Below are 461,373 nucleotides of genomic sequence, written 5' to 3' on the forward strand. Positions count from 1 at the left end.
CGCGATGAAACGTATCGCGGGGCGATTGTGGATCATAACGCTCCGTCCCCGGAGGAAATGCTAACCGACCAGGCCTCCCTGCACGAGCTCGGGGAAGCAATAGCAAATCTGCCGGAAAAGGAGCAGAAGGTCGTGTCCCTTTTTTACCTGGAGGAAATGACGTTGACCGAAATCGGCCATATTTTATCGCTGTCCACATCGAGAATTTCACAAATTCATTCCAAAGCACTTTTCCGTCTGCGCCAGTATTTGAAACAGACGGAAGAAAAAACGTGAGAAGGGAGAAGGCCCATGTCTCTGATATTCAGTCTGCTTGCCCTGATGGCTGCCGGTGCTTTATGGATAAAGCATCAATTCACAGTGCGTGAACTGCAGGCGTTAAAAAATGATAAAAAAGAAATCGAGCAGCTGTTAATCTACTATACCGAAGAAATGAAACGCGACAATGAACGTCTCCGCAGCGTGTGGGAGTGGCGGGAGAGTCCAGTGGAAGAAACGGAAATGGCTGAGCCGGCACAGGACGTGGACGAACCTTCGCCGAAGGAATCGATGATGAACCGTGTTATAATGTTATATAAAGAAGGATGGAAGGAAAAGGATATTGCAAAGACCCTGTCTATCGGCCAGCGGGAGGTGCATCTGTTTTTGCAGATGCAGGAAAAATAAGCTTTAGCATTGCGTCCTAAAGACTCGTGTGGTATATTACGAGTTGGTGTTAAAAACACACGCAACAGCTGATCTGTATAGAGGTGCTTTCCGCATGGAAAGTTTTGTACAGACATGACGCTTGCGGTGGAAAAAACCTAAGGAGGAATTATTTTATGGCTGTTATTTCTATGAAACAGTTGCTTGAAGCAGGGGTGCACTTCGGTCACCAGACTCGTCGCTGGAACCCTAAAATGAGCCGTTATATTTTCACGGAGCGTAATGGTATTTATATCATTGACCTTCAAAAAACGGTACGTAAAGTAGAAGAAGCGTACAAATACGTGCGCAGCATTGCAGAAGACGGAGGTAAAATCCTTTTCGTCGGAACGAAAAAACAGGCGCAGGACTCTGTTCGCGATGAAGCGATCCGTTCAAACATGTACTACATTAACCAACGTTGGTTAGGCGGTACACTGACGAACTTCGCAACAATCCGTAAACGGATTGCCCGCTTGAAGGACCTCGAACAAATGGAAGAAGACGGTACCTTTGATATTCTTCCGAAAAAAGAAGTTATGCTGTTAAACAAAGAAAAAGACCGTCTCGAAAAAGTACTTGGCGGCATTAAAGATATGAACAAGCTTCCGGATGCCCTGTTTATTATCGATCCGCGCAAAGAGCGCATCGCAGTGGCAGAAGCACACAAATTAAACATCCCGATCATCTCGATCGTGGACACTAACTGTGATCCTGACGAGATCGACAAGCTCATCCCGGGTAACGACGACGCTATCCGTGCCGTTCGTCTTCTTACAGGAAAAATGGCTGATGCCGTTATCGAAGCAACCCAGGGTGCAGAAGAAAAAGCCCGTGAGCAGGCAGCTGCCCAGGAAAAAGAACAGGAAGCAGCCGCAGCGGAAGAAGAAGGAAACACAGAAGAAGAGAGCGTTTCAAACCAGTAAGCTCTCATAAATATAACGGGCCCAGGCCTGACGCGAAGGGTGGTAAAAGGGAAAAACCCTTTATCACCCTTTTTCTTGAAAAATAGCGCTCAAGCGCTTGTGCATGGAAAAATCGAAGGAGGAATTTAAATGGCTGTAACAGCAAGCATGGTAAAAGAACTGCGTGAAAAAACAGGTGCAGGTATGATGGACTGCAAAAAAGCACTCAACGAAACAGATGGTAACATGGAAGAAGCGGTTAACTACCTGCGCGAAAAAGGTATCTCCAAAGCAGCGAAAAAATCTGATCGTGTAGCAGCAGAGGGTCTTACGTACGCAACGTATGAAGGAAACCAGGCAGTGATCGTGGAAGTAAACGCTGAAACAGACTTCGTCGCGAAAAACGAATTGTTTAAGCAGCTCGTCGCGGACGTTTCCACGTACCTGCTGAAGGAACAGCCGGCTGACGTTGACGCGGCACTTGCCGGGGAAATCGAAAGCGGAGTGACGCTTGAGCGTTACATTAACGACCAGATCGCACGTATCGGGGAGAAAATTTCCCTGCGCCGTTTTCTGCTTGCAGAGAAAAACGACGGTGATGCATTCGGCGCCTATCTTCACATGGGCGGGCGCATCGGCGTGCTGACGGTTCTTGAAAACACGGAAGACGGCGATCTTGCCAAGGACGTGGCGATGCACGTAGCGGCGATCAGCCCGAAATACATTTCCCGTGAAGATGTTCCGAAGGAAGAAGCGGACAGCGAGCGTGAACTGCTGAAGCAGCAGGCGCTGAACGAAGGCAAGCCGGAAAACATCGTTGAAAAAATGGTGGAAGGCCGTATTGGCAAGTACTTTGAACAAATCTGCCTGCTTGATCAGGAATTTGTAAAGGATACAGACCAAAAAGTAGGCGACTACCTGAAAAGCAAGGGCGCTACCGTGCGCACATTTGCCCGCTATGAAGTAGGCGAAGGCATGGAAAAACGCGACGAAAACTTTGCAGATGAAGTAATGAACCAGGTAAAGAAATAAATCGGCAGTATGGGAGAGTCCATATCGAATCCTCTAGGGTCCGTAGGCTCTCCTTTTTTCTGAAAGCAAAACCAGGGCAGAGGCCGCAGCGCTTCTGCGATACATAATAAAAAGGCGGGGTTCATGACGATGGAGAAATACAATCGCGTTGTGTTGAAGTTGAGCGGAGAGGCATTAGCAGGACAGCAGGGCTACGGTATTGATCCGGAAGTCATTCAGTCTATTGCTTCTCAAATCGGTGAGATAGTAGAATTGGGGACAGAGGTAGTGATTGTTGTCGGCGGAGGGAACATATGGAGAGGCATGGCCGGAAGTTCAAAAGGGATGGACCGGGCTACCGCTGACTATATGGGCATGCTTGCGACAGTCATGAATTCGCTTGCGCTCCAGGACAGCCTTGAAGACATTGAGATTCCTACACGGGTGCAGACGTCCATAGAAATGAGACAGGTAGCCGAACCATACATCCGCCGCAAAGCCATCCGGCATTTAGAGAAAAAGCGGGTAGTCATTTTTGCGGCCGGGACGGGGAATCCGTACTTTTCGACCGATACCACTGCGGCGCTGCGGGCGGCAGAAATCGAAGCGGACATTATTTTGATGGCTAAAAACAAAGTGGACGGGGTATATGACTCAGACCCATCTGCGAATGCGGACGCGAAAAAGTACCAGTCGCTCACTTACCTGGATATTTTAAATCATGATCTGAAGGTGATGGATTCGACGGCGTCCACGCTTTGTATGGACAACAACATCCCGCTTCTCGTATTTTCGATTATGGAAGAAGGAAACATCAAGAAGGCCGTAATGGGAGAAGACATTGGAACAATCATAAGGAGGAACAACGATGGCTCATGATATAAAAGCAACAGAAGAGAAAATGAAAAAGTCAGTGGATTCTTTAAGCCGCGAGCTTGCCACGCTGCGGACAGGGAGGGCGAACGCTTCCATGCTCGACCGGGTGGTAGTTGACTACTACGGTGCCGAGGTGCCGCTTCAACAGCTTGCGACGATTACCGTGCCGGAGGGGCGCCTGCTTGTTGTGGCGCCGTTTGATAAAAGCTCCATCAAGGACGTGGAAAAAGGGATCCAAAAGGCGGAGCTCGGCCTGAATCCCAGTAACGACGGCGAAGTAATCCGCATTCCGATTCCGGCAATGACAGAAGACCGCCGCAAGGAAATGACCAAACTCATTAACAAGTACGCGGAAGAAGCACGGGTGGCCATCCGCAATATCCGGCGCGACGCTAATGACACGCTGAAAAAAGATGAAAAAAGCAATGAAATCACCGAGGATGATTTGAAGCGTGAGCAGGAGCAGGTGCAAAAAGCAACCGACAAATACATCGGTCAGGTGGATCAGGCAGCCGAACAAAAAGAAAAAGAAGTTATGGAAGTTTGATGCGAATCGAGTTACAATAGGAACAGACTGGAACCCTCTGCACTCAAGAGGGTTTTTTTGTAAGTACAAAACCGGCAGATTTATTTGCGCTGCCGGAAAGAACACATAAACAGATATACTGCTTTCCGTTCTTCAACAATGCTGAGGCAGGAACGGTTTTTATATGGAATTGATTTCACACGCGCCATATAAATCAGACAAAGGGGAAAAGGCTGGTGCCCTCGTTATGAACGATCGACTATTTAATCAAATAAATCCATGGGCGGAGGCGAACGCCACGGCAGTGAAAGTGAATACGCCTGCCCATGTGGCTATTATTATGGATGGCAACGGCCGTTGGGCAAAAAAAAGAGGCCTGCCCCGTGTAGCCGGCCACCGCGAAGGTATGAAGGCGATCACGAAGGTGGTGGAAAAAGCGCACGAGCTCGGTATAAAGTACTTAACGCTCTACGCTTTTTCCACGGAAAACTGGAAGCGGCCGAAATCAGAAGTGAATTTTCTAATGCAGCTGCCGGAGCGATTTTTGGCTAAAGAGCTGCCAAAGCTAATGAAAAACAACGTACAGGTGCGGATGATGGGTGATGCGGACAAGCTGCCGGACCATACGCTGCAGGCTGTGCAGGAGGCTGTGGATGCCACAGCCGAAAACACCGGCATCGTTTTAAACTTTGCCCTTAACTACGGCGGGAGGCATGAGCTTGTCCATGTGGTGCAGGAGCTTGCCCGGGACGTGGAAGAGGGGCGGATGAAGGCAGAGGCTATCGATGAAGAGTTAATCACCAACCGGCTGTACACGAACCAGATCCCGGACCCTGACCTGCTTATTCGTACGAGCGGCGAAATCCGGCTGAGCAATTTTATGCTGTGGCAGTTAGCTTATGCGGAATTTTGGTTTACCGAAACGCTCTGGCCGGACTTTAATGAAGAGGGCTTAGCGGAAGCTGTCATAGAATATCAGCAGAGAAAACGCAGGTACGGGGGCGTTTAACGACTGAAGGGGAGGTCTTGTATGGGATTGCGGGCGATTACCGGTCTTATCGGAGCAGTACTCGTCTTGGCGATTGTATTTGTAGGCCGCGAATGGTTTACTCTTTTGATCGCTTTGCTTGCTTCTGTCGCCATGTTTGAAATAATGCGCATGAAACGGATCCCGCTGCTGTCCTTCCGGGGTGTAATCAGTATGGGCTTTATGTGGATACTGCTCGTGCCCACAGAATGGCTGGATTTTCCGTTTTTGCAGCATATAACGAAAACAGAGATTTTTTTGACGATGATTCTGGGCCTGCTTGCATTAACAGTAGTCACGAAAAACTCCTTCACCTTTGATGAAGCAGGGTTCGTCATTTTATCCTCTGTGTACATAGGGTACGGGTTTCACAGCTTGATTATGATCCGCCAGCTGCCGGACATCGGCCTTGCTGTTGTCATTCTGATTTTATTTTTAATCTGGGCAACCGATTCCGGAGCCTATTTTATTGGAAAGAATTTTGGGCGCCACCGGCCCTGGCCGGAGATCAGTCCGAAAAAAACCATCGAAGGATTTGTCGGGGGGCTTGTCGCGGCATTTATTGTCGGCTTCATCTTTGAGGCGGTGTACCCGGTATTTGAGTCCTACCTGATAATGAGTGCTTTTATTGTGGTGACATCCATCTTTGGCCAGCTCGGGGATCTGGTGGAATCAGCGCTGAAACGGCACTACGCGGTTAAGGATTCCGGGAATATTCTTCCTGGTCACGGCGGCATCCTGGACCGGTTCGACAGCCTGATTTTCGTTATGCCCCTGCTTCATTTTTTCTATTTTTTTGGTTAATACCTCAGACGCAGGTTGCCAACCTAAAGGAGTTTAAGCCATGAAACGAATAGCATTGCTTGGGTCCACCGGATCCATCGGTACACAGACGCTTGACGTTGTTCGACTGCATCCGGAACGGTTCCGGATAACAGCGATTGCTGCCGGGAAAAACGTTGACCTGGTGCGAAAGCAGATTGAAGAATTTTCCCCTGAAATTGCGGCTGTCCATACAAAGGAAGACGCCGAAACGCTTCAGGCGGAATACGGCGGACGCATGCGCATCGTCTGGGGCCACGACGGTCTGATGGAAATTGCGGGAAGCTCCTGTGACTTTCTGATGAACGCGGTCAGCGGCAGCATGGGGCTTGAGCCGACGCTCCGGGCGATTGAAAACCGGGTGGATATCGGGATTGCCAATAAAGAAACGCTCGTCACCGCAGGCCACCTTGTAATGGAGAAAGCAAAGGAGCACGGCGTACGCCTGCTCCCGGTTGACAGCGAGCATTCGGCGATCGCCCAGTGCCTCGAAGGAAATGAGTTAAAGGAAGTGAGCCGCCTGATTTTGACAGCTTCGGGAGGAAGCTTCCGTGACTATTCACGCAGTGATCTTGACGGAGTTACGGTGGAGGATGCCCTAAACCACCCGAACTGGAGCATGGGGGCCAAAATCACGATCGACTCGGCTACGATGATGAATAAAGGCTTTGAAGTCATCGAAGCCCACTGGCTGTTTGGTATTCCTTACGACCGTATTGATGTGCTGCTGCATAAAGAAAGCATTATTCATTCACTCGTGGAGTATCAGGACACCAGTGTGATTGCCCAGCTCGGACTGCCGGACATGCGCGTGCCGATCCAGTACGCGATGACCTATCCGGAACGGCTTGACTATCCGGCCAAGGAATCGCTGAACCTGTGGGAAATAGGCACGCTGCATTTTCAGCCGCCGGATTTTGAACGCTACCGAAGCCTCCGGCTGGCCTATGATGCCGGAAGAGCCGGTGGCTCCATGGGCACGGTGCTGAACGCTGCCAATGAACAGGCAGTTGCGATGTTTTTAAACAGCCAGTGTGCCTTTCTTGAAATTGAAACCGCTGTGGAAGAAGCGCTTGTACGCCACGAGCGGATTGAGCATCCGGATCTCGACACGATTTTACGAGTGGACCGGGAAACCAGAGAACACGTGCAGACGCTTTTAACGTGACGTTCTTTCACAAACACTCTATAATGGGAAGAAAGAGCAAAAGAAGAAGGTGAATAAGCTTTGGATACGCTGATAGCGGTAATTGTCATGTTCGGCTTATTGGTGGCCATACACGAGTGGGGCCATTTGTATTTTGCCAAAAAAGTCGGCATTTTGTGCCGGGAGTTTGCGATTGGCTTCGGACCGAAGATATTTTCGACGAAGCGCAATGAAACGGTTTATACCATCCGGCTGCTGCCGCTTGGCGGTTATGTGCGAATGGCCGGGGACGATCCGGACCCGGTCAATATTAAACCAGGCTATGAAATCGGCCTGACGTTTAACGATGCAGGAAAAGTAAAAGAAATCATCGTAAACAATAAATCCAAGCACCCGGAAGCAAAGGTTGTATCCGTGGAATCCATCGATATGGAGCACGAGCTGTATATTGAAGCGGTGGAGGATGAAGAAGAATCCGGGCTGAAGCGGTACGAGATCGACCGGACGTGCGATCTGATTGTCGATGAAAAGCGCGAGCAGATTGCGCCGTGGGACCGGCAGTTTGGCTCCAAACGGCCATGGAAAAAAGCAGTGGCCATTTTTGCCGGCCCGTTCATGAACTTTGTGCTCGCGTTCGTGCTGTTTGTTATTTACGCTCTCGCGCACGGTGTTCCGCAGGACACTCCGGCCATCGGCGGTATTGCCGGTGGTTCGCCGCTGGAAGAATCTGTGTTTGAAGAAGGCGATGTGATCACTTCCGTGGACGGCGAGTCCGTAAACTCCTGGGATGAAATGACCGGTATTGTCCAGGAGCGCCCGGGAGAAGAAGTCCCGGTCACCGCTGAACGCGGCGGAGAAACAATAGAAGACACTGTTACCATCGACGGCATCCCGGTGCAGGAGGGATCAAATGAGGAAGTCGGCCAGATCGGCGTTTATGCCGAACTGGAACGTTCCTTCACGGAATCGCTGCAGTACGGCGGTACTCAGCTGTATGAAGTGTCCACGCTGATTTTCCAGACGCTGGGCACGATAGTGACCGGGGAATTTTCCCTCGATGATCTGGCCGGTCCGGTAGGGATTTATGACGCGACGGATCAGGTAATTGCGACCGGGCTGCTGACCCTGATTGCATGGTCTGCTATGATCAGCGTCAATCTCGGGATCGTCAACCTCCTGCCGCTCCCGGCGCTTGATGGAGGACGGCTTTTGTTTATCATTGCCGAAGCGATCCGCGGCAAGCCGATCGAACCGCAGAAGGAAGGCATGATTCACCTTCTCGGCTTCGCGCTGCTGCTGCTGCTCATGATTGCAGTGACGTGGAACGATATTAACCGCTTATTCACGTAATAAAAAAACGGTGACGGAGCCAAAGCCCCGTCACCGTTCTTATGTTAAAATAACCAAAGAGCTTACAGACGCAGATGTATAAGAGAAAGAGGTTGATATAGTATGCGACAACAATTTTTATTCAGTCCCACTCTCCGGGATGTGCCGCAGGGAGCGGATATTGCGAGCCACCAGCTGATGCTCCGGGCTGGTCTGATCCGCCAGAGTGCAGCCGGGGTCTATTCCTACCTGCCGCTCGGCCACAGGGTGCTCCGTAAAATCGAAGGCATTGTCCGCGAGGAAATGGATGCAGCAAGCGGCCAGGAAGTACTGCTACCTGCCATGCAGCCGGCAGAGGTATGGCAGGCCTCGGGCCGCTATGACAATTACGGACCGGCGCTGATGCGCTTTAAAGACCGCCATCAGCGGGATTTTGTCCTCGGCCCGACGCACGAGGAAAATATTGCTGCCCTCGTAAAGGATGAGATGAATACATACAAACGCATGCCTGCGATTTTGTACCAGATTCAGACCAAATACCGCGATGAAGCGCGTCCGCGCTTTGGGGTGCTTCGCGCGCGCGAATTTATTATGAAGGACGCGTACTCGTTTGATACGTCCTACGAGGCGCAGAATGAAAGCTACTGGGCGATGTATCGTGCCTATGAGCGGATTTTCACCCGTCTGGGACTGGACTACCGGGCGGTGCAGGCAGATGCCGGAGCGATGGGCGGCCAGGGTGAAACCCATGAATTCACCGTGCTTTCCGACGTCGGGGAGGATACTATTGTGTATTCCGACGAAAGCGATTTTGCGGCCAATATCGAAATAGCCGCTATACCGGATAACGTCTCAAAACCGGAGCCGGTCGCAGAAGAAATGACCCTGGTCGATACGCCGGAGGAGCGCACGATTGAAGAAGTGGCTGCAAAGCTCGGGATCAAGCGTGAAGATTGTCTGAAAACCGTCGCATTTGACGCAGACGGCCGTCTCGTGGCTGTGCTTATGCGCGGCGATCATGATGTCAACGAAGTGAAGGTAGCAAACGCAGTGGGCGCTGAAGTGCTTGAACCCGCGTCCGCCGAGCGGATTGAAGAGGTGTTTGGAGCAGAGCCCGGCTTTATCGGTCCTTTCGGTCTGACTGAAGACGTGGAGGTGCTTGCCGATTACGCGGTCCGCGGCATGGCGGGCGCCGTATGCGGAGCCAACGAAAACGGCCGGCACTACCAGCACGCAGTGCCGGAAAGGGACTTCCCGGTGGGTCAGTACGCAGATCTGCGTTTCATCCAGGAAGGCGAACCATCCCCGGACGGCAAGGGCACGGTCCGTTTCGCCAAGGGTATTGAGGTCGGGCACGTGTTTAAGCTTGGCACGAAATACAGCGAAGCGCTCGGGGCAACGTTTTTGGATGAAAACGGTAAAGCCCGCCCAATCATTATGGGCAGCTACGGCGTCGGTGTGAGCCGGACGATTGCGGCCGTTATAGAGCAGAACCATGATGAGAGCGGTATCTGCTGGCCGAAGGCAGCCACCCCGTTTGATCTGCATCTGCTGGTGCTCAATCCGAAGCAGGACGAGCAGCAGCAGCTTGGCAATGAGCTGTACGAGACCCTGCAGAAGAGCGGATGGTCCTTGCTGCTCGATGACCGGAAAGAGCGGCCGGGAGTGAAGTTTAAGGACGCGGACCTCTACGGTCTGCCTGTGCGTATCGCCTGCGGGAAAAAAGCAGGAGAGCAGATTGTGGAAGTGAAATCCCGCACAGCCGAGGAAAACGTGGAGGTCGCTGTCAGTGAGCTTCCGCAGTATTTAGAGAAGCTGTGGGCTGAAATCCATTAACCCTTTCTGGTGTCTCCAGGAGGGGTTTCCCTCTTCCCGGTCCCTGCCGAAAGTGAATTTTTTTGATAAAATGAATGATAAAAGAACGAAGAAGTGAGGCGAGAAACGTGCAGACCGACCGTCACATCCAGCAGGAACGTTTTGAGTTGCTACTTGAGCAGATTGGCATGCCGGAGGAAGAAACCAACCGTTATTTTACCGAAGGCCGCCTCGAAAAGCTTGTTATTCATAAAGAACAAAAGCAGTGGCATTTCCACCTGACGCTTGCAGCGCCGCTGCCATTTACGGTATACGCGATGCTGAAGGAAAAACTGCAGTCCGCATTTGAAAGCATTGCTGACATTGATTTTACGCTTCATTACGAAGAAGGCACGACCGTGCCGGTGGACGCGGTCCCGGACTACTGGCCGCTGATTATGCAGAAGCTTGAAAGCTATGATTCCCACCTGCGCATGAGGCTGAACGGGGGAGCGCCGTTTTTGCGGGAGGGCGAGCTGATTTTCCCGTGTAAAAGCGATATTGAAATGAATTCGCTTGGGCCGAAGCTGCAGCAGACAATGGACGATGTTCTGCCGCTGTTCGGGCTGCCGGCCGCCACATTTACGATGGAAGCCAAAACGAGCGATGAAGAAAAGGAACAGTTTGAAGAAAAGAAAAAGCAGGAAGAGCACTCGAAAGTGATTGAAGCGATGATGGAGCGCAAGAAAAAGGAATCCGAAGCCGATTCCAAACGCGCCTCCCAGTCGATTCAGATCGGCTATCCGATCAAGGACGAAGCTGTACCGCTGAAGGATATCCGCGAGGAAGAGCGCCGCATTACGGTGGAGGGCTACATTTTCGAAGCGGAAACGAAGGAGCTCCGCAGCGGCCGGACGCTGTTAACGTTTAAAATTACCGACTACACCGATTCGATTATGATCAAAATGTTCTCCAAGGATAAAGAACAGGTGCCGCTGCTTGAAGCCGTGAAGAAAGGCATCTGGGTAAAGGCCCGTGGCGGTGTCCAGGATGATACGTTCGTCCGGGATCTGGTCATGATCGCAAATGACGTCATCCAGGTGCAGGGAGCGTCCAAAACCGATGATGCCGAAGAGAAGCGCGTCGAGCTGCATGCGCACACGAATATGAGTCAGATGGACGCGACCGTATCTGCTGGGGAATACGTGGCCCGGGCAGCCGAATGGGGCCACCCGGCGGTTACCATCACGGACCACGGCGTTGTCCAGTCGTTTCCGGAGGCTTACAATGCCGGCAAAAAGCACGACATTAAAGTGCTGTACGGCATGGAGGCGAACCTCGTCGATGACGGCGTCCCGATCGCCTACAACGAAGCGGACGTGGATCTTGAAACAGGAACCTACGTCGTTTTTGACGTGGAGACAACCGGTCTGTCGGTCGTGTACGACTCCATCATCGAGCTCGCAGCGGTAAAGGTAAAAGACGGCGAAATTATTGACCGGTTTGAACGCTTTTCAAACCCGCATGAAAAACTGACCGACACCATTATTAACCTGACAGGCATCACGGATGACATGCTCGTCGATGCGCCGGAAATTGAGCCGGTGCTCGAAGACTTTTACGCCTTTTCCAAGGACTCGGTGCTTGTCGCCCACAACGCAAGCTTTGACATGGGCTTTCTCCGGGAGGGCTACAAAAAAATCGGTAAAACGGCAGATATGCCGGTAATTGATACACTCGAATTCGGCCGCTTTTTGTATCCCAATTTAAAAAACCACCGGCTGAATACGCTCTGTAAAACGTTTGATATTGAACTCGTGAGCCATCACCGGGCGATTTACGATGCCGAAGCGACCGGGTATCTGCTGTGGAAAATGATGAAGGATGCGCTCGCCCAGGACATCACCAACCATAAACAGCTCAATGACAACATGGGCCAGTCCGGCTTTCACCGCCTGCGCCCGTCGCACTGCACGCTGATCGCCCAGACGCAGGAAGGACTGAAAAACCTGTACCACCTCGTCACGCTTTCTCATCTGGAATATTTTTTCCGGACACCGAGAATTCCACGTTCGAAGCTGCAGAAATACCGAGAAGGTATACTCGTCGGCTCAGCGTGTGACAAAGGCGAAGTGTTTGAAACGATGATGCAGAAATCAGAGGACGAAGCGAAAAAAGCCGCTGAATTTTACGACTACCTCGAGGTGCAGCCGCCGGAAAACTATGCGCACCTGGTGGAAAAAGAGCTTCTGAAAAGCTACGACGACGTCAAGGACGTGATTCAGAAAATCATCCGTACCGGGGACGAACTGAACCTGCCGGTCGTTGCTACCGGTAACGCCCACTATATGGATGAGCACGACTACAGCTACCGGCAGATCCTGATTGCGTCGCAGGGCGGGGCGAACCCGCTGAACAACCAGACGCTTCCGCAGGTGCACTTTCGCACCACCGGGGAAATGCTTTCCTGCTTTGATTTTCTGGACGACCGCACTGCAGAAAAGATTGTGGTGGAAAACACCCAGGCGATCGCAGATCAGGTGGAAACGATTCATCCGGTGCCGAGCGACCTGTATACACCAAACATCGAAGGCTCGGATAAAGAAATACGGGAAATGTGCTACCGCCGGGCGGAGAGCATTTACGGCTCGCCTATACCGGAACTAGTAAAAACCAGGCTTGATAAAGAGCTCGACAGTATCATCGGCAACGGCTTTGACGTCATCTATCTGATTTCGCAGAAGCTCGTAAAAAAATCCCTCGAAGACGGCTATCTTGTCGGCTCCCGGGGCTCGGTCGGCTCTTCGTTTGTTGCCACGATGACAGAAATTACTGAAGTGAACCCGCTGCCGCCGCATTACGTTTGCCCGGAATGCAAGCAGTCGACGTTTTTTGACGACGGCTCGGTCGGCTCCGGCTTCGACCTCGCGGACAAGCTGTGCGACAGCTGCGGCGTGGACATGATTAAAGACGGCCACGATATCCCGTTTGAAACGTTTCTCGGGTTTAAAGGCGATAAAGTACCCGATATTGACCTGAACTTCTCCGGCGACTACCAGCCGCGGGCCCATAATTATACGAAAGAACTGTTCGGCGAGGAAAAAGTGTACCGCGCAGGAACGATCGGTACCGTGGCGGACAAAACAGCGTATGGATTTGTGAAGGGCTATCAGAGCGACCACGAGCTGCATCTGCGCGGAGCGGAGATTGACCGGCTCGTGAGCGGATGCACAGGCGTCAAGCGGACAACCGGTCAGCACCCGGGCGGAATTATCGTTGTTCCGGATGAGTATGACATTCACGACTTCTCTCCGATTCAGTTTCCGGCAGACGACAAAACGTCGGAATGGAAAACGACGCACTTTGACTTTCACTCCATCCACGACAACCTGCTGAAGCTTGATATTCTCGGCCACGATGATCCGACCGTCATACGCATGCTGCAGGATTTAAGCGGTATTGATCCGCAGACGATTCCGACCGATGACGCAGAAGTCATGAAAATCTTTGGCGGACCGGAAGTGCTTGGTGTGACGCCGGAGCAGATTAACTGCAAAACGGGCACGTACGGCATTCCGGAATTTGGCACCCGGTTTGTGCGCCAGATGCTTGAAGATACGAAGCCGTCGACGTTTTCCGAGCTCGTTCAGATTTCCGGGCTCTCCCACGGCGCGGACGTCTGGGTCGGAAACGCCCAGGAGCTGATCCAGAACGGGACCTGTGAACTGAAGGACGTGATCGGCTGCCGGGACGACATTATGGTGTATCTGATCTACAAAGGCATTGAGCATTCGCTCGCCTTTAAAATCATGGAGTTCGTCCGTAAGGGACGCGGGCTCGACCCGGAATGGATTGAGGAAATGAAAAACCACGGCGTGCCGGAGTGGTACATTCAGTCGTGCCTGAAAATTAAATACATGTTCCCGAAAGCGCACGCCACCGCCTACGTGCTGATGGCAGTCCGGATTGCCTACTTTAAAGTGCACCATCCGATCCTGTTTTATGCAGCGTACTTTACGGTCCGGGCGGATGACTTTGACCTGCCGACCATGATTAACGGCAGCACCTCGATCCGCGCGAAGCTGGATGAAATTCAGGCGAAGGGCTTTGACGCCTCTCCGAAGGAAAAAAGCCTTGTGACCGTGCTTGAGCTTGCGCTTGAAATGACCGAGCGCGGCTACCGTTTCCAGAAGGTGGACCTGTACCGTTCGGAGGCGAGCGAATTTGTCGTCGACGGCGACCAGCTGATTCCGCCGTTCAACGCTTTGGAAGGCGTAGGAACGAACGCAGCGGTTAACATTGTAAAGGCTCGCGCCGACGGGGAGTTTTTATCCAAGGAAGACCTGCAGCAGCGGAGCAAGGCAACCAAAACAGTGATCGAGCACCTCGACCTGCACGGATGCCTTGATGGGCTGCCGGATACCAACCAGCTTTCTCTGTTCTAAACACTAGCCAGACTTGCGAAAATGCACAAATCGTGCTATGATAATGGGCAGTGAGAGGTATATCGAGACGGCGAAAGAGTGGGTGGATACCCACTCTTTCATTTATGGTTGAAGCTTTCTGCATAAAATAAACTATATACTATCATTGGAAGAAATGAAGATGATGACAAAGCAGCAGGGAGGTACGTAATGAAAGAAAGTATTAAAGACATCGCAGCACGTCTGGCGCGGCCGATTGCTGAAGAACTGGACCTGGAACTTGTGGATACGGAATATAAAAAAGAAGGAAAAAACTGGTACCTTCGGGTATTTGTGGACAGCCCCTCCGGTGTGCATCTTGAAGACTGTGGACGGGTGAGCGAACGGCTGAGCGAACAGCTCGACGAGATGGACCCTGTCCAGGAGGCTTATTATCTGGAGGTTTCTTCGCCGGGCGCGGAACGGCCGCTGAATAACGAAGCGGATATCCGCCGTTCAGTCGGAAAAAACGTGTACGTGACCACGTATGAACCCGTTGAAGGAGAAAAAGCGTTCGAAGGAAAGCTGAGTGACTTCAAAGACGGTGAGCTTTTGATTACCACCAAACAGAAGCAGAGGGAACGCACGGTGCATATACCGTACAGCAAAGTAGCTAAAGCAAGGCTCGCCATCATTTTTTAACGGTGCGGCGGGCATCGAGAAAAAGGAGGATCTGAATTCCATGAATGCAGACTTTATGGAAGCATTGGACGTACTGGAAAATGACAAGGGAATCGATAAGGAAATAGTGCTCGAAGCCATCGAAGCCGCGTTGATTTCCGCCTACAAGCGAAACTTCAACCAGGCGCAGAATGTCCGGGTGGACGTCAACCGTGATACCGGATCGATTCACGTATTTGCCCGCAAAGAAGTGGTCGAAGAGGTATTCGATCCGCGGCTTGAAATCTCTCAGGAGGAAGCGCAGGCGATCAGCCCGTCGTACGAGCTGGACGACGTCGTGGAAATGGAAGTGACCCCGAAAAACTTCGGGCGCATCGCTGCCCAGACGGCGAAGCAGGTTGTGACCCAGCGCGTGCGCGAAGCCGAGCGCGGCATCATCTATTCCGATTTTATCGACCGCGAAGAGGATATTATGACCGGCATCGTGCAGCGTCAGGACCACCGCTTTATCTACGTGGACCTCGGGAAAGTAGAAGCGCTGCTGCCGCAGAGCGAGCAGATGCAAAATGAAACGTACAACCATAATGACCGCCTGAAAGCGTACATCACCAAAGTGGAAAAAACGACCAAGGGACCGCAGATTGTTATTTCCCGTACGCACCCGGGTCTTTTGAAGCGGCTGTTTGAGCTTGAGGTGCCGGAGATTTATGACGGCACGGTGGAAATTATTTCAGTGGCACGGGAAGCGGGCGACCGCTCGAAAATCTCAGTGTTTGCGGACGATCCGGAAGTGGACCCGGTCGGCTCCTGCGTCGGTCCGAACGGCCAGCGCGTGCAGACGATCGTGAAAGAGCTGAAGGGCGAAAAAATCGACATCGTGCAGTGGTCGGATAATCCGGTGGAGTACGTCGCCAACTCATTGAGCCCGGCAAAAGCCCTCGATGTTCAGGTGAACGAAGAGGAAAAAAGCACGCTTGTCGTGGTACCGGACTACCAGCTTTCCCTTGCTATCGGCAAGCGCGGACAGAACGCCCGCCTGGCCGCCAAGCTCACCGGCTGGAAGATCGACATTAAAAGTGAAACTGAAGCTGAAGAGCTCGGAATCTTTTCGCCGGAGGATGCAGAAGAAATTCCGGTGACAAGCACAAGCATTGATTTAGATACAGAAGATTTGTAAAAATGAGGGTGAACGGCTATGGTTAAAAAAATTCCCATGAGAAAATGCATTATTACTGGAGAAGAAAAGCCCAAGAAAGAATTGGTGCGAGTCGTTCGGGACCCGGATAACACCGTGTTTGTCGACCGCTCCGGTAAGAAGAACGGCCGGGGTGCGTATTTAACAGACAGTGATGATGTGTTTTTACAGGCGAAAGCCAAGGATTCGCTGAGCCGCCATTTAAAAGTAAAAGTAGCGGCCGAAGACTATGACCGTCTCCTCGAAGAGCGCAGAGGCGCGAGTCATGAACGATAAAGCATTATCCTTTCTCGGCCTTGCCGCGCGGGCAGGAGAGCTGAAAAGCGGCGATGATACCGTTCTTAAAACCGTGCAGACCAAAAAAGCACAGCTGGTCATCGTTGCTGGGGATGCCTCTGCCAATACGATTAAAAAGTTCAAGGATAAAACAAGTTTTTATTCATGTCCTTTTCGGGTTGCCGGCACGAAAGCAGGTCTCGGTGAGGCGATCGGAAAAGAATCAAGAACCATTTTATCCGTCACAGAACGCGGCTTTGCCAAAAAGCTGACAAAATTGATAGATGAAGAAATAAATTAAGAAGGACGTGTAGATGGACGAAAAACGAACAATATTCAGGAACGATATCTTTGGAAGGAATGTGATGTCACTATGAGTAAAGTGAGAAGCAATAAAACAAGAAACACCCAGGGAAACAGAGGCCCAAGCAAGAAAAAGACCACCCAGAAACGCCCGGGAGGCGGCCGCAAAGAACAGCAGGCCACACCGGAAAAGATCACATTTGCCGGCAGTCTTTCCGTCGGGGAACTGGCAGAAAAGCTGAATAAGGAAAGCTCTGAAATCATTAAAAAATTAATGAATCTCGGAGTGATGGCGACCATCAACGAAACGCTCGAGGCAGAAACCATTGAACTGATCGCGACGGATTACGGCGTAGCGGTGGAGCAGGAAGAAGTGGTGGATGAACTCGATATTGATAACTATGTCGAGCAGGACGATCCTGCAAAGCTGCAGGAACGCCCGCCGGTAGTAACAATTATGGGCCACGTCGACCACGGGAAAACGACGCTTCTAGACTCCATCCGCCATACAAAGGTGACCTCCGGGGAAGCCGGCGGCATTACCCAGCATATCGGCGCCTATCAGGTGGAAGAAAACAACAAGCTGATTACCTTCCTTGATACGCCTGGACACGCAGCGTTTACGACGATGCGTGCGCGCGGTGCTGAAGTCACCGATATTACGGTTCTGGTTGTGGCGGCTGACGACGGTGTCATGCCGCAGACAAGAGAAGCCATCAACCACGCCAAGGCGGCCGAGGTGCCAATCATTGTCGCGGTAAACAAAATGGACAAGGAAGGCGCGAACCCGGACCGGGTCATGCAGGAGCTGATGGAATTTCAGTTAGTGCCGGAAGCATACGGCGGGGAAACGATCTTTGTAAACCTTTCTGCGATTCACGGGGAAGGCATTGATGAACTGCTCGAAATGATTCTGCTTGTCGCTGAAGTAGAAGACTTTAAAGCGAACCCGGACAAACGGGCACGCGGCAGCGTCGTAGAAGCGGAGCTTGATAAAGGACGCGGCCCGGTTGCCACTCTGCTCGTTCAAAACGGCACGCTGCATGTCGGTGAGCCGATTGTAGTTGGCAACGCCTTTGGCCGGATCCGGGCAATGGTCGATGATCTTGGCCGCCAGGTGAAAAGCGCGGGACCATCCAAGCCGGTGGAAATTATCGGCCTGAACGATGTGCCGCAGGCAGGCGATCCGTTTGTTGTCTTTGAAGAAGAGAAAAAAGCACGCCAGATTGCCGATGCGCGTAAGAGCCGGGCAAAGGACGCCGAGCGCGCCCAAACCTCGAAAATCAACCTTGATGATCTGTTCAGCCAGATCCAGGAAAACGACATGAAAGAAATCAACGTGATTGTGAAAGCGGACGTTCAGGGCTCGGTCGAAGCGCTTCGCGGATCGCTTGAAAAAATAGAAGTAGAAGGCTGCAAAATCAATATTGTACACGCCGGTGCCGGCGCAATTGCAGAATCAGACGTCATCCTCGCTTCGGCCTCCAACGCGATCATTATCGGCTTTAATGTCCGTCCGGACGTAAACGCCAAGCGTACGGCCGATGCGGAAAATGTGGATCTTCGTCTCCACCAGGTTATCTACAATGCGATTGAAGAAATTGAAACAGCCATGAAAGGCATGCTCGACCCAATCTATGAAGAGCGCGTGCTCGGACAGGTTGAAGTGCGTCAGCTGTTTAAAGTCTCCCGCGTTGGTACGATTGCCGGAAGCTATGTGCTCGAAGGCAAAATCACCCGGGACTCCAAAGTCCGTGTCGTACGTGACGGCGTGGTAATTTTCGACGGCGGCATCAAGGATCTGAAGCGTTATAAAGACGATGCCAAGGAAGTTGCCTCCGGCTACGAGTGCGGTGTAACCCTTGAGAACTTTAACGACCTTAAAGAAGGCGACATTATGGAGCCGTATATCATGGAGGAAGTTAAACGCACATGATCGGCGTCGTCCATGTAGAGTGCATGCTTTATGAAGCGAGTCACTTAAAGCAGAAGCGGGCGGTGCTTCAGAGCGTAAAAACAAAGCTGAAGCACCGCAACCTCTCCGTGGCGGAAACGGATTATCAGGAGCTTTGGCAGCGGGCAGCTCTGTCGATTGTCACTGTGCATAATGAAAAGGCCGGGGCAGAAAAAGAGCTGCAGCGTGCCATTCATATGATTGAAAGTTATACGGAATGGGAAATAACCTCCGTACACTATGAATGGTTATAGGAGGAACAGTGATGGCTAATATACGTGCTCAGCGTGTAGGAGAGCAGATTAAAAAAGAAGTATCGGATATTTTTGCGCGCGGAATCAAAGATCCGCGGGTGCAGTTTGTAACGGTAACCGACGTAGAGGTGACCGGAGATCTGCAGCAGGCAACGATTTTTATAACGGTTCTCGGAGAAGAAAAAGACAAAGAGGAAGCGTTTCAGGGCCTCGAAAAAGCCCGGGGATTCATCCGCAGTGAAATCGGAAAACGAATCCAGCTTCGCAAAACACCGGAAATCTTCTTTTCCTTCGATGAATCGATCGAATACGGCAACCGCATTGAATCGCTTCTGCGCGATTTAAATGAGCGGGAGAAGTAGAAGAAGGAAGCTGTTTTAAAGTTGGAAAAGCTGTTGCTGACTTTGAAACAGCTTTTCCTATGTACATTGAATTCTGAAACGGAAGTGAGCGAAACAGCCCTATGATTGATGGAATCATTCCTTTGTGGAAAGAAGCAGGGGTTACCTCCCATGATTGTGTAGTGCGTGCACGCCGGCTGCTCAAAACAAAAAAAATCGGTCATTCCGGTACGCTTGATCCGTCAGTGACCGGTGTGCTCCCGCTTTGTGTCGGAAAAGCCACCAAGGCGGTGGATTACCTGCACGAAGCCCCAAAAGCGTATGAAGGAATCATCACTCTTGGGAAAACGACAACGACTGAAGACGCTGACGGGGAAACGGTGGCGACCCTTCAGGTAAAAAAGGCTCCGGCAAGGCACAGCATCGAAGCAGCGCTTGAAGCGCTGACCGGAACGGTAACCCAGGTGCCGCCCATGTATTCAGCCGTCAAAGTACGGGGGCGCAAGCTGTACGAATATGCCCGGGAGGGCATAGAGGTCGAGCGTCCTGTGCGGGAAGCCCGTATTTATGATTTCCGGCTGCTTGAGATGGACGTGGCTCCGCAGGACGGAGAATTTTCCTTTAAGGTGCATGTGAGCTGCAGCAAAGGAACCTACGTGCGCACCCTGGCCGTCGACGCCGGGGAAAAGCTCGGTTATCCGGCGCACCTGCAGCAGCTCGTCCGGACGGCGTCCGGCGGGTTTGGGCCGGAGCACAGCTCCACGTGGAAGGAACTCGAAGCCCTGCTTGCCAAAGACCGTCTCGCAGACGCCGCGTACCCGGTAGACTGGGCCGTGGCTCACCTTCCGGCCATCACAGTGTCGGAGAAAACAGCAGAGCAGATCAGTCACGGGCGCGTGCTGCCGGCAGAATGGTTCCGGGAGCAGACGATGGCAGTAAAGGCAGAGAGCGGAAAGCCGCTGGCCGTATATACGGCGCATCCGGATAAGCCCGGCATTTTCAAACCAAAAACAATGCTTCTTTGATAGCGTGAATGAAAGAATATCGGCAGGTGAAAATAATGGAAGTTCATCATTTTGTACATCCACATACGTTAACGGCCTCGCTCTCAGAACCGAAAGTGATGGCGCTGGGGTACTTCGACGGGGTGCATCGCGGCCACGCCGAAGTGATTGAAAAGGCCCGGCAGACAGCAGAAGACAGGGGGCTGCCGCTCGCTGTTATGACCTTCCATCCGCACCCGAAGGTGGTACTCTCAAAACAGACGGAAGAGGATATGTTCTATTTGACCCCGTTGGAGGAAAAACAGCGTATTCTCGAATCACTCGGAGTGGAAAAGCTGTACATTGTGCGGTTTGACCAGGATTTTGCGTCCCTCGACCCTCAGGCTTTTGTGGATGCTTATATCATTGATCTCGGCGTAAAGCACGCGGTGGCCGGATTTGATTTTTCGTACGGGAAATTCGGGCGCGGTACGATGGAGACGCTCCCGTATCATTCAAGGGACGCCTTTACATTTTCCACGGTATCCCCGTATACCGAAGACGGAGAGAAGGTGAGTTCCACCTGGATCCGCCGGATGGTGGAGGAGGGGGAAATGGTCAAAGCCGCCCGTCTGCTCGGACGCTGGTATACATTCGAAGGTACTGTCGTCGAAGGGGAGAAACGCGGACGGACGATCGGTTTTCCAACGGCCAACATCCAGTCCGAAGAGCCGTACCTGCTTCCAAACGACGGCGTGTACGCCGTGCGCGCACTGATCGATGGCCGCTGGTACCGCGGGATGTGCAATATTGGCTACAAGCCGACATTTCACGACGAACGGGACGGCCCGCCGGAAATTGAAGTTCATCTGTTTGAGTTCAATGGAGATATTTACGGTAAAACGGTCCGGATTGAGTGGCGGGACCGACTGCGCGGGGAAGTGAAATTTCCTTCTCTCGATGCACTTGTTTCCCAGCTGCATGAGGACAAACGCTCCGCCGAGCAGGTGCTCCAGCAGGAAATCAGGGATTAAAACCTGTTTTTCCTTGCGTTTTTCCTCTTCAAAAGGTAAGATGGTTGATGTATGGAAACTACTTCTTGGCTTGCACGCGCCTCCTGCGGCTTGCGAGGAAATAGTTGAAACAAAATAACAAAAGGAGGTCGACTGAATGGCTTTAACACCAGAGCGTAAATCAGAGTTGATCGAAGAGTACAAAACACATGAAGGCGACACCGGTTCCCCGGAAGTACAGATCGCTATTTTAACGGAGCAGATCGTTTCGTTGAACGGACACCTGCGTGAGCATAAAAAGGACCACCATTCCCGCCGCGGGCTTTTGAAAATGGTTGGTAAGCGCCGTAACCTGTTAACGTACGTTCGTAATCAGGATATCACGCGTTACCGCGACATCATTAATAAACTCGGCTTGCGCCGTTAAGAAGTACTGGGAAGCGGGAGGTATCTCCCGCTTTTTCTCTTACCTAAAAACAATTATGTGCATAACGTATGCGGCTGTGCGGTATGAATTGACCCCTTACGCACATCTCACAAGCTTAGCGCGTAAGCAGCGGGACTTCCGCGCTAAGCTTGTGCGCACGAAAGGGTTTCCAGCCAGCAGGAAGTACCGGCGGGATGGAGCATTTATACCCGGATAGGCAGGCGTATACGTGAAAAAACGTATAGGAGGTCCTGAAATTTGGAACAAGAAAAGAAAACCTACTCAATTGAATGGGCGGGGCAGACGCTGACCGTCGAAACAGGCCACATAGCAAAACAGGCCAACGGAGCGGTCATGATCCGCTACGGAGACACCGTCGTGCTTTCCACCGTGACGGCTTCAAAGGAACCAAAGGATCTTCCGTTCTTCCCGCTTACGGTAAATTACGAAGAGCGGCTGTATGCGGCAGGGAAAATTCCCGGCGGCTTTATTAAGCGCGAAGGACGCCCGAGCGAAACGGCGGTTTTAACGAGTCGTCTGATTGACCGGCCGATCCGCCCGCTTTTCCCGGACGGCTTCCGTAACGATGTGCAGGTAATCAACATGGTGATGAGCGTGGACCAGTCCGCTTCTCCGGAAATTGCGGCCATGGTCGGCTCCTCGCTTGCTCTCTCCCTGTCGGATATTCCGTTTTACGGCCCGGTTTCAGGTGCCGTTATTGGACGGGTCGACGGCGAATTTGTCGTCAATCCGTCGGAATCCGAAGCGGCGAGAAGCGACATTGAACTGACGGTTGCCGGCACGAAAGACGCCATCAACATGGTGGAAGCCGGAGCGGACGAAGTGCCGGAGGAAACAATGCTTGAAGGCATTATGTTCGGCCACGAAGAAATCAAGCGCCTGGTGGAATTCCAGGAAGGTATTATCAGTGAGCTTGGCCGGGAGAAAATGGAAGTACAGCTGTCCCAGACGGACAAAGACCTCGAGGAAACGATCAGAAGCGAGTTCCAGGACTCCGTAAAAGAAGCGGTAATGGTCAACGATAAAAAAGAGCGCGACGTGGCTATTCAGGAGCTGAAAACGCAGATCTCCGAGCCATATGAAGAAGAAGAGCAGCATAGCGAGGTAAAGGACATCTTTGAAAAACTTGTCAAGGCAGAGTTCCGCCGCCTGATCACCGAGGAGCATATCCGTCCGGACGGACGCGGGCCGGACGACATCCGCCAGCTGACATCCGAGGTGGACATTCTGCCGCGCACGCACGGCTCCGGTTTGTTTACCCGCGGCCAGACGCAGGCGCTCAGCATCTGTACGCTCGGCGCTCTTGGAGAGGTTCAGATCATCGACGGCCTCGGCACCGAAACGTCGAAGCGGTTTTTGCATCACTATAACTTCCCGAACTTCAGTGTCGGGGAAACCGGTCCGATCCGCGGGCCGGGCCGGCGCGAAATCGGGCACGGCGCTCTCGGCGAACGCGCCCTGGAAAAGGTCGTTCCATCCGAAGAGGAGTTCCCGTATACGATCCGCCTGGTATCTGAAGTGCTTGAATCCAACGGCTCCACCTCCCAGGCAAGCATCTGCGCGAGCACGCTTGCCATGATGGACGCCGGTGTGCCGATCAAGTCACCGGTGGCCGGCATTGCGATGGGGCTTGTAAAAGAAGGCGATGACCTGGCTGTATTAACCGACATTCAGGGCATGGAAGACGCCCTTGGCGACATGGACTTTAAAGTAGCCGGAACGGCAGACGGCGTAACGGCGCTGCAAATGGACATTAAGCTGGCGGGTATTGACCGCGAAGTGCTCGAATTTGCTCTCAAACGGGCAAAGGTGGCACGCATGAAGGTACTCGAAAACATGCTCGCTACGATCAGCGAGACACGCGGCGAGCTTTCCCCGTACGCCCCGAAAATCATGTCCATGCATATCAAGCCGGATAAAATCCGTGATGTGATCGGCCCGAGCGGGAAAACGATCAATCAGATTATTGAAGATACCGGTGTGAAAATTGATATCGAGCAGGACGGCACTGTCTTTATTTCCTCGACCGAACAGGATAAGAACGAGGAAGCGAAAAAAATTATTGAAGATTTAATTCGTGAAGTGGAGCCGGGCGAGACGTATTTAGGAAAGGTCAAACGCGTCGAGAAATTTGGCGCCTTCGTGGAGCTGTTTAAAGGAAAAGAAGGCCTTGTCCATATTTCCCAGCTGAACCACGAGCGCGTAAACAAAGTGGAAGACGTGGTCTCCATCGGGGACGAAATCATGGTCAAGGTAACAGAAATAGACAATCAGGGACGGATTAACCTGTCGAGAAAAGCGTTGCTTGCCAAAGAAAGCTCCGACACTTCTTCTCAGTAATCCAGCTATAGATCAGCAGGGACTTGGATTTCCAGGTCCTTTTTTTTATAAATAGAGATAGAATAAACAAAGGAGGTCCAGGCATATGGTGGAAACGAAATATCTTTCAAACGGAGTAAGGCTGGTCTCAGAGCAGATTCCGCACGTGCGCTCGGTCTCGCTCGGCCTGTGGATAGATGCAGGCTCGAGACAGGAGAAGGCAGATGAAAACGGAATGGCTCATTTTATTGAACATATGCTGTTTAAAGGCACCTTCAAACGAAGCGCGGCAGACATTGCCGGCTATTTTGACCGTATTGGCGGAGAAATGGAAGCATTTACGGCGAAGGATACCACCTGCCTCCAGGCGACCGTGCTCGATGAACACGCACAACAGACGGCCGAAGTGTTTGCCGATATGTTCTTTCATTCCCGCTTTGACCGGGAGGACGTGGAAAAAGAACGTAATGTGATTCTGGAGGAAATCAGCATGGTGGAGGATACGCCGGACGACATCATTCACGATATGCTCTGGCAGGCCTCCTACGGCAGCCATCCGCTGGCCCGTCCGATTCTCGGCACGAGGGGGGTGCTCCGCGAAATAACCCGGGAGCGTCTGCTCGATTTTTTTCATGACCATTATACGCCGGAGCGAATTGTTATTTCGGCTGCCGGTCATGTGAGCGAAGAGCTGCTTGCCTGCCTTGAGCGTTTATTTGCCGGCTGGGGCCACGGGCGCCGGGCGGAAAACCGGGAGGAGCGGGCCGTGTTCGTTCCGGGAAGAGAAGTGAAGCACAGGGAAACCGAACAGGCCCACCTGTGCCTGGGCTTCCCGGGTGTGTCCCGCTTTCATGACCATTATTTTGCGGAAGTGCTCTGGAATAACCTGCTCGGCGGTTCCATGAGCAGCCGCCTGTTTCAGGAAGTCCGGGAGGATCGGGGCCTGGCTTATTCTATTTTTTCTTCATTTGAAGCCTTTGAACGTACTGGCTTTCATACGATTTACAGCGCAGCGGCGCCGGAGCGGGTCGAGGAGCTGCTTGAGACCATCGATGGGCTGTTTGAACGTTTATCTGCTGGAAATATCAAAGAAGTGGAGATCGAAAATCACCGGTCACAGCTGAAATCGGCTTTTGTGCTCGGACTGGAATCGTCAGCGGCCCGCATGGCCCGGAACGCAAGAAACGAAATGCTGTTCGGCCGGCACCCCGGCATTGATGAAACCCTGGACAGGCTCGGCAGTGTACAGCTCGACCACGTCGTGGAACGGGGGCTTGTGATGATGCAGACGCCGCCGAGTGCATCGCTCATCCAGCCAAACGGCCATGTGCCGGAGCTATTAAAGAAAAACAGCTCCAATTTCAGCGTGAGCATTGAAGAATAAGCCAGAATTGTCCTTTTCAGCGCTGACAAGTGTGGTAAAATAAAGCAAAGTTTGTTTTAATAAATGTGAAATGGATGAACCAGAAAGGGAGAATAAACATGTCCAACGAAACATATAAAGTAGCGGTCGTCGGCGCAACCGGCGCCGTCGGCCAGCAGATGCTGAAAACCCTGGAAGATAAAAATTTTCCCGTCGGAGAGCTGAAATTATTATCTTCAAGCCGCTCCGCCGGTAAAAAAATGACGTTCAAGGGCCAGGAATACACGCTGGAGGAAGCAAAGCCGGAATCGTTTGAAGGTGTTCAGATTGCCTTGTTTTCCGCCGGGGGCTCCATATCCAAAGCGCTGGCTCCGGAAGCGGTTAAACGGGGGGCGATTGTCGTGGACAATACAAGCGCCTACCGTATGGATCCCGACACCCCGCTTGTCGTGCCGGAAGTAAATGAAGAAGATCTGCACAAACACAACGGCATTATCGCCAATCCGAACTGCTCGACAATTCAGATGGCGGTGGCCCTCGAGCCGATCCGGCAGAAATACGGACTGAAAAAAGTAATTGTTTCCACGTATCAGGCAGTATCTGGTGCCGGACTTGAAGCGGTGGATGAAATGAACACCCAGTCGACGGCAGTACTGAACGGTGAAGAAGCAGAAGCTAATCTTATGCCGGTAAGCGGCGACAAAAAGCACTACCAGATCGCCTTCAATGCAATCCCGCAGATCGATAAATTCCAGGATAACGGCTATACGTTCGAAGAAATGAAAATGATCAATGAAACGAAAAAAATTCTCCATATGGACGATCTCCCGGTAGCGGCAACGTGCGTGCGTCTCCCGGTTGCCACAGGCCATTCGGAGTCAGTGTATATTGAAACAGAGACCGGCAATCCCGATGTCAAAGAGCTGCAGCAGACGCTGTCCGAGGGCGACGGCATCACCCTTCAGGACGACCCGTCCAACCAGGTGTATCCGATGGCTGTTAACAGCGTCGGCCTGCCGGATGTATTTGTCGGCCGTATCCGCCGCGATCTTGACCGCGAAAATGCGTATCATTTCTGGGTCGTATCGGATAATCTTCTAAAAGGTGCTGCATATAACTCGGTACAGATTGCCGAAAGCCTGATCCGCCTTAATCTGATCAAATAACCTGTGAGGGAGCCAAACCGATGAATATAATCGTTCAAAAATTTGGCGGCACGTCTGTAAAAACGAAGGAACTGCGTGAGCAGGCCGCCGGCCATATCGAAGACGCGGTGCGTGAGGGCTATAAGGTGGTGGTCGTCGTTTCCGCCATGGGCCGGAGCGGGGACCCCTACGCCACCGACACCCTTCTCAGCCTCATTGATGAAAGCGCTCCGGGAGAGGGCGGAGCCGAACGCGACCTGCTGGTATCGTGCGGCGAAACCATATCCGCTGTGGTGTTTACGGAGCTTCTGCGCTCGAAGCAGCTGAAGGCGGCTGCCTTAAACGGAGCACAGGCCGGGTTTATTACCGACAGCAATCACGGCAACGCCAAAATCATTGATATGCGCACGGAAAAAGTGGAAGAACTGCTTGCCACCCACGACGCTGTTGTCGTTACAGGTTTTCAGGGCGTCAGTGAGGACGGGATGATTACAACGCTCGGGCGCGGCGGCAGCGACACGTCGGCAACTGCGCTCGGCACGGCCCTGAAGGCGGAGTGGGTGGATATTTTCACCGACGTCGAAGGCATGATGACGGCAGATCCCCGCGTGGTGGAAGATGCGCGACTGCTTTCCACCGTCACCTATCAGGAAATCTGCAATATGGCGTACCAGGGGGCGAAGGTTATCCACCCCCGGGCGGTTGAAATTGCGATGCAGGGCAAGGTGCCGATCCGTATCCGTTCGACGTCGACTAAAGAGCCGGGCACGCTGATTACGTCCATGCTCGGAGGGGCTCCGGGCCGCGAGGTGGCCGAACGCCTGATCACGGGCATCGCCCACATTCCGTCGCTTACTCAGATCAGCGTCTTGGCGGATGCAAAGCAGGCCGGGGATATGCATGCCCGCGTGTTTCAGCGGATGGAAAATCTCGGATTGAGTGTGGACTTTATTAACATCGGGCTTGAAAGCGCCGTATTCACCGTCCCGGACCCGCATGCAAAAATAGCGGTCGACGCCCTTGAAGAAGACGGCTGGAGCATTTCGGCGGTGCCTCACTGCGCCAAAGTCAGCGTTGTTGGCGCCGGTATGACCGGTGTCCCGGGTGTTGCTTCTAAAATTGTTACCGCGCTGTCAGAAGCCGGGGTGCCGATTTTACAATCGGCGGATTCGCATACGACCATCTGGGCACTTGTTCGTGAACAGGATACAGACAAAGCTGTCTCCGCCCTTCACCGCGTATTTGATCTCGGACGTGCCGGTGTACGTCCCCCATCTGTTTCCTAGTAAGCTGCAGAGGCTCATCACGATTCGCACCGATTCCCTGCAGATGAGAGAAAGGAGCCGACCTATGGCTTTTGGACAGTTACTTACAGCAATGGTTACACCTTTTCATGAAAATGGCGACATTCACTGGGAGCAAGTCGAGCAGCTGACGGAGCATTTGATTGCGACAAAAAGCGACGGCGTCGTTGTAGCCGGCACCACCGGAGAATCTCCGACGCTCAGCAGTGAAGAGAAGCTGCAGCTGTTCCGCCTGGTGAAGGACATCGCCGGCAGCCGGATGGATGTGATCGGCGGCGTCGGTACGAACAACACAGCGTACTCCGCCGATCTGGCGAACGAAGCGACAAAGATCGGGATTGACGGCCTGATGGCGGTCACTCCGTATTACAATAAGCCGAACCAGGAAGGCATGTATCAGCATTTTCAGCGAATTGCAGCCGCCACGACACTGCCCCTGATGATTTATAATATTCCGGGGCGCTGCATCGTTAACCTGCTGCCGGAAACGCTGCTTAGGCTTGCGGAGGTTTCCAATATCACCTCGGTGAAAGAGGCGTGCGGAAACCTTGATCAGATCTCGCACTTTCTGTCTTCAGCGCCGAAGGATTTCCAGCTGTTCAGCGGCGATGATTCGCTGACGCTCCCGACGCTTTCGGTCGGCGGCGACGGCGTGGTCTCTGTGGCGGCGCACATTGCCGGGGAGGATCTGAAGCAGATGATGACGGATTTCTTTTCCGGACGCGTGCAGCGGGCGGCAGAAGCGCACCGGACGCTTCTGCCGAAGATGCGGGCCTGCTTTATGGCTCCGAACCCGTCACCGGTAAAGGCGATGCTTGAACAGATGGGAATAACCGGCCGTTACACCCGCCTGCCGCTCGTGCCGCTGACGGATGCCGAAATCCGCCAGCTTGAGCAGTGGTTTACCGCTGCTTCCTAAGGATTATTTTTATCAGGACACCGTCAGCCCCGCTGACGGTGTCCCGTTTTATATACATAGATTCAGAAAAAAGAAATTGCCGGTGCGGGGCCGCGCAAAATGCCTGGTCTCAATAGTTTCTCTTGTATTTCAAAAACCGCCTGGGTTATACTGAGTATAAGTGATTTGTGCGGAAACCATTCACTCAAAGGGAAAAATGTTTCTTTTTGGGGCCGTAAATCGACGTCAGCAATAATTCATTTTTAAATTAGGAGGAAATATACTTTGGCCACACAAGCGAATGGTAACGTTCGTGTTTTTTCCCTTGGCGGTATCGGGGAAATCGGAAAAAATATGTACGTTATAGAATCGGAACAGGACATGATTGTTATAGACGCAGGACTAATGTTTCCAGAAGATGACATGCTCGGAATTGATATCGTTATTCCGGATATTTCATACTTAACCCAGAACAAGGAAAAGCTCCGCGGGATCTTTTTGACCCACGGACACGAAGACCATATCGGAGCATTAACCTATATTCTCCGCCAGGTGCACGTGCCGATCTACGGCACCAAGCTTACGCTTGGCATCGTGGAGTCGTACGTAAAAGAAAAAGGGCTCCGCAAGAAACCGGATTTCCGGGTGGTACACGACAACAGTGTGATCCAGACCGGTCAGCTGAAGACAAGCTTCTTCCGGACCAACCACAGCATTCCGGATTCGGTCGGCATGGTCGTCCAGACACCGGAAGGCATTATTGTACACACCGGCGACTTTAAATTTGACCAGACGCCGGTCGACGGGCAGTATACGAGCCTTGATAAATTGACCGAAATCGGTAAAAAGGGTGTACTCTGCCTGCTTTCCGACAGCATTAATGCGGAAGTGCCGGGCGTAAGTCCGTCAGAAGCGATTGCCGGCAACGGCATCATGGATATCTTTCTGGAAACCGAAGGACGCATTGTGATTACCACCTTTGCGACAAATATCCACCGCATTCAGCAGGTGATCCATGCAGCGGAAGAGAGCGGCCGCAGGATTGCCGTGAATGGACAGGCAATGGAAAAAACGATTGAGATTTCGCGCCGGCTCGGGTATCTGGATGCCGAGGACGACATTTTCATTACGACCGACCAGGTCGAGGACATGGATCCAAGAAAAGTGGCGATTTTATGCACAGGCAGCCAGGGCGAGCCGGTCTCTGCGCTGATGAATATGGCGAAGGGCGAAGACGACAACTTAACCATTGAAGAAGGCGACATGGTTATTATTGCCGCCAACCCGGTAGCCGGAAACGAAAAAACGGTATCGCAGACAATCGATTTTCTCTACCAGATCGGTGCAGAGGTCGTTATGGGCGAAAACGTACACTCCTCCGGCCACGCCCGTCAGGAAGAGCTCAAAATGATGCTGAACCTGGTGAAGCCGCAGTACTTTATTCCAGTGCACGGCGAGTACCGGATGCAGTTTGTGCACGGGGAGCTCGCGGAAGAAACCGGTATGGATCCAAACAACGTCTTCCTGCTTGATAAAGGGGAGGTTGTGGAATTCAGCAAAGGCAAAGCCGTAAAAACCGGTAAAGTACCGGCCGGCAACGTCTTAATTGACGGCCTCGGCATCGGTGATGTGGGCAACATTGTCCTTCGGGACCGCCGCCTGCTGTCCGAAGACGGAATCCTCGTGGTCGTGGTGACGCTCAGCAAAAAATCCGGCACCATCGTCAGCGGCCCGGATATTATTTCCCGCGGCTTCGTTTACGTGCGTGAATCCGAAGAGCTGATGGAAAAAGCGCATAAAAAAGTGTCCGAAACACTGGAGAAATCGATCAGTGAAAATGTGAGCGAATGGTCGACGCTAAAAAGCAGCATCCGGGACTCCATGAGCCGTTTTCTGTTTGAAAAAACCAAACGGCGCCCGATGATTCTGCCGATTATTATGGAAATTTAAAAGCACGCGAAAAGCTTGCCATGACACACCCCTGCATTAGCCAGTTTGGCGGGCAGGGGGTGTTTTATTGAATAGAGTTTTTTTCGGGAGAAAGGAGCCAAACCATGGCAAAAACGGCGAAGCGGAAGAAAAAACGAACCTCGTCGAACAGAAACAGGCAGCCGGCGTTTTCATGGCCGGCGCTTGCGGCTGCGCTGCTTGCCCTCATATCGCTCGGCGGCTGGGGGTGGGCCGGACAGCTGCTCCGCTCCGGGTCCCAGTGGCTTACCGGGGACCTTTGGTGGATGTTAAACCTGCTTATACTTGCTTTTTCCATTGTATGGATGATCAACCGAAACCTCGTGAAGCAGTTTCCGCTGCGATGGACAGGCGGCGCTCTTCTTTTCCTTGGAGTGCTTCTTTTTACAGAGGTGCGCTGGGCTTCGGGCATGAGCGATCCGGCGATTTCTGTTTTTATGGAAACGTTCGGGCGTGACGGCTGGCTTGACCGCTCCGGAGCAGCCTCTACTGGAGGCGGATCGATCGGCGCACTAGTCTACGATGCTGTTCATTTTCTGATCGGGACAGCCGGGGCGTACATTGTGTCCGTGCTTCTTATGATCGCGGGACTGTTTTTACTTATGCAGTGGTCTTTTCAACATACCATGCAGACAGGCGGAGCCTGGGTGGCCAAGACCTCCAAACAGGGAGCAGCGCAGGCGGTCGAAAAAGGCAAGCAGCGCCGCGCGGAGCGGATGAAGCAAAAGGAAGCCCGGGAAAAAGAAGAGCCCGCCAAGGCCGCGCCAAAGCAGAAGGAAGCGCCGGAGACGCCTGCGGAAAAAACGAAGGAAGGCGCAGAAAAGCCGAAAATCTTCTCGTTTACCGAGCAGGCGTACCAGGAGTCGCCGGCGGCCAAAGAAACGCCGAAGCCGGAGGGGCCTGCACGCAAAAAAGAAGCATCTGCACCAGAAGCAGTGGAGACTCCGGCTGAATCCGGGCCCGACGTGGAGCGCCCGGATATGCTGAGCGTCACCGAGGGGGAGACGGAAAACAAAAATTATCAGCTGCCCGCACTTACGATGCTTTCGGCGCCGAAAAATCAGAACCAGCAGCAGGAGCGTTCGCAGATTTCAGCTAACGCCAAAAAGCTTGAGGAAACGCTGCAGAGCTTCGGGGTGAAAGCAAACGTCTCGGAGGTGCATTTAGGGCCTGCGGTAACTAAATACGAAATCCAGCCGGCCGTCGGGGTGAAGGTGAGCAAAATTGTGAACCTCTCCGATGATATTGCGCTCGCGCTCGCGGCACGGGACATCCGGATTGAGGCGCCAATTCCGGGCAAATCCGCCGTCGGCATTGAAGTGCCGAACCAAGAGGTGGCGATGGTAACGCTCCGGGAGGTGCTCGAGTCGCTTGAGAAAAAAGACGACCACGTGCTTGATGTCGCGCTCGGCCGGGACATTTCCGGTGAACCGATTCTTGCCTCCCTGCATAAAATGCCGCACCTGCTTGTCGCCGGGGCGACGGGAAGCGGAAAAAGTGTCTGCATCAACGGCATCATTACGAGTATTTTGATGCGGGCGCGTCCGCATGAAGTGAAGCTGCTGATGATTGACCCGAAAATGGTGGAGCTGAACGTGTATAACGGTATCCCCCATCTGATGGCTCCGGTCGTTACTGAACCGAAGAAGGCGGCCCAGGCGCTGAAAAAGGTGGTGGCCGAAATGGAACGCCGCTACGATCTGTTTTCGCACACCGGCACGAGAAACCTTGAAGGCTACAACGAATGGATCCGGAAGCAGAACGATAAAGGCGGGGCCAAGCAGCCCGAGCTTCCGTACATTGTCGTCATTGTTGACGAGCTCGCCGACCTGATGATGGTGGCCTCGAGTGAGGTGGAGGATGCGATTACGCGTCTCGCCCAGATGGCACGTGCGGCCGGCATTCATATGATTATCGCGACCCAGCGTCCGTCCGTGGACGTCATTACCGGGGTCATCAAAGCAAATATTCCGTCGCGGATTGCGTTCGGAGTATCGAGCCAGACGGACTCCCGGACGATTCTTGACAGCGGCGGAGCGGAAAAGCTGGTCGGCAAAGGCGATATGCTGTTTTCCCCGATCGGCTCCAACAAGTCGACCCGTGTGCAGGGGGCGTTTGTGTCCGACCATGAAGTGGAACAGGTGGTCGAGGCCGTCGTTGCCCAGCAGAAAGCCAAGTACCAGGAGGAAATGATCCCCGACGAACAGCCGGCGCAGGCCGAACGGCCGAGTGACGAGCTGTTTGACGAAGCGGTGGATATGATTCTTCAGATGCAGAGTGCATCGGTATCGATGCTGCAGCGCCGGTTCCGCATCGGCTACACGCGGGCAGCCCGCCTGATCGATGAAATGGAAGACCGTGGCATTGTCGGGCCATACGGCGGCAGCAAGCCGCGTGAAGTGCTCGGCGATACCCGCGGCGGAAGCGGCGAACCGGCCGAAGAAAAGGAAGATACGCACCATAGTTGAGGAGGATTTTGATGCAGCCAGTGACAACGAACACGAATATTCCGGTGCATTTATTTCAAACGAAGCAGTTTAAAACAACGGCTGTCATTATGCAGTGCCGTGCCCCGCTGTCCGAACATACCGCAGCGGGACGGGCGCTGTTGGCCAGAGTGCTGAAAAAAGGGAGCCTGCGCTACCCGTCGCAGTCCCATATAAAAGAAAAGCTCGACGACCTGTACGGCGCCACGTTCAGTGTGGACGTCGGCAAACGCGGCAATTACCATGTGATGAGCTTTCGCATGGAATTTGTCAATGAACAGTATCTGCCGGCGCAGGAGGACCTGTTTGCCGAAGCGACCGCATTTTTAGCGGAGATGGTACACGCACCGCTCGCAGAGAACCGCGCGTTCAACCCGAAAATTGTCGAGGAGGAAAAGCGGACGCTGCTGCAGAAAATCAATACGATTTATGATGAAAAGGACCGCTACGCCAACATGCGTCTCGTGCAGGAAATGTGCAGCGCCGAAGCGTATTCGGTGCATCCGCTCGGCGATGCCCACCGGATGGAGGCGCTCGATGAGCAGAAGCTCTACGACGTGTATGAGCAGTTTCTGGTGGAAGACGCCATTGACGTCTACGTGGTCGGCGACGTGGAGTCTTACGACGTCGAGGCGGTCACAGGCCAGTTTCCTGAACGGAGCAGCCTCCCGCCGGTCGAAGACGGAGCAGAACGTCCGCCGCGTGTACGCTACGTGGAGGAGTCCGATGACATTCATCAGGGCAAGCTGCAGCTCGGCTACCGGACGACGGTTACCCAGGACGATCCGCAGTTTGCCGCGATGCAGGTAACGAACGGCCTGTTCGGCGGCTTTCCGCACTCGAAGCTGTTTCAGGAGGTGCGTGAAAAACGGAGCCTCGCCTATTACGCTGCTTCCCGCTACGAAAGCCAGAAGGGGCTGGTCATGGTGATGACCGGCATTGAAAAGGAGCAGTACGAACAGGTGAAAGCAGTGATCGGCGAACAGCTGCAGGCGCTGCAACAGGAGCCCGTTTCAGAGGAACTGCTGGCCCAGACGAAGGGTATGCTTATCAACCAGATCCGTGAGACCACCGACGCCCCGGGCGGGCTGGCAGCTCTGCATTTTCAGGGAAAAATGGCCGGCCGCGTCCGCCCGATTGAAACATGGATCGAAGAAATTGAGCAGGTGAGCGCGGACGACGTGCTTGCATGCGCGAATTCAATCGTACTTGATACCGTATTTTTCCTACACGGAAAGGAAGATGAAGATGCAGAAACAACAGTATGATCAGCTGCAGGAAACCGTCTACTCGGAGATCATGCCAAACGGCCTCCGGGTGTACGTGCTTCCGAAGCAGGGATTCAGTAAAACGTTTGCCACCTTTACGACCGACTACGGCTCCATCGACAACGCTTTCGTGCCGATCGGACAGAAGCAGAGCGTGCAGGTGCCGGACGGCATCGCTCATTTTCTGGAGCATAAAATGTTTGAAGACGAAGAAGGCGACGTATTCGACACGTTCGGCAAACAGGGCGCTTCAGCCAATGCGTTCACGTCCTTCACGCGCACGGCATATTTGTTTTCAAGCACCGATGACACCGCGGTGAACCTGCATACGCTGCTCGACTTTGTGCAGCATCCGTATTTCACCGAGGAAAGCGTGGAAAAAGAAAAGGGTATTATTGGCCAGGAGATCAGCATGTACGACGATGATGCCGACTGGCGCCTGTTTTTCCAGCTGCTCGGTAATCTGTACCACCGTCACCCGGCCCGGATTGATATTGCCGGCACCGCCGAGTCCATCAGCCGAATCACCAAGGATGACCTGTACACGTGCTATCATACGTTTTACCATCCGGCGAACATGATTTTGTACGTGGCCGGCGCGGTGGAGCCGCAGGAGATTTTTGAGCTCGTGCGGAGCAACCAGGCGCATAAGGAATTTACCCCGATGGATCACGTGGAGCGTATTGAAGTGGATGAGCCGGCGACGGCGCTTCATTCCAAAGCGGTCGAAAGGATGAGCATCCGCCTGCCGAAGGTGCTTCTCGGCTACAAGCTGTCGCTGCACAGCGAAACGGACAACCTGCTGTATCAGGAAGCACGGCTCGAGCTGCTGCTTGAAACGCTGTTCGGGGAAGGATCGGAGGCGTATGAAACACTGTACTCCGAAGGGCTGATCGATGACAGCTTCTCGAGCGAGGCAATGATTGAGCGTTCGTTTTCACTTGCGGCGTTTGGCGGCAACACGCCGAAGCCGGAAGAAACTGAGGCCCGGATTCTGGACATTATCGAACACGCCCAGACCGAAGGCATGGACGAACGGCGCTTTGAGCGGATGCGCAAAAAACTGCTCGGCCAGCTCGTCAAACAGCTGAATTCCACCGAATTTCTTGCTACTGAAGGCACGCGCTACGCGTTTCACGGCGCTTCGGTCATGGACGCGGTGGAGATTATGCAGCAGGTGACGTTTGACGATATTTCCAACCTGCTGCAGAGCGAATTTCGTATCGACAACCGGACGACATCCATTATCGACCAGAAGGCTGAAGCAGATGCCTGACTGGACGCTGGTGACCGGAGCAAGCGGAGCGATTGGAGGAGCAGCAGCCGAACGGCTCGCTGCTTCCGGCCGCCCGCTTCTGCTTCATTACTGCAGGGGAAATGAAAAAGCGGAACAGACCGCAGAGCGCTGCCGCCAGCACGGGCAGCAGGCAGAAACAGTCTACGGCGATCTTGCCACTGAGGCAGGCCAGGAGGCGTTTGTGTCCCGCCTGCCAAAAAATATTGATACATATATTCATGCTGCGGGCATGGAGGAATACATACTGTTTCAGGAAACCACCTACGCGCACCGAAATGCCATTATTCAGACAAATGCGATGAGTGCCCTTGCCATCAGCCGCGCGCTCCTAGTGGACATGCTCGCCGCCCGGCGCGGGACAATCGTTTTTGTAAGCTCCGTCTGGGCCCGGGAGGGGGCGGCGATGGAATCGACCTATGCAGCGGCCAAGGGCATGATTGAAGCCTTTACCCGGTCGCTCGCCAAAGAAACCGGCCCGTCCGGCGTGCGCGTAAACGCCGTGGCCCCGGGGGCGGTTGCCTCTCCAATGCTCGGCCATCTGTCGGAGGAGGAACGGCAGGACGTTGCCGGGCAGGTATCGCTCGGACGGATCGGTACGCCCGAGGAAGTAGCCGGCGCAGTTGCATTTTTATGCTCGCCGGATGCCGCTTATGTGCACGGGGAAGTGCTCCGCGTTGACGGTTTATTTCCGTCGTGAAACCCGGTGTGTCTTCTGTTCAAATGGGGAAAAATGACGTACAATAAAAGCAGTAGAGACAAAGAGGGGGACGTCTGATGGCTGGCAACGAATGGTACGTGGAGTACGAAATTCATCAAAACCGCCCCGGCCTGCTCGGGGACATTTCTTCGCTGCTCGGCATGCTTGCAATCAATATTGTGACCATCAACGGGGTGGAGGGCAACCGACGGGGGCTGCTTCTGCGCTGTGACAGCTATGACCGCATCCAGCGGCTGCGTGCCATCCTTGATACGATACAGATCATTTCCGTGCGGAAGGTCAAACAGCCGGGCCTTCGCGAGAGGCTCGCTGTCCGTCACGGCCGCTACATTGAGCGCGATGCCGATGACCGGAAAACGTTCCGCTTTGTGCGTCCGGACCTCGGGCTTCTGGTTGATTTTATGGCCGAGCTGTTTAAAAAGGACCGTCACTACCTTGTCGGTATCCGGGGAATGCCGCGGGTCGGGAAGACTGAATCCCTGGTGGCCGCAAGCGTATGCGCCAATAAGCGCTGGACGTTTGTATCATCGACGCTTCTGCGCCAGACGATGCGCACCCAGCTTGGCGACGATGAGCGGACGAACAGCCATGTGTTCATTATCGACGGCATTGTCACGACAATGCGCGCGGCACGGAAGCATCGCGACCTGGTGGAGGAGATCATGCGGCTGCCCGCGGTCAAGGTTGTGGAGCATCCGGATATTTTCATACGCGAAACGTCATATACGGCGGAAGATTTTGACTGCATGATTGAGCTCAGAAATGATGAAAGCCAGGTGATCTCGTACGATACGGTGGATTCCGGGTTTTCATCCTTTGATATTAGTTAACGTGAAAGAGGCAGGTGAGCCGTTATGGCAGAATTAGGACCGTACCTTCGCGGTGAACGTGAGCGCCAGGGAGCAAGCCTCGAGCTGATGCAGCAGCGCACAAAAATTCAACGAAGGTATTTGCAGGCAATTGAAAGCGGTGATTACGGGGCGCTGCCGGGGGCGTTTTATGCCCGGGCGTTCATCCGCAGCTACGCTGAAGCGCTCGGCCTTGACGCTGAGGACGTGTTCCGGCAGTATGGCCATGAATTGCCGGAACCCAGGCAGCAGCCGGCAGAGATGCCGTCGCGGGCGTCCAGAAAGCAGACGCGAAGCAGAAGCCAGCAGGGGCGGCCGCAGCAGAAAAAGAAAAAAACATCCTTCCTGCCCTTTATTTTTGCGCTTATTTTTCTTCTTATCATTGGGGCAGGCATCTGGCTGTTGTTTCAAAATGTAAGCAGCGATACACAGACCGAGCAGCAGAGCGATGAAGGCACCGGCGTCCAGTTTGAATCCGGGTCGCCGGAGGAAGAAGGCGGCGGAGCTTCGGAGGAGAGCGCCGAAAACTCCCCGGATAATAACACGGGATCTGGCGGGGGAGAAGACGAAAGCACTGAAGAAGAGGACCCCGCAGACGCCGATATCCAGCTGGAGGAAACCTCATCGGAAGGAGACAATGCGTCCTATGATGTCATCGGGGCGGAAACGTTTGAGCTTGTGATGAGCTTCAGCGGTAACTCCTACGTGGATGTAACGGATGCGGGCGGCGAGATGCTCGATATGTTTCCAAGTCAGTCCGACGGCGACGAGCTCGAAGAAACGTATGAGGAGGAAGAAATCACCGTCAACGTCGGCAACACGAACAACATGGAGCTGACCGTCAACGGGCGGGAATTCACCTATCCTTCAGATGGCACCCACCAGGTTATTACATTTACGGCGGTGCCAGAAGAATAAACCCGGCCTTCGCTTCTGAATTTTTTCAGAACGAAGGCTTTGCTTTGCCATAAACAAATTGTGCGTTTTGTTCCATGAGAAAAAAAGATATGTGATACAATATGAAAGACTGGAATGTGGACGGAATGGCACGATTTGCAAGTAGGAGGACGCAGATGAACTTACCCAATAAAATTACAATTGCCCGTGTGTTGATGATTCCGTTATTCGTGATCGCCGTATTGGTGCCTTTTCCGTTTGGCACCTGGCCGGTGGGAGACGCTGAGCTGCCAGTGCATCATTTCATCGGGGCGGTCATCTTTGCGATCGCGGCCGTCTCCGACTGGCTCGATGGCTATATTGCAAGAAAGTACAGCCTGGTGACCACGTTTGGCAAGTTTCTGGATCCGCTCGCAGACAAGCTGCTCGTCACGGCGGCGCTGCTTGTGCTGATTGACATTTCCATGCTTGCGTCCTGGATGGCAATTATTATTTTAAGCCGCGAATTTGCGGTCACCGGTATCCGGCTGGTCGCTGCCGGGGAAGGGAACGTTATCGCGGCAAGCGGACTCGGGAAATGGAAAACCACATTCCAAATGGTTGCTATCGTGGTGCTCTTGCTTCATCACTTTCCATTTTCCTACGCCGGCTTTCCGGCAGGTGACGTGCTCATGTGGATCGCTGTTATTTTAACGATCATATCCGGCGTCGATTATTTCTGGAAAAACCGCGCCGTGATTATGAAGACGATGTAAGCTGTATCGGAGGAACGTGTAATGAATGCAGAAATTATTGCAGTAGGAACAGAGCTTCTGTTGGGCCAGATTGCCAACACGAACGGCCAGTATTTATCGAAGGAATTAGCTTCCCTCGGGGTGAATGTCTTCCGTCATACCGTGGTGGGGGATAATGAAGCGCGGATGCACGAAGCTGTCGGGGAAGCCTCCGAGCGGGCGGATATCGTTATCCTGACCGGCGGCCTCGGACCGACGCAGGACGATATTACCAAGGACGTGGTGGCTGATTTTACCGGCCGCAGACTGCTCGTGCACGAAGCGTCAGCGCAGAAAATCAGGGACTACTACGGCCGGACGGGCCGTGCGATGCCGGCGTCCAATATGCGCCAGGCGCACTACGCTGAGAGCAGCACGGTGTTTGTTAACCAGAACGGCATGGCCTGCGGGATGGCCGTTGAAGAAAACGGCACGCATTACGTTTTAATTCCGGGGCCGCCCCGGGAAATGAAATCCATGTACAAGTATGACGTCGAGCCATACGTGGCGGCGCTTGCCGGAAGCGGCAGGCTCGTTTCGTCCCGGGTGCTCCGTTTTTACGGCATCGGGGAATCCTCGCTTGAAGAGGAGCTGCAGGATTTGATTGAAGCCCAGACGAATCCGACCATCGCCCCTCTGGCAGGCGATGGCGAAGTCACGCTCCGGCTGACGGCAGCTGCCGCAACTGAGGATGAAGCGGTGCAGATGATTGCCGGCGTCGAGGATCAGGTGCTCGGCCGAGTCGGGGAGCATTTTTACGGCTACGATGATGATTCGGTCTTTAATCATACGGTGAATGTGCTGAAAGAGCGCTCGCAGACGATCGCTTCGGCAGAAAGCCTGACCGGCGGCTGGTTCGCAAAATCCATCGTGGACATCCCGGGCGCATCAAGCGTATTTCAGGGGTCGGTCACGACGTATTCCAAAGCAGCCAAAGAGCACATTCTCGGCATTGACCGGCCGCTGCTTGACGAGGAGGGCGCTGTGAGCGCAGCCTGCGCAGAAGCGATGGCCGAAAAGGTAAAAGAGAAATTCAGCACCGACGTCGGTATTTCCTTTACCGGTGTCGCCGGGCCGGACCGCGATGAGGGTAAAGAGCCCGGACTCGTCTGGATCGGAGTTTCCGGACCGCACGGAACGATCTCAAAACAAATTCACATCGCCGGCACCAGGGATCGTGTCCGCTTTATGGCTTTATATGAAGGGTGCCGATTGTTATGGAAAGAAAAGGTGGTAGAAAATGACAACATTCAATGATTTTCAAATGAAGGACGAATTAAAGCAGGCTGTACGGGAGATGGGCTTTGAAGAGCCGTCCCCGGTACAGGAAAAAGCGATTCCAGACGCCCTCGAGCAGAAGGATCTGATCGGACAGGCACAGACCGGTACCGGCAAAACGGCAGCGTTTGGCATTCCGATTTTAAATAAAGTAACCGAGGAGCCGCACGTGCAGTCGATTATCATTACTCCGACCCGCGAGCTTGCCATTCAGGTTTCCTCGGAAATCCAGAAGCTCTCCAAGCATTTAAACATCCGTTCGCTGCCGATTTACGGCGGCCAGTCGATTGGCCATCAGATTAAAGCACTCAAGCAGGGCGTACAGATTGTCATCGGTACGCCGGGCCGGGTGCAGGATCATCTCCGCCGCAAAACTCTGCACCTCGACAAGGTAAATACCGTGGTGCTTGACGAAGCGGACGAAATGCTTGACATGGGCTTTGTGGAGGACATTGAAGCAATTTTAAAGCAGGTGAACGTCGACCGGCAGACGCTGTTGTTCTCGGCGACGATGCCGCCGGCAATCCGCAAGCTGTCGAAAAAATACATGGTGGATCCGGTCACAGTATCGATCAACAAAAGTGAAGTGACGGCGCCAAATATCGAGCAGTCCTACTTTAAGGTGCTCGAGCGCAACAAGCAGGATTCGCTCTGCCGGATTCTGGACGCGCGCGATCCGGACCTTGGCATTATTTTCTGCCGGACGAAAAAAGGTGTGGCAGATCTGACCGAAATTCTGCAGGCCCGCGGCTACCTCGCAGACGGGCTGCACGGGGACCTGACCCAGCAGCACCGCGACGCCGTTATGAACAAATTCCGCACCGGTGCGATCGAATTTCTCGTCGCCACAGACGTGGCTGCGCGCGGTATTGACGTGCAGAACGTCACACACGTGATCAACTACGACATTCCGCAGGATCCGGAAAGCTACGTGCACCGCATCGGCCGCACAGGCAGAGCCGGACGCAAGGGCGAAGCACTGACGCTTGTCACGCCTCGCGAAATGAAGCATCTGCGTTCGATCGAGTCCGAAATCAAAATGTACATTCCGTCGCACCGGGTGCCGACCATCGAAGAAGTGGTGGAAAAGCAGCAGGAGGCGTGGAAACGTCAGATTGCCTCGCAGATGGAGGAGGAGTCGGAGCTCAGCCTCTTTAATGAAATTACGGACGAGCTTCTCAACGAGTATGATCCGAAGGATGTGGTCCGCTCGCTGATGAAGCTGAACTTTGCCGCCACGGTGAGCGAATCCGACGAAAGCAGCGGCTTCGGTGAAACCGGCGGCGCCCGCGGCATGACAAGATTCTTTATCAATGTCGGCCGCAATGTGAACATGACGCCGAAAATACTGATCGAGGAAATTTCGAACGCTGTCGGCATTCCCGGCAAGTCGATCGGCAAGATTGATATTTTTGATAAATTTACCTTTGTGGAAGTACCGCAGGACAGCGCGCCGTTTGTGTACGAAGCCCTCCGGCACGCTCGCATCAACGGCACGCGCGTGAACCTCGAGCCGGCGAAGCCCCGCCCGGCCCGTCCGAACCGGAACACGCAGCGCCAGTCTCAGTAATCCGTTCGCTCTTCAGCGGCAGCCGCCGCTGAAGAGTTTTTTTACCGTCAGCCTGTCAGCGGCAGGAGGTTTCGGGGGTATGGAAAAAACACGAATAAATGTTCGCATATCTGTTGGCAAATCGAACAAAAAAAGATATAATGTAGAAAGCAGGAAAACAGCGGGAACGCTTCCTGAATAACAGCAGGCATGTATGGATACGCTCTTCGTGGGGAAGAGAGTATCTGTTTAATAGTATATATCCTTGAAGGAGAGATAAGATGAACGAAAGAAAAGCCGCATTGGATCAAGCACTGAGCCGCATCGAAAAACAGTTTGGCAAAGGATCGATCATGAAGCTAGGCGACCAGACTGACCGCCGCATTTCCACCATTTCCACCGGCGCCCTGGCCGTAGATATTGCCCTTGGGGTCGGCGGCTATCCGCGCGGACGTGTTGTGGAAATTTACGGTCCGGAATCCTCCGGTAAAACGACTGTGGCCCTGCACGCCATTGCCGCGGCCCAGCGCGACGGGGGCACGGCAGCCTTTATCGACGCGGAGCACGCTCTTGATCCAAGCTATGCCCGGGCGCTTGGCGTCAACATTGATGACCTGATTCTTTCCCAGCCGGACACGGGCGAACAGGCGCTTGAAATCGCCGAAGCACTTGTACGAAGCGGCGCGATCGATATTCTTGTCATTGACTCCGTGGCAGCCCTCGTGCCGAAGGCGGAGATTGAAGGCGAAATGGGCGACAGCCACGTCGGCCTGCAGGCACGCCTGATGTCCCAGGCCCTGCGGAAGCTGTCCGGGGCGATCAGCAAATCGAACTCGATCGCCATGTTCATCAACCAGATCCGTGAGAAGGTCGGCGTCATGTTTGGCAGCCCGGAAACGACTCCCGGCGGCCGTGCGCTGAAATTCTACTCCTCGGTGCGTCTTGAAGTGCGCCGGGCGGAAACGCTCAAACAGGGCAACGAAATGGTCGGTAACAAAACGAGAATCAAAGTAGTGAAAAACAAAGTAGCACCGCCGTTCCGTCAGGCGGAAGTGGATATCATGTACGGGGAAGGCATTTCGCGCGAGGGCTCCATTCTTGATATCGGTGCCGAGCTCGACATCGTGCTTAAAAGCGGCGCATGGTACTCCTACGAAGGCGAACGTCTTGGACAGGGACGGGAAAACTCGAAGCAGTTCCTGAAGGAAAATGAAGCAACGGCCGCGGCGATTGAACGGAAAATTCGCGACCACTACAAGCTCGACGACATCCAGTCCGAACCGGAAGAGCCAGAGGAAGAGCCGGAAGCTCCGGCAGAATCCGGGCTGCTTGCCGAAGAGGAAGAAACAGCAGATACGAATCGTTAAAGCATTGCCGAGGCGCCGGAATTCCGGCGCCTTTTTTCGTGCAGAAATAGGTCTGGGGAAAGCAGCAGGGCACGGAACGCCTGCCGGGCGGGCAGAGAACGCCGGGGCCCGGGAGAAAAGAAAACGGTGTCAATCCCCATAAAAACAGGGATTCCTGCCGGTGAGCTTTCTTGACAGCGCCCGGCGGTAAAGATACAATAAAGAAGTGGAACGTTTGTTTTGTTCCGCACTTCGATGAGCGTATTAATTCGCAAGCAGAACAATGCGGACACGAAAAAGAATCATCAATGCAACTTTCGCAACAACCGAAAGTGAACAATCAGATAGCAAGAGGAGGTGACATGTATGAACACTGCAATCATCTCCATTTTGCTTGTTATCGGTGCATTGATAGTTGGTTTGATTGGATATTTTGTCCGAAAAGCGATTGCCGAAGCGAAATTCAAAAGCGCCGAGCACGAAGCCGGCCAGATTGTGAAAGAAGCTGAGCGGCAGGCAGAGACAATCTTAAAAGAATCGCGGTTGGAAGCTAAAGACGAAGCACATCAAATTCGGGCAGAAGCAGAGAGTACTCTGAATGAACGAAGAAATGAAGTTCAAAAACAAGAAAACCGCTTGATGCAGAAGGAAGAGAGCCTTGACCGTAAAAGTGAGACGTTGGACAAAAAGGAAGAATCCTTGGAGCGCAGAGAGGAGTCTCTCTACGAAAAACAACAACAGGTTGAGGAAAATAACAGCAAAGTGGAGGAGATTCTCGCCAGACAACAGGAGGAACTTGAACGTGTTTCCGGCATGTCGCGGGAGGATGCAAGAGAGCTGATCCGCCGCGAAACCGAACAGGAAATGGAACACGAAACGGCGCTTCTGATCAAGGAACGCACAGAAGAGGCCAAACAAGAAGCCAACAAAAAAGCGAAGAATATTTTATCCCTGGCCCTGCAGCGCTGCGCTGCCGACCATGTCGCCGAAACGACGGTGTCTGTGGTGAACCTGCCAAACGATGAAATGAAAGGGCGGATCATCGGCCGTGAAGGACGCAACATTCGGGCGCTTGAAACGTTAACCGGTATTGATCTTATCATCGATGATACCCCGGAAGCCGTCATTCTCTCCGGCTTCGATCCGATCCGCCGCGAGGTGGCGCGCATTGCGCTTGAACGCCTCGTGCAGGACGGCCGCATTCATCCGGCACGTATCGAGGAAATGGTCGAAAAAGCACGCCGGGAAGTGGATGAGTTCATCCGCGAATACGGCGAAGAAGCAACGTTTGAAATGGGCATCCACGGGCTGCATCCGGATCTCATGAAGATTCTCGGACGCCTTCACTTCCGGACAAGCTACGGCCAAAACGTGCTGAAGCACTCGATGGAAGTGGCGCATTTGACCGCGCTGATGGCTGCCGAACTCGGGGAAGACGAACAGTTGGCCCGCCGCGCCGGACTGCTTCATGACCTCGGGAAGGCCATCGACCATGAAGTCGAAGGAAGCCACGTGGAAATCGGCGTCGAGCTTGGCAGGAAATACAAAGAGCACGAGGTCGTCGTCAACAGTATTGCTTCCCACCACGGGGATACCGAAGCAACCTCCGTGATTGCTTCCCTCGTCGCTGCCGCAGACGCGCTGTCCGCGGCACGGCCGGGAGCACGCAGGGAAACGCTTGAAACGTACATCCGCCGCCTGGAACGGCTCGAAGAAATTTCGGAATCCTTCAAAGGGGTCGAAAAAACCTTCGCCATTCAGGCCGGACGCGAGGTGCGGATTATGGTGAAGCCGGATGTGGTGGACGATCAGCTGGCACCGCAGCTGGCAAGGGACATCACAAAACGGATTGAAAGTGAATTGGATTATCCGGGCCATATCCGTGTAACGGTGATACGGGAGACCCGGGCAGTAGATTATGCGAAATAAAGCGGTGAACGCCACCGCTTTATTTTTTTATGCGCCCACACGCGAAGAAAGGAAGTCACAGACATGAAATTTTTATTTATCGGCGACATCGTCGGATCCCCGGGACGGAACATGGTGGAGGAGTACCTGCCGCGCCTGAAGCGCAGGTACCAGCCGACGGTCACGATCATGAACGGCGAAAACGCCGCCCACGGTAAAGGCATCACCGAAAAGATTTACAAGCAGCTGCTCCAGGCAGGAGCTCAGGTGATTACGATGGGCAACCATACGTGGGATAACAAAAATATTTTCGAATTCATTGACGAGGCCAAAATGATGATCCGGCCGGCCAACTATCCGGCGGGCGTGCCCGGGGAAGGGATCAAATACCTGCGCATCAACGACCAGGAGGTGGCAGTCATTAACCTGATCGGGCGGACGTTTATGGGCAATCCGAACGACGATCCGTTCCAGAAGGCCGATGAGCTTGTCACGGAGGCCTCGGCACGTACGAACTTTATTTTCGTGGACTTTCACGCGGAAACGACAAGCGAAAAACAGGCGATGGGCTGGTTTTTAAGCGGCCGGGTGAGCGCCGTTGTCGGTACCCACACCCACGTGCAGACCGCCGACGACCGGATCCTCGACGGTGGGACCGCCTTTTTATGCGACGCGGGCATGACCGGCCCGAGCGACGGTATTCTCGGCATGGAGCGCGAAGCGATCATACGAAAGTTTCAGACGAATCTGCCCACCAAGTTTGAAGTGGCCGAGGGGCGGGAACAGTTAAATGGAGTCGTTGTGAAAGCGGATCCGAAAACCGGAAAAGCGACAACGATTGAACGTATCCGCATTGACGAAGCCCACCCATTCTTCGAATAAAAAAGAATATTGAGCAAAAAGCAGGAATATGTCCCTTCTTTCATGAATTATGCCTAATACAATGGCGTTACCATTGATCCTACGCAGGGAGGTACTAGAAATGGAAGTATTAAAAGTATCCGCTAAATCTACTCCAAATTCTGTCGCAGGTGCCTTAGCCGGAGTTATTCGTGAAAAAGGAGCCGCAGAAATCCAGGCGATCGGGGCCGGCGCGATCAATCAGTCCATCAAGGCAATAGCCATTGCCAGGGGATTTGTGGCGCCGAGCGGCATCGATCTGGTCTGCATTCCCGCTTTTACCGATATTGAAATTGACGGCGAAGAACGAACGGCGATAAAATTGATTATTGAGCCGAGGTAAACGTCTTCCGCCGCATCCGGCGGCGCCCAGGCGCTGCCGGCAATTCTATACATATCACCGGCCGGTGGTACAGCAAGGCGTCCATGCGGCGTCTTTTTGTATGCCGGCAGACAATTGAAAGGAGCATACCAATGAAACAACTGATTCAAACGCTAAAACGCATCGACCGAAAAGGCTACAAAGCCTACAACGATATTAAAGGCACGCACGAGTTTTCGGATTTTCAGCTGCACATGGACCACGTGCAGGCCGACCCGTTCGCAAGTCCGTCCCGTGCGCGGGTGACGCTTTCGAGAAAGGCGCTTGAGCTTGGCCCGGAGGTCGAGGAAAGCGACGCGCGCCGGGTGGCGGCCATCGATTTTTTCGCGCTTGCCGTGCAGCAGGAGCTGAATAAGCAGAAGGGAAAGCCCGGCATTATTATCGACGGACCCGGCCAGGAAATGATCGACCGGACCGCGGTGAAGCTGTCGAAGGATCATCTCGAGGTCCGGCTGTCGATTCACCTGCCGGCCCGTGGGCGTACGATCCAGGGCCAGGAGGCGATTGAGCGGCTCACCAAACAGCTGCCGGAGGCGATTCAGCACGCCGTGCAGCAGTACTCCAGGCAGAAGCTGACCGACCAGCTCGAGCTTGCCGACCAGCAGCAGGCCGTGCGCCGCTACCTGCAGGACCACGGCTGCATCGCGTTTGTGGCCAACGGCTCGGTGCTCCCGCGCGCAAGCGGCGTCAGCAACCGCCCGATGAGCGGCAAGGAGGTCATTTCGTTTCAGTCGCCGAAGGAGCGCGAAGTGACTATTGAGCTTCCGCACGGCGGACCGGTTACCGGCATGGCGGTGCCAAAGGGCGTGACGATCATTGTCGGCGGCGGCTACCACGGCAAAAGCACGCTGCTCGAAGCCATTGAGCGCGGCGTATACAACCACCGCGCCGGCGACGGCCGTGAATTCGTGATTGCCGATCCGAGCGCCGTGAAGGTCCGTGCCGAGGACGGCCGCTCGGTCACCGGGGTCAACATCAGCCCGTTTATCGCGAACCTGCCGGCCGACAAGGACACCTCCTTTTTTACGACCGAAAACGCGAGCGGCAGCACGTCGCAGGCGGCGAACATTATGGAGGGTCTCGAGGCGGGCGCCGGAACGCTGTTGATCGATGAAGACACGAGTGCGACCAACTTTATGATCCGTGACGCCCGCATGCAGGCGCTTGTGGCCAAGCGCAAGGAGCCGATCACGCCGTTTATTGATAAAGTGCGCGCCCTCTATGATGACGAAGGCATTTCCACGATTCTCGTCGTCGGTGGAGCAGGAGATTATTTTGACGTGGCGGATTATGTTATCATGCTTGAAGAGTACGTTCCGTATGACGTGACCGGAGAAGCACGCCGTATTGCCGGCGAGCATCCAACGAACCGGACAAAGGAAGCCGGGGAAGCGTTCGGGGCCTTAACGGGCCGGAGCATTGCGGTCCACCGCTTTGACGCCCGTAAAGGCAAAAAGGAAAAAGTGAGCGGCAAGGGCCGAGATACGGTGATGTACGGAACGGAAACCATCGACCTGAGCGCGGTCGAGCAGCTGATTACCGGCAGCCAGACGAACGCGATTGCCGAAGCGATCCGGCACGCGAGCAGGCAGTTTCAAAAGCCGGCGCCGCTTCCGGAGGTGCTTGATTATATCGAGCAGACGATCGACAAGCAGTCGCTCGACGGCCTGTCGCCGTTTAAAAACCAGCACCCGGGGGATTTTGCGCGTCCGCGCCGGTTTGAAATCGCGGCCGCCATCAACCGCTACCGTCCGCTCCGCGTCGAACGGTGATTTGAGTTTTGCCGGTTTTCGGCTTATAATATGAAGCGACGATAAAAATCACGGGCGGCACGTCCGCCCGTACCTATAGAGAAGGGAGAGACCACCGTGACTGATAAAAAGCAAACGGATACGTCTGAACAAACGACTCCGGCGGTCGATCCGGCATACGAAAAATACTTTGATTTTTCCAAAGCCGAAGTAGAAAGCAACGAGGACGGCAAACAATACATGAAAATTGGGGGCCGGTCGATCGTCATCAACGACCAGCCCGACCATAAAGCAGGGCGCAAGCGGACGAAGCAGGACGCGTCGGTGCACTATGACTTTGACATACCCGAGGACATGCGCGGCATCGGCTACGGCAAAAAGTACCTGATCCGCACGTACGGCTGCCAGATGAACTACCACGATACCGAAAATATGGCCGGCATCCTCGAGGAGATGGGCTTTGCCGAAACGAAGGACACCGAAGAGGCGGACCTCATCTTTTTGAACACGTGTGCGATCCGCGAAAACGCGGAAAACAAAGTGTTCGGTGAGATCGGCCACCTGAAGGCGCTCAAGCGCGAAAAGCCGGAGCTGATGCTCGGCGTATGCGGCTGTATGTCGCAGGAGGAAAACGTCGTGAACCGCATCATGCAAAAGCATCACCACATCGACATGATTTTCGGCACGCACAACATCCACCGCCTGCCGGAGCTTCTTCGCGATGCCATCCAGGGCAAGGAAATGGTGATCGAGGTCTGGTCGAAGGAAGGCGACGTGATCGAAAACATGCCGAAAAAACGCGCCGGCGGAACGCAGGCGTGGGTCAACATCATGTACGGCTGCGACAAGTTCTGCACGTACTGCATCGTGCCGTACACGCGCGGCAAGGAACGGAGCCGCCTGCCGGAGGACATTATCGCCGAGGTACGCGACATTGCGCGCCAGGGCTATAAGGAAATCACGCTGCTCGGGCAGAACGTGAACGCCTACGGCAAGGATCTCGGGCTCGACTACGGGCTCGGCGAGCTCATGAACGAGCTGCATAAAATCGACATTCCGCGCATCCGCTTTACCACAAGCCACCCGCGCGACTTTGACGACTACCTGATTGAGGTGCTCGCGCAGGGCGGCAACCTCGTTGAGCATATCCACCTGCCGGTCCAGTCCGGCAACAGCGACATGCTCAAGCTGATGGGGCGCAAATACACGCGCGAGGAATACGTCGAGCTCGCCCGCAAAATCAAAACGGCGATTCCGCACGCGTCGTTTACGACCGATATCATCGTCGGCTTCCCGAACGAAACGGAGGAGCAGTTTGAAGACACGATGTCACTCATGCGCGAGATGGACTACGACAGCGCGTTCACCTACATCTATTCCCCGCGCGAGCATACGCCGGCGGCGAAGATGGAGGACAACGTGCCGATGGATGTGAAAAAAGAGCGGCTCGCCCGCCTGAACGCACTCATGGGCGACATTTCGAACCGCCGCAACAAAGAGCTCGAAGGCAGAGTGCTTGAGGTGCTCGTCGAAGGCGAAAGCCGCAAAAACGCCGACGTGCTCTCCGGACGGACGCGCACAAACAAGCTCGTGAACTTCCGGGCGCCGAAGGACGTTATCGGCGAAGTTATCTACGTCCAAATTGACGAAGCCAAAACGTGGTCGCTCGACGGCCATGTTGTGGAATTCGCGGAGGTGTAAGCAGATGGCCTACACGAAGGACGAAGTGATGCAGGAAGCCGGGCGGCTCGCCGAACGGCTGAAGGAAACCGAGGAAGTGGACTTTTTCATCCGCGCGGAGACGCAGATTAACGACAACGTGCGGATCCAGAACCTCATCCAGGAAATCAAGGACAAGCAGAAGCAGGCGGTCAACTTCCAGCACTACGAAAAAACGGAAGCCAAACGCCAGGTGGAAGCGCAGATTAACGACCTGCACGAAGAGATTGAAAACATTCCGATCGTCGGGCAGTTCCGCCAGAGCCAGACCGAGGTCAACTACATTCTGCAGCTGATCAGCGACCAGATCACGGCCTCAATCTGGGAGACGGAAAACGACGACAACAGCAGCTCATAAAAAGAACCGCTTTCCGTATAACGGGAGGCGGTTTTCTGCTTTTTGGGATATTATAAATTTCACATACTGTAATTTAGTTTCTCTTTAAACAGTGATATAATATGAGGGACTACCGCAGAACGCTTCCCGTTGGAGAAGCAGACGGAACGATGTACAATAATAACGCAGTGAAACAAACATAACGGAGGCTTTTTGATGCCAGAGACAGATACACCGATGATGAAGCAGTATAAGGACATTAAAGCGGCCTACACGGACGCCTTTTTGTTTTACCGGCTCGGCGACTTTTACGAAATGTTCTTTGACGATGCGGAGCTTGCCGCCCGCGAGCTCGAAATTACGCTCACCAAACGCGGCCAGAAAAACGAAAACGATATCCCGATGTGCGGAGTGCCGTATCACTCCGCCGAAGGGTATATTGCAACATTGATCGAAAAAGGGTACAAAATTGCAATCTGCGAGCAGGTGGAGGACCCGGCCAAGGCGAAGGGGGTCGTAAAGCGCGAGGTGGTGCGCATGATCACCCCGGGGACGATCATGGAAGGGCGTGCCCTGGATGAGACGGAAAACAACTTCCTTGTGGCAATGATGCCAAACGGAACGGAAACGGCGTTTGTCAAAGCGGATCTCACCACCGGGGAGACGGCCGCGGCGCTTCTGTCCGATGACGTCGGCGAATGGCAGCGCGAAATGACGACCGCGCACCCGAAGGAAATCGTCGTGCCCGAGGAGCAGGAGGGGGTCATGGCCGATATCTACCGCGGCATGATTTCGACCGGATCGGTGCCGGAGCTGAAGCCGGAATGGGAGGAGCTCACCGGCGCCCTTGAGAACGGCACGCTCCGGGAAGGGGCGGCGCTTCTTTTGAGCTACGTGGAGCGCACCCAGCAGCGCTCGCTCGGTCACCTGCAGCCGTTTACGGTGTATGAGCCGAACCGGACGATGCAGCTGGACATGCATTCACGGCGCAACCTGGAGCTGACCGAGACGATGATGGGCAAAACGAAGGACGGCTCGCTTCTCGGCGTGCTCGACCGTACCGTGACCGCGATGGGCTGCCGCAAGCTGCGACGCTGGATCGAGGAGCCGCTTCTTTCCCGCCCGGCCATCGAAGAACGCTACGGCATGGTGGCTTCGTTTGCGGAAAACTTCTTTGCCCGTGAGGACCTGCGCGAGCATCTGCGCGACGTGTACGACATTGAACGGCTCGCCGGCAAAGCCGTCTACGGCAACATTAACGCCCGTGAGCTCGTGCAGCTGCGGCGGACGCTGCAGGCGGTGCCGGCGATTGCCGACCTGCTCGGGGGCATGAACAACCCGGCCATCAACGAGCGCCTTGTGGACGTGTCCGCCTTTCAGGAGCTTGAGGAGCTGCTCGACCGGAGCCTGGTGGACGACCCGCCGTTTGGCGTCCAGGAGGGCGGCATGTTCCGCTCCGGCTTTCATGAGGAGCTCGACCAGTACCGCGAAGCGGGCCAGAACGGCAAGCAGTGGATCGCGGAGCTTGAACAGAAGGAACGGGCCGAAACCGGCATCAAGTCGCTCAAGGTCGGCTACAACCGGGTGTTTGGCTACTACATTGAAATTACACGGGCCAACACGCATCTGATTCCGGACGGCCGCTACGAGCGCAAGCAGACGCTCACGAACGCCGAGCGCTACATTACGCCGGAGCTGAAGGAAAAGGAGGACCTGATTCTCGGCTCGGCGGACCGCGCTGTCCATCTCGAGTACGAGCTGTTTCTTGACCTGCGTGAACGTGTCGCGGGCTACGTGCGTCCGCTCCAGGAGCTCGCGGATCTTTTGAGTGAAATGGATGTGCTGCAGAACTTTGCCCATGTGAGCGAGCGGCTCGGCTACGTGCGCCCGGCCTTCAGCACGGACAAGACTTTGGCCGTCCGCGGCGGCCGTCACCCGGTCGTGGAGACGATGCTGACTGCCGGCGAATTTGTGGCAAACGACACCCATATGGATGAGCACGGCATGCTGTTGATTACGGGCCCGAACATGGCCGGGAAAAGCACGGTGATGCGCCAGGTGGCGCTGATTGCGATCATGGCGCAGATCGGGTGCTTTGTGCCGGCCGAGGAGGCGGAGCTGCCGCTGTTTGACCGGATTTTTACCCGCATCGGGGCGGCCGACGACTTAACAAGCGGCCAGAGCACGTTCATGGTGGAAATGAAGGAAACCCAGCAGGCGCTGTTGAATGCGAGTGCCGACAGCCTGATTCTGCTCGACGAAATCGGGCGCGGCACGTCCACGTACGACGGCATGGCGCTTGCGCAGGCGATCATGGAATACATTCATGCCAATATCGGGGCCAAAACGCTTTTCTCCACGCACTACCACGAGCTGACCGTGATGGAGGATCACCTGCCGGCGCTTCGGAACGTGCACGTGCGGGCGGTGGAGGAGGACGGGGAAATCATCTTCCTGCACAGGGTGGAGCCGGGCAAGGCCGACCGCAGCTACGGCATTTACGTGGCCAAGCTCGCCGGGCTGCCGCCGCAGGTGATTGAGCGCTCCGAGACGATTCTGAAAAGCTTTGAGCAGCAGAAAACCGCCGCCTACGCTGTGCCTGAGGAGCCCGCACCGGAAACGACGGTCCGGGAGACGGAGGAGCCCGAACAGCTCGCGCTCTTTTCGATCGATGACGGCAGCGCCCGGGCCAAGGAAATCATGAGCGAGCTGAAGCGGACCGACGTGCTCCGCATGAGCCCGATGGACGCGATTGAAAAGCTGTACCAGCTGCAGCAGTACGCGAACCAGGAGGAGGAATAAGCGGTGACGTATGTAAAAAAACTCCCGGACGGCCTCGCCAACAAAATCGCGGCCGGGGAAGTGGTCGAACGCCCCGCCTCGGTCGTAAAGGAACTGGTGGAAAACGCGATTGACGCCGGCGCCACGACCATTCAGGTGGACGTGGAGGAGGGCGGACTGTCGCTCATCCGGGTGACCGACAACGGCCGCGGCATGGACCAGGAGGACGCGGAGCTTGCCTTTGAGCGCCACGCCACCAGCAAGCTGTCCCGGGAAAAGGACCTGTTCCAGATTGAGACACTCGGCTTCCGGGGCGAGGCGCTCCCGAGCATTGCGGCCGTCTCGAACGTCACGATGGAAACCGGGGACGGACGCGAAGCCGGAGTGCTCATCCGCTACCAGGGCGGCAAACGCATCGCCTGCACGCCGTCCAAAAGCCGGCAGGGCACCCAGGTGGAGGTGCGTGACCTGTTTTTTAACACGCCCGCACGGCTTAAATACGTGCGCACGATGAACACCGAGGTGGCAAACGTCGCGGACGTGATGAACCGGCAGGCACTCGCGCACCCGGACGTCAGCTTCCGGCTGTATCACCAAGGCAAGCAGCTGCTGCTCACGAACGGAAACGGGAGCCTGCAGCCGGTGCTCGCGGCTATTTACGGCCGGCAGACGGCGCGCGACATGCTGTATATCGAGGCGGAGACCGATGACTACCGGGTGAGTGGCTGGATCGCAAAGCCTGAGACGTACCGCGCCTCGCGCCAGTACATGTCGACGTTTGTGAACCACCGCTACATCCGGCACTACCCGCTCACAAAAGCGATTGAAGCGGGCTACCATACGCTGCTTCCGATCGGCAAGCACCCGATCGCGGCGCTCCATATTGAAATGAACGTCGGGCTGATTGACGTGAACGTGCACCCGTCCAAGCTCGACGTGCGTGTAAGCAAGGAGCAGGAGCTGCTGCAGCTCGTCGAACAGGCGGTGCGGGAGCGGCTCCAGCATGAGCGCCTCATTCCGGCCGGCGACCAGAAGCGGGCCAAATCGGCGCCCGCGTCCGAGCAGATGAACCTCACCTTTGCCGAGCCTGCACCCAAGCCGGCGGCAGAGCCCCGGCGGGAGGAATCGCCTGCCCCGAGTGAGCCGGAACCGTCCCCAACCTCGCACGCCTCTGCCCACGAGGCGTCGTTCAGCGACGACGCCCCGGCCAGGGAGCCGGAAGCAGAAACGGTGTTTGAGCGTACGGATGCGTGGCCCGAGGAGCAGGAGGCGCCGCAGCCGGAGCCCGAAGCCCCGGCACCGGAAAGCAGCGGCCCGGAGCTTCCGGAGCTGCGCCCGATCGGCCAGTTTCACGGCACGTATATTCTGGCGGAAAATGAGGACGCGCTCTACATGATCGACCAGCACGCCGCGCAGGAGCGTATTTTTTACGAATACTTCCGCGTGAAAATCGGCGACGTGGACAAGGACGTGCAGCAGCTGCTCGTGCCGATTCTGCTGGAAGTGACCAAAGAGGAAGAAATCCTCATCAACGACCGCCAGAGCGATTTTGAAAACATCGGGATTTTTCTCGAGCCGTTCGGCGGCCAGACGTTCCGGGTGCACGCGCATCCGACCTGGTTTCCGGCCGGCGACGAAGAAAGCGTCATCCGCGAATGCATCGAAGAAGTGAAAAACAACAAACGGATCAGCGTGCATGAGCTCCGCGAGGAAGCGGCCATTCTGATGTCGTGCAAGGCGGCAATCAAGGCGAACCGCTACCTGACGAAGGTCGAAATCCAGGCGCTCGTCGACCGGCTGAGGACGTGCGAGAGCCCGTATACGTGTCCGCACGGCCGCCCGATCATCATTCACTTTTCCGACTACGACATGGAAAAAATGTTTAAGCGCATCATGTAGCTGCAGAGAAGGGGAGAGCGTCGTGATTATTACTACCGCCAAAAAGCCGGACCCGGATGTGCGCGCGGAAGCCGAGTTAAAAGCGCGGGCGTGGAATGCGCCATGTGTGCCGCGGGAGAAGCGCTCAATCCAGCGCTGGCAGCGGGAAACGCAGGAGGACATCTACATTGTGGCCGCAGGCGGCGACACGTACCATCCGGCGACGGAAGCCGCCGAGCCGCTCGCGTTTCACCCGTCGATGGCGTGGCTGCGCGGCCTGCAGGTTCACCGCGGGGGAAGTGATCCGCTGCTGGAGGCGGCCGATGTACGCGAAGGCGACTCGGTGCTCGACGCGACGCTCGGCTTCGGTGCCGACAGCATCATGCTTGCCCACGGCGTGGGAGAGACCGGTACGGTGCTTGGTATCGAAAAACAGCCGGTCGTGGCGTCGCTCGTCCGCAAAGGGCTCCGGCTTCCGGGGGACTATCCCGGCTGGTTTACGGACGCGATGCAGCGGATCACGGTCGTCCAGGGCGACAGCTTTCGCCTTCTGCGGCTGCTTCCCGACAGCTGCATGGATGTCGTGTACCTGGATCCGATGTTTGCCGAAGCGGTGGACACAAGCCCGGCGATTGACCGGCTGCGCCCGGTGGCGGCGACCGACCCGCTGACAGACGATTGGATCGAAGAAGCGATGCGGGTAGCCAGGCGCCGGATTGTCGTCAAAGACTATGCGGAGAGCCCGCATTTTAAGCAGTATCAGTTAACCCCGGCCGGGCGGCGGAACGCCGTGGTCCGGTACGGATGGAAGGAGGCATACACGTGAAGCAACCGGTACTCGCTGTTGTCGGCCCGACGGCGGTCGGCAAAACGCGGCTCGGCATTGAGCTGGCCCGTAAATACAACGGCGAAATCATCAGCGGCGACTCGATGCAGGTGTACGAAGGGCTCACAATCGGGACGGCCAAGCCGACGCTCGAAGAACGCCGCGAGGCCCCGCACCATCTCGTGGACATGCTGTCGCCGGACACACCGTATTCGGCGGCCGACTTTAAAGCAAAGGCCGAGCCGATCATCGAGCGGCTGCACGGGGAAGGCAAGCTTCCGATTATCGTCGGCGGCACCGGCATGTACATCCGGGCACTCCTGCACGACTATTCGTTTTATGATGCGAAGAAGCAGGAGGGGGTGCGCGAGAAGTGGGAGCTGTACGCGCACCAGTACGGAAGCGACGCGCTTCACGCGAACCTTGCGCGCCGCGACCCGGAGCGCGCGGCCGCGATGCACCCGAATAACGTGCGCAAGGTCGTGCGGGCACTCGAAATTCTTGAAACAGCGGAAGAAGGTCCAACTTTATCCAAAAAAATGCAAAAAAAGCATTCGCCCTACGCCTCATTCATGATAGGATTAACAATGAACCGTCCGTATTTGTATGAGCGGATCGAGCGCCGGGTCGACCGCATGATGGCCGACGGCCTCGAACACGAAGCGCGCTGGCTGTACGAACGCTTCGGCGAGGAAGTACAGGCCGCCCAGGCGATCGGCTACAAGGAATGGTTCCCGTATTTCCGCGGGGACGAAAGCGCCGACTGGGTCGCCGAGCGGATGAAGCGCAATTCCAGGAGATACGCCAAGCGGCAGCTCACCTGGTTCCGCAACAAAGAGGACGCACACTGGTATGATATTACCGATCGCTCCCGGCCGTTTGCCGACGAAGCATTTGCTTCAATTCTGCGGCAGTTCGAGCGTGAGCATCGCTAATACATAAATCACTTACTAAGCCCGCAGTGGAAGGAGATTCAATCATGAAACAATCAGTCAATATCCAGGATCAGTTTTTGAATGTCGTACGCAAGGAAAAAATTCAGGTGACCGTCTTTCTGACGAACGGCTTTCAGCTGCGCGGCCTGATCAAAGCCTTTGACAACTTCACCGTCGTCCTCGACAGCGACGGCAAGCAGCAGCTCGTCTACAAGCACGCCATCAGCACCTTCGTCCCGCAGCGGACCGTCTCCCTGCAGACCGAAAGCGAGAGCGAAGAATAAAAAGAAGCTTCCCGAAAAGGAAGCTCACGAGACCGCCCGTTCCTGTGGAAGCAGGGGCGGGGGTTTTTATATTAATTAACAAAAAAAGAAGTGAACGCCGATTGTAAAATTAAGCTAGACAACGAAAAAGATCACTCGTGATACACTCAAGATGAATTTCCGACCAAAGAAATCATAGGAGTGATCACGAATGACCTACACCCATCTTAGCACGAATGAAGTTGTCCTCATAGAAGCATATAACCAGAATGAGTTCCCGGTTTTCCGGATTGCCAGGCAGCTCGGGCGTGCCCGTCAAACGATCCACAACGTCGTGAGCTACTTACGGGAAGGGCATCGGGCCCTTGATTATGTTCAGCGGTATCAAGCCAATAAACAGCGGTGTGGTCGAAGACCGACGGTCTTAACGCCCGCCGACCAGGTCTATGTCACCGAGAAAATCAAGGAAGGATGGACCCCTGATGTCATCGCCGGACGCCGGGAGCGTCCGCTTCCCTGTTCCGGACGCCCCCTGTACCGGATGTTTGAGCGATGGATGCTGGATCGAAGCACCCTGCCAATGAAAGGGAAGCGGAAACCAAACGGGCATCAGGAACGCCGGGGAAAGCAGGCGTTTCGGCGGACTCTTGCGGACAGGGACCGGGAGTACCCGGCCTTTCGGCAGGAATTCGGGCACCTGGAAGGAGACACCATTGTTGGTCGTCACCATCAAAGTGCTGTGATCACTCTGGTTGAGCGTTTATCGAAAGTGATCGTTACCCTTCAACCAGCCGGCCGTAAGGCCAGAGATATTGAAACCACGCTGCACCGGTGGTGCAGCCGTTTCCCGAAACACTTATTCAAATCCATCACCTTTGACTGCGGCAAGGAGTTTTCCAACTGGCAGTCGATCAGCAACAGGCACGACCTTGCCATTTATTTTGCGGATCCAGGAACGCCTTCCCAACGCGGATTAAATGAACATTCAAATGGCCTCCTCCGAAAGGATGGCCTGCCTAAGCACATGGATTTTCAGGATGTGGACCAGTCGTATGTTTCCGCTGTGGCCTCCGGAAGAAATCACATCCCAAGAAAGTCGTTAGACTATTGCACCCCGTTGGAAGTATTCATGAGGTATATGGAGAATGATATGGTGTCTAACTTAATTTGACGATTTAAAATGATTAAAAGAGTTATTAATATAATACTTTGAAATTGTTAATCGATTTAAAGCAACTCGCTCTTAATTAAAGAGCAGGGTTGCTTTTTTATTTGATCTATTGAATGTTATACATATGCATGAACTGATTCAATAAATATATTTAATTTTGAATTACTCAATTATATAAGAAATTAAAATTTTGCAGTGAAAATATAAGTACCATCTTGCAAATTCCTATTCTACAAATTTGAAACATGGAAAGCCCTTACATAGTTGCGGTGGTTGTATTATAGTAACGGTATTCACTAGTGATGAGCAAATACATTTTGCAATTTGAAACAAAGAGGCGGGAGGTGAATCATCATCGTCCTGGATCAGCGCCGGACGGCGATCTTAAATTATGTACTGCAGGCGGACACGGTCGTGGAAGTGGATCGGTTAACGAAGCAGTTCGGCATCTCACAGCGCACCATCTATTACGACCTTCAGCAGATTGACGACTGGCTCGAGGAAAATAAGCTGACGCGCACCCAGCGGATCTACGGCAAGGGCATCTACCTGGACTCGGAGACGAGGCGGAAGCTGCAGGATGTTACCCACATCGACAACGACTGGGATTACCGGTTCGACCAGTGGGAGCGTATCTACCTGATTGTGCTGCATCTCTTGGTGGCGAAAGCAAACGTTCAGACGAACACGCTGCTTGACTGAGTTAAAATAGCTGTGAAATGAATAAAGTCTAAATAAATACCAACTCAAATAGCAGCCCGCTCTTAATTACAGAGTGGGCTGCTATTTTTTTATTTTAGTAACCTATTATATATTTACTGCTTTTCTTCAATTAATATATTAAGTATTAACGTAGATACTCAAAGTTGCACTTCTCCGGCCAACCGCTGAAATTCGCCCGCAAGCCGGGTGACTTCCTCATAATCACCGATTTTGGCCGGCCCGGTGATCGCCCCGCCGGCACCGAGCATCACGGCACCAGCCTGCAGCCATTCCTGCACGTTATTCAGGTCCACACCGCCGGTTGGCATCAACTGCAGGTGCGGCAGCGGGCCGCGAAGCGTTTTGATAAAGGAAGGGGCGTACATCTCCCCGGGGAACAGTTTGACCACCTGGGCGCCGTAGGCGAGCGCTTCGGTCGCTTCCCGGACGGTCATGATACCCGGAAGATACGGCACCGCATAGCGGTTGCACAGCTTCGCGACCTCCGGGTCAAAGGACGGGCTCACAATAAAGGATGCGCCCCGGACAATCGCCAGCCGGGCCGTTTCGCTGTCGAGCACGGTACCGGCCCCGATAACGGCATCCGGATACTTTTGTACCAGCGTGCGCAGCACATCGTCGGCATCCGGCACGGTAAAAGTGACTTCGAGTGTTTTAGAGCCGCCTTTCACGCAGGCATCTGCCGTCTTTATAGCCTGGTCCGGGCTGTCGCCCCGGATCACAACCGCCACCTTGTTTTCCATCATTTGATTCAGAATATGAAATACTCTCATCACGCATCTCCTTTAATATTATTAGCAGTACCAATGTTTTCGCTGTAATTCCTGCCATCCGTAGAAAGAAACTTTATCAGCAGTAATAAAATAATACGTAAAACCTGAACCTCTTTGCAAGTTTATCTGCGAAACAATTCTTTTCACGAAACTATTGAAAGCATTTGGTCTTAAGCTTTATGAAGAAAAAAGCTAAGATTATTATTAACAACCAACTGAAATGTCGCGACGAAAGGAAGGTTGTCTTATGGCGTTGGATCAAAGGAGTTTGGAAATTTTAAGCAATTTGCTGGAAACGGAGGAGCCATTATCCGTTTCTTACCTGGCAGGGACTTTTCAGGTCTCGGAACGAAGCATTTATCTGGACCTGGATAAAATCAGTCACTGGATGAAGGAAAACCATTTTTCCGGCCTGGGCCATCAAAGATCCAGGGGATACTTTATCGAGCCGTTCATGAAAAGGGCTATTGCAGAGAGCGGGATACTGTATCAGCAGGAATACATTTATTCACGCGAGGAAAGAAAATCGGTTATTTACCTTATTTTAATCAGCAGCGTAAAGGATAAATGGATGGTAGCTGATTTTCAGGAGCTGTTCCGTGTGAGCCGCAACACGGTTTTAGATGATGTCCGCCTGCTTCGGGAAGAGCTGAAAGCGTGGTCGTTGTCGATATCCTTTGATTTGACGGAGGGCTATCGCATCAAGGGATTGGAAAAGGATAAACGCCGTAAGATCAGTCATTTGCTGCATTATCATTTTACAGAGGAAGGACGTTTTTCCTTTTCTTTTTTCTCCAGGCTCGGGGAATCGATGAATTTTTTGCAATATTCTGCTGTAAAGCATATTGAAACAGTTATTCATCAGATTGAAGAGGCTGCAGGGATAGAATACACTGATGACATTATTGAACAGCTGAGTGTACGTTTTGCTTTCTTCCTGCGTCGTTCTAAGCATGGAAAGCATATACAGCTTGACCCGGCAGAACGGGAAGTTATTGTGAATACGCATCTCTACGAAATATCAAAACAGCATTTACATGTGCTTCCTTTATCAGAAGGAATATCGGCTGCTGAAGAGATCATCTACTTTACGGCGCATCTTCTGAGTGCACGTACGAACCGTATTTCTGAATCGATGTGGGGAGAGCTTGGAAGATCAGAGCTGTTGGCAGCGATTTATTCTTTCATTCGAGAATTCGAAAAATTCGCACTCGTGGAAATCGAGGATAAAAGAGGCCTGGCCAACAATCTTTCGATTCACCTGCAGCCGGCCATCTTCCGGATGCGCTACGGAATACAAATGAAGGATAAATCCCTGGAAAAAGTTAGAGAAAATTTAAATGATGTATATATTTTAACGAAACAATCCAAGCACGTTTTAGAAACCTTCCTCGGCCAGGTGATCCCGGACGAGGAGACAGCTTATCTGGCCATGCATTTTGGAAGCTGGCTGCAGCAGGAAGGTCTCGCACCGGTAAAGAAATGGAAAATGCTGATTGTCTGCCATAGCGGTATCGGCACTTCCAGGCTGCTCGAGAGTCAGCTGCGTGATCTGCTTTCGGATATCGAAATTATAGATACGGTATCACTGCGTCAGTACCATGATATGGATATCAGCGACGTCGACTACATTGTTTCCACAATATCGATTCCGGAGCGGGAAATTCCAGTCATTCACGTACCTATAGTTTTTAGCGAAACGGATAAAGAAATACTGCTCAATCAAATTAACGGACGCTGGAAGCAGAAAAGCTTCAGCCGGGAGCAGCAGATGAAGCAGCTGATGAAAATCATTGGCAGGTATGCAAAGATTCAGGATGCCAAAGGGTTGTCGGGTGAATTACAGGGATGGATGCAGCCTGAATTACTGCGGGCAGCAAACACAAACAAACAGACCTCTTCATTAGAGCATGTTTTGCCGGCGGAACATATACGTATGCTTCCTTCAGCAGGTTCATGGCAGGAGGCTGTCGAAGAAGCGTCCGTTCCGCTTATAGAAAATAATGTTATCAGCAGAGAGTACGTCACAGCCATGCGCCAGAATTTACTGGAGCAGGGGCCCTATGTAGTCATCGCACCCGAAATTGCCATGCCGCATGCAAGTTCAGATGCAGGTGTCCATCAGCTGGGCTTCAGCCTCTTATTGCTTGAAAATCCGGTAGACATGATTGGCAAATCAGTAAAACTTCTTATTGTGGTAGCTTCTCCGGATGACCATAGCCATTTAAGAGCACTGGCAGAGCTGAATCAATTACTCTATGATGCCGGGAAACGCGAAGCGTTACTCCATGTCAGGGACCAGGAATCGTTAGTCAGTATAATTCATCCTGTAGAGCAGGACTCAGCCTCTTCCATATATTAATAAATTAGGTGATAGAATGAAATTTTTACCAGAAGAAATGATAAATGTACAGCATCCTGTGTCTTCACCAGAAGAGGCCATTAGGGCAGCTGGGGATTTGTTGGAAAAGGAAAAAACAATAAGTTCTTCATATATTCAGGCAATGGTGGAGGCCTATATTTCCCAGGGGGCATATTTTGTATTGGCGCCTGGCGTTGCTGTCCCTCATGCAAGGCCGCAGGACGGGGCTTTAGAGTCCGCTATCTCCTTTGTACAGCTGGAAGAGCCTGTTGTATTTGGTCATTCGACAAATGATCCTGTCACATTGGTATTTGGGCTAAGTGCAGCATCGAATGACGAACATCTTCACATTTTGCAGAAACTAACGATGCTGTTAAACGATCCATCAACGATAGAACATATGAAGAAAGCGCAGAACGTAGAAGATATTAAAAAAATTATTCAAAGGAGCGGGATGAAGAAATGAAAATTTTAACGGTATGTGGTTTGGGACAAGGAACGAGCCTGATTTTGAAAATGAATGTTGAAACCGCCCTGGAACAGAAAAATATCGAAGCGGATGTTGAGCATATGGACGTTTCGTCCGCATCCGGCGTGCAGGCAGATTATATTATTACCAACCAGGAATTAGCCCCCAACCTAGAAGGACATAAAGCAAAGCTGATAATTGTGCAGAACTATTTTGATCCTAACGAAATCAGCCAGGCGATTGATGAGCAGATGCAAGACTAATTAAGAGTGCACACATAGGGGGATTAAGCATGGAATTTGTGTTTTGGCTAGCAGATAATTTCTTTGGTACACCAGCTATACTTATTGGGTTAATTGTATTAATCGGACTGCTTCTGCAAAAAAAGAGAGCCAATCAGGTTATCACCGGGACGTTCAAAGCGATCATCGGCTTTCTGATCATCACAGCCGGTGCGGGTATTATTACAGGCTCACTCGAAGTTTTCGAGCCGTTATGGGCAGAAGTGTTTGGTTTGGATTACGCTTCCATCTCCAACTATATGGGGCAGGAAACGTTTAATGCAGAGTTTGGCAGCGTAGTTACACTTTCGATGACGTTCGGCTTTTTGATCAACGTATTGCTCGCACGATTTACACCGTTAAAATATATTTATTTAACCGGACATATGATGTTTTGGACCTCGACGATATTTGCCGGAATCATTGTTCATGCATCTGGCGGAAATGCGAATATGCTCGGCATGGTGGCATTTTTATCTATCGTTCTTGGGATTTATTGGACAGTGCAGCCGGCTATTGTTCAGCCTTTCATGAGAAAGATTATGGGTAATAATGAAGTAGCTCTTGGGCATACAAGCGCTTCTGTTGGGCTATTATCTGCCCTTGCTGGAAAGCTGGTCGGTAAGAATTCACAAAATACGGAAGACGTTAAATTGCCGAAAGGGCTTGAGTTTTTAAGGGATTCCAACGTTATTACAGCGCTTACCATGGCCCTTCTGTTTGTATCTGGTGCTATTATCATTACTCTCCGGAACAGCCCGGGTTCGGAAGAGCTGGAGGCGATGGCTGGAAGTCAGAGCTTTATCGTTTACGCCCTTATTCAGTCATTTACGTTCGCAGCCGGTATTGCCGTCGTTCTGACGGGTGTGAGAATGTTTATCGGGGAAATCGTACCCGCGTTCCGTGGTATAGCGACTAAAATCGTACCTGGAGCAAAGCCGGCCCTGGACAACCCGATTGTCTTTCCTTCCGCACCAAACGCAGTGATCGTAGGATTTATTGGAGCCTTTTTGGGAGCCCTCGTCTGGCTGGCGGTTCTCGGTAACACCGTGAGTTATATATTTGTTCCAACAATGATCGTTTTATTTTTCCACGGCGCGACAGCAGGGGTATTTGGCAACATTACCGGAGGCATCAGAGGAGCATTTATGGGCGGACTTATAACGGCTACGGTTGTGGCCTGGGGCCAGTTCGTTATGGTGCGTATGCTGCTGCCGACTACCGTTCCGGATACAGCAATGTGGGCTGCAGATTCTGATATGTTCATCCTTGGACCGATCGTGTACTGGCTTGCCCATTTATTCTTTGGATAATAATGCTGGTATAGTCTACTAAACAGGAAGGTGAAAGAATAATGCCGTTCGTTCGAACGCTCCACGGAGATATATCTCCAGAGGAAATGAAAATTACTTATGCACACGAGCATATTGTCTGCCGGCCGCCCTATTGGGTGGAGAAAAAGGAATCAGATTTGTTGTTGGATGATAAAGAAAAATCACTGTTGGATGTACAGGATTTCGTAGACCTTGGCGGCAAAACCATTGTTGATGCTACTGCTGTGGACTATGGCAGAGACGTTGCGGCTGTTGCAGACATTGCTGAACGTCTTTCCATGCATATCATAGGCACCGCCGGGTTTAATAAAAGCTTTCTATGGGATGCGGCTATTCCCGTCCATCTTCAGAAGAAGCTGGGCGAATTTAGAAGCTACGGTGATTGGATCGAGCATACCTCTGTCCAGGGGCTCACAAACCATGTAACAGCAGAGGTGGAACAGGGGCTGGAAGATACCAGCCACCGGGCAGGGCAGGTGAAATTCGGTACCGGCTACAACCGTATTACGCCGCTGGAGGAGAAAACGATCCGTGCAGTAGCGAGGGCTCATCATGAAACGGGGGCGCCTGTACATTCCCATACTGAAGTAGGCACGATGGCTTTAGAGCAAATTGAGCTGCTGAAAAAAGAAGACGTTCCTTTGGACAGAGTGAGCTTTGGCCATATGGATCGGAACCCTGATCCTTATTACCATGAGCAGGTAGCGAAGACAGGCGCTTTCCTGAGCTTTGATGGCATTGGGAAAATCAAATATGCGCCAGAGAGCACGCGGCTGCATTGTATTTTTAAGCTGGTGGAAAAAGGATATGCTTCTCAAATTCTGATTAGCGGGGATACAGCGAGGAAGTCCTATTACAGACACTACGATTACGGCCCGGGCCTGGCCTATATTTTAGAAAGCTGGGTGCCCCGTTTTATCGATGAGGCAGACCAGCTCGGTCTGGATGGCAAAAATTTAATTCATCAGTTTTTCGTCGAAAATCCAGCCAGATGCATGACTTTTCACCGGTAAATAGGAGGAAATCAACTATGGAAATTGCATTTGCACGGTCTACAGAAATAAAGGAAAAGATTGAAGAACGCCCGGCAGCTGTATTACCGGTAGGGGCAGTAGAAGCCCACGGGGCCCATCTGCCGCTTGGCACAGATAATATATTGGCGGAACGGCTGGCCAAACGGCTCGCTGAGGAAACACAAAGCTTTCAGCTGCCGCTTTTACCGTACGGCCAGGTGTGGAGCCTGAAGCAGTTCCCCGGATCCATTAGTATCACAAATGATGTGCTGATAAATACGATTGTCTCGATTGGTGAAAGTCTTTACCAGCAAGGGTTCTGTATTTTTGCCATCGTAAACGGGCACCTGGGAAATCAGACAGCTTTAAAAGAAGCGGCGAGAGTGTTATATGAACGTTTTCCGGATCTTCGGGTTTTTTACTTCTTTTATCCAGGACTCAATCAGAAGCGAAAGGAAGTAGAAGAATCGGCGGTGCATCACTCCTATTTTCACGCCTGTGAAATTGAAACATCCATGATGCGGTACGTGGCGCCTGGGCACGTTGATATGAGCCGGGCCATTGACGATCCTCCCCATATTCCGATCGAAGCAGATTTTACACCGACCCCCTGGGAGGTATTCACCGAAACGGCAGTTCTGGGTGAAGCGACAAAAGCAACGGCTGAAAAAGGAGAAATCATTATTGAACACGCTTTGCAGCAAATGAAGATGATGATGGACCGTGCCTATGAGGAATGCAAAAAAACAAGAAAGGAGAATAAAAAATGATTGAAACGTATTTTAATCGTATCCATCAACAGCTCGAGCAGGTACAAAAGTCGCAAACCGAGCCGATGACTCAGGCAGCTGCCCATATGGCTAAATCACTCCAGCAAGGGGGGATTATTCAATTATTTGGATGCGGACACTCCCATTTACTGACGCTCGATGTGTATTACCGTGCAGGAGGAATGGTGCCTGTTCAGCCTATTCTCCATGAACCATTAATGCTTCATGAAGGTGCTCTGCGTTCATCCGAACTGGAAAGAAAAAATCACTATGCAGAAACGTTTTTGAAGGAACAAACGATCAAACCGGAAGATACAGTGATTGTCATTTCTACTTCTGGAAGAAATCCTGTGCCAGTGGACGTTGCTTTGGAAGCAAAAAAAGCTGAAGCCACAGTAGTCGTAATTACATCAATCGCCTATTCAAGCAGTCAACCATCCCGGCATGAACAGGGATATAGGCTGGCTGATGTGGCAGATGTTGTGATCGACAACGCCGCTCCCCCGGGAGACGCTCTGCTGGAACTGGAGGAGGTGGAGGTGCCGTTTGGTCCCAGCTCCACTGCGGTAGGAGCTACTATTCTCCAAGCTGTGATGGCTCAGACGGTCCAGGAGCTTACCAGCTTAGGCATTGATCCACCTGTATTTCTTAGTGGGAATATTGACGGGGCAGATGAGCGAAACAAACGGTTGATTGAATCCTATAAGGATCGTATAAAATTATAAGCTCGTATGAAAAACAAGATTTTTATACGGGAGCCCTGATGCGAAACAGCATCAGGGCTTTTCAATGTAGAGATTAATAAAATACTGACTTTAATGCCTTCAAAATATCACGACCGAGTTGCTGGGTTGTTTTCTTTTTCCCAGAAGATCTGTACAGATCGACGTTCAGGTTAAACTCTTGATTTATCTGGCGCAGCACAGGTTTCGCGATTTCCTTTTCCTGCAGATCGGAATTGTATACGATAATTGTTCCACTGTCGTACTGTTGGATAAGGTATTTGGTGCTTCCTGAAGTGACCGTTACCTCCTGTCGCAGACTTCCAGGTTCAGCGGGATTTCTGGAGCGTTTGGCTGCAGCCTTCTGGCTGTCCAGGATATGACGGATAAACGCTTTTAACGTATGGCGGACGTATTCTGAAATAGGTTCGATTTCGCCCCGCGCCTCTTTTTCCAGCATTAACCGGATGAGGGAAACAATCGAGAAACCGTCGTTTCCCGTCCAGGTGCACCAGGCTTTGCGGTGGGGAGCGATGTCTTCTTCCCGTAATTCCGCGTAAGCTTCCTGGAGCGGACCTCGAGAAGCTTCCGGAGTTAAATAGATCATTGTCACCGCTGTTTCGTTTTGATCTTCAAGATCTTCGCGAACCGCAAAGTATTCGCGCCGGAACTGATCCTTCGTCGCTGCCTGCGGCCGGATTTTATTTTCGATTAATACCCGGTGTATTTCTGTTGATTCGGACTGATAACCTGCAGCGGAATTAGCTAAATAAAATCGCAGATCCAAATCGATGAATAATTTTCGTTCGTCCAGCTGATAGGGACTTTCAAAAATAACTTCTGTTTCAGATAGAGAATGCTGCTGCAGTATATATGTAAACCGTCCGTTTAAAGCCTCTGTCTCGTTTAAAGCTTCGAGGAAGCTCTGAAGAAAAACATTACCTAAACCGTGGGGCTCTTTTGTTGACAATAAGTATCCAAGCATAGCACTCATGTTCTCTTCATTTAATTTTCCGTTGCCCATGCTCAGGGCTTGAAAGATATTCATAATGACACCTCTTTTCGTAACTATTCAAATATATATAAATATGAAAAATACTCCCTTCCAAGCAAAACAGATGAAGTATTACATCAGCTTGCTTAAAAGGAAGTATATCAGCATGCGTGTATTTTTTTGAAGTTAGATTCCCGGTTGTTCACGACCGCCTGCGAATCATCGGCACCCATTTCATGTGCGTCCCGATGCGCCAAATCCACTCCAGCGGGCCGTAGTAAAAGTATTTCAACCACAGCGGGCTGGCGAGCAGCTGTGCGGCAAACACCACCAGACCGATAAATAGCGCGAACACGTAGCCCGGGGGATCCCAGATGCCCATGCCGTTAAAAAACGTCCGTCCGCTTTCCTGAAACAAGCTCACGAAAATGACCGACTGTAGCAGGTAATGGGTAAAGGTCAATTTCCCGACGGCGGTAAATGAGGTGAGAAAGAGGCTGATGCTTTTGCGGCTCGTACCAGCCAAAAGCAGCCCGAGGCCTAGCCCTAAGCTCACCAGAAATGCATACACGTCGTCGAGATGAGCGACCAGCGGGCTGGCGGCTCCGGTATACAGAGCGGCTTTTCCAAGAAGTCCGACAAGGAGAAAAAGGACGGCGAGCCGCCATTTGCGGTCGCGATCGTCCAGGGCTCTTGAAAAGATGCCGCTGCGATAGGCGTACATCCCAAAAAAGAAATAACCAAAATGATCGATCATCGTCGACCATTCAATCAGCAGGTATTCCACGCCGGTCGGATATGTTTGATTTGTCGGCAGAGCATCCTTCATCCACCGCTCCGGGTTCATCTGAAAAGAGGTATAGCCATCCAGCAGGTCGATACCGGTGGAATAGCCGAGCCAGAACAGGAAGGCAAGCCCGAGCAGCCAGTTGGCTGGAAGCCGTAGGCACGTGAGCAGCACGAGTCCCGCGGAGGCATACATAAGTAAAATGTCGCCCGCCCATACAAAGAAGCCGTGAAGGCCCCCGACGAAAAACAGGATCACAAGCCGCCGGATGAGGGTCGGATAGGGATTTGTGCCCTTTGTATGCAGCCGGCTGTAAATAAGCACGAGACTGATGCCAAACATCATCGCAAACAGCGGCCGGGCGCTGTCCTCGAATACGATGGCGACGGTTGTTTCAATAGCGGTGCCGAGCCAGGTTGGATTGGCCGGGTTCACTAACGCGAGGCCGAAGATATTAACGATAAATATCGCAAACAAGGCGAAGCCGCGTATTTGATCAAGTATGTCGATGCGCGGGCCCTGAGCGCCGCCCTGGGGAATTGCCATACGAAAACCTACTTTCTGCAAGGGAACTTGTTCTGGGGTGTTGATCTAGGATGGGGCAAAGAACCCTCATAGAGGATATACGAAACTCAGGCAGAAAATAAAGGGCCGGAAGTCGGGCAGGCTTTATTCACTCCAGGCGGCCTTGGACTATCTCATCCGCAGAACCGGGCCCTTTGCTTAACCGAAAAGGCTGTTTTTCTCCTTCACGTTAATGGCTGCTTCTCCGTTTGGAATCTCGCATTGGAGCAGTACGGATTTAGGCGCCTGCTTTTCTTCGATGCTGTCCACCGCGCAGGCTGTCCAGACTGCCTTGGATTTTGAGAGATCCAAAAGGGCGTAGCCGTGCGAGGTGCTGTCAAATAGCTCAATCCAGGGATTTTCAATTTTGATGGCATTCTGCAGTTCTTTAAACAAAAACTCTGTGGGAATGATGCGTTCACTTAACGCGTCCGGCAGAAAGGTGCGAAAGATTTCGAGCGTCGCGTTTTGAGGCAGGGGGCTCGTGTGATCGAACAGGTTATTCAGGTTTTTCTGCACCATTTCATTCAGATTGCTCGACGTCACAGACCCCACCATCAGCTCCACTCCGTATTTATGACCATCCCGGCTGTAATCCTCTTGAAGATAAGAGGCTTCAAAGCTATGAAAATCGCCCGTTAGCGCAAGGAAATTCTGGATGTCTTCGTTTATGACTGTCTGGGCGATGGCCTGCCGTTCATGTGCAAACCCGTCCCAGGCATCAAGATTAATGTACCTGCCCAAAAATTTCAGCTGGGTGATTTGCACCTGGTTGGCCCAAATGTTCCATAAGCTGCTGGAATTTTTCAATTCACCGAGAAACCAATCCTTCTGATCCCTGCCGAGCATGGACCGGTCGGGGCTGTGGATGTTTTCGCAGCCATCGGTGAAATAACGCTCCAGCTCCTGTTCGCCGCAGGGATGAGCATCCCGGTAGGCACGTTCATCTGTAATGTACAGCGTGGCAAGGTCGCCAATAGTCATCGACCGGTACAGCTTCAGGGCGTTACTGGATGACGATGGGGAAGGGACATACACCCTCGAGGGCATGTATTCCAGCCAGGCGCTGTTTGCCGAATGGCGCCGCTCAGGATTGGGCTCCAGGCTGTCGTCCGGAGCGACCGCCGGCGCGTAGGAGTCGTTAGCAAATTCATGGTCGTCCCAGGTGGCCACCATGGCATGATTTTCGTGCAGCTTTTGCAGATCGGGGTCTGTGCGGTACACACTGTACAGATGGCGGTAATCCTTCAGGGTAAAGGCTTTGTCTTCACCGCTTGGAAGGGTAATCTGTCTTGCTTCCATGCCGGTTTGGTACGAAGCGTCCCCGGCGGCTTCATACACGTAATCTCCGAGATGCAAAAAGAAATCCAGCTGCTCGTCCGCCAGGTGGGAGAGCGCATTGAAATAGCCACTCGTGTAATCCTGGCAGGACACGTAGCCGATGGTGGCGGTGGAGCAATCACTTCCCTCCGGCGGAAGTGTGCGGCATCTGCCGGCTCTGCTCACCAGACCGCTCCTTGTGATGAAACGGTAATAGTACGTTTCATTAGGGTGCAGCAGTCCATCCAGGTCCAGGCGGACCACGTTGTCATGGTCCTTCCATAGCGGACAAAAACCGCTCAATTCCACGAAAGAAAAATCTGGACTAGTGCTCACCTGAAACATAACAGTCTGGGGCTGGTTTTCTCCAACGATTTCGGCATCAGAGGCACCCACCTCTAACGAAGGATCCACTCTGGTCCAAAGCATCATTCCTGACGACGTGGGGTCGCCGGAAGCGACCGATTGGGGAAATCCTTTTCCCGCCGGCTGAGTCGCAGAATACTCTTCGGTATCCATATCGGTTGAACCATCAACCAACTTAAAGGCCGAGCCGGTAAGAAAGCACTCGGGGAAAGAAGCCCTGTTTTCATCGCCCATGACTGAATCATTAAAATACACTATCGTGCCTCCTTGATTAGTTTGTTTCTGCTGGTGGCTTTGGATTGATGAAAATCTTCTGCTTTTGAACAAATACACATCTCTTTTTATCATTAACAGAAATCAGTGTGGTAAAACCTGAGGAGGCGGTGAAATCTGGCATAAATGAAAGAGCCGGAAGCCAGGCAGGCCTTATTTACTCTGAAGCACTGCTCTGCCAATCTGCTTCCCGCCTCGGGTCTCGGGCCCCGGACAGCTCCCCGGTCTCCTGGTCCAGGGCTAATGCCTGAATCGACCCAAAGTAGAGCGGCGTCGGCTGTTCACTTATATCCTCGTACCCAATCGCAAGCAGCTCCTCGCGCTGCTGCGCCTCAGGCATTTCTTCCATCACCAGCTCGTCCCCATCCAGGTGAAAGCGCGGGGTTTCGACGGCTTCCTCGAGACTGGCATCATTTACCGTCCAGTCGGAAATCACCTGCGTGAGCATAATCGGGATCCGTTCGCCGCCCGGGCTGCCGATGCCAAGCACCGGTCCGTCGTCATTGGCCACAAGCATCGGAGACGACCAGGTCACCGAACGCCGTCCCGGCTCCGGTTCATTGACGCTGCCTTCGCCAATATCAAACCGATCCATCTGGTTGTTCAGAAAATAGCCCTCGGCATATTCTCCGGAGCCCCAGAAGTTGGTGAGCGTATTGGTCATCGACACAAACGTCCCGTCCTCGTCAACGACCGTAATGTGGGTCGTATTGGGATCTCCCGTGTAGGAGGAGGCTTCCTCCTCGGAAATAAGGCTGGCGTCGGGTATTTCCGCAGCCAGCTCCGCGTTACGTTCCGGATCCGTCAGCCGGTCTACTGGCACATCGACAAAATTCGGATCGCCGTAGTCCGTTTCAATAAACTGGGAGGCGAGTCTCCAGGACATGGCGGTGTCGTGGATAAAGTCCGTGCTGTCCCTTCCTGCTTCCATGCTGTCACGCTCCTCCAGCATCTGCAGCATTTGAATAACGCTGATGCCAGGAAGAGGGGGAGCGGCACCGATAATGTCATATCCTTCATATGTTCCGACGGACGGGTCGTTCTGGCTCACTTCAAAGGCTTCAAGCGAAGCGGTGTCTATCCCTTCGATTTGAGACGCAAGCGACTGCCCGGCCTCTCCTTCATACAAAGTATCGCTTCCGTTGTCACGGATGTCGCGCAGGGTATCGGCGAGCTCGTCCTGTTCCACGGTAGAGCCCGCTTCGAGTGGCTCGCCGTCGGGATAGAAATGGCTCAGTTCACTGACGGGAAGCCTGTCTTCTCCCGATTCGAGCTGATCTGCAAACAGTCCGGAGACCTCCGAGCTGTCGGCGAGCGTGACCGCAGGATCAAGCAGCTCCTCCCACTCCGCCGTACCATGGTCGGCGTGGAATTTGTTCATTCCGGCGGTAAAGCCGGGCACGCCGATGTCAGAGGAGGGGATGCCGCCCTCGGGCACGACTTCGCGGTAATCATACGCCTGCGGGGCTTCGCCTTGCTTTTGGATCAACACGGATCCGCCTCCGCCGATACCGGAAGCAAATGGCTCAACAACCGAGACTGCGTAAGCAGCAGCGACAGCGGCATCGGCTGCGTTTCCTCCATTATCAAGCACCTCCATGCCGGCTGCGACCGCATCCGGGTGCCCGGCGCTCACTCCGTAATCGGTCGCAGGTTCACTGGACGGCGCGGATTCTTGTTCCGATGCTTCCTCGTTTTCATTGGTCTCGGTTTCCTCCTCCGTGGTCACGCTTTCATTTTCACTTTCATCTTCTGACGAGCATCCGCCGATCAGTATTACGGACAGAACGGCTGCGGCCGGGACGAAGCGGCGGACGTGATCGAACGAGGGGGAGGGAGCTTTTTTCCGGACTGGTATCACCTTTTTGTTAGCCATGCTTCATTCTCCTTTCCCGGTTCTTACTTGCTTCTGCTTTGGTTCGGCAACCTCCTGCTGGGCAGGAACGAAATAAGTAAAAATAAACCTTGAGTCTGGACAATTGCTGTCGATGGTTATAAGGAGTGAAAGAGAGCAGGTTCAGAGGGGAGATGAAATATGTATATAGCCAGCCAAGGGTTAAAAATAGTTCTCCCCCTATAATAACATGCTTATTCTTCGAAAGTGCCTGCGTAAGAAGCTTGCGAATCCAGTTTAATGAAGCCTCACAGCATAACAATACTAGCGTTGGTTTAAGAAAAGTGGAAAGATTATTACTTAATGCTGTGATAAGATTCAGGAAAGTTTAAAAAGCATTGTAGAGTTTTGAATAAAAGATGAAGACCATTATTATATTAAGAATAAAGGGAGAGAATGAGATGCTGACAGAAATATTTCATGTCGCTGTGCCTACCGCTTTTCATGAAGATGAATCCTTAAATATTCAAGGCACAATAAACCACATAAAAGACTTACATGAACAAGGAGTGAAATCTGTTCTCGTCTCGGGGACTACTGGAGAGCAGCATAGTTTGAGCCTCCAGGAAAAATTTGAACTGGTCCATGCTTTAGCGCTGGAAGAAGAACTGATTAGAACTATGGAGATTATCTTCGGTGTGGCCTCGATCAGACAAAAAGAAGCAGAAATGCTGGCGGAGAAGATCAGTCATACAGAGTTATCAGGCATTATGCTTGGGTACCCGCCTTACGTTGTACCCACGCAGGAAGAAGCAATCATTTACACAAAAAGGATCGTCCATCTTAGTAATAAACCTGCGATCCTATATAATAATCCAAATAGAACGGGATTTGATTTATCAGAAAATAGTATTATTCAATTAAGTGAGATTGGTTTAATAGCAGGTATAAAGGAAGCCGGGAATAAAGAAAAGGTCGGGCGATTAAAAAAAGATATAAACCGAAAGGGTTTTTACTTTTATGCAGGAGGAGAAGTGGATTTAGAAGATAAATTGCTATTGGGATACGATCGTCTTTCTTCCATTGCCGGGAATGTCAGCCCTGTAGAAATTAAGCGATGGTTCGAAAAAATGCTTATAAAACAAACAGTAAGTAAACAAGAAAACGACTCAATAGAAAAAATCATGAACCAGGTTTATCAAGGCCATGCCGTAGTGAACCTGAAGAAGATCATAAACGACAAGGGCACTCCTGTGGGCATTTGTAGAAGTCCAATTGGAAATGTCTAAGCAAGAACAAAAGATGTGCATAAAATATAAGAGCATACATGCATTAAAGGGCATGCATTATTTATGAAAAAACAGAAGCTAGACGCTTAACCGCCTTGCGTATGTGATCATCCTCTAAGTTAGCGAATCCGATAATGATTTTTTTCTGGTTATTAAGAAGCAGTCCATCCTCCGAAAGGATAAAACGGCGAAGCGTATATAGTTCTATCTTTTTTTCTTTTGCCCGCTCCTCGATCTCCTGATAGGAGAGGCTGGTCTCAATGTCCATAAGAAAATGAAGGCCGGCTGGAATATCATAAATGGCTATTTTTCCGTTAAAAGTGTGCTGCAGCTCGCGAACGAGGAGTGACCGTTTTGTTTTATAATAAGTATTCATCCGCTTGACATGTCTCCCGTATTCACCCTCATCGATAAAATACTTTAGAGTCCACAGGTTGAGCCCCGAAGGACCGTCGATCCAATCGCTGTACGCTTGGCGGTAATCCTTCAGTAATGCCGGGGGAAGCACCATATAACTGATCCGCAGGCTTGGCAGCAGGGTTTTGGAAAACGTTCCGGTATAAACGACCTGGCGGTTCCGGTCCAGACTCTGAAGGGAAGGGATGTGATCTGTCCCGTATTTGAATTCACTATCATAATCATCTTCTACAATATAACGACCCGGGGAGGCGGCTGCCCAGTTCAGCAGTTCGATTCTGCGGTTGATGGGCATAATCGTTCCGGTGGGAAATTGATGGGAGGGGGTGACGAAAGCCCACTGGGCGCCGCTTTTTTGGAGACCGTGAATGGAAAGACCGTGTTCATCAACGTTTACGGGTGATACTGGAAATCCCATGTAATTTAACAAATGATAAAAACGCTGATAGCCGGGGTTTTCTACTGCGATAGGCGTATCTGCTGGCTGCAGAGACATAAGCTTGTGAATCAGCGGCTGCGTGCCGGAGCCAATAATGATTTGCTCCGGGCGGCAGCGCACCCCGCGTGTCAGAGCGATCAGGGTGGCAATTGATTCGCGAACCTCATACGGACCCTGGAAGTCCGGAAGTAGCGAGAGCTGCTCCCGGCGGTCTTCCACGACTTTTTGCTGATATTTTCTCCATTTCTTGAACGGAAAATGGTTCGCGTCTGTTGTAATGTGCGAAAAAGTAATTTCCGATGTGAAGCTTTCCTGATTATTTTTTTCTTTAAGCTCTTCCGGGAATGGATCCGTTTCTTCTCCTTTTTTGATATAACGTCCGATATCCTCTACGATATATCCCTTTCTTTCTACACTGTATATGTAACCTTCCGCTAACAACTGTTCGTAGGCATGCGCCACCGAATTTACGCTTACTTCCAGATCCTGCGCGAGCTTTCGTTTAGAAGGCAATTTCTCGTGCTTCGAAAGCGTATCTTCAAGAATAAGGTGTTTAAGACGTGTGTAAATTTGTTTGTAGACAGCAGAATAACCGCTCCCTTTATTGATTTGAAAAAACAAATACAACTCCTCCTGAAATTTATCTGGTCCCATACTTTTTTAAAAACTGGTTCTTTTAATTGTATCAGAAAATTATCATAATTATCTATAAATTCGAAGGAGGGTGTTTTAATGAATGGTAGAGCGGTTACAAAAGATGATTTACAGGAAAAAAGAAAAAAATATGTACCTAAAGGAATTGGAAATGGAAATACCAATATAGCCGATTACGCAAAAGGGGCAGAGCTCGTAGATAGCGAAGGCCGGAAATGGATTGATTTTGCTGGAGCTATTGGGACGTTAAATGTCGGTCACAGCCATCCTAAGGTGACAGAAGCCGTTAAAAATCAGGTTGATCGTTATATACACCCCGGATTTAATGTCATTATGTATGACAGCTACATCAACCTGGCGGAAAAATTATGTAAGATAACGCCTGGTTCTTTCGATAAAATGGCCATGCTTTTTAACTCCGGAGCAGAAGCCGTGGAGAACGCGGTGAAGGTAGCAAGGAAATATACAAAGCGTCAGGCTGTCGTTTCCTTCGAACGCGGCTTCCATGGACGGACGAATTTGACTATGGGGATGACGAGCAAGGTGAAGCCTTATAAATTTAACTTTGGCCCATTCACTCCGGAAGTGTACCAGGCCCCTATGCCGTACATGTCGAATAAGCCGCCACAAATGACGGATGAGGAGTACATCGATTTCAGCATTACCCGCTTTAAAGAATTTTTCGTCACTACGATTGATCCGGAAATGGTGGCATGCATAATTATGGAACCAGTACAGGGTGAAGGCGGATTTTTAATTCCACCCAAACGCTTTGTCTCAGAAGTGCGTCAATTCTGTAATGCTCATGGGATTGTCTTCATTGCTGATGAAATTCAAACCGGTTTCTGCCGGACAGGAAAACTTTTTGCGAGCGAACATTTCGATATTGAACCAGACGTTATGACCTTGTCGAAATCTTTGGCTGCAGGATTTCCACTTAGTGCGGTGGTAGGGAAAGCCGGAATTATGGATGTTTCGTCTCCGGGAGAGCTTGGGGGCACGTTTGCAGGCAATCCGGTGGCATGTGAAGCAGCCCTGGCAGTAATTGATATTTTAGAAGAAGAAAACCTGAATGAAAAAGCTGAATATATCGGGGCCTTGCTGGAGGATAAATTAAAAGATCTAAAAGACCGTCACAGCTTCCTCGGAGATATCCGCCGGCTTGGGGCGATGGTCGCTGTAGAAATTGTTGATGCAGAGAACCAACCAGATAAAGCAAGGACAGGAGCCATCACCTCCTACGCAAATAACAATGGATTGCTGCTGCTTTCTGCAGGTATAAAAGGAAATGTGGTCCGTTTTCTCACCCCGCTTGTTATTACAGATGAAGAATTGAAGGAAGGCTTGGCCATTCTCGAGCAGGCGTTTGAGGCAGCGGCAGAATAATTCAGAGGGGAGCGGAGCACATGAAAGAGACTATTAAAGTAAAAAATCCGGCTACTGGAGAAATGGTGGAGGAAATCGCCGTGACCCCAGAGGCTGACGTAGAAAAAATACTCAGTCAGGGAAACGAAGCATTTAAAACCTGGGCGGGAGTGAATGCCCATGAACGTGCTGCTCTATTAAAAGAGTGGGCCGAAAAGGTGAAAAACGAGACGGAAAACCTGGCGGAAATAATGACGCTCGAAAGCGGCAAACCTTTAAAAGAATCACTCGGGGAGGTGGCTTACGCGGTAAGCTATATCGAGTGGTATGCAGAGGAAGCAAAGCGGGTGTATGGACGCATTGTTCCTTCTCATACAGAAACGAAAAGGCTTGTGGTCACAAAAGAACCTATCGGTCTTGTAGCAGCGATCACTCCGTGGAATTTTCCGGCGGCGATGATGACCAGAAAAGCTGGCCCGGCTCTTGCAGCAGGCTGCACATTTGTAGTGAAGCCGTCTGAAGAAACGCCGCTTACTACAATGAGGCTCGTGGAGCTCGCGCATGAAGCGGGAATTCCAAAAGAAGCAGTGCAATACGTGAACGGCTACGGTGAAGACATCGGCCCCGTTTTCACCAGAAGCGGACTCGTTCGCAAAATCACTTTTACAGGTTCGACGCCAGTAGGTAAGAGCTTGATGAAAGATAGTGCTGACACCATGAAACATATTTCCATGGAGCTCGGCGGTCATGCTCCGCTAATCGTGGCAGAAGATGCCGACATTGAATTTGCTGTAGAACAAACCCTTGCTTCAAAGTTCCGGAACGCTGGACAAACGTGTATCTGCGCGAACCGGGTGATCGTTCATGAAGCAGTTGTCGATAAATTTTCTGAACAACTGGTCTCCCGGGTAAAGCAATTGAAGGTCGGGAATGGGCTTGATAAAACTGTAGACATTGGCCCCGTCATCAACGTGGATGGGTATACAAAGATCCAGAACCAGATCGAAGATGCCTTAAAAAAAGGCGCCCGTCTGCTCTCTGGTCATCAGTATGACAAAAACGACGAAAAGGGTTATTATTTTGTACAACCAACCGTCCTCGATAACGTAGAAGAAAAAATGAATATTATGCAGGAAGAAACGTTCGGCCCGATTATTCCAATTACCACCTTCCGCGAGAACAAAGAAGCAGTGGAAATGGCTAACAATACTCCATTCGGTTTAGCCGCTTACTTTTTCACCAATGATTATCGTACGGGTATCTATTTTCAGGAACATCTGAAGTTTGGCATACTCGGATGGAACGATGGAGCGCCGTCTGCGGCTCACGTGCCGTTTGGGGGAATGAAAGAGAGCGGAATGGGACGCGAAGGCGGCTTAGAAGGTATAGAGCCTTACGTGGAAACGAAATACATGTCTATTGGAGGAATTCAATAGACATGGAAGTCCTTTATAAGGAGGTGGAACAATGAATGTTGAGGTTTTAATATTATTTATAAACGCTACACTAGTAACTGTTGTTTCTTCGATTGTGGTAATCGCTATTTTAAGAAAGCAGTATCTTCCTGTGATCAAAGAAATGGAAAAGAAAGAAGAAGAAAAAAGCATGGATTCTGAAAAGAAAGAAAATAATTACAAATATTAGCAGGGGGATTACATATGGCAGTAACTATATTTGTATTGGTGTTATTACTTTACGTGGTTGTTGGAGCACTGATTTCCCGTCGCGTTAAAAACAGCGATGATTTTTACACGATGGGGGGAAGAGGATCAACGGTATTAATTGTTGGCACTCTGGCCGCCACGTATCTTAGTGCTGCGACCCTGTTGGGCATAGCTGGGCAATCGTATGCAGAAGGGCCACTGGTTATTGCGGCACTCGGATCTTTTGGCGCATGGATTGGTACCTTGCTGGCAGTGGTTTATGTTGGAAGGAAGATGAAAGCGTTAAAATGTAAGACAATGCCAGATTTTTTTGATAAACGGTTCAACAGTAAGTGGGTTAGTGTTATTGCTATTATTATTATGATCGTTGGTCTAATTGGGTACGGAGTAATCCAGTTCATTGGGGCAGGCCTGGTGCTCAGTGAGATTACCGGCATCAACTTTCAGGTGCTTATCATGCTTTTTACAGTAGCATTGATTGCTTTCACCGCTTTTGGAGGCATGTACGGAGTGGTAGTGACTGATACGCTCATGTTTTTCACGATGCTTGCCATTTCTGTCATTATTGCACCATTAATTATCGGTCAGGCCGGGTTTGAGCAGATGAGAGGCCTAGCAGAAACCTTGCCGAACTACTGGACGATCGGTGGTACAGAAGAACGGTCTATAGGGTGGTCTATTTCCCAGTTCCTTGTCTGGATTCTGTTTTTTACATGCATGCCAGCGCTGGTGTCCCGGGTATTTCCGGCTAAAAATGATTTTGTCATTTTGAAAGCTGCCATTATCGGCGTATTTTTTGCTCCTTTCATGCAGCTGACAGTCTTCATTGCTGCAGGCGGTATGCAAGTGCTTGAACCAAACATTACTCCTACAGACAACGCGATGATCGTCGGGTTCATGGAGTATACTCCGCCAGCAATTGCTGGAATAGGGCTCGCGGCTCTCATGGCTTCCATTATGTCCACGGCGTCCACACTGTTTGTACTGGTGGGTTTTGCTTTATCCAGAGATTTGTATGAAAGACTTTTTGAGAAAAAACTTAATGAAAAGCAGAGTCTTAATGCGGCGAGAATCGGCCAGCTCATTGTAGCAGTAGTTATTTGTGCCATTGCTATTGCCCAGCCATCTGCTATTTACTGGATTTCTATCTACGCTGGTTCCATCTTTGCGGTTGGTTGGCTGCCAACTATAGTAGCTTCCTTCGAATGGAAAAAAATGAACAGTAAGGCTGCTTCTATTAGTATGGTCTCGGGGACAGCATCGTTTATTGTATTTGGGGAACTTATAAGAGCGGGGGTAATGACCCTGCCGACCGGAATAGATGAACTGATGTTGGCACTTGTAGTCTCGGTGGTTTCCCTTATTATTACAGCTCTGTTAACGAAACCGAATACGCATGAATTGAATTATTATACGGAAATGAAAAATACAAGCATGGCCAAGCAAACAATCCAGGAGCTGTTGGCACAGCCAGGTGGGCTTCAAAAAATAAAAAAACAGTATAAACAGGTGATTCAAATTTCAGTCCTGTTTACTGTGATATCTATTGTCGTGTGGGGATATTTCTTCATTAAACTTGGTCTGTAGAATCTAAGAGGTGATATAGGAGATGGAGACGCTGAATAAAATTAATGAAGCAAGATTGTTTCGAATGCTGGCCAAAAGTTCAGAAACGGGAGCGATACCCGGACAAGGACTGCGAAGATTAGCTCTTTCTGCTGAAGATAAAGAGATGAGAAATATATTCAAAGCTTGGTGTGAAGATGCCGGGCTAAAAGTAAGAATTGACGACTTTGGGAATATGTATGGACGTAGAGAAGGAAAGAAAGAGCTCCCTCCAGTCGTACTCGGCTCTCACTTGGATTCCCAGCCGGAAGGAGGGCGGTTTGACGGTGTTCTTGGTGTACTGCTTGCTCTAGAAGTTATCCATACCTTAAATGACAATGGCATAGAGACGGAAAGACCTGTCGAAATAGTCAATTTCACTAACGAAGAAGGGGCCAGGTTTGAACCTCCCATGCTTGGGTCCGGCGGAATAGCAGGTGTATTTGATCAGGATTATGTCCACAGCAGGCAGGATCATGACGGCTTCAGCTTTTTGGATGAACTAAAGAAGATCGGCTATCACGGCACAAAGGAGAACAGGATAAAGGAATTTTACTCTTTTGTGGAACTTCATATTGAACAGGGACCGATTCTTGAAGATGAAAACAAACAGATTGGAATCGTAGAAGGCGTACAGGGAATTAGTTGGCTCGAAGCCGCTCTTTCCGGAGAAGCGGACCACGCAGGGCCTACGCCAATGCATTTACGAAAAGATGCGTTAATGGCCGCTGCCGAAATTATGACCCAGTTGGAGTCGAAAGCCATTCAAGCAGGGGTAACAGTTACTGTGGGGAAAATTTCTGTCTCCCCGGACACGGTCAATTGTATTCCGGGTAAAGCTGTTTTCACAATTGATCTCCGGAGTGCTGACGATCAAAAGCGAAGCGAAGCAGTAAAGGAAGCAAAAAGCTCCATCCATGAAGTTTGCCAACAAAGAGGCGTGGAAGTAGATATAAAGGAACTGTGGGACACGGGCAAAACTGATTTTGATAAACACATTACCAACATCATTGAAAAAAACGCAGAAAATCTCCATTATTCTTCAAAAAGACTGCTGAGTGGCGCCGGTCATGATGCCAAATATGTAAACAATCTCGGGCCGACAGCTATGATCTTTCTTCCGAGTGTTAATGGTAAGAGCCACGTACCATCGGAATTGACAGAGGATGACGATATTGTAAAGGGCGCCAATGTGTTATATCAAACGGCCCTTGAATTAGCTAATGAGTAGTGGGGTGAACAAGAAATGAGTATTAATAGAGAACTGATTGAAGAGAAACTAGAAGAATTATGGGACGAAGAAAAACTATTTTTGCAGACTATTGGAAGCTTCCCCAGTACCTTGGGAAATGAAAAAGAAGTACAGGCCTTCATCTATAATTATTTGCAGGAGATGGGTCTTGAAACAGAAGCAGTGAAAGTCGAGCCAGAGCGGCTGAAAAAATATGAAAACTTTGGCGAGCCCGAATGGTCATACGAAAACAGGCCAGTAGTCGCGGGAGTATGGAAAAGTCCAGGGCCGAAAAAAGGAAAAAGTCTGATACTGCAAAGCCATTTGGATGTGGTCAGTGCCGGGCCGGAAGACCAGTGGGCCAACGATCCTTATTCTCCTGTTATAAAAGGGAACAGTATGTATGGTAGAGGTCTGCTTGATATGAAAGGCGGCTTTGCAGCGATCGTATTTGCGGTTAAAGCCCTGAGGAAGGCAGGAGTGGAGCTTGGAGCAGATCTGCAGATTCATAGCGTCATCGAAGAGGAATGCACTGGGAACGGAGCGCTCGCATTATTGGATAGAGGCTATACGGCGGACGGGGCCTTGATACCCGAACCTACCCATTTACGGCTTATTAATTCCCAACTGGGTGTCTTGTGGCTGCGAGTAACAGTAAAAGGCGCCGGAGCTCACGTAGAGCGTGCAGAAAGTGCGCAAAATGCGATCATGAAGGCGTCCAGGCTCATGGAATCACTTATGGAATACCGCGAGCACATTAATAGTCGTCCCAAGCACCCAGACTTTGAAAATCACCCTCACCCGCTTAACGTAAATGTCGGTGCAGTCAAGGGCGGAGATTGGGCTTCCAGCGTACCAACGGAATGCACGTTTGAAGCGAGAGTAGGATTTTATCCAGGTACTGCGCCGGAAACGGTACAAAAAGAGGTGGAGCAGTGGCTGTTAGAGGCAGCCAATGAAGATGAATGGCTAAAAACAACACCTCCGGAAATTACGTTTTTCGGTTTTGCTGCTCCAGGCTATTCTATTTCAAAAGACGAAGAGATTATGCAGGAAATGGCTGCTTCACATGCTTCTGTTACTAACGAAAAAGTAGAGCATCTTCCTTTTACGGCTACGACGGATTTGCGGGCATTTGGGGAGTTTAATATTCCCGCTACTTGCTATGGACCGGTTGGCGGCGATATGCACGCCCCGAATGAATACATTGATCTTGCGAGTTTAAAGACCGTGACACACACGATAGCTGAATTCATCACTAGATGGTGTGAAGAAAATAAGTAGGTATGAAATGCTTACTGTTTTCCAACCTGAAAATAGGACAGAATAAAAAACAGAAGCCCCGGCATAAATGTAATATGCTTAGGGGCTTCTGTTTTTTATAGTATAGTAGGGTTACAATCGCTTGTTTTTGCATTTACTTTAAAAACGATAAATTTCCCCGTCGTCCGGTACCCAAAGGTTTGCCGAAATGCCTTTTTCGTCAGCGAAGGTCTTTAATTCATTTTTCGATATCGTCCAGTGGTTCACTGCTTCCATGTGCACGGCAATAATCTTTGCGTTGGGGGCGGCCTGCCGCAATTCGTACACGTCCTCCTTGCCCATGACGAGCGAACCGCCCTCGGCGAACTGGTTGTCGCCGGCATTGACTACGATGATATCCGGCTGGTGAAGGTTTACCGCCTCCTGGACGCCCTCGTACCAGACGGTGTCACCGGCCACATACAGCGTCTGCTCCGATTCGTGGCTGAACACAACGCCGCATACCGGGCCGGTCATTTCAATGATGTCGCCGCGGCCGTGCTCGCCCTTCGTTTTGCTTAAGCTGATCCCTTCGAAGACGGTGTCTTCATGCAGCACCTCGACGTTTTGAAAGCCCTCGTTCCGGATATTCTCCGCCTCGTCGGCATTCTGGGTAAACAAAGGAAGATCCTTGGCCAAAGCTTCTTTTGCGGCCTCGTCCCAGTGATCCTGGTGGGTATGCGTGACGATCACCGCATCAATGCCTGCGGTAATTTCCTGCAGTGCAACCGGCAGCTCGGCGACGGGGTTGTTCTGATCCCCGTCCGGGGCGTGGGGAGCCGGGTTCGGCAGCGGTGGGTAGGCGCCTTTTTCACCTAAATACGGATCGATCAAGAACTTTTTGCCGGCGTATTCGACAATGAGCGTAGCGTTTCGGATCTGATGGATATTCATCTGACAAAACTCCCTTTACGTGAAAAATTTAATCGCCTCCTGTTTATTGTAACCGAAACATGCCGGGGAAACACATACTACGATGTTTCGAATACCACTGTCTGGGAATGGGAATTACGTCAATGGATAGTTAATGGTTATGGGAAAACGAAACAGCAGGCTGCCCGCCGGGTAGTATAGGAGGAATAAAGATGAAGATTTTGATAACAGGAGCGACAGACGGCATCGGCATGGAAACGGCGAGGATGCTGACCAAAGAGGGCCATGAGGTGCTGCTGCACGGACGCAGCGAAGAAAAGCTTGCGGATGTGGCCAAAGAAACGGGAAACGAAAACGCCGAGCAGTATGTGGCGGATTTGTCCCAGATGGCGAACGTGAGAAGCTTCGCCCGGGCGGTCAGGGAGAAGCACAGTCACCTGGACGTGCTCATCAATAACGCGGGCGTATATACGGCCCCGGGGGAGAAGACCGAAGACGGACTCGACATCCGGTTTGCGGTGAATACGGTGGCGCCGTACATTTTAACGAATGAGCTGCTTCCGCTGATGGACGACTCGGGGCGCATTGTGAACCTGTCCTCTGCGGCGCAGAAGCCGGTGGATGCGAAGGCGCTTGCGGGTAACGTGGACCTGCAGGACGGAGAGGCGTATGCGCAAAGCAAGCTCGCGCTCACGATGTGGACGGTAGAGCTGGCAAATAGTGCCGATCCGGTCATCGTGGCCGTGAATCCGGGGTCCCTGCTCGGAAGTAAAATGGTAAAGACCGCGTTCGGCGTCGAAGGCAGCGATATTACCATCGGGGCGAATATTCTGTATCAGGCGGCTCTGTCGGATACGTTTGCCGATGCGTCCGGGAAGTATTTTGACAACGACAGCGGCGACTTCGGCGATCCGCATCCGGATGCCATGGACCAGGATAAGCGTACCGCGCTCATCGAGCAGATAGAGGGCATTATCGGTAACTAAAGCCATAACAATACGGATATAGAAAAAAGCTGAGCCTCTGCCGGACATTACTGGCAGAGGCTCAAGCTTCGTATGAAGAATTTTTTATGACTGTTCGTTGTATTGACGCCGTAAGGCCTGCAGTTCAGCTTTAAGCTCCTCGATGACAGAGGCATAGAGAGGGTTGTCGTATTCGTTTTTCATCTCCTTAGGATCCCGTTCGAGATCAAAAAGCTCCCATTCAGGCTCCATCGGCTTGTTGACGGCCCCAATCACATCAAGCGGTTCGCCGTAATAGTAAATCAGCTTGTACCGTCCGGTTCGTACGCCGTAGTGGGCGGCCACGTTATGAATCGTCAGGTGCTCCCAGTACCGGTAATAAAACGAGCTCCGCCAGCTGTCGGGGGTACGGCCTTCGGCGACCGGACGGAAGCTTTCCCCCTGCATCGGAGTACGCGGCTGGACGCCGGCATAGTCAAGCAGGGTGGGGGCAAAGTCATTGTTGATAATGATGCTGCTGGAGGTGCTCCGGGCGGGGATGCTTTTTGGATAGCGCATCAAAAATGGCATCTGCAGCGACTCTTCGTACATAAAGCGTTTGTCGTACCAGCCGTGCTCGCCGAGAAAAAATCCCTGATCCGAGGTATAAATGACAATAGTGTTCTCTGCCAGCTGCTCCTCATCCAGATAGCGGAGCAGGCGGCCAATGTTTTCATCAATGGACAGTACGCAGCGCAGATAATCCTTTATGTAGCGCTGGTATTTCCATTCCTTCACCTCCTGGTGCGTCAAGCCTTCAGGAGGCGTGCCCTTCACATCCTCCTCCGTTAAATCCTCTATCCGCATTTCCGCGATGCGCGCGGCTGTTGCCCGGTTTTCGTACGTATCGTTAAAGGTGGTGGGCAGCTGAAACTCCATGTCGTTAAAGGCGTCTTTATGCTTTTCCGCTGGCAGCCACGGCCGGTGCGGGGCTTTATGGTTTACCATCAGCATGAACGGTTCGTCGGTCCGGCGTGCCTGCATCCAGTCGAGCGCGTAATCGGTAACCACGTCCGTGGCATAGCCGGGCACCTGCTTCCGGCCGCCGGCTTCAATCATCGTGGGAGTGTAATATTCCCCCTGGTCGTTAAAAATGCTCCAGTAGTCAAACCCGGCCGGATGATGAGCCTCCCCGTGGCCGAGATGCCATTTACCCACCAGGCCGGTTTGATAGCCATTTTCCTGAAGCAGCCCTGGAAAGGTCTGCTGGGTGTTGTCAAAATGCTCGGACAGGCCGCGCACCCCGTTTTCGTGGCTGTACTGGCCGGTAAGAATCGTCGCGCGGCTCGGGGCACAAAGCGAGTTGGTACAGTAGACATTATCCATGCGAATGCCTTCGTCGGCAAGACGGTCAATGTGCGGGGTGTGGATGAGCTGGTCATTGTAGGCGCTGATGGACTGGGCGCCGTGGTCGTCACTCATGATAAACAGAATATTCGGGCGGGATGAATGCATAGGAGCCTCCTGAATCATATTATTATAGTCAAACCCGGCTGGTGCGCACCGACTTTCTTTCGACAATATCGGTCATCAGTTTATAGTGATGGTCCACCTGTTCGCCGTCGAGCAGGCGAAAGATCAGATGGGAAGCGAGGGAGCCTGCTTCGTATTTTGGCTGGCGGACGGTGGTCAGCGGTGGTGACAGGTATTCGGACAGCTGGATGTCATCAAACCCGATAATTGAAATGTCTTCGGGCACCTGAATCTGATTTTCACGGAATGCCTGCAGGCCGCCGATAGCCATCTCGTCGTTGGCGAAAAAGACGGCCTGCGGAAGATCACGCTGGGCGATCAGCAGCTTGACGGCACGGTAGCCGCCTTCCCGGGTAAAATCGCTGGCGATTTCCCACTTCGGGTAGGGGGAAAGGTGGTAGTCCTCGAGTGCCTGCCGAAAGCCCTGATAGCGGAGCTTATTGTCGCGGGCATTTGGTGGCCCGCTGATATAGGCAATCTGGCGATGGCCCCTGGTAATTAAAAATTCGGTCGCCTGTTTCGCTCCTGCGGTGTTGTCGACCTCCACCTGGAAAATATATTCGTGGTCGATCCTCCGGTCGAGAACGACGAGCGGAAAGGACTGCTTTGCGGCTTCGAGAGCGATCGCGTCGCTGATGTTATGGGCGAGGATGATCGCGCCGTCCACACGTTTTTCTGTGAGAAACTTAACCGCCGTTGACTGCGGACCGCCGACAGAGCTGCAGGCAATCAGATCAAAGCCGTGCGCGGATGTTACATCCTGCACGCCCTTGATCAGCTCGGAATAATAAGGACCGGAGAGGTCGCTCAGCAGCAGAGCGATCGTATTCGTTTTTGTTTTTTTCAGGTCGGAGGCGAAGCCGTTTTTCTGATAGTTGAGCGACCTTGCCGCCTCTTCGACTCTTCTTTTGGTGGCCGGGCTTATTTTCGGGCTGTCGTTTAACGCATAGGATGCGGTCGACAGCGCGACCCCGGCTAGTTTAGCAACATCTTTAATATTTGCCATGGTTTCCCCCTGATTTTTACTGTTGATAAAGTTATGTCTCCCGGGAATTATCTGCTTCTATCGGAAGCCAGTGCAGAACCCGCTGGATGGCTTCGTCCCAAAAATTCCACGTGTGGCCGCCGGGACGGAAATCTCCGTCCACAGGGATGCTCAGCTTGGCACATTTTTGGTGAAACCGCCGGTTGTGTTCGTATAAAAAATCCTCCGTGCCGCACGTCTGATACAGGCGGGGCATCTGCCCGCCCGCGTGCTGAAGGGTGTCAAGCAGGCCTAAAATATCATTGGGCGTGGAGGCAATGTCTGCGTCCCCAAAAATCAATTTAAACTGCCGCCGTTTGTCGTCGGCCATTTGAGCATTGTGCTGTACATGGTAAACCATATCCGTCACACCGGAAAGGCTCGCGACTGCGGCGAACTGTCCGGGATGGTTCAATCCCCATTTTAATGCCCCGAATCCTCCCATTGAATGGCCGGCGACAAATCGCCTGGAGGGGGAGGAGGCGATCGGCAGGAGCCGTTCGGCCACCGCCGGCAGTTCGTCGGTTAAAAATGTCCAGTACCTGCCGCCAAATGCCATATCGGTGTAGAAGCTGTTGTCTGCGGAGGGCATCACGACGGCCAGACCCGCTTCCGACGCATAGCGGACGATGGAGGTGTTATGAAGCCAGGCGGTATGGTTGTCGCTGAAGCCGTGCAGAAGGTATAACACGGGCGCAGGCACGCGGCTGTCCTGATACACGGACGGGGGAATAATAACGGAGGCCGCAACCGTTTTGGACAGCACCCGGGACGGAAAATCGATATGCATTACAGCCATGCTGTTTCACTCCTTAGCGTTTTATTTAATGCCGGAAACGTTAAAGCCTTCCACGATGTATTTCTGGAACACCACGAAAACAATAATGATCGGAAGCACCATAAAGGTGGACCCGGCCATCTGAAGCCCGTAGTTGGTCACGTTCTGATCCTGCAAAAGAGCAAGTCCGACCGACAGGGTATAGAGCGATTCATCGTTTGCGACAATCAGCGGCCAGAGGAAGCTGTTCCAGGAGCCGATGAAGGTCAAAATAACCTGTACTGCAAGAATCGGCTTGGCCAGCGGAATGATCAGCTTAAAAAAGATATAGAATTCACCCGCGCCGTCCAGCCGGGCGGCCTCGATCAAATCGTCAGGGATGGTGACCATAAACTGCCGGATCAAAAATATGTTGAACGCGGCAATCAGTCCCGGGAGCACAATGCCGGCCATTGTGTTGGTCAGCCCGGCCTGATTTAAAATCAGGTAGGTCGGAATCATCGTTACCTGCCCGGGAATCATCATCGTGACGAGCACGACAGCAAACCACATTTCCTTGCGCTTGAATTCAAATTTCCCGAAGCCATAGCCGGCCATCGTGTTAAACAGCAGGCCGATCATGGAAAAGGCGACAATAATCAGTGTATTAATTAAGTACACATCAAAGTTCAGGTTCGTAAACAGCTCGATGTAGTTGGTGAAGGTCGGTTCGAGTGGAAAGAGCGTTGGCGGAATGCTCAGCACTTCGTTTTCATTTTTAAACGAGCTGAGCACCATCCAAAAAAACGGCAGTGCGACAAGGAAGCCGCCGACAACGAGCACCGTGTTGATCAGCGCTCTCTCCCATCTGTTATTTAGTTCCATGCGGAGTCCTCCTTATTGATCGGCTTTTCGGAATTTAAACTGGACCAGGGTAGCAACGATAATGATCGCAAACAGCACAAAGGAAGCCGAGGCGCCGTAGCCGAATTCGCTGGACTGAAACCCTTCCTGGTAAATAAACAGCGCAATGGAATTTGTGCCGTTCAGCGGGCCGCCGTCGGTCATGACAAACGGCTCCTCGAAAAACTGCAGCCAGGCGATCAGCGTTGTCACAGTCACAAAGAAGGTGGCAAACCGCATCGAGGGAAGCGTAATGTTCCACAGCTTCTGCCAGCGGTTGGCGCCGTCTATGTCGGCAGCTTCATAATAGATTCGCGGGATGGACTGCAGGGCGGCTAAAAAGATCAGCATGCTGACCCCGTTGCTTTTCCAGACCGCCATAATAATTAAGGATATTTTCGCCACGAAGGGATGCTCGAGCCACGGAACCGCCTGCAGATCGACCATCGACAGCAGGTAATTGAACAGCCCGTACTGCTGGTTGTACAAAAAGCCCCATACAACGGCGATTGCGACAATATTTGTAATCGAGGGCATATAATAAATCACCCGGAAGGTCGAAGACATCCGGTCGGTGACGAGCTTCAAGAACAATGCGATGACAAACGAACTGATAATCGCAAGCGGCACCCCGATCACGACGTACAGCAGCGTGTTCCACATGGACTGAAGAAACACCGGGTCCTGGAACAGGCGGATAAAATTGCTGATACCGACAAAGCTGATCTGGGACCAGTTTGCAAGCCCGCCGATGTTCATATCAGTAAAGCTGATCACAAGGGCGATAATAATGGGCAGAAACGAAAACGCCACCAGAAGAAGGAGCGCCGGCCCGATAAATAAATAAGGGGTCATGGATGCTTTTACACGATTCACTACATTCACCTCTCCACATGCTGCAAAAATGAAATTAGGTGCAGACAAGGTGCACCTAATTTGTTTTTATCTATTCACCAAGAATTCGTGAAACCTCCTGCTGATACTCGTCGAGAGACTTGTCAATATCGGCGTCGTTGCGGTTGATCTGCTCAAGGGTGCTGAGAAGCTCCTGTCCCATCTGCTCATATTCCGGCACGAGCGGCAGCGGCTTGGTGTGCTCGAGCTGCTCGCCGAAGGTGCTGATTTTGTCATCGTCCTTTAGCACTGGATCTTCCCAGGCTTCCAGATTCGCCGGCAGTTCACTGTGGTCCTCATACCATTTCACCTGGGTTTCCGGGGCGGACATCCAGTTAATGAAATCAAGCGCTTCTTCAGTTTTTTCACTATTGTTGAAAACGGTCCAGTGCGCACCGCCCATCATGGAATCGTTGGTTTCTGCTTCCGGCATCAGGGTGACGTCCCAGTCGCCTTCAATTTCCGGGGCGCGCTCCTCAATTGTTTGTATATCCCACGGGCCGCTGATAAACATTGGCTTGGAGCCATCCGCAAATGCCTGGAAAAACTCCTTGCCTTCCCCTAATTGGGAATATCCTTCGCCATAAAACGTATGGTGAAGCTCGATAGCCTCCTGGAAGGCCGGATCGTCAAAGTTTTCAGCGCCTTTATCCAGGTCGTAATCCCATCCCTGCTCCCAGGCCATCACGAAGGGAAACTGGGGATCATCAGCCAAAAGGTCGATAGCATACTGATCATCACCGCGGGCGGTAAGCTGCTCGGAGGCATCGACCATGTCATCCCATGTTTTTGGACCATCCGGATAGCCTGCGTCCTCCAATATGTCGGTACGGTAAAAAAGAGCTCGTGTATCCACGTACCAGGGGACGCCGATGGTCTGATCCTCGTATTTGGTCGTTTCCACGGCTGTATCATAGAAATTATCACTGCTGAGGTTGTCGTATTCATCTGTGTAGTCGGAAAGGTCTTGAAACGTCCCTGCATCGGCGAATTCTGCCACCCAGGTGGTGCCGACCTGCAGAACATCCGGGCCGTCCCCGGAGGCAACGGCAGTGACAATTTTGTCATGGGCATTTTCCCACGGAATAGCCTGGACCTCTACTGTCGTTCCGGACTCATCCTCGTATTCCTGGACAAATTCATCGAGGCCGTCGGTCATGGTCCAGACAGTAATGGTATCATCGCTGCTTTCGTTTCCCCCGGAGCCTCCACCGGAGGAGCAGGCAGCCAATACGAAGGACGAAGCAGCCAGCACAGAAACAGTTTTAAACACTTGATGTTTTTTCACTCTAAAAACTCCCTTATGATTTTTAGTGAAACGTTTCTATAAAAAACAAATAAAAATTGAAGCGGTGAAAAGCTGATTAATAAGTAATTTAACGATTATACTCGTGAAATACATAAAGCTAAATAAAGAAATAATCGATAATCTATTGAAACGTTTCTATAAATCGATTATAGTATCAACTGAAAGCGATTTCAATATATTTTTTCAAAAATTGTATATTGAGAATTTATCACCTACAGGAGGATACTTATGCAAACACAGGATGTGCGTACATTAATAGAACAAATGTCTATCGAAGAAAAGGCAGCCCAGCTTCAGCAGCTGGCTACCCCGTTTTTCAAAGGAGCCTCCGACCGGGGCGCCGTTACAGGACCTCTTATAGGAATGGATGTTTCAGACGATGCTATTGCAAATACCGGCTCGGTGCTCGGCGCCTGTGGAGCGGCCGAAACCAACCGTATTCAGCAGAAGCATCTTGAAGAGAACCGCCTGGGCATTCCGCTGCTGTTTATGGCAGATATTGTGCACGGCTATCAGACCATTTTTCCGGTGCCGCTTGCGATGGGGTGCACGTGGGATCTGGAGCTTGCTGGGCAAAGCGCTGCGGTAGCCGCTAAAGAGGCTTCTGTTTCAGGTGTTCACGTTACATTTGCGCCGATGGTCGATCTGGTGAGGGACCCAAGGTGGGGCAGGGTGATGGAATCCACGGGAGAGGATACTTATTTAAACGGAGTCTTCGCTGCTGCCCAGGTGAAAGGCTTTCAGGGAGATTCGGGAGGGACGGAAGTGGGCAAGCTCATCTCCTGCGTGAAGCATTTTGCGGCATACGGTGCACCGGAGGGAGGACGGGATTACAATACGGTGGATGTGTCCGAATTAACTCTGCGGGAGCAGTATCTGCCGGCGTACCGGGCCGCGCTGGATGCAGGGAGTGAAATGATGATGACGGCATTTAATACCGTCTTTGGGGTTCCGGCAACTGGCAACGCATGGCTGATGCGCGATCTTCTGCGCAAGGAATGGGGGTTCCAGGGCCCGGTCATCTCCGACTGGGGCGCCGTTAAAGAACTGATTCCGCACGGAGTGGCTGAGGACAGCGCAGAAGCTGCGGAGAAATCATTGAAGGCTGGAGTGGATATCGAAATGATGACCACCACCTATATCGAATCCATACCCGAGCTTGTGCGCAACGGAATTCTGGAGGAAGAGGTAATCGATGAAGCTGTGGAGCGCATTTTACGGCTGAAGCAGAAGCTCAACCTGTTTGAACGCCCGTACCGTCATGCCGATGAAGCGTTGGAGCAGGAGGTTATCCGGTCTCAGGAGCATCTGGAGGCCGCCAGGAAGACAGCCGCGGATTCATGCGTGCTGCTGAAAAATGAAAACGAAGTGCTGCCGCTGCAAAAAGAGCAGACGGTCGCCGTTATCGGGCCGTTTGCTGATCACACCGATATTTTAGGGCAGTGGTCGTGGCGGGGCAAACCGGAGGAAACGGTCACACTCGTCCAGGGGCTGAAAACAACCGCCGGGGCGGGCAATATTCTGTCTGCCGAGGGCAGCCGCGTGGAAGAGACCGATGAAACGCTGCTTAAAGAAGCGCTGCAGGCGGCGGAAAAAGCCGACGTCATTATAGCGGCGCTTGGAGAGCCTTCAGAGTGGAGCGGGGAAGCCGGGTCCCGGACGGATATTACCATTCCCCGGGCGCAGCGGGAGCTGCTGGCCCGTTTACGAAAAACTAATAAACCACTCGTATCGGTGCTGTTTAACGGAAGGCCGCTCGATCTGCAGGAGATTACAGAGCATACCGATGCCCTGGTGGAAGCATGGTTCCCGGGATCTGAAGGCGGATCGGCGCTGGCGGATCTTCTGCTTGGCAGTGTTAATCCATCAGCGAAGCTTACGATGTCGTTTCCACAGTCAGTCGGGCAGGTACCAGTGTACTACAATCATTTTAATACCGGCCGTCCGAAAAGTGAGGGAAGGGACGGGGACCGCTATCTGTCGAAATATCTGGACAGCCCGAATGAGCCGCTGTTCCCCTTTGGCTACGGGATGAGCTATACAACGTTCCAGTACAGCGGCTTTCACCTGGACAAAACAGAAATAACCCGAAAGGATACGTTAAACGCGAAGGTAACCATTACCAACACCGGCACAAGAGACGGCAAAGAGGTGGTGCAGCTGTATGTCAGGGATCATGCCGGTGAAGCTGTACGACCACTGAAGGAGCTGAAGGGATTCCAAAAAATACATTTAGCGGCCGGCGAATCTAGAGAAGTGGCATTCAGCATTAAGGAAGAGGATCTGCGGTACTGGCATCCGGATATGACGTATCGAAGCGACAGAGGCACATTCTCAGTTATGGCCGGTCCGAACAGCCGGGATTTAGAGACAGGTGTTTTTAAACTCTCTGATAACTAAAAAAGGATATCGTATTTGAAAAGCTCCCGCTTAAGCAAAGCACTTAAGCGGGAGCTTTTTTAGGTCTTTTCAGCAGGAAGCGTTCGTATTTTACGGTGGGCGACAGAAGAGAAGTATGGTGAATTCAGCAGTCACCGGCTGCGGCTGGAGGAATTAACTTATTCATAAAGAAAATAAGTCCTGGCCCCAAGCGTCAGGGTGCTTTGACTACCGGGAATATAAAAACGATTGTGAAGGTAAGAATGTGATGCGCGCTGCCAGTGCCACACGGATACAATAGTGCCGGCTGTGGTTTTCTGGGCTAAACAATGAATAGTGGTCCCTTCTGTTTCTGCAAAAGTCTGAATGCTCCGGGACTGTCTATTAATATAAACGACCTTCATAGCAATACTCCTTTTTGCACAAAAGCTCGTGCAAATAAGTTTTGAAAGTTAATTGGAGAAATGCAGGGTACGTTTTTTAACTGGTATGAAAGGAAGGAATTGGAGAAGTTTCATTGATTTTGACTAACCAACCGTCTGGCTGCCCGTTACTTCGATACGGTGGTCGACACACGGGCCCGTTCGCAAATCTGATGATATTTTCGGAACAAATAATAGGTCCAGTTCGCCACAGACATCGCTGTCTGATAGTCTCCGGGAATAGAAGTAATGGAAGCCGCCCTGTAGAAATATCGTTTGATTTGTTTGCCGGCATGAAGAGTGGGAGCATCGAGGGCGATATGGGCAGCATGATTCAGGGTGGAAGGGAGAGGGTCGTCGGTAAAAAGCGTGTATTCCTTCCACTCATTGGGGTGAAAATAATACATATAAAAAGGAAGAACTACAGCCAATTCCCAGCTTTGATGGGCAAGTCTGGTAAACGCTTCCGGGTCTTGCGGAATGCGCCCGCCGGCTGCTTGAAACATCTCTTCAAAAACAACATGCTTCATTTCGTCATTCATTATTAGTCTCCTTTGCTCGTCCGAGTATTAGCATTAAGGGGAAATCTCCATTTTGGCTAAACGTCGATACAGGCAGAAGCACAAGAAAAAATTATTTTTTGTGTGTGAATCATGATAATGGGAGCGGGTCTTATATCCCTTATATCTCCAATTATACGTATAAAGTAAGTTATTACATGAATACAAAGTCTCTGTATAAAAATTCACGACTAATTATGCACAGCAAAGAAATATTAAAATTTTACTCCTTTAAAGTATTCAGGTGAATAAAGGGGAACCAAGAAGGATGAAGGAAAAAGATGGTAGTTAAAAAATTAGGCTGGCTAAAGGTGATTTAATTTCGTGTAATAATCCTTCGCTTACATAAAACAGTATTCTATTTTCTAAATATGCAGCCTGGTTATTTACGTATTTCCAGGGTAATAAAATACGGGTCTCTGAAAAACCAAACACAGCACCACTACCACTATATGGGTTATTTTAGGTATACTGAACAAAAAGAGGGGGCGGAAACCTTCGAAAGGAGAACGTGAATTGGCTACACTATCACTTCATCAATGGGAAAAACAAAACGAAGGGATCACGCTGTTTCCCGCTTTTACAATGGAGGTGACTGAGCCCTCGGTGCTTGCGGTCTATACACATACCCATATCCGGGAGGTGCTGCTTCAGGCATTTCTTGGCAGATCAGTGCTTTCAGACGGAGCGACGATCGTAAACGGCGATCCGCTGAAAAAGCGCCGGTCGTTTACCCGGGAGGTCGGGGTGTGCCGGCTGGAGGACGGATTGTACGAGCGTATCCGGGTCCGGGACCAGGTGCGTTTGTTTCAGCAGCTGTATGCCTCCTCCTGGTCGGTCACTGAACTGCTTTCGGCAGTGAAGATGCAGGAGCGGGCACACCTGGCGGTAAAGCAGCTGACGTATTCGGAAAAGCAGCGGTTAAAGCTAGTGCGCCTGTGCGCCCAGCTTGCACCGCTCTGTGTGTTCGAAGAGCCGGACCAGAACGTGGACCTGGAAACGAGGCGCATTATCGCCCGTCTGTTTCAACGCCTGCAGGAGGAAGGCTGCACGGTGCTTGTGCTGACGGGAAATATGGAAAGTGCGGTTCTTTTGGCAGAGAATGTGTACCGCCTGGAATCCTCCGGGCTGCATTTGGTGCCGACGCAGACGGAAAACGAGGAGGAGGAAGAACCTGCTGTCGTGGAGGAAAAAGAGCCGGGGCTGCCGTTTGATAAAATTCCAAGCCGCGTGAATGAGAAATTAATTTTGTTTCATCCCACCGAGATCGAATTTATTGAAAGCGTGCAGGGCGAGGTGCATCTGCACGTCCAGGGAGAAACCTTCCCGGCGGTGTTCACGCTCACCGAGCTGGAGGAGCGGCTGCAGCCGTTCGGCTTTTTTCGCTGCCACCGGTCGTATATCGTAAATCTGCAGAATGTGCGTGAAATTATGACCTGGACCCGCAACAGCTATACGCTTGTGTTAAATGATGCTTCCCAGGCGGAAATTCCGCTGTCCAAAACGAAAATGGCCGCACTGAAGGCGATGATCGGCATCAAATAAGTGTTCCATTGAGGGCGAAATACGCATCATTGGGGAGCGGATATGCTCCGTTGACCCGGAATATAATGCGCCTAACCGCGTTTCTTCGTATGCTGAGAGCAATCACATAGGAGGAGGCACAACAATGGAACCGACTCTTCATCTTCAAGGAGTATCCAAGATGTACGGCAATCAGGTAGCCGTCGCCGACCTGGATATCGACGTGCAGCCGGGCGAAATTTTCGGCTTTTTAGGCCCGAGCGGCTCCGGAAAAACAACCACTATTAAAATGATCACCAATCAGCTCGAGGCAACCGACGGCGAGGTGCGCGTCTTCGGACGGTCTCTGCCGGTGCGGGCGACGAGCGAATTTTACCGGCGGTTTGGGGTGCTGACGGATAACAGCGGCCTGTACCAGCGGCTGAGCATCGAGGAAAATCTCGCGCTTTATGCCAAGCTGTATGACGTGCCCAGGCAGCGCATCCAGGACGTGCTGGAGCTTGTGAACCTGCAGGACGCACGCCGCAGGTCTGTGGCCAAGCTGTCCAAGGGCATGAGGCAGCGGACGGTTCTCGCCCGGACGCTGCTCCATGAACCGGAGCTTCTCGTGCTCGACGAACCGACGTCGGCGCTTGATCCGGGCAACGTGCAGCATATTCACCAGGGGCTGCGGGCATTAAACGAACACGGAACAACGATTTTTCTTTCGACCCACGACATGCAGGAGGCGGAAACGCTCTGCGACCGGGTGGCCTTTATCTATGACGGGCGTCTGCAGCAGGTAGATACCCCGAAAAACCTGCGGCGCCGGTATTCGGAGGGCATGATCCAGGTAGAGCTGACGAATGGGGATGTGCATACGCTTGCGAACACCCCGGCGTATGCCAAACAGCTGTACGAATATATGGCTGACGAACGGGTGGCCGCGATCCATTCCCAGGAACCGACCCTGGGTGACATTTTCGTCCGTTTAACGGGAAGGGAGCTGGTGTAACGATGATGGCCGTGCAGCGCATGTATGCAATTTTTATGAAGGATGTTAAAGATTTATCGAAAAACCTGTTTGTGACGACCACTGTAATAACGCCGGTCCTCCTGGCTCTGTTTTACGGACAGCAGGACCAGCTGCCGATAGAAATTCATTACTTAACGTTCAACATTGCGCTGGTGCTTGTGGCGACATTTGTCCAGGCCGCACTAATTGCCGAGGAAAAGGAAAAGCATACCCTGCGGGGGCTGATGCTCTCTCCGGCATCCCCGTGGGAAATTCTGGCCGGCAAAAATGTGTTAACCTTTCTGTTCACGGCATTGACGCTGCTTGTATGTATTCTCCTCGCCGGGTACGAGCCGGCTCACGCAGGCATTGTCGGAGCGGGGATGGTGCTGTCGATCGGTTTCTACCTGGCGCTCGGTACGTTACTGGGTCTCCTGGCGACGTCGGTCGTTCAGGCATCTGTCGCTCTGCTGCCGATCATGTTTGTTTTCGGGTTTTCGCAGATTATCGAAGAGATGGCCAACCGATACCAGGCAGCAGGCGTACTGGAATACCTGCCGAACGTCCAGCTGGTGGAGATTGCCCGCCAGGTGGAGCAGGGAGCGGCATGGGGCGACGTGACAGCTCCGCTCCTATGGATTGTCGGATGGACAGCGGTCATGTGGGGCGTCGTTTTCATCACCTATCAGCGTCGTCAACTGGAGGACTGAGAAGAAGTTCTTCGCATAAATAAGGGAAGCATCAAGCGCCGTCGGGCGCACTGATGCTTCCTTTCTGTCTTGATTCTATTGATGGTCTTCTTTAAGCTTTAAGTGCCGTTAACTTAAGGGTGCGCGAGGTGGAGTCGTGTACCATGTCAAGCAGCTCAGGGTTATCCTCCAGGGATTTGCCGTAGGATGGAATGATTTCCTTCAGCTTCGGCTCCCACGCCTCCAGGTGCTCGGGGAAGCATTTATTCAGGACTTCAAGCATAATCGACACAGACACGGAAGCGCCCGGTGATTCACCGAGAAGCGCCGCCATCGTGCGGTCTTCGGCATGAATCAGCTTGGTCCCAAACTGCAGGGCCCCGCGGCCGCCCTCCTCGGTATCCTCAATCAGCTGGACGCGCTGGCCGGCGACTAGAAGCTCCCAGTCCTCACTGGACGCATCCGGGACGAAATTGCGCAGCTCCTCCATCCGGTTCTCCTTGGTCATGCTCAGCTGCTGGGCGAGGTACTTGAGCAGCGACGTATTCTTTGCGCCGGCTGCAAGCATCGTCAGCACGTTTGTCGGCTTGACCGAGCCAAACAGGTCCATCGGCGAGCCCTGCTTCAAAAACTTGGGCGTAAATCCGGCGAACGGGCCGTACAATAGTGTGTCCCTGCCTTCGATATGACGCCGGTCCAGGTGCGGCACCGTCATCGGTGGAGTGCCCTCCGGTTCTTTGCCGTACACCTTGGAATGATGCTTTTGGACGACCTCGGGATTATCACAGACAAGGAATTCACCGCTGATCGGAAAACCGCCGATATGCCTGCTTTCGGGAATGCCGGTTTTTTGCAGCAGCGGCAGGGCGCCGCCGCCGGCACCGATAAAAGCGAAGGAGGTCGTATGCTCTTCGAGCGTTTCCTGTTGGTGGTTTCGGACCTTTACTTCCCACGTGCCGTCTGGTCGCTGGGCAATATCGTCGACGGAGTGATTGTAGCGGATCTCGACGTTATTTTGTTTCTCCAGGCTGGCAAGCATCTGGCGCGTGAGTTCCCCGAAATTGATATCGGTGCCGTGGTCGACCTTCGTGGCCGCGATCGGCTCGTCGGAATCACGCCCCTCCATCATCAACGGAATCCACTGCCTGATTTGCTCGGGATCGTCGGAAAACTCCATGCCCTGAAACTGGGGATGGCCGTCGAGGGCCTCGAACCGTTTCTTCAGAAAGTTTACGTGATCCTGTCCGTACACAAAGCTGATGTGGGGCAGGGGACGGATAAACTCCTCCGGGTTTTTAAGGTGGCCCTGGTCCACCAGATGCGCCCAGAGCTGTCTTGAAATCTGAAACTGTTCATTAATTTCGACCGCCCGGCTGGTCTTAAGAGAGCCGTCCGGCTGCTCGGGAGTATAGTTCAGTTCGCAGAGAGCCGCATGCCCGGTACCGGCGTTGTTCCATTCATTCGAGCTCTCCTGTCCCGCAGAATCGAGCTTTTCAAAAATGGTGATGCGCCATTCCGGCTCCAGTTTTTTTAGAAGCGTGGCGAGCGTCGCACTGACGATGCCGGCGCCAATCAAAATTACATCGCTCGTGGTATTATTGTGTTGCATCGTGTCTTCCTCCTTTGAAATATAGAGTGGAGTCACCATTGAAAGCGGTTACGTTAAGTGATATGGTCATCTGATGACTATATATTTATTATAACATAATCAGCTGTTAAATAGAAAAATAAATAAAGGGAGCCTTTCCTCATTTCGTGAAAGGCTCCCATGTACTATTTATCCTGATTTTTGCGGTGGCTCAGTTTTTCCCCTTCCACGTCGATATCCGGAAGCAGGCGGTCGAGCCAGCGGGGCATGTACCAGGCGGCTCTGCCCATCAGCTTCATAACTGCCGGCACAATCGTCAGACGGACAACAAATGCATCGAATAATACCCCGAAGGTTAAGGAGAGACCGATGGATTTGACCATTGCGTCCGGCGTTGCGATAAAGCCGATGAACACAGCCATCATAATGAGCCCGGCGGCGACAACGACTTTGCCGTTATCACGCATGCCGGCGAGAATGGCTTCCTGGGGATCGCCGGTCTGAGTGTACACTTCGCGCATGCGGCTGACCAGAAATACCTCATAGTCCATGGCGAGACCGAATAAAATGCCAATGGAAATGATAGGAAGAAATGCCAGAACGGCGCTTTCCCCGGGGAAGCCGAATAAATCAAGCAGATGGCCATCCTGAATAACAAAAACCACAAAGCCGAGCGTGGCTGCAAGCGACAGTAAAAAGCCCAGCACAGCCTTTAACGGCAGCAGAACCGAACGGAAGACCAGCACAAGTAATACATAAGCAAATCCGACAACAAACAGGGCAAAAATCGGCAGGGCATCCTGCAGCTTATCCGAAATGTCAATGTTAACCGCGGTCGTTCCTGTTACAAACAGCTCTGTATTCTCATAGGAAAAGGAGCGGATGTTCTCCACCAGGTTTTTCGTCTGCGGGTCATTCGGCCCGGAGGTCGGGGTGACGCTGACAATATATGTGTCCCCCGCTTCATTTGGAATCGGCTGGGCCACCCGGTCGACGGCATCGAGCTCCTCGAGGTCGGTGCTCATTTCCTGCAGCGTCTGCTGAACAGTCTGCTGATTCATTGAGTCATCCACCTGGAGCGCTGTGGTTAACGTCGCATGAACTCCTTCCCCGTAGGCTTCCGTTTGAAGATCGTAGGCCTTGTGCTCCGTAGTGTCTTCCTGCTTCGCCGTGCCGTCGGTTGGCAGTCCCAGATTCACATGCGTAAAAGGAAGGGCAATGGTAACAAGAAGGGCCGTGCTTATAATTGTCACGAGCCACGGGCGTTTGGTGACAAAGCCGCCCCATTTGTTTTGGGGCCGGTCGCCTTTGGAGGTCCGGGTAAACGCGTTTAAAAACCGGTTGCTTTTAAACGGGGTAATGCGGTGGCCCAGAGCTCCAAGAAGCGCCGGCAGGACAATAATCGCAACGAACACAGCCATCAGGATGCTGATGGAGGCGCCGATGCCCATCATGGTAAGAAACGGAATGCCGGTAATGGAGAGGCCGAGTAGCCCGATCATCACTGTGATCCCAGCGAACACGACGGCTGAGCCGGCGGTCCCGTTTGCAATGGCCGCGGCTTCCCGCACGGAGTGTCCTTCCGCCAGCTGTTTACGAAAGCGTGTCATGATGAACAGGGAGTAATCGATTCCTACAGCAATGCCGAGCATGGCTGCCAGACTCAGCGATACGCCCTGAATATTTACGAAATTTGATCCGATGACAATCAGTAATAGGCTGATGCCGAGGCCAAGCATCGCTGAAAAAATTGGCATACCGGCTGCCAAAAACGAAGCAAACGTCACCGCTAGCACGAGAAACGCAACAACAATGCCGAGGATTTCCCCGGAGCCGATGCCGTGACCGGAAAACTCAATATCGCCGGTCAGCTCAGTCTGGATCCCCTGGTCGCGCGTTTGGTCGACAGAGTCCTCCAGGTTTTCGATGGAGGAGGCCGGCACCTCCTCGGCCGGTTCATCAAACGTTACCGTCGCATACCCAACGGTTTCGGAGTCATTAAAATTCTGGAGCTGAGACGGGGGAGCGATTGTTTCCACATGGTCATCGCTGTCCTGAATGGTGGTCAGCAAATCGTTAATCGCCTGCTGGTTATCAGCATCGGTCAGGGCTTCGCCTTCCGGTGCCTGGAATACGATGTCAGCCTGAGCGCCGGTAGCGGCCCCGGAAAAGGCGTCTTCGAGCACGTCATTGGCTTCTTCGGCCGGTGTTCCCGGAATGGTTAATGCATCGTCAAACGAAGGCCCCCATTTAACGGTGCCAAGAGCCAGCACGAGCAGAATCAGAAAAGCCCCGCTGATCACTGATTTCTTGTGGCGCACGGCCCAATCTCCTAATTTGTATAAAAGCGTTGCGATAGTTATTCCCTCCAGTAAATGTGATTGGCGGCTATGTACAAACAATGAAAAAGCACGGGCATCCGCCGTTGAAATTGACAGGCTGACGATCATTCACTAGCCTGAAAAAAAAGGAAACATTTGTACTAACAAATGTTAGTATAAAGACGGGAATGTTCATAATGCAATTTATTTTGACGGGTTAGAGGATAAAACAAACACTCAGGGAGGATGTGTTCGTGATGAGAAAAGCACGGCAGGACAGCATCAATTCAAAGCAGTACATTATGGAGGCAGTCACGCTCCTGATTGAAAAACAGGATATTGAAGATATTACTGTCACCGATATCTGCAAAAAAGCCGGAGTGGCCCGGGTCACGTTTTACAAGTACTATACGTCGATTTATGACGTCATGAATGCCTCGGTGGAAAAAGAATTGAACTCCTTCATCCGCCACCTGTCCGGCAAGGATCAGCGCGAGCATCTTACCCTTGAATTGTTTACGCAGCTAATGACCTATAAATTGAGCGAGCGCCGTCTTCCGCTGGAACGGCTGGTGAACTCGAATGCCCTTTCCATTCTGTTGGATTATTTTACGTACGCGGTGCAATCGTTATCCGCCTCCAACATGCTGTTTCATAACCAGCTGGACCGGGGGTCGGTGCTGTTTGCCTCCGGCGGCATGTTTAATATGGTGGTCGAATGGATCCGAGACGGCTTTCAGGAGCCGGTAGAAACGTTGGCTGAACGGATGGCCCGGGTCATCCCGAAGGATATGCTCCGTGCCGATGAAGAGACGTAAATAGCTTGTTTATCCAGTGGTCCAGTTAAAAATCATTTATTCTTAATAGTAATAAAACTATGAATTATATGTATTTTTATTATGAAAGCGCTTTTAATATACTTAGACAAAGATACTATAAGAAGGGGAGAGATACTATTCTTGCTATAGACGGGTTTTTAATTATCGGAATATTATTATTTTTAGTCCTCACCAAGAAAACATCCATTCACTTTGCGCTCGTTGTTGTCCCTATTGCTGTAGCCCTGCTTACAGGCTTTGGCCCGGGAGAATTAAGCGGCTTTATGGAAACAGGCTTAAGTAATATTGCCCAAACGGGTATTATGATTACTTTTGCTATTCTTTTTTTCGGTATCATGTTTGATGCTGGTTTGTTTGATCCCATCATTAAAGGCGTCATAAAAATTGCGGGTGGCGATCCGGTGAAAATTACTATCGGAACGGCCATTATCGCCATGGTTTCGCATTTAGATGGTTCGGGGTCGAGTACTTTTCTGATTACAGTTTCATCGATGCTTCCGATTTACAAATCGCTTGGCATGAGTCCATTAACACTAGCTGTCACCGCTGCTTTGAGCGCAGGAACAATGAATATGGTTCCATGGGGCGGATCGACCCTCCGGGCTGCATCAGTATTAAATGTTAACGTGATGGATTTATTTACTCCTATGCTTCCGGTGCTTGCTGTAGGCCTGTTATGGGTTCTGGCATGCAGCTATTGGCTTGGGAAACAAGAGCGTAAAAAGCTTGGTATTATTCATGAGCTTCCGGAAGAAGTACGGGAAAGAGAAATGAAGCAGCCGGAGGGCAGTGATCTTAAACGTCCAAATTTATTTTATGTAAATATTCTGCTGACACTTCTGGTATTAACCTGTTTGATCACAGAATTCTTCCCACTGGCTGTTACCTTTATCATCGCTGTTCCTCTTGCACTGCTGATTAATTATCGTGATCTGGATATTCAGCAAAGGCTTATCGAAAATCATGCGAAGGGAGCAATCTACACGGCTTCCATTATTTTTTCAGCAGGGATTTTCACAGGAATTTTGCAGGAGACGGGCATGATCGAAGCTATGGCTGATTCCATGGTAGGGCTCGTCCCTAACAGCTGGGGTGGAGCGCTGCCTGTAATTCTTGCTTTTATCGCGATGCCGCTAAGTTTATTATTTGACCCGGATTCCTTTTATTTTGGCGTATTACCAGTGCTTTCAGAAGTAGGAGAAAATTTTGGAATTGAGCCTGTGACTATGGGCCGGGCAGCCATTATCGGCCAGATGACTACAGGTTTCCCGGTTAGTCCATTAACGGGTTCCACTTGGCTGCTTGTGGGATTGGCAGGGGTTCATATTGGGGACCTTCAAAAAAAAGCAATTCCGCTGGCGTTCGGAACAAGCGTAGTGATGGCTATTATGGCTTTGATGATCGGTGTTATTTAATCTAACCAGGAACGGGGTTTTTGCATTGCGTGCTATTAGAATTGGAACCGGAGCCGGTTATGCCGGGGACCGTATTGATTCCGCAAAAGAATTAGTAGAAAAATCATCTCTGGATTATCTTGTACTAGAGGGACTGGCGGAGCGAACTACAGCCATAGCTCAAATTGAAAAGAGCGAGGATCCAACTAAAGGTTATGGGGCTTTTTTGGAGGAGCGCATGGAGGAATTGCTGCCCGTATGCCTTCAAAACGGAACTACCCTTATTACGAATTTAGGAGCTGCAAATCCTTCCGCGGCGCTGGAATGTGTGAAAACCATCAAGGAAAAATTAAACCTCGATACGTTGAAGGCAGTAGCCGTATCGGGTTCCGATGTACTTTCAAAGATGCAGCGTTCATCCAATAGAATATGGGAAACCGAGGAAACGTTGGCAGATACCCAGCTCGATATAGTTTCAGCAGATGCCTATCTGGGAGTCGAACAAATCCTTCCGGCTCTAGAGGCAGAGGCTGATGTAATCATCACAGGGCGTGTAGCTGATCCATCACTCTTTCTGGCCCCCATGGTTTATGAATTTGACTGGTCGTTAGATGACTGGCACAAGCTAGGGGCAGGTACTGTATTTGCCCACCTTCTAGAGTGTGGTGCCCAAGTGACTGGAGGATATTTTGCAGACGATGCATATAAGCAGGTTCCAGATCTGGCGGAAGTTGGTATGCCCTATGCAGAAGTGGATAGCGAAGGCCAGGGATATATTTCGAAAGCGCCGGGCTCCGGAGGGAAGGTAACAATATCAACCTGTACAGAACAATTGCTGTATGAAGTAATGAATCCGGCTGCTTACATTACACCAGATGTGGTCGCCGATTTTTCAGGAGTAAGGTTTGAACAGACGGGTTCAGATAAGGTTACTGTTGAAGGAGGGACCGGGCGGAGGCGTACGGATACCCTAAAGGTCACGCTCGGAGTGAATCGTGGCTATTTAGGGGAAGGAATGATCGGTTATGCCGGCCACCATGCGCTCGAACGTGGAAGAATGGCAGAGGAGATCATTAAATATCGGTTGGATAAACGACAGTTGGAATATGCGGATATAAAATACGAAATGATTGGGCTGAACGCTTTACACGGACAGGAAAGCGATAGGGAGTCACACACTCCTTATGAAGTAATGCTTCGTGTGGCAGGTCTGGCGAGTGATAAATATACCGCAGAGCAGATCGGAAATGAGATTGAAGCCCTCTGGCTGAATGGCCCCGGGGGTCCAGGAGGCGTAAGGAAAAACAGTAAGAAAGTGATCGCTGCTTATTCGTCTTTGATTGCCAGGGAAGAAATAAATAGTGCACTCATTGGGGAGGGAGATTAAGCGATGGAAAGAAAAAAACTAAAAGAAATCGCCCATTCAAGGGCTGGAGATAAAGGGAAGCTCACAACTATCAGTGTCATAGCATATGAAGATGCTTTATACGAAGCAATGAAAGAAGCACTTACTGCCGAGCGGGTTGAACAACACTTTAAGGATATAGCGGATGGAGGTGTATACAGATACGAACTGCCACAATTAAAAGCATTGAACTTCGTTATCGAAGGTACAAAGCCGGAGGGAGTAGCAGCATCACTCGACTTTGATACACATGGAAAATCTTTGTCCTGGTTCATGCTGGAAATGGAAATTTTGGTTTAGTTAAAAATTTAGATATAAATTTAAAATAGAATAAAATTTCAAAGGCCTAAGCGTACTATGCTTCAGGCTTTTTTTTGGCCGTTTTAAAATGAACCGGCAGCAGTATTGCAAAAATAATTCAAAAACTTTTTGACAACGCTTTCAGATAGTGTTAAGTTTGTTTTAACATCGAACAAACAAACGTAATGAGGGATGAAAAATGAAAGGATCTGCGACTGGCAATCTTGATATGATAAAAAAATTAAATCGTTCGCTGGTTTTAGAAATGATCAGGGAACACGAGGAGGTGACCCGTGCTCAAATCGCCAATACGCTGAATATCAGCAGGTCTACTGTCTCAACAATTGTTGATGAGTTGATTCAAAAGAAATTAGTTACAGAACACGGCCCGGGGACGTCCACTAAGCTTGGTGGCAGAAAAGGTATAGTGCTGCGTTTTAATCCTAAGTCAGCGTTTGGAATTGGAGTGGACATAGGAGGCACAAAGGTACTGGTATTAATAACTACTTTAGATGGTGAAGTAGTTTATAAGAAAAAATTTAAAACATCTGCAAGCGTTGAAGAGATTTTGAGCATTATTGAGACTTCAATAGAGGAAGCAGCCATTATAAAAAACGACATTGTGGCTATGGGGGTAGGCGTCCCGAGTATTGTAGAGGAGCAGAGTGGGGTGGTGCTTGATGCTTATGCGTTAGGGTGGACCAATCTGCCTCTGAAGCAAATACTTGAGGAACGTTTTTCATTTCCGATTTTTATCAATAATGATGTTAACTTTGCAGCGGTTGGTGAAGCCTGGATGGGTTCTGGAGAGCAATCGGAGGACGTACTTTTTATTGCGATTGGAACGGGCGTAGGGAGCGCAATTATTTCAAACGGAAAGTTGCTGAGGGGAGCACATAATCAAGCTGGTGAAATAGCATATTCTGTCAGCGAAGAAGATGTAAAAAGCCATAACTATAATGAAAAAGGCAAATTTGGAACATTTGAACGGAAAACCTCCGGTAAGTTTTTGTCGCATAATGAACTTTCCGCCGCGGAAGTATTTTCAAAATACCTGGAGGGAGACGAAGACGCACAGGAAACGGTAGAAACATTCATTAGGCATTTATCCATCCAGATTGCAAATTCAGTAAGTTTATTAAATCCGGAATATGTAGTGCTGGGAGGTGGAGTATCTGAGTCGTTAAAAGAAATTATTCCCCGCATTCAGGAGGCTGTAGAGCTTTACACCCCAATACCGACCACAATAAAATTAGCTACTTTAGGAGGAGAGGCGGGAAGCTACGGAGCCATTGCATATGCTTTCAAAGAAATAGAGATGGCGGACATTAAAGATAAAATATTAACTGATTTGTAAATTGTTTTTTTTATATTCCAAATTTTATTAGGAGGTTTTAACGATGAAAAATAAAACAAAATTGCTGTCTTTGGGCCTTGTGGCTCCTATGATTCTTGCCGGCTGTGGTGGAGGTGACCAATCAGGTGACGATAATGACCAGGTCACTCTGGACGTACTTTGGTTTAGTGATGGAGTAGAAGGCGAAGTTTTTAAGGAAATTACAGAGGATTACCAGGAAGAACATCCAAACGTGGAATTTAATATTATCGATACTCCTTATGATGATCTATACGATCGTATTCGAACCAGGGTTTCCGGCGGAGACGCCCCGGATTTAGCCCGGATTTCCAATCCGGGAGAAGTAGCAAACTCGTTGGAACCTTTAGATTCTTATTTCAATAAGGAAGATTTTTATGATCAATTAACACCGGCTGCACAGCCATGGGCGGAAGTAGAAGGAGAGTTCGTGGCAGTACCTACCGATTTAACAGCTCACGGATTATTTTATAATAAAGATTATTTTGAACAGGCCGGTGTAGAAGTGCCAACCTCTTCGGAAGATATATGGAATTGGGAAGAATTTGCTGATGCGATGAAAAAAGTAAAAGAAAATAGTGATGCCCGCATGGGACTGGCATATGACTTGTCTCCTTCCAGATATTCCACTCTTATCTATCAAAACGGTGGAAGAATATTCTCTGAAGACGGTCAGTCGTTAAACATAAATAATGAAAAGGGAATTGAAGCTTTAGAATATTTTAAAGAATTGCATGAAGAGGAAATTATTCCTGAATCAATCTGGCTGGGTGGAGAAAATCCTAATTCGCTTTTCCGTTCTGGACAGGCTGCGGCTCACCTTTCAGGCAACTGGAATTTGCAAACGTATTCATCAGAAGAAGGTTTAAATTGGGGCGTTACTTATCTTCCCCAAGAAGAAAGACGATCCTCAGTGGCAGGCGGGAAACAAATGGTAACTTTTAAAGATTCTGAAAATAAAGAGGAAGCAGCAGAGTTTATGGAATATTTTATTTCTGAGGAAGTTAACGAAAAGTATGTTACAGAATCATTGTTTCTTAGCCCATTAAAAGCAGGGGAGGATATTGAATACGAAGAAGAGCCTGAAGCTATGAATATTTTTAATGAAGAATTAGCTGTTACGCCAGCAGCGACATCAGAGGATTGGAGTAATTTTGAATATATGCCTGAAGTAGAGCAGCTTATAACAGAAAACGTTCAAAGAGCGCTAAATGGTGAAATGACTCCTGAAGAAGCCATGAATAGCGTAGCTGATAATTCAGAAGTAGGATCTGAGTAATAATTTTAGAATGAAGCAGTCTGTCAGGGCAATCGAATTCAAGTTAAACTGGCAGACTGACTTACAAAGACAGCATCTATGGATGAAGGTGAAAATATGAAAAGTGATCGAGCATGGATACCCTATGCGTTTTTACTGCCTAATATGCTCATTTTTGGGATATTTGTTGGACTTCCGGCAATCTATGGCATTTTTTATGCTTTTACAGAGTGGGATGGAATATCAACCCCTATATTTGTAGGCATTGAAAATTTCCGTACTATTCTTTCCGACAGCGAATTTTGGACTATGCTGTTAAGGACTTCTGTATATGTAGCAATTGTAGTTCCGCTAACCGTTGTATGTGCTCTAGGGTTAGCCTGGCTACTAACAAGAGAAATAAAAGGTTCCAATATTTTTAGGGCGATATTTTTCCTGCCAGTTATGATTTCTTTCATTGTGGCAGGATTAATGTGGAACTGGATCCTTCAAACGGATACAGGTTTAATCAATTACCTTTTGACTGTTATTGGAATAGAGCCAGTGGGATGGCTGTCTAATCCAATTTTTGCAAATATTTCAGTCATAGTCGTAACTGTGTGGAACAGAGTAGGCTTTTTCATGCTTATATTTATTGCCGGCCTCCAGAGTATTTCCAAAAGCTACTACGAAGCTGCAGAAATTGATGGAGCAAATAATTGGAATAAATTTCGTTTAGTCACGATTCCATTATTAAGACCTATTACTCTGTTAGTAGTTATTTTGTGCTTTATTGAGTTTTTCAAAACGTTTGCTTTAGTAGTTTCATTAACTGGCGGCGGACCTATTAATGCCACCAGGTATTTTGTTCAATACACTTATGACACCGGGTTTGGGCTGGGAGAGTTTGGTATGGGAAGCGCATTGTCGTTGATCCTTTTTGTAATAATGGCAGTTATTACTCTTATCCAATGGAAAGTAAGTAATGGGGGCAGGGTATAATGAATGGCAAACTGATAAAAAAAATATGGATGTATTGTCTATTAGGTATAATTGCTATCGTTATGCTATTTCCAGTGCTCTGGGTGATAAGTTCTTCATTAAAACCGAGTAGTGAGTTGTTTACATGGCCGCCATCTATTCTTCCAGATAATATCACTTTCGAAAATTATGTAAATGCTTTCACAAATGCGAATTTTGGAAGGTACTTATTTAATACGGTGCTGGTAACTATAACGGCGACCATCATAACGCTGGTTATCAATACAATGGCAGGATATGCTCTGGCAAAGTACCGATTCAGAGGGAATGCGATAATTTTAGTGCTTTTTTTATCTACCCTCATGATCCCCCTGGAAGCTTTAATGATCCCGATGTTTCTGGTTTTGCGGACGTTAGGCCTGTACAACACACTATGGGGAATCATTATTCCTCCAGCAGCAACGCCTACAGGTGTATTCCTTATTCGACAGTATATGATGTCACTGCCTAATGAGATGATTGAAGCGGCTAAAATTGATGGCGCCGGGGAGTGGAGAATCTTTACTAAGTTAATTATTCCGCTTTCGATGCCTATTATAGCTACTTTGACAATTTTTTCAGTCATGTGGCGCTGGCAGGACTATATTTGGCCGCTAATAGCTATATCAGATGAAAAGCTATACACATTGGAGCTTGCTCTAGCTAATTTTGTAGGGGAATACTCTGTGGATTGGGGACCATTACTTGCTATGGCTGTATTGACAATGGTGCCACTAATTATCGTGTTTTTGATTTTCCAGCGGTTTTTCATCCAGGGAATTATGATGTCTGGCATGAAGGACTAAACACGTACTGAAGGATGATCATGATGAACTATATAAAAAAATCATTAAGGCAGATGAGTTACGTCAGCCGGTGGTTGGTTACTGAGCTTTTTGAGGAGCATCGGGAATTCACACTTAAAGCTGACCACAGCAAAGGACAGGTGAATGACTGGCTTACGTATGGCCCTGAAATACATCAATTTCCCGGGCGGAAAGAATACATCAAAAATAGAAAGCCCGTTAGTCAAATACCCGCGAATGTACTGAACGCATATGCTGGAAAAAGAATAGAACCAGAAAACCTCAAATGGTCCCTATACACACCTTTTGAAGAAAAAGAGGTAATGTTTGAGGGTTTCTGGTCAGAGCCTACAGTTTTAAGCGCATGGGCATACAATGAAATAGAGGCTTCTGAAGAAATGACAGCCTTATTTGAGATCGCAACAAGTGGTGGGCTGGAAATTTGGATAAATAATAAGAAAATACACGAAACAGTTCCATTTACCCGAAACGAACTGTCCTTTGAAAAAATCCGTATACCTTTAAATAAAGGTACAAATAAATGTTATATATACTTCGATGATTTAGCGGAGAGAGACACTCAAATGGCCTTTCAAATGCGTTATTTAGATGAACCGGAGCTGGGTGTTCAAGTGCCTATAGGTGCTGTTCGTAAAGAAAAGGTGGAACATGCTGAATATTTATTAAAATATGCTTATTTTCCTTATGATTGTTATAAGAGAGGGCCATTAACTTTAAATTTCGAAATGCCTGCACAACACCATTTTAAAATAGATACGATTTTTAAAGTTGAAAGATGTGAGCCAGTATATTCTTCGTTTAACCTGGATCCAGGAAATGAAAATATCCCTTTTGGTATGGTAAAACATTTTCATATGGGATTTCAGAAAGTTACAGTTACTATTTACGCAGATAGCATAAAAATGAGCAGGGACTTTACAGTACAGATTTTTCCGGATAAATACTTACACACTGCAGCAGTATTAAGTGATTTAAAAGAAAGAAAAAAACGATCCCTGGAAATGGTGGCAGCCCACGGTGAGCCCAATGTTCACAGGGCCTTAGCCATGTTCTCCGAAGGAAACAGTGATTTTACCACCCTGCAGATGCTTGAAAATGATATTGATACAGTAGTTAATAAAACAGATTGCAGTGATTTCAGTATCGTAATGTATTATCAACTAATCAAAATGAACAGAGAAAAAAATTTTTTGCCCCAAGGAATAAAGGAAAAACTGAAATCTGCCATTTTGAACTATAGATACTGGTACGATGAACCAGGAAACGATGTTATGTGGTTTTACAGCGAAAATCATGCTTTAATGTTTCACACCAGCGAATTGTTAATGGGACAGCTCTACCCAGAAGAAACGTTCCAAAATGCGAATATTACTGGTGAAGAGCATTACCAGAGAGGTTACAGCCGGCTTATCGAATGGTTCAAACGCTTTTTCAGGGAAGGTCTCTCAGAGTGGCATTCAAGTGCTTATATTCCCATAAATGTGATAGGTCTTTTACAAATATATGAGCACAGCAAAGATAGCACACTAAAGGCTTTAGCCAAAAAAGCATTAAACCTTATTTTTTACTGGCTGAACAAAAATAGTTATAAAGGATATTTAACCTGCTCGCAGGGGAGAGTATACGAAAAAGAATTAAAAGGGCATTATAATACTCAAACCACTCATTTAATGTGGATAGTGAATAAAGAAGGAAATATAAATTACTCAGGTCTTGGCTCCGTAGCATTAGCATTGTCCGCCTACACTCCTGAAAATTTAGATGTAAAAGAGAATGAAAATTTCACCTTTGAAAACAACCAGGGCACTGGACTGGAGGCTCACGTTTATACCCACAAAACAAATGATGGGATGCTTAGTTCTGTTTTGAACTACAGACCGGATCGTTCTGGTTATCAGGAACATGTTATTCAGGCAAGCTTTGGGGCTGAAGAAAACGTTTGGATTAATCACCCGGGAGAAGAAGTTAAGCGGGGGAATAAACGGCCAAGCTATTGGGCTGGTAACGGCACCCTCCCGAATGTAGTACAGTATCAAGGCTTGGCAATTATTGATTTTAATATCAAAGAAAGCTCTGAAATTTCCTATACCCATGCCTATACTCCTCTATACTTGTTTGATGAGCATGAAGTTACTTCGCATGGATTATTCCTAAAAAAAGACACAGGCTGGCTGGCACTGTTTGCGAAAAATGGTGTAAGTTTAACGAAGCGTGGCATGGACGCTTATCGCGAGGTAATTTCCGAAGGAAAAGATAATATATGGATAATGAGACTCGGGAATGAACAGGAATATGAAAGCTTTGAAGAATTTAAAATATTAATGAAACAGGCAATGGGTGAATTTAATTGGGAAAAGCTGAAGTTTCAGGATCCGATATACAAAGATATCACGTATCACCAAAATATTTTGACTGTGCAAGGAAAGCCTCAATTATATCCCACAAAAGGAATTGAAGGCACAACTCGTTGTGAATAGAAAGCAGGTGGGCAATAGTGGGAAAGAAACTGATGGAAACTATTTACATTTTTTCAGAATGGTTCTACAGAATTTTTTATCTGAATGTGCTGTGGATGTTAGGCACAGCTGCAGGCTTTGGTTTCTTAGGCTTTTTCCCTTCTATTGCTGCAACCATCTGCACACTTCAAATATTGTGGGAAGAGGGTGACATGAAAGAAATTAGCGTTTTATCAGTTTTTAAAGCAAATTATAAAAAACATTTTAAGCTTTCCAATCAAATAGGTTACTCATTAAGTATTGCTGTAGCGGTACTTGTGACAGACCTGGCAGTATTAGCTTCTTGGGAGAGTTTGTTATTTCAATTGCTTTCGGCAGTACTATTTATTATTTTAGTGATCGCTTTTGTTTTCAGCAGTTTAATTTTCTTCATAATCTCCAAATTTGAATTAGGTTTTTTCAATACGTTGAAACAGGGAGTGTTTATTGTTTTTTCCTATCCCGCTCACGTATTTTTAAATGGAATCGTACTGGCTGTTTTTTTACTAACCTTTTATCTAATACCGTTTATTAGCGTATTAGGCGGTATTGTTGTTTTGTTTTTAATAAATACGTGGATCATCCAAAGCATTTTTAAGAGAATAAGAAAAGATCAGTCAACTTTGTTAAAAACAGGTTCTTTAAATAAAGGAGGGTAACGTTGAAAACTATAGAATTAAGCATGAATGTAGAGAACGATTACGAAGAATTGTCACAGGCTGTTGCAAACCAAGTGATACAAACGGTAAAACAGAACCCTGAGGCATGGATCTGCATAGCCGGTGGGGACACGCCGGTCAGAGCTATGGAAATAATTGTGGAGGCTAGCGCGAAGCAAGAATTGTCCTTTAGTAAATGCAGCTTTGTAGAATTGGACGAGTGGAAGGGTCTTGGGAAAAATGATGAAGGCTCCTGCTATTATATATTAAACAATCATTTATTCAGTCCATTGGGACTAAGAACAGACCAAATTCATGTGTTTAATGCTGTAGCCCCGTCTTTAACTGAAGAATGCGGACAAATGATTAAGGTTTTGGAAAAAGCAGGCGGTTTAGACCTTATCGTATTAGGTATAGGAAGAAACGGACATTTAGGCTTCAATGAACCAGGAAGTAATTTTAACAGCAGTATACGTGTTGTAGAATTAGATAATACCACAACCGAAGTAGGGGAAAAATATTTTAACAACAGTAAAGTTGTACCTCCTTCAAGAGGAATAACATTGGGAGTAAAACAAATTTTAGAAGCAGATAAAGCTATTCTAATGGCGAGTGGCAGTAAAAAAGCTGAAATTGTGAAACAATTTTGGGCTGGTCCTATCAGCCGAAGTACACCGGCCAGTGTACTGAAGCTGCATAAAAACTGTATGGTATTTTTAGATGAAGAAGCATCAGAATACTTAAATGAACTAGAAATTTAGGATAATCAAATTACTTTCGAAGAAACTTTGTTCTGGTTTAATAAGCAGGAAATTATCCTTAAAATAATTTCCTGCTTATTTTCTCTGGCAAAGCATCAAGATTCGTGTTAAATTTACCTAACGTTAGGTAGGGAAAGAATGTAGAAAAGGTGATAATTTGATGGAAACGCGTGAGCGGATTATTCATACAAGTCTGGAGCTGTTCACCGAGCGGGGCTACGAAGGAACAACGCTTGCGGCAATTGCCGGGCAAATAGGCATTCAAAAGCCGTCGCTGTATGCTCATTTTGCGAATAAGGAAGCTTTATTCCTCGCTACGGTTAAAAAAGCAGTGCTTGAATATAACCAGATCGTGAGCAGTGAGTTAAAAGCACTTGGGGCAGAAAGTGCCGAGATTCAGTTGAAAACGTTATTATACCGGCTTGCTGAAGTATATTACGACGAATACACGATCAGCCAGTTTTATTACCGGTTTTTATTTTTTCCACCGCCGGGCCTGGGCCCGCAAATGCAGGAGCTGGTGGAGTATCACGGCAGTGCTGCGGACCAGCACATCGAAGCTGTCGTTCAGCAGGGCAAGAATGATGGGAAGATAGAGCCATCGATTGCCAGTGATCTTATTACGGAAACCTATTTAACCCTGCTGAGCGGCATCGACTTTGACACGCGTTATTACGATTTTAATAAAGAACAAATCCGAACCCACGTCGACCGGATATGGCAGGTGTTCTGGCGTGGGATTCGGGCTTTTTGACTATACATGAAAGACGGAAGCAGCACAGATTTACAGGAGGGCACTAATGGCTGATTCATGGACTTCGTTACTAAAAAATAAAACGTTTGTGCTCGTATGGCTGTCGGGCATGACGGTGATGCTCGGCTTTTCCTTTTTCTTTTTGTCCGTTTCCTGGTTTGTCGTCGATGAAATGCAGCAGCCGGCGATTCTCGGGGTCGTGATGATGACGATCGCCATTCCGCGTGTGGCGATGATGATTTACGGCGGGGTGCTTGCAGATAAAATTCAGAAGTCGCGTATTATGTTTACGACAAATGCAATGCAGGTGGTCGTCATGATCGTCCTGGTGGTGCTCGTGCAGCAGGACGCCCTGCAGACGACCTCGTTGATCATTCTGGCGTTCATCTTTGGGTTTCTGGATGCGTTCTTTTTCCCGGCTGCTTCGGCAATGATTCCGAGTATTGTTCCGGTGAACCAGCTGCAGCAGGCGAACTCCTGGTACCAGGGGTCCACGGAGCTGATGTTTATCCTCGGCCCGGTGGGGGCGGGGCTGCTGTTAACCTTTGGCGGCTTTAGCTTTGCGTTTTCTGCGGCGGCTGGTTTGATTGCGCTGTCGACGATTTTGATTTATCCGCCGCTGTTGAAGGATCCGGTGCCTGAAGTGAGAACCGGCCGTCATACCGCCTGGATGGACCTGAAGGAGGGTCTCGCTTACGTGCGGCAGTCAGGCATCCACCGGTCCGGTACGTTGGTGATTATTACGATTAATTTATTGATGATCGGACCGCTGTTGATCAGCATTCCGATGCTTATCAGTGCCCTCGGGGGTGCTCCCTGGCAGCTCAGCCTGTTAGAAGGAGGGTTTTCGACCGGCACCTTCCTGTTAAGCGTGCTGCTCGTTACCTGGTCGCTGAAGCAGCGACGGGGCCGATGGGTGCTAAGCGCACTGGGAGCAGGCTTTATTCTCCTGTTTGTGTTCAGCCAGGTGGAGGCGCTGCCTGTGCTGGTCGCTGTAATTACGCTCATGGGCGGGGCAGGTATGCTTGTGTACCTGCCGACGATTACGATGATTCAGGAAAAAACCGACAACAACAAGCTCGGCCGGGTGATGAGCCTCGTGAACTTTGCAGCGAGCGGATTCGAGCCTATTGCCTTTGCGCTCATTTCATTTCTCGTCGCGGCATCGATTCCGATTCAGACGGTGCTCATGTACACGTCCATCACTGGACTTGTGCTGGCCGGGCTGCTGCTGTGGCTGAGCCCCGAGTTCCGGCAGACCGATTAGAGCCGCCCTTAGAGTACTGCCTAAGTCTTCCGCCCGGAAGGCTTTTTTCGTTCCAGCAGGACTGCTGCAACCCCTGCCTCAGCAGAGCTTTCCCGGCATGACGGGAATGTCTTTAAGGGAAAACGGGAAAGGGTCCTTAGACCATACATACATCACTACAATTTAGGGAGGGTGAAAGGCATGAGGGTATTATATGCGGGCATGGAGAATGAACTGCTTGTACTCACACACAGCGGTGAAGGGTGGCGGATGCAGGCAAAGCTTAAAGGGACTCAGCCCGTCCGGGTGGCGGTGGATCCTTCTAATGCTTCCATTGTTTATTGTGCCACGTACGGGCATGGGCTTTGGAAAAGCGAGGATGCGGGAGAAAGCTGGCAGGCGATAGGGAAGCCGCAGTTGTATTTTGAACCGGCGGGGGACCATGGTATTCCTTCGCCGTACATCACGTTTGTCGGTACAAACCCGGTGAAGAAAGGGGAGGAGTCGCATGTTGTGTATGCCGGCACCGAGCCTTCGGCAATGTATTACTCAGAAGACGGGGGCAGGCACTGGCAGGAGTGGACCGGAATCCAGCACATGACCTCCAGATCGGAATGGCAGTTTCCGCCCCGTCCCCACACGCATCACGTCCGCTGGATCACGCCGGGCTACGGGAATCCCGATCATATAGCAGTTTCCATTGAGTACGGGGCCGTGCTTTTGTCAGAGGATCATGGAAGCACCTGGCAGGACCGGCCGGAGCACAGCCCGAGAGATGTGCATACTCTTCTGGCTCATCCGTCTGCTCCCGGCCGCCTGTACGCAGCCTGCGGGGACGGCTTTATGAACGCTTCATTTTCTTATGCAGAAAGCGAAGACGATGGATGGCACTGGCATTATCAGAGCGAAGGACTGGAGAAGCATCCGTATCTTTATAATATGGTGCTGAACGCCACGGACGCAGACGACCGGTTCGTTTCCGCCGCCAGAGGGCCGCGCGAGGCCCATTCTTCTGATGCCGCGAGCTCCGCTATTTACCGAAAGGAGGGAGAGGCTCCTTTCCGGGAAATATCCCGGGGACTTCCGGCAGGTTCCTTTGCCCACGTCCTGGCCCAGGATCCGGAGGATACCGACATATTTTACGCGCTCAATAATCACGGCATCTTTTTCCTCCGAACGGACGAAGAAATATGGCAGCCTCTCAATATAGCCTGGAAGGATGCATATAAGCAGCAGCACCCGTCGTGCTTTACAGCGGGCTCCCTGTAAAAGAATCAACAGGGAGATAAAGCTCACTCCGGCATATTAAGAATTGAAGTACCGGTATGTTTTACTTTGAAATCGCGCGGGTAAATATATTTTATAACGCAAAAACCAACACAGCTTTCACTGTTTCAAAATTTAAATAAACGGCGGAAATGAATGGATATAAAAGCCAGTACATGAGCCGGAAAAAGGAATTCGTTCCTTTTTCTGGCTTTTTTTATTGGGAAAGCACCCCCCCATGTAGCCTGCGCCAAAAGGACTTGGGGTCAGGTATTACGGTAAGAAGGCATTTATTATCGGCTTTTCGGTATGATGCGTTAAAAAATGATGAAATCAAAGAAAGAGAGGAAGCATAAAATGGAAATAGCAGCAGTAATTTTGTACGGCGTCTTTGCGGCGCTTCTATTGATTAATCCAGCACAGATTAACAAAACTAAAAGCCGGCAGCCGAAGTAAATATTAAAATTCACGGGGGACCATCAGGGCGCACGCTGACCTGATGGTTTTTAGTTTTTCGGTCCGGGGGAAAGCTTGTTCAAGCCGGACCTCCTGTATTGTAAATACAGATATGATGGGCCGGGAGCACCGGCAAAAGCAGTCAGCAACGTTTGAGGAATCCAGCTGCAGGAAATAGCCGGAAAAGAACATTAAAAAATATATCCATCCTCAAGGAGATGAATAGCATGCTATCGTTTATTTGGAGCCTTATTATCGGCGGTTTGATTGGCTGGGCTGCAGGCGCACTTACGGGCCGCGACGTGCCATTTGGTATTATTGGGAATATTATCGCCGGCTTTATCGGAGCGAGTCTAGGAACGGCGCTGCTCGGCAGCTGGGGACCGGCTATTGGCGGCTTCGCGATTATTCCTGCGCTTATCGGCGCGGTTATTCTCGTACTGATCGTAAGCTTTATTTTTCGATCCATCAAAAAGAAATAAGGAAAAGAACTGCAAGATTGGAAGAGAGCTGTCTGTATGAAAGGCAGCTTCTTTTTTGTTGAAAATAAGTATAAAGAGCCTGTGCTTTCTGCCTGGTAATCTGCAGCCATTCTTAAAGTGGAACGAAAATAGATGTTTGAAGGGCACGGACTAACAGGAAGTATAATACAGGTACGAAGGGTGTTGAATTTAAAGATGCATTGGTTCTTGGAAGGATGCAATACCGCGAACGCTGCAGAACGATAGCGTGGAAAAGAATTTCTACATTTAAGGAGGAACAACATGAAAATTGAATCTTTTACGGACAAGATCGCTGAGAAATACGGAGCAAACGATGAAAAAACGATTGTTGATGAAGGGGCTGCCTTTATTGCCGAATGGGTGAATGCGATGCAAAGGGAGGTTCAGACGAAGACCCCGGTAGGCGTGCAATTGTATGGAAGCAGGTACACGGAATCCATCATCGCGGTCGGGCATATTCGTATGGTATTTTGTAAGCATAATGACCCGGCGCATATTCAGGTATTGGTTTTCGGAGATGAACAAACCGAATCATCCGAACCCTATGATCAGCTGAAGGTTTCGGAAAATTCCCCTGCTCTTATGAGCACACGCTTTCAGCAGGAATTCAGCAAGGACGTATTCGAAAAATATTTGGATATTTTTCGGGAGGTAGTTTAAGAAGAAACCGATTTCCGGTCTATATCACGCAGGGGTTTGAAATAAAAATTTCAGCCATGCTGCGTGCATAGCATATACCGTTTTCGTCTCGATTGCCTTCACCTCAGGCATCCTTTCACAGCATGCAGACAGCGGGAGCCCGGTTTTTTTATGAAGTAGTGTTCGAGTATATATGAACCAGCTGTTTATTTATGCGTTTTTCTGCTTCGAACTGCATAGGGAGAGCTTTTGCTACCTGGATAGAAGGCGTATTCTGCGGCTGAATGAGCGCGATCATTTTTTTAAGGTGCAGCTCTGTTTCACCTAGATGAAAAAAGGTGCGCGCGGTCTCCTTCGCATAGCCGAGTCCTTGAAATTCCGGCATGATCCAGTAGCCAATTTCATAGTAAAGACGGTGCTCGAGTATCTGGGGAACGATACCTGCATGGCCCAGGAGTGCTTTCGTCTGTGAATGCTCGATAACCTTCAAGCCAAGCTGTTCATTTTCCTGATAATGACGGAGGATCCACTGCAGAAAGGCTTCCGTTTCCTGCAGGGTTTTGGTCTTGCCGTTTCCGATATGCTTCATCACGGCGGGGGAAGCGAGCATCCGATGGAGAAAATCCAAATCCTGATAGGTGTAATCATGGAAGAGAAATAATGAAAAATTAATATAATTACTAGGATCGTCCGACTTAACCCTCCCATTTAAAAATAAAAATAGGAGGGTTTCTGTTTGAAATCATCGAAACATGGAAAAGCATATTCAGTGGATCCGGACAACACAAAAAAATTCAGTCAATTATTTTATGTTTATTCATATATAAAATCGGTAAATAAAAACAAAGCAATAACCCACCCAATGGGTTACTGATGCTGAGGGGAGGCGCTGTGCTGTTTGAAATTGGGTGATGGTATCAATGGATAATATACAAGGGGATATAGTAAATACAAAATGATAAAATCCAAAAAGAAAATGTTTATGCTTTTAGCTGCAGCAGTCCTATTGGCAATTAGTGCTTGGGGAGCCGTAGAACCTTATACTGTAGATGTTGAAGAAGAGCAGGCGGTTGTGCAGAATCTTCCTCAAGAATGGGCACAAAAAGAAATTATCGCTATTGGAGACATGCAAATAGGGATGTGGTTGGACAATGACCGGAACATGGATAACGTAGTTGATCAAGTCATCCAGCGTTCACCTGAAGCAGTTATCCTGCTGGGTGATTATATTTACCATTCGGTTGGTGATGAACAAAGTGAAATGAAAAAAGCAGCTTCTTATCTAAAACCTTTAACCGAGGCAGGTATTCCTGTATACGCAGTGCTTGGCAACCACGATTATAATATGAGCGGCAAGAAAGTGAAACCAAATATAGCAAGAGCAAATCATGTAAAAAATGAATTGGAACAAATAGGTGTAGAGGTGCTGCAAAATCGTTCGGTAGCACTGAAAAACGAACAGGCGGATGAGCCATTATACCTGACAGGAATAGGTGCCGAGTGGCCAGGCAAATCCGACATCTCTAAAGCATTTAATGAAGTGAAGGAGAATGAAGCTCGTTTTGTGGTGATGCATAATCCGGAAACTTTTAACGAAGTCCCCCGGGGCAAAGCTTCTGCTGCCGTCGCCGGCCATACACACGGCGGCCAGATCCGAATTCCATTTACTCCCCATTGGTCGTGGAAAAATCTTCTTCCTGAAGATGAAGCGCACGTTGATGGATGGGCAGGTGAAGAGTATGGAAATAAAGAAAATAATTTGTATATAAATCGTGGTCTCGGTGTAAGCCTGGCTCCCATAAGAATAAATAATCCTCCAGAAATAACAGAGTTCCAGTTAACCTCACAAAAAAGATAAAGAATATTTCAGGCTTTTTCCTTTGCATTTCTTTGGTAATTAATTGTTCATAGAACTGAGCGAGTCGCAATTAAGGAAAAGACATCTTCTTCAGTGAAGAAAAGTTTGCACCCAGGTACCACGGGGTATCATCATCTATGGAGCATTCTTCTTAACCGTTCAATTGGCATTGCTGAGCAATACCAAATGAAAAAAAGAAGAAGTCTGGTATTAGACGAAATTTCGAAAAATACGAGGAGGATTTAATAATGAAGCCGCAAGTACAGGAATATACAAACGAAGACAACATCGAACAGGACGTGCAGAAGCTCACAGATAATGGTGTGAGCCGCAACGATATTTATGTCATGAGTCACGATGATGACCGCACTGACCGGATTGCTGATAAAGCAGATACCAATGAACCTACCGATAAAGAATTCGGCATTGATTCTGAGAACCGTTTCTCGAAAAAAGGAGACGAGCTGCGCTTTAAGCTTCAGGAGCTTGGATTTACGGCACAGGAAGCAGAAGACCTGGAAGACGATCTGGACGAGGGTAAAGTATTACTGATGGTCCAGGACGATAAAAACCTGAGTGAACTGCTGAAATAGCATCAGGTAAAACAGTCGGAGGCCGGTGGCTCTCCGGCTTTATCTGTACATAAACAAAGACGCTTCCACGCGGGAGCGTCTTTGTTTTATCTTTGATTAAAAATCAGTTTTAACCGCTCTCGCAATCACAAGATAAGCAATTAAAAATCCGGCGATGCCAAGGGTAACAGGGACCGCAGCAAGGGAATAAAGCGTATCGGTATTATTCATTGGAGAAGAAAGAAGAGTAATAATCAGGATAGAGGAAACAATCGTCGCGGGTACGGAATACTTTCTCATTCCAAAAAATAAGGGAATCAGGGCTATCCCGGCCGAACTCAGGGCAGACAGAAGGACGCGCAATCCTCTTTCAGTAAACATCTCCAGGGTGAAGGGCTCGCTGATGTAGTGAAAAATGGAGTTGAGGAAGGTGAAGCCGCCAAATACAATGATATTCGAAAACAGGATAAAAACAAACGTCAGTATGCTTACGATCAGCATTTTTGCGAGCAGCAATTTTTTGCGGCTGACCGGGTACATAAACAATACGGTGATCGTTTTATCGCGGAATTCTTCTACTACTAAATGAGAAAGAAGCACAGAAGCATAGATCACAAAAGAGGCGACAATTAAAGTTTCCATGGTAGTAAATAAACTTTCATAGCTCATTAAAAGCTCTGTCGCATCTTTGTCTATCCTAAAGAGCAGGAATAAACCAAGGATGCCCGCATTGATTGCTAAAAAGGTCAGCAGCAGATTTTCTGTATTTATTTTTTTCGTTTCGAGCTTCATCAGATTAAGCATGGCTGCGGCCTCCTTCCATCAAATGCAGGAAATAATCCTCTAAGGACTGGCTTTTTTTCGTGATGGATGCAATTTCAATCTGATGCGTGACGAGCGCCTGGATAATATCATGCTGGGGCACCGTGCTGTCGTAGATATGAATTAATTCTTCGGGTTCCTTGATTCGAAAATTTTTAATGTGAAGGTCATTTGCCAGTACGAACGCAGCTCGGGTACGTTCGTGCACGCTTAGTTCAATATGCTCCACGTGATTGCTGTGAATCCGGTCCATTGACGTTTCCTCGAGCAGCTGTCCGTCCCGGATTACGCCTATCGTATCTGCAATCTGCTCGATTTCTCCCAGAATGTGGCTGGAAATTAATAACGTCGTGCCGTATTCTCTGCTGAGCGTTAAAAACAAATCCCGTAATTCGCGGATTCCTACGGGATCCAGGCCGTTGACAGGCTCGTCCAGCACGAGCACCTCGGGCCGGGTGATAATCGCTCTTGCAATGGCCAGCCGCTGCTTCATTCCGAGCGAAAATGCTTTTACGGGCTTCTTTTCGACGTTCACCAGATGAACCAGCTGCAATGCCTCCGCGATGGCTCCTTTTTTGTAGTAGCCCATGTAGCTGCAGTGAAGCTCTAAGTTTTCCTGAGCGGAAAGCCTTTCATAAAAGATAGGGTAGTCAATGATACTTCCCATGCGCTTTAACCGTTCCACAGAAGAGGCGGTCACTTTTTCACCGAGAAGTTCAATTTCGCCGCTTGTGGGCGTCACAAGACTTGTGATCATCTTCATGACGGTGGTTTTTCCTGCCCCGTTCGGACCCAGGAATCCGTAAATCTCTCCTTTTTTCACCCGCATATTTACATCGGTTACCACAGAGCTTCCCTTGTAGGCCTTGGTTAATCTATTGGTTTGAATGACGTAGCTCATATCCAGCCCTCCTTTTCGTTATAGCTTCATTATAGCGAGCGAAAGTGTCTTTTTTCTTACCAAATCCTTAAGTAAATCTTACTTTTCGAAAAGGCTGCTCTTATCCTTGTGGGAAGGTGAGGATAAAGGCCGTTTTTTGATAGGGGGCGCTGATATATTCGATGGTGCCATTCATCTGCTCGGTTAACCGCTTGGAAATCGTTAAACCGAGGCCGCTTCCTTTCCCGGAAGCATTCTTGAAAACGGTACTCGTATACAGGCGCTCGAAAATCCGGTTTTGGGCGGAAGCATCAATGCCCGGGCCTTTATCGGAGACTTCGATTGTTAGCGTCCCGTTATATCCGCTTAACGCCAGTCCAATGAATTTGCCGTCGCTGCCATAGCGGATGGCGTTTGACAATAAATTGTTTAAGACACGGGTGAACGCTTCTTCATCACCATAGAAGTAAAGAGGCTCCTCCGGAATATCGATGCTCACGTCGAATTCCTGCATCGTCAGCGTATCGTGATACCCTAAAATGACCTGGCGGCACACTTCATTGGCATGTATGCGCTTTTCGTCCAGCTCCCAGTCGCCGGACTCGAGCTTTGCCAGGTCAAAAAACGTATTGATCAACCCTGCTGCCCCAACAACTTTGGCAGCCGCTCTTTCCAGCAAAACGGCTCGCTCTTCAGCCGTATTCTGCATGTCATGCTGGAGATTTTCAATATAGCCTAAAATCACGGTCAGCGGTGTTTTTAGGTCATGTGAAATGTTTGTGAGCATACGATTGGTGGAGGCACGCATGCGGGCATTATCAGCCACAAACTCCTGGTGATCGTCGAGCAGATGGTTGATTTCATTTAACAACTGCTGGAGCTGTTTGTCCTCTGTCTGTAATAAAATTCGTTCGGAGGAGCGGCTGGAGGTGAGTGCATTAATTTTAGCGGAAATATATTGGACATCGCGGTGCAGCTTATTTCGGGTAAGGTACTGCTGATAAAGAAGCAGGAGTAAAAAAATGGAAATGATCGAAAGGATGATTATCATGGGCTTAACTCCAATTTGTATCCAATCCCCCAGATCGTTTTTATGTACACGGGGGCGGAAGGGTCTGATTCAATTTTGCTGCGCAGGCGGCGAATGTGGACGTTGATCACGTTTTCATCTCCGTAGTAGCTTTCCTTCCAGACACTTTCAAACAGCTGGCCTTTGGTGAAAACGTGATTGGGGCGGGCGGCGAGCAAGCTTAAAATTTGAAATTCCTTGGCGGTCAGACTGATGAGCTTACCGTTTTTTTCCACCGTAAAATTTTCCGGATCGATAACCAGGTCCAGGACCGTGATTTTATTTCCATCTTGCAAAGAAGCGGGCGGGGTATACTGGGTGGACCGTCGTAGGGCTGCATGCACCCTTGCGGTCAGCTCGAGGAGAGAGAACGGCTTTCCGATATAATCGTCCGCCCCAAAGCCGAGGCCCAACGCCTTATCGACATCGCTGTCCTTGGCCGAAATAATCAAAATCGGCATCGAATGGGCTTTTCGGACCTCCTGCACGATGTCGATGCCATTTCTGGAAGGGAGCATCAGGTCAAGCAGGAGTAAATCAATACGCTCCCGGGAAAAAAGCACAAGTGCTTCGTCGCCGTCAAAGGCCGAGATTACCCTGTATCCCTCCTTCTTTAAATGGCTGGACACGAGGCTGTGAATTTCTTCATCGTCCTCCACGAATAAAATGGTTTCATTCAATGTACTCATTCCTTTTTATATTCATTATTGTTCGTAACTCTAATGTAAATAAAAATCTTTTATGTACAATAAGCATTGAAAAAGCAATTCATTTCCCGGTGATTGATGCTGCAATGCTGTTAATGTCTATTTTTAACTTTTTAAGTGCGAATGGCAACGTTATTTTACTGACCATACCACTCTATTTGATACAATGGAAGGAAAATACAATTGAGATGAAAGAAGGAAATGTCATGAAAAAATCGACAATCATTCTTCCTTTTCTGGGACTGATACTCAGCACAGGGCTCATCGGATGCATCGGCGGGGAAACTTTTTCTGAAAGTGCCGGGACCCAGGAAGCGTCTACGAATAGCGATAACAGCCAGGAGGAAGAGAGCGCCGATACCTCCAGTGATCAGAAAGGGGAGACGCAGCCTCAGGGTGGGAAGGAATCCTCCGAAACGTCATCAGAGCAGTCCCCTGAAGGTGTGCGTCAGGAATTGGTGATGGATGAAGACCAGATTTTCCTGCCGTCCAGTTTTCCCGGCCACTCAACTGAAAATGTGCTCGTTTCTGTAGCTTCCAACAATGATCAAACCTATAGCGTGCAGTACCAGACCAGTAATGGAGAGCCTCTCGTGCATGTTACAGGTTCACGGTTTGCCAGTAAACAGGAAGCAGTGGAGGAGCTGGAGTCTTTTCAAAACGGGAAAAAGGTAGGGCCATTCGAGCAGGGAGGGGAGGATCTTGGCTATGGTATTACCGGGTACGGCGAGGGTGCTGCGGGAAGCCAGTACTTCAGCTGGGAGGAAGGTAATTGGCTTTTAAGTCTCTCCTCTGCGACTGAAGACGAAATTGATCATCCGGCAGTCGCCCGGGAGATCGTGGAATATCTTGAGAGCCATACCCTCCCGGCTCCAGGTGAACTGGGCGTGGTGGATATCCATTATGACCGGGGAAGCGAAGACGTCACCGTGGATATTCGCTGGCAGGACGGCAGGATGGTGTATGAATTAAGAACCGGACATACCCCACTGGAAGCAATGCAGATGGTAACGTCCATGGAGAAATAGATGATTACTCATATTTCCTCCATAAGACAAAAATACTCCCCCCTAAGTAAAACAGACGATTTATTTCATCTGACTCCTTAGAGGGGAGCATATTATTGCCTGGAGAGTGTCTTTAACAGATTTTTAAAAGCACACTTCAGAAGCCCTCCCGTATTGACGTCTTCCTTTACCTGTCATCCTTATACACTATTCGTGACGTTGAAGAAGCTGAGCCTCCTGCCGTTTTTGAACTGCGTAGGCATACGTGCCTTCGTATTTTTGCAATACTCCGGAGTCCAGCCAGTACGTAACCGTAAAGAGCTGGTTCAAAAAATATCGGTCGTGTGAGATCGTGATAATGGTGCCGGGAAACTGCTTCAACGCTTCTTCCAGCGCTTCCTGGGATTCAATATCCAAATGATTGGTCGGCTCGTCGAGCACAAGAACATTGATATCTTCATACATCATCTGAGCGATTCGCAGACGGGTGCGCTCGCCGCCACTCAAATCGTGCGTCCGTTTGAACACATCGGCACCGTAAAACAGAAACTGGGCCAGAATATTCCGGGCCTGACCTTCATCCACACGGGCCGTCTCGCGAAAGGCCTCTAGAACTGTGGCGGAAGCGTGAAAAGTTTCCATATGCTGCGTCATTCGCCCAAAACAGACGTTGCTGCCGATATCTATGATGCCTTTATCAGGTTTGATTTCTCCGGTGAGAATCCGCATTAGCGTAGTTTTGCCGGAACCATTGGCCCCGACGATCGCGACCCGTTCACCCATCCGGATATGCATATCGATCGAATGAAACAGTGTCCTTTGGTCCCACTCTTTAGCGATATCGACCATGGTCACTACATCATTGCCAGTACGCTGGGATTGGGCGAGCTGCACACGCATGGACGGGCGGTGCAGCAGGGGCTTGGGGAGCACTTCCATTTTCGCCAGTGCTTTTTCCATGCTTTTCGCCTGGCGATGCATGCCGGCGTTGGGCGGGTTGGCCCGATTCGCCCATTCCTTCAATTGCTTGATGCTTTGCTTCATTTTTTTAATTTTCTTTTGCTGGTCCTCGTACTGCTGAAACTGCCGCATCAGGTTTTCTTCTTTTGTTTGGACGTACGCATGATACGGGGACTCGTACAGGGTGACCGACTGATCCTCCACATCGGCGATTCGTGTAGCGGTATCGGCCAGCAGCGAACGGTCGTGTGAAACGAGGACCACAGTTCCTGGATAATGATGAATATACTCCGTCAGCCATTCGAGTGCAGCTACATCCAGATGATTGGTTGGCTCGTCCAAAAGCAGAACGTCCGGCTGTCGAAGAAGCAGGCATGCAAGCCCGACCTTGGTTCGTTCGCCGCCGCTTATCGTGCTCCAGGCCGATGTCAGCTGGTGCTCGATGCCGAGGCCGGCACTCACGCTCCGCATTCGTCTTTCCATTTCATAGCCGCCGGCATCATGAAAGGCGTCCTGTTTCATTCCGTATTGATGCATCACTTGCTCCAAATGTTTTGGGTCATGGAGATCCGCCATTTGCTGTTCCAGAACGCGCAACTCCTGCTGGAGCTTGTAAAGATCGTGAAATTCACGCTGCAGGACATTGGCCACTGTGGTTTCATCGTTTTCTACCGGTCTTTGTCTTAACCGTCCCACGGTAAAGCCTTTTTTTCGGGACACCGTTCCCTGATCAAGTGGGGCTGAGCCGTCCATTACCCGCAGCAGGGTAGATTTTCCACTGCCGTTGCGGCCGACAACGCCGAGGCGGTCGCCCTGATAAACCTCCAGATGCATCTGCCGAAGGACGGTATCGCCGCCCTGGATGATTGTTCCGCGTTGAATGCTGAGTGCTATCATGATTATTCCTCCTGGTTGACCACCAGGAAGATGGTTTCGGCACATCAAAAAGAGCCGAAGAAACGTCTTCGACTCTTGAGTCTGTCTGCGTGGGACAGGATCAAAGGTGAACGTCTCTTCCTAGTGGTCGTTATTTGCCATGGTCTGTACCGTCTGTTGGACATACGTATCCCCTGGGAGAAAAACCATCGCAAAAACGGAACGGCACAAATACATAAACCGGTCGAGTGCCGAACCACTATGAGAAATATTCACCTTAATCCCTCCTTCCAATTTTTGTATTATTACTGTACCATGTTCATCAGCAGAGAGCAATAGTCCCGCGCACATAAAGCATTTTCTTATAGAGACGGTCAAAGATAAAGTGGATGATTTTCTCGTCCGGAAGCAGGAAAAAAAGCGGGAAAATCGGAGAAGAAAGGGAATAACAGTCCTTGTCCTGCTCGGGGTGACCGCTTTGTTTTATCTGGGTTCACATCTGTTCGGCTACAGCACAGAGACCTTTGAAGCCATTACGGATACGCTGAGCCGTCACGATTAAAAAGCAGTGAACGCAAGAGCCTCCAGGTAAAGAAATGGGGCTATATTTATTAACTTGATTTAATCAATCCGTCAACAAATACAACAAAGGGGAGAACTGGTATGAACGCATCTTTATGGGAACAGCTTCGTACACTGAGCATTCAGGAGCCCAAAACCCTGGAGCAAATGGCTTTAAAGCTTTCGGAGGAAGCGGGCGAAGTCGCCGAAGCGGTGCTGGCGTCTTCGGGCGCCAGTGGAAGTGAGTACAAACAGGCGTCCCGAAATCATATAGATGAAGAATGCATCGATGTCATTTTGGTAGCTGCCGCGATGTTTTATCAATCCGGTCATGACAACGCTCATATGGAGGAGCTGCTGCAAAAGAAAATGGAGAAATGGCGGACCCATATGGCGAAGCGGGAGGTTTAGTTTAAAAACGAAAAAAGCAGAAATTGGCTGCTGACAAGCAGGGTGCGGACATAATTTCCGGGCCCTGTTTTTATCTACATATTGTTTTAATGCTACAGGGAACCTACATGCAAAAGAATTATTGCTTAAGATTTGTATAACGTATTTGAAGGTTCACGAATTGCCACTCCAAAAGGCATAAACCATGGCCGCAAGCAGAGCCGGTGAAACCCCCACAGCTATTTCCTCCATGCGAGTTTCCACCGCAGCGTTCCAAAGAAAGCCTGTACGCTTCGTTTCTCCGACACACTCATTTTTCACATAAATATGACCCTGGCCGTTCCACTGCATTTGAATAGTCACGTCCGGCAGGTGGTTCATGCCAGAGAGTGTTACCGCGTATTTATGCTTGAATACGTGCAGGCTTGTCATATCTGCGGTATGCATTTGGTTTTGAAAAACGTGCCAGGAGTGTCCTTGGTCAAATAACTGCTGAACGATGGCGTAACGATCGGATGCTTCCATGACGATGTTAACGTCGTGAACAGGACTTCGGGAAGGGCGGTCATTCCGAGCGTGAAACCAGCGGTGCATCGAGCCGATTTCTGTTTCCCGATCGTACACGGAAAGGGGCTGCGTTGATGCCCCCCATAAAGGATGCGAATACGTTACTAGCATGGCGGATTCTCTCCTTTATGATTGTTATACAGATAAAATTTTTATATTTTTCTCTAAACGGTTAGTGGTAAACAACAGGCGTACGCGTAAAGTTGAAATCACTGCTTCTACAAATGAAAGTAGTAGCCTGCTGCCATAAAAACGAAAAAGCTGTTGGCCATCAGAAATGTTGGTAGAAGCAGCCACCACAGACGGCCAATCACAGCGAGAACAAAGCCAATAGCACCGAAGGCCTGGCCAATGATCCAGTAGCTGAACCCGTAATCCCAAATAAAGTTGGGCAGCCACGAAGCCAGGCTCAGAAGCAGACATAAGGAGCTCCATTTGCGAAGCGTGCGACGGTGCATGAATAAGCCTCCTCCCAAAATTCCAACACATTGTAATAATGCAAGTGAATTTCATTTTCGGGTGTTTGGGAAAAAATTGCAACTTGGACTAGAAGGAGAAGTTTTAAGAAGCAGAGATATAAGCAAATAAGCTTGGCTGCGGTTGCAGTTCTGGAAAGATAAATAGTACAATTCAAATAAATAGGAATAATTTTACATAAATAGTTTTTTCAGGTTCTGATCAGACTGAAACAGTAAGTGAGAAGAGTAAGAGAACGGACGTGTATATAGGAGGAGGCAACATGAAATTTCTCCAGGTTATGAAAGGGTTACTGACGATATGGATTGCCATTCACAGTTTGAGTGTGATGGTTTTATTAATATTATTGCTGCTTGCAGTTCCCGGTACCGATTTTCCTTTAAGCTCTGTCGGATCATTGATTGCGGGAATATTGGGATATGCTGCTGTCGAGTATAAATTAAGGCAAAAGAAAGAAAACCAAAAGGAAAACGTGCAGGAATAGCAATATTAAAATACAAAAGCGCGAGGGGGCTTTACTTGAGCCTCGGAGCTGTAAAACGGGAAAAAACCAATAGCAGCATGTACATCTTTATAATTTTTAAGCAAGTAAATATTCAAAGGGAGTGAAGAATCCATGCAGCTTTTTTGGTTTTCCATGCTGTCATCATTTTTTATAGTATCGCTGGTTTTTCCATTTCTGGTGCCGTTAGTGGCTGTACCGTTTATCTTTTTATTCAATAAACGAATTAAAGCAAAGCATTGATCTATAGAAAAGATGTTAACTGGAAAGCTCCAGGAAGGTAAAAAATGTTTGGAAAACCCCGAGCAGCAGCATGTCGTCATGTTCTTTGGAGCTTATCTCAATTTCATGCCTGGAAACCGGACTGAAGCGCTCGGTATGCGCTTCTACTACCGTTTCGTCGCGCGCATATCCATACGTCTTCGCAGACAATTTGACTGATTCAAAAACAATGCTCTGCTCTTCACCTAATTCAAGCCACATCGTATCCTTCGACACGTCGAGTTTGGTTTTTAACAGGCCGATAGTATCTCCATTATGATACACATCCCATTTTGTGCCAATCAGGTTTTTATGTAATGGCTGCTGATAAAAGCTGTAATTGCTCCTGGTCTCACTGCTTTTGACGGTAATATTAAATACACTTGTAGAGCCGTTCATGAGCGCTCCCAGGCCCTGCGTGAGAAATCGTTGCCACTTACTGTTATAAAAAAGGTTAACCGTGTATCTTTGCTTATTCTCTGCATCGGAAACAACCGACTCCTGTTGAGAAGTATTGATAAGATGTTCGCGGTAAAAATATGTCGTCATGCGGTCCTCTCCCTTTTTTTTAATAATCATTTTGTCTTTGGTGGTGCTAATAATGATAGTATGGGCAGCCATATTGATTTTAGGTTTCGTATTTTACTTTCATCTGAAAAAAGGATCTTCAAACAGTTTTAAACCAACCAATCAGACGCTGCGCTCTCTTGTAATAGCTTTTATTATTGTGAATCTGGTAGTAATGATTCTCTTCAACGATGTTCCGCACACGCCATTAACCTATTTTGTGCTTGGTGCAGGAACAATGGCTGTTATAGGTATTGTAGTAGAGATTATGTTGGCTTATACAAAGAAACATGGGAAAAACACATAAGACTGAAGATAGGAGTTTGTTCATTTATGGTAAAATTAGTTATAAATGTAATTTAAATGGTACCATAAAAAGAAAATGCAAGACACACCATACGTTACAAAAAAAGGAGGATAGCGGGCAATCAATGAAATGGACAATGAAGGATACACGTTTGTTTATTATATATATAATCGTTGGCTCTGTGTATGTATGGTTATTTAACCTCTTTTCAAGCCACCACCATTCATACCTTTCGTTGCTGGGGATAGGGGTTTTGTACGTGTACTTTACTAAGCTGCTTACAAAACTGGAAAAGAAAAAGCGTACCTAACACGACTTATTTTCACTTTATTGTAGTAAAGGAGGTAGCTTTATTTATACGTCAAATGCGTACAATGTCGCTCTTGTGCTCAATCTCATCTGCGGCGGACTAATCACTCTTTTTATGACCGGTGCTTTTATCACGGGCTTTATTGCGGAAGGAGACGGGCAAAACCTATGGGGCTATCTGACTCCGGTCGCTTTCGTCCCTCCAGTGCTGACAGCCGTTTACACGTATAAAACAAAGTCGAAATGTCTTTTCTGGCTCACTATTGCGCTCTGCTGGATACTATCCATTCAATCGATACGCGTAGCAAGCTTCATTCGTGAGTTTGTTCTTTATTTTCAATAAATAGAGGAAGGCAGCTGAAAAGAGAGGGGTAGTTCGATGTATACTTCCAGATGGCGCACATTAGTATTAGTTTTACATATTGTCTGGAGCGCTGTGTTTACTTATTTTATGAGTGCCAGCGTGTGGAACGATGCTATTCCTGAAGGGAAATGGGAATATATTGTTCCTTTTCACTTTCTGATTCCATTACTTGTAGGAATTTATACATTAAAGACGAGGTCCAAATGTGGATTTGTGTTCACCATCGCTGCCTGCTGGCTGTGTCCTTTTTTGTCGACTCAGGTTATGTGGTTCATTGAAGGCTTTTTTCGATAGGGGGGTTGAAGGTGGAGAGGGCCTATAAGCGAACACTTATTATTAATGCTGTTTTAAGCTATTTTCTTGCGGCAGGTTTAACCGGGCTTTTAGCTGGCGGGCCCTTTACCGATCAGGAAAGCGATAACCAGCTGTTTTATTTAGGTATGGCCGGTTATGTCGCTGTCTTAGCCGTTATCGGCTTTGCGTTCTACAAACGCACCGAATTTTGGCGAACGTTTGGAATTATTTCCTGTTGGACATTCCCGGTTATTGGGCTGGGAATAGCTTTTGTCATTTCTGTGGCGCAAAGCATAATGTAGCTGAGCAAACTGCTTTATCAAGGACAGGAACTAAATTTGTTTAGAATATTTACCTTAAACATAAATTTAGGGGGACAGATTTATTTATTCTTCTAATGTTTACACGATAGTTTTGACTATCAATATCGGACTAACTGGTTTATTTATGTTTCTTATAACATCTGTCGTCACTTCAGCAGGAAACGATGGCGTTTATTTATTCGGTTTTACCCTTCTTATAGGCTGGTGGATAGCATTATTAATGACCATCCGTGCTATTAAGAGAAAATCGAAGCTCAGGTTCTTCATTGTGTTGACAGCCGTGTGGGTACTTCCGATTATAAATATTTATATTTTTGGGTATCTGCAGGATTATTTCCCCCAAAGATAGAGAGTGTATTGGATGAAGGAAATTGCGTCCGGGGATAACATTGAAGCTTACAGATTCGTCAATCTTCTAGTAGAGAAAATGCATGCGGTGTTAGGCAAAAATTTAACAGGATTGTATCTGCATGGTTCTTTGGCTTTAGGAGGGTTTCAAGATCATAGTAGTGACATTGACCTGATTGGAATAACAGAAGAGCCTATGGCGAAGGGGGATGCTGAAAAACTAACAATGATGCTGTTAGCTTATTCCGCTCATCCTTTTCCAGTCGAAATTAGTTTTTTGAATAAAAACCAACTAACAGATTGGGTTCATCCCAGCCGTTTTGATTTTCATTTCAGTGAACAATGGAGAAACTATTTTGAATCACAAGTTTCAGAGTTTAATGCTTTTATTTTTCAAGATATGAAAGATGAGGATCTGGCTGCTCACCTTAAAGTCATCAACCATAGAGGAATTTGTTTGCTGGGAACGCCTATTAACGAAGTTTTTCCCCTGATTCCGGATCGACACTATGTTTCTTCGATATTAGGAGATTTTAGAAGTTGTCTGGAGAACATAGAACGGGAGCCTGTATATTGTACGCTAAATATGCTGCGTGTATACCGATATCTGCGAGATTATCAAATATCTTCAAAACTAGAAGCCGGAAAGTGGGCACAAGATCATTTGCCTGAAGTGTATAAAGAAACCATTCAACTTGTTATTAATCGTTATCTACTTGTAAATAACAATAAAGAAATTGCCACTGAGGAATTAACTTTCTTAAAAGAACATATAAAAGCAAAGACAAAAAAATTAATAAGTCGATATTAGTTGGAAATTGAAAACACATGTGATTATAAAATTTAAAAGTACTTATCAAAAAGTGGAAAGAGGTAATGCCAGCAAATAGTAGTAGATAGGCTGGTCGGTCGTGAATGTTTTTTGGCTTTATTTATTTATCCCAAACTCTATGTTCGTGTGAACAAGGGGGATAGTTAGAGCAGGAGACGTTAAAACACGGTAATAAAGCTTCTTTCATTATTAAATTAATAAGGCTTTTAGACGCTCACATATCATATCAATATCTAAGTTTGTCGCATCAATCGTGATGTCTGAACTTTCCTTTAATTGCGGAAGGACTTGGTAATAATTATGTATTATCTCTTTTCGTTCCTCCAATGTTTTTCCATAATTGTTTGTAGTTCTAGTGTCTATTCTTTTCAATAATTCGTTATGTTCTACCGTTAATAGAACCACTAGGTCTACGTATTTATAAATTTGATATTGGTTAGAGTATACACCCGCAATAAACCAATCAGATTTAGGGTTTTCTTTTAAAAGTGACACTATATTATCTTTATCCAGAACCGTCTCCTCTGTATTACCACTGCCAATATTTTTGACGTAACCGTCATCAGCATCAATAACGTTATAGCCTTGATGCTTTAATTTTTCCAGACTGGATGATTTACCGACCCCGGGCAATCCGGTTACAAATACAATCGTCATTGGTGAAGGCTCCTTTTTTATTTGCTGCCAATCATTTACTTGGTGAAAGTTATCCAATTAAATAACTGGTATTTAAAAAAAACTAGTTTTCATTCAATTTTATGGGCGACGATGCGAATTCGTTGATAGTCGGCGTACCAGCCGTCACTGGTTTTAAGTTCTGAAGCGAGCTCATGATTGATGGCTGTGTAAAGCTGTTGGCCTTCTCTCTCTGTAAATTCGGGGAAAAAATTTTTGGCGAACTGATCCAGCCAGTGATTTAATCCCCGGTCTCCTTTTCCAAGGAATGTAGGTCGCGGGAAATGATGGGCGTAGCTTACGTAAAAGCCTTGTTTTTCTAAGAGATTTGTATACTCCCCGATACTTGGGAAATACCACGGAATACGCGGGTGGATATCTATCTGGAAGTGCTCGGCCATAACAGTGGAAATGCCCCGTATGATGGCAGCTACATTTCCCTTGCCGCCAAACTCGGCTGTCAGCCGTCCCCCGGTCTTTAATACGCTGTAGATGGAAGCCAGCACGCATTCGGGCCGCTTCATCCAATGAAAAGCAGCATTAGAAAATACAGCGTCGTAATGATCAGAGTAAAAGGCGGATAAATCTTCTGCATCAGCGATATAAAAAGACTGGTTTGGGTATTTGCTTTTGGCCCGGCTGATCATCTCGGAAGAAGAATCAATCCCGCTTACATAGGCACCGGCCCGTGCAATATCCTGCATCAGATCCCCAGTGCCGCATCCTATATCCAGAATATTTTCTTTTGGCTTCGGCTGCAGTAATTCGATGACATTCTGGCCGAAACGGGAGACAAAAGCGGCTTGTTGATCGTAGTGTTTGGCATTCCAAATATGAGTGTTCGACATAAAATAGCTCCTTTTATAATGGATAAAGATTTATGTGAAGTTATTTTTTCTCAATTCTACTACCGGCGCATCGAAAGATAAATAAATCTTTTTACCGGCCTAACGTATACATGTGTAATTTTTTATAGAAATAAACAGTGGCGTTTTAATAAAAATGAAGGCTTTAATCAGTATTTTTTGCAGAAGCCTTTAAGATGAAATAAGGAGAAATGGGTGATGTTAAGTGGGAATGGACTTCCACAACTCAAATAATTCTAAAACATACGCTACCAGAGAAGCAGACGTATCGTGGTATGAAGCTATGCAGGCGATCCTGCCTTTGCATGATATCTCTACAGCTTTAGATATTGGCTGCGGCGGAGGCATTTATACGAAAGCTCTTGCCGATATGGGCATTAAAACAGTTATTGGCGTTGACTTTTCAGAGACGATTCTTCATGGAGCGAGAGAAAACGGGCTGAATTATCAGAACATCGATTTTGTGAAAGGCAATGCGCTAGATACGAAGATACAAGCCAACAGCTATGATTTATTACTTGAAAGAGCATTGATACATCATATAGATGATTTACCTTCCTGCTTTGCTGAAGCCTATAGGCTCTTGAGAAATAATGGAACATTCGTGATCCAGGACCGAACACCTGAGGATTGCTTATTAGAGGGAAACGAACATCATATCAGAGGATTTTTCTTTGAAGCGTATCCGGAACTAGGAGAAAAAGAAAAGAAGCGGAGACACAACAACGATTACGTCATAGATAGACTGAAGACAGCAGGTTTTAAAAGTATTGAAGTAGTCAAACTATGGGAAACACGTGCTGCTTACAGCAATAAACAGTCATTGCTCGAGGATTTGAGGAAACGGACTGGAAGAAGTATATTACATGAATTAACTGAGAAGGAACTAGCAAAATTGGTTCAATGTATTGATCAGGCTTTGCCTGAAAATACAAACATCGTTGAAAAAGACAGATGGACGATTTGGAAAGCGAAAAAATGAAAAAGCAAGCAGGGGTTATTACGATGCAGGATAGAAAAAACATGTTCATACTGCTTATTGGGGTGATGGTTCTATTGGCGGGATGCCTAAGCGATGATAAAAGCAGCACCGCAACCAATGAAAGTCCAAATATTGCTGAAGCCGAACTATCCTACACCCAGGATGGAAAAGAGGTTGAAGCCAGTTTTATCGCTGAATGTCTTCCGAGGGGGCTGCTCACTTACTGGCCTTTTATGAGCAGCGGGGATATCGGTTTATTGAATACGCTGACTGGGATGTCACCAACTACCAGAGCGTTGTGCTGAGCAAAACGTTATAGCAAAAGGGCACTGATTTTTGCATAAAAAAAGCAGAGCGCTAGCGTTCTGCTTTCCGGGAGACGTGTACATAGAGTGTTCTATGACGTGTCTTTTGGTTATTATTCACTGTCTAATCCGTTTTTCTTATAGACGTACATAAATATGCCCAATGTGAGGACAAGCCAGGCGAGAAGAACGCTGGTGTCTGTGATGTTCCACTGGTACTCCGTGCTCGAAGACAGCGTTTCGGCCAAATTGGCCAGCACCCCGCTGTACGTGTAATTCAATACTTCCGCAAACGTCTCATTGAATACTTTGAGCACCGGAGTCGAGGTGAAAAGAACTAAAATAGGCGTGCTGACGAGCGTAGCCTGTGCCTGGTTTTTAGCGAACACACCAATAATGTAGCCAATCACAATACTGATCAGAGTGGCGAGGGTCGTAATCACCAGATACGTGAACAGCGGAATGTCTCCAAGAGAGACACCGCTCGCGGGAACGAGCAGAATGTTGGTGGCTACCAGGATTACGAGGATCGGAATCATGCTGCCAATGAAATATTCGGGCCCTCTCACCGAAGACGTCATCAACACGCGCAGCGTGTGTTTTTCTTTTTCTTCCGCGATCGGGGAGCTGCTCATGGAGATACCGGCAATCGCAATATTAAAAATCAGGCCAAAGCTGAGCAGAAACCCTTCCGTGGAAAACGGCATCGCTGTTTCGTTTGTATCCACCTGCGGCATGAGATTTCCCATTACTATGACAAAGATGATGGCAAAAACCGGGGTGAAAATGATGCTCATATTGCTTACAATTAGTCGTAATTTCAATTGAAGCACCGCGCTTATTTTCCGGAACGATACACTCACACTAATTCCCTCCCCGTCACTTCAAGAAATACCTTTTCCAAATTCGGTTCATTGGAATGAATCGTTGCAACGTCGTCGCCGGTCAGCCAGCGGTTAAGCTTCTGGATCGCTTCGGCGGTATGGGGCAGCGTCACTTCCTGACCATCCCTCAACAGCACCTGGTACCGTTTATCCTTATTGTACTTGAGTGTCAGCGCCTTAGGCGAATCATGCTCGACAATCAGGCCGTCATTCAGGAGTGCCACATGATCACACAGCTTGGTCGCTTCGTTCATATTGTGCGTCGTCAAAAAGATGGCTGTGCCGCTGTCTCTTATTTCCATCAGCAGGGCATGAATGGATTCGGTGGTGACCGGGTCGAGCCCGCTGGTCGGCTCATCCAAAAAGAGCATTTTCGGCTGGTGCAGCATCGCTCTGGTCAGAACGAGGCGCTGCTTCATTCCCTTCGACAGCTTGCTGGCCAGCTTATGTTTCTCCTCATACAGACCGACCTTTTTAAGGAGGACATCAATGCGTTTTTTGTCCACCTTCAACAGCTTCGCGAACGCGCTCAAATTATGATACACGCTCAGCCTCTCATACACCCCGCTGTTATCAGTCACAATTCCCAGCTGCTCGTAGATGCTTTCGTCAATGCGTTCCACAGGGTGCCCCAAAACGAACGCGCGGCCGGAGGTTTGGGCCAGCTGACCGGTCAAGATTTTAATCGTCGTTGTTTTGCCCGATCCGGACGGGCCCAAAAATCCAAAGATTTCGCCTGCACGAACGGAGAAACTGATGTCTTTTAAGGCGGTTTCGCCTTTGAATTTTTTGGATAACTGATTCACCTGGATGAATTCCTGTTCCATCTGTCTTCACTCCTTCGGTTGTGATTCAAGAGGGGTCTTCGTTCAATGCCCCTTTCTTAAGCTCAACTTTACTGGAGTTCGGCAGAAAAGTCGTACATATCCCGTGAACAGTAACGGCCAAACGCTCAAATGTACCAAAAAGAGGCTGAAATCATCTCATTTCAGCCCCAAATGTACGTTAAAATTCCATTAATGCTTTCATTTCCTCCAGGCGGTTCCGGGACAGCGGCAGCTTGAGATTGGTGTTTCCCTTCAACACGAGCGTATAGCTGTTTTTGGAATAGCTCACGAGCTCCGAGACCCGCTGCAGGTTAACCAAATACGAGCGGTGGCAGCGGAAGAAACCGAAATTCGTTAATTTTGCTTCCAGCTCGTTCATCGTCAGGTCAGTCGGAAAGTGTTCCTCTCCGATGCGAATCGTGCTGACGCTGTTAACGCTTTCGATAAAATCAATCTCATTCGGACTGAAAAAAATAGTTTTGTCCGCCATCCTGCTGGACACTTTATATACCTTGTTAGGCTTTGGATCCGGATCGTTTGTTTCTGACTGCGTAGAAATACCGCTGTCGGCAAGGTCGGTTTTTTCCAGACCGGTGTAACGGTTGTAGCGGTACACATCGTTGCTTAACAGTAACAGCTCCTCCAAAAATGTGGAGGTGCAGACAACGGCCGTGTTTTTCGAGCGAAGATGATCCAATGCCTGTAGATATAACTCAATGCCTTCGTCTGTCGCATTGCTTAACGGACTTTGGATTAAAAGCAGCCTGGGCGAAAACAGGAACATCCGAAACAGGCTGATGCGTTTTTTCTGATCCAGCGACAGGCGGCTGATTCTTGTGTGCCAAACGTCGGATAAGGAAAAAACGCCGATAAATGTTTCCAGAGGCTCCTGGAAATCAGCAAGCTTTTTAAAGATATTCAGATAGCTGGAGACCGTTAATCCCTCATACAGTGCATCCTCTGTTAATTCTGTTACGATGGCACTGGTTTCTATTTTTACATCTCCGCTCGAGGGAGCGAGTTCCCCGGAGAGAAGTTTAAAAAACACGAGGCTCTCGTGGTGAGTCATTTTAATTCCTATTTGAGATTTCTCTTCGATCGTTAAGGTCAGGTTCTTTAAAACAGTACGATCGTTCTCCTGCTTCATGACATTTTCAAGCGTTAATAAGGGCAAAGAGGCCACTCGCTTTCGTATGTGATTTAGGGGTATTTTTCAAAGGATTTAGCACAAACACCTACAGCTTTTGAATATGGGTATCCTTAAAGCCGGAGGGATACTTCAGGCCGTACCCGAGCATTCGGTCCAGGCCAATATGAATGATCCAGATGAGGCTGATAAGCACCGGCCATTCGAGAGACAGAAGGTAGCCTGAAAATAAAAGCAGCAGGGGAAGGATATACGTATGAGCGGCGTTATAGACATAAGCGCCTGTCCTTGAATTGACAGCATATCCGATCATGGAGATATCAGGCAGAAAAAGCAGCAGCAGGAAGAGAAGCCAGGAGTAGCCATTGGAAAAATACAAAGCAGAACCCAGAGCGGAAACATAAAGCCTTCTGTTTTAATCAGTCTTTGGTTCATTTTCCTCGTCTCCTTTTTACTCCTCAGACCGGATAGAGATAAACCTATCATATAACGATTTGCCCGAACAGCCAATTGGTGAATCGCTTAAATGCTTAAATACATACCGGAGACTGCTGATCAATGTGATTGTATTTACGTAAGCGTAGTTTAGAAGTTCGGGCTTAAAGGCATTAGCTGTCGAGGGGGAGGCAGCCGTGAAGATGGGCCTGGAAAAGCGCAAAGCTTAATTCTCCGTCAGAAAACGTATTGTTTTTAACTTTATGGATGCATTCGGTAATGGGAAGAGAATATACCTGAATGTTTTCGTGGTCTTCGAGCTGCTGCTCATGCTGAAGATTCACGTCCTCGGTAAAGAAAACGTGGGTGCGGTCGTTACTTCGCCAGGAGGCCGGAAGCATCGTTCCTAAATAACTTAAGTGTTCACATATGTATCCTGTTTCTTCAGCCAGCTCTCTCCGGGCGGCTTGCACGAGTGTTTCGCCCGGTTCCACTCCGCCGCCTGGCAGCTGCACAACCACAGCGTCGACCGCCGGACGGTATTGCCTGATAAGAAGAAAAGCGTCTTCTTTTTTGGCCAGAACAACGACACCGTCCGGTTCGTCCAGCGTAATGTACTTTCTGCCCCGTTGATCCGATATAACGTGCTCGCCCTGTTCCTGCTTCTCATCCATGATAACTGCCTCCGTTTATTAGTTAGTGGTGATACATTATCTTAAAAAGTGGTATTCGATTTTTTTCATAGAAAGAGATTTTTTCTCACTCTATGTACTGTAAAAAGTATCGTGGAAAACCATCACTTACAAACAAGATAACATTTTATTACAATTGCAAGGAAAACATCTGTATTTACGTGTCGACAAGATCATAATTAAAGACATGAGGTGAAGAAAGCAAGTGATTGAGGCAGGGTGAAATGTTTCAGCTTCTCCATCAGCTAGCCATCGTCATGACTTGTGAAATGTTAAATGAAAAAGTTGACATATCGAATTAACTCGATATACAATGCTGGTTATGGACCCAATAGATCTGTTTAAAGCACTTTCAAACGAAACCCGTCTGAAGATTCTCTGGTGGCTGAAGGAACCGGAAAAGCATTTTCCTAAACAGCAGGCCCACCTGCCGAAGGAGGTAAGCATTGAAGGGGGCGTCTGCGTGGGAGATATTCAGGAAAAAGTGCAGGCTTCCCAGTCCACGGTGTCGCACTATCTGAATATGATGCAGAAGGCCGGACTGCTGGAATCCGTCCGCTACGGCCAATGGACGTACTACAGACGAAATGAAGACACACTTCAACGGCTGGCGGAGTATCTGAAAACAGAAATCTAGTCATTCAGGTTTCTGTTTTTTTATGGCCCATTAAATCGAAAAATCTAGATATTTAATTATAATGAAATGAATTGAGGTTGAAAAAATGAGTGTACATGAACAGGAAAATCATTTGAGCCGCAAACAAAAGGTGTTGGCGTTTACGCTGACGCTGCTGACGTTTGTGATGGGAACGAGCGAGTTTGTTATTGTCGGGCTGCTTTCAGAAATCTCCTCCGATCTGGGCATACGCCTGGCCACGGCAGGAACGCTTGTGTCAGGGTTCGCGATTGCCTATGCGATCGGTACGCCGGTATTAACCGCCTTTTTGAGCCGGTTTCCTAAATACAGAATTATGATTATGCTGATCATATTGTTTATCGCTGGCAATGTGGTCAGCGCCTTGGCAGGCACGTACGCAGTGCTGCTGTTATCAAGGATTGCTACGGCGATGGTGAGCGGCGTATTAACGGCCCTCGCCATGTCGGTCGCAGGGGACACGATGCCGGCGGCCAAAAAGCCGGCGGTGATCGCTTCCATTTTTGCCGGTTTTACGATCGCCAACGTGCTGGGCGTACCTCTGGGGACGTTTATCGGCCAGCTGTCGAACTGGCAGGTAACGTTCTGGGTGACAGCGCTTCTCGGGGTCGTGGCGCTCCTGATTAGTTTAGGGGTTCTTCCGAAAGATATAAAAAGTGAAAAAAGCTCGATCAAGGACCAGGCTGCCCTTTTTACACAGCCGCGGATTCTGTTAGCCTTCTTGATTCCTATTTTCGGTATCGCCGGCACGTATACGATTTATACGTATATCACGCCTATTATTGAAGACGGGCTGTCGATCTCGAGCAGCTATGTGAGTGTCGTGCTTCTCGGCTACGGTGCTTTTTCGATTTTCAGTAACGTATTGGCAGGAAAAATTGCCAGCCGTAACGGCATCTCGAGGCTCAGGTATGTATTCGTTGTTCAAAGCGTGGTGCTGCTTTCGCTCTATTTCACCATGGCCTCCACCATTGCCGGTTTAATCAGCATTATGCTTATCGCGGTCATGATTTATGCCATGAACGCCACCATCCAGCTGTATTTAATGAACCTCGCGGAATTGTATTCTCCTTCCGCGAAAGACCTGGCGTCTGCGCTGACGCCTGTTGCGGTAAATGTCGGGATCGCTTTGGGCTCTGCGGCGGGAGGAGTCGTAGTAGCAGCGGGAAGCATTGCGTTCCTTCCCTGGGCCGGCGGCTTTTCCGCCCTGATAGCTGCAGGATTGGCTTCGTTAAGCTATGTTCTGGATAGGAAGGAAGCGCGAACTCGGACAGTAAGTATTTCATCCGAATAAAGACGGCATATATTACTAAAAAGCATCTCTGGCAAAAAAAAACAGAGATGCTTTTTTTGATTGGAAGCTGCAGCAATAGGTATAATAAAGCTAAACAATGAGCTGTGAAAGGCGGAGAGGAATAATGCAAAAAACAAATCAGAACGGCGGTAAAATGAAAGCTGTACAGGTGGTGGGCTATGGCGGCCTGGATAAGCTGGAGCTCGCAGAGGTTCCTGTTCCGGAGCCTAAGGACGGGGAAGTACTGGTCAAAGTAAAGGCATGTGCAATTAATAACACGGAAATCTGGATGAGGGAGGGAGCTTACGGAACCGGGAAAGACTCCGGCTGGCGGCCGGAGGGCGTCCAGTTCCCGCGCATTCCCGGATCAGATATCACTGGGGAGGTCGTGCAGGCAGGGAGCAGGGAAAACGAAGATCTGCTCGGTAAACGGGTAGTATTGTTTCCGTTCACCTCCAGCGGCGAGCCTGGTTATGAGCATATTTCAGAGGATATGTCTTTTATAGGCTCAGAATACGATAGAGGCTACGCTGAATATGTCGTATGGCCGGCTGAGCTGTGCTTTGATATGCCGTTATCCAGCTATTCAGACAGTGCCGCGTTCTCGGTGAGCGGACTGACGGCCTGGCATATGGCCCGGCAGGTGAACATCCAGCCGGGGGAAACGATTATGGTTACGGGAGCCAATGGCGGCGTCGGCTCGTTAAATGTGCAAATTGCCTCAAAGGTGTTTGGAGCCAGAGTGATCGCCCTCGCAGGAAGTTTCGAGCATGAGGAAAACCTCAAAGCATTAGGCGCTTCCCTGGGGCTATCTTACAAATCCGATCAGCTTCAGGAAGAGATTTTGGAGTGGAACGGTGGACCTATTGATGCAGTGTTGGACGTTGTTGGAGATGCGCTGTTTTCCCTGTCCCTTGACGTGCTGAAAAAGGGAGGCAGATTTTGTATCTCCGGATCTGCCGGCGGACAGATAACTACGCTTGATTTACGGACGCTGTACTTAAAGCATATTACAATGTATGGTTCTGTCCTGGGCACAAAAGCAGAGTTTAAAGAGTTGATAAACGCTGTTTCTGATGGACGGATCAAGCCGGTCATCGATAAATATTTTCCTTTAGAGGAAGCAAGAGAGGCTCAGAGATACTTTAAAAATAAAGGCAAAGCAGGAAAAATCGTTCTGCTTCCTGATACGCCCATTGTCCAGTAAACAGGAAACAGTATAGAAGTTGATCGTGTTTGGGCCAATTATCGTCTAATCCCGTGGAAGTATAAAGAAAAAACCCGAATCATACACGCTGTTTTTTCGTGTTAATGGTTCGGGTTTTAATTTATTTTTTCTCATTACAATCTGCTAAAAGTCATATTGGCTTTCCCGTATTTGTTCAAAGGTCTGCGAGAGGACAACGGTATCCTCCGCTAAGCGGTCCAGACGGTCGAGCACATCGGTATTAATAATTTCTTTCTGATGAAAGTCTTTTTCTTCAATAAATACATACGTCTGAACGATTTGGGCCTTCATATAGGACAAAATCGGCTTAAGCTGCAGATCTGCAACTAAATAATGCTTAGGCGACCCGGCGGTGACGAGCATACTCACTGTTTTGTCACGAAATGCATCAACCGGCAGCAGATCGAATACGTTCTTTAAAGCTCCTGGAATAGACGCCTGAAAGATGGGCATGCCGATAATAACAGCGTCTGCTGCCATCAGCTGTTGGGTGACATAGCCGGTGTCTCCTTCGTAGTCGAGGTAATGGCGGCCGTCGCTGAACAGCATCGAGTATTCCGCCAGATCAATCACCTCGGTTTCAATATCAGGATATCTCTCATTAACCTTTATTATAGCTTTGTTCATGGCCGTTCTCGTTTTGGAACCGACCTGTGAGCCGGACAAGCCAATTAGTTTCATTTGTTATTCTCCTTATTTTTGTGCCGTGTATTTTTTAACAGCCGGCAGAATGGTATCCCCGATCAGTTCGATATTTTTTCTTATTTTATCCATTGGCATCCCGCCGAAATCAATCTGGGCAATGTAGCGCTGATGCCCGAATACTTCATGCTGGTGCAGTATTTTTTCGATAATTTCCTGGGGACTGCCCGTGTTCATAATATTATGCGGCTCGGCCCCCTGGGCAAACAGCTGCTTCGGGAAGCCTCCACCGTTGGTGCGCTTCATGCCTTCATTAATGTGGGGATACAGGTCCTTGAGCGCCTGCTGGGTTGTCTCGGCTGCGTAAAAGAAGCCAGCTGTGGCCACCGGCAGCTCCGCCGGATCATGGCCGCCGGCACGGGCTGCATCCCTGTAAGCATCAACGGTTTGTTTAAAACGGTCCGACGATCCGCCTAAATGAGCCATAAACATAGGAACCCCGGCATAACCGGCTTTCATCGCGCTGGCCGGTGTTCCGCCGACGGCACGCCAGATGGGAAGCGACCCCTCCGCAGGGCGGGGGAGCACTTTGGCATTCGTTAACGGTGCCCGGAATTCTCCTTCCCAATTTATATTTTTCTGTTCATTGATCTGCCGAAGCAGATCAAATTTTTCTTCATACAGGGCCTCATAATCGCGGACATTATAGCCCAGCAGGTCAAACAATCCAACTCGGGAGGCGCGTCCTGCCACAAGCTCGGTGCGTCCTTTGGAAATCAAGTCAATGGTGGCGAAATTCTCGTATACCCGGACAGGATCCGAGGTGCTGATGATCGTGGAGGAGCTGCCGATTTTTATTCGATTTGTCGCCTGGGCAATAGCTGAAAGAACAACCGCGTGGGCCTGGGTGGCGAAATATTCCTGATGGCTTTCCCCGATGCTGAAGAAATCCAGTCCCGCCTGTTCAGCAAGCGTGGCGTATTCGATTAATTCATGAATCCGGTCCTGGGCTGATATTCTCTCTCCCGTATGCGGATCGGGCAGATGATCTCCCAGGGTATAAATGCCAAATTCCAGTCCATTCTCCGGATGAATGCGATATTGTTTCATAACGTAAAGGCCACCTTTTTTTATTTTGTCTAATGCTATTATAATTAATACCCAACACATTAGTAAGTACGTACATCAAAGTGGCATAGTATAAAAAAGGGTACCTGGAATAGAAAATTTTCCCGGGCTGTCGATCAAAATCATCAAAACAGCTATCCGGACGATGGAAAGGACGACGCGTTCCATCAGCAAAGTAAGAAAAACTCCGGTTTTTATGGGGCCGTTTTCCAGTTAAGAAGGTTATAAAAAAGGACAGGAGGGAATGGTTGAATACCATCTTTAACGATAGTAAGGGTGTCTTCTTCAAAAGGAGACAGAAGGTGTGGAAGAACACGGTTATCCTGAAAAACAAGGAGGAGAAATATGGCTCATTATCAACGGATTTTAGTAGGAATTGATGCTGTCGAGATTCCCACCTATACAGTGTTCGACGAGGCAAAGAAAATGGCGGCCGACCACGGGGCCACATTAATCATAGCTTTTGTGTTCGATCAAAAAAGGTATGCAACGCTGCAGCGCATGGACCCCAAGGGGATTGAACAATTGCGGACGAAAGCCGCTCTGTATCTCGAAGCTTGTCAGCAGGCGGCGTGGGCTCATGGAATTGAGAATGTGGAAACAGTTATGGATTCCGGGGTTCCGAAGAAACGATTAGCGGTCGATTTAGCTAACCGTTACCAGGCGGATGCTATTATTGTAGGCGAAAGCGGTGGTACGCGGTTCGAACGTCTGATGTTTGGCCACACGTCTAAAGCCATCCGCCGAAAAGCAAACTGTGATGTGCATGTAGTGCAAAACAGCTGAAAGGCGTCTTAGATATAAGAATAGAGAACGTTCTATATTGGGGTAAACAAAGAGACGCTCCCGCATGGAAGCGTCTTTGTTTTATCCTGCTATCCAGCCGTTAAACAAAAATCAGCCATAAAGCGAATGTAACAAAAATCGCGGTCACGCCCTGAATCAGCGTTCCCGTAGTCTGCGCCTTGTACGCCTGAGTGACCGACATGCCGCTGAACTCCTTGACGACCCAGAAGTAGCTGTCGTTCACGTGGGAGACGACCATAGCCCCTGCGCCAACAGCCATGACCACGAGCGCCAGCGGCAGGGCTCCTTCGATGCCCAGCTCGCCCAAGAGCGGTGCGACCAGCGACGAAGTGATGACAAGCGCCGCAGTGGACGAGCCCTGGGCAGTTTTCAGAGCGGCCGCAATCAGGAACGGGATAAAGACAAAGATGGCACCGGCGAAGGCTTCATTGGCGGCGACGCCCTCGATGAACTGGGCCACCGGCGTTGCCGTAATAACCGAGCCGAAAGCGCCTCCTGCGCCGGTGATCAGCAGGATCGGCGCGGCTTCTTTAATGCCGGTCCCTACCCATTCCGTCAAGGTTTCCTCATCGTATTTGGGCAGGAGACTAAATGCGGACAGAAGGCCGATCAAAAGAGCCACTGCCGGTGCGCCGAGAAAAAGAAAAACCTCAAATAGCGGTCCCTGCCAGCCGGCAAACGTAATGACCGAGCTGAACCCGATGAGAAGAATCGGCACCACTATCGGGGCAAAGGACTTGAGAGCCGAGGGCATTGCCCCAAATTCGTTTACGATGGCATTATAGTCGAACGAATGGTCATCCTCGCCTTCGATATGTATGTTAGTTCCTGCCTTCATGGCCCACAGATAGCCGGCCATGATGGTTGGAACAGCTACAACAATACCGATTAAAATGATCGTGCCCAGATAGTCTTCCGCTCCAATATTTCCGGCAGCTGCGATTGGTCCGGGCGTTGGAGGCACGAGAGTATGAGTGGCAAACAGCCCTGTGGACAAGGCGATGGCCATGGAAGCGACGGTGACCTTCGCTCTGCGCGCAAGAGCCTTCTTCAAGGACGACAATATAACGTAGCCGGAATCGCAAAAGACGGGGATACTGACGATGCTTCCAATTACACTCATGGCGAGCTGGGGCCTCCGTTCCCCTACAAGACGCAAAACGACCTCCGCCATGCGCAGCGCTGCCCCGGATTTTTCCAGAATCACTCCAATGATCGTTCCAAACACAATCACCAGCCCGATGCCGCCCATCAGATCCCCGAATCCGCTGTTCACAGCCTCTACCACGTCAGGAAGCGGGAGCCCTGCGGCAATGCCAAGACCAAAGGCAGCAATTAACAGGGACAAAAACGGATGAAGCTTTAATTTCGCTGTGGCAAAAATAACAAACAGCACTCCCAGCGCGATTACTACAATCAGACCGAAGCCTTCCATTCGATCACTCCTTTTTAAAATTTTATTGCCAGAGCTGAAAATACATATACCAATATCTCTCCATTATATGGGAAAGACAGCGGTCAAAGAAGGGTATAAAAGGAAAAATCAGTGAATTATAATCCCGTGACTGTATTAAAAAAGCAGACGAACCAAGCTCAGAAGTAGGCGCGTCTGCTTGCTATTTTTATTAATTAACGCCCCGCATCAATCGCTGAATCAGCGGAGACAGAGCTAAGAGAAGGGCGCCCAATAGAATAGAAGCGCCTCCGATCACTCCGAAATAAACGATCTCCGAGTCGGGGGAGTAAAACTTCACAATTTGCGCGTTAATCGCCTGCGCGGAGGCATTTGTTAAAAACCACAGGCTCATCGTCTGGGCAGAGAAGGCAACTGGCGCGAGCTTTGTGGTGGATGAAAGGCCGACGGGAGATAAACAGAGCTCCCCGAGAACGACAAGGAAAAAGCTGAGCACGAGCCACCATGGGCTGACGAGAGACGACGTGCCATTGATGACGGCAGGAACAATCATGACTAAAAATGACAGTCCGGCAAAAAATAAGCCGAAGGCGAATTTTTTAGGAGTGGAAGGCTGGCGGTCGCCCCATTTCAGCCAGAGCCAGGCAAACAGCGGTGCAAGAAAGATGATAAACAGCGGGTTGAGCGACTGAAACCAGGAAGACTGCAGTTCAATGCCAAAGGAGCTGAGCTCTGTCCGCTGATCGGCATAGCGTGCAAGAATCACTGACCCCTGCTCCTGAATGGCCCAAAACATCATTGCAGCCACAAACAAAGGAATGTAGGCGAGCAGCCGGGACTGCTCTGTCGCCGTAGTCTTCGGGCTTTTATACATTACGATAAAGTATATCGTAGGAATAACCACCCCGAGAATACTGATAAGAAAGATAAAGCTATCAATGGTCAAAATGCCGAGGTAGCTTGAAGCGGCACCGAGCAGGCCAAGAATAATGATGCCAATGCCCAGGCGGCCGGCGACGGTTTTTCTCTCCGCTTTGGATAACGGGTTCGGAACATTGGTTCCGGCGAGCCCAAGGTATTTCTTTTTGGTGACAATAAATACGATCAGCCCCGCGAGCATTCCCACAGCGGCAATACCAAATCCAAGATGGAAATTGTAGCTCTGGCCGACGGTGCCGACAATTAACGGGGCGATAAACGCACCCAGATTAATACCCATGTAAAAGATACTGAAGCCGGAATCTCTCCGGTTGTCTGTTTCGCTGTATAAATCTCCAACCACGCTCGAAACGTTCGGCTTCAACAGCCCGGTCCCGATAACGATCAGAAACATGCTGACAAATAATGCCTGCACGCCTCCGGGGAAGGAAAGGGCTACGTGCCCGAGCATAATGAGGATGCCCCCGTAAAAAACGGTGCCTGTGCTGCCAAGCAGCCGGTCGGCAATCCAGCCGCCAATAATCCCTGACATGTAAACGAGCGACCCGTAGATGGCCATGATCGAAGCTGCTGTTCCTTCGTCCAGGCCCAGGCCCCCGTTAGAAACTTCGTTATACATGTAAAATAACAGAATGGCCCGCATTCCGTAGTAGGAGAACCGTTCCCAAAACTCCGTGAAAAATAATGTGAACAGCCCTTTAGGATGGCCTAAAAAACCCTTTTGAGGGACACTGTCCAAAATCTCCTGCTTGCTTTTCCCATTCATGATTTAATCTCTCCTTGATGATGGCAGGGGGAAGGTGTAATACCTTTTGAAAAATGACTTGCTTTCCCCTGAATAGTCCAGCTAATATATGTAAGCCGTTTCCATTCTCAAACTTTCCTATAAAAAATGCAACCCTGAAAAATAAAAAAACCAGGGGCGGGTTCGCTCCTGGTTTTAACGACTGCTTTAGAAAAAATAAATACTACGTTTTTTTGTTTTCCGGGCTTAAAGTAATAGATTAGGATTCATGCTGCAGCATGGTATCCACCTTGAGTGACCGGTTGGTGGGCATGGTGAATACGTGCTTGGATTGGGCGTCTTTCAACAGAGGAAAGGTAGGAATTTTGCTGTCCACACGCACGACCTTTGCGATGCTTTTATCTGTCAGGCTTACGGTGGCTCCCACCGGATAAATCTCCAGAATTTCACACAGCATTTTTATAAGCTCCAGTTCGAGTCCGTGCTGCTCTTCAAACAATATTTCAATGGCTTGATGCGAAGGCATCGCCGGCCGGTACGGACGGTCGAGGGACAGGGCCGAATAGACATCCACGACACTTAGTATCCGGACAGCTTTGGGAATATGAAGGGCTGAAAGCTCCCAGGGATAGCCGCTGCCGTCAAGTCGTTCATGGTGGCTCTGCGCCAGCATGGCAACCTCTTCGGGGAACCCATAATCTGTCAGGATCTGATAGCCATAGAGCGTATGAAGCTTTACGAATGTCATCTCCTGGGAAGTGAGAGCACGGGGTTTATCCAGAATAGCTGAAGGAATTTTGGTTTTACCAATATCATGCAGTAAAAACCCGGCTGCCACATCCTGAAGTTCCGTTATACCGGACTTGGCGGCTATTAAGCTTCCAAGCACAAAGGTGTCGAATGAATGCTGATATGTATAATCGTCCACCGCCTGAATTTTTTCCAGTAGGGTAATCATGGCTGGATGCTCATGTAACGATACAAATAAGGCTTCGAGCCAGTGCAGGGTATCAAGATCATTTAAGGCAAACCCAAGCCGGTATTCGTTTCCGATCCCGGCGATACCCTGAAAGAAATTACCCTTAATACGGAATAATTCTTCCTCTGAAAAAGGTTCTTTTGCCGGCGGGGCTTTGGGCTCCGGAGAAGCGTCCCGGGTTTCACCCGTAATTGTCACTTCTTCGATACGCCAGTGCTTTAATTTCTCAACCAGCCGGGGGGTAAGTACCGTTCCACGCCGCAATACCACTGTATTTTTACGCAGCACGTCTTTAGTCAGAACATCGCCCGGCTGTATATCAAAAAGTCTGGTCATCCAATCCCTTCTTTCTAATGGATAGTATATATTCATTTATAGCACAAAAGTACTACAAAAAGACATAGTTAATACATATTTTTCCTCGGCAATTTTTATTTTGTTTATTAAATGAAAAAATTAGGTTATCATATTGACATAACATTATAATGATATTTTAAAAAGGAGTTATTAGATGAATCAGCCGTTAAATTTAAATAAAGATGCTCCTCCTTTATATATTCAAGTGAAAAATGATCTGAAGGGTAAAATTGAAGAGGGACACTGGGTACCGGGGGATAAAATTACGTCTGAATTGGACCTGTGTGAACAATACCAGGTCAGCAGAACCACCGTTCGGGACGCTATTAATGAATTAGTGTGGGAGAAATTTTTAATCCGTAAAAGAGCAAGGGGCACCTTTGTGCTTGATTACAAGGAACGCAGTGTTGATAAGGATTATTATACCTATATTAAGAGTTATACGTATGAATTAAATGAGCTGGGGCAAACAGCTAAAACCTATCAGGTCTCACTTCAAAAAATTAAGGCCACAGAAAAGCTCGCTGACAAACTCAATATAAGAGTAGGGGACGAAGTAGTAGAGCTTATTCGAGTGCGGGGCAGTGAAAATAGGCATCCGGCTTATTTTAAAACCTATTGGCAGTATAAAGAAGAATTTTCTTTAAACCCTGAAGATTACTATGGTTCTTTTTACGAACTATTAAATGAAAAATGGATTGTTCTGGAAAACATTCAGGAGTATTTAGAAGCAATTATTCCTGATGAAGAAGTGACTGGCGCATTAAATATTTCTCAGGAAACCCCGGTTTTAAAAAGAGTTCGGCAGGCAAGAAACGAGAATTATACTTTTATTGAATATACCGAATGCTTTTATGTAGGAGAAGATTACCGGTACTATATAGAATTAACGAAGGGCAAATAAAAAAAGATTGCTATTGTTATAACATTATGATAATTTATATTTAACCTTATTGTTATAACAATATGACATTAATCTTTATTGAGGGATAAAGAAGGAGAAAAGCAGATGAAAAACTATAATGTGAGTCCGGAGATTGTGGTTAGTAATAAAGCTGACGGCGCATGGGAAGGGTACGAAAATATTCACAAAGCAATTTTGAAAGCGGTTACTAAGAGCGGAAAGGAGAAATCAGTTCTAACAATCGAATGCTATCCAGGAGTCAATTATGAAGAATTGGAACAAAGCCTTATCTTTCCATTAAAAGCTTCGAAAATAGTGCATTCGGATGAATTGGCCTTGAAGGAAGATGCCATACAGCAGCTCATTGAGAAAAATCTTACAGATGATCGTGTATTTGGACTTCAAAGCAGTCATCAGCTGCAGGATTTCTTTAGCGGTGAAGCCATCTTAAAAGTCCGGGATGATATTAAAAATATACAGGAGGGTCTTGTGATCGTTTATGGCGTGGGCGCCCGGCTGGTCTGCGAGCCCGATGTGCTGATTTATGCCGACTTAACCAGGTGGGAAATACAGAGAAGATTTAGTGAAGAAGGCTTATCCAACTGGAAAGCTGATAATAGCGATGAAGAGCTGTTAAGAAAGTATAAAAGGGGCTATTTTGTAGAATGGAGGGTGGCGGATAAACATAAGAAAAAACTTTTTGGCAGCATAGATTTTTTACTGGATACTAATTTGAAAATGATCCCGAAAATGATAACAGCGGAAAATTTTCGGGTCGGTATGAAGCAGGCAACGCAGCAGCCGTTTCGTTTAGTTCCTTATTTCGCTCCCGGGATTTGGGGAGGGCAGTGGATGAAGGAACAATTTGGTTTGAATGAATCCGAGGAAAATTATGCATGGAGCTTTGACGGCGTTCCTGAAGAAAACAGTGTGCAGCTGGCCTACGGGGATGTTCGGGTCTCCATCCCATCGATGAATATAGTGTTTCAGCATCCGCGCGAATTGCTGGGAGAAGGGGTTCATGCCAGATTTGGAGATGAGTTTCCTATCCGGTTTGATCTTCTGGATACCATGGGGGGACAAAATTTGAGCCTTCAGGTTCATCCTATTACTGAATACATTCAGGAGCATTTTGGCATGCATTACACTCAGGATGAAAGCTATTACCTGCTGGATGCCAAAGAGGACGCTGTAGTTTATTTAGGAACAAAAAATAAGGTTAACAAAGAAGAAATGCTGGAGGATCTATACGAGGCAAACGACGGGCACAAAGACTTTCCCGATGATAAATACATTAACAAGTATCCCGCAAAAAAGCATGACCATTTTCTGATTCCCGCGGGTACTATTCATTGCTCCGGAGCCAATTCTATGGTTTTAGAAATCAGTGCTACGCCCTATATATTCACTTTTAAGCTGTGGGACTGGGGAAGGCTGGGTTTAGACGGGCTGCCAAGGCCGGTACATCTTGAGCATGGAAAAGAAGTTATTCAATGGGAGAGAAATACGGAATGGGTAGAAAAAAATCTTATAAATCAAGTGGAACAAATAGATTCAGGTGACGGCTGGATAGAGGAGAGAACCGGATTACATGAGAGAGAGTTTATTGAAACCAGGAGACACTGGTTTTCAAAGAAGGTTCATCACCACACTGGAGGCAGCGTAAACGTATTAAATCTTGTAGAAGGAGAAGAAGCTGTTGTGGAAAGTCCCGACAACGCCTTTACGCCGTTTGTCGTCCATTATGCGGAAACCTTCATCATTCCATGCTCAGTGAAGGAATATACTATTCGCCCATACGGGGAGGCTGAAGGCAAAACAATTGTAACTGTTAAGGCGAGCGTTAGAATCTGAAAACATAAGGAGGGCTGGCTATGATAGCAATGGTGCTGGCAACACATGGAAGTTTGGCCTACGGATTGAAGGATTCCTTCGAGATGATAGCAGGGGAGTCTGAGCACATATATCCTGTATCTCTGGTCGAAGGAATTGATTCATATACCACCTCGGTGGAAGAGCTTATTGAAGACCTTCTAAAGAAGTACCAGGGCATCTTAATACTTAGTGATTTAAAGGGAGGGACGCCATATAACGTTTCGTTAAAGCAGTCTTTTGTTCACGAAAACAAAGTCAAAGTGGTAGCTGGGGTGAATTTGCCGATGGTAATAGAAACGTCTCTGCTTCTCCAGAACGGGGATTTAGAAGAAATTACGACAAAAGCCATCGATAATGGAAAAGAAGCAATTGATAAATAATTTAAGGAGGTAACTTAAAATGCCAATCAGCTTTGTAAGAATCGATGACAGGGTGATCCACGGGCAAATCATAGCCCGGTGGACGAGATGGAAGGACTGCCACGGTATTTTGGTTATTGATGACCAGATAGCGGAGGATCCCATGCAAAAAAAGATTTTCAGTAATGCAGTGCCAAAGTCAATAAAAGTCGGTATTTATTCTTTAGAAGAAGGCGTGGAGAAAATAAATAAAGCTAAAAACGCTCAAAACAGTTATTTTGTTATTGTGAAATCGCCTATAATGCTGAAAAAACTTAAAGAAAAGGGAGCAGATTTCGGCGAAGAAGTGAATGTGGGCCCGATAAGTGCGCGCGAAGGAGCAGAAAACATTGGGAGAAATGTTGCTATAACGCCGGATGAACGGGTAGCATTTGATTATTTATTAAACGAAGGGGTCGGCATTTCCTTCCAGCTGGTTCCTGAAGAGAGTGCTTATACTTGGGAGAAGATTCGTAATCAATAAAAGGGTGTGAGGGCATGGATGTTGTATTAATGATTCAAGCGTTATTGATAGGTATATTCTGCTATCTTGGTTCAGTATCTTCTCCCTGGCTACTGGGGGTTACTGGAGGTTATTACACTATCGGGAGACCGCTGGTGGCGGGTTTAATTGTCGGTCTTATTCTTGGAGATGTGACTACGGGAATTATTCTCGGCGTAGCGGTTCAGGCTGCCTTTATCGCTACGATTTCCACCGGCGGCACGCAAAACCAGGAAATTACGTACGCAGCTTATGGAGGCATCGCGTTGGGAATTCTTGCCGGGGCATCGAGTGGTGTCACAGTAACTTTAGCTGTAGGTATTGGAGTTCTCGGTCTGTTTCTTCACAATTTAATGATGGTGTTAAACTCAGGCTGGAATCGCAGAGCGGAGAAGGCAGCCAAACAAGGAAGTGCCAGAGGTATTATTAATAACAACGGCATTTATCCTCAAATAGTTAACTTTTTACTACGGGTCCTGCCTGTCGGGCTGGCGGTATATTTAGGAGAAGGATTTGTAACCTCTTTTCTTAACTTTGTACCAGATAAAGTCACTCACATGATGGATGTTTTAGGCGGACTGCTGCCTGCGCTTGGGATAGCATTATTAATGAATCTTTTAATCAGGGAAAAAACCCATTTTATCTTTTTTGTTACCGGCTTTGTGTTCATAGTTTTTCTATCAGACAGTATGATATCGCTAACGGTCTTTGCCTTGCTGATCGCCTATATTATTTATTTGGCCACTAATAATTTCACGCCTGCTCCTAATTCTGATGACGAGGTGATATAAATGCCTAAATTAGAAAAGAAAGATTTACGTAAATCATGGTTAAATTGGGCAATGTTTCATTTATCGTCCATGAGCTTTGAAAAACTTGAAGCTCACGGCTTTGCCCATTCAATGATACCGATTGCAAAAAAGCTTTATAAAAATGATCCAGAGGAACATAGAAAAGCTTTAGAGAGACATTCCGTTTTTTATAATGTAGAACCTCAAGTTGGAAGCGTTATCAACGGCATAACAGCTTCAATGGAAGAGGAAAAAGCAAATGGCAAGGAAATAGATGATGAAGTCTTTGTCAGTGTGAAAACTAGTATGATGGGTCCCCTTTCGGGTATTGGGGATTCTACAATACAGGGTATTCTGATCCCGGTGCTGCTTTCCATAGCTATGGCTATATCTGCTGGCGGCAATCCTTTAGGGGTACTATTGTATATGGTGGGCTACGTTACAATTGCCGCGGGCCTTTCTTATTTCCTGTATATGAGAGGGTACCAGCTGGGAGTTAGTTCCATAGATACGATTGTAGGGGAAGGATCTGAAAGGCTAAGAGATGCTTTTAATATATTGGGAATTATCGTCATCGGGGGTCTTGCCGCTTCTTTTGTCAGTCTAAGTACGCCCCTTGAGATACCTAATGGAGAAGAAAGCCTTGTACTGCAGGAAACTTTAGACAGCTTTTTTCCCGGCTTTTTAGGGCTGCTGGCTGTCATTTTTAGCTGGTATCTGATTTCAAAAAGGCGGATTTCTGCTACGAAAATATTATTAATATTAATCGGCATATCAGTGGTCGGTGTACTGCTGGGTATATTCTAGCATTGAAAGTTTATTTCCCAAAATTTGTTTTAATAGTTCTGCCACAAGCATTTCGCTGCCAAGGGGCCGGAATGCTTGTTTTTGTCGGGTAGAAAATCTGGTGGCGACTACGATAATTTTCTGGACATCGAAGCCTGACCGGATAATTTCTCAATGCAGGTTTGAGCCATGTATATGGTATGCAAAACGAGTTTTGGGCATAAAAACTTAGGCTGATAAAAATATTTTCACAATAAGAGTAGTAAAATTATTTATTTAAGGTATACAATATATGTAAGAAAAAGGACCTATTTAATTGAATGGAAGGGGCAATGCAATGCTACACACCGATGTACCGTATTATACGCAGCTGCATCACGTTCTAAGTGATCTGTTGCGCGATATCGCTCAGGTCTTCCCCCGTCACTCGGTATTTTTTGCCACCCATGACGGGGTCACGAATACGATTCAGCAGGTAGATGATCAGGTCGGCCTTGCTATTCCGGAGGGCTACACGGAACCTTTTCAACAATCGCTCTGCCGGTTGGCTGCAGCCGCTACAGCCAAGGTGGTAGCTATTCCCGACTTGACCGCTCATGCAGACACCAGGAGCCACCCATTCACACTTCAATGTGGAACCGGCAGCTTTTTAGGAGCCGCGGTTACTCATCCGGATGGGAGCACTATGGGCAGCTTATGCCTGATCAGTGATGAGCCCTACTCATTCACCGACCGGGAGGAGAAGTGGGTGGGGAGTCTGGCGCGCATGGTCAGCGGAGTGATTCGCATGGAGCAGGGTCAGGTGCGCGACGGGCTCACGCATCAATACCACGCAAATGTATTGCCACCCATGTTTCAGGAGATGGCCGCCCGTGACGCCGGAATTTTGTTATTTGTCATATCAATCAATGATTTCCAGTGGATCAATCAGCAGAATGGGTGCGAGCAGGGAGACCAGCTGCTGCGGACGTTTGCGCAGGTGCTGCAGGAAGAATTCTCGGCGAAGGCAGTTCCATCCCGGATCGAGCCGGATACGTTTGTTGTGATGCTTCCCTGTGCAGAGGATGAGCATCCGGAGCACCGTGCCCGCACACTGGCCAGCCGATTCCTGCATCATATCCACAGTACTCCGTTTCGGATGAAGGACCGGGACCAGTATGTGCAGATTAACATGGGCATTTCTTATTATCCCAAGGAAGATACCCATTTCGAGCAATGCCTCGAAACCGCCCGGAAACGCATGAAGCGGGCGAAGCAGCTGCCTGCTGGAGAACACATGGTGGACAGCGATGAAGCCCTGCTTGTCAGTGAACGGGAATTCCGGCTGCGCAATGATTTGAACCACGACGGTCTGTATCAGCAGCTGTGTCTGCAGTATCAGCCGCAGGTGCATCTCGCCGACCGCAGCATGCAGGGAGTGGAAGCTCTTGTGCGCTGGAACCATCCGTCCTACGGCTGGCTCGCGCCAAATATCTGGATTCCGATTGCTGAAGCCTACGGTCACATCCACGCCATAGGAAAATGGGTTATCCGGCAGGGGTGTATCGACATGCTTGCATACGGAGCACAGCATGAGCCTATAGATCTGGCTGTTAATATTTCGCCCCTGCAGCTGCGTGAGGCTGATTTTGCAGAACAGGTGCTGGCTATTGTGGCCGAGGTCGCCTTTCCGGCGGACCGGCTCGTGCTTGAGATCACTGAAACGCTGCTGCTTGAGGACCATGCCCACGTGATGAATAACCTGCAGACGCTCCGGAGCCGCGGGATTCGCATTGCAATTGATGATTTTGGGGTCGGCTACGCGTCATTTCACCTGCTGCACAAGTTTCCAATCGACATTTTAAAAATTGACCGGCAGTTAAGCCGTCCATTGACGTCGCCGGCTAATAAAAAAATCGTCAGCGCCCTACTGGAGCTGGCTTATTCCCTGGGAATGCACTGTATTGTGGAAGGCATTGAAACCGCCGAACAGCATGCCTTTTACCAGCAGTACGATAACTATTGGGGTCAGGGATACTACTACCACCGGCCCGTCTCCCCGGATGAGCTGCCAGCGCTGTAGAGTGAAGACGGCATAAATCAAAAAAGATGAAATGGGCAGCTTTTTAAGTTTGTCATTTAATTGCTGCCGCCGCCTGTCTGAAAATAATGGTTAAGCCTTCGCAGTCCTTCAGTCAGTTCTTCAAATGAATGGGTGGCCGAAAGGGAGAGGCGAAGGTACTTTTGCTCTGACGATTGTCCTCCGCTAATAAAACGGTCGGAATGCAGCACATGCACCTGCTTTCGTTTAATATCCTCCTCGACCTCGCGCCCAGGGGCCCTGGAGGAAAGGGGCAGCCACCGAAAGTAACTGAGCGGATTGCCCTGAGCCTGCCCGACCGGAAAATACGAATCATAAATGCGGTTGGCCTGCTTAAGCAGGGCTTTTTTTTGATTAAAAATCGTTTGTGCCTTCCCGTTATGAATGAGCTCAGAGATCACCTCCGTATCAAGCGAAGAGAGCTTGATATTGAGATAAGGTCGATGCCTGATATAAAATGATTTTTCGTAAAAAAGCTTTTGCCTGCGCGAGAAACTTTGAATTTCAAGTGCTAATATCTGTTCTCCAAAAATAAACATTTATCAGAAATTATAAAACTTTCGCATATTCGGTTGACATGAAAAAAGCGGCCTGCGTATATTAGATGCAACTCTTTGGAATATACGGACGTGGTTTTCGTATTAATGACTGAAAATACAAAAAAAGCGGTTGCCAGAGGGAGAGCAGTTAGGAATATTTAATAGGCATAGAAAAGGGTGGAGAATGAATGAAGCGAAGTTTACAGGAGCGTTTAGAGGCAGGGCCGGTTATCGCAGGAGAAGGATACTTATTTGAATTGGAGCGTCGGGGCTATTTACAGGCAGGCACGTTTGTGCCGGAAGTGGCACTGGAAAACCCCGAGGCCTTAAAGCAGACGTACCGGGATTATATGCGTGCCGGTTCGGATGTCATACTGGCGTTCACGTATAACGCCCACCGGGAAAAAATGCGCATTATCGGAAAAGAAGATCTGCTCGAGCCGTTAAACCGGCAGGCAATCCGGCTGGCAAAGGAAGTCGCCCAGGAGCATCCGGAGGAAGAGGCGCTCGTTGCAGGCAATATTTCCAACACAAATATTTTCAATCCGGACGATGAGGATTCCAAAACCGCTGTCCGCCAGATGTTTGCCGAAATGATTGGCTGGTGCAGTGAGGAAGGCGTCGACTACATTAAGGGCGAAACCTTTTATTATCACGAAGAAGCGCTGATTGCCCTCGAGGAAATTCAAAAGCAGGGACTGCCAGCGGTTGTTACCCTCGGACTAATGGGCGAAAACATTCTGCGGGACGGCTATACAGTGGAGGATTCCTGCCGCATTTTATCTGAGAGCGGGGCGCTCGTGGTCGGCATGAACTGCTTCCGCGGCCCGAATACGATGCAGCCGTACATGGAAAAAATCCGGGAATCGGTCGATGGATATGTGGCGGCTCTTCCTGTTCCTTACCGGACCACAGAGAGCCATCCTACCTTTTTTAATTTACCTGATTCCGGATGCAGCTGCCATACTCCTCTGGAAACAACGTTTCCTACCGCACTGGAGCCGCTTTACCATAACCGGTATGAACTGGCGGAATGGGCGAAGGAAGCGACAGACGGCGGCGTGAACTATATCGGTTTGTGCTGCGGAGCCTCTCCGGCTATGCTGCGGTCGGTAGCTGAAGCCGCTGGCCTGCAGACAATAAGCTCAGAATACTCCCCGAACATGGAAAAGCACTTCCTGTTCGGCCAGGACGAAACCCTTCAGGACCACAATACAAGCTACCGCACAAAAGCATAAGTAAGAAAGAAGCTCTCCCGCTGTATATGCAGGAGGGCTTCTTTTGTTTAAGGGAGGCATTTAAATAAACGGCGGGAACTTTTTATTTCATGGAATTTGCGATCTGTAAGGATTCTATTGGTGGGAGACTGGTCCGAACCGCATAAACGGTTTTTCCTTCCTGCCAGCGGATGTCCACAGTGACATCCTCACTGGACGGAGCGTAATAAATATCGACGACTCCCTGGTCAGCAGAAGCAGGAAGTGGGTGATGCTTCAGGTATTCCGTCATTTGACGGATCACGGCTGTCTGATCGAGATTCCTCGAAGATGAAGAAGAAAGGCTCACCAGCCATTGATTTTGCTGACCGCTGTAGCGATACTGGTCTGCGCTGTCTTTCATGTGTCCGGATAAGCCGTTCTCAAAGGGTTCTACTCTTGGAGCGGAGGGGTCAACGGTTTTTCCTTCCTGAAAATCCTCGATTTCACTGGAGGCTTCCTGCAAATCTCTGTACCGAGCAGCAGTCACGTGCGCTAAAGGCTCTCCGGTACTGGTGTGATACTGGATGCTGTAGGTGGCTGAATTGTTGGAAGCCACCGATCCCTGGATCTGCCTGTTCTGCTGACCGGGGAAATGTGAAGGCAGCTTAATCCACTTATCGTTCATCAGAAGCTCCTTCCTTATTTTTTCAACGTCCAGTTCTGAGGGTGTAGGAGAAGACATATTTTCCCTTTGAGGCTCCGGCTGGGAAACGGGCTTTTCTTCTACATCCTTCTCGGGCAGGTCATCTTCATCCTCAATGGAAGCTCCCTGGGCATTTGAGGCCTGGGGAGTTTCTTTTTCGCTCGTACAGCCAAAAAGGAAAGCTGCAAGCAGGGTTCCTGACAGAAAATACATCAGTCGTGGTTTTTTCAAAGGGTTCCCTTCTTTCTAAATGGGAGTAGCCAAAGACCGGGTTGAAATTTTTTCCATAAACAAAGAAAAAGCCAGAAAAAGTATTGTCCTCTTTTCCTGGCTTATGGATCGGCTGTAGTATCCATCCATTGCTGCCTTGTATATTTTGTGATTTCCCCTTAGAGCTAGTAGTAAAACGATATACTGGCGGCTCACTCCCAACAATTTTTCAGTTAGTATTGAGCGTGTGAAAGCTGCAGGAGATAATATGATCATCGACCATGCCAACCGCCTGCAGAAAGGAATAGGTAATGACCGGGCCCATGAATTTGAAGCCTCTTTTTTTAAGATTCTTACTGATTCGGACGGATAAAGAGGACTGGGCAGGAATTTCCGTGTCGGCTGTCCAGTTATTGATAATCGGTTTAAAATCCACATAGCTCCACAGAAAGTCGGCGAAGCTTCCGAATTCCCTTTGTATTTTCAGTACCGCCTCCGCATTGGAGCGAACCGATTGAAGCTTCGAAAAATGCTTGATGACTTGATAATTCTCTTTGATTGCTTCCAAATCCGCGTCCGTGAGGCCGGCGCAATATTCGATCTCAAAGTTGTTAAAGGCAGATTGGTAAGCCTGTCGTTTCGCCAATACAATATTCCACGATAGGCCGGCCTGTGCCCCCTCCAACGTAAGCATCTCGAAAATGTACCGGTCATCCCGGGCGGGTCTGCACCATTCTTCATCATGATACGCTTGCAAAAGCTCACTGCCCTGGGGCCATAAACATTGTTCCATCGACTATGCTCTCCTTTCCTTCTGTTGAACCTACTGTACCATGCAAAATAGGACAACTGCGTGTCATATTAAAAATTGTGTCATTCGACGAATGTATTATTTCAGCTTTTATATGAATGATTTAAAAGGATTCCAGGAGGGCAAAGGAGAAAAGAATAAAAAAGAAACGGAGGGAAGATCGTGGCAAAGGTATGTCTGGGCATGATTTTATCGCTGGATGGGTACGTTAATGACCGGCACGGAAAGATGGGGAAGCTTTATGCCAGCTTTGAGCCGAATGAAGCGATTGAAGCGGCGATGGCCAATACAGGAGCTGTGGTAATGGGCCGGAACAGCTTTGATGAAAGTCCGGATCCGGATGCCTACGCGGATGATTACGAATTTCAGGTGCCGTTGTTTGTGCTGACGCACCGTCCGCCGCCCAATCACCCGAAGGAAAATGAAAACCTTACAATCACCTTCGTGACGGACGGCATTGAAAGCGCGGTCCAGCAGGCCAGAGAAGCAGCCGGAGAAAAAGATGTTGTGGTGCTCGGGGCGGACGTTGGCCAGCAGCTGTTAAAGGCAAAGCTCGCGGACGAGCTGCAGGTCGCGTTTGCGCCCATCATACTCGGCAAGGGACTGCGGCTGTTTGAGCACCTGGAGGATCTTGAAATTCACCTCGAGAAGCTGCGGACTATTGAGACCGCCCAGCAGGTGGAAATCTGGTATAGGGTCCTTAAGGAATAGGGAAAAGGTTTAGATGAAGTTCTTCTGCTTTTACAGCGGGAGGGCTTTTATTTTTGTGCCAGACCGCGTTTGAAAAAATAATGTAAGCCAGCTTACATTTAAAAATATAAACATGCAGGAACACTGTCTGGAGAAAATCGTTAATTACTTTTGGAAAAAAGCTTTTAAAACACAATGAAATAAATATAGACGCTATAAAATAAAAAATGAAACATAATAAAAAAGGGACGAACCATTAAGTTGGCTCGTTCCTTTTACTGATATTTCATCCACCGCTTCAATGTTGCTGACAAACGTATATGCTACGAAGACTCTATCTCTTCCCGTACCTGCATCAATCGCGGCAGGGGGATGGCTTCAAGAACAACGTGGGCCTGGAGTCCGCGACGGGAGGAATCGTCCACAGAGTCGAAATGCACAAAGTTTTCTTCGCGAAGAAAATGGAATACATCATGCAGTTTTTGTTCTTCTTTGGCATTCAGATATAAAAATGCCGGCTCGCCCTGAATTAAGAACGTAGATACCTCTTCGCCGGCGTGTTTGTTTAAGCGGTGAAACGCTTCTTCGAGTTTCCACTTCATAAAAGTGCCTCCTTGAGTGATTTATCCTTGTTTGTGAGAATTCTTGTTGCGTGTCAGGAATGGTTTGGTCACTCCCGTTTGTTGCTCTATTTTCATTATAATGCCGTGAGATGAGTATTTTTTAATAAGAAAATGAGAAATTGATGAAAATTATAGGCGGAATGCTTTCATTACATTATTTTCTTTGTTTCTTTAATCATACAGCTGAGGGCAAGGATAAACAGGCTCATGCCAATCAACGGGATGAGCACAAGCCAGTAAGCGCTGCTCAGCTGCAGAGTGTATTGATACATGCCAACAAGCGATCCCCAATCATAAACTACGGGGGTGGGGGGACCGCCGCCCATTCCATATTCAATCTCGGTACCGCCGTAAAAGAGATTGAATATGCCGAGGTGAGTCATAATCAGGATAACCTGAATAGCAGTGGCGAACCCCAGCGTAAACAGAGAGACGCGGAGACTGGGAAAAATATGCTTCCAAAATACCTGCCAGGAGGATGCCCCCATTAGACGGGCAGCTACGGCAAATTCCCGTTGATTAATGACGGAGGCTTCGTTGGCAATAAGAATAGCAGGCGCAGGTACGAGCACCAGGCTGATGAATATGGATTCGACGATGAGCCTATAGAGCAGTGACGTAGCAAACCCGTCGGGCGACTCCCACAGTAGTGGGAACAGCGCCTGATAAATGATCAATGCGGCTGGCACAAAGTAAAAAATCATAAGGATCTGTTCGATGGCTTTATGTACCCGCCGGTAACGCTTCAGCTGACCCATCCAGGCCCCGAGCCCAAAAGCAATGATCATGCAAATAATAGTGATAGCAAGCGTTCCAAGCATTGTATACTTTGCGCCCTGAAGCATGTAAAACAAAAGATGATTGCCCGACGAATCCGTTCCGAGTATGGAGTGGTCAAAAGGCGCAAACGGAGGCCCCTGCAGCGTACCGGTATCATCAGTGACAAATGGCGTCCGGGGGATGTGCGAATCGAAAAAGACAGAGTGAATAAAGCTTGCAGTCAGTGTACCACCGAGGAAAAGAAAGCTGAGCAGCAGCAGTGGTTTCCGTAGGAGCTGTTTCATAGATGCACGCTCTGATTTGTTATTAAATACGTACTTCCTTCGACGACTTTCAACAATAGATAAATAGGCAGAAAAAAGAGAACAGCTGTCACCAGAAATACTGATGGCTGCGTGAAGGAAAACAGGAACTGCGTCATTCCGGCGTTTTCAAACAAATATTCCACGATTAATAAATTACTAACAAGCATACTGACGACGTATTTTGACCGGTAGGCGACCGATAAAAGTGTATTCCGAAGGATATGCCTCCAAAGAAGGGGACCTTTAGAATGTCCCTTGCTGCGAGCGAATTCTACATATAGTTCAGCAGTTTCATTTTCAATTGATTCCATCAGGGCGTGCACCAAGTATATTGTCGGAACGATTGCTAAAATAAGTACGGGCAGGACAATCGCCGTGGAGTCCCCCGCTCCTGTGAAGCTCAGAAGGGTAAAATGAAATGTTTGAGACAGCCAGATGACCAGCATTTGGGCGGCAAGAATAAAGATGACATCCGGGATGCTTTGTAAAAAAGCAAGGCCTGCATCAATCGCCTTTTTCCCTCGATGAGAAACGTACTGGAGGCCCAGGGCCAGCAGAAATGAGCTTCCAACCGCCAGTGCCCAGGCCGAAATAAATACGGTGATGGACAACGTAAAAGGTTTGAAAATAAAGGGGAAAAGATCACGTTCAATCCCAGAATCCGGATGAACGTAGGTAAGATGCTGAAGATTGGTGAGTGGGTGCAAAGCCTCTGCCCATTTACGGGAAGAAGGCCAAATGATTCCCTGAGCACTAAAAAATAAAGGAAGAAAACTAACCAGGCCGATACCTAAAAACAAATATAGCACCCGCAGTAATTCCCTGCCGAAAATTTGATAGACCATCATTAACACTCCTCAAACACTTTAAAGTGACTCCTTTATGTAACGAGTATTCATTTATTGTAGTATCTATCATGGCCAGGGAGAGGTTTTTTGTCAAATAATGTCTGAAGCTATTGAATGCGGAAAAAATGAACGAAAATCCTACCAAAAGAAACGCCGTAATACACAGACGGGGTGAAAAATCCATAAGGGTGGACGATATAAAGAGTATATGATGTTCGGGAGGAATGCATAATGCCAGCCATTTGCGATAAATGCTTTTTGCTTTCAAAAAATAATATAAATTTTTTGAAATACATCATGTCTCCCGGAAGCCTTCAGGCAGCGTATGCGTAAGTCGTCGTGGGAAGCACCGGGGTTTGAATATATATTTCGTTTTTTATTGACTGAACGGGAGAGAGCTGTTTTATATACTCTCTATCTGCTGTTTGTAGGTGTTTTATTCTTCGACAGTATTGTAGTGGTGGATTTTCCGTGGCCGGTTCTTATAGCATGGCTAATGTTTATAAGCGCCGGGCTTTATTTGATTCGACGTGGTTTTCGACGCCAACAGTCCATGCTCTTAACATTCTACATGATAGGCAGTATGGGCTGGTGGGCGGGAGCTGTCATAGCTACTGGCGGGGTGGTTAATAGTCCACTGGTGCATTACGGACAGGTGTTATGGGTGTTAAGTGCCCTGTCAGCCTCATGGCGCCTGAATGTGGCGGGTGGCACGGTGTTTGCAGCGACCCTCGTGGCTAGCTTGAGTATGTCCATGAGCCGCGTCGAGATGCTTGAAGCCGGGGGCGTAGTAGCCATTCACGGGCTGACGCTCGCTTTTGGCTGCCTGGCGGCAGTAGCTGTGCACCGGCACAGGATATGGATTACTCACTGGCAGGAGCAGGCTCATACCGACGATTTGACAGGCATGGCCAATCGGTCCGGATGGCTGGCCTGGTGGAAGCAGAAGGCGCCGACAGACGGCTGGATCGGCATAATTGACCTGAATAATTTTAAAACCATGAACGATACGTACGGTCATGAATGCGGGGATCAGGTATTGATGGCAATGGCGGAAGAGCTGCAGGCATCACTGCCCCCGGAGTCATCTGCCGCCCGCATTGGCGGGGACGAGTTTATGATTTATCTTCCCTCTCACATGAGCGAAGCCGAGGCGGTGGACACCGTGTGGCAGTTGGCCCAGTGTGTCGGCCAGACTATGCAGATGCCGGTAACAGCGGCGCTGGGGCTGGCCCGGATAACACCGAAGCATTGCGATTTTCAAGAGCTGTACCGGCGGGCTGATGCTCATATGTATCAGCAGAAGCAATCCAAAGCCTCATTTACGATGAATCCGGAGGCACAAAATCGAAAAAGGACTGTCCAAAATTAGGACAGTCCTTTTTCGATTGAAGGTAAGCCCTGTGCTGTAGTTCTGGTTCTACATAAAGTGAAATTTACAAAGCCCTGCAAGAAAGATTAAGGAAAAATTAATTCATTTGCATTTATTACATAATATGGGAAAATATTTAAGGAAAGGACTGAATGCTCCAAGCCTATATCAAGGCATAAAAAGCAGCCGTGCGGATAGGCATACCGCCTGCCAGCTTTGTATATGGTTCACGTGAGGCAATTGTAGAAATTCAATTCAGATAGATACAGGAAAAGGGTGATTCTCTTGAGGAGATGGGGACCGAATACGTATCAGGATCGCAAGCAACGTCTCGAAGACCCACTGCAGCCCCGAAAAAAGGAGCAAAAATTCGATAAAATACCTATTGGTACTTTTTTTCTTATTGTACTGGCCATTTTCGTCGTTTATGGTTTCGTTTCTGCCGTTTTCGGCTATCATAATGAATTTATTGAACAGCTTTTTCATTGGGTGGCTAACGAACTGCTTTCAAGAGGCGGAAATGATTTAGAAATTTAACCGCAAGAATGCACAGAGAAAACTCTGATACTGTGTTTTATATGCATTTTCATCAAATAATATTTAAATTGCAGGTGTGTTAGCCATGAAAGCCTTTATGTATATTTTCAGCATTGTATTAATAGTGTTTGGTTTATGTGTATTTGGAAGTACTTTTTTTCCTTTCTTTGATGGGCGGAGCACTATCATGTACAGAATACTGAGCGCGGTCATTGTTATAGGAAGTGTTTTAAGAATCGTTCGTTATAAAAAACGGAAAAAATTTATGGAAGCTTGAAATCTGAGTTGAATACCGGAAAGCTTGTTGATGGATAGGTCATTTAGGAGGGTTTTTGGATGAAATCTGAACGTTTATTGGGCCTGGTTGTTGCCTTGGTGGTCTGTTTAACTGTATTTTCTCTCGATGTCTGGGCATCGCCGCCTTTTGTAATTCTATTGAGTATAGCTGTGGTTGCAGGTGTGGCCGCCACATTTTTGGGACATGAAATCTTTAGTCAGAAGAAGACATGAAAGAAGAAGTATGAAGGCTGAATAGGAAAACAGCATTGATTATCTGCATGAAAATGAATATTTTAAAACAGGAGTATTTACGTTGGTAGTACGCACGAAGGTTGAGGAATATGAAGAATAGAAGTTTATTTGTACGTTATCTGATTGTTTTAAGATATGTAAGGAGCCAGGGAAAATATGCATATAAAAACATTCATTAAAGGCAGCTTATATGTTGTACTTGCACTCTATACGATAGTTTTTCTGGCTTACAGTATAAAAACGGGGGACTGGAACCTTCTAGTGTATATTTTTGGTCTCATTTTTATGGCCAGTCCTTTTATTGGTATGTACTATGTGTTTTTTCCGCCGAGTCCATAGGTGTTGAAGTGTAATCAATCTTTTGGGAAAGCATGGCTGCTTTAGGAATTTTGGCGTTAAAAATAATGGTTGTTTCTTTATTATTCCAAATGAATGCTTTTTTTATAAATAATTTTAGACATAGGGGATAATATTATTTATTACTTTTAAGAGAATTACGAAAAATCAGGCTTTCATGATTTGATTTATATGTATCGCCTTCCTCATGAGCGCTCATGAGGAACACGTGTGGCATGAAAGAGCAAAGCTTATCATCTTTGCTCCTGGTCAACGTATTTCTTTTTTTGCTCCGGTGTAAACGTGGGACGGACAATTACGTTTCTTGTCTTGTTTGTACAAAAAAGCCGTCTTTGCTGGTCCATTCTGCAAAATAAAGGTCATTCAGCTGGTAGCCGAGGTGATGCAATGCTTCTTTTAGGCGCGGGGCATCCCAGCCCGAGGCCTGAAGATTGGATAGATGCATGGCTCCATTTTCCACGAGCAAAAAAGAAGGTTCATTTCGTGCTGGTGTTTCCGGATTATCGTTCGTGGAGGAAGGGCCTGCATCGGCCTTTTCCAAAACACTGACTGTGCCGCTGGTTTCCAGAATCGCATATTCGACATCACGAAAAGAAAAAATCCCCTGGGTGCGCAGCAGCATGCGAAGCTGTTCCAGTTCCAGCTTATTTTTCTTGAGATTGTGGTGATAGACCTGCCCATCCTGCATCAGCACCGTGTTTGCTCCTTTGATAAACCAGCGGAATCCGTCAAACTTTTGCGTTAATGTTTCTAGCGCATAAATGACGAGGCCCCAAAGGACAAAGGTAAATACCATATGAAACCAGTGGACATCAGTGTTGTATAACCCCTGTTCGACGATGCCCCCAAGTACTAAAACGTAGACAAAATCCAACGGGGTCACTTGAGCCAGCTGCTTTTTGCCCAGCAGACGGGTAATCACAATGATTCCGATCAGCCCAATGCCAATGGAGATCATAATAGACATAAACATAAGCTGTCTTTCCTTTCTATAACTTCAGATTGAGCCTGCTAGAACGTGAAAATACTCATACGAAGGCCGCTACCCCGACACAAATATTGATGTATGGTTTCTGGGGGAAGGATTTGGCACGTACTCGTTAATGTTAATATGCATTTCACACGAAGAGGGCTGATCCATCTTTTCATTTTTCATGGCTTATCGCAAATTTTTCAACAATATAGAGGTAATTATTAAAAATCCCTCTTCGAATCATTCATCGTTTGGAGGCTAAGGCTCGAAAGAGATACATTCTGGATAAATATACTCTGAGAAGCCGATTCTTTATTGGATGGTATCGTGACAAGAGAACAAAAATAGAAGGGAAAGCTCATGATGAATGAACAACTATGGTTTCTCGTAGAACTGTTCGCAAATTTATTGCTAATATCGAGTGGATTGGCCCTGACAATGACTCTGACAAAGCGATGGTATAGGAAGCGTAATGGAGAGGATCGTCCACAAGACTATGCGAACGATACTCATCAAAAAATCACAATGTGGTTTGTCCTCATTATCGTTTTTCTTTTGGTTCCACTCATGAATCTGGAACGAACCTCGGGCCATTTGGTCTTCCTGTTCATTACCCTTCCCTTATTTTTGTTGTACCTCCTGATTGGAACGTATTTATGGAAAAAGGTGAGCAGTAATAAAGATGATTATTGGTATGACTGGTGGCTCTCAGGAGGTTTTTTGGTATGGTTTGTGCTTTTCATGATGGGTAAGCAATGGTGGGGGATATAAAAGTTTTGATAAATGGCGGTAACGTAACAAACAGAAGAATGTTGGCTTCTCATCTATGAACGGACACAGGTGGGCACTTATGAAAAGAGAAGGTTTAGGAAGAATGAGATTTTGAGGCAATAATCACTATGGAGCATTAAGAGCCCGAACATTGTTTTTTCAGGGTAAGCAAAAATGCTTCCTGGAAGAGGTCTATAGTCCGTTTTCGTTTATATAGAAACGAAAAAAAAGAGCCAGGCTTTGATGACGGCCAGGTCCTGGTTTTTTGATCACGTTGCATATGATAGTAGAAGACGGGATTCTCTTAACACAAAAGCAACCCTTCACCCGGATTCCCTTATTCTCTCGCGGCAGGCAGGGGTTCGCGTCTGGAGGGGTGACTGGTACCAAGGAAGCCCCATTTTTTCCGAACATTCCTACGGGGGAAATATTTTCAGTTACCCATAAAGAAGAAGTAAATGGCAGGCTCGTAGCCAAAAAACCGCTCGTCTATGAGGGAACGGTTATTAACGATATTTCCCTTACATTTCAAGATGGACGAATAACGTCCTATGCTGCAGCCAATGGACAAAAAGCATTAGAGCGTCTGATCGAAACAGACGAAGGTTCTCATTATTTAGGGGGAATTGCCCTAGTCTCTAGCCATTCACTTCTTGCTCAGACAAATACGCTTTTTTACAATACTCTGTTTGATGAAAATACAGACTGCCATATTGGCATCTGTAACGCTTCGCCTTTCAATCTTCAATATGGCAGCAGTTTATCGAAACAAGCGTTGGAGGCAGCCGGACTGAATACATCCCTTCTGACGGTAAATGTCACTTTCGGCACGGAAGATATGAAGGTGATGGGGGTCAAAAAAGACTGGGAAGAAACTGTATCTATGAAAGTAGATACAGTTTCTTCTTTGTTAAAAGGTGTGGCAATAATGTTACATATTGATATATAAAAACAATTTTCAAACAATTGTCACAGCATTGATGAGTGAAAACCGATACGATGATACTAACGAGTCCGGTAAACGTTTGGAGTCTTGCCGGGCTACCATCGAATAGAGGGGAGAACCATATGAACAAGAAAAGCATGATAATGCTGTCATCAATGCTGGTAACAACAGGAATCATGACGTCGTGTGGTGGAGAAACAGGCCAGGAGGAAAACAGTGAAGGTCAAAACCAGATGCAGGAAGAATCGCAGGAGGAGAATGGAGAAAACGCCAGCGGGGACGACACAGCCAATATCGACAACATGACGGCCGAAGAGCCGGGGAAAAATGAAACCTGCTACTACTGTGAAATGGGGATTCCACATCCAGAAGACGAGCAGTCTGTGTTTACCGCCCAGGCCATCACGAATGACGGCGAGCGCGTCTTTTTTGATGATTCCGGGTGCGTAGAAAATGCGGAACAGGAACAGGATGAGGAGTTCGCGAAAGTATGGGTAAAAGATTACAGTTCGGATGAATGGACCGAGCGGGAAGGAACCACGGTAGTGGCCGATAATTCTCTCGAGACACCAATGAGTTATCAGTATGCGTTCTTTGAAGAAGAAGCGGATGCCGATGCGTATGTGGAAGAGCATGAGGCTGAAGCTGCTTCCTGGGAAGATGTACAGGCCGATGCTCATGAGCGCGCACAGGGTGGGAGCATGGATCATGAAGAAATGAATCATGAGGACATGGACAGTCACGATGACGAACAGGACAACTCGTAAGAACGGCAGGCGGCTTTCGAGTCTCCTGTTATTTACATTGCTGACTATGAGTTACCCCGGTCAAGCCCAGGCCGAAACCTCGATACAGGAACAGATCGATCAAGCGGAACCGGGAGACACGGTCACTGTGAGCGAAGATGTCGCAGAAGAATCGGTAACGATCGATAAACCGCTAACGCTGCAAGGCGACGGCGTGACGATGAGGAATGATGCGGGAGAAACTCTTCTCGCTGTCGAATCGGAGGATGTCACCATCGAAGGGATCCGCTTCGTGCAGGAAGATACCCAAATTGAGGAAAGCATTGTGCCGGGGCAGGAATACGAGGCCGTTGAGTCCGAACCGGTCGTTTCTATTACGGATAGTGAGGGATTTACGTTTACCAATAACGAAGTAAAGATGATCGGATCTGGGCTGTATGCGGAAGCCAGCGATGCGTTTACCGTCACGAATAATGAATTTAACGGAACCTATTCTTCCTACGTGAACCAGGGGCTGGCAGCCGTCGAATTGTACGAAACCAATCAGGTGACCATTACGGGAAATGATGTCGAAAATGCGCTCGACGGTTTTTACCTGGATTCGCTTCAGGAAGCCGTCATTCATGAAAACGCGGTGACCGATTCCAGGTATGCCGTTCACTTGATGTACAGCTCCCAGGTGGAAGGTCACTCCAACCGTTTTCAGGACAATGTCAACGGGCTGATGATCATGGATTCGGAGGAAGCGGAATTTTTTGAAAACACCTTAACGGATCAGTTTGATGTCCGCGGCTATGGGCTGCTGGTGTACCGGTCGGAAAATATTCACCTGCATGACAATGAGATTTCACGTAACAGTACCGGGGTAAAACTCGAGGAAACCGAAAACGTTTCGATTCACGATAATGTGATTGCCGGGAATCAGGTGGGACTGAGCTGGGAACGGCAGCAGGCAGACGTCAACTTTTATCATAATGACATGGTCAGCAATGTTCTATCTACGCAAGGGGCATTCGTCGAGAAACTATCCCTGTCCCATCAAGCAAAAGGAAACTACTGGAGTGACTATGCTTTGATCGATAAGAATGGGGATGGTGTAGGAGAGGCACCATATGTCGCAGGATCCATCTACGACGCCATGCTGACGGATCATCCGGAATGGCAATTGTTTATGCACAGCCCGTCCATGACGCTGTGGAGTCAGGTGTCCGAGTGGCTTCCCTCACAGACCGGCCAAGAAGTCACGGACGAACAACCCCGTGTCGATTCCGATTTTGAACGAGCCAATGAGCCGTTAACGTCCGGAACATTTGCCGGCGTTGGCGGCGTACTGCTTCTGCTTTCCGGGGCTGGGATGTACTATTTCCAAAGGAGGAACAGCAAATGAAAAAAGCACCGATGGTTTTAACGGTCATGGCAAGTCTTGCGTTGAGTGCCTGTCAGCAGGCCTCGCATGATCCCCACGGCATCGACCATGACGTGGATACATGCGAAATCTGTAACATGGCCATTAACAACACCCAGGCGGCGACTCAAATCGTCATGGAAGATGGCAGTGCCGTGAAATTTGATGATATTGGCTGCATGATGCAGTACAAAAAAGAGCAGGCAGGGGAGTCGGAAAGCTTCCATACCGAATATATTAACAGCTACGGGGAAGAAAGCTGGACCGAGGCCGAAGAAAGCGTCTACGTTTACGATGAAGATATCTCGACCCCGATGGGGAACGGTGTGATCAGCTTTGGCTCTGAGTCAGAAGCCGAAGCTTATATGGAATCGGAGGACCAGGGTGAATTACTGAGTTATCAAGATCTATCTGACCACGACTGGAACAGCTTTTAACGATGTTTGCAGCCTTTTACAGAAACGATATGAAGCAATTCACCCGCAATCAGTGGCTTGTATGGTTTGGCCTGTTATTTGTGTTGGTCTCGACCAGCTTCATTCTCTTTGGAGGCGCCAACACGGAAACTTATGACGGCTTCAATACCACAACGGCGAGCCTGCTGAACGTGAATCTATTCCTGCTGCCACTTATCCTCTTTGTCATGGGAGCCGTCAGTGTAGCAGCAGAAAAAGAGGAAGGGTTGTTTGCATTGGTAGTAAGCTATCCGATCTCTTATATGCAGCTGGTAACGGCAAAAATATTGTCGCTTGTTACAGCCATGCTGCTTATCTTATGTTTTAGCTACGGCGTAGCTTCCATGGCGGGCTTTTTTACAGGAACATCACTTGCCTCGAATACATTGATATTATTTCTCTTTTTATCCGTGCTGCTTATAGTACTGTTGGCTCCGTTAGCCATTTTCATGGGTGTTTGTACGTCCACGAAGTTTCAAGCGATGGCTCTGGCCCTGGGCGTATGGGCTTTTTTGGTGCTGTTGTATGAATTTTTGTTTATGGGCCTGATTACGATGGTACCACCATTGTCGCTGACGGTCTTTTTAACCCTGGCCGTGGCAGCTAACCCAGTGGAATTGGTACGCGTAGCGACCATTATCATTATGGATGGCGGGGTGTCCCTCGGACCTTCCTTATATGATTTTACGGCCTATTTATCCGGGGGATTCGGTGCTTTGATTCTGGCCGTCTTTGCAGTGCTCTGGCTAATAGTGCCAACGGCCGTTAGTTACGGTCTGATTCGAGGAGGGAAAACGCATGGAAGCTAGCTCATCGATCTTGCGACTGGAAAACATTTCTTTAAAGCACCGATTTCAGCCGCTGACGTTTTCCATTACTAAAGGAAGCATTTATGCCCTTTGTGGTGGGAATGGCGCGGGAAAAACGTCATTATTCAGCGTGCTCACAGGGATGAACCGACCGTCGAGCGGAACAATGTATATGAGCAATGGGGAAATTCAAAACCATTCAAACACGTATCGGCAGTCTTTTTCCTACATGCCCGATCAACTGGTTTTTCCCCGACATTTAACTGGGATTGAAACCCTTCGTTTTTTTTCGGACTTGATGGGGGAACAGCAATACAAGGTCACCGAAATTTTGCCATATGTAGGGTTGGAAGAAGCAAAGGATCAAAAAGTGAAAACCTATTCGAAAGGCATGCAGCAGCGGTTGAATCTGGCTCAGTGTTTGATGGCAGATGTTCCCTTGTATATGCTCGACGAACCGACGAACGGGCTGGACCCTTACTGGGCTTATCAAATGAAGGATATTATTTTGGATCAGAAAAAGAAAGGAAAAACGATTATTTTTTCGACACACTCATTATCTCTGGTCGATGATATTGCCGATGACCTGTTGTTTTTACAGCAGGGAAAGGTGCTGATCAACGAGCCCATTTCCCACCTGCAGCAACAATTTGGAGATCAGAACGATCTGAGTTCCTATGTGTACCATTTGGTTGCTTCCCAGGAACATACATGAAGGAGGAGTAAGTTTATGCATAGCGATAAACGCCAGGAACAAATCGTAGCCTGGGCGAAGCAGTACGGCACCGTCCGCATCGCTTTTTTAAAAGAGCAATTGGGCGTCTCCGAGATGACCATTTACCGCGATATACAGAAAATCATGCAGGAAGAAACGATGGAACGAGTACCCGGAGGCGTGAAGTATCTGGAGCCTTCCGCGAGCCCCAAGCAATGCCGGGTCTGTTTTCAATCGTCCTTTTCCGTGCAGGCCGCGCAGCTTATGCATCCGGATGGCACGATGGAGCACTTCTGCTGTCCGCACTGCCTGCTGATGTTCACGGCGCATCACGGACATGACGACCAACAGCTGATCGGACGTGATTTTCTGCAGGGAACGACGATGAATGCGCGGCTGGGAACCTTTTTGATCGGGGCGGACGAATGCCTGCACTGCTGCGCGCCGCAGGTGCTTGTATTCCGACAGCACGAGCAGGCCGTCAAATTTCAAGCGGGCTTTGGCGGGCAGATCCATGGCTTTTCCGGGGCGGTAACAGCCGTAACTTCAGCCATGTCCTGCTGCTCATCAGAATCCAGGCATCCTTAGAACGAGATAATTCCCCGGAATGTTTAGCACAGGAGGAACCCATGAAACCACAGACAAACCACAAAAATAAAACAAACCGGCAGCATTATAATGTATTCTGGCGGTGGCATTTTTATGCCGGGATCATCCTGGCTCCGATTTTATTGATGCTGGCTATTACGGGAGCGACGTATCTGTTTCGCGGCAATATTGAACAATGGCTGTATCAGGACTATACAGAGGTAGCTGCGGAGGGGGGGCAACGGGAAGCCTCTGCCATTACCGGCGCGGCCATGGAAGCGTATCCCGATGGTACAGTGGCCCGCTACCAGCCGCCGTCCGAAGAGGGTGAAACGGCAGAGGTGGGAATAACCAACGCCTCCGGAGAGGGAATGACGGTATTTGTGAATCCCTATAACCTGGAGAGCACCGGAACGCTGCTGGACCAGAACCGGATCATGGACCGGGTGGAAGAATTACACGGAGAGCTGATGGCCGGCACGGTGGGGGACCGTATCGTGGAGACCGCTGCCTGCTGGACTATCTTTATGCTGGTCAGCGGGCTGTATCTCTGGTGGCCGTCCCGGCACCAGATGGCTTCCCGGAAAAGCTTTCTGCCATCGACGTCGACCAACGCTCGGGAGAAGCGCAAGCGCTGGCATTCGGTGCCGGCTTTTTGGATTTCGGGCGGTCTCGCTTTCTTTTTATTGACGGGCATGCTTTGGACCGGTTTTTGGGGAAACGGCATCCAGCAGTTGACCACTAGCCAGGGCATCGGTTACCCGCCGTCGATCTGGGTCGGGGACGCTCCGGTGTCCGACCAGGTTACCGAAGAAACGGGGGACGTCTCGTGGGCTGCCGAGCAGATGCCGGTGCCGGAATCTTATGCTGCCAACAATTATGAACAAATATCCATCGACCGGGTCGTGAACGAGGCGGAACAAACCGGTGTGGCTTCCGGCTACGATGTGTTTTATCCGTCTTCCGACGAAGGCGTTTATACGGTGTCGGCCTTTCCGGACCAGGCCCAGGGGGAAGTGACGATGCATATGAATCAGTATACCGGCAGTGTCCTGGCCGACTACCGGTGGGAGCAGTACCCGCCGCTCGCCAAGGTCATGGCGATGGGAATTACGATTCATAAAGGCCTGCAGTTTGGTATCTGGAACCAGCTGGCCGGGCTCCTCATCTGCCTGGGACTGATCGGCATGATCGTCAGCGGGATCCGGCTGTGGTGGACCCGCCGGCCGGAAGGAAAGCTTGGAGCACCTAAAAGCATGAGCAGCTGGCGGTTTCGGGGGTTTGTCGGCCTTGTGATTGGTTTTGGCGTCTTTTTCCCGTTATTCGGATTGTCGGTGTTGCTGATATACGCGGTGGACCGGCTGATTATTCGAAACAACCGGCGATTACGGTCGTTATTCCATGCGTCATAGGAAGGAGCAGTTATCATGAAAATCATGTTCATAGGCATAGCTGTATTGCTGCTCGTGAGCGGGTGTTCGACGCTCGATGCAAGCAATCATGAGGATTACGGCACCGCATCGCCTCCGGCGATGTATATCCACCCAGATCAGAGCCTGGAACCGCAGGAAGAGGAAGAGGTACAGATTCATGTGCTGCAAAACGAACAGCCATACGCTTTGGAGGACGAGGTCACCTTAACGGTCTATCATAAAGACCGGGAACAGATGCAGAAAATGACGGCGGAAGCTGTCCGTGAAGGCGTTTATACCGCGACCATTCGTGTGCCGGACGACGGGGTTTACACCCTGGAAGCTGCAGCGGGCCAGAATGAAGCAGGGCTGCGGACAGCGAAACAGATCGGCATCGGGGAGCTTACGTCAGACGAGCAGAGTATGTTGGCCGATGAAGAAGCGATGAATCATGACCACAGTCACCATTAACATAGGGGAAATATCTTTTTTTGATGTATATAGACGTGGAAATATGAGTAGAGAAAGCAAAGCCTGGGCATGAGGGCTTTGCTTTTATATGTTTAATGAATCACAATAATAGCCTATTGAGTAAACCAGTAAGACGTCGATTACAGTGCTAATAATTTATTTAATCATTCGAAAAAAGTATTAAAGGATATATGAAATTAAAGAAGAACCTTAACATTTAGTGCATCGGCCGTAGATCTCAAATTTATATGATGATACAGAAAAACATAGATAGGGGACTAATGTTCTTGAAGAATTCATCACCACACTTTTGATCGATCGACATTTCATGCAAATAATATGGCCGTAAAAAGAATTTTCCATTCTATTACGATAATAATAGGTTTGTTTTTGAAACTCTGTGTGGTGTATTAAAGAGAGTTGTTTAAATAAATTCAAATTCCTGTAGATAGTGTCAATGCTAATGGCTGGATAGTGAACTTTCATGAAATCAAATATGATTTTAGCTGAGAAAATATAATCATGATTAAAGAATATTCTAATCATTTCTTTTCGCTTATTCGTTAGTTTGTATCCGGATTCTTGGATATATTTTAATGCTTCAGAGTAGTCCACAATATCTCTCCTTTCAATTTGTCAATATGAATGATAACGGTGCTCAGATGATAAAGGATAACTGTTGAAAGAAATAAGTATGTAGTATCATACACATTTAAATCGAAATGATTTTGATTTATTCCATTGTATAAATCCTTGAAAAAAAAGTAAATGAGAAAGAAAAAAGTCTTAAAATCATTGACAAGCATCTAATGTTCCTATAGGATGATAAAATGTTGATTAAAACGTAACCATTACGATTTATATTATTGAACAATGAAAACAGAATCTCAATGATACTTGTAATGATGACCGAATATTTGAGGTTTGAAGAAATGTTCCAGCTGAACCATCTGCTGCACAATGTGAGGCAATCTGCTTCAAGCAGCTCAGGGGGTCGTTAGTAAAGGGAGGAGAAGTGCGTTTTATCAACTGCATTGACATTGGTGAAACTGTTCCAGTACTCTAAACGTTTACATATAAAAGGTCAGGAGTTGGAGAGTTCCCTTAGTGGAAGCTGTTACTTGTACGATACTCATAAGCGATCGAGTTCACTCCCTAAAACTTCCCCGTAACCCGGGCAGTTGCTGCATGTATTTAAAAGGAAGCACGTGATGCCTATATGCAGTACATGTATTAAGCTATTATATTTTTATTTATTAAATCGTAATGACTACGATTAATTATAAACAAGGAGTGGTATTCATGAGAAAATTTCCCATGAAAGGGTTAAGCGTCCTCGCGATCAGCGCACTGATGTACGAAGCCGGCAACCGCGGGGTCCGGTACATCTTTGAACTTGAACAAGGAGATGACGGCATGCCGCAGTACATTCAGTTCAGCGACCACGATATCAATCCGACCGATGCCGGGCATTATCATCTCTATTGGGGCGACGACAGCGACGAGCTGCTTGAGGAAGTGGACCACTGGCCGACCTACTATCCGTCAGATATGGACGGCGAAGAAATTACCCATGAAATGATCGCGCATTAAGCATTTCTCAAACATCAAGCTACTGACGAAAGGAACGAATACGATGAAAAAACAAACTGCTTTAGGTGCTTTTATACTTGCCGGCGCTGTCCTGCTCCAGGCCTGCAGTACCAGTGACGATAATCAGCAGAGCGCCTCCGGGGATAATAACGAAGACCAACAGGCGCAAAACGAAAAGCTGGACGTCTACACGACCCTGTTTGCCTGGGAGGATTTTGCCACACAGATCGGCGGTGATTACGTGAATGCAGAAAACGTCGTCCCTCCCGGCTCCAATGCCCACTCCTTTGACCCAACCCCTCAGACGCTGACCGATATTGCCGAGGGCGACGTATTTATTATGACCGGCAGTGGTATGGAAGGCTTCGCGGAAGAAGCAAAAAGAACAGTGGACGGTCAGGACGTTTCCGTACTCGAAGTGACAAATAACATGGAATTGCGTGAAGCCTCTGGCGAGCATTCGCACGGCCATGATGAAGAAGGCCACAGCCACGAGGAAGAGAGCCACAGCCACGAGGAAGAGAGCCACAGCCACGAGGAAGAGGGTCACTCACACAGCCACGGCGGCGTGGACCCGCACGTATGGCTTGATCCAGTCCGTGCCCAGGAGGCGGCTGAAAGCATAAAGAACGAATTAGTGGAACAAATGCCGGAACAGGAAGAAACATTTGAAAAAAACTACGAAGAGCTAGTATCTGACCTTGAAAGTATTGATCAGGACTTTCAGAACTTAGCAGACAATAGTGATCACCAACAGTTTATCGTTTCCCATGCGGGTTATGGCTACTGGGAAGAGCGGTATGGTTTCGAACAAATCCCTGTCAGTGGTATCAATTCACAGAACGAACCTTCTGTCCAGGAAATTAACAATATTATCGCTACAGCGGAAGAAAACGATATCAATACCGTGCTGTTAGAGCAAAATATTCCTTCGCAAACAGCGGAAACAGTGAAAGATGAAATTGGCGCTGATGTTGCTTACCTGCATAATCTTTCTACCTTAACTGAAGAAGACATTGATAACAATGCCACGTATGTATCTTTAATGGAAGAAAATATTGAAAGTCTGCAGCAAGCACTGAATGAATAATTCAGCTTTCTCTATTCAATGTAAAGAAATCATCTTAATATGATGGGAAAAAGCAAAGCCAAAGTATACAGGTTTTGCTTTTTCTTTTAGTAATAACAAGTAGAATGTTCTATAAAGTATCAACAGACAGCTCCCAGAACCGATATAAGAAGCAGAATGTATAAGGGGGGAACTGCATGCCAACATCCTGTGACGTATGCCTGCCGAAGCACCGCGGGTATACCATGTTTTTTGAGAACGGGGAATCACCGGCGGCTCTCGCCACCTATTTTGCGACGTACGAGGAGGACCAGTGGATGTCGGTAGACGCCACCACCGTCTGGATGGAGGAAGGGGTGGCTTTTTCACTGCTCGACTATCTCGACATTTACTTCCCTTAGGCGTCATTATTTGTCGTTGCGGCGCAAAAACACGCCCCGCTCCAGGACCGGGACCAGCGGCGGCCGGGCCGCTGCATCATATGCATGCGGAAAAAGAAGCCAGCTGGGTCGACGATGTCATCGATCAGCGGAAAATTCTTCCGCACTACCAGCCTATTGTCGAGGCGCCAAAGGGAGAGGTGCCGGCCATTGTGGGCCATGAGATGCTGTCCCGGGGCCGTCAGGATGATGGAAGCCTGATTGCACCTTTTCATCTGCTGGAGGCGGCCCGCAAACGCGACCGGTTGTTCGCCCTGGACCGGGCCTACCGTATCACCTGCGTGGAACACGCGGGCCGGATTAAGGACCAGCTTATCTATATCAACTTTATTCCTACGGCTATTTATGTGCCGGAACATTGCCTGGCGACCACCATTCACTACATCAAAAAGCAAAATATTCGCCCGGAAAATGTCGTGTTTGAAGTGGTGGAAAGCGATGAGGTGAAGAACATCGAGCACCTGAAATCAATCCTGAATTACTACAAGCAGCACGGCTTCCAGTACGCCCTGGATGATGTCGGGACCGGGGTGAACGGCCTGGAAAAACTGGCCTACCTGGAACCAAACATCGTCAAACTGGCCAGAGAATACGTAGACGGGGGGCAGAGGACCCGGTTAAGCAGCACATGGCCAGATCTCTCCTGCAGGTGGCGGGCCAGATTGGCGCCCGGGCACTGGCCGAAGGGGTGGAAGGAAAAGCGGACATGAGCTATTTACAGGAAATGGGGTATACGCTGTTTCAGGGGTATTTTCTCTCCAGACCGCAGGCCAACCCGGTCACCATGCTCCCAGTCAGTGTGTATGCCTAAAGCTCACTGGAACTCTCCGGGCTTTTTGTATGTCTTTCGCTTCCTGGCTTCGCCCCGGGACCGTGGGATTCTGTATGGTCTCTATGTGGTTTTTGTGGGCGTATTGTTTGTCGACAGCATTGTCGCGGTAGCCTTTTCGTGGCCCGTGCTGGCGGTTTGGGTGGCGTTTGTCAGCAGCGGCCTGTATTGGATTCATGACGGGCACCGGCGTCAGGTGTCCATCCCGTTGACGCTGTACCTGATCAGCTGCATGGGCTGGTGGGGGGCAGCTGTATTGATGACCGGCGGCCTGGAAAGTCCATTAGTGCACTACGGGCAGGTATTATGGGTCCTGAGTGCGTTATCCGCATCACTCCGTTTGAATGTGATTGGGGGGCTGGTGCTGGGCCTCACCCTGGCTATTAGCCTCGGCATGACGACTGTCACTGGAAATGAGATGCTGGAAATGGGAAGTGTTATGGCCATTCACGGATTGACACTCGCTTTTGGAGCTCTGGTAGCGGTGGCTATGCAGCGGCAGCAAGGATGGATTGCCCATTGGCAGGTACAGGCCCAGACCGACCATTTGACCGGGCTGCCCAACCGATCCGGCTGGCTGGATTGGTGGCAGCGGGTTGCCCCGACCGCCGGCTGGCTTGGAGAGATGGATGTGAATAATTTTAAAGCGATGAACGACACTTACGGGCACGCGCGGGGAGACCAGGTATTGGTAGAAATGGCGGAAGAACTGCAGCGTTCTCTTCCGGGGGAAGCTTTGGCGGCCCGCATTGGGGGCGACGAATTTATTGTGTTTCTTCCGGCGAACATGAGCGAAGCTAAAGCCCGCACCACCGTGAGTGAACTAACAAAACGGGCCGGAGCGGCAGCGAACATGCCTATAACTGCGGCATTAGGGTTGGTGCCCGTCACGTCCCGGCACTGTGATTTTCAGGACCTTTACCGGCAGGCGGATCGGAACATGTATTATCAAAAAGAGGCGAAGAGGGCAGGTTCCCTGGAAGCATCTATGGATGATTGAGGCGAAAGTGAACTTTCTAAGGGAGCAGAAGAGGTTAAAAGCTGGGAATGAAATATTAATATTCTCTAAATAAAGAAGCTCTTTGACTTATAAAAAGTTAAAGAGCTTTTTTAGCGTAAGACTACTGATAAACGCAATATTATTAACTATGTAATGATAAAAGAATCCCATCACGTTAAATAGTGATGGGATTCTTTATTGACTAAATATTAAAGCTTTCCCTCCTGAACAAATGATCGAATGGTAGCTAACGTGGTTTCTACCGCCGACGTGTAACTATCCTCCATGCGCTTTGCATAGGCTTGTTCGCTCATGGTTTCATCCTCAGCTAGTTCAAACGTAAAAGTGAAACGAATGGCCAGAGCTCCCTGTTCATCTTCCTCAATTTCGTTTTTGATAAGCCCCCGGGTCGGGCCATCGAGAGGTTCGAAAACAATCATATGCTTCGGAAAAAAAGTCACCCATTCCTGGGATTTATGGCCATGGACCTCGACTTCACGCCGTAAAAACCGATCACCACGTTCTAATATGCGGCAGGCCGTCATGACCTCCACAAATGGGGTAGCGTCTTCTGCTTTCATGACCAGACCCTCCCATACGTGATCGTGGTTTAAAATGGGTTCATGATCAGTGGAATCGTTGACAAACATACTTTTTGATACGGTAAACATGTGACTCCTCCTATTTGTTATTTCTATGATTTGGCCGAGTCTCGATGAACATGCGGATAAGTCTTTATTGTAAATAGCTCGACGGAAAAAAGCTAAGGTTATGCATTTTTCCTCATTCCTTAGACTGTCATTTCCGATGAAACGAAACAGCTTTTTAAGGGGCAGTAACCCAGTATTAAAGAAAACCTGTCTATAGAGGTACTGCAACTAGCTCTTCAGGGGGCTTTTCAAAAAGTCAAATTGATTTCTCTTTGAAGTTGGCTTTGAAGCATATGCCCTTTGCTTAGACATGCACAGAAGAAAAGGATCGATTTTCTTAGCTTTTGTTAGAAACATATATCATACAATTTCTTGAAATAATACGGGAAAGCTTAAGCTCTTGCTTTTTTTCATGTATGATAGATTTATTAGATAAAAGGAATTATTTTACATATTTTCATTGAATAGGAGGGATCATCATGAAACTATAATGTTGCAGCTTTGGAAACAAATGTTGGTCATGGATTTAAATATTGGAAATCATCGACAATATCATCCAACCGATGGCTTTGCGGGTCAAGCCACGCGGTAGGTTTTATACACGCTCTCCAGAGTCACGCCCGCTCGGGCGCGCTGGTAAATATCCGTAATCTCCCGTCGCCGGTGGTCCTGGTGACTGGCATGAAAGGCTTCGCTGATGGTACCCGCAAACGTCCAGGCCAACGGTTTGGAGGAGAAGCAGGTAGCGTCGGATCGCGGAAGCGATCCGCAGCCGGTACCCGCCCATCGACAGCTTGCCCTTGGCTTCCTGGAAAAAGGTTTCAATTGCCCACCGGTTCTGATACCAGGATAAGACATCCTCCGCAGTCATCGAGGAATCGGTGGAAAAGAAAAACCGGTACGCTTCGTGAGAAGCAGAAGCTCGGGAACCAACGACGACGCCTGAGAGGCCGCCTTTCAACCGCCCCTGAAACCGCACCATTTCATACGTGGTGATCCGGACGGTCACAAGGTCCGGATCTTCCACCTGCCGGGCCCGTTGGGCCCAGTCTCTGGCTGGTAACGGCATGGGGGCCGTGTCGAGCACCCGGTTGGCGGAGGACGCCTGCCGCTGGAGGTGCTGCAGCACCGAGCGCTGGAGCTTGCGCTCCAGGGCATGGTCATCCACCCGGGACGTGCGAAAAAACCGGGTGACCGACGAATGGTGAGCATCATGATTGGCAGCTTCCTGGAGGGCCTTCACGCTCCCGTTGCGGTGCTCCCGGGTCCAGCCTTCCAGCAACTTCTGCATATGATGAGCGGCTGGGGCAGACATAAAGAACCGGAGGTTTCATTGATCAAAGGCATTGGCGATGCAGGAGGAATATGATACGGTAGATATGAGGCAGAATCCTTTCTCGATGGTGTTTTCGTCGATGTCATCGTACCGTATCAACGGGGATTCTGTTTCTTTTTTATTGGTAATGGAAATAATTGTTAGCAAACCTGCAACATAAGGCTTCTTATTATTATGCCTTCGTCGATTACGGATTTATCATTACTGTCGGCGTAACCTTCTTTACCGGCCTGTTAGCAGCTCTGGCTGCCTTTGCTATTAATAACCGTTTACTAATGAGGCTGGGCATTTTATTAGCGAGCAGTACCATTATTTTTATAGGAATTTTATTTCTTTCAGACGTATTTTTTTAGAATCTGGGATAAACGCTTTTCTTCTAAACGATTAATTGGGGAGGCGTAGTATGTAGTCATTTAAAACTTGAAGTTCCTCCCGATAAGCGAAATGATGTAAATGATCATCGGTAACATCGAAATGATGAATATTTCTGGTGAAAGAGAAAACGGGAAGCTGTAAGTGAAAAAGCGAGATCGAGAAATAAAACTTAGGGAGAAACTATTCCTTAGAGGGATAAAGAATAGACATTAATACAAAAAAGGTGTAAAAAAGCACACCAGCTTGAGCGAAAAAGATAGCCGAAAAGCCGAGATCAGGGATGATAAAACCAGCTGAAAAGCAAAAGATGGATAACATTCCTAGTAGAAGTGTTAGAAGGAAATATCTTCGACTCATTTTGGAAGCATTTTTTATAAAAAAGATAATTCCTGTGGCAATAAAAGCAATGATGATGAGAAACAAAACATAGAAATAGAAGATCTTATCTCCCTCCAGTCCATTAATTTGATCAATCAAACAGCAAAATGATAGCTAACAGGAGAAAAGGCGAAGCGGATAATAAAAGAGAAAAAAACATCAGGTAATAGCTTCGCAGCGTATAGGCTAAAACAAAGGCCATTAAACCAGCGATGGGTAATAAACTCATCAGATGAAAGAAATTATAGAAAAGATTCCCGCTCAGAGTTGCAGGAAAAAAACAGGAGGATAGGATAAAAATCCAACAAGAATGACTGTTAGACATATTACATGCATGATTCTTCGAGCGTTCATCGTTACCTCTTGAGAGTTTGACATAAAAAATGAAATGGCTTGGTAATTTAATAAAACAATAGAAGAGATGCAATGAGGAGAAACGGTGATACAAATAACATCAGCGAAAGAATAATCAGATGCCTGACCTGTAAAATGAGGGCTAGAACGGAAGCAAAAAGACCAAACATAAGAACGAAAACAAAAATGTAAAAAGCGTACAAGAATCCACTGCTATCTATATAAATATTTTCACTTATGTTATAGGGAAGAAGAAAAGGTACATAGAAAAGAAATCCAATCACAATAATAATCCAGTTGGTGATATAAGCAATTTTTTGAAGAATCATGGTGACCTCTGCAATTTTGACATTAATAATAAATGGAGCCGGCTATTCCTATACCTATGGGAGCTGCTAACCACGTGAGCCCTATATAAAATGCAGCGTAATATAGTCTTCTATTTTTGAATCAAACTAAGAGATAGAATAAGACGCCTGTAAGCCATATCGGGATACAAATTAAGAACCATGGCGCAGCTACCACCGCACGACTTGGCGAGTCCGTCATAGCGCCTCCAGCGAAAAAAAAGGAGAGTAAAACGACCACCAAAGCAGTCGGAAATAAATTAAAAAATAATAATAATTGTTTACCAGTCATGATTGTCGCCTCCAAACCAACAAACGAGCTCCCCGATGTTGAGAAAACCTTGCTTTTTTGTTATCAGGACAGCACGACGAAGATAACGCGAAGAACAATTAAAAGAAACGGGCTGAACAGCAAAAGAAGAGATAAAAGAATTAAATAATTGATTTGAATAACTAAGGCTAAAGCGGAAGCGAATAGACCAAACATAATAGCAAAAAAGAACGTGACAAGCGGATTGGAAAAGCCCGTTTCATAAACCCAGATATCTTCTCCTTTTTCTATAGGAATCAAAAAAGAAGAAATCAACAGAACATATCCGATAAGAACGATCAACCAATTTGTGATATAGGCCATTCGTTCAAGCACCATGGCTGCCTCACTTGTATTTGGCATAAATCGTCGAACGGGGAACGCCCGTCACTTTCACAATATCTTTTACGCTCATGTTATTGGTGGCACGGTGGTTGTTATTCCTGTCACTTTCTTAGTAAAGACCCGAAGGCAGCCAGCCTTTTCCAACAGTTGTTGCTTGGGACTGAAATTCTGGTGAAAGGTAGTTACGCGTGCCTTACCAATACGTTGGGTCATGGGCGTCCCTCCCAATTGTTTAAAAGTCTGATATATATTGTAAATTTGATTATAGATGAACTTTTAGATGGATAACACCCCGTTTTTGACGATAAAAACGGGGTGTTGATGTCAATGCCCAGAAGTTAAGGGTTTTAGATGAGCTCATGATTGTACCATTAACATGATTGTCTTTCGTTTTTCTATTTATTGTAAAATAAAAGTCTCAGTAGTACCATAATCATGAAACCATTCAGGAAACGATGGTTGATAACACGGAGAAAGGTCGATACATATGAAGCGAAAACGACGGGTACGAAAAGCGTATTGGTTGATAGGATTAACTGTGATGCTGGTCGTATTGGCGATGATTTATGTTCAACAGGGACAGGGGACGACGTCGCATTCATCCTCATCAGACGATAACCCTTCCGTGTCGACTGAACAGCAAAAGGTCCTCGATACCGCTGCTCGAGAGGCAGCGCAATATGATTATGACCAGGCTATCCAGCAACTCGAAAACGCGGAGGGATCGGAACAGACCAAGACGCAAGAAGCCATCGATTCCTATCGTCAAAAAAAGGAGAAATTGGTTTCCTGGGATAGCGACCAGCCCATTCCTCACCTATTTTTCCATTCCTTGATTGTTGATGAACAACGGGCCTTTGATGGAGACGGGATGAGCCAGGGCTATCGGGATTATATGGTGACGGTCGAAGAGTTTCAAGCGATTCTCGAGGACCTCTATGAACGGGATTATGTCCTGGTGACCATCGACGATCTTGCGCAGCCGAATGCAGACGGAACGATGACCTATCAAGATCTTCAATTACCACCGGGCAAAAAGCCCATGGTGCTCTCCCAGGATGACCTCAGCTATTACGAGTACATGGACGGGGACGGATTTGCGAACAAATTGATCTTGGATGAGCAGGGGGACGTGACGAACACCTATGTCGAGGCGGATGGGGAGACCAAACAAGGATCGTACGACATGGTTCCGCTGATCGATGACTTTGTGCAGGAGCACCCGGACTTTTCCTATCACGGCCACAAAGGTATAGTGGCTGTCACGGGCTATAATGGGGTGCTGGGCTATCGGACCTCGAAGAGCGCATACGGGCCGGAAAGCAACCAGCCGAACCCGGATCTGGCAGCGGACCAGGAGCAGGCTCGACAGGTCGCGGACGCCATGAAAGCGGATGGATGGACCTTTGCCTCCCACACCTGGGGCCACTTGAACGTCCAGGAAACGTCCCTGGCGGATCTTCAAACCGATACCCAGCGATGGAACGATGAAGTTGCCCCTCTCGTCGGAGACACAAACGCCATGATTTTTGCGTTTGGCAGCGACTTAAGTGACTGGCATCCGTATCACGGAGCGAAGTATGAGTGGCTGCGGGACCAGGGATATCGCTATTTTGCCAATGTGGATGCCTCCACCGAGGCATGGAAGCAATTGGAACCGGGATACTTCCGTCAGGCACGCATTAATGTCGATGGCATGCGGATGCGTGAGGCGCTCCAGGGCGAAACCGATGTATTAGATGTATTTTTTAATGTTGAGGATGTGTACAGTGATCAACGGTAAAAGGCCATTCGTCTATAAGCCAACAAGAAGGGGCAAAGTCGCTCCTTCTTGTTTGATAACTGCTGATAATCGTCATTAGAGTGAAATGATAAGATTTTCATTTTATTTCCTTATTTTTCTAGTACAATGGAATGTTAGAAAATGGTTCCATTTAGAAGGAGGGAGAAGCAATGGAGGAGATGAAAGAGCAGTTGCGGCGGCTGCAGGCGGAGCAGGCGAGATTGCTGGAAGAGTTTGAGACCGTAGTGAAAAAGTATGAATCCAGTGAAGTTCATCAAGATAATGAAACGCTTCGCCGGGAGAACGCCGCTTACCAGGAGACCCTCCAGGAGCTGAGAGAAAAATACCGCGAAATCGAAAAAGAGAACGAGAAACTCCGACATTCGCTGCGGGAGCAAATTCTTGATGAAAAAACCAATATTCTGAAGGTTTCAAAGGAAAAACTGCATACATATTTTGGGAAATCGACAGATTCCAGCCGCAATCAGCTGAAAGCGTTTGAAGAAGAAACCAAAGTAAGCATTGAAAAGTTAAAAAAACGCCGAATGCAGTCGATTCATCTGGAAAACGAAGCGGTGGACCAGAAACTGGAGGAATTATCAGAGGAGATCGAAGAAATAGCTCAGAAAGAACGCGAACAGCTGAACCGCGAAGAGCAGGAACTGCTTCGTTCGTTTTCTTCGCAGTACGAGGATCTGGCGGAGGAAGAAGTGTCCGAAGAGGCTGTTCAGAAACGGATGAGAGACAATCAACTGGAAATGAAGATCGGCTTGAGCTGGATTAACAAGTTAGGGATTCTGCTGATACTTTTTGGGGTGGCCGCGGCATTTCGGTACTCGTATTCGACGTGGTTCAATGAGGAACTCAAAGGTATCATGTTTTCTGTGTTTGGTCTTCTCCTGATGGCCGGAGGGGAATGGCTTTACCGGAAAGAGAGACAGACGTTTGCACTTGGATTGACCGGCGGCGGCATCGCTGTATTATATGGTTCGATTTTTTTCAGTTATTTTTTACTCAATATTATCGGTCTTACGCCCGCTCTTCTGCTGTCGGTGCTTGTTACCACGGGGGCGGTCGTGCTCTCTCTTCATTATAAATCCAAAACAGTCTGTACGTTCGGCCTCGCAGGTGGCTATCTTCCGTTTTATTCTTATTTACTGGCATTTGCCCTGGAAGATGCCGCAGTCTTTGCAGCGATGACTTATTTTCTCATATTGAACGGAGCCATTCTGTGGATTTCGTTTCAGAAACAGTGGAGCGTCGTCCACCATATCAGCTTTTGGCTCAACGTGCCGGCTTTTTTCATCCTGATTGTACTTTCCCCCTCCAGCGGCATGAGCGTAGCATATACGGTGCTAACGTTCCTGCTGTATCTTGGGCTTACGATCGGTTATCCACTGACGTATCGAAAAGCGGTGAAATGGGCGGATGTGGTGCTGCTTGCATTCAACACCGCGATCAGCTGCACCGTGATCTATGTTCTATTTGACGACTTGGGCTGGGCGGATTTCAGAGGGCTGCTGGCAGTGGTTTTCGGGCTCGTTTATTTTGGCCTTGGAAAATTTGTCGAGCAGCGGATGAATGAGGAAAAACAGGCTTTGGTGTTGTTTTACGGGACATCGCTGACCTTCGCTGTTCTGGTGGTGCCGTTTCAGTTCGGCGTGGGCTGGGCCACGCTTGGCTGGCTCGTGGAGAGCATCATCATTATGCTGTATGCCAATCGGTATCGGTTGGTCTTGCTTGAAAAAGCCGGCTGGGCCGTATTTGGTTTGACGCTCGCAGCGTTTGTAAGGGAAGGTGTCCTGTATATGAACGGATGGACGCCGGAATTCTTCCATCTGAAATACACGGTAGTTACCGCAGGGCTGCTGCTTGTGATGTTCTACTATGTTGTTGACCAGACGAAGGGGAAAAAAACGAGACTCTTTCCGAGATTCAGCGATTTTATCGCTGGCGTGAAGTATGTTACGCTCCTTCACGTTTGGATATACGGTGTCTATGAAAGCCTATACTGGTTCAACTGGCATGTCCCTTCAGCCTTTGACCATTACTGGTTTTATCAAGGGCTTTTGCTTTCGTTCCTATTTGTTGGATTGGGATACGGCTTGAAGAAGATGCCGCTGCTGTATGATCGGGTGGTGAAGTATTTCTGCCTATTTTTATACGGGGCCGGCGGGTTTCTCGGGCTAGTGGTGACGCTGACGATGCCGGCTTTGGACGGACCGGAAAATACGATCACCGATTACACCGCGCTTATGGTCCTGCTCGGCTTCCACGCGCTGGTTATGGCAACAGGCCGTGACCTGCTGCTCGCCTATATCCGCGGCCAGTACAAAAATGCAGAGTGGTATCCAGCGCTGGCCGCCATTTACTTTCTCACGGTCCAGGCCGCGTTTCTTCACGTGCAGCTTCAGCTCGGAGACGTCAGCTTTGTTATCAGCGTGATCTATCTTGTGACCGCCGTCGGCTATATTTTGTATGGATTTAAACGGAACTTCGTCTATGTCCGCCGGCTCGGCCTTGCCCTGTCCTTGTTTGCTACGGGGAAGCTGTTTCTCTTCGATCTTGCCTTTCTGGCCGAAAGCAGTGCCATCGCTGCTTATTTCTGCTTTGGCTTTGTGCTGCTCGGGATCTCGTATCTGTATCAGAGAGTATCGAACCGTCAGAGATGAAAGATTATGGGAATGGCGTTAAAGGATATAAGGTAGATTAACAGGATATGATACCTCTCGCGCAGCTCATTCACATAATTGCGAACCGTATTTTCCGAAGCACCTCGGAAATTCATGCGTTGCTCCAGCCAATCATGGACTTGGGCACCTGTGAAATCCGGATGCTCATGAAGCCAATGGAAAACACCCCATTTTTAGCGCTAAAAATGGGGTGTTTGATATGCCGTTCAGAAGTCAAAAGGTTTTAGACAATTTTGATCTTAAAATAATCCTTGGATATTCTGTTAAATGTGAAATTACTTAAAGAATATATTATTTTCATTTTATTGATTGTTATCATGAAATAAGAAAAAACAGAGGGGTAGGAGCCTAATGAATGAGAACCTATGGTTTATCGTGGGACTGTTCGCGACTTTATTGTTGATAGCGGTAGTCATGTCCTTAATGTTTCGTCTGACGCGGCGATGGTATGTGAAACGCAATGGGCGTGAGCGCTCCAAACACTATGCGAATAATACTCATCAACAAGTAACGCGGTGGTTTGCCATCATTATTGTTTTTCTTTTACTATCCATTACCAACTTTGGAGGAGTTCCGATTCATTTGACCCTTCTTTTCGTTGTTGTTCCTCTTTTCTTATTGTATATGACGTTCGGAACGTATGTATGGAAAAAAGAAAGCGCCAATAAAGATGATTATTGGTACGACTGGTGGATCGTAGGAGGGACGTTCATAGGTCTAGCATCTGTCGTGATGGCATATCAATGGTGGATGAGTTAACAGTCTTTACGAACGACAGAAAAGAAATAAAGAATAGAATATTGCCTCTTTATTTGTAAACAAAAGTAATTGGTACATATGAAATACAATTCTTATCTATGATAGTCGGAAGGCGAAATATTGTGGGGCAGACGTTTTAATTCCTAAAAGACCGCTGATAATCGTCATTATGTTGATCTGAAAAGTAACACAGACGTAACAAGCTACCCAAATCTTCTTATGGAAAAAGAAAAGACATCTAATATATCGGTTTCTTTTTTTTTATTTATGTCTCAAAACATGAAAAATACTTTTTATAATGTAACTTTTGTATTGTTTTATAAATACTTATTATTTATACTATACTTACAATATATATTATTGATACTTGAACTATTTGAGAAACTTTTCCGAAAAGAAAGGGGAAGCTTACATGGCCCAGATGGAAAAAAGATATACTCGGCGATTAAATCAATCAGGAAATAGTCTTTCCGCTGGAATCCCTAAAGCTATCGCGGATAAACTGCAGTTGGCTAAAGGTGATGAAATTAATGTACATTATAATGAAGAAACTGGAGAAATTATTATGAAAAAAGCAAATCATTCTTTACCGGAAGGGGTTCGCCCAGATGTATTGCAGGCAATGAATCGAGCCGTAGACAAATACGATGAAGCCCTGCGAAACTTAAAAGACCGGTGATCTTTGGAGGAATTAGTTAATGAAGGTATTTTACTTTTCCGAAGAGGAAATTCTCTTTATTCATTATACTGTTATGGAAATGTATAATGACAGCGATCAAGCTGGTATTAAACAATATCAAAGTTTCCAAACTATGTTACATCGCCCAAAAACGGAACTGTACGGACAAGAAATGTATCCGTCCATTCCCGAAAAAGCATGCTGCTATTATCATTCTATCGCACGAGGAGGCCACATTTTTCGGAATGGGAATAAACGAACGGCATTAACGGTGTTCGATTCTTTTTTAACACTTAATAACTACAAACTCACTCTTACCTCCAAGCAAGCGGAAGACTTTACAGTATATTTAGCCTACGATGATAAGTTCAAAGAGAATGATTGCATTCACTATATAATAGAAGAAATTGATGAATATATTCAGCCATTAGAAGGATGATTGGCCAACTTATTTTTTTACATGTTGAAACAAAGTTATAAATTTTATCCTTAGCTACAGTTTGGATGATTCCAACTTATTTTATCAATTTTTTCGCCGAGAATCGCTCTGTATTCCGTTAAAAATAAAAACACGGGTGGCCCCCTTTAACAAATACAAATCTCACTACTTTAAATATGCCATTCTTTAAGATTCCTAAGAAACTTGTTTTCTTTCTTTTTCTTCATAACGCTTATCATGGTCTTTCATTGGCAGACTCCTTAAGCTTTTATTAAAATAATAGTGCAAAACCAATCCAGAGGAAAGGGGGAAACGAATAATAACAGAGACAGAATAATTAGATGTCTGATTTGGAGTATAAGTGCCAAGCAGCAAGCGAGTAATCCTAACATTAATATTAAAATAAAAGGTCCGAAGATAAAGAATCCTGCTTGGTACATATAAAAAATATTGCTGCTTTGAATGATATCTGCATTTGAAGGTAAAAATGCAGGTAAGAGCAATAAGGTTCCAATGACAATAAAAATCCAATTCGCCACGTAAGCAATTTTTTGGAGGATCATAGACACCTCTAGTATTTGGACTTCGGAGAACGAAGCTGGTTCGATTTCGTCGACAGTACCATGAATATTGGACATTGTATGGGATGCTAGTTATTTTGAAGAAATGCTTTAATTTCTGCCCGTTCCCTTTTCTCATCATAAACGTTGGAACGATTGAAGGTAAATGAGTACTGGCCTTGAGCGTGATTAAAAACATAAGTACTTAAATTATTATTTTCTTGATATCTAAACATCACCGTTGTATCTTCAATCATAATCTCTCGATCAAATTTTGGCGCTCCAAGTGATTGATCTTTGTCATACTTAACAGTGGCGTCCACTGATTTAGCGCAGCTCCCATACAATAATTTAACTTGATAATCTTTTTCATATTCCGAACGGTTCGATGGGTCCTGAAAATAGGATTGGAGTTCTTCTCGTTTATTCTCCGTATAATAAAGATCTAAACGTTCGGGTTCTTCTTCATCCGGTTGCTGAATCACTGTACGAGTCAGTTCACCATTTTCCAATGAGGGGAGCGGAATGGAGGTCCACTCTTCATCAATAATAGAAGGCAGTTCTTGCTCCTGTTCCGTATAATAGTCGGGGGATGAGGCACAAGCAGAAATAATACATGCGGCGGATATGATTGGAATAAAACCCTTAATCATTACGAATGACCCTCCTTTTGCCAAGATGACCAGGGGCAGATGTAACTTGCGTGCTTCTTACCAACGGTATTCAGTCTATTACCTATCCGAATAGTGAAATGATGTAATAGACCAAGAAGATCATGAATGCTTGGAGGAATATTTGCCTCCAGGTCTTTTGTTGTTCCTTCGGCATTTAAAAAACAAAAGTGTAGAGCACGGTTTCAATGGCCATGGATAAGTATAGTAGAAGAGATAAAATAATGAGGTGAAGTTTCTTCAGCTTCAGGGACATGATCGTCGCAGCCAACCCTGACAGAACGAGAAGAAACATCACCAGGGCTATCCCGGAAAGGTTCTGGTAGAGAGAAAAAGAGCCCTCTTGCGTAAAGAAGGTGAGCCACTCAATCGGCAATGTGAGAGAAAGATACACAAGGGTTCCAACCAGGAGAAGATTCCAAACCATGATGGACATTATTGGTGAAGTCATAAGTATCAAATCCTTCAGAGAGGAACGCAGCACCGAGCTACGCTCTATTCGGTAGTTTTTGTTACTGCTGCCTTTTCGGTGAAAATTCGATGGCGACCGGCTTCTTCTAATTGCTGCTGGAAGCTAAAATCCTTGTGAAAGGTAGATACCCGTGCATATCCAATACGTTCGGTCAACGTGAAGTCCTCCGTGTGTTTATTTGTGGTCTAAGGTTGCATTCGAGTGAATATGAACTTCCTGGCCGTTAAATTGCTCTACAATTTCTAACTGCATAGGTAAACTTTTAGCTACCTGGATGGAAGCCTTATTTTGAGGCTGAACGAGCGCAATCATTTGTTCCAGGCGAAGGCCCGTTTTACCAAAATGAAAAAAGGCCTGAGCTGCTTCTTTTGCATAACCATTGCCCTGCGCTTCGGTAATGACCCAATAACCAATTTCATAATGGCGCTGACCGTGTAGCATTTGAGGAACAATGCCTGCATGGCCAACCCTCGTTTGTGTTGGCATATGCTCGATGACTTTTAAACCAAGCCGTTCATCTTCCTCGTAATGGCCAAATATCTATTGCAAAAATTGTTCCGTTTCCTGGAGCGTTTTCGTCGCCCCCTGGCCGATATATTGCATCATTTCCTGTGAAGCGAGCATCCCCCGAAGAAAATCGAAGTCCTGTTCAGTGTAATTTCGAAACATCAGCCGTGGACTGGTGAGCGTAAACATACTGGTCGTTCTCCTTTTAAGGAACGGCGTTTTACTTATTTTATGATGCAGTGTGATTTGTTTAAAAGTCTGCAATTTGCATTGTAAACGAACTTTTAGATAAAAAACACTCTGTTTTTAGAGCCAAAAATGTGATGTTTGGTATGCCTTCTAGAAGTTAAGGTTTTTAGACGACGATAGAATGAAAAAACTTTTATGAAAAGGTAATGAGAGAAATCAGCTTGGAATTCGATCCAACTCGAGGGAGTGATCGGAATGTTAGATATGGCCAGACCCCTTGCAAGAACTGCTAAAATGGAAAGGAAAAGGAAATAACAGCAGCGAAGGAAAGAGATGGACGTAAGTACCCAAAAAGCTTATGTCCTTTTCCTAGTTGATACGTCTAAAAGGAGTTTTTTATCATGGAGATTAATGGTGCAGGAAGTATTAAGAGAGAGGTCTTTGCTCAACAACTCATCGCATTTAACAAGCGTACTATTATTGCTAACACCATCTCGATGGGGGTGACTTCATTCTTTGCTTTCTTAATTGCAATTGGAGAGAACTGGGTGGGGGCTTTCTTTCTGGGATTAAGCGGTGCGGCTATGAGCTTTGGCGTGTTGATGATACGTGTGCAGCGTCAAGCGGAAAAGCAGTACGATGGTCTGCAGTTCCTGCAAGAGGAACAACAGGTTCAGCTTGATAAGCAGAAGCTGCGCAGACAAGCGGTCAATGGAAACCAGTGCTGGAAATGGGAAGAAATCCACCAGGTTATCGAAGCCAAGGAATGCTTCCAGTTTCATTTAATTGGCGGCCAGTTTATCCCTGTTCCGCAGCATTTCTTTGGCGAGGGGGAGCAGTTGGCGCGTGTCTATGACCTTTTAAATCATCAGTTTACGAAACGAAAAGAGGGCCGATGGAAGAATAACTAATCGGAGACGACGATGATGGCAGCGGTGGAAATAGACTTTCCTGAATCATAAGGATGGTACATAATCGGATTCCTCCCACCCCCAAACAGAGTATTGTTCTACCGAAGCATTTCTTCTCCAGTCAGGAGGACATCAAATAACTGCATCATCTATAAGACAATCATTTCACCAAACCAAATATCAGGTGTGGGGGCATCGGTCAACCAAAAACTAACAAGCATCTCGATCCCTGAAAGGGGAGGCGAGATGCTTGTTTTTTAAGATGAAAGTCTGCTCGTCATCTGTAATTATGCAGAAGCAGAAAAACGATCAATAGCCTAAGTACTTAGACGAAAGCCTCTATTCATCAAATGATCTTTAAAGAAAAATAATGTACAGAAGAGTATGAATCGCCATCGATAAATAAAGCAGGATGGATATAACAATAAGGTGAATTTTTTCCAAGATAAGCGACATAATAGCAGCAGCAAAGCCCAGCATAATAACGAGAAGCACAACCAAGGCAATACCAGACGTGCTTTGGTGAAGAGAAAAAGAGGGTTTTTCGATAAATGGGGAGACCCATTCAATCGGCATGATAAGAGAAAGATATAATAGCGTGCCGACGAGAAGAATATTCCATACGCCGATATACATGATTTTTGAATTCATGGCCTGATCCTTAAAGATTTTGACGTAGAAAAGGGACGCTTCCATAAAGTTCCTTTTCGGTTAAAGTTGGTGAGTTTTAGACGTCATAGATAATTGTTTGATGTTGTGCTTGTTTTTTAAAACAGATGTTTTTTGGTTGTTGGAGCGTGTTGCTTTAGCAATTGACGAAAGTGTCCGACCTGCTCCGGGGAATCGAAATAATGCTTGGGAATGAAAAAACCTCTTCGTTTCGTGACATACAGACGAAACATATCCCGATGTTCATGAACAGAAACGAAATTTTCCCAACGGTAGCTGGCCTGAATATTTGATGTCTTTAGCTTGATTTCCCCGAGGCCAGCTTCATAATGAGTATCCCCGGCAAGGTCTTTGTTTTCGCGGTCGTCTTGAAAGGAACGAAGCCGCGCGTTGGCGTACCAGATTAATGCGTAAACGACCGGAAAAAACAACGAAAAGCTGTATGCGAAAACAAATTCCAGAGGCGTATAAGTGAGCCCGAGTCCATAAAACATGAATATCACGGAAAGCAGGATCCATACAAGCAGAAAAACCGTGAGCGACAAATAATACATGGTTCGCTGGGTATGATAGCGGTAGTAATGGCGAAAGTCTTTTCGGATAGATGTCCCGTGAAAGGTGACTTCCTGGTTCATGATCGACCTCCTGGCAGAAAGATTAAGTACATGGGGTTCTGGCCTGGCATTTGGCTACACTTGATAACTTAGAAGCAGAAGGATGTAGAGATGGACAGGCATATACAAGGTCGCGAGCGCCATCATCACCGTTAGCCATTGCTGTTTGAAAAGAAAAACCGACAAGCAGCAGAGGACGGATAGCAGGAGAACCTTAAAAACATAAATCCTCGGATGAATATTCATAAAACCAAGACGACCCCCGATCCAAAGAAAGATACCTAATGAGGCGAGTCCCACCAGGGATAGCGTGACGATCAAAAACCAACGAAAAATAGGGGAATGAACCATGGTATGCTCCTTTGACATTGGCTGATTCGACGGCCAATGCTGTTTTTGAACAAGAGAATTTATTCGGCCAATATGATTCTCTTATCTAGGATATAGACAGCTTTAGCAATAAAAAAGGGATAGATGAAAAATATCTTAACAAAAACTGCCTATAATCCCCACAATGTAAAAGATTAAAGGTTTTAGGCGTTTTTTATCATTTTTGGCGATGATTCCGTAAATACCGGTAGCATGGTAAAATCTTTAACGTTTCAACGTATGGATGAGATCGTTATCGTTAAAGAGGTTTTTGATGCTAGAAATAACTGGTGAAGGAACGATGAAGAAGCAAGTGTTTGTTCGACAAATCATGCTCAGTGTGCATGCTATGATTTTTATTCCCTTCATACACTTCCTTCTTCCAGGTTAATATCCCAAACTAACCTACTGTTATGTCCATATTTATCATCAAAAAGGCGGTGTAAGTTACATATAGCATAGTTTGAAAACGTTTACATTTATTGTATAAAATGATAAATTTAAAACTGTAGGATAAGGATAAAGAAGGGGGGACTTTTATGGTAAAAATTTAGCAGGATAAATACTGTAGGGAGGTTGAGACATGCAGGTTATTTCATACAATGATTTAAAAAACATTATTACCACTGGAGATATTATTTCCGTCGCCGCTTTATCTGTCGGAAATTTACCAGCAGAAATATTAAAACATATAGTTGAAGAGTACGATGAAACTGGAAGCCCGGATAACCTTACGTTTATCATAGCAAATGATATAAGTGATTACGGGGGTGGGATTGATCTTGATGCTTTCGTTCAGCGGGGAATGATTAAACGGTTAATAACAAGCTTACTCACAGCCTCACCAGCTACTATTGAGGCGATTAAAAATAATGCAGTTGAGACCTATTTTTTCCCTCAGGGAATTCTCGCCGTACAATATCGGCATCACTCCGTTTCCTCCCCGGGGATGATTACAAAAATAGGTTTAAATACAAGTATCGACCCTAGAAACTCAGGCGGAATGGTTAATGATGTCACCACCGAGAGCCTAGTCTCTGTATTAGAAATCAAGGGAGAAGAATATTTACACTATGACTTTCCTGGCATTGATGCAGCCCTTTTACGGGGAACTTTTGCTGACGAAAAAGGGAATATTTTCATGACTCATGAGTCCCATCTGGGAGAAGGGTACAGTGTAGCGGCCGCCACCCATCAAAATGGCGGTAAGGTGGTTGTTCAAGTTAAAGAAATTGTTCAAAACGGCAGCTTTCCCCCTCATGAGGTGTTTATTCCCGGGGAACTTGTGGATTATGTAGTTATAAATGAAAACCCCGAATATCATAAGCAGGTGATGCAGGCTTATTATGATCCTGCGTTATCAGGCCACTACCGGGTGAGTGATATACAGGAGCAGCCTATGAAGCTTAGCTCCCGTAAAATTATTTTAAGACGGGCTGCCCAGTTTTTACGTGAAGGGGATGTAGTCAGTATTGGATTTGGTATAAATAATGAACTGCCAAATGTATTAAAAGAGGAACAGGCGGAGGACTTGGTTCAGCTTAATATTGATACCGGCATATTCGGAGGAATTATTGGCAGTAAAGACCGCTTTGGAATGAACTATAATCTCGACGCGAGAATGCGACATGAACTGACATGGGATTTTATATATCATGGCGGCCATGACATAGCCTTTCTCAGCTTTGCGGAAATCGACCGGCAGGGAAACGTAAATGTCTCCTGCTTTGGCAATAAAATGAGTGGAAGTGGCGGGTTTATCGACATAAGTCAAACGGTGAAGACTATCATTTTTTCAGGGACCCTGGTTGCGGGCAGCCAGTCTTCTTGTGAAAATAATCAGTTGATCATTGAACAGGAAGGTCACTCGCATAAATTCGTAAATAATGTACAAAGTGTAGATTTTAACGCAGCGTATTCGAGAGAACTGAACCAACAGGTTTTTTATGTGACTGAACGAGCTGTATTCCAATTGGTGGAGGAAGGCTTAAAATTAATTGAAATCGGTCCGGGGCTGGATTTGCAGAGGGATGTTCTGTCAAAGATGGATTTTGATCCTATTATTTCTGACGAGCTGAAAATTATAGACCAAAATATTTATCAAAATGATTGGGGGGAATTGAAGCAGTCGATCCAACATCGGACTCATATTGATAAAGGAGAAGATAAATATGAATTATGATTGGATTAAAACAAGATCAGATTTTGACAGAGTGAAAGCAGCGGTTATTGATCCGGGTAAGGGCACAGAATGGTCGTATCAGGATTTAAACATCCGTGCAGAGAATTTAGCGAATTATTTGCAGGATCAGGGAGTAAAACGCGGGGATGTAATCGGTATATTCGCTCCAAATGATGTTGCGATACTGGATGTGTTGTTTGCCTCTTTTAAACTGGGAGCCGTTTTCCTTCCAATTAACTGGCGGCTGAAATCCTTAGAAATTGAAAGCATTATTTCGGATTCTAATGTCAGGCTGATTTTTTACGCCTCCAATCATCTGGAGTCCCTGAGAGGAATCCCTCAGGAGCTAATTCATATGGATGTCGATTCGTCGGAGTATGATGGCATTGTTAATCCTGAAAACCACCTCCCATTTAAAAGTGTCGATGTAGAAAGCGACGACCTTGCATCTTTAATATATACGAGCGGGACAACAGGATTACCAAAAGGGGTTATGTTCACTTACGAGTCGTTTGTTAATAACATGATCAATACCGCATTGACGTATAAAACACATGCCGGTTATACAACGATTGTATCAACTCCGATGTTTCATGTGCTTGGATTTAATGATTTGTCGCTGCCGTTATTAATGGCTGGCGGAACATTGATTCTGCATCGCTATTTTGACGGAAAGGAATTAAATGATCTGATGGTAAAATACCAGCCCGATTATTTAATGCTCATACCAACTATGTACTATGGCATGCTGGCAGCTGGTAATCTTGATATTCAGGGCTTCAAAAATATTGAGTTCTTAATACAGGGTGGATCTGCACCGCTTCCGGCTGTACAGAAAAAATTTGAGAGTATGGGTTACACATTAGTCAATGGCTACGGTTTAACTGAAGCTCCACTTGTTATGGTTAATACACCTCATAATGCAATAAAGAAACCAATGAGCATTGGCAAGCCTGTCATGTATATGAATGTGCGCCTGCTGGATGAAAATTATAACGATGTTGAAACTGGTGAAATTGGGGAATTGGCCATCAACGGCAAAAACGTTACTCCAGGCTATTGGAACAAACCGGAAGAAACAGAAAAATCATTTGCAGGCAGGTATTTCTTAACAGGTGATTTAGCCAGGCAGGATGAAGATGGAGATATCTTTATCATCAACCGGAAAAAGGAGCTCATTATTACCGGAGGTGAAAATGTTCTGCCCTCTGAAGTGGAGGGTGTATTATCAGAGCACCCGCTTGTGAGGCAAACGGTGGTAGTGGGATATGAAAGTCCTGAATTTGGAGAATCTGTTTCTGCAGTAGTGCAATTGAAAGAGGACGATCCGGATTTCGAAGCTAAACTGGACAAGCATGTGAGAGAGCACCTGGCAGGCTACAAAATACCGCGAATGTATTTGAAAGTGAAGGATATACCATTAAACTCAACCGCGAAGCCTGACAGAATAGAACTGCAAAAAATGGTGAATCAAAAAGCACAGGAAGAAAATCAGAAAAACGAATTGCTTTAAGCGACTTTTTTGAAAGCGCTATCAGAATATACTGGAGGCTATACCATGGCTGAAAAGCAAGCACTGATAAAAGAATTATATCCTGAAGATTTATTAAATATTTCTAAAGAGTTAACTGAAGGAGAAGTTCAGTTTTTAAAACAAATCAATGATCTGCTGGAAGAAAAATACCGGGATTCAATTAATGATCACTGGGCTAATGCAACAGTGCCTGAAGACTTTTTTAATGATATGGGTAAACTGAATTATTTCAATAACCCATTGCTGTTTGAAGGGCGGGAGGGCGAACGGACTGCGAGTCAGCTGTTTCAGTTTTTCATGCTATATACAGTGGCAAGGTTTGATGTTTCCTTAGTTACTTTGATGGGCGTGCATCAGGGTTTAGGACACAATGCGTTCCTGTTTGGCGGAAGTAAAGAACAAGTGGCGTATTATGTGCCCAAATTACAATCTCACGAACTGAGGACCTGCTTTGCTTTAACCGAACCTGAACACGGATCGGACGTAGCTGGCGGTTTAGCAACGACGGCTAAGCGTGAGGGTGATAAATGGGTAATAAACGGTGTAAAAAAATGGATAGGCGGCGCCACTCTTTCGGATGTCATACCAGTTTTTGCTACAGATGTGGACACAGGTAAACCAAAGGGATTTATCATTAAGCCTGACCAGGACGGCGTGGATATAGATGTCATTGAAAATAAAATCGCTTTAAGAATTGTCCCAAATGCTAATATTCACTTAAACAACGTTGTCGTCCAGGAGGAAGAGAGGCTGCAAAATATTAACGGCTTCAAAGACATTGCGAAGGTGCTGTACTCAACACGTGCTGGTGTGGCCCATATGGCGACAGGAGCGATAGCCGGGACCCTGCGGGCAACTCTGGACTATGTGACCGAACGTAAACAATTCGGCAAAGAGCTTAGTAAATACCAGTTGATTCAGGAGAAGCTGGCAATGATACAGGGAAACCTATCCCATGCAATGAGCCTGTCTGCCCAACTCGCCCGGATGCAGGGGAACGGGGAGTATGACGAAGTGGCAACCTCAACCGCAAAAATGATGAACGCCTTAAGGTTAAGGGAGTCTGTTGCAATGGGACGGGGCATTACAGGAGGCAACGGTATTCTTGCCGAATATGATATTGCGAGATTCTTCTCTGACGCCGAAGCCATTTACACCTATGAGGGAACTCATGAAATTAATGCCTTAGTTATTGGGAGAGCATTAACAGGGGACTCTGCATTTATCTGACTGCAGGAAGTGGCTGAATAAATTTCAGAAATATGGAGGTTATTTCATGACGATGAGAAAAGCAACCGTTTTAGGCGCGGGGTTAATGGGCAGCCAAATTGCTGCCCTTCTGGTAAATGCAGGTTTAAAAGTAAAGCTGCTGGACATGGCAGTTGATGAAAATGATCCAAACAAGATTTCAAAAAAATCCTATGATATGATTACCGATCCGAAACGGCCGCAATTATTTGATTTAAACTTCGCCTCTAATCTGACTTATGGCAATTTTGCAGAGGATTTATCTGGGCAGGATGACTCGGATATTTTTATTGAAGCTGTAAAGGAAGAAGTGGAAATAAAGCATAGCATTTGGGACCAGGTGAGACGTGTTGCCAAGGATGATGCCTTATTTGCCACAAATACCTCAGGCATTCCAATAAAGGCAATATCCCAGGTGTTTGATGATACGGAGCAGGAGAGATTTTTCGGTATGCACTTCTTCAACCCGCCCCGGATCATGAAGCTGGTAGAAGTTATCCCTGGTCCTAATACGTCCCCTGAAGTAACAAATAAAGTCCAGGCTTTTGCTGCAGATGTGCTGGGTAAAGGTGTCATCATAGCAAATGATGTTCCTGCATTTGTTGCTAACCGGATAGGGACACAGACAATGAATGATGTGATGTATCGTGCAGAGAAAACAGGCCTGTCCATTGCGGAGGTCGATGCACTCACGGGCCGCGGTATTGGAAGACCAAGCCTCGGGACGTATGGGCTTGTTGATCTGGTAGGGCTTGATATTGCAACGACCGTGATCAAGGGCCTGCAGCAGGATCCGGAGGAACAGGAATTTTTCCATGAGACACGAATTGCAGGAAAGCTGATGGAACATGGTGCGTTGGGGAGGAAAACCAAGCAGGGTTTTTATAAGAAGGACAAGAAATCCCTGCTGGTTTTTGATCCTGAAAGCAATGAATATGTACAGCCGGAGCAGCCTGATTTTGAGTTGCTGCACAGCTTCAGTAAAGACCTGCAATCAAATATGGATATCATCTACAACGCTGAAGATGAAGCGGGCAGGTTTTTATGGGAAACCCTTAGAAACAATTTCTACTATGGTGCGTTGAATGTGCCGAAAGCGGCACCGGACTTTAAAGATATAGACCGTGCCATGGTATGGGGATTCAACTGGAAAAAAGGCCCCTTCCAGCTATGGGACCTGATGGGCTTCGAACGCGTCAAGGAACGCATGCAGCGGGAGCTGGGGCCGTTACCGGAATGGATAGAAAAACGCAGTACATCATTTTATGCTGAAGGTGAGTCGATTGAGCGTGTGACTCCTGTATCAGCGTTTACAGATAGTGAACTATGGAACAGGGAAGATTCCAGTCTTTCTATTGCAAATAGAGACCAACTGTTACTGAAGCTACAAAGTAATAATAATATTATTACCGATGGCTTTGCTGATGATTTAATCGACTCTATTGACCTTTTAGAAAACGAGGATTACTCAAGCATGGTCATCTATGCAGAAGGAAACAACTTCAGCGTGGGTGCCAACCTGTATCTGATGAAAAAAGCACATGAAGAAAACAAAGTGGAAGAGATCGTGGGGCCTGCCATTGAAAAGCTGCACGAGAGCTTCAGCCGCCTTAAATATGCACTTAAGCCCGTGGTGACAGCCGTCCACGGGAAAGCTTTAGGTGGCGGTTGTGAATTGGTCCTTCATTCACCGGTGGTAGTAGCTGCAAGTGAAACGTACATGGGACTTGTAGAAGCAGGGGTGGGACTGCTTCCAAGCGGTGGCGGCCTTGCCGAAATGGCGGACCGGATTCTCGGAACGAGCCATAAGCACAACGATAAACAGGAATCAATGACGAAAGTACTAACGAATGTAGGGTTCGCGAAAGTATCAACGAACGCTTATGAAGCGCTCAGGTATGGTTATCTAAGAGAAACCGACTCCATTATATTGAATACAGAGAAAAGAGTAGAAATAGCCTTAAAACGAGCGCAGTTTGAAGTGGAAACAAATTATGTTCCGCAGCCGAAGTTGACCTATTTTGCTTTAGGCAGAGATTATAAAGCACTAGCTCAAGGCCAGCTGGATGCCCAGCGAGTTGGAAACTTCATTAGCGATCATGATTATACAATCACTTTGAGTGTTGCCGATGTTTTATCCGGAGGAGACCTTCCGCGTAACACCTATATTAATCAAAAATACCTTCAAAAGCTTGAAAAACAAAAGTTCTTAATGCTGTTACAAAACGAAAAAACGTACGAGCGAATTACTCATATGCTGGCTGCAGGCGAGCCTCTGCGAAATTAAAATTTGTGGTAGCAAGGAAAGGGTGAAGGTCAGTGCAAGATGCGTATATAGTAGCTTATGGGCGTTCTGCTTCAGCTAAAGGAAAATTAAGTGGTGCCATGGCTCACGAAAGACCTGATGAAGTGGCAGCACAGGTACTAAAAGGGGTACTGGACCGGGTAGGTGGTCAATTCCGTCCAGATATGGTGCAGGACGTTATTGTTGGCAATGCTTTTCCTGAAGGCCTGCAGGGACAAAATATCGCGCGTTCGATTGCGTTGCTTGCCGGGCTGTCGGAAGACGTTCCGGCCCAGACGGTGAATCGTTATTGTTCTTCAGGGCTTCAAACAATCGCGATGGCGGCTAATCAGATTGTGTCTGGCCAGGCAGATATTATAGCAGCCGGCGGAGTTGAACTGATGAGTGCCGTTCCGATGGGGGGAAATGAGCCGGTAAACAGTCCAATACTCCAGGAGGAAGAGGCCGGAGTATCCTACCCAATGGGGCTGACCGCCGAGATGGTAGCTGAAAAATATAACGTCTCACGGGAGGATCAGGACGCTTATGCGGTGCAAAGTCATCAGCGTGCTAAAAATGCCCAGGATTCAAGAAAGTTTGATGACGAGATTATTCCGATTAATGTAACTAAGGTTACGTACAATAATGACGGCCCAGTAGTAACAAAAGATATATTCGACACGGACGAACTGGTGCGCCCTGATACCAATATGAAGGATTTAGCGAAGCTGCCCACTGTGTTCAAAGCTGATGGAACAGTAACAGCCGGTTCATCCGCCCCGCTTACAGATGGCTCAGGCTTTGTGGTTGTAATGTCGGGAGACAAAGTTAAAGAATTAGGCGTCACCCCTATTGCACGATTCGTGGGCTTCAAGGCAGCGGGTGTTGATCCAAAAATCATGGGGATTGGTCCCGCTTATGCAATTCCGGATGTGTTAAAATTAACTGACCTGACGGTTGATGATATGGATTTAATCGAACTGAATGAAGCATTTGCAGCACAAACGGTGGCCTCTATCAGGCAGACAGGGTTAGATATGACTAAAACGAATGTTAATGGAGGCGCCATCTCATTAGGCCACCCTCTTGGGGCATCAGGAGCAATGCTGACTGCAAAGCTGCTTGCGGAAATGAAAAAAAGACCAGATTCCAAGTATGGCATGGTGACTATGTGCATTGGAGGAGGCATGGGGGCTGCAGGAATATTTGAATACATCAGATAGTTGACTCCGACGTTTTAATGTGTCAGTTATCTTTGTTCGCCTAAACAATTATCAGGTATCCGTAAATATCCAGGGGGCTGTCCTATTTTTGGGACATCCCCACTTTTGTTTTAAACAAAAATTGCTGATAAATGCAGGATTAAGGAGGAAAACATGAAGGTATTAAGACTGGCCTATCAATTACTTGGTACTATATCGTTTGCTTTTATTCTCATGGACTTGCGTCATATCATTGATATACCGGGAGGGTTATTCATATTATGATGCCTTGTCCTGGCCAGTTCGATTGGCATTTTCTTTTACTTTCAACGAAGACAGTCAAGTACTTCCACCGATGATGGAAATTGAGGTGACTATGAATGGAACTCGTTTATGTATTAGCGGTATTAATAAGTACCGGAGCTTTTTTATTCTATTTAGGTAAAATCAAGCACAATAAATGAAAAAACGGACCCCGGCAGGCCCGTTCCCTCCACTGTGTTACATCTATTCCCCCTTTATTATAGTGTTTGTTATCTATAATAAAAGATCGGGTTAAAGAAGAAGACGACCGGTAACATCCACCCGGCAATGACTGTGAGCACAAACCATATGGTGGATTTCTTCCAAAGCGTATATAGAGTCATCAAAAAAGCAATCACCCAGCCAAGAGCTGTTAAATACCCTGAATGATAAGTCCCGCCGCCTTCTGCAAGCCCGTATATTCTTAATCCTGTAGCATAAAAGGTCAATACGGCACTTAATGCAAGATTAAGGATTAAAGCAACGGCGAACCATTCCCATTTTTGCATGTCAGCCCCCTATAAAACATTTTTCTCTATTCGCCTCCTCCTCAATTTAACATATATTTCCTTCAAATAGTGCCATTTCCCGATCCTCCCATATTGCCAGAACGTCCTGGCCTTTTTGCTTCCGGCTATCAATTTAGTTTCATATTACGCTGGATATCCGCTTTGTACATGGTTGATTAAATTGGAAAAGCAGAGCAAAGGCACTCTTGGAGAAAGTTGCAAAAGATATGACGATAAGCTGCATTATTTATATCAGCATGCAGTAAAATTATCTTTTCAGCCATTTATCACGGAAAATAGAAAACAGGCATCCCTGGCTTTAAGAAGTCAGGGATGCCTGTTTCATTAAAAAGGAGCTGCTGCCAGCAACGCTATGGACAGGCCGGCTGTTTAAGTGGAAACCGAGGTGGAGCGCTCGTGTTTGGCCTGATACATGGTGTCGTCCGCCTGGGCCAGTACCGTCAGTAAATCAGTTTCCCGGGGGCAGAAATCATATCGGCCGACACTGACCCGCACGGTAAAGGTATCGATGCTAACGGCACAGGTTTGATCAATACGTTCATGCAATCGTTCCGCCCATTCCTCGTTCGACAGTTCGGGGGAGGGAATCGGTCCAAGGACAATAAATTCATCTCCGCTCAGTCGGTAGGCGGTATGGTCGGACTCGATCGTATGCTGCAGCGCGTCGGCCACGCAGCGGAGTACACGGTCGCCGGTGAGATGACCATATGTATCGTTGATAATTTTGAACTGATCGACATCCAGAAAATACAGGGCATAGCGGGAGGTCGGAAGAAATGTGTGCTCGCGGAACACCTGCTGCAGCGCCACCCGGTTCGGAAGGCGGGTCAGGTCATCCGTGCGCACCTCGTTGCGGGTTTTCTCCAGGTGGGCAATCGTTCGGTTCAAATCTTTGGTCATCCGGCCAATCATCCCGGAAGAACGAAAGGACGCACGCGCACTTAAATCACCGGCACGAACCGCCGTTAAGACGGACTGAAAGTGAGTGATACAACGGCGGACGAAGGCAAAAAAGAGACAAAAGTTTAACACACCTAAAAGAATGCCCGCACTGATGGAGGCGATGGTAAATAAACGCTGAAGTTCGGCGGAAACTGGGATTACAAGCGGCATGATTAGTGAAAAAGCGATGCCCACCACGATGCCAAAACTTAAATACACCAGTGCCATCCCGTGAAGATAATTGTATCGCATATATTTCCTTCCTTTCTGCTGCTTCTCCTGGATGTTAGGAGAGAGGAGTTTCGGGATCTGGTTCACGGGTGTGTAAAATATCGGGAAGGGCATGAATATAGACAGCATCCAACTCCTCAGTATGCTTACGAAGATGACATAACGCCTGGGCCGGCGTCATGGCTTTTCGGTAGGAACGGGGAAGTGTCAGGGCCGAATACACATCCACGACACTAAGCAGTCGAAGCGGGGCGGGTAATTCCCCTGCCGGTAGTCCGAAGGGGTAGCCCGTTTGGTTACCACGTTCATGGTGATACAAAGCCATGTGAGCTATTGAATCCTCCAGTCCATGCGCCCGGAGCAAATGATATCCCTGCATGGGATGCTCCTGAACAGCCTCCCATTCTTCCGGTGTTAAGGCAGCTGATTTTTGAAGAATGGATGAAGATATGTATGTTTTCCCCACATCATGCAGCAGGAAACCAGCTGCAAGTTCTGCCATCTCCATCTGCAGATAATCCGCCAGCACGTTTCCAAGGAGAAACACATCCAATGAATGATGGTACGTTTCGGGGCCCAAAGATTGTAACCTGGCTATCAAAGGATGGATACGGTCGTCCCGGCAAAGCGATAGAAACAACGACTCGTATTGCTGAAAGTCCAACTCCAAATTATGTACAAAACTCGTTTTATCTGGCCAGTGTTTTTGCCACAGCTGATGTAAATACGTTTGGGAAAGAAGAAGATCTACGGTCATGGGAGTCAATACGAAGCACCGCCTGCCTGTTAAAATGGTACTTTTGTTATAGCACAAAGGAGAGAATAAATAAACCAAATTGCCTGTTAAATTGGTTTTCCCGTCTTTAATTTAATCTGGGTCAGGTCGATAAGCATGAAAAATTCCCGGGTGCGATAGCGATATAAGCCCACTATTATGCCGGTGTATCCAAAAATGTTTGTAATGAAGGGAAAGGAATAGAATTGGCTCAGCATGATCATTTAAGAGAAAAAATCACAGCATACTGAATGGAAAATGGATAAAAAAAGAAACCATTGTGTAAAAATGGCTTCTTACTTTTTGAATCTTTTTAAAGGGAGCTTCATCAAGACTAAGAACGCAGGGATTCATGCATGATGTCCTGAAAAGCCTGGAAGGAGCGGTGCTGTTCGCTTGCCGGAGAATAAACAAAGGAAATATCCACCCGGGCGTGGGCTGGTGGCACCGGCGTGCACGCGATGTAGTCATCCTGAAACGAACGAACGTATCGTTCCGAGAGCATTGCGATTCCCATCCCGGCCCGGACATGTCCCAATAATGATTCGAGATTCGAAAAGGTGATCACCTGTTTTGGAATGATGCCTTCCTGATGAATCATCTGCAGCAGGCGTTCCCGGAACATGCACCCCGGCTCCAGCACAAGAACGGTCTGCTGATGCACGTCCTGGAGACTCTCGAGCGGAAGCACCAGCGGGTTGGAAACGAGCGTAAGGGTTTCTGTGGAAAATACGTGCTGATGGAGGGCCGGGTGACGCACGGGGCCGGTGACAAAGGCTCCTTGGCATTCATGCTGCAGCACCTGCTGGACCAATTCCTCCGTAATGCCGTAGCGCAATGTTACATCGATGGATGGAAGGGCCTGATGGAGCGACGACATTAACGCAGGCAGATGAGTGGCCGCCATGGAATTGATGGATCCGAGAACCAGGGGCTCATAGGGCAGGGATGAACGGGAAACCGTATCCTGCAAATGCTCCCACGAGGAAAGCATGTCCTCCACACAGGCAAGTACATAGGTTCCCTGCGGAGTGAGCGTAAGGCCTCTGGAATGCCGGTGGAAAAGAGGGACACCGAGCTCATGCTCCAGTCGCTTCAGGTGGCCGGTCACATTCGACTGTACATAATTCCATTTGCTCGCGACCCTGGAGATATTTTTCTCGTGCGCAAGGGCACGAAACAGCTGTAGGGTCTGAATATTCATTTCTCGCCTCCGGGTATCTGTTTTTATGATAGCTTCTATATTATTTTATCATTATTCATGATCGATTGGGTGATGTATCGTAGAACCTATCATAGGAAGAGGGAGCGAAAAAGCATGCATCACGAGGAACGAACGTGCTGGATTCTTGCCGGATTACTGGGAACGGGGATTGGCATCTGCTGGCCGTGGCTGTGGCAGGCGACGCAGAAATTTCCAGGCTGGACAGCGGTAGGAATGACAGCAGGTGGTGGAGAAATCGTAATGCCCGTCTGTTCTTTTATTCTGGCGGCTCTCGCATTCGGGCGGTGGCCTCTGGCTGCGTACTGGGCCGCAGGGGTTGCGGTTTTGGGTACATTATATTTAACCGTGTTATGGGTTCTGCCGGGGGCATTGAGCTGGACGGGATATGTGCTGTATCAGCAACGCAGCAGGCTAAAAGGCGAGAAACGATAGGAAGCTGAACCATACGGGTCCATAGGTTTTAAAAATTAAAGGGGGAGAAGTAGCATGGCCTGGCTGTTAATAGTATTATGCTTTATCGGAGGGGCGGCGCTCGCGTTTCAGGCCGGTGTAAACGGAGAAATCGGGGGCGAAATAGGAAGTTTACAGGCGGCCTTTATCGCTTATTTTGTCGGGACCGTTTGCTTATTTGTGAGCGCGCTGGCGCAGGGAGGACTTTCGTTTTCGTTTTCTTCCTTCTCGTTCTGGAAATGGACGGTGGGAGCGCTGGGTGCTTTTTATATTGTCTGTATCATCCTGGCCGTTCCGAGGATCGGGGCATCAGCGGCAATTACCGCCGGGATTGCCGGACAATTGCTGCTTGGAATGCTTCTGGACCATTTTGGTGCCTTTGGAACGCCGGAAATCCCGGTGGATGCCTCGCGTCTGGCCGCCGTCGGATTGATTGGAGTGGCACTGTATCTGTTTTACCATTAAAGGAGAAATTTATCCTGGTCTGATTCTTTCAACTACTGCTGTACGTAAAAAAAGTCCCCGAAGCGTTGGACGCTCGGGGTTACCATAAGCTTATGCGTTAGATAGCATAAAGGGGCGTATATACTGGATAAATATATACATATTGGACATTCCTTCCATTACATAAAGTCAAACATGGTTTTGCAATTAATTATGAATATTTTTATCGATCGTCCGGAGGCACAAACATGCGGAGCTCATGCGGCAGGACGGCGGCGCTGAAAGGAAGCGGGCGTCCTTCGTCTCCGTCAATATTGACGATGTGCTTCTCATTGGTGTGCGCCTGCAGCGTGGTGGTAGTAAAGTATTCAATATCCTGATGATGAGAAAGATTTCCCTGAAGGAGCTCCGGGATCATTTTGGCGACATTGGTTATCCCGAGCTGCTTAACAATAAACACGTGGAAGCATCCATCGTGGATCTCTGCCTGAGGAGCCAGGGACTCGATGCCTCCCACGGAGTTAGTTAAAGCGACCAGGGCAAGATAAACATCTCCCTCCCATACCCCCTCATCGTGGGTGAGCGTCAGGGAAAACGGCGTATGGTTTTTGAAGGCTTTGGTGCCTTCCATCACATAGGCGAACGGCCCCCACATGGACTTTTGCTCAGGGCTTACGTTATAAACTGCTTCTGCAATGGCACCGATGGCCAGAACGTTCATGAAATACGTCTGGTCGATGCGTCCAATATCGACAGGAACGATGTGCTGGTGCCGAAGCACCTGTACAGCTTCTGCAGGGTCTAAGGGCAGCCCGAGAGCACGGGCAAAATCGTTGACCGTACCGAGCGGAAGAAAGCCAAAGGCCGGCTGATAGGCCTGGCCGGCGAGGCCGTTGATGCATTCATTAATGGTGCCGTCGCCGCCTAAAGAAACCAGGGCATCAAATTCCTGCTCGCATGCCTGCTGAGCCAGATCTTTGGCGTCTCCAGCCTGTTTAGTGTAGCGAATCGTAACGCTGGAATACAATTCCTTTAGTACCTTGATGGCAGAAGCTTCATAGGACATTGCTTCTTCTTTGCCGGAGGATGGGTTGATGATGAGCATGGCGTTCGACATTAAAAGCTCCTTTTTCATAAAAATAGGGAATCGGATTCACATTGTTTATTCTGGCATGAGTATCATTATACTGGAGCTTCTAATTACGTTGAAATAACTTTTACGTTGCATTCAACTTTTTTTCGGACGCTTTTGGCTGTACTGCCGAGAAGCGCCCGGTCGATTTTGGAAGCTCCTGAGTCCCCGAGAACAACTAGATCTGTTTCATATCTGGCACAAAGTTTTCCGATGTCCCGTTTTGGCAGACCAGGTTCCATCACGGTCTCCACGTGAGGAACGCCCTGTTCGACGGCCCATTCTTTGGAGCGCTGAAGCTGGGAGGAAGCCTTGTCCTGAAGCCGGCGGAAGCCGTTCGGATCCATGCGTTCGAAGGAGGCGTAGCCTTTGGTATCCATCATAAAGGCAATAAGTAATGTCGCCTGGTGCTCCTGTGCTAATTGAACAGCCTGTGCAAGCGGGTCATGTGAGGTGGCTTCGAGAGTTTCAACGCCGACTAGTATACGGTGAAATTGTTCCATAGCTGGTCTTCCTTTCTGTTAAAAACATTAGTACGTATTATTTTTCCAGGGGGGAAATAAAAAAAGTCAAAATGAAAATGGTTTCATAAAACAATAAAAAACCAGAAAAAGAGAAAGTACTCTTTTTCTGGCTGATGGCTTAGCTTTAATATCTATCCATTGCTGCCGCATATGAGGGGGAGGACTGGTTCCTCTCTGGAAGAACCATAATCCTTTCTCGAACAGTTTACCCGGTAAGTGAAGCGGTAAAACATGGGAGGGCACTAATCGTTGTTAAACTTGTTTCTTAATAAGTACTTAAGAGAGGGAACCTAAGGGTGATTTTTCGTACTTAAGATGATATACTGAACAAAACATATGTTCTTTTTTTAAAAGCCACGGTTATGAAGAAAAGAAGGGGGCCGACCGATGCCACAACAGCTATATGATTCCCGATGCGACCAGCCCCTGGCTGCCATGTTTATGCAGTATGTCGATGACAATATTCAGCACCGGCTCGCGGTGCCCCAGTTGGCCGAGGCGTTGGAAACCAAGCCTTACATATTGTCCCGGGTAGTAAATACTTCGCTGGGCCAAACGATTCCCGGTTACATTCGAAAGCGGCGTATGGAAGTCGCTGCCTGCCTGCTGACCGAAACTGATTATTCCATTCGTGCAATTGCCAAACGGCTTCGTTTTAACGGCCAGGATTACTTTACGGCCCAATTTCGCATTCACCAGGGCCTGTCTCCCAGTGCGTACCGATATGCATATCAATCCTGAGAGCTTTTGAGGCCGGAAGAACCATAGTTAAACCTGCAAGCCAGAAGGAAGCTGTGGCACATCCTGGAATAATTTGAAAAATATTAAAGAAAAAAGGTTTCACCCGTGGACGAGCGGGAACGGATTTACCATGTCTCCATCTTAATAGCGGTCGCAATACGAGGACATTAAGCGCCTGTCGTACAAGCCGAAGAGGATCTGTAGGTACCATGCAGACATCTTCGGCTTTTTTTGTGATGGATAAAAAGAAAGGAGTGTGTCCTATGCTGCCTGGCGATATTCAGCAGCGATCCCGTCAAAATCAGGAAAAGGAACTCGGAAGCTACATGAGCCGGGTGTTACGCGAACACTTTGGCCGTGGCCCGGAGTCCGTCTACGTCAGCCTGGATCCGCATAGTGTCGTTATTCACATCCGGCGGTTTTTGGCGCCGATGGAGGAAGTGCTTTTGGAGCAGCGGGGTAAGGAAGCGATCGAAGAGCTGCGGGAAACCATGATGGCCAACATGCTGCCGGAAATGGCGCACGTGATCTATCAATTGACTGGAAAAGAAGACTGGAGCTTTTTTGTGGATTGGAATATCTCCAACCGTTCCGGCATGGTGACGGCTTTGCATGAGCCCTCGTTCCAGCATCAGCCGTCCCTGGCTGAATCTCCGCATCAAGCCAGTCTTCGGGAAGGAGTGCGTAATGTCAGTCAGCGCACTGAGAAAGAACCCGGCACGGTCCATGCCCATCAAATTAACGATCGCACTCTAGTTGTGGTCCGCACGGACGTACTAATTATGATCGAAAAGGAATTAATACGCATCGGGTACCGAAAGTCACTCAAGACGGTGAAACGCCAGCTGGAAAAGCGACTATTGTACGAAGAGCAGTTCAGCCAGCGGCTGGGAGTCGGAGTTCGCGACATTTTTGTCGACTGGGATTTTGACAAGGACAACAGCGTAGTCGTGCTACTGACCGACCCGCTGCCCAGTCCGGAAGAAGAATAACAGGGAAAAACCTCCCAATGCCGGAGCCTGAAAAGGTTTTGGCATTTTTAAAACCGATCGACCAAAAAGTGCGCGAGAAAGAGCGTCACTGCTGTATTTGTTTTTCGTTCTTCCAGTGAAGGAAGAGGTTTACCGCCTTGCGTAAAACAGGTAAAGAGGTATCATTAATCACGATAAGAAATACACTATCATGAATAAATCACATTTACTCACAGAAAAATTGGATTGCAGGAAGGCTGTAATCAGAATAAGAGGCCCTGCGACGATTTTTACCAATTTTATGATAGTACGTGCATTTCTTAGCAGATGATTATCAGAAAAATAAGCAAGGAGTAAATAATATGTCCAATGAACGTCCGTTTACCATGATTACCGGTGGATCCTCAGGATTAGGACTGGAGCTTGCAAAACTGTTCGCCCAGGATGGGTATGATATTGCGATTTCGGGGTCAAGCGAACGTATTTTTGAAGCGGCGGAGACTATTAAAAGCTACGGGGTGGAGGCATATCCCCACCAGGCAGATGCATCGACGTACGAGGGTGTGGACTCCTTTTGGAAATTTGTGAAAAGTAAGGACAGAAAGCTGGATGCGGCTGTTTTAAATGTCGGTGTCAGCATCGGCGGTTCCTTTTTAGAAAACGATTTACAGGAAGAGCTGAAGCTGATAGACATTAATATTTCGGGAACGGTGCATATGGCGAAACGCATCGTACAGGATATGGTTCCGAATAAAAAGGGAGACCTCCTTATCGTCTCATCTCTATCTGCAACATTGCCGACCCCTTACGAAACAGTATACGGACCGTCGAAGGCATTTGGTTTTATGTTTGCCGAATCCTTAAGAGAAGAGCTAAGAGACACAGGCGTCAACGTAACAGCCATGCTCCCCGGTGCTACAAACACGGATTTTCACCATAATGCCGGCATGGACTCTACTTACTTTGGCGATGAAAGAAACAAAAATGACAAAGAGCTAGTAGCACAGCAGGGATATGACGCTTTAAAAAATAAATGGGATCACGTAGTTTGTGGCGATGAAGCTACGAAGAAGGCAGCAGAAGAAAATAGAACCACGCCTGAAGAGGTTAAAGCAGCTGAGCATGCGAAAAAAGCAAAGCCTCAGTAAAAATTAAAGCTTGAGTGATTATTTATACCGGTCCCGGAAAAAACTCCGAGACCGGCTTTTTTTATTATTTATCTTCACTGTTTCTCATTCTTAATAACACCTGGCTAAGGCCGAAAACTTCAGGAAGGGGCCAATAATTAGAGCCAGCGCAAAACATCAGCGAAATAAAATTTTAGAGGTGCTTGAAGGATATGAATATTTCTTTTAAACCATTAATACATATACGAACTTAAAAAATATAACCAAAGTTAAATATAAAAGAATTGACAATTAAAGCTTAAAATTGCAAACTACAACAAATATTATGATACAAAGTGGTTACAGGCTGGAGGCATAAGAGTGTATACATATGAATCAATAAATTATCAGCATGACTTACCAATAAATATATTCACACAGACTATTGAAAGCTATCCCTATCACTGGCACGAGGATCCGGAATTATTGTTTGTACTGGAAGGTTCCCTGGAGGTGAGATTAAATGAAAAAAACTATAAGTTGCATGCCGGCGATTTGTTTTTTATCAACAGCAACGAACTGCACTTTCTTCATTCACTTGACCCAGGCAGAAAACCGCACATATTAGTATTGCAGATCAACAGTAATTACCTGAAACAAAAAAACATCAATGCTGATAAAAAACGATTTTTCCTCGACACACCTTATTCATCTTCGGGTGAATACGCTAAAATTCAACGCTTAAAACAGCTTTTAGCTTTCATTTTAGACCTGCTGATTAATAAAAAAGATAATCATGTTTTAAAAATTGAAAGCCTGCTTCTCGAAATACTAATTATACTAAAGGAAAATTTTGAATACTCAAATCAAAAGCTTGATCAGCATTTACTCGACGATAACCGGCTGCTTGAAATAATGAAGTATATGAATGAACATTACAGCAGAAGTTCTTTGAGTCTTCAGGAAATAGCTAATGTTTTTTCCTTAAATTCGCAATATTTATCAAAGTACTTCAAACAGAGAGCGGGAACTTCTTTAAAAACAAAACTGGATACAATTCGAATGGATAAATCCCTATTCGTATTACAGACAACAAATAAAGCTGTAACAGAAATAGCGCTGGAGTTTGGATTTCCCGATGCCAAGTCTTACTACCGGGTATTTAGAGAACATATGATGATGACTCCCGGCCAGTACCGTAAAAGGTATCAGTTTAGTATAGATTATGATATACCAAAAAACTATTTGAGCATTAATAGCCGGGAATCATTAAAAAAACTGTTTTCGTACATGGATATAAAAACGAAGGAAGAGAAGACAGTGAATCCTGAGCCTATAAGCATTGATTTTTCTGAGTCTGCTAAAGCTATACATCATTCGTTTACATCCTTAGCCACCTTCGGTGATGCCACACAGGCTTTGCGACAGGACTTTGGGGAGCAGCTTCATCAGCTTCAAAAGGATATAGGCTTTCGCCATGTTAGATTTCACAACATTTTTTCGGACGAGCTGGAAATATATAATGAAAGGCCTGATGGTTCCTGGTACGCTAATTTCTTTCATATCGAAACACTGATTGATTCATTTCTGGCAAATAACATAAAACCATTCATAGAAATAGGCTTTATGCCAAAGAAGCTAGCCAATAACTCACGCACTATTTTTGAAGGGAAAGCATCAGTCTCGGCCCCCAAATCTATGGAACGGTGGCTGGATCTGCTGGAATCTTTTATCAGGCATCTATTTAACCGTTACGGCTCCGAAGAAGTAAAAAGCTGGTATTTTGAATTCTGGAATGAGCCGGAGGTTGATTATTTCTGGCCTGGTTCAAAGGAAGAGTTTTTTTCTTTTTATGCTCAAAGCTATCAGCGTATTAAAGCAATCGATTCCGAGCTTTGTGTTGGCGGCTTCGGCACCATAGGCTTTGACAAAAATACTACCTGGTTAAACGATTTTCATGAATATGCAGTTAAGGAAAATGTGGGTATCGACTTTTTTTCGTTTCACGTGTACAACCTGATGAATAACAAAAATAGCGATACCGCTGCTCCCTCTAAAAAAAAGGGCAATGGCAGTAAGGTTACAGAATATCTGAGTAAGATAACAATGATTGGAGATGAAAATAACTTTACCAGATCAATAGATAATATAATTAACCATACAAAAAACTTAAGCACACTGAATCAGGAAAAATGGATCACAGAATGGAATGCAAATAGTGACCACGGTGATCCGCTTCATGACACCTGCTACATGGCGGCTTTCATTGTTAAAAATGCCGTACATAATTTCCAAAAGGTACGAGGCATGGGGTACTGGACCTTCACAGATATTTTCAGGGAATTTAGTAAAGAACCAGCCTTGTATCACGGTGGGTTCGGATTAATGACGTATAATGGTATAAAAAAAGCCAGTTATCATGCCCTTGCTTTTTTAAGTAAATTGGGAGAGGAACTTGTGACCATAAAAGAAAACATGATTGTAACAAGGTCGGCCGACAAGTTTCAGATTCTTCTGTGGAACTACAGTCATCCGAACCGTTTATACAGATCGTTTGACTACTCCCAGCTGACCCCCACCAGCCGTTATAACGTTTTTGATAACAGCAGCGCGCAATTCCTTCAGCTGCAATTAAGCGGCCTGCAGGGAAACTACCGAATGAAAAAACATTTCGTTAATCAAACACATGGCTCTTCCTACGACGCATGGGTGGAACTTGGGGCACCGGAGATTATTGACCAGGAACTAAAAAGGCACCTTCAGTCCAAAGCAGAGCCTGGACTCCGGACAGATCATTTTAATGCAGATGACTCTCCTGTACTTCAAACCACTCTCGACGCTCATGAAATTCAATTGATTGAGCTTACAAAGGATCACAAAAAATGGAACGAAAATTGAACATGTTTTAATTTTACCAACACTAATTGAATAAAAGGTTAATTTTTGGAAAAGCATTCCTCTTTAAATGGGAATGTTTTTTTAATGCAACCCTTATATACTGATGGCAGTTAAGACATAGATAAAAATGTCAACGCTTACAAGTAGGGGGGAGGGTTCATGGGGATGGACCGGTCAACATTTAAAAAGACAGTAAAAGAACAAAAACAAGAAGCCAAAAGGAAGGTTAAAGCGTTAAGAGAAGAGAAAAAGAAACGAAAACCGCTTTCCAGAGAAGAAAAGAAAAATCTTCGAAAAGAAGATAAAACGAAATTAAAGCAATGGAAGCAGGATATTAAGAATACCGATGACAAAAAGGAAAGAAAAGCGAAAAAGAAAGGCTACAAAAAATATAAAAAAATCAGGCGGCGCCCTTACATACTAACTTCATTATTGCTGGTTGTTTTATTAATAGGAGGCACTCTTCTTAACTGGTATTTAAGCGCGACTGCTCCATTAACCGATGAGCAGGCAGGAGCAGCGGAGGAATCAAGGGAGGTCGCAGAGCAGATGATGGAGGAAAGCATTGTCATGCTGAAAAATGATGATATTCTTCCGCTCGAGGACAAAAAGGTAAACGTATTTGGTACCGGTTCAGCGCGTCCGGTATTCAGCGGAGGCGGCGCCGGGTCTATCGATGACACGAAGGCTGACGGCCTGTTCAAAGCGTTGGACGACGAAGGCATAAGCTACAATTCCACACTATATAACGTGTATAACAACTATGAAAAAGAAGAGGAAGCCTCCAAAGAAGATTTCGAGCCATCGGACCCGTCACTTCTTCAGACGCTTCTTCCAAACGCGGTGGGCTTTTTGCCTTATAACCCGGAAGAAATGCCTGTTTCGGAGCTTCCTGGCAATACCCTCGAAGAAGCAGTAAATTATTCGGACACAGCCGTCTATACTATTTCGAGAGTAGGTTCTGAAGCGATAGATTTATCGATCGAAGACACGCAGCTCAGAAAAGAAGAGGAAGAAACGATTGCAGCATTAAATGAAAACTTTGAACATGTCATCATTTTGGCAAACACATTTAATGCCTTTGAATTTGGGTTTATAGAAGAATATGAAAACATTGACGCTCTTCTCTGGGTAGGTGGACCAGGGCAGTACGGAACACATGCGATTGCCCGGGTATTAAATGGAGAAGCCTCTCCGTCGGGAAGGCTGCCGGATACTTACGCCTATAATGTTGAAAGCAACCCTGCCATTGAAAATACGGGAGACTTTGAATATGTAAATGAAAATGGAGAGGAGACCGGGCGTCATTTTGTTAACAACGAAGAAGGTATTTATGTAGGCTACCGGTACTATGAAACCTTTCTGACAGATGAAGAATATGAAGAAACCATTCAATTTCCATTTGGCTATGGGCTTTCCTATACAGAGTTTGATTGGAACGTTGAAAATACGAACTTTACAGATAATGAGATTTCTTTTGACGTCAATGTTACGAATACAGGTGATGCTGCCGGCAAAGATGTCGTTCAGGTCTATTTTTCTCCTCCATACAGCGAAGGGGGCCTGGAAAAGGCTGATACGGAACTGGGAGGATATGCGAAAACCTCCGAATTGGAACCAGGGGAATCAGAAATGGTGACTGTCAGTTTCCCGGTAAAGGATATGGCCACCTATGACCAGGAGAATGAAGAAGCCTGGGTGTTGGAGGAAGGGGATTATGAGTTGAACGTTTCTTCTCATATCCGGGATATCAAAGAGTCTTCCTCATACACAGTGGAAGAAACCACAGTTTACAATGAAGACGGGGCAACCGGCACTCCAATTCAAAATCGGTTTGAAGACGCTGAAGGTGATTTAACGTATTTATCCCGGGCGAATCCGGAAGAAACCTATCCTGAACCCCCTTCGGAAGACGACTTATTGATTCCGGACATTGTGGAGGAAACGACCGATTACGAGCATGAAGCGACAACGGAAGAAACTCCTCCGACGGACGTGGATAATGATATTATGCTGGAGGATCTTCAGGGAGTGGATTATAATGATCCTCTTTGGGAGGATTTCCTGGATCAATTTACCGCTGAAGAGATGATTAAATTAGCAGGCGATGGCGGTTATTGGTCTGTGCCCATTGAACGCTTAGGTATTCCGGAAACATCCATGTACGACGGGCCTTCGACGATTAAAAACTTCTTTGATTCATGGTCTTCGGTGGCTTTTCCGGCAGGGATAAATGTTGGCAGCACGTGGAATAAGTCATTAGTCGAAAATATGGGTGAGTCCATGGGGCAGGAAGCCAATGCTTATGATGTGGAAGCTGTTTATGCACCGGCGCTTAATATGCACCGCACGCCTCTGGGGGGCAGGAACTTCGAATATTACTCGGAAGATCCGCATCTTGTCGGTGAAACAGGGGCCGCCTACATCAGAGGCTTGGAGAGCACTGATACGACCGCTGTCATGAAGCATTTTGTTGGAAACGACCAGGAAACGAACCGGGCGAATAACGGCCTGTATGTATGGTCGAATGAGCAGGCTTTACGGGAAATTTATCTTCAGCCATTTGAAACCGCGGTGAAGGAAGGTGAGCCTCACGGAGCGATGTCCTCCTTTACAAGAGTAGGTCCTACATGGTCCGGTGGCAGTGACGAATTGCTGACTGAAGTGCTGCGTGAGGAGTGGGGATTCGAAGGCTTTGTTATTACCGATGCAGGCATAGGGCCGCAGGGCGAACACTTTGACCCGCTGCAGGCGATCCATGCCGGAAATGATATGATGCTTGCTTTTCCGATTAACCTGCCGATGGCAAATAAATTTGAGGAAGAGCTGGCAGAGCACCTGGAAGAAGACGAAACAGAAACAGTGGCAGGGCTTAGAAAAGCAGTGCACAACATCTGCTACTATATTCTTCAAACAAACGAAATGAAAAGCGACGAGTGAATTACGCGTTTAATTGGATAAAGAAGCTGCATGAGACGAACAATACAAGGTGGTAAACAAAATGCTGAAAAACCAAACAATCATTGATCAGATGACGCTGGAAGAAAAAGCTTCCATGATGTCCGGGAAAAATTTCTGGAACACCCAGGACATCAAGCGGTTAAATATCCCTTCCATCATGCTGACTGACGGTCCTCATGGTTTAAGAAAGCAGGGAGGAAGAGCCGATCATCTGGGGTTAAATAAAAGCATACCCTCCACGTGCTTTCCCACTGCTGCAACACTGGCGAACAGCTGGGACGAAAACCTGCTGCATGACGTTGGGAACTATATCGGCAGCGAAGCCACTGACGAAGATGTAAGTGTATTACTTGGGCCTGGTTTAAATATTAAACGAAATCCGCTGGGCGGAAGGAATTTTGAATATTTTTCCGAAGATCCTTTTCTCAGCGGAAAATTGGCCGCAAGCATGACGAGGGGCATTCAGAGTAATGGTATATCAGCATGCCCGAAGCATTTTGCTGTTAACAGCCAGGAGCATTTGAGAATGACCATTGATGAAATCGTCGATGAACGGGCTCTGCATGAAATTTATTTGGAAGGTTTTCGCTTGGCTGTCGAAGAAGGTAAACCGAAAACATTGATGAGTGCCTACAATAAAGTAAACGGCGAATATGCCAATGAGTATTTGTATCTGATGAAGGAAGTGCTGTATAACCAATGGAATTATGAGGGCGTTGTCGTTACGGATTGGGGAGGAAACAATGATCGTATCAAGGGGCTGCTGGCGGGAAACCAGCTTGAAATGCCCTCGACCGGCGGTATCACGGATCAAGAAATCGTGCACGCAATAAAATCGAATGAACTGGAGGAGAACGTTTTAGATCAAAGCGTGGACCGGCTGCTCACTTTAATCTTTGATACCCGGATTGCTGATACGAAAAAGGCAGTGGATACGAAGCACCATCACAAAGCAGCCGTGGAAGCGGCGAAGCGGTCAATGGTTCTGCTTAAAAACGAACAAAACATTCTTCCACTGGAAAATGAACAAAAGATTGCGGTGATCGGTGATTTCGCAGCTGTACCGAGGTATCAGGGCGCAGGAAGCTCCCTGGTTCAGCCAACCAGTCTGTCGAGTCCATGGGAAGCTTTGCAGAAGACAACGTTAAATCTTTCAGGCTATGCCAAAGGATTTAAAAGGTTTGGTGGAAACAGCGCAAAGCTTAGGCAGGAAGCTGTTACGCTTGCCAAAGAGTCAGACGTTGTTCTGCTGTTTCTCGGTTTAGATGAAGGAAGTGAAGCGGAGGGCATAGACAGAGACGATATGAAGCTGAGAAACAACCAGTTAAAGCTGGCCGAGGAGCTGACAAGCATTCATGATAACGTAGTTGTCGTTCTTTCAGGCGGTTCTATTGTTGAAATGCCTTTCGCTTCGAAAGTTCAGGGCATTCTCCATGCTTATCTTGGCGGTCAGGGTATGGGAGAGGCTTTATGTGAAGTGCTTCAGGGGATATATAATCCAAGTGGCAAGCTGGCGGAAACGTATCCTGTTCAATACAAGGATGTTCCATCAGCTCCGTACTATCCTGGCTGGGAAGCAACTGCTGAGCATAAAGAAAGCATTTATATCGGTTACCGGTATTTTGAGACCAAAGAGGTGCCAGTGCTGTTCCCGTTTGGATTTGGGCTGTCCTACACCAGCTTTGAATACAGTAATATGAAGGTTAACAATAAGGATATTTCATTGACGATAAAAAATACAGGCTCCCGGGCAGGGGAAGAAATTGCCCAGCTTTACGTTGAAGCATTGGATTCGCAAATCTTTCGGGCCCGAAAAGAATTGAAGGGGTTTGTAAAAGTGCATCTGCAGCCTGGAGAGGCGAGAGAAGTAACCATTCCGTTTAATAATAAACAGGCCGCCTACTATAACACAGAGCTTCGTGCATGGTCTCTGGAAGCAGGCAGGTATACATTAAATATTGGGAGCTCCGTGCAGGATATAAGACTGGCCGAAACTATAACGGTTGAAGGAGAGGGTCACACTCTTCCCTATAATAAAGAAAAACTGCCCTCCTATTACCGGGCAGATGTGCATCATATAAAAGATGAAGAATTTCATGCTCTTTTGGGCTATACACCGCCCCCACTCAAATGGAACAGAAAACAGGGCCTGAGCCATAACGATACACTTGCCCAAATGAAATATAAAAAAGGCCTGGGTCAGCTTGCCTATCTTTTAATTGTGTCGATAAGAAAAGGGCTGAAGGCAGCTAATAAGCCGTTACAGGCAAATAATGTGATGTTCATCATGAACATGACCTTCAGGCAGATTCCACGATTTACAAGCGGTAAAATCAGCAAAAAAGCAGTCAGTCGTGTATTGAAAGTAATTAATTTAGGACGATAAATATATTGAGTAATTTTTGTGATTGACGTGTTCAATGCTCAGTTACTAGTTATTAAAAATAAGCATCAAGGCTTCTGAAAAGATCAGTATTACTTTCAAAAGATTCTGTGCGATAATGAACCATTTTTTTTAAACCAGCTTTCAGCTGGTTTCAGACTGTCGACAATGGCTCTAATTTTAGAGCGTGTCGGCAGTTTTTTTATGCTATGATAAAAAGAAATAGCCTGGAAAGGGGTTATGGCGCATGATGAGGCGGGATACGGAAAAAGCTCGTTACCGGGAAGCCACCATTCAGTTGGATCAGTTAGTGCCTGCGGACCACCTGGTCCGCCAGATCGAGGCCGCGCTGGATTTTTCCTTCATTTACGACGAAGTCGCGTCCCTCTATGCCCCCATCGGCTGGCCGAGTATTGACCCGGTCCGGCTGGTGAAAATGGTGCTGCTCCAGTATTTGTTCGGCATTCGCTCCATGCGTCAGACCGTTCGGGAGATCGAAACGAATGTGGCCTACCGATGGTTCCTCAGTTTGGACCTCCTGGAGCCCGTGCCGCATTTCTCCACCTTCGGCAAGAACTACACACGCCGGTTTCGGGACAGCGGGTTGTTCGAAGCGATATTTGAACGGGTGCTGGGAGAAGCCGTGGCCGCCGGCTTTGTGGATCCATCCGTCTTTTATATCGATGCCACCCATGTGAAAGCGAACGCCAACAAGAAAAAATTTGATCGGGTTCAGTTGGCGGCCGAAGCCCGGGCCTACCAGGATCAACTGGACGCCGAAATTCACCGGGACCGCGAGGTCCACGGAAAAAAGCCCCTGCCTCCCGCCCGCCGCGAACCGGGCGGACGGGAGGTCAAACAAAGCACGACGGATCCTGACAGCGGCTATTACGTCAAAGATGAACGGGAGAAGATGTTTGCCTACAGCTGGCATACCGCCTGCGACCGGCACGGGTTTGTGCTCGGAGCGATCGTGACCGGAGCTAATGTTCATGACAGCCGGATCTTTCATGAGCTGTTGGCGCAGGTGATGGCCCGGGCGGGCCGTCCGTACGCCGTTGCGGTGGATGCCGGCTATAAAACCCCGGCCATTGCTCATCTGCTTCGCGAGCAGGCCATTCGCCCGGTCATGCCTTATACCCGGCCCAAGGGTCTGCCGGGACGCTTGCGGAAACAGGACTTTGTGTATGATGCCTATCTGGATGCGTATCTCTGTCCCGAGCCTCAGGCCTTGCGCTACCGCACCACGAATCGGGACGGTTATCAGGAGTATGTCTCGGATCCCGTCATTTGTCAGTCCTGCCCGCTGCTCGAGACCTGTACCCAAAGCCGGGATCACCGGAAAGTGATCCTCCGCCACGTCTGGCAGGACGATCTGGATGAAGCCGAACACCTTCGGCATACCCCGTGGAACCGGAGGACCTATGCGGAACGAAAAGAAACCATCGAACGGATTTTTGCGGATCTCAAACAAAAGCATGGTTTGCGCTGGACGCTCCTCGCCGGAGGGGCACGAAACACCGCGCAGGCGATGCTTGTTTATGCGGTGATGAACCTCAAAAAACTCGCCACCTGGCGGTGGCGACAGACGTGCGCCGGCCGTTGGATGCTTCTTTTTCTCTCAATGGCACAAACAAAGGCCTCCGAAATTCATTTTCGGAGGCCTTTGTCTACAATCTGAAACCAGCTTTCAGCTGGTTTTTTTGTTTGTGATAACGTTGCAGATTTATATTTATTAAACATATTAAATTACTGCAGTAACTTGTTACAAAGTTCAATTATTTCAGCTGCGTACTTTTCTTTTCTTTTTTTTAAAAGGAAGGTATGGATTGGATACGTTAATACGATTAAGATTATCCCTATCATTCCGGTAATAATTAGAACGAGCGACTGGTTAAAAGCAAGATACAAGCTGATACCGCTACCTATTATGAGAAAACCTACTAAACGAAGAAAAAGAGCGGCTAAATAAGCAGGCATTTTTACTTTTTTATCCATATATTTTATTTTTTCAAAAGTGCTGTTCGATTCATTTTCATCTAAATACTGGTATCTAATCTTTTCGACTTCTTTTCGGACGGCTTCTTTTTTTTGACCGCTATAAAAGAAATTGTAACTATTATTATTTTTATTAGAAATCATATTTTATTCCTCCGGCATTATTTCTTAATTTTTACTTTAAAAGTAGTGCCTACGCCCACTTCACTCGTAACATTAATATCTCCCTTTAAAATATCAATGACTTTTTTAACCATCGCAAGTCCTAAGCCGTTGCCTTGGTGTATGGAATTATGATTGCCCTGATAGAATTTTTCGAAAATATGTTTTCCTGTTTCGTGGTCTATCCCAGACCCAGTATCCTTTATCAATACTTCGATCGAGTTTCGTTGATCATAAAGGGAAACTGTAATAACTCCGCCATAATTTGTGAATTTGATGGCATTTGATATGAGATTGCTCCATACAATGTCTAATAAATCTTTATCACAGGCTATGAAACTATTTTCTATTTCTGTTTCGACCGTTATATTTTTTTCGGTTAAACTTTCCTCAAAATAAAGAACGTTGCAACGTAGTTGTTCACTTAAGTTATATTCCTCTGCTGTAGGATATATTTCTTGATTCTCAAGCTTATTCAACTTCAAAATATTCGTTATCATTCGAGATAAACGATTTGTAGCATCCACAATTGTTTGGGCATTACGTATTCGTTCAGCTTCACTAAGGGCAGAGCTTTGTTGCAGGGTGGCATAATTCTGAATAATAGCAAGAGGTGTTTTTATCTCGTGAGAAACATTGGATATAACATCTGTTCTTAATGTTTCTAATTTAGCTAATTCCTCTGTCATTCGATTTATGCCATCGATGATTTCGTCAAATTCATTTACCCGTTTTGTATGAATAGGAGAAATAAATATCTCGAAATTACCTTTTGACATTTTATCCAGTGCATTCAATATTTTTTTAACAGGTAGTCCAATTGTATACTTTCTTCTCAAACTATCGACTAAAGACATTAATAAACTTATAAAAACTAAATTGCCTAAAATTAAAAACTCCACATTGAAAAACGTAGGATTTTCTTGATGCCTAATGAGATTAGTATATAAAGCGAGGTTTACCCCACAAACTGACATAGTTAAAAAAAAGAACGCGAAAAAATTATAAAGAGAAAATAAACCATATTTTCCTTTTTTATTGCTGTTACCATTCATGATATTCTCCATCTCTTTTTTGATATTATTACTTTTCTTCATGTAGAACTGCTTTATAACCAAGTCCATGAACTGTGACAATCTCAAAAGCTCCATTATTTTTAAATTTATTGCGTAGTTTAGTAATATACACATCTACTGATCGGCTTTCCGATTCCGTTTCATATCCCCAAAATTCATCCATTAATTGAAGGCGTGTAAATGTTTTTTTAGGGTAAGATAAAAGTTTAAATAAAACATGAAATTCTCTTACAGTTACTGGAATTTCTTGTTTTTCCAAATAAATCGTCATTTCATCTTTATCTAAAACCAGTTTTCCTATAGTGATTTGATTGTCATTTGCGATGTTGGCTCGACGAATCAATGCTTGGATACGCAAAATTAGTTCATCCAATTCGATAGGCTTTACCATATAGTCATCAATATCCAGCCGAAAACCTTTTTTCTTAGAATAAAGATCATCTAATGCTGATATAAAGAGTATCGGCATTGTTTTATTAAGTTTTCTCACCGAACCAGCCAATTCAAATCCATCTATTCCCGGCATCATAATATCTGAGACAATAATGTCAATCATTTGTTCAGATAATTCCTCTAACGCCTTGTTTGCATCCGTACAGCTGACAACAGAATATCCATGGGTGCGTAAATGACTGGTAACGATTTTATTTAGCGCATCATCATCTTCTATAACTAATATTTTATTCATCAGTTTACTTCCTCCTATTAATTGACGTAACAAGGTGGCAAAAGGATTGAAAAACCTACAAATTAAGTATCTTGTTTAGTCGTTTATCCTAAAATTCTTATATTTCTCCCCTGAATCGCACGAACTGCAACATTAATGCCCAAAAAACTAAAATTATGTTCGATCATTCATTCTGAGAAATTAGTATAGCTCTCTCCTCTTTCATTATACGAAATAAATATTAGCCGTCCTATAGCCATGAGAGGATTAAGTATGAAAGGGAATCGGCATAATTTTATTAAAAGTCTCTCTCTAGTTATAATACGCTTTCTGCGATTTTTAAATATTATTTCCTAGAAAAGATTAGATTTAACAATTTAGAAACATTTCTTTTATATTTCGCTAATATGTTTGGTCCATAATACTTTTTGTGAAACAAGCATTTCGTACTGAAATGGAAGAATTGGGAAGGGGATTTATTAATGGCTAAATTGTTATTTAAGTTAGGACATTGGGCAGGAGGAAACAGTAAGAAAGTAATTGGATCTGTGTTTCTTCTTTTATCTATTTTAGCAGGCATTGCTTTAAGCATGGGAATGGCTTTTGATGACGACATATCTATGCCGGGTACGGAATCCAAAGACGCTATGGAGGTAATGGAGAAAGAATTTTCTAGTGGGCGAGAAGGCGGGCAGGCATACATTGTCATGAAGGCTGATAATAATGAAAGTTTAAGTTCGGCAAAATATACAACAGCTATGGACGAAATGCTTAATGAAATAAAAAAAGACGAGGCAGTCACAGCTGTTGCCACACCTGAAGAACTGGATAACATAAATACGGAGGAACAGATCGGTTATGCGACCGTTACTTATGATTCGGCTGCTGAGAATGTCACACAAAAGTCCAAAGATAACGTTGAAGATAATTTGAGTATTGTTCGTGACGCCGGCCTGGAAGCGGGATTAGGTGGCAGTGTGGAGTTTGAAGCAACCGAAGCTGGTGGGGGCGCTGGGGAAATTATCGGTGTAGCGCTGGCATATGTAATACTAGCTGTCACTTTTGCTTCTCTTGTGATTGCCGGTATGCCAATAATAACAGCTCTAATTAGTCTGGGAAGCGGCATCCTGTTAATCATCATTGGGACAAACTTCTTTGCTATATCATCTGTATCACTTTCTCTAGCAGGGATGCTAGGATTAGCAGTTGGAATTGATTACGCTCTATTCATTTTTTCCAGGTTCAAACAGCAATTGCGAAAAGGCAGCTCTGTCCAAGAGTCTATTGCTATAGCAAATGGTACGGCAGGCAATGCGGTTGTTTTTGCAGGTGTCACTGTCATTATTGCATTATTGGGACTTTCCGTCGTTAACATTCCATTTATTACAGCGATGGGAATAGCTACAGCAGTCGTGGTTTTATTTTCCATCATTGTAGCTATCCTTGTTGTGCCAGCTATACTGGGGTTGGTAGGCCACAGAATGAAGGCAGAAAAGAACAATCGTTTTATTTTGAAATTGACTCGTGCTAATAAGAAAAATCAGGCTAATACTAATAAGTGGGGAAAATTTGTCACGAAGCACCCTGTTATGGTGGCAGTAGTAGGCATTGCTACTTTAATTATAATGGCAGTTCCGTTTTTCCATTTAAATATAGGGCTTCCCAATGATGGAAATAAACCATATGAATTCGCAGAACGTGAGGGGTACGACCTGTTAACAGAAGGTTACGGAGAGGGATTTCATTCAACGCTAGTAGCTATTGCAGACCCTTCCAACAATGCAGAAGCTTCTTCGGAAACAGTGAACTCTCTATCTGAAGAAGTAGGGCAATTAGATGGTGTCAAAAGTGTAACACCAGCGCAACCAAACGATACAGGAGAATTATATTTAATGAATGTGACACCGGAGAATGGGCCAAATGATCCTAAGACTAAAAAGGTAGTTGAAGAAATTCGAGAGCTCTCCGGTGAGGATAATGTAGACTTGATGGTGACAGGATCTACAGCGATTAATATTGATGTCACCAAACAAATCATGGATTCTCTACCAATGTTTGCAGCGCTCATCGTGTTATTTGCATTTCTGTTAATGATGATCGTCTTTCGATCGATACTTGTTCCATTGAAAGCAGTTTTAGGCTTTGTACTTTCTATCGGAGCCACTCTAGGGTTTACTGTTTTTGTAGTTCAAGATGGAAACCTTATTGACTTGTTTGGATTCCCTGGTTCGAGCGCCATCCTATTTCTACTTCCAGTGCTTTGCATAGGAATTTTATTCGGCCTATCAATGGATTATGAAGTATTTCTGGTAAGCAGAATGCGAGAAGAATTTGTGAAAACCGGTGATTCTAAAAAAGCTGTCTTAGCAGGAATGAAGGAAAGTGGGCCGGTAGTAACAGCAGCGGGCTTAATCATGATATCAGTATTTTCTGGCTTCATTTTTACCCAAGATCCAATTATCAAGCAAATGGGGTTAACATTAGCATTTGGTGTGTTGTTTGATGCATTTATTGTGAGGATGATGATTGTGCCGGCTGTCATGACATTAATGGGGAACGCATCTTGGTATTTCCCTAAGTGGTTGGATAAACTACTGCCGAATTTCGATGTTGAAGGTGAAACACTCAAGGAAGAGGTGGATAATAAATCAAACAATAGAAAAGTAAGCTGATTGTCTATTATTGATAGAGGAGCATTATACTGCTCCTCCTGGGTAAATTTTTAAAAGTTCTATTTTGCTCATCTAATTAATCAAGGAAATTATAAATTAATGCGCAAAAGGATTATGAAGATGGGGGCGTACTAATGCTTTCTCTAATAAATTTAGACATGCCGAGATTACTCCTCATTGTTATTCTTATTTCTACGCATGTATTTGGTTTTTTATTCGCCGTTTATTTCTCTAGCCCGTTTAATAAAGAATGATTTCAATGTATATTGTAAGGTGAGTAATGCACCACTTGCAGGGCATTTGACTTTATTTTATCGTTTCACTAATTAGTAAGGTCAAATGAAAATATTTTGGTTAAAATTTATTTATCTCGCTTAAGTTTATATTTTAATGAGGCGAGACCAACCAAGCATTAAACAATTTTGCAAGACCGGAAGAGTAAAGAACATGGAATGGCTCAATGTAAATTAGCTGCTGTTGTTCCAAAAATCAAAGCCCTCTTCATTCACGAAGGGGGCTTTTGTACGTCTAAGATTCTTTTAAAGACGGGGTAGTTTTATAAGTACGACACTATCAAAAATTTTCTGTCCAGCCTTGGTCACCTATAATCACTGTTCTGTTAATAAAACAGCCAATCTTCACCAGGAAGTTGGCTGCTTTATCGATACTCTCTTGTAAGGTCACTTCAGCAGTAATGTTACTTTGGTTTGTTAAATGGATGGTCTGCTATTTGAATAGCCTCCGTGGGGCATTCTTCAAAGGCTTCTGCCAATTGATCCATTTTCTCCTCGGGCATTGGTTGCGTGCCCTGATTCTCATCCAGCGTCACAAAAGCCAGGCCTTCGTCATCAAGTTCAAAAATGTCGGGGGCTATTTCTTCACAATGACCACAACCGATGCATTCATCTCTGTCGACTGTCACATATCTAGCCATTCGGAGCCTCCTTAGCGAGTAAACGAGTTTTTGCTTCTTGTAGATAGGAAGAGCGAGTGCTCTTCGGAATAAACTGGCGCATGTCTTCGTTGCTGTAACCTACTTGCAAGTGGTTATCATCATAAAGTAAGGGCTTTCGAACCAAACCGGGGTATTTGCTCATTAATTGAAATAGTTCCTGCATCGTCAACGTGTTCCAATCGATATTTAATGCCTGGAAATCCTTGGAGCGGGTAGCTACAATGTCATCGGTGCCTTTTTCTGTTTTCCGAAAAATCTCTTTGACTTCATGAACCGAAAGGGGATGGGCTAAAATATTCCTTTCCTGAAAAGGAATACAATGATCTTGTAACCATTTTTTGGCTTTTTGACAAGAAGCACGCCCCGGTGCCGTTAATAGCGTGACCATGAAAATGTCTCCTTGTTATCCGATGCGCTGAAGGCGCGTCGGAACGTGAATTTACTGAAAGGAAAAAGTAACGGGCAGGGATTCGAGGCCTTGAGAAGATAGAACGAAACTCCATGTAATCTCCTCACGGGGATATTTCAGCTGCAGATTGGGCAGTCGTTGAAATAGCGTGGAGAACGCCACATCCCCTTCGATCCGTGCGAGAGGGGCTCCGAGACACATGTGTAGGCCCTGACCGAAGGCCAGGTGACGATCAATCTCACGCTGAATTTTCAGGTCTTCCGCTTCCGTAAACTTTTTTTCATCCCGGTTCGCTGACTTAACGAGCACCAGCACCATGTCACCCTTGGCAATAGGCTGTCCGGCAATCTCGGTATCCTGCGTGGCATAACGTGGTCCAACAGCTGTCGACGGGCCATTGAACCGCAACAATTCTTCGACTGCTCCCGGAACGAGACTGCGATCATTTTTTAAGGCCTGAAGTTCTTCCGGATGATCGAACAATTCAAAAGCTCCCGTCGCAATCAGGTTGGACGTCGTTTCATGACCGGCAAAAATCAACAGGGTGATCATGGAAATCAGCTCCGATTCACTGAGCCGGTCGTCCTCTTCTTCCATGGTTACCAGTTTGCTGATCAAATCATCTCCAGGAGCCTGTCGCTTGCTTTCCACCAGCTGTTTGGTGTATTTCCCGAATTGCTCCAGGTGTTTGGTGACGGCTGGATCCTGCCTGCCCCATCCCATTCCCTGGGCAATAGCTGAAGACCACGTCTGAATTTGTGCCCGATCTCCTTCCGGCACGCCGAGCATTTCCGAGATAACGTTAATCGGCAGTGGATACGCATAATCTTTCACGAGATCCATCTCGCCGTCCGCCTCCACGTTATCCAGCAGTTCGTCGGCAATTTCCTGCACACGCGGCCGGAGGCTTTCCATGTATTTCAGCGTGAACGCTTTGGACACTAAGGAACGTAGACGGCGGTGATCCAACCCATCCATAAAAAGCATAGATGTTCCTGTAAAAAACGTATCCGGTGCCTCCTCATCAACGGAATCGGTTAACTGTTCCCGGACCCCGTCCGCATCAATGTAAGAAGGATCGACCGTAAACCCTTTTTTGTCTTTTAGTACCTGCAGGGCTTCGTCCATATGGGGCACCAACCACGCCTGGTTGTCCTCGCTTCCCATCGGGTGCGGAATCGAAAGCACCGGGCCCTCCGCCCGTGCTTCGGCGAAAACCGAAAAGGGATCCTCTCTACTTTTTCCGCTGAGTATGCCTAACACTCTTGTCTGTACAGAATCGCTGGATTGATCCAAAGTGATCGTCCTTTCGTGATTGAGATAGCATAGGTTGTATAGATTGATCCCTATAGATCAAGTATACTAACAGCATGTACGATAATGAACATACTGTTCGGTAGAAATTTTTAAATAACGAACAGCTGCAGACATTCGTGTTCGTTAGTCATGAAAATGTCACATTCAGCAGGGAGAAATGATGAAATCTATATCTAAAACCGACCGGAGAGTAAAGTATACAAAAGCAGCTCTCAAGCATAGCTTGTTTGCATTAATGGAGGAGAAGTCCATTACATCTATTACAGTCACAGAGCTATGTAAGCATGCCGATATTAATCGAAATACCTTTTATGCTCACTATCGGTCGCCCAATGAATTGCTTGCTGATATTGAAAAAGAATTTACTCGAGCCTTTATTCATAAAGTGGAACAATCTCTCGACCGCCCCCGATATAACGATCTCATGTACAGGCTGTGTGTCTACCTCGAGCAGAACAAGTCTACCTGCAGGGCGCTTGTGAAACTGCAAAGCAACCGGGAAGATGTCTTTACGCGTATCCATCATTACTTTCATCCGCGCATCGTTCAAAAATGGGTTCAGGAAAACTCTCTGGATTACTCCAATGTGGATGCATTGTACGTATTTATTGCAGGGGGGAGCAGAGCTCTCATTGAAGAGTGGGTGGAAACGGACTTTCAGCAAAGTCCGGAGGAGATTTCGAGCATGATTGAAAATATTATGATTACCCTGCATAAGCACATGCTTTACAATTAATGTTTGTATTTTGACAGCAAGATAACATGGTGAATTGTGCTGTTTTAGAAAGGAGCATTCATATGGAAGTAATATATCTTGCCGGCGGCTGCTTGTGGGGCGTGCAGGCGTTTATTAAAACGCTGCCTGGTGTGGAATTGACAGAGGCGGGCAGAGCAAATGGAAGCAGTTATACGCTGGAAGATGACTATGATGGCTACGCCGAATGCGTGAAAACGGGATTTGACCCTGCAGTGATATCAATCAGAGAGCTGATGGAATATTTATTTGAAATCATCGATCCGTACAGCTTGAATCAGCAGGGGGAGGACACAGGGGAAAAATATAGAACCGGCGTGTACAGCGAAAAGCAGGAGCATTTAACAGAAGCGGAGGCGTTTCTTAGGGAGAGAGCAGATTACGACCGTATCATGGTAGAGGTGCTGCCTCTGACAAACTATATCAAAAGCGCCGAGGAGCACCAGGACCGACTGGATAAGCGCCCCGGCGATTACTGTCACATTCCGGAAGGGTTATTGCGTAAATATAGTGGGTGATGTATCCCCCGGGCTGGCGGGGGGAAGCTAGAACGCAGCGTAAAAGCCCGCCAGCAACAAAACTGCGACGACAGCAGCTATTATGGTGAAGCACAGGAACGTGAAAGCGATCGTTAAGGCTTTTGGCCTGCTTGTATTTGCCGCAACTTGGATTGTGCCGACAGCAACGACAAACATCCATATAAAAGAAATCCATTCGAGCACTCTGTAAACAAACGTGAATAATGACGGAGTACTCCCCTGGGCAAAAAATAAGACCAATCCAATAAGCGTGATTGGCAGTAAGAAGAGGGAAGGGGTAATAGTTAAAATATTGACCCAAAAAGCTTTTTGATAGGAAAGGGGACGATCATGAATGCTGCCCGCCCCTTTCAAAATCAAGGGTAATATAAAAAGAGAAATCCCGCCAAATAGGGTCGCCAGCACTAAAAGCCAGAGATTATTGGAAAGAATTGAAGATTGATTAGTACCAAGGGAAATATAATTTGTAATAAACGTATGTAAAAGACTGAGTCCCAGAATAATGGCTGCCACTGTGGGAAGCGGGTAATGGTTTGTTAAAACAGCGAATTGCTTCCGGGGCTGGAAAGGAAGCTGAAGGATGGATGTAAACATACGGGTTCCTCCTGCGGTTTTTTGTAATTTAATTACATTATATATAATAATATACATTCATTAAGCTGGAAACCCTGCATCTCATGAATGCAATAAATCATGACAAATTTAATGGAGTAAAACTAAACAAAGACGCGGAGGTATAAACTATACCTCCGCGTCTTTTTCTGTCAGGATGATGTTTTTTACTGGTGAGGGTCTTCATTCCTGGTGGTCGCTTGCAACCCTTAGGGCCCATAGAACATTTAAAATCATGATAGCAATTTGTACGATAGCCACGAGGGAAAAGAACAGCCAGAAAGAATTGGAATACATATAAGCACCATTGGTTAGATATGCCCAGAAGCCTGCTGCGAGAATCATAATTGTCGGAAGCAGATGGGAAAGCAGTGCTCTTAAAGCATGTGGACGGGAATAATCGTTACCTGCAATTAAAACGATTAATGGCACGAAAACCGGGGCAAAAAATACGCTTATATAGGAAAGAATAGAAGAGATTTGCGAGCCGGTCACCGAAATCAACTCCTTTCGTTAAGCTGGAGAAGTTCTTCATCACTCCACGACAAAGCAATCTTCAGCACGTGGCGTATTTTTTAGTAATTGCACGTTTTGCAGTACCTTTGGTACGTATGATTCTACGAAGTTATCTGTACCCTTATGATAGCATATATGTCATGAATGGAATGGAATTTTTTGATATTGCAACGTGAGAGATGTTGAAAAATGAGTCAAATTTAGTGAGTTATAAAATGGGTGATAAGAGATGCGAAACAGCCTCCTTGCTGCGGATCCACAGGGACCGTTTCTCGTATTCCGCGAGCGTGACTTCGGACGCATGAGTCTCCATGTCATAAAGAAAAGCGTTGGTCAGGTCCCTGGTGGTTTCGGCGTGATAGATAAAAGCATTGATTTCAAAATTTAAGCGGAAGCTGCGCACATCAATGTTGGCGGTCCCGACCGAGCTTATTTCACCGTCGACTGTGATTGTTTTAGCATGGATAAAGCCATTATTATAAATATAAACCCTAGCTCCTGCCCGCAGAATCATGCCGATATGCGAGTATGTTGCCCAATAAACAAAAGGGTGGTCCGGCTTGTCGGGAATCATAATTCGGACATCGACGCCGGATAAAGAGGCAATCCGAATGGCATCCATCAAACTTTCATCCGGAATGAAATACGGCGTTTGAATTGTTACGGAATGTTTGGCTGTATTAATCATTTTAATATAGCCATTTTTAATTTGTTCCCATTCCGAATCTGGTCCGCTTGATACGATTTGCATGCTGCTCGTTCCAAAATTCGGAGAAGCGGGGAAATAGTGCAACGCGTAATGAATAGGATGGTGGGAGTTTGCCTGATTCCAGTCTAGAAAAAATCGGGTCTGCATAGCTTTTACTGTCTGGCCTTCGATCCTTAGATGTGTATCACGCCAATAACCAAATGCCTTGTTTAAACCGACATACTCATCACCAATATTAAAGCCGCCAATATAGCCAAGGTGCCCATCGATAATAACCAGCTTGCGGTGGTTACGGTAATTCAGGCGCAAATTAATCAAAGGCAGACGCTTGGGGAAAAAAGCTGCTGTTTCACCGCCTGCTTCCACGATGCCGCTAAGATCACTTTTACTCAGGGTTCTTGAGCCCATATCGTCATATAGCACACGAACCAGGACGCCCTCCTCAGCTTTTTTCCGGAGGGCTTCAATAATTTGTGCTCCAAGCTCATCATTTCGCAGAATATAATATTGCAGATGCACATGGTCCCTGGCACTGGCAATGTCACGAAGCAGGGAGTCGAACTTTTTTCGGCCGTCTGTGAATATTTGCACGTCATTTAACTGTGTAAGGAGGGCCCCGTTATTTTTTAAGTGCATATAAATTAAATCCCGGTGCTTGGCTGCGATTCCATCTGAAAAAGAAAAGCTCCCGTTTTTTACGGCATGCAGCTGTTCCTGGATTAAATCTTCAATACCGATGCTTTTCATTTCACTCGTGTCAAATAGACGCTTGCGGGTTAAGTTTTGCCCAAAGATTAAATAAAGCACGAAGCCTATAATAGGAAGAAAAAACAATAGCATTAGCCAGGCCCAGGCTGTGGTCGGGTTCCGTTTTTCAAGAAAAACAATTACGAATGCCGAAAAGATATTAAAAACCAGTAATACAGCGAAAAAAACAGATACAATAGTGTTTTCCATCTATTTTCCTCCTTCTGTTTTTATATCTATGCCAGAGAGTTCGTGCCGTTTTTTGAGCGTTCGTTTATCAAATAATAGCATTAATTAAAAAGAAATACTCAGTATTACAATTAAAAATTGAATTAGATGAAAAGCAGCTTTCAAAAATATTAAGTATCTATTTGACTAAAGACGGCATAAGCGGTTGCCATCGCAAGAAAGGAGACAACCACATTGCTGGATACCTGGAGTAACGCCGGCAGATCGGGATGCAGAACGTCCAGAAAAAATAAAACAATAATCGTTAAAACGCCTGAGAATATCCCTATTTTCCAGGCGGAATTCATGTCTAATTCCTCCTTATTGGCGAATATTCAAATCTTGTCAGGCAATATAGCGCTGGAGCATCTGCACATCGTATATTAAAGCGAATATCAGAAGCGCAAGACATCCAATGCCAATGTAAAAGTTCTGATGATCTTTTTTGGTATGAAATCGGTACAGCAGGTACAGCCAAACGGAAAATGGGATCAGAGGAATGGCCGCCATGCCAATGGTAATAACAAATTGATTGGTGCTGCTGAAAAGGCCGAGAGTGAACAGGGATACCAACCCCAGGCCGTACACCAAAAACATGCCGGATATCAGCAGCACGGCAAGATTCCATTTTTTCATTGAATAACCTCCAATATTTTTGACCCCGAAGCGAACAGCAGGCTTATCACAAGGACTGTGCATACCCATAAGGCCAGACGCGGCTCCCAGCGTCCGAGGTGTAGATGCCCTGCATAGCTGAGCGTCCATATGACGCTGAAGGAAAAGAAGAAGAGAAACGTCGAAGGGTGAAGGTCAGCTGTAAAGCCCGTTCCAAATAAACCAAACCCAATTAATCCGCATACGAAAAAGAGCAGAACAAAATACAGTATATGAACAGCAGTACGCATAGCTTCCCTCCTGAATCCGACGTTAGTAATTATTTCCATTTTTAAACATAAGAATCAAGAATACAAGGCTTTTAATGATTAAAATTATTATTGTTTTTTGACTGAAGGTGTATTAAGGTAAAACTATATTGTTATACAAGATAGCGGAGAAATACTTAGTTTAACCCGTTCTGGCGGTAATATGCACGGCGGGTTTTTAATCAAATAACTAGCATGTATTGCAAGGCAGGTGACCAAATGAATGAGCGAAGCCAGCTGTTGAAGGGCATTTTGGAAGGGTGTATTTTAGCTGTTATTTCCCGGGAGACCGTCTATGGCTACGAGCTGGCGGTCAAGCTGCAGCAGCAGGGAATCGACGTTAAGGAAGGGTCCATTTATCCGCTGCTTTTGCGGCTGCAGAAGGAAAAGCTGATTCACGGGGAAATGAAGGCTTCAGGCAGCGGACCGAACCGGAAATACTATACATTGACCCCGGCGGGAGAAGCTTCACTCGAGGCGTTTCGTGAGAACTGGAAGGCTCTGAAGCAGCCCGTTGATCAATTACTGGACGAGGAGGAATCGTAGGTGAGTACGTTGGTGGAGGAAAACAACGAAAAGCGAAATCAATTAAATAAAGAAAACAAGAAGATATACGAAGATATGATGGTGTATATCCGCCTTTCATTTAATAAAAGTGACCAGGAAACCGAAGAGGTGCTGATGGAGCTGTTGGATCATCTTCTCGTTTTGCAGGCAGAGGGGAGAAACAGTTCGGAGCTTTTTGGATCCGACCCCAGGCAGTATGCGAAGGATATTGTCGGCGAGCTGCCTCAGACAGTGCCCAGAAAAATGATGGCATTGTTTGTAATGGGTATTTGTTATTTTTTAAGTGTATATATGCTGTCTACTGGATTGATACAAACAATTCTTTCGTATGGTTTTCAGCAGTTGGAGCCAACGAAATCGTACAGCCTGGGCACGACTGCAATAATTATTATCCTTGGGAGCATCACAATATCGGTCGTGGGATACAGTGTATTTCGTTATATTAAGTGGTCTTGTTTCCGGGATATTTCGAAAATAAAGGAATTCCTGGTAACAGGTTTTCTATTCGGTATCGTTCCGGGAACAGTATTTTTTGCAATGTATTACTGGCTGCCTCCGCTGGGACCGACGTTAACCGTTCCGGTATATTGGCTGGGGATAGCTGGAGCAGTGTTTCTACTGGTGGCTGAAATATTGCGGAGGAAAAATTAAGGAAGAAGGGTCAACCTTGAAGCAAGAGGGGGCCCTTCTTTTCTTTTGAATAAAGTAAAATTTTAGGAAAATAACTTCAAAAATGTAATATATATGTTACAATTTAGCGGTAGGAGGCGGCAATATGGAGAATCAGGTCAAAACTGTACGCAGGCAGGCGGGGTGGACGCAGCAACAGCTGTCTGATGCTACAGGGATAACGCGCCAAACGGTTATCCTCATCGAAAAAGGAACATACAACCCCTCTTTACATTTATGTCTGGAAATATGCTATGCCCTGGACCGGACCCTTGATGATTTATTTTGGATCGAAAAGGAGCGACGTACTGATGAAAAAAATTACAGATGAACGACTTCAGTGGAAAAACCTTCAGCACATTCGTATTGCTTTTATCGTTCAAACCCTTGGTATACTGAGCATTTTGGGGTATGAACTGGTTATATCTGGTATGAATCAAATGATGGAAAACCCTTTATGGCTTGTGTTTACCGTAACAATTGCGGTAATGGCTTTTTTGCATTTGGGAATCAGCGTGGATCATGAGCGAGTCAAAGCCTCACCAAAAACGCGGCGTAACGGAGCACTGGGCGTTTTGATCTTTTTCTCCATTCTAATAGCTGTATTTACGTCCCTCCAAAATGGCTCTACCACCATTAGTGGGGTGCTCCTTGGAGTCGTGATTTTTGTATGCGGGGGCCTGCCTCTTTGGTATATTTATTCACTAAGGAAGCGGCAGCAGGAGGACTAAAACTTTAGCGAAAAAGTACACGAAGAACTTGAAAGGTGAGGGAAGCGGTGATGAGAGAATTTCTTTCGTTTAAGGCATTGGAGAATAAAATCTCGCGAAAACAACGGACGAAATATCTGCGTAAAACAATTAAAAGAATTCCAAAAACTAAAAAGTTGAATGCCTGCATCAAAGCTATTCAGGCTGTTTCGAGTTTTTTCATACTCATGATAATGTTATTGGTCCTTTATTATGAGCCTTTTGATTTTGGATGGATTGGATTAGTTGTTTTATTTCTAGTGAATATTGCAATCTGTAAAATTGGTTCAAACTTTGCGATAAAAAAAGTGATCGCAATGTATTATGGGTACCAAAGCCTTTCACTTTTATATGATAAAATTGTCATTAAAGAAATTCAGCGATGGGTGATGAATAATAGTGTTCCTACGAAGAGATTAACGAATATTTATCTCCCTCATGTTCAAACACTTTTGGAAGAACATAAAAAAGCTTCTTTAATTGAACGGTTTAAATCCCAATGGGGAAAAATATTTTTACTGCCAAGTGCGCTTTTTTTTGTTTTTTCATTCATATACAAATTGCCGGGAGCAGAAAATGCCTCAAGTGGCGAAATATTGTACGCTTATATTTTAGTATTAATTATCGGTGTTATAATTTTAGTATTTACTGTTCCAGTGCCTGTTGCGTTACTTAGTTTTTATACACCAGACTTCGACCGACGCTTTTACGCCCGCCTGGAGCTGGCTTTAACCATAGCTGCATATCGATAGCCGAATAACTTAAAGCATATTGAAAAAACTATAATCAGCCCCTGCTTCTCAAAAGCAGGGGTTTTTTGATGGAAAGCACGGATATAATTAAAAGCCTAAGCATGAACGCCTTAGCTGTCAAAAAGTAAAAAAAGCCGTTCTCTCCTTTTAAAAGAGAACGGCTTCGAAATATTTTATCTGCTGGAATTTTTAAGCTTCACTTCTCCGGCGCATGAATAGTGCTGCTCCGCCAACTGCCAAGGCAGCAATACCTGCCCAGAGTCCGGTCATACCGCCAGTGTCACTGGTGCCGCCCATACCGGTTTGAGGCATTTCCTCCGGCATCATGGCTGCCTCCTGTGCTTGTTCATCCAGCTGGCCGCGGATCTCGCCATCCGGGTATTCTTCGGTGTGGAGATTCGCATAAACATCACCTGCGACAAGTCCCATGGAGAATTCCTCCCAGGTCATGTCGCCGACCAGGTCATCCTCGGTCAGCGTGCCGGTAGCAACCTCCCCGTCATAATCCATTGGTTCCTCGTTTTCGAATAAAAACAACTCGACAGGACCGTCTTCGCCTTCAGCACCACTGTGCAGGTGTCCGGCAACGGCGTTATCCAGATCTTCAGCATGGACCGAATACATGATGGACTCGCCGTCTTCGCTCACTTCAAAGTGTGCTTCTCCCATCGCGTCGCTGTCGACGTCCTTGGTTTCCGCCTCTGGCGTTAAGTCCACCATAAATTCAAGTCCCTCGTGGTCGGCTGAAGCGGTACCGGCAAAGCTGGTGACCGCAAATACGGATGCTAATGGTACAATAACGCGTTTTTTCATTCTCATTTCCCCCTTTTGATAATGGAATGGAACAATCGCTGACGTACCAGTCGCGCCCCCTTTGATGAATGCAGACTAAAATTAAGCACCCAATTATATAGACTACGAGCGCTAAAAGAAAACGGATCACCAATTGATAGAATTTTTTAAAAATTATGTAAATAAGCATTTTCAATACTTGAAATAGTTCAGTGCGCGGGAGTATTAATAAGGAGAATTTGAAATTCTTGTGGAGAGAATTGTAAGAACCATTTAAAAGATATCGATTAATTGTGATCCAAAACGTTTTTCTTCTCGTTAGCCTGTATGAATACAAAATGAGGAGGGTTTTTCCATGATTGGTAAAAAATTTATTTTAGGTGCAACAGCGGCTACCCTGATGGTGCCGACAACCGCAATGGCAGCAGACAATGGCTCCAGCGAGCAGATGCCGATGGCCGATATGCAGGAGATGAAGGACATGTCCGCCGGAGACGTCCGGGCGTCGTTTGACCAGCTGTTATCGGAGCACTTCGTGTTAGCCGTGCTGTCGATGCAGAAGCAGTATGACGATGCGCCGGATGCCGAGGAAGTTCAAATGAACCTGAACAAGAATGCCGATGACATGCAGATGGCGATTACATCGCTTTACGGTGAAGAAGCCGGCCAGCAGTTCGGCGATCTGTTCCGGGAGCATAACGAATACACCACGGATATTGTGGAAGCCACCAAAAACGACAATGAAGCCGGGCTCGAAGACGCCGAAGCCGAAATTCAAACCTTTGCCGATGAGTTGAGCACGCTGCTCTCGGATGCGACCGGTGGGGAACTGCCGCAGGAAGCAGCCGAGGAAGCCCTGATCGCCCATGAAGGCGATGTGCAGAGTGCGTTTGATAACTACGTGGCCGAAGATTACCAGGCGGCCTATACGGATTACCGGGAAGGTTACGCCCGCATGTTTGACATCGGCGAAACGGTCTCGGACGCGGTCGTAAAAGGCATGCCGGATCAGTTTGACCAGAACACGACCAATACCGCCGCAGATGATCTTCGTTCGAACCTGAACATGCTGGCTGGCGAACATTTCAGCCTGGCCGTCCTGGAAATGCAGAAGGGCGTGAACCAGCAGGACGATTATGACTTTGTCACCTGGGCCGAGGACGGTAACACGGAAGACTTCCGGGCGGCGATCACCTCCATCTACGGCGAGGAAGCCGGCGTGCAGTTCATGGATATCTGGCAGGGCGAGCATATTGATGCCCAGAGCGATATCGTAGCTGCTACACTGGAAGAAGACGATGAAGCTCGTCAGGCCGCTGAAGATGAATTAAAAATGTTCTCGGAAGACTTTGGTGCCTTCTTAGGCGGAGCGACGGAGGAAAACCTTCCGACGGAAGCTGCGCAGGATGCCGTATGGATGCATGAAAGCCAGGTACTAGACACGTACGATAACTATATGAACGAAGACTATGAAGCCACCTACGATTCCTTCCGGGAAGGCTATGCCTTTATGTTTGGCATCGGCAAGAACCTCGGAGGCGCAATCTCCACGCAAATGCCGGAGCAGTTCGGAACGGACATGATGATGGAGGACGGCGAAATGATGCCGGCAGAAATGCCGCAAACCGGCATGGGCGGTACGGCGAATGGCAATAGTCCATGGGCCTGGGTATTCGCGTCTGTCGCGATGACGGCTCTTGCAGGAGCATTCATGTTCCGTAAAAACCTGGCCAAATAATCCCACGTAAATAGAAAGGAGAGGGGAACGGTGACCAAACGACGAATCAAATTCCTGATACTTGCTGCGATGATGTTTGTGGCCATCGGCCTGGGGATTCAATACGCGCAGCAGGCCCTGTTCTCCTCTCCGGCGGAAACCACGGTATTATCCGAGGGAGAGGGCGTGTCGGATCCGGAAGAAAACGAAGAACCGGGGGAAAGCTCGTCCTCGCAGAAGGTGGAAGAGTTTGTTCAGGTGACAGATAATACCGAAGCGAATGAAAAAACAGAAGAAGCAGAGGAAATGGAGCTGGCCGCTCCTTCGACGCTTTCGATTCCATCAATTGATGTGGAAGCCGACCTGGAAGGCGTGGGCGTACTGGATAACGGCCAGATGGGCGTACCGGATTCGGCGGAGGGCGTCGGCTGGTTTGAACCGGGCGTCACCCCGGGAGAACAAGGCAATGCAGTGATGGCCGGCCATGTGGACAGTAAAAGCGGCCCGGCCGTGTTTTTCGATCTGGAGGACATGAAAGCCGGAGACGATGTGAATGTCACGAATGAGGACGGCCAGGAGCTGACCTTTACGGTGACAAAAGTGGTGAGCTATCCACGGCAGGATGCACCGATTGAGAATATTTTTGGTGCCAGCGACGGCCGGCACCTGCAGCTGATTACGTGCACCGGCACCTTTAATCAGGAGCAGGGCACGCACGATGAACGGCTGGTCGTTTATACCGAGCTCACCAAGGAGAGCGAAGAAGCCCTGATGAACGATGGCGACGAAGCATCGGATCCGCCGCCGTCCCCTGACAATGTCTCTCTCCAGGGATCGCTTGTGAAATGGCATGCGGTGCGGGATGAGGACATTGCCGGTTACCGGGTATACCGCCAGGAAGAGGGCGGGGATGATTTCACCCGGGTGGCGAGCGTGGATGCACATGAGCGCAAAAGCTACACGGAAACAGAGGAAGGAGCCTTCACGTACCATGTGACGGCTGTCGACACCGAAGGAGTGGAATCGAAGCCTTCGGAAGACGTATCCATGGAAGAGTAAAGACAGAGAAAGAACTATAGATCAACGACAGGACGATGAACGTATCAAACGGCATCGTCTTTGTTGTTCCATCATATGAGTATAGGCACGCACAGGGGGAGGCGATGGCTATCAATGAAAGAAAATGGGGGATTAAAGTAAATAAACAGCCGCGACACAAAAAATACGCTGACGGCTCTGGAACGAACAGCGATAGCTTTTTACCTTCTGAGGAAAAACAAACCTGCTGTACGCCTCCTGCAGGTATGAAAGAACGAGTGCTTCAATACGTTTTTGGAGAAACAAGTCTTACGCAGGATTAACTCTGCAAAGCCTCCGTTTATAACAAAAGTTTATATTTAGAATAATAATCAATAAATTCAATAAATTGTAACAAATGATGATCCAATTGCTGATCGATTTCGTTATCTGGGTGTAACAAACCATGAAGGAGGATTATCACATGAATATGAATATCAACTGGAAACGTACGGCGCTGGCACTGCCATTATCTGCAGCTGTCGTGATCCCGACAGCACCGGGAGTGGCATCCGCCGACAGCCACGAAGGCGAAAGTAATACGGAAATGTCCGAAGAAATGATGGCCTCGGTATCGACGCCGGCGGGCGATCTTCGGGCCCAGCTGGATCATTATTTATCTGAGCATGCCTACCTTGCCGTTACCACGATGCAGAAAGGCGCAGATGGCGCAGAGGATTTTGAAGAATCTGCTGCCGCTCTGGAGGCCAATACGAAAGACCTTTCCAATACGATTGCTTCGGTTTACGGGGACGAAGCCGGGCAGCAGTTTGAAGAGATGTGGAGCGAGCATATCGGTTATTTCGTTGATTATGTTAACGCGACCGATGCGGGAGACGAAGCTGCCAAGCAGGAAGCGCTCGACAACCTGAAGGATTACCGCGAGGAATTTTCCCAGTTCCTGGATGATGCGACAAACGGCGGCGTGGACGCTGAGGCTGCCTCCGAAGGACTGGAAATGCACGTCAATCAGCTGATCGGCTCGTTTGACAGCTACGTGGCTGGAGACTATGAAGAAGCTTATTCGCTGGCCAGTGACGCGATGGAGCATATGTACGGGGTAAGTGAAAACCTGTCAGTCGCGATTGCGGACCAGTTTCCGGAAAAATATAACAACACCAATCCGGATACGCCGGCTGTCGATCTGCGCTCTGATATGAACTTCCTGTTTTCTGAGCATGCGGCCCTTGCGGTAACTGCGATGCAAAAAGGCGGTGCAGGCGCGGAGGATTTCGGCGCTGCAGCGGGCATCCTGAACCAGAATACGCAGGAGCTTTCAGAAGAAATTGAGTCTGTGTACGGCGAAGAAGCCGGACAGCAGTTTGAAGAAATGTGGAGCGAACACATCGGCTATTTCGTGGATTATGTAGAAGCGACCGGTGCAGAGGATGAAGCAGCCCAGCAGGAAGCATTGGATAACCTTGATAGCTATCGGATGGAATTCTCCAAATTTATGGAAGAAGCGACCGGCGGGGAGCTGCAATCCGATGCTCTGGCGGAAGGCCTGCAAATGCATGTGAACCAATTGATTGGCGCCTTTGACAGCTATACTATGGAAGAATATGATATGGCCTATGAAGATGTCCGTGAAGCCTATGGCCATATGTTTGGTGTAGGGGAAGGCGTTTCGGGAGCTATCGTAGCCCAGTATCCGGAGCAGTTTGAAAGTGAAATGATGCCGGAAGAAATGCCGAAAACCGGCATGGGCGGCACAGCACAGAATGTTAGTCCATGGGGCATCGCTGCCGGAAGCATGGCGCTTGTGATGGCAGGTATTGCACTCATGAAGCGCCGCAGAGAAGCCTAGGAACGTGTCGAAAATAAAATAATAGGCATACTGGAAAAAGAGCCGGCGTTTATTCATAAAACGCCGGCTCTTTTCGTGTGGCCAGACCAGGGCCCTGTATTAGATTGCTACATCTCTCTGGGTAAAGCTGATAAAAGCTGTTACTGCAAATAACAGGGTGTAGCAGCTTAAGACTGCAATTGAAAACCACGGGCCGACCTCAATGAGCTGTCGGACGTTATCGCTGATAAATACTGTGAGGTCATTGTTGGCAAACAGGCTGTAGGACGCGAGCGGTTCATTGAGCTGCGCCAGCAAAGCGGTGGCGGTCGTTCCGAAAAACATGCTGAACACGCTGAGGCCGATAGCCATGGCATTGCTGCGAAACAGGGAGGCAATCATCACGGCAAAAAGCGTCATGACGGCTGTTTGGATAAAGCCCAGGCCGAACATGCTGAGCATATGAACCGCTATGCTTCGTTCCAGCAGGTCTTCGCTGCTGTAAAGATAAGGGGCTTCGAGCGGAGAAAAGCCAAACAACAGGCCCCCTGTGATGTATACGAGAGCGAGAGTGAACATAGTGAGAAGCGCTGCAAACGTCATCCCGGAAAGGTATTTGCCCAAAAGCAGCTTCCATCTCGCGACCGGCCGGATAAACAACAGCTTTACCGAGCCCGACTGGAATTCGCCGGCGACCAGCGTTGATGTAACGATAATGGAAAACAGGGTAATAAACGAAATCATTAACGTCATTTCGTCCATATAATTCCACTGGCCGTAGGCAGCAATAGGAGGGATATTTTCCTGCAGCCGGTATTCATATTCAGCGGCAAGCTCCGGCGTTAAGGAGGCGGCTGTCTGCTCTCCGCCTTCCTCATACTGGGCAAGCGCCTGTTCATATTCGGCACGCCACTGCGATTCTTCTTCCACTCCGTTCCATTTCCCAAGCAGCGCAGCTCCAATGATCATTGCCGTTACCAGACCGGCGATGATCCAGGTGCTCGTTTTATGCATCCATTTCATATTTTCATTTTTCCAGATAGCTGTAAGCATACTCAAGCACCCCCGTTGGTTACTTTTAAAAACTGGTCTTCGAGCGAATGATGGTGAGGGGAGACTTCGTATATACGGATGCCATGCTCAACCAGTGTAGCGATGCATTGGGGCACATCGTCAGGCGAAAGAGACACCCGGACAGAGAAAGCGTCCATCACTGCCGTCTGCTCCTGTGTGAATGGTTTTAACGCCGTGGAAGCCTCGCGGGGCTGATTGGTGACAATGGTGACAGCCTGCTTTTGACGGTCTCCCTGCACAAAGGACTGGACCGGCTGCACATCCACCAGACGTCCCTGGTGAATGATACCGATACGGTCGCACATCTGCTCCATATCTGAGAGCTGGTGGCTGGAGATGAACACCGCCATTTGCTCCTGTTCTGCGAGTCGGCGGAGGTAATGCCGGAGTTCCCGGATCCCCGCCGGGTCCAGGCCGTTGGTCGGTTCATCCAGTATTAACAGCTTTGGCTGGTGGAGCAGGGCCTGAGCAAGCCCCAGGCGCTGCTTCATGCCGAGGGAATAGGTCTTCAATTTCCGTTTCAGGGCGTAGGCGATACCCGTCCGTTCAGCAGCATCCCGGATGTTAGTTGCTGAAGCATTGCCGGCAAGCCGGGCGTAGTGCTTCAGATTTTGTTCGCCGGTTAAAAAATCATACATTTCGGGACTTTCGATAATTCCTCCGACGCTCGAAATAGCGGTTAAAAAATTGGTCCGCACATTTTCGCCAGCGATATAAACATCGCCCTCTGTCGCCTTCACAAGACCAAGGATCATGCGGATAGTGGTCGTTTTGCCCGCACCGTTCGGACCAATAAAGCCAAACACTTCTCCGGCGTGCACCTGTAAATTAAGGGGATGGACGACGGTGGTTTTTTGAATGGACTTGGTGAGTCCTTCTAACTGCAACACAGGATGCTGGTTCATGATTAACCCTTCCTTTCCTTGGCATAAATGTGCTCCATCCATCCGGCCGTGTCGACGCCAAATTGTTCGCGGATCGCTTCGCTGTCTTCGAGGTCGAGCACGTGCTGCTGCCGGAGCACGAGCACCCGGTCGAGCAGGGGATCCATTTCACTGACTTCATGTGTACTGATCAGGACGCCCTGGGTCTCGACATCCACAAACGAGACGAGACTTTGGATAATAGAGCGCCGTACAATCGGGTCGAGTCCCGAAAGCGGTTCGTCGAGGAGAAGCAGCTCGGCTTTCCGGGCGAGCGTGATCACAATTTTTACCCGGCCGCGGTTGCCCTTGGAGAGCGTTTTGATTTTTTGGGCAGGATCGAGGTTCATAAATGACAGCATGTCGTAAGCACGCTGTTTGTTGAAATCAGGAAACAGGGAAGCCTGGTAATTAATTAATTCGTCGATGCGGAAAAAAGCGTACATGTGGTCGTTTTCTGATAAATAGGCGATGCGGGAGCTGTCTTTTCGTGATACCTTTTTCCCGTCATAGGCAACAGTGCCCTTGTCCGGACGAAGCAGCCCGCCGGCAAGCTTAAGGAGGGTAGATTTACCGCTGCCGTTTTCGCCGACGATTCCGGTCACTCCTTTAGTAGGGATTTCGATCGTTACGTTTTCGAGAGCGGTTCGGCTTAAAAATTTCTTTGTTACCCCGTCAAAGGTTATCATGGTCATCATCCTTTCGGTAGGAGTCAATGCCCTGGCGGATTTCTGCTTTGCTCATGCCGAGGCTTTCCATTTCGTTCATAAATTCCTTAATCCGCTGATGCATCAGCTGCTGTTTCAGCTGCTGAATGGCTGCTTCGCTTTCGGTCACAAAGGTTCCCTGTCCCCGTTTCATTTCCAACACTCCTGTCCGTTCTAATTCACTGTAGGTCCGGGAGACGGTATTTGGATTGACGCCAAATTCGACAGCCAGCGCCCGGACGGAGGGAAGCTTCGTCCCGGGCGGCCATTCGCCCCGAATAATATTGCCATGGATCGTATCAATAATTTGCTGGTAAATGGGCCTGGAGTTATCAAATGTGTAAGCCATGAGCTTATACCTCCGCTTTCTTATCAATCAACTGAGCGGAAAGGATAAAGAGGACTACTCCAACCGCGGCATGAAAAAGAATGACGCCGGCATACAGGTTGAGGTCAAAAAATTCTACATTCACGAGTCCGGTGAGCGAAAACCGGCCCCAGCTGGTGATCGCCTGATACACATCCCCAAGTCCTAAATTGGCAAGAACGCTTAAAAGAATCACGGCGGCAATCGCCAGCACAATTTGAAGCCCTCGGCCCACGGTGTGCCGATATGCAAAGTCAAACGCGTAAATAAACAGCAGGTAGACGCTGAAATAAAGCGAAACGAGAAGCACAAAGACAGCACAGAGCAAGCATAAAGCGAGCAGCTGCATCCATGTTACTCCCTCCTCGAGCAGTCCGAAAAAGGGAGGGAGGCCCGGAGTCATCCAGGAGACAAGAAGCAGCAGGAGCCCGTTAATGAAAAGCGAAATCGAAGCGCAGGTGAGTCCGCTTGCATATTTGGCGCTGAGCATTTTAGTCAGCGGCTGCGGCTGATACAGCCATAGGTGCATTTGGCGCCGTTCAAGCTCCAGGCTTACAATCATATAGATAGGAAGATAAACAAAATGCGCAAGAATACCAGCGCTGAGAGAGCCGAGTACCACGCTTCCCACCCTCTGGGCGGGATTGTCCGCGTTGACGGAGAGAAAATTTCCGCTGTTCATGACCACGGCGAAAATAACGACAAAGAATATCAACGCGAGGCACCAGTAAAAAACGGATCGCGTCAGCGCAAACTCTTTTTTCCATAATTGTAACCAGCTTGTCATAAAGCACAGCTCCTTTGTATTAGTGTATTAATTAAATAGTACACTGGTACAAAAGAAACGTCAACAATATTTATGACGAATTAAAATCATTTAATAAAGTTCATTTCTAACGATTTACCCGAAATGGAGAAGGGAACAGGAAAAAGTCAGCAAAACTAACCGATGGAGGGGTTGGATGAAAAGTACAAAATCCGTTCTTTATTTGTATGGCATATTTTTGTTTATTACATGGAATCTGGTGCTCTTATTGGACCAGAGCCACTACGAGGCTAAGGACAGGATAGAAGGTATTTTATTTATGAGTGCGGTCGTGGCGGTGCTTTTTATATGTAATTTCTTTTATCACCGGAAGCGGACGGAAGAATAGCAGCGAAGCATGGCCAAGTGGTGGTCCCTTGAAGGAGGCAGGGGGCCATTTTTTTGATATATCAGGGAAACGGCCAGGGGAGGAGGTGTGCGAGAATAAATAAACTATTAAGTAAAACCGGGGTTGCTAAATACTTAGGAAAGCCTTATCATAAAAACCAATAATTAATTTGTTTACACTACAAATTAATTATTTGGGCAAGTGATTAATCCAAAGAGGGTGAACATATGTTGACGAAAAAAGACCAGTTTTATTTATCAGCGCAGAAGAATAACGTGCTGGTTTTTGAATCGGGTATGCAGGAAATGTACTTTTGCGTATATGTACTCGAAGAAAAATTATTCCGCATCACGCTGACGAAGGAACGCCCGGAAATGGACATACATACGTGGGCGGTAGCCCCCGGGGACACGGAAGTGCCGTTTGAAGGACTGAACCGGAATCATCTGACCGATCTTTTTTCGCTGCCGGCTTATGAAGCATCAGAAACGCCGGAGGATGTCACGGTGGAAACCGCATCGCTCAAGCTGAACATCAACATGGCCAAGCTCCACTGCAGCTGGTATGACAAAACAGGCGGCGCGGACGTGTTAATTGCTGAAGACCGCAGCACCCAGGCCTACGCGTTCCAGATTGCAGAAAACGCACCGACGGCCCACTATTTAAAGCGAAACGACACGGACCGTTTTTACGGCTTCGGGGAAAAAACGGGCAAGGTTAACAAACACGGCGACCGCTTCCGGATGCTCAATATTGATGCGATGGGCTATGACGCGGAAAAAACCGATCCACTCTACAAGCATATTCCGTACTATATTACGTACTCCCCGGAAACCAAAGCGGCTTACGGACTGTATTACGATGACTATAATGAATGCGCTTTCGACATGGGGCGGGAAAAGGACAACTACCACGGAAAATACCGGTATTTTCAAAGTAATTCGCCGTTTTTGGACTTTTATTTTATTCTTGGCCCGACTGTTGCCGAGGTTACCCGCCGGTTTTCGTGGATGACCGGGCGCCCGGCGCTGATGCCAAAATGGAGCATTGGCTACTCCGGATCGACGATGACCTACACGGATGAAGAAAAATCGCAGGAGCGGCTGATGAACTTTGTGGCAGATACCGAAAAGTATGATATCCCTTGCGAGTCCTTTCATCTTTCTTCCGGGTATACCTCGATTAACCATAAACGCTACGTCTTCAACTGGAACTACGATAAGTTCCCGGATCCGGTAAAGTTCACCGGGGATTTTCATGCAAGCGGTATTAAAATTATCGCCAACATTAAGCCGAGCCTGCTGATAGATCACCCGAAGCATGAGGAGGTGCTTGACAACGATCTTATTCTTCTGGATAAAAACGGCCGGCCGCTCCTGCAGCAGTTCTGGGATGACATGGGCGTGTACCTGGATTTCACCAACGAAGAGACAATTGACTGGTGGAAGAAAAACGTGAAAACGGAGCTGCTTGCAAACGGCATCGACGCCACCTGGAATGACAACAATGAATTTGAAATCTGGGATCCGGAGGCGGATGTTCATTTGTTCGGCCGCGGCGGCAAATTCCAGGATTACCGGGCGATTTTCCCGATGCTGATGACCAAGAGTTCCCTGGAAGCACAGCTTGAATTCGATGAAGAAAAACGGCCGTATCTGATCAGCCGGGCAGGGAGCGCGGGACTCAGCAGGTACGCCCAGACGTGGACCGGAGACAACTACTCCAACTGGGAGACGCTCCAGTACAACATTAAAATGGCGATCGGCTTAAGCCTTTCCGGCATCTATAATTTCGGGCATGACACGGGAGGGTTTTCCGGCAACGCACCGGAGCCGGAGCTGTTTCTGCGCTGGATTCAGAGCAACATCTACTACCCGCGGTTTACGATTCATTCCTGGAACGACGATCAGACAGTCAACGAACCGTGGATGTACCCGGAAATTGTAGGTAAGGTATCGGAGACGATTCACTGGCACCAGCAGCTGTCCGGCTACATTTTCTCGCTGCTGCACAAGTCGTCAGCTGACTACGAGCCCGTGATCAAGCCGACCTTCTTCGACTTTGGCGAGGATGCAGCGACGCACGCTGAAAACGACGAATTCATGCTCGGCGAAGAGCTGCTCGTCTGCACGATCGTGCGTCCGGGTGAGCGTGAGCGCACCGTGTACCTGCCTGAACATCCGCACGGCTGGTACGACATGTATACCGAACAGTGGTACGAGGGAGGACGTAAGGTGACAGTTCCTGCTCCGCTTGAGTATACGCCGGTGATGGTAAAGGGAGGCAGTCTGCTGCCGGTGGAAAACAAGGCCGAAGGCCGGATCGACATGTACGCGTATCCGGGCCAAAACGGCGAACGGACGTCGTTTACGTATTACGATGATAACGACAGGCAGCACGATTCTGAAGTGCTTTCCATTACGTGTGCGATGACAGCCGATGAAAGCGGCATCTATATTGAAGCCCATCAGGAGGGCGCGTACGACAACGGACTTACATCGATGCAGCTCCAGCTGCCGAAGGATGAAAGCAGGCAGGTCTTTATCAACGGAGAGGCAGGTGCGTGGTTTTCGTGGAAGTGAGTGTACTGAAAGCTAATTAAAGGAGGGGACCACAGTGAAAAAATGGATCAGCCTTGTCACGATTATAGCTCTGATTGCTTTAACGGGCTGCCAGAGTGCAAGCGGCGAAGAGGAAAGGACCTTTACGCTCGCACACAACCAGCCGACGGATCATCCGGTGCACCAGTCGCTTGAACGATTTGCTGAGCTCGTGGAGGAAAAATCAGATGGAGCCATGAGCATTAAAATTTACCCGAACGGAGAGCTTGGAAGCGAGCGTGAAGTGATTGAAGGAACCCAGGCCGGCGCCGTTGATTTCAGTAAGGTAAGCGGGAGTGCCCTGGAAAGCTTTGAGCCCGCCTATTCGGTTTTCAGCCTGCCGTATTTGTTTGAAAGCCAGGAAAGCTTTAAGCGTGTCATGAATAACGAGGACGTGACGGACGACATCTATATGGAATCCGCAGATAAAGGATTCCGCGGCCTGACGTATTACGACGCTGGGATCCGCAATGTTTACACGAAAAGCAGAATGATCGAAACAAGTGAAGACATGAGCGGCTTAAAAACGAGAGTACAGCCGAGCCAGACGAGCGTGCAGATGATCGAAGCGATGGGGGGCACACCGACGCCGATGAGCTATGGTGAAGTGTATACTGCGCTGCAGTCGGGCGTTATCGACGCCGCCGAAAACAATGCCACGGCGCTTACGAACAGCAACCACGGGGAAGTGGCGAAAAACTATTTCTACACCGAGCATGCCATTGTTCCCGACATGCTGATCGCCAATGAAAATATCATGGAAAGCCTGTCCGACAGTGAACGGCAAATCATCGAAGAAGCTGCTGAAGAATCGACCAGCTATCACGAGGAGCTGTGGAACGAGACGGTGAACGAAGCCAAGGCGACAGCCAAAGAGGAAATGAACGTGGAATTTTATGAAGTGGACAAGCAGTCGTTTATTGATGCAGTGCAGCCGCTGCATGAAGAGTTCCAAAACGACCCGGACACCTCTGATATTTACAACAAAATAAAGGAGGCCGAGTAGGATGCAAAAGGTCAAAATAATTCTCGACCGTACGCTGTTAATTGTTAATTCCGTATTAATTACCTGCATGGCCCTGCTTTCGATCTGGCAGGTGTTTACCCGGTACGTTCTGGATGCGCCGAGTACCACAAGCGAAGAAATTATCCGCTTTATGCTCATCTGGTTCACGCTGCTTACAGCCGCCTACGTATTCGGACAGAAAAAGCATATCGCCATTGTGTTTCTGATTGAAAAGTTCCGGGAGCGCTCGCAGCGCTTCATCGGGCTTGCCATTAACATTTTATGGGTGTTTTTAGGAATAGTACCAATGATTATCGGCGGCATCATTCTGCTGTCGTATACATACTCGGAAACGGCCCCGGCAACGGGCATGTCCATGCTGTTTGTCTACAGCGCTGTGCCGGCCTCGGGTGTATGTATCGTGCTGTATGCCGTAATTGATATGGTTCGGGGCAGCAGCCGGATCGGCACTGCCGGTGAGGGGGAAAAAGGATGACAGTTACAGCAGGAATTTTATTATTCGCATTGCTCGGCATACTGCTCGTGTTCGGGGTGCCGATTGCACTCGCCATACTGCTGAGTGCGATGGTTACCATTTCACTTGTGATTCCGTTTGATGTAAGCATCATTATTACCGCGCAGCGGCTTGCGACTGGCGTGGACAATTTCACGATTCTGGCGATTCCGCTGTTTGTGCTTGCAGGCATTATTATGAACAACGGCGGTATTGCCTTCCGGCTTATTAACCTGGCAAAAATTATTGTCGGCAGACTGCCGGGTTCTCTTGCACATACAAACGTCGTCGGCAACATGCTGTTTGGCTCCATTTCGGGGTCGAGTGTTGCAGCGGCTGCTGCGATGGGCAAAATCATGACTCCGATGGAAATGAGACAGAAATACTCTCTCAGCTACTCGGCCGCGACCAATATCGCGTCGGCTCCGGCAGGACTTCTGATCCCGCCAAGCTCCATGCTGATTGTGTATTCTCTTGTCAGCGGCGGCACCTCGATTGCAGCGCTGTTTATGGCCGGCTACATTCCGGGGATTTTGTGGGGCCTCTCCGTGATGGCCGTCGCTTATGTGTATGCCAGAAAGCATAAATATCCGGTGTCCGAGAAGGTCAGCTGGAAGGATAAACTGTTTATCGTATTTGATGCGATTCCGAGTCTGCTTTTGATCATTATCGTAATCGGCGGGATCGTCGCCGGCATTTTTACCGCCACGGAAGGCGCAGCGGTTGCCGTCATTTATGCGCTTTTGCTGTCACTGATCTACAGACAACTGAAAAAAGAGGAATTTAAAAACATTTTCAAGGAAACCATCGAAATCACGGGCATGATTCTGCTTTTGATTACAGCATCCTCGCTGTTTTCCCTCGTGATGAGCTATACCGAAATTCCGGCAGGCATCAGCAATGCGCTGCTTTCGATCAGCGCGAACACGATCGTGATTCTACTGCTTATCAACCTGATCCTGCTTGTAATGGGGACCTTTATGGACATTACGCCGGCCGTGCTCATTTTCACGCCGATCTTTTTCCCGGTGGTGACCGAGCTTGGCATCGATCCTGTTCACTTTGGCATTATTATTGCCTTCAACCTTTGTATCGGAAATATCACACCTCCGGTCGGAAGCGTGCTGTTTGTCGGTACAAGCGTTGCCGATGCGCGACTTGAAAGTGTCATCAAAACACTGATACCTTATTTCATCATTCTGATTGTGATGGTGATCGCCGTTACTTTTATTCCTCAGCTCAGCCTGTTTCTGCCTCAGCTGTTTGATCTGATGTAGTGATGTAGCTATGTGCTTTCTGTTACATGCTGAAGGAGACAGAGTGGTCCACATGGTGAACGCCCAGAAACTTTTTAAACGCAAGCGCCGCGGCTCCTAGTGCACAGGCGTCTTCGTTCAGGCTCGAAATTTTCAGCTCCTCGTAGTTGTTAAACTTGGACTGCAAAGACTCCTCGACCCGCTCTAAGAGCTCGGGCTTGGAGGCAAACAGCGGGCTGTTGATGATGATGCGCTCGGGATTAAAGATGTTAATCACATTATTTACGCCAATTGACAGATAGAAAATGTATTCGGCAATCTCTTGCTCAGCATCTATCGTTTCAAGATGTTTACTTACCTGCTCCTGGGTATGGAACTCGTCGCCGCTTTCGTAAAGCAGCTTAAAAAATGCTTTATTGGAGGCATAAAGCTCCCAGCAGCCATGGTTGCCGCACGGACAGGGCTTGCCATCCGGCTCGATAATCATATGGCCGATTTCACCGGCAAAGCCCTGATGCCCGCGGTAAATGACCGAGTCTTTAACCATGCCGAGCCCGATGCCGGAGTATAAAGTCAGGCAGAACAGGTCGGACCCATGTTTTGCATAAACGTGTTCGGCATATACGGCCAGGTTGGCGCTGTTGTCTACATGCACGGGGGCGTCAAACGCTTCTTCGAGGCGGGTCTTTATGTCCAGATTCACCCACTCCTGTTTTGGGGTATAAACGATCCGGCTGTCGTTGTTCACAATTCCGTGAATGCCGATACCGATTCCGGCGAGTGGAGCAGCAGAGGCGCCGCTCTGAAAGGCATCGATTTCTGCCTGCAGCTGTTGAATTAATGCTTCAAGCATGCTTTCAAAATGGTACGTATCCAGATGAAGCTGCTTCTGATGAAGACGACGGCCCTTCAGGTCACAAAAAATGATATTTGTGCTGAGTTCATCAATATCAACGCCTATTGTAAAGCCGGCACGCTCGTTCATTTCAATAATAATCGGCTTACGCCCGGGGGTATCGAGAGCTTCGGTTCTCGTTTCAATCACAAGTTCCTGCTCGAGCAGGTCATTGATCTGTGTGGAGATGGTCGCTTTATTTAAGCCGGTGATTCTCGCCAGTTCGCTCCGGGAAAGGGAAGCGTTTTTCACAATTTCTTCGAGAATCACCCGACGGTTTAAGTTTCGTATATAGTTCCAGTCGCCTTTATGCAAGGAGGATCCCTCTTTCTGTACGTACTGCGTATGTTAGTAATATGAATACTGTGTTAAAAGTATAAATTTAATAGTTTGCATAGTAAACAAATTAATTAGGAGATGACAACATGACTGCATTTATTCACGAAGATTTTCTGCTTCAGTCGCAGGTGGCACGCACGCTGTATCATGATTATGCGAAGCACCTGCCGCTCATCGATTATCACAATCACCTGCCGCCCGGCGAAATTTTAAACGATAAAAACTTTGATAATCTGGCCCAGATCTGGCTGAGTGGCGATCACTACAAGTGGAGAGCCATGCGGGCAAACGGGATCGCAGAAGAGTATATTACGGGAAACAAAAGCGACTACGAAAAGTTTCTGGCATGGGCGGAAACGGTGCCGAATACGCTCGGAAATCCACTGTATCACTGGACGCACCTGGAGCTGTCGTCGTATTTTGGCATTGATACGCTGTTAAACAAAGACACGGCAGAAGCAATCTGGGAGGAAAGCCGGGAAAAACTGCAGTCGCCGGAGTTTTCCACCCAGTCGCTGCTTCGAAAGGACAATGTCGTGTTTCTGGGAACGACCGATGACCCGGCGGACGCGTTAACTACGCACGAGCAGCTCGGGCAGAGCCATCTGCCGTTTGACGTGTCGCCTTCCTACCGGCCGGACCAGGCGCTGCACCTGGAAAAGGACAGCTTTCCGTCCTGGGTGCAGCAGCTGGCAGAGATGACGGGAAAAAGCATTTCCTCCTACGGGGAGCTTTTAGCGGCATTGGATGAACGAATCGAGGCGTTTGATGCGCTAGGCACCCGCAGCTCCGATCACGGCATGACGGACATGGTATATGAACCAGCCAGTGAAGCGGAAGCAGCGGCCGTTTTCCAAAAACGGATAAACGGGGAGGCAGTAACGACGGAGGAAGCAGCCAAATACAAAACGTATACGCTGCTGCATCTGGCCGAAAGGTACGCGGCAAAGGACTGGGTGATGCAGCTGCACCTGCACCCGCTCCGCAACACAAATACCGCAATGCTTCAGAGGCTTGGCGGAGACTCGGGATTTGATGCGATCCATGACCAGCTGCCCGCCCGGCCGCTTGCTGCGTTTCTCGATCAGCTTGAACAAAACGGTGCTCTCCCCAAAACGGTGCTGTACAGCGTAAACGCCAATAACAACAATACGCTTGCGGCGATTGCCGGCAGCTTCCAGAACAGCGAAATTCCCGGCAAGGTGCAGGTAGGCACCGCCTGGTGGTTCAATGACCACATTGACGGCATGGAAAACCAGATGAAGTCTCTTGCCAGCATTGGCCTGATCAGTAATTTCATCGGCATGCTGACCGATTCAAGAAGCTTTTTGTCATTTTCGAGACACGAATATTTCCGGCGTATTCTCTGCAATCTGATTGGTACATGGGTGGAGGAAGGAAAAGCGCCGTATGACTTGAAGCTGTTAAGTACGTACGTCGAAAATATCTGCTATTACAACGCGAAAAAATATTTTTCAATTTAAAGGAGGAGCAGGCAATGGAGATGAGCTTTCGCTGGTACGGGACCGAAGACCCCGTCAAGCTTGAACAAATTAAACAGATTCCCGCGATGAAGGGAATCGTATCTGCTATCTATGACCTGCCGCCGGGCGAAACATGGCCGCAGGAGACCATCAGGGGCATGAAAACCGAAATTGAGCAGCGCGGGCTCGTGTGGAACGTAGTGGAAAGCGTACCGGTGCACGAGGATATTAAAATGGGCAAGAGCACAAGAGACAGCTGGATTGAGAAGTATCAGGAAACGATCCGAAACCTCTCCCGGGAAGGCATTAAGACCATCTGCTACAACTTCATGCCGGTATTTGACTGGACCCGCTCCAAGCTTGACGCGCCGCTTCCGGACGGATCGCATTCACTTATGTATGATGAGGAGCTGATTCAGCAGATTGATCCGCTCGACGGAAGCTTGACGCTTCCCGGATGGGATCTGTCCTACCAGAAGGACGACCTGCGGGTCATCATGGATGAATATAAAGAAATATCGAAAGAGGACCTGATGGAGAACCTGATTTACTTTCTGGAGCGGATTATTCCAGTCGCAGAGGAAGAGGATGTGCTGATGGCGATCCATCCCGACGATCCGCCCTGGGACATTTTCGGCCTGCCGCGTATTATCACAAATGAAGCCAACGTTACGGCCATGCTGAAGCGGGTCAACAGCAGGCACAACGGGATTACCTTCTGCACCGGCTCCTACGGCGCGGACCGGAGCAACGATTTAATCGGCATGATTGAACATATGAAGGACCGCATTCATTTTGTGCACGCCAGAAACGTGCGGTGGACAAGCGAAAAATCGTTTCAGGAAACGTCGCATTCCGTGCACGACGGCTCGCTCGATATGGTCGGCATCATGCAGAAGCTGATTGAGGTGGGCTACGAAGGCCCGATCCGCCCGGATCACGGACGGATGATCTGGGGCGAAGAAGGCCGGCCGGGCTACGGGTTGTACGACCGGGCACTCGGCGCGGTATATCTTAACGGCATTATCGATGCTGTGCAGGAGAGGAGATAAACGATGCAGACACCATTTCAAATTCCACTGGAGGATAAAGTTGTCGTCATCACGGGCGGAAGCGGCGTGCTCGGCTCGGTGATGGCCGAGGCGCTCGCCGCCAACGGAGCGAAAGTGGCGATTATCGCCCGCAACAAGGAAAAAGTGGAGCAGGTGGCCCGGCGGATCAGCGAAAACGGGGGAGAGGCTGCCGGCTACAGCGGCGATGTCACGGACAAGCAGGCCATGGAAGCCATTTACGAGGACGTAAAAAGCCGGTTCGGGCCGTGCGATATTCTCGTAAACGGAGCGGGCGGGAACAATCCGAAGGCAACAACCGGGGAGGAATACTTCAATCCGGAAGCGCCCGACAGCGGCGGCACCTTTTTTGACCTGGACCCTGTCGCAGTGGATCAATTGTTTTCGCTGAATTTTCTCGGCGCGCTGATTCCATCGCAGGTGTTCACCCGCGACATGGTGTACGACCGGCCGGGCTCGATTATTAATATTTCATCGATGAATGCGTACCGGCCGCTGACAAAAATCCCTGCCTACAGCGGGGCGAAGGCCGCCGTCAGCAACTTCACCCAGTGGCTGGCCGTTTACTTCTCAAAATCCGGGGTACGGGTAAATGCCATGGCTCCGGGGTTTTTCCTTACGGATCAGAACCGGGAGCTGATGTTTTCGGAGGAGGGCGTGCTGAGCGCGAGAGCGGAAAAAATACTTTCCCAGACGCCGCAGGAGCGCTTCGGGGAGCCGGAGGAGCTGGTGGGCACCCTGCTGTGGCTCGTGGACGAAAAATCCTCAGGCTTTGTGAATGGCATTGTCGTACCGATTGACGGCGGATTTTCCGCCTATTCTGGAGTGTAAAGGAGAAAACGATGAGAGTATTTCATATTCTGAATCAAATGATAGAAAACAAGGTGGCTGTGGTCATTCGCGGCGAGAGTCCGGAGCAGGCGGTGAAGACCGCCGATGCCTGCGTGCAGGGTGGCTCCCGGACGCTCGAAGTTACCTTTACCGTACCGGATGCCGATGATGTGCTACGGACCCTTGGGCAAAAATATCCGGATACAGTGGTCGGGGCGGGCACCGTGCTCGACAGCGAAACGGCCCGGCTCGCGATTATCCGGGGGGCTTCCTTTATTGTGAGCCCGTCCTTTGATCCTGATGTTGCGAAGCTGTGCAACCGCTACGCCGTCCCGTATCTTCCGGGAGTGATGACCGTCCGGGAAGCGACCGAAGCGCTCGCCTACGGCGCCCAGGTGGTCAAGCTGTTCCCCGGGGAGATGTACGCCCCTTCCTTTATCAAAACGCTTCGCGGCCCGCTGCCGCACCTGCAGCTGATGCCAACCGGCGGTGTGGACCTGAATAACGTGCAGGAATGGCTGCAGGCCGGGGCCGTCATGGTCGGCGCCGGGGGATCGATTACCGGACCGGCCAAAGCCGGGGATTACGACGAAGTCACCCGGCTGGCGGGCGAATTCCAGCGGCTCGCCGAGGAGGTGTAGGCGATGGCGCACATCCTGACGATGGGCGAAATGATGATGCGGCTCACCCCGCCGTCCCATCAGCGGCTGGTCCAGACCAACGACTTTCACGTTTATTTTGGCGGGGCGGAGGCCAACGTAGCCATGAATATGGCCCAGTTCGGGCACGACGCCTCGTTGTTAACGGCGCTGCCGGCGAATGCGATGGGGGAAGCCGCCAAGCGCCGGCTCCGGACGGCTGGCGTCCATACGAATACGATCGTGAACCAGGGCCGGCGGCTCGGCCTGTATTATGTGGAGGAAGGGTATTCCGTTAAGCCGGCGGAGGTCATCTACGACCGGGCGGATGCCTCGGTATGGGAGCTTGTGGACACCGCTCTCGACTGGGAGCAGCTGCTTGCCGGCGTGGACGTGTTTCACGTAAGCGGCATTACGCCCGCGCTCGGCCCGGCCATGCATAATCTGACGATGACAGCCCTGAAGGAGGCGGCCAGCCGCGGGGTGCAGGTGAGCTTTGACTGCAACTACCGGGCGAAGCTGTGGTCGCCGGCGGAGGCAAAAGCGTCCTTCGAAGCCATTCTTTCCTACGTGGATGTCTGTTTCATCGGCCACAAGGATTTTGTCTACCTGCTCGGCATGGAGGGTGACGAAGCGTTTTCCCCGGAGCAGCTGGAACGGTTGTATGACCAGGCGGCCCGGAAGTACCAGATCTCTACGATGGCAAGCACGCACCGGACAGCGGCCTCGGCCAGCACGAACAGTCTGACCGGCTACTACTATGACGGCAGCCGGCTCCATGCAAGCAGCACCGTTTCGTTTGATCTGCTGGAGCGGGTCGGAGGCGGCGACAGCTTTGCCTCCGGCATCCTGCATGGGGTCCTGCAGGAAAACTGGGAGCCGCAGCAGATCGTCGACTTTGCGACCGGGTCGAGCGTCCTGAAGCACATGGTTTACGGCGACAGCAACCAGTTTGACGAAGCGTATGTGCTTCAGTTTGTTGAAAATCAGGACAACGATGTGAAACGATAAAGAATACTTATTTGTCCGGCTGGATGAACAGCCGGGCTTTTTGGTGTCTCGGGGTACAGCTTTTAGTTTAAAGCTGGTCGCTGTGTTTGTTTCTAAGCTCAATTATTATTTAATGTACAAATATTTTTAGAAAATTATGAAATTAACGTTTATTTTTTATAATTTAAGGTATAATATTATTAACTATGATTATATAGTTGGTTGTTCATTCATTACCCGCCCCGGAGAAACACATCCTTTTTAGAAAGAAGGCGGAGAAATGAAGAAGCTTGCTGGATCCATGTTAACTGGTGCGCTGGTGTTTAGTTTCGCTGGGGGAGGCACAGCATTGGCCGACAGTCACGATACGGAGGGCGGTGCATCGGAAGACAGCGGGATGGTAAGGATTGTACACGCCTCTCCTGATGCACCCGAGGTTGATGTGTACGTTGATGGAGAGGCTGTAGTCGAAGGGGCGGCCTTCAAGGATGCAACTGATTATATGGAAGTACCGGAAGGGGAACGTGAGGTAGAAATATTTGCCGCAGGTGAAGAAGGCGAAGGAGAGCCTGTGCTTTCAGGAACACTTGATGTGGAAGAGGGCGAAGCGTATACAGCTGCAGCCATAAACACGCTCGACGACATTGAGCTGAGCGTGCTAGAGGACAATCAGGAAGCAGCAGAAGGAATGGCGAATATCAGAGTAGCCCACTTCTCTCCTGACGCTCCAAATGTTGATGTCGCGGTAACAGACGGAGATATTTTGTTTGAAGATGCTCCGTTCACCGGAGTAACGGACTATATGGAAGTGGAAGCCGGATCCTATGACCTGGAAGTGCGGCCGACTGGCACCGAGGACGTAGTACTTGATCTGGCCGGTACGGAGCTTGAGGAAGGCATGAATTATTCTGTACTTGCTGTAGGCTTTGCAGAAGGAGATCCTGAGCTTGATGCTATTATACTGGCAGCCCCTTCCAGTGAAAGTATGCCATCTGAAATGCCGCAGACTGGTGCAGCCGGAACAGATAATACGATGATGTACGTATTGGCTGGCCTGTTGGCAGCTGGTCTTGGGGCAGGATACTATGCACGCCGTCGCGCGGGCGCTTCTTCATAGCATTCTCTTCGCTGTCCTGATTCTTTTTTTAACCGGAAGCTCTGAAGAATTCACGGAAGCGGAAACAGCTTATTCGGAAGCGTCAATAGAAGGGGCAGAAGCTCCGGAGATCGGGAAGCGGACAGAGACACAAACAGCAGCTTTATCTCGAGAGTCGATTTCACCGTCAGCCATCAGCATAAGCTCGATTGGTGTGGAAGCGGCGGTGGATGATATGGGATATACGGAAAACGGGGGAATGGAAGTGCCCGATAACGGGGAGGATACCGGCTGGTTCTCGCCGGGATTCAAGCCGGGGCAGCAGGGGAATGCGGTCATCGCAGGACATGTGAATGACCGCTCCGGTCCTGCTGTGTTTTACCATCTGGATAAACTCGAGCAGGGAGATTTGATTGAAGTAACCGGTGAGTCCGGGGAAACGATTACTTTTGAAATGAAATCCGCTGCATCTTATCCGTATGACGATGCCCCGATTCAGCAGATTTTCGGAGCATCGAGCGAGCGTTCGCTGCAGTTGATCACATGTACCGGAGAGTTTGACAACGATGCCGGTACTCACAGGCAAAGACTGGTGGTAACCGCTTCTGTTGTGGAAGAGTAAAAGAAATTAATTCTGTATGAGTCATGACCGGAATGGTGAGGCGAAAAAAGCCAGCCATCCGGTTTTTTTATGTTCAACACAAATAACTGGTTTTCAGATAACTAAAAGGATAATTTCTGCCATTATTGCAATATATATATTGCATTTTGAAAATTATAATATACAATAAAAGAAAAAGGAGGCGGTGCGAATGAAGTGGTTCCAATCAAATCCGAAGGACGAGCGGGTAGAGCAGGCGAAAAATCAAATCTACCGGGAACTGTATATAGTAGTGGCGGTGCTGTGTTTTCTTTCAATTATCATTAAACAGTTTGTAAATGTAGCGGTCTACAGCAGTATAACAGCCGAAATAGCGATATTGCTCATCACATCGCTTTATTATATGGTCCGTGGCTGGCAGCTCGATATTTTCAGCGCAGAGCGGGAAATGCACGACCGCAGGAGCCGCATCCCAATGACGGCGAAAAATTTTATCTATGCCGGGATCGGCGGCGTGGCAATTTCTCTTTATTTCGGCATGAGGAGCGCCGTTTTATACGCAGAAGGAACAGGGCAGACTATCTACTACTTCTTCCTTGTGGCTGCTGGCTGCTTAATGATTTACATTCCACTGTTGATTGGTCTGGCTTTTTTGGTGGAAGTATTTACAAAATCAAGACATGCTGAATAAAAAGGGCAGGAGTATAAATGAAAAATTTGAAATTAAAAGCGGCCCGGGCCGAGAAAAATTTATCCCAGCAGGAGCTTGCTGAACAGAGTGGCGTTTCCCGGCAGACAATAGGACTAATTGAACTCGGCAAATACAACCCGAGCCTGCAGCTGTGCCTTGCGATATGCAAGGCTCTTTCCAAAACGCTTGATGATTTGTTCTGGGAGGATTGAAGCGGGATAGAAAATTCGCAATACAGAAGAAGGTTTTTCCCTGAATTGGGACTATAATAGAAGAAAAGGAAAGGGTGTTTTACATGGAGGAAGGAAAGCTCAGTAACCCCAACTATCCTTCTGTTGTGTCCCGGGAAGCATGGAAAGCCGCACGTAAGGAGCTGTTACAAAAGGAAAAGGAACTGACGAGAGCAAGAGACCGGTTAAACACTGAACGAAGGAATCTGCCGATGGTGGAAATAGAAAAAAATTACCGGTTTGAAGGGGAGAACGGATGGTACCGGCTGCTTGATTTATTTGAAGGGCGCCGCCAGCTGATTGTGCAGCACTTTATGTTTGATCCGGCCTGGGAAGACGGGTGTCCGAGCTGCACAGCCGGGGTTGATGAACGATCAAACGGATTGTATGAGCATCTGCATGCCCGGGATACGACCCTCGCGACCATTTCGCGTGCGCCGATCGAAAAACTTATTCGGTATAAGCATAAAAAAGGGTGGGAGTTTCCGTGGTATTCTTCCTACAGCAGCGAGTTCAATTATGATTTTCATGCTACACTCGATGAAGCCGTCGCCCCAATTGAATACAATTACCGAACCAAAGAAGAACTGAAAGAGACGGGTTTTGACGTTGAGCAAGGACAGCCGATAGAAATGCCCGGTCACAGCTTCTTTTTAAGGGACGGCGACAGAATCTTTCATACGTATTCTATGTACGCAAGAGGCGCAGAAATGCTTGGAGGCTCCTACTATTTTTTAGATTTAACCGCTCTCGGCAGGCAGGAGCCCTGGGAAGAGCCGAAGGGACGGGCAGAACAGGTAAAAAGCTCAGATCCTAACTTTTTGGATTAGCGAGTCTTCGGCGTTTAAAATAACCTGAATGAATGGCTTCGGTATGGCCCCGGAGTCTTTTTTATGTCGTTCAGCCTAAATTTTTATACGTTCTATTTTGGCGGATTTGAAAAAATAGATAGTGAAACATGTCGGTTTTTTGTATGATAGAAAAAACAGAAGGAATATTTTTCAAGCCAAAAATGATTCCTCATACGCAGTACTAACCTTTGCAGAATCGAGCGATGTGTAATGACTGTTCTATCATGGTTGATGCGGAGCATGACGCCTCCGCAGATTCTTGCTTCCGGTTTCATCATCGTTATAGCCATCGGCACGGCTCTTCTGATGCTCCCTGTTTCCGTAACGGGTCCGATCAGTTTCATTGATGCGCTGTTTACAGCAGCATCCGCCACGACTGTGACCGGTCTGGTGACGGTCAGCCCGGGAAACGGCTTCACGGTGTTCGGCCAGACCGTGATTATGGTTATGATTCAGCTCGGCGGGCTCGGGTTTATGGCGGTTACGGTATTTATTGTACTTCTGCTCGGTAAACGCATCGGCCTCCGCAGCCGGCTTCTCGTGCAGGAGTCGCTGAACCAGCCGGCGATGGGCGGCGTCGTGAAGCTGGTAAAGATTCTGGTGATTTTTTCCCTGACTGTGGAATCGGCCTCCGCAGCCGCACTTGCCACCCAGTGGGTGCCGGAGTACGGCTGGAGCGAGGGCCTGTTCTACAGCGTGTTTCACGCGGTGTCTGCCTTTAATAATGCCGGGTTTGCGCTCTGGGACAGCAACCTGATGCAGTATGCCGGCAATCCGGCGGTGAATATTGCGATCTCCTCTTCGTTCATTATTGGCGGCATCGGCTTCACAGTATTGTACGACGTGTGGGAAAAACGGAAATTCCGCACGCTGACGCTGCATTCGAAATTGATGATCGTCGGCACGCTCGTGCTGAATGCTGCAGCTGTGACTATCGTATTTTTGTTTGAATATATTAATCCGCAGACTACGACCTCGCTTTCGCTTGGGGAGCAGCTGTGGACCTCTTATTTTCAGGCGGTGTCGCCTAGAACGGCCGGTTTTAATACCGTCAACATTGCCGATATGCAGATTCAGACAATCGTATTTATTATGATGCTCATGTTCATTGGCGCCGGCAGCGCTTCGACGGCAAGCGGAATTAAGCTCACGACATTTCTGGTGATCGTTCTGGCCGCGGTGAAGTATATTAAACGCGAAGAAGATTTAACCGCCTTTCGCCGCCGCATCGCCCCAGCCATTATTGAAAGGGCACTCGCGATTACGGTGCTCGGATTCGCGGTCGTCTTTTCGGGAATATTTATTTTATCGCTGACCGAGCAGGCCCCGTTTGAACAAATTGTATTCGAGGTATTTTCAGCATTCGGAACGGTCGGCCTCACGATGGGGCTCACTGAAGCCTTAAGCACGATCGGAAAAGTGGTGATCATCGGCATCATGTTTGTCGGCCGGGTGGGCTCGGTAACGCTCGCCTTTTCCCTGGCCAAGCCGAAAAAAACGCACGTGCGCTACCCGCAGGGCGATATCTTTACCGGATGAGCCAATACAAAACACAGCCGTTTCCTGATATCGACAGGGAGCGGCTGTGTTTTTACAATGCTTATAATAAAAAATGAAAATAGATATAAAATAAGGAATTTTTATGGTAGTATAGTCATGCATTTGTAAAAAGGAGGTGGAAAAATGTATAGTTTCTTAAACTTTAATAAAATGATTACGCCGATGATTATTAAAATAATCTTTTTTATCGGAGTTGGGTTGTCAATTTTGGTTGGGATATTCCAAATCGGCGCAGGGGTTGCCAGTGATTATGGTGGAGGCGCCCAAGTACTGCTCGGATTGATAACTCTTGTGCTCGGGCCGTTATTTACCAGAATCTACTGTGAACTGCTGATTGTTTTCTTCAAAATGCAGGAGTCGCTGCATGATATTAATACGAAGCTGTCCAAATTTGAATCGAACAATTCTGGGGACTTATAATAAATTTATTTTATTGTGTCACCAAAAAATTACTATGATGCCAATACATAGAAAAACCGTGTCTAAATAAGACGCGGTTTTTCTAATTTTTATCTAATATAATAGGCCTCCTAATTCATTAAATGCTGCTTTCCAAATATTTCTTCAGCGTATGTTACGATGATTTTATCCTCAGGATCAGTCAGAAAACAGACCAATTTACGCACAAAAGAAGAAAATAGATGCAGGTGATACATAATGAAAAAGCGAGCGGCGTTGCTCGGTATTATGACTGGGATATTGGTTTTAGGCGGGTGCCGGCAGAGTGATTTGACGGAGCTGGAGCAGACACTTGCGGCACAGAAGGCGAACCGGGGAATAGAGGGATCGGCGGAGGCTGGAGCGGGAGGTTCAGGTCCCTTTATTTACGATGAAGACGGGGAGCCGTTTTTCCGGATAGAAGCGCCGGAAGGGTTTTATATTAACGAACGCTACTATATTTCAAACAAAAGTTTCGAATTCGAATACAGTCCGGAGGACATGGACTATGTTTATCAGCCGTCCACGGGCGAGAGCCGGAAAGAAAATATTAGCACGTTCAGTGTGGTGGGAAATAAGACAGTGGAGAATAAACAGGATGCAGACGAGTCGCTCGAAAGGATCAGGGAGACCCGGGTTTCCTCCTACAGGGAGGAGGGGAGACCGTATTCAGTTTACACCGGGGACGATAAGGACCTGGGCCCCTTTTCGTTTGTTCTTCGATCCACAAGAGAAGGATATGAACAATACTTGTTTTACGGCGTACAGAAGAAACGCCTGATTACAGCGATGCTGACCGTGCCGGAGGAGACCGGGGAGCAGGAAGCTATCTTCGACCGGACGCTTGAAGCAGTCCGCACGATGACTTTTAAAAATCCTGAGGAGTGGGAGGAGCCAGCGGATCAGGCGCAGAAGGCACAGACGATCCAATACGTGCCCTACGAAAAAAGCAGCACGGTGATCCCGGAGAAATCTTACTCCTTTACCGTGCCGGCGCTTCCCCAAGGGTTTCAGCTGCGTAATGCTGATGCGCTGGGATATACCGTATCAAAGAATTACCCGGAGCTGGAAAAGCCGGGGAGCCTCCAACGTTCTGAAACGGCCCTGCATTTTTTCGCTCTTGAAAAGGACATGGGCTACTTTCGTGAAGACGAGCTGCGAAGCCGTCCGAAGGATGAATTTGAAAACAATATGGGGGAGCCGGCTGAGGAGGTGGAGTACCTGCATAATAATAATCAGGCAGACCTTGGGGACTTTACGACTGGCGTCCGGACGTCCTACAAAAATTATGAACGGTACCTGTTTGTTGCCGAGACAGAGAACCACGTTCTGTTCGGCCGGTACTTTCTTCCGAAAAAAATAGAAAATCGCCAGGAGATTAAAGAGCTATATGAAGAGGCGGTCTCAAGCTTCGACATCCAGGAGGAGAAAACGCAGTAATCATAAATTATTTCTGTTGGTCCAGCTCCTCTGTCTTCACGTAGGCATGAGTAACCGCCCCTGCTACTCCGCTGCTTTCGTCGTATGGAAAGGTGGTGACATCGAGCCGGTAGTTAAGGGTGCCAAGCGGACGAATCGATTGTTCGGGTACCTCTGCTTCAAGCCCGATAAAGTCGCCTTTGGCATTATAAAACAGGGTGTACAGCTGAATGTCGCTGTAGGCCTCCTGGTTTTCATTTTCAATTGCTGCGTTTACATGCAGCGGCTCCTCCCCGGTGGACCGGTTCAGCTGTTCATTTTCAACGTTCAGCTGGGCGGGCCGGTTTTCAGATATTACTGGGGATAAAGCTGCTTCAACCTCCACTGGAGCAGCCGAGCTGGTTATTTTGGAGGAGACGTAGCCGGTTTCGCCGGGCGGGATGATCTCTGGGTACACCTGCACCTCGCTTCCTCCTGTCGAAGCAGCTTCGCTGCCGCCCGCATCATACCATGTGGCAGAAGGCGAGTCTGGAGTAATATATTCATCGCTGTTATTCACAAAGGCCTCGTAGTAATGGTAGGCCTCTTCGCCGGAATAAACATAATCTCCAAGGAACGTGAGTGAATCCCGAAAAACTTCTTTGCCTGCCGTGCCGGCGTCGGGCTCTGCCGTTTCAGAGTAATAGCCGGTGATTTTCGGCGTTCCTGTATCGGTGGTGCCGGTGAACCGGCCGAACACGGTCACCTGGTCGTTTCGTTTAATATTGTCCTGATCACTAATAGTCGTAAACAAATCCCGCTGATCAGGTGAATAGTAGGTGAGTGAGTAAGCCTGCCGGCCGAAGGGGTTTCCCGGCTGGTCTTCGGGAAGCACCTGCGAGACGGTGCCTTCAACTTTTACGATAGTGTCCGGATCCAGGTCTTTTTTGTAGGCCACAGCTTCCTTCTTGAACGCTTCTTCGCTCAGCTTTTCGTTGGAGGAGCTGTCAGCTCTTTCGGTTTCGCTGGAATTGGTGCTGCTGGACGTCTCCTCTTCGGATTCGGCACCGCTGCTTCCGCAGGCACTTACGAGCGTCAATACAGAGAAGCCGGCGATAAGGGCGCAGGTATTTTTCTTCATTAATAAGCCTCCTAAAACATTACGGTGAAAATAACGCCTGAACTCATATGTTGATGAATGAATTAATGGTACCATAAAATTTCATTTATGGGATAAATGTACAGTAGCCGGTTTGCAAATTTTTTTATGTGAAAATACTATTGGATGTTTCATTTTTTTATGAAATGGCAATATAGAATCATGTAATTAAATTATGTAAACAAAGGAGATTTTCAGCATGACCCAGGATCCACGCAACCAGTATTATCATGACGATTATCCAAAGCAGTACCAGGATCCGCCTGGTGTGCAAAAATATATGAATCCTCAGCCGGACTGCGGCGAAAGCAGCTATGAAGGCACCGGCCAATTAAAGGGACGAAAAGCACTCGTTACCGGCGGCGATTCCGGTATCGGCCGGGCCGCGGCTATTGCGTACGCCCGTGAAGGCGCGGATGTGGCGATCAACTATCTTCCGGACGAGGAGCCGGACGCCCAGGACGTAAAAGAAATGATCGAACAGGCCGGGCGTAAAGCAGTGCTTCTGCCGGGAGACCTGAGAAGCGAAACGTTCTCCCGTGAACTCGTGCAGTCGGCCGTGGACGAGCTCGGCGGTCTGGACATTCTGGCGCTTGTCGCCGGTAAACAGCAGGCTGTTAAGGATATTGCTGACCTTACGACCGAACAGATTGTTTCCACGTTTGAAACGAACGTGTTTTCCATGTACTGGATGACCCAGGAAGCACTGCCGCATATGCCGGAGGGCGGGTCAATCATTACAACGACGTCCGTTGAAGGCTATAATCCATCGCCGATGCTTCTGGACTATGCCGCAACCAAAAGCACTATCATCGGATTTACGAAGGCACTTGCCAAGCAGGTAGCCTCCCAGGGTATTCGGGTAAATTCGGTAGCACCGGGACCATTCTGGTCTCCGCTGCAGATTTCCGGTGGTCAGCCGGGCGAAAACATCCCGAAATTCGGGGAGGAAACGCCGGAGACACCGCTTGGGCGTGCCGGTCAGCCGGTCGAGCTTTCCGGAGTCTACGTATTTCTTGCCTCCGACCAGGCAAGCTACGTAACCGGTCATGTATACAGCGCGACCGGCGGCTTGAACGCCAATTAATTGAGACAGACGAAAAGCACCCATTTCCCGGATTCACGGGAAATGGGTGCTTGTTTTGTTTAGGAGAGCTTTTCTTCCTGTGCCTCGGGTTCCTCTGCCTGCTTGCGCGCGACGTGGGAGCTTCCCCATTCGTGCATCGCCTCGAGAATCGGCTCCAGGCTCCGCCCGTATTCGGTAATGGAATACTCCACCTTCGGCGGGATCTCCGGATAAATGACGCGCTGAATGATATCCTCATCCTCAAGCTCGCGCAGCTGCTTGGTGAGCATACGCTGGGTGATGCCCGGCATTTTTCGTTTTAATACGCTGAAGCGCTGCGTGCCGTCATTTAACAGATGCACAAGAATGACGGGCTTCCATTTGCCGACAAGGATGCCGAGCGCCTCCTGAAACTGACAGAATTCGGGTTCTTTTTTCAATGGTGCCACTCCTTAGTATGATTTTATAAAGCAGGTATGTAGACGTTTGCTTACATTCATCACAGTATGTACATACTACCACGTTTCATTTAAAAAACGAACTGTTCTGCTTCTGCCCGCCGGAAGCCGTCATTGGTACCCTTGAGGGAACTATACCACTTTTATGTGCGTACTTGTTTTTGCGGTTGGAGCGGCTAAAATAATAAGAGCAGAGAAAAATTAAACATTTAAGAAAAAGAGGGATAGCTGTGAACGTATTACTAGTTAAAGCAAACAACCGCCCGGATGGCATTTCCACGAAAATGTACGAAACGTTTCTGGAAAATGTCCAGGACGCAGGCGCATTAAACGTCCAGACCTACGACGTGTTTGAAGAGGATACACCGTACTTCGGCCAGGACTTCTTTGACGCCTTCGGCCGCCTTGCGACAGACGGCGAGCCAACCGAGATGGACCGCCGGGTGCTTGCCGCCAAGCAGAAAGCAAAGGATGCGTTCAGCGCTGCTGATCTGGTCGTGTTTGCCTTCCCGCTGTGGAACCTGACGATCCCGGCCAAGCTGCAGACCTTTATTGACTATATCGCTGAAGCCGGCTACACGTTTAAATACAGCCCGGAGGGTGCGCTTGTGCCGCTCATGCCGGAGAAAAAAGTGATCTTTCTGAACGCCCGCGGCGGGGTATATTCCGCTCCGGAAATGGCTGGCATGGACATGGCGCTTACGTACATGCAGAACATTTTTGGCGGTCTGTACGGCATGGATATTGTGGATGAAGTGGTAATCGAAGGCCATAACGCCAACCCGGACCAGGCAGAGGAAATCATCGAAGCCGGTCTGAAGGAAGTTGCGGAGGCCGCCTCCCGCGTTGCCTACCAAAAAGTATAATGAAATGAAGCGATCAACCCGTTCGGCAGGAAACTGCCGGCGGGTTTTTTATTGGGAAAACGTAGGGGGGGGGACATAATAGATGATTTCTGGTACAATTCATTTGTAATATTTTAGGAGGTTGGAGGGAAACGCATGGAAGCGGGCCACAATCGAATACGTACGACACTGATATTTCTGTTGAACGGTCTGATTTTTATATGGGTTTTTATCTTGAACATTATGGCTTTCACCGGGCAAAGCTACCTGGGAAACACCGTCCTGTCCTTCCCACTATTATTGATAGTTAACGTTTGTCTCATATGGAATTACAACGGCGGGGCAAAGGAAAGCATCAACCGTAATGAAGCGGGATTTTTCAGGATACTGGCGGCGCTTCTACTTATGAGCACAATGAGCTTCGTGCTTGCGGAGGTACTTAATTGATTTAAAGAAAGGTGATAAATTGCCAGAATATTTTTCTATTGCAGTGCTTACCAGCATACTGCTTCGTTTCCCTTTAGAGATGTGGATCGTACCAAAAGGAGCAGTGACGATTAAAGAAACGCGTGGCCAGTACTGGTCGTTTGGAATTCTTATCGTTGCTTTAGTGCTGATAACGGTTCCAGCCTTTACAGCAGAAACGTATTCGCAGGGTTATATTCCGCTGTTTATGCTTTCTGTATTGACGCTATTTGGATCTGCTCAAGCATGGCTCGAATGGCATTTTGCCCGTGAGGCAAAAGAATATATAGTATCAACAATCATTGCTTTGTTTTTTATCATTTCTTATCTTGCGTTGGAACTTCTATTTTAATATAGACGTTATTTAAAAAAGCGTCAGATTCGCCAAAGCCAATATGCCGATTAGTGCGGAAGCCACGCTGATTAAAAAAGAATGCCAGTGCTTTCGTTCGTTGGGAATATTGCGTTTTTCCTCTACGGCGTCAAGCAGGGCCTGAAGGGCAAAGTGGAAACCCAGTACCGGGAAAACCCACGGCGTTTTTCCGGTACCGATGAAAAGAATGAAAAGAAAAAGCGTAAAAATAGTAGTATAAATCTTAGCCCCCAAAAACTTCTCCTCCTGCATTCGGTAGTTATTTCTCCGATAAGGAATTCGCGTTTTCTTTCGCAGCCTTTTATCAATCATAAGTGTAAGAAGAAAAATAATAAGAATGATACTTGCTGTGGTCAATACAATTGCTCCTTTCAATACTGTTTCACATTATACATATATCCCCTTAACCGTATGAAAGGTCACCATAACAACTTATTTATTTTCTGAAGGGAGATTTTCCGATGAATATCTGGCAAATCATGGTTCTCAGTGCGCTCATCATATCGATCGCCGGCATTTTTGGCATGAATTATTTTGAAAAGGAAGTACTCCCCGTCATGATACCGCTCGCGGTCGTGGCTGTAATAGGAGCAGGCTCGCTTACAGCCGATGTTATTAAAATGAGGCAGCTGCGGAAAAATTGATAATCCTGCTGTTACTGTTAATTCCGATCGTGCTTGTATCCATCGCGCTGTATGCAGTGCTTGAGCCGAGGAACTGGAAAATGCATGCGCTGTATACGCTTGGATATGTGCTTATCACGGGCGTAGTGTCTCTGATAAGCGCAGCCATTTCGGGATGGGGGGACGGAGCATTTGAAGCAGGGGACGTAATTTACACATTTACCACGATTACTTTTTGTATGACGGTCGGCCTTGGCGGCTATTCTTTGTTTCGGCCATATTTGTAGTGGCCGGCCTGTTATGACAAACAAAAAGCTCGTATTAAAAACGGCAGCATCACGGCAAATATTCCAGCTATCAGGCTTATTATTAACAGGTGGGGCGGCTCAGAGCCGTTGATATTTACGACAAAGGCTGCATTTAAACCAATAAGCATGACCAGCATATAGTTTTTTGTCGTATTCAAAAGAAGAATGCTGTTGCGGTATTGAGCATGGATATTGCCACCGTGAATTTTTCTCGGGTAATTATGTATATGTGGCACCCGTTCCAACAGGGACATGAACACCCATAATACGAAAGCGATAGCTGGCAGAAGCCAAATGGCCGCTTTATTACCATATTCATTTACTTCCCCGTTCATACTGAAATGAACGGGAACTTCTTCTGGAAATGTATTGTACATAAAAGCAAAATAGACGATTCCCGTAAGAAATAACACGATCCCCGAAGCATCCAGCCAGAAACAAACTCTTGGCCGCGAAACGCGAACCCTTTCTATCGGCGTGTTTACTGAGCCCATATTAAAAAACACCCCATTCAATTTCCTTTTAATTCCTATTTTAGCAAATATATTTTTAAAAAGCAGTTGAAGGTTTAGGGTTAGCTGCAGCCTTGGCTGTAAAAAATTAAAAAATATCTATAATTATGTGTGATTTAGAAGCACAAAAAGCATTTTATAATAAAAATTTGTTTGAAATATTAATAGTTCGGAAAAGATATGTGTATGAGCATGGATAGGTTAAACAGAACTATCGATTCAGCGAACTAACATCCGTAGCTGAGTGAACCATCAAAGGAGATGATGATATGGCAGATGAAAACAAGAACAGCAAGGACAATAAGGGATACGGCTGGGCAGCCACAGGCAGCCTGGTCGGCGGCACGCTTCCGCTTATTACACGTAAAATTACAAAAAGCCTGACGCCGGACGGCGATGATAAGGGCAAGAAAAAGGATAAAAAGAAAAAATCGAAAAAACCACGCTACATTTTAAACAAAAAGAAAAGCACGCCGAAGAAGCTGGCTAAAAAGAAAAAGAAACTCAAGAAAAAGGCGAAGGGCAAGCTGCCGAAAAAGCTGAAAAAGTAACAGTAGTGTAACCCCCTCCAGTTTTCTGGAGGGTTATTTTTTTAGAAATTTTATAGAAAAAGTTTTAAAGCCGAAATGAACGTTTATAATAGATAATGAATTAAGCTGGGCTTACGCAAAGAAGATCTCCGTGTCGAATATGAAGCGCTGGTGCTCCCGGGAAGCGCAAAACGGAACATTGCCATGACGACTGCGGGCATCGGGAACGCAGGCTACGGTGAATTGCGCCGGCACACAGCGCTTGAACATATAAACGGCGTGTTAAAGCTGAGGCTCCCAAAAAAGGAAAAACGATCTGTGAATAAAAAACAAATCGCTATTTAATAGAAATATTACAGTCAGACTGTAAAAATGCTTTTTTGCACTTGAATGTGCGGGAGATACTGATATCACCGCATTGAACGCCTGGAATCAAGAGGAAGTACCTGCCTGCATTTTGAAGGTGGTAATCTAATTGTAATATTTAGTGACAAATTCTGGTGGATAAACCGCTGTTTATATTGTTGCAAAGCTTTGAAGCAGACCATTAGGCCTGCTTTTTTTACATAAAAAGAAAGTTTATTAAGAGGAGGTTACAACTAAATTAATGCTGTTGATATTTTCAACCCCCCACGTCATAATCGGTAGCGTTGTGTTAAAGAGAAAGCACATAAGTAATTCAGCAATCAACTACATTAAACAATCAACCTATCTAAGCATTAGTGACGTAAAGGTAAGTAATCATATAGGCAAACAGTTCATTGGGCATCGTCATTAGGGCGAAAAAATATCTTTACCTCGGAGGTTGAATCAATATGATGAAAAAAACATTATTTGGAACAGCAATTACAGCAGGCGTAGTATTTGGAGCACCACAGGCAGCGGACGCATCGATCAGCGATCATGGCCAAATGGAAAGAGGAGACGTTAACTCTTCTGTTGCGGAGCTTCAGGACACGCTGAAGGAAAAAGGCTATTTCCACGGCTATACTGGTTCCACTTTTGGACCAAGAACAGAAAGTGCTGTTAAAGAATTTCAGGCTGACAACGGCATTTCTTCTTCTGCCGGCGACTACTTCGGCGTAGCTGGCCCGGAAACACAGGCAGCTCTCGGTGGATCCAGCTCTTCTGATTCTTCTGATGAAGAAGTAGCAGGCGCGTCGACTTCCGAGTCCTCTGACAGCACAAGCGGCGGCGAAACCATGACCATGGAAGCTACCGCATACACCGCTGATTGTGCAGGCTGCAGCGGTATCACGGCGACAGGCGTTAACCTGAACAACGACCGTGACGCTAACGTCATCGCCGTAGACCCGGACGTCATCCCACTCGGTTCCACAGTAAAAGTGGAAGGCATGGGCACGTACGAAGCAGCAGACACTGGCGGTGCGATTAATAACGACCGCATTGACATTCACGTACCAACAAAATCCGACGCTTATTCCTTCGGCCGTCAGGACGTTGAAGTAACAGTAGTCGACTAATCAACAGCATCTAACAAAAATCCTCTCCAGAGCTGGAGGGGATTTTTTTATATTGCCGGAGTTCGATAGGTTTGTATGATAGGAAATTTCTGTTAACGAAAGTATAATATTTTATACTACAAATATTATACTGGAGGCACTAATGTGAGTGAGCTGTGTAAAATCATGTGCGTTGTCGGCACCCGGCCGGAGGTTATAAAAATGGCCCCGCTGGTACATAAAATTTCACAAAGCAACCAATTTGAATTGTGCCTGGTAACGACCGGTCAGCATAAAGAAATGGTCGGGCAGGCGATGGAATTGTTCCAGCTGAAGGCGGATGTTGATCTGGAGGTAATGAAAGCAGGGCAGACGCTCACAAGCATCACATCCAGAGTATTGGATCGGCTGGAGCCGGTCATGCAGGCCGAACAGCCTTCTGTTGTGCTGGTGCATGGGGACACCACGACGACATTGGCTGCCAGTCTGGCAGCCTTTTATCAAAAAGTGGATATTGGCCATGTTGAGGCCGGGCTGCGAACATATGACAAATACGCACCGTACCCGGAGGAAATGAACCGTCAGCTGGTATCGCGATTAGCAGATTGGCACTTTGCCCCGACGGAACTGGCCAGAGAGAATTTACTGGCGGAAAATATTGACGCTAAAAGCATTCAGGTGACCGGCAACACAGCAATTGACTGCCTGAATCTGACGCTGAAACAGCACTACAGCCATGAGCTGCTGGAGCGTATGAACGGGCATGAATTTATACTGGTTACCGTACACCGCAGAGAAAACCTGGGTGTTAATATGGAACATATTTTCTCAGCCCTGCTGGATATTCTCGATTACTTTCCGAATATTCATATACTGTTTCCGGTTCATAAAAATCCTGTCGTTCGTGAGCTGGCTGAACAAATGCTTCAAAATCATCCGCGAATTCATTTATCCGAGCCGTTAAACACGGTGGACTTTCATAACATTGCATATCGTTCGTTACTTATTTTGACAGATTCCGGGGGTGTGCAGGAAGAGGCGCCTTCTTTGCATAAGCCGGTGCTTGTACTCAGAAACCAGACCGAACGTCCGGAAGGCGTGGACGCAGGAGTGCTAAAGCTTGTGGGAACGGATCGCGAAACAATTGCCCAAAGCGTGACGGCGCTTTTAACCGATGAGCGAAGCTATCAGCAGATGGCATGCGGTATCAATCCGTATGGAGACGGCCAGGCTGCAGAACGAATCATCCGCGTGCTGGAGCAGCACTACGCTTCCGCGCAGGCTGCAGGGAGAGAATAATATGCGGATTATTCAGTCGATGGTGCTTTTGTCCGGTCTTATGGCTCTGGCCATGCTGGCGCTGATATGGTTCAGCGGGCCGGTGCTTAGTTTGATGGTGACGGCTGTGATCGGACTGCTGCTGGCAATAGTCATTTTGCTTCCGACACGGTTGATTTTTCCTGCGGCTCTCGTGTCCGTGCTCGTGTATGGATTTTTTCTTACAGGGTGGAGCATGTTTTTTGCTTCAGCGCCTCCCCAGGAGGAATTAATTCTTCATCATATTCTCTTCAGCATCTTTGTGATTTCGTTCTGGCTGTTCTTTGTTTCGGTGAAAACAGCTGTAGAGGAAAACAATACGCTGCGCCAAAAAGTGAGGGAGCTCGAAAAATATCAGGGAGAGCTGATGATGCTGTCAAACAGCGAATTTAACAATCAGGCGGAATTGTTTTTAACAGGTATGCGGCGGCGCCGTGAACAGGGGTTTCTCGTGGAGGTCATGCTTCGGGATTCTTCCTATACGCAGGAAGCGCTCCAGGAGGTCATGAGCAGCGTGTTAATTGATTCGATCCGGAGCCAGTTTGACCTGGTAACCAATAACGGGGGCCGAAGCTTTACGATGTTTTTGCAGAACACGGATGAGAAGGGGCTTGGCATTGTGCTCGAGCGTATTAACGAAAACTGCAGGGAAAGGGTATCGATGATAGAACCGCCGTATGAGCTGCACTATGCCGAAATACAGAATTACAGTCTGGAAGCAACGCGGGAGTATTTACAGCAGCAGAGGACGGGGGCCTGAAATGACGATATTTTTTATATGTGTGATGAGCTTTTTCTGGGCGCTTTTGCTTTATTATTCCTGGCTTGCGGTAGGCGGGGTTATTCATAGGCGGCGGCTGTATCCCTATAACGAACTGAATCACTACCCTTCCGTGTCGATATTTATTCCGGCACATAATGAAGGGGTGGTCATGAAGGAAACGCTGCAGGCGATGAACGCGCTGGACTATCCGGGGGAGCTTCGTGTCTTTCTGCTCGATGACAATTCATCTGATGAAACGGAAGCGATCGGACTGGCCTTCAGCCGGATGTTTTCCCGTATTCATTACATCCAGGTGCCGCCCGGGGAGCCAAAGGGAAAGTCCCGGGTGCTGAATTACGGCCTGAGCTTTATCGATACGAAATATTTTCTGGTGTATGATGCCGACAACCAGCCGGAGCCCGGCGCTGTTAAACAGCTGGTGGAAGCTGCGGAACAAACCGACAGGGCGGTAGGGGCGGTAGGCTACGTGAAAACGATCAATGCCAGAAAAAATTTACTGACGCGCATGATCGCCCTTGAGTTTCAGGTGTTTCAGCTGTTGATGCAGAGCGGCCGCTGGTACTGGTGGAAGATGGGGTCGCTGGCTGGCACGAATATGCTGCTCGAGGTGGAGGCGATGCAGGAGCTTGGCGGCTACGATGAATATGCTATGGCAGAGGATGCGGAGTTAACGATCCGGGTGGCGGCGAAGGGATGGAGGCTGCCGGTCGTGCCGGAAGCTAAAACATGGGAACAGGAGCCTGAGACGATCTCGATTTTCCTGCGTCAGCGCACGCGCTGGCTGATTGGCAACATTTATCTGCTGGAAAAATCGTTTAAGGATTTTTCCTTCTGGAACAGGACCACCATGCTGCACTCGGTTCAGCATATTACCACTTACCTGTTTTTTGTGGTTCTGTTGTTTCTGTCCAATATTTTATTTGTGCTCAGTCTTTTCGATGTGTTTACTACGGCGATTACCGTTCCGCTTTTGATGATCTGGTTTATGAGCTACATTGTTTACACGAGCCAGATCTTCAGTGCCCAGGTGCTGGAGCGGGATGTAACGACCAGGCAGGTCGCCGTGGGAAGCGTTATGTATTTCACCTATGCCCAGCTGTTTTTGATTTTACTCGCTAAAAGCTTTTACGCCTATACCGGAAGCCGTCTGCGCCGGAAGGTCATTAAATGGGACAAAACGGAGCGATTTAAAGGCGGGAGCTCGTGACACGAAAACAATTAATTATAGGAATATTCAGTATTGTGATCGCCGCAGCTGTGTTTGTTTTCATCAACGCATTCAGCCAGACTGACCCGGTGGTAAATACGGTGGAGAAGGAGTACCGGGGCGACCATGGCTTAATTCAAAATTATCCGGGGGCCGCTGGAGAGGCAGAATATTTATCGGAAGCTGAAGGCCTGTATTTGGAGTATCTGCTGCTGACCGGCCGAAAGGAGCTTTTTCGGGACGAAGTGGAACGGCTGGAGCCGCTTCTGCAGAAGGTTCCGTCCGGGAAGCTGGTCCAGTGGAAGGAAGGCGATAATACATCCACCAATGCACTGATTGATGATGTCCGTATTGCCTCAGCGCTTGACCGGGCTGGCGCCCAGTTTAATAACCACAGCTATACCGAGCTCTCCAAATCTATTCAGGACGGCCTGAGGGCCGGCAATTTTGTGGAAGGAAGCTGGAGGGACTATTACGACTGGCAGCAGGACGAGGCATCGCCGGAAATTCATTTCAGCTATTTTTCCAGTGAAAAATGGAAGCAGTTTGGCTGGCCGCAGGAGGAACTGCAGATCATTCAACGTGCAAAGGACAGCAGCAGCGTGTTTTATCTGGAGTCATATAATGCTGTAAAGCGGCAGCCGGAGGCGTACAATCTCCAGGAGGTTAATATGATTGACCAGGTGCTGATTATGCAGCAGATGAACACGGAAGCCCCGGAAACGGAGGCACTGGCGCAGTGGATTGATAAGAAATACGAAGAAGAAGGCAAAATTTACGGCCGTTACCACCGGACCTCAGAAAAAGCGTCCGTGAATTATGAAGCAGCAAGCGTCTACGCCCTGCTTTTGATCCAGGAGATTGATGATGGAAATATCCAGGAGGCAGAGAAATGGGAGGAGCCGCTGAGGGGGCTGCACGAGGCCGCAGACCCTTCAGAGAACACCCACTTTTTTGATTACATGCTGGCAGCCATTGCGCTCGAACGGCTGGAGCAGGCGAAAAACAGCTGATGAGAAAAAATATTGAACTGCCCCTGACGGATGCTGCTCCGTCGGGGGTTTTTTTATGGCCGGTAATTCTTGTTGTATAGAAGCACGAAAATTTTTAGAAGGGCATATTTCTCCAGGCTGTCGTGACCTCGTGCCGGCATATGTTATTCTGTCTTTACGATATTCAAAATAATGGAAATGATGGAACGCTGAGACGTGTGCTTTAATATACAGAGGAGGTCCTTGGTGTGAAATTTTCACGAAAAAGAAGGGAGCGGAGAGCAAATACTCCCGATTGGGTGACATTTTTAATTGAGGCAGCGGATATTATCATCATCGGTCTACGGTATATGGTGAAATCAATATTTCATTTGTAAAGCATGTGTATACTGAAACGAAAGTTTTGCCGGGAAAAATAATTAACCGGTAAGGCGGTCGTTTTTGGTCGGGAATGATAACATTAAGCTATGCAACGATGAGGAGGCAGAGATAATGCCTGATTATTTTCCCTTTATCGCTCTCTCTATTCCTGTAGTCCGATTGATTCTATTGGCAGTTATCGTGCCAAAAAATGCAAGGATTTTGAGGGAAACAAGAGGCGGCTTATGGTCCAATATTTTCTTAGGAGTCGTTATTTTCGGTATAGCGGCTGTTGTTTTCACCACCCCTCTTCCACTTGAAAAATATTTTATTGCAATTACTTTACCCTCTGTATGCTTTATAATCGGGTTGCAGGGGTTTTTAGAGTGGTTCTTTGCAAAACAATCCAAAGAGTATATCGTAACGATAGTCTTGGGGGTTTATACAATTGCAGCGCTTCTTATCACTAGCTTCATAATTGGATAAAAGCTTGATTGGAAACAAAAATCCTGACAGAATTTACATGCAGATATTAAAATCGCTACGCCGGAGGGAAAAAATGATACATATCGAACAGGCCGGGCCGTCGCACGTTTCCGGCATTATTTCTGTCTGCACGGCAGCTACGTGGGCCACGTACCGTGGGCTTTGCAGTGATGATTACCTCGAACGGGTGTGCCGGGAGTTTTATAATGTTCCGAGAGTACTCGATGAGGTGAAGCATACAAGCCTCGACTGGGGCGGCTACTTTGCAGCGATGGAAAATGAAACAGTAATAGGGGCTGCGGGCGGTGGTATGACAGGGGAAAAGGAATCCGAGCTGTACGTGCTGTATCTGGACCCGGCCCACCGAAACGAAGGGATCGGCACGATGCTGCTCGGTGCGGTGACGAGCCAGCAGCAGAGCTGGGGCTCGTCAGTGCAGTGGGCGTCTGTCCAGAAGGGCAACCAGCTGGCGATTCCTTTCTATGAAGCGAAAGGCTTTACGTACGAAGGAGAGCGCATCGGGTATGCGAACACGGAAGACGAGGATTATGTATCACTCCGGTACAGGCGCGCCATTTAAATAGAAGAAAAACAGCTGCGAACCGGGCAGCCCGAGGAGGAAGACAATGCTTATCATGCTCATGGTGCTGGGCTTGGCCGGTATGTTAACAGCGGTCAGCTTTATTCCAAGCAGCCGGTTAAGGAGGATTGCCGCCTTCAGCAGCTACGCGTTGTTTCTCGCAGCGCTCGCTGTTTTAACATTGGGATAGCTGCGCCAAAATGGAACAAGGCCAGTCGTTTTGTTGTACTACATGTAACTGTTTTGGTTATAATTAACAATAGAAATGGAGGAATGACAAATGAAAGCACTAGTAACCGGAGCAACAGGAAAATTAGGATCTCAGGTCATGGAGTCGCTGCTGAAAAAAATGCCGGCCGACCAGCTGGCCGTGAGCGTCCGGAACCCGGACAAGGCAAACGATCTGAAGGAAGCGGGTGTGGAGGTGCGCCGCGGCGATTTTGACGAACCGGACAGTCTGGACGAGGCGTTTGCCGGCGTGGACCGCCTGCTGATTATTTCAACCGACGGGGACAATGACACAAGAATCCGCCAGCATACAAACGCGGTGGAGGCAGCGGCCCGGGCGGGTGTTTCCTTTATCGCCTACACCAGCATCGGCCATGCAGAAAGCAGCACGATGTTTCTGGCTCCGCCGCATCGAGCCGCCGAAAATGCGATCATTGAAACCGGCATACCATATGCATTTCTGCGCAACAACTGGTACCTCGAAAACGAAGTGCCGGGCATTCAGGGAGCCATGAACGATGCGCCGTGGATTACTGCCGCTGGAACCGGCCGGGTCGGATGGGCACTGCAGCTCGATTACGCGGAAGCAGCGGCCGCCGCCCTCGCAGGAGAAGGAACACAGCAGTCGGTCTATGAGCTTTCCGGCCGCCCGTACACCCAGGACGAGCTGGTAAGCGTGCTTGGAGACGTGCTCGGAAAAGAGATTCCGGTGCAGCACGTGGACGACGATGAATATGCGGAAATTATGAAGGAAGCCGGCATGCCGGAGGCCGTGGTACCGATGCTTGTAAGCATTCAGCAGGGCATCCGCAGCGGCTCGCTCGACATTGAAAGCAATGATTTTGAAAAGCTGCTCGGCCGTCCAGCCACACCGATGCATGACGCGCTTGAACATCTCGTGCGGACAATTCCGGACGAATCGTAATTACCACAACGCTTTAAGCCGTACGCTTTTGAAGCGCGGGAGCTGATCGCAGCCTCCCGCGTTTTTTCGAGAGCAGGGAAAATGCTACGCATCCGCCGATGACAATCGCACTGCCGGCCGCCTGCGGCCAGGTGAGGTGTTCCCCGAAAAGCGCAAAGGCCAGCAGAGCGGTAAACAGCGGGTTAAAGTTTAAAAACAGCCCGGAGGTTGTCGCCCCCAGGTGCTTCACGCCGATCCCCCACAGCACCATGCAGACGATCGTTGCAATAATGCTTAAAAACAGCATTGATCCGATAAACGTGGCATCGATCCGGTGCACGGGTATTCGAAAGCCGTTGACCGGAAGCAGCAGGAGCACACCGAACAGGCCGGAATAACAGACGGACATCATCGGGGATACCATGGTGGTGGCCCAGCGGCTGCAGATCGAGTAGAGGCCGAAGACAAGCACCGCCAAAAGCATCCACCCATCGCCGGAGGCAAACGAGAAGCCTGCCAGGCTGCCGCCGGTCACGACGAGCAATACGCCGGCGGTGGAGATGAGCATGGCTGTGATCTGTGCGCCGCGCAGCCGTTCACGCAGAAGAAGCGCTGAAAACAGGGCGATCGACAGCGTGTTCATCGTCGAGATAATGCTCACGTTCGTGGCGCTTGACGACGTGAGCGCGGTAAACTGCAGAATATTAAACAGGGCAACGCCTGTGATTCCCATCAGAAAGAGCGGCACGATCGCTTTTCTGTCGGGAAGCAGGCGTTTTTCTGTGACCTGGATGATAGGCAGGAGGCAGAGAACAGCGATGCCGTAGCGCAGAATCGTCAGCGTCACGGGGGAAGCGTAGGCGGTCAGGCCCTCCCCGACGATGAAATTGCTTCCCCAGCACAGGCTTGCGAGCAGCAGCAGTCCAATGTATTTCATGTGTTCTCCCTCCCGTCGTATTGTACGAAATAAATGTATCATGTAAAATATATATAAGAAATAATATTCTCTATAATCTCATTAATTCAAAATATTATTCTTTCAATGAAATTAAAACAGAATTTATTTTTGTTCAGGGTGAAAAATACGTGGTATGAACGAATATTATTCGGGAGGGAAAGGCATGCTTGATGACGTGGACATACATATTCTCGATTTACTGCAGACGGAAACGAGGCTCAGCAACCTGGAGCTGTCGCAGCGGGTGAATCTCTCCGCGCCGGCTACCCATGCACGGGTGAAACGGCTCGAGCTGGAGGGCTATATTGATTCCTATACGGCGATCCTGAATCAGGAAAAGCTCGGGTATGACCTGCTGTGCACGGTATTTATGAGCACGAGCATTCACCAGACGCAGGAGTTAAATGAGCTCGAACGCCATTTGTCGGAGATGCCGGAGGTTATGGAGTGCTACTGCATGACCGGATCGTTTGATTATATGCTGAAAACCATCCACCGCAGCCGCAAGGAGCTGGAGGCGTTTATCCGGGAGTTGAACCAGCTCGGCGTCTCCCAGCTGCAGACGAGCATCGTGCTCCGGGAGGTCAAATCCTCGACGGTGCTGCCGCTATGGAAGTAACACCTCGGAGACAGCTGAAGCGCTGCATCCGCAGAGAGCTCTGCGTATAACGGGGGGCCAGGAAGGAGGAGAGTAATGATACCTGAAGGTTTTCAACAGTATGGTCCGGTTAAAAATGCTTTAACAATTCGATCAATTCAAAAGGGTTTTTCCGGGAATGGGAAATTTATACTGGACGATACATATGTGCTGAAGACTTTTCCCGTCGCCGAGCTTGAGGAACGAATGCATGTGTTCCATGTGCTAAACAGGCTTGGAGAGTATTCACGGCGCATTCCCCGTGCGATAGATATCGGAAAGCGGAGGTTAGACGGGGGAGATGAACAGGCGTTTATGCTGATGACATATCTGCCGGGAGACGATGCAGAAGCAGTGCTTTCCTCTCTTTCTCAAAAGCATCAATACGAAGCGGGAGTTGATGCTTCTAAAGAGCTGGCCAGGCTGCATGAGCTTGAAGCACCTCCTGCTTATCCGGACTGGAAAACAGTAAAAATAAAAAAGATCGACCGGTACTTCGGGCAGCTGAACAACACCGGGGTGGATGAGGAAACGGTGCATCTGCTGCAAACTTATATTAAAAAGAACGAGTATTTAATGACAGGCCGCCCAAACAGGTTTCAGCACGATGATTTTCATCCCTCCAATCTATTGATAGCAGAGGAACGCTTCCAGGGAATTATAGATTTTGACCGGATGGATTGGGGGGACCCGGTGCACGACCTGCAGAAAACCGGGTTTTTCACGAAAAACGTGAGTCGGGCATTCAGCAGGGGATGTATCGATGGCTATCTGGAGGCCACAGATTTTGACGAGGGCCTTTTCTGGAGGCTGTATGCATTGTATTCAGCCGTTCATATCGTATCAGCGATAGCATGGGCATACCGGGAAAGCAATGGACAATACCAGAAGCTGCTCAGGTACAGTAAAGAAGCTATTTGGGATCACGATTATTTTAACAAAAGTATACCGGAATGGTATTGGAAGTAGAGACTGTGAAGTGCCCGATGTAATTTTTCTTCTCAAATCCATCAACGCCACGGAGGACATGCCGATGCATACCGAGGATTTTATCAGCATTTTGATTCACCAGACCGATTTGAAATTAACCAGCTTTATTAAAGAAGAGCTGCGGATATTTAACCTCACCCCGGAGCAGAACCTTATTATGATGCTGCTGTGGGAGGAGGATGGCCGAACCCAGAATGATATTGCCCGGAGGCTGCAGAAGGATAAAACCAATATCGCCCGGATGGCTGCCCAGCTTGAAAACAAGCAGTTTGTGCGGCGTGCGGCAGGGACTGAAGACCAGCGGGCGATGCAGCTGTTTGTGACAGACGAAGGCAGGCAGCTGCAGGAAAAGGTGCGTCCGGCAGCCGAGCGGTTCAACGCTGCCGTGACAAGGGGGATCAGCACCGAAGAGCTCACAGCGCTTGAACAGACGCTCGCCAAAATAAATAGAAATGTTTCCGAGAGTGTCCAGGAGGAGTGAAGACCCTCTGAGTAGATTCGTTGCAGCGCCTGAAAAAATATGTTGTACTGAAGCTGTATATCAGATAAAGGAAATATATTTTTGGAGAAATAGTTGCTACGCATACTAAAATGAAAAGTGAGGGATTCTCCATGGAACATCAACAGGAGTTGCTTCAGCGCCGTATCCGCGATAAATGGACGGTACAGTACGAGGAGTTCGGTTTTCCGTCTATTCAAAAGGGCTGGGTGCTGCCGGTCGACCGCTGGAAGGATTTCGACCCGTTTATTTTAATGGCCGAGGACTGGTTCAAAAAGGGTACTTTCCCGGACCATCCGCACCGGGGCTTTCAAACCGTGACGTATGTGGTGGACGGACGGCTTGAGCACATTGACAACGGCGGCGGCCGCGATATTCTCGAGCCCGGCGACGTGCAGTATATGAACGCTGGCTGGGCGGCACGCCACGCCGAAGATGGGGTGGAAAACGACATCGCTCATACGCTGCAGCTGTGGCTGAATCTGCCGAAGGATCAGCGAAACACCGATACCATCTACCAGAATGTGTACGGCGAAGAAGCGCCGACCGTCCAGATCGACGGCGGCTATGTAAAGGTCTTTTCCGGTACCATCGCCGGGGAAGAGGGGCCGCTGAACTCGCTCGTCCCGATCACGCTGACCGAAATTAATTTATCGGAGGGCGCCGAATACGTGCATCATCTGCCGGAGAATCACAATGCCTTTTTATACACGCTTGCCGGGAGTGCTGATGTGGCCGATGGGACCGTCAATAAGCACGACGTCGCGACGCTCACCTTTGAGGAGGACGGGGACCCGGAGGCACTCTCCACACTACACATTAAAGCCCACAAGCGCAGAACCCGGCTGCTCGTGTATTCCGGAGAGCCGATCCGTGAAGAGATCGTACCGTACGGCCCGTTTGTGATGAGCAGTATGGAAGAAATCAGGCAGGCGTACCGGGACTTTCACCAGGGAAAATTCGGACCGCCCGCAGAATAAGGCAGGCCGCCATTTAATATGAAGGAGATGAAGCATAGTGGATGTACTCACAGCAATTCATTCACGCCGCAGTAACGGGCTTGTGGACGACACTGAAGTGCCGGAGGATGTCATTTCGCAGGTGCTTGAAGCCGGCACCTGGGCACCGTCGCATCACAAAACAGAGCCGTGGCGGTATTTCGTCATGACCGGCGACGGGCGCAGGCGGCTCGGGGAAGCGATGGCGGCCATTGCCGCCGAAGGAATGACCCCGGAGGAACAGGTGGAAAAGCAGAAAAATCTTGATAAACAAAAGGAGAAGCCAATGCGGGCGCCGGTTGTAATCGCCGTGGCGGCGGAGCCATCCGAGGAAGAGCGGGTGGAGACATTCGAGGAATACGGAGCAGTCTACGCGTCGATTCAAAACATGCTGCTGGCCGCGCATGCGCTTGGACTGGCGGCCTTCTGGCGCACCGGATCGCACTGCTATCATCCGAAAATGAACGAGCAGTTCGGTCTCGGGGAGCAGGGCAAAGTGCTTGGGCTGATTTATATCGGCTACCCGATGCGGGAGATGAAGGAAGGCAGAAGGAGACCGGTGGAGCAGGTAACCACCTGGATTACCGAAGCGTAGATGTTTAAAAAAACCAGGCAGCGGGGGGGCGGATCCGCTGCCTGGTTTTGGCTATTTTTCATCATGCTTTTTATTCAGCTGCTGGCGCAGGTTCAAACGCTGCTGCAGGTATTCCCGCAGGGAAATTTCTTTTTGGGTCCATTGCTGCTTTAAAGCATGAAGCTGGTTTAAAAGATGATGTTTATTCATACGATCCTCCTGCAATCTATTTCTAATAGGTTATACCCGACTGGAAGCTGGTTGAAACCTCAAATTGCATGTGAAAATGAACGAAAATTGTAAAAATTGAACATTTTAGTTTGAGTATCCAAGGCGGTTGGGAATATAATAGATAGATACAAGCCAATATGGCGGAAATGTCAGGAATCCATAAGCCTGCAGCATAAGCCAAAAAGCACTGGAAAAGGGAGACCTTTGTGCTTTTTGGCTTTTATTATAAAATAATAAGAAGGTGAAATGGAATGAAACAATATACTCATATCCTGGCTGCACTTGACGTTCTAAATAACCCGAGTGTCGATGCCTTTGACGAAGCCTGCCGCGTCGCTGTCAAACACGGAGCCGATTTAACGCTCACCTACGTGTTTCATTATAACGAATATTCGTCGCTTGGATGGATGGATCCGATCGGTATCAAACGCCTGCATGCAGAGGCCGAATACCAGCTCGAAGCGTACCGGAAAAACGCTAAAGAAAAAGGTGTATCTAAAGTAAAAGCCGTTCTGGACAACGGGGTTCCCAAAAAACGCCTGGTGAACCAATTATGTGAACGGCTGGAACCGGATCTTATCGTTGTCGGCCAGTCCGGAGGGAATGTACTCGAGCAGGCCATGCAGGGAAACACTGTTACCAAAACGGTACAAAAGCATGCGCCGTGTGATGTACATGTCGTCGACCCGGCCATTGCTTCGATCCAGCGGGCCCATACTGCACCGCTCCAATAATTCAAAAACACTCCGGCTGATTTTAACAATCAGCCGGAGTGTTTTGCGTGCAGTTATAAAGTGTAATGATTTTTATCGTCCCATTTTTGCTTAATCACGGGAAGGTCACTGAGGGTAGTGATGATAAGCTCTTCATTCCGAAATGCGTTTAAACTGTCGAGAAGCTCATCCTCCGAACAAAAATAAACGGGCTCCTGGCTGCCGAACCGTGAACGGATATCGGCGGCTGTTCCTATGTATACCTGATTTTTGGGGCGTTGAAGTACGTATGCAAAATGGTCGATGACAATGACCTCCTTTGAAGAAACTTATACTAAGAATAGCATGATAGAGGGGAAACAGAAAGCAGAATGCCTGAAATTAGAATCAGGACGGAGTATACATCGTAAATTGAGCCTGAGTCTGGTTGAATTGCCCGAAGCCTTATGCTTTACCTGGCCTTGGGGAAATAAAGCAGAAAATGCCTAAAAGAAGGGCAGAAGCCGCTATGGCCCAATACATAAACAGAATACTGACGAGAGTAAGAGTGCCAAACCAGAGTTGAAAAAAGCGGCGTTCATTCATGGCTTCACTCCTTGGATAAAAGTAGATTCACAAGCTGCAGGGACGCTGATACAGTCTCCGGGCGGCTTCTTTTCCCGTCGGGGTCTGGGCAAGCCCTCCCTCAGCGGTTTCTTTCAGGCTGCCGGGCATGTCGCGCCCGATGGTGTGCATTGTCTGAATCACTTCATCACACGGAATACGGCTGGTAATGCCGGCCAATGCCATGTCGGCTGCCGAAAAGGCGATGGATGTACCGATGACGTTTCTTTTCACGCACGGCACTTCAACGAGTCCCGCAACCGGGTCACATACGAGACCAAGAAGCGACTTCATCGCCATCGCTGTCGCATGGGCCGACTGCTCCGGCGTGCCCTGCTGCAGTTCCGTGATCGTTCCAGCAGCCATCGCCGTCGCTGAGCCGATTTCTGCCTGGCAGCCGCCGGCGGCTCCGGAAATAAAGGCATGGTTCGCAAAAACGTAGCCGATGGCGCTTGCTGCGAACAGCCCCATGGTGAGAGTATCATCATCGAGGCCGCGGTTATCCTGGAGTGAGACGAGCACGCCCGGCAGAATACCGGCGGATCCGGCTGTAGGCGTCGCTACAATGAGTCCCATTTTGGCGTTGCTCTCGGAGGTCGCCATGGCAGCCGTCATTGCTGTGCTGATGACCGGGCCGGATAACGGGGCGGTGTCCTGGATATACTGATGCATCCGATAGGCATCGCCGCCCGAGAGCCTGCTTTCTGTTTCCGTTAGATCGTCCAATCCGTTCCGGACGGCCTGCTTCATTACCTGCAGCCGCTCCTGCATAAGTCCGAAAATATGCCCGCGGGACGAGCCGGAGCGGTCCACTTCGCGGCGCAGCATCCACTCCCCGATGGAAACGTCCTGAGCTGTGCATTCCTGGACGATGCTTTGCATAGTATCCTTCATCTAAATGATGCCTCCTTTTTTGTGCGGGCGGTAATGGATAAAATATCCGCGCCCGTTCCCAGATTAATAGCTGTGGAATGCCCGTTGATTTCATAAATGTAGGCAACGCCGCCCCCGATGGAAGCGCCGGATGCATGGACGCGTTCTGCGCCGGATGAGGCCTGCAGATCCACAGTGTTCGGGTGGCAGCCGCCAGGGGTGTCCGGGCAGAACCGGAAGTCGTAACGAAGCCCCTTGTCCTTTGCCAGGGCATACGCACTCCGGACGTTGATGTCATGCGCGGATAACCCAAGCAGGCCGCCGAGTATGGCTTTATCCGAGCCGTGTCCCTGATAGGTGGAGGCAAGAGAGCCGTAGAAGGTGATTGTCACGTCGCTGACGTCCCCGAGCCACTCATGCACAAATTTCCCGATCGATACCACCCCGGCAGTATGAGAGCTAGAAGGGCCGACCATAATGGGGCCGATAATATCAAAGCAGCTGTCAAACTCCATAGCAATTCCTCCATATCTTAATTGAAAGCGATTACAAAAATGAAAAAAAGACAGAGAAGCGGCCTCATGCGCCGTTTCTCTGTCTGTGTGCCTGAAAGATTTCATTCTTTGACAAGAATTTTCTTCTTCGGCAGGTACGTATACCTTCTCCAGAGGTGCATCCTGTACTGGTCCTGGTACCTGAGAGTTTTTTCTTCCCGGCTGGTGGGAAGAATTGCTCCTTCGGTGCTGTAAAACAATCTACAGGCTCTCCCAATACGTTCATCTGCAAAACCACTATTTGTATTAACTTCAGTTTAAACATGCCTGTCAGAAAAGTAAACCTATTTTTTGACAGCTGGAACGAAAACGATATACTGGATGCAGCCTGACGATTAGTCTTAATAAACCAATTCATTATCAGGCAGGAAAGGATAAGACGATGGATGCCCAAATCATTCTGCGCCCGGTCGAAGCGGAAGATGAAAAAGATATTAATATTCTCCGGCGCCAGCCCTCCGTTATGCATTATACGCTTGGGCTTCCCTCGGAACGAAGAGCTTCCAATCAGTCTTTTATCAATGGGCTGACGGAAAACAATCATGTGATTGTGGCAGAGAACGACGGTCGTGTCGTCGGTATCGGCTCCCTGGAGGTGCTCGGCGGCAAGCTGCATTACTACGGTCTGACCGCCATGGCGGTGCACGATGAGTTTCAGAACCAGGGGATCGGCAGCCGTCTGCTTGATTGTCTGATCGATATCGCCGACAATTATTTAGGCTTATTCCGGCTGGAGCTGGATGTGGTGGAAGAGAATACGCGCGCCGTACAGCTGTATAAAAGCCGCGAATTTGAAACAGAGGGAACGCTTCGCAAAGCCCATTTTGCCCGGGGCGCATTCCACAATGTGCTGGTGATGGGCCGGCTGAACACCGCGCTGCTCCCCAAAGACTGACAGCCTCGCTTAAAAATAGAGCATCCAGCAAATTATAACTTCCAAAAAATAGCTTATTATGAAAAAATAGAAAAAAGTGTTTATGTGTATAGGAGTGCCCGGAGAAAACGGGGTATCGGGGCAATGCTGTTGTAATGACAATCATGCGAGCGGGGGAAAACATAATGAAAAAGATCCTTTCTGCCGGAGCGGCCGGTATGCTCATTCTTTTAAGCGGTTGTTCGGTTCCTTCTTATTATACGGAGGAAGAGAAGGATGTGCCCGGAAATATAGAATCGGAATGGGGAGAGGAAGTGCAGCTGCCGTCCTTTAACGAGTCTTCCATTTCGAGGGCACAGATCAACGAAGATGATGAGGGTGAGCCCGAAGAGCTTGAAATTTGGTACAGCGACGAAGAGCAGGATGAACTGCTGCCTTATTTTCAGGATGCAGGCAACCGGCACCGGTATGAAGAGGACTACAGCACGCGCCTGGTATACGGAATTTACAGCAGTGACATTCACATTATTTTAGATTACGAAGCGGGTGACCGGATGGTCTACGGAGCTCATGATGAGGTGCTCAGTATTGGCGGGCGCCCGGTGGGACGGGACATTCAAAGCGGTCCGATGATTTATACGTTTCAGGCGAACGGGGGCACCTATGCCATTTCATACTCGGAGGAGGCAAGAGCGGATACCGACGTGCACCGCGAGCAGATTAAAGCCTTTTTACAGAACAGCGGGTAGATAGAAGCTGTGCGTGCATGGGAACATTAACAAGGGCAGGGACCTCCGGGGGCCTGCCTTTTTGGTGCCGTTAAATGACTAATTTCCTGGACGAGTGCCTTAGTCTGTTTTTGCAAAAAGGTGCGGGGCGGGCTTTTCTTTTAAGCAGTTATGGTTCATGATTTATAGAAGAGAGATTGAACACTTTGTAAGTTCACGGAGAAAGAAGGAAGAGTCTATGCCTCGGAGAATAAAAAACTTACTGAGTATGCCGCTGGAGTACAACAGCCAGTTGATGAAAAAGGATGTGGCCGCAGGCTTTACGATTTTTATTATGATCGTTCCGCAGGGCATGGCCTACGCCGTGCTGGCCGGCCTCCCGCCGGTGATGGGGCTGTATGCCTCGCTGCTTCCGCTCTTAATCTACGCCCTGTTCGGGGGATCGAAGCATCTGGCTATCGGGCCGGTGGCGATGGCCTCCATTCTTGTATTTTCCGGCGTATCGCTGTATGCCGAACCGGCGACGCCGGATTATGTGGCGCTTGTGCTGCTGCTTACGGTCATGGTCGGAGTCATGCAGGTGGCGCTCGGCCTGCTGAATGCCGCCGCGTTTGTGAAATTCATTTCGCCGAACGTGATCAGCGGCTTCACGTCAGCGGTGGCGATTGCGATAGGGATGAGCCAGCTCGGGCAGTTTATGGGCATCAGTGTAGGCAGCCAGACGCAGATTATCCCGCTGCTCCGCGATGTGATCGTCCATCTGCCGCAGGTACATATCCCGACCCTGCTCGTAGGAATCGCGAGTCTTCTGGTGCTGATCGGGGGCCGGAAAATAAAACGGAATCTGCCGGTTTCCCTCATTGTCGTCGTGCTGAGCATTGCGGCGGTGGGGCTTTTCCGTCTCGACAACCAGGGAGTGAGCGTCGTCGGGCAGGTGCCCCAGGGCCTTCCGGATTTTACGGTGCCGGGCTTTAATCTTGCGGATGTGCAGGTGCTGATTCCGACAGCGCTCACGATTGCGTTGATTGCCATGATGGAGACGCTTGCGATCACAAAAACGCTGAGTGATAAAAACGACGTCGGCGTCGATCTGAACAAAGAGATCCGGGCGATCGGGTACGCCAATATTGCCGGCCCATTTTTCTCCTCCTATGCGGTGACCGGAAGCTTTTCAAGAAGTGCCGTCAGCTACCGTTCAGGAGCGGCCTCGCAGGCGGCGATGATTATTACCGCTGCCGGGGTGCTTGTTACGCTCCTCTTTTTCACTTCGTTATTCTACTTTCTGCCGTACGCGGTGCTCGCAGCGATTATTCTCGTGTCGGTCACCGGGCTGATTAACATCCGCTCATTAAAGGACGCCTTCCGGGTGAAGCCGGAGGACGGCTGGGTATGGATCGTGACGTTTGCTGCGACCCTTCTTGTCGGCATCCAGTGGGGGCTTTTAATTGGAATCGGCTTTTCCATCCTGCTGCTGCTGCGCCACATTGCCCGCCCGAATATTGTGGAGATCGGCTATGAGGAGGATACGCACAGCTATCTGGACCTGCAGCGGTTCCCACACGCGAGGCGGGTGCCGGGGACGGTGCTCGTGCGGGCGGATACGCGCATTCATTTTTCGAACGTCGGCTATTTTGTGAAAATGGTGGAAAAAACGATTCAGGATCGCCGCAAAACAGAAGGCGGCGGGCTGAAGGCCGCAATCGATATGTCCGGAGTGAACGACATTGACACGACCGGCATCGGCGCTCTCGAGCAGATTATTGAAATGTACCGGAGGGACCCGGACGTGAAGGTATGGTTTGTCGAGCTGAAGGGCCCGGTCCGGGATCTGCTGCTTAGGGCCGGATGGGAGGAAAAATACGCGGAAGCGATCAGGTATCAGACCCTTGAAGGCTTTCTTGAGCATGAGGGCAACGTCCCGTTTAGAACACCCACAGAGCCGAAGCAGGACTCCTGGGACTACATGATTTAGCATGCTTACAGTAACGAACGAGGCCGGCCGGGAATTTCCCGCCGGCCTTTTCTGTATTTCCTAAGCATAAAAGCGTAACCCTTGAAAAGCTGCTGTGGCAGGGTATATAGCTATGTACCTTGAATTTAAAAAATTCGGAAAAATCGTTTAAACCGTTATTAACCCGGGTAAAAACGAATAGATTTCCTAAAGGAGGTAACAGCATTGAGTAAAGATCGCGACAACGAACGTGAACACGATGAAGAAAAAAACGACGACAAGCAATATAAGAATGAAGATGGCACGCTGACGACGAGACAGGGACATCCTGTCCGGGACAACCAGAACTCGAAAACCGTAGGCAATCGCGGGCCGACAACGCTTGAAAATTATGAGTTTCTCGAAAAGATCAGCCACTTTGACCGCGAACGTGTACCGGAGAGAGTTGTACACGCCCGGGGCGCAGGCGCGCACGGCTATTTTGAAGCGTATGGCTCCTTTGGCGATGAGCCGATTTCCAAATATACACGGGCGAAAATCTTCCAGGAGGAAGGAAAGCGGACACCGGCATTCGTACGCTTTTCCACCGTGATCCACGGCGGGACTTCTCCGGAAACGCTACGGGATCCGCGCGGATTTGCCGTAAAATTTTATACCGAGGACGGCAACTGGGACCTTGTAGGAAACAACCTGAAGGTATTTTTCATCCGGGACGCCATCAAATTTCCGGACGTCATTCACGCGCTGAAGCCGGACCCGGTAACAAACGTGCAGGACAGCGAACGGATCTTCGATTTTATGTCGCAGACACCGGAATCGATGCACATGCTGACGTTTTTATTCTCCCCGTGGGGCATTCCGGCCAACTACCGGCAGATGCAGGGCTCCGGGGTGAACACGTACAAATGGGTGAACGAAGACGGCGAAGCGGTGCTTGTGAAGTACCACTTTGAACCGGTTCAGGGCATCCGCAACCTGACCCAGGAGGAAGCGGACAGCATCCAGAGCAAAAACTTCAACCACGCCACCCAGGATCTGTATGAAGCCATTGAAGAAGGCAACTATCCGGAGTGGGAGCTTTGCGTGCAGGTGATGAGCGACGACGAGCACTTGGAGCTCGATTTTGACCCGCTTGATGATACGAAGCTGTGGCCAAAGGATCAGTTCCCGTGGATCCCGGTCGGCAAGCTTGTGCTTGACCGTAATCCAGAGGACTATTTCAACGAAGTCGAACAGGTGGCCTTTGGTACCGGCGTCCTTGTCGACGGCATGGATTTCTCCGATGATAAAATGCTGCAGGGCCGTACGTTCTCGTACTCCGATACGCAGCGGTACCGCGTCGGCGCCAACTATCTGCAGCTGCCGATCAACCAGGCGAAGAAAAAGGTCGCGACGAACCAGCGCGGCGGACAGATGTCGTATAAAGTCGATAACGACGAAGGACAGAATCCGCACGTGAACTATGAGCCTTCCACGATGAATAACCTGAAGGAGGCGGAGATGAGTGGTAAGCCTCACACTCCTTATACCGAAGGGGAAGTGAAAAAAGAAGCCATCGACCGCCAGAATCCTTACCGGCAGGCGGGCGAAACATTCCGCAAGTTTAAGGAATGGGAAAAAGACGAATTGATCAAAAACCTCGTCGACAACCTGATTCCATGTAAAAAGGAAATCCAGGAAGAAATGATTGCCCACTTTAAGAAGTGTGATGAAGAATACGGCCGCCGGGTCGAAGAAGGGCTGAAAAACAGCAGCTCCGCAGACGGCTCAGACCAGGATTCCACCCACGGCGGACCTGCAGGCGCCACGAAAACAGAAGAGGGCGTTCAACAGGCTGAAGAGCACGGAATTCCATCGGATCCTTATTAATAAAAGCACAGCCTGAAACGTTAAAAGCTGAAGCTGGAGATCATTCTCCGGCTTCAGCTTTTTTAAGATAGTTACAACAAAGTATTAACGTGCTCAAACGTATACTGGTAGCCTTTTCTTGAAGCGCCTGGGAGGTGCCACTGCGGGCTTAACACCCTGATTTTGATTAAACGCAGCAGCCTTGCGGGATCATCCTGAAACGCTTCAATATCAAGCTTCCGGTGCAGATCAATGCGGAAGAAATCATTAGGTTTGTTTGCATTTTCCTGAAACGTTATATGAACCTCGGCTAAACGATTGCGGCAAAAAAGAACAAACTGATACGTGCCGATCTGTTGCTCTTTTTGAAAAACACTGCCGGAAAAACTGCCTGTATGGTCATCAGTCGGTGGTTCTTCGTGAACAGCGGCTAAATCGAGTCGCAGCATAAAAAGCACCCTCTCTTAAGTGAAGTTACTTGCATTCGTGTTAGGGGAGGACATCGGACATTACTTCTTTATAAGCATTAAAAAAAGCCATTCCTATCCACAGAAAGGGATAGAAATGGCCCGAAAAAAGCTTTGTTTCTTTCTCCTAAACCAAGTGTTTATGAAGGTATGGGGGGAGAATGAATGTAAGTGCAGTGTTATCCAATATTTACAGGCAGGGAAAAGATGACTGCCTATAGCTGTATACATACCCGCATGACAATTATTTACTCATGCCAAAAGACTTAATTTCATCTGCAAGCTAGATTCTAACTAGTAATGGAGTAAACCGCTGAGTTTATTAAACGACTTCCATCCGCAGAGCGTTCATCATTTTTAAATATGCCGTCCAATTGAAAGCCGGCTCTTGCAAGCATGGCTGTGCTTGGGTCATTCCGTTCATCCGTCCATGCTTCGATCCGGTTCATGCCCAGGTCCTCCAGGCTGTAGCGGACAATTTCAGTGACGGCTTCCAGGGCATATCCGCTGCGCTGGAACGGATCCAGGATCCAGTAGCCCAGCTCGCAGCGCGGCACGCGCCAGTCGATTTCCTGAATAACAAAGCTTCCGACGAAGGAAAGCGACTGTTTTTCAAACAGCAAATAGCGAAATTTTTGCTTGTCTGAGAATTGAGCACAGGCCTCCATTAAAAATTCTTTCGTGCCCGCGAGCGTTGGCGGCTCCTGGAAGGCGCTCATCCAGGCTTTTAGACTTCGATGAGATTGTAAAATTCCTTCGTAGACGGCTTCAGTATCAATCGCAGGATGTGGAATTCTTAAAAGCAGGCGTTCGGTATGCAGATTTTCTTTTCCGGGCTTTTGGGCAGAAATACGAAAACCTCCTTAGACGCATTGATAGTTATTGTCATTATTTTACATGAGCAGGTATTCGCTTACAAATGTTTGGAAAAAAATCAATCAAGGTATATGAACAACGTAATTGCTATTAAAGAAAATGACCTGCCAGCCAGAGGAACTTTAACACACAGGAGGCTTTAATAATGGAATATATTTATTTGGGAAACTCAGGACTTCGCGTGCCAAAATACATTCTCGGTACGATTCCATTCAGCGGCACGAATGGGTTTGAACCAACGGGAAATCTCGACGAAAATGATGCCCGCCGGATCGTGGACATATCGCTCGAGGCAGGCATGAACATGTTCGATACGGCTAATCTGTATTCGAAGGGGGACGCCGAACGCGTTTTGGGATCTGCGATTAAAGGACGCCGGAATGAAGTTCTCTTAACGTCCAAAACCGGCTTTCATTTTGACAATGACCCAAACGCCCTCGGCGCGTCCCGCAGCAACATCGAAGCATCCATTGACCGGACGCTGGAGCGGCTCGGCACTGATCACCTGGACGTATATTTTGTGCATCTGTGGGACGGTCGCACACCGGTGGAGGAAACCGTGGAAACGATGACCAACCTCGTGAAATCCGGCAAAATCCGGTACTGGGGCGTCTCCAACTACAGCGGATGGGCGCTTGCAAGAATATTCTCCGTCGCAGAGCGTCCGGGCTACATTCCGCCGGTTACCCAACAGATTTATTACACGCCGGAGGCTCGTGAAGCAGAGTACGAGCTGCTGCCGGCAGGCCGGGAGCTCGGCGTAAGCTCAATGATCTGGAGTCCGCTCGGGGAAGGACTTCTAACCGGAAAAATCGGCCGGAACAAAAAAGCACCGGCGAATACCCGTCAGGGCGAAGGCTGGCCGGAGCCGTGGATTCAGGATGAAGAACGCCTGTACCAGGTGATTGACGCGCTTGAGGAAGTAGCCGAAGGCCGGAACGCGACCGTTCCGCAAATTGCCTACGCGTGGGTCAAGGACCGCCCGAACGTCGGCCCGATCGTCATCGCAGCCCGTAACGAAGAACAGCTGCGCGAAAACCTGGCGTCGGCAGATATGTATCTGACGCAGGACGAGCATGACCGGATCGAATCCGTCGCACGTCCGGCACCGATTTACCCACTATGGCACCGGACAATGGCCGGCTTTGAAATGGGCAGCCCGTCCGAAATGCCGTATCTCGAAGGATACAAGAAATCGATGGGGATGGATGAGTAATCATAAATGAAACGCACCGGCATTGGAATTTTCCGATGCCGGTGCGTTTTTTATTATACTTAAGAATACTCAAGCTTGAGCATTTTTTTAATATATTTAGCTGCCCGTACCTTTGTCTGCAGGGCCGGGGACAGCTGCACGGTATAATTACGGGAGATCAGGGCGTGCTTTAGCTCCCCTACCGTATCACAGTCCGGAAATTCATTTATCACTGAGCCGTATTGAAAAAATTGGTGCGTGTCGCTTCCGCCCACAGCGGGAGCATCGTAGCGGGCAGCGAAATCCTCTACCTGCTGCTTCATGACTTCGCCGTACCTGTACAGATCTTTTCCGTTGATATCAAATGCATCAAACTGGTTTAATATAGCGTGCTCATGCTGCGTCCATGGGGTGGAAACCCTGAATGGGTGAGCCGCGATCTTCAGCACTGGCAGATCTTTTAGGAAGTCTGCGAGCTCTTGGACCGGAATAAAGTGGCCTTCTTTTTCATGGCCGTTCAGCCTGTTGCGGATACGGCGGATGATTGTACTGTCGGCAACTGCCAGAAAGTGACCGTTCTCTGCCACATCAATTTCGATCCCTGGAAATACCTTTACGCCATTGACGATATAGCAGTCTCCGGAAATGGGAAAATGAGCGTCGAGCATATCATAAATATGGAGAAAGTTTACGGCATTAAAGTGTTCGGTTAAAGCGACAGCGTCGAGGCCGCTCTGTTTTGCTTCAGCCATTTTTTCAAGCAGTTCTTCAAGCGTCACCGCGATTGTTTTGGATAGATTGACATGAGTATGAAAATCAATGTTCATAAAATACGCTCCTTTACGTTAAATGGTACCAGTAGCCGCCGGCATGAATCGCAACGAGCATCAGGGCATTCATTGCGATAAAAAGGTATTCGCGCGGGCCAAAGGTTAAATGGGAAAGCTTTTGCTTCTTTGCTTCGCTGCTGTGAAGAGAATAAGAAAAACCCCGAACCTCGAGTGCTTCCACGGTAGTGCGTGTCCGTTTGGCCGTATTAAGCATCATCGGGTAAAACGCTTTGACGACAATAACGGTGTAGTAATAGACGAGCCGCCATTTCAATATGCCATGCCTCTGCGGCGCTTTTCCGCGAAGCCGGAACGACTGAATAATCTGCTGGTATTCATCCATCAGGATAGGCAGCATCCGGTATCCGTATGAAACGGCGAAGCTGAACTGGGCCGGTACACCGAAGCTCAGTAGGGCATCACTCAGCTTTTCCGGGTCCATACTCGCAAATGCCGCCACGCTTGCGATAGACATAATGCTGATTTTGAATGTTAATAGGAGAAGTGAAGTATAAGCCTCCATATCTCCGCCGAGTATAAACACAACCAGAAAAATATACCCAAGCTCACTGAGAATACCGATGGATAATAAAAAGATGATCAGCGGACTGACGCGGGTGACGACTGCTAAAACGGACGTGTAAAGCATAAGTCCGAGCAAAATAAAAATGTTGAATGTAAACCACGGCAGCAGGCTCACGATAAAGTACCAGACGATCACAGTCCGGGGGTCCACCTGTCCGAGGTACGTTTCTTTTTTTCCGTAAGCCGTTTTCAGCAGTTCAAGCTTGATCCATTCGATGTTGTACGTCTTTTTTAATTTATCAACTAACTCCATGAGTAATTTCTTCCTTTATCCAATTGGTGAATTCCTCCACTGAAAGAGGCGGCGGTTCTATATCAAGCTCGAGAGCCAGCTGAACGATTTGAGGGGGAACAAGGCCTGCGCGCTTCCAAATATACTCCTGGTCAAACATATCCCGGGGAAGGCCGTCGAAAATAAATTCTCCCCGGTCCATGACGATCACCCGGTTCGCCCACTCGGCAACGAGCTGCATATCGTGCGTTGCAATCAATACGGTATCTACTTTGTTCATTTGCTGTAAAATACGGACGAGCTCTTTGCGGCTCTGCACGTCAAGGCTTGCGGTCGGTTCATCGAGCATCAGCAGCCTTGGCTCTGAAGCGAGCCCAACTGCCATGGACGCTCTCCGCTGCTGGCCGCCACTGAGCAGCCTGCCGTCTTTATCGAGCACATCCTCTAAGCGGAACGACTGGATAAGCTGCTCGATAAAAGCATCATCACTTTGGCCGCGGGAGCGATGATGAAAATATAAATCATTATAGACAGAATCCTGGATAAACATTTCCTCGGGGTTTTGAAATATGTAGGAGACAACTCCCGCTAGCTGCTCCAGGGATTTCTTTTTAACCGAATCTGCATGAATATCCCAAGAGCCTTCCGTAGGTTTAATCATGCCCGCAAAGCATTTCATTAATGTTGTCTTGCCTGCCCCGTTGGTGCCGACGAGCGCAATTTTTTCCCCGGGATAAAAGGAGGCGGACAGGTTATTTAAAATGTTCTTCCGCTCGTTGGCCATGGTTTTGGCGGAGAACGACAGCCGGTTCAGCGTCATAAGCGGCAGTTCTTCGCCTGCTGCTTTCTCTTTCGGACCAGCGGAAAGCGCAGGAGGATGGACATTTTGTTTAAAGTAGGTGTATCCTTCAGCGACAGTAACAGGAAAATCATGTTCCGGACCGCTATTCATATTTAAGGCGGCCTGCGTAACCTGAGGCGGGAAAATATCTCTCGACGTTAAATCGTGAATCTGTAAAAGCCCTTCTTTCACAGGGAGATTCCACAGCACGCGGCCGTGATCGACGAGCAGTACCCGGGAGCAGAAATCAGCAATGAACTCGGTATGGTGTTCAATGACGATAATTGTCTTTCCGTAGTCGTTTTGGAGTTTTTGAAGCCGGCTGTAAATGTCTCTGGCATGATGGGGATCAAGCTGGGCTGCCGGTTCATCGATAATCAGTATCTCCGGGTCGAGCGCAAGCACGCCGGCAATAGCTGTTAAATGCTTTTGGCCCCCGCTCAGCTGCCAGATGCTTTGGTCTCGTAGATGACTGATGCCAAGCGCTTCGAGCGCCCATTCGGCTTTTTTCATAAAAGCAGGGTCCCCGAAGTTTAAAGGAGCAAACGCCACGTCATCGAGGACGGTCGGACGCATTAGCTGGTTTTCAAAATCCTGGTACACGTAGCCTACAGCATGGCTCATTTCGGATACAGTCGTTTGGGAAACGCTCTTTGTGCCTACTCTGATTTCTCCTGAAAACGCTCCGGTGTAATAGTTGGGAATCAGCCCATTGATTGTTTTGCAGAGCGTCGTTTTGCCGCTTCCATTACCGCCGATGACCGCCGTGAATTCTCCTTGTTCTATCGAAAAATCAGCTCCGTTTAATACATAGTCAGAGGCACCGGGGTATTTAAAGTGAACATTCACTGCCTCAATAATTGCGCTCATGCACTTTTCCTCCTCTGATCCTTCGTCTTGGTCCGTTTCAGCTGAATGCCAAGAGAAACAACGGCGATCAGCACAATCGCTGCTGCTGAAATAGGGAGCCAGATGTAGCCTTCCCCGAACTGCTCCAGGAATTCCGGCTGCCACACGGCGAAGTTAATATCCATTTCCGCCATGAATTCAGACACGATAGCGACGAACATTAAAAATACGGAGAGAATGACAAAGCGCACGGAGATCCATTCCGTCATCGACGCCTTCACACGTCCCTGTCTCGGTTCAATGCCAAGCAGGGGCTCAATTCGTCCGTAAAGCTTCGGAATAAGATACATAACCGGAATAATACCAAACAGAATCCCGGAGATAAGCATCTCCGTCACAAAGCTGACTCCTTCTATAGCCAGAATAGAGGCTGGAAGCCCCGGCACCGCTTCTACTTCCTCGATACCAAACCATACCTTTCCGACATCCACTACGGTACTGAGCATTTGGTCAATCAAAACGCCTGTGGCTGCGGCCAGGGCAATTTGTTTTCGGCTGTTCAGGTTCGTAACAAGCAGGCCTGCAATGTACATGGCCAGCGTAAATTCGATAAAGCCCTCCAGTTCACCAAGACCGCCAAAATCACCAAGCAGCAGATCACCGAAAATGATTTCTCCGACTGATGCTCCAAAGGCGGCGTACAGCGGGTTAAACAGCATCACCAGCGTTAAAGGGATAAAAGCCAGGTACGAAATAGACAATTCGATGGGACCAAACGTAAACTCCGGCAGCAGTTCAGTAAATAAATTGGCGAGACCAAACAATGACATCGACAGAATGAAAACCATCATTTTCTGCGACTGGGTGTACTCTGTGCGTTTTGTTGCTTCCATATGTACAAATCCTCCTTGTGTGTGATTACTTACGATATTACGCAACTAAAATTAAGGACATTTAAGAGAAACGTGAAGCTTACGTAAAAAAATTAACTTTTTCTAAAGGTTGAAAGTTTTTTTACATTAGGAAAGGATGAGCGTCTATACTCAACTCAGGAGGCGGTTAAAATGAACGATCTATTACAGCTTGACGACCATCAGCTTACCGGCAAGCAGAAGCAGATCGCCGATATTTTATGGAAACGCGGCTTGGGCGTTGCCTATATGAACGAAGCGGAAGTTGCCCAGGAGGCGGGGGTAAGCATTGCTTCGGTCTCGAGGTTCTGGGCGTTAGCGGGATACAAAAACTTTAAAGCATTTAAAGCAGCTGTCAGAGAGAAAATTGAAACGACACCGGAAAATAAATTGAAAAATTCGGTAAGCCAGACAAAAGACGATCCGCTTTTTGACCAGCTCGTGGATCAGCACTTTAAAAGCCTGGCGCTGACGAGCCAGCAGTTTGAAGAACGGACATTTAAGGCAGCTATTTTAACCATTATGAAGGCCACCACTGTCTTTATTCATGCGCCCGCTTCGTCGGAAGGGCTGGGGACGCTGCTGGAATTCCGGCTGAAGCGCTTCGGCTTTTCGGTGGAGCGGATTGCCAAAAGCGGCGCTGAGATCTATGAGTCTCTCATTCACATGAACGAAGCAAGCACGGTCATTGTTTTTCAGTTTGTCGAGCCGCTGCCGGAAACAAAGGTTCTTCTCGATTACGCGCAAAAATGCGGAGCCGGTACGGTTTTAATTACGGATCGCCTTGTCTCGGAAATGAATGCGTCCGTGGATCATCTTTTGTACGTCTACCGGGGAGAGCAGTGGGAGTTTCACACGATGGTAACACCAACCGTCATGCTCGAAGCACTCGTTATCGGAATAGGAAGCGAAATGGAGGAACAGTCCCTCGAGCAGCTAAAGAAAATCAGCCGGATCCGAAACCATTACAAGCACATCGTTCCAAAGTGATGTTACATATGAAAACGAAAGGGAAATCCGTTATTTTTAACAAAAAAATCACTAAGGATTATGACAGAAGCCGTAAAAAAGATCTGCATAGAGATCGGTGGCCATTCAGTTGCTTGAGGGATTTGCTAACTGGTGTTAGTTATCAGAACGCTGTAAAAAGTAAAAACGCACTAAATAGATTAGCTTAAAAAAAGAATTGCCCAAGGAGGCGTGAAGCTGGATATTATCCAGCTTCTTTTTTTGTTTTGTTTAATTTTGCAACTATTTTTAAAAAATCCACTTTCACAGTTGAATAATTGATTAATATGTTTTATATTTCAACATGTAAGCGGTATTATAATAACTGTTGCAAATTGCAAATATTAAAGGGAGGTTGTATAATGCGTATTAAAGCGAATATGGAGAAAATCCCTGGCGGCATGATGGTAGTCCCATTATTGCTTGGCGCTCTGATTAACACCTTTGCCCCTGGTATGCTGAGGATTGGCGGCTTTACCCAGGCGCTTTTTGTCGATGGGGCACTGGTTCTAATTGCTTTGTTTTTACTTTGTGCAGGGGCGCAGATTAATGTACGAAATGTTGGAACTACTGTGGGGAAAGGCGTTACATTATTAACAGTGAAATGGGTGGTGGGCGCCTCCTTCGGTTTAATTGCCTATGCCTTTGCCGGTACAGACGGTTTATTCCTGGGACTGGCTCCACTCGCTATCATCGCAGCTATGACAAACAGTAACGGCGGATTGTACGTAGCGCTTGTCGGCCAGTACGGAAAAGGAGATGACCGGGCGGCCTATTCCATCCTGGCGCTTAATGACGGTCCTTTTTTAACCATGGTGGCTTTATCGATTTTTGGCGCGATTGGATTTGTGGACGGCCTTTTCTCGGTCGTTGATTTTGTCGCCGTCCTTTTGCCTATTATTATTGGCGCGGTGCTCGGAAACCTGGATGAAGAAATGAGAGATTTTCTGGATTCCGGAAGCAATATGCTAATTCCGTTTTTCGCCTTCGCGCTGGGCATGGGGATTAACTTTGCAGACATTTTAGCCGGTGGCCTCGGCGGCATCGTACTCGGATTTATGACTGTATTTCTCACCGGCACTGCTGGCTACTGGGTATTCAAGCTGTTCAACTGGAACCCGATTGTAGGCGCATCGGAGGGTTCTTCAGCAGGCAACTCCGTTGCGACTCCGGCAGCAATAGCTTCAGCCAATGCAGCCTTTGCCAGTGTGGAATCTGTGGCTACCGTCCAGGTGGCAGCGAGCGTTGTAACTACTGCTATACTACTGCCTATTTATGTAGGCTTTCTTGTGAAGCGTTTAGAGAAAAAAGGAAAACTTCAGACGTATCTTCAATGACATTCAACGTAAAATGAGAGGATTTCAACACATGAAGTCCTCTTATTTTTGCCAGACGAGGTGATTTTAATATGGATATATGTATTGTGGCTGACGATTTAACAGGAGCCAATGACTCCGGGGTACAGTGCACCCGGTACGGCTACCGGCCCTCGGTGGCCGTAAATGCACGCGATACAGGTGCTTTTGTGCATAAAAACGCACTTATCATCGACACAGATTCAAGGGAAATGAATCCTGCATCCGCCTACCGGACGGTTAAGGATGCTGTCCATCCATTGGCAGTAAGCCCTCCGAAATTAATGTATAAAAAAATTGATTCTACGATGAGGGGAAACATCGGAAGGGAATTAGACGCCCTGTATGACGCATTTTTTCCGGATTTTATCCTGATCAATCCCGCCTATCCTGAGAACGGCAGAACGGTGGTCAACGGGGAGTTATATGTGAACGGCCAGGCGTTAACGGAAACTGGAATAGCAACGCTTCCGAACCAGCGTGTGGGTTCTTCAACAGTTACCGACCTGGTGCAGGCGCACAGCAGTAACCAGGCATATCACCTTACGGAGGAGGAAATATCCTCCGGAAGCCTGGAAAAACTACTGGCACAATTGAAAAATGAAGGTGTAGTATATCTTAGCTTCGACGGGGAAACGGAGGAGCAGATGCTCCACCAGAGCCGCACGCTTGCAGCTGCCGGATACGATGTTATCTGGGCAGGCTCTGCGGGTGTGATGAAATTTTTACCGGAGATTTACGATTTAAGCGGGAGGAGTTCATCAGCCGAAAAAGCAGACCGGCTGACCGGGTGCGAATCTGTGTTGATTGTCGCAGGCAGCCGGAGTGATATTACGCAAAAGCAGAAAGCTCATCTGGAGGCGGAATATCCGGGGTGGACAGTGCCCCCGGAAATTTTTCTGGATCCCGGATGGCAGTCGGATGCTTCTATCAAAAACATCCTACGAGAGGCTTCCAGACAGAGTCATTCAGTTATGCTTATTTCCACGGATACGACGCCGGAGGCTGTAGAGAACGTGAAGGCAAAAGCGGAAGCGGTAAATATCCCGATGGTGGAGGCAACGAAAAAAATTGCTGAAGGCCTGGGAAGGTTAACGCGCCTGGTCTTCGACAGGAACACGTTTGATGCGATCGTCATGACGGGCGGGGACGTAGCGAAGGCGGTTTGTCTTTCGCTGGAAAGTACAGAATTTGAACTGATACAGGAATTTGAGCCAGGGATTCCCCTGGGGCGGCTGCGCGGGTATTACAATCCAATTGCCATTACGAAGGCAGGGGCTTTTGGTACGGAAAAAACATTTGTTCATGCGATCGAAACGCTGAGAGGAGAGATTTTAACATGACAAAGCCAGTTATTGGGATCACGATGGGAGATGCTGCCGGCGTAGGGCCGGAAATTATTGTCAAAGCTCTGGCAGGCACCTCGGTTTATGACTACTGCACACCCGTGGTTATTGGCGACACCGGACGTTTGGAGGACGTCATCAAAATAACAGGCACCGGCCAGACTGTGGTGGCCATCGAAGATCCTTCAGAAGCGAAAGCGGATCCGGCCGTCATTTACTGCATCCAGGTAGGGGATCTAAATCCTGATCTTCCCTATGGCCAATTATCCTTTGAAGCAGGGAAGCATGCATTTTTATATTTGGAAAAAGCGGTGCAGCTAGCCATGGCCAAGCGTATTGACGCTATCTGTACAGCGCCGTTAAATAAGGAAGCTCTTCAGGGAGCGGGCTACAATTATCCGGGGCATACGGAAATTCTGGCGGACCTGACCGGAACCGGGGATTATTCCATGATGCTCTCCGCGCCCAATCTGAAGGTGATTCATCTAACGACCCATCTGGGACTCAAGGATGCCATTGAAGCGATAACGCCGGAACGAACGTATAATGTGATTCGTCTTGCACACAGCACGCTTTCCAAGGCCGGCTTTACCGATCCGAAAATTGCCGTATGCGGCATTAATCCGCATGCCGGGGAAAACGGACTATTCGGCTACGGCGAAGAAGAAAAACAGCTGCTTCCAGGCATACAAAAAGCCCAGGAGGAGCACATCAATGTGGAGGGGCCGTACCCGGCAGACACTTTATTTTTCCGTGCGGGACGCGGCGATTTTGACGTCGTCGTAGCGTGCTATCACGACCAGGGCCACGCGCCGGTGAAGGTGCTGGGCCTGGAGGCCGGGGTAAACATTACCGTTGGATTAAATTACGGCGTCATCCGCACCTCGGTCGATCACGGCACCGCCTTCGACATAGCCGGAAAAAATATCGCGGATGAGCGCAGTCTTCTGGAGGCACTCACCATTGCAGCGGAGCTTGCTCCTAAATAATTCATTCTCCATCATGTGCATTTTTTCGTGTAAAATAGGAGGAAAATTGCATTAAAGGGAGTAAGTAAATGTTAAAAATAGGAATTATAGCTCCTTATGAAGGCTTAAAGGAAGTAGCAACCAGGATTAGTGCTTCTCACCAGGAAGTCATGATAGACGTAGAGTCAGCAGATCTGGAGGAGGCTGTGGAGCCGGCCCGGCGTCTGGAGGAGCAGGGGTGCCATGTATTGATCAGCCGGGGAGGGACAGCGCAGATTCTGCGTGAGCGATCGTCTCTGCCGGTAGTGGAAATTGATGTTTCCGGCTATGATATTTTGCGTACGCTCCTGCTGTTCCAGGACTCGAAGGACCCTATAGAGCTGATTGGCTTCCCCAATGTGTGCCACGGGGTAAACCAGGTGGCGGAGCTGCTTGGCATATCCATTTCCTATCAGGTTATTCACAGCTCTCAGGAAGTGCATCAGGCCGTGGAGAATGCTATCAGCCGGGGCATTCAAATCATTATTGGCGACACGGTAACCTTAACAACCGCCCGCCGTTTTGGACTGGAGGGAATCATGATCACCTCCGGGCCGGAGTCGGTGGAGCAGGCTGTGGTCCAGGCTAAAGAAGTCGGGAGCCTGCTGCTTTACCAGGAAGCCATGAACACAAGCTATCACCATCTGCTGGAGCATTTACCGGAAAGCATTGCTCTTATTAAAGAAACAGGAGAATTAATGTTTGCCAACCAGCCCTTTTTGAACCTGTTTCAATTAACATCGTATGCAAATAATCATGCTGATAAAAACGATATTTTACAGAGCCTGCATCAAAAAATGCTGAATTACGCCTTCCTTCAGGAGAACTTTGTCATCGCAGGACGCAGTGTAATTGCAGAAGGAGAATTTTTGGTTGAAGGAAAGGAACGGCTGTATTTTCTGAAAATCAGTGATGAAAACAGATACAGGGTCGAACAAAGCGGTTTAGTTATTCAGCCGCTTCAGTCAGACATTGTCTCCTTTGGCCAAATTTCGACAGCCGACGAACGCGTACGTGCCATTGTGGAACAGGCGAAAAGGTTTACGGAGTCCGTATATTTCCTCCAGGGGGAAGATGGAACAGGGAAGCGTTCCATCGCTGCTGCCCTGCATCATTATCGAAATAACTACATTGAAAATCAATGGGAAGTAATATTGGACAAACACTTTGATGAAATGGCGATGAAGCGGCTTAAAGCGATGATTCTATCGGGGAATGGAACGTTTTACATCAAAAACTGGGAGGCGCTTTCAGCTGAACGGCTGGAACAGCTTTTTGAGGCTGCCTTTGATTGTGTGTCGGTAATTATTTTTGCTGCTGACAAAACCAATCTGCCCCTGCTTCAGAAGAAATTCCAAAGGAAAAGCATCGTGCTTTCGCTTCCGCCCTTGCGGGAGAGAATCGAGCATTTGCCCGAGTATATACGTACATTCATTGCCAGAAACAATTCAAAATACGGAAAACAGATTGTGGGAGTGGAAAGCGGACTTTTGCTGGAATGGAAATCCTATCACTGGCCGATGAATCTGCATGAGCTGCAGGAGCTGGTTGAAATGGGAGTAAAAAACGCTGAAGGTCCCTACATTTCCAGAGACGCCGTGCAATTTAATCCAGAATCCGCACACGGAACCAGGGAGCTGCTGGATCTGAATCAGCCGCTGGACAGCATTGAGAAGCAGGTGATCAACCTGGTGCTGGAGGAAGAAAACATGAACCAGACCCGGGCGGCCCAACGGCTGAATATTAACCGGTCGACATTGTGGCGCAAGCTTAAAGGCTGAGAAACAACAACTATATAATGAGAAATAGACAGGCACCTCTAGCATGAGGTGTTTTTCTTATGGAAAAATCATGAAGCCTTTTCCTTGCCTTAACGTGGACTTTACGGGTTACACTGAATGCATCACTTGTCCGGGAATGGTGGAAAAGTGAGGATAAAAGCAAACATATTAATGACAAGGTGGGTTTCAGCTATGAAGGCAAATATCATGTACGAAGCGGGCGACGTCCGCGTGGAAGACGTACCGAAGCCGCAGCTGCAGGAGCCGGCAGACAGCGTATTAAAGGTTGTCGCTGCCTGTATCTGCGGAAGCGATCTGCATCCGTACCGCCATATGCATGCCGATGAGCAGGGCGGCGGCGAACCGATGGGCCACGAAGTGATCGGCCGCATCGATGAAATGGGCTCCGGCGTGACGGGTTTTAAGAAAGGTGATCTGGTCGTGGTGCCATTCGCGTATGGGGATAACACATGCCCGTACTGCCAGGAAGGGCTGCAGACGTCGTGTGTGAACGGCGGATTTATGAGCGGCTGCCAGGCCGAATACGTACGCATACCGCAGGCGCAGGGAAGCATGTTTAAGCTTCCGGATGAGATCGGTGATGATTCGCCGCTGCTTCCGTCCCTTCTGACGATTTCGGATGTATACGGCACCGGCTATCACGCTGCAGTGATGGGCGGCGTAAATGAAAATACAACCGTCACGGTAGTAGGCGACGGAGCCGTTGGACTGCTTGCAGTGCTGTCTGCGAAGAAGCTTGGGGCCCAAAAGATCATATTAATGGGACGCCACAAGGAGCGCACCGACCTCGGAGTGGAATTCGGCGCCACCGACGTCGTTTCCGAGCGCGGAGATGAGGGCATTGCCAAGGTTCTTGAGCTGACAAACGGGGAAGGCACCCACGTCGTGCTCGAATGTGTCGGGCTGATGCCGGCGTATGACATGAGTGTGGGCGTTGTCCGTCCCGGCGGCGTAATCAGCCGTGTGGGGGCGCCGCAGTATGAAGAGGCGGCGGTAGGTTTTGGAAGTCTTTTCAGACACAATATTACGCTTACGGGAGGTCCTGCTCCGACCCGTGCCTACATGGAGGAGCTGCTGCCGGATATTCTGGACGGCACCCTCAATCCGGGCCGCGTATTCGACGTTACGATGGGAATCGATGACGTTCCGGAGGGCTACCGGGCGATGAACGACCGTGAAGCGCTTAAAGTACTTGTGAAGCCGTAAGATAAGCGGAAAATTGCTCAAGGGGAAGCGCATTTAATTGTGTTTTCTCTTTTTTTATTCTTTTTTGGCTGCAAAGATGCTTATTGGATAATATTTCAATTTATGGGATGATAAAAGAAACGCTGACTAAAGAGGGTGGAGAACATATGTCTCCAAATACTGCAATTTTATACTTTTTACTGCTGCTTTTTTCTATCTTTGTTGTCATTGGAGTGGTGGTTCCCTGGTTTGCCCGCAGGTGGTATATCAGGCGAAACGGGCAGCCAAGGGAGCGGAGGCACGCCAATGACGCACACCGGAAAATGACGTTTGGGATTAGCGCGGTAAGCATTTTGGTATCGCTGTCTGCGAATGTTCTGCCTATGATGTCACCGGCTCTTGGTTTAATCCTGATTTTTATTTGCTTCGTCTTTTATGTCACAGGCGGCACCTATTTATGGAAAAAAGAGAGCAGCAATAAAGACGATTACCGCTATGAGCTGCTGGTTAACGGGGGAGCAGGGATCGGGGGCGGCCTGCTTATACTGGCAGGGGCCGCACTCCTATTTTGAGGAAACGAATTACATACACTATCCAATAGTCATTACGAGCAAAGGAGATTATGTATGATAATCATTTGTATAATGCTCGCGGGAATCGGGCTATGGATTTACGGCCGAAGGACAAGCTCACGAATGACGGTATTTACCGGAGGCCTGGCGGCAGCAGCCCCGCTGCTGTATATTGCCGGGGGCGGTCTGCTGTTACCGCTCGCGCCGATGCTCGCGCTTGGTGCTGCGTATTGGAAAGTGGATAGAAACTACGATGAGCGTCAATACGACAAACGGTAACGTTAAAATGAGGCAGGGGACTAACGAAGCGCCGAGCCATATATAAAAAGAAAAACGCAGCCACAGCAACAATCAAGTAGACTAAAGCCATCAGCGGGTGGAACCACGAATTTTCCTTCAGTTGGATGTGTTGATTAGCCAAACAAATTCCTCCTTTAACAAGCTTCTGCATTCCTCCGTTTTACTTTGGTTTCTGGCAGAACGAATATTGACTCGGTCATGCTTTTTCCATTAAATAGAAATTTATGAAAGGGAAGAGGTGAGCAGTTCAACGGCAAAAATGAGCAGCAGTTTCATAGCGATATTCCTTTCCTGAAAAATTAATAGATAGTAAAATCTCGCCAATGAATATGCCGTAACTGGAATGGCACACTTAATAACGAGGAGGCAGTTATGATGACAGAGAAGCTGGCTTACATCTTTTGCTGGTTATTGCTGGTGGCTGGATTTTCTTTTTATACTCCGTGGATGCCCTTCGGATGGTCCATCTACGAGGGCGGCATCGGTTTGCTCATACTAATCGTCATTAACTTTTGCTTGTTTGGTATCTTTGCCTTCGTACTGGCCCTGGCTCTGCAAAACAGGCTGCTGATTATGCTCAGTGTCCTGCTGATACTGATGCCGTTTATTACCGTTGGCTTCTTCTGGGTGCTCCAGTACATCTGATTAATCGTTTCATATTTTCGTACATAATCAAAGCCGGCGTTTTCCATTTTTTATCGGTTGCGGATATTTTTCAAGTGTGCATTGTTGAAATTATCAATGAACCTGTGAGATTATATAAAAACACTAAGCAGCCGACCTTTTGAATAGGAAGATTATACCAATGAATACCTTGTCCGCCGCTGAATAAATAAGTCTTTATAATTATCACGTTTAGTTACATTCGCCCGGGGTTATATATAAAGATGATAAAGCAATTGGACAGCAGATTGGGAAGATGAAGGAAATGAAGCGGTCGCACCTAATCAAAATCTGACTACGGGGGGAGCACAGGAGAGGTTACGCAGAAGGTAATGGAAAACAAAAAAAGCATACGAAGTGTGCTGTGGCTTTGTGCTATTGAAAGGGGTATTTTTTATGCAGGAGCAATGCGAAAATATCACGCTGGACGACATTATGTTAACATTTGACGGATATTTACATGTGGTAATGGAGGGGGAGCGGTCCCTGCATTTAAAGGACAATGACGGCTTTCGTTACTACTATGATAAAAAAACACAACGGATTTACGCAGAGAACGGCAGGGGCGGATGGAACTTTCTGGATGTCGTCGAGAAGCCCCAGCCCGCTTCCTATAAAGGAAGCAATCTGCTTGAGCGTGCAAAGCTGAGGCTTAAAAAGGTGAAGTGGGCCTTTGATAATTAATGAAGATTAAGTGCTTAGCTTAAATAAATATCTGCGGTAGACAGGCGGAGACTCCTTTTCAGGAACCTCTGCTTTTTTATGCTCAAAAAAAGCGACCCCGTTTTGGAGGCCGCTTTTTGAGAAGCTTCGTTATTTCATTGCCTGCTGCATGGCGTCAAATACTTCTGTATTTTGCAAATTGCCGGAGAACGCTTCTTCTCCCGGTCCTTCAGCAAATACGGTAATATCCACAGCCGTATGATTTGTGCTTGTCCAGTCGATCCCGGCACGTTCGCTTAACACATGGTTAAACCCGAGCTCGAGCGTTTCAGCTTCATCCACCATTGTTTGTTCTTCGCCGGTCATGGTCATGCCGGTATGCTCTTCAAAGACTTCATCAGGAGACTCGTCGCCTAGAAGCACCTGCTCCTGCATGGCTGCTCCTGTGGCATCCACGTTTTTCAGGCTGGAAGGATGGTTTTCCTCTGTGGCCTCACTGGCGCTTCCGCCTGTGTCGTGGTCACTCGCTACGACGACGAGAGTATCTTCGTGTTCCCCGGAGTAAGCCGTCGCTTCCTCCACGGCTTGTTCAAAGGCTGCGGTATCAGACATCATCCAGGCAGGGTCGTTGGCGTGGCCGGCCCAGTCAATCTGGCTGCCCTCGACCATAAGAAAGAAGCCGTCTTCATCCTGCGACAGGTGATCAATGGCCGAGGAGGTCATTTCCGACAGAGAAGGCTGAACCGGGCTCTGCTCCAGGGAGGTGTTCATGGCGTCATCTGCAAACAATCCCATGATCCGGTCGCCGTCCGCCTCGTCCATGGCGCGCTCGGTTTCCACATATTCAAACCCGGCATTGATCGCGTGGTCAACATAATTTTCGCCGTCTTCCCGGATGCCGCCCTCCGATTCCGGAAGGAAATGCTCGCGTCCGCCACCGTACATCAGATCAAGGTTTTCATTTTCGGCCATCTGCTTTGCAATTTCAGTATAGTTGTTCCGGTCCTCCACGTGAGAAGCGAAGACGGCCGGGGTGGCGTGAGTGATTGTCGAAGTAGCTACGAGGCCGGTGGATTTCCCCATGTCGGCCGCCTCATCCAGAATTGAGGACTTGGACTCGCCGTCCGGAGTCATGCCGATCATGCCGTTATTCGTCCGTTCGCCGATGGCGTAAGCCGTTCCGGCAGCTGCTGAGTCCGTAATGATGGCGTCAGCGGAGGAGGTATCCACCTTGCCGGTTGTCATGTCGCGCTCCTCCCATACCGGTTCGCCGTCCTTATAAAGACTGTAGTTTTTCGACACGCTGTCCGAAAAGCCGTCCGGAACCATGAGAATAACGTTTTGAGCCTGCGCTTCCTCGGCAGCCGTCTGTTTATCGCCGGCCGAATCGTTGCTGCCGTCGTTTTCCGATGCCATTGCAGTGCCTGCTACCAATCCGCTTGCTCCCAACAGCAGGGCTGCTTTCGTCGAACGCTTCCACTTCGTCATTTAATGACCCCCTATATGTTATTAGCCGTGGATAACTCCACGCCCCTTACTTTAAATGGAATTTATGAAGCGGATGTTAGCTGTGTTTAAACTTCCTGTAAAGATAAATAATGGGATTTCAACCAGTTGCTTCATAAATAAATGCTTTCTCAGGCACGAGTCAATTAAACGAATGTTTGACTGTATAATCAAAGAAGTATACTATTTAATTAAACAAACATTTAATTGTTAAATTGAAGGGAAGATAGATATGGCTAAAACAAACGATCAGTGTGAGATATATTGCTATGACCCGGAAAAGGTGACCCGTGTTCAGAATCAGGTGGGGCAGGTGGATGCACGAAGTGCTTCCCAGTGGTTCAAAGTTCTTGCCGACGAAACCCGCTATAAGGTAGCTTACGCCCTGAGCGTCGAAGGAGAGCTCTGCGGCTGTGACCTGGCAAATATTCTCGGGACTTCAACCGCGACTGTGTCTCATCACTTGCGAATTTTAAAGCAGGCGGGTGCCGTCACCTATCGCCGCGAGGGAAAGCTGGTGTTCTATACCCTGGCCGGAAATCAGATCACTCATCTGCTTGGAGGCATGGAGCCGGCAAAGGAAGAGAAGCCACTTGGCATCTAAAGAGGAAACGCTTGAACGAAAATCACCGGAGGAAGAATGCTCATGCTGCAGCGAGGAAGCACCCAGCCGACCGTCTGCTTCACGGTCCTTTTCCATTCAATTGACTCCGGTCGAAGAAACGTCCTGCTGCAGTTCGGATAGTGTGGAGGAAGACTGCTGCGCGCCGGAGGAGCAGGCAGAGCAAACGAAGTCAGAAGAAATTTCACTAACGAACGCGTATACCTTTCAGGTGGAGGGGATGGACTGCCCATCGTGTGCGTCCACACTGCAAAAGGGGATTTCCCGTTTATCCGGTGTGCAGGAGGCGAAGGTGCAGTACCCCTCGGGCAGCATGCAGGTGGCCACTGATGGCACACTGGCTCCGGCAGTGATCCAGCAAACGGTACAGCGGCTCGGGTATGATACAGAGCTTCCGGCAGCGGAGGCGGGGGAAGCGTATAACATTTACGGCATGGACTGCGGCTCGTGCGCCGCGACGGTGAGCAAACACTTTGCGCAGCTTGACGGCGTGCGCGACGTGCAGGTGCAGTTTGCGACGGGAAAGATGACGCTCGATCACGAACTGTCGCAGGAAACAGTGAAAGAGGAGGTCCGCCGGCTCGGGTTTGATGCGGCTCCGGTCGCCGAGCGCCGTGCTTCCTCCGGCCAGCCGGAAGCTTCCCCGCTCCGTGGAATGGCGAATACAATCATTTCCGGCGGCCTTCTGCTGGCCGGTATTGCCAGCTCGCTGACGCCGGCCCCGGCCCTCATTTCGATCATTCTGTATCTCTTGGTCATTGTTGTCGGAGGCTATAAGCCTGCAAAAAGTGCCTATTTTGCCATTAAAAGCCGGTCGCTTGATATGAACGTACTCATGATGGGCGCAGCGATCGGGGCACCACTCATCGGAGAATACTTTGAAGGGGCGCTGGTCGTCTGGCTGTTTGCGCTCGGCAATGCGCTGCAGCAGTATTCGGTGGCGAAAACGCGCAAGTCGATCAGCCACCTGATGGACCTCGCCCCGGCGGAGGCCTGGGTGAAGGCAGGAGACACATGGGCCCGGCGCCCGGTGGAGGAGGTCCGTCTCGGTCAGACGATGCTCATTAAGCCGGGAGAAAAAATTCCTCTGGACGGCACCATTCGCGAAGGAACCTCGATGGTCGACCAGTCGCCGATCACCGGGGAATCGCTCCCGATTGATAAAGCATCCGGAGATAAAGTATACGCCGGCACGCTGAATGACTTTGGCAGCCTGGAGGTTGAGGTGACGGCACGTCCGGAGGATACAACACTTGCACGGATCATTCATTTAGTGGAGGAAGCCCAGGGGCAGCAGGCACCGACCCAGAGCTTTGTGGACCGGTTTGCGGCTGTGTACACACCGATTGTGTTTGCCGCTGCGATCGCGGTCATTGTCGTACCGCCGGTCATTGGTCTTGGCGGCTGGGGGGACTGGGTGTACCGGGGATTGGCGCTGCTCGTGGTGGCCTGCCCATGTGCGCTCGTCATTTCGACACCGGTCGCCATCGTATCGGCTATCGGCAATGCGGCCAAGCAGGGGGTACTGATTAAGGGCGGAGCCTTTCTTGAAGCTGCCGGGACCCTGAATGCCCTGGCCTTTGATAAAACCGGGACGCTCACCGAAGGCAAACCCGTCGTGGAAAAGGTTTACGCGGCGGACGGCGACGAGGACCGGCTGCTGTCGGTGACGTCGACGCTGGAGGCATACTCCAATCACCCGATTGCACGCGCAATTACGGCGTATGCCAGGGAACAGAAAGTCTCCTCCCTTGATGGGACGAATTTTTATGCGGAACCTGGGAAGGGCGTCGCCGGGACCATTGAAGGCAGAGCGTATGCTGCCGGAAAGCCGGAGTGGCTGAAGGAGCAGGGCGTCCAGACGGAAAAATTCGAAGAAGAAGTCGGGAAGCTTCAAAACGAAGGAATGACCGTCGTGCTAATCGGCGATGGAGAGAGCGTTTTGGGCTATGTAGGCGTTGCTGACAAAATCCGCCCGATGTCCTCGGAAGCAGTAAAGTCGCTTCATAACAACGGTATCCGTGAATTGACCGTCCTTACCGGTGACAATGAAGGCACCGCCGCGAAAATTGCGGGCCAGGCGAACATTGACCGGTACATGGCGGGGCTGCTGCCGGAGGATAAAGCTAAAGCCGTACGTACCCTCCAGCAGGAAGGGCGCCGGGTCGGCATGATCGGAGACGGCATCAATGACGCGCCGGCGCTTGCCACCGCGGATATCGGTATTGCGATGGGAGGAGCCGGGGCGGACACGTCGATGGAAGCGGCAGACATTGTCCTGATGGCGGATAACCTCGAAAAGCTTCCGTATACAATTCGGCTCAGCCGCAAGGCACTGCGCATCATTAAGCAGAACATCTGGTTTGCGGTGCTGATCAAAGTAGCAGCACTGGCCCTCATCGTGCCGGATCTGCTGACGCTGTGGATGGCGGTGCTGAGCGATACCGGAGCAGCACTCATTGTTGTTGCCAACAGTCTGAGGCTGTTCCGGCTGCGGGGATAATCGGTGATGATATAAACGTAAAAGCCAGACGGGCAGCCCGTCTGGCTTTTTGCTGTTTAGTCATTCAGTGCCTGCTCGAGGCTTTCAATATTTTCCTCCATTAATGATACATAGGTGGCTTCGTTTTCAATATCCTCCTCCATCACGGTGGAAAGATTATGCAGGTAGGCCACATCTGCACCGATTTCCTTCTGCACGGTTTCTGCTGTTTTTGATGGAATATTTTGCTCAAGCAGCACCGTGTTAATATCATTTTCTTCTGCCGTAGCCACAATGTCATTGATTTCCTGCACAGAAGGCTCATCCTGGGCATTAATGCCGCTGACCGGGATCTGTTCGAAGCCGTACCGCTCCTCCCAGTAGCCGTAAGCTGCGTGGGAGACAATGAATTGGTTATTATCATTGTTTTCAGCGGCCTCAGTGAATCCCTGGTCAATTTCCTCAAGGTCGGACACGAGCGCCTGATAGTTTTCCTCAAACGTTTCTTCCTGATCCGGCATTTGGCGGGCTAACTCGTTTTTGATACTTTCAGCAGCCTCCTGGGCACGGACCGGGTCAAGCCATACGTGCGGATCGACGCCGCCGTGGCTGTGCCCTTGTTCTTCTTCGTCGTGACTGTGATTGTGTCCTTCTTCATCATGCCCGTGGTCATGCTCTTCTTCCTCGTGGCTGTGATCGTGCCCCGTCGACGTTTCCAGAAGATCCATGTTATTTGTCAGCTCCAGCACTTCCACATTTTCGCCCTCTACCGTACTTTTCGCTTCATCCGCAAAGCCTTCCATACCGCTGCCGGTCATAATAAACATGTCACCCTCGGAAATGTCGGTCAGGGTCTGGGGTGTCGGGTCAAAGGAATGAGCATTGGAGCCAGGCGGAACGACGTTTTCGACATTCACATAGTCGCCGCCGATCTGTTTGGCAAAATCCTCCCAGGCAAACAGGGTGGTGTAAACGTCCAGCTTTTCATTTTGATTCTGTTGATCTTGATTACCATCACCGGAGGCGTTTTGCTGATTATCGTCACTGGTGCTGCAGGCTTGGAGCATGAGAGCTCCGGCCACGATTGAGGCACCTAAAGCAGTTTGTTTTCTCATTGTATTCGTTCCTTTCGTCAGTAGAATGCTGCCGGGGGCAGGATTAATGTGCGATCATTTCATGAGTAATTTCTTCGCCGTCCATGTCTGAGGGGTAGTAGGTTGGCCAATTTTCCACTTCCTCGAGCAGTTCGTCGCTGTCATCGCCCCAGTAGAGATGATAGTGGCCGGCATCGGTCGGAGCGATGCTGTGGTCGCTGAATTGAATGTATTCAGGCATTCCATCGTCACCTTCTTCTAATTCGAAAATAAACCTTACTCCTCGGTTGCCAGCCTCGTATTCAAGAATTTCATGGCCGCCCGAAACGTAGTCACCGGTCATTTCTTCTCCGTTTTTAATGAAGGTAACCGTTCCGTCTTCTTTAATGGTGATTTCACCCACGTTGGTCTGATAGCCTTCCTCATAATATTCTTTGTATTCTTCCTGCGTCATTTCTCCGTCTTCTTCCGCTTTATGAGCGAATACTTCATCGAGCGTGCCGTCTTCCAAATAAGGATACACAGACTGCCAGTCGCCGGCCCAATCGGAAAGCGGGCGATCTTCTACTTCCTCATTATAGAAAAAGCCGTTATAAATACGCTCAGACTCGGCGTCCTGGCCATGGCTGTGATCATGATCATGCTCCTCGCTAGCTGCTTCCTCGCCGTCACTCTGGTCCTGTTCATTGCTTTGGGATTCTTCGTTCGAACTTTCCTGATTCTGCTCCTCGGATTCTGAAGCATTTTCGTTTCCTGAGCCTTCCTCCGTATCGTTGCCGCACCCTGTAATAATCATTGCGCTGACAGTCAGGGCACTTAGCCCTTTAATTGGAAACTTTCTCATGAATACCACTCCTTATTTGTATTTAATCGTAGTCATTACGATTTATTGATTAAAAATATATAGCTATAGGAAAACATGCCGGGCTTCCTGCTGAATGCGGGATGCTGCCGTACGGGCTCCGGAAATGTTCCTGGCTGTGGGCCCAATCGCAAAGTCGGCAAGCGGTCCGCTCACGTACAGCCCTTCAGTCCACGCGAGTGAATGTGGAGCAAGCGCCGGGTAACCGCAGGGAGTGAGTGGCAGCCGGCAAGAATCGATAAGCCGGGCGAGAAGGGGACTGCGGGACGGATGGTACTGATCGCCGGTGGCACAAAGAACAGCCCGGGCTTCCCAAGTCGTTTGCCTGCCGTGAATAAGCCAGTTTTCCGGGCCGGGGGTAACGCTGTGAACAGCTTCCTGTTTCACCTCAAGGTGTCCAAGGTTTTGCTCGCGCCGGACCTGGCGGTAAAGATTTTTCGTAATTGACCCTGGCCGGCGTGCCCGGCTGATAACATTTCTTCGTTCGGAAAATGTTAGGGTCCGCCTGCACAGCTGTTTGTATTTGCCGCCCATCCATTCGGGGGCTGAATCATATTCCCATATGCGAAGTGGATGACGAATAGCGAGAGTGACCCGGGACGGATATCGGCGCCCAAGCTCCAGAGCAGTCTGCACACCACTCATCCCGCCGCCTACAATGGTGACAGGCGGAGCAACGGTGGTTAACTCCTGCTTTTGGTGAAGGTGACAGGCGTGTTGGTCACCTTCGGAAGGAAGCCACGATGGGAGCTGGCAGTGCTCTTTTGTTCCCGTCGCAATCACGACCCGTCTCGTGAAAAAGAGGCCCCGATCGGTTTCGACTCGCCACCCAGCCGCGCAGCGGTCTATGTGGAAAGCAGAGGCCTGTTCGAAACAGGGCGTAAGGTTCATCTCATCCAGTACTTTCGCACAATGATCGCGAAAGAGGAGAACCGAAGGCTTTCTGCTTGTGCCGGAAAAATGGGTTAAATCATAATCATTACGTTTTGAGAAGCGAAATAAATCCCGGGCATCAGGATGCAGATGGTGAACGCCAGGCGATCGCAGGTATTTCATGCCTACCCGTTTGGTCAGCCTGTCCCAGGCTGAAAGCGGTCTGGCCTCTGAATCAATCAGCAATAGTTTTTTATCGCTTGTCAAAGAAGGATCGGCATATGCCAGATGGGCGGCTGTTGTACATCCGTGGATGCCGGCACCGATAATGAGCCATTCAAGCATGAGGGTGTTCGTCCCCGGGATTCACATGATCCTGCGGTGAAACGAGCCACGGGAAAGGATCGCGAAAGGCACGTTCGTCCAACTGCTGTTCCTCTTCGGTCAACAGGCACGCCGTCAGTTCCCGGGTCACCTGCTGCTGATCCAGATGCTGGCCGATAATCACCAGCTCGGTGCCCTTGTCACCGACTGTCGGGTCCCAGCTGGCTTTTAGCTCCGGCTGTTCGTTGAGCATACGCTGCTGCTCGCCGGCAGGAAAGGAGGAGACCCAGTACGACACCGGCTCAAGCTGAATCGACGTGCCGGCCTGCGAAAGTAAAAGCGCTGTATCATTGCGGGTGACACACCAAATAATGCCCTTCGCCCGGATCACCTGCCGGGGGAAGGCTTCCAAATACTCCAGCAGCCGTCCGGAATGAAAGGGGATCCGGCTCCGGAAAACGAAGGAGGAAATGTGATACTCCTCGGTTTCCGGCTCATGCTCCTGTTCGAGCTCCTGCAGCCAGCCCGGGGCCTGAAGAGCTTCATCAAACGAAAATTTTCCGGTGCCGAGCACCCTTGCAGGCTCTACGCGCCCATACGCGGTCTCAATGATTTCAGCTTTTGGCTGAAGCGCCCGCAGCATGCTTCTCAGATGCCGGGTCTGCTCCCGGCTAAGCAGGTCTGTTTTGTTTAAAATCAGCACATCGCAAAACTCGATCTGTTCAATCAGCAGGTCGGCAATTTCGCGCTCATCGTCGTCTTCCGCACCTTGCTTGCGCTCCTGCAGCGTTTCGCCCGACGTATAATCGGCCCAGAAGCGGGCGGCATCGACCATGGTGACCATCGTATCGAGCCGGCAGCTGCCGGTAAGGTCAATTCCCGATGTCTCATCCTCGTATGTAAACGTCTGGGCAACCGGAATAGGCTCGCTGATGCCGGTGGATTCGATTAAAATATAATCCACGCCGCCGCGTTCAGCAATCTGCTGGACCTCCTGAAGCAGGTCGTCTCTCAGCGTGCAGCAGATGCAGCCGTTCGACATTTCCACCAGGTTCTCCTCCGTCCGGGAAAGGGAGCTGCCGCGTTCAATCAAATCGGCATCGATATTAATTTCGCTCATATCGTTAACGATCACGGCTATTTTCCAATCCGACTGTTCATGGAGCAGGTGATTCAGCAGGGTCGTTTTCCCGGAGCCTAAATATCCGCTCAGCACAGTCACCGGTATAGTTGAAGACATACTTGATTCCTCCTTATGTAAAATGTAAATCGTAATTGTTACGATTTGCGCGCTGCAATTACTTTATAAAACATTTGTTATCATGTCAACGCCTGTTTATGTATTTTTTTAATAGAAATGAATGAACCAAAAAGAAAAACCCCTGCGCGATAGGGGTTTTACCGGAGGGTGTGTCAGGAGCTGATTTTTTTAAATAAAGAGAGCTTCATGTTTCCGGCTGATGCTGGTTCCGTACCACCAGTACATCGCAGGAAGCCCTGCGAACGGTGCTTTCAGAGACACTTCCGAGAATGAACCGCTGCGTGCGTCCCATGCCCGAAGCGCCGACCACAATCAGGTCAGCCTGGTGTTTGCGGGCGACCTCCCCAGGAACAGTCGTTTTAGGCGTGCCGTATTCGATAGAGTACTGCATGGACTTGAGGCCGTGGTTTTCTGCGTCACTTAACGTCCGGTATTCGTGGAGCAATGCTTCCGCGCGTTCTTTATAAACGTCGATGAGGTCATTGGTGTAGGGCTCAAGTGAGGACAGCGACTGCGTGTTCAGGACGTAAATGACCTGAGCCTGGCTCTGGTGCTTTTTGGCCATGTCGAGCCCGGCATAGAAGGCGCTTTTAGATGCATCGGAGCCGTCGACGGCGATTAACACCGAACGATAAACGGCCGTACTGTCGCTGTTTTTCACGACCCAGACGTCGCAGGAGGCACGCCGGACAATACCGGCGGACACACTGCCAAGACGCTTCTTTTCGCCTGTGCTGGCACCGGAGCCGCCCGTTACGATCAGATCCGGCCCGAAGGACCTTGCAATATCATCTGCGACGGCTGTCTTGGGAATGCCTTCTTTAATGAACACGCGCACGTGGTAGATACCGGCGTTCTCGGCCTGTTCTTTGCCCCGAGTAACGATGTCGCTTCCTTTTTTATTTAAGGCATGAAGCATTAAATCCGGGTACTGCCTTCGCAGCTCCTTAATATTATGGTAGTCGACAATATGACAAATCCCCAGGGTGCTCTTATAGGCCAATGCGGCATCGATGCCTTTGGCTAAAGCGGCTTCGGATTCCTCCGATCCATCCAGCGCTACGAGTATCCGTCGGTAAGGGAGAGGCATAGGGCTTCTTCCTTTCTGTAATCCATCATTTGTGAATCAGTGGAAAGGACTGCTTATATTTCACGCCTGTCGTTACATATTTTGCGAAGGGTGGTGTAAAGGATGTAGATGAAGGAGGTGAGGGCCGTGGCCTGTATCAGCCGGAGCTCTGAGCGGAGGGGACGGGCATACTTAACACCCGTCCATAAACCAATCGCAAACAGGCAGATCTTTAACACACCAAAATCCAGCACAGAGTACCTGCGGGCAGCCCTGTGTACACGTTCAATTAACTGCTTCATCATAACCCCTCCATTTTAAAGGTTTTGAAAAAAGGTACTAAACAGATCACATAAGCGGGAAATGCTCTGAGGCTACATAATAGGTGATTAATTTTTCCTCCGTTGTGGTGGAAGGACAGGAGGAAAGGGGCAAGGACTCAATAGCCACCACATACATCACAGACTTCCGGAAGCGAATTTCCTCTCCCAGCTCAAAGCTGACCTCTGTGTAATGATTCAGGAAAAGCTCCTCCTGCAGCTCCAGGGGACTGCCGATAAACCACAGCTTGTTCGGCTGCTCCGTATCCGCAGAAAGGTACACGAACCGGACGAGAGAGTATTGCTCTGCATGAAAGGGCTCGCCCGAATATTTTTGTTCCGATATGTCCATATAGCGTGCTCCTTTCCGGTGAAAATTTGGGCTTACGGCCAGCAGGCGTCATAAAATAAATTGAATTATGTAAAAATAAAAGCGGTAGTAAATGCCAGGGCCTTATTACCTTTATATTTACCAGTATACACTGAAAATAGGGAATTACATCATGAAAAAGTCCTTTAGTATGTACTCACGACTAAATATGCACAAGCAATAGTGAGTTTATCAAAATTATGCGTTAATGCATACAATTATTTTATTTGGGAAATCCACATTTTAAAGGGAATACAGGGAGATCATGCGATCGTTAGCTGTCAAAGGAGACTTCAGCATGTGTAAAAATAATGATACATTTAATAGAGATAAAGGAATAATTTAACAGCAGTATCCTGTGTTAGAAGGAACATAAAAATTGGAAATTGTAAGGGGGAGAAGAAGATGCCGCCCGAAGCAGCATTCAGTTTAAGAATACTTATCCTGGCCGTGGTCGTAACGATTGCATTGATTGGGACCATTCACGGGCTGAGCCGGAGGTGGTATATCAAGCGTAACGACGGTTACAGAGAAAAAAACTATGCAAACAGAAGTCATCTCGTCATTAGATACATCTTTTCGGGGTTGCTTGTAGCAGGAAGTCTTCTAGTAAATGTCTTTCAGGATTTTTTTGAGCCCTCTATCTTTGTCGTTTTTTTATTGTTTTACGCTTTGTATACGGCCATAAGCGTGCATATGTGGAAAAAAGAAAGTTATAATCCGGACGATTACCGGTATGAGTGGTTCGTGCAGGGAGGGACGCTGCTTGTGGCAGCCGTTGGCATCACTGCGGCCCTGCTGATATTGGAGTAGGTAAAAAGCTTAGCAAAATAAAAAAAGAAAGCCCGGCTGCGGCGGTTCCACAGGGGCTTTTCTATCGACACGGCTTTTTTAAGACTGCTGCTTCTCTGTCCCGAATTTCCGGTCGTATTCCCTTCCGTAATGCCGGCGTGCGTGGAATTCGTGAATGAGCCGGATAGACGGGCGAATGAGAAATTGAAAGCTGGCCACGACAAACAGGGTGACCCCGAGGATGCGCCAGGGGCCTTCAAAATAGAAGCAGATGCTGCCGATGAAAAACCATAAGCCTAATAGAAAATCGTTAATCGTATAAAGGGTGTTGTAAATTTTTTTGAAAAAAGGAGTGTGGTTTTTCATCCGGCTTTCAATATATTCGTTTCTGGAACTATAATCCTGGCTGCTTTGATTGGCTGCTTGTTCTGCGTTCATGCTGACTCCTCCCTTCATCTGATTTTTGTAATATCACACATATATATTAACGAATGTCGGCAGGTTGAAACGTCATCGGAGCATCGATAGTTTGCTTTCTGGCATTTCACAGGAGACAAAGGGTATGCAGTGCTCGTCATGCAGCCGAAAAAGTAATAGCCTGATAAGACAGGATTAAAAAACAGTGAGCACCTGCCGGCTTAGCCGGTGGGCGCTTTTTGGTGCGGGAAATGGGAGCTGTACTCAAGCTCAACCATAGGATGGCTTCAGTCATTATTGCTAACGCGGAATTCATTTTTCCAGGCCTAAATGGTAATTCACATTGAAAAGCGATTAGTCTAAAGCAATTTAGCGGGAGCCGGAAAAAAGACAAGAGCAAAACCGGGAACGTTAAAGGACGAAAAAGAAGCTGCCGACTCAGCCGGCAGCTTCTTCGTTCACGTAGCGGATGTATTTGGTGAGCGTGAGCATCGACTGCAGCCCGAGCCGGTCCATCAGTTCCTCCGGTGACACGCCGCTTTCGAGCTCGCGCACGATGTAGCTGTTGCGGAAATGAGTCGCAGAAATCGCGCGTTCGATGCCGGCACGCTTGCGCTCCTCGCGGATCATTTTCTGGATCGCGACCTCGGTTAAATTTTTCGGCTGGTCGTTTTCATAGCTCCAGCGGTACGTCTGGCGCTGAAAGTCAAACGCGACAAACAGCGGCTCGCCGTCAAAGGACGGGCGCACGGCCTGCGGGATGACGTCGAGGTAATAGTACAGCTGCTTCTGGAGCTCCTTGGTCAGCTGGAGCGTCCGCGGGTTGCCCTCGGTAATGTCAAGCTCCCTGCGGGTCAGGTGCAGGTGCTCGATCCGGATCGAGGCGAGCTCGTGCATGCGGAGCCCGTAGTCGTAAAACAGCTTTAAAATCACGATGTTTCGCGGGGCAAGCATCGGGCGCACGGCCTGCTGCTTGTCGGACAGCCCGGAATCGGACTCGAGCGTGTCCATGAGCCGCCTCATTTCCTTCGGGGCGATCAGCTCCTCCTCCTTGAGTACGTTCCAGACGCTGTCATCGACGGGGAGCTCTGCCATCGGGTTGGAGGCGATCCGTTGTGTGTCGCGCAGGAAGCGGAAGTAGCGGACGAGTACGGTCTGGATGCGCTTCAAGGTCCGGAGCTGGTAGTGGCGCTCCTCGGCCAGAATATGAAAATAGGTGGTAATGTCGTCGGGTTTAACGGCCGCCTCCTCGCCGTCGAGGACGACGTCGATGAACCGGTGAAAGTCGGCCAGGTCGTATTCGTAGCGCTTCAGCGTGCTCGGCTTGCGCCCCCGGGACTGCAGGAAGGAAAGAAAGGCCTGCATGCCGTCCGGAAGGAGCTCGGGTTGCAAATTCATTGTCATTCCTCCTGCTTCGTTTGCCGATTAAGCATCGCGGCTTGTTTGTTTGGCACTTAACCCATATTATAGTATGTAGAGGACAGGAAAAACAGGAGGATCTAAACTATTGCAGGATTTTGAGAACCAACAGGTAGATAAAGAACGGGTGGTACTGGTTGCCGTCCACAAGGATGATACCGATGAAGCGACGTTTGAAGCGTCCCTCACCGAGCTTGAACAGCTGGTGGAGACGGCGGGAGGCACGGTCACGGCCGTACTGACGCAGAGCAGGCGTTCGCTTGATTCGAAGACGTACGTCGGGAAAGGCAAGCTCGAGGAAGCGGTGGCGACCGCCGAAGAGCAGGAAGCGGATCTTTTGATCTTTAACGATGAGCTCTCGCCCGGCCAGATTTCCACGATTACAAACCAGACCGGCTTGTACATCATTGACCGCACGCAGCTGATACTCGATATTTTCGCCGGCCGTGCGGCGTCGAATGAAGGGAAAATGCAGGTGGAGCTCGCGCAGCTGAACTACATGCTGCCGCGCCTCCGCGGGCAGGGCGAATCCCTGTCCCGGCTCGGCGGCGGGATCGGCACACGCGGACCCGGGGAAACGAAGCTTGAGACCGACCGGCGCCATATTCAGAAGCGGATGGATGACGTACGTAAAAAGCTCAAGCAGGTGAAAAACCGGCGCGAGCAGTACCGCGAACGGCGCAAGGAAAAGAACGTGCTGCAGTTTGCGCTCGTCGGCTACACGAACGCCGGCAAATCCACGATTTTAAATGCGCTCACCGAAGCGGACACGCTCGAGGAGAACGCGCTGTTTGCCACGCTTGACCCGCTGACGCGCCGGGTGGAGCTTCCATCGGGTCTTGAAGTGCTCGTCACCGATACGGTCGGGTTTATTCAGGACCTGCCGACGTCACTGATTGCAGCGTTCCAGGCGACTCTGGAAGAAGTAAAGGAAGCAGACGTACTGCTTCATGTGATTGACGGCTCGCACCCGCGGGCTGACGAGCAGGCCTCCACAGTGCGCGGGCTGTTAAAGGAGCTCGAAGCAAGCCACATTCCGGCGCTTACGGTCGTTAACAAGCGCGACGCCGTCGAAGACGGACCGGTCGTAGCGGCAGACAAGCCGTCGATTTCCATCTCGGCCCGCAAGGACGAGGACGTGGAGCTGTTGCGGGAGTCGATGGAAAGCGTGCTGCTTGAGCAGCTGCAGCCGTACCATGTGGAAATTCCGCTTGCCGACGGCCATATCATGCAGCGGTTCAAGCATGAAACCCTCGTGCGCGAGGAAACGCTTGATGAAGAAAACGAAAGTTGGATTCTGTCCGGATATGTGCAGAGCGACCAGGCGATCCACCGGGAGATCAAGCAGTATGCTAAAGGAGATGCGGGGGCGAAATGACACGCGATATGTTGGAACAAAAGCAGGTGCAGCAGGCCGAGCGCCGGATTGCGCCGCAGCTCGAAGCGATTGCGGAACGCGAGCTAGTGAACCAGCAGCGAATGCTCGACATTTTCCGGAAGCACAACGTGTCGGCGTTTCATTTCCAGCACTCCACCGGCTACGGCTATGATGATACCGGGCGCGAGGTGCTGGACCGGGTGTATGCCGATGTGTTCGGCACCGAGGCGGCCATGGTGCGCCAGCAGTTTATTTCCGGGACGCATGCGATCAGCACGGCGCTGTTTGCGGCGCTCCGTCCGAGCGGACGGCTGTTGTATGCCACCGGCACGCCGTACGACACGCTGAACACGGTGATCGGCCTCGACGGCAGCGAAGCAGGGACGATGAACGAATGGGGCATCGGCTGCGACGTGGTGCCGCTTGCCGGCGGCCGCGTGGATATGGGAGCCGTGCATGAGGCGGTCACGCCGGACACACAGGTAATTGCGTTTCAGCGCTCGCGCGGCTACGACGATCGTCCGTCGATCGGCCTGGACGAAATGAAGGAGTACATGGCGGAGCTGAAACAGGCATATCCCCACATCGTGCTGTTTGTGGACAACTGCTACGGAGAGTTCGTGGAAACGACCGAGCCGGGCCATATCGGAGCGGATCTGATGGCGGGCTCGCTCATTAAAAACCCGGGCGGCGGCATTACCCGCACCGGCGGCTACATTGCCGGCCGGAACGACCTGATTGAAAGGGCGGGGGCAGGCTTTGCCGCGCCCGGCATCGGCCTGGAAGGCGGTGCGACGCTCGGCATGCTCCAGGAAATGTTTCAGGGGCTGTTTCTCGCGCCGCACGTCGTGGCGGAAGCCCACAAGGGAGCGGTGCTGACCGCGGCGCTGATGGAGGACGCCGGGCTGCAGGCATCACCGGCGTCCGGGGAGGAGCGGACCGATCTGATCCAGTCCGTGCAGTTTGGCGACCGGGACAAAATGATCCGGTTCTGCCAGGCGGTGCAGATGTATTCCCCGGTGGACTCCGGCGTTACACCTCAGCCGAGCCCAATGCCCGGCTACAACGATGACGTGATCATGGCTGCCGGCGCTTTCATCCAGGGCTCAAGCATCGAGCTTTCCGCCGATGGGCCGATCCGGCCGCCGTATACAGCCTTCGTGCAGGGCGGATTAACGTATGCGCACGTGAAAATTGCCGTTAGCGAAGCGTTAAAGGCGATACAATAACCGACAGAAGGGCAGGTCCTCCGAAAGAGGGCCTGTTTTTTCTGTACATTTGACGGGGAATAAGCGAAAATAGAAAAGAGACAATAAGTTCTGAAAATTTTGATGTAAAAATAGCTTACATGAACTTGACGGAAAAGCTTACATCATGTAGGATATACTTAGTTTCAATGAAAGGGGGCGTAACGCATGAATGATCATGTACGCCGGAATACCCCTTTATTTCCGATTGGTATCGTCCAGAAGCTGACGGAGCTCACCCCAAGGCAGATTCGCTACTACGAAGAACACGGCCTGGTGTTTCCGACACGGACCGAAGGCAACCAGCGGTTGTTTTCCTTCCGCGATGTGGATCGTCTGCTTGAAATCAAAGCGATGATGGAGCGGGGCGTGAACCTTTCAGGCATCAAGGAAATCTATGAATTAAAAACGTATTCAGAGGAACCAAAGCAGCCCTCTGCACCAAGAAATCATGATATGACCGACCGTGAACTGCGCAGGCACCTCCGCAAGGAAGTGATGATGGCAGGCAAATATTCGCGTCCGTCCATGATTCAGGGACAGCTGTCGCGGTTTTTCGACTAACAGCAGGATTAACTTTTTTCCGGCTGCGGCCGGGGAAAAGATCTAATAATTCACTATTCTAGTTTTTTAGAGAGGAGTCACAATTAACATGGCAAACACGAAAAAAGACATTTTAAAGTTTGCAGAAGAGGAAAACGTTAAGTTTATCCGCCTTCAGTTTACTGACTTGCAAGGAATTATTAAAAACGTAGAGATTCCGATGGACCAGCTTGATAAAGCACTGGACAACCTGATGATGTTCGACGGTTCTTCCATCGAAGGATTTGTACGTATTGAAGAATCCGATATGTACCTCTATCCGGATCTTGATACCTGGATCGTCTTCCCATGGACGCCGGAAAAGGGCAAAGTCGCACGTTTAATTTGTGACATATATGAGCCGGGCAAGCCTGGCGAAGAGCCAACGCCATTTGAGGGTGACCCGCGCGGTATTTTGAAGCGTGTACTTAAAGAAGCAGAGAAATTAGGCTTCTCCGCCTTCAATATCGGACCAGAGCCTGAGTTCTTCCTTTTCAAAAACGATGAAAAAGGCGAGCCGACCACAACCCTGAACGACAAGGGCGGTTACTTTGACCTTGCGCCGACAGACCTCGGCGAAAACTGCCGCCGCGACATCGTGCTTGAGCTTGAAGACATGGGATTTGAAATCGAAGCCTCCCACCACGAAGTGGCGCCGGGACAGCACGAAATCGACTTCAAATACGCAGACGCCATCACGGCCTGCGACAACATCCAGACGTTTAAGCTCGTTGTTAAAACGATCGCACGTAAGCACGGCCTGCACGCCACCTTTATGCCAAAGCCATTGTTCGGCGTAAACGGCTCCGGCATGCACTGCAACATGTCACTGTTCAAAGGCAAAGAGAACGCGTTCTACGACAAGAAGACCGATTCTCAGCTGAGCACAACGGCTATGCAGTTCCTCGCAGGTACACTCGAGCACGCGAAGGCGTTCACGGCGCTGACGAACCCAATCGTCAACTCCTACAAGCGTCTTGTGCCAGGCTACGAAGCACCAGTATACGTAGCATGGTCCCTGCGTAACCGCAGCCCGCTCGTACGTATTCCGTCTTCCCGTGGTATGAGCACGCGTATCGAAACGCGCAGCCCGGACCCATCAGCTAACCCGTACCTTGCCATCGCAGCAATGCTTGCTTCCGGCCTGGACGGCGTCAAGCGGAAGCTCGAGGCTCCAGAGCCGACAGACCGCAACATCTACGTGATGGAAAAAGCAGAACGCGAAGAACTCGGCATCGAGGACCTGCCGGCGGACTTGAACGAAGCGCTTCAGCACCTGCTGAACGACGAAGTTCTTGTTAACGCCATCGGCCCGCACGCCATCGAGCACTTCGCCGAAGCAAAAGAAATCGAGTGGGACATGTTCCGCAGCCAGGTACACCCTTGGGAACGCGAACAGTTCCTGTCCACGTACTAAAATAGAGAAAACCCTTCAGCCGCAATGGCTGGAGGGTTTTTTTGTGTTTTGGCGTATATTTTCATTTCATAGGAGGTGCCCTAATTACAAAATACAAGAAACATTATTCTTTGCATCTTAAAAAAGTCTTGAACATAGTAGTTCCTTAATACACTAACGACTGACTGCCTTTAGCTTTGAAACCTTGAATAATATATTCTTCTGAACTAGTGGCTACTACTACATGTAAATCGTAATAATTATACAATTCTCCAAGATTATTTTTATCAGGACTCTCTAAGTCTTCGTTTCCGTAAATACTGGCTCCCGAAGATAAAGAACGTATAAAAGAATCAGCTAAATCTTTAGCGTAGTCTTCATTGGTCGCACTTTCTACTACTATAGCTAAGCTAATAGTTTTACTGTCTTCATCAAACGCAGCGTGAACATCTTTTACGCCTTCATAATCAAGCATGATACCGTAAGAATGGTCAAGCACATAGTCGTTAATCATTTCTGAGGAACTTTTATCACTATTTTCTTGTTTCTTTTCTTTCTCTTTAGCGGCCTGTTTCTCAGCTGCTTCTTGTTCCTTAACTTTTTGTTCTTCCTGTTCCTTTTCTTCTTTAGCTTTCTGTTCTTCCTCTCGAGCTTTTTGCTTTTCAGTTTCTTCTATTTCTTTAGCAGCTTGTTCTTCTGCTTTCTCTTGTTCTTTGGCTTCTTGGACTTTGCGTTCTTCTTCAGCCTCGACTTTTTCTGCTTCAATGGCTTCTTCACTAGCGTTTTCTTCTAAGGTAGGAGCAGGTTCATCTACAAAAATAACACCGACAATGTTAAAAAGAAGAAAAAGGTAAAAAGCAGAAGCTAATGTAGCTTTCCACTTTGAGCCTGAGCGATAGCCAAGGATGCGCCGATACCACTTTCTTTTCTCCTGCATAGAACTCCCCCCTGAGTTTGTTGCCTATATCTAATTATACCTAGGATTAAAGCAATGTAGTTATAATTATTATGCCGTTTTTCTTTTTTTATTTAAGTCAATTTGAATTTCGTCATTACCAGGGTAATATGTGAGGTTTACGCCACTTCAATTCGAGTGTGGCATTACTTGAACGATATCTAAGAACTAGGAGGAGCTAGTTTATTTATTATTGGGACCGGCATTAAGCAGGATGAATATTAGAAAAGAAATTACTGGAACAATGCGGAAATTTACTCAATGGAATGTTGATCACCGTAATATTTACGGTACTACTAGTCACTGTCGCAGAATTAGGATGGAAAGCGGTTCAGTGGGCGTGGAGCTGAAACACAAGCAAAGGGACGGTATCATGGGCGAATGCATGAAAGGAATTAAATAAGATAAAATCACAGTGAAACTAAATTTTGATATACTTAGGACAGAAGAACCAGTCGTCCTGGTGGTGTCTGAGGGATGCGTTCGTTGCGTTCTTTTACCGGCCATGGGGAGACGAAGATTGTGACGCAGTAGGGTAAAGTGAAGCGGGTGAAAAGGGACGAGGGAGGGGGGAGAGTTTTGAATGAAGGATTGAATTCTGATCTGGTTAGATTTGCTCTAGGTGTATCTTCTGAAAATAATAGGTATTATGAAGAAATAATCAATAATTCTAAAATAAGAAGAACTTCGAAAGAAGGATTTTATTTAAAGAATCTATCGATAGAACAGAAACTTCAATATGCTGAAATAATTTTTTATGATTGTTTACAGGAAATAGTAATTTCAATAGATTATGCTAATCATGCATTAGAAACAAGTAACTTCGGCGTAGCTTTTTCTTTAGTAAGAAAACCATTTAGAGATTTATTAGCATGTATGGAATACTTAACTTTTGATTGGCAAGGTTATATTGAAGGGATATTAGATAACGATATCGAAAGAATCGATGTTTCAATGAAAAATAATAAAGATAAAATAGAAAAAAATATGGTATTTTTAATGCAGGAAAATGAGTCCTTTTTCAAAGGGATGAAAGTTGAGGATTTGAAAGCAATAAATCTTCATAGGTATGGTCCTGATAAAGCTAAAAACACACTTTCAACAGCTTTAAGTCAGTCTTTGCATTTAGTTACCAATAACCCAGCATACAAAACGCCTAAAAATAGACTGAATTTTATACCATTAGTTAGTAATCAAGTTTTTGAACAAAATTATTTAGTCATTTATTTAGGGTTTTTGCCTATGTTTTACGCATATTTAAATCGATTAGTAGCGTTCAATACGTTAATGACATTTAATCATAATAATGAAAGTACAGTGAGACAAGTTATAAAATATCCAAAAATAGAAAATAAATTTCTTGAATTTACCACAGAAATAGAAAATGCATTTTTAAAGTAGTAAAAATTCTACCACCCACTGGGGGACACTGAGCCACAATATAATGCTGTGGTTCAGTGTGCACTTTTTTGTGTTTGGCCGTATATAGGATTTATTTTCTCTCTTTGTATATAAAAAATCCCTGCTCGAAAGCAGGGGAATTATATTTATGCGGTTGCTGTTTTGTCTTTGCGGGCTACGCCCATAATTCCTGCAATCAATAAAAGGATACCTGAAATAATAAAGAAAGCAGAGACACTGATAAAACCGCCTACAGCAGCTACAATCATTAGTATGCCGCCAAGCTTTGCTTTATTTCGTACTAATACTGAGCCAACAATTCCTAATACCGAAAATAGTAAAGCACCGAAACCAAGCCCTGTAACACTACTTGTACCTGTTTCTGAAAATCCGGCGTCAATTGCCCCGAAAAGGAGGGCGAAAACACCAGCGAACAATCCTAAAATGCCCCCGATCAAACCTAAAACAAATTCGCCTGTTCTGTTCATTTTATAATACCCCTTTATTTCAATGTAATATGGGAAGAGTTAGTGCCGAAAATACCTTCAGTCACTTCTGCTTCCAGATGATCTTCTTCCGCTACTTCATCTGTTACATCAAAGACCACTTGGCCCTCGATGGATGAGCCTGGATTGACTTCAGAAAAGAAAAAGTCTGCAGCTTGACTAGGATCCTCGGAAGAATTCGCATAAGTACTGGCAGTAGCATCGGCTTCAAATGTTTTTCCATCCTGTTTTAAACGAACCTGCGAAGAATCGACCATTGCCGCTTCGCTTCCGTTATTGGTATAAACCATGTCGAGAATAATGTACGTTCCTTCTGCTGTCTCAGAGAGGTATTCGTCACCAACTGTAGAAGCTGTTGAAACATTATTAATTTGAAAGGAAACTGCTCCGACTGTTACCTTTTCGCCTAATTCATCGGAAGATTCAGTTTCACCGGAATTTTCGGAGCTTTCTTCGCCCTCTGCTTCTGAAGAGTCGTCGCTGGAGTCCGGTTCTTCATTTGCTTCTTCGCTTTCACCACCAGCTTGTGCCTCTTCTTCTTCCTGCAACTCTTGCTCCCGTTCTTCTAATTCTTGCTCACGCTGATCTAATTCTTCAGCGCGTTGTTCTTGTTCCTCTGTTTCGCTAGTAGATTCTGTTTCCGCTTCTGCTTTTTCAGTAGTCTCTTCTTCTTGTGCCTGTTGATTACTGGTAGCAGAGTTGTCTGAGACTAATGCGTACCCACCGAAGCCAATCGCGAACAATCCGACAAAAGCAATAACATAATGCTTGGTCCGGATTTTTTCAAAAAGTGCTCGTTTGGCAACTAGCCGCATAACCGCATGTACGGCCCAAACAGCAAGTACTAGAAATGACAAAATAAATAGAAGCAAAAAGAAATTTTCCATGCTCTATTCCCCCTTTAAATATTTAATTACTTTTAACAGGGAGAACGTAGAACATACCGTAATCCCCTCAATTGGAATATCCCCCTTTATATGTAAATGAATGAACCTTTTTCATTTTACCAACACATAGTCCTAGAAACAATTACGTGCAAAAATTTTTAATTTGTGATTTCCGTACTAAAGTAATAGGAAATATTGTATTTATTTTGTTAGTTGGGGTTGCCGCATGGCTATAAGAAAGCCTTTTGTGTATAAGTGTAAAAATAATTCTAGCTTTAAGAAGTGGTGTGGGTGCAATGCGAACTAGGGACACGGGTGTTAAGTGAGAAGCGGGAAGCATGGGGGGACGTTTTAGAATATGCACAAAGGACCGGAGATTTACTACTATAAGTTTACCCCGGTCCGTTGGCATCGCTATAGCGATATTGGGAAATCTATGAAAAGATTCGGAATGTACTTTTCGGAGTACTAATCGACGTAATATTTACAGTACTTTTGGTAAGTATCGCAGGGTTAGGATGGAAAGTGATCGAGTAGACATGGAGCTAAAACAGAAACAAAGGGGCGGTACCATGAGCGAACGCATGGGAGAAATTCAATGGGATAAAGTCACAGAGCAACTAAATTTTGATATACTTAGGACAGAAGAACCAGTCGTACTGGTGGTGTCGGAGGAGGCGTGTTCGTTGCGCTCCATTGCCGGGAGCACGGAGAGACAAAGATTGTGACGCACCAGGGAAAGGTGAAGCGCGTGAAATGGTATGAGGGGGGAAGAGTTCTGAATAGAGATGCATTTGTAGGACTAGTGGTTTTTGTAATAACAATATTCTTATTAGTGTATTGGAGAGGTATTATTGAAGCCGTGGGTTTGGAAAGTGTAGACGGCGGGACATGGTTGCAAACCTCTGGAACTATCATTGGTGCTTTTTTAGGTGCTTTGTTAGCTGGAATGATTTCATTGAAAAGCGTAGAAAAACAAATTGAATATAACAAAAAAAGAGAAGCTAAAAAAGAAAATCAGTATTTAGGCAATGTATCTTCACAATTAGGGTTTTATTTTTCGGAAGTTGTTAAACAGTTACGAGAAATTAAAGAAATCCACGATGGACATCAGTTTGGAATAGCTTATTCAGAAATTAAGTTCAGATTTAATAGACTTAACGATTTAAACAGAACTATTGAAAAGATAGACCTTAGCGGTTTGACTGTCAATGAAAATCACTCCCTACAACATAGCAAATTAACTATCGTTTATAGACTTACTGATATTGAAGATTTATTACGGAGAATTGAAACACCTGATGGTTTTTTATTAATACATCGATTACCGTCCGGAGAAAATAGTTATGAAGAAAATCATAATGGGATTATTATGCAGATTGGAATGAATATTAAAACAATCAATGATACTAAAAAAATGATAGACGAAATAAATAAGAAATACTCAAAATAAAAGTTTTACCAGTCAACTGGAGGATACTGAAAGACAGCACAACGCTGTGGTTTGGTGTCCTCTTTTTTGTTAGGAGGCATGTATGGAACAGAAACCGCAGTAGAGGAAGAAGCAGCTTGGCGAGAGAGGTTAAAGAGTTGATAGGCGTACACAAACTAACTTTTGCTTTTTGCATGACTTTTATCCCGAAAACTCATTAAGACGTTTGCTTTCCCCGTATAAAGAGGTAGAGAGGAATACATAAAAAAATAAGGGATGATAAAAAATGAATAAAGCACACTTGATTACGGAGAAAATGGCGCTGGAGGAAGAGTACGATAAAGGTGAGGTTCCGCATGATGAATATATTGAGCGTGTGGAGGAGCTGCAGCAGCAACTGGAGCAGCCAAACTTTGTAAAATAAATGTAATGATGAAAAACTAGAATAGTATGGTAATGTGTAAGCAGAAGGTGATAAAATGAGTAACTTTGCTTACATCAAACGCGGAAAAACCAATGAAATTCTCATCGGAGCGTACAAGGAAATGATTAATGCGTATTACGGAGAAGACATTTATTCGTTTGAAACCGAAGAGGAATTGTTTCACAGCATTCAAACGTACCGGCAAAAGGAATATATTATCACCCGTCTGAGCGAATTACCCATCATTGATGTGCTGTGGAAAAAGACAGGAAGCGCCCGCTACGAAACCGAGTAGCGGGTTTTTTTGTGCTTAATTGGAGGCTGTATTGAACCAGGACTGGAAAAAATTCATCTTACATAACAGTTTTTGATCCCCCGAAACGAACCATCCAGACAATATACAACGTGGGGAAGACGAAAAATAACGCGATGTTTTTTTGAAATTTATAAAGAGGTGAAAAGTGTGAGCAAGCATCAGGAACTGCGGGCCATCATGAAGAAAATGAGCGGACAGGATCATATCATCACGGTGCCGCGTATCTTTATCGAATTTTTGGACGGCGATTTGAACACGGCGCTCGTTTTAAATCAGCTCGTGTTTTACGCCGACAAAACGAAGCGCACCGACGGCTTCTTTTATAAAAGCTACGGCGAATGGGAGACAGAGACGGGATTAACCCGGCGCAAAATCAAGGGATCGATCGATAAGCTGATCAACAAAGAGCTGGTCGCCACCAAGCTGAAAAAGGCGAACGGGGCGCCGACGCTGCACTATGCGCTGGATTACGGCAAAATGCTTGCTTCCATTACGGCAAAATGTGCAAATCCATCTGAACAGCCTGTCACTAACCCGGATTCGAACAAAGTGCCGGATTCCATAACAGATGATTTGCAGTTGAATTCAACAGATGAGTTAAACAGTAGTCCCCGCGCCATCGCAAGCGTTGTTCCGTTTTATGAGGAGAATTTTGACGGAACGATGACGGCCTATCACCGGGAGCGGCTGGGTGATTGGTGCGAGGTGCTTTCTCCGGAGATTGTGCTTCGGGCGTTGGAGATCACGATTCTACAGGGCGGCCGCAGACTGAAATACGCTGAGCAGATCCTGAATGATTGGCAGCGGTTCGGCTGTCGCACGCTTGATGATGTAGAAAAATACGAAGAAACGAAAAAACAGCAGAAGGAGGCACGCCGACATGGAAGAAGCAGCCAAAGGCATGCAGGAGGTACTCGCCAGTCTCGAAAAGAAATCAGCGGAAATGAAAAGCAATCCACTCTCGGTAACGGATGGTACCGACCGGGAACCTGAGTACCAGTGTCCGGTATGCAAAGATCAGACCGGCTGGCTGGAAAAGGTGGAGGGAGTCGAGAAATGGGTCATCTGTCCGTGTATTCGCGAGCGCCGGACGCAGCGGCTGCTCCAATTTAGTGAGATCACCGAAAGCTTCCGGAACGTTACCTTCGGGCAGTTTCAGACCGACAACGCAGATCCGCAGGTAGCGAGCATGAAAGAAGCCGCGCTCGCCTACTACAGCCATTACCAGGATCTGCGGAAGCAGCGGGAGAACAGCATGCTGCTCATGGGTGTGCCGGGCTGCGGCAAAACGCATATTCTCACAGCGCTCAGCAACAACCTGATGCAGCGCAAAAAGCTCGAGGACGAGGGCGGACAGCAGCAGGGCGTATCCGTCCAGTATTTTCCTTACGTTGAAGGGTTCAACGACCTGCGGGACGACTTTAATCTGCTGGAGCGGAAAATGGAGCGCATGAAAAAGGCGGACGTGCTGTTTATCGATGATTTGTTCAAGCCGGTGAAGCAGTGGACAAAGGATGGGTATGAGCGGATGCCGCGGGCAACCGCCTGGCAGATCGAGCAGATGTACGCCGTGATTAATCACCGGTATCTGAATCACCTGCCGATTCTCGTTTCCACGGAGCTGATCATGGAAGAGCTCGTGGAGGTGGACGACGCGCTCGCGTCCCGGATCGTGCAGATGTGCAAATCCTTCCTGGTGACGATCACCGGGCCGAAGAATGACTTAAACTACCGACTCAAAGGAGTGTATTAAATGGTGCCAGCGTGCGCGATAGTGATGCAGGGGAGAAGGCTGAATGAAGTGGAAGAGCAGCTGCGAAAGGAGCGGGTGCAGCGGAATTTGGAGCGCTTCAAAGAAGCGGAACGGAAATTTGGCAGGCAGAAACTGGTGGCGGAAGGGTAAAATTATAGTTAATAAAATAAAAATCGGGTTAAACCCTCCAAACATTAGGGGATAGATGAATACATAGCGGAGTGGTGTAATGAAAAGAAGGATCAGGCTCATAGCGCTTTACGGCGGTACGTTTCTTATTATTAGTACGATTATGAGCTACATATTTAATGGAGATCTGGATACAATGCTTGTGGCCGGCCAGACCATCGGAGGCATAATTATTGGATTGTTTATAGCTCCGCACTTTCGGCAGGAGTCTGAGGAGAAGGCGCTGAGGCTGATACGAATCAACAGAATTATTACGAATACGTTGTATATCTTTCTGGTACTATTTTTAATTATGTTCAGCTTGAATTTTATCTCCGATTCTATTGATTGGAAGGCTGTGTCGTACTTTGCGATTCCTCTGGTTATAACTGTGGTAGTTAAGCTTATTTATCGATGGCGTGTTAAGAAAGTGATGGGGTAGGGGGAATTGCCGTAAATATGCTTGTAAATACAGAACCCCTGCAGTCATTACGGCTACAGGGGTTCTTGTATTCGCTCAAATTGCATTTACTTAATCTGACAACTCAAGCTGATCCTCCTGCTCCGGCCCGTTCTCAATTTCAATATCGCTGTCCTCCGCAATATCCCCTAAAACCAGCGGCACTTCCGTATTTGGGGCAAATCCATCGAAGCCGCCGTACAGTGCTATGGTTAAACCAACCTTCAGATAACTACCCTCCGGGGCAGTGACTAAATAAGTATCTTTATCCCCCGAAGGTGCATGCATCCTGTAAACACGTTCATCATAGGGGTTAAAATTCTCATGGGGCGAATATTCATGAGTGATCTCGCCCTCAACAACGATAGGAGCGCCTTCCTGCATATTGTCGTAATAGGGTTCAGACGCGTTTTTTAAATTCTCCTCATAATCACCTTCATCAGGCGGCTGGGCCACTGATTCCCCTGGAGGAGGAGTTTCTTCCGTATTATTATCGGGCTGTTCTTCTGAAGCTTCCTGCTCCATGCTTTCTTCCTCCGGGGAAGCATTTTCTCCCATACTGCAGCCTGAGGAAAAAATACCGAAAGAAGCTCCCAGGGCGAGTAACATAGCTTTCTTCTGCATCGAATCCCTCCAGCCTGTCCTAAATATATATAAAAGCATTCTTTTCATTTATAATACTACTATTATTTATACTTTCATGCTTTTTATATAGATTCCTTCATTTAGATCAGCCGCTGCGAGGACAAAAAAGCCCTAAGAAATCTCTTAGGACTTGTACTTTCATATATTTGAGCATTATTCACAACCAGTTCCATCTCCGTCCCGGTCTAAGTGGCTGCCGTATCCTGGATCTCCTTCCTGCACCGGGGCTGCACCAGCTTCTCGCGCAGCAGTACAATTTTCAAAATATACATTTTCAGAGGAGGAGTCACCGGAATCATCAGAAGGTTCGCTGGTAGTATCAAAATAGGATTCACAAGGATCACCGTCTGAGTCTGCATCCAGATTATGAGGATCATTACTGGCGCTGTAATCATTGTCGTTCCAAAATTGATCCACTTCGGCCTGACTGGAAAAATCCCCGCAATCCATGTCGGCAGAGACAGAAGAGGAAGAATCATCGCCTTCATTACTGGAAGCTTCGTCGTTACTGCTGGAGGATGCCTCATTGTTTGACGGAGCATCGCTGCTCGAGGAGCGAAGGTCTTCTACATCCGCTGTTAATTCTTCAATCCGCTGGTCTTTTTCCTCGAGCTCTTCGTTCAAGTTATCGATTTCTTCCTGCTCACTACTGTCTTCTTTCAGTGTGGATATTTCTTGATTTAAGTCTTTTTTTTCATCTTCCAGGTTCGACACCTGCTGCGTCGCTTCTTCATTTTCTGTTTCAAGATCATTAATTGTTGCATTCAATTGCTTTTTATCACTCTTTAATGCGTTCACTTTATCCTGGAGATTGTCGATCTTTGCAGTATTTTCTTCTGCTTCATCAGCTTCTGCATTGTTAGTGTCTGAAGTCTTTTCCAGGCTTTGATTTTCGTCTTCTAAATTATTTACACGCTGGTTTAACTGCTCTTTCTCTTCTTCAAGAGTAGAGATTTCTTCCTGCTGCTGAGTGATTGTTTGATTCGAACCGACCCCAGCGGCTGCCAGGCCGATCGCTAATAAGAAGAGAAGGATAAACCCATAACCGGCTGCAGCCAGAAGCATTTTCCACCAGCGCCGCGTACGAAACCCCGGAATTTTTTTATGCCATTTCTGTCGTTCGCTCATTGCTGAGCCCCCTAAATTACCTCAATAATTTCGCTTTCTCGGCCTCGAATTCCTTTGCAGACAGAATGCCTTTTTCTTTTAAACCATGAATACGCTCGACCTCGGCGTATTTATCAAACGCTGGCGGCGCACTTTGCTCATTCCCGAAATTCAGGTGGGCGCTTGTCTGAAATTCAGACAGTTTACTGAATTTCTTGCTGTTACATTTGGCAATGACCGCGTATTTGGTATTGTTTTCTTTATCAATAAGAAAAAGCACAGCAGTGGACAGGTCTTTGCCTGAAGTGGAACCGATGGCCATCGCCATTGCTCCTTGGTTTCCCTCTAGAAATTTTCCTGGATTTGCATTTTCCATCGCGTGGTATGTACTTCGTTTAATATTCTGGGTCCGGTCATAATCGTACAATTCAAAAAGGGAAGTGGCGTTTCCAATTTCTTTAAAGTAAACGTATCCGTTTTCCAGCTGAATTAATTTAGCGCCTTTGGATTTGAGCCCGACTTCTTTATGTCCATTTACGAATTCCAGTGAAACCTTCTTAGAAACCTTTCCTGTGGCAGTTTTTGATGGAGAAAACTGAAGTTGAATTTCTTCGATATCCACTCCAGTTTTTTGAGCTATAGTCTGAATAGATCGAAAATTTAACCTATTATTCGGAAAGGAAAGCGTAACTCCGTCTGCATCGCCGTTAAATTCAAACATAATCTTTTTCATGTTCTTGCGAATACCTGAAAATGCGTCCTTAGAAGAAGAGTAATTAATGATTTTAGATTTTTTCAAACCCGAGTTAATTACATAGATAAATCTCGTATCGGTCAAAGCAAGAAGCTTTAAATCATCAGTCATCTTAGCAGAGGCGCATAAAGTTATTAAAGCTTCTTTCTCATCGAGTTCTTTTGAGAGCAATTCCGCTTCTTTTTCCAAGGCTTTCATTGCAAACTTTCCGTAAGGTGCTAAAGCTGCATCGACTTCTGCGTATTGAGTCACCATCATTCCCCCGGTTTTTTTATTAATGGAACTCGATAATTATTTGCAATGTTCAACTTCTTTGGACAAATTTTACTATTTAAGGAGAAGAAATGATAGTCTTAAAGGCACAATTTTATTTCTTAGATTGTCAATTTAAGCGCAACACTTCTTCATGAAACACATTTTCCGTGGTATTCCCATGTAGACAATTTCTGGGGCGGCGATGAATCAGTCCGATGACGTAGTCCACTTCCTGCTGGCTGAGGCGAGCTAAATCCATGCCCTTCGGGAAAAATTCCCGGAGAAGGCCGTTGGTATTTTCATTGGTTCCCCGCTGCCAGGCGGCATAGGGGTCGGCGAAATAGACGGGCACGCTCCGGGCTTCGAGGGCGGGAAAGCAGGCGAATTCTTTGCCCCGGTCCACCGTTATGCTTTCAAAGACACCACGAGGATACTGGTCCATCAGTGTTTCCACGGCAGTGGCTACGGTTCCGGACCGCCGGTCCGGCATGGGAACAGCTAACAGGTACCGGCTTTTGCGTTCGGTGAGCGTCACCAGGCAGCCCTTGCTTTTTCCACGCGATGAAACAATGGTATCCATTTCCCAGTGGCCAAAGGTTTGTCGGGTCTCGACCACGGCAGGGCGTTCCTCGATGCGCCGGCCGACCGTGAAACGGCCACGGCTTTCCCGCACTTTCTTCCGTTTGCCCTTCTGGCGAAGGCAGCGCAGGTCTCCCTTCGCCAATAACCCCTGGTACAGCCATCGATAGATCGTCCCGCATCCCACCGTAACCCCCGGGGCGTACCGGGCAATTTGTTCGGGCGACCAGGTGGCATGGAGATGATGGGTAATGGCTTGAAGCAGCTCGGGCGTCGCTTTGCCTTTTCGCCCGCAGGCCTTCCGCCGTTGATGATAGGCTTTCTGCGCCTGAGCGGCCTGATACGTATCGGAGGATGCCTGGCGCCGGCGTTCCCGGGAAATGGTCGATGGATGCCGGCCCAGAAAAGCCGCAATTCGCCGGATCGACCAGTGGAGGCTCGTCAGAGCCTCTAGTTGTCCTCGTTCGATCATGGTAAGATGAGAGTAGCTCATGGTATCCCTCCGTGTGAGTGTTTGGTGGTACTTTCATTTTACACTGGGATACCATGGGTGTTTTTTATTTTTTTACGTGTTGCACTTAATATTACAATTCAAGATTTAAAAATGCTGGTAGAGAAGGTGAAGGGTATTTGTGATGCGCTGTATGTTATGGGGCGTGGTGATATTTTAGAAGATGCATTAAGGGCTTGAATGGGACGAGGCGTATGGTATATTGAGCACCGCTGACACGGAATTACAATTGCTTGGTTAGGTGCTAATCCAGCTGTAAGCTTATGATTATGAAGAAATAGTTGCCTTGGTGAGCGAGCGAAAATCGCGTGTGTATACGTTGATTGAAGCATGAGCTCATCAACTGATCGATAATACATATGGTTATTTACAGAGAGAACGAAGCCTTAGTTGTGGATTTAACATTTTCCGGACCCTTTTTCACTCCTGGGCGCGGGCCGTCCTTTTTTATGAATTAATGTAAGTAAATAGAAGGAAATCCTCTGAATTTGGCGAAAGTTAAAGCTGTAGAGTGATATTGCTATCTTAGGAGGATGGAAATGACAAAAACGATTCAAGTAGGAGACACGTATCGCGATAGGGACAGCGGAAAGGAATATAAGGTCACGAGTTTTAACGGCAACTCAGTGCTGCTTACAAAAGAAGAAACGTCACTGGCTGTAATACCAGTTATAGACGAGGAGATTCAGCTGCCAGGATTTGTAAAAGTATAAGTCATTACTATAATTTCAACGTTTTGACGCTCTTCGGAGTGTCTATTTTTTATAAGCAGTAAATAGTAAGAGATAATAGGTTTTCAGAATTCAACTTTAAAGGTTTTTCTGGTTTTAGCGTATCGATCCTATTTTCCAAAAATCTCCCTGCTCAGCTCCTTGATGGAGGGGGCGTATTCCCCTGAGGTGTCAATATGAAAGGTAGAAACATCGATCCGGGGTTCCTCGTAGGGGGTTGCGCTAAGATCCATTCCCTTTCTGGCCATGTCCATTCCCTTATCACCATGGAAGTACTCCCGGAGCGGGTTATCGAGCCCGCGGCGGACGTATCTGTCCAGCGCTGTCTGTTCATCAGTCTGGCAGATGAGGAGATGGATCTGCGCCTTATCCATGAACCGTTCAAGCATGGTTGACCAAATGTGGTGCTGGAACGCTGCTTCGGCAATCACGGACACATTATTGGATATCAGCCCCATGAGCGTATCAAAGAAGATTTCCGTGGCTGTTATATTGACCTCCGGAGGCAGCTCATTATGGCTTTTGCCGAACGTGTGCACATATCCTTCCTTAATCCGGTCCCGGCTGATTACTGGCATAAAGATTTCATTTCCAAGCTTCCTGGAGAATGTGGTTTTTCCTGCACCTGGCCGGCCGGTGACAATGATTAAATACGGCTTGGACATTCGTTTCACTCCTTTAAGAAAAAATAAAATCGCAAAAGGTTTCCCTCTTTCAATTAAAGGCTATAGTGACCACTACTAATAGTGGGAGGGATTTCAATGAAGGAAAAAGAAATAATGGCAAAATTAGAGGAGCTCGAAGCTGGGCTGGACCGCTCAAGTGATACGCTGGAAAACGATCATGATGTGCCTGTTCATAAAACAAAGGCGGAGGACGGAGCGACTGTCATATATGAATATGGAGACAAAGACAATAGCAAGTCCGCAGATGAAGAGACCAATCTTCGTATTGCATATGACAGGAAGCCAGCCGGCGAATACAGTGCAAGGGCTGACCTCCAGACAAACCGGCATAACACGGAAATCGCGGGCGGGGAAAAGCCGTTTGAAGCGTTGTATTTAACTGAAGAGGGCACATGGAGCATTGATGCAGCGGATGGAAAAGAGCTGGAGCAGAATGATCTGGACAAGATCCTGGCCTATACCTTTCAAAGCTATTTACTGAAGTAAGCTGCTGTCAGCCGGTAGTTTATTTAGGAACATTGTTTGCATGAAAACAAAAAAAGACCCCGTGCACGCACAGGGCAATCTGAGGGAATATACCTTTAAGCAAACTTTCATCGTTTCCTTCCACCAAGGAGACAATTTAGGAAAGCGGTACATGCTTTATATTAAAGCGCTTTCACATAAAAATCACGAGGCAATAGTCCCTTTTTAGGAATTGAGACTATTCTGCTAAACAAAAAAGGGCCCCGCGGGGAACACGGGGCCGGTCTCAGGAGTGGGATGACATATTCATCCCATAAGCACTTTATCGGATGAATGAGGTTCATTAATGAGTCATTTGATATAAATAATGTCAAAAATCTTAAAAAAACCTCCGGGCGGCTGCCGAAGGAGCCGTTAACGATTGCTGGCTTTTTGAATCGCCTGCTCGACCTTTTCTTTGGACACGCCGAATTTGTCCGCAGTTGCTTCCACCGGGCTGGTCTTCGAATCGCTGCTTTCTTCGTATGCAGGACCTGCCCAGTAAAAATACATGTCCAGCTGTTTGTCGGTCGGGTAGTTCTTCTCCTGCTTCGGCAGCCCGGGATTGTTGATGGAGCCGTACACCGTGACTATTTCATGATCGCTGTAATCGCCGGGTTCGTAATTTTCAGCCGCATCAATTTCCCCGTTAGGAAAATAATCCGTTTTTCCGTAAACGTAGCTGCCGTAATCCATCGCCTCTTCGTCGTCGATAAAGCTGACCGTGAGCAGGGTGAACTCTTCTTTTTCTTTGACGTCAATGATTACCTCATCACTGATTGTATCAATGTCGGCTTTATCAATGGAAGTCGGATCCGCATCCAGAATCACGAAATAATTAACATAAACGACACCATCGTAGCTGGTGCGTTCGCCCTCCTGCAGGGTGTAGGAGGGAAGCTGTGCTTCAGAAGCCCCGCCGGTCTGTTCTTTTTCGTAGGCAGTGAATTCGCCCTCCATATCCTCGGACAGCACGGCGCACGGCACTCCGTCCCCATTCGCATCAAGATCACCCGGATCATTTTCAGAGCTGTAGCCATGCTCTGTCCAGTAGTCATACAGCTGCTGATCGTCTTCAAAGTCGCTGCAGCTTTGTAGATCTGTATCGGCGGCTGCATCTTCTTCGCTGAAATTTTCCGCCGTGTCATCTGCCGGCGTCCCCCTGAATACTGCAGCGATAACACCAATAAGAACCAGGGCATAAACGAGCGTGGCGAGTGTAAGCTTCCACCTGGTGCCTGAGCGGAAGCCGGGCAGCTGCCGCCATTTTTTATTTTTCTGCATGAAACTCCCCCCTGGAAACGTTGCCTGTCGCTATATATGATTCTCCTGCTTTATGGTTTTTAAAAAGTGCTCTTCCTTTGATTTGAACTCCAGCTCACGGACTCTGCTTAAAATAAAATGATATTTAGCAATTTCCCCGCTGATTTTTAAATTTCTTAGAAAGGCATCCACGGCCTGTCTGATTTCTGCTGTCTCGAGCAGGCTTTCAAATACGATGACATTCCGGGTAACAAGCCTTGCTTTATCATGCACGGATAAGTGTGTGATGACATCTAGCAGATCGTCGTAGTTGCTGGTTTTGGTGTTGTTGATTAAATCAACACTAATCAGAAAAACGCCCACGAAGCATCCCCCCATGGAAGTAGTAGGCGGGCCCATTGCCTTCAATTCAGCGGCCGGCCCGTAAAAACCCCGTTTCTTCCAACGGGGTCAGTCCTGCTTTGCCTTTTTCTTTTTCGTGTACGCTGGCCACCCAAGGTAAATGACAATCAAAGCGGCAATAATGGAAGCCACCCTATCCCGCCTTCCGTAGTTGGTTAAGGCTATTGTACCACAGGAAAATAGCGGAGGGGGTTGTCAAATACGCCTGCGGCCTGCCTTTTGAACGTATAGCTTTAAATGAAAGGGATGGTTATGGTGTATTACGAACCAGGCACTCGGGTGTTCAGTGAGGCGAGACAGCAGTGGGGTGTGGTGATGATCCGGAATCACCATCAGGGACCGGAATGGTACTACGTTAAATTTACGCCGGTCCGCTCGGGATGGCATCACGAAAGTGACCTGTGGGAAGCAGGGGAGGTGTTTGCGTTCAGCTGGGACCGGCACCGGGCCGGGCAAATCTGACCGCAGCGGCGCCATTTTTTCTTAATTGGTGGTCGTTTGGCCCAATTATATGTAAAATAGACGGCGGTGCTATAAATTTGGGAGGGATCGTTATGTACACATCTATTATCTTTTTCATCGAAGACGGGGACCGGCTGATTGTGCCGAAGTCCAACGAGACCCCGAGCGTGGATGAAATTATTGAAAAGCTGAAAAAGGGCAAAAAGCAGGATCTGAAAATGTCCGAGGTATTCAGCGAATGGTTCAACACCGAAGTGGAATGCAAAAAAGTAACAAGCGTCAGCGTCAACTTCATTTAACACTGAGCATCTGCCTGCGGGCGGATGCTTTTTTCATCAATGAAAAAATTTCGGCAAATGGTTGTAAAAAGCAGCGTCCGGGTTCCTTTACTGGGTAGGGCGGCAAAAAGCCGGCACCTATTCGCTTCAGGAAAGGATGATGAGCATTGGCACACACATTGGGGCATCAGCTGATTACGTACGGGGAGGATCATCTCGGCACGCCGTATGAATTCGGCGGCGACGGTACGGACACCTTTGACTGCAGCGGCTTTGTCCGCTATGTGCTCGAGTACGTGACCGGCGAGATTATCCCGCGGACCGCAGCGAGCCAGTCGGAGACGGGTACGCCCATTGCGGAGGAAGATCTGCGGACCGGCGATCTGCTGTTCTGGAAGGACACCCGCTCGGAGGATCTGAACCATAACGAAGTGACCCATGTCGGCTTTTACGTGGACGGCCAGACGTTTTTAGGCGCGCAGGGCTCCACCGGGGTGGCATTCGCCGATTCGACGCGCGACTACTGGCAGGCCCGCTACGTCGGGGCACGGCGCGTCGTTGACAGCACAGCGGGCCCGCTCACCAACGTCGGCGGAAAGGGAGACCTGCTCCGGGTTGTCGCGAGCCAGGTGAATTACCGCAGCGAACCGTCCTGGGACAGCGGAGCCGTAGCGGGGAAAGTCACTGAGGGAGAGGTGTTTACGATCGAGCGCCGCGTGCCGATGGAGGAACGCTCGGATCTGTTTGAACTCATCTCGGGCACGTATATTACGACGCATGAAAACTATGTGGAGGTGCTGCCTCAGGATTAAATTGAGACGGCAGCAGCAATAAAAAGCAGGCCCGGCGTACGCTGCCGGGGCCTGCTTTTTTTATCCTATTTACGTTTCACAGCCGACACCGTCGCCGTCACGATCCAGGTGACCGCCGTAGCCCGGGTCCCCTTCGCGGACCGGATCAGCTCCGGCTTCACGGGCAGCGTCGCAGTTTTCATAATACACGTCGTCAGAGGAGCCTTCGCTGCCGGAGGAGTCAGTGTCTTCCGAAGAACCGGAATCCCCGGAGGATTCCTCCGGTTCCTCATCCTGCTCCACGTAGCCGTCGTCGGTCACATAATCCTCGCGCGACCAGATGCCGATGCCGGCCGACCGGGCTTCTTCCTCCGCGGCTTCAAATTCGTCGAGGTACTCCGTGTTCGGCGGATAGACAGCGACCCGGGCGAGCCCTTCCTCAATCAGCTGCTGATTGAAGTTTTCCCCGTCTACGAACACGTAGGCAAGCAGCCGTCCGTAGTAGTCGCGTTCCTCGACGCCGAGCTCGAGCCGCACGTCTTCACCGGCCAGCTCGCTTGTCGTAAAATCGGTCGCCTCCGGGCCGAACGGCTGCACGCCCATCTGCGGGTGCTTAGTCTCCGGAGTGTCGACAAGAATGAGACGGATGCGCTCCTCGCCGCCCTTGTAGTCTACATCAATGGTATCGCCGTCGACGACGTTGGTGACGGTCGCGTTGGTGTCGTCAGCGGCTGTATCTTCATTCGTACTGCCGCTGTCGGAGGATGTATTTTCAGTGGAGGCTTCTTCAGCTTCACTGGCATTTTCCTCATTTGAAGTGTCCTCCTGCTTGTCTTCCTCCGTTGTTTCATCGCTGTCACTGCCGGAAGCTTCCCCGTTTTCAACATCTTCGTTATGTTCTTCTGTCTGCTCCTCCGAGTCCGTAGAGCTTTCCTCTTGTGATGCCTGGTCGCTCGTCTGCTCCTCCGCAGCGTCGCCGCCGGGTTCTTCACTGCATGCAGTAAGAAGGAGCGTGAGTGCCAGGGCGGAGCACAAAAGCCTGACTGGTTTTTTCAATAGAATCACCCCGCTGCATAATTGGTTGCGTATAGATAGGAAATAGATGGACATCATCTGTGAAAAAAGTAGCGGTTATTAGCGTTATTCATAGTGTACAAGAAAGCATGGGAAAAGAAAATAACCAAAACTACAGGGTTTTTCGCCGACAGCAATCAACAGAATATAACTACAATAAAAGGTACACAGTTGAAAAGAGGTAACACCTATTCATGGTAACGGCAGTAAAAAAAGCCCGCTGCGCCTTTGCAGCGAAGCGGGCCGAAAGCAATGCTATTTCGGCAGATAGTCGTTTCGGATAATCAGCACATCGCAGGAGGCACGGCGGACGATGCCCTCCGAGACGCTGCCGAGAAACAGGCGCTCGGCGCGTCCCATCCCGGAGGAGCCGGCAACAATCAGATCCGCGTCAAATTTGTTGGCTGCCTCGGTCGGAATCACTACCTTCGGCGCTCCGTATTCGACGGAAAAATCAATGGCGGCAATGTCTGCCCCGGCGCTCAGCGTGCGGTATTCCTCGAGCAGCTCCCTGCCGCGGTCCCGGTACATCTGAATAATTTCCTCGGTATGGTATTCGGCCGAGGAAATAAACGGCGTATTCAGCACGTACACGACCTGCACCCGGCTTTTCTCCCGTTTGGCAATGTCGAGCCCGGCATATAAAGCGCTCGTGGACACCTCGGAGCCGTCGACAGCGATCAGCACAGAGCGGTACGGCGCTGGCGGCTCTTCGTTTTTGACAATCCAGACGTCGCAGGAGGCATGGCGGACGATGCTTGCAGCCACGCTTCCAAAAATCCTTTTTTCAAACGTGCCGGCCCCGGAGCCGCCGGAGAGAATCAGGTCGGCTCCGAACTCATGGGCAATTTCGCCGGGAATTATCGCTTTGGGAGGGCCTTCCTTTAAAAACGTCAGCACCTGTTTTACGCCCTGGTCCTCGGCGCTTTGTTTGGCCCGGTTTAAAATGTCGGTGCCGATACGCTCCGATGCGCTTAACAGATCCGGCGACTCCCGGCGGAGCTCGCGGATGTTGTGATAGTCGATAATGTAGCAGAACGCGAGTGCGCTTTTGTAGGTGAGGGCGGTTTCGATGCCTTTTTGAAGAGCGTATTCCGCTTCATCCGACCCGTCGAGAGCGACGAGAATACGTTCATAGTGCAGCGTCATTGCAATCAGTCCCTTCTGGCTTTTTGATGGTACCTATAGTTTAGCTCATTTTTTCCTTCCGGCGTGTGAGGAACCTCACATCCAACCGGGACTTTTCTATTTATAATGGCCTCACAAGCAGCTATAAACAAAAGCTGGTGCAGCCTGCATCGGCTTTGAAAATAAAGCACAAAGGAGCTTCGGTATGAAGGATGGATTAAAGCAGATTGTCTGGAAGGAAATGTGGAATGAATGCAGGGACGTGCCGCGTACGCTGCCGGAGTTAAACGACCGGGCGGACGGCAATCCGGAAGTCGCCTGCCTGCTTCCCTTTTACGTGTATTACTTTCATACGCAGGAATGGCAGGAATATTCGCTCATGACAGAGCGTGCGCTCCCCGGGACGCTGAACCACGCCGCCTTTATCGCGCTTGACACGCCGTCGCTGCAGGCCTCGGCGCAGATGAAGCGGTACTTTTACGGGCTGTCGTTTATCAGCAGGCTCCCGGAGGACGGGGCAACGGCGTTCAGCCTGGAGGAGTGGACCCTGCACGTGTTCCGGAAATACTATTACTTAACGACAAAGGCAGCCCTGCCGGCCGGGGATGCGAAGCAGAGACGGACGAACACGTGGACCTTCCGGGTGATGTAGGCACTGCCGGAGCAGAGGAGCACATTTGCGAAGCGCACAAGTAATAAAGGGGGGACTGCTCGACCATGCAGAAGCACCACTGGGAATATGCCGGAGAGAGGGCGGAAGAGGCAGGAGAAGAGGAGTATATACGGTTTGTATACATTTTTGACGAGCCGCACCGGCGAGAGGAAGTGCTTTACATCGGCACGAGGGAGCACGTTCGAAAATGGGCCCGGGTGGACCATTTAAATATCGAGCTGGAGCTTGCAGACGCTGTTACGGTGGGAGAGCGGACGTTTAAAATTGTCGGAATTGAACGGGTTCCGCCGTTTGAGACGGTATACCGGACGCACCGGGGCGGCATGGTGACGTATTATTTTTCGGAAGCAGATCTGCCGCTGTCCTGAAGGCAGAAAACACAACAAAAAATTAACGTACAGAGGAGATGCGATATGTATAAAACCATTCTTGCTGCAGTGGACCGGTCCGAGGAAGCAAAGCGGGCAGCCCGGACGGCTGTATTGCTTGCCGGCCGTTTTGAGGCATCGCTTGTGTTTGCCCATGTAGTCAATGAACGGGATTTCAGCGCGTTTCAGTATTACGTTCCGTCCGCCTGGGAGGAAACGAAGAAAACGAACGAAGCAATGCTGCAGCAGTTTACCGCCGAAGCCGAAAGCGTGGGTGTGACGAAGGTGGAGACGGTGCTTCGCTCCGGCGCTCCCAAGTCGACGGTGCCAAGAGAGCTCGCCCCTGAATTCGGTGCTGATCTGATCGTAACCGGGGCCTCCGGCATGGGCACGGTGGAAAAGCTGGTGATGGGAAGTGTGTCGAGCGGCATTCTCCGCAAAGCCAGGGAGGACGTGCTCATCGTCCGGAAGGAAAGCGCGGGCGGATATAAAAGGGTTCTGATAGCCGTGGACGGATCCGAGGAAGCGGGCCTGGCGTTTGAAAAGGGCATCCAGCTCTCGCTGCAGACAGGGGCGGACCTGTTTATCGTGCACGTGTTTAACTCGCACCTGCTGTATTCCACGTCCCTGAACGCCTATATTCTGAAGACCATCGAGGACGATGACCGGAAAATGCTGGAGGATTATAAAGCCGAAGCGGAGCGTCTCGGTGTTACAAATGTAACGACGTCGCTTCTCTACGGGGCGGCCAAGCTGATTATTCCACAGGAATATGCCATCCAGCATGAAATTGACCTGATCGTAAGCGGCGCGTCCGGCATGAACAGGACGGAGCGGCTGCTGCTTGGAAGCGTGGCTGAAGGAATCGCACACCGGGCGATCTGTGACGTGCTGGTGGTGCGCCAGCCGCTCGAGCATAGAGAGCAGTAGGGCTATTTGCTGGAATGAATCAGCCCGGTTTGATAGGCGTACTCCACGAGCTCCCTCCGGGTTTTCATCGCGAGCTTTTCCATGAGATTGGTGCGGTGGGCCTCCACGGTTTTGACGCTGATCACGAGCGTATCGGCAATTTCTTTATTGGCGTAGCCAAGGGTGATATAGTAAAGCACCTCCCACTCCCGCGGAGACAGCCGCCTCGGAGGTCGGGTGGCAGGAGGCATGCCCCGGGCCTCAATCAAGGCGCGAAAGGAAGCAGAGGCGTAACGGGTACGCCGGGCGGCAGCCCGGATAGCTTCGTATAACTCGTCCAGGGAATCGGTGTGCAGCAGGCAGCCGGTGGACGCTCGTTCGTATAGCTGCTGCAGAAAAGCGGGCGTTTCCTCCCCGGAGACTAAAAATACAGCTGGGAGCAGGGGACGGTTTGCGATCGCCGAAACCGGGGACAGCGTGCCGGCATCAACGACACAGACAACCCTCGGGTCCCCGGCCGGGAAAGCCTCTGCCGACGGCCAGTCAGCTGTTTCTTTGACGACGGTACAGTCCGGAGCTTCGTCGAGCAGTGCTCGCAGCGCTTTGCGGTAAATCGGACGTCTGCTTATTAAAACGATCGAAGTCATACTGTCACCTTCTTAGGCATGGTTAGGCATTCATACAATCAGGCGCTCCGGGAGCTCCTGCCCAGAGGATTAACCATGAAGTGTTAAAAAAGCAGGAAAAAATAATTAAGGGTTTTCCCTTATATTTTTTAAAAATACCCTTTGATAGTATCATGGTAATACTATCGAAGGAGATGGAAATAATGAGCAGGCCCCTTCAGAGTCTTCCAGTGCACGAGAAGCCGGGCGGATCCTTTGCGAGTATGCTCTCACCTGAAGAATTTGACCGTTTCCAGGCGCGCACGCAGCCGGCGCATAAACGGGCCGGCACGTACCTGTATTTAGAAGGAGACCCTTCTGATTATTTCTATTTTCTCTACAACGGAACCGTGAAAATCCAAAAAAGCACGAGCGACGGCAAGGAGCTGACGATCACGCTGCTTGGAAGCGGAGATCTGGCCGGTGAATACGGCGATCTGAATGCGGTGCGCCACGATTTTTCCGCGAAAGTCGCCACCGACAGCCTGGTCGGCGTGATCAAAAAAACACAAATCGAAGCGCTGATCACAGAATCCGGCACCTTTTCCCTGAAAATGATGCAGTGGATGGGCAGCAATACGTTAAAGGAACAGTCGAAATTCCGGGATCTGCTGCTGTACGGGAAAAACGGAGCCCTCGCATCCACGCTGATCCGGCTCAGCACCACGTACGGCGCCGGCACGGAAAATGGAACCGTGCTTCAGCTGAAGCTCACGAATGCCGAGCTTGGGGAATACATTGGCTTATCAAGAGAGGGCGTGAACCGCTGCCTGAATGAATGGAAAAAGGCCGGCGTGCTCTCCTATGAGAACGGACGTATCGTCATTCACGATATGCTTTACCTGCGCAGGCTGTGCAACTGCCCGCTGCACAATCTCTGCTCGAGCGAAATCTGCCGTCTGTAGTGATGTAAATTTCCCCGGAAGCCTCCTTCAGGCCCCGGGATTTTTCATATTTACCAGACTATAGCCGTACGACCATCACACTGCAGTGGGCATTTTTTGTAATGTGCTCGGAGACGCTGCCAAGAAACATCTTCTCGACGGCGTTTAAACCAGTCGCTCCTGTGACAATTAGATCGACATGATATTTTGGCACAAGATCGTGTGGAATAGCTGTTTTCGGCGAACCGTATTCAATATCAGCCACCACATCCGTGAGGCCAAACTCTTCTGCCTGCTTTTTGTATTTGTCGAGCAGCTGGCGTGCGTCATCCTCTACGTTACTGATAACGGTGGAGTCGTAATTGCTCATCGGCCGGTAGGCATTGCGGTTGATCACCTGAGTGATCACAAGCTGGGACCCCTGGGCCTTAGCAATCGGAAGAGTAGTTTCAAACGCATAATCTGCTTCCTCGGAACCATCTACAGCAACCAAAATAACGTTCATCGTATGCATAATCCGCCTCCTCATAAGTTGATGGGGTTAACTGTTTACTTCTAGGTTATAAGCGGAGTTTCCTGTTTTCGAGGGTGAAAATTTCCCTTTGGCTGCTTAAAGCAGAAGATGGCCGGGAATGAAATCCAACAGCGTATTATTGAAGAGGGCTTTTCATTTAATAAATAATATGATTATGTTAACTGCTGGGCAGAAAAAGGATTACCCCGGCAGTAAAAGCGGGTAAAAGGGATTAACGGTGATGAAACGTATGATAAAGGAGGAAAGGCCGTGAATAAAAAGCAGAAAAAGCAGCTGGACAAACTGATTGTCGACTATCTGAAGGACCGGGGAAAATCCCATGAACTGAAGGTGGCAGACGAGCTGTCAGAGCGGTTTGAAGGAAAGCTGCATGCAGCCACAGTGCTTGTGAGAATCGACCGAATGAAAAAAAGCAACGAGCTGCGGCATGAGGCGAAAGCTGTCCATGACACGATCGTCTGGGCTAAAAAACTGTAGTTTCCTTTATAAAAAATGAGGATCCTGGTTTTTAATCCGCCCGGAACAGGGAAAGACGGGTATAGGAAGAACGGCAGGCTAACGCTTCTCTGCCGCACAGCACACGGAGGAGGACACCGGGAATGGAAAAACTGGAATTTCAATTTATAACATGTGATAAACGGGGAGAAATCCCGATAGAAAGCGGTATATTGACGATTGAAGACGATAATACCTGGCAGGCGGAATTAATTAATTTCACCGGAGGCATGGAGCTGTTTTCGGATCAGGGCAACGAGTTCCGCATTAAGGACAACAGCCTGGCGGAGTATGAAGGAACAGGCAGGGCGTCGAAAGCAGGCGACGAAGAGTCGGAAGGAAATATTATTATCAAAGGCCAGGGGAAAATTAGCAAGTACTAATAAAGCATCCCGCGTGGGGTGCTTTTTCAATGAGCATGCCGGCCAAAGCGGCCGGAAAGAGACAATCTAAAGAAATGTGAAGACCCGGGATACTAACCAGCAGCATAAAACGTTTCTACAGGAGGTAAACATGTCATTTCGAGATTCCATAGGAAAAAATGTTAGAATCGCTCTCGCGGATGTAGCCAAGGAGGATAAAGTACTGCAGTTGATTTTGGCGCCTAAGACAATGGAAAAGTTTATTATCGTCAAAATTGATTCCATCGATGAGATGGGCATATGGATCGAACATGAAATCGAAGCCGAGCTTGATGAAGATGAAGACGGGGAAAAGCTGCTGCAGACGCAGCGCGAGAAAAAGTTCGTCCGGTCAAAATTCCTCATCAAGTGGCACTACATCGAAGGGGCCTACGCGCCGCTCGATGATGATGTGAATAGCAAAATGAAATTCCTGCGATAAAGGGAGGGGTCTTACATGGACAATTGGATTCATCAGTTATCAAGCACGGCCCGCCAGAATAAAAAACAGGCGTCCACCGTGGAAGAGGAAAAGCAGATGGAAAGCATACGTGCCTGCTCGGAGGAGCTGACAGGCATGTTTGATGAATTAATGGGGACCATTAACGGACGGTCAGATTTAAAAGTAGAAAAGGTAAAAAGCAACAAGCACGTAAAATATTTTTACGGCGTTTCGGAGCTTATTATTGAATCCGGTGAGATTTTCACCCGTAAAGGCTTTCTGGAAATGAACTTTAAGATTCGTATTAACGACTCTGCCTATAACGTCAGCGACGTCCGGCCGCGCAGTGCTTACCTGAAGGACTTAAACTCGTGCCGATGGGAAACGGAAACGGGCACTGTATTTAATGAAGAACAGGCATCAATATTATTTAAACAGGCGCTTCTTCCCTATATTGAAGAATAAAAGCAACAGATGCAGTCCGGAAACATTCCGGGCTGTTTTTATGGATTTTAAAATTGTAGTTAATTATATACAAAAAATTAAATTGTGCAGTGTTTCTTAAAAGATACACACGATATACAGCGGTAAAAATATAAACCGGGTTAAAAAGAACCGGAAAATAAATTTCGTAATTCGAAAAATAATAGTACTTTATTACTTGGAATTGAAGTATCATTAAAGAGAGGGGGCTAAGCGATGGCTGTCGTGTATGTCAACCGTCACGTCCGTTATGTGCAGGTGCTGTTAAGCGATGAGGGGAGTCTTTTGCACTGTTTAACGTGGGAGAGCGATGAGGGATTTGTATTTGACATACATGCTCTTGATGACAGCTCGTTTTCCCCGAAGTACGACCGGATCTATATGCCATTTGACCAGGAAACGATGACGCTCCATGGAAACACTTATATTTTGTATTAGCAATAGCCAGGGGGAAATAAATCAGGGGATACGCCGGGGTGTCGGGTATCCTTTGTATTTTTACATATACATTTTTGCGCTACGGATAACTGTTGTCGTGTATGCATTTTGTTGATGGATTTATGTTTATTTTTATATACAATAGCATCACTTCTGTTGGAAAGGAGTTTTATCATTTTAGCAGGGCCTGCATGTTTACTGCGGCAGGCTGCGGCTCGTTCCTATACAATAGGGCGTAGGAGTGTTATGCTTTGAGCGGAACAGAAGTTGAAAGGAGCATGCGCTATCTCTCAATTTTCTTACGTGATCGATGAAGAAGGAAATGAAGTTTTCGTAGGGACAGAAGAAGACATCAAGGAAAAATTCCCGGCAAGAAAAAAACATATTTTTAATACCGAAGAGGAGCTGCTGAAGGGCATACGGGAGTTCCGGGAAAATGAACGAATTATTTCGGTAGTAAGTGATCTGCCGGTCTTAAATGAGCACTGGAAAGATAAGGACAATATGTAAAAACCGGACATGCTTATGGTGCACGGGAGTAGGCGGACATTTTATATTACGCAGGTGCGGACCGGACTTTTTCCAGAAAGTCCGGTTTTTTTATTAGATAGAAAACTTTTAAAAGCGCTGGCGTAGTATAATGAACAAAGTACCTCCCAGTCTTTGTCAGAGAGGAAGATGATGATGAACAAGAAAAGAAACACCGCTTGGCTGCTGGTGCCGCTGCTGCTTCTGCAGGCCTGGTGGCTTTACCGGGAAGCAGAAAAGCAGGGAAAAGCAAAATGGAAATGGGGCCTTTGGGGATTAACGCAGTTTCCGACCCCGGCAGTCGCTTTTTATGTCATTCACAAATGGAAGGAGTGACCCGGGCCTTCTGCCCGGCCGCTGCTTTTCCGAGGTTTCAAATCGTCTCCCGGGTGTAATAGGATAAAAAGAAGCCGGTGATTCTGCCGGCACGTGCAGCACCTATTAGAGTGAAGGGGCGACAAAAATGAAACAGGAAACCCAGGAAATTAACGAAATTGTACTCGACGAATCGGAGCTTCGGTTTGATTCTGCGTACTTGTATCTCGAAACGTCCGATCCGGACCGGATTGGGGAAAGTGCCTGGACCATAGTCATTTATAATGCGGAGCAGGAATTTTCCGGGGAGTTTACGAGCCGAAACAGCATAAGCATCCGGATCAAAACCGAAGAAGCAGAGTATCAGGGACTCGTTCAATTCAAAAACATTGAAGGCAGCGAGAAGAAGCACTGCCACCTCGACGGTCTCGATGAACTCGTGCAGATATAAAGCAGGACTGAAGAACGGGCGGCAGCTGAAGCTGGCGCCTGTTTTTGTATGCTGGGAAGCTGGCATCCGAACGTTTAATACACGTGAATTCGGGGATTATAGCTGTGAAAAGATGCTCCACGATGGAGAAAGGAGAGAAAGCCATGAGTCCGAGAAAAGAAGCGATGGCCCAGCTCGCCGGAAGAGTCGAGCGCGGGGAAATCGGGGCCAAATGGTCGCCGGCAGATGAAATCGAACAGGACCGTTTTCAGGAGCTTGCGGAGCACGGATACGTGACGTATGACGATGCCTCCGGAGAGAAAGATCAGGCGGTTTACAGCGGCATCGCGATTACAAAAGAAGGCCGCGAGCTTTATGAAGAATATAAGCGGCAGGTGGACGAATAGAAATTAATGTACCAAGCAGGCGGTTTTAAACAAGCCGCCTTTTTTTAAAGAATGAAGCCAAAAGAAATAACGACACCCAGGAGGACGCAATGCCGACATTAGCACTTGAATCCGTTAAAACAATCTCCACAAATGAAATTATTCATGTAAATGAAGGGAAGCTGCAGGCAGGTGACGGGCCGCTGGAGCGCTGGACCGTCACCATTACAGACTGCGAAAACGAGAAATTTTTCCATCAGGCGTTCGACAGTGCTTCCCCTGCACTGGATCTGTATTTTTACACCCGGGAGGGATTTCAGTTTGGCGGTCAGGTGTATATTACCCGGGTGGATCAGGAAAGCATCGAGCTCGAAGGGAGCAGCGCGCTCCAGGAACAGTCGTAATTGGATGAAAGGAGGATGACTATGGCACAGGAACCGGGTTTTTCCGAGGAGGGGCTGAAAGGCTACCGCGTACGTCCGATCCATTTTGCCGGAGAATCAGTCGAAGTGTATCAGGAGGAAGAGCTGGTGCTGCTCGTCCAGGTAACCACCTCGGCGATGGCAGCCGAAGCCAGTTTAAAGGAAGAAAACGTGCCGGAATGGCTGTGGAATATCGGTATGGACTATCTGGAGCAGGAAGAGCCGACGGAAAGAAAGCGTCTCGTCATCACCGTTCAGGACGTGACCGACGGAGAATTAAACAAAACGTACGACAATTTATTGAGAGAGTTCGAAGCGCCCTCCAGCTGAGAGGGTGCTTTTTGTTTCTATTTATATAGAAGAAACAGGCTGATTGCTTTTTGGGCAGCAGGCGTTGAGAGAAACGGCTTTCACCGGGTACGAAGGGAAATTCTTTCTGAAAAAAACGGGCGGGTGTCTTCTCGAACAGCATAAACTGTGGTATAAATAAGTGGAGGGGGTGGATGACAGTGGCTTTAGTGGAATTCAAATGCAGAACGCAGCCGCAGGTGACGTATAGCAGTGACGGTCATGAAATTCATTACAAGGTGATTGAATACGCCGATGGCTATGAAGTGGTGCTTCATTCGATGAGTGATTTTCAGCCGGCCGATGAAAAACTGTTATTTCATCAGGGAAGTCAGGTCATTCACGCCAAAGAGCATACTTACGTATTAGATACCTGCGATTGTGTGTACAGCGGTGAATCCGATGAAACGATCGATCATTCGATCTGTCACAAACCGTATTCTAAATCCATGTAAACGCTAAGCGGAGCTTTCCTTCCCGGGAGGCTCTTTTTTGTGGCGGGCACAGGTGAAAAAAATTACGGAAAACAGAAAGGGGCATACTAATGCTGCATTTTGAAAAGAAGGATCTTCACAATTTAAACCACGCGGAGGCGCCGTATGTATCCATTTACCAATACGGAAAAACGGACATCAGCAGCCACCCGTCCGACAGCAGCCGGGTGGGGCTCTCCAAGAAGGGCATGATGAAGCTGATGAGCTACTGGATCGAGGAAGGCAATCTTGATGATAACGACAAGCAGCAGATTAAAGAATGGCTTGACCAGTAGCCTTTCAGGAGGTGTGGAAGAAATTCGGGTTTAGCAGCAGAGGTGCAGGGAAAAGGAATCACAATTCACCAATAGAAAAACGAACTTCGGGCATGGATCAGTCCTGAAGTCGTTAAAGGGGGAAGAGTGATGGCACGCCTGCTTGACTTTTACCACGGATCGTATGAAGGCAGCCCGGGAGAGTCTGAACATTTTAATGGACCGGTGCTTCACATTTTTGAACGTGAACGATTGCTGCTGTCGATGCAGATTACGGCAGAGGCGCTTCAAAAAAACGAACTGGATGTAGATATGACAACGGTGTATGAGTGGCTCTGGCTCCGGGGGCTCGAATTTATTGAACGGGAACACATTACGTCAGCCACGGTAGTGGTAATTACTGATCGGGATATTCGAAAAGACAAAATTGTTACGGAATACCGGACGCTTGCTGCACGGGCATAATATAGAACAGGCCGCCTGCTTTTTAAAAATTGCAGGCGGCCTGTTTTGTGTGATTAAAAGATGGTGCGGAAAACGCCGGTGACTCTGCCGAGTATCGTACAGTTTTCTAAAATAATCGGATCCATGGTGGCATTTTCAGGCTGCAGCCGGATAAAGTTTTCTTCTTTATAAAACCGTTTAACCGTTGCTTCCATTTCATCGGTCATAGCGACAATGATATCGCCGTTATCGGCGGTCTGCTGTTTTTGCACAACAACAAGATCCCCGTCAAAAATCCCGGCCTCAATCATGCTGTCGCCCTGGATGGTAAGCATGTATACCTGCTCTTCATCGGTCACCATGCGCTCTGGAAGAGGGATGTATTCTTCGACATTTTCCACCGCAGTAATAGGTTCCCCGGCCGTTACTTTACCAATGACCGGCACGTATACGGCTTTGCTTTCGTGGATCGGCTCACTGCCCTGGTCCTCAAGCTCAAGCACTTCAATCGCCCGTGGCTTTGTCGGGTCGCGGCGGATTAAATTTTTATTTTCAAGGCGGGCGAGGTGCCCGTGAACCGTAGAACTCGAAGCGAGTCCGACAGCTTCCCCGATCTCCCGTACCGAAGGCGGATAGCCTTTTTCTTTTACTTCTTCTTTTATATAATCAAGAATTTGCTGCTGGCGCTTGGATAGCTTCATCTCCGCACCTCCTTTTGAGGAATTTTTCTGAATAAAGTATAGCATGAGGGGAACAAAAACGCAAACACCCGTTCTAATATTTTTGTTGACGGGAACAGGTATTCTGGTATACTGGATGAATATAAGAACATACATTCTCATTCAGGGGGAACATGCACATGAATAAACTCAAAGCTTTTACTTTCACGGACTGGACCATGCTGGCCTTGTTTGCATTTGCACTTTTATTTCTGGTATATTCAGCGGACGCTTCGATCACGCCGGAAACGCTGGACGACACGGAAGCAGACCGTCCGGCAGAAATCGTCTATGAGCAGGAGCATCCGGTTTTAAAGGACAGGATAGGCTATCAGGAAGAGCCGTGGGAACGAACGGTTACATTTGACGCTCCCGAACAGTAAAACACGAACAGAAAGGATCACTGAGACATGAAAACCTGCATCATTTACGCCCGGGTAAGTACGGAAAAAGAAGAACAGCAGTCCTCGCTTGCCAGGCAGCAGGAGGAGCTGGAGGCTCTTGCTGCAGCGAATGGCTGGACGGTGCAGCAGACCGTAACGGAGCAGGAGAGCAGCTATTCCGTGGAACGGGACGGGCTTCTCCGTGTGTTTGAGCTCCTTGATGACACGAGCGCGGATACACTGCTGATTACCGATGACACGAGGCTTGGTCGTGGAAATGCCAAAATCGCCGTGCTCCATGAACTGCAGAAAAGGGGCACCTCCATCTATACAGTGAAGGATAACGGGGAGCTCGAAATTGCGGACACCGACCATATGATTATGGAGATTTTGTCGATCGTGGAAGAGCATCAGCGCCGGCTGCATAATTTTAAAATCAAACGGGGGATGCAGCGGGCGGTGGAAAATGGCTATCATCCGGAGGAAAACTTCGGGCTGAACCGCAGCGGGGGCCGAAAGAAAATAGAAGTGCCCATTGAGGAAATTGTTAAGCTGAAGCAGCGGGAGCTCACGTTTAAAGATATTGCCTCGACGCTCCGGGGTCTTGGCTACGACATTTCCAAAGCGACGGTGCATCGCCGCTATAAAGAATATGAACAGCAGCGTACAGACACGGAACCGCAGTGATTTGTTTGCGGTGCGATGCTGTTTTTAATATAATGAATAGGGAATGCCATTTTAAGGGAGGCAACTTATGCTTTCGAAAGAAAAAATTGACCGGATTAATGAATTGGCCAAACGTCAAAAATCAACGGGGCTGACGGCCGAAGAAGAGGAAGAACAGCATGCGCTGCGTCAGGAATATTTAAGCAAATTCCGTTCTTCATTTAAAAACCAGCTTGAAAACGTTAAAGTGGTGGATGAAGAAGGCACGGATGTAACTCCGAACAAGCTTGAACGTGTCAAACGACGGAACCGCAGCTTTCGGCATTAAGATAAAAGAGAGGCCTGGTCTTAACAAAGAGCAGGCCTTTTGATTTTATTCTTTCTCCGTAAACCCGCTTGTGTAATCGTTTTAAAACCTTTATCATAAAAGCGTACATGAACACGGAATTTCCCGCGGGGTCAACCTACAGATGCGGGTTTCCACCCAAAAATACATACAGTGGAGGGACATATGCATGGCAATTAGCACAGAACAATTAGCAATTAACACGATCCGGACGTTGTCCATCGAAAGCATTGAGAAAGCCCAGTCGGGTCACCCGGGGCTTCCGATGGGCGCCGCGCCGATGGCGTACGCGCTCTGGACGAAAGCGATGAACCACAACCCGGCCAACCCGGACTGGTTTAACCGCGACCGCTTCGTGCTGTCCGCCGGCCACGGATCGATGCTCCTATACAGCATGCTGCACCTGAGCGGCTACGACCTCTCGCTCGAGGAGCTGAAAAACTTCCGCCAGTGGGGAAGCCAGACGCCGGGCCACCCGGAATACGGCCACACCGCCGGCGTGGAAGCCACCACCGGCCCGCTCGGCCAGGGTCTGGCCATGGGGACCGGCATGGCGATGGCCGAACGCCATCTGGCAGCCAAGTACAACACGGACGATCACTCCGTGGTCGACCATTTCACGTACGTGCTCTGCGGCGACGGCGACCTGATGGAAGGCGTGGCGTCGGAATCAGCTTCGCTCGCCGGCCACTTACAGCTCGGCAACCTGGTGGTGCTGTATGACTCCAACGACGTGTCGCTCGACGGCGCGCTCCACCAGTCGTTTTCCGAAAACGTGCTGCAGCGCTATGAAGCGTACGGCTGGCACACGGTCTTTATCGAGGACGGCAACGACGTCGATGCCCTGGAGGCAGCGATCGAAGAAGCGAAGCAGTCCCCGAAGCCATCCATGATCGAAGTGAAAACCGTGATCGGCTACGGCGCACCGAACAAAGGCGGCACCAATGCCGCCCACGGCGCGCCGATCGGCGACGACGAGTACAATTTGGTAAAGGAAGCCTACCAGTGGGAATACGACGCGTTTCACATTCCGCCGGAGGTGACCGAACTGTTTGACGAAGTCAAACAGGGCGGCGCGAAGGCCGAAAAGGAATGGAACGAGCTGTTTGACGCCTACAAGCAGGAGAATCCGGAACTTGCCGACGAGCTCGAGCAGGCGATAGCCGGGAAACTCCCGGAGGGCTGGGATGCGAAGCTGCCCGTCTTTACGGATGAAAAAGTAGCGACCCGTGCCGCTTCCGGTGATGTGCTGCAGGAAGTAGCGGCAGCGGTACCATCTCTGTTCGGCGGCTCGGCGGACCTCGCCGGCTCCAACAAAACGCTGATCAAAGCGGAGAATGATTTCAGCCGCAACGACTACACCGGCCGCAACATCTGGTTCGGTGTGCGGGAATTTGCGATGGCGGCAGCAGTGAACGGCATTCAGCTGCACGGAGGCCTGAAGCCGTTCGGCTCGACGTTCCTCGTCTTTTCTGATTACCTGCGTCCAGCGCTGCGCCTGAGTGCGCTGATGGGGCTGCCGCTCACCCAGGTATTCACGCACGACAGCATCGCGGTCGGCGAAGACGGCCCGACGCACGAGCCGGTGGAACAGCTGGCCGCCCTCCGCGCGATTCCGAACCTGAACGTCATCCGCCCGGCGGACGGCAACGAGACGGTTGCGGCGTGGCGCGTGGCGATGGAAAGTGAATCGACGCCAACAGCGCTCGTGCTGACCCGTCAGGGCGTGCCGACGCTGGAAGACACGAAGGACAAAGCGGTCGAAGGCGTCCGCCAAGGGGCCTACGTGATCGGTGAACAGGCCGAACACCCGGACCTGCTTCTCGTCGCTGCCGGCTCCGAAGTGTCCCTCGCCGTGGACGCGAAGGCCCAGCTGCAGAAGGACGGCTGGACGGTCAACGTCGTCAGCATGCCAAACTTCCATGCGTTCGATCATCAGTCCGAGGACTACCGCCGCTCGGTGCTTCCCGATGGCGTCCCGGCGATGGCGGTGGAAATGGGATCGTCCTTCGGCTGGTACAAGTACGTCGGCTCCCACGGATCCGTGTACGGCATTGACCGCTTCGGGGCGTCCGCACCGGGCGGGGAAGTCGTCGAAAAGTACGGCTTCACGCCGGACAAGGTGGCCGAAGCTGCCAGACAGCTGATCAAATAACTATGTTTTGGGGAAAAAGCAGCCCGCCGGCTGCTTTTTCTTATTTTCATCCCGGTAAAAAAACAGGCACCGGTGCTGAATCTTTCGAATCGGTGCTTTCTTTACATAAAAGAATGCGTTATAATAAACAAGGTCTGTTTAGAGACGCTGACAACACACACATATATGTTAGGTATTCGGGAAAGGGGTAAGACACATGGGCTGGCTATGGTTAACAATTATCGGCATTGTCATTTTACTAGTTGGTATAGCCATCGGTTTCTTTATCGCAAGAAAAACGATGATGAACTATTTGAAAAAGAATCCTCCTATTAATGAACAGATGCTGCGCGTTATGATGATGCAGATGGGGCAGAACCCGTCCCAGAAGAAGATCAACCAAATGATGAAAGCAATGCAGCGACAACAAGATAAGAAATAACGGTCAGCACCCTTCTAGCTTTTGGAGGGTGCTTTTTTATCCATAGAGAGGGTGGGACAAATGCGCGCGTTTTGGGATTTGCGCTGGTTTTTCTGGCAGGAGCGGTTTAAGTACAGCTTTGGCATACTATTACTTGTTATTGTGGCGCTGCTGTCGCTTCTGCCGCCGTATGTGGTTGGGGTGGTGGTCGATGCCATCGAACAAAACCGCCTGACGACCGGGATGCTTGCCCGCTGGATGGGAGCGATGATTGCGGCAGGGATATGCATGTACGTTCTCCGGTACGTATGGCGGATTATGATTTTCGGTTCCTCGCTTCATCTCGGCCGTACACTCCGCTATAATCTGTATCAGCACTTCACGCGGATGAGCAGTGACTTCTTCGGGCGGAAGCGGACCGGGGATTTAATGGCACACGCCACCAACGATATTACCGCGGTGCAGATGATGGCCGGGCAGGGCGTGCTAACGATTGTGGATTCGCTCGTCATGGGAGGATTCGTGGTTTTGGCCATGGCAGTCGGCATCAGCTGGCAGCTGACGCTGATTACGCTGCTGCCGATGCCTTTGATGGCGCTGTTGACGAGCTGGTACGGCCATCTGCTCCATCAGCGGTTTGGGGCGGCCCAGCAGTCTTTTTCGCAGCTGAACAACCGGACGCAGGAAAGCATTTCCGGCGTGAAGGTAACAAAAACGTTCGGGTATGAACAGGAAGACATCGAAGCGTTTGACGCCCAGTCCCGCGACGTCGTAAACAAAAACGAGCGGGTCGCCCGCATTGATGCCCTGTTTGATCCGACGATTACGCTCATTATCGGCGTCTGCTACCTGCTTGCAATTGGGTTTGGGGCCGGGTATGTTAACGACGGGAGCATTACTATCGGGCAGCTGACGACGTTCAGCGTCTATTTGGGCATGCTGATCTGGCCGATGCTTGCATTTGGCTGGTTTTTTAACATTATTGAACGCGGGCACGCGTCGTATGACCGCATTCGCAGCCTGATGGCCGAACGGACCGATATTACCGACCAGGAGGCCGGAGTGGATCAAGTGCCGGCCGGGGCGGTGCAGATCAGTATAGATGAGTTTTCTTACCCGCGGTCGGAAACGAACGCGCTGCATGACATTCACGCATCGGTGCAGCCGGGCCAGACGATCGGGATCGTCGGGCGGACCGGCAGCGGGAAAACCACACTTTTGCGGCTGCTCCTGCGGGAGCTGAAAAGCGGGGACGGGGCCATTACGATCGGCGGGACCCCGGCAGAGGCCTATTATCTGGATACGTACCGTCTGGCGTTCGGAAACGTGCCTCAGGAGCATTTTCTGTTTTCGATGACGCTTGCGGACAATATTGCCTTCTCAAGCCCCGAAGCCACCCAGCAGGATATTCAGCGGGCGGCCGGGCTTGCGGCCATTCATGACGATATCGTGGCACTTCCCGGGGGCTATGCGACAGCCGTCGGGGAACGAGGGGTCACGCTTTCCGGAGGCCAGAAGCAGCGTATTTCGATTGCGCGGGCGCTTCTGCAGAATCCGGAAATCCTCATTCTGGATGACGCTCTTTCGGCTGTGGATGCGAACACCGAGCAGCAGATCCTCGAAGCGCTGAAGCAGGAGCGGCGGGGAAAAACGACCTTTATCGTCACGCACCGCATGAGCACGGTAAAAGAAGCGGATGCGGTATGGGTAATGGAACATGGAACGATCGTTGAAAACGGCTCCCACCGTGCATTAATGGAAGCCGGAGGCATCTATGCAGAAATGGTGAAGCGCGAAGAACTGAAGGCGCAGGTGGAAAGGGGGGACCGCTGATGCTGCATGAGGATAAAGTATTAACCAAACAAGAACAGCGGGCGATCGTGAAGCGGCTGTTAAAGTACGCGGCTGTACACAAACGGCTGCTGGCATTTGCCTGTACGTTTCTCGTGATCGGGGTCGGAGCGGAGCTTCTCAGCCCGTATCTCGTGAAGATCTTTATTGACAGCTATGTGACGCCGGGCGTGTTTCCGGCCGGCGAATTGACATGGCTCGCGGCCATTTTTGCATCGGCCACCATCGTTTCCGCGGTCATGGTGTATTTTCACACGTACTGGTTCCAGCGCATTGCGCTAAAAAGCATTCAGCAGATCCGGGTTGATGTGTTTTCGAGCGTCGAGGGCGCATCGATGCGCTTTTACGACCAGACGCCGTCCGGAGCGCTTGTGAGCCGGATCACCAATGATACCGAGCGGATCCGGGAGCTGTACATGGAGGTGCTCTCGACCTTTATCCAGAACGGGGTGTTTCTCGTCGGAGTGCTTATCGCCATGTTCTTTCTGGATGTCCGTCTCGCCGCCGCGGCAATACTGATTATGCCGCTGCTGCTTATTTTAATGGCGCTTTATCGCCGCTACAGCTCCAGGTACTACGGGGAAATGAGCGGTAAGCTGAGCCGGCTGAATACGAAAATTAACGAAAGTCTGCAGGGCATGTCGGTGATTCAGCTGTTCCGGCAGGAAAACCGGATGAAGCAGGAATTTTCCGGTATCAATGACGCTCACTACGAAGCCGGGCTGAAAAGCATGAAGATTGACGGCCTGCTGCTCCGGCCGGCGATCGACCTCGTGTCGGTGCTTGCTCTTGTCGGCGTGCTGTCGTATTTTGGCATTTTATCTATGGAAGGGGCCGTGCAGGTCGGGGTGATTTATGCCTTCGTCAACTATTTTGAACGCTTCTTTGAACCGGTGAATGAAATCATGCAGCAGATGTCGCTGTATCAGCAGTCAATTGTCTCCGCCGGCCGGGTGTTTCATTTAATGGATGTGACCGGTCAGGAATCAGCAATCGCCCGGGGACGTCAGACCGGGGGAGCCTCCGAAAGCGGCGAGATTGAGTTTGATCACGTGACGTTCAGCTACGACGGCGAGAATCCGGTCCTCCGGGACATTAACCTGTCAGTCAGGGAAGGAGAGACCATTGCGATCGTCGGCCATACCGGCAGCGGTAAAAGCTCCATCATTAACCTGCTGCTTCGGTTTTACGAGCACGATGCCGGCACCATCTTTCTCGGCGGCAGGGACCTGCAGCGCTGGCCGGAGCAGGCGCTGAGAAAGCAAGTCGGCCTTGTGCTGCAGGATCCGTTTTTGTTTACCGGCACGGTGCGCGAAAACATTGCGATGCACAATCACCGGCTGAGCGATGAAGAGGTGCGGCAGGCAGCTGCCTTTGTCGGCGCCGATCAGTTTATTGAAGCGCTCCCGAACCAGTACGACGAGCAGGTGGGCGAGCGGGGAAGCTCGTTTTCGAACGGTGAAAAACAGCTGATTACGTTTGCCCGCACGGTCGCCCATGACCCGAAGGTGCTTGTGCTCGATGAAGCAACGGCCAACATTGACAGTGAAAGTGAAGCAGTGATCCAGCAGGCGCTTGCCAGTCTCGTGGAGAACCGGACGACCATTATGATTGCCCACCGGCTGTCCACGATCCGGCATGCCGACCAGATCATCGTGCTCCATCAGGGCGAAATCGCCGAGCGCGGCACGCACCAGGAGCTGCTTGCCTCCGGGGGGCTGTATGAAAAAATGTACCGGCTCCAGCATGAAAATGAAGAGGTGCTGTAAAAGAGGGAACAATTGCGAGCCGCTGCTGCGGGGTGTATCATAAAGGCAGGAAAGCCTTCATGTGATACACCCTATTTTTATAGAAAGGAAGGCGGCCGAAGTGAGTACACTGCTGATTATTACGACCCTCACGGCCTTTTTTATGGCTTCTGTCGTGATTGTTATCCGCATGAAAGCCATCAAACAGCCGGCAACATTTAAAAAAATCGTGCTGCCGCCGTTTTTCATGGCGACAGGGGCGCTGATGTTTGTTTACCCGCCGGCGCGGCCAACCGGACTGGAGGTTGGCGAGGCGCTGTTGGTCGGGTTTGTTTTCTCCTTTCTGCTGATGGCCACCACGTCGTTTGAAATACGGGAAAACCGGATCTTTGTACGCCGGTCCAAAGCCTTTTCCTTTATTCTGGTCGGCCTGTTAATCGTACGTACGATTATTAAGCTGATCATCGGCGATGCCATTGAGCCGGCGGTGCTTGCCGGAATGTTCTTTCTGCTGGCCTTTGCCATGCTTGTGCCGTGGCGCGTCTACATGGCCGTAAAATACAAACAACTCGAAAAGGTTCTTCAGCGGGACCCGGAGCCTGAAAACTCCGTATCCTCCCGCCACTCATCTTAACGAAAGGGAGAAGTGCCCATGTCTGACGAAGTAAATGAACACCTTCAAAATGAAATACACGGCAGGAAGCTGCCCAATGAAGCGGAGCGGCGTCTGTATCTCGATACGTACCGCGAACGCGTCATTCTTGCGCTGACGAAAAAACAGGTGATGGAAAAAGGCATACGCCAGGAAGTGCTGAACGCGATGCATGACCAGAAGGCGAAGGAAGTATTGGTCGACGGTCACCTGAGTCTTGAGGCTCTGCGGCCGTACCGGAAAGCAGCGGAAACCCGGCGCATGTCCTACCGGCGTGTCACGCTCGATGAGCCGGAGGATTCCTACGGCCTGGTCGTCGCCTCCGACACGGCCATTGACCGCGAGGACGTGTTGGCCGAGGATGAGCCGGAAACAGAAGCCGGGACATCGGAGACGGACGGAAAAAAACCGTGGTGGAAAAAGCTGCTCGGGATCTGACAAACGAAAAAAGAGACAGGCGTTTTCCGAATTTTTATCCGAAAATATTTATCTTTGAGGAAAGTTTTGCTATTCTATGAAAGTGGGTCGAGAAACAGATCAGGAAAGGCGGCAGTGAAGTAATACAGCTGCAGGCCTTTCTGCTTATCCTCATCTACTTTTTCGACAACGTTATTGGATTGTTGTATAATAGATCAAGAAGGAGGGGTACATATGGCTCAAAATCAAGACGTATTCAATGCTCGCAAGGCTTTTGAATCGAATGGCAAAACGTATTATTATTACGACATTAAAGCTATTCAGGATGCAGGAGTTGGCGATGTATCGAAGCTGCCATATTCCATTCGTGTGCTGCTCGAATCTGTACTAAGACAGTTGGACGGACACGTAATTAAACAGGAACACGTAGAAAGCTTAGCAAAATGGGGATCGGAGGAAGGCTCCAAGTATGACGTGCCATTCAAGCCATCCCGCGTTATTCTCCAGGACTTCACCGGGGTTCCGGCAGTCGTGGACCTTGCATCGCTGCGGAAAGCAATGAATGATTTCGGGGGAGACCCGGATGTCATCGACCCGGCGATTCCGGTTGATCTTGTCGTGGACCACTCGGTACAGGTAGACCGTTACGGTACTGATGACTCGCTGAACCAGAACATGAACTTTGAATTTTCGAGAAACGAAGAGCGCTACAAGCTCCTCAGCTGGGCAACTAAAGCGTTTAACAACTACAGCGCTGTGCCGCCGGCTACAGGCATTGTGCACCAGGTGAACCTGGAGTATCTTGCCTCCGTCGTACACACGAAAGAAACAGAAAACGGCGAAGTGGACACGTATCCGGATACGCTCGTCGGTACGGACTCCCACACGACCATGATCAACGGCCTCGGCGTCCTTGGCTGGGGTGTTGGCGGTATCGAAGCGGAAGCGGGCATGCTGCAGCAGCCGTCCTACTTCCCGGCACCGGAAGTGGTCGGCGTTCGTCTCGTAAACTCCCTGCCAAATGGTTCCACAGCGACAGACCTGGCGCTGCGCGTTACCCAGCGGCTCCGGGAAACGAACGTTGTCGGCAAATTCGTGGAATTCTTCGGCGAAGGCCTGGCGGAAATGCCGCTTGCGGACCGTGCGACGATTTCCAACATGGCACCGGAATACGGCGCAACCTGTGGGTTCTTCCCGGTCGACGAAGAAGCGCTCAACTATCTGCGCCTGACCGGCCGCGACGAGGAGCATGTGCAGCTTGTTAAAGACTACTGCAAGCACAACCACATCTTCTTTGATCCATCCGAAAAAGAACCGCAGTTTACCCAGGTGATTGAAATTGACCTGGCGGCTATCGAACCAAGCCTGAGCGGACCGAAGCGCCCGCAGGACCTGATTACGTTATCCGACATGAAAAAACAGTTCAATGAAGCGCTGACGGCTCCAGCCGGCAACCAGGGATTCGGCCTGTCTCCGGAAGAGATCGACAACGAAGCGACGATCGAACATCCAAACGGCAAAACGTCGACGATGAAAACCGGGGCGCTTGCCATCGCAGCCATCACAAGCTGTACGAACACGTCCAATCCATACGTGATGATCGGTGCAGGCCTTGTCGCCCGTAACGCGGTGGAGAAAGGGCTTGAAGTACCGGAATACGTTAAAACGTCGCTCGCGCCGGGTTCTAAAGTTGTTACCCGCTATCTCGATGATTCCGGCCTGATGCCGTATCTGAACGATCTCGGATTTAACCTGGTCGGCTACGGCTGTACGACGTGTATCGGCAACAGCGGCCCGCTGCTCGAAGAGATCGAAAAAGGGATCACAGACAGCGATCTCCTCGTTTCCTCCGTACTGAGCGGTAACCGTAACTTTGAAGGACGGATCCATCCGCTCGTCAAAGCTAACTACCTGGCATCGCCGCCGCTCGTTGTGGCTTACGCGCTGGCTGGTACGGTGGACTTTGATATGTACCGTGATTCGTTCGGCAAGGATAAAGACGGCAACGATGTATACTTCAATGACCTGTGGCCGTCCGCGACGGAAATCAAAGACTTTATCACGCAAAACGTGTCTCCGGACCTCTTTAAAGAAGAGTACGAGAATGTCTTTGACAACAACGAGCGCTGGAACGAGCTGCAATCGGACGAAAATGCGCAGCTGTACGACTTTGACGATGAGTCCACGTACATTCAGAACCCGCCGTTCTTTGAAGAAATGTCCAAGGAGCCCGAAGACATTAAACCGCTGGCTGCTCTGCGGGCCGTGGCAAAATTTGGCGACTCGGTTACGACCGACCACATTTCCCCGGCAGGGTCCATCGCAAAGGACAGCCCGGCTGGCCGCTACCTGATGGAAAAAGGGCTGAAGCCGGCGCAGTTTAACTCGTACGGCTCCCGCCGCGGTAACCACGAAGTGATGATGCGCGGAACATTCGCCAACATCCGGATTAAAAACCAGCTGGCGCCTGGCACAGAAGGCGGCTATACGACCTACTGGCCAAACGGCGAAGTGCTGTCCATCTATGATGCAGCGATGAAATACAAAGAGGAAAACACTGGCCTGCTTGTAATGGCCGGCAAAGATTACGGCATGGGAAGCTCCCGTGACTGGGCAGCGAAAGGAACGAACCTGCTCGGCATTAAGACCGTTATTGCGGAAAGCTTCGAGCGTATTCACCGCAGTAACCTTGTGCTGATGGGCGTGCTCCCGCTGCAGTTCCAGGAAGGGGAAAACGCTGATTCTCTTGGCTTGACCGGGGAAGAGCAGTTCGATGTGAAAATCGATAATACCGTAAAGCCGCATGACATGATCGACGTCGTTGCCACTGACGCGGACGGCAAAACGACTACCTTCCAGGTGGTTGCCCGTTTTGACAGTGACGTTGAAATGGATTACTATCGTCACGGTGGTATTTTGCAGATGGTTCTCCGCAACAACCTTGAAGCGGCAGAAGCAAAACGCAATCAGTAATTTTCCGACAGAAGGTCCCGGTCCGCCGGGGCTTTTCTTTTGAAGAATATTTAAATTTCACATACCGTAATGATAAAATTTGTCACACATTCCTCAACCTCTTATAATAAAAATAAGGACTAATGCGTGTTCAACCAGGGAATACGATAAAGATGACTACTCATTTTCGTCCTTTTCCCGATAGGGGGTGCCTTTATTGCAAATTAATGAGCAAAATAACATTTACGATATAATCGATAGATGGGAAAAAGAAGAAAATAATATAACGGTTAAACGTGCCTACGAGTGCATCCGGACGCTGGAGGAGAGCGAGCAGCCCTCCGGCTGTGCCCGCGTGTATGCGCTGATGGCCAGAGACCGCTGGAAGTATCAGCGCCGGTTTGATCCGATGATCCGCAACTGGCTGCAAAAAGCAGAAGAGCTCGACGATTCGGTGCCGCTTCTGCAGCAGCTGCGGCCGATGGAGCGGATCGACAGCATTCAGGAAAACATTCTCGACACCCAGCTGACGCCGCTCCGCGAAACGGATCCAGCCTCGGCCCGCTACCGTGTGGCTGAACAGCTGCGGGAGCAGTGCCGCCAGATGATTCAGTATCTCGATGACACGCTTGAAACGTGGAACCCGGAAGAATTGACCGTCGACTTTTTGAACGTGGTGGAAAACGAGCACCTGCGCGAGCTCCCGTTTCTGCTTGAAAACATCAAGCAGGCGTGCGAACGGCTGGCGTCGAGTACCCAGGCCTATATGGATACGGCGTCGGGCTCGTTTTATTCCCCGGAGGCCGTCCGCGAAATTAAAGAAGCGATCAGCCATGTGGAGCAGCTGAAGGGAAAGTGGAACGAAGCGTCGAGCTCGCTCACAAAGGTGGGCGAGGAGTATGCCGACCCGCTTGAAGAGCTCAACGACATGATCGGACTTCACGGTGTGAAGTCCCGCGTGCATAACATGTATCATTATCTGCAGTATCAGAAGCGGCGCAAGGAGCAGGGGTATCAGTGGAAGGATGAACGAAGCCTTCACATGATACTGACGGGCAACCCCGGCACGGGCAAAACCATGCTCGCCCGCCTGCTGGCTAAAATTTATCACCAGCTCGGCCTGCTTCAGCGAGATGAAGTACTCGAAACCGACCGTTCGCGCCTCGTCGGCTCATACGTCGGCCAGACCGAGGAAAAAACAATGGCGCTGATTAAGGAAGCGGTCGGCGGCGTGCTGTTCATCGATGAAGCCTACAGCTTAAAACGCGAGGGCATGGCCGGAAACGACTTTGGACAGACGGCGATTGATACCCTGGTTTCTGCCATGACGAGCGGGGAATACGCCGGTACGTTTGCCGTTATTCTGGCCGGCTACCCGGAGGAAATGCGGCAGTTTCTGCACGCCAATCCGGGGCTTCGCAGCCGGTTTCCGGAAAGCAACCATATCCACCTGCCTGACTACAGCATGGATGAGCTGATGGAAATCGGGGAAAAGGTCGCGCTTGAAAACGACTTTTTCCTGAGCGAGGAAAGCAAACGGGTGCTTGAAGAGCGGATCGAAAAAGAACAGGTGGATGAAACGTTCGGCAACGGCCGGACCGTGAAAAATATTGTGCTCGACAGCATTTTCCAGAAGGGGGCGGCAATCGGCAACCAGGACTATATCGGCATCGATGACTTTTCGCTGCTGACGGCCGATGACATCCAGAAGCCGGAAGGCGAACAGCCGAAGGACAAGCGCTCCGCCGTCCAGCAGCTCGATGACTTTATCGGCCTTGATCACGTGAAGCAGGAAATGAAAAAGCTGGCCTCCTTTATCCGCGTGCAGCAGCAGCGCCGAGAAGAAGGCGCGCCGACTGTGCCGATTCAGCTGCATACCGTGTTTTCCGGACCGCCGGGCACCGGCAAGACGACGCTTGCCCAGGTGTATGCCGGTATCCTGAAGGAATACGGCTTCTTGAAGCGCGGCCACTGTATTGTAGCCGGCCGCAGCGACCTGGTCGCCGAGTACGTCGGCCAGACAGCCGCGAAAACGAAGCGGAAGGTTCGCGAAGCCCTCGGCGGGGTGCTGTTTATTGACGAAGCGTACGCCCTGATGTCGAGTTCGCGGAGCGACTTCGGCCGGGAAGCGATGGATACCCTCGTCGAAGAAATGACCAAGCACGACGAAAATCTGGTGGTTGTGCTTTCCGGCTATCCGCAGCCGATGCAGCAGCTGCTTGAAATGAATCCGGGTCTTGAATCCCGCTTTAAAAAAACCTTTTACTTCCCGCCGTACACACCGCAGGATCTGGCCGAGATCACGGAGCGTTCGGTGGAGCGGTTCGGCTATCACTTTGAGCCGGAGGCGCGCGAGCTGCTTGAAAGCAGGTACGCCGTTTCCAACACGGACGGCAACGCCCGGCTCGCTGAAGATGTGGCCGAAGAAATCTTTCAGCAGCAGGCCTTCCGGCTGTTCCAGTCGGAGGAGAACGATGAAAATCTTCACGAGCTGACGGCTGATGACGTGAAGCATGCGCTTGAAGTACGGGTGAAATCCGAAGGAGAAGAAGGACATGAAGAGCGTTCACACACCAATTGAAGTACGATATGCTGAAACGGACCAGATGGGCATCGTCCACCACGGCTCTTATGTGGTCTGGTGCGAAATCGGACGCACGCACCACATGAAGGAGATGGGCTTTCACTATCCGGATATTGAGAAGGCCGGCTATTTGTTTCCGGTGCTCGGTATTAATATCGATTACGAAACGCCGGCCGTCTACGGCGAGGATGTGGAAATTGAAACGTGGATTGATTCTTATGACGGAGTGCGTGTAAAATATGGGTATATTGTGACTAACGCCAAAGGACAGACGTGTATTCGGGCGTTTTCAAGCCACGTATGTGTCCGCAAGGAAACGTTCAAACCGGTAGCCATCCGAAGGGCGCTGCCGGACTGGCATGAGGCCTACAGCCAGATGGCGGAGTCCACAGCCGCCGGGGCTGCCAAAGGCGGTGGAGATGATGGCGTTTGGCATTAAAGCCCAGGAGCTGAAAGCCTGGAAACGAAAGGCTGCGTCGGGCGAGGTCGCCCTCTTAACGCACTACTGGTATGACCCGCGCTTTCCCGACTGTGATACGGTCACAAAAGCCTCCTGCCGGGACGTGGAAACACTCGTGCGCTGGGGCAGGCAGTACGGGCTGAAGGCTGGCTGGATCCATTACCGCGCCGACTACCCGCACTTTGACCTGCTCGGAGATTATGAAGCGCATATTCTGTCCGAGGAAAAACAGTGGGAGCAGATGCAGCGGTTTGGTATCGAGGCTCCTCGTTCAAACAAATAATTTAATCTGGAGGCACAATCTATGAATGCAACGCAGAATGAAATTATTGAAGCACTGCAGACAACGCCGGAGATTGACCCGAAGCAGGAAATCGAGCGCCGGGTGCACTTTTTAAAGGAATACGCGAAGCAGGCCGGAGTTAAAGGCTTTGTCCTCGGCATTTCCGGCGGCCAGGATTCGACGCTCGCGGGCAAGCTTGCCCAGATGGCGGTCGATGAGCTCGAAACCGAGCAGGCCGTGCCGTTTAAATTCGTCGCGCTCCGTCTGCCGTACGGCCAACAGCATGATGAAGACGATGCGGCAAAGGCGCTTGACTACATCGAGCCGCAGGAAACGTATACGATCGACGTGCAGCCGGGCGTGGACGCGTCGGTGCAGGCGTTTGAGCGGGCCCTCGGGACGACCATGTCCGACTTTATCAAAGGCAACACCAAGGCCCGGGAGCGGATGAAGGCCCAGTACGATGTCGCCGGGGCCGAAGGGCTGCTTGTGCTCGGCACCGACCATGCGGCAGAAGCGGTCACCGGCTTTTATACGAAGCACGGGGACGGCGCCTGTGATGTGGCACCGCTGTTTGGCCTGAACAAGCGGCAGGGCAAAATGCTGCTGCGCGAGCTCGAAGCACCGGCATCAACGTTTGAAAAGGTACCGACCGCCGATCTGGAAAGCGACCGTCCGGGTCTTCCGGACGAGGAAGCGCTCGGGCTGACGTATGATCAGATTGACGACTTTCTCGAAGGACGCAGCATCGATGCCAACGCCCATGAACGGCTGGTGGGCATGTACAACAGGACAGCGCACAAACGGGAGCTGCCGGCAACGTTATACGATACGTGGTGGAAAGAATAACAAGCGTCTGCGGATGGTCCCTTGCGGCCATCCGTTTTTCACAAATGCGGGAAATACTGGACGCCGGCTGTGAAGTTTGATATACAGATAACAGAAAGAAAAGGAGAGAACACCGAAATACGCTAAAGGAGTACGATAGTGCATGCCTATTAAAGTGCCTGACTATTTGCCGGCCAAGGACACGCTGGAAAAAGAAAATATTTTCATTATGAACGAAAGCAGGGCCTATCTGCAGGATATCCGTCCCCTGAAAATCGTCATCCTGAACCTGATGCCCCTAAAGGAACGCACAGAGACCCAGATTCTGCGGATGCTCAGTAATACGCCGCTGCAGGTGGACGTCTCGTTTCTGCATCCGGACACCCACCGGTCCAAAAATACGCCGCGCGAGCATCTGTCCTCATTCTATAAAACGATCGATGAAGTGCGGAGCCGGAAATTTGACGGCATGATTATCACCGGCGCCCCGCTTGAAAAAATTCCATTTGAAGAGGTGGACTTCTGGGAGGAGCTGCAGAGCATTCTCGACTGGAGCGACCAGAACGTCACAAACACGATGCACATCTGCTGGGGCGCCCAGGCCGGCCTGTACCACCACCACGGCATCGACAAGCACCCGCTTCCGAAAAAGCAGTTCGGCGTCTACCCGCACTATATTAATGGACGCAATGAAAAGCTGTTGAGCGGGTTCGACGATCAGTTTTACGTGCCGCACTCCCGGTACACGAAAACGAGGCGCGAGGACGTGGAAGCCTGTCCGGACCTCGACATTCTGTCGGAATCCGACGAAGCGGGACTGTATATCGTAGCGACCAAGGACCGTAAGCGGATTTACGTGACCGGCCACAGTGAATACGATGCAGAGACCCTGCGCGATGAATTTGAACGCGATATGCGCCGCGGGCTGGGGACCGAGGTGCCGGAGAACTACTTTCCGGATGACAATCACCTGTATTCCCCGCTGAAAATGTGGCGCGCCCATGCGACGCTGCTGTTTACGAACTGGCTGAACTACTATGTGTATCAGGAGACGCCGTTCGATTTTGCCTAAAGCTGTTTCCAAATTGGAAACAGTTTTTTCAGTCGGCGGAAAAAAGATGATATAATAGACGCGTGTGTGAGCAGCAGGCAATGACAAAATGGCAGTGCCGCCGAAGACTGAAAGCGGAAGATTGGGTGATGGAGTTGGATGCGCTAGACGTATTGATGAATAAAGAACAGATCATGGTATACTTTCAGCCGATACTGAGTGCCGATAAGCTGGAAATTTCTGCGTATGAAGTGCTCGGCCGCTTCCAAAACGACAACGGGAACGCCGAAACGCTCGAGAGCTGCTTTCGGGACCCGGGAGTGCCGTGGGAGTACAAGCAGGAAATCGACCGTGCCGTGCATCAGGCTGCCCTGGAAAGCTTTGCGGCCGGAGAGCGGACGGATATGATTTTTTTGAACGTGGATGCGGCCACCATTCTGGGCGACGGAGGAGACGGGCTGGTCGAATTTCTGCTTGGATACGAAGAAAGAGGCATCGCCCCGACCTCGATCTGCCTGGAGCTGAAGGCGACCGACTTTCAGCAGGACCTGTCCCGCCTGAAGCATTTCATGCAGTATGCCCAGAGCGCCGGCCTGTCGATTGCGATTGACAATCTCGGCCAGGAAGCGATTCATCTGGAGCAGATTGCCTACTTAAAGCCAAATGTCCTGAAGGTGGATGTGACATTTTCCGAAAATTTTGCAGTCCCGAGCATTTACCGGGACGTGCTGCATTCGTTATCGACGCTGTCGAGAAAAATCGGGGCTTCGCTTTTATTTGAAAAGATCGAATCCTTTAATCAGCTGAATTACGCCTGGCGCAACGGCGCCCGGTACTATCAGGGATTTTATCTGGATAAGCCGAAAGAGACGTTCATAGAAAAGGACCAGTTTCAGGAACGGATGAAAAAGGACATCCACCATTTTATTGATGTGGAACGCAAAAAAATTGAAGCCCAGATCCAGCTGACCTCCGAGCTGAACAAGCGGCTGAACGACCGGCTCAAGCACGCGGATGTGATGGAGGATATCGACGGCTGGACGATGAAGACCGCCGAGTCGCTCGAGGAAATGAGCTTCCGGGTGTATGTGTGCGACCGGGAAGGATATCAGCTTTCCGGCAACGCCTCGCGCCAGAGCGGGGAAGCCTGGGAATACCGGACGGAGGAGCGCAACCGCAACTGGAGCTGGCGGCCATATTTCCTCGAAAACATTGTGCGCATGAACTTTGAACAGCGGGGGATTCTTTCTGATATGTATACAGATTTTCACAGCGATGAAATGATCCGGACGTATTCCCATCCGATCACGGAGGATCTGTACGTGTTTGTGGACATTCCTTATGCGTTTTTGTATGAAAAAGATTATCTGCTGTAAACAGCGCCGGCTTCTCCTTCTGCGGAGGAGCGGCGTTTTTACATAAAAAGGAGCGCGGTATCGGTGCAGCGGCCAAGTTTTGATATGTATCAATGGAATAATGACACGGTCCGGAGCTTTTTCTCCCGGCATACGTTTTCAGAGGCGGCGGTCACGGACGGCCTGGAAAATCTCCAGGCCACGGCAGCCCTGGGCGAAGAGGAGCAGAAGGACCTTGAGCGGCTGAAGGCGAAAAACAGCGAGTCGGCGTACCATGTGCTCGTCTGCGGCCATTTTTCCGCCGGTAAAAGCACGCTGATCAACCGGATGCTGGACGGGGAATGGCTGCCGGCCCATCCGGTGCCGACGAGTGCCAATATCGTTTCGTTTACGACCGGAAGCGCTTCCTCCTATCAGGTGACCACCGGCGGAGAGACCGCGGCTATACCGCCCGGGGAATGGACGAACGCCTGGATGATGGCCACAGAGACCGAACGGGTGGAGGTGAAGCATCCTGATCTGCCGCTGCCGCCGGGAGTGACGCTTTTTGATACGCCGGGCATCGATTCCACCGAAGCCGCTCATCAGCGGGCGGCGGAGTCGGAATGGATGGTAGCCGATGAGCTGTTTTATGTCGCCGACTACCAGCAGGTGGAGTCGGAGGAAAATTTCTTATTTCTGCAGCAGCTGAACGAGCAGTACGTCCGCCCGTGTCTTATCGTCAATCAGGTGGATAAGCACGAGGAGGAGGAGCTGTCCTTTCAGGCGTACCAGGACCGGATCCGGCAGAGCCTGGACCGCCGGCAGATCGAATACGAGGCCATTTTCTTTGTGTCCGCCCTTTATCCGGAGCGGACCGCTGATGCCTGGCAAGCCCTGCGGGAGAAGATGCTGCCCGAGGGTTCCCGGGAGCGGGAGGAGCGCATCCGGCAGACATGCGCCGCGAGAGCCTATTTCATCACTGCTTCCTATGTGCGAAGTCGTCTTGCTGCTGCGGAGCCGGACGGGGACGTGCAGCGCGTCTGGGAGACGTTTTCCACGCCGGGGGCCCTTTACGAGGCGATCGAGGCCGATGAGGAGGCCGCCGGCGAGTTCAGGCACTGGGAAACGAAGGCGGAAAAAGCAATGCGCCGGACCATCCACGACGGCTTTGCCCGTGCCAAGCTGATGCCCTATCATACCCGGGCCGCTGTGCACGCGTATCTGGAATCCCGCCTGGTCACGTTCCGGGTGAAAAGCTGGCTGGGCACCCGGAAAACAGCCCGGGTGCGAAAAGAGCGCGAGGCCCGGGTGCTCGAAGAGCTGAATGAAAACATAAAAAACGAGCTCGAAAATCATTTAAAGCGTGACATGAAGCAGACCGCCGAACGGTATGCGGGAAAAAGCCCGGAGGTGGAAGCCGCTATTGATACCATGAAGGTGCGCGCAGACCCCGCAATGCTCGAGGAAGCGGAAAACAAGGGAGCGCGTCTTACGGAGGCCTATGCAAGAACCTACTGCCGCACGCTCGAGGAAAAAATGCAGACGGCGTACCGGCGCCAGCTTGCTGAATGGATGCCGCTGTTTTTAGAGAAGGCTCGTGCCCATAAACAAATGGAAGCCGAGCGGCAGGAAGCAAACGCGGCAGCCCATCGGCAGGCATGGGAGGCCTACGAAGCGTGGCGGGAGGAATTTTATCAGAAGAAGGAGCTGCTCGAAGCCCAGCAGCAGTGGTGGGTTCAGGAGGCGGTTCCGCTCGCGCAGCAGGAAGAGCGGGAGCCGGCCATGCAGATCGTGGCCCCTTCGGCGGGCGCAGAAGGTTATTCGGTGCGGGAATGGTACCGGGATTATCTGGACCGTGCCGGCCGGGAGCGGTCCTCTCTCGCAGATCCGGAGGCCGAGGCAGAGAGGTGGCAGAAGCTTGCCCGCCTCGTGCAGCCGTATGCGCCGCTTGAAGGCTTTGCCCAGAGGCTTGAGGCCCGGGCAAGGCGGCTTCGGGAGCAGGCATTCCGTGTTTCCTTTTTCGGCGGCTTCAGCGCCGGGAAATCCACCGTGGCCAACGCCATGGCCGGGGAAGCCGTCCTGCCGGTGTCGGCGAACCCGACGACAGCAGCCATCACGCACATGAAAGCGCCGGACGGACAGCACGCAGACCGGAGCGCAGTGATTTATTATAAACAGCAGACCTACGTCCTACAGGACATGAATGACCTGCTCGCGCCGTTTGAGGTGCGTCTTTCGCATGTGTCGGAGTGGCACAGCCGTTACGCCGTCTATGAAGAAGAGGTGCAGGAGCGGGCGGAGAAGGCCGAAAAGCAGAAACGGGCGGAGCTCGAGCAGCAGCATCTGGAGCCGCTCGCGTTTGACGCCATGCGGGAGGAAGAAAAAAGGATGCTTGATCAGTATGTGGCGTCCTATGAGAAGCAACAAAGCCGTGCCGGCTGCCCGGAAACGGTGACCCTGGAGGCGTTTCAGCAGGCTGCAGGTGCTGAAGAAGCCGCCATGATGATCGAGCGGGCGGATGTTTACCTTTCGACCCGGTGGACCGAAAGAGGAATGGAAGTCGTCGATACGCCCGGCATCCATTCCGTGTATCAGCGTCACGCGGACATTTCGTTTCAGGAAATGAAGCGGGCGGACGCTATTTTGTTTTTATCCTATTATAACCATGCATTTTCCCGCGGGGACAAAGCATTTTTGGAGCAGCTGGCTGCCGTGAACCAGACCTTTTCCTATGACAAGCTCCTTTTCCTGGTTAATGCAGCGGATCTGGCAGCGGGACGCCAGGAGCTCGAGGAGGTTCTCCACTACGTCCGGCAGGAGCTGGCCGCGATTGGCATCCATGAGCCGCTCGTTCTGCCTGTTTCCGGAAAAGTATCGCTGCAGGACAAATCGGCCGGCGGCCTGGAAGGGTTCGAAGCCGTGTTTGAGCAGTTTCTTTCCTCGACGCTTGAGACGACTGTGATGAACGAGGGCAGCCGGGAGGCAGCGGAGGTCCTGACGTATGTGGAACGAGCGCGGGCGCAGGCGGAACGGACGGATGCCGAACAGGAGCGGGAAAAGCAAAACGATATCGCACAGCTCGAGCAGTTCATCACGCAGGACAAATGGACGGAATCATGGAAACGTATCGAAAAGCGGCTTACGGAGGAAACGGAGGAGTTGTTTTTTTACGTGCGCCAGCGCCTCTTTTATTACTACCGGGAAGAATTTATGTTTTGGTTTTCGCGGGCGTACTTTTACGAGCAGCCGTCGTTTCGCTCGCAGCTCCGCCGGAAGACGACGGAGGCGGTGCATCAGGTGCTGCAGCGGTTCCTGCAGGAGACAAGAATTACCTCCGCCCGGATTGAACAGTGGATGCACCGTACCATGGACGACGAAGAGCAGGACTGGAGACAGCAGCTGCCGGACCATTTCGGTTATGTCTTTTCAGGGGAGAAAACGGCTTTTCCGGCAATCGAATTTTCCCCGCCGGAGGTGCCGGCGATCGCAGAGGCAGTGGAGGGCGAGTGGAAGACGCTCACCCACCATGATTTTTTCATGAATGGGCAGAACAAAGCGTATAGGGAAGTGCTGGAGCAGCAGCTGCGTCCGGTCGTCGAAGAAGAACTGCAGATCGTCAAAGCAGAGGTCTACGCCTGGGCAGAGGCGGCTGCAAGGGCCCGGTGGGAGCAGCGCACCGCTGACTGGGAAACGGCGGCCCGCCGGCAGGCGGAGTGGCTCCGGCAGGAAAAAACAGGAGAGACCGGGCTGGAGTGGGCCGAGCTTGAAGCAGCGATCCGGAGGCTGGTTGGACAGGAAGAGTAAGTGTGTTATAATACAAGTACTCTGCAAGACAAAGGATGGGGACATGAACGGAACAAATATTTTTTTAGACGACGTCCGACAGTCTCCGGATAATCACGTATTAGTAAAAACAGCGGAAGAATGTATGCGATTGCTGCAAAACACGGCAGATATCAGTCATCTGTCGCTTGACCACGATTTGGGAACGAAGTATTTTAATGGATTTTCCGTCGTGCTGTATTTACTTGAAAAACAAATTATACCTTCAAAAATTACTATACACTCAGCTAATGCAGTTGGCGGTAAACGGATGTACCGGAGACTGATGGAGGCACGCAGGTCCGGAGAACTTCCTGAACGAGTGAAGATTCTGCACCGGCCGCTTCCATTGAATGCCTAAAAGAAGCCTATCAGGGCTTCTTTTTTATATACCGGGAAAAGCTTTGCTATAATGAATAGAGGAAAAGGAGGCATTCGCTATGCAGATACACGTAACAGACCGTGCGAAAGAAGCGATCCGACATCTCGGGGACAATCAGACGATAACGATTGCCTATGAATTCACGGGCGGCTGCCAGGGGCTGCAGGAATTCCAGCTGCACGCCTCCCCGGGGACAACGCCGGAAGTCCGGGCTGCCGATGAAGACACCCTGCATCTGATTGAGCCGTTGCCGGTGCTCGACTATCACCCCACGCTCAAGTGGATGCTGAAAAACAAAAACCAGACGATCGCAAACAATATTCATTTGTATGAACACACCGAAGCGTAAGGAGGGCCAGGCAATGGAGCGTTTAGTGGACATGAATAACGTCAGCGTACGGACGAATGGACGAATCAGGCTTGAAGACGTCTCATTTGCGGTCAATCAGGGCGAACACCGGGCGCTTCTCGGCCTGAACGGATCCGGCAAAACGACGCTGCTGCAGGCAATTTTAGGGCAGGTCTGGGCAACGAAAGGGGAAGTGCATACGTGGTTTGGCCGTCACGGCAGGGTGAATATGCAGGATCTCCGACGGGAAATCGGTATCGTCAGCAATGCCCTGGATGACCAGTACCAGCACCGGGCGGGGGAAACCGCCTTTAATGTCGCGTTAAGCGGTTATTTTGCAAGTATCGGCATTTATGAGCAGGCACCGCAGGAAATCACCGCCAGGGCAGAAAACGCGCTGCACACGTTTGGGGTTTCCCAGTATAGGGACGTGCCGTATGCCGCGCTCTCGCAGGGAGAGAAGCGGCGGGTGATGCTTGCGCGGGCGTGGACGACTGGAGCGAAGCTGCTTTTGCTTGACGAGCCGTGCACCGGGCTTGATGTAAAGGGAAGAGAGGAGCTGATCGAAGGACTTGAGTCGTCGCTTAAAGAGCCGGAGGCGCCGACGGTGCTGTATGTGACCCACCATCTCGAAGAACTGCCGGGAGCGGTCGAGGCTGCAACGATTATGAAAAACGGACGGGTGCAGGCGGATGGAAAGAAACATAACGTTCTGACGGATGAGGAAATTTCGACCGCCTTTGATGTCAACGGAAGCATCCAGTGGCATGAGCAGCGGCCGTGGTTTATTACCGGGGGCGCGCCGATACGCTGACGCCGAACATAGCTGTTCGGTCAGCAATGAAAATTTCAATTACCGTATTTATTATAAATATAAATTATATAATTAGAAAAATAAGCGGAAGATGCCAAAAATAAGCCCCTTCCTTCTAAAGGAAAGGGCTTGGAAACGCGGTTATGCCTCGAACGATGCGACGATTTTTCCGCGTGTATGACCGTCCTGCATGTCCTTTAATGCATCCGGAATGTCACTGAAGCTGACGGTCCGGCTGACGGAAGGCTTTACTTTTCCCTGGGAAGCCAGTTCTCCAAGCTCCCGGGCGATAAATCCGAGATCTTTAATCTGCGCTTCGTCATCGGAGCGGTACACAAATCCAAGTGCCACCTCATGAATGGAAGGGGCGAGCGTTTTCGCTACGTAGTGGGAAAGGTCCGGCCATTCCACCACAGCAATCAAATGCCCGTTAAAGGCGAGATAATCCAGCGCATCGGTCGCCGTCTGCTGTCCCACCAGATCAAGCACGGCATCCACGCCGCGGCCATCGGTCCATTTGTGTACTTCCTCCACCACATTATCCCTGCGGTAGTCCACCACGTGATCGGCGCCCAGATCTTTGACATAGTCCGCATTATCACCCGAGCAGGTGGAAATGACCGTAAGGCCGAGATGCTTGGCAAGCTGGACGGCAAAGCTGCCGACACCGCCGGAGCCGGCCTGAATCATGATCGTCTGTCCGGGGCGAAGCGGTGCTTTCCGGTACAGCGACTGGTAGGCCGTGAATCCGGCCGTCGGCATCGACGCAGCCTCCACATGGGACAGTCCTTTCGGTACAGACGAAACCACATCTGCACGCGTGGTCGTAAATTCCGCAAATCCGCCATTTGTCGTCATACTTCCGTGATAATACACTTCATCGCCTACGGACCAATCGGTTACGTCCGCGCCGACGGCATCGACTACGCCGGAAACGTCCAGGCCCGACACGTGGGGGAAGGACCATTCCGGGAGAGGGGCGCCCATTAATTTATAATCGACCGGATTTAATCCAACGGCGTGTACGTTGACCCGGAGCTCATGAGCTTCCGGCTCCGGCATGTCGATATCTGTTTCCTTTAAATCGCCGGGACCTCCGGCTTTATTTATCACAAGTGCTTTCATTCTATCAGCCTCCTGTTTATCTATACCTTCCGTGCCCGGGCCAAAAACATCCAAAAATAAAAACTCCCGTCTGAATGGCTTTAACACCCGCTGCCCGGGGCCGATATATGAAGTAAAGAGATCAGGAGGGAAAAACGGCATGTCCTTAGCAGACGAAAAACATATTTTATTGGAATCCGGGACAAACGAGCTCGAAATCGTTCTGTTTTCCATCGGAACCAGTCAGTTTGGCATCAATGTGCTGAAGGTGCGCGAAATCATTCATCAGGTGGAGGTGACTCCCGTCCCCAATCACCACGAGCATGTGAAGGGAATCGTCCGGCTTCGCAATGAAGTGATACCGGTGATTGATTTAAAAAAAGTGCTTCATCACGACGGGGCGGACGACGTCCGGCACGACAAATACATTATCGCAGAGCTGAATCAGATGAAGGTGGCGTTTCATGTAGAAGAAGTATCCCGTATCCACCGCATCAGCTGGGAGGATATTGAAAAGCCCAATGCGCTCTCCCAGGGACTCGAAGCACGATCCATCGGTATTGTGAAAATGGAGCACGCCATGGTCTTTCTGCTTGATTACGAAAAAATCATCAGTGATATTTCCCCGGACACCCTGTCTGGCCAGCACCTGCCGGCGTACAGGCCGGACCGGGAAAATACGACTGTGTTAATTGTAGAGGATTCGCCGGTGCTCAAGCACTTGATTGCCGATACCCTCACAGAAGCCGGGTACAGCCAGCTCCGCTCCTTTGAAAACGGCCGGGAAGCGTACGAATACTTAGAAGCGTTACTTGCCGACAACGAAGAAGCAAGCCTCCCGGACCTTGTCATTACAGACATTGAAATGCCGCAGATGGACGGTCATCATCTGACGAAAAAGATCAAGGACCATGAAAACCTCCAAAGCCTTCCGGTCATTATTTTTTCGTCGCTGATCACGGCGGATCTGTTCCATAAAGGAAAAGAAGTCGGAGCCGACGCCCAGGTGAGCAAGCCCGAAATTAATACCCTCGTAAAAACCATCGACAGCTGCATCCGGGCTTCCGCCGGCCGCTGAGCCGTTAATAGGGCCTCTCTGCCACATGGCAGAGGGGCTTTTTATAAAAAAATTCAAAAAAATAATGAAATAACCGTTGACTGTATTATAACAACGGTATATAATTTGAATTACATTATAACAACACTAACGAAAAGGAGCGATTTAGGATGCGTCATTTCACAAGATCGAAAGAAGACCGTTATACCCCGGAAGAGGAAAATCAGACGATTCTCGACATGATTAATGACTATCACACCAACACTAAATAACGCTCACGTCCCGAAAAGGCTTCCCGCATACCGTTGCGGGAGGCCTTTTCTGTGTTATAACAACAAAAACAGCCGGGATAGAAAAACAAACATACATTCGCTATAATGGAAGTATGCTGAGGTGAGCAACCATGAAAAAACAATCCTTACAGGAGTTAATGCAATGGATGAAAACTGACCCGTCCATTGCCCCTAATATAGAATTCTGGCATACCGTCGACGAACGGCCGGCGAAAACCGCGGCATTCCCGGAACAGCTGCATGAACGGCTGCGTGCCGGCCTTGCCGCCCGCGGCATCGATTCGCTGTACACTCATCAGCATTCAGCGTTTGAACAGGCGTACGGCCGGAAAGCCAATGTCGTCACCATCACGCCGACCGCCTCCGGGAAAACCCTGTGCTACAATCTTCCGGTGCTGCAAACGATCATGGACGAGCCGGAGGCACGCTCCCTGTACCTGTTTCCAACGAAAGCCCTCGCCCAGGACCAGAAGAGCGAGATCAATGAATTTATCGAGGAAATCGGTGCTTCCATTAACAGCTACACGTACGACGGAGACACGCCGCCAACCATCCGGCAGTCGATCCGGCGTGCCGGCCATATTGTCATGACCAACCCGGATATGCTGCACTCGGCCATTCTGCCGCACCATACCAAATGGGTGTCGCTGTTTGAGCATCTGCGCTATATCGTCATTGACGAAATTCATACGTACCGCGGGGTCTTCGGGAGCCACGTGGCGAACGTGCTCCGCCGGCTGCTGCGCATTGCCCGCTACTACGGGGCCGAGCCGACGTTTATCACGACCTCCGCGACCATCGCCAATCCGCGTGAACTCGCCGAAACCCTTACCGAACAGCCCTTTGAACTCGTGGACAACAACGGGGCGCCGCAGGGGAAAAAGCATTTTGTGTTTTACAACCCGCCGGTGATTAACGAAGCGATGAATATCCGCAAGGGCGTCCTCTCTGAGGTCAACCGGCTCGCCAACACGTTTCTCGAGCAGCACGTCCAGACGATTGTGTTTACGAAAAGCCGGGTGATGGTGGAGGTGATTTTAAGCCATCTGCAGCATTTGAACAGCAGGCAGACCGGCCAGCAGAGCCTCGTGACCGGCTACCGCGGCGGCTACCTGCCAAATCAGCGGCGGGCTATTGAGGAGGGACTCCGCTCCGGCGATATCATGGGCGTGATTTCCACCAACGCGCTCGAGCTTGGCGTCGACATCGGGCAGCTGCAGGTGTGCATCATGTCCGGCTATCCGGGCTCGATTGCAAGTGCCTGGCAGCAGGCCGGACGCGCGGGACGGCGCCAGTCGGAGTCGCTGATCGTCATGATCGCAGGCTCCAATCCGATCGACCAGTATATGATCCAGCATTCCGACTACTTTCTGGAGAAAAACCCTGAAACCGCGCGCATTCATCCCGATAACCTGATCATTCTCGTGGACCATGTGAAATGCGCTGCCTTTGAACTGCCGTTCCGGGACGACGACACGTTCGGCGGAGTCGACGTGAGCGACGTGCTTGAGTACCTCTCGGAGGAAAACGTCGTGCACCACCGGGGCTCCAAATGGTACTGGATGAGCGATTCGTTTCCGGCGCACGGCATCAGCCTGCGCTCGGCCTCGCAGGAGAACGTCGTCATCATCGACCAGACGGTGCCGTCCGCGTCCAAGGTGATCGGGCAGATGGACCGCTTCAGCGCGATGACCCTGCTGCATGACGAAGCCATCTACATTCACCAGGGCGTGCAGTACCAGGTGGTTTATCTGGACTGGGACGAGAAAAAAGCGTACGTGGAAGAGGTGCGGGTCGACTACTATACCGATGCCAACATGGCCGTTGAGCTGAAGGTGCTTGAAGAGGACCAAACGGCCGACTATCCGTCGTATCACGCCGGCTTCGGTGATGTGATGGTGCACGCCAAGGTGACGATCTTTAAAAAAATCAAGCTGACGACGTTTGAAAACATCGGCTCGGGGACCGTGCACCTGCCGGAGGAGGAGCTGCATACAAATGCCTGCTGGCTCCATTTTCCCGGGGAGACCGTCCGGGAATTCGGGCGCGATACCCTCGAGCAGGCGATGATGGGACTTGCGAATGTCCTGCGGCACACCGCACCCGTGCGGGTCATGTGCGACCCGTCCGACATTCACGTGGTGCCGCAGATGAAGGCGACCCATTCGGAGCAGCCGACCATTTTTCTGTACGACCGCTATCCGGGCGGCGTCGGGCTCTCGTCCACCATTTTCAAGGATCTGCCCGACGTGCTCCGCGACTGCGCGTCGCTGATTGACGCCTGTCCGTGCCACGACGGATGCCCGTCCTGCATCGGATCGGATATTATGCTGAGCGGCAACACGAAAGCGACCGTGCTCGCATTCATTCACCGGCTTCAGGCCGAACAGGAGGTGAGCTCAACCGGTGAGCATGAAAAATAAACTCAAGCGAATGAAAACGCATCTGCAGGAAGAGATCCCGGCCGCTCCCGCTCCGCCCGAAGAAAACAGGGAGGAGGCAGGCATTCGGCACCTGGAGGAATGGGAAGCCTTCGGCGCAGTGCCGAAGCACTACGACGGGGAAACGATTTTAAAACGGACCGTTACGTATCCGCTGGACTACATCCACGGGAGCGCCTCCTTTGGCGAGTTGTTTACGGTGTTTGACCGCTGGCAGCAGGAGCCCGCGTTTCATCCGCTGCATCCGGAGGGCCGGCGCCCGGAGGACCTGCTGTTTTTTGATACGGAAACGACCGGGCTGAAGGGGGGGACCGGCACCACCATCTTTCTGCTTGGCGGCGCCCGGGTGTACACCGACCGCGTCGAGGTGTCGCAGTACTTTCTCCCCGGGCCGGAGCATGAAGTGGCGCTGTATCATTATTTTCTGACCGAATGCTATTCTGCGGAAAACCTGGTCACCTATAACGGAAAATCGTTTGACTGGCCGCAGGTGCAGACCCGGCATACGCTCGTGCGCAACCAGGTGCCGAAGCTTCCGGCCTTTGGCCACTTTGATCTTTTGCACGCGAGCCGCCGCCTGTTTGCCGAGCGGCTGGAATCGTGCCGGCTGAGTGTGGTGGAGCGGGATATTCTTGGATTTGTCCGTCACGACGACACGCCGGGATACCTCGCGCCGATGCTGTACTTTGACTACGTGAACGAGGGCCTTCCCGAGTTTGTAACCGGGATCCTCGAGCATAACGAGCAGGATATTTTGTCGCTGATCACGCTTTACATTGATATTTCCAAACGAATTCTTGCCGACGGGACGGGCGAAAAGCAGTCGCTTGCCGTCGCCAAATGGTTTGACCAGCAGAAGGAGTGGACCAAAAGCGCCCAGCACTATACGGCCATGGTCGAAAACGGGGACGAGGACGGCGAAACAATGCACCGCTACGGTCTCAATTTAAAAAAACAGCACCGGTACGACGAAGCCATTCCCTGGTTTGAGAAGGTCTGGGAGCGCAACGAGGATTCGCGGTATACGCTCGAGGCCGGGGTAGAGCTTGCCAAATGGGAGGAGCACCGGGCGAAAAACCCCGAACGGGCGCTTCTGTACGCTGCAGGGGTCCAGAGCAAGGCGGAGCGGGCTGGACTCACGCTTCCGGCCGGACAGCAGGCCGACCTGCATAAACGGCTCGGGCGGCTGATGAATAAACGGGGGCGGACGTCTTGAGGCGCCTGGCCGCGACCGGCTACAAGCCGGCTGAGCTCGGCATCTTCAAAGACGACGCCCCCGAGATTGCCTACATCCGGAAAACGCTCGAAAAGCGGCTGCGGGCCCTGATTGAAGAGGGCAGCGAATGGCTGATTATTTCCGGACAGCCCGGTGTCGAATGGTGGGCCGCCGAAGCCTGGAACGGCCTGCGGGAGGAATACGACCATATTCAGCTCGCTGTGCTCGAGCCGTTTCTTGAGCAGGACTCCATCTGGCCGGAGCACGTCCGCACCGCCTATGCCCAGCTGAAGCAGAGCGCCGACTACGTGGATGCGATTTCCAAGCGCCCGTATGTGAATCCGTCGCAGCTGAAGGCCAAAAACGACTTTATTATTTCCCATACAGACGCCCTTTTGATTCTGTATGACGAGGAGCAGGAGGGCGTGCCGAAGTATATGCTTGCCTCTGCCGAGCGCCGCCAGCAGAGCGGCCATTATCCGGTCTTTACGATTGTGCCGGAGGACCTCGAGGAAACCGTGCGCGAGGAAGCCGAACGGGAATGGGATGGATAGGGTCAGGAAGGAAATTGACTTTTCTTATGTATTCTGAAAGAATATAAGCAGATAAATGCGTGGTCGTCCGCCCGGCAGGCGCCGTCGGCCGCGAATGTATCATACAAATAAAGCAGAGGTGGTCCTTGCTGATGGAACAGACACAGTTATCTGCCAAAGACATTTTAGACAAAGATTTCAAAAACAGTGTCAAAGGCTACAACAAAGACGAAGTCGACCAATTTTTAGACGTTATTATTCAGGACTATGAACGGTTCGAACAAAAGGTGCGCGAGCTCGAAGACCAGCTGAACCGTTCGCCGGAACAACGGACAGCCGCATCGCCGGAGGGCGATTCCCGCTACCAGCGTACCGTGACGTCGTCAATTTCCACCCGGTCCGAAAGCGGCGCCGGCAGTACGGACACCGCTTCGAACACCACCGCAGCCGAACCGGCCGCCGGGACAACCAATTACGATATTTTAAAACGGCTCTCGAACCTTGAAAAAGAAGTATTCGGCAAAAAACTATACGATTAAAGGCGGGGACGCTTGAATATGCGGACGATTCATATTGACGGAGCAAGCGCCGGTCAGCCCGGGCCTTCCGGCATCGGCATATTCGTCAAGCACGATGACGGCAGCGTGGAGGAATTTTCCCGCCCGCTCGGGTGCCTGACCAACAACGAAGCGGAATTTGAAGCGTGCGTGCATGCGTATGAGCTCTGCCGCGAGCGTGGCTGGCATTCGGCCTCGATCCGGACCGATTCGCAGCTTGTGAATGCATCGGTGGAAAAGCGGTTTGTCAAGCGAAAGCTGTATCAGCCGTATTTAGCCAGAATCCTGCGCGCTGAGGAGGAGCTGCCCCTTTGTTTTCTCAAATGGGTCCCCTCCCGCGATAACCGGGCGGCGGACCGGCTGGCCAGACAGGCCGTGCTCGCTTCGGGCAGGGAAAATCCGTGCTGACCCGCAGTTTCTTTTCTTGCTTCTTCCGCCCGGAACCGATATAATAGCACCTGGCCATAAAGAGCCGGGATTCGTTCAGGTAATCGCTGTATGTACCCATACAGAGGAAAGTCCATGCTCGCACAGCCTGAGACGGCTGTAGTGTTCGTGTCTGACGAAACCATAAGTCAGAGCAGCTTCGTTTTGGAGCTGACGGCGGGGAAACAGCCTGTGTCCATCCGGATATGGCTGGAGTCCCCCTGAACAGTGCCACAGTGACGTAGTCCGGCTGGAAACGGCCGGAGTGGAACGCGGTAAACCCCTCGAGCGAGAAACCCAAAATTAGGTAGGGGCGCCTTTCGGAAGGAATACAACGGAACGAAAGGGCAGAATTTTTTCTGCAGATAGATGATTACCACCCGAGTGCAAGGTGAACAGCCGCTGGCAGCACAAGGGAACAGAACATGGCTTACACGAACGGTCCCGGCTTCTTGAAGCAAAACCCCTGGAGTAATTCAGGGGTTTTTTTAGTAGATATGAACGGACATTGACGTCCAAGGAGGAACCTATGACCCAACCAACATACACCTTAATCGCCACGGCGACGATGGGCCTCGAGGCTCTGGTCGCCAAAGAAATCAAAGCACTCGGCTACCGCCACCTGCGCACCGAAAACGGCCGCGTGGAATTCGAAGCGCCCGCCGAGGGCATTGCCCGGGCCAACCTGTGGCTGCGGACCGCCGGCCGGGTTAAAATCAAAATCGGCACGTTTACCGCAGAAACGTTTGATGAGCTGTTCGAACAGACAAAGGCCCTCCCATGGGAGAAGTTTCTGCCCGAAAATGCCGAATTCCCCGTCAGCGGCCGCTCGGTCAAATCCACCCTGTTCAGCGTGTCGGACTGCCAGGCGATCGTCAAAAAAGCGATCGTGGAACGGCTGAAGCAGTCCTACCAGAGCGAATGGTTTCCGGAAAACGGGCCGCTCTATAAGCTCGACGTGGCGCTGCATAAGGATGAAGCCGTCCTGTCCCTCGACACCTCCGGCCCCGGCCTGAACCAGCGCGGCTACCGGGAAACGCATGCCCGGGCACCGCTCAAGGAAACGCTGGCGGCGTCCCTGATTATGCTTGCCAACTGGCACCCGGACCGCCCGCTCGTGGATTTATTCTGCGGCTCGGGAACGATTCCCATTGAAGCCGCTATGATTGGCCAGAACATGGCCCCCGGCGTGAACCGCTCGTTTGTGAGCGAAACGTGGCCGTGGGCCGAAGCGATGCAGTGGGAAACAGCCCGCCAGGAAGCCGAAGACCTTCTCCGCGACGATCAGCCGCTCATGATTACCGGCACCGACCTGGATCCGAAGGCCATCGAAGTGGCAGAGGAAAATGCCAAGGAAGCCGGCATGTACGGCCTGATCACGTTCAAGCAGATGGCCGCCCGCGACTTTAAGCCAAAGGGCGAGTACGGCGCGGTGATCAGCAACCCGCCGTACGGGGAACGAATCGGGGATCTTGCCGAGGTGGAGGAAGTGTATCGGGCCCTCGGCCGTATCGCCCGGGACACACCAACCTGGTCCTACTACGTGCTGACGTCGCATGAACGGTTTGAATCGCTGTTCGGCCGGGAGGCGACCAAACGGCGCAAGCTTTACAACGGCAACATCAAAACGGATTATTACCAGTACTGGGGGCCGCGGCCGCCCCGTTCGTCCTAATTGTTCGGATGATCGGTATCCCCGAGCCGGGGATTGTCAAAATGCAGGTAGTCGATGGCCGGGTGATAGCTGATCGTCATGCCGTCAAGGTACCACTGGTCCTGCGGCTCCACAAAAAAACGCACGCCGCCCGCTTCGGTCTGGTAGCTGGGGCCGGACGGATCCCCGGGCTCCACCCCTATGGAAAAACCGCCGGAACCCACGCCGCCGATGCGGACAAACAGGCGCACGAACGCCCCGTCACCGAGGTCCATTTCCTGCTTGTAGTGGCGGCCTGCTTCTTCAGTAATCGTCATTTGCATACGTATCTTTCGCTCCCTTCCACTCTTTGTTATATCATGAAGGAGAGAGTCACACCAAACAGAGTTCATACCAAGGAGGAATCGCCATGCCGGATTATGCACAGATTGAACAGGATTTTTTGACCGAGCAGCGAAGTCTGAATGCCTACGACCAGGCTCTCAGCCTGCTCGGATGGGACGCCCGGACTGGAGCGCCCAAAAAAGGGGTCGAGGAGCGCTCGGAAGTAGTGGGGGCACTTGCCACCGAGCTGTTTGCCCGGAAAACCTCCGGACGCCTGAAGGAAATGAGCCAGTATCTGCTCGAGCCGGAAGCGGCGTCGCAGATCTCTGCAGTCGCACGCAGAGCCGCGGAGGAAACCCTCACCGAGGTGGAACGGATGGAGCGCCTGCCCCAGGACGAGTATCAGGCGTTTACGACGCTTACTTCCAAAACCGAATCGTACTGGGAGGAGGCGAAAGCGTCCGGGGACTTCGAAGGGTTCCGCCCGTATCTCGAAGAAATCGTGGCCTACCAGCGCCGGTTCACCGAGTACCTCGGATACAACGGGCATCCGTACGACGCGCTGCTGCATGACTTTGAGCCCGGCATGACCGTTTCCACCCTCGATGCCACCTTTTCCCGGCTCCGTGACGGCCTCCTGCCGCTTGTGGAGCAGGTGAAGGGAGCCCCGGTACGGCCGGACACGTCATTTTTGCACGCCCATGTTCCGAAGGACCGGCAGCGTGCCTTCAGTGAGCACGTGCTCCGGCAGATGACGTACGATTTTGAGGCCGGACGGCTCGATGAAACCGTGCACCCGTTTGCGGTCGGCCTGAACCGAAACGACGTGCGGGTCACCACCAAATACGACGAATCCGACTTCCGCACCGCGGTGTTCGGCACCATCCATGAAGGCGGCCATGCGCTGTACGAGCAGAACCTCGGCGCGCACCTGGCCGGGACGATTCTCGCAGACGGGGCCTCCATGGGTATCCACGAATCGCAGTCGCTGTTCTGGGAAAATTTCGTGGCGCGGACCCGTTCGTTCTGGGAAAACAACTTTGGCAGGCTCCAGGAGCTGAGCGGCCGCTTCCAGCACGTGGCCCTTGACGATTTTTACTTTGCCGTCAACAGCGTCGAACCGTCCCTCATCCGAATTGAAGCCGATGAAATGACCTATTCGCTGCACATTATTCTCCGCTACGAGCTGGAAAAAGCCCTGATCGAAGGCAGCCTGCAGGTGAAGGATCTGCCGGAGGCGTGGAACGAAAAAATGAAGCAGTATCTCGGCGTCGTGCCGTCCAATCATGCGGAAGGCGTGCTGCAGGACGTGCACTGGGCGGGCGGTGCTTTTGGCTACTTTCCGTCCTACGCGCTCGGCTATATCTACGCGGCCCAGCTCCAGCAGGCAATGATGCGTGATCTCCCGGCGTTCGATGATCTGATCGCAAGCGGCGATCTTGCGCCGGTCCGGCACTGGCTGACCAATCACGTGCACCAGCACGGCCGGATGAAACGGCCGGCCGACATCATGGCAGACGCCACCGGGGAAGGGACCAACCCGGAGCCGCTGCTTGCCCACCTGTCGCATAAATACCAGAGCCTGTACCGCTGGTCCTGATCCTGCTGCCCTGTGCAGCAGGGGTTCCGCCCCGGGACGTTTGAAGGATGCGCTTTTGTGAAATAAAGTAGAGACTCTAATAATTTAGATGTCCCTTGCACCAGAACCATAAGAGGGGGATTGGCATGATTACATTCACTGACATTGCAAAGACGTTTCCCGGTGCCGACGACCCGGCCGTTCAAAACTTTAACGCCACGGTCGAGCAGGGAGAATTTTTCGTCTTGATCGGCCCGAGCGGGTGCGGCAAGACGACCACGCTCAAAATGATCAACCGGCTGATTGAGCCAAGCACCGGTACCATCCGGATCCAGGACAAGGACATCCGGGAGTGGGACCGCCATGAGCTGCGGTGGAACGTCGGATACGTGCTGCAGCAGATTGCGCTGTTTCCGACGATGACGATTGCCGAAAACATTGCGGTCGTTCCGGAAATGCGGCGCTGGAAGAAAAACGAGATCAAAGAACGCGTCGATGAACTGCTGCAGATGGTCGGCCTCGATCCGGATACATACCGCAACCGGAAGCCGTCGGAGCTGTCCGGCGGCCAGCAGCAGCGGATCGGGGTGATACGGGCCCTTGCCGCGGATCCGGACATCATCCTGATGGATGAGCCGTTCAGCGCGCTCGATCCGCTGAGCCGCGAACAGCTGCAGGAGGACATCCGTGCCCTGCAGCAGAACATCCAGAAAACGATCGTCTTCGTCACCCACGACATGGACGAGGCGCTGGCCCTAGGTGACCGGATCTGCCTCATGAAGGACGGCGATATCGTGCAGATCGGCACGCCGCGCGAGCTTAAAAATGAGCCGGCCAACGATTTTGTGCGCGACTTTATCGGGGACCGCCGGGATGAATGGGACACCCCGGTCCGGTCGGTTATGAGCGGACGCGACAGCCAGTACATCGCAAGCGTCCACGACATGCCTGAAATGCCGCTCTACCCGGCGCCGCTGTATATTTTCGACCAGAACGACACGTTTCTCGGCCGCCGGGACGGCGACTCGATTGCGTCCCAGAAAACCGTCATTTCCCCGGATCACGTGCTGTATGACGCCCTCAGGACCTTCAACGATACCGATGCCGAAGCGCTGCCGGTGCTCGAAGAAGGACGGCTCGTCGGCGCGCTCAGCTACAAGGACGTGATGCAGTTTCTGCAGAAAGCAAAGCTCGCACCCGCGGGAGGTGACACCGAATCATGAATTTACTCGAAAACACCTATCAGCTGTTTACCGACGAGCAGGGGCAGTTCTGGACCCTCGTGTGGGAGCACGTCAATATGAGTCTGATTTCGCTTCTGTGTGCCTCGTTTATCGCGGTGCCGGTCGGCGTGCTTCTGACCCGGCGCCGGTCAATTGCCGAACCGATCATCGGGATTGCCGCAGTGCTGCAGACGATTCCGAGTCTGGCCCTGCTCGGGTTCATGATTCTCATACTCAACCAGATCGGCACGGTGCCGGCCGTGGTCGCCCTGACCGCCTATGCGCTGCTTCCGATCCTGCGCAACACCTACACCGGCATTGCCGGCGTGGATCCGGCCCTTGTGGAGGCGGCCACCGGCATGGGGATGAATTCCTTCCGGCGCCTGCGCAAAATTGAGCTGCCGATGGCCATGCCGGTCATCATGGCCGGCATCCGGACCTCCATGGTGCTGATTGTCGGAACCGCCACCCTGGCGGCGCTGATCAGCGCCGGGGGCCTCGGCGATTTCATCATGACGGGCATCGACCGGGCGGACAACGCCTACATTCTGCTTGGCGCCATTCCGGCCGCTCTACTGGCTCTGTTTTTTGACCTGGTGCTGCGGATCACCGAACGCACGTCCCAGGGCAAAGCGCTGGCCCCGGTCGCGGTTGTCCTCGGGGTGGCCCTGTTAGTGGTCATCACCCCGGCGCTTGCCTCCACCCAGGAGGAAGAGCTCGTCATCGGCGGGAAGGAAGGGGCCGAACCTGAAATTCTCGCCAATATGTATTCGCTGCTGATCGAGGAAAACACTGATCTTGATACGAGGGTGGAGGCCGGCCTGGGGAGCACCAGCATCGCCTTTAACGCCCTCGAGTCGGATGATATTGACATTTATCCGGAGTTTACCGGGACGGTTACCGCCAACCTTTATGACCAGGGCGTCCCGGCCGGAAGCACCCGCGAAGAGGTGTACGAGGAAGCGCGCAGCCTGCTTGCTGAGGACGACCTGGCCTATCTCGAGCCGATGGAGTACAACAATACGTATGCGCTGGCGCTCCGCGAGGAGGAAGCCGACAGCCTCGGCATTGAAACCATTTCGGACCTCGAACCGCACACCGATGAGCTCGTGCCCGGATTCACCTTTGAATTTGCCGACCGGCAGACCGATGGCTATCCCGCAATTGTCGACACGTACGGCTTTGAGTTTGACGAGGTGGAAACCCTGGACGCCGGCCTTCGTTCGAACGCGCTGCAGGAGGGTCAGATCGATTTGATTGACGCCTACTCTACTGATGCGTATATCATAGAGTACGGGCTTACCGTACTTGAAGACGACGAAAATGTGTTTCCGCCGTACCAGGGCGCTCCGCTTTTAAAGCAGGAAACCCTCGATGACAATCCCGGCCTTGAAGAAGCGTTAAACCGCCTTGGCGGTCAGATTACCAACGAAGAAATGCAGGAAATGAACTACGAGGTGGACTACGAAAATGCCGACCACCGGGAGGTCGCCCGCAACTACCTCGAAGAACATGACCTGCTCGGCAGCAACTAACGGGCAGCCCGTTATTATCTCAAGGAGGGATACCCAATGAAAAACCCTGAACGACAAGAAATACGGGCCATACTCGACCGCAGCAAGCGTATCGCGGTCGTCGGCCTGTCGGATAACCCGTACCGGACGTCGTACCAGATCAGCAAAGTGATGCTTGAAGCGGGCTATGACATCATTCCGGTCAACCCGACGGTGGAGCAAGTCTTTGACATTCCGGCCGTGGATTCGCTGAAAGATATCGAAGGGCACATTGATATCGTAAACGTCTTCCGCCGCAGCGAATTTCTCAAAGGCGTAGCCGAGGAAGCGGTCCAGGTGGACGCGGACGTGTTCTGGGCCCAACTCGGCCTGGTGAGCGAAGACGCGTACGAGATTGCAGCCAACGCAGGCATGACAGTGATCATGGACCGCTGCATTAAAGTGGAGCATGCGATCGCATAAGCACCGATTATACCGAACAGCATCCAGCCTTGGCGGGTTTCCCTGCCAAGGTTTTCCTGTCTGCAGAGGAGATTGCCCCAAAATAAAAACATATGTTCCCGTTCATTGACAAACTGTGTTAGTATGAAATATAACTAGAACGGAGAACGAAGAAGGGAGAGACAGGAGTGGCAGCAGATAAATCCTATCAATACAATGATGAATCCATTCAGGTACTGGAGGGGCTCGAGGCGGTACGGAAACGGCCGGGCATGTATATCGGCAGTACAGACAGCCGCGGGCTTCACCACCTGGTTTTTGAAATTCTTGATAATTCAGTCGATGAAGCGATCGCCGGCTACGGCAGCGTGATCGAAGTGACGCTCCACAAGGACGGAAGCGTGTCTGTGTCCGATCATGGGCGGGGCATGCCGACCGGCACCCACAGCTCCGGCAAGCCGACACCGGAAGTAATTCTGACCGTGCTTCATGCCGGCGGGAAATTCGGCCAGGGCGGCTACGCCACAAGCGGCGGCCTGCATGGCGTCGGCGCCTCGGTGGTCAATGCGCTGTCAGAATGGCTTGAGGTCACCATTTACCGGGACAACCAGATTTTCGAGCAGCGCTTTGAAAACGGCGGCCGTCCGGTAACGACGCTTGAACAGAAGGGAAATACCAAAAAAACCGGGACAACGATCCGGTTTAAGCCGGACGCGTCCATGTTCAATGCGGTGCACTACCAGTTTGACGTGCTTGCCGAACGCCTGCGCGAAGCAGCCTTTCTGTTAAAGGGCACAAGCATCCGCCTGCATGATAAGCGCGACAAAGAACCGGTGACCGAGGAATTCCAGTTTGACACCGGCATTCAGGCGTTTGTGGAGTATTTAAACGAAGACAAGGAGACCCTGCATCCGGTCGTTTCCTTTGAAGGGAAGGCGCAGGACATCGAGGTGGACTTTTCGTTTCAGTTTACCGACGGCTATACCGAGAACATGCTGTCGTTTGTGAACAACGTCCGCACCCGCGACGGAGGGACCCATGAATCCGGCGCCCGCTCGGCGTTCACCCGTGTGCTCAACGAACACGCCCGCAAGCTGCAGCTGTTAAAGGACAAGGACAAAAACCTTGACGGCAGCGACATCCGCGAAGGGCTGACCGCCGTGGTCTCCATCCGGATCCCGGAGCATCTGCTGCAGTTTGAAGGGCAGACGAAAAGCAAGCTCGGGACCCCGGAGGCCCGTTCCGCGGTGGATCAGTATATCACGGACCGCCTGACGTACTTTCTCGAGGAAAACTCGACAATCAGCACGATGCTGATCAAAAAAGCCATCAAAGCCGCCCAGGTGCGCGAAGCGGCACGAAAAGCCCGTGAAGAAGCCCGGAACGGCAAAAAGAACCGAAAAAAAGACGCGCTCCTGAGCGGAAAACTTACCCCGGCCCAGTCCAAAAACCCGGACCGCAATGAGCTGTACCTCGTCGAGGGGGATTCGGCCGGCGGCTCGGCCAAGCAGGGACGCGACCGCAAATTCCAGGCCGTGCTCCCGCTGCGCGGCAAGGTCATTAATACGGAAAAAGCGAAGCTCGATGACATTATGAAAAACGAAGAAATCCGCACCATCATCTATGCCCTCGGAGCCGGGGTCGGCACCGATTTCACCCTCGAGGACCGGAATTACGACAAGGTCGTCATCATGACAGACGCCGATACCGACGGTGCTCACATTCAGGTGCTTCTACTGACGTTTTTCTACCGCTACATGCGGGAGCTCGTGGAATCAGGAAAGGTTTATATTGCCCTGCCGCCGCTCTATAAGATCAGCAAGGGCAGCGGCCCCAAGCAGAAATCCGAATACGCCTGGGAGGAGAACGGCCTGCAGGAAGCCATCCAGCGCATTGGCAAGGGCTACGCCATCCAGCGCTACAAGGGGCTCGGCGAAATGGATGCCTCCCAGCTGTGGGAAACGACGATGAACCCGGAGAGCCGGACCCTCATCCGGGTGACTGTGGAAGACGGCGCCCGCGCGGACCGGCGGGTATCCACGCTGATGGGAAATAAAGTGGAGCCCCGGCGCAAGTGGATTGAATCGAACGTGGCGTTTGGCATGGAAGAGGATTTGAATATTTTGGATAACACTGACCTGCAGATTATTAAGGAGGAACCGTAAGTGGCTGACGCAGAACAATACTTGGATCTGCGCCTCGAAGATGTTCTCGGCGAACGCTTCGGGCGCTACAGCAAATACATTATTCAGGAGCGTGCCCTCCCGGACGCACGGGACGGGTTAAAGCCCGTCCAGCGCCGGATTCTGTTTGCAATGCTTCAGGACGGAAACACCGCGGAAAAACCGTTCCGCAAAGCAGCAAAAACGGTCGGGAACGTGATCGGGAACTATCACCCGCACGGCGATTCCTCCGTGTATGAAGCGATGGTGCGGATGAGCCAGGAGTGGAAGGTCCGCGCCCCGCTTGTGGAGATGCACGGCAACAACGGCTCGGTCGACGGCGACCCGCCGGCGGCAATGCGGTATACGGAGGCGCGGCTTGCCAACGTTTCGTCGGAGCTGTTGAAAGACATTGAAAAACAGACGGTGGAGCATGTAACAAACTTTGACGATACCCAGGAAGAGCCGACCGTGCTGCCGGCGAAATTTCCGAATCTGCTGGTAAACGGATCCACCGGCATTTCCTCCGGCTATGCGACCGACATTCCGCCGCATCAGCTGGGAGAAATTATTGATGCTGCCGTGGCCCAGCTCGAGAATCCATCGGTGTCGACCGAGGAATTGATGCAGTACGTGCAGGGTCCAGATTTCCCAACCGGCGGCGTTATTCAGGGCAAGGACGGCATCCGCCAGGCGTACGAGACCGGACGGGGAAAAGTGGTCGTCCGGGCCAAAACGAGCATTGAGCAGGTGCGGGGCGGCCGGGAACAGATTCTGATCACCGAACTGCCGTATGAAGTCAACAAATCCACGCTTGTGAAGAAAATGGATGAGCTCCGGTTTGACCGCAAAGTGGACGGCGTCGCCGAGGTGCGCGACGACACGGACCGGACCGGCCTCCGGGTCGTCATTGAGCTCAAAAAAGATGCCGATGCCCAGAGCGTGCTGAACTTTTATTACAAAATGACCGACCTGCAGGTGTCGTACAATTTCAATATGGTCGCCATCAGCAACCGCACCCCGCAGCTGATGAATTTAAAACAGCTGCTTGATGCCTATATCAGCCACCGCCGGAGCGTTGTCACCAACCGTTCCCAGTTTGACCTCAACAAAGCAGAACAGCGCCAGCACATCGTCGAAGGCCTGATCAAGGCGATCAGCGTACTTGACCAGGTGATTGATACGATCCGCCAGTCGGAAAACAAGAAAAATGCGAAGGAAAACCTGGTGGAGCAGTTTGCCTTTACCGATGCGCAGGCCGAGGCCATTGTGAACCTGCAGCTCTACCGGTTAACCAATACCGACGTCACGCAGCTCGAAAAAGAAGCCGGTCAGCTCGAGAAAGAAATCAAGCGGCTCCGCGGCATCCTGTCGAGCGAAAAAAAGCTGCAGCAGGTGGTGAAAAAAGAACTCGAGGAAGTCAAGAAGCAGTATGACGACAGCCGCCGTACCGTGATTGAAGCAGAAATCGAAGAGCTTAAAATCGACCGCGAAGTGATGATTCCGTCTGAGGACGTGATTGTTACCGCTACGGCAGAAGGATATATTAAACGCACGAGCCAGCGGTCCTATGCGGCTTCCAACACTGAACCGCCGGGAATGAAGGAAGAAGATTCCCTGTTGTTTTTCCGCGACATGAACACAACAGACATGCTGCTGCTGTTTACGAAAAAAGGACAGTTTATCTATCTGCCGGTACATATGCTCTCCGACATCCGCTGGAAGGATAACGGCCAGCATATCGGCAATGTTTCCCCGCTGGATCCGGGGGATGCGCTGGTGGCAGTAGTGCCGGTCCAGGAGTTTACCGAAGAGGATTATTTTGTGTTCATTACCCGCCAGGGCATGATCAAAAAAACGGCGATGACCGCTTATCAGGCTTCGCGCTACGGGCGATCGATGATCGGAGTGAATGTAAAGGACGGGGACGAAGTGCTTTCCGTGTACCAGACGAACGGGGAGCAGGAGTTGTTTCTCACCACTCATCAAAACTACGGGCTCCGCTTCCATGAACAGGAGGTTTCCCCAGTCGGTGTCCGGGCGGCCGGCGTCAAAGCCATTGATTTAAAAGACGGCGATGTGGTCACCGGGGCGCATGTGACGTCAGCCTATGAAACCGAGGATGCAGTCATGGTCACCCAGCGCGGGGGCGTCAAACGCATGAGTCTCGATGATATACCGATAACAAACCGGGCCAAGCGGGGCGTCGTCCTCTGGAAGGAAGTCAAATCCAAACCGCACCGGATCATCGCGAGCTATATCCTGGACGGTGATCCGTTTGTGCTGCAGGCCCGGACGAAAAACATGACGGTCACGATTGATCCGACGAAATACCGGAGAGTCGACCGTTACAGCAACGGTTCCTATGTTATTGATACGAAACAGCACGGAGTAATTGAAGCGGTATGGAAGGATATTCCGTACCAGTAAACAACGATCCGCTTGCTAACAAAAAGGACGCTGAACAACCATGAAAGCAGGAACACATGTGATCGGAGCAGTTACGGGCGGCCTGGCCGTTCAGTGGCTGACGCCGGTGCCGTTTGCTTTTTTTGAATGGGAGACAAGCATTTATGTCGCAAGCCTGGTTTTTGGGGGCCTGGCGCCGGACATCTGCCAGCCCAATTCATGGATGGGGAGGCGGGTGCCGGGCATTTCCCACCTGATTTCGAAGCTGGTGGGGCACCGCACCTTTACTCACAGCCTCCTGCTCGTGCTGCTCGTCTTCCTGTCGCTTGCCCAGTGGCAGGAAGGATGGGGCCTCGCGCTGCAGTGGGGTATCAGCCTCGGTATTGCGAGCCATATTGTGCTTGATATGATGACCACCAAGGGCGTCCATGTGCTGTTTCCGCTGCACTATGCCTTTCGGTTCCCATTTACAACAAAAACCGGATCCACCTTTGGCGAAGGGCTGATCAATGCCTTGCTCATCGCCGGATTATTTTACGTGAGCTTTCAGCTGTTTTCGATCGATCTCACGCTGTAAGCCAATCCAATAAAAAGCAACATCCAACGAGGAAGCATCAGTAATGAATCTTACTGGTGCTTTTTATTCGTGTTGTCTCAAAATACGAAGTTATCTTTAGTATTGAAACAATATATCAGTAACTTCCGATAATATATATTATGTTAACTAGAAATAAATAAAGCACTCCATGGTCCTAATTTGGCTTCATGGCTTCACCTTCCCTTTTACTCATCAACTTGGCATGCGTTCTGCCTCTTTAATGTTCACTTCACTTCTACGTGTCCTCCAGGCAGATTTTATAAATTCAGTGCCCTGTATTTTCAACCTAGGCTATTGGATAAGGTTCATGCTGTGCTGAATTTTTCCTGTGTGCTTTTAACTCTGCAGGAATGGCTGCCCGTGACCAAGGCGCGATTATTCCTTACAGCCGAACTCGTAAATCGCAGTAGCGGTTTTTGAATCAGCCAACTCATTAGCAGCCGGGTTTTTGTCAGTCGTTCAAACAAACCTTTATAATTGCCCGGCAGCTTTTTAGTCAATTTTTTCCGCCTTTTTTATAAGCCATTTTCATTTTAAGAGCTTGCTGCATTATTTGCTATTTTATAATTATCATCTAAGTCTCCGCTATATTTGCACGACTTATCATTTCTTCATCTGTCTCAGAATCAAATGAGACAGCCTCCGTTTCAATCCGCCGCCGCTAATGAAATCTGGAGATGCTTTCTGCATCAAAAGCAACAAAAAAAGACCCCCGAAGGAGTCTTTCATGACATTTTTGCTCTGTTTAACCGCAGGCAACGCCTGTTTTAATGGCTCTTAGGCACCGCTCCCGCTTCGCCGTGCCGCTTCAGTGGCGCGTATTATGCCTGTCTGTGAGGTTAACGCCCTGAGAGCGCACAGCTTATAAAATCCCTACCACGGCTGGTCGGTGATTTCCTGGACTGTCCCCATGTCTTCGCTGCGGTTGACCGTAAAGGTAATCTCGTCGCCTTCTTTCATCAATACAGCATCGGCGTCACTGGACGTATTGTAGACATACAGGGTATCATCGCCCTCCAGCTTAAACTGGACAAGACTGGCGTCCTCGGCACCGGAGGTAATGACGACCCGGTCAACGGTTCCCTGGGCTTCTTCCCGGTCCGCTTCACTCGCTTCCACGCCTTCATCGGTGGAAGCAAGCGCGGAACGATAATTTTCCAGGGCGCCCTGGGCAGTTTCGCCAAACGCGTACACATCGGCATCGTTGGCTTTAATGTAGGCGTACTGCCGGAACAGACCCGACGGATCAAGCGTATTAACGACCCAGGTCGCGTTGCCGTTAATGTTGTACATGATCGGCATGCTGCCGGTCCATTCTTTTTCAGGAAACTGGCGGTTCACAATACCTCGCGCGCCCTGCGTGTCCATCGCGCCTGTATATTCCTCGCCGTTGTACAGACGAAGCTCTCCGGTACGGGCATCAATAAACGAGACACCAAGGGTGGAGTCCGAATCTTCATTTGGACTGGTGAAATCCGTGAAATAGCTCATATTTCCGTCTGCATCAAAGACAGGCGTGACCTTATTTTCCGTGCCGTTTTCATTTGGAATAAGGACATCCTCTTTCCCAAACATGTAATTGAGCAGTCCCTGGCCGTATTTTCCGTACTTGTCATTCATGTCGCTCGCCATAGCAGGACTGTACGAGCTTTCAATAAACGACGGAGCGTTATCCGCTTTGTATTTGGACGCCTCCCCTGTTTCCGGGTCCACAACCACCACCTGCGCGTTCGTGTGATCCGTGTGCCAAGTCAAGGTGCGGTTTTGATAGACCGTCTGAACGTACCACGGCTTCCCTTCCTCATCCACCTCCAGGTAGGTGCTTCCGCTCTGGTACCAGGACGGAAAGGCACTAAAAATTACCCGGTTCAGCTTCTCGTTAAAAAAACTGCTGTTCGTGTACTGCATGGACGATTCCACAAAGGTCGGATTGTCGTTCGGATCGACCGCAGAAATCTGGAAATATCCCGGGGTTCCATCACCGCGGAACCAGCGGAACAGGTTCGTGTAATCCACGTTGGCAACATACATCGGCTCCCCGTCAATGACCTGTGCCTGAATGTCGCCAAAGTCATAAAACTGTGCATTATCCACTTCCGACATCGCTTTTTGCATTTTATTACGGGCGGATTCAGGTGCCACCTGTACAGGCGTCTCCTCCTCGGAAAACGATGGTGGATTGTCCGCCACCTGACTGTTGTTGTCAATCGCTTCATGGGTCTCCTCGTAGCCAAACAGGCTTCGTACGAGAAGCACTAGCAGAAAGAGAAGAATCACCGCGCCGCCAAGAGCGGATATGTTGATGCTTTTATCAGGGACCCCTTCTCCTGAAGTCCTCGCCAGGGTGTAAAAGATCGCACTGAACACTAAAAGGGCCACGAGGTTGGGCCCGGCCAGTGACAGCATCGTCCATGCCGGAAGGACAAAGTAGCTGGCAATGACGGCTAAAACAAATGTCAGCCCAAGCGCGGGCAAAACGGATTTAACCAGTAAACGCGGTCGGATAATAGAAATAACCAGAGCGGCAATAAAAGAAAAAATCATTACAAGTAAAGCAGTCAGTAAAATCGTCAAAAAAACACTCCAAGCGTCATAAAATTAGATTCGGTTGGCATCGAAAAGGTGTTAACTGCCTGTTCAGCGAGCGGTCGTTACTTCACAGCTGATACGCCGGGGTTCTTTACAGGCTCCTCCCGTTCAGTCTCTGTATGTACATCCTGTAGCCACTCCTGATAAATCCTCCATTCCAGAGCAGCACCGGGCTCTCGCCTTATGAGAGACTTCCTGCTTTTTCAGCTGACCATTACCACCTCCTTCGTCACGTTCTCTCTCCACCATAGCATACGCGTATAGTATGCTTCCCGTCATTTATAACCGCAGAAGCGGGCGCTCCCCCACCGGTAATATGATCACCTTTAAAATGAATTTACGAAAGACACACTGAAATCCCGGTAATCGACAGTATCAGGGGCCGTTCTTTCCGATTACCGCTGTACATAAGCTAGGATATTCGCACACTACTGGAGAAGGGAAACCAATAACGAAGGCACCAAAAACAAAGCTAAGCATTATTATATCAGTCCTTATACTGTAAAAAAATGGTTATCTATGTGAAATAAAAAAAGCCCTGATGCCAGGGCTTAAAATTCGACTTGATCCTGATTGGTCACGACAAGCAGCGTCTTGCCTTTTTGAAGTTCTTCTTCGAGGCGTTCGGATTTTTCCGAATCAAACCCCAGCTTCTGCAGCTTCGTTAAAATAGTCTTCGTTTTTCCGCGGAATACGTTTTTCAGGCTTGTGCCGAAGCCGACCACTTTCATTCCTACTTTTTTGGCGTCTGTTTCCTTCCTTGCCCGGCGATCATGGTCATTATCGTACGCCAGGATATACATATCCTCGTCGCGGATGCCATCGTTACGAAGTTTATCAATCGTTTCACTCAGTGTTTCATCGTTATGGAAAATCTTGAACTTGGGTTCCATTCGCTTCACCTCATAAAATTAGTATAGGTTCATTCAGGCATTGGATGCTTTTTTTAATTTCTTTAACGTTTTTGCCGGCTTTTGCGTCGAGGCTTTCGTGCCTTCAAATTTTTCCTCTTCGTATTCCTCTTCCTGTTCCCAGGCGTCTTCGTTCCCGCTGCCGGCAGACGTTTCCGCGGCGCTCTCTTCCGTTTCAGGCGGAGACTGCTCCCCGTTGTTTTCACCTTCTGCAGCGGTTCTGTCAGGAACATACGCGGACCCCTGGATTTTTTCACCGGTATGGATGACCGCTTCCCCGACGTGATAGCGCAGAGTGTATATTTTCTTTTTGATTTTTTTTGGCACCTTGGCCATTGCAAACACAGCCGCGGATACCTTGGCGACTCGCTTGACGGTTTTTACCGTGCCTTTGGCTTTTTTCTCCATGCCCTGGCCGGATTTAATGGCCTGACTCAGCGGCTCCGGGCTCAGCTTCCGGGCTTTTTTCGCGGTCTGGTTGACGTTTTTTTCTGCTTTTTTGCCGATGTCTTTACGCAGCAATGGCAGCGCCCCGCCGATTAAACTGCCGGCAGCCATGAACGCGTAGGTAAGGTTGTCATTGCCCCTGGAGCTTTTCTTCTTGCTGCTCACTGTTCCACCACCATTCAAAGGTATGATTGCATGTACCATACCCGTATCTGTTTGGTCTTAAGCCAAACTTGGACCATAAACATACTTTAGGTCTAGAGGAAAGGAGGAGCTGCTCCCGCTCAAGCGCAGAACACGCACAGGTGCTAACGCATTTGGTGCACAAAAAAGCGGCCCCCATAAGGACCGCTTTTTCTATTCTTCTACACTGCCCGTCGACGTATAGCTGAAGCCGTTAATCTGTCTGCTCCTCCGACGGCTCCAGGATCAGGGTATTGTTTTCCTGACGGATGCGTTTTTCCTTCAACAGCGAACCCACGGCCCGCTTGAATGCCGCCTTGCTGAGGCCGAATTCCTTCCGGATGGTGTCCGGACTGCTCCGGTCCCCGAACGGAAGCGTGCCGCCTTCCTGCTCAATCCTCTCCAACAGCAGCCGGGCGTCTTCGCCAATTGCTACTTCCTTCGGCGGATACATCGAGGCGTTTAGCGACCCGTCCTCCTGGCGGTGGGTAACACGCACCTTCAGCTTTTCGCCTACATGCGGCCGGTGGGTCCAGTCCGATTCATGAACAAAGATTTTGTAGCGGTCAGCGGTTAATAAAAAGGCACCGAACGGCGGCGAACTGTAAACCGTGGCGTTGACCCAGCTGTGATGCAGGTCCGCTGGTGCCGGCGCCATTACCTGCTGTACGTCGTCTTCACTGGCCGGAAAGGCTTGCAGGCCGCCGGCCGTGTACTCCAGGTGCACAAACAGAAACTCCCCGGGAGCGGGCCAGTACGCTTCATCCTGCAGGTAGTCATGCCGTTCGACCGGTGCCTTCCACCGTTCGTCGACCGCTACTTCGATACCACGGTCCGCATCGCTTGTCACGACCGCGAGCCAGGCAAAGCCTTCCTCCTCTACGTCGGGCAGATGCACGTCCAACCGTTTGTTTCCTTCTTCGTCAAACCAGCTGATCGCCTCCACCTGGTCCCCGGTGGAAAGCTCCCCGTTAGTATCTTCTTTGTACAGCCGGGCGATTTGGGCTCCTGAAGCAAGCACATAGTATTCGCCTTTATCATTTAATACGTTCCATCGCTGCATGCGTGAGAATAGTTGTTTCAATGGATTAGTCCTTTCGTTGTTCAAAATGTTTGGACAGAGCGACAATCATGGCGCCCATCCGTTCGTTGTCCGGCACCACATAGTCATCGATGCCTCTTTCTCTTAATGCTTCCGCCGTCACTTTACCGACCGCCGTCGGCATCACCTGATGACGGAGTGCTTCCTGCAGCTCTTCAGTACGGCCATCCTGCCCGGCATACTGAAAGAGAGCGTGCACCTGGATGGCAGTGGTAAAACAGATCGCGTCGCTGCCGGCATTCAAAATGGTTTCGAGGCATTCGGCTGCGACTGCCTCTTCGGGAGGCGTGTGCTGATACGGCAGAATGTCATACACTTCCGCACCGTGCTCCTCGAGGTACCGGCGGAGTCTCGGATTTTCAATACCGTGCAGCTGCACCATGACCCGCTTCTGCCGGAAATCACGGCCGTCGAGGGCGCGGATCATGCCTTCGGTCGTGCCGTCATCATCGCGGGCTGCGATCTCACAATCCAGGCTCTTTAAGACATTAGCGGTCTTGTAGCCGCGTGCCGCTACCTTTGTCTGCTGAATTTTTTGCACAAATGCTTCCCGGAGGCCTTCCTCCTCCACAATATCCAGCATCGCGTTCAGTCCCATGCCCGTCATGAAAATGCTCCAGTCCACCGGCTGCTCGAGATAGGCACGCATCGGCGCCCGCAGCTGTTCTTCATTTAAAAACGATGTTCCCTGCAGCGGATAGTTAAGCGGCTCTCCCCCCTGCCGCCGAATCAGCTCTTCCATTTCCTCTGTCTTCCGGGATGCGGCAAGAATCACCTGCCGTCCGCTTAATCCTTTGGCCACCGAAATGCCTCCTTTGGTATCTATCCGTTTTCTGCATTTACTATATCATGCTTTTTCTGTCTCTGACAGCAGTGCCGGTCTTCTTTTCTGCTGAAAACTCCTCCTTTCCCTGTTCATTTTGAACCGCCGCGTGTTAGTATGAAACAGACTGTTATTTATAAAGGAGATATGAACATGATCGATGTACAAAACGTTGGACTCCGGTTTGGAGATCAAATTTTATTTGAAGACGTTAATATAAAGTTCACTCCCGGCAACTGCTACGGCTTGATCGGGGCGAACGGGGCCGGCAAATCCACGTTCTTAAAAATTCTTTCCGGGGAAATTGATTCCCAGAGCGGAAATGTAATCATGGATAAAGATTCACGGCTTGCCGTGCTGAAACAGGACCACTTCGCATACGAGGAATATACGGTCATCGACGTGGTCATTATGGGCCACAGCCGCCTGTATGAAGTGATGAACGAAAAGAACGAAATTTATATGAAACCGGACTTTTCCGACGAAGACGGCATGAAAGCGGCAGAGCTTGAAGCGGAATTTGCGGAAATGAACGGGTACGAAGCGGAAACAGAAGCTGCCCAGCTACTGCAGGGTCTCGGCATTACAGAGGATCTGCACCAGAAGCCGATGTCATCGTTGAGCGGTTCTCAAAAGGTTAAAGTGCTGCTCGCCCAGGCCCTGTTCGGCGATCCGGACGTGCTGCTCCTGGACGAGCCGACCAACAACCTGGACGTGCAGGCGGTACACTGGCTCGAGGAATTCCTGATTAACTTTGAAAATACGGTCATTGTCGTTTCCCACGACCGTCACTTCCTGAACCAGGTGTGCACGCACATTGCAGATCTCGACTTTAACAAAATTGAACTGTACGTCGGCAATTATGACTTCTGGTACGAATCCAGCCAGCTCGCCCAGAAGATGGCCCGCGAACAGAACAAGAAAAAAGAGGAACAAATCAAGGAATTAAAAGACTTTATCGCCCGCTTCAGCGCGAACGCCTCTAAGTCCAAACAGGCCACTTCACGGAAAAAGACACTGGATAAAATTTCTCTTGATGACATCAAGCCGTCCTCGAGAAAGTATCCATTCGTGCAATTTAAGCCGAACCGGGAGCTTGGCAAAGACCTGCTGACCGTGGAAAACCTGTCAAAAACCATTGACGGCGTCAAGGTGCTCGATAACGTCAATTTCACCCTCAACAGCGGTGACAAAGTCGCGTTTGTCGGCGAAGAGGAAACGAAAAAAACTGTTCTGCTGCAGATTTTGGCCGGGGAAATGGAGCCGGACAGCGGTGACTATAAATGGGGACTGACCACGAGCCGCTCCTACTTCCCGAAAGACAATTCTGCGTACTTTGAAGGCCTGAACATCAACCTGGTGGACTGGCTGCGCCAGTATTCCCCGGACGACCAGAGCGAAACGTTTATCCGCGGCTTCCTCGGACGGATGCTCTTTTCCGGCGAAGAAGTATTTAAAAAAGCGGATGTGCTTTCCGGTGGTGAAAAAGTCCGCTGCATGCTTTCCAAAATGATGCTGAGCGGTGCGAACGTTCTTATTATGGATGAGCCAACCAACCACCTGGACCTCGAAGCCATTCAGGCGTTAAACAACGGCCTGAAGTCATTTAACGGTTCGGTTCTCTTCACGTCCCATGACCATGAATTTGTTCAAACGATCGCTAACCGGATTATTGAATTCACTCCGGAAGGTATGATCGACAAAGAAATGAGCTACGACGAGTATATCGAAGAGCAGTATGCTCGCGCGTAACATTTTCATGTAATCTATCAGGCACCAGGGTGTTCGCGCCCTGGTGTTTTTTTAGTGCTTATTTGTAATTTTCTATTTCTTTCTTAATTATGATAATTTTATTTTATAACAAATACGGTAAATGAAATTTTTAATTATTTAAAATAGTTACCGCGAATCTACGCCACCCGCGGTAAATTGCTGCTTTTAATTATCTTCAGTTTGAGCGATCACCTCACGAACACGCTCCACTGGTACCGCAAGCCCGTAGCGTTCCCCCTGCTGTGAACTGCTTGCAAACACAACACCAGTTACCTCTCCCTCTTCTGTCAGCACCGGACTGCCACTGCTTCCATTGAACACAGGAGCGTCAAGCACTAGCTGCTCCTCCTCCCTCTCGACGATGTCTCCGCGATTGGCCACATCTGAAAAACCGAGTGGGTTTCCAATCACGATAACCCCGGAGCCGGCAGATAGACTCGCGTCCGCTAGGGTAACGCTGCCACCGTCCCAATGTTCCTTTAGTGTCACAACAGCAAGATCGGCCTGGTTATCTACTGCTTCCACTGCTGCTTCTGCAAGGTCGCCATCCCCAGTTTCGACTGCTAAACTGTCCGCCCCTTCAACTACATGGTAATTTGTAACGAAAACGTTGGCGTCTTTTACAAAAAAGCCTGTTCCAAAGGACGTTTCTCCGTTCTCCACTGCCTGAATTTTTGTGACCGCCTCCTGCCACTGCTGCACCTCCTCCTGCTTGGACAGCTGATACGAAGCTGTTAAAAAAGACCAGGCGTCCAGACGGAAGGTATCAATTAAATAATAGGCGGATTGAAAAACCAGCATCCCCGCCATCAGCACTGCAATTACCCGGAACAAACCACGGCGTTTATTTTTCGGCTTCCGCGGCGGCTCCGGCTCAAAGTCTCCTGGATCCGGCTCACCTTCGAGGCGTTCTTCCCATTCTTCGTCTCTACTCATACACCTCTCCTTTTTCCGCCTCTTCTCATTCTCTACTTCTGTATTATAATGAGAAAAAGAGACTTCCGCAAAAAAAGGAGGGTTATCCTATGCATTTTTTTCAATCTTTCCTTAAAAAAAGCATTGAAGATAAAATTTATGACATCGCCGCCCAGCTGGCTTATTACTTTCTTCTCGCCATGCTCCCTCTATTAATGCTGCTGATCAGTATTATCGGCTTTTTTTCCATCAATACGGACGACACCCTTTCACTTATCAGTGCCTATGTTCCCGGGGGAGCCTTTACGATTATTCAGAACAACCTGAATGCAATTTTGAATTCGCAGTCGTTTGGTCTGCTGTCGCTCAGTACAGTCGCTACACTCTGGCTGAGCCTGATGGGTACATTCGCCATTATCCGTGCGATCAACGCTGCCTACCGCCTGAAGATCCCTTCTTTTTTATCCATGTTGGGAAAGGGTATCGTTATCGTGTTGTCTTTGCTGCTCGCCATCATCCTATCCCTGTTGCTTCCTATCTACGGCGAACCACTCGGTGTCTTACTTTTTCGCTTTGTCGGCCTCGATGATTATTTCCTGCAGCTGTGGGGCTGGATTCGCTGGGTCATCAGCTTTTTGGTAATAGGCTCGATCCTTGCCATGATTTACAAAGTAGTGCCCAACCGAAAAACCACCTGGAGAGAATCCCTTCCTGGAGCTACTCTTGCCCTATTCACCTGGCAGGCAGCTTCTTTTGGATTTTCGTTTTACGTCAGCACCAGTGATTATTCCATGATATATGGCAATTTGGGAAATTTAATCGTGCTGATGCTCTGGTTTTATCTTACAGGGTTCGCCATTCTTCTGGGCGGAGAATGGAATGCCTGTCTCCATGAAAGAGACAAGAAAACTATTTGAATATATCTTTAATTTCATCCCTGTCTTTTCCTGTAGGACAACAAATACTCACGCCAGGACCCTGAAGGAATAAGTGGATAGTGTTCTGCCTGCAAAAGGGAGTACGTGTATATCCACCCTTCTTTTTTTCTTTCAGCGTCTTTGACCCACACCCTCTCGTATTCATTCACCTGCCCCGGTTGTTCGTACTGTTCGAGCCAGTCGAGTACACCCATAGCCGCATCATCTACATGTACCCATTCACCTACAACATTCATTCCATTTTCATCGATAACAATCGCAGGATACGGACCAGTATTGTATAAAAAACCCTTCACTATTCCGCTTTCTGTTTTATATACATGGTTTTCAATGTAGTGATAATTGTTTAATTTTTGCAACAGTGTTCCATACACAAATACTGTTTGCATTATAAACCTCCTTAAATTGACAAACTTCATAACTGAAGCTATAATAATCCTTAGTAAATTAATCAGAATAGTTAACTTTAAATTAAAGGAGAGAATGGCCATGCCTCAGGTTCCCCGAGTGCTTCCAGGCGCTGAATCGCTATATTTTCCTGGTGGAGAAACGGCTGTGCTGGTCTGTCACGGTTTTTTAGGCACCCCACAAAGTGTACAGCATGTGTGCCGCCTGCTGGCTCAAAACGGCTTTACAGTTTATGCTCCCAGACTACAAGGCCATGGCACCTCCTATCAAGATCTTGCACGCTTTACACACCAGGATTGGATTAAGGACATTCACACCGCGTACCGGTCGCTCCGCGCCAAACACAGCCGTGTCTTTATTGCTGGGCAGTCCATGGGAGGGACCCTTGCTCTTCATGCCGCTGCTTTCTTTCATGATGCTGCTGGTATTGCTTTAATAAACCCGGCCATAGACGTCCCGCAAATGAAGCGCGCGGTCACGCAGACGTCTGCTGCTTTCATTAAAGAAGAGCTTCCTGATATTCGGACTCCTCAGGAAGAAGAAATTACGTATTCTCACGTTCCGACAGCTTCAGTACATTCTCTGCTTGACTTAACCGCCTCCGTGAGCCCGCAGGTATCTTCTATTTCATGTCCGGCGTTTGTCGCAGCATCACGAATCGATCATGTTGTACCACCGGCCAATGCTGTCGCTATACACGAGAACCTTTCTTCTTCTTTTAAATCATTTGTATGGCTCGAACACTCCTATCACGTAGCGACGCTTGATGCTGACCGGGATTTCCTTGCTGAACGTTTGTCCTCCTGGATGTCTTCGGTCGTTTCTGCTGATTCTTTCTCTTCTCATAATTACATTATGTAAACCAAAAGGAGCTGCAATCGCTGCAGCTCCTTTTTATGCTTCTTCAAAGTAGTCTTTATAAAAACCGCCGATGCGGCCAGTATTGTCGATAATAAAAATAAATTCATCCGTTTCGTTTTTTACCGGATACTGCTTCCCCGGGGTCAGCACACTGTCGACCTTGTATTTGGCTGCGTCCGCATGCCGGCATGTAACATATCTCAAGGTTTCACTGTTTTTCCACTGCTCATGAATCATGGTAGGCCTCCTAATCATTTGAGTATTTTTTTATTGTAGCATATCACCTGCTGCGACGCTGTCATAGATACAAAAAAGCGCCCCTTCGAAAAGGAGCGCTCGCGTTTATGATGAGTTTACAGTATAAACATACCGGCAATCGCTGCGCTTAGAAGCGATACTAAAGCTCCGGCTGCTACTGCTTTCAGTCCCATTTGGGCGATATCGTTGCGGCGCGTCGGCGCCAGCGAAGCGAAGCCGCCTAAAATGATAGCAAGGGATGAAAGGTTCGCAAATCCACAAAGCGCAAAGGTAATGATCGCCTGGGACTTTTCACTGAAGGTATCAATTTCCGGTGCAAAGTTCGCATAGGCGACAAATTCATTCAGCACCAGCTTCTGACCGATAAATCCTCCGGCCTGAAGAGCTTCACTCCATGGTACGCCAATCATGAAGGCAACCGGGGCGAACACATAACCAAGAAGCAGTTCAAGCGTAATGCCATCAGCGCCAAACCAGCCTGTCACCCACCCAAGGAGCAAATTAATCATTGCAATCAAAGCAACAAACGCAATCAGCATCGCCCCGACGTTCAAGGCGAGCTGAAGCCCGGTAGACGCTCCGCGGGCCGCCGCGTCAATCACGTTGTGGGACTCAGTGTCTTTTTCTATCTCGATTTCATCCGTAGTCAGGCTGAGGTCCGGCTCCGGGAAAATCACTTTAGCGATAATCAGACCGCCCGGCGCGGCCATGAAGCTTGCTGCAAGCAGAAAATCCAAAGGAATGCCAAGGCCGGCATAACCAAACAGCACCGAGCCGGCCACCGACCCGAGCCCGCCGGTCATAACAGCGAAAAGCTCGGATTTTGTCATGTTCGCCAGAAATGGACGAACCACAAGCGGAGCTTCCGTCTGTCCAACGAATACGTTCGCTGCCGCGGACATGGATTCGGCTTTACTCGTTTTAAGAAGCGCAGAAAGTATACCGCCGATAAACTTGATGATTATCTGCATAACTCCGATGTAGTACAAAACACCAATCAGCGAGGAAAAAAAGATAATAACCGGAAGTACAGTAAATGCAAATGCCCCGGTATCAGTAATTTCTTCTCCAAACAGGAATATGTACCCTTCGCTGGCAGTGTCGATTACAGATTGCACTCGAACAACCAGCCATTCGAATGCCGCACTCCCCCATGTGGAGCCCAGCACCAAAAATGCAAATACGAGCTGGAACAGAAGCCCTACGAGTACGGGACGAAAACGAATTGATTTTTTGCGGGAAGATAGTAAAAAAGCTAAAAACAGGACAAAAACAATCCCCATCAATCCCCATAATATGTTCATATACCCACCACCATGTATGTAAGATTGATCTAATCCATAAAGAATAGATCAAAGTTAATGTATCAAAAGGCGGGCATGAAGTAAATAACTATCTACTCTTATGCTTAAAAATTATGTAATTTCTCAATTCTCAGTCAACTCAACCCCTTATTAATAAGAAAGCGGTTACGAAATTCGCAGGCAATAAAAGCAGAAAACCCTGGTGAACTTCCAGGGTTTTCTGCACAATATATTACTCCACGCTTAAACGCAGGTCCGGCAAGTGATTTAAAATAAACTGAGCTTTATTTGTGTCTACCTTCATCTTAAACTGGCGGTAATATTTCAATGCTGTCTCAAAATGTGCAGGCATATGATGATATTCATCCATAACGCGGTCAAAGGCGTCGTAGGCAAGCATTAATGAACTGACCATCTCTGTAAGAGGTAAAATATATTTATCAGTGCCGTGGTGCGGAGATGTGCACAGTGTCATCTGCTCTACCTGGTCGTCAAAAAAAGCAGCAGCATCCTCTACGTACGGGCGGTACACAGATTGAACACTTTTTGCTTTTTCTTCAAAATACGAGCGCCATTCTCGGCAGAAGCTGATCATATACGGAAGATCATCCCGCGTAATAACGATATCAAAGCCTGCCTGGCGGACACGGTCCATACTCATTGGTTCCATCTTTTCCTGGTGTAAAGGCAGATAAAAGAATTTGCGACGATACGCTTTCATGCTGCACCCCGTCTTTCTACTATTTTCGAGCATATTTTAAAATATTATAACATCTTGTTCCAGTGTTTCCTACTGTTTTACCTTACTTTTTTAGATTTACCCTGCCCTGCTTACCATTCAAAGGAAAATGGCATGTCCGTATCTACTCTCCCCCTGATTTTTGTGATCCGAAGCGGCTTTTCGTTCAGCCAGTCCGCAAACGGAAGAGGCACCGGATACCGGTTTCCGCCGATGCCTGCGTATATCTTTTTTTCCGCAGGGAGGTATTGCGCTGTATGAATAGTACCCGACCAGTGTTCGTAATCATTCGAATAAATGGAGTCGGTGTCATGATTAAAGCGGGCGAAGGCGCTGTGGGCCGTTTCACGGTCCCAGTCGATGGAACGGATGCGGGATTCCCGTTCCCGGGAGTTGCCCATCAGATGGCGGTTTTCCTCCCGCATGGAGGGCATATTAAAATGGTTGGTGCAGGCTACTTCCCCAGCAGGACGCACGGCAGTGCCACGGGGTGACGCTTCCACCACAGCACTTTCTCCAGAGGCGTCCATCATGGAGTAATTGAACGAGTGCCGATGCGGAAGCTCCTGCAGGAGCCGGACCGCCTCTGTGGTGCTCCGGCACGTTTCAAGCACAATCCGGAGCAGGTTGGAGCAGACAATGCCAGGCTTTGGCTTTATGCGGTGAACAAAATGGTAGCCGATAGAAAGGCCGTATTCATTCATCGCATCCGAACGACCGATAATCCGCTGGGCAAACCCGGCCGTTCCAGGTCCATTAACTGGCTTAGTGAATAAAAACCGCCCTTCATACGTACTCGGCAGGTAGTCATAGTTTCGAATGTACATGCCGTTGGCCATCAGTCCGCTGCAGCCGGAACGCACCTTTGATGCCTGATAGCCGCTGAACTCCTGGAGCACATCCTGAAACGGCCACTCAAGTCCTTCAGCCAGCCCCTTCAGCTCTTCCCACAAACCAGGTACATATAGCTGATACAGTTTTTTTACATCTTCGACCGGAACATCAAACTTCGCAAGCGAACGCTTTAAACGCTCATTATAATGGTAACGCACGAGCGGGGTATGTTTTAAGTAGCGGCCCTGCTGATAGCCGATGTCTGCATAGGTCCCTTTGTATGCTTTTACGTCTACGTGAATATTTTTCATCGATCCTTTGGACTCCTTTGCCCTGCTTTTCTGTTCGATTTTAAGTATAGAAAAAACAAGCCTTTTTATCGAACCATATGCATATCAGCATAAAAAAACGCCCAGAAACCGGGCGTTTGAAAAATTTTAAATTTACAGGCAGGACCAGCGTCTTACATCACTGATGAGTTCAAGTGTTTCGCTGTCGCGAAAAGCAGTCTGTTCGAGCGTCTCTTTGAACAGATAGATGACAATGGTATGACGATCCCGGTTATCAATCATTTCCACTCCGGTTTTTCCTTCATTGCCATTTACAATATCGAGATCCAGGCGTTCACTTACATCTTCAATGGAAGTTCTGCCTTTCGGAATATCAAGCACCACTTTCAGGAAGTTTTCCCTGTCATCATTGATCATGCCCCAGCGCTTCCCGAACCAGGCCCGGCATCCGGTCATGCTTACCAGCGTATATCCGTACGGAGGAGTCGGGACAAGTTTCGTGCTGGCCCATCCTCTTAATTCCATCGCATTTGACAATTCTTTCGCTTTTTCCTGAACGAATGTCAGTTGATTTTCCTGTACTTCCATTTTATAGCCTCCTTAACAATCTCGTTTTACCGCTTGGTTTGCCTACCACTCCCTACGATATACATTCGTCCATGTGTGTAAATAAATATATCATAATTGAAAGCAGTTGTCGATAAAATGAAAGAAAATTCAAACAATGTTCTCTGCTGCATTTACGGTTAATGCTTTTTCATTATACCTTATTTTCACACTTTTAAAACATCTCGTAAAAATTGCACTTTTACTGTTAGAATACGATAGAGAGTGTTAATATAAGGAGATGAGTTTTTGAGCTGGTCAAAAGTGAAAGTTCGAGGCGTTTCTTTAGATGAAGAAACAAGATGCGCCCATTATCATACATCTGTCGATATTGTTGCCATGAAGTTTTATTGCTGTGGACGCTGGTACAGCTGCCACACATGTCATGAAGAAAGCGAGAGCCACCCTATAGAACCCTGGCCTGCTTCTTTATTTTCCGAAGAAGCAGTTTTGTGTGGAAAGTGCTGGCACACTATGAGCGTGTCTGCTTATCTTCATGCTGATCATCGATGCCCGAATTGTCATGCGGCATTCAACCCAGGATGCCAGCGCCATGCTTCCATCTATTTTTCGACATCCCGGGGCTGAGAAATTTTTGAAAACCATTAGGTCTTCCTGACCTTTCTTTTCAACATAGATGCCTTTATTATAGATAAGTCGTTAATAGGTGAAGCACTGGCGGTGTCAAATGACGTTCAAAAACTACTCAGATCATCCAGAAAGGAGTTTGACCCGACCCGTGAATGCACAAAAATTAACGTACATACTTGCCGCGGTAGTCGTTGCAGGACTGCTTATTTACGTAGGAGTAACAAATTTTGGAGGAAGCGATCAAAGCGGCTCCAGTTCAGAAGAAGAAAGTGCTCAAAATGACTCGAATTCCAGTTCAGGTGCTTCGAGCGACATAGCCTCTGGTTCCGGCTACGAAGGTTACGGAGTCAGTACGGATAATGAACTTGCTACAGATGCAGGGATGGAAATTCTTGAACAGGGAGGAAACGCAGCGGATGCTGCAGTTGCCACCTCCTTCGCCCTTACGGTAACTGAACCATACGGTTCCGGCATCGGCGGCGGCGGTGCTGCCCTCGTAATGAACGGGCCGAACGCCGATCCTGCAGTGTACGACTACCGGGAGGAGGCCTCCACGACTAATCGCGCGCTGAACGTGGCAGTCCCTGGCTTTGTTAAAGGCATGGCTGCCCTGCACGAAGAACAGGGAAGCGGGCAGTTCACCCTTGCGGAACTGATGGAGCCTGCTATTGAATATGCAGAAGAGGGTTATGAAGTTAACGACTACCTGGCGAGCCGTATGTATTACGCTCAGCCCAGATTGAACCAGCAAAATTCTCCTGCTTTTTTCGATGAAAGCGGCAATCCTCTCAGTGAAGGCGATATGCTGGTACAGGATGAATACGCCCAGACACTCCGCACCATTCAGGAGAACGGACCGGAGAGTTTATACAGTGCGGACGGGGCTATCGCCCAGCAGCTGACGACGGATTATTCACACATCACCCCGGAAAGTCTCGAGCAGTATGATGTACAGACTCCTGATGTAGCTCAGGGAACTTTTGAAGGACAGAGTGTGTACAGTGCTCCTTCCCCTCTTTCCGGCGTGACCCTGATTCAAATGCTCGGAATGGGTGAGCGGCTGAATATTGGTGAAGCACTGCAGGGAAATGAAGCAGATTACATCCATATGATGAGTGCCATTACGCGGGAAGCTTATTATCACCGTCTTGAAAATTTGGGTGATCCGGCGTTTAATGAAATCAGCACTGAGGAATATGTGAGTGAGGGTACCATCGATGACTTGGCAGAAAACGTCCGTGAGGAACGTCTGGACACGGAAGAGCTTGAAAACGCAACAGGGTATAATTCTTCCGATGGCCAGAATACAATTACCCATTCGAGTACCACTCACGTAAACGTGATGGACGCCGATGGTAATACAGTGGCTCTCACAAACACGCTGGGTAATTTCTTTGGCAGCGGACAGACATCCGCAGGCATGTTCTTAAATAACCAGCTAAACAATTATAATGAAACCGAGTCCTCGCCAAACAACATTGAAATTGGTAAGCGCCCAAGAAGCTTTATTGCTCCTACTATTATTAAGGACCCAGAGGAAGATACAATAATGGGCATTGGGTCGCCGGGCGGATCGCGCATCCCAACTGCAATGGCTGAAGTTATTTTCCGCATGGAATATTTAGATCAGAGCTATGAAGAAGCTTTCGCCGCTAACCGTTCCTTTGTGGATGTCGTCGAAGGGCAGGCAACGCTTGCTATCGAAAACGGAGATCAGGAAGAGAACGCTGAGCTCATTGAAGAAATCAACAACAAATACGGGGACCGCTACTTTATCGCCCCGGACAAAGGCCCTTCCTATTTTGGAAACGTCACGGCTTTAATCAAAGACTATGATGATGAAGAAATGCAGGGTATCATTGATCAGCGCCGGGGAGGCTCTGCTCAGACTGAATAAAGGAGAAGTGAATGTGAACATTTTAAAAAAAATCGGCCCCTACCTCTTTTTGTTTGCTTTAGTGCTGTTTATGTATTTCTTTAAGGTGGATGCTGAGCTGTCCACCACAGAAGAAGTTGAAATCAACAGCGCGTTGAATACCCCGCCGGAAGTAGAAGAAGAAAATACAAATACCCAGTAACTATTTTCTTGAATCAGCGTCTTAGTATAGGCATTGTTTTGCGGGAGTGTCTCTTACACACAAGAGACACTCTACGCTTGCAATGAGGCGATTACTCCTGGCAGAAGCGGGTATGGAATACTGTTGGTCTTATTTGACATTCAAAGGGAGATAATAATTAGAGAGTAATGAGGAGGGAAAGCGTCGATGATATTATTGTACGGTTCATGTATAGCAATTGCGTTAGTGGGCATTTTTGAGCTGCGCCGGCACCAGAAAAGGGTCGATCAGATCCCACTCCGCGTTAATGTGAACGGCGTTCGCGGCAAATCAACAGTGACCCGCTTGATTACGGGAATGCTGAGCGAAGCTGATTATAAGGTAGTCGGCAAGACCACCGGAACACAGGCACGAAGAATTTACTGGGACCGGACAGAAAAACCAATCGAGCGTTCACTAGAGGGACCGAATATTCGGGAACAAAAAGAAATTTTAAAGCACGCTTCGAGTCTTGAAGCCAATGCATTCGTCAGCGAATGTATGGCAATCAATCCGGACTATCAGCGCGTGCTGCAGGAAAAATTTCTCCAGGCAAACGTCAGCGTCATTTTAAACGTATTTGAAGACCATATGGAAACACTTGGGCCAACCTTAAAATACGTAGCCGAAGCCTTTAGCACCACTATTCCATATAACGGCAAACTCATTTTGTCAAACGGCCCCTACTTTCACTACTTCAGTGAAATAGCTGAAAAAAGAAATACAGAAGTATATCTTGCCAATCCGGAAGAAATCCCGGACGGCTTTATCGACAAGTTTGACTATATGCTTTTCCCGGAAAATATTGCTGCTGCTCTCGCTGTAGCACGCGCAGTCGATATTGATAAGCGTACGGCTCTTTCCGGTATGCTGAATGCCAATCCAGACCCTGGTGCTCTGCGGATCGTCACTCTTGAAGACGGCAGCCGGGAACGCTCCCACTTCGTAAACGGCTTCGCCGCAAACGATGCCAGGTCCACACTCGAGATCTGGTCACGCGTACGGTCTTCGAGCTATATGACCGACAATCCGATGATCATTATCAACTGCCGTGAAGACCGGGTAGACCGGACCGAAGAATTCACAAAGTATGTTCTGCCTTATTTACCGGCAGAAAAACTAATTCTTATCGGCGGAAACGTACGGCCGATTACCCAGGCCTTTGACCAGGGCGACCTGCCGTTTAATTCCGTTATTAATCTGGAGGGTGAAGATGCAGATGCCATCCTGGCCCGGGTGAAACGGGAAGCCTCTCATTCACTTATTTTCGGAATTGGAAACATTCACGGAGCTGCTGAAGAATTTATGGAAAAGCTTTATGATTCACCGGAAACACTCATTAGTAAAGTCGGCGAGGAGGCCATGTAACATTGTTTGGTACAGATCTTTATATCGCATTAGTCGTAGGAGTTATTATCAGTTTGATATACGCAGAAAAAACAGGAATTATGCCGGCCGGGCTGATTGCGCCCGGCTATTTGGCAATTGTTTTTGATCAGCCTGTTTTTCTACTCGTGATTTTTCTCATTAGTTTCTTGACCTATTTGATTGTCGCTCACGGTTTGTCCCGTATTATGATTCTTTACGGACGCCGGAAATTTGCAGCCATGTTGTCCACAGGGATTGTGTTAAAGTTAATCTTTGACTACTTTTACCCTATTCTGCCTTTTGAAATATACGAGTTTCGCGGTCTCGGGGTTATCGTTCCGGGATTGATTGCAAACGCAATGCAGCGCCAGGGCGTCGTTCCCACTGTGGCAAGTACGCTTGTGCTTACCGCTGCAACATTTGTTATCATCACGCTATACTATTTAATTTAGGGGTTATTACATATGGCCAAGCGATTATTAAACTTCAAAGAAAAGTATTTAGCCTACACCAAACGCCAGCGAAGAAAGGCCGGCAAGCATGCCGTGCTCGGGGTCATTATCTGCCTCGTGGCAATGACTCTGATCCGGGTGGTGGAGCCTTCTGCTGCTGAAAGTGAGTATGAACAGGAGCAGGACACTATCTTCACCTCTGCCATGGTCGGTGACATGATGACCGGGCGTCACGTAGAAGAAATTGCTGAACAGGAAGGGTATGACTCTCTTTTTCAATATGCAAAACCAACGCTCCAGGCAGCTGATTATACAACCGGAAATTTTGAAAATCCAATTGTAGCTAATCCAGATCAGACCGAACCAGCAGATAAAATCATTAATCTTTCATCTAAACCTGGGATTATTGATGGACTTGAAGATGCAGGCTTTGATTCTGTCAATCTGGCAAACAACCACATGATGGACTATCAATATGCTGGTTTGAACGAAACTCTTCAGACATTTCAAAATTCAAGTATTAATGTGGTAGGAGCCGGTGCTAATGAGGCCGAAGCTCATGACTACTTATTGAACACCTATAATGGCATGGATGTGGCTACACTTGGCGTTAACGATATTACGTATGCGAATATGGAACAGGCCGGTCCAAACTCTCCTGGTATTTTAACGAGCCAGGATCCGAGTGCTTATATTGACGCCGTTCAGCGCGCAGACGCGAATGCGGATCTGGTTATCGTAAACGTCCACTTCGGCCAGGAATACGACAGCACGCCTACTACACGCCAGCGTCAGATGACAGAAGCGATCGCGGATGCTGGTGCTGATGTGATTGTCGGTACTCACCCGCACGTGCTGCAATCGGTGGAAGTATACAATGACACATTTATCATGCACTCTATTGGTAACTTCGTGTTTGATCAGGGCTGGACTAGAACGAGAGACAGCGTCATAGCAAATTATTCTCTTGGCGAAGATGGCACTGCCCATCTGGAAATGCAGCCTTTCCGGGTATTTGAAGCTACGCCCCGCCCGGTCGAAAGTGCGTTTCACCGTGAGCGGATCTTCCGTCAGCTCACAAAGGATACACAAAATAAGGATGCTATTGTAGAGAATGGCGAACACCTTGTTTTTGAGGCAGATCACTCGACTGTCCTTCAAAGCATGGAGCAAAATAGCAATCAAAACAGCAACCAGAACAGCACTCAAAACCAATAAAAATATCACTTATGCACCTGCCGGTTTTAACCGGTGGGTGTTTTTATTTTAGGTATTGTAACTAATGGTAGGGTCTGAAGTTTAAAATATTTTTATTACAGTAAATGAAATTTTTATTTCTTCGAAAAATAGCCCCTGATTTTTCAGGGGCTACATCGTTTCCATCATTATAGTCGATCCATTCCCTCCAGGAGTTGCCGGAGTCACCATCAGCCGTTTTGGCACCCGCTGCTGCATATCCGGTACATGGCTGATAACACCTACCGATAAGTATTCCCCGTGAAGGTTTTCCAGAGCATCCATCACTGTATCGAGCAGATCCTGATCCAACGTCCCAAACCCTTCATCCAAAAAGAAGAATTCCAGCGGATATTGCCCTTTCAGCTGAATGGACGTTGAAAGCGACAGCGCAAGAGCAAGAGAAGTTAAAAATGTCTCTCCTCCGGACAGCGTGGAAACCGGACGGTACACTCCCCCATTGGCATCATCACGAATAACGAAAGCATTCTGCTCATTTACTTCAATGGCATAGCGTCCTCTCGTTAAGGCATGCAGACGCTGGGAAGCTTCTCTTGTTACCTGCACCAGCTGTTCTTCGGCAAGAAATTCGACAAATTTTCTTCCCTTCATAATTTGATCGAGATCTTCCAGCCGCTCTTTTTCTGCCTGCCTCTCGAGCCGGTTTTGTTCCAGCTCCTGATAACGTTCTACCTTCCGTTCGATATCTTCAAGCTTTTCTTTGATGCCGCCGAGCGTTTCTTTGTACCTGTCCCACTCGTTAGAAGCTTCGTAGTACTGCTCCTCTATATTGTTAAAGGCCTCTTTGGTCACCCGTTCGTTTTCAAGCTTTGTCTGCAGCCACTGCTGTTCATAATGCAGTTCTTTTTGTTTTGTATCAAACTCTTCTACTTCTCGCTGCAGCTCTGTTTTTTGTTCCTCCGATAACGAATAGGCAAGCACCTCCTCTGAGGAAACAGTGGAACCTTTCTGCTGCTTCTGACGGAGCCATTCGGCTTCAGCCGCTTTTCGTTTGTTTTCAGATTTTTGCAGTGATTCCGAGCTTTCCCTGCTTGAGGCTTTAGTACGCTCATATTCCCTCTCTGCTTCTCTCTGCCTTTCCTGCAGTTCTTCTTTTTCCGCTTTAAGCGCATCCGCCCGCTTGTCGACTGCGCTCTTCCATTCCTGTTTGGTTCTTCCTTCAAGCTGCTCATTGAGCTTCTGTTCCGCTGCCTGCCTGGCCTCTGCGGTCTGCTTCCATTCTGATGCCGCTACAGCCTCCCGGCTTTTTATCTCGTAGAAATGGCGCTCCCGGGAAGCACGTTCCTCCCGTTTTTCCTCAAGATACTTCTGGCCGTTATCAATGCGCTGCTGGATACCTTTAATTGCTTTTTTGCGCTCCTTCGCCCGTTCGTATTCCGAATCAAATTGATCCAGGCGAAGAGGCCTAAATGTCTGTTCCCACTGGTCTTTTTGCTCCTGCCATTGCTTTTGAAGCTGTTTAAGTTTATGTTCCTGCTCTTTGGCTTCCGTTTCCTGCTGGGCTGCTTTCACGGAAATACGGTCTTTTCGCCGGTTCCACTCCTCCCAGGAACGATTCAATGCCTGGGTCTGCTCCTTTAGCCGGTCTATCGTCTCCATCTCTGCTTCCCAGCGGGTAACCACGATGCCTTCCTCTGTTTCCTCCGGATAACCTTCTTCTTTCTGCTCTTCTCCGGAAGGCAGCGTAGAAACCAGATGCTGCAGACCGATCTTCGTATGCTCCCAGGCGGTTTTCCACTGGCGCAGCACTTCAATTTCTTCCGTTATGTTCCCTTGTGCTTCTTCTTCCGGCCTGGGAGCCGGTGACGGGTGCTCCACCGCTCCGCATACCGGGCAGGGGTCTCCGTGTTTCAGTTCTTCTGCGAGCATATGCAGCTGCCGGTTCTGTTCAGCCTGCTGTTTTTTTTCAAAACGCCTTAATTCCTGCTCGATAAGCCGGATATGCGCCGCTGCCCGGCTATACCAGTAATAGATATTCTGCGTCGTCTCCTCCGTACGTTTCTGAAGTGTCTGTTGTTCCTTTTCTGCCTCTTTGGTTTCTCCAGCTGTTTCCTCCAATTTTTCTTTAGACGCAGATTCCCTGGCCTGCTGGTCATTCAGCTGCTGATGGAGGGCGTCGAGCCATTGCTTTTTCGATAAAGCCTCCCCCATATCCGGCAGATGCTCTTCCTTCTGCTCGGCATCGGCATAGTCCTGCTTGAGCTTTTCGAGCAGCCTCCGTGCTTCCTGCTCCTTATTCTGTAAGTCGGTCACCTGATCGGAAGCTTCCTGGTATAACTTACGCTGTTTTTCCACCTCTTCAAGCTTTTGTTTCTCCAGCTCATGATGCTGCTGATATTCAGCTTCAATGGTTTCGATCTGCTCGAACCGGCGATACCAGTGCTGAAGCAGCCGTTCTTCCTCTTCCCAACGTTTTTCATTCTGCTCTGCTTTTATTCCCGCCTCCTGTTTTTTGCGTTTTGCCTCTTCGTGCGCTTTTTGTTTTTCTTTTAAGTCGTGCTCCTGCTCGCTGTACTCCTGCCTTGCTTTTTGAAAGCTGTCCGCATACGGATACAGCGCTTCATACATTTCATTTTCCTTTAACGTACGGCGCTTGTGTTCAATTGCAGGGCTCGTTTTTTCCCATTCCTGCATGGAGGCTTCCAGAAGCTTAAGCTCTTCAGTCCAGTGAAATTTCTGTTTCACTTCTTCGTACTGTTTTCTTCGCTCTTCTACATGCTTCTGCTGCCTTTGAACAAGCTGAACCCAGCGGGCGTGCTCTTCTCCGGCTTTTTTTAGATCCTCTCCGGAAGCCGGTCCGAGTCCCTGCTGTTCCGCTTCGATGTTATGTACGTCCTGCTCGGCCGATGCTTTCCGGGATTTGACGGAGGCAATCAACTGGTTGCCGTACCGTTCAAGATGAAACAGCCGCTCGAGCATTTTGCTTCGGTCACTGCCTCCGAGATGCAGAAATTCCGCAAATTTCCCCTGCGGGAGCACAACCGCACGGGTGAAATCATCGAGGGTGAGGCCGAGAAGCTCTTCAATTTTCTGATTGACCGCTTTTGTTTTTTCTGCAAGTACTACCGGATCCCCGGTCTGATCGGTTAACCGGCACAGCTTTCCTGCCATGGTCGCTTCCCCTGTACGTTTATAGTGGCGCTCAATATGATACACCGACGGGCCGAGCGAAAACGTAAAGGAGACGCGCAACTCGTTTTCCGACTGATTCATGATTCCCTCGGTTTTGGAAGCCCGCTCCACATTTCCGTATAAGGCTAACGTCATGGCATCGAGCAGCGATGATTTTCCGCTGCCGGTCGGGCCGAAAATACCGAAGACCCCGTTTTCGCAAAGCGTTTTAAAATCCACCGTCTGTTTCTGGCGGAAGCTGTGCAGTCCCTGTATCTGCAGTTGTAATGGTTTCATTTTATCCGTCCTCTTGCTGAATAAGTTCTAAAAAGAGATTGGTCACCGACGGGTCAGGTACAGCTCCGCCGGACTGCTTTTCATAAAAGCGTTCAAACAGCTGATCAATGGGAATATGTTTTTTGCTCTCCACGGGTTCAAGCTCCTGCCGGGAATAGACCGGACGTATCGTCAGCAGGCCGGTATGCTTTGTCCGCAGGGCGTGAATGTCCTCAATGGACAGCTGGTTTTCCACGTACACATCCACCTCTACCCAGGCATTCCAGTCCCGCTGCTCCTCCACCCACTGCTGCAGCTCCGCGAGCCCATTTCTTGCTTTCCATATGCTGAGCGGCTTACCCGCTGTTAAAGGAATCGTAGAAATATGAACTTCTTTTTGGCTGTCATTTGTGTCAACAATCGTCACCGATTTCTGCTGCCCTGCTTCAGAAAAGCTGTAGGCAAGCGGAGATCCGGAGTACCTCGCCGGGCCGCCTGCTCCTCGTACATCCTGAGGCCGGTGCATGTGGCCCAGTGCCGTATAAACAGCGTGCTCCGGCAGGCTGTCGGCGGTGACAGTATAAGCTCCGCCTACTTCAATCGGGCGTTCGGAATCACTGGCGTCGCTGCCGGCAATAAACAGGTGGCTCATACCGACAAGCGTGTCTTCTGGCCGCCGGGAGGCTGCAAGCCGCTGAAAAATCTCCTGAACTTTTTGATTGTAGGCATCACGGAGATCTATTTCCGTTGCCTCCTGCATAAATGCCTGCTTCAGCCTTGATTCCGAAGGATACGGAAGCGTCTGCACATACAGCCGCTCTTCTGAAACCGGCACAATCACCGGGTCGATGCCCGGGTACCCACGCAAATGGATACCGTGCTTTTGCAGCAGTGTCCGCGAGGCCGCCAGCCGTTCCGGATGATCATGATTGCCGGCAATAACGATGACCGGCACCCGTCCGTTATTGCTCATCCGGGCCATGGCCTCATAAAACATCTCCTCAGCGGCGGCAGGCGGATTGACAGAATCAAACACATCTCCTGCCATCAGGACCGCATCAATATTTTCTTCTTCGATCATCTGGATGATTTCATCCAGGATGGCCTGCTGTTCTTCGAGACGCGAACGCCCTTCAAGCGTCCGCCCCAAGTGCCAGTCAGCGGTGTGCAATAAGCGCATAAACTATTGCCTCCTTTTCTTTCTCTTATCGGCCGTTCATTGGAATAGTCTGCATGCCGTCGAAGGCAAAAATGTAAGCTTCCGGTATAGCCGTGCCCCATATGCTCTCCAGGGACGCGCGGTATAAGTCCAGCTGGGTCTGGTAGCGTTCCCGCAAGAATTCCTGCTGCTGCTTTGGATTTCCTGGGAACCGGGACTGCACCCGGTCCGTTTTGTAATCAATCAGCACCCAGCGGCCATCCGCTTCCTGTATTACGAGGTCGGCAATTCCCTGAAGGAGCTGCCGGTTTTCAAGGTCGTCCCCGGTCACTCCTGCCGTAATAGGAACTTCCTTCTGAACTGTTTTGGCTGCCAGCACGCGCCGGCCCAATTCAGTTTCGAAAAAGGCAGTAACTGCAGCAGTATCAACGCTTGCCGCCTGGGCGCCGGTAATGTATTCATCGTCTGTCAGCCTGCGCAGCAGCCGCTCCACCCGCTCTTCATCCGGGATACCGGTAAAGGAGAGCTGTTCCATGACAATATGAAGAATGGTTCCTTTTTCTGCCGGGCTTACGGCTTCTTCCATCATAAATGACGGTCTACGTGCATAGGAGGAAGTAAAAGTAGCAGCATGCCGCTGTTCAGCCTGTGGATCTTCCGAGCGCCGTTTCCATTCACTTACCGAAATTTTGGCCGCATGACGGGTGTCTTCCTTATAGGGATAACGCCAGTACATACGGCGCCTGACTTCTTCGTCCCATTCCTCTCCTGCCGGCACCTCTTCTTTATCCTTTACCGCCTGCAGCCAATCCTGCGCTGGCGCCTCCTCCTGTCCTGATCCAATCTGCAGGGTCGAGGCCGGCACAATATGAACCCTCCAGGAGGAGTGATCCGCCACATTCTTTGAGGTCTGCTGCTCTAACGGGTCCACTTCAGCATGCTGCAGCAGGACGGGCATCAGCCAGTCAAATGCGTGCTGGGCTTCTAAGCGGTCGTGCAGTTCAAGCGTGCTTCCGGCCTGGGCACTTTTCTGCTCCCATTCTTCAAATTTCTTTTCTACCTTCTGCATCGAGCTTACGAGGATCAGCTGTTCTTCTGCTCTTGTAAACGCTACGTACAGCACACGCAGTTCTTCAGCAAGACCTTCCGTCTTCATCCGGTTTTTGATGGCTGCGTGCGGCAGTGTCGGCCAGCTGACGCGCTGCTTGGGATCGACATATTTCATGCCGATGCCAAGCTCTTTATGAAACAGAAGAGGCTGCCGCTGATCCTGCACGTTAAAGCCCTTCTGCAGTCCGGCAGCATAAACGATCGGAAATTCCAGCCCCTTGCTTTTATGAATGCTCATAAACCGGACGACATCTTCCTGTTCCCCAAGCGCCCGGGCGGTCCCCAGGTCTTCTTTTCGGTTTTTCATGCCTTCAATAAAACGAAGAAAGCGGAAAACGCCGCGAAACGACGTCGATTCATACACACGGGCACGGTCGTACAGGGCAAGAAGGTTCGCCCGTCGCTGTTTACCTCCGTGCAGCCCGGAGCAGAAATCCAGATAGCCCGTCTCTTCGAGCAGCGCCCATATAAATTCTGACAACGGCTCGTATTTGGACCGGCTGCGCCAGCCTTCCAGCTGTTCCAGAAACGCCTTGGCCTGTGGCTGCATGCTCGAGGAACCGGCGGCGGCCAGCTCTACACACTGATAAAAGGAAGCATTTTTGTCTTCCAGCCGCACCGCTGCGAGCATCTCTTCATCCCAGCCGACTATTGGTGACCGGAGCACGGAAGCGAGCGGAATGTCCTGCAGCGGATTATCAATAATCTGCAGCAGGGAAATCATGATTTGAATTTCCACAGCCTGAAAATACCCCCCGGACACTTCTGCGTAGACAGGGATACCGTACGCCTGCATTTCCTCCATCATTTCATTCACCCACGGCATCGAACGCATTAAAATCACGTGATCCCGGTAGACCGGCCGGCGCTTTTCGCCTGTCTCCTGATCGGTCACCCAGCCGTTCTGCATCGAATGGCTGACCGCCTGCGCGATCCACCGGGCCTCTGCCCGGGCGTTGGTCAGCTCCACTGCCTGCGGATCATTCTCTGCGACATCCTCCTGATCAATCACGGCCACTTCGGTTACCATGTCCCCGAGGTCCGGATACTGATCGTTGCCCCATTTCAGCTCTGCCTCCCTGTCATAGGCAATCCCTCCAAGGTCGTTATCCATCAGCTGGCGGAATAAGTAGTTGACGGCATCTAACACCTGCCTGCGGCTGCGGAAGTTTTTATCGAGCATAATTCGTTCGCCGTCATCGCTTTTTCCGTACCGCTGGAATTTCTCTAAAAACAGATCCGGCTCCGCCAGACGAAAACGGTAAATGCTCTGTTTGACATCTCCGACCATAAACAGGTTGTTACCGGAGGAGAGCTGAGTGACGATTTTTTCCTGCACAAAGTTGGTATCCTGATACTCGTCCACGAGCACCTCCTGGAAAAATCCACGGTAATGATCGGAAGATTCTTCAAAAGCCAGAATCTGCAGGCATGTATGCTCCAGGTCGGAAAAATCCATCATTGCCCGCTTTTGCTTCACCTCGTAGTACCGCTCGCTGAATGCCTGCACCAGCCGGCAAAGCTCCCGGACCGATGGATAGAGAGCCGCAATATCGCTCAGCGCATCCTCCTGATTTTCCGCCACCATTTCCTCCTGAAGCTTCTGAATGACCTTTTTGGCTCCGTCCCGGTTATTTCTTATCTGTTCCCGCCGCTCCGGTGCTGCGTCCGCCTCCTTTTTGCTGCCCAGCTTTTTAAAGGTGAACCCGGCAAGCGTCTGCTGCATGTCTTTCCATGTCGTGGCTTCCAGAGCCCTCCGGCACGTATCAAGCTCCTCCTGCAGAAGCTCTAGGTTTGCTTTTGGTCCGTCCGGCTGCCCGGCAGCTGCAATCGCATTTTCATACTTGAGGACAGCGCCGGCAAGAGAAGTCTTTGCCTGCTGCATCATTTCAAGCCCCCACGGAAGCTCTTCGATCGACCTGCTTCCGTCTGTATGGTACTGGTCAGCCACCTCCTGCAGCCAATCTGCCGGATCCGCGTGCGCCCGGGAATACTTAAACAGGCGCAGTACTGCTTCACGCAGCGAGTCGTCGCTCCGGTCCTTATTCAGCCGGTCGGCAAGCAGAACAAAATCGTCGTTGTTTTCTGCGGCGTAGTTTTCCTCGAGCAGCTCCTCAAGCAGTTCCTCCTGGATCATGGCTCCTTCATTCTGATCCATAATGCGAAACTGGGGGTCCACATCCACGAGGTAATAATACGTACGGATGACATTCATACAGAATGAGTGAAGCGTGGAGATGGAGGCCCGGTTTAACAGCGCCAGCTGCCTGCGGATATGCAGGTTGGAAGGGTCTGCCTTTAATTTTTCCTCGAGCGCTTTTCCTACCCTTGTTTTCATTTCTGCTGCGGCTGCGTTGGTAAACGTGACGATCAAAAGCCGGTCTACGTCCACAGGCTCTTCGGAGTGCGTAATTTTCCGGATGACCCGCTCCACGAGCACAGCGGTTTTTCCGCTTCCTGCGGCGGCAGAAACTAAAATATTTGAGCCTTCTGCCTGTATTGCCTCCCACTGGCTGTCCGTCCAGCGGGCGTCTGTCGGTTTTTCAGGAATGGTCCTCAGACTCATCGTTTTCCTCCTCCTGGAACAGCGTCTCCCATTTCATGCCCCCGCTCCGAAAGCTCCGGAATTCGTTGCCCGGAAACCCGCGGTCGAATTGGCATACAGAATGAAATTCACAGTAGTCACATGCTTTTTTTTGTTTCATTTGAAAAGGCTGAATGCTCGTATCGCCTGCTCTCAGCTGCTCACCGATATGGCGGATTTTTTCACGGATATGGCCGCGAAGACGTTCAAACTGTTCTTTTGACACGACCGGTGACTGTTTATTAAACCCTCCGCCTTTATTCAGACGCGCAGGTACAATAAACGAATCGGCGCGCGCCTCAAGCCGTTCATCCATCATTTTGGCAATGCCGGGATCGTCCGGCAGAATGCCTTTCATGCGGAACTGCTTCATCATCTCCTGCTCAATATCCTCTGGAGACCATGACCGCCCCGCCTGAATGATAGGATTGTGTACGTTGAAATACAGTACGCCGGCCGGATCTGCTTTCGTTCCGAGCCATTCTTCGGAAAAGGAGAGCACTACATCCAGATAGACGAGCATCTGCAGCGCCAGTCCGAAAAATACTTCTTCCGGACGCAGGTCTTTAGCACTGGACTTGTAATCAATCACCCGGAGCAGCACCCCGCTGTCCGAAACCGCCTGGTCAACGCGGTCAATTCTTCCCGCTACTTCCATCTGGGTGCCATCAGACAGTTCAAACAGGAGCGGCGGAATTTCCTCGCTCGGTCCAAAGCCTACTTCAAGCCCAATAGGCGAAAAGCGGCTGGATTTTGCCTGCTGGCTCAAAATCATCGAAGCCCGCTGCACGGTTTCTTCAAGCTTTTTTAATAAATACTGGTGTCTGGAATTGCTTAAAAGAATCTGGCGCTGAATGGCCGGAGCCAGTTCATGCACTGCTTCTTCGGCATAATCGCGGGCATTTTGCTCGGAAAGCTCCTCCCACGTCCGCCCGTCCCGGTACACCGATTTTGTTACATCCTTTAAAGCCGCGTGAAACAGCTGCCCGATATCCGGCGCTTCGAGCTTGTACAGCTGTCTCTCCTTCAGCTTCAACCCGTACGAAGCAAACTGCCGGAAAGCACAGGCTTCATACTGCTCCATCCGCGACACGCTCGTTTTCATTTTCCGCCCGTACAGCTCCCGGGTTGTTTCCCTTGACAGAGCTACTGCTTCATTACGGTAAAACAGGCTTTTCGTCAGTTTTTCCATACGGTTGTTTTTGACAAAAACATTGTACACGCTCCACCAGAGTTCAGCCACGTCCTCTCCCTGCCTGCAGCGTTCAAGTTCTCCAATCAAAAAGCTCATTGTTTTCATGGAGGCATTTACAAAATGCAGCTGCTCCTCTTTGCTGTAGACACCTGGTTCGTTTTGAATCAGCACCGGTGCCTGGTCCGGGAACATATCCAGGAGCTGCTGGATCACAATCGAGGGCTGAAGCCGCTTTCCTTCTTCATCCGCCATTGGGTAGCTGACAATCAGTCTGTCGGAGGGCAGACTCATCGTGCGATAAATGAGGAAGTTTTCATTCAGAAGCTTTGCCTCCCCGCTTTCTTCAAGCTCAATGCCCTGCTGCTCGAGCCAGGCCCGGTCTCCCTCCTGCAGCATACTGCTTTCTTCGAGGGCAGCCGGAAGGACACCTTCGTTTACGCCGAGCAGATACACCACTTTAATATCCAGCAGCCGTGAACGTTCCATATCAGCTGCAGTTACCTGGTCCAGGGAAGGAGGCACAATCGAAAAAGTCGCTTTCGTAAAGCCAGCTTCCATCATCTGTTGAAAAGTCTGCATGCCTGCCTTATCATCGCCGGCCACCTCTACCATCTGCTCTAGCAGGTCCACGATCATGTCCCAGATCTGCTCATGCTCTCTTGCCATCTCCAGACGGTTATGATGGAGGCAGTCATCGCGCATCATTTCAAGTTTTTCCGGTATCCGGAGCTCCTCTAAAAACGTAAATAATGCGCCCGCTTTTTCCCGTACAGTCCGTGCTTTTTTCAGTCTTGCCTGCAGCGAGAATAATGGAGCACTCAACCGCATTCGTGTCTGATGAATGTCTCTTTCGATCTCGTGGTTGTCTTTATGCTCCCACTCGTCCTCCACATTGGTGGCATGGTACCGGTAGACCCACTGTTCTTCGCTTTTCCAGTCTTTTTCTTTGACGTTTCGGGCGAGCACGTAGTTTTCCAGAAAGTCTACCTGTTTTCTCGCTTCCGTCCAGGACTCATGTACGTCAAACAGCATATCTGTTTTAAATGTCCGGAATACTGACTCGTATCTCCACCGTTCTGCAATGGTCTCAAGCGCTGACCGAATAAATTCCACTACCGGGTGATTCAGTACCGGGCGCGTTTCATCCACAAACACCGGAACCCGGTAATCCTGAAACACGGTTTCAATTATATGATTGTAGTCCCCCGGGTTTCTGGCGACGACAGCAATATCCTCATACCTGTAATTATGATCCCGGACAAGCGCCGCGATATCCCGCGCACATTCCTCCACCTCTGTACGGCGGTTGACCGCATTTTTAACTGTAACAGCACCTCCGCCCCGGCTTGTTTTATAGGAACGGTTTTCCATGAACCTCTCTAAATGCTGCAGCGCTTCGTGCTTATTTGTCGCTCCGCCGTTAAACCAGTACGGCTTCTCCACCGCTACGGCATGCTCCTCTGCCAGCCCGTTCAGCTGGTAATACGTTTTTGCTGTCTGTCTGAACATATCCGGAGCCGGATGTGTGTCTTCCTTATTTGTTAAATCGTCGAGCGTCAATGCCACCCGCACATCCTGCGAGTACTGAAGCAGCTGCCCGACCACTGAAAGCTCCTGCGGCGTGAACCTGTGGAAGCCATCAATATAAACGACTGCTTCTGCAAGGTATGCAGACGAGGCTACTTTTTCAGTCAGCCAGAACAGCTGCTCTTCACTTCCGATGTAGCGGTCACCAATGATCTTATCCATCTCTTCCCAAATGAGCAGAAGGTCCTGCAGCTTTGCGGTTAAAATGCGGTCAGCGCCGGTTGCTCCGCTGCTTTCCAGCTCTGTCGCCATATCGCGCATAGCCGTTTTGGATACGTTATGAGTTTTCCATTCTGTAATTACTTCATCGACCTGGTCAATGAAACCATCCGTATAGCTCGACGTTTCATACAGCCGAAAATGCTTACGCTGTTCACTGATCACTTTGCGGATCAGCATCTGTTTACCTGTTTTCTGAAGGGCGGTTTTGGCTGCTCCTCCCGTTTCCTGAAAAACCTTCCACGCAAGTCTCGGGAAGCTGTAAACCTGGGCCCTTGTCATCCCTTTTTCCGACAGGCGGACAAGCTGTTGTTCCACCTGGAAAGTCATTTGATCAGGGGTAATAACGATAACCGGAGGTCCGTTGGGATCACGGGTGATCATTTCATTGATCTCTTGGTACATGGCGGTGGACTTACCCATTCCGGAGCGTCCGAGATAAAATTGTAGGCTCATGAACATTCTCCTCTGCCGGCTTAAAAACCGGATCATATGTTTGGTTTTATTATATCAGATTTTTAATTTTTTGTTTAATACAGTATGTGAAATTAATTAATTTCCATACAAAAAACGCCCTGCTGCCAGGACGTTTTTTCACTTATTAGGAAACAGCGTTCGCTGTTTTTTGTGGTTTGCTGAATCGTTTTACTCCTGCGCAGTTGAGATGTTCGAACGGACCGAATCCATGGAGGAATAGGCGCAATTCTTTTTTCAGCTGCAGGCGTTCATGGACATACACCGAAATGTCTTCAAACTGGTAACGCGTATATGTGGCAGTTTCAGCAGGTGTGCCTACCTGTACTACTGTATCGACTGGGCCTTTGTCTTTTTTCTGATTCCAAAAATAAAATGGGTCCAGCGTAACTACGCCTCCATCTTTTCTAATACGCGCAGCTGTTTTTCGGTCCATTTTAATATTGCTCATACTATCCCTCCTTGGTATATCGTGTTCTCTCAACGATCACATAAATGATTATATCAATAGATAGAAACGGAACGCAAGCGTTAAACGAAGAAAAAATCATTTATTTTCATTTCATCTCTTTTTTTACGATAAAATGGCTGAAAATCAGAGATTATCGCGGAATATGAAAAAATATGAGTTTTCTTATCGTCAGCCCGGCACCAGTATAAGCCCTGCCTTTTTGTGTTTCTGCAAAGAAAAAACCCGCCGGGAAGCGGGCTTTTTTTCGTATATTACCCTTCAAGCAGAAGGTTTTCCGGATCTTCAAGCAGCTGTTTCAGCGTTACAAGAAAGCTTACTGCTTCTTTGCCATCTACGATGCGGTGATCATAGGAAAGGGCTGTATACATCATTGGACGGTTCTCCATCGTATCCTGGTCGATGGCCACCGGGCGCCACTGGATCGTGTGCATCCCGAGTATACCTACCTGCGGAGCGTTCAAAATCGGTGTCGAAAGCAGCGAACCGAAAACGCCTCCGTTCGTAATAGTGAAGGTCCCGCCCTGAAGATCTTTCAAGGTTAATTTATTATCGCGGGCTTTTAAGGAAAGGTCCATAATTTCCTGTTCAATTTCAGCAAACGTTTTACGGTCTGCATCCCGGACTACTGGTACTACGAGGCCATCATCAGTGGAAACAGCCATGCCGATATCATAGAACTGCTTTTTAATCACTTCTGTAGCCTGGATTTCCGCGTTCAGCAGCGGATATTTTTTCAACGCCGCGATAACACCCTTCGTAAAGAAGGACATAAATCCGAGGCGTACGTCGTGCTGTTCCTGGAACGTATCCTTCCGGCGCTTTCTCAGATCCATGATTGCTGACATGTCCACTTCGTTAAACGTGGTCAGCATCGCTGTTTCCTGCTGGACTTCCTTCAGCCGGCTCGCGATCGTCTGACGGCGGCGGGACATTTTGATGCGCTCAACCGGTTTGCCTTCGAATTCGTCTTTCTCGGTTTTTGCAGCAGGTTTTTCCGGCTGTTTTTCTTCTTTATTGCTGCTTCCTTTGACCTCATTATCCACATCTTCTTTGCGGACGCGGCCCTTTGGATCACTTCCGGACACTTCGTTCAAGTCAATGCCCTGCTCGCGGGCATATTTACGCACAGATGGAGAAGCAACAGGGCGGTCTGCCGGAGATTCTTCTTTCGATTCTTCTTCCGTGCTTTCTTTTGATTTATCTGCTGCCGGCTCTTTGGCAGCCTCCTGTTTTTCTTCCTGCTTTTCTTCGCTTTCCTTTTCAGGAGCCGCTTCCTCCGGGCTTTTCTCTTCTGAGCTTCCGCCGCCGGCTTCACCGTTTTCATCCACAACGGCAATTACTTCGCCGACCTCTACGTTGTCTCCCTCTTCTTTTAACAGTTCCTGGAGGACACCAGTTTTTTCCGACGGGATTTCCACATTCACTTTGTCAGTTTCAAGCTCAGCGATGTTTTCTCCCTGTTCGACTTTGTCCCCTGGTTTTTTTAACCATTCTGCGATTGTTCCCTCTGTAACGGATTCGCCTAGTTCTGGTACTTTGATCTCTGCCATGACTGCGTCCTCCTTATTCGTTTCCTTTTAGGGCTTCCTGGATGATGCGGTTCTGTTCTTTTTTATGGATTGTAGGGTCGCCTTCTGCCGGACTTGACCTTCTGCGGCGCCCGATGTAATCCACCGATGCTCCTTTTGGAGCCAGGTTATGCAGGAGCGGGTACATATAATACCATGCGCCCATGTTCTTCGGCTCTTCCTGGACCCATTGGATCGATTTTACGTTTGGATACGCTTCTAAGATGTCACGAATTTCTTCTTCCGGAAACGGATAGAGCTCTTCAATCCGGACAATATGGATATCACTCGGTACTTCACCGTCGGCCAGTGCTTCATGCAGGTCGATCGTCATTTTTCCAGTACCTACGAGCAGGCGTTTTACTTTCTTTTTGTCTTTGCCCGTCAGCGGATCCTCCACTACGGATTGGAAAGCACCTTCACCGAAGGCTTCCGGTTCGCTCGCTACGGTCTGATTACGCAGCAGGCTTTTTGGTGTCATGAGTACAAGCGGACGCATTTCGTCTTTTCCGAGAAATTCCGCCTGGCGCCGGAGCAGATGAAAGTATTGTGCTGAACTTGAAAGGTAAGCGACATTCCAGTTGTTTTCTGCCGAGAGTGTCAGGAAACGTTCGAGTCTTGCACTCGAGTGCTCCGGTCCCTGTCCTTCGTAGCCGTGCGGGAGCAGAAAGACCATACCGGACTTTTGTCCCCATTTGGCGCGGCCCGCAGATACAAATTGATCAAATATCACCTGCGCAGCGTTACCGAAATCACCAAACTGGGCTTCCCAGAGTGTCAGCGTTTCCGGGGCCTGCACATTGTAACCATATTCAAAACCTACAATACCGTTTTCGGAGAGCGGACTGTTGTATAGTGCAAAGGCTGCATTTGCTTTCGAGAACGCATGCATAGGGGAGTACATATCACCGTTTTTATGGTCGTGGAGCACCAGATGTCTCTGCGCGAACGTACCGCGCTGGGAATCCTGACCAGTTAAACGCACCGGTGTCCCATCCGCCAGAATCGTTGCGAAAGCCAGCGCTTCGGCATGGCCCCAGTCCACTTTGCCGCCTTCTTCCATAGCCGGACCGCGGCGCTCAAGAATTTTTCTTAATTTCGGAAAGACGTTAAAGTTTTCCGGCCAGGTAATAAGCTCCTGGTTAATTTCTTTCAGTTCATTTAAGTCATAGCCGGTCTCAACTTTAGGAAGACGTTTTTCCACTTCTTCCGGAACAGGTCCAAGCTCGGTTTCCGCTTCTTTATCCTCTGCTACTTTATTGTATTGGTCCCGCAGATGATTCAGCGTATCCTCTTTCAGCTGATCAGTTTCTGATTTGTCCCAGAAGCCGATTTCATCCAGATGGTCCGCATAATGCTCCCTAACAGTCGGATGCTCCCTGATCAATCCGTATAAGTAAGGCTGGGTTGCCGCCGGTTCGTCCGTTTCGTTATGGCCATAACGGCGGTAGCCAATCAAGTCAATCAGGAAGTCTTTGTTAAATTTATTTCTGTATTCGTAAGCCAGCTGTACGGCCGCAAGACAGGCCTCCGGTTCATCCGCATTCACGTGAATAACCGGGATTTCGTATCCCTTGGCCGGGTCGCTCGAATAGGTGGTACTTCTTGCTTCATCCGTGTCGGTTGTAAAACCGAGCTGGTTATTGGCAATAATATGCACGGTGCCGCCAGTCTGATACCCTTTCAGCCGGCTCATGTTCAGGGTTTCTGTTACGACGCCCTCGCCGGGAAAAGCCGCATCCCCGTGCACTAAAATAGCCATGGCCTTAGAGCCGTCCTGCTGCGGAAAGCCCGGTTCGCTGCAGTCATCCTGGGCTGCCCGCGTATAGCCTTCCACAACCGGATTGACGTATTCCAGGTGACTCGGATTGTTGGCCAGGGAAATACGGGACTCAAACGATTCCTGATTAATGTTTTTATCTGCCCCCAGGTGATACTTTACATCTCCTGTCCAGCCGTAATTAATCCCGACAGAGCCTTCCGAAGGCACGAGATCTTTGTTTGGAGAGTGCTGAAACTCAGAGAAGATCAGGTCGTAAGGCTTCCCGATAACTTTAGCCAGGACACTCAAACGACCCCGGTGGGCCATGCCGATCATAATGTTTCTTGCCCCGTCCTGCATCGCACTGTGGGTGAGCTCTTCCATGATAGGAGCAAGAATGTCAATTCCTTCTATAGAAAAACGTTTCTGGCCGACAAACGTTTTCTGCAGAAACTGCTCAAATGCTTCTACTTCCGTAAGGCTTTTCAACAGAGCTTTGCGTTTATCCTCCGACACATCGCTGTAAATTTCGCCTGCCTCCACCTTGCGGTTGAGCCAGCGGTGTTCCTCCACGTCATGAACGTGGTCGAATTCAAAAGCGATGGTTTTAGTATACATCTGCTTTAAATGCTCGATTGCTTCGAGCCCGTCTGACACTGATTCCGGCGCATCCGGACATAGGATTTCCTTTGGTATGGTCCGAAGATCTTCTTCACTTAACCCATATTCTTCTATGCGAAGAAATGAGGTTTCCCCGTTTGGTTCCTGAAGCGGGTTGATGTCTGCAGACAGATGGCCGTGAATGCGGATGTTTTCAGCAAGTTTGACTGCATCCGCGATCTTTTCCATATTTAGTCCGGCACCGACTGCCTGGTCTTTATCCTCCACAGCAGGAGCATAGCTGACTGCTGCTTCCCCATTTGAAGACGGAGGTCCGTACTGGTCGAACCAGCTTTTGATCTCCGGCTCCACGGCGTCAGGATCTTCTTTGTACACGTCGTATTGCTCCCACATATAACCCAGATTGGGACCATAAAATTCCTGCCAGGCTTCTTCAGCCCTGGATTGATGCTTACTCATCGAGTGATACCCCCAGCTTATGTGATCAATAAGTTTTCTAAACTATCATATTAGTCGTTTAATATCTATGAAGGTGAACCATTTGGAATGGAGTCTCCACCATCACTTCCCTTCTTCGACTCAACCAATTCTTCGAGAACATGCCTTATCATAAATCAGACATATTTTAACATGCTTAGAGCAGGTGCTCAAAACCTTACACAGCCAAGTATACGAAAATATGTATGTTCCTCGCTGCAGGAAGCCGGAAATCCGCCTGATTTCTGTTTTCCGGCATCTTTAAAGCGGCATTTCTTATGAAGCGTTCTCACACACCTACATTGTACACTAATTCTTTTCACTTGACAGTCCCTAAACTGAATTATTTGCTTTTCCGGGCGGATCGGCATATTTCTTTTTCTTAAATATTAATCGCTGTGCTATGATTTATACATACTTTTTCACTTTCACAGGGGGATTTTCATGAAAACACTTATTTTTGATTTAGACGACACCCTGCTCTGGGATAAAAAAAGCATCACTGAAGCGCTGCGGGCCACGGCCTTCGATGCTGAAATACGTACTGGTGTAAAGGCACACCTGCTCATGGAAACCGTGAAGCGGACGGCCCCCGAGTTGTATAAAAAACTCTCTGTATATGATTTCACTAAAACGATAGGCATTAACGCATTCGAAGGCCTCTGGGGAAACTTTGACGATATTGAACACCGGCGCTTCCAGGAAATGAGCCGGCTTATTTCCTCCTACCAAAAAGAAACCTGGACACGTGCGCTTGCAGCCCATGGCGTTCACCAGCCGGAAGCAGGGGAATGGCTGAAAGACCGTTTTATTATGCATCGGCGTCATCTTCCATACGTATACGCTGATACGTTTGAAGTCCTTCACACACTAAAGAACAATTACCAGCTGCTGATGCTCACAAACGGCTCTCCAAGTCTGCAGCGGCTGAAGCTGTCACTCACCCCGGCCCTTGTACCTTTTTTTGACCATATTATTATCAGTGGCGAATTCGGTGTGGGCAAACCTGATCCTTCCATCTTTACTCATGCGCTGCATCTCGCAGGCGCCGCTCCTGAAGATACGCTGATGGTCGGCGACAACATGAACACCGATATTGCCGGGGCAAAAAATACCGGGATCAACAGCGCCTGGATTAACCATGATGGGAGCGTCCCGGCCCATGAATTCCGGGCAGAGCATGAACTGACAGCCCTCGGGGATCTGCTGCACCTGCTTCGCTGAACAGGCTTCCGGTTCACAAAAACGGACGGAGTTTTTTGACATAGCGCTTCACGCGGAACAGCACCTCGCGCTGAAGCGAAGGACGGGGGATCTGGGAAGCAACTGCTTTCACGTCAGGATAGACTCCGTAAGCGTGGTAGGCTACCGGAATGACAGCTTCAAATAAAATATCGCCCTTTTCACGGTGTATTACTTCAGTTCTCACCTCCGCTATATGCGTCTGGAGTTCGTCCTCCGGCTCCTTTAAATAAACAGATTCAACATCAAAGATATATTGCGGCATGCCTTGATCGTGGCTCCTTTCCCTTGAGACGAATAAAAATGTTCTTTGCAAATGGCGGGTTTCGTGTTAATTTAGTACAATGTTTGTAGTAATTATACATAAAATTGTATGAATATCGAGGTGAAGAAAATGAGTTCCACCCCATCCACCAGGGCCTCGAGCGCCCTAAAATTTATTATTCCTTCATTGATTGGGATCTTTTTATTCATGGTACCTATCTCTACTGACGACGGCTTAACCGTTCCGGTGGCTCTTCTTGCCGGATGGCTCGAAGGCTTACTGAGCGGTATACTGCCTGCAATGGGCGTTATTTTTATCGGCATCTCCGTCGCCGGCGCCATTATTGCCCGGTTCCGACCGTTTTCCTCCGGCATTGCCGTGTCGTTGTTTCATGTGACTAACGGCTGGCTGCTCATTCGGATTTTAGGCTTTATTTTTGCCTTCTTAACTCTTTTTCAAATCGGGCCAGCCTGGCTTGTCGGGGACGCCACCGGTGGTCTTTTGCTCTATTCCCTGATTCTCCTCTTAATTACCGTCTTCTTTTTTGCCGGTTATTTTCTCCCGTTTCTGCTTAATTTCGGTCTGCTTGAATTTTTCGGTTCAATCCTGACGATTTTAATGCGCCCATTATTTACCCTTCCGGGACGCTCATCGATTGACGGTCTTGCTTCATGGCTGGGGGACGGCACAATTGGGGTGCTTTTGACGAGCCAGCAGTATGAAAGCGGCCACTACACGCAGCGCGAAGCCGCTGTTATCAGTACGACGTTTTCGGTAGTCAGTATCACATTCACTATCACGATCCTCGGGGAGCTCGATCTGCTTGCCTATACGCTGCCTTATTACCTCACCATCGTAGCAGCCGGTGTGGTGTGCGCCCTCATTATGCCGCGGATTCCTCCGCTGTCGCGGAAGAAAAACGAGTATTACAACCAGCAGCCGGCAGAGGAAATCGCCAATGGACATACTGGCAAAAACCCAGTTTCCTCCGGGTGGGAAAAAGCACTCGATAAAGCTTCCCGCACTCATTGGTCTTCCGTCCTAATCAGCGGCACAAAAAACGTACTTGATATGTGGATCAGCGTCATACCAATCGTCATGGGCCTTGGCACCATCGCTGTGGTTATTGCAGAATTCACTCCGCTTTTTGCCTGGCTCGGCGCTCCGTTTGTTCCGCTCCTGCAGCTGATGCAGGTGCCGGAGGCTGTAGCAGCCAGCGAAACGATGCTTATCGGCTTTGCCGACATGTTCCTGCCGGCGATTCTTGGTACGGATATTGAAAGCGAAATGACACGCTTCATTATCGGAGCCCTCTCGGTTAGTCAGCTCATTTATATGTCCGAAGTCGGCGGCCTGCTGCTTGGGAGCAAGCTTCCTGTCCGTTTTACCGACCTGGTGCTGATCTTTCTGGAGAGAACCATCATTTCACTTCCGGTCATTGTTTTAATCGCTCATTTTATCTTTTAACAAAAAGAAGACGCATAAAAGAAATCATAAAAAGCCGGCGGGGTCCGCCGGCTTTCTTTATGCTTCTGTACGCTGTTTTCCGTACCAGTCATCAAGCACTTTTGCATCGAGTATTTTGCTTTCAATAAATTTCTGCTGTTTCGTTTTAAATTCTTTCTGCCAGTCGATATTTAGTTCCTCAGCAAGCTCCACAGTAGTGAGCAGCTCCTGCCAGGCTACGTACCGTTTATACCAGAAAAACTGCGGCTGTTCATTCATATAAGGGTATAAGTCGTCAAAAGCTGTGTGTTTACAGTCAATGGTGCGCTCAAATTGAGTTTTGGCTTCCTGCAATTTGCCGGCAAAAAACGTGCTGAGATTCGTTTTGTTTTGACTCATCAGCTCTCCATCCCTTCTGTATATTTACCTACATTCTGCCACAGAAACGCCTGATCGAAAAGAATTATGTTTTCCCTGAATTTTCAGAGCAATAAAAAACGCTGCGTTTGGCAGCGTTTTGTTCGTCGATTAACCAATCCGGTCAAGGCGGCGCTCCATCCGTTCAAGCTGATGGTCGCCCGCTCTCTTTTTATTCGAGGATTTAATTATTTTTTTCAGCTTTTTCTTTGTCGTTCCTGCCGGAAGAAGACCTTCACTGATCAGAAACTTGTAAAAGAAGTCGAGACGCCCCGTTTCGAGCTGATAAGCACGCGGCACCTGCTGCAGGTACGAAGTGACCGCATCTGACAAGGAATCGTTGTGAGCATCCAATTCGCTGTAACGTTCTTTATACATGCGGTAATTGTTTTCACTGAGGCGGTTCATAAGCGTCAGCAGAAAACGTTCTTCATTTCCCTGAAGCTGAAAGCCTTTCTTTTCAATCAAACGGAGAAACACCGCAAGATCCGTGTTGTAAAAGTCGAGCGCAAGCTTCATTTCACTTGTGACAGAAAGCGTCAGTGAATACTTTCCCTGCGCCCGGGCAAGCAGCCGGTTGTAAAGCGCCCGGTTCACACGGTCATTTAACAGAAACGACGGATGGATCGTATACAAATATTTTTCAATATCTTTATTGAGAAGTTCATCAGTCCAATCATCGTTTTCACGCCTCTGTCTCATCTGTAACTGCAGATCCGTATTATAACCCTGAATCCGTTCTTCTGTTTGACGGGCGAGCTGATCGCGCTTGTCCATCCATTTTTGCTTCATTGCTTTAAGCATATGAAAGCCTCCCTTCCTTATCCTCTCTCTTATAGACTGGTTGATCCAGCCCTCTCTTTATTTCCTAGAGCAGTGTATCACATCACAACTTAAAATAAAATAGAGCATTTAAAAGTTTTTCGTATGAATTTACATCTTTGCGCTACTGAGTGCTTTTATTAGACTCACAGAACGATATATCGCGTTTTAAAGGCACTCACTTCTTTTTTTGCAGCAAAAAACCTTCCCGGTTTGGGAAGGCTTTAGGTATTCATATGCCGGCGGGGGCCCGCAGTCGTTATGTATGATGGACTAATTGAACTCATGAAGGCCGAGGCTTATTTCCAAACCTTTACGCACCTGCTCCATGGTTTCATCATCGAGGTGGGTAATCTTATCGGTTAACCGCTGCTTATCAATAGTACGAAGCTGCTCAAGCAGGATAACGCTGTCACGGTCAAATCGATGCTTGGCGGCATCAATTTCCACGTGTGTCGGCATTTTTGCCTTTTTAATCTGTGCCGTAATAGCAGCCACAATCACTGTGGGACTGAAGCGGTTACCAATATTATTTTGAATAATAAGTACGGGGCGGACGCCTCCCTGCTCTGACCCGACTACCGGAGACAGGTCCGCAAAAAATACGTCCCCCCGTTTAACTACTTTTTTATGATGCTGATTGTTTTGTTTCGAATCACTCAAACCACCCATTCACCTCCTTTTCCGGTTGCGCGCTTATGCTGCCGGACAGGATGAACAGCTAGTCTTGTTCGTTCAGCCGCCGTTCTGTCGTCTGTGTAGATTCTGTTTCAGCATATTCAAATTCAGCGCATATTTCAGCATTTAGTGCAGCCATTTCTGCATATCCGTTCTTCAATTGTTCCTGCATGTCTGTGGATTTTTGTTTTTCAATCTGATCTTTTAATACCTGATGAAAAAAAGAATCCTTTTCTGACTGGGACAGATGTTCGATTTCCGTATAGAGTTCTTCTGGAAGTTCTAGAGCGATCTGCTGAAGCTGCGACATACGTAATTGGCCCCCTAATGTTCTGTTTTCCCTCTCTCATTATATAAGAAAGGTTCCCTAAAATGAAATGTGTTTTTAAAATTTTTTTGTCAGCCTCGTCCTTTCTCCGCCCAAACAGCGGTGGTGAAGGGAAATGCAGGCGATATTTAATTATGTTTATTCACGCCAAAATCAGGCAATACGTAATTTATAATTGATTTTCAGCCGTACTATTGTCTTTCGGAGCGTTATCTGCTATGGTGTAGTTAATTAATTTCATATCCTGCTTCTTTATTTGAGAAGTGAGGTTAGAGGCTGCGAAAACTATTAGTACGCTTTAGGAAGAGAATGAGCTCTGGTGATTAAAGCGGAAAGGGGTTTTTGCCGAAGCTGCGGACGACTCAATCGTTCAACGCTGGTCTCGTATTGAATAAATGCGGGACTGTCATACAGATTTTCTGTATGGAGGGCTATCTCACGCACGTGCGGTTCTGCTTAACAGCTGAAGCGTTCCTGCAACGATGGGCTCTTTCCATGGTTGCTTTTTTCGTGTCCGGACGGAGACGAAGACGTGAAACCGCAAGCCCTCTCTTTTTAGGCAAGACTATACTTTTAAGAGGGTGAGTAAACATGAATTTTGGCAGACTGAGTACAGCGATGGTGACTCCATTCGATGAACACGGAGATATAGATTACACTGCATTAACCAGACTCATTAATCATTTGATCAGCACAGGAACAGAAAGCATCGTGGTTGCAGGGACAACCGGCGAGTCTCCAACGCTTTCCCATGAGGAAAAAATTTCATTGTTCCGTCACACTGTACAGACTGTAAACGGCCGGGTGCCGGTCATTGCAGGCACAGGCTCCAACGATACAAGGGCTTCACTCGCCTTGTCCCTCGAAGCGGAAAAAACCGGCATTGATGCCGTTATGCTCGTTACTCCGTACTATAATAAACCTTCCCAGGAAGGGATGTACCAGCACTTCCGTACAATTGCTGAAGGAATTAACACTCCGGTGATGCTTTATAATATTCCGGGGCGGAGTGCAGCCGGCATGACGCCGGAAACCATTGTACGACTGTCCCATGTCAGAAACATCTGCTCCATTAAAGAAGCGAGCGGTGATCTCGAAGCTGCGGCCTATATCCTGCAGCATGCACCGCAGGACTTTACTTTATACAGCGGTGATGACAGCCTGACGCTTCCACTTCTGTCTGTTGGAGCTACCGGCGTCGTTTCTGTGTCTGCCCATGTGGCCGGAGAGAGCATGCAGGACATGATTCAAAGCTTCTTTAACGGACAGCCGGTCTATGCCGCTTCCCGGCACCGTGATCTGCTTCCGCTGATGAAATCGATGTTTGCGGCTCCTAGTCCGACTCCTGTCAAAGCTGCGCTTGAGATGCGCGGTATCATTTCCGGCGACGTCCGCCTCCCGATGGTACGTTTAAACGCAGAAGAAGAAGCGCTTCTCCGTCAGGTCGTTGAACCGGCAGCCTCCTTCTACGTCGGCTGATACAAATTTACGGTTTTAAACCCCGCTCATTCAGGCGGGGTTTTTCAGTTATGTGCTTATTTATGCTACGCTTTAAGTGTAAAAAAAGTCGCTAGGAGTGCGTATATATGAAAACATTAATAGTGGCGCTGATCCGGCTGTATCAACGTTACATTTCCCGGTTCACACCTCCCTCCTGCCGGTTCTATCCCACCTGTTCCCAGTACAGTATTACCGCCTTTGAGCGTTTCGGCTTTTGGAAAGGGTCCTTTTTAACGGTCAAGCGCATTGTCAAATGCCATCCCTTCCATCCGGGCGGTTTTGACGAGGTTCCGGATAAAAAAACAGACATCCGCTAAGCATGGCGTTTAGCGGATGTCTGTTTACGTTTTTTTAACAGCAGCTGTTCCACCCAGCCGGTGCCAAGCAGCACTCCGGCCACAATAAATACAAATCCTCCAAGCTGGGCCGGTGATACGTTTTCTCCGAGAATAAGCGCTGAGCTTAACAGACCGAAAAACGGTACAAAGTTGTTAAATATGGCTGTTTTCCCCGGTCCGATTTTAGAGATCGAGGCGTTATATAAAATCTGTCCGAGACCGGTGGCAAAAATCCCGGAAAGTAAAAACACGAGCCATACCCAGCCTGGAGCCGTTATATACGACTCCCACCCGGACGGAGAAAGCACGAAGCTGACTACGAACAAACCAACAGAGCCAAGCATCAGTGTGTAAATCGTTAATACTCTTGGGGCCACCAGCTCAGAGGCTTTTTTAATGAACAAAAAGCTGACGGCCTGGGCAGTCATTGCCGCAAAGATAAAAGCGTCTCCCCTCGCGGCGCCCTGTACCGCTCCCCCGCCTTCTCCGGTGACATTAATAAGTACTGCTCCTGCAAATCCGGCAAATACCCCGAGCCAGCGAAGCTTCGTAAAGGCATCCCCCAAAAACAGCATGGACAGGAGCGCTGTCGTAATAGGAAGAAGCGCAAGGATGAGCGAGCTTTTCACAGCGGTTGTTTCACTCAATCCTATAGCTAAAAACGTATGATGACCGGTCATGCCAAACACCGCGGCCAGCAGTATATACATAAAAGCAGCCTGGGGTACCCGTTCATGTTCTTTGCGCAGAAACACAAACAAGGCGACAGACAGACCGGCAAGCAAAATCCGGGCTGCCTGCATATAAACCGGGCTTATTTCAGCCACCAGCACCTTCAATGCCACGACATTCAGCCCCCACATCAGCATCACAAGCATGACTGATCCATATAATTTTCCAGCTTCAAGTGGACGCATGCTGCATTCTCTCCTTCATTTTTACATTACTGTTTCTCCGAGTATAAATAACACAAGGCTCAGCACGACGGCTGCGCTTAGAATAAATGCTGTATTTTTCCTGATGACCTCAATGGTGGTCGTCCCCATCAAATGGGCTGTCATAAGTATTGCTCCTGTAAACGGAGACACCTGGACGCCGAGCATCCAGGACATGAGCAGCAGCACAGCCATAAATGGAGCCCCCACCCCGAAAATTTCCGGCGAAAGGGCCCCTCCGAGGCCAGTGACAATGATAACGGGATGAATACCCACAGCAGATAGTCCCATTACGATAGCAACCACCCAGGCAATCAGCAGAATCATATAGCCCTGGGACAGAAAGCTGATGGCTTCAGAAAGCCACACCCCGGCATCACTGCTCCGAAGCGCAACACTGAAAAATCCGGCCGTCACAAAAATACCAATTTCGTTGTACAGTCGTTCAAACGAACCGCCTACGTGTTTCCACGTTGACTGTGCAAACGAGGCGGCCTGTTTTCGTGCAATGGCCCACACCCACGGATACAAAAGAGCAAGCACAGAAACAATCGTCAGCATATTGTAGGGCAGCAGCGCTTCAAGCAAAAAAGAAGCAGCAAGCAAAATACCTAAAAAGAGTATAAACGTGCGCATCGAAGAGACGGGCGGATTAGCTTCTTTTTCCTTCTCCGGAACCGTCCAGCTGTCATCGGCGAACGCCGACGAACGGAAAAATACAACGACCAGACCCGTTAATACCGCAGCCATCACGATCCCGTACGGACCAACCTCTCCCCAGCTCAAATCATAGATGCTTAAAATCAGGGCCATGTTTACAAAGTACGGCGACCAGAGCATGCACGAGCCAAATCCTCTGAGCACCGTTAACGCCATTCTTTTTTGTTCAAACGGCGGAAAGCTTTCCTTGGCTATGCCGTACACAAGCGGCATAGAGCCGAGATTAAGAATAGCACCGATGCTTGCCGTCACTCCGTAGCCAAGCCGATGCGGCGGCACTCCCCTTTTATCGTTTTGACGTTCAAGATACTGCTGAAACGCATGCAGATGTCCGGCTTCTGACATGTACGTCCCAATCAGCGGTACCGTCAAAAAGAGGGCCAGCAGCGGCAGATTTTCCCCGAAGCTTGTCCATACTGTCTGCCAGGAGACCCCGTAGGTCCAGAACAGAGCAATACCGACAGCGATCAGCACGTAAACCACCCGCCGGTTCAGGGGCGGCATCACAGGCATTGATGCCACAAGCAGCACACCGGCAATCAGGCTGTACGCGTATTCGACAAATGGAACGCTTAAAAGCACTTCTAAAAAATAGCAAAATACAGCCGCAAAAGCAGCAGCTCCAAGTGTTGGTTTTATGTAGGCCTGCCGGTTCATGATCATTCCTCTTTTTCGTCCAGTCATCATTGCAAACACCTTTATGCTATCACTATCCGGAAAAAATAGCCAATACCTGCATTCCCATCCATAAAAAAGCGGACTTCCAAAAAAAGAAGTCCGCTGCCTGTTTCTTATTTGTAATGGGCGTTCATCCGGTTTTCCGCAAAGGCGTCACCGAGCACCCCGGGTTCTTTGATATACATATCCCTTGGCACATGGCTGAGCAGTTCACATCCGTTTTCCGTGATGCGGATCGATTCGGTAATTTCCACACCGTGATCATCGAGCCAGATGCCAGGCATCAGGTGAAACGTCATATTCGGCTGCAAAATAGTGTGATCGCCCTTCCGGAAGCTGACTGTATGCTCGCCCCAGTCCGGCGGATAGCTGAGCCCGATGGAGTAGCCAAGACGGGATTCCTTAAAATACCCGCGTCTTGCGATTGTCCGACTCCACACACTTTCCACCTCTTCAGCTGTCATCCCAGGCTTAATTGCATCCATCGTCGTTTCGATGCCTTCAACGACCGTTTCCGACAGATCATACATTTTTTCAGGGGCCTGGCCGATCGCCATCGTTCTTGCCATCGGAGTGTGATAGCGCATATACGCTCCGGCAATTTCGATCGTCAAAAAGTCCCCGTAGTTATATCTGCGATCCGTCCATGTCAAATGCGGAGTGGCTGTGTTTTCGTTTGCGGGAATCATCGGCACAATCGAAGTATAATCGCCGCCAAATTCCTTTGTCCCGAGAATCTGGGCATTGGTGATAGCCGCAGCCACTTCATTTTCACGAACGCCGACATCCACCGTATCAAAGCCAGCCTGCATGGCATTTTCCAGTATCCGGCCAGCGCGGTACATGCATTCGATTTCCGCTTCCGATTTTATCAGGCGGACCCAGTTAACGAGTGTGCTGAAATTACGGAATTCGGCATTCGGGAGACCAGCCTGGATTCGTTCGTAGCACATCGCGGTAAAATAAAATGCATCCATCTCCAGTCCGATTTTCCGGTTGCCCTGGCCTATTTCGGTCAGGATGTTTGCTGCAAAATCCATCGGGTGCTTGATTGTCGACTGCACAAATTCATCAGGGTACGGAATGATATGGTCGTCGTCGAGCCAGGTGGTGACCGCGGCACTGTGGGCATCCATTTCTCTCCCGATCCATAACGGCTGATCCTCATCAATCATCACAATCACCATTTGATGCACATAAAATGACCATGCATTATATCCTGTTAAATAATACATATTGGATGGATTGGAGACCAATAGCACTTCAATACCATATTCCATCATTTTCATTTTTGTCTGATTCATCCTCATCAGGTACTCATCTTTTTCAAATAACATGAGCTGATCCCCCCTTTTATCCCGTTTACGTTTAATTATTCATCAATGGTGAAGCATACGAGCCGTTTTTCTGACATTTCTTCAATTGCAAACGCTACGCCTTCCCGGCCGATGCCCGAATGCTTCACGCCGCCAAACGGCATGGCATCGATCCGGAAATCGCTGCTGTCGTTTACCATAACACCGCCAACGTGAAGCTTGCGCACTGCCTTCAGCGCTAAATTAATATCATTCGTGTAAATACCGGCCTGCAGTCCGAAAGGTACGCTGTTCGAGCGTGTGACTGCTTCATCAAACGTTGCTACAGAAGCAAGTATCACTACCGGCCCGAACACTTCTTCTTTTACAATTGTTAAGTGCTCCGGCACATTCGATAGAACCGTCGGCTCGATAAAGGCCCCGTGCCGTTTTCCGCCGGCAAGCACTTTGGCTCCCGCCTCTACTGCTTCTTCAATCCAGCTTTCAATCCGTTTGGCTTCTTTTTCGTTGATGACCGGTCCAATATCTGAATCCTTGTCCATCTTTCTGCCGGCGCGCACCTGTTTGGCTTTATCCACAAACGATGCTTCAAACGCATCATAAATTTCTTCATGAGCGTACACCCGCTGAACACTCAGGCAGTTCTGGCCGGCCGCTCCAAACGCTCCGTCCACGCCGGATTGCGCTGCCTTTTCAATGTCTGTATCCTTCCATACGATAAACGGGGAATTCGAGCCGAGCTCCATGGAAAGCTTTTTCAGCCCCGCTTTGTGGGCAATGCTTTTTCCTGTTTCATAGCCACCGGTAAAGCTGATCATCTGTACGTCCTCTGCTTCAACCAGAATGTCGCCAATGTCACGGCCTCTTCCGGTGATCACTGTCATCACCTTTTTCGGAAGACCGGCAGCAATAAATGCTTCAGCCAGCTTTAATGCGCTGAGCGGTGTTTCTGTTGCCGGCTTCACGATAACAGCGTTACCAGCAGCAATTGCCGGTGCTACCTTATGGGCCACCAGGTTCAACGGATCGTTAAACGGCGTGATGGCTGCTACCACACCCACCGGAAAATGATAGTAATAGCCCATCCGGTTCGTATTACCTTCCATTTGGTCGAAATTAATCGATTCCCCGGAAAGACGGCGTGCCTCCTCTGCCCCAAGTCGTATCGTTTCAGCAGTTCTCCGTGCTTCGCCGGAAGCTTCCGCTATCGTTTTGCTTCCTTCAAGCGCAATGATTTCTGCAAACTCCTCTGCATGATCGAGCACATAATCCGCCACTTTATTTAATATATCCATGCGCTCCCGGATACTCAGCGCTTCGGCGATTTCTTTTCCTTCAACAGCGATCCGTACAGCTTCGCGTGCATCGTCGCTGCTAGCCATTGGGACTGTACTGATAACAGACTGGTCTTCGGGATTGACGACGTCCAGTGTCTGATCACGGCCGACCCATTCTCCGCCGAGCAGCATCTTTTGCTCTGTGATTTTTGTTGTCATATTATCCCGCCTTTATATAGTATTTCGGTCCATGTTAATCAAATCGATTAACAAGGCAAATCCTGTTTCCGGCACCCCGGCCCCGGCACCCATCAGCGTAATCGGGCCACTCAGGTCGCATTCATAGGTAACCGCGTTTACCGCACCGCCCACGTTGGCGAGAGCATCGTCTTCGGAAAGCAGCTCCGGTTTCACAGACCCTTTGATTGTGCCGTTGACGTTTTCAACGCGCCCGATCAGCTTCCAATGCTTGTTTTCATTTTTTGCCTGCTGCATATCTTCGGCAGAAAGAGACGTAATTCCCTGGCGCTCCACATCTTCTTTTTTCAAATCAGCTCCCATGACGACATTGGCAAGAATGACTACTTTATACAATACATCATAGCCTTCGACATCGCTCGTGGGATCCGCTTCCGCGTATCCGCGGGATTGGGCTTCTTTTAAAGCTTCGCTGTATCCCATGCCCTGCTCCATCTGAGTGAGCATGTAATTTGTTGTGCCGTTCATAATCCCTTTAATGGACGTAATCCGGTTTCCGGAAAGACTTGTAAGCGGCATCCGGAGCGCCGGTGTTCCGCTCATGACCGTTCCTTCGAATAAAAACCGTACACCGTTCTCTTCTGCCAGTGCCTGAAGCTCTTTATAGGCAAGTGCTACGGGACCTTTATTCGTAAGAACGGCGTTTTTGCCGGCCTTAAATGCCGTTTTGCAGTGATCAATCGCCGGCTGTCCGGTCTCCACGTTGGTGAACGTAATTTCGATTACAGTATCAGCGTTTGACTGGGTAATGGTTTCGATGCTGTCCCAGCCGCGCACGAGCCCTTCGGTATCAGGATAGTTTTCGACTGTCCCATCTTTTTTCAGGCAGTCAAGCACTTTCTGCATGTCAAGGCCTTCCGGGTGGTGAAGGGAGCCTTTGTACAAATCGGAAACGGAAACGACCAAAAAGTCGGAACCGAAGGTATCCTTCAGCCAGTCTCCCCGTTCCAGCAGTATATCTGCAAGTCCGCGGCCCACTCCGCCAAACCCGATAAAATCTAATTTATGCGGCATATTTTTTCCTCCCAGTCTAATCTGTCTTGTGCTTTGTCATATAGTGTACAGCTGCTCCTGCAAGCAGGGAAGCGCCAATTGGTAAAATGGTTTCTTCAATATCAAACTGGGGCATGTGCAGCCCGCTGTCTGCACGATCAGGGTAGCCTGCGCCGAGAAACATCATGCAGGACGGCACCTGACGGGCCATGTAGCTGAAATCTTCTCCGCCCATGCCATAGGATTCTTCGTGGATCATCGTTTCCGGGTACAGTTCCTTTAGCACGGACCGGTAAGCCTTAACCGCTACAGGACTATTAACGAGTGCCGGCTCACCTTCTGCAATCGTTACCTCCTGGGAGGCGTTCATCGATTCTGCTATACGGAAGGCCTGCTGAAGCTCCTCACGAAGATGCTTGCGGGTGTCATCCGAATAGCTTCGCATCGTGCCGCGGATACGGACTTCGTCCGGGATAACGTTCGTCGAAGCTCCTGCCTTTAATTCACCGATACTCACAACCGCCGGTTCAAGCGGAGACGTCCGCCGTGAAACGATCCCCTGCATCGCCTGCATCACAAACGTGCTGATCCACACCGGATCCGTGGCGAGATGAGGATACGCCCCGTGGCCGCCGCTTGCGCGAATGACCCCTTCAAACGTATCAATGCCTGCCATGGACGGGCCTTCCTGCAGTCTTACATGACCCGGCGTAAACTCAGGGTCCATGTGCAGCGCAAAGGCTGCTTCAGCTCCTTCAAGCCACCCATGGCTGATCAAATACGGGCTGCCGGTGCTTCCGTACTCATCCGTATCTTCTTCTGCCGGCTGAAAAATGAACCGGATGGTTCCGTTCAAATGCTCCTGCTGGTTGTGAAGCACAACGCAGGCACCAAGCAGCATAGCAGTGTGGGCATCGTGCCCGCACGCGTGCATTTTACCCTCGTAGGTGGAAGCATAATCACAGCTGTTTTCTTCCTGGATCGGAAGGGCATCAATATCAGCGCGCAGAATGACGAGAGGGCCGTCACCGGCCCCGAGCTCTGCGATCACGGCCGTGTCGAGACCCGTTTCTTCTCTCCCGCTGTATACTGTTAGATGCTGAAGACCGGCAAGCGCCTGTTTAATAAACGCTGACGTTTCATACTCTTCAAAGCTCAGCTCCGGGCGGCGATGCAGGCTGCGCCTCCATTCGACCAGCTGCTCTCTGATCGCTTCTGCTTCTTCTTTAATCGTTTTTGTCACTATAGTCATCGTTCAAACCGTCCTTTAGTTTTGCACGCTTGCGGTTTTTGGCAGCGAGGCCAGCGCCTGTTCCAAATCGTTAATGAGATCCTCTGTATCTTCAATTCCGACCGAGTAGCGCACAAGGCTTTCCGGAATACCGAGCGCTGCCCGCTCTTCCGGCGTATTTTCCACGTGGCTTGTCGTTCTTGCCGGCCCTACCGTTGTTTCCACCGATCCCAGGTTTGCTGCCCGGTTGGCATACTCGAGTTTTGGCAGGAACTGGCGAACAGCATCCATTCCACCTTTTAACGAGAAGCTGAACATGCCGCCAAACTGGTTCATCTGTTTTGCTGCAATATCATGACCAGGGTGTGTTTTGAGCCCCGGATAGAATACCTGATCCACCTGCTCATGATTTTGCAGGTGTTCAGCGATTTTCATCGCGGATTCACACTGCTGGCGTACCCGGAGATGAAGCGTCTTCATGCCCCGGATCATCAGGTAGGCAGCCATTGGATCCATCGTCGCTCCATTAATTTCGCGGTAATGAAATATTTTTTCAACCAGATCTTTCCGGCCGCATACCGCTCCGCCAAGGGCATCTGCGTGTCCTCCCAGAAATTTCGTCGCACTGTGAATAACTAGGTCCACGCCAAATTCGAGCGGGTTCTGGTTGATTGGAGTAGCAAATGTGTTATCAACGAACACAAGCGCGCCCACTTCCTTCGCTACCCTGGTCATTCGTTCAATGTCAGTAATTTTTACCGTTGGATTGGTTGGTGTTTCCAGATATAAAATATCGCAGCCTTTACGAACTTCTGTCTCAATTTCTTCATGATTGCCTGTTTCGCATAGTGACACTTCGATATCCATATGCGGCAGAAATTCAGTAAAGATTTTATTTGTACCACCGTACGTGTCCTTCATCGATACCACCCGGTCGCCCGGACGGAGGAACGTAGCCAGAGAGTTGCTGATTGCAGCCATGCCGGTTGAAAAGCTTGTAGCCGCTTCAGCGTCTTCCAGAATTCTGATTTTTTCTTCGAACGATTGCAGGGTAGGATTAGTGTTCCGACCATAGATATGCCCTTCCTTTTTTCCTGTTGCCACGTCATACCAATGGTCTAAATCATCGTAAGTATAGGCAACACTGTGGACTACCGGGACCTGGGTAGCTCCAAATGCCCGGTATTCTTTTTCTCCTGCCCATACTGCTTTTGTCGAACGATTAATGTGTGTGTTTGTCATGATTGAACACAACCTTCCCTGTTACTATTTTTTCTCTATCTTCAGTGTATAGGTTATCTGTTCAAATTCCATTCACACAATTGTATGAAGTTTCGCACTTTCTTTTGCACAATGTGCATGACACATTATCTTCCATGCAAATATGGTAAAATAATAATCAGAAGATGAATTTACGTTTTTGGTATTGTAAAGGGGTGTCTGGCGATGATTTCTATGCAACAAGTATTACAGCTTCCAATTATGAACACGGCTCTTCCACTGACATCAAATGCCGATTCAAGCTCTATTACCGTCTACTGGGCATCGGTTATAGAAACACCTGTGGAAGATTTCGTCCGTCCGAGAGAATTAATTTTAAGCTCGGGGATCGGCTGTCAAAATGAAAGGGATCTGCTTGAATTTATTGAAGAGCTGATGGAGGCGGGTGCGAGCGGTTTGATTTTATCTGTCGGCCACTACATCTCGTCAATTCCTGACAACGTGATCGACTTTTGTGAAACAAAGGCATTTCCGCTCGTGGAAATCCCATGGGAAATCCGCTTTTCGGACATTACAGAAGCCATTTCTGAAGCCCTTCATAAAAGCTCGCTGCGCTCGATCGACGTTTCGAATAAAATCCGTACAGATCTTCTCGAAATTATTCTTGAAGGCAAGGGCATGGAGGCAATTGCCTCTTATGTATACAAGCAGCTGCATATACCGATGCTTGTAGTGGATAAGCGGGGACGCCTGAAGACCCAGACAGACCATTCGTCGGACCTCGCCGGATGGTGGAACCAGTATTTAAGCCAGGGAGGAAATCCGCTTTTTCCTCCTTTTCAGCAGACAGATCCTGAAAAGAGCCTGCCGGCGAACATGGAATGGATGGACACTGACGCCGGGACCCTGCTGCGCTTAACCGTGCAGACGACCCAGGACATTCAGGGCTATATGATCCTGCAGTGGCCCCCTCATAAAGAAAAGCACGATGTTTTTGAAGAATACACCCTGCTTCTGCTTGAACACTCGGTCACCACTTCCGCTCTCTGCTTTTTGCATGACCAGACGGCGATTGAAACCGAAATGCGCCTGAAGGATGATTTTGTCTGGAGTCTGGCAAAGGATAATTATGAATCCCGGGACCAGGCGCTTTCGCGCGGCAAATCATTAGGCTATAACCTTGAGCTTCCTTATATCTGCTTTGTCGCCAAACCCGAAAATGTTGAACGGGTCTTTCACGCAGAATCTCCGCCGCTTTCCTATGACCACTGGCTCGAACAGATTGGGTATATGTTTGAAGAGGAAGTCTCCCACGCAAGCCGTTATTTAAAAGCACGTGTGATGAGCACGTTCCAAAAATCGGAGCTGATCGTATATCTGGAAATGCATCCAACCATGATGTATGACACAGTATATTATTTCGCTGAGACGGTGCAGTACCGCCTCGAACAAAAAATCCCTCATCTTGTCATTTCCTGGGGAGTAAGCAAGACGGCCGCACCGTGGGAGTTTGTGACAAGCTTTTCAGAAGCCTCTTCTGCTCTTGATGCCGGGCGCAGACAGCGGGGATTCGGCTACATCCATACGTATGAAGATACACGCTTTGACCGGGCTCTCATGTCTCTGGCTAAAAATGAAGAAATCCGCCAGATTGCTGAAGCTACAGTTGCCCCCCTTCATCATTATTCTGTCGAACGCGGCATTGATTTAATGAAAACGGTTCGCACCTATAATGAGTGCAAGGGCAATGTCAGCCAGACATCCCGGGAGCTAAATCTCCACCGTCAGTCCTTGTTATACCGTTTGAAAAAAATTGAATCACTCACAAGCTGTGATCTGAATAATTCCGATGATCTGTTTTTAATCGAGCTTTCCATTCGGCTGCACACAGCCGGGGCTCTGTTTGTCACCGATGAACGGACTCCACACGTATAAATAAAATAAAGAAAAGATACGAAAATAACTCTGCCCTCGGGCAGAGTTATAATAATTTTTGCCGTTCATAATCGGCTTTTACTGCATGGAGCGTTTTCAGCGATTTCTGGGAAAATTCATCTTCTTTACTTTCGAGCTCCTGCTCATAAGCATCAAACGCCTGTCGCAGAGATTCTTTATACGTCATGTCCGGTACTGTTTCGAGCGGCTTCACCGCTTTTTTCTGCACCCAGATTTTTTCTTTTTCCGCCAGCGCCCGGCGTTCGTGAAAAATCGGCACATTTGTTTTCTTCGGCTGATGCAGATCTCCCTGCCGGGGGTGCTCCAGCACGACTTGTACTTCCATCAGCCACTGTTCGGGATTTTCTTTAACAGGGATCCCAACGTAAACTCCTGATTTATAAGGAAATCGATATTGTTCCATTCTTTTTCCACCTTTCCTGTCAGCCTCCTGGCGTTATAGCAACAAACCATTCCCACAGTATCTCTGCCCAGGGAGCCAGATGCGTGTTTGTCCATTCATTGTATTCGTCCCATCCGAGAAGCACCTGGGCCATCTCTCCGGAAAATGAAACCATTACAAACAATAACGCCGTTGCCAAAATAAGTACGATGATGACTGCGTAAACCATTACTGCTGTTAAAATCCCTTTTGCAACCTTTTTCAATGTGACTCCTACTCCAACAAAGTTTTAATCTATTGTATCAGATTATTAATAAAAATTCATTACAGTACGTGAAATTTAAAAATCTTTTCTTGAAAAAGCCCGGATTGGCCGGACTTTTTCATTTTACTGCAGGTTAGTCGTTCCCATCAGGAAACGGTCGCACTCCCGTGCTGCTTCACGTCCTTCATGGATAGCCCATACTACAAGGCTCTGACCGCGGCGGTTGTCGCCTGCTGCAAATACGTTTTCATGATTTGTGACATAGCTTCCGTATTCGGCATTTACCGTGCTTCGTTCTGTGCGTTCGACTTCCATCTGCTCCAGAAGCTCCTGCTCGGGACCGGTAAAGCCGACAGCGAGCAGTACGAGGTCTGCTTTCCAGACGCGCTCGGTTCCAGGCACTTCGTGACGAACTTTTTTGCCGTCTTCAAAGACCGTTTCCACTTCCACCGTATGAATTTCTTTTACCTGGCCTTTTTCGTTTCCGACAAATTTCTTTGTCATAACTTTATATGCACGCGGGTCCTCGCCCTGAAGCGCGGCTGCTTCTTTGTGCCCGTCTTCCTGCTTATAAACAAGTGGATACAGCGGCCATGGATTGTCTTCCGGACGGTCGTTGTCCTTTTTTTTATTAATATCGAACTGTGTCAGAGAGGCACAGTTGTGACGAAGCGAGGTCGTAATACAGTCCACCCCGGTGTCCCCACCGCCGATAACGATCACATGCTTATCCTTCGCGCTGATATATCTTCCGTCTTCGAGGTTCGAGTCCAACAGGGATTTAGTGTTTCCCCGCAGAAAGTCCATCGCATAATGGATTCCTTTTAGACCGCGTCCTTCCGCCGGCACATCGCGGTGATTCTGCGCACCGGTACAGAGAATAACTGAATCGTATTCTTCATCGAGCTGTTCAGAGGTAATATCTTTTCCTACATCGACACTCGTCCGGAATTCGATGCCCTCTTCTTCCATAATGTCTGTTCTTCTTGTAATTGTTTCATTTTCAAGCTTTACTTCCGGAATGCCGTAGGCAAGCAGCCCGCCGATGCGGTCGTCTTTTTCGAACACCGTCACCATGTGGCCGGCCCGGTTTAACTGCTGGGCGGCTGCAAGTCCTGCCGGACCGGAACCGATCACTGCTACTTTTTTGCCGGTTCTTGATTTTGGCGGATCAGCCGTAATCCATCCTTCTTTAAAACCTTTTTCTACGATGTGGTATTCAATGGATTTGATAGTTACCGGATCATCGTTGATGGCTACTGTGCAGGAGCCTTCGCAAGGAGCCGGGCACACTCTCCCGGTAAATTCCGGAAAGTTGTTCGTTTTATGCAGACGTGTCAATGCTTCCTGCCATTTTCCACGATAAACAAGATCATTCCATTCCGGAATCAAATTGTATACGGGACAGCCGATTTCATCGGAACCAACCATGGAAGTACCGGCCTGACAGAACGGGATCGCACAGTCCATACAGCGGGCGCCCTGCTCCTGAAGCTTGTCTTCCGGCATCATGACTTGAAACTCCTGCCAGTTTTTCACCCGTTCGAGCGGGTCCAGTTTACTTGGAGCTTCTCTTTTATATTCCAGAAAACCTGTTGGTTTCCCCATTTCCCTCACTCCCATTTTTAACGTTGTATGCTGTGCATTCAACGCCTTTATTCGAAAAGCCAGGAAGGCTCTGAAAGCCTTCCCGGACTATTAATTTCCAGTGACTTTTTCTTTATCTTTATCTTCTTCTGTCGTGGCTTCCTGGAAAGCTTCGAGCACAGCGTCTGATTCGCTCAAGCCGTTGTCTATTCTTTCCTGGATCGACTGCAGCATTGCCTGATAGTCATACGGAATGACCTTCACGAAATGCTTGCGTTCGGTCTCCCAGCCGGCCAGGATGCGCTCTGCAGCTTCACTGCCCGTCTGCTTTCCGTGAGATTCAATCATTTGGCGGATCTCCTGCTCATCCCCGGCAGATTCGATCACCTCAAGGCCTACCATTTCGCTGTTGTATTTACTTTCAAGCGTA

460 protein-coding genes, 1 other RNA gene, 3 pseudogenes and 2 riboswitches (2 of these 466 cut by a window edge) are annotated in these 461,373 nt (G+C 49.2%); of the genes and pseudogenes, 304 read left to right on the forward strand and 160 right to left on the reverse strand.

Annotated features, from left to right (window positions below; genetic code table 11):
* From SIC45_RS05820 to SIC45_RS06070, 51 genes and pseudogenes are all read left to right on the forward strand, one after another.
* A protein-coding gene (locus SIC45_RS05820; RefSeq protein WP_319631387.1) for a FliA/WhiG family RNA polymerase sigma factor crosses the window boundary here: on the forward strand, window positions 1–276 show its final stretch. 498 nt of this gene lie to the left of the window's left edge; 276 of the gene's 774 nt are visible here — the last part of the coding sequence; its start codon lies off the left edge, out of view; the stop codon is at window positions 274–276.
* Between the two features lie 15 nt (window positions 277–291).
* Entirely contained in the window at window positions 292–666 is a 375-nt protein-coding gene (locus SIC45_RS05825) for a DUF6115 domain-containing protein (protein ID WP_319631388.1), read from the forward strand.
* Between the two features lie 155 nt (window positions 667–821).
* Window positions 822–1,610, forward strand: a complete 789-nt coding sequence (gene rpsB / locus SIC45_RS05830) for a 30S ribosomal protein S2 (RefSeq protein WP_298784384.1) — start codon at window positions 822–824, stop codon at window positions 1,608–1,610.
* 129 nt (window positions 1,611–1,739) lie between these two features.
* Window positions 1,740–2,621 (forward strand): translation elongation factor Ts, encoded by an 882-nt coding sequence (gene tsf, locus SIC45_RS05835; protein ID WP_298784386.1) that lies wholly within the window; start codon window positions 1,740–1,742, stop codon window positions 2,619–2,621.
* A 129-nt stretch (window positions 2,622–2,750) separates the two neighbouring features.
* Window positions 2,751–3,479, forward strand: coding sequence for a UMP kinase (pyrH, locus tag SIC45_RS05840; RefSeq protein ID WP_413645502.1), 729 nt, complete (start codon window positions 2,751–2,753; stop codon window positions 3,477–3,479).
* Entirely contained in the window at window positions 3,469–4,023 is a 555-nt protein-coding gene (gene frr, locus SIC45_RS05845) for a ribosome recycling factor (RefSeq protein ID WP_298784388.1), read from the forward strand. Before pyrH ends, frr begins: the two co-directional genes overlap by 11 nt.
* Before the next feature lie 226 nt (window positions 4,024–4,249).
* Window positions 4,250–5,011, forward strand: a complete 762-nt coding sequence (locus SIC45_RS05850; protein ID WP_298784514.1) for an isoprenyl transferase — start codon at window positions 4,250–4,252, stop codon at window positions 5,009–5,011.
* A 21-nt stretch (window positions 5,012–5,032) separates the two neighbouring features.
* Complete coding sequence (locus SIC45_RS05855; protein WP_298784390.1) at window positions 5,033–5,833, forward strand: phosphatidate cytidylyltransferase; 801 nt, start codon at window positions 5,033–5,035, stop codon at window positions 5,831–5,833.
* Between the two features lie 40 nt (window positions 5,834–5,873).
* A complete protein-coding gene (locus SIC45_RS05860; RefSeq protein ID WP_319631389.1) occupies window positions 5,874–7,019 on the forward strand; it encodes a 1-deoxy-D-xylulose-5-phosphate reductoisomerase in 1,146 nt (381 codons plus the stop codon).
* A 60-nt stretch (window positions 7,020–7,079) separates the two neighbouring features.
* Window positions 7,080–8,348 (forward strand): RIP metalloprotease RseP, encoded by a 1,269-nt coding sequence (rseP, locus tag SIC45_RS05865; protein WP_319631390.1) that lies wholly within the window; start codon window positions 7,080–7,082, stop codon window positions 8,346–8,348.
* A gap of 102 nt (window positions 8,349–8,450) precedes the next feature.
* The gene (locus tag SIC45_RS05870) at window positions 8,451–10,163 is read left to right on the forward strand and encodes a proline--tRNA ligase (protein ID WP_319631391.1); all 1,713 of its coding nucleotides are present in this window, start codon (window positions 8,451–8,453) and stop codon (window positions 10,161–10,163) included.
* Window positions 10,164–10,237: 74 nt separating this feature from the next.
* Window positions 10,238–14,566 (forward strand): PolC-type DNA polymerase III, encoded by a 4,329-nt coding sequence (locus tag SIC45_RS05875; RefSeq protein ID WP_319631392.1) that lies wholly within the window; start codon window positions 10,238–10,240, stop codon window positions 14,564–14,566.
* A gap of 189 nt (window positions 14,567–14,755) precedes the next feature.
* Window positions 14,756–15,226 carry a ribosome maturation factor RimP gene (rimP, locus tag SIC45_RS05880; RefSeq protein WP_022792805.1) on the forward strand — a complete coding sequence of 157 codons (471 nt, stop codon included), beginning with the start codon at window positions 14,756–14,758 and terminating at the stop codon, window positions 15,224–15,226.
* Between the two features lie 40 nt (window positions 15,227–15,266).
* A complete protein-coding gene (gene nusA / locus SIC45_RS05885; RefSeq protein WP_298784400.1) occupies window positions 15,267–16,382 on the forward strand; it encodes a transcription termination factor NusA in 1,116 nt (371 codons plus the stop codon).
* Between the two features lie 18 nt (window positions 16,383–16,400).
* Window positions 16,401–16,676, forward strand: coding sequence for an RNase P modulator RnpM (gene rnpM, locus SIC45_RS05890; RefSeq protein WP_298784402.1), 276 nt, complete (start codon window positions 16,401–16,403; stop codon window positions 16,674–16,676).
* Window positions 16,666–16,977 (forward strand): L7Ae/L30e/S12e/Gadd45 family ribosomal protein, encoded by a 312-nt coding sequence (locus SIC45_RS05895; RefSeq protein ID WP_413645503.1) that lies wholly within the window; start codon window positions 16,666–16,668, stop codon window positions 16,975–16,977. The genes rnpM and SIC45_RS05895 overlap by 11 nt, the downstream gene beginning before the upstream one ends.
* A 180-nt stretch (window positions 16,978–17,157) precedes the next feature.
* Window positions 17,158–18,915 (forward strand): annotated as a pseudogene (gene infB / locus SIC45_RS05900) (translation initiation factor IF-2); the annotation flags it as partial.
* A complete protein-coding gene (locus tag SIC45_RS05905; RefSeq protein ID WP_298784408.1) occupies window positions 18,912–19,187 on the forward strand; it encodes a DUF503 domain-containing protein in 276 nt (91 codons plus the stop codon). The pseudogene infB and the gene SIC45_RS05905, both read left to right, overlap by 4 nt.
* Window positions 19,188–19,198: 11 nt before the next feature.
* A complete protein-coding gene (gene rbfA / locus SIC45_RS05910) occupies window positions 19,199–19,549 on the forward strand; it encodes a 30S ribosome-binding factor RbfA (RefSeq protein ID WP_022792811.1) in 351 nt (116 codons plus the stop codon).
* A 101-nt stretch (window positions 19,550–19,650) separates the two neighbouring features.
* Complete coding sequence (gene truB, locus SIC45_RS05915) at window positions 19,651–20,553, forward strand: tRNA pseudouridine(55) synthase TruB (protein ID WP_319631393.1); 903 nt, start codon at window positions 19,651–19,653, stop codon at window positions 20,551–20,553.
* 35 nt (window positions 20,554–20,588) lie between these two features.
* Window positions 20,589–21,545, forward strand: a complete 957-nt coding sequence (locus SIC45_RS05920; RefSeq protein ID WP_319631394.1) for a bifunctional riboflavin kinase/FAD synthetase — start codon at window positions 20,589–20,591, stop codon at window positions 21,543–21,545.
* A 136-nt stretch (window positions 21,546–21,681) separates the two neighbouring features.
* Window positions 21,682–21,951: a 30S ribosomal protein S15 gene (rpsO, locus tag SIC45_RS05925; protein ID WP_298784413.1), complete on the forward strand. Its 270-nt coding sequence runs from the start codon at window positions 21,682–21,684 to the stop codon at window positions 21,949–21,951.
* 258 nt (window positions 21,952–22,209) lie between these two features.
* Window positions 22,210–24,312: a polyribonucleotide nucleotidyltransferase gene (locus tag SIC45_RS05930; RefSeq protein WP_319631395.1), complete on the forward strand. Its 2,103-nt coding sequence runs from the start codon at window positions 22,210–22,212 to the stop codon at window positions 24,310–24,312.
* Between the two features lie 85 nt (window positions 24,313–24,397).
* Window positions 24,398–25,675, forward strand: a complete 1,278-nt coding sequence (locus SIC45_RS05935; protein WP_319631396.1) for a pitrilysin family protein — start codon at window positions 24,398–24,400, stop codon at window positions 25,673–25,675.
* Window positions 25,676–25,773: 98 nt separating this feature from the next.
* On the forward strand, window positions 25,774–26,820 hold the full coding sequence (gene asd / locus SIC45_RS05940; protein WP_319631397.1) for an aspartate-semialdehyde dehydrogenase: 1,047 nt from the start codon (window positions 25,774–25,776) through the stop codon (window positions 26,818–26,820).
* A gap of 20 nt (window positions 26,821–26,840) precedes the next feature.
* Window positions 26,841–28,085, forward strand: a complete 1,245-nt coding sequence (gene dapG, locus SIC45_RS05945) for an aspartate kinase (protein WP_298784421.1) — start codon at window positions 26,841–26,843, stop codon at window positions 28,083–28,085.
* A 64-nt stretch (window positions 28,086–28,149) separates the two neighbouring features.
* Window positions 28,150–29,022, forward strand: a complete 873-nt coding sequence (dapA, locus tag SIC45_RS05950; RefSeq protein ID WP_319631398.1) for a 4-hydroxy-tetrahydrodipicolinate synthase — start codon at window positions 28,150–28,152, stop codon at window positions 29,020–29,022.
* Between the two features lie 264 nt (window positions 29,023–29,286).
* The gene (locus tag SIC45_RS05955) at window positions 29,287–30,951 is read left to right on the forward strand and encodes a ribonuclease J (protein ID WP_319631399.1); all 1,665 of its coding nucleotides are present in this window, start codon (window positions 29,287–29,289) and stop codon (window positions 30,949–30,951) included.
* Between the two features lie 104 nt (window positions 30,952–31,055).
* Entirely contained in the window at window positions 31,056–33,437 is a 2,382-nt protein-coding gene (locus SIC45_RS05960) for a DNA translocase FtsK (RefSeq protein WP_319631400.1), read from the forward strand.
* Window positions 33,438–33,448: 11 nt separating this feature from the next.
* Window positions 33,449–34,723, forward strand: a complete 1,275-nt coding sequence (yfmF, locus tag SIC45_RS05965; RefSeq protein ID WP_319631401.1) for an EF-P 5-aminopentanol modification-associated protein YfmF — start codon at window positions 33,449–33,451, stop codon at window positions 34,721–34,723.
* Window positions 34,704–35,999, forward strand: coding sequence for an EF-P 5-aminopentanol modification-associated protein YfmH (yfmH, locus tag SIC45_RS05970; protein WP_319631402.1), 1,296 nt, complete (start codon window positions 34,704–34,706; stop codon window positions 35,997–35,999). The genes yfmF and yfmH overlap by 20 nt, the downstream gene beginning before the upstream one ends.
* Window positions 35,992–36,717, forward strand: coding sequence for an elongation factor P 5-aminopentanone reductase (ymfI, locus tag SIC45_RS05975; RefSeq protein ID WP_319631403.1), 726 nt, complete (start codon window positions 35,992–35,994; stop codon window positions 36,715–36,717). Before yfmH ends, ymfI begins: the two co-directional genes overlap by 8 nt.
* A gap of 77 nt (window positions 36,718–36,794) precedes the next feature.
* Entirely contained in the window at window positions 36,795–37,568 is a 774-nt protein-coding gene (locus SIC45_RS05980; RefSeq protein WP_298784437.1) for a DUF3388 domain-containing protein, read from the forward strand.
* 24 nt (window positions 37,569–37,592) lie between these two features.
* Window positions 37,593–38,504, forward strand: a complete 912-nt coding sequence (locus tag SIC45_RS05985; protein WP_319631404.1) for a helix-turn-helix domain-containing protein — start codon at window positions 37,593–37,595, stop codon at window positions 38,502–38,504.
* A 155-nt stretch (window positions 38,505–38,659) separates the two neighbouring features.
* Window positions 38,660–39,238 (forward strand): CDP-diacylglycerol--glycerol-3-phosphate 3-phosphatidyltransferase, encoded by a 579-nt coding sequence (gene pgsA / locus SIC45_RS05990; RefSeq protein WP_319631405.1) that lies wholly within the window; start codon window positions 38,660–38,662, stop codon window positions 39,236–39,238.
* Between the two features lie 21 nt (window positions 39,239–39,259).
* Window positions 39,260–40,513 carry a competence/damage-inducible protein A gene (locus SIC45_RS05995; RefSeq protein WP_319631406.1) on the forward strand — a complete coding sequence of 418 codons (1,254 nt, stop codon included), beginning with the start codon at window positions 39,260–39,262 and terminating at the stop codon, window positions 40,511–40,513.
* Window positions 40,497–42,104 carry a DEAD/DEAH box helicase gene (locus SIC45_RS06000; protein WP_319631407.1) on the forward strand — a complete coding sequence of 536 codons (1,608 nt, stop codon included), beginning with the start codon at window positions 40,497–40,499 and terminating at the stop codon, window positions 42,102–42,104. Before SIC45_RS05995 ends, SIC45_RS06000 begins: the two co-directional genes overlap by 17 nt.
* 260 nt (window positions 42,105–42,364) lie before the next feature.
* Window positions 42,365–43,450: a recombinase RecA gene (gene recA, locus SIC45_RS06005; RefSeq protein WP_298784446.1), complete on the forward strand. Its 1,086-nt coding sequence runs from the start codon at window positions 42,365–42,367 to the stop codon at window positions 43,448–43,450.
* Window positions 43,451–43,795: 345 nt separating this feature from the next.
* Window positions 43,796–45,358: a ribonuclease Y gene (gene rny, locus SIC45_RS06010; RefSeq protein ID WP_319631408.1), complete on the forward strand. Its 1,563-nt coding sequence runs from the start codon at window positions 43,796–43,798 to the stop codon at window positions 45,356–45,358.
* Between the two features lie 63 nt (window positions 45,359–45,421).
* Window positions 45,422–46,219 carry a TIGR00282 family metallophosphoesterase gene (locus SIC45_RS06015; protein WP_298784453.1) on the forward strand — a complete coding sequence of 266 codons (798 nt, stop codon included), beginning with the start codon at window positions 45,422–45,424 and terminating at the stop codon, window positions 46,217–46,219.
* A gap of 100 nt (window positions 46,220–46,319) precedes the next feature.
* Complete coding sequence (locus SIC45_RS06020; protein ID WP_022792833.1) at window positions 46,320–46,580, forward strand: stage V sporulation protein S; 261 nt, start codon at window positions 46,320–46,322, stop codon at window positions 46,578–46,580.
* A gap of 131 nt (window positions 46,581–46,711) precedes the next feature.
* The gene (locus tag SIC45_RS06025) at window positions 46,712–48,391 is read left to right on the forward strand and encodes an ABC-ATPase domain-containing protein (protein ID WP_319631409.1); all 1,680 of its coding nucleotides are present in this window, start codon (window positions 46,712–46,714) and stop codon (window positions 48,389–48,391) included.
* A 96-nt stretch (window positions 48,392–48,487) separates the two neighbouring features.
* Window positions 48,488–50,071: a tRNA (N6-isopentenyl adenosine(37)-C2)-methylthiotransferase MiaB gene (gene miaB / locus SIC45_RS06030; protein ID WP_319631410.1), complete on the forward strand. Its 1,584-nt coding sequence runs from the start codon at window positions 48,488–48,490 to the stop codon at window positions 50,069–50,071.
* 4 nt (window positions 50,072–50,075) lie between these two features.
* The gene (locus SIC45_RS06035) at window positions 50,076–50,447 is read left to right on the forward strand and encodes a RicAFT regulatory complex protein RicA family protein (protein ID WP_319631411.1); all 372 of its coding nucleotides are present in this window, start codon (window positions 50,076–50,078) and stop codon (window positions 50,445–50,447) included.
* A gap of 195 nt (window positions 50,448–50,642) precedes the next feature.
* Window positions 50,643–53,228, forward strand: a complete 2,586-nt coding sequence (gene mutS / locus SIC45_RS06040; RefSeq protein WP_319631412.1) for a DNA mismatch repair protein MutS — start codon at window positions 50,643–50,645, stop codon at window positions 53,226–53,228.
* 3 nt (window positions 53,229–53,231) lie between these two features.
* The gene (mutL, locus tag SIC45_RS06045; protein ID WP_319631413.1) at window positions 53,232–55,106 is read left to right on the forward strand and encodes a DNA mismatch repair endonuclease MutL; all 1,875 of its coding nucleotides are present in this window, start codon (window positions 53,232–53,234) and stop codon (window positions 55,104–55,106) included.
* Window positions 55,107–55,344: 238 nt separating this feature from the next.
* Window positions 55,345–55,911, forward strand: a complete 567-nt coding sequence (locus tag SIC45_RS06050) for a class I SAM-dependent methyltransferase (protein WP_319631414.1) — start codon at window positions 55,345–55,347, stop codon at window positions 55,909–55,911.
* Window positions 55,908–56,846: a tRNA (adenosine(37)-N6)-dimethylallyltransferase MiaA gene (gene miaA / locus SIC45_RS06055; RefSeq protein ID WP_319631415.1), complete on the forward strand. Its 939-nt coding sequence runs from the start codon at window positions 55,908–55,910 to the stop codon at window positions 56,844–56,846. Before SIC45_RS06050 ends, miaA begins: the two co-directional genes overlap by 4 nt.
* Window positions 56,847–56,890: 44 nt before the next feature.
* Window positions 56,891–57,130, forward strand: a complete 240-nt coding sequence (hfq, locus tag SIC45_RS06060) for an RNA chaperone Hfq (protein WP_022792841.1) — start codon at window positions 56,891–56,893, stop codon at window positions 57,128–57,130.
* Between the two features lie 190 nt (window positions 57,131–57,320).
* On the forward strand, window positions 57,321–58,280 hold the full coding sequence (locus SIC45_RS06065) for an IS30 family transposase (protein ID WP_319631416.1): 960 nt from the start codon (window positions 57,321–57,323) through the stop codon (window positions 58,278–58,280).
* Between the two features lie 381 nt (window positions 58,281–58,661).
* Window positions 58,662–58,982 carry a hypothetical protein gene (locus tag SIC45_RS06070; RefSeq protein ID WP_319632934.1) on the forward strand — a complete coding sequence of 107 codons (321 nt, stop codon included), beginning with the start codon at window positions 58,662–58,664 and terminating at the stop codon, window positions 58,980–58,982.
* A 158-nt stretch (window positions 58,983–59,140) separates the two neighbouring features.
* Here the strand turns inward: SIC45_RS06070 and SIC45_RS06075 are convergent, their stop codons facing one another.
* Entirely contained in the window at window positions 59,141–59,776 is a 636-nt protein-coding gene (locus tag SIC45_RS06075; RefSeq protein ID WP_319631417.1) for a bifunctional 2-keto-4-hydroxyglutarate aldolase/2-keto-3-deoxy-6-phosphogluconate aldolase, read from the reverse strand.
* Window positions 59,777–60,023: 247 nt separating this feature from the next.
* On the opposite strand from SIC45_RS06075, the gene SIC45_RS06080 reads away from it, so the two are divergent.
* Genes SIC45_RS06080 through SIC45_RS06110 form a run of 7 tightly spaced genes read left to right on the forward strand, consistent with a single transcriptional unit; the run spans window position 60,024 to window position 66,730 of the window.
* A complete protein-coding gene (locus tag SIC45_RS06080; protein ID WP_319631418.1) occupies window positions 60,024–62,138 on the forward strand; it encodes a BglG family transcription antiterminator in 2,115 nt (704 codons plus the stop codon).
* Window positions 62,139–62,154: 16 nt separating this feature from the next.
* Window positions 62,155–62,604 carry a PTS sugar transporter subunit IIA gene (locus tag SIC45_RS06085; protein ID WP_319631419.1) on the forward strand — a complete coding sequence of 150 codons (450 nt, stop codon included), beginning with the start codon at window positions 62,155–62,157 and terminating at the stop codon, window positions 62,602–62,604.
* Window positions 62,601–62,870: a PTS sugar transporter subunit IIB gene (locus SIC45_RS06090; protein ID WP_319631420.1), complete on the forward strand. Its 270-nt coding sequence runs from the start codon at window positions 62,601–62,603 to the stop codon at window positions 62,868–62,870. Before SIC45_RS06085 ends, SIC45_RS06090 begins: the two co-directional genes overlap by 4 nt.
* A 29-nt stretch (window positions 62,871–62,899) precedes the next feature.
* A complete protein-coding gene (locus tag SIC45_RS06095; protein WP_298785412.1) occupies window positions 62,900–64,201 on the forward strand; it encodes a PTS ascorbate transporter subunit IIC in 1,302 nt (433 codons plus the stop codon).
* A 41-nt stretch (window positions 64,202–64,242) separates the two neighbouring features.
* Entirely contained in the window at window positions 64,243–65,235 is a 993-nt protein-coding gene (locus SIC45_RS06100) for a phosphotriesterase (RefSeq protein WP_319631421.1), read from the forward strand.
* Between the two features lie 17 nt (window positions 65,236–65,252).
* Window positions 65,253–66,005, forward strand: a complete 753-nt coding sequence (locus SIC45_RS06105) for a creatininase family protein (protein WP_319631422.1) — start codon at window positions 65,253–65,255, stop codon at window positions 66,003–66,005.
* Window positions 66,002–66,730, forward strand: coding sequence for an SIS domain-containing protein (locus SIC45_RS06110; RefSeq protein WP_319631423.1), 729 nt, complete (start codon window positions 66,002–66,004; stop codon window positions 66,728–66,730). The genes SIC45_RS06105 and SIC45_RS06110 overlap by 4 nt, the downstream gene beginning before the upstream one ends.
* A 73-nt stretch (window positions 66,731–66,803) precedes the next feature.
* Here SIC45_RS06110 and SIC45_RS06115 read toward each other — a convergent pair whose 3' ends face one another.
* The 4 genes from SIC45_RS06115 to SIC45_RS06130 all read right to left on the reverse strand — a co-directional run bounded on the left by SIC45_RS06115 (window position 66,804) and on the right by SIC45_RS06130 (window position 72,907).
* Window positions 66,804–67,775, reverse strand: a complete 972-nt coding sequence (locus SIC45_RS06115) for a PD-(D/E)XK nuclease family protein (protein WP_319631424.1) — start codon at window positions 67,773–67,775, stop codon at window positions 66,804–66,806.
* A 148-nt stretch (window positions 67,776–67,923) separates the two neighbouring features.
* Window positions 67,924–69,054 carry a DUF418 domain-containing protein gene (locus tag SIC45_RS06120; RefSeq protein WP_319631425.1) on the reverse strand — a complete coding sequence of 377 codons (1,131 nt, stop codon included), beginning with the start codon at window positions 69,052–69,054 and terminating at the stop codon, window positions 67,924–67,926.
* 177 nt (window positions 69,055–69,231) lie between these two features.
* A complete protein-coding gene (locus SIC45_RS06125) occupies window positions 69,232–71,013 on the reverse strand; it encodes an alkaline phosphatase D family protein (protein WP_319631426.1) in 1,782 nt (593 codons plus the stop codon).
* A 175-nt stretch (window positions 71,014–71,188) separates the two neighbouring features.
* On the reverse strand, window positions 71,189–72,907 hold the full coding sequence (locus SIC45_RS06130) for a gamma-glutamyltransferase family protein (RefSeq protein ID WP_319631427.1): 1,719 nt from the start codon (window positions 72,905–72,907) through the stop codon (window positions 71,189–71,191).
* A gap of 419 nt (window positions 72,908–73,326) precedes the next feature.
* Here SIC45_RS06130 and SIC45_RS06135 point away from each other — a divergent pair, with 419 nt between their 5' ends.
* Window positions 73,327–74,154 (forward strand): dihydrodipicolinate synthase family protein, encoded by an 828-nt coding sequence (locus tag SIC45_RS06135; RefSeq protein WP_319631428.1) that lies wholly within the window; start codon window positions 73,327–73,329, stop codon window positions 74,152–74,154.
* A gap of 61 nt (window positions 74,155–74,215) precedes the next feature.
* On the opposite strand, the gene SIC45_RS06140 is transcribed toward SIC45_RS06135, so the two are convergent.
* Window positions 74,216–75,631, reverse strand: coding sequence for a PLP-dependent aminotransferase family protein (locus SIC45_RS06140; RefSeq protein ID WP_319631429.1), 1,416 nt, complete (start codon window positions 75,629–75,631; stop codon window positions 74,216–74,218).
* A 111-nt stretch (window positions 75,632–75,742) separates the two neighbouring features.
* Between SIC45_RS06140 and gabT the strand changes: the two genes are divergently transcribed.
* Genes gabT through SIC45_RS06170 form a run of 6 tightly spaced genes read left to right on the forward strand, consistent with a single transcriptional unit; the run spans window position 75,743 to window position 82,813 of the window.
* Window positions 75,743–77,050, forward strand: a complete 1,308-nt coding sequence (gene gabT, locus SIC45_RS06145; RefSeq protein ID WP_319631430.1) for a 4-aminobutyrate--2-oxoglutarate transaminase — start codon at window positions 75,743–75,745, stop codon at window positions 77,048–77,050.
* 20 nt (window positions 77,051–77,070) lie between these two features.
* Window positions 77,071–78,465, forward strand: coding sequence for an NAD-dependent succinate-semialdehyde dehydrogenase (locus SIC45_RS06150; RefSeq protein WP_319631431.1), 1,395 nt, complete (start codon window positions 77,071–77,073; stop codon window positions 78,463–78,465).
* Between the two features lie 31 nt (window positions 78,466–78,496).
* Entirely contained in the window at window positions 78,497–78,673 is a 177-nt protein-coding gene (locus SIC45_RS06155) for a hypothetical protein (RefSeq protein WP_319631432.1), read from the forward strand.
* Between the two features lie 14 nt (window positions 78,674–78,687).
* Window positions 78,688–80,280, forward strand: coding sequence for a sodium:solute symporter family protein (locus tag SIC45_RS06160; protein ID WP_319631433.1), 1,593 nt, complete (start codon window positions 78,688–78,690; stop codon window positions 80,278–80,280).
* 22 nt (window positions 80,281–80,302) lie between these two features.
* Window positions 80,303–81,529 carry a Zn-dependent hydrolase gene (locus SIC45_RS06165; protein ID WP_319631434.1) on the forward strand — a complete coding sequence of 409 codons (1,227 nt, stop codon included), beginning with the start codon at window positions 80,303–80,305 and terminating at the stop codon, window positions 81,527–81,529.
* Window positions 81,530–81,544: 15 nt separating this feature from the next.
* Entirely contained in the window at window positions 81,545–82,813 is a 1,269-nt protein-coding gene (locus SIC45_RS06170; protein WP_319631435.1) for an ArgE/DapE family deacylase, read from the forward strand.
* Between the two features lie 138 nt (window positions 82,814–82,951).
* On the opposite strand, the gene SIC45_RS06175 is transcribed toward SIC45_RS06170, so the two are convergent.
* Window positions 82,952–83,725 (reverse strand): MBL fold metallo-hydrolase, encoded by a 774-nt coding sequence (locus tag SIC45_RS06175; RefSeq protein WP_319631436.1) that lies wholly within the window; start codon window positions 83,723–83,725, stop codon window positions 82,952–82,954.
* Between the two features lie 191 nt (window positions 83,726–83,916).
* Between SIC45_RS06175 and SIC45_RS06180 the strand changes: the two genes are divergently transcribed.
* On the forward strand, window positions 83,917–84,690 hold the full coding sequence (locus tag SIC45_RS06180; RefSeq protein WP_319631437.1) for an SDR family NAD(P)-dependent oxidoreductase: 774 nt from the start codon (window positions 83,917–83,919) through the stop codon (window positions 84,688–84,690).
* Between the two features lie 84 nt (window positions 84,691–84,774).
* On the opposite strand, the gene SIC45_RS06185 is transcribed toward SIC45_RS06180, so the two are convergent.
* The 6 genes from SIC45_RS06185 to SIC45_RS06210 form a co-directional block, all read right to left on the reverse strand.
* Window positions 84,775–86,163: a sulfatase gene (locus SIC45_RS06185; RefSeq protein ID WP_319631438.1), complete on the reverse strand. Its 1,389-nt coding sequence runs from the start codon at window positions 86,161–86,163 to the stop codon at window positions 84,775–84,777.
* A 28-nt stretch (window positions 86,164–86,191) separates the two neighbouring features.
* Window positions 86,192–87,187, reverse strand: coding sequence for a LacI family DNA-binding transcriptional regulator (locus SIC45_RS06190; RefSeq protein WP_298785432.1), 996 nt, complete (start codon window positions 87,185–87,187; stop codon window positions 86,192–86,194).
* A gap of 31 nt (window positions 87,188–87,218) precedes the next feature.
* The gene (locus tag SIC45_RS06195; protein WP_319631439.1) at window positions 87,219–88,004 is read right to left on the reverse strand and encodes an alpha/beta hydrolase family protein; all 786 of its coding nucleotides are present in this window, start codon (window positions 88,002–88,004) and stop codon (window positions 87,219–87,221) included.
* A gap of 21 nt (window positions 88,005–88,025) precedes the next feature.
* Window positions 88,026–88,847, reverse strand: a complete 822-nt coding sequence (locus SIC45_RS06200) for a carbohydrate ABC transporter permease (RefSeq protein ID WP_298785434.1) — start codon at window positions 88,845–88,847, stop codon at window positions 88,026–88,028.
* A 12-nt stretch (window positions 88,848–88,859) separates the two neighbouring features.
* On the reverse strand, window positions 88,860–89,720 hold the full coding sequence (locus SIC45_RS06205; RefSeq protein ID WP_298786139.1) for a carbohydrate ABC transporter permease: 861 nt from the start codon (window positions 89,718–89,720) through the stop codon (window positions 88,860–88,862).
* A gap of 91 nt (window positions 89,721–89,811) precedes the next feature.
* Window positions 89,812–91,047, reverse strand: a complete 1,236-nt coding sequence (locus tag SIC45_RS06210; protein WP_319631440.1) for a sugar ABC transporter substrate-binding protein — start codon at window positions 91,045–91,047, stop codon at window positions 89,812–89,814.
* A gap of 249 nt (window positions 91,048–91,296) precedes the next feature.
* On the opposite strand from SIC45_RS06210, the gene bglX reads away from it, so the two are divergent.
* Entirely contained in the window at window positions 91,297–93,468 is a 2,172-nt protein-coding gene (bglX, locus tag SIC45_RS06215; RefSeq protein ID WP_319631441.1) for a beta-glucosidase BglX, read from the forward strand.
* 529 nt (window positions 93,469–93,997) lie between these two features.
* Here the strand turns inward: bglX and SIC45_RS06220 are convergent.
* Window positions 93,998–94,411, reverse strand: coding sequence for a hypothetical protein (locus SIC45_RS06220; RefSeq protein ID WP_319631442.1), 414 nt, complete (start codon window positions 94,409–94,411; stop codon window positions 93,998–94,000).
* A 534-nt stretch (window positions 94,412–94,945) separates the two neighbouring features.
* Here SIC45_RS06220 and SIC45_RS06225 point away from each other — a divergent pair.
* From SIC45_RS06225 to SIC45_RS06235, 3 genes are all read left to right on the forward strand, one after another.
* A complete protein-coding gene (locus tag SIC45_RS06225) occupies window positions 94,946–95,974 on the forward strand; it encodes a LytTR family transcriptional regulator DNA-binding domain-containing protein (protein ID WP_319631443.1) in 1,029 nt (342 codons plus the stop codon).
* 124 nt (window positions 95,975–96,098) lie between these two features.
* On the forward strand, window positions 96,099–96,947 hold the full coding sequence (locus SIC45_RS06230) for an ABC transporter ATP-binding protein (protein WP_319631444.1): 849 nt from the start codon (window positions 96,099–96,101) through the stop codon (window positions 96,945–96,947).
* Between the two features lie 2 nt (window positions 96,948–96,949).
* Window positions 96,950–97,657, forward strand: coding sequence for an ABC transporter permease (locus SIC45_RS06235; RefSeq protein WP_319631445.1), 708 nt, complete (start codon window positions 96,950–96,952; stop codon window positions 97,655–97,657).
* A gap of 91 nt (window positions 97,658–97,748) precedes the next feature.
* Here the strand turns inward: SIC45_RS06235 and mqo are convergent, their stop codons facing one another.
* On the reverse strand, window positions 97,749–99,284 hold the full coding sequence (gene mqo, locus SIC45_RS06240) for a malate dehydrogenase (quinone) (RefSeq protein ID WP_319631446.1): 1,536 nt from the start codon (window positions 99,282–99,284) through the stop codon (window positions 97,749–97,751).
* A 125-nt stretch (window positions 99,285–99,409) separates the two neighbouring features.
* A complete protein-coding gene (locus SIC45_RS06245) occupies window positions 99,410–101,545 on the reverse strand; it encodes an MMPL family transporter (protein WP_319631447.1) in 2,136 nt (711 codons plus the stop codon).
* A 257-nt stretch (window positions 101,546–101,802) separates the two neighbouring features.
* Between SIC45_RS06245 and SIC45_RS06250 the strand changes: the two genes are divergently transcribed.
* The 16 genes from SIC45_RS06250 (at window position 101,803) to SIC45_RS06325 (ending at window position 118,742) form a co-directional block, all read left to right on the forward strand.
* Complete coding sequence (locus SIC45_RS06250) at window positions 101,803–102,363, forward strand: TetR/AcrR family transcriptional regulator (RefSeq protein ID WP_319632935.1); 561 nt, start codon at window positions 101,803–101,805, stop codon at window positions 102,361–102,363.
* Between the two features lie 59 nt (window positions 102,364–102,422).
* A complete protein-coding gene (locus SIC45_RS06255) occupies window positions 102,423–103,799 on the forward strand; it encodes a citrate:proton symporter (RefSeq protein WP_319631448.1) in 1,377 nt (458 codons plus the stop codon).
* A 25-nt stretch (window positions 103,800–103,824) separates the two neighbouring features.
* Window positions 103,825–105,165, forward strand: a complete 1,341-nt coding sequence (locus SIC45_RS06260) for an acyclic terpene utilization AtuA family protein (protein ID WP_319631449.1) — start codon at window positions 103,825–103,827, stop codon at window positions 105,163–105,165.
* A gap of 3 nt (window positions 105,166–105,168) precedes the next feature.
* Window positions 105,169–105,483, forward strand: coding sequence for a hypothetical protein (locus SIC45_RS06265; protein WP_319631450.1), 315 nt, complete (start codon window positions 105,169–105,171; stop codon window positions 105,481–105,483).
* A 199-nt stretch (window positions 105,484–105,682) separates the two neighbouring features.
* Window positions 105,683–106,840 carry an ROK family transcriptional regulator gene (locus tag SIC45_RS06270; protein WP_319631451.1) on the forward strand — a complete coding sequence of 386 codons (1,158 nt, stop codon included), beginning with the start codon at window positions 105,683–105,685 and terminating at the stop codon, window positions 106,838–106,840.
* Between the two features lie 43 nt (window positions 106,841–106,883).
* Window positions 106,884–108,137 carry a sugar ABC transporter substrate-binding protein gene (locus SIC45_RS06275; RefSeq protein WP_319631452.1) on the forward strand — a complete coding sequence of 418 codons (1,254 nt, stop codon included), beginning with the start codon at window positions 106,884–106,886 and terminating at the stop codon, window positions 108,135–108,137.
* Window positions 108,138–108,215: 78 nt separating this feature from the next.
* On the forward strand, window positions 108,216–109,097 hold the full coding sequence (locus tag SIC45_RS06280; protein WP_319631453.1) for a sugar ABC transporter permease: 882 nt from the start codon (window positions 108,216–108,218) through the stop codon (window positions 109,095–109,097).
* Window positions 109,097–109,921, forward strand: a complete 825-nt coding sequence (locus SIC45_RS06285) for a carbohydrate ABC transporter permease (RefSeq protein ID WP_319631454.1) — start codon at window positions 109,097–109,099, stop codon at window positions 109,919–109,921. The genes SIC45_RS06280 and SIC45_RS06285 overlap by 1 nt, the downstream gene beginning before the upstream one ends.
* 23 nt (window positions 109,922–109,944) lie before the next feature.
* A complete protein-coding gene (locus SIC45_RS06290; protein ID WP_319631455.1) occupies window positions 109,945–112,419 on the forward strand; it encodes a hypothetical protein in 2,475 nt (824 codons plus the stop codon).
* A gap of 17 nt (window positions 112,420–112,436) precedes the next feature.
* Window positions 112,437–113,096: a YesL family protein gene (locus SIC45_RS06295; RefSeq protein WP_319631456.1), complete on the forward strand. Its 660-nt coding sequence runs from the start codon at window positions 112,437–112,439 to the stop codon at window positions 113,094–113,096.
* A gap of 2 nt (window positions 113,097–113,098) precedes the next feature.
* On the forward strand, window positions 113,099–113,857 hold the full coding sequence (locus SIC45_RS06300) for a glucosamine-6-phosphate deaminase (RefSeq protein WP_319631457.1): 759 nt from the start codon (window positions 113,099–113,101) through the stop codon (window positions 113,855–113,857).
* A gap of 160 nt (window positions 113,858–114,017) precedes the next feature.
* The gene (locus tag SIC45_RS06305; protein ID WP_319631458.1) at window positions 114,018–114,611 is read left to right on the forward strand and encodes a TetR/AcrR family transcriptional regulator; all 594 of its coding nucleotides are present in this window, start codon (window positions 114,018–114,020) and stop codon (window positions 114,609–114,611) included.
* A 46-nt stretch (window positions 114,612–114,657) separates the two neighbouring features.
* Window positions 114,658–115,878, forward strand: coding sequence for an MFS transporter (locus tag SIC45_RS06310; protein WP_319631459.1), 1,221 nt, complete (start codon window positions 114,658–114,660; stop codon window positions 115,876–115,878).
* Between the two features lie 180 nt (window positions 115,879–116,058).
* Window positions 116,059–117,126, forward strand: coding sequence for a sialidase family protein (locus tag SIC45_RS06315; protein ID WP_319631460.1), 1,068 nt, complete (start codon window positions 116,059–116,061; stop codon window positions 117,124–117,126).
* A 680-nt stretch (window positions 117,127–117,806) separates the two neighbouring features.
* Window positions 117,807–118,061: a GlsB/YeaQ/YmgE family stress response membrane protein gene (locus SIC45_RS06320; protein ID WP_298785444.1), complete on the forward strand. Its 255-nt coding sequence runs from the start codon at window positions 117,807–117,809 to the stop codon at window positions 118,059–118,061.
* A 282-nt stretch (window positions 118,062–118,343) separates the two neighbouring features.
* Window positions 118,344–118,742 carry a hypothetical protein gene (locus SIC45_RS06325; RefSeq protein ID WP_319631461.1) on the forward strand — a complete coding sequence of 133 codons (399 nt, stop codon included), beginning with the start codon at window positions 118,344–118,346 and terminating at the stop codon, window positions 118,740–118,742.
* A 148-nt stretch (window positions 118,743–118,890) separates the two neighbouring features.
* Here SIC45_RS06325 and SIC45_RS06330 read toward each other — a convergent pair whose 3' ends face one another.
* Window positions 118,891–119,394 (reverse strand): GNAT family N-acetyltransferase, encoded by a 504-nt coding sequence (locus SIC45_RS06330; protein ID WP_319632936.1) that lies wholly within the window; start codon window positions 119,392–119,394, stop codon window positions 118,891–118,893.
* A gap of 282 nt (window positions 119,395–119,676) precedes the next feature.
* Here SIC45_RS06330 and SIC45_RS06335 point away from each other — a divergent pair, with 282 nt between their 5' ends.
* Entirely contained in the window at window positions 119,677–120,579 is a 903-nt protein-coding gene (locus SIC45_RS06335; protein ID WP_319631462.1) for a metallophosphoesterase, read from the forward strand.
* Between the two features lie 248 nt (window positions 120,580–120,827).
* Window positions 120,828–121,172: a general stress protein gene (locus SIC45_RS06340; protein WP_319631463.1), complete on the forward strand. Its 345-nt coding sequence runs from the start codon at window positions 120,828–120,830 to the stop codon at window positions 121,170–121,172.
* Between the two features lie 96 nt (window positions 121,173–121,268).
* Here SIC45_RS06340 and SIC45_RS06345 read toward each other — a convergent pair whose 3' ends face one another.
* The 4 genes from SIC45_RS06345 to SIC45_RS06360 all read right to left on the reverse strand — a co-directional run bounded on the left by SIC45_RS06345 (window position 121,269) and on the right by SIC45_RS06360 (window position 124,602).
* Entirely contained in the window at window positions 121,269–121,955 is a 687-nt protein-coding gene (locus SIC45_RS06345) for an ABC transporter permease (RefSeq protein WP_319631464.1), read from the reverse strand.
* Complete coding sequence (locus tag SIC45_RS06350; RefSeq protein ID WP_319631465.1) at window positions 121,948–122,874, reverse strand: ABC transporter ATP-binding protein; 927 nt, start codon at window positions 122,872–122,874, stop codon at window positions 121,948–121,950. Before SIC45_RS06350 ends, SIC45_RS06345 begins: the two co-directional genes overlap by 8 nt.
* A gap of 100 nt (window positions 122,875–122,974) precedes the next feature.
* Complete coding sequence (locus SIC45_RS06355) at window positions 122,975–123,904, reverse strand: HAMP domain-containing sensor histidine kinase (protein ID WP_319631466.1); 930 nt, start codon at window positions 123,902–123,904, stop codon at window positions 122,975–122,977.
* A complete protein-coding gene (locus SIC45_RS06360) occupies window positions 123,901–124,602 on the reverse strand; it encodes a response regulator transcription factor (RefSeq protein WP_319631467.1) in 702 nt (233 codons plus the stop codon). Before SIC45_RS06360 ends, SIC45_RS06355 begins: the two co-directional genes overlap by 4 nt.
* 233 nt (window positions 124,603–124,835) lie before the next feature.
* Between SIC45_RS06360 and SIC45_RS06365 the strand changes: the two genes are divergently transcribed.
* A complete protein-coding gene (locus SIC45_RS06365; protein WP_319631468.1) occupies window positions 124,836–125,657 on the forward strand; it encodes a hypothetical protein in 822 nt (273 codons plus the stop codon).
* A gap of 186 nt (window positions 125,658–125,843) precedes the next feature.
* On the opposite strand, the gene abc-f is transcribed toward SIC45_RS06365, so the two are convergent.
* The gene (gene abc-f, locus SIC45_RS06370; RefSeq protein WP_319631469.1) at window positions 125,844–127,493 is read right to left on the reverse strand and encodes a ribosomal protection-like ABC-F family protein; all 1,650 of its coding nucleotides are present in this window, start codon (window positions 127,491–127,493) and stop codon (window positions 125,844–125,846) included.
* Window positions 127,494–127,613: 120 nt separating this feature from the next.
* Window positions 127,614–127,748 carry a hypothetical protein gene (locus tag SIC45_RS06375; protein ID WP_298785451.1) on the reverse strand — a complete coding sequence of 45 codons (135 nt, stop codon included), beginning with the start codon at window positions 127,746–127,748 and terminating at the stop codon, window positions 127,614–127,616.
* Window positions 127,749–127,857: 109 nt separating this feature from the next.
* Here SIC45_RS06375 and SIC45_RS06380 point away from each other — a divergent pair, with 109 nt between their 5' ends.
* Both SIC45_RS06380 and SIC45_RS06385 read left to right on the forward strand, forming a co-directional pair.
* Window positions 127,858–128,034: a hypothetical protein gene (locus SIC45_RS06380; protein ID WP_319631470.1), complete on the forward strand. Its 177-nt coding sequence runs from the start codon at window positions 127,858–127,860 to the stop codon at window positions 128,032–128,034.
* Window positions 128,035–128,135: 101 nt separating this feature from the next.
* The gene (locus SIC45_RS06385) at window positions 128,136–128,444 is read left to right on the forward strand and encodes a MazG-like family protein (protein ID WP_319631471.1); all 309 of its coding nucleotides are present in this window, start codon (window positions 128,136–128,138) and stop codon (window positions 128,442–128,444) included.
* A gap of 153 nt (window positions 128,445–128,597) precedes the next feature.
* Here the strand turns inward: SIC45_RS06385 and SIC45_RS06390 are convergent, their stop codons facing one another.
* Both SIC45_RS06390 and SIC45_RS06395 read right to left on the reverse strand, forming a co-directional pair.
* A complete protein-coding gene (locus SIC45_RS06390) occupies window positions 128,598–129,101 on the reverse strand; it encodes a hypothetical protein (protein ID WP_319631472.1) in 504 nt (167 codons plus the stop codon).
* A gap of 107 nt (window positions 129,102–129,208) precedes the next feature.
* Window positions 129,209–129,448, reverse strand: coding sequence for a hypothetical protein (locus tag SIC45_RS06395; RefSeq protein WP_319631473.1), 240 nt, complete (start codon window positions 129,446–129,448; stop codon window positions 129,209–129,211).
* Window positions 129,449–129,729: 281 nt separating this feature from the next.
* Here SIC45_RS06395 and SIC45_RS06400 point away from each other — a divergent pair, with 281 nt between their 5' ends.
* Window positions 129,730–129,951, forward strand: a complete 222-nt coding sequence (locus tag SIC45_RS06400) for a hypothetical protein (RefSeq protein ID WP_319631474.1) — start codon at window positions 129,730–129,732, stop codon at window positions 129,949–129,951.
* A gap of 276 nt (window positions 129,952–130,227) precedes the next feature.
* Here the strand turns inward: SIC45_RS06400 and SIC45_RS06405 are convergent, their stop codons facing one another.
* Window positions 130,228–130,779 carry a hypothetical protein gene (locus SIC45_RS06405; protein ID WP_319631475.1) on the reverse strand — a complete coding sequence of 184 codons (552 nt, stop codon included), beginning with the start codon at window positions 130,777–130,779 and terminating at the stop codon, window positions 130,228–130,230.
* A gap of 52 nt (window positions 130,780–130,831) precedes the next feature.
* Between SIC45_RS06405 and SIC45_RS06410 the strand changes: the two genes are divergently transcribed.
* The 4 genes from SIC45_RS06410 to SIC45_RS06425 all read left to right on the forward strand — a co-directional run bounded on the left by SIC45_RS06410 (window position 130,832) and on the right by SIC45_RS06425 (window position 133,553).
* Complete coding sequence (locus SIC45_RS06410) at window positions 130,832–131,104, forward strand: DUF1516 family protein (RefSeq protein WP_319631476.1); 273 nt, start codon at window positions 130,832–130,834, stop codon at window positions 131,102–131,104.
* Between the two features lie 688 nt (window positions 131,105–131,792).
* Complete coding sequence (locus SIC45_RS06415) at window positions 131,793–132,071, forward strand: hypothetical protein (protein WP_319631477.1); 279 nt, start codon at window positions 131,793–131,795, stop codon at window positions 132,069–132,071.
* An 11-nt stretch (window positions 132,072–132,082) separates the two neighbouring features.
* The gene (locus SIC45_RS06420; RefSeq protein ID WP_319631478.1) at window positions 132,083–132,373 is read left to right on the forward strand and encodes a hypothetical protein; all 291 of its coding nucleotides are present in this window, start codon (window positions 132,083–132,085) and stop codon (window positions 132,371–132,373) included.
* A 382-nt stretch (window positions 132,374–132,755) separates the two neighbouring features.
* Complete coding sequence (locus SIC45_RS06425; RefSeq protein WP_319631479.1) at window positions 132,756–133,553, forward strand: aminoglycoside adenylyltransferase domain-containing protein; 798 nt, start codon at window positions 132,756–132,758, stop codon at window positions 133,551–133,553.
* Between the two features lie 210 nt (window positions 133,554–133,763).
* On the opposite strand, the gene SIC45_RS06430 is transcribed toward SIC45_RS06425, so the two are convergent.
* Entirely contained in the window at window positions 133,764–134,231 is a 468-nt protein-coding gene (locus SIC45_RS06430; protein ID WP_319631480.1) for an AAA family ATPase, read from the reverse strand.
* Window positions 134,232–134,320: 89 nt separating this feature from the next.
* Window positions 134,321–135,097 carry a class I SAM-dependent methyltransferase gene (locus SIC45_RS06435; protein WP_319631481.1) on the reverse strand — a complete coding sequence of 259 codons (777 nt, stop codon included), beginning with the start codon at window positions 135,095–135,097 and terminating at the stop codon, window positions 134,321–134,323.
* Window positions 135,098–135,320: 223 nt separating this feature from the next.
* On the opposite strand from SIC45_RS06435, the gene SIC45_RS06440 reads away from it, so the two are divergent.
* Window positions 135,321–136,097, forward strand: a complete 777-nt coding sequence (locus SIC45_RS06440) for a class I SAM-dependent methyltransferase (RefSeq protein ID WP_319631482.1) — start codon at window positions 135,321–135,323, stop codon at window positions 136,095–136,097.
* Complete coding sequence (locus SIC45_RS06445; protein ID WP_319631483.1) at window positions 136,094–136,402, forward strand: hypothetical protein; 309 nt, start codon at window positions 136,094–136,096, stop codon at window positions 136,400–136,402. Before SIC45_RS06440 ends, SIC45_RS06445 begins: the two co-directional genes overlap by 4 nt.
* A 113-nt stretch (window positions 136,403–136,515) precedes the next feature.
* Here the strand turns inward: SIC45_RS06445 and SIC45_RS06450 are convergent, their stop codons facing one another.
* From SIC45_RS06450 to SIC45_RS06470, 5 genes are all read right to left on the reverse strand, one after another.
* On the reverse strand, window positions 136,516–137,265 hold the full coding sequence (locus tag SIC45_RS06450; RefSeq protein ID WP_319631484.1) for an ABC transporter permease subunit: 750 nt from the start codon (window positions 137,263–137,265) through the stop codon (window positions 136,516–136,518).
* Window positions 137,262–138,113, reverse strand: a complete 852-nt coding sequence (locus SIC45_RS06455; RefSeq protein WP_319631485.1) for an ABC transporter ATP-binding protein — start codon at window positions 138,111–138,113, stop codon at window positions 137,262–137,264. The genes SIC45_RS06450 and SIC45_RS06455 overlap by 4 nt, the downstream gene beginning before the upstream one ends.
* 178 nt (window positions 138,114–138,291) lie before the next feature.
* A complete protein-coding gene (locus tag SIC45_RS06460) occupies window positions 138,292–139,287 on the reverse strand; it encodes a LytTR family transcriptional regulator DNA-binding domain-containing protein (RefSeq protein WP_319631486.1) in 996 nt (331 codons plus the stop codon).
* A gap of 61 nt (window positions 139,288–139,348) precedes the next feature.
* Window positions 139,349–139,639: a DUF4260 family protein gene (locus SIC45_RS06465; protein ID WP_413645504.1), complete on the reverse strand. Its 291-nt coding sequence runs from the start codon at window positions 139,637–139,639 to the stop codon at window positions 139,349–139,351.
* Between the two features lie 229 nt (window positions 139,640–139,868).
* Entirely contained in the window at window positions 139,869–140,369 is a 501-nt protein-coding gene (locus tag SIC45_RS06470) for an NUDIX hydrolase (protein ID WP_319631487.1), read from the reverse strand.
* 340 nt (window positions 140,370–140,709) lie between these two features.
* Between SIC45_RS06470 and SIC45_RS06475 the strand changes: the two genes are divergently transcribed.
* The 3 genes from SIC45_RS06475 to SIC45_RS06485 all read left to right on the forward strand — a co-directional run bounded on the left by SIC45_RS06475 (window position 140,710) and on the right by SIC45_RS06485 (window position 143,543).
* Complete coding sequence (locus SIC45_RS06475) at window positions 140,710–141,024, forward strand: ArsR/SmtB family transcription factor (RefSeq protein ID WP_298786143.1); 315 nt, start codon at window positions 140,710–140,712, stop codon at window positions 141,022–141,024.
* An 85-nt stretch (window positions 141,025–141,109) separates the two neighbouring features.
* The gene (locus tag SIC45_RS06480; protein WP_319631488.1) at window positions 141,110–142,336 is read left to right on the forward strand and encodes an MFS transporter; all 1,227 of its coding nucleotides are present in this window, start codon (window positions 141,110–141,112) and stop codon (window positions 142,334–142,336) included.
* Window positions 142,337–142,490: 154 nt separating this feature from the next.
* Complete coding sequence (locus tag SIC45_RS06485; protein WP_319632937.1) at window positions 142,491–143,543, forward strand: zinc-binding dehydrogenase; 1,053 nt, start codon at window positions 142,491–142,493, stop codon at window positions 143,541–143,543.
* Between the two features lie 144 nt (window positions 143,544–143,687).
* On the opposite strand, the gene SIC45_RS06490 is transcribed toward SIC45_RS06485, so the two are convergent.
* Together SIC45_RS06490 and SIC45_RS06495 are read right to left on the reverse strand one after the other, a co-directional pair.
* A complete protein-coding gene (locus tag SIC45_RS06490) occupies window positions 143,688–144,245 on the reverse strand; it encodes an NADPH-dependent FMN reductase (protein ID WP_319631489.1) in 558 nt (185 codons plus the stop codon).
* 12 nt (window positions 144,246–144,257) lie between these two features.
* Window positions 144,258–145,316, reverse strand: coding sequence for an LLM class flavin-dependent oxidoreductase (locus SIC45_RS06495; protein WP_319631490.1), 1,059 nt, complete (start codon window positions 145,314–145,316; stop codon window positions 144,258–144,260).
* A 363-nt stretch (window positions 145,317–145,679) separates the two neighbouring features.
* Between SIC45_RS06495 and SIC45_RS06500 the strand changes: the two genes are divergently transcribed.
* A complete protein-coding gene (locus SIC45_RS06500) occupies window positions 145,680–146,120 on the forward strand; it encodes a universal stress protein (protein WP_298785470.1) in 441 nt (146 codons plus the stop codon).
* A 100-nt stretch (window positions 146,121–146,220) separates the two neighbouring features.
* Here the strand turns inward: SIC45_RS06500 and SIC45_RS06505 are convergent, their stop codons facing one another.
* From SIC45_RS06505 to SIC45_RS06515, 3 genes are all read right to left on the reverse strand, one after another.
* The gene (locus tag SIC45_RS06505; protein WP_319631491.1) at window positions 146,221–147,576 is read right to left on the reverse strand and encodes a GntP family permease; all 1,356 of its coding nucleotides are present in this window, start codon (window positions 147,574–147,576) and stop codon (window positions 146,221–146,223) included.
* A 190-nt stretch (window positions 147,577–147,766) separates the two neighbouring features.
* On the reverse strand, window positions 147,767–149,260 hold the full coding sequence (locus SIC45_RS06510; RefSeq protein WP_319631492.1) for a peptide MFS transporter: 1,494 nt from the start codon (window positions 149,258–149,260) through the stop codon (window positions 147,767–147,769).
* A 238-nt stretch (window positions 149,261–149,498) separates the two neighbouring features.
* Window positions 149,499–150,554: an HD-GYP domain-containing protein gene (locus SIC45_RS06515; RefSeq protein ID WP_319631493.1), complete on the reverse strand. Its 1,056-nt coding sequence runs from the start codon at window positions 150,552–150,554 to the stop codon at window positions 149,499–149,501.
* 175 nt (window positions 150,555–150,729) lie between these two features.
* Between SIC45_RS06515 and SIC45_RS06520 the strand changes: the two genes are divergently transcribed.
* The 7 genes from SIC45_RS06520 (at window position 150,730) to SIC45_RS06550 (ending at window position 157,893) form a co-directional block, all read left to right on the forward strand.
* The gene (locus SIC45_RS06520) at window positions 150,730–151,479 is read left to right on the forward strand and encodes a GntR family transcriptional regulator (protein ID WP_319631494.1); all 750 of its coding nucleotides are present in this window, start codon (window positions 150,730–150,732) and stop codon (window positions 151,477–151,479) included.
* 105 nt (window positions 151,480–151,584) lie between these two features.
* Window positions 151,585–153,333, forward strand: a complete 1,749-nt coding sequence (locus SIC45_RS06525; protein ID WP_319631495.1) for a class I mannose-6-phosphate isomerase — start codon at window positions 151,585–151,587, stop codon at window positions 153,331–153,333.
* A 20-nt stretch (window positions 153,334–153,353) separates the two neighbouring features.
* Window positions 153,354–153,734, forward strand: coding sequence for a hypothetical protein (locus tag SIC45_RS06530; protein ID WP_319631496.1), 381 nt, complete (start codon window positions 153,354–153,356; stop codon window positions 153,732–153,734).
* A gap of 19 nt (window positions 153,735–153,753) precedes the next feature.
* Window positions 153,754–154,236 carry a PTS sugar transporter subunit IIB gene (locus tag SIC45_RS06535; RefSeq protein WP_319631497.1) on the forward strand — a complete coding sequence of 161 codons (483 nt, stop codon included), beginning with the start codon at window positions 153,754–153,756 and terminating at the stop codon, window positions 154,234–154,236.
* Window positions 154,237–154,250: 14 nt separating this feature from the next.
* Complete coding sequence (locus tag SIC45_RS06540) at window positions 154,251–155,045, forward strand: PTS sugar transporter subunit IIC (RefSeq protein WP_319631498.1); 795 nt, start codon at window positions 154,251–154,253, stop codon at window positions 155,043–155,045.
* Entirely contained in the window at window positions 155,046–155,852 is an 807-nt protein-coding gene (locus SIC45_RS06545) for a PTS system mannose/fructose/sorbose family transporter subunit IID (RefSeq protein ID WP_319631499.1), read from the forward strand. It abuts the gene before it with no gap.
* 316 nt (window positions 155,853–156,168) lie between these two features.
* Window positions 156,169–157,893: a bifunctional diguanylate cyclase/phosphodiesterase gene (locus tag SIC45_RS06550; RefSeq protein ID WP_319631500.1), complete on the forward strand. Its 1,725-nt coding sequence runs from the start codon at window positions 156,169–156,171 to the stop codon at window positions 157,891–157,893.
* A 56-nt stretch (window positions 157,894–157,949) separates the two neighbouring features.
* Here SIC45_RS06550 and SIC45_RS06555 read toward each other — a convergent pair whose 3' ends face one another.
* The gene (locus tag SIC45_RS06555; RefSeq protein WP_319631501.1) at window positions 157,950–158,450 is read right to left on the reverse strand and encodes a hypothetical protein; all 501 of its coding nucleotides are present in this window, start codon (window positions 158,448–158,450) and stop codon (window positions 157,950–157,952) included.
* A 188-nt stretch (window positions 158,451–158,638) separates the two neighbouring features.
* Here SIC45_RS06555 and SIC45_RS06560 point away from each other — a divergent pair, with 188 nt between their 5' ends.
* The gene (locus tag SIC45_RS06560) at window positions 158,639–159,688 is read left to right on the forward strand and encodes a homocysteine S-methyltransferase family protein (RefSeq protein ID WP_319631502.1); all 1,050 of its coding nucleotides are present in this window, start codon (window positions 158,639–158,641) and stop codon (window positions 159,686–159,688) included.
* Between the two features lie 82 nt (window positions 159,689–159,770).
* Here the strand turns inward: SIC45_RS06560 and SIC45_RS06565 are convergent, their stop codons facing one another.
* The gene (locus SIC45_RS06565) at window positions 159,771–160,583 is read right to left on the reverse strand and encodes a hypothetical protein (RefSeq protein WP_319631503.1); all 813 of its coding nucleotides are present in this window, start codon (window positions 160,581–160,583) and stop codon (window positions 159,771–159,773) included.
* A gap of 208 nt (window positions 160,584–160,791) precedes the next feature.
* A complete protein-coding gene (locus SIC45_RS06570; protein WP_319631504.1) occupies window positions 160,792–161,355 on the reverse strand; it encodes a DNA-3-methyladenine glycosylase I in 564 nt (187 codons plus the stop codon).
* Window positions 161,356–161,535: 180 nt separating this feature from the next.
* On the opposite strand from SIC45_RS06570, the gene SIC45_RS06575 reads away from it, so the two are divergent.
* Window positions 161,536–162,084 carry a dihydrofolate reductase family protein gene (locus SIC45_RS06575; protein WP_319631505.1) on the forward strand — a complete coding sequence of 183 codons (549 nt, stop codon included), beginning with the start codon at window positions 161,536–161,538 and terminating at the stop codon, window positions 162,082–162,084.
* 302 nt (window positions 162,085–162,386) lie between these two features.
* On the opposite strand, the gene SIC45_RS06580 is transcribed toward SIC45_RS06575, so the two are convergent.
* From SIC45_RS06580 to SIC45_RS06590, 3 genes are all read right to left on the reverse strand, one after another.
* Window positions 162,387–162,665 carry a hypothetical protein gene (locus SIC45_RS06580; RefSeq protein WP_319631506.1) on the reverse strand — a complete coding sequence of 93 codons (279 nt, stop codon included), beginning with the start codon at window positions 162,663–162,665 and terminating at the stop codon, window positions 162,387–162,389.
* Window positions 162,666–162,835: 170 nt separating this feature from the next.
* On the reverse strand, window positions 162,836–163,750 hold the full coding sequence (locus SIC45_RS06585) for an ABC transporter permease subunit (protein ID WP_319631507.1): 915 nt from the start codon (window positions 163,748–163,750) through the stop codon (window positions 162,836–162,838).
* Complete coding sequence (locus tag SIC45_RS06590) at window positions 163,747–164,616, reverse strand: ABC transporter permease subunit (protein WP_319631508.1); 870 nt, start codon at window positions 164,614–164,616, stop codon at window positions 163,747–163,749. The genes SIC45_RS06585 and SIC45_RS06590 overlap by 4 nt, the downstream gene beginning before the upstream one ends.
* Window positions 164,617–164,944: 328 nt before the next feature.
* On the opposite strand from SIC45_RS06590, the gene SIC45_RS06595 reads away from it, so the two are divergent.
* The 3 genes from SIC45_RS06595 (at window position 164,945) to SIC45_RS06605 (ending at window position 167,038) form a co-directional block, all read left to right on the forward strand.
* Window positions 164,945–165,991, forward strand: coding sequence for a GGDEF domain-containing protein (locus SIC45_RS06595; protein ID WP_319631509.1), 1,047 nt, complete (start codon window positions 164,945–164,947; stop codon window positions 165,989–165,991).
* 285 nt (window positions 165,992–166,276) lie between these two features.
* Window positions 166,277–166,528: a hypothetical protein gene (locus SIC45_RS06600; RefSeq protein WP_319631510.1), complete on the forward strand. Its 252-nt coding sequence runs from the start codon at window positions 166,277–166,279 to the stop codon at window positions 166,526–166,528.
* Window positions 166,529–166,864: 336 nt separating this feature from the next.
* Window positions 166,865–167,038, forward strand: a complete 174-nt coding sequence (locus SIC45_RS06605; protein ID WP_319631511.1) for a hypothetical protein — start codon at window positions 166,865–166,867, stop codon at window positions 167,036–167,038.
* Window positions 167,039–167,711: 673 nt separating this feature from the next.
* On the opposite strand, the gene SIC45_RS06610 is transcribed toward SIC45_RS06605, so the two are convergent.
* Window positions 167,712–168,389 (reverse strand): DUF421 domain-containing protein, encoded by a 678-nt coding sequence (locus tag SIC45_RS06610; protein WP_319631512.1) that lies wholly within the window; start codon window positions 168,387–168,389, stop codon window positions 167,712–167,714.
* A 360-nt stretch (window positions 168,390–168,749) separates the two neighbouring features.
* Here SIC45_RS06610 and SIC45_RS06615 point away from each other — a divergent pair, with 360 nt between their 5' ends.
* The 10 genes from SIC45_RS06615 to SIC45_RS06660 all read left to right on the forward strand — a co-directional run bounded on the left by SIC45_RS06615 (window position 168,750) and on the right by SIC45_RS06660 (window position 176,707).
* On the forward strand, window positions 168,750–169,160 hold the full coding sequence (locus tag SIC45_RS06615) for a hypothetical protein (protein WP_319631513.1): 411 nt from the start codon (window positions 168,750–168,752) through the stop codon (window positions 169,158–169,160).
* Between the two features lie 280 nt (window positions 169,161–169,440).
* The gene (locus SIC45_RS06620; RefSeq protein ID WP_413645505.1) at window positions 169,441–170,109 is read left to right on the forward strand and encodes an aminopeptidase; all 669 of its coding nucleotides are present in this window, start codon (window positions 169,441–169,443) and stop codon (window positions 170,107–170,109) included.
* A gap of 119 nt (window positions 170,110–170,228) precedes the next feature.
* Window positions 170,229–170,873: a nitrous oxide reductase accessory protein NosL gene (locus tag SIC45_RS06625; RefSeq protein WP_319631515.1), complete on the forward strand. Its 645-nt coding sequence runs from the start codon at window positions 170,229–170,231 to the stop codon at window positions 170,871–170,873.
* Window positions 170,830–172,239 carry a nitrous oxide reductase family maturation protein NosD gene (locus SIC45_RS06630; protein WP_319631516.1) on the forward strand — a complete coding sequence of 470 codons (1,410 nt, stop codon included), beginning with the start codon at window positions 170,830–170,832 and terminating at the stop codon, window positions 172,237–172,239. The genes SIC45_RS06625 and SIC45_RS06630 overlap by 44 nt, the downstream gene beginning before the upstream one ends.
* On the forward strand, window positions 172,236–172,694 hold the full coding sequence (locus tag SIC45_RS06635; RefSeq protein ID WP_319631517.1) for a nitrous oxide reductase accessory protein NosL: 459 nt from the start codon (window positions 172,236–172,238) through the stop codon (window positions 172,692–172,694). Before SIC45_RS06630 ends, SIC45_RS06635 begins: the two co-directional genes overlap by 4 nt.
* 2 nt (window positions 172,695–172,696) lie before the next feature.
* Window positions 172,697–173,521, forward strand: a complete 825-nt coding sequence (locus tag SIC45_RS06640) for an ABC transporter permease (RefSeq protein ID WP_319631518.1) — start codon at window positions 172,697–172,699, stop codon at window positions 173,519–173,521.
* Window positions 173,511–174,236 (forward strand): ABC transporter ATP-binding protein, encoded by a 726-nt coding sequence (locus SIC45_RS06645; protein ID WP_319631519.1) that lies wholly within the window; start codon window positions 173,511–173,513, stop codon window positions 174,234–174,236. The genes SIC45_RS06640 and SIC45_RS06645 overlap by 11 nt, the downstream gene beginning before the upstream one ends.
* A 15-nt stretch (window positions 174,237–174,251) precedes the next feature.
* Window positions 174,252–174,824 carry a DeoR family transcriptional regulator gene (locus SIC45_RS06650; protein WP_319631520.1) on the forward strand — a complete coding sequence of 191 codons (573 nt, stop codon included), beginning with the start codon at window positions 174,252–174,254 and terminating at the stop codon, window positions 174,822–174,824.
* Window positions 174,825–174,865: 41 nt separating this feature from the next.
* The gene (locus SIC45_RS06655; RefSeq protein WP_319631521.1) at window positions 174,866–176,236 is read left to right on the forward strand and encodes a PepSY domain-containing protein; all 1,371 of its coding nucleotides are present in this window, start codon (window positions 174,866–174,868) and stop codon (window positions 176,234–176,236) included.
* Between the two features lie 15 nt (window positions 176,237–176,251).
* Complete coding sequence (locus SIC45_RS06660; protein ID WP_319631522.1) at window positions 176,252–176,707, forward strand: hypothetical protein; 456 nt, start codon at window positions 176,252–176,254, stop codon at window positions 176,705–176,707.
* A gap of 210 nt (window positions 176,708–176,917) precedes the next feature.
* Here the strand turns inward: SIC45_RS06660 and SIC45_RS16510 are convergent, their stop codons facing one another.
* Window positions 176,918–177,322, reverse strand: a complete 405-nt coding sequence (locus SIC45_RS16510; RefSeq protein WP_413645506.1) for a Fur family transcriptional regulator — start codon at window positions 177,320–177,322, stop codon at window positions 176,918–176,920.
* Window positions 177,323–178,063: 741 nt separating this feature from the next.
* On the opposite strand from SIC45_RS16510, the pseudogene SIC45_RS06665 reads away from it, so the two are divergent.
* The 6 genes and pseudogenes from SIC45_RS06665 to SIC45_RS06685 form a co-directional block, all read left to right on the forward strand.
* Window positions 178,064–178,300 (forward strand): annotated as a pseudogene (locus tag SIC45_RS06665) (ZinT/AdcA family metal-binding protein); the annotation flags it as partial.
* A gap of 43 nt (window positions 178,301–178,343) precedes the next feature.
* The gene (locus SIC45_RS06670; protein WP_319631523.1) at window positions 178,344–179,390 is read left to right on the forward strand and encodes a metal ABC transporter solute-binding protein, Zn/Mn family; all 1,047 of its coding nucleotides are present in this window, start codon (window positions 178,344–178,346) and stop codon (window positions 179,388–179,390) included.
* Between the two features lie 176 nt (window positions 179,391–179,566).
* On the forward strand, window positions 179,567–179,770 hold the full coding sequence (locus SIC45_RS06675; protein ID WP_319631524.1) for a hypothetical protein: 204 nt from the start codon (window positions 179,567–179,569) through the stop codon (window positions 179,768–179,770).
* An 80-nt stretch (window positions 179,771–179,850) separates the two neighbouring features.
* Window positions 179,851–180,519, forward strand: coding sequence for an EAL domain-containing protein (locus tag SIC45_RS06680; RefSeq protein WP_319631525.1), 669 nt, complete (start codon window positions 179,851–179,853; stop codon window positions 180,517–180,519).
* Window positions 180,438–180,620, forward strand: coding sequence for an EAL domain-containing protein (locus SIC45_RS16515; protein WP_413645508.1), 183 nt, complete (start codon window positions 180,438–180,440; stop codon window positions 180,618–180,620). Before SIC45_RS06680 ends, SIC45_RS16515 begins: the two co-directional genes overlap by 82 nt.
* Window positions 180,613–181,638: a GGDEF domain-containing protein gene (locus SIC45_RS06685; protein ID WP_319631526.1), complete on the forward strand. Its 1,026-nt coding sequence runs from the start codon at window positions 180,613–180,615 to the stop codon at window positions 181,636–181,638. Before SIC45_RS16515 ends, SIC45_RS06685 begins: the two co-directional genes overlap by 8 nt.
* A gap of 209 nt (window positions 181,639–181,847) precedes the next feature.
* Here the strand turns inward: SIC45_RS06685 and SIC45_RS06690 are convergent, their stop codons facing one another.
* The 5 genes from SIC45_RS06690 to SIC45_RS06710 form a co-directional block, all read right to left on the reverse strand.
* Window positions 181,848–182,309, reverse strand: a complete 462-nt coding sequence (locus tag SIC45_RS06690; RefSeq protein ID WP_319631527.1) for an SRPBCC family protein — start codon at window positions 182,307–182,309, stop codon at window positions 181,848–181,850.
* 574 nt (window positions 182,310–182,883) lie between these two features.
* Window positions 182,884–183,579: a transposase gene (locus SIC45_RS06695; protein ID WP_319631528.1), complete on the reverse strand. Its 696-nt coding sequence runs from the start codon at window positions 183,577–183,579 to the stop codon at window positions 182,884–182,886.
* A 1,602-nt stretch (window positions 183,580–185,181) separates the two neighbouring features.
* Entirely contained in the window at window positions 185,182–185,370 is a 189-nt protein-coding gene (locus tag SIC45_RS06700; protein WP_319631529.1) for a hypothetical protein, read from the reverse strand.
* 63 nt (window positions 185,371–185,433) lie between these two features.
* The gene (locus SIC45_RS06705) at window positions 185,434–185,724 is read right to left on the reverse strand and encodes a hypothetical protein (protein ID WP_319631530.1); all 291 of its coding nucleotides are present in this window, start codon (window positions 185,722–185,724) and stop codon (window positions 185,434–185,436) included.
* Window positions 185,725–185,799: 75 nt separating this feature from the next.
* The gene (locus SIC45_RS06710) at window positions 185,800–185,946 is read right to left on the reverse strand and encodes a hypothetical protein (RefSeq protein WP_319631531.1); all 147 of its coding nucleotides are present in this window, start codon (window positions 185,944–185,946) and stop codon (window positions 185,800–185,802) included.
* A 274-nt stretch (window positions 185,947–186,220) separates the two neighbouring features.
* On the opposite strand from SIC45_RS06710, the gene SIC45_RS06715 reads away from it, so the two are divergent.
* The 5 genes from SIC45_RS06715 to SIC45_RS06735 all read left to right on the forward strand — a co-directional run bounded on the left by SIC45_RS06715 (window position 186,221) and on the right by SIC45_RS06735 (window position 192,086).
* Window positions 186,221–187,516, forward strand: a complete 1,296-nt coding sequence (locus tag SIC45_RS06715) for a hypothetical protein (protein ID WP_319631532.1) — start codon at window positions 186,221–186,223, stop codon at window positions 187,514–187,516.
* Between the two features lie 170 nt (window positions 187,517–187,686).
* On the forward strand, window positions 187,687–190,188 hold the full coding sequence (locus tag SIC45_RS06720; RefSeq protein WP_319631533.1) for a DUF2339 domain-containing protein: 2,502 nt from the start codon (window positions 187,687–187,689) through the stop codon (window positions 190,186–190,188).
* A gap of 444 nt (window positions 190,189–190,632) precedes the next feature.
* Window positions 190,633–190,968 carry a DUF4181 domain-containing protein gene (locus SIC45_RS06725; protein WP_413645509.1) on the forward strand — a complete coding sequence of 112 codons (336 nt, stop codon included), beginning with the start codon at window positions 190,633–190,635 and terminating at the stop codon, window positions 190,966–190,968.
* 412 nt (window positions 190,969–191,380) lie between these two features.
* Window positions 191,381–191,647 (forward strand): AbrB/MazE/SpoVT family DNA-binding domain-containing protein, encoded by a 267-nt coding sequence (locus SIC45_RS06730; RefSeq protein ID WP_319631535.1) that lies wholly within the window; start codon window positions 191,381–191,383, stop codon window positions 191,645–191,647.
* Window positions 191,648–191,666: 19 nt separating this feature from the next.
* Window positions 191,667–192,086, forward strand: coding sequence for a type II toxin-antitoxin system death-on-curing family toxin (locus SIC45_RS06735; protein WP_319631536.1), 420 nt, complete (start codon window positions 191,667–191,669; stop codon window positions 192,084–192,086).
* A gap of 649 nt (window positions 192,087–192,735) precedes the next feature.
* On the opposite strand, the gene SIC45_RS06740 is transcribed toward SIC45_RS06735, so the two are convergent.
* The 5 genes from SIC45_RS06740 to SIC45_RS06760 form a co-directional block, all read right to left on the reverse strand.
* Window positions 192,736–193,299 (reverse strand): hypothetical protein, encoded by a 564-nt coding sequence (locus tag SIC45_RS06740; protein ID WP_319631537.1) that lies wholly within the window; start codon window positions 193,297–193,299, stop codon window positions 192,736–192,738.
* A 175-nt stretch (window positions 193,300–193,474) separates the two neighbouring features.
* On the reverse strand, window positions 193,475–193,768 hold the full coding sequence (locus tag SIC45_RS06745; RefSeq protein ID WP_319631538.1) for a hypothetical protein: 294 nt from the start codon (window positions 193,766–193,768) through the stop codon (window positions 193,475–193,477).
* A 44-nt stretch (window positions 193,769–193,812) separates the two neighbouring features.
* Window positions 193,813–193,944, reverse strand: a complete 132-nt coding sequence (locus SIC45_RS06750) for a hypothetical protein (protein WP_319631539.1) — start codon at window positions 193,942–193,944, stop codon at window positions 193,813–193,815.
* A gap of 19 nt (window positions 193,945–193,963) precedes the next feature.
* Window positions 193,964–194,329 carry a GNAT family N-acetyltransferase gene (locus tag SIC45_RS06755; protein WP_319632938.1) on the reverse strand — a complete coding sequence of 122 codons (366 nt, stop codon included), beginning with the start codon at window positions 194,327–194,329 and terminating at the stop codon, window positions 193,964–193,966.
* Window positions 194,330–194,485, reverse strand: coding sequence for a hypothetical protein (locus SIC45_RS06760; RefSeq protein WP_319631540.1), 156 nt, complete (start codon window positions 194,483–194,485; stop codon window positions 194,330–194,332). It lies immediately after the preceding gene.
* A gap of 401 nt (window positions 194,486–194,886) precedes the next feature.
* Here SIC45_RS06760 and SIC45_RS06765 point away from each other — a divergent pair, with 401 nt between their 5' ends.
* Complete coding sequence (locus SIC45_RS06765) at window positions 194,887–195,396, forward strand: YcxB family protein (protein ID WP_319631541.1); 510 nt, start codon at window positions 194,887–194,889, stop codon at window positions 195,394–195,396.
* Between the two features lie 357 nt (window positions 195,397–195,753).
* On the opposite strand, the gene SIC45_RS06770 is transcribed toward SIC45_RS06765, so the two are convergent.
* Both SIC45_RS06770 and SIC45_RS06775 read right to left on the reverse strand, forming a co-directional pair.
* On the reverse strand, window positions 195,754–196,047 hold the full coding sequence (locus SIC45_RS06770) for a hypothetical protein (protein ID WP_319631542.1): 294 nt from the start codon (window positions 196,045–196,047) through the stop codon (window positions 195,754–195,756).
* 116 nt (window positions 196,048–196,163) lie between these two features.
* Entirely contained in the window at window positions 196,164–196,700 is a 537-nt protein-coding gene (locus SIC45_RS06775; RefSeq protein ID WP_319631543.1) for a YcxB family protein, read from the reverse strand.
* A gap of 931 nt (window positions 196,701–197,631) precedes the next feature.
* Between SIC45_RS06775 and SIC45_RS06780 the strand changes: the two genes are divergently transcribed.
* From SIC45_RS06780 to SIC45_RS06800, 5 genes are read left to right on the forward strand one after another with little or no spacing between them, the layout of a single operon-like run.
* Window positions 197,632–199,230, forward strand: coding sequence for an acyl CoA:acetate/3-ketoacid CoA transferase (locus SIC45_RS06780; protein WP_319631544.1), 1,599 nt, complete (start codon window positions 197,632–197,634; stop codon window positions 199,228–199,230).
* Window positions 199,220–200,743 (forward strand): class I adenylate-forming enzyme family protein, encoded by a 1,524-nt coding sequence (locus SIC45_RS06785; protein ID WP_319631545.1) that lies wholly within the window; start codon window positions 199,220–199,222, stop codon window positions 200,741–200,743. The genes SIC45_RS06780 and SIC45_RS06785 overlap by 11 nt, the downstream gene beginning before the upstream one ends.
* A 45-nt stretch (window positions 200,744–200,788) precedes the next feature.
* Window positions 200,789–201,994 carry an acyl-CoA dehydrogenase family protein gene (locus tag SIC45_RS06790; RefSeq protein WP_319631546.1) on the forward strand — a complete coding sequence of 402 codons (1,206 nt, stop codon included), beginning with the start codon at window positions 200,789–200,791 and terminating at the stop codon, window positions 201,992–201,994.
* Between the two features lie 46 nt (window positions 201,995–202,040).
* Window positions 202,041–204,299 (forward strand): 3-hydroxyacyl-CoA dehydrogenase/enoyl-CoA hydratase family protein, encoded by a 2,259-nt coding sequence (locus SIC45_RS06795; RefSeq protein ID WP_319631547.1) that lies wholly within the window; start codon window positions 202,041–202,043, stop codon window positions 204,297–204,299.
* 32 nt (window positions 204,300–204,331) lie between these two features.
* Window positions 204,332–205,519, forward strand: a complete 1,188-nt coding sequence (locus SIC45_RS06800; protein WP_319631548.1) for a thiolase family protein — start codon at window positions 204,332–204,334, stop codon at window positions 205,517–205,519.
* A 512-nt stretch (window positions 205,520–206,031) separates the two neighbouring features.
* Here the strand turns inward: SIC45_RS06800 and SIC45_RS06805 are convergent.
* The 4 genes from SIC45_RS06805 to SIC45_RS06820 all read right to left on the reverse strand — a co-directional run bounded on the left by SIC45_RS06805 (window position 206,032) and on the right by SIC45_RS06820 (window position 209,483).
* Entirely contained in the window at window positions 206,032–206,310 is a 279-nt protein-coding gene (locus SIC45_RS06805; RefSeq protein ID WP_319631549.1) for a hypothetical protein, read from the reverse strand.
* Between the two features lie 390 nt (window positions 206,311–206,700).
* A complete protein-coding gene (locus tag SIC45_RS06810; protein WP_319631550.1) occupies window positions 206,701–207,525 on the reverse strand; it encodes a GGDEF domain-containing protein in 825 nt (274 codons plus the stop codon).
* A gap of 34 nt (window positions 207,526–207,559) precedes the next feature.
* Window positions 207,560–208,261: an HD-GYP domain-containing protein gene (locus SIC45_RS06815; RefSeq protein ID WP_319632939.1), complete on the reverse strand. Its 702-nt coding sequence runs from the start codon at window positions 208,259–208,261 to the stop codon at window positions 207,560–207,562.
* Window positions 208,262–208,613: 352 nt separating this feature from the next.
* On the reverse strand, window positions 208,614–209,483 hold the full coding sequence (locus SIC45_RS06820; RefSeq protein WP_319631551.1) for a LysR family transcriptional regulator: 870 nt from the start codon (window positions 209,481–209,483) through the stop codon (window positions 208,614–208,616).
* Between the two features lie 114 nt (window positions 209,484–209,597).
* Between SIC45_RS06820 and SIC45_RS06825 the strand changes: the two genes are divergently transcribed.
* Entirely contained in the window at window positions 209,598–209,936 is a 339-nt protein-coding gene (locus tag SIC45_RS06825) for a hypothetical protein (RefSeq protein WP_319631552.1), read from the forward strand.
* A 54-nt stretch (window positions 209,937–209,990) separates the two neighbouring features.
* Complete coding sequence (locus SIC45_RS06830) at window positions 209,991–210,419, forward strand: DMT family transporter (protein ID WP_319631553.1); 429 nt, start codon at window positions 209,991–209,993, stop codon at window positions 210,417–210,419.
* A gap of 202 nt (window positions 210,420–210,621) precedes the next feature.
* On the opposite strand, the gene SIC45_RS06835 is transcribed toward SIC45_RS06830, so the two are convergent.
* Both SIC45_RS06835 and SIC45_RS06840 read right to left on the reverse strand, forming a co-directional pair.
* Window positions 210,622–211,515, reverse strand: a complete 894-nt coding sequence (locus tag SIC45_RS06835; protein ID WP_319631554.1) for a diacylglycerol kinase family lipid kinase — start codon at window positions 211,513–211,515, stop codon at window positions 210,622–210,624.
* A gap of 83 nt (window positions 211,516–211,598) precedes the next feature.
* Window positions 211,599–212,033: a universal stress protein gene (locus SIC45_RS06840; protein ID WP_319631555.1), complete on the reverse strand. Its 435-nt coding sequence runs from the start codon at window positions 212,031–212,033 to the stop codon at window positions 211,599–211,601.
* 408 nt (window positions 212,034–212,441) lie between these two features.
* On the opposite strand from SIC45_RS06840, the gene SIC45_RS06845 reads away from it, so the two are divergent.
* From SIC45_RS06845 to SIC45_RS06875, 7 genes are all read left to right on the forward strand, one after another.
* Entirely contained in the window at window positions 212,442–212,795 is a 354-nt protein-coding gene (locus SIC45_RS06845; protein ID WP_319631556.1) for an AraC family transcriptional regulator, read from the forward strand.
* Between the two features lie 263 nt (window positions 212,796–213,058).
* Window positions 213,059–213,787, forward strand: coding sequence for a Na-translocating system protein MpsC family protein (locus SIC45_RS06850; RefSeq protein WP_319631557.1), 729 nt, complete (start codon window positions 213,059–213,061; stop codon window positions 213,785–213,787).
* Between the two features lie 341 nt (window positions 213,788–214,128).
* Window positions 214,129–214,914 (forward strand): SDR family NAD(P)-dependent oxidoreductase, encoded by a 786-nt coding sequence (locus SIC45_RS06855; protein ID WP_319631558.1) that lies wholly within the window; start codon window positions 214,129–214,131, stop codon window positions 214,912–214,914.
* A gap of 339 nt (window positions 214,915–215,253) precedes the next feature.
* On the forward strand, window positions 215,254–217,770 hold the full coding sequence (locus SIC45_RS06860) for a GH39 family glycosyl hydrolase (protein WP_319631559.1): 2,517 nt from the start codon (window positions 215,254–215,256) through the stop codon (window positions 217,768–217,770).
* 165 nt (window positions 217,771–217,935) lie between these two features.
* Window positions 217,936–220,710 carry a glycoside hydrolase family 3 N-terminal domain-containing protein gene (locus SIC45_RS06865; RefSeq protein ID WP_319631560.1) on the forward strand — a complete coding sequence of 925 codons (2,775 nt, stop codon included), beginning with the start codon at window positions 217,936–217,938 and terminating at the stop codon, window positions 220,708–220,710.
* Between the two features lie 61 nt (window positions 220,711–220,771).
* Complete coding sequence (locus tag SIC45_RS06870; protein WP_319631561.1) at window positions 220,772–223,117, forward strand: beta-glucosidase family protein; 2,346 nt, start codon at window positions 220,772–220,774, stop codon at window positions 223,115–223,117.
* Window positions 223,118–223,361: 244 nt separating this feature from the next.
* Window positions 223,362–224,795 (forward strand): IS1182 family transposase, encoded by a 1,434-nt coding sequence (locus SIC45_RS06875; RefSeq protein WP_319631562.1) that lies wholly within the window; start codon window positions 223,362–223,364, stop codon window positions 224,793–224,795.
* A 68-nt stretch (window positions 224,796–224,863) separates the two neighbouring features.
* On the opposite strand, the gene SIC45_RS06880 is transcribed toward SIC45_RS06875, so the two are convergent.
* From SIC45_RS06880 to SIC45_RS06890, 3 genes are read right to left on the reverse strand one after another with little or no spacing between them, the layout of a single operon-like run.
* On the reverse strand, window positions 224,864–225,256 hold the full coding sequence (locus SIC45_RS06880) for a hypothetical protein (protein WP_319631563.1): 393 nt from the start codon (window positions 225,254–225,256) through the stop codon (window positions 224,864–224,866).
* Between the two features lie 17 nt (window positions 225,257–225,273).
* Window positions 225,274–226,371, reverse strand: coding sequence for a HAMP domain-containing sensor histidine kinase (locus tag SIC45_RS06885; protein ID WP_319631564.1), 1,098 nt, complete (start codon window positions 226,369–226,371; stop codon window positions 225,274–225,276).
* Window positions 226,358–227,038 carry a response regulator transcription factor gene (locus SIC45_RS06890; RefSeq protein ID WP_319631565.1) on the reverse strand — a complete coding sequence of 227 codons (681 nt, stop codon included), beginning with the start codon at window positions 227,036–227,038 and terminating at the stop codon, window positions 226,358–226,360. The genes SIC45_RS06885 and SIC45_RS06890 overlap by 14 nt, the downstream gene beginning before the upstream one ends.
* Before the next feature lie 461 nt (window positions 227,039–227,499).
* Between SIC45_RS06890 and SIC45_RS06895 the strand changes: the two genes are divergently transcribed.
* Complete coding sequence (locus tag SIC45_RS06895) at window positions 227,500–229,689, forward strand: MMPL family transporter (RefSeq protein WP_319631566.1); 2,190 nt, start codon at window positions 227,500–227,502, stop codon at window positions 229,687–229,689.
* 697 nt (window positions 229,690–230,386) lie between these two features.
* On the opposite strand, the gene SIC45_RS06900 is transcribed toward SIC45_RS06895, so the two are convergent.
* The 3 genes from SIC45_RS06900 to SIC45_RS06910 are packed head-to-tail and all read right to left on the reverse strand — an operon-like array spanning window position 230,387 to window position 232,349.
* On the reverse strand, window positions 230,387–230,623 hold the full coding sequence (locus SIC45_RS06900; RefSeq protein WP_319631567.1) for a ferredoxin: 237 nt from the start codon (window positions 230,621–230,623) through the stop codon (window positions 230,387–230,389).
* Entirely contained in the window at window positions 230,616–231,032 is a 417-nt protein-coding gene (spx, locus tag SIC45_RS06905; RefSeq protein ID WP_319631568.1) for a transcriptional regulator Spx, read from the reverse strand. The genes SIC45_RS06900 and spx overlap by 8 nt, the downstream gene beginning before the upstream one ends.
* A 51-nt stretch (window positions 231,033–231,083) precedes the next feature.
* Window positions 231,084–232,349, reverse strand: coding sequence for a cytochrome P450 (locus SIC45_RS06910; protein ID WP_319631569.1), 1,266 nt, complete (start codon window positions 232,347–232,349; stop codon window positions 231,084–231,086).
* Between the two features lie 181 nt (window positions 232,350–232,530).
* Here SIC45_RS06910 and SIC45_RS06915 point away from each other — a divergent pair, with 181 nt between their 5' ends.
* Together SIC45_RS06915 and SIC45_RS06920 are read left to right on the forward strand one after the other, a co-directional pair.
* Window positions 232,531–233,106 carry a TetR-like C-terminal domain-containing protein gene (locus tag SIC45_RS06915; RefSeq protein ID WP_319631570.1) on the forward strand — a complete coding sequence of 192 codons (576 nt, stop codon included), beginning with the start codon at window positions 232,531–232,533 and terminating at the stop codon, window positions 233,104–233,106.
* A 62-nt stretch (window positions 233,107–233,168) separates the two neighbouring features.
* Window positions 233,169–233,642: a peptide-methionine (S)-S-oxide reductase gene (locus tag SIC45_RS06920; RefSeq protein WP_319631571.1), complete on the forward strand. Its 474-nt coding sequence runs from the start codon at window positions 233,169–233,171 to the stop codon at window positions 233,640–233,642.
* A 27-nt stretch (window positions 233,643–233,669) separates the two neighbouring features.
* On the opposite strand, the gene SIC45_RS06925 is transcribed toward SIC45_RS06920, so the two are convergent.
* The 6 genes from SIC45_RS06925 to SIC45_RS06950 all read right to left on the reverse strand — a co-directional run bounded on the left by SIC45_RS06925 (window position 233,670) and on the right by SIC45_RS06950 (window position 237,380).
* Window positions 233,670–234,257 (reverse strand): hypothetical protein, encoded by a 588-nt coding sequence (locus SIC45_RS06925; protein ID WP_319631572.1) that lies wholly within the window; start codon window positions 234,255–234,257, stop codon window positions 233,670–233,672.
* Between the two features lie 201 nt (window positions 234,258–234,458).
* The gene (locus SIC45_RS06930; RefSeq protein ID WP_319631573.1) at window positions 234,459–234,770 is read right to left on the reverse strand and encodes a hypothetical protein; all 312 of its coding nucleotides are present in this window, start codon (window positions 234,768–234,770) and stop codon (window positions 234,459–234,461) included.
* Between the two features lie 229 nt (window positions 234,771–234,999).
* Entirely contained in the window at window positions 235,000–236,457 is a 1,458-nt protein-coding gene (gene cls / locus SIC45_RS06935; RefSeq protein ID WP_319631574.1) for a cardiolipin synthase, read from the reverse strand.
* Window positions 236,458–236,606: 149 nt separating this feature from the next.
* Window positions 236,607–236,783: a hypothetical protein gene (locus SIC45_RS06940; RefSeq protein WP_319631575.1), complete on the reverse strand. Its 177-nt coding sequence runs from the start codon at window positions 236,781–236,783 to the stop codon at window positions 236,607–236,609.
* 37 nt (window positions 236,784–236,820) lie between these two features.
* Window positions 236,821–237,111 carry a hypothetical protein gene (locus tag SIC45_RS06945; RefSeq protein ID WP_319631576.1) on the reverse strand — a complete coding sequence of 97 codons (291 nt, stop codon included), beginning with the start codon at window positions 237,109–237,111 and terminating at the stop codon, window positions 236,821–236,823.
* Window positions 237,108–237,380 (reverse strand): hypothetical protein, encoded by a 273-nt coding sequence (locus tag SIC45_RS06950; RefSeq protein WP_319631577.1) that lies wholly within the window; start codon window positions 237,378–237,380, stop codon window positions 237,108–237,110. The genes SIC45_RS06945 and SIC45_RS06950 overlap by 4 nt, the downstream gene beginning before the upstream one ends.
* Window positions 237,381–237,617: 237 nt before the next feature.
* Between SIC45_RS06950 and SIC45_RS06955 the strand changes: the two genes are divergently transcribed.
* From SIC45_RS06955 to SIC45_RS06975, 5 genes are all read left to right on the forward strand, one after another.
* Window positions 237,618–237,944, forward strand: coding sequence for a PadR family transcriptional regulator (locus SIC45_RS06955; protein WP_319631578.1), 327 nt, complete (start codon window positions 237,618–237,620; stop codon window positions 237,942–237,944).
* Complete coding sequence (locus SIC45_RS06960; RefSeq protein ID WP_319631579.1) at window positions 237,945–238,616, forward strand: DUF1129 family protein; 672 nt, start codon at window positions 237,945–237,947, stop codon at window positions 238,614–238,616. It begins immediately after the preceding gene.
* A 124-nt stretch (window positions 238,617–238,740) separates the two neighbouring features.
* Entirely contained in the window at window positions 238,741–238,965 is a 225-nt protein-coding gene (locus SIC45_RS06965; RefSeq protein WP_319631580.1) for a helix-turn-helix transcriptional regulator, read from the forward strand.
* Entirely contained in the window at window positions 238,946–239,365 is a 420-nt protein-coding gene (locus tag SIC45_RS06970) for a hypothetical protein (RefSeq protein ID WP_319631581.1), read from the forward strand. The genes SIC45_RS06965 and SIC45_RS06970 overlap by 20 nt, the downstream gene beginning before the upstream one ends.
* 47 nt (window positions 239,366–239,412) lie before the next feature.
* Window positions 239,413–240,135, forward strand: coding sequence for a hypothetical protein (locus SIC45_RS06975; RefSeq protein WP_319631582.1), 723 nt, complete (start codon window positions 239,413–239,415; stop codon window positions 240,133–240,135).
* A 189-nt stretch (window positions 240,136–240,324) separates the two neighbouring features.
* On the opposite strand, the gene SIC45_RS06980 is transcribed toward SIC45_RS06975, so the two are convergent.
* Window positions 240,325–240,948, reverse strand: coding sequence for a CHRD domain-containing protein (locus tag SIC45_RS06980; protein WP_319631583.1), 624 nt, complete (start codon window positions 240,946–240,948; stop codon window positions 240,325–240,327).
* 334 nt (window positions 240,949–241,282) lie between these two features.
* Between SIC45_RS06980 and SIC45_RS06985 the strand changes: the two genes are divergently transcribed.
* The 4 genes from SIC45_RS06985 to SIC45_RS07000 all read left to right on the forward strand — a co-directional run bounded on the left by SIC45_RS06985 (window position 241,283) and on the right by SIC45_RS07000 (window position 245,528).
* Window positions 241,283–242,665 carry a copper amine oxidase gene (locus SIC45_RS06985; RefSeq protein ID WP_319631584.1) on the forward strand — a complete coding sequence of 461 codons (1,383 nt, stop codon included), beginning with the start codon at window positions 241,283–241,285 and terminating at the stop codon, window positions 242,663–242,665.
* Between the two features lie 30 nt (window positions 242,666–242,695).
* A complete protein-coding gene (locus tag SIC45_RS06990) occupies window positions 242,696–243,703 on the forward strand; it encodes a class F sortase (protein WP_319631585.1) in 1,008 nt (335 codons plus the stop codon).
* 104 nt (window positions 243,704–243,807) lie between these two features.
* Entirely contained in the window at window positions 243,808–244,005 is a 198-nt protein-coding gene (locus SIC45_RS06995) for a hypothetical protein (protein WP_319631586.1), read from the forward strand.
* 152 nt (window positions 244,006–244,157) lie between these two features.
* The gene (locus tag SIC45_RS07000; protein ID WP_413645932.1) at window positions 244,158–245,528 is read left to right on the forward strand and encodes a copper amine oxidase; all 1,371 of its coding nucleotides are present in this window, start codon (window positions 244,158–244,160) and stop codon (window positions 245,526–245,528) included.
* A 99-nt stretch (window positions 245,529–245,627) separates the two neighbouring features.
* Here SIC45_RS07000 and SIC45_RS07005 read toward each other — a convergent pair whose 3' ends face one another.
* From SIC45_RS07005 to SIC45_RS07025, 5 genes are read right to left on the reverse strand one after another with little or no spacing between them, the layout of a single operon-like run.
* On the reverse strand, window positions 245,628–246,560 hold the full coding sequence (locus SIC45_RS07005) for an ABC transporter permease (RefSeq protein WP_319631588.1): 933 nt from the start codon (window positions 246,558–246,560) through the stop codon (window positions 245,628–245,630).
* 2 nt (window positions 246,561–246,562) lie between these two features.
* Complete coding sequence (locus tag SIC45_RS07010) at window positions 246,563–247,486, reverse strand: ABC transporter ATP-binding protein (RefSeq protein WP_319631589.1); 924 nt, start codon at window positions 247,484–247,486, stop codon at window positions 246,563–246,565.
* Between the two features lie 2 nt (window positions 247,487–247,488).
* The gene (locus tag SIC45_RS07015) at window positions 247,489–248,193 is read right to left on the reverse strand and encodes an ABC transporter ATP-binding protein (protein ID WP_319631590.1); all 705 of its coding nucleotides are present in this window, start codon (window positions 248,191–248,193) and stop codon (window positions 247,489–247,491) included.
* Window positions 248,180–248,560: a GntR family transcriptional regulator gene (locus SIC45_RS07020; RefSeq protein WP_319631591.1), complete on the reverse strand. Its 381-nt coding sequence runs from the start codon at window positions 248,558–248,560 to the stop codon at window positions 248,180–248,182. Before SIC45_RS07020 ends, SIC45_RS07015 begins: the two co-directional genes overlap by 14 nt.
* A 4-nt stretch (window positions 248,561–248,564) precedes the next feature.
* Window positions 248,565–249,365, reverse strand: a complete 801-nt coding sequence (locus tag SIC45_RS07025; RefSeq protein WP_319631592.1) for a hypothetical protein — start codon at window positions 249,363–249,365, stop codon at window positions 248,565–248,567.
* 175 nt (window positions 249,366–249,540) lie between these two features.
* On the opposite strand from SIC45_RS07025, the gene SIC45_RS07030 reads away from it, so the two are divergent.
* From SIC45_RS07030 to SIC45_RS07050, 5 genes are all read left to right on the forward strand, one after another.
* Window positions 249,541–249,732 (forward strand): hypothetical protein, encoded by a 192-nt coding sequence (locus SIC45_RS07030; RefSeq protein WP_319631593.1) that lies wholly within the window; start codon window positions 249,541–249,543, stop codon window positions 249,730–249,732.
* Between the two features lie 227 nt (window positions 249,733–249,959).
* Complete coding sequence (locus tag SIC45_RS07035) at window positions 249,960–252,314, forward strand: glycoside hydrolase family 31 protein (protein WP_319631594.1); 2,355 nt, start codon at window positions 249,960–249,962, stop codon at window positions 252,312–252,314.
* 34 nt (window positions 252,315–252,348) lie between these two features.
* Complete coding sequence (locus SIC45_RS07040; RefSeq protein WP_319631595.1) at window positions 252,349–253,338, forward strand: TRAP transporter substrate-binding protein; 990 nt, start codon at window positions 252,349–252,351, stop codon at window positions 253,336–253,338.
* 1 nt (window position 253,339) lies between these two features.
* Window positions 253,340–253,834 carry a TRAP transporter small permease gene (locus SIC45_RS07045; RefSeq protein ID WP_319631596.1) on the forward strand — a complete coding sequence of 165 codons (495 nt, stop codon included), beginning with the start codon at window positions 253,340–253,342 and terminating at the stop codon, window positions 253,832–253,834.
* Window positions 253,831–255,129 (forward strand): TRAP transporter large permease, encoded by a 1,299-nt coding sequence (locus tag SIC45_RS07050; protein WP_319631597.1) that lies wholly within the window; start codon window positions 253,831–253,833, stop codon window positions 255,127–255,129. Before SIC45_RS07045 ends, SIC45_RS07050 begins: the two co-directional genes overlap by 4 nt.
* Before the next feature lie 22 nt (window positions 255,130–255,151).
* On the opposite strand, the gene SIC45_RS07055 is transcribed toward SIC45_RS07050, so the two are convergent.
* Window positions 255,152–256,318 (reverse strand): ROK family transcriptional regulator, encoded by a 1,167-nt coding sequence (locus SIC45_RS07055; RefSeq protein ID WP_319631598.1) that lies wholly within the window; start codon window positions 256,316–256,318, stop codon window positions 255,152–255,154.
* 110 nt (window positions 256,319–256,428) lie between these two features.
* On the opposite strand from SIC45_RS07055, the gene uxaC reads away from it, so the two are divergent.
* The 13 genes from uxaC to SIC45_RS07120 all read left to right on the forward strand — a co-directional run bounded on the left by uxaC (window position 256,429) and on the right by SIC45_RS07120 (window position 268,262).
* Window positions 256,429–257,826 carry a glucuronate isomerase gene (gene uxaC, locus SIC45_RS07060; protein ID WP_319631599.1) on the forward strand — a complete coding sequence of 466 codons (1,398 nt, stop codon included), beginning with the start codon at window positions 256,429–256,431 and terminating at the stop codon, window positions 257,824–257,826.
* Window positions 257,827–257,840: 14 nt separating this feature from the next.
* Window positions 257,841–258,878 carry a mannonate dehydratase gene (uxuA, locus tag SIC45_RS07065; protein ID WP_319631600.1) on the forward strand — a complete coding sequence of 346 codons (1,038 nt, stop codon included), beginning with the start codon at window positions 257,841–257,843 and terminating at the stop codon, window positions 258,876–258,878.
* Between the two features lie 3 nt (window positions 258,879–258,881).
* On the forward strand, window positions 258,882–259,727 hold the full coding sequence (locus tag SIC45_RS07070; RefSeq protein WP_319631601.1) for an SDR family oxidoreductase: 846 nt from the start codon (window positions 258,882–258,884) through the stop codon (window positions 259,725–259,727).
* A gap of 11 nt (window positions 259,728–259,738) precedes the next feature.
* Complete coding sequence (locus tag SIC45_RS07075; protein WP_319631602.1) at window positions 259,739–260,368, forward strand: bifunctional 2-keto-4-hydroxyglutarate aldolase/2-keto-3-deoxy-6-phosphogluconate aldolase; 630 nt, start codon at window positions 259,739–259,741, stop codon at window positions 260,366–260,368.
* A 3-nt stretch (window positions 260,369–260,371) separates the two neighbouring features.
* Window positions 260,372–261,376 carry a sugar kinase gene (locus SIC45_RS07080; RefSeq protein WP_319631603.1) on the forward strand — a complete coding sequence of 335 codons (1,005 nt, stop codon included), beginning with the start codon at window positions 260,372–260,374 and terminating at the stop codon, window positions 261,374–261,376.
* A 259-nt stretch (window positions 261,377–261,635) separates the two neighbouring features.
* Window positions 261,636–262,472 carry a DUF4397 domain-containing protein gene (locus SIC45_RS07085; protein ID WP_319631604.1) on the forward strand — a complete coding sequence of 279 codons (837 nt, stop codon included), beginning with the start codon at window positions 261,636–261,638 and terminating at the stop codon, window positions 262,470–262,472.
* Entirely contained in the window at window positions 262,441–263,073 is a 633-nt protein-coding gene (locus tag SIC45_RS07090; protein WP_319631605.1) for a class F sortase, read from the forward strand. Before SIC45_RS07085 ends, SIC45_RS07090 begins: the two co-directional genes overlap by 32 nt.
* Window positions 263,074–263,263: 190 nt before the next feature.
* The gene (locus SIC45_RS07095; protein WP_319631606.1) at window positions 263,264–263,743 is read left to right on the forward strand and encodes a DUF6773 family protein; all 480 of its coding nucleotides are present in this window, start codon (window positions 263,264–263,266) and stop codon (window positions 263,741–263,743) included.
* 17 nt (window positions 263,744–263,760) lie between these two features.
* Window positions 263,761–263,955 carry a helix-turn-helix transcriptional regulator gene (locus SIC45_RS07100; protein ID WP_319631607.1) on the forward strand — a complete coding sequence of 65 codons (195 nt, stop codon included), beginning with the start codon at window positions 263,761–263,763 and terminating at the stop codon, window positions 263,953–263,955.
* Window positions 263,956–264,038: 83 nt separating this feature from the next.
* Window positions 264,039–264,803: a DUF899 domain-containing protein gene (locus tag SIC45_RS07105; protein ID WP_319631608.1), complete on the forward strand. Its 765-nt coding sequence runs from the start codon at window positions 264,039–264,041 to the stop codon at window positions 264,801–264,803.
* A gap of 231 nt (window positions 264,804–265,034) precedes the next feature.
* Window positions 265,035–266,363 carry a TrkH family potassium uptake protein gene (locus tag SIC45_RS07110; protein ID WP_319631609.1) on the forward strand — a complete coding sequence of 443 codons (1,329 nt, stop codon included), beginning with the start codon at window positions 265,035–265,037 and terminating at the stop codon, window positions 266,361–266,363.
* 144 nt (window positions 266,364–266,507) lie between these two features.
* Complete coding sequence (locus SIC45_RS07115; RefSeq protein ID WP_319631610.1) at window positions 266,508–266,804, forward strand: DUF4282 domain-containing protein; 297 nt, start codon at window positions 266,508–266,510, stop codon at window positions 266,802–266,804.
* Window positions 266,805–267,041: 237 nt separating this feature from the next.
* Window positions 267,042–268,262 carry a hypothetical protein gene (locus SIC45_RS07120; protein WP_319631611.1) on the forward strand — a complete coding sequence of 407 codons (1,221 nt, stop codon included), beginning with the start codon at window positions 267,042–267,044 and terminating at the stop codon, window positions 268,260–268,262.
* 7 nt (window positions 268,263–268,269) lie between these two features.
* Here the strand turns inward: SIC45_RS07120 and SIC45_RS07125 are convergent, their stop codons facing one another.
* Window positions 268,270–269,361, reverse strand: a complete 1,092-nt coding sequence (locus tag SIC45_RS07125) for a hypothetical protein (RefSeq protein WP_319631612.1) — start codon at window positions 269,359–269,361, stop codon at window positions 268,270–268,272.
* 217 nt (window positions 269,362–269,578) lie between these two features.
* Between SIC45_RS07125 and SIC45_RS07130 the strand changes: the two genes are divergently transcribed.
* Window positions 269,579–270,466, forward strand: coding sequence for an SDR family oxidoreductase (locus SIC45_RS07130; protein WP_319631613.1), 888 nt, complete (start codon window positions 269,579–269,581; stop codon window positions 270,464–270,466).
* A 59-nt stretch (window positions 270,467–270,525) separates the two neighbouring features.
* On the opposite strand, the gene SIC45_RS07135 is transcribed toward SIC45_RS07130, so the two are convergent.
* Complete coding sequence (locus SIC45_RS07135; protein WP_319631614.1) at window positions 270,526–270,885, reverse strand: helix-turn-helix domain-containing protein; 360 nt, start codon at window positions 270,883–270,885, stop codon at window positions 270,526–270,528.
* A gap of 248 nt (window positions 270,886–271,133) precedes the next feature.
* Here SIC45_RS07135 and SIC45_RS07140 point away from each other — a divergent pair, with 248 nt between their 5' ends.
* Together SIC45_RS07140 and SIC45_RS07145 are read left to right on the forward strand one after the other, a co-directional pair.
* Window positions 271,134–271,769: an FMN-dependent NADH-azoreductase gene (locus SIC45_RS07140; RefSeq protein WP_298785557.1), complete on the forward strand. Its 636-nt coding sequence runs from the start codon at window positions 271,134–271,136 to the stop codon at window positions 271,767–271,769.
* A 445-nt stretch (window positions 271,770–272,214) separates the two neighbouring features.
* Window positions 272,215–272,565 carry a DUF4181 domain-containing protein gene (locus SIC45_RS07145; protein ID WP_319631615.1) on the forward strand — a complete coding sequence of 117 codons (351 nt, stop codon included), beginning with the start codon at window positions 272,215–272,217 and terminating at the stop codon, window positions 272,563–272,565.
* Between the two features lie 12 nt (window positions 272,566–272,577).
* On the opposite strand, the gene SIC45_RS07150 is transcribed toward SIC45_RS07145, so the two are convergent.
* Window positions 272,578–272,820, reverse strand: a complete 243-nt coding sequence (locus SIC45_RS07150; protein WP_319631616.1) for a hypothetical protein — start codon at window positions 272,818–272,820, stop codon at window positions 272,578–272,580.
* 227 nt (window positions 272,821–273,047) lie between these two features.
* Here SIC45_RS07150 and SIC45_RS07155 point away from each other — a divergent pair, with 227 nt between their 5' ends.
* The gene (locus SIC45_RS07155) at window positions 273,048–273,230 is read left to right on the forward strand and encodes a hypothetical protein (RefSeq protein ID WP_319631617.1); all 183 of its coding nucleotides are present in this window, start codon (window positions 273,048–273,050) and stop codon (window positions 273,228–273,230) included.
* A complete protein-coding gene (locus SIC45_RS07160; protein WP_319631618.1) occupies window positions 273,227–273,496 on the forward strand; it encodes a hypothetical protein in 270 nt (89 codons plus the stop codon). The genes SIC45_RS07155 and SIC45_RS07160 overlap by 4 nt, the downstream gene beginning before the upstream one ends.
* Window positions 273,497–273,507: 11 nt before the next feature.
* Here the strand turns inward: SIC45_RS07160 and SIC45_RS07165 are convergent, their stop codons facing one another.
* The gene (locus tag SIC45_RS07165) at window positions 273,508–274,011 is read right to left on the reverse strand and encodes a DUF1648 domain-containing protein (RefSeq protein ID WP_319631619.1); all 504 of its coding nucleotides are present in this window, start codon (window positions 274,009–274,011) and stop codon (window positions 273,508–273,510) included.
* Window positions 274,012–274,298: 287 nt separating this feature from the next.
* Here SIC45_RS07165 and SIC45_RS07170 point away from each other — a divergent pair, with 287 nt between their 5' ends.
* The 11 genes from SIC45_RS07170 to SIC45_RS07220 all read left to right on the forward strand — a co-directional run bounded on the left by SIC45_RS07170 (window position 274,299) and on the right by SIC45_RS07220 (window position 282,901).
* On the forward strand, window positions 274,299–274,580 hold the full coding sequence (locus tag SIC45_RS07170; RefSeq protein ID WP_319631620.1) for a hypothetical protein: 282 nt from the start codon (window positions 274,299–274,301) through the stop codon (window positions 274,578–274,580).
* 794 nt (window positions 274,581–275,374) lie between these two features.
* On the forward strand, window positions 275,375–276,043 hold the full coding sequence (locus SIC45_RS07175; protein ID WP_319631621.1) for a 3D domain-containing protein: 669 nt from the start codon (window positions 275,375–275,377) through the stop codon (window positions 276,041–276,043).
* A gap of 153 nt (window positions 276,044–276,196) precedes the next feature.
* A complete protein-coding gene (wecB, locus tag SIC45_RS07180; protein ID WP_413645934.1) occupies window positions 276,197–277,321 on the forward strand; it encodes a non-hydrolyzing UDP-N-acetylglucosamine 2-epimerase in 1,125 nt (374 codons plus the stop codon).
* 1 nt (window position 277,322) lies between these two features.
* On the forward strand, window positions 277,323–278,099 hold the full coding sequence (locus SIC45_RS07185; RefSeq protein ID WP_319631623.1) for a hypothetical protein: 777 nt from the start codon (window positions 277,323–277,325) through the stop codon (window positions 278,097–278,099).
* 1 nt (window position 278,100) lies between these two features.
* Window positions 278,101–279,330 (forward strand): glycosyltransferase, encoded by a 1,230-nt coding sequence (locus SIC45_RS07190; RefSeq protein ID WP_319631624.1) that lies wholly within the window; start codon window positions 278,101–278,103, stop codon window positions 279,328–279,330.
* The gene (locus SIC45_RS07195; protein ID WP_319631625.1) at window positions 279,327–280,343 is read left to right on the forward strand and encodes a hypothetical protein; all 1,017 of its coding nucleotides are present in this window, start codon (window positions 279,327–279,329) and stop codon (window positions 280,341–280,343) included. The genes SIC45_RS07190 and SIC45_RS07195 overlap by 4 nt, the downstream gene beginning before the upstream one ends.
* 227 nt (window positions 280,344–280,570) lie before the next feature.
* Entirely contained in the window at window positions 280,571–280,699 is a 129-nt protein-coding gene (locus SIC45_RS07200; protein WP_319631626.1) for a hypothetical protein, read from the forward strand.
* A gap of 115 nt (window positions 280,700–280,814) precedes the next feature.
* Window positions 280,815–281,168 carry a hypothetical protein gene (locus SIC45_RS07205; RefSeq protein ID WP_319631627.1) on the forward strand — a complete coding sequence of 118 codons (354 nt, stop codon included), beginning with the start codon at window positions 280,815–280,817 and terminating at the stop codon, window positions 281,166–281,168.
* A gap of 73 nt (window positions 281,169–281,241) precedes the next feature.
* Complete coding sequence (locus SIC45_RS07210; RefSeq protein WP_319631628.1) at window positions 281,242–281,748, forward strand: GNAT family N-acetyltransferase; 507 nt, start codon at window positions 281,242–281,244, stop codon at window positions 281,746–281,748.
* Between the two features lie 46 nt (window positions 281,749–281,794).
* A complete protein-coding gene (locus SIC45_RS07215; protein ID WP_319631629.1) occupies window positions 281,795–281,938 on the forward strand; it encodes a hypothetical protein in 144 nt (47 codons plus the stop codon).
* 90 nt (window positions 281,939–282,028) lie between these two features.
* Window positions 282,029–282,901 carry an SDR family oxidoreductase gene (locus SIC45_RS07220; RefSeq protein WP_319631630.1) on the forward strand — a complete coding sequence of 291 codons (873 nt, stop codon included), beginning with the start codon at window positions 282,029–282,031 and terminating at the stop codon, window positions 282,899–282,901.
* 13 nt (window positions 282,902–282,914) lie between these two features.
* Here SIC45_RS07220 and SIC45_RS07225 read toward each other — a convergent pair whose 3' ends face one another.
* Window positions 282,915–283,817: a DMT family transporter gene (locus SIC45_RS07225; protein ID WP_319631631.1), complete on the reverse strand. Its 903-nt coding sequence runs from the start codon at window positions 283,815–283,817 to the stop codon at window positions 282,915–282,917.
* A gap of 184 nt (window positions 283,818–284,001) precedes the next feature.
* On the opposite strand from SIC45_RS07225, the gene SIC45_RS07230 reads away from it, so the two are divergent.
* From SIC45_RS07230 to SIC45_RS07250, 5 genes are all read left to right on the forward strand, one after another.
* A complete protein-coding gene (locus tag SIC45_RS07230) occupies window positions 284,002–284,457 on the forward strand; it encodes an Lrp/AsnC family transcriptional regulator (RefSeq protein WP_319631632.1) in 456 nt (151 codons plus the stop codon).
* 75 nt (window positions 284,458–284,532) lie between these two features.
* Window positions 284,533–285,444, forward strand: a complete 912-nt coding sequence (locus tag SIC45_RS07235; protein WP_319631633.1) for an aminoglycoside phosphotransferase family protein — start codon at window positions 284,533–284,535, stop codon at window positions 285,442–285,444.
* A 10-nt stretch (window positions 285,445–285,454) separates the two neighbouring features.
* On the forward strand, window positions 285,455–285,946 hold the full coding sequence (locus tag SIC45_RS07240; RefSeq protein WP_319631634.1) for a MarR family transcriptional regulator: 492 nt from the start codon (window positions 285,455–285,457) through the stop codon (window positions 285,944–285,946).
* 131 nt (window positions 285,947–286,077) lie between these two features.
* Window positions 286,078–286,944 carry a pirin family protein gene (locus SIC45_RS07245; protein WP_319631635.1) on the forward strand — a complete coding sequence of 289 codons (867 nt, stop codon included), beginning with the start codon at window positions 286,078–286,080 and terminating at the stop codon, window positions 286,942–286,944.
* 37 nt (window positions 286,945–286,981) lie between these two features.
* Window positions 286,982–287,557, forward strand: coding sequence for a nitroreductase (locus tag SIC45_RS07250; protein WP_319631636.1), 576 nt, complete (start codon window positions 286,982–286,984; stop codon window positions 287,555–287,557).
* A gap of 51 nt (window positions 287,558–287,608) precedes the next feature.
* On the opposite strand, the gene SIC45_RS07255 is transcribed toward SIC45_RS07250, so the two are convergent.
* Entirely contained in the window at window positions 287,609–287,746 is a 138-nt protein-coding gene (locus tag SIC45_RS07255; protein WP_298785579.1) for a hypothetical protein, read from the reverse strand.
* Between the two features lie 272 nt (window positions 287,747–288,018).
* Between SIC45_RS07255 and SIC45_RS07260 the strand changes: the two genes are divergently transcribed.
* Entirely contained in the window at window positions 288,019–288,501 is a 483-nt protein-coding gene (locus SIC45_RS07260) for a universal stress protein (protein ID WP_319631637.1), read from the forward strand.
* A gap of 591 nt (window positions 288,502–289,092) precedes the next feature.
* On the opposite strand, the gene sdaAA is transcribed toward SIC45_RS07260, so the two are convergent.
* Together sdaAA and SIC45_RS07270 are read right to left on the reverse strand one after the other, a co-directional pair.
* The gene (gene sdaAA, locus SIC45_RS07265) at window positions 289,093–289,977 is read right to left on the reverse strand and encodes an L-serine ammonia-lyase, iron-sulfur-dependent, subunit alpha (protein WP_319631638.1); all 885 of its coding nucleotides are present in this window, start codon (window positions 289,975–289,977) and stop codon (window positions 289,093–289,095) included.
* Window positions 289,974–290,471, reverse strand: coding sequence for a serine dehydratase beta chain (locus SIC45_RS07270; RefSeq protein WP_319631639.1), 498 nt, complete (start codon window positions 290,469–290,471; stop codon window positions 289,974–289,976). Before SIC45_RS07270 ends, sdaAA begins: the two co-directional genes overlap by 4 nt.
* A 158-nt stretch (window positions 290,472–290,629) precedes the next feature.
* Window positions 290,630–290,736, reverse strand: a riboswitch (glycine riboswitch).
* Between the two features lie 156 nt (window positions 290,737–290,892).
* Here SIC45_RS07270 and SIC45_RS07275 point away from each other — a divergent pair.
* The 4 genes from SIC45_RS07275 to SIC45_RS07290 all read left to right on the forward strand — a co-directional run bounded on the left by SIC45_RS07275 (window position 290,893) and on the right by SIC45_RS07290 (window position 295,932).
* Window positions 290,893–291,405 (forward strand): GNAT family N-acetyltransferase, encoded by a 513-nt coding sequence (locus tag SIC45_RS07275; RefSeq protein ID WP_319631640.1) that lies wholly within the window; start codon window positions 290,893–290,895, stop codon window positions 291,403–291,405.
* 164 nt (window positions 291,406–291,569) lie between these two features.
* On the forward strand, window positions 291,570–292,133 hold the full coding sequence (locus SIC45_RS07280; RefSeq protein WP_319631641.1) for a hypothetical protein: 564 nt from the start codon (window positions 291,570–291,572) through the stop codon (window positions 292,131–292,133).
* A gap of 217 nt (window positions 292,134–292,350) precedes the next feature.
* Window positions 292,351–294,084, forward strand: a complete 1,734-nt coding sequence (locus SIC45_RS07285; protein WP_319631642.1) for a sulfate permease — start codon at window positions 292,351–292,353, stop codon at window positions 294,082–294,084.
* 204 nt (window positions 294,085–294,288) lie between these two features.
* The gene (locus SIC45_RS07290; RefSeq protein ID WP_413645530.1) at window positions 294,289–295,932 is read left to right on the forward strand and encodes a catalase; all 1,644 of its coding nucleotides are present in this window, start codon (window positions 294,289–294,291) and stop codon (window positions 295,930–295,932) included.
* A 71-nt stretch (window positions 295,933–296,003) separates the two neighbouring features.
* On the opposite strand, the gene SIC45_RS07295 is transcribed toward SIC45_RS07290, so the two are convergent.
* On the reverse strand, window positions 296,004–296,360 hold the full coding sequence (locus SIC45_RS07295) for a hypothetical protein (protein ID WP_319631643.1): 357 nt from the start codon (window positions 296,358–296,360) through the stop codon (window positions 296,004–296,006).
* A 308-nt stretch (window positions 296,361–296,668) separates the two neighbouring features.
* The gene (locus tag SIC45_RS07300; RefSeq protein WP_319632941.1) at window positions 296,669–297,229 is read right to left on the reverse strand and encodes a GNAT family N-acetyltransferase; all 561 of its coding nucleotides are present in this window, start codon (window positions 297,227–297,229) and stop codon (window positions 296,669–296,671) included.
* A gap of 170 nt (window positions 297,230–297,399) precedes the next feature.
* Here SIC45_RS07300 and SIC45_RS07305 point away from each other — a divergent pair, with 170 nt between their 5' ends.
* Complete coding sequence (locus SIC45_RS07305) at window positions 297,400–298,470, forward strand: aldo/keto reductase (protein WP_319631644.1); 1,071 nt, start codon at window positions 297,400–297,402, stop codon at window positions 298,468–298,470.
* A 59-nt stretch (window positions 298,471–298,529) separates the two neighbouring features.
* On the opposite strand, the gene SIC45_RS07310 is transcribed toward SIC45_RS07305, so the two are convergent.
* Genes SIC45_RS07310 through SIC45_RS07325 form a run of 4 tightly spaced genes read right to left on the reverse strand, consistent with a single transcriptional unit; the run spans window position 298,530 to window position 302,679 of the window.
* Window positions 298,530–299,276: a PHP domain-containing protein gene (locus tag SIC45_RS07310; RefSeq protein WP_319631645.1), complete on the reverse strand. Its 747-nt coding sequence runs from the start codon at window positions 299,274–299,276 to the stop codon at window positions 298,530–298,532.
* Window positions 299,277–299,289: 13 nt separating this feature from the next.
* Window positions 299,290–300,117 (reverse strand): energy-coupling factor transporter transmembrane component T, encoded by an 828-nt coding sequence (locus tag SIC45_RS07315; RefSeq protein ID WP_319631646.1) that lies wholly within the window; start codon window positions 300,115–300,117, stop codon window positions 299,290–299,292.
* Window positions 300,104–301,807 carry an ABC transporter ATP-binding protein gene (locus tag SIC45_RS07320; RefSeq protein WP_319631647.1) on the reverse strand — a complete coding sequence of 568 codons (1,704 nt, stop codon included), beginning with the start codon at window positions 301,805–301,807 and terminating at the stop codon, window positions 300,104–300,106. The genes SIC45_RS07315 and SIC45_RS07320 overlap by 14 nt, the downstream gene beginning before the upstream one ends.
* Complete coding sequence (locus tag SIC45_RS07325; RefSeq protein WP_319631648.1) at window positions 301,804–302,679, reverse strand: cell division protein FtsQ; 876 nt, start codon at window positions 302,677–302,679, stop codon at window positions 301,804–301,806. The genes SIC45_RS07320 and SIC45_RS07325 overlap by 4 nt, the downstream gene beginning before the upstream one ends.
* 171 nt (window positions 302,680–302,850) lie before the next feature.
* Between SIC45_RS07325 and SIC45_RS07330 the strand changes: the two genes are divergently transcribed.
* The 10 genes from SIC45_RS07330 to SIC45_RS07375 all read left to right on the forward strand — a co-directional run bounded on the left by SIC45_RS07330 (window position 302,851) and on the right by SIC45_RS07375 (window position 312,619).
* Window positions 302,851–303,687 carry a MurR/RpiR family transcriptional regulator gene (locus SIC45_RS07330; protein WP_319631649.1) on the forward strand — a complete coding sequence of 279 codons (837 nt, stop codon included), beginning with the start codon at window positions 302,851–302,853 and terminating at the stop codon, window positions 303,685–303,687.
* A gap of 380 nt (window positions 303,688–304,067) precedes the next feature.
* Window positions 304,068–305,042: a 2-keto-3-deoxygluconate permease gene (locus tag SIC45_RS07335; RefSeq protein ID WP_319631650.1), complete on the forward strand. Its 975-nt coding sequence runs from the start codon at window positions 304,068–304,070 to the stop codon at window positions 305,040–305,042.
* 71 nt (window positions 305,043–305,113) lie between these two features.
* Window positions 305,114–306,403 (forward strand): four-carbon acid sugar kinase family protein, encoded by a 1,290-nt coding sequence (locus tag SIC45_RS07340; RefSeq protein ID WP_319631651.1) that lies wholly within the window; start codon window positions 305,114–305,116, stop codon window positions 306,401–306,403.
* Window positions 306,400–307,395, forward strand: coding sequence for a 4-hydroxythreonine-4-phosphate dehydrogenase PdxA (gene pdxA / locus SIC45_RS07345; RefSeq protein ID WP_319631652.1), 996 nt, complete (start codon window positions 306,400–306,402; stop codon window positions 307,393–307,395). Before SIC45_RS07340 ends, pdxA begins: the two co-directional genes overlap by 4 nt.
* Before the next feature lie 68 nt (window positions 307,396–307,463).
* Window positions 307,464–309,194, forward strand: a complete 1,731-nt coding sequence (locus SIC45_RS07350) for a sigma-54-dependent Fis family transcriptional regulator (RefSeq protein WP_319631653.1) — start codon at window positions 307,464–307,466, stop codon at window positions 309,192–309,194.
* Window positions 309,195–309,386: 192 nt separating this feature from the next.
* Window positions 309,387–310,421, forward strand: coding sequence for a zinc-binding dehydrogenase (locus SIC45_RS07355; RefSeq protein WP_319631654.1), 1,035 nt, complete (start codon window positions 309,387–309,389; stop codon window positions 310,419–310,421).
* Between the two features lie 146 nt (window positions 310,422–310,567).
* Complete coding sequence (locus tag SIC45_RS07360; RefSeq protein WP_319631655.1) at window positions 310,568–310,972, forward strand: hypothetical protein; 405 nt, start codon at window positions 310,568–310,570, stop codon at window positions 310,970–310,972.
* Between the two features lie 54 nt (window positions 310,973–311,026).
* Window positions 311,027–311,251 carry a hypothetical protein gene (locus SIC45_RS07365; RefSeq protein ID WP_319631656.1) on the forward strand — a complete coding sequence of 75 codons (225 nt, stop codon included), beginning with the start codon at window positions 311,027–311,029 and terminating at the stop codon, window positions 311,249–311,251.
* 396 nt (window positions 311,252–311,647) lie between these two features.
* Window positions 311,648–311,917: a hypothetical protein gene (locus SIC45_RS07370; protein ID WP_319631657.1), complete on the forward strand. Its 270-nt coding sequence runs from the start codon at window positions 311,648–311,650 to the stop codon at window positions 311,915–311,917.
* Between the two features lie 414 nt (window positions 311,918–312,331).
* Complete coding sequence (locus SIC45_RS07375; protein ID WP_319631658.1) at window positions 312,332–312,619, forward strand: hypothetical protein; 288 nt, start codon at window positions 312,332–312,334, stop codon at window positions 312,617–312,619.
* Between the two features lie 129 nt (window positions 312,620–312,748).
* Here SIC45_RS07375 and SIC45_RS07380 read toward each other — a convergent pair whose 3' ends face one another.
* The gene (locus SIC45_RS07380) at window positions 312,749–314,086 is read right to left on the reverse strand and encodes an alkaline phosphatase (RefSeq protein WP_319631659.1); all 1,338 of its coding nucleotides are present in this window, start codon (window positions 314,084–314,086) and stop codon (window positions 312,749–312,751) included.
* A 250-nt stretch (window positions 314,087–314,336) separates the two neighbouring features.
* Here SIC45_RS07380 and SIC45_RS07385 point away from each other — a divergent pair, with 250 nt between their 5' ends.
* The gene (locus SIC45_RS07385; protein WP_319631660.1) at window positions 314,337–314,708 is read left to right on the forward strand and encodes a metalloregulator ArsR/SmtB family transcription factor; all 372 of its coding nucleotides are present in this window, start codon (window positions 314,337–314,339) and stop codon (window positions 314,706–314,708) included.
* Window positions 314,698–317,229, forward strand: a complete 2,532-nt coding sequence (locus tag SIC45_RS07390) for a heavy metal translocating P-type ATPase (protein ID WP_319631661.1) — start codon at window positions 314,698–314,700, stop codon at window positions 317,227–317,229. Before SIC45_RS07385 ends, SIC45_RS07390 begins: the two co-directional genes overlap by 11 nt.
* A gap of 56 nt (window positions 317,230–317,285) precedes the next feature.
* Here the strand turns inward: SIC45_RS07390 and SIC45_RS07395 are convergent, their stop codons facing one another.
* The 7 genes from SIC45_RS07395 to SIC45_RS07425 all read right to left on the reverse strand — a co-directional run bounded on the left by SIC45_RS07395 (window position 317,286) and on the right by SIC45_RS07425 (window position 323,363).
* Entirely contained in the window at window positions 317,286–318,323 is a 1,038-nt protein-coding gene (locus SIC45_RS07395; RefSeq protein ID WP_319631662.1) for a metal ABC transporter solute-binding protein, Zn/Mn family, read from the reverse strand.
* Between the two features lie 43 nt (window positions 318,324–318,366).
* Entirely contained in the window at window positions 318,367–319,146 is a 780-nt protein-coding gene (locus SIC45_RS07400) for a metal-binding protein ZinT (protein WP_319631663.1), read from the reverse strand.
* 63 nt (window positions 319,147–319,209) lie between these two features.
* The gene (locus SIC45_RS07405) at window positions 319,210–320,382 is read right to left on the reverse strand and encodes an NAD(P)-binding domain-containing protein (protein WP_319631664.1); all 1,173 of its coding nucleotides are present in this window, start codon (window positions 320,380–320,382) and stop codon (window positions 319,210–319,212) included.
* On the reverse strand, window positions 320,375–321,601 hold the full coding sequence (locus SIC45_RS07410; protein WP_319631665.1) for a GTP-binding protein: 1,227 nt from the start codon (window positions 321,599–321,601) through the stop codon (window positions 320,375–320,377). The genes SIC45_RS07405 and SIC45_RS07410 overlap by 8 nt, the downstream gene beginning before the upstream one ends.
* Before the next feature lie 205 nt (window positions 321,602–321,806).
* Window positions 321,807–322,712 (reverse strand): universal stress protein, encoded by a 906-nt coding sequence (locus tag SIC45_RS07415; protein ID WP_319631666.1) that lies wholly within the window; start codon window positions 322,710–322,712, stop codon window positions 321,807–321,809.
* Between the two features lie 53 nt (window positions 322,713–322,765).
* Window positions 322,766–322,993, reverse strand: coding sequence for a hypothetical protein (locus SIC45_RS07420; protein WP_319631667.1), 228 nt, complete (start codon window positions 322,991–322,993; stop codon window positions 322,766–322,768).
* Between the two features lie 46 nt (window positions 322,994–323,039).
* A complete protein-coding gene (locus SIC45_RS07425) occupies window positions 323,040–323,363 on the reverse strand; it encodes a hypothetical protein (protein ID WP_319631668.1) in 324 nt (107 codons plus the stop codon).
* Window positions 323,364–323,786: 423 nt separating this feature from the next.
* Between SIC45_RS07425 and SIC45_RS07430 the strand changes: the two genes are divergently transcribed.
* Window positions 323,787–324,194 carry a hypothetical protein gene (locus tag SIC45_RS07430; RefSeq protein WP_319631669.1) on the forward strand — a complete coding sequence of 136 codons (408 nt, stop codon included), beginning with the start codon at window positions 323,787–323,789 and terminating at the stop codon, window positions 324,192–324,194.
* Window positions 324,195–324,272: 78 nt separating this feature from the next.
* On the opposite strand, the gene SIC45_RS07435 is transcribed toward SIC45_RS07430, so the two are convergent.
* The 3 genes and pseudogenes from SIC45_RS07435 to SIC45_RS16520 form a co-directional block, all read right to left on the reverse strand.
* On the reverse strand, window positions 324,273–324,611 hold the full coding sequence (locus SIC45_RS07435) for a YrhK family protein (RefSeq protein WP_319631670.1): 339 nt from the start codon (window positions 324,609–324,611) through the stop codon (window positions 324,273–324,275).
* A 417-nt stretch (window positions 324,612–325,028) separates the two neighbouring features.
* The gene (locus SIC45_RS07440) at window positions 325,029–325,685 is read right to left on the reverse strand and encodes a site-specific integrase (protein ID WP_319631671.1); all 657 of its coding nucleotides are present in this window, start codon (window positions 325,683–325,685) and stop codon (window positions 325,029–325,031) included.
* Between the two features lie 84 nt (window positions 325,686–325,769).
* Window positions 325,770–325,994, reverse strand: a pseudogene (locus tag SIC45_RS16520) (hypothetical protein); the annotation flags it as partial.
* A 103-nt stretch (window positions 325,995–326,097) separates the two neighbouring features.
* On the opposite strand from SIC45_RS16520, the gene hflX reads away from it, so the two are divergent.
* The 4 genes from hflX to glnA all read left to right on the forward strand — a co-directional run bounded on the left by hflX (window position 326,098) and on the right by glnA (window position 330,633).
* Entirely contained in the window at window positions 326,098–327,387 is a 1,290-nt protein-coding gene (gene hflX, locus SIC45_RS07450; RefSeq protein WP_319631673.1) for a GTPase HflX, read from the forward strand.
* An 8-nt stretch (window positions 327,388–327,395) separates the two neighbouring features.
* Window positions 327,396–328,616, forward strand: a complete 1,221-nt coding sequence (locus SIC45_RS07455; protein WP_319632942.1) for an aminotransferase class I/II-fold pyridoxal phosphate-dependent enzyme — start codon at window positions 327,396–327,398, stop codon at window positions 328,614–328,616.
* 186 nt (window positions 328,617–328,802) lie between these two features.
* Window positions 328,803–329,198, forward strand: a complete 396-nt coding sequence (locus tag SIC45_RS07460; RefSeq protein WP_319631674.1) for a MerR family transcriptional regulator — start codon at window positions 328,803–328,805, stop codon at window positions 329,196–329,198.
* Between the two features lie 88 nt (window positions 329,199–329,286).
* Complete coding sequence (gene glnA / locus SIC45_RS07465) at window positions 329,287–330,633, forward strand: type I glutamate--ammonia ligase (RefSeq protein ID WP_319631675.1); 1,347 nt, start codon at window positions 329,287–329,289, stop codon at window positions 330,631–330,633.
* 145 nt (window positions 330,634–330,778) lie between these two features.
* On the opposite strand, the gene SIC45_RS07470 is transcribed toward glnA, so the two are convergent.
* Window positions 330,779–331,549, reverse strand: a complete 771-nt coding sequence (locus SIC45_RS07470; protein WP_319631676.1) for a hypothetical protein — start codon at window positions 331,547–331,549, stop codon at window positions 330,779–330,781.
* A gap of 597 nt (window positions 331,550–332,146) precedes the next feature.
* Here SIC45_RS07470 and SIC45_RS07475 point away from each other — a divergent pair.
* Window positions 332,147–332,968, forward strand: coding sequence for a hypothetical protein (locus SIC45_RS07475; protein ID WP_319631677.1), 822 nt, complete (start codon window positions 332,147–332,149; stop codon window positions 332,966–332,968).
* Between the two features lie 146 nt (window positions 332,969–333,114).
* Here the strand turns inward: SIC45_RS07475 and SIC45_RS07480 are convergent, their stop codons facing one another.
* A complete protein-coding gene (locus SIC45_RS07480) occupies window positions 333,115–333,456 on the reverse strand; it encodes a DUF4064 domain-containing protein (RefSeq protein WP_319631678.1) in 342 nt (113 codons plus the stop codon).
* Between the two features lie 14 nt (window positions 333,457–333,470).
* The gene (locus SIC45_RS07485) at window positions 333,471–334,361 is read right to left on the reverse strand and encodes a DUF4352 domain-containing protein (protein WP_319631679.1); all 891 of its coding nucleotides are present in this window, start codon (window positions 334,359–334,361) and stop codon (window positions 333,471–333,473) included.
* Between the two features lie 751 nt (window positions 334,362–335,112).
* Here SIC45_RS07485 and SIC45_RS07490 point away from each other — a divergent pair.
* From SIC45_RS07490 to SIC45_RS07520, 7 genes are all read left to right on the forward strand, one after another.
* Window positions 335,113–335,814, forward strand: coding sequence for a hypothetical protein (locus tag SIC45_RS07490; RefSeq protein WP_319631680.1), 702 nt, complete (start codon window positions 335,113–335,115; stop codon window positions 335,812–335,814).
* A 265-nt stretch (window positions 335,815–336,079) separates the two neighbouring features.
* A complete protein-coding gene (locus SIC45_RS07495) occupies window positions 336,080–336,217 on the forward strand; it encodes a hypothetical protein (protein WP_319631681.1) in 138 nt (45 codons plus the stop codon).
* A gap of 55 nt (window positions 336,218–336,272) precedes the next feature.
* Entirely contained in the window at window positions 336,273–336,512 is a 240-nt protein-coding gene (locus SIC45_RS07500) for a hypothetical protein (RefSeq protein WP_319631682.1), read from the forward strand.
* A 168-nt stretch (window positions 336,513–336,680) separates the two neighbouring features.
* Window positions 336,681–337,526 (forward strand): DnaD domain protein, encoded by an 846-nt coding sequence (locus tag SIC45_RS07505; protein ID WP_319631683.1) that lies wholly within the window; start codon window positions 336,681–336,683, stop codon window positions 337,524–337,526.
* Window positions 337,414–338,286 carry an ATP-binding protein gene (locus SIC45_RS07510; protein ID WP_319631684.1) on the forward strand — a complete coding sequence of 291 codons (873 nt, stop codon included), beginning with the start codon at window positions 337,414–337,416 and terminating at the stop codon, window positions 338,284–338,286. The genes SIC45_RS07505 and SIC45_RS07510 overlap by 113 nt, the downstream gene beginning before the upstream one ends.
* Complete coding sequence (locus SIC45_RS07515) at window positions 338,287–338,436, forward strand: hypothetical protein (RefSeq protein ID WP_319631685.1); 150 nt, start codon at window positions 338,287–338,289, stop codon at window positions 338,434–338,436. It begins immediately after the preceding gene.
* Between the two features lie 79 nt (window positions 338,437–338,515).
* Entirely contained in the window at window positions 338,516–338,896 is a 381-nt protein-coding gene (locus SIC45_RS07520) for a hypothetical protein (RefSeq protein ID WP_319631686.1), read from the forward strand.
* A 90-nt stretch (window positions 338,897–338,986) separates the two neighbouring features.
* On the opposite strand, the gene SIC45_RS07525 is transcribed toward SIC45_RS07520, so the two are convergent.
* The 4 genes from SIC45_RS07525 to SIC45_RS07540 form a co-directional block, all read right to left on the reverse strand.
* A complete protein-coding gene (locus tag SIC45_RS07525) occupies window positions 338,987–339,538 on the reverse strand; it encodes a hypothetical protein (RefSeq protein ID WP_319631687.1) in 552 nt (183 codons plus the stop codon).
* A gap of 174 nt (window positions 339,539–339,712) precedes the next feature.
* Complete coding sequence (locus SIC45_RS07530; protein ID WP_319631688.1) at window positions 339,713–340,687, reverse strand: excalibur calcium-binding domain-containing protein; 975 nt, start codon at window positions 340,685–340,687, stop codon at window positions 339,713–339,715.
* A 16-nt stretch (window positions 340,688–340,703) separates the two neighbouring features.
* Complete coding sequence (locus SIC45_RS07535; RefSeq protein WP_319631689.1) at window positions 340,704–341,672, reverse strand: PH domain-containing protein; 969 nt, start codon at window positions 341,670–341,672, stop codon at window positions 340,704–340,706.
* Between the two features lie 130 nt (window positions 341,673–341,802).
* Window positions 341,803–342,747, reverse strand: coding sequence for an IS30 family transposase (locus tag SIC45_RS07540; protein ID WP_319630748.1), 945 nt, complete (start codon window positions 342,745–342,747; stop codon window positions 341,803–341,805).
* 557 nt (window positions 342,748–343,304) lie between these two features.
* Between SIC45_RS07540 and SIC45_RS07545 the strand changes: the two genes are divergently transcribed.
* Window positions 343,305–343,478, forward strand: coding sequence for a hypothetical protein (locus SIC45_RS07545; RefSeq protein WP_319631690.1), 174 nt, complete (start codon window positions 343,305–343,307; stop codon window positions 343,476–343,478).
* 128 nt (window positions 343,479–343,606) lie between these two features.
* On the opposite strand, the gene SIC45_RS07550 is transcribed toward SIC45_RS07545, so the two are convergent.
* A complete protein-coding gene (locus tag SIC45_RS07550) occupies window positions 343,607–344,161 on the reverse strand; it encodes an AAA family ATPase (RefSeq protein WP_319631691.1) in 555 nt (184 codons plus the stop codon).
* A 96-nt stretch (window positions 344,162–344,257) separates the two neighbouring features.
* On the opposite strand from SIC45_RS07550, the gene SIC45_RS07555 reads away from it, so the two are divergent.
* On the forward strand, window positions 344,258–344,668 hold the full coding sequence (locus SIC45_RS07555) for a hypothetical protein (RefSeq protein ID WP_319631692.1): 411 nt from the start codon (window positions 344,258–344,260) through the stop codon (window positions 344,666–344,668).
* Window positions 344,669–345,061: 393 nt separating this feature from the next.
* On the opposite strand, the gene SIC45_RS07560 is transcribed toward SIC45_RS07555, so the two are convergent.
* Both SIC45_RS07560 and SIC45_RS07565 read right to left on the reverse strand, forming a co-directional pair.
* A complete protein-coding gene (locus SIC45_RS07560) occupies window positions 345,062–345,970 on the reverse strand; it encodes a hypothetical protein (protein ID WP_319631693.1) in 909 nt (302 codons plus the stop codon).
* Window positions 345,971–346,000: 30 nt separating this feature from the next.
* Window positions 346,001–346,312: a hypothetical protein gene (locus SIC45_RS07565; RefSeq protein ID WP_319631694.1), complete on the reverse strand. Its 312-nt coding sequence runs from the start codon at window positions 346,310–346,312 to the stop codon at window positions 346,001–346,003.
* A 294-nt stretch (window positions 346,313–346,606) separates the two neighbouring features.
* On the opposite strand from SIC45_RS07565, the gene SIC45_RS07570 reads away from it, so the two are divergent.
* The 3 genes from SIC45_RS07570 (at window position 346,607) to SIC45_RS07580 (ending at window position 347,903) form a co-directional block, all read left to right on the forward strand.
* Window positions 346,607–346,813: a hypothetical protein gene (locus SIC45_RS07570; protein WP_319631695.1), complete on the forward strand. Its 207-nt coding sequence runs from the start codon at window positions 346,607–346,609 to the stop codon at window positions 346,811–346,813.
* A gap of 92 nt (window positions 346,814–346,905) precedes the next feature.
* Window positions 346,906–347,112 (forward strand): hypothetical protein, encoded by a 207-nt coding sequence (locus tag SIC45_RS07575; protein WP_022792098.1) that lies wholly within the window; start codon window positions 346,906–346,908, stop codon window positions 347,110–347,112.
* 146 nt (window positions 347,113–347,258) lie between these two features.
* Window positions 347,259–347,903: a C40 family peptidase gene (locus tag SIC45_RS07580; protein WP_319631696.1), complete on the forward strand. Its 645-nt coding sequence runs from the start codon at window positions 347,259–347,261 to the stop codon at window positions 347,901–347,903.
* A gap of 69 nt (window positions 347,904–347,972) precedes the next feature.
* On the opposite strand, the gene SIC45_RS07585 is transcribed toward SIC45_RS07580, so the two are convergent.
* Both SIC45_RS07585 and SIC45_RS07590 read right to left on the reverse strand, forming a co-directional pair.
* Window positions 347,973–348,938, reverse strand: coding sequence for a thermonuclease family protein (locus SIC45_RS07585; protein WP_319631697.1), 966 nt, complete (start codon window positions 348,936–348,938; stop codon window positions 347,973–347,975).
* Window positions 348,939–349,211: 273 nt separating this feature from the next.
* Complete coding sequence (locus SIC45_RS07590) at window positions 349,212–350,105, reverse strand: universal stress protein (RefSeq protein WP_319631698.1); 894 nt, start codon at window positions 350,103–350,105, stop codon at window positions 349,212–349,214.
* 184 nt (window positions 350,106–350,289) lie between these two features.
* On the opposite strand from SIC45_RS07590, the gene SIC45_RS07595 reads away from it, so the two are divergent.
* The 3 genes from SIC45_RS07595 to SIC45_RS07605 all read left to right on the forward strand — a co-directional run bounded on the left by SIC45_RS07595 (window position 350,290) and on the right by SIC45_RS07605 (window position 352,055).
* The gene (locus SIC45_RS07595) at window positions 350,290–350,736 is read left to right on the forward strand and encodes a hypothetical protein (RefSeq protein WP_319631699.1); all 447 of its coding nucleotides are present in this window, start codon (window positions 350,290–350,292) and stop codon (window positions 350,734–350,736) included.
* A 65-nt stretch (window positions 350,737–350,801) separates the two neighbouring features.
* A complete protein-coding gene (locus SIC45_RS07600) occupies window positions 350,802–351,125 on the forward strand; it encodes a hypothetical protein (RefSeq protein ID WP_319631700.1) in 324 nt (107 codons plus the stop codon).
* Window positions 351,126–351,170: 45 nt separating this feature from the next.
* The gene (locus SIC45_RS07605) at window positions 351,171–352,055 is read left to right on the forward strand and encodes a universal stress protein (RefSeq protein WP_319631701.1); all 885 of its coding nucleotides are present in this window, start codon (window positions 351,171–351,173) and stop codon (window positions 352,053–352,055) included.
* A gap of 2 nt (window positions 352,056–352,057) precedes the next feature.
* On the opposite strand, the gene SIC45_RS07610 is transcribed toward SIC45_RS07605, so the two are convergent.
* A complete protein-coding gene (locus SIC45_RS07610) occupies window positions 352,058–352,681 on the reverse strand; it encodes a response regulator transcription factor (protein WP_319631702.1) in 624 nt (207 codons plus the stop codon).
* A gap of 182 nt (window positions 352,682–352,863) precedes the next feature.
* Here SIC45_RS07610 and SIC45_RS07615 point away from each other — a divergent pair, with 182 nt between their 5' ends.
* Window positions 352,864–353,604, forward strand: coding sequence for a Crp/Fnr family transcriptional regulator (locus SIC45_RS07615; RefSeq protein WP_319631703.1), 741 nt, complete (start codon window positions 352,864–352,866; stop codon window positions 353,602–353,604).
* Between the two features lie 58 nt (window positions 353,605–353,662).
* On the opposite strand, the gene SIC45_RS07620 is transcribed toward SIC45_RS07615, so the two are convergent.
* Window positions 353,663–354,097: a universal stress protein gene (locus SIC45_RS07620; protein WP_319631704.1), complete on the reverse strand. Its 435-nt coding sequence runs from the start codon at window positions 354,095–354,097 to the stop codon at window positions 353,663–353,665.
* A gap of 270 nt (window positions 354,098–354,367) precedes the next feature.
* Here SIC45_RS07620 and SIC45_RS07625 point away from each other — a divergent pair, with 270 nt between their 5' ends.
* The 14 genes from SIC45_RS07625 to SIC45_RS07690 all read left to right on the forward strand — a co-directional run bounded on the left by SIC45_RS07625 (window position 354,368) and on the right by SIC45_RS07690 (window position 360,019).
* Window positions 354,368–354,595, forward strand: a complete 228-nt coding sequence (locus tag SIC45_RS07625; protein WP_298785672.1) for a hypothetical protein — start codon at window positions 354,368–354,370, stop codon at window positions 354,593–354,595.
* Window positions 354,596–354,717: 122 nt separating this feature from the next.
* The gene (locus tag SIC45_RS07630) at window positions 354,718–354,996 is read left to right on the forward strand and encodes a hypothetical protein (RefSeq protein ID WP_319631705.1); all 279 of its coding nucleotides are present in this window, start codon (window positions 354,718–354,720) and stop codon (window positions 354,994–354,996) included.
* Window positions 354,997–355,126: 130 nt separating this feature from the next.
* On the forward strand, window positions 355,127–355,456 hold the full coding sequence (locus SIC45_RS07635) for a hypothetical protein (protein WP_298785676.1): 330 nt from the start codon (window positions 355,127–355,129) through the stop codon (window positions 355,454–355,456).
* A gap of 15 nt (window positions 355,457–355,471) precedes the next feature.
* Window positions 355,472–355,921: a hypothetical protein gene (locus tag SIC45_RS07640; RefSeq protein ID WP_319631706.1), complete on the forward strand. Its 450-nt coding sequence runs from the start codon at window positions 355,472–355,474 to the stop codon at window positions 355,919–355,921.
* A 234-nt stretch (window positions 355,922–356,155) separates the two neighbouring features.
* Complete coding sequence (locus tag SIC45_RS07645) at window positions 356,156–356,377, forward strand: hypothetical protein (protein WP_319631707.1); 222 nt, start codon at window positions 356,156–356,158, stop codon at window positions 356,375–356,377.
* A 267-nt stretch (window positions 356,378–356,644) separates the two neighbouring features.
* The gene (locus SIC45_RS07650; protein ID WP_319631708.1) at window positions 356,645–356,887 is read left to right on the forward strand and encodes a hypothetical protein; all 243 of its coding nucleotides are present in this window, start codon (window positions 356,645–356,647) and stop codon (window positions 356,885–356,887) included.
* Between the two features lie 174 nt (window positions 356,888–357,061).
* A complete protein-coding gene (locus tag SIC45_RS07655; RefSeq protein ID WP_319631709.1) occupies window positions 357,062–357,241 on the forward strand; it encodes a hypothetical protein in 180 nt (59 codons plus the stop codon).
* Window positions 357,242–357,368: 127 nt separating this feature from the next.
* The gene (locus SIC45_RS07660; protein ID WP_298785687.1) at window positions 357,369–357,671 is read left to right on the forward strand and encodes a hypothetical protein; all 303 of its coding nucleotides are present in this window, start codon (window positions 357,369–357,371) and stop codon (window positions 357,669–357,671) included.
* Between the two features lie 143 nt (window positions 357,672–357,814).
* Entirely contained in the window at window positions 357,815–358,057 is a 243-nt protein-coding gene (locus SIC45_RS07665; RefSeq protein ID WP_319631710.1) for a hypothetical protein, read from the forward strand.
* 89 nt (window positions 358,058–358,146) lie between these two features.
* Window positions 358,147–358,440 carry a hypothetical protein gene (locus tag SIC45_RS07670; RefSeq protein ID WP_319631711.1) on the forward strand — a complete coding sequence of 98 codons (294 nt, stop codon included), beginning with the start codon at window positions 358,147–358,149 and terminating at the stop codon, window positions 358,438–358,440.
* A 21-nt stretch (window positions 358,441–358,461) separates the two neighbouring features.
* Window positions 358,462–358,788, forward strand: a complete 327-nt coding sequence (locus tag SIC45_RS07675; RefSeq protein WP_319631712.1) for a hypothetical protein — start codon at window positions 358,462–358,464, stop codon at window positions 358,786–358,788.
* Between the two features lie 173 nt (window positions 358,789–358,961).
* Window positions 358,962–359,261 (forward strand): hypothetical protein, encoded by a 300-nt coding sequence (locus SIC45_RS07680; protein WP_091610843.1) that lies wholly within the window; start codon window positions 358,962–358,964, stop codon window positions 359,259–359,261.
* Window positions 359,262–359,350: 89 nt separating this feature from the next.
* Window positions 359,351–359,575, forward strand: a complete 225-nt coding sequence (locus SIC45_RS07685) for a hypothetical protein (RefSeq protein WP_319631713.1) — start codon at window positions 359,351–359,353, stop codon at window positions 359,573–359,575.
* 129 nt (window positions 359,576–359,704) lie between these two features.
* A complete protein-coding gene (locus tag SIC45_RS07690) occupies window positions 359,705–360,019 on the forward strand; it encodes a hypothetical protein (RefSeq protein WP_319631714.1) in 315 nt (104 codons plus the stop codon).
* Window positions 360,020–360,072: 53 nt separating this feature from the next.
* Here SIC45_RS07690 and lexA read toward each other — a convergent pair whose 3' ends face one another.
* Window positions 360,073–360,699, reverse strand: a complete 627-nt coding sequence (gene lexA, locus SIC45_RS07695) for a transcriptional repressor LexA (RefSeq protein ID WP_022792125.1) — start codon at window positions 360,697–360,699, stop codon at window positions 360,073–360,075.
* A gap of 158 nt (window positions 360,700–360,857) precedes the next feature.
* Here lexA and SIC45_RS07700 point away from each other — a divergent pair, with 158 nt between their 5' ends.
* The 20 genes from SIC45_RS07700 to SIC45_RS07795 all read left to right on the forward strand — a co-directional run bounded on the left by SIC45_RS07700 (window position 360,858) and on the right by SIC45_RS07795 (window position 384,197).
* Window positions 360,858–361,100, forward strand: coding sequence for a hypothetical protein (locus SIC45_RS07700; protein WP_319631715.1), 243 nt, complete (start codon window positions 360,858–360,860; stop codon window positions 361,098–361,100).
* Between the two features lie 27 nt (window positions 361,101–361,127).
* Window positions 361,128–361,787 (forward strand): recombinase family protein, encoded by a 660-nt coding sequence (locus SIC45_RS07705; protein WP_319631716.1) that lies wholly within the window; start codon window positions 361,128–361,130, stop codon window positions 361,785–361,787.
* Between the two features lie 67 nt (window positions 361,788–361,854).
* A complete protein-coding gene (locus SIC45_RS07710) occupies window positions 361,855–362,094 on the forward strand; it encodes a DUF896 domain-containing protein (protein ID WP_079476458.1) in 240 nt (79 codons plus the stop codon).
* Window positions 362,095–362,281: 187 nt separating this feature from the next.
* Entirely contained in the window at window positions 362,282–364,267 is a 1,986-nt protein-coding gene (tkt, locus tag SIC45_RS07715; protein WP_319631717.1) for a transketolase, read from the forward strand.
* A 196-nt stretch (window positions 364,268–364,463) separates the two neighbouring features.
* Window positions 364,464–364,688, forward strand: a complete 225-nt coding sequence (locus SIC45_RS07720; RefSeq protein WP_022792130.1) for a YneF family protein — start codon at window positions 364,464–364,466, stop codon at window positions 364,686–364,688.
* 60 nt (window positions 364,689–364,748) lie between these two features.
* On the forward strand, window positions 364,749–366,500 hold the full coding sequence (locus tag SIC45_RS07725; protein WP_319631718.1) for an ABC transporter transmembrane domain-containing protein: 1,752 nt from the start codon (window positions 364,749–364,751) through the stop codon (window positions 366,498–366,500).
* Complete coding sequence (locus SIC45_RS07730) at window positions 366,500–368,287, forward strand: ABC transporter ATP-binding protein (protein WP_319631719.1); 1,788 nt, start codon at window positions 366,500–366,502, stop codon at window positions 368,285–368,287. Before SIC45_RS07725 ends, SIC45_RS07730 begins: the two co-directional genes overlap by 1 nt.
* 100 nt (window positions 368,288–368,387) lie before the next feature.
* Window positions 368,388–368,900 (forward strand): CcdC family protein, encoded by a 513-nt coding sequence (locus tag SIC45_RS07735; protein ID WP_319631720.1) that lies wholly within the window; start codon window positions 368,388–368,390, stop codon window positions 368,898–368,900.
* Window positions 368,901–368,918: 18 nt separating this feature from the next.
* Window positions 368,919–369,356: a YueI family protein gene (locus tag SIC45_RS07740; protein ID WP_319631721.1), complete on the forward strand. Its 438-nt coding sequence runs from the start codon at window positions 368,919–368,921 to the stop codon at window positions 369,354–369,356.
* 213 nt (window positions 369,357–369,569) lie between these two features.
* Window positions 369,570–372,308 carry an aconitate hydratase AcnA gene (acnA, locus tag SIC45_RS07745; protein WP_319631722.1) on the forward strand — a complete coding sequence of 913 codons (2,739 nt, stop codon included), beginning with the start codon at window positions 369,570–369,572 and terminating at the stop codon, window positions 372,306–372,308.
* A 196-nt stretch (window positions 372,309–372,504) separates the two neighbouring features.
* Window positions 372,505–374,868, forward strand: a complete 2,364-nt coding sequence (locus SIC45_RS07750) for an AAA family ATPase (protein ID WP_319631723.1) — start codon at window positions 372,505–372,507, stop codon at window positions 374,866–374,868.
* Complete coding sequence (locus SIC45_RS07755; RefSeq protein ID WP_319631724.1) at window positions 374,843–375,310, forward strand: thioesterase family protein; 468 nt, start codon at window positions 374,843–374,845, stop codon at window positions 375,308–375,310. The genes SIC45_RS07750 and SIC45_RS07755 overlap by 26 nt, the downstream gene beginning before the upstream one ends.
* Window positions 375,294–375,614: a hypothetical protein gene (locus SIC45_RS07760; RefSeq protein WP_319631725.1), complete on the forward strand. Its 321-nt coding sequence runs from the start codon at window positions 375,294–375,296 to the stop codon at window positions 375,612–375,614. The genes SIC45_RS07755 and SIC45_RS07760 overlap by 17 nt, the downstream gene beginning before the upstream one ends.
* A gap of 21 nt (window positions 375,615–375,635) precedes the next feature.
* Window positions 375,636–376,463 carry an ammonia-dependent NAD(+) synthetase gene (gene nadE, locus SIC45_RS07765; RefSeq protein WP_319631726.1) on the forward strand — a complete coding sequence of 276 codons (828 nt, stop codon included), beginning with the start codon at window positions 375,636–375,638 and terminating at the stop codon, window positions 376,461–376,463.
* A gap of 142 nt (window positions 376,464–376,605) precedes the next feature.
* The gene (gene metA, locus SIC45_RS07770; protein ID WP_298785734.1) at window positions 376,606–377,514 is read left to right on the forward strand and encodes a homoserine O-acetyltransferase MetA; all 909 of its coding nucleotides are present in this window, start codon (window positions 376,606–376,608) and stop codon (window positions 377,512–377,514) included.
* A gap of 80 nt (window positions 377,515–377,594) precedes the next feature.
* Window positions 377,595–378,869: an EAL-associated domain-containing protein gene (locus tag SIC45_RS07775; RefSeq protein WP_319631727.1), complete on the forward strand. Its 1,275-nt coding sequence runs from the start codon at window positions 377,595–377,597 to the stop codon at window positions 378,867–378,869.
* Window positions 378,870–378,932: 63 nt separating this feature from the next.
* A complete protein-coding gene (locus SIC45_RS07780; RefSeq protein WP_319631728.1) occupies window positions 378,933–382,634 on the forward strand; it encodes a dynamin family protein in 3,702 nt (1,233 codons plus the stop codon).
* Between the two features lie 43 nt (window positions 382,635–382,677).
* On the forward strand, window positions 382,678–383,013 hold the full coding sequence (locus SIC45_RS07785) for a cyclic-phosphate processing receiver domain-containing protein (RefSeq protein WP_298785740.1): 336 nt from the start codon (window positions 382,678–382,680) through the stop codon (window positions 383,011–383,013).
* A 79-nt stretch (window positions 383,014–383,092) separates the two neighbouring features.
* On the forward strand, window positions 383,093–383,383 hold the full coding sequence (locus SIC45_RS07790) for a hypothetical protein (protein ID WP_319631729.1): 291 nt from the start codon (window positions 383,093–383,095) through the stop codon (window positions 383,381–383,383).
* A gap of 13 nt (window positions 383,384–383,396) precedes the next feature.
* Complete coding sequence (locus SIC45_RS07795) at window positions 383,397–384,197, forward strand: ABC transporter ATP-binding protein (protein ID WP_319631730.1); 801 nt, start codon at window positions 383,397–383,399, stop codon at window positions 384,195–384,197.
* A 141-nt stretch (window positions 384,198–384,338) separates the two neighbouring features.
* Here the strand turns inward: SIC45_RS07795 and SIC45_RS07800 are convergent, their stop codons facing one another.
* The gene (locus SIC45_RS07800) at window positions 384,339–385,322 is read right to left on the reverse strand and encodes a zinc-binding dehydrogenase (protein ID WP_319631731.1); all 984 of its coding nucleotides are present in this window, start codon (window positions 385,320–385,322) and stop codon (window positions 384,339–384,341) included.
* 139 nt (window positions 385,323–385,461) lie between these two features.
* Between SIC45_RS07800 and SIC45_RS07805 the strand changes: the two genes are divergently transcribed.
* The 8 genes from SIC45_RS07805 (at window position 385,462) to SIC45_RS07840 (ending at window position 393,499) form a co-directional block, all read left to right on the forward strand.
* Entirely contained in the window at window positions 385,462–386,379 is a 918-nt protein-coding gene (locus SIC45_RS07805; RefSeq protein WP_319631732.1) for a chemotaxis protein, read from the forward strand.
* Window positions 386,380–386,761: 382 nt separating this feature from the next.
* Window positions 386,762–389,074, forward strand: coding sequence for a DEAD/DEAH box helicase (locus SIC45_RS07810; protein ID WP_319631733.1), 2,313 nt, complete (start codon window positions 386,762–386,764; stop codon window positions 389,072–389,074).
* Window positions 389,064–390,308 (forward strand): ribonuclease H-like domain-containing protein, encoded by a 1,245-nt coding sequence (locus SIC45_RS07815; RefSeq protein WP_319632943.1) that lies wholly within the window; start codon window positions 389,064–389,066, stop codon window positions 390,306–390,308. The genes SIC45_RS07810 and SIC45_RS07815 overlap by 11 nt, the downstream gene beginning before the upstream one ends.
* Complete coding sequence (locus SIC45_RS07820) at window positions 390,305–390,862, forward strand: DUF1273 domain-containing protein (protein WP_298785752.1); 558 nt, start codon at window positions 390,305–390,307, stop codon at window positions 390,860–390,862. Before SIC45_RS07815 ends, SIC45_RS07820 begins: the two co-directional genes overlap by 4 nt.
* Before the next feature lie 131 nt (window positions 390,863–390,993).
* Window positions 390,994–391,380 carry a cell division regulator GpsB gene (gene gpsB, locus SIC45_RS07825; RefSeq protein WP_319631734.1) on the forward strand — a complete coding sequence of 129 codons (387 nt, stop codon included), beginning with the start codon at window positions 390,994–390,996 and terminating at the stop codon, window positions 391,378–391,380.
* An 18-nt stretch (window positions 391,381–391,398) separates the two neighbouring features.
* Window positions 391,399–391,806: a ribonuclease HI family protein gene (locus tag SIC45_RS07830; RefSeq protein WP_319631735.1), complete on the forward strand. Its 408-nt coding sequence runs from the start codon at window positions 391,399–391,401 to the stop codon at window positions 391,804–391,806.
* A 71-nt stretch (window positions 391,807–391,877) separates the two neighbouring features.
* Window positions 391,878–392,262, forward strand: an RNA gene (gene rnpB / locus SIC45_RS07835) — RNase P RNA component class B.
* 91 nt (window positions 392,263–392,353) lie between these two features.
* The gene (locus tag SIC45_RS07840) at window positions 392,354–393,499 is read left to right on the forward strand and encodes a THUMP domain-containing class I SAM-dependent RNA methyltransferase (RefSeq protein ID WP_298785756.1); all 1,146 of its coding nucleotides are present in this window, start codon (window positions 392,354–392,356) and stop codon (window positions 393,497–393,499) included.
* On the opposite strand, the gene SIC45_RS07845 is transcribed toward SIC45_RS07840, so the two are convergent.
* Window positions 393,496–393,870, reverse strand: coding sequence for a HesB/YadR/YfhF family protein (locus SIC45_RS07845; protein WP_319631736.1), 375 nt, complete (start codon window positions 393,868–393,870; stop codon window positions 393,496–393,498). The two genes, SIC45_RS07840 and SIC45_RS07845, sit on opposite strands and share 4 nt — an antisense overlap.
* 17 nt (window positions 393,871–393,887) lie before the next feature.
* Here SIC45_RS07845 and SIC45_RS07850 point away from each other — a divergent pair, with 17 nt between their 5' ends.
* The 7 genes from SIC45_RS07850 (at window position 393,888) to SIC45_RS07880 (ending at window position 403,707) form a co-directional block, all read left to right on the forward strand.
* Complete coding sequence (locus SIC45_RS07850) at window positions 393,888–395,402, forward strand: carboxypeptidase M32 (RefSeq protein ID WP_319631737.1); 1,515 nt, start codon at window positions 393,888–393,890, stop codon at window positions 395,400–395,402.
* Between the two features lie 125 nt (window positions 395,403–395,527).
* Complete coding sequence (locus SIC45_RS07855; protein WP_319631738.1) at window positions 395,528–396,604, forward strand: ABC transporter ATP-binding protein; 1,077 nt, start codon at window positions 395,528–395,530, stop codon at window positions 396,602–396,604.
* A complete protein-coding gene (locus SIC45_RS07860) occupies window positions 396,601–398,139 on the forward strand; it encodes an ABC transporter permease/substrate-binding protein (protein WP_319631739.1) in 1,539 nt (512 codons plus the stop codon). Before SIC45_RS07855 ends, SIC45_RS07860 begins: the two co-directional genes overlap by 4 nt.
* A gap of 36 nt (window positions 398,140–398,175) precedes the next feature.
* Window positions 398,176–398,580 carry a CoA-binding protein gene (locus SIC45_RS07865; RefSeq protein WP_298785765.1) on the forward strand — a complete coding sequence of 135 codons (405 nt, stop codon included), beginning with the start codon at window positions 398,176–398,178 and terminating at the stop codon, window positions 398,578–398,580.
* 167 nt (window positions 398,581–398,747) lie between these two features.
* A complete protein-coding gene (gene parE / locus SIC45_RS07870) occupies window positions 398,748–400,724 on the forward strand; it encodes a DNA topoisomerase IV subunit B (protein ID WP_319631740.1) in 1,977 nt (658 codons plus the stop codon).
* On the forward strand, window positions 400,725–403,151 hold the full coding sequence (gene parC / locus SIC45_RS07875) for a DNA topoisomerase IV subunit A (RefSeq protein WP_319631741.1): 2,427 nt from the start codon (window positions 400,725–400,727) through the stop codon (window positions 403,149–403,151).
* A 40-nt stretch (window positions 403,152–403,191) separates the two neighbouring features.
* A complete protein-coding gene (locus SIC45_RS07880; RefSeq protein ID WP_319631742.1) occupies window positions 403,192–403,707 on the forward strand; it encodes a metal-dependent hydrolase in 516 nt (171 codons plus the stop codon).
* A gap of 894 nt (window positions 403,708–404,601) precedes the next feature.
* On the opposite strand, the gene SIC45_RS07885 is transcribed toward SIC45_RS07880, so the two are convergent.
* The 5 genes from SIC45_RS07885 to SIC45_RS07905 all read right to left on the reverse strand — a co-directional run bounded on the left by SIC45_RS07885 (window position 404,602) and on the right by SIC45_RS07905 (window position 409,762).
* Window positions 404,602–406,302, reverse strand: coding sequence for a DNA-binding protein (locus SIC45_RS07885; RefSeq protein ID WP_319631743.1), 1,701 nt, complete (start codon window positions 406,300–406,302; stop codon window positions 404,602–404,604).
* Between the two features lie 566 nt (window positions 406,303–406,868).
* Entirely contained in the window at window positions 406,869–407,210 is a 342-nt protein-coding gene (locus SIC45_RS07890) for a general stress protein (RefSeq protein WP_298785777.1), read from the reverse strand.
* Between the two features lie 33 nt (window positions 407,211–407,243).
* On the reverse strand, window positions 407,244–407,840 hold the full coding sequence (locus SIC45_RS07895) for a hypothetical protein (RefSeq protein WP_319631744.1): 597 nt from the start codon (window positions 407,838–407,840) through the stop codon (window positions 407,244–407,246).
* A gap of 232 nt (window positions 407,841–408,072) precedes the next feature.
* Entirely contained in the window at window positions 408,073–408,942 is an 870-nt protein-coding gene (locus SIC45_RS07900) for a hypothetical protein (RefSeq protein ID WP_319631745.1), read from the reverse strand.
* Between the two features lie 4 nt (window positions 408,943–408,946).
* Complete coding sequence (locus SIC45_RS07905) at window positions 408,947–409,762, reverse strand: uroporphyrinogen-III synthase (RefSeq protein ID WP_319631746.1); 816 nt, start codon at window positions 409,760–409,762, stop codon at window positions 408,947–408,949.
* A gap of 174 nt (window positions 409,763–409,936) precedes the next feature.
* Here SIC45_RS07905 and SIC45_RS07910 point away from each other — a divergent pair, with 174 nt between their 5' ends.
* Window positions 409,937–411,535 (forward strand): ABC-F family ATP-binding cassette domain-containing protein, encoded by a 1,599-nt coding sequence (locus tag SIC45_RS07910; protein WP_022792172.1) that lies wholly within the window; start codon window positions 409,937–409,939, stop codon window positions 411,533–411,535.
* A gap of 186 nt (window positions 411,536–411,721) precedes the next feature.
* Here the strand turns inward: SIC45_RS07910 and SIC45_RS07915 are convergent, their stop codons facing one another.
* Window positions 411,722–412,492, reverse strand: a complete 771-nt coding sequence (locus tag SIC45_RS07915; RefSeq protein ID WP_319631747.1) for a serine protease — start codon at window positions 412,490–412,492, stop codon at window positions 411,722–411,724.
* Window positions 412,493–412,581: 89 nt separating this feature from the next.
* Here SIC45_RS07915 and SIC45_RS07920 point away from each other — a divergent pair, with 89 nt between their 5' ends.
* Window positions 412,582–413,388, forward strand: a complete 807-nt coding sequence (locus tag SIC45_RS07920) for a YihY/virulence factor BrkB family protein (RefSeq protein WP_319631748.1) — start codon at window positions 412,582–412,584, stop codon at window positions 413,386–413,388.
* 14 nt (window positions 413,389–413,402) lie between these two features.
* On the opposite strand, the gene SIC45_RS07925 is transcribed toward SIC45_RS07920, so the two are convergent.
* Window positions 413,403–413,798: a gamma-glutamylcyclotransferase family protein gene (locus SIC45_RS07925; RefSeq protein ID WP_319631749.1), complete on the reverse strand. Its 396-nt coding sequence runs from the start codon at window positions 413,796–413,798 to the stop codon at window positions 413,403–413,405.
* Window positions 413,799–413,898: 100 nt separating this feature from the next.
* Between SIC45_RS07925 and SIC45_RS07930 the strand changes: the two genes are divergently transcribed.
* Window positions 413,899–414,678 carry an alpha/beta hydrolase gene (locus SIC45_RS07930; RefSeq protein ID WP_319631750.1) on the forward strand — a complete coding sequence of 260 codons (780 nt, stop codon included), beginning with the start codon at window positions 413,899–413,901 and terminating at the stop codon, window positions 414,676–414,678.
* Window positions 414,679–414,711: 33 nt separating this feature from the next.
* Here the strand turns inward: SIC45_RS07930 and SIC45_RS07935 are convergent, their stop codons facing one another.
* The 5 genes from SIC45_RS07935 to SIC45_RS07955 form a co-directional block, all read right to left on the reverse strand.
* Window positions 414,712–414,915: a DUF6501 family protein gene (locus SIC45_RS07935; protein ID WP_298785792.1), complete on the reverse strand. Its 204-nt coding sequence runs from the start codon at window positions 414,913–414,915 to the stop codon at window positions 414,712–414,714.
* Window positions 414,916–415,031: 116 nt separating this feature from the next.
* A complete protein-coding gene (locus SIC45_RS07940) occupies window positions 415,032–416,240 on the reverse strand; it encodes a NupC/NupG family nucleoside CNT transporter (RefSeq protein WP_319631751.1) in 1,209 nt (402 codons plus the stop codon).
* Between the two features lie 232 nt (window positions 416,241–416,472).
* A complete protein-coding gene (locus SIC45_RS07945) occupies window positions 416,473–416,961 on the reverse strand; it encodes a hypothetical protein (protein WP_022792179.1) in 489 nt (162 codons plus the stop codon).
* A gap of 110 nt (window positions 416,962–417,071) precedes the next feature.
* Window positions 417,072–418,124 (reverse strand): C45 family peptidase, encoded by a 1,053-nt coding sequence (locus SIC45_RS07950; RefSeq protein ID WP_319631752.1) that lies wholly within the window; start codon window positions 418,122–418,124, stop codon window positions 417,072–417,074.
* Window positions 418,125–418,256: 132 nt separating this feature from the next.
* Entirely contained in the window at window positions 418,257–418,691 is a 435-nt protein-coding gene (locus tag SIC45_RS07955; RefSeq protein ID WP_298785803.1) for a hypothetical protein, read from the reverse strand.
* A 267-nt stretch (window positions 418,692–418,958) separates the two neighbouring features.
* On the opposite strand from SIC45_RS07955, the gene SIC45_RS07960 reads away from it, so the two are divergent.
* The 6 genes from SIC45_RS07960 (at window position 418,959) to SIC45_RS07985 (ending at window position 424,434) form a co-directional block, all read left to right on the forward strand.
* The gene (locus SIC45_RS07960) at window positions 418,959–419,297 is read left to right on the forward strand and encodes a CHY zinc finger protein (protein WP_319631753.1); all 339 of its coding nucleotides are present in this window, start codon (window positions 418,959–418,961) and stop codon (window positions 419,295–419,297) included.
* Window positions 419,298–419,448: 151 nt separating this feature from the next.
* Window positions 419,449–421,197, forward strand: a complete 1,749-nt coding sequence (locus tag SIC45_RS07965) for a gamma-glutamyltransferase (RefSeq protein WP_319631754.1) — start codon at window positions 419,449–419,451, stop codon at window positions 421,195–421,197.
* A gap of 13 nt (window positions 421,198–421,210) precedes the next feature.
* Complete coding sequence (locus tag SIC45_RS07970; protein ID WP_298785809.1) at window positions 421,211–421,378, forward strand: hypothetical protein; 168 nt, start codon at window positions 421,211–421,213, stop codon at window positions 421,376–421,378.
* Between the two features lie 186 nt (window positions 421,379–421,564).
* A complete protein-coding gene (gene pgsB, locus SIC45_RS07975; RefSeq protein WP_298785811.1) occupies window positions 421,565–422,764 on the forward strand; it encodes a poly-gamma-glutamate synthase PgsB in 1,200 nt (399 codons plus the stop codon).
* Window positions 422,765–422,766: 2 nt separating this feature from the next.
* Complete coding sequence (pgsC, locus tag SIC45_RS07980) at window positions 422,767–423,216, forward strand: poly-gamma-glutamate biosynthesis protein PgsC (RefSeq protein ID WP_298785812.1); 450 nt, start codon at window positions 422,767–422,769, stop codon at window positions 423,214–423,216.
* Window positions 423,217–423,228: 12 nt separating this feature from the next.
* The gene (locus SIC45_RS07985) at window positions 423,229–424,434 is read left to right on the forward strand and encodes a CapA family protein (protein WP_319631755.1); all 1,206 of its coding nucleotides are present in this window, start codon (window positions 423,229–423,231) and stop codon (window positions 424,432–424,434) included.
* 150 nt (window positions 424,435–424,584) lie between these two features.
* Here the strand turns inward: SIC45_RS07985 and SIC45_RS07990 are convergent, their stop codons facing one another.
* The 7 genes from SIC45_RS07990 to SIC45_RS08020 form a co-directional block, all read right to left on the reverse strand.
* Entirely contained in the window at window positions 424,585–427,881 is a 3,297-nt protein-coding gene (locus SIC45_RS07990; protein ID WP_319631756.1) for an SbcC/MukB-like Walker B domain-containing protein, read from the reverse strand.
* A gap of 1 nt (window position 427,882) precedes the next feature.
* Window positions 427,883–429,040 carry an exonuclease subunit SbcD gene (locus tag SIC45_RS07995; RefSeq protein ID WP_319631757.1) on the reverse strand — a complete coding sequence of 386 codons (1,158 nt, stop codon included), beginning with the start codon at window positions 429,038–429,040 and terminating at the stop codon, window positions 427,883–427,885.
* A 25-nt stretch (window positions 429,041–429,065) separates the two neighbouring features.
* Entirely contained in the window at window positions 429,066–432,695 is a 3,630-nt protein-coding gene (gene addA, locus SIC45_RS08000) for a helicase-exonuclease AddAB subunit AddA (protein ID WP_319631758.1), read from the reverse strand.
* Complete coding sequence (gene addB / locus SIC45_RS08005; protein ID WP_319631759.1) at window positions 432,673–436,170, reverse strand: helicase-exonuclease AddAB subunit AddB; 3,498 nt, start codon at window positions 436,168–436,170, stop codon at window positions 432,673–432,675. The genes addA and addB overlap by 23 nt, the downstream gene beginning before the upstream one ends.
* Before the next feature lie 145 nt (window positions 436,171–436,315).
* Window positions 436,316–436,639 carry a hypothetical protein gene (locus SIC45_RS08010; RefSeq protein ID WP_298785819.1) on the reverse strand — a complete coding sequence of 108 codons (324 nt, stop codon included), beginning with the start codon at window positions 436,637–436,639 and terminating at the stop codon, window positions 436,316–436,318.
* A gap of 272 nt (window positions 436,640–436,911) precedes the next feature.
* Window positions 436,912–438,210: a 2-oxoglutarate dehydrogenase complex dihydrolipoyllysine-residue succinyltransferase gene (odhB, locus tag SIC45_RS08015; RefSeq protein WP_319631760.1), complete on the reverse strand. Its 1,299-nt coding sequence runs from the start codon at window positions 438,208–438,210 to the stop codon at window positions 436,912–436,914.
* Window positions 438,211–438,223: 13 nt separating this feature from the next.
* Complete coding sequence (locus tag SIC45_RS08020; protein WP_298785823.1) at window positions 438,224–441,070, reverse strand: 2-oxoglutarate dehydrogenase E1 component; 2,847 nt, start codon at window positions 441,068–441,070, stop codon at window positions 438,224–438,226.
* Between the two features lie 462 nt (window positions 441,071–441,532).
* Here SIC45_RS08020 and SIC45_RS08025 point away from each other — a divergent pair, with 462 nt between their 5' ends.
* Complete coding sequence (locus SIC45_RS08025; protein WP_319631761.1) at window positions 441,533–442,312, forward strand: HAD family hydrolase; 780 nt, start codon at window positions 441,533–441,535, stop codon at window positions 442,310–442,312.
* A gap of 13 nt (window positions 442,313–442,325) precedes the next feature.
* Here the strand turns inward: SIC45_RS08025 and SIC45_RS08030 are convergent, their stop codons facing one another.
* The gene (locus tag SIC45_RS08030; RefSeq protein ID WP_298785827.1) at window positions 442,326–442,595 is read right to left on the reverse strand and encodes a hypothetical protein; all 270 of its coding nucleotides are present in this window, start codon (window positions 442,593–442,595) and stop codon (window positions 442,326–442,328) included.
* A 129-nt stretch (window positions 442,596–442,724) separates the two neighbouring features.
* On the opposite strand from SIC45_RS08030, the gene SIC45_RS08035 reads away from it, so the two are divergent.
* Window positions 442,725–444,062 (forward strand): YjiH family protein, encoded by a 1,338-nt coding sequence (locus SIC45_RS08035; RefSeq protein WP_298785828.1) that lies wholly within the window; start codon window positions 442,725–442,727, stop codon window positions 444,060–444,062.
* Window positions 444,063–444,119: 57 nt separating this feature from the next.
* Here the strand turns inward: SIC45_RS08035 and SIC45_RS08040 are convergent, their stop codons facing one another.
* From SIC45_RS08040 to SIC45_RS08055, 4 genes are all read right to left on the reverse strand, one after another.
* Entirely contained in the window at window positions 444,120–444,440 is a 321-nt protein-coding gene (locus SIC45_RS08040; protein ID WP_319631762.1) for a hypothetical protein, read from the reverse strand.
* 129 nt (window positions 444,441–444,569) lie between these two features.
* On the reverse strand, window positions 444,570–445,262 hold the full coding sequence (locus SIC45_RS08045; protein WP_319631763.1) for a hypothetical protein: 693 nt from the start codon (window positions 445,260–445,262) through the stop codon (window positions 444,570–444,572).
* A gap of 291 nt (window positions 445,263–445,553) precedes the next feature.
* The gene (locus tag SIC45_RS08050) at window positions 445,554–445,943 is read right to left on the reverse strand and encodes a type II toxin-antitoxin system PemK/MazF family toxin (protein ID WP_022792199.1); all 390 of its coding nucleotides are present in this window, start codon (window positions 445,941–445,943) and stop codon (window positions 445,554–445,556) included.
* Window positions 445,944–446,001: 58 nt separating this feature from the next.
* Window positions 446,002–446,268 (reverse strand): hypothetical protein, encoded by a 267-nt coding sequence (locus tag SIC45_RS08055; protein WP_298785835.1) that lies wholly within the window; start codon window positions 446,266–446,268, stop codon window positions 446,002–446,004.
* 280 nt (window positions 446,269–446,548) lie between these two features.
* Window positions 446,549–446,728, forward strand: a riboswitch (Lysine riboswitch).
* Between the two features lie 149 nt (window positions 446,729–446,877).
* On the opposite strand from SIC45_RS08055, the gene dapA (SIC45_RS08060) reads away from it, so the two are divergent.
* Both dapA (SIC45_RS08060) and yidD read left to right on the forward strand, forming a co-directional pair.
* Window positions 446,878–447,765, forward strand: coding sequence for a 4-hydroxy-tetrahydrodipicolinate synthase (gene dapA, locus SIC45_RS08060; protein WP_298785836.1), 888 nt, complete (start codon window positions 446,878–446,880; stop codon window positions 447,763–447,765).
* A gap of 107 nt (window positions 447,766–447,872) precedes the next feature.
* On the forward strand, window positions 447,873–448,103 hold the full coding sequence (gene yidD / locus SIC45_RS08065) for a membrane protein insertion efficiency factor YidD (RefSeq protein WP_298785838.1): 231 nt from the start codon (window positions 447,873–447,875) through the stop codon (window positions 448,101–448,103).
* Here yidD and SIC45_RS08070 read toward each other — a convergent pair.
* The 7 genes from SIC45_RS08070 to SIC45_RS08100 form a co-directional block, all read right to left on the reverse strand.
* Complete coding sequence (locus SIC45_RS08070; protein WP_319631764.1) at window positions 448,100–449,041, reverse strand: DMT family transporter; 942 nt, start codon at window positions 449,039–449,041, stop codon at window positions 448,100–448,102. The genes yidD and SIC45_RS08070 overlap by 4 nt on opposite strands.
* 21 nt (window positions 449,042–449,062) lie before the next feature.
* Complete coding sequence (locus SIC45_RS08075; RefSeq protein WP_319631765.1) at window positions 449,063–450,463, reverse strand: hypothetical protein; 1,401 nt, start codon at window positions 450,461–450,463, stop codon at window positions 449,063–449,065.
* A 107-nt stretch (window positions 450,464–450,570) separates the two neighbouring features.
* Window positions 450,571–451,794 carry a M24 family metallopeptidase gene (locus SIC45_RS08080; protein ID WP_319631766.1) on the reverse strand — a complete coding sequence of 408 codons (1,224 nt, stop codon included), beginning with the start codon at window positions 451,792–451,794 and terminating at the stop codon, window positions 450,571–450,573.
* Window positions 451,795–451,829: 35 nt separating this feature from the next.
* The gene (locus tag SIC45_RS08085) at window positions 451,830–453,269 is read right to left on the reverse strand and encodes an aldehyde dehydrogenase family protein (protein ID WP_319631767.1); all 1,440 of its coding nucleotides are present in this window, start codon (window positions 453,267–453,269) and stop codon (window positions 451,830–451,832) included.
* A 12-nt stretch (window positions 453,270–453,281) separates the two neighbouring features.
* The gene (locus SIC45_RS08090; protein ID WP_298785848.1) at window positions 453,282–454,322 is read right to left on the reverse strand and encodes a homoserine dehydrogenase; all 1,041 of its coding nucleotides are present in this window, start codon (window positions 454,320–454,322) and stop codon (window positions 453,282–453,284) included.
* Window positions 454,323–454,338: 16 nt separating this feature from the next.
* Window positions 454,339–455,553, reverse strand: a complete 1,215-nt coding sequence (locus tag SIC45_RS08095) for a M20 family metallopeptidase (protein ID WP_319631768.1) — start codon at window positions 455,551–455,553, stop codon at window positions 454,339–454,341.
* 15 nt (window positions 455,554–455,568) lie between these two features.
* A complete protein-coding gene (locus tag SIC45_RS08100) occupies window positions 455,569–456,774 on the reverse strand; it encodes a cystathionine gamma-synthase family protein (RefSeq protein ID WP_298785852.1) in 1,206 nt (401 codons plus the stop codon).
* A gap of 204 nt (window positions 456,775–456,978) precedes the next feature.
* Between SIC45_RS08100 and SIC45_RS08105 the strand changes: the two genes are divergently transcribed.
* Window positions 456,979–458,688 carry a PucR family transcriptional regulator gene (locus SIC45_RS08105; protein WP_319631769.1) on the forward strand — a complete coding sequence of 570 codons (1,710 nt, stop codon included), beginning with the start codon at window positions 456,979–456,981 and terminating at the stop codon, window positions 458,686–458,688.
* 46 nt (window positions 458,689–458,734) lie between these two features.
* Here SIC45_RS08105 and kapB read toward each other — a convergent pair whose 3' ends face one another.
* The 4 genes from kapB to gltB all read right to left on the reverse strand — a co-directional run.
* Window positions 458,735–459,112 (reverse strand): sporulation phosphorelay system protein KapB, encoded by a 378-nt coding sequence (gene kapB / locus SIC45_RS08110; RefSeq protein ID WP_319631770.1) that lies wholly within the window; start codon window positions 459,110–459,112, stop codon window positions 458,735–458,737.
* 19 nt (window positions 459,113–459,131) lie between these two features.
* Complete coding sequence (locus SIC45_RS08115) at window positions 459,132–459,356, reverse strand: hypothetical protein (protein ID WP_298785860.1); 225 nt, start codon at window positions 459,354–459,356, stop codon at window positions 459,132–459,134.
* Between the two features lie 123 nt (window positions 459,357–459,479).
* Window positions 459,480–460,964, reverse strand: coding sequence for a glutamate synthase subunit beta (locus SIC45_RS08120; protein ID WP_319631771.1), 1,485 nt, complete (start codon window positions 460,962–460,964; stop codon window positions 459,480–459,482).
* A 90-nt stretch (window positions 460,965–461,054) separates the two neighbouring features.
* Window positions 461,055–461,373, reverse strand: the 3' portion of a protein-coding gene (gene gltB, locus SIC45_RS08125) for a glutamate synthase large subunit (protein ID WP_413645562.1). Its footprint extends 4,289 nt past the window's final position; the window shows 319 of its 4,608 coding nt (coding positions 4,290–4,608); the start codon falls outside the window, past its right edge — the gene reads right to left on this strand; it ends in the stop codon at window positions 461,055–461,057.

The sequence above is a fragment of the Marinococcus sp. PL1-022 genome, assembly GCF_033845285.1.
Classification (GTDB): domain Bacteria; phylum Bacillota; class Bacilli; order Bacillales; family Marinococcaceae; genus Marinococcus.

Bases quoted from the DNA above. Each gene is read 5' to 3' on its own strand.
- SIC45_RS06435 (WP_319631481.1), bottom strand. From the start codon at position 135,097: ATGTCGAACACTCATATTTGGAATGCCAAACACTACGATCAACAAGCC.
- SIC45_RS07440 (WP_319631671.1), bottom strand. From the start codon at position 325,685: ATGGCAGAGCTCCCCGTCGATGACAGCGTCTGGAACGTACTCAAGGAG.
- SIC45_RS07950 (WP_319631752.1), bottom strand. From the start codon at position 418,124: ATGAAAAATATTCACGTAGACGTAAAAGCATACAAAGGGACCTATGCA.
- SIC45_RS06035 (WP_319631411.1), top strand. From the start codon at position 50,076: ATGGCCTACACGAAGGACGAAGTGATGCAGGAAGCCGGGCGGCTCGCC.
- SIC45_RS06840 (WP_319631555.1), bottom strand. From the start codon at position 212,033: ATGGAACAATTTCACCGTATACTAGTCGGCGTTGAAACTCTCGAAGCC.
- SIC45_RS08100 (WP_298785852.1), bottom strand. From the start codon at position 456,774: ATGACAAACACACACATTAATCGTTCGACAAAAGCAGTATGGGCAGGA.
- SIC45_RS06780 (WP_319631544.1), top strand. From the start codon at position 197,632: ATGCAGGTTATTTCATACAATGATTTAAAAAACATTATTACCACTGGA.
- SIC45_RS07915 (WP_319631747.1), bottom strand. From the start codon at position 412,492: ATGAGTAGAGACGAAGAATGGGAAGAACGCCTCGAAGGTGAGCCGGAT.
- SIC45_RS07305 (WP_319631644.1), top strand. From the start codon at position 297,400: ATGGAATATATTTATTTGGGAAACTCAGGACTTCGCGTGCCAAAATAC.
- SIC45_RS06605 (WP_319631511.1), top strand. From the start codon at position 166,865: ATGAAATCTGAACGTTTATTGGGCCTGGTTGTTGCCTTGGTGGTCTGT.
- SIC45_RS06645 (WP_319631519.1), top strand. From the start codon at position 173,511: ATGGAAGCTAGCTCATCGATCTTGCGACTGGAAAACATTTCTTTAAAG.
- SIC45_RS06000 (WP_319631407.1), top strand. From the start codon at position 40,497: ATGACAACATTCAATGATTTTCAAATGAAGGACGAATTAAAGCAGGCT.
- SIC45_RS08030 (WP_298785827.1), bottom strand. From the start codon at position 442,595: ATGCCGCAATATATCTTTGATGTTGAATCTGTTTATTTAAAGGAGCCG.
- SIC45_RS06175 (WP_319631436.1), bottom strand. From the start codon at position 83,725: ATGAATATCCATCAGATCCGAAACGCTACGCTCATTGTCGAATACGCC.
- SIC45_RS06075 (WP_319631417.1), bottom strand. From the start codon at position 59,776: ATGAGAGTATTTCATATTCTGAATCAAATGATGGAAAACAAGGTGGCG.
- SIC45_RS07855 (WP_319631738.1), top strand. From the start codon at position 395,528: ATGATTACATTCACTGACATTGCAAAGACGTTTCCCGGTGCCGACGAC.
- SIC45_RS06725 (WP_413645509.1), top strand. From the start codon at position 190,633: ATGTTTCGTCTGACGCGGCGATGGTATGTGAAACGCAATGGGCGTGAG.
- SIC45_RS06655 (WP_319631521.1), top strand. From the start codon at position 174,866: ATGAAACCACAGACAAACCACAAAAATAAAACAAACCGGCAGCATTAT.
- rpsO (WP_298784413.1), top strand. From the start codon at position 21,682: ATGGCTTTAACACCAGAGCGTAAATCAGAGTTGATCGAAGAGTACAAA.
- SIC45_RS07985 (WP_319631755.1), top strand. From the start codon at position 423,229: ATGGCCAAGCGATTATTAAACTTCAAAGAAAAGTATTTAGCCTACACC.
- SIC45_RS07640 (WP_319631706.1), top strand. From the start codon at position 355,472: ATGGACAATTGGATTCATCAGTTATCAAGCACGGCCCGCCAGAATAAA.
- SIC45_RS07070 (WP_319631601.1), top strand. From the start codon at position 258,882: ATGCAGACACCATTTCAAATTCCACTGGAGGATAAAGTTGTCGTCATC.
- SIC45_RS06100 (WP_319631421.1), top strand. From the start codon at position 64,243: ATGCCGTTCGTTCGAACGCTCCACGGAGATATATCTCCAGAGGAAATG.
- SIC45_RS07120 (WP_319631611.1), top strand. From the start codon at position 267,042: ATGAAAAAGCGAGCGGCGTTGCTCGGTATTATGACTGGGATATTGGTT.
- SIC45_RS06395 (WP_319631473.1), bottom strand. From the start codon at position 129,448: ATGCACCGTCGCACGCTTCGCAAATGGAGCTCCTTATGTCTGCTTCTG.
- SIC45_RS06590 (WP_319631508.1), bottom strand. From the start codon at position 164,616: ATGGTCTATCAAATTTTCGGCAGGGAATTACTGCGGGTGCTATATTTG.
- SIC45_RS07705 (WP_319631716.1), top strand. From the start codon at position 361,128: ATGAAAACCTGCATCATTTACGCCCGGGTAAGTACGGAAAAAGAAGAA.
- SIC45_RS07245 (WP_319631635.1), top strand. From the start codon at position 286,078: ATGGAACATCAACAGGAGTTGCTTCAGCGCCGTATCCGCGATAAATGG.
- SIC45_RS06250 (WP_319632935.1), top strand. From the start codon at position 101,803: ATGAGAAAAGCACGGCAGGACAGCATCAATTCAAAGCAGTACATTATG.
- bglX (WP_319631441.1), top strand. From the start codon at position 91,297: ATGCAAACACAGGATGTGCGTACATTAATAGAACAAATGTCTATCGAA.
- SIC45_RS08045 (WP_319631763.1), bottom strand. From the start codon at position 445,262: ATGCTTAAAGCAATGAAGCAAAAATGGATGGACAAGCGCGATCAGCTC.
- SIC45_RS06090 (WP_319631420.1), top strand. From the start codon at position 62,601: ATGAAAATTTTAACGGTATGTGGTTTGGGACAAGGAACGAGCCTGATT.
- uxaC (WP_319631599.1), top strand. From the start codon at position 256,429: ATGACTGCATTTATTCACGAAGATTTTCTGCTTCAGTCGCAGGTGGCA.
- SIC45_RS07470 (WP_319631676.1), bottom strand. From the start codon at position 331,549: ATGCAGGAGAAAAGAAAGTGGTATCGGCGCATCCTTGGCTATCGCTCA.
- SIC45_RS06710 (WP_319631531.1), bottom strand. From the start codon at position 185,946: ATGACCCAACGTATTGGTAAGGCACGCGTAACTACCTTTCACCAGAAT.
- acnA (WP_319631722.1), top strand. From the start codon at position 369,570: ATGGCTCAAAATCAAGACGTATTCAATGCTCGCAAGGCTTTTGAATCG.
- SIC45_RS06745 (WP_319631538.1), bottom strand. From the start codon at position 193,768: ATGACTTCACCAATAATGTCCATCATGGTTTGGAATCTTCTCCTGGTT.
- SIC45_RS07945 (WP_022792179.1), bottom strand. From the start codon at position 416,961: ATGAAAGCGTATCGTCGCAAATTCTTTTATCTGCCTTTACACCAGGAA.
- SIC45_RS07430 (WP_319631669.1), top strand. From the start codon at position 323,787: ATGCCGCCCGAAGCAGCATTCAGTTTAAGAATACTTATCCTGGCCGTG.
- SIC45_RS06695 (WP_319631528.1), bottom strand. From the start codon at position 183,579: ATGCAGAAGTTGCTGGAAGGCTGGACCCGGGAGCACCGCAACGGGAGC.
- SIC45_RS07555 (WP_319631692.1), top strand. From the start codon at position 344,258: ATGAAGGAAAAAGAAATAATGGCAAAATTAGAGGAGCTCGAAGCTGGG.
- SIC45_RS06615 (WP_319631513.1), top strand. From the start codon at position 168,750: ATGATGAATGAACAACTATGGTTTCTCGTAGAACTGTTCGCAAATTTA.
- SIC45_RS06700 (WP_319631529.1), bottom strand. From the start codon at position 185,370: ATGACTGGTAAACAATTATTATTATTTTTTAATTTATTTCCGACTGCT.
- SIC45_RS07520 (WP_319631686.1), top strand. From the start codon at position 338,516: ATGAAAAGAAGGATCAGGCTCATAGCGCTTTACGGCGGTACGTTTCTT.
- dapA (WP_319631398.1), top strand. From the start codon at position 28,150: ATGGCTTTTGGACAGTTACTTACAGCAATGGTTACACCTTTTCATGAA.
- SIC45_RS07620 (WP_319631704.1), bottom strand. From the start codon at position 354,097: ATGCATACGATGAACGTTATTTTGGTTGCTGTAGATGGTTCCGAGGAA.
- SIC45_RS07025 (WP_319631592.1), bottom strand. From the start codon at position 249,365: ATGACAAGCTGGTTACAATTATGGAAAAAAGAGTTTGCGCTGACGCGA.
- yidD (WP_298785838.1), top strand. From the start codon at position 447,873: ATGAAAACATTAATAGTGGCGCTGATCCGGCTGTATCAACGTTACATT.
- SIC45_RS07755 (WP_319631724.1), top strand. From the start codon at position 374,843: ATGAAGAGCGTTCACACACCAATTGAAGTACGATATGCTGAAACGGAC.
- SIC45_RS06830 (WP_319631553.1), top strand. From the start codon at position 209,991: ATGGCCTGGCTGTTAATAGTATTATGCTTTATCGGAGGGGCGGCGCTC.
- SIC45_RS06285 (WP_319631454.1), top strand. From the start codon at position 109,097: ATGAATGGCAAACTGATAAAAAAAATATGGATGTATTGTCTATTAGGT.
- SIC45_RS06970 (WP_319631581.1), top strand. From the start codon at position 238,946: ATGAAAAAAATTACAGATGAACGACTTCAGTGGAAAAACCTTCAGCAC.
- SIC45_RS07220 (WP_319631630.1), top strand. From the start codon at position 282,029: ATGAAAGCACTAGTAACCGGAGCAACAGGAAAATTAGGATCTCAGGTC.
- SIC45_RS07185 (WP_319631623.1), top strand. From the start codon at position 277,323: ATGCGGATTATTCAGTCGATGGTGCTTTTGTCCGGTCTTATGGCTCTG.
- pgsA (WP_319631405.1), top strand. From the start codon at position 38,660: ATGAACTTACCCAATAAAATTACAATTGCCCGTGTGTTGATGATTCCG.
- ymfI (WP_319631403.1), top strand. From the start codon at position 35,992: ATGCCTGACTGGACGCTGGTGACCGGAGCAAGCGGAGCGATTGGAGGA.
- SIC45_RS06720 (WP_319631533.1), top strand. From the start codon at position 187,687: ATGGAGGAGATGAAAGAGCAGTTGCGGCGGCTGCAGGCGGAGCAGGCG.
- SIC45_RS07930 (WP_319631750.1), top strand. From the start codon at position 413,899: ATGCCTCAGGTTCCCCGAGTGCTTCCAGGCGCTGAATCGCTATATTTT.
- SIC45_RS06920 (WP_319631571.1), top strand. From the start codon at position 233,169: ATGGAAGTAATATATCTTGCCGGCGGCTGCTTGTGGGGCGTGCAGGCG.
- SIC45_RS07370 (WP_319631657.1), top strand. From the start codon at position 311,648: ATGACAGAGAAGCTGGCTTACATCTTTTGCTGGTTATTGCTGGTGGCT.
- abc-f (WP_319631469.1), bottom strand. From the start codon at position 127,493: ATGATAGCACTCAGCATTCAACGCGGAACAATCATCCAGGGCGGCGAT.
- SIC45_RS08035 (WP_298785828.1), top strand. From the start codon at position 442,725: ATGAGTTCCACCCCATCCACCAGGGCCTCGAGCGCCCTAAAATTTATT.
- SIC45_RS07410 (WP_319631665.1), bottom strand. From the start codon at position 321,601: ATGTCTTCAACTATACCGGTGACTGTGCTGAGCGGATATTTAGGCTCC.
- SIC45_RS07190 (WP_319631624.1), top strand. From the start codon at position 278,101: ATGACGATATTTTTTATATGTGTGATGAGCTTTTTCTGGGCGCTTTTG.
- SIC45_RS07665 (WP_319631710.1), top strand. From the start codon at position 357,815: ATGAGTCCGAGAAAAGAAGCGATGGCCCAGCTCGCCGGAAGAGTCGAG.
- SIC45_RS06900 (WP_319631567.1), bottom strand. From the start codon at position 230,623: ATGGCTAGATATGTGACAGTCGACAGAGATGAATGCATCGGTTGTGGT.
- SIC45_RS07090 (WP_319631605.1), top strand. From the start codon at position 262,441: ATGCACGCCGTCGCGCGGGCGCTTCTTCATAGCATTCTCTTCGCTGTC.
- SIC45_RS07115 (WP_319631610.1), top strand. From the start codon at position 266,508: ATGTATAGTTTCTTAAACTTTAATAAAATGATTACGCCGATGATTATT.
- SIC45_RS06310 (WP_319631459.1), top strand. From the start codon at position 114,658: ATGGCTGATTCATGGACTTCGTTACTAAAAAATAAAACGTTTGTGCTC.
- SIC45_RS06995 (WP_319631586.1), top strand. From the start codon at position 243,808: ATGGCTATCAATGAAAGAAAATGGGGGATTAAAGTAAATAAACAGCCG.
- SIC45_RS07540 (WP_319630748.1), bottom strand. From the start codon at position 342,747: ATGAGCTACTCTCATCTTACCATGATCGAACGAGGACAACTAGAGGCT.
- SIC45_RS06165 (WP_319631434.1), top strand. From the start codon at position 80,303: ATGGAGACGCTGAATAAAATTAATGAAGCAAGATTGTTTCGAATGCTG.
- SIC45_RS07235 (WP_319631633.1), top strand. From the start codon at position 284,533: ATGATACCTGAAGGTTTTCAACAGTATGGTCCGGTTAAAAATGCTTTA.
- SIC45_RS08040 (WP_319631762.1), bottom strand. From the start codon at position 444,440: ATGAGTCAAAACAAAACGAATCTCAGCACGTTTTTTGCCGGCAAATTG.
- SIC45_RS06365 (WP_319631468.1), top strand. From the start codon at position 124,836: ATGAAAAAATCGACAATCATTCTTCCTTTTCTGGGACTGATACTCAGC.
- SIC45_RS06845 (WP_319631556.1), top strand. From the start codon at position 212,442: ATGCCACAACAGCTATATGATTCCCGATGCGACCAGCCCCTGGCTGCC.
- SIC45_RS06065 (WP_319631416.1), top strand. From the start codon at position 57,321: ATGACCTACACCCATCTTAGCACGAATGAAGTTGTCCTCATAGAAGCA.
- SIC45_RS07910 (WP_022792172.1), top strand. From the start codon at position 409,937: ATGATCGATGTACAAAACGTTGGACTCCGGTTTGGAGATCAAATTTTA.
- SIC45_RS06490 (WP_319631489.1), bottom strand. From the start codon at position 144,245: ATGAAACTAATTGGCTTGTCCGGCTCACAGGTCGGTTCCAAAACGAGA.
- SIC45_RS07020 (WP_319631591.1), bottom strand. From the start codon at position 248,560: ATGGCTTACACATTTGATAACTCCAGGCCCATTTACCAGCAAATTATT.
- SIC45_RS06985 (WP_319631584.1), top strand. From the start codon at position 241,283: ATGATTGGTAAAAAATTTATTTTAGGTGCAACAGCGGCTACCCTGATG.
- SIC45_RS07280 (WP_319631641.1), top strand. From the start codon at position 291,570: ATGAAAAAGATCCTTTCTGCCGGAGCGGCCGGTATGCTCATTCTTTTA.
- SIC45_RS07480 (WP_319631678.1), bottom strand. From the start codon at position 333,456: ATGAACAGAACAGGCGAATTTGTTTTAGGTTTGATCGGGGGCATTTTA.
- SIC45_RS07790 (WP_319631729.1), top strand. From the start codon at position 383,093: ATGCAGATACACGTAACAGACCGTGCGAAAGAAGCGATCCGACATCTC.
- SIC45_RS06430 (WP_319631480.1), bottom strand. From the start codon at position 134,231: ATGACGATTGTATTTGTAACCGGATTGCCCGGGGTCGGTAAATCATCC.
- SIC45_RS06235 (WP_319631445.1), top strand. From the start codon at position 96,950: ATGATGGCCGTGCAGCGCATGTATGCAATTTTTATGAAGGATGTTAAA.
- SIC45_RS07395 (WP_319631662.1), bottom strand. From the start codon at position 318,323: ATGAGAAAACAAACTGCTTTAGGTGCCTCAATCGTGGCCGGAGCTCTC.
- SIC45_RS06875 (WP_319631562.1), top strand. From the start codon at position 223,362: ATGATGAGGCGGGATACGGAAAAAGCTCGTTACCGGGAAGCCACCATT.
- SIC45_RS05860 (WP_319631389.1), top strand. From the start codon at position 5,874: ATGAAACGAATAGCATTGCTTGGGTCCACCGGATCCATCGGTACACAG.
- SIC45_RS07850 (WP_319631737.1), top strand. From the start codon at position 393,888: ATGCCGGATTATGCACAGATTGAACAGGATTTTTTGACCGAGCAGCGA.
- tsf (WP_298784386.1), top strand. From the start codon at position 1,740: ATGGCTGTAACAGCAAGCATGGTAAAAGAACTGCGTGAAAAAACAGGT.
- SIC45_RS08120 (WP_319631771.1), bottom strand. From the start codon at position 460,964: ATGGGGAAACCAACAGGTTTTCTGGAATATAAAAGAGAAGCTCCAAGT.
- SIC45_RS06740 (WP_319631537.1), bottom strand. From the start codon at position 193,299: ATGATTAAGGGTTTTATTCCAATCATATCCGCCGCATGTATTATTTCT.
- SIC45_RS07015 (WP_319631590.1), bottom strand. From the start codon at position 248,193: ATGATAACCTTTGACGGGGTAACAAAGAAATTTTTAAGCCGAACCGCT.
- SIC45_RS06135 (WP_319631428.1), top strand. From the start codon at position 73,327: ATGCTGACAGAAATATTTCATGTCGCTGTGCCTACCGCTTTTCATGAA.
- SIC45_RS06270 (WP_319631451.1), top strand. From the start codon at position 105,683: ATGAAAGGATCTGCGACTGGCAATCTTGATATGATAAAAAAATTAAAT.
- SIC45_RS07955 (WP_298785803.1), bottom strand. From the start codon at position 418,691: ATGGAAGTACAGGAAAATCAACTGACATTCGTTCAGGAAAAAGCGAAA.
- nusA (WP_298784400.1), top strand. From the start codon at position 15,267: ATGAATGCAGACTTTATGGAAGCATTGGACGTACTGGAAAATGACAAG.
- SIC45_RS07075 (WP_319631602.1), top strand. From the start codon at position 259,739: ATGAGAGTATTTCATATTCTGAATCAAATGATAGAAAACAAGGTGGCT.
- SIC45_RS06890 (WP_319631565.1), bottom strand. From the start codon at position 227,038: ATGAATAAAATATTAGTTATAGAAGATGATGATGCGCTAAATAAAATC.
- SIC45_RS07560 (WP_319631693.1), bottom strand. From the start codon at position 345,970: ATGCAGAAAAATAAAAAATGGCGGCAGCTGCCCGGCTTCCGCTCAGGC.
- pdxA (WP_319631652.1), top strand. From the start codon at position 306,400: ATGACAAAGCCAGTTATTGGGATCACGATGGGAGATGCTGCCGGCGTA.
- SIC45_RS06325 (WP_319631461.1), top strand. From the start codon at position 118,344: ATGAAAATTGAATCTTTTACGGACAAGATCGCTGAGAAATACGGAGCA.
- SIC45_RS06485 (WP_319632937.1), top strand. From the start codon at position 142,491: ATGAAAGCTGTACAGGTGGTGGGCTATGGCGGCCTGGATAAGCTGGAG.
- SIC45_RS06690 (WP_319631527.1), bottom strand. From the start codon at position 182,309: ATGTTTACCGTATCAAAAAGTATGTTTGTCAACGATTCCACTGATCAT.
- pyrH (WP_413645502.1), top strand. From the start codon at position 2,751: ATGGAGAAATACAATCGCGTTGTGTTGAAGTTGAGCGGAGAGGCATTA.
- SIC45_RS06620 (WP_413645505.1), top strand. From the start codon at position 169,441: ATGATAGTAGAAGACGGGATTCTCTTAACACAAAAGCAACCCTTCACC.
- SIC45_RS06495 (WP_319631490.1), bottom strand. From the start codon at position 145,316: ATGAAACAATATCGCATTCATCCGGAGAATGGACTGGAATTTGGCATT.
- SIC45_RS07130 (WP_319631613.1), top strand. From the start codon at position 269,579: ATGACCCAGGATCCACGCAACCAGTATTATCATGACGATTATCCAAAG.
- SIC45_RS07670 (WP_319631711.1), top strand. From the start codon at position 358,147: ATGCCGACATTAGCACTTGAATCCGTTAAAACAATCTCCACAAATGAA.
- SIC45_RS07330 (WP_319631649.1), top strand. From the start codon at position 302,851: ATGAACGATCTATTACAGCTTGACGACCATCAGCTTACCGGCAAGCAG.
- SIC45_RS07530 (WP_319631688.1), bottom strand. From the start codon at position 340,687: ATGAGCGAACGACAGAAATGGCATAAAAAAATTCCGGGGTTTCGTACG.
- SIC45_RS07380 (WP_319631659.1), bottom strand. From the start codon at position 314,086: ATGACGAAGTGGAAGCGTTCGACGAAAGCAGCCCTGCTGTTGGGAGCA.
- hfq (WP_022792841.1), top strand. From the start codon at position 56,891: ATGAAACAATCAGTCAATATCCAGGATCAGTTTTTGAATGTCGTACGC.
- SIC45_RS06670 (WP_319631523.1), top strand. From the start codon at position 178,344: ATGAAAAAACAAACTGCTTTAGGTGCTTTTATACTTGCCGGCGCTGTC.
- SIC45_RS07170 (WP_319631620.1), top strand. From the start codon at position 274,299: ATGGCAGATGAAAACAAGAACAGCAAGGACAATAAGGGATACGGCTGG.
- SIC45_RS07785 (WP_298785740.1), top strand. From the start codon at position 382,678: ATGAACGGAACAAATATTTTTTTAGACGACGTCCGACAGTCTCCGGAT.
- SIC45_RS06785 (WP_319631545.1), top strand. From the start codon at position 199,220: ATGAATTATGATTGGATTAAAACAAGATCAGATTTTGACAGAGTGAAA.
- SIC45_RS07105 (WP_319631608.1), top strand. From the start codon at position 264,039: ATGGAGGAAGGAAAGCTCAGTAACCCCAACTATCCTTCTGTTGTGTCC.
- SIC45_RS07645 (WP_319631707.1), top strand. From the start codon at position 356,156: ATGGCTGTCGTGTATGTCAACCGTCACGTCCGTTATGTGCAGGTGCTG.
- SIC45_RS07435 (WP_319631670.1), bottom strand. From the start codon at position 324,611: ATGAACGCAGAACAAGCAGCCAATCAAAGCAGCCAGGATTATAGTTCC.
- SIC45_RS07740 (WP_319631721.1), top strand. From the start codon at position 368,919: ATGTCTGACGAAGTAAATGAACACCTTCAAAATGAAATACACGGCAGG.
- SIC45_RS06730 (WP_319631535.1), top strand. From the start codon at position 191,381: ATGGCCCAGATGGAAAAAAGATATACTCGGCGATTAAATCAATCAGGA.
- SIC45_RS07270 (WP_319631639.1), bottom strand. From the start codon at position 290,471: ATGGAGTTTGACAGCTGCTTTGATATTATCGGCCCCATTATGGTCGGC.
- SIC45_RS06265 (WP_319631450.1), top strand. From the start codon at position 105,169: ATGGAAAGAAAAAAACTAAAAGAAATCGCCCATTCAAGGGCTGGAGAT.
- pgsB (WP_298785811.1), top strand. From the start codon at position 421,565: ATGATATTATTGTACGGTTCATGTATAGCAATTGCGTTAGTGGGCATT.
- SIC45_RS07030 (WP_319631593.1), top strand. From the start codon at position 249,541: ATGAAAAGTACAAAATCCGTTCTTTATTTGTATGGCATATTTTTGTTT.
- SIC45_RS08105 (WP_319631769.1), top strand. From the start codon at position 456,979: ATGATTTCTATGCAACAAGTATTACAGCTTCCAATTATGAACACGGCT.
- SIC45_RS06635 (WP_319631517.1), top strand. From the start codon at position 172,236: ATGAAAAAAGCACCGATGGTTTTAACGGTCATGGCAAGTCTTGCGTTG.
- SIC45_RS07815 (WP_319632943.1), top strand. From the start codon at position 389,064: ATGAAAAATAAACTCAAGCGAATGAAAACGCATCTGCAGGAAGAGATC.
- SIC45_RS07385 (WP_319631660.1), top strand. From the start codon at position 314,337: ATGGCTAAAACAAACGATCAGTGTGAGATATATTGCTATGACCCGGAA.
- SIC45_RS06155 (WP_319631432.1), top strand. From the start codon at position 78,497: ATGAATGTTGAGGTTTTAATATTATTTATAAACGCTACACTAGTAACT.
- SIC45_RS07550 (WP_319631691.1), bottom strand. From the start codon at position 344,161: ATGTCCAAGCCGTATTTAATCATTGTCACCGGCCGGCCAGGTGCAGGA.
- SIC45_RS06770 (WP_319631542.1), bottom strand. From the start codon at position 196,047: ATGAATTCAAAAATCATGTATATCGGCGTATGGAATATTCTTCTCGTC.
- SIC45_RS07660 (WP_298785687.1), top strand. From the start codon at position 357,369: ATGAAACAGGAAACCCAGGAAATTAACGAAATTGTACTCGACGAATCG.
- SIC45_RS07805 (WP_319631732.1), top strand. From the start codon at position 385,462: ATGTCCTTAGCAGACGAAAAACATATTTTATTGGAATCCGGGACAAAC.
- SIC45_RS05995 (WP_319631406.1), top strand. From the start codon at position 39,260: ATGAATGCAGAAATTATTGCAGTAGGAACAGAGCTTCTGTTGGGCCAG.
- SIC45_RS07810 (WP_319631733.1), top strand. From the start codon at position 386,762: ATGAAAAAACAATCCTTACAGGAGTTAATGCAATGGATGAAAACTGAC.
- SIC45_RS06095 (WP_298785412.1), top strand. From the start codon at position 62,900: ATGGAATTTGTGTTTTGGCTAGCAGATAATTTCTTTGGTACACCAGCT.
- SIC45_RS07420 (WP_319631667.1), bottom strand. From the start codon at position 322,993: ATGAAGCAGTTAATTGAACGTGTACACAGGGCTGCCCGCAGGTACTCT.
- SIC45_RS06085 (WP_319631419.1), top strand. From the start codon at position 62,155: ATGAAATTTTTACCAGAAGAAATGATAAATGTACAGCATCCTGTGTCT.
- SIC45_RS06580 (WP_319631506.1), bottom strand. From the start codon at position 162,665: ATGAAGTGGAAACTCGAAGAAGCGTTTCACCGCTTAAACAAACACGCC.
- SIC45_RS05850 (WP_298784514.1), top strand. From the start codon at position 4,250: ATGAACGATCGACTATTTAATCAAATAAATCCATGGGCGGAGGCGAAC.
- SIC45_RS07165 (WP_319631619.1), bottom strand. From the start codon at position 274,011: ATGGGCTCAGTAAACACGCCGATAGAAAGGGTTCGCGTTTCGCGGCCA.
- SIC45_RS05855 (WP_298784390.1), top strand. From the start codon at position 5,033: ATGGGATTGCGGGCGATTACCGGTCTTATCGGAGCAGTACTCGTCTTG.
- SIC45_RS07260 (WP_319631637.1), top strand. From the start codon at position 288,019: ATGAAACAATATACTCATATCCTGGCTGCACTTGACGTTCTAAATAAC.
- SIC45_RS06105 (WP_319631422.1), top strand. From the start codon at position 65,253: ATGGAAATTGCATTTGCACGGTCTACAGAAATAAAGGAAAAGATTGAA.
- SIC45_RS08020 (WP_298785823.1), bottom strand. From the start codon at position 441,070: ATGAGTAAGCATCAATCCAGGGCTGAAGAAGCCTGGCAGGAATTTTAT.
- SIC45_RS07125 (WP_319631612.1), bottom strand. From the start codon at position 269,361: ATGAAGAAAAATACCTGCGCCCTTATCGCCGGCTTCTCTGTATTGACG.
- SIC45_RS07940 (WP_319631751.1), bottom strand. From the start codon at position 416,240: ATGAACATATTATGGGGATTGATGGGGATTGTTTTTGTCCTGTTTTTA.
- SIC45_RS05920 (WP_319631394.1), top strand. From the start codon at position 20,589: ATGGAAGTTCATCATTTTGTACATCCACATACGTTAACGGCCTCGCTC.
- SIC45_RS06230 (WP_319631444.1), top strand. From the start codon at position 96,099: ATGGAACCGACTCTTCATCTTCAAGGAGTATCCAAGATGTACGGCAAT.
- SIC45_RS06540 (WP_319631498.1), top strand. From the start codon at position 154,251: ATGGATGTTGTATTAATGATTCAAGCGTTATTGATAGGTATATTCTGC.
- SIC45_RS06510 (WP_319631492.1), bottom strand. From the start codon at position 149,260: ATGAATGGGAAAAGCAAGCAGGAGATTTTGGACAGTGTCCCTCAAAAG.
- SIC45_RS07800 (WP_319631731.1), bottom strand. From the start codon at position 385,322: ATGAAAGCACTTGTGATAAATAAAGCCGGAGGTCCCGGCGATTTAAAG.
- SIC45_RS07990 (WP_319631756.1), bottom strand. From the start codon at position 427,881: ATGAAACCATTACAACTGCAGATACAGGGACTGCACAGCTTCCGCCAG.
- SIC45_RS06425 (WP_319631479.1), top strand. From the start codon at position 132,756: ATGAAGGAAATTGCGTCCGGGGATAACATTGAAGCTTACAGATTCGTC.
- SIC45_RS06945 (WP_319631576.1), bottom strand. From the start codon at position 237,111: ATGAAAAAATGGAATCTTGCCGTGCTGCTGATATCCGGCATGTTTTTG.
- SIC45_RS07610 (WP_319631702.1), bottom strand. From the start codon at position 352,681: ATGACTTCGATCGTTTTAATAAGCAGACGTCCGATTTACCGCAAAGCG.
- SIC45_RS06795 (WP_319631547.1), top strand. From the start codon at position 202,041: ATGACGATGAGAAAAGCAACCGTTTTAGGCGCGGGGTTAATGGGCAGC.
- SIC45_RS08090 (WP_298785848.1), bottom strand. From the start codon at position 454,322: ATGCCGCATAAATTAGATTTTATCGGGTTTGGCGGAGTGGGCCGCGGA.
- frr (WP_298784388.1), top strand. From the start codon at position 3,469: ATGGCTCATGATATAAAAGCAACAGAAGAGAAAATGAAAAAGTCAGTG.
- SIC45_RS06015 (WP_298784453.1), top strand. From the start codon at position 45,422: ATGAAATTTTTATTTATCGGCGACATCGTCGGATCCCCGGGACGGAAC.
- rimP (WP_022792805.1), top strand. From the start codon at position 14,756: ATGAAAGAAAGTATTAAAGACATCGCAGCACGTCTGGCGCGGCCGATT.
- SIC45_RS07730 (WP_319631719.1), top strand. From the start codon at position 366,500: ATGCTGCATGAGGATAAAGTATTAACCAAACAAGAACAGCGGGCGATC.
- SIC45_RS06835 (WP_319631554.1), bottom strand. From the start codon at position 211,515: ATGTCGAACGCCATGCTCATCATCAACCCATCCTCCGGCAAAGAAGAA.
- SIC45_RS06610 (WP_319631512.1), bottom strand. From the start codon at position 168,389: ATGTTTATGTCTATTATGATCTCCATTGGCATTGGGCTGATCGGAATC.
- SIC45_RS06345 (WP_319631464.1), bottom strand. From the start codon at position 121,955: ATGCTTAATCTGATGAAGCTCGAAACGAAAAAAATAAATACAGAAAAT.
- SIC45_RS08085 (WP_319631767.1), bottom strand. From the start codon at position 453,269: ATGACAACAAAAATCACAGAGCAAAAGATGCTGCTCGGCGGAGAATGG.
- SIC45_RS06560 (WP_319631502.1), top strand. From the start codon at position 158,639: ATGAAGCGAAGTTTACAGGAGCGTTTAGAGGCAGGGCCGGTTATCGCA.
- SIC45_RS08080 (WP_319631766.1), bottom strand. From the start codon at position 451,794: ATGTTATTTGAAAAAGATGAGTACCTGATGAGGATGAATCAGACAAAA.
- SIC45_RS06585 (WP_319631507.1), bottom strand. From the start codon at position 163,750: ATGAAACAGCTCCTACGGAAACCACTGCTGCTGCTCAGCTTTCTTTTC.
- SIC45_RS06025 (WP_319631409.1), top strand. From the start codon at position 46,712: ATGAAACAACTGATTCAAACGCTAAAACGCATCGACCGAAAAGGCTAC.
- SIC45_RS06650 (WP_319631520.1), top strand. From the start codon at position 174,252: ATGCATAGCGATAAACGCCAGGAACAAATCGTAGCCTGGGCGAAGCAG.
- SIC45_RS06640 (WP_319631518.1), top strand. From the start codon at position 172,697: ATGTTTGCAGCCTTTTACAGAAACGATATGAAGCAATTCACCCGCAAT.
- SIC45_RS06020 (WP_022792833.1), top strand. From the start codon at position 46,320: ATGGAAGTATTAAAAGTATCCGCTAAATCTACTCCAAATTCTGTCGCA.
- SIC45_RS06315 (WP_319631460.1), top strand. From the start codon at position 116,059: ATGAGGGTATTATATGCGGGCATGGAGAATGAACTGCTTGTACTCACA.
- SIC45_RS07095 (WP_319631606.1), top strand. From the start codon at position 263,264: ATGAAGTGGTTCCAATCAAATCCGAAGGACGAGCGGGTAGAGCAGGCG.
- SIC45_RS07590 (WP_319631698.1), bottom strand. From the start codon at position 350,105: ATGACGCTGCACTATGAACGTATTCTCGTCGCTCTCGACGGGTCGGAT.
- SIC45_RS07455 (WP_319632942.1), top strand. From the start codon at position 327,396: ATGTTGGAACAAAAGCAGGTGCAGCAGGCCGAGCGCCGGATTGCGCCG.
- SIC45_RS06630 (WP_319631516.1), top strand. From the start codon at position 170,830: ATGAGGACATGGACAGTCACGATGACGAACAGGACAACTCGTAAGAAC.
- SIC45_RS07685 (WP_319631713.1), top strand. From the start codon at position 359,351: ATGCTGCATTTTGAAAAGAAGGATCTTCACAATTTAAACCACGCGGAG.
- addB (WP_319631759.1), bottom strand. From the start codon at position 436,170: ATGAGCCTACAATTTTATCTCGGACGCTCCGGAATGGGTAAGTCCACC.
- SIC45_RS07935 (WP_298785792.1), bottom strand. From the start codon at position 414,915: ATGATTCATGAGCAGTGGAAAAACAGTGAAACCTTGAGATATGTTACA.
- SIC45_RS06415 (WP_319631477.1), top strand. From the start codon at position 131,793: ATGTATACTTCCAGATGGCGCACATTAGTATTAGTTTTACATATTGTC.
- SIC45_RS07495 (WP_319631681.1), top strand. From the start codon at position 336,080: ATGAATAAAGCACACTTGATTACGGAGAAAATGGCGCTGGAGGAAGAG.
- glnA (WP_319631675.1), top strand. From the start codon at position 329,287: ATGGCAAACACGAAAAAAGACATTTTAAAGTTTGCAGAAGAGGAAAAC.
- SIC45_RS06050 (WP_319631414.1), top strand. From the start codon at position 55,345: ATGGCGTGGCTGCGCGGCCTGCAGGTTCACCGCGGGGGAAGTGATCCG.
- SIC45_RS06805 (WP_319631549.1), bottom strand. From the start codon at position 206,310: ATGCAAAAATGGGAATGGTTCGCCGTTGCTTTAATCCTTAATCTTGCA.
- SIC45_RS06675 (WP_319631524.1), top strand. From the start codon at position 179,567: ATGCCAACATCCTGTGACGTATGCCTGCCGAAGCACCGCGGGTATACC.
- SIC45_RS07175 (WP_319631621.1), top strand. From the start codon at position 275,375: ATGATGAAAAAAACATTATTTGGAACAGCAATTACAGCAGGCGTAGTA.
- SIC45_RS07840 (WP_298785756.1), top strand. From the start codon at position 392,354: ATGACCCAACCAACATACACCTTAATCGCCACGGCGACGATGGGCCTC.
- SIC45_RS07365 (WP_319631656.1), top strand. From the start codon at position 311,027: ATGATAATCATTTGTATAATGCTCGCGGGAATCGGGCTATGGATTTAC.
- SIC45_RS07035 (WP_319631594.1), top strand. From the start codon at position 249,960: ATGTTGACGAAAAAAGACCAGTTTTATTTATCAGCGCAGAAGAATAAC.
- SIC45_RS06535 (WP_319631497.1), top strand. From the start codon at position 153,754: ATGCCAATCAGCTTTGTAAGAATCGATGACAGGGTGATCCACGGGCAA.
- SIC45_RS06515 (WP_319631493.1), bottom strand. From the start codon at position 150,554: ATGACCAGACTTTTTGATATACAGCCGGGCGATGTTCTGACTAAAGAC.
- SIC45_RS07010 (WP_319631589.1), bottom strand. From the start codon at position 247,486: ATGAACCAGCATCCTGTGTTGCAGTTAGAAGGACTCACCAAGTCCATT.
- SIC45_RS07830 (WP_319631735.1), top strand. From the start codon at position 391,399: ATGCGGACGATTCATATTGACGGAGCAAGCGCCGGTCAGCCCGGGCCT.
- SIC45_RS07045 (WP_319631596.1), top strand. From the start codon at position 253,340: ATGCAAAAGGTCAAAATAATTCTCGACCGTACGCTGTTAATTGTTAAT.
- SIC45_RS06255 (WP_319631448.1), top strand. From the start codon at position 102,423: ATGAATTATATGTATTTTTATTATGAAAGCGCTTTTAATATACTTAGA.
- SIC45_RS06410 (WP_319631476.1), top strand. From the start codon at position 130,832: ATGATAGTATGGGCAGCCATATTGATTTTAGGTTTCGTATTTTACTTT.
- SIC45_RS06810 (WP_319631550.1), bottom strand. From the start codon at position 207,525: ATGCGATACAATTATCTTCACGGGATGGCACTGGTGTATTTAAGTTTT.
- SIC45_RS07545 (WP_319631690.1), top strand. From the start codon at position 343,305: ATGACAAAAACGATTCAAGTAGGAGACACGTATCGCGATAGGGACAGC.
- SIC45_RS06825 (WP_319631552.1), top strand. From the start codon at position 209,598: ATGCATCACGAGGAACGAACGTGCTGGATTCTTGCCGGATTACTGGGA.
- SIC45_RS06850 (WP_319631557.1), top strand. From the start codon at position 213,059: ATGCTGCCTGGCGATATTCAGCAGCGATCCCGTCAAAATCAGGAAAAG.
- SIC45_RS07375 (WP_319631658.1), top strand. From the start codon at position 312,332: ATGCAGGAGCAATGCGAAAATATCACGCTGGACGACATTATGTTAACA.
- SIC45_RS06185 (WP_319631438.1), bottom strand. From the start codon at position 86,163: ATGCATTCATCCCGCCCGAATATTCTGTTTATCATGAGTGACGACCAC.
- yfmH (WP_319631402.1), top strand. From the start codon at position 34,704: ATGCAGAAACAACAGTATGATCAGCTGCAGGAAACCGTCTACTCGGAG.
- SIC45_RS07080 (WP_319631603.1), top strand. From the start codon at position 260,372: ATGGCGCACATCCTGACGATGGGCGAAATGATGATGCGGCTCACCCCG.
- SIC45_RS07795 (WP_319631730.1), top strand. From the start codon at position 383,397: ATGGAGCGTTTAGTGGACATGAATAACGTCAGCGTACGGACGAATGGA.
- SIC45_RS07205 (WP_319631627.1), top strand. From the start codon at position 280,815: ATGCCTGATTATTTTCCCTTTATCGCTCTCTCTATTCCTGTAGTCCGA.
- SIC45_RS06190 (WP_298785432.1), bottom strand. From the start codon at position 87,187: ATGGCAAATATTAAAGATGTTGCTAAACTAGCCGGGGTCGCGCTGTCG.
- SIC45_RS07775 (WP_319631727.1), top strand. From the start codon at position 377,595: ATGACAAAATGGCAGTGCCGCCGAAGACTGAAAGCGGAAGATTGGGTG.
- SIC45_RS07655 (WP_319631709.1), top strand. From the start codon at position 357,062: ATGAACAAGAAAAGAAACACCGCTTGGCTGCTGGTGCCGCTGCTGCTT.
- SIC45_RS07575 (WP_022792098.1), top strand. From the start codon at position 346,906: ATGTACACATCTATTATCTTTTTCATCGAAGACGGGGACCGGCTGATT.
- SIC45_RS05985 (WP_319631404.1), top strand. From the start codon at position 37,593: ATGGCAGAATTAGGACCGTACCTTCGCGGTGAACGTGAGCGCCAGGGA.
- SIC45_RS05895 (WP_413645503.1), top strand. From the start codon at position 16,666: ATGAACGATAAAGCATTATCCTTTCTCGGCCTTGCCGCGCGGGCAGGA.
- gabT (WP_319631430.1), top strand. From the start codon at position 75,743: ATGAATGGTAGAGCGGTTACAAAAGATGATTTACAGGAAAAAAGAAAA.
- SIC45_RS05935 (WP_319631396.1), top strand. From the start codon at position 24,398: ATGGTGGAAACGAAATATCTTTCAAACGGAGTAAGGCTGGTCTCAGAG.
- SIC45_RS08010 (WP_298785819.1), bottom strand. From the start codon at position 436,639: ATGAGCAATATTAAAATGGACCGAAAAACAGCTGCGCGTATTAGAAAA.
- SIC45_RS06955 (WP_319631578.1), top strand. From the start codon at position 237,618: ATGAATGAGCGAAGCCAGCTGTTGAAGGGCATTTTGGAAGGGTGTATT.
- SIC45_RS06790 (WP_319631546.1), top strand. From the start codon at position 200,789: ATGGCTGAAAAGCAAGCACTGATAAAAGAATTATATCCTGAAGATTTA.
- SIC45_RS06895 (WP_319631566.1), top strand. From the start codon at position 227,500: ATGGCTAAATTGTTATTTAAGTTAGGACATTGGGCAGGAGGAAACAGT.
- SIC45_RS06505 (WP_319631491.1), bottom strand. From the start codon at position 147,576: ATGGAAGGCTTCGGTCTGATTGTAGTAATCGCGCTGGGAGTGCTGTTT.
- SIC45_RS07720 (WP_022792130.1), top strand. From the start codon at position 364,464: ATGGGCTGGCTATGGTTAACAATTATCGGCATTGTCATTTTACTAGTT.
- SIC45_RS06205 (WP_298786139.1), bottom strand. From the start codon at position 89,720: ATGACCCCTTATTTATTTATCGGGCCGGCGCTCCTTCTTCTGGTGGCG.
- SIC45_RS06475 (WP_298786143.1), top strand. From the start codon at position 140,710: ATGGACCCAATAGATCTGTTTAAAGCACTTTCAAACGAAACCCGTCTG.
- SIC45_RS06570 (WP_319631504.1), bottom strand. From the start codon at position 161,355: ATGGAACAATGTTTATGGCCCCAGGGCAGTGAGCTTTTGCAAGCGTAT.
- SIC45_RS06305 (WP_319631458.1), top strand. From the start codon at position 114,018: ATGGAAACGCGTGAGCGGATTATTCATACAAGTCTGGAGCTGTTCACC.
- SIC45_RS07500 (WP_319631682.1), top strand. From the start codon at position 336,273: ATGAGTAACTTTGCTTACATCAAACGCGGAAAAACCAATGAAATTCTC.
- SIC45_RS06195 (WP_319631439.1), bottom strand. From the start codon at position 88,004: ATGGCTGTAATGCATATCGATTTTCCGTCCCGGGTGCTGTCCAAAACG.
- dapA (WP_298785836.1), top strand. From the start codon at position 446,878: ATGAATTTTGGCAGACTGAGTACAGCGATGGTGACTCCATTCGATGAA.
- odhB (WP_319631760.1), bottom strand. From the start codon at position 438,210: ATGGCAGAGATCAAAGTACCAGAACTAGGCGAATCCGTTACAGAGGGA.
- SIC45_RS06530 (WP_319631496.1), top strand. From the start codon at position 153,354: ATGATAGCAATGGTGCTGGCAACACATGGAAGTTTGGCCTACGGATTG.
- SIC45_RS07880 (WP_319631742.1), top strand. From the start codon at position 403,192: ATGAAAGCAGGAACACATGTGATCGGAGCAGTTACGGGCGGCCTGGCC.
- SIC45_RS08075 (WP_319631765.1), bottom strand. From the start codon at position 450,463: ATGACTGGACGAAAAAGAGGAATGATCATGAACCGGCAGGCCTACATA.
- SIC45_RS06950 (WP_319631577.1), bottom strand. From the start codon at position 237,380: ATGCGTACTGCTGTTCATATACTGTATTTTGTTCTGCTCTTTTTCGTA.
- SIC45_RS06355 (WP_319631466.1), bottom strand. From the start codon at position 123,904: ATGATAATCATCCTTTCGATCATTTCCATTTTTTTACTCCTGCTTCTT.
- SIC45_RS07675 (WP_319631712.1), top strand. From the start codon at position 358,462: ATGGCACAGGAACCGGGTTTTTCCGAGGAGGGGCTGAAAGGCTACCGC.
- SIC45_RS07700 (WP_319631715.1), top strand. From the start codon at position 360,858: ATGAATAAACTCAAAGCTTTTACTTTCACGGACTGGACCATGCTGGCC.
- SIC45_RS06735 (WP_319631536.1), top strand. From the start codon at position 191,667: ATGAAGGTATTTTACTTTTCCGAAGAGGAAATTCTCTTTATTCATTAT.
- SIC45_RS06170 (WP_319631435.1), top strand. From the start codon at position 81,545: ATGAGTATTAATAGAGAACTGATTGAAGAGAAACTAGAAGAATTATGG.
- SIC45_RS06320 (WP_298785444.1), top strand. From the start codon at position 117,807: ATGCTATCGTTTATTTGGAGCCTTATTATCGGCGGTTTGATTGGCTGG.
- SIC45_RS07615 (WP_319631703.1), top strand. From the start codon at position 352,864: ATGAGCAGGCCCCTTCAGAGTCTTCCAGTGCACGAGAAGCCGGGCGGA.
- SIC45_RS06180 (WP_319631437.1), top strand. From the start codon at position 83,917: ATGAAGATTTTGATAACAGGAGCGACAGACGGCATCGGCATGGAAACG.
- SIC45_RS07360 (WP_319631655.1), top strand. From the start codon at position 310,568: ATGTCTCCAAATACTGCAATTTTATACTTTTTACTGCTGCTTTTTTCT.
- SIC45_RS07110 (WP_319631609.1), top strand. From the start codon at position 265,035: ATGACTGTTCTATCATGGTTGATGCGGAGCATGACGCCTCCGCAGATT.
- SIC45_RS06980 (WP_319631583.1), bottom strand. From the start codon at position 240,948: ATGAAAAAACGCGTTATTGTACCATTAGCATCCGTATTTGCGGTCACC.
- SIC45_RS07155 (WP_319631617.1), top strand. From the start codon at position 273,048: ATGAATATCTGGCAAATCATGGTTCTCAGTGCGCTCATCATATCGATC.
- SIC45_RS06685 (WP_319631526.1), top strand. From the start codon at position 180,613: ATGCCTAAAGCTCACTGGAACTCTCCGGGCTTTTTGTATGTCTTTCGC.
- SIC45_RS06820 (WP_319631551.1), bottom strand. From the start codon at position 209,483: ATGAATATTCAGACCCTACAGCTGTTTCGTGCCCTTGCGCACGAGAAA.
- asd (WP_319631397.1), top strand. From the start codon at position 25,774: ATGTCCAACGAAACATATAAAGTAGCGGTCGTCGGCGCAACCGGCGCC.
- rpsB (WP_298784384.1), top strand. From the start codon at position 822: ATGGCTGTTATTTCTATGAAACAGTTGCTTGAAGCAGGGGTGCACTTC.
- rny (WP_319631408.1), top strand. From the start codon at position 43,796: ATGAACACTGCAATCATCTCCATTTTGCTTGTTATCGGTGCATTGATA.
- spx (WP_319631568.1), bottom strand. From the start codon at position 231,032: ATGGTCACGCTATTAACGGCACCGGGGCGTGCTTCTTGTCAAAAAGCC.
- SIC45_RS07050 (WP_319631597.1), top strand. From the start codon at position 253,831: ATGACAGTTACAGCAGGAATTTTATTATTCGCATTGCTCGGCATACTG.
- SIC45_RS06280 (WP_319631453.1), top strand. From the start codon at position 108,216: ATGGATGAAGGTGAAAATATGAAAAGTGATCGAGCATGGATACCCTAT.
- mqo (WP_319631446.1), bottom strand. From the start codon at position 99,284: ATGGTGACTCCACTCTATATTTCAAAGGAGGAAGACACGATGCAACAC.
- SIC45_RS07690 (WP_319631714.1), top strand. From the start codon at position 359,705: ATGGCACGCCTGCTTGACTTTTACCACGGATCGTATGAAGGCAGCCCG.
- SIC45_RS06400 (WP_319631474.1), top strand. From the start codon at position 129,730: ATGAAATTTCTCCAGGTTATGAAAGGGTTACTGACGATATGGATTGCC.
- SIC45_RS07595 (WP_319631699.1), top strand. From the start codon at position 350,290: ATGAAGGATGGATTAAAGCAGATTGTCTGGAAGGAAATGTGGAATGAA.
- addA (WP_319631758.1), bottom strand. From the start codon at position 432,695: ATGAGTCTGAGGACCATTCCTGAAAAACCGACAGACGCCCGCTGGACG.
- SIC45_RS07725 (WP_319631718.1), top strand. From the start codon at position 364,749: ATGCGCGCGTTTTGGGATTTGCGCTGGTTTTTCTGGCAGGAGCGGTTT.
- SIC45_RS07710 (WP_079476458.1), top strand. From the start codon at position 361,855: ATGCTTTCGAAAGAAAAAATTGACCGGATTAATGAATTGGCCAAACGT.
- SIC45_RS07005 (WP_319631588.1), bottom strand. From the start codon at position 246,560: ATGCTTACAGCTATCTGGAAAAATGAAAATATGAAATGGATGCATAAA.
- SIC45_RS06715 (WP_319631532.1), top strand. From the start codon at position 186,221: ATGAAGCGAAAACGACGGGTACGAAAAGCGTATTGGTTGATAGGATTA.
- nadE (WP_319631726.1), top strand. From the start codon at position 375,636: ATGAATGCAACGCAGAATGAAATTATTGAAGCACTGCAGACAACGCCG.
- SIC45_RS07860 (WP_319631739.1), top strand. From the start codon at position 396,601: ATGAATTTACTCGAAAACACCTATCAGCTGTTTACCGACGAGCAGGGG.
- SIC45_RS06120 (WP_319631425.1), bottom strand. From the start codon at position 69,054: ATGGCAATTCCCCAGGGCGGCGCTCAGGGCCCGCGCATCGACATACTT.
- SIC45_RS07510 (WP_319631684.1), top strand. From the start codon at position 337,414: ATGGAAGAAGCAGCCAAAGGCATGCAGGAGGTACTCGCCAGTCTCGAA.
- SIC45_RS06625 (WP_319631515.1), top strand. From the start codon at position 170,229: ATGAACAAGAAAAGCATGATAATGCTGTCATCAATGCTGGTAACAACA.
- cls (WP_319631574.1), bottom strand. From the start codon at position 236,457: ATGGAAAACACTATTGTATCTGTTTTTTTCGCTGTATTACTGGTTTTT.
- SIC45_RS07605 (WP_319631701.1), top strand. From the start codon at position 351,171: ATGTATAAAACCATTCTTGCTGCAGTGGACCGGTCCGAGGAAGCAAAG.
- SIC45_RS06545 (WP_319631499.1), top strand. From the start codon at position 155,046: ATGCCTAAATTAGAAAAGAAAGATTTACGTAAATCATGGTTAAATTGG.
- SIC45_RS05825 (WP_319631388.1), top strand. From the start codon at position 292: ATGTCTCTGATATTCAGTCTGCTTGCCCTGATGGCTGCCGGTGCTTTA.
- SIC45_RS06290 (WP_319631455.1), top strand. From the start codon at position 109,945: ATGAACTATATAAAAAAATCATTAAGGCAGATGAGTTACGTCAGCCGG.
- SIC45_RS08055 (WP_298785835.1), bottom strand. From the start codon at position 446,268: ATGTCGCAGCTTCAGCAGATCGCTCTAGAACTTCCAGAAGAACTCTAT.
- SIC45_RS05980 (WP_298784437.1), top strand. From the start codon at position 36,795: ATGGCTGGCAACGAATGGTACGTGGAGTACGAAATTCATCAAAACCGC.
- SIC45_RS07210 (WP_319631628.1), top strand. From the start codon at position 281,242: ATGATACATATCGAACAGGCCGGGCCGTCGCACGTTTCCGGCATTATT.
- SIC45_RS07295 (WP_319631643.1), bottom strand. From the start codon at position 296,360: ATGCTGCGACTCGATTTAGCCGCTGTTCACGAAGAACCACCGACTGAT.
- SIC45_RS07890 (WP_298785777.1), bottom strand. From the start codon at position 407,210: ATGGAACCCAAGTTCAAGATTTTCCATAACGATGAAACACTGAGTGAA.
- SIC45_RS06340 (WP_319631463.1), top strand. From the start codon at position 120,828: ATGAAGCCGCAAGTACAGGAATATACAAACGAAGACAACATCGAACAG.
- yfmF (WP_319631401.1), top strand. From the start codon at position 33,449: ATGCAGCCAGTGACAACGAACACGAATATTCCGGTGCATTTATTTCAA.
- SIC45_RS06680 (WP_319631525.1), top strand. From the start codon at position 179,851: ATGCATGCGGAAAAAGAAGCCAGCTGGGTCGACGATGTCATCGATCAG.
- SIC45_RS06660 (WP_319631522.1), top strand. From the start codon at position 176,252: ATGAAAATCATGTTCATAGGCATAGCTGTATTGCTGCTCGTGAGCGGG.
- SIC45_RS06855 (WP_319631558.1), top strand. From the start codon at position 214,129: ATGTCCAATGAACGTCCGTTTACCATGATTACCGGTGGATCCTCAGGA.
- SIC45_RS06275 (WP_319631452.1), top strand. From the start codon at position 106,884: ATGAAAAATAAAACAAAATTGCTGTCTTTGGGCCTTGTGGCTCCTATG.
- SIC45_RS05905 (WP_298784408.1), top strand. From the start codon at position 18,912: ATGATCGGCGTCGTCCATGTAGAGTGCATGCTTTATGAAGCGAGTCAC.
- truB (WP_319631393.1), top strand. From the start codon at position 19,651: ATGATTGATGGAATCATTCCTTTGTGGAAAGAAGCAGGGGTTACCTCC.
- SIC45_RS06885 (WP_319631564.1), bottom strand. From the start codon at position 226,371: ATGAAGAAAAGTAATAATATCAAAAAAGAGATGGAGAATATCATGAAT.
- tkt (WP_319631717.1), top strand. From the start codon at position 362,282: ATGGCAATTAGCACAGAACAATTAGCAATTAACACGATCCGGACGTTG.
- SIC45_RS05875 (WP_319631392.1), top strand. From the start codon at position 10,238: ATGATAAAAGAACGAAGAAGTGAGGCGAGAAACGTGCAGACCGACCGT.
- SIC45_RS07085 (WP_319631604.1), top strand. From the start codon at position 261,636: ATGAAGAAGCTTGCTGGATCCATGTTAACTGGTGCGCTGGTGTTTAGT.
- SIC45_RS06555 (WP_319631501.1), bottom strand. From the start codon at position 158,450: ATGTTTATTTTTGGAGAACAGATATTAGCACTTGAAATTCAAAGTTTC.
- SIC45_RS07600 (WP_319631700.1), top strand. From the start codon at position 350,802: ATGCAGAAGCACCACTGGGAATATGCCGGAGAGAGGGCGGAAGAGGCA.
- SIC45_RS06550 (WP_319631500.1), top strand. From the start codon at position 156,169: ATGCTACACACCGATGTACCGTATTATACGCAGCTGCATCACGTTCTA.
- SIC45_RS08070 (WP_319631764.1), bottom strand. From the start codon at position 449,041: ATGCGTCCACTTGAAGCTGGAAAATTATATGGATCAGTCATGCTTGTG.
- SIC45_RS07760 (WP_319631725.1), top strand. From the start codon at position 375,294: ATGGCGTTTGGCATTAAAGCCCAGGAGCTGAAAGCCTGGAAACGAAAG.
- metA (WP_298785734.1), top strand. From the start codon at position 376,606: ATGCCTATTAAAGTGCCTGACTATTTGCCGGCCAAGGACACGCTGGAA.
- SIC45_RS07415 (WP_319631666.1), bottom strand. From the start codon at position 322,712: ATGCCTCTCCCTTACCGACGGATACTCGTAGCGCTGGATGGATCGGAG.
- SIC45_RS06160 (WP_319631433.1), top strand. From the start codon at position 78,688: ATGGCAGTAACTATATTTGTATTGGTGTTATTACTTTACGTGGTTGTT.
- SIC45_RS07635 (WP_298785676.1), top strand. From the start codon at position 355,127: ATGTCATTTCGAGATTCCATAGGAAAAAATGTTAGAATCGCTCTCGCG.
- SIC45_RS07315 (WP_319631646.1), bottom strand. From the start codon at position 300,117: ATGGAGTTAGTTGATAAATTAAAAAAGACGTACAACATCGAATGGATC.
- SIC45_RS07425 (WP_319631668.1), bottom strand. From the start codon at position 323,363: ATGGACATATCGGAACAAAAATATTCGGGCGAGCCCTTTCATGCAGAG.
- sdaAA (WP_319631638.1), bottom strand. From the start codon at position 289,977: ATGAAGGATACTATGCAAAGCATCGTCCAGGAATGCACAGCTCAGGAC.
- SIC45_RS07525 (WP_319631687.1), bottom strand. From the start codon at position 339,538: ATGCAGAAGAAAGCTATGTTACTCGCCCTGGGAGCTTCTTTCGGTATT.
- SIC45_RS07275 (WP_319631640.1), top strand. From the start codon at position 290,893: ATGGATGCCCAAATCATTCTGCGCCCGGTCGAAGCGGAAGATGAAAAA.
- SIC45_RS07255 (WP_298785579.1), bottom strand. From the start codon at position 287,746: ATGAATAAACATCATCTTTTAAACCAGCTTCATGCTTTAAAGCAGCAA.
- SIC45_RS05870 (WP_319631391.1), top strand. From the start codon at position 8,451: ATGCGACAACAATTTTTATTCAGTCCCACTCTCCGGGATGTGCCGCAG.
- SIC45_RS06870 (WP_319631561.1), top strand. From the start codon at position 220,772: ATGCTGAAAAACCAAACAATCATTGATCAGATGACGCTGGAAGAAAAA.
- SIC45_RS07680 (WP_091610843.1), top strand. From the start codon at position 358,962: ATGACAGTGGCTTTAGTGGAATTCAAATGCAGAACGCAGCCGCAGGTG.
- mutS (WP_319631412.1), top strand. From the start codon at position 50,643: ATGCCAGAGACAGATACACCGATGATGAAGCAGTATAAGGACATTAAA.
- SIC45_RS07310 (WP_319631645.1), bottom strand. From the start codon at position 299,276: ATGAACATTGATTTTCATACTCATGTCAATCTATCCAAAACAATCGCG.
- SIC45_RS07405 (WP_319631664.1), bottom strand. From the start codon at position 320,382: ATGCTTGAATGGCTCATTATCGGTGCCGGCATCCACGGATGTACAACA.
- SIC45_RS06455 (WP_319631485.1), bottom strand. From the start codon at position 138,113: ATGGAACAGGAATTCATCCAGGTGAATCAGTTATCCAAAAAATTCAAA.
- SIC45_RS07355 (WP_319631654.1), top strand. From the start codon at position 309,387: ATGAAGGCAAATATCATGTACGAAGCGGGCGACGTCCGCGTGGAAGAC.
- SIC45_RS07920 (WP_319631748.1), top strand. From the start codon at position 412,582: ATGCATTTTTTTCAATCTTTCCTTAAAAAAAGCATTGAAGATAAAATT.
- SIC45_RS06965 (WP_319631580.1), top strand. From the start codon at position 238,741: ATGGAGAATCAGGTCAAAACTGTACGCAGGCAGGCGGGGTGGACGCAG.
- SIC45_RS06220 (WP_319631442.1), bottom strand. From the start codon at position 94,411: ATGAATGACGAAATGAAGCATGTTGTTTTTGAAGAGATGTTTCAAGCA.
- SIC45_RS07225 (WP_319631631.1), bottom strand. From the start codon at position 283,817: ATGAAATACATTGGACTGCTGCTGCTCGCAAGCCTGTGCTGGGGAAGC.
- SIC45_RS06405 (WP_319631475.1), bottom strand. From the start codon at position 130,779: ATGACGACATATTTTTACCGCGAACATCTTATCAATACTTCTCAACAG.
- SIC45_RS07320 (WP_319631647.1), bottom strand. From the start codon at position 301,807: ATGAGCGCAATTATTGAGGCAGTGAATGTTCACTTTAAATACCCCGGT.
- SIC45_RS06775 (WP_319631543.1), bottom strand. From the start codon at position 196,700: ATGAACCAGGAAGTCACCTTTCACGGGACATCTATCCGAAAAGACTTT.
- SIC45_RS07325 (WP_319631648.1), bottom strand. From the start codon at position 302,679: ATGGAAGCAACAAAACGCACAGAGTACACCCAGTCGCAGAAAATGATG.
- lexA (WP_022792125.1), bottom strand. From the start codon at position 360,699: ATGAAGCTATCCAAGCGCCAGCAGCAAATTCTTGATTATATAAAAGAA.
- dapG (WP_298784421.1), top strand. From the start codon at position 26,841: ATGAATATAATCGTTCAAAAATTTGGCGGCACGTCTGTAAAAACGAAG.
- SIC45_RS06915 (WP_319631570.1), top strand. From the start codon at position 232,531: ATGAAATCTATATCTAAAACCGACCGGAGAGTAAAGTATACAAAAGCA.
- SIC45_RS07100 (WP_319631607.1), top strand. From the start codon at position 263,761: ATGAAAAATTTGAAATTAAAAGCGGCCCGGGCCGAGAAAAATTTATCC.
- SIC45_RS06480 (WP_319631488.1), top strand. From the start codon at position 141,110: ATGAGTGTACATGAACAGGAAAATCATTTGAGCCGCAAACAAAAGGTG.
- SIC45_RS07350 (WP_319631653.1), top strand. From the start codon at position 307,464: ATGTTAAAAATAGGAATTATAGCTCCTTATGAAGGCTTAAAGGAAGTA.
- SIC45_RS07515 (WP_319631685.1), top strand. From the start codon at position 338,287: ATGGTGCCAGCGTGCGCGATAGTGATGCAGGGGAGAAGGCTGAATGAA.
- SIC45_RS07215 (WP_319631629.1), top strand. From the start codon at position 281,795: ATGCTTATCATGCTCATGGTGCTGGGCTTGGCCGGTATGTTAACAGCG.
- kapB (WP_319631770.1), bottom strand. From the start codon at position 459,112: ATGGAACAATATCGATTTCCTTATAAATCAGGAGTTTACGTTGGGATC.
- SIC45_RS07845 (WP_319631736.1), bottom strand. From the start codon at position 393,870: ATGAACTCTGTTTGGTGTGACTCTCTCCTTCATGATATAACAAAGAGT.
- SIC45_RS07285 (WP_319631642.1), top strand. From the start codon at position 292,351: ATGCCTCGGAGAATAAAAAACTTACTGAGTATGCCGCTGGAGTACAAC.
- SIC45_RS08095 (WP_319631768.1), bottom strand. From the start codon at position 455,553: ATGACTATAGTGACAAAAACGATTAAAGAAGAAGCAGAAGCGATCAGA.
- SIC45_RS07995 (WP_319631757.1), bottom strand. From the start codon at position 429,040: ATGCGCTTATTGCACACCGCTGACTGGCACTTGGGGCGGACGCTTGAA.
- SIC45_RS07485 (WP_319631679.1), bottom strand. From the start codon at position 334,361: ATGGAAAATTTCTTTTTGCTTCTATTTATTTTGTCATTTCTAGTACTT.
- SIC45_RS06940 (WP_319631575.1), bottom strand. From the start codon at position 236,783: ATGAATTCCGCCTGGAAAATAGGGATATTCTCAGGCGTTTTAACGATT.
- SIC45_RS06520 (WP_319631494.1), top strand. From the start codon at position 150,730: ATGAATCAGCCGTTAAATTTAAATAAAGATGCTCCTCCTTTATATATT.
- SIC45_RS06385 (WP_319631471.1), top strand. From the start codon at position 128,136: ATGAACGCATCTTTATGGGAACAGCTTCGTACACTGAGCATTCAGGAG.
- SIC45_RS06765 (WP_319631541.1), top strand. From the start codon at position 194,887: ATGGAGATTAATGGTGCAGGAAGTATTAAGAGAGAGGTCTTTGCTCAA.
- SIC45_RS07230 (WP_319631632.1), top strand. From the start codon at position 284,002: ATGCTTGATGACGTGGACATACATATTCTCGATTTACTGCAGACGGAA.
- SIC45_RS06865 (WP_319631560.1), top strand. From the start codon at position 217,936: ATGGACCGGTCAACATTTAAAAAGACAGTAAAAGAACAAAAACAAGAA.
- SIC45_RS06115 (WP_319631424.1), bottom strand. From the start codon at position 67,775: ATGAATATCTTTCAAGCCCTGAGCATGGGCAACGGAAAATTAAATGAA.
- uxuA (WP_319631600.1), top strand. From the start codon at position 257,841: ATGGAGATGAGCTTTCGCTGGTACGGGACCGAAGACCCCGTCAAGCTT.
- SIC45_RS06880 (WP_319631563.1), bottom strand. From the start codon at position 225,256: ATGATTTCTAATAAAAATAATAATAGTTACAATTTCTTTTATAGCGGT.
- SIC45_RS07400 (WP_319631663.1), bottom strand. From the start codon at position 319,146: ATGAGAAAGTTTCCAATTAAAGGGCTAAGTGCCCTGACTGTCAGCGCA.
- rnpM (WP_298784402.1), top strand. From the start codon at position 16,401: ATGGTTAAAAAAATTCCCATGAGAAAATGCATTATTACTGGAGAAGAA.
- rbfA (WP_022792811.1), top strand. From the start codon at position 19,199: ATGGCTAATATACGTGCTCAGCGTGTAGGAGAGCAGATTAAAAAAGAA.
- SIC45_RS07865 (WP_298785765.1), top strand. From the start codon at position 398,176: ATGAAAAACCCTGAACGACAAGAAATACGGGCCATACTCGACCGCAGC.
- SIC45_RS06925 (WP_319631572.1), bottom strand. From the start codon at position 234,257: ATGTTTACATCCATCCTTCAGCTTCCTTTCCAGCCCCGGAAGCAATTC.
- SIC45_RS06595 (WP_319631509.1), top strand. From the start codon at position 164,945: ATGCGTAAGTCGTCGTGGGAAGCACCGGGGTTTGAATATATATTTCGT.
- SIC45_RS05960 (WP_319631400.1), top strand. From the start codon at position 31,056: ATGGCAAAAACGGCGAAGCGGAAGAAAAAACGAACCTCGTCGAACAGA.
- SIC45_RS06815 (WP_319632939.1), bottom strand. From the start codon at position 208,261: ATGACCGTAGATCTTCTTCTTTCCCAAACGTATTTACATCAGCTGTGG.
- SIC45_RS06525 (WP_319631495.1), top strand. From the start codon at position 151,585: ATGAAAAACTATAATGTGAGTCCGGAGATTGTGGTTAGTAATAAAGCT.
- SIC45_RS07335 (WP_319631650.1), top strand. From the start codon at position 304,068: ATGCGTATTAAAGCGAATATGGAGAAAATCCCTGGCGGCATGATGGTA.
- SIC45_RS06445 (WP_319631483.1), top strand. From the start codon at position 136,094: ATGAAAAAGCAAGCAGGGGTTATTACGATGCAGGATAGAAAAAACATG.
- SIC45_RS06500 (WP_298785470.1), top strand. From the start codon at position 145,680: ATGGCTCATTATCAACGGATTTTAGTAGGAATTGATGCTGTCGAGATT.
- SIC45_RS06350 (WP_319631465.1), bottom strand. From the start codon at position 122,874: ATGAGCTACGTCATTCAAACCAATAGATTAACCAAGGCCTACAAGGGA.
- SIC45_RS06130 (WP_319631427.1), bottom strand. From the start codon at position 72,907: ATGGCTAACAAAAAGGTGATACCAGTCCGGAAAAAAGCTCCCTCCCCC.
- SIC45_RS07460 (WP_319631674.1), top strand. From the start codon at position 328,803: ATGAATGATCATGTACGCCGGAATACCCCTTTATTTCCGATTGGTATC.
- SIC45_RS06470 (WP_319631487.1), bottom strand. From the start codon at position 140,369: ATGGATGAGAAGCAGGAACAGGGCGAGCACGTTATATCGGATCAACGG.
- SIC45_RS06110 (WP_319631423.1), top strand. From the start codon at position 66,002: ATGATTGAAACGTATTTTAATCGTATCCATCAACAGCTCGAGCAGGTA.
- SIC45_RS06080 (WP_319631418.1), top strand. From the start codon at position 60,024: ATGGCGTTGGATCAAAGGAGTTTGGAAATTTTAAGCAATTTGCTGGAA.
- recA (WP_298784446.1), top strand. From the start codon at position 42,365: ATGAACGAAAGAAAAGCCGCATTGGATCAAGCACTGAGCCGCATCGAA.
- SIC45_RS16515 (WP_413645508.1), top strand. From the start codon at position 180,438: ATGGCCAGATCTCTCCTGCAGGTGGCGGGCCAGATTGGCGCCCGGGCA.
- SIC45_RS07925 (WP_319631749.1), bottom strand. From the start codon at position 413,798: ATGCAAACAGTATTTGTGTATGGAACACTGTTGCAAAAATTAAACAAT.
- SIC45_RS06760 (WP_319631540.1), bottom strand. From the start codon at position 194,485: ATGTTTACGCTCACCAGTCCACGGCTGATGTTTCGAAATTACACTGAA.
- SIC45_RS06150 (WP_319631431.1), top strand. From the start codon at position 77,071: ATGAAAGAGACTATTAAAGTAAAAAATCCGGCTACTGGAGAAATGGTG.
- SIC45_RS07340 (WP_319631651.1), top strand. From the start codon at position 305,114: ATGGATATATGTATTGTGGCTGACGATTTAACAGGAGCCAATGACTCC.
- SIC45_RS07630 (WP_319631705.1), top strand. From the start codon at position 354,718: ATGGAAAAACTGGAATTTCAATTTATAACATGTGATAAACGGGGAGAA.
- gpsB (WP_319631734.1), top strand. From the start codon at position 390,994: ATGGAACAGACACAGTTATCTGCCAAAGACATTTTAGACAAAGATTTC.
- SIC45_RS06335 (WP_319631462.1), top strand. From the start codon at position 119,677: ATGATAAAATCCAAAAAGAAAATGTTTATGCTTTTAGCTGCAGCAGTC.
- SIC45_RS06200 (WP_298785434.1), bottom strand. From the start codon at position 88,847: ATGGAACTAAATAACAGATGGGAGAGAGCGCTGATCAACACGGTGCTC.
- SIC45_RS06390 (WP_319631472.1), bottom strand. From the start codon at position 129,101: ATGCTAGTAACGTATTCGCATCCTTTATGGGGGGCATCAACGCAGCCC.
- SIC45_RS08025 (WP_319631761.1), top strand. From the start codon at position 441,533: ATGAAAACACTTATTTTTGATTTAGACGACACCCTGCTCTGGGATAAA.